This is a genomic window from Bradyrhizobium sp. NC92, assembly GCF_025200865.1.
In the GTDB taxonomy this organism is placed as follows: domain Bacteria; phylum Pseudomonadota; class Alphaproteobacteria; order Rhizobiales; family Xanthobacteraceae; genus Bradyrhizobium.
Genome location: NZ_CP104171.1, coordinates 4,980,826 through 5,431,182 on the forward strand (window position 1 = coordinate 4,980,826; position 450,357 = coordinate 5,431,182).

Consider the following 450,357-nt stretch of genomic DNA (forward strand, 5'->3'; position numbering starts at 1 on the left):
AGCACGCGCAGAGATTTATCAAGCGTCTTGGCGTCCTGGCTGTGCAGGACCAGATCGTAGCCCGACAAGACCTTCTCGAAATCCTGCGTCTTGTAGTCGATGACCAAGTCCGCGCCGAGGCTCTTGACCAGCTCGACATTCTTCGCGCTCGTCGTCGTCGCCACGACCGCGCCGAGATGCTTGGCGAGCTGGATGGCGAAAGTCCCCACGCCACCAGAGCCGGCCTGGATGAAGACCTTCTGGCCAGGCTTGAGCTTGCCCACCTCGACCAGCGCCTGCCAGGCGGTCAGCCCAACCAGCGGGATGGAGGCGGCCTCTTCCATGCTGATGTTCGCAGGCTTCGGCGCCATGTCGGCTTCGTTCATCGCAATGAATTCGGCGAATGTTCCGATCCGATGATCGCGCGGCCGTGCGTAGACCTCGTCGCCCGCCTTGAACCGCCTGACATTGCGGCCAACCCTGACGACCGTCCCGGCAACATCGTGGCCCAGAATGAAGGGCGGACGATACGGCAGGATGAGCTTGAATTCCCCGCCCCTGATCTTGGAGTCGAGAACGTTCACGGCTGTTGCGTGGATCCGAACCAGGACATCGTCGTCCCGCACCTCCGGTTCCGGCATGGTTGCGATGCGGCGTGCCATGTCGGTGCTGTTTGCGGTCGGCACCATGATGTCGTTATCGCCATTCGCGATGAGGACAGGGATGCGGAGGCTGCCGAGATCCTGAGGCGCCTGCTGGCCCCAGCTCTTGATCGCCTTGAGTTGCCGTAACAAGGCCGCTGGTGTGGCTGCTTTGTCCCGATCTGCCTTGCGCTCCTTCAGCCTTGCGAGAAAAGCCTTTGCGGCCCGGCGGCCATTGACCGTGGAGGTGAAGAACAGATAGAATTTTGGATCTCGCAAAGTCAGCAAGCCCTTGATCATAAGCGGCCAGGACACCGGCCCAACCTTCTCGATGCCTTTGCCGCCTGCTGGGCCCGTGCCGGTCAGAATCAGCTTTCGTACCAGACCCGGCGCCTTCAGCGCGATGTCCTGTGCCACGAAGCCGCCGAGGGAAAAGCCGAGCAGATCGATCTTTTCAAAGCCCAACGCGGCCACCAGAGCAATTGTATCCCGCGCCATGTCGCCGACGGTAGCAGGCGCCTTTCCGCTTGAAGCGCCGATACCTCGGTAGTCGATCGCGATCACACGATGCCTGGTGGCGAGACCATCGAGGATCCGCGGATCGAAATTGTCGAGAACCGCGCCCCAATGGTTGAGAAGGATCAGCGGCACGCCGGTGCGCGGACCGATATCGCGATAGGCAAAGGTTATTCCTGCGGCACTGATCGAGAGATTCGGCGCATCGACATAGCGCACGACCGATCCCGGGTGGCTGACATAGTTTGACATCACTTGCTCCATCGTTCGGCTGGCACCGGAAGCACCCGGGATCAGCGCAATTCCCTGTTCTGTCTTGCTCATTCCGGCCTTCTCAATTTGCTCTGGAACATCGACGAACAACCTGTTACTATCAATTTAGTACTAAGTCACTACTAAAACGAGACTTACATGAAAAAGCTTTCGACCCAGCCCTGTATGATCGCCCGAAGCCTGGCGATTGTCGGGGACGCGTGGAGCATGTTGATCATGCGCGACGCCCATGGGGGCCTGACCCGCTTCGATGACTTTCGTAGGAGTCTCGGTATCGCGCCGACGATGCTGACCGGGCGGCTTTCAGCCCTCGTCGATGAAGGGCTACTGGAGAAACGTCGCTATTCAGACCGTCCGCCACGGGACGAATATGTGCTGACGGAAGCCGGGCGCGACTTCTTGCCGGTGCTGTTTGCGATCGGCGCGTGGGGACGCAAGCATCGTAGTGGGGGCAAGATAATCCGGTTCTACGACGCCGAGGGCGGAACGGAGATCGATCCTCTTACTATCGACCGCGCCACCGGCGCTCCGATCGGAACACGTCCCATTCGTATCGCCGAACCTGAATAAGCTATTGTACGTTCTTCTGGCGCGGTTGCGAGCGCAGCCCCTAACCGCACCTCAACGCAATGAACCCACCGGGTTTCACCTGTAACTGGGAGGACGTTTCTCGATAAATGCCCGGACGGCTTCGGCATGCTGCGCAGTGCCCGCCGCAACGACCATCCTCTCGGCCTCCTGATCCAATGACGTCAGGAAGTCAGCCGACAGCGCAAGGTCGAGATTATCCTTCATGGAGGCAAACGCGCTCGCCGGACCATTCGCCAACGTCCTCGCCACTGCAAATGCTTCGTGCTGCAGCTCGGAATCGGACACCACGCGATTAACCAGCCCGAGCGCTTCGCAGCGGCGCGCATCGATACGTTCGGACAAGAACATCAGTTCGCGGGCACGCGCCGTCCCGGCCAGCCGGGTCAGCAGCCACGAAATGCCGTAATCGCCGGTGAGCGCGATCCTAGCGTACCCGGTCGTCATGATGGCGGATTCGGCTGCAATACGAATGTCGCAGGCGAGTGCGATCGCAAGCCCGGCGCCAGCCGCCGGTCCCGGCAAAGCCGCGATGGTGGGCTTCCGCACCGAAACAAGTACGCCGGTCAGGGTTCGCTGACGTTCCCGCAACCGCGCAACCTTGTCGCTGACCGACATGGCTGGCGCGGCAGAGTTGCCGCCCATTCCCTTGACGTCGCCGCCCGAACAGAATGCGGTGCCCGCACCTGTTATCAGGAGGGCTCCGACCTCAGGATCATCTCCATTCTGTTTGATCATCCGGCGCAACGCCGGCGTAAGATGATCGGACAAGGAATTTCGGGCTTCGGGTCGGTTCAAGGTAATCACCGCGACGCGATCCCGGATCGCGCACAGCAGTTCGTCCGTCCCCGTATCAACCGCGATGGATCCATCAGTCATGTTTCTGACCTTTCAAGTCCCGCGGAGAGCTCTCCAAAGTAACCCCGCGCGCGCTGTCGGTACTCGAGCATCACCAATTTTCGTTGAACGGCCGCAGTTCCGTGAGAAACGACCAGGCCGAGCGGTCCTGACCATAGAGATGCAATAGTTCGTCGGCGATCGCCGCCGGCTTGATGAAGAATTCATCCGGTTTGTCACTCATCCGCGCGCGCATCCGGGGCGGATCGATCACAGCGTCGATGAGAACGTAAGAGACGTGCACGCCGAGAGGTCCCAAGTCGCGTGCGATCGACTCGGCCAAAATGCGCTGCGCCGCCTTCGTCGGCGCAAAGCCGGCGAAATTGGCTTTGCCCCGGATCGAAGACGTGTTTCCGGTCACCAGGATGGCGCCCTTGCCGCGATCGATCATGTCAGGCGCCACTTCGCGGGCCAGGTACAACAAACCCATCACGTTGACTTCGAAGTTGCCCTTCAGCATCTTCGGATCGATCTCGCGAAAATTGCCCCAGCCCCCGCCAACCGCGTTGTGGATGAGAACGTCAGCCGGGCCGAACCGCCGCTTTACGCCACTGATGGCGGTCCGCACCTGGCTCTCGTCCGAGACGTCGCAGGTCATCGCGTGCACGTCGGGAAGCTCTTGCGCAAGGCGATTGATGAGCTCCCTAGAGCGAGCAAGCGCGATGACACGGAAACCGCCAGCAGAGAACCGCTTGACGATGGCAGCTCCCGTGCCTGGCCCCACCCCGGTCACGATCGCGATCGGTTTCTCGGTCATGTGATGTTCCCTTCGAGCTATTGTCCGGCCGCTCTCATGTGAATTCGCTCGGATTGAGACTGACAGGCGGCCGCTTCGTGCCCGGATACCAGGGCCAGACGAACCGCGACGTTCTTGTGGTAGGGCGTACCCGCAATGGGATCGCGGTTGCCGCTCTCGGTGAGCAGATTGATGCGTGGTCCGTTGGTCAGGCGCTCTCCGTCGGCTGTCGGGTAGGCCTGACCGTAGCCGTGCGGCAGCGCCAATTGGCCGTTCCGCATGCCGTCATCGACCTTGCAGCGGACGACGAGCCGCCCGACCACCGACTCGACGGCCACCCAGTCACCATCCTTTGCGCCCAACTCGCTCAGATCGCTCGAATTGATCAACAGGGCGCCGTCCGGGTCGTCGCGACGCCACGCGGGATCGCGAAAGATCTGGTTGGCATTGAACATGCGACGGCCACCAGCCGCGAGCATGAACGGGAACTCTTTTGGCGCGCCCGCGGCGCCTGGATCGAGACGCGCCAGCCATTCCAGCATCTGCGGGACGATCAACCGAACCTTGCGATCCGAATGGCCGATCAGCGACCAGACCTCGTCGTACTCGTGCCGGGTCACCGCCGTGCCCTGCCGGGCGGCCACGATGGTATCGAACAGGAGATCCCCGAGCTGCTGGTCCGTCACTTGGTCGGAGGCACCGATCGCCCGCCGCACCGCTTGCGGCGATCGCTTCGCGCAAGCCAGTGCCGCGCTCCACATCGGCGCCGCGGCCGCGGTACCGTCCGGAAGCGTCTGCCCCAGCGTATGGTAAAGCACCAAGGCAGGCACTGCCGCAGGGCTTTCCGCGATGAAAGCGCGGAAGGCCGCGGCGAATTCAGGTCGCGAGCGCCGTGCTATTTCGCGTAGCGGCGCGAGCACATTGTCACCCGGCAGAAGTCCCAGGGCGACGGCAAGCCGCGTGTAGATCTCGGGCTCCGGCAAGGTGCCGGCAAGCGGCGGCAAGACACCGGCGCGGACATGAAAATAGTTGGTCGGAAATTCGAAGTTGAACAGAGTAAATTCGGTCTTTTCGTATTGTGTGGAGGCCGGGAGGACGTAGTGCGCGAGCCGTGCGGTTTCGGTCATGGCAACGTCGACGACAACGCATAATTCGAGCGATTGCAGCGCGCGTTCCACCGCCTGGGTGTTTGCCGCGGTGTTGGCGGGATTGGAGCTGTCAATCCAGGCGCAGCGCAACCGGTCCGGATGGTCCTTGAGAACCGCTTCGGGGAAAATGTTGGGCGGCAACAAGCCGCCAATGATGGCGTCGCCGGTCGGCGCGAATGTCTGGTTCGGAGAATTTCCCCAAAGCGGTTGAAGCCAGCTATGCAATTGATTGGTGCCTTCACGGCCGAAATTGCCGGAAAGCATGATCAGGAGCTTCTCGAGATAGGAATTGAGAGTCGAGTTGACGCCTTGCTGGATGCCGAGCTCAACCCGAACCACCATGGCCTTCGCGGCTGCGATCATCCCCGCGCAGCGCTCCAGCTCCGCGATCGAGATATCGGCGGCGGCCGCCCATTGCTCAACGGGGATATTCAATAGCGCTTGCTTCACTTCCGCGAAGCCGATCGTGTGCTCCTCGATGAATGCGTGGTCGATCCGGTCGGACCGGATGAGCGTGGCCAGCAGCGCGCCAAGGAGAAATGCGTCGGCACCGGGACGAACCGCGAGATGCAGATCCGCCATTTCGGCGGTTTCGGTCCGCCGGGGGTCGATGACGATCAGCTTGCGTGCGGGATCCTTGCGGATCTGATTGAGATGGTCACGCGCGTTGGGGAAGCCGTGCGCGATCCAGGGATTTGCCCCGATGACAAGCAAGAGATCGCAATGATGCACGTCCTCCGAGGTGTGGCAGGTTTGGCTGCCGAACATGTGCCCATTGACCCAGAAGTCTCCGGTTTTTTCCTGCGAAAGAGCGTTGAAGACGCTGCGCGAGCCCAGCGCACGCAACAAACCACTGGCGTAGGCGCCGCCAGCGTGGTTGCCCTGCCCGCCGCCGCCATAAAGGGCAATACTCTTGCCGCCGTGCCGGTCAACGATGTGCCGCAGCCGCTGTGCGATTTCCGCGATCGCGACGTCCCACTCGATTTCATCAAAGCCGCCATCGGCGCGACGACGCAGCGGGGTCGTGAGCCGATCCCTGTGATGCGCATAATAGGGAATGCGCGCCGCCTTATTGCACAGATAGCCCTGCGACTTCGGGTTTGAACGGTCGCCTCGTACCTTCTCGAGGCGCCCCTCGTTCACCCAGACCTCGATGCCGCAATTTACGTAACACAGGTTGCAGGCTGTCTTGAGCCACTTGCCGGCCGTCATGGGCACCCCCCAAATTATGGTTGTCGCAGCTCATAGCCTTCGCGTTCTGCGCTGCCGATTGTGAGTCCGGCCGTCGGCAGTCATCCGTCCGGCGTCGAGAATATCGTCGGAAAGCTTCCCGGCGCCGACAGCACGCGACAGCACGATAGATCCAACCATGGTCGCAATGGCGCCCGTCGCGATTTGGCGTGCCTGTTGGGGACCATCTGCGGGAAGGACTTCAACCAGGATGTCGATCATCTTCTCGAGCTTGGAGGCAAGCGCCCGTTGCTCGCTCGGGCTCGATCGGGCAACATCCGCGGCCAGGGCTGGAAGCGCACAACCATGTCTGGGATTGTCGCGGTGACGGGAACTGAGATAATCGGCGATCAACGTCTCGAAGCGATCCCCGCTGGCGTCCCGGTTCGCCAGCCTTTTCCACCGCTCGACCATTTGATCCATTGCAAACGCGATTGCCTCGCCGACGAGTGCGGCACGCGACTTGAAATGGTTATAAAAGCCCCCGTGCGTCAGGCCCGCAAGCTTCATCAACTCGACAACGCTAAGTCCTTCTGCACCGTTTTGACGCAAGCCGTAGGAGGCATTTTCGACGATCCGGCTGTGGGTCTGGCGCCTATGGTCTCCTAGATAACGCATCTCCCCTCCGTGCAGGCTGCTGGGTGACCGCCTGTTCGAACCGTTCCCATCCACCAGCGCCTCTGGACCGCTTTGAACGCGGCAATATTTCATTGCATTGTCGCCGGTGTTATATGACTATCGTCATATAACGAAGTGATCAACAGGAGAATTCGCCATGGCCGCCGCTTCCGATCCCGTCGTCATCCTCTCCGCAGCCCGTACGCCGCTCGGCCGCTTCATGGGCGAGCTCTCACCGCTCAGTGCCCACAAGCTCGGTTCCCATGTGATCGGATCGGCGCTGGAACGAGCCAAACTGGCGCCCGAGCGGATCGACGAGGTGTTCATGGGCAACGTGTTGCCGGCCGGACAGGGCCAGGCCCCGGCACGCCAGGCCGCGCGCGGCGCCAAATTGCCGGATGCCACCGGGGCCACCACCATCAACAAGGTGTGCGGCTCGGGGATGAAGGCCACCATGCTGGCTCACGATATCATCAATGCGGGCTCCGCCGAGATCGTTCTGTCTGGCGGCATGGAGAGCATGAGCAATGCGCCCTATTTGCTGGCCAAGGCGCGTGGCGGCTATCGCGCAGGCCACGACCGCATCATTGACCACATGCTGATGGATGGGCTGGAAGACGCCTACGAGACCGGACGGTCGATGGGCGATTTCGGCGAGGCCACCGCGGAAGCCTATCAATTCACCCGCAAGGACCAGGACGACTATGCAATCGAGACCTTGACCCGCGCACGCAAGGCGGTTGAAGGCGGCGCCTTCGAGGCGGAGATCGCTCCGATTACGTTGACTGAGAAGGCCGGCCCCCGGATCATCTCCAACGACGAGCATCCGCTCAAAGTCGATCCCGCAAAAATCCCCGGGCTGAAAGCCGCATTCCGCGCCAACGGCACCATCACGCCCGCAGCCTCATCCGCCAATGCTGACGGCGCTGCGGCGCTCATCTTGGCGAAACGTTCGCTGGCCGATCGCGACGGCCTCCCGGTGCTCGCCGAGATCAAGGGCCATGCCACCCACAGCCAGGAACCACAATGGTTCACCACGGCCCCGATCCCGGCTATTCGCAAGCTGTTGGACAAGGTTGGCTGGAGCGTTGGCGATGTCGATCTGTTCGAGATCAATGAGGCATTTGCGGTCGTAGCAATGGCGGCGCAGAAGGACCTCGGTATCCCCAGGGAGAAGCTGAACGTCAACGGCGGCGCCTGCGCGCTCGGTCATCCCATCGGTGCCACCGGCGCGCGACTGATCGTGACGTTGCTGCACGCGCTCGAGACGCGGAACCTCAAGCGCGGCGTCGCCTCGCTCTGCATCGGCGGCGGCGAAGCTACCGCCATCGCGATCGAGCGTGTCGTCCGCTGACAACACGCCTGGGCGGACAAGAGCGGACTGGGCGAGCGGCGCGAACCGCATCACTCGCCGTCCTAATCTCCCTATCCCTATCACACGAAAGGTCCCATGGCTGACCTGATCAACACCGCGCCGCGGGACATTCCCACCTCCAGCGCCCTGCCCATCGCCGTCCTTTCCGTCCTGGCCGCGATGGGAACGCTCGCGACGAACATTCTGCTGCCGTCCTTGCCGCAGATCGCGATCTCATTGAATGTCACGAGTGCGGCGGTCACGTCCGCTATCACCGTCTTTCTTGCGGTGTTCGGATTGGGCCAGCTCCTGGTCGGACCGCTTTCGGATCGCTACGGAAGACGTTGGCCGGTCCTGATCGGATTTGCAGTGTTCTTCGCCGGCAGCGTTTGGTGCGGTCTGGCGACCGACCTGCCTAATCTCCTGGCCGGCCGCGTCGTGCAGGCAACAGGTGCCTGCGCGACATCAGTGCTGTCTCGCGCCATTGCCCGCGACATGTTCAGTGGCGCGGCACTGGCACGGGCGATGGCGCTCATCATGATCGTGATGTCCGCGGCGCCCGGGTTCTCGCCGCTGCTTGGCGGCGCCCTCGACCACAGCCTGGGCTGGCGCGCCGAATTCGCGCTGGTCGCGATATTCGCCGCCGTCAGCGCCGTTGCCTACAGCATCGTTCTCGGCGAAACCCATCATTCGATCCGCACGCCGCTCAATCCAGCTGTCATCGGCAGGACCTACGCCGGCCTGATTGGCGACCGCCGCTTCGCTACGCCAGCGGCCGCCTCGAGCCTCACTATGGGCGGCTTGTTCTCGATGTTTTCCGCCGCACCGCGCCTGTTCATCGAGGCGCTGCACTTCACGCCGATCCAGCTAGGCCTCTTTTTCGCCGGGACCGTCTTCATCGTATTCGCCGCCGGTATGCTCGCAACGAGATTGGCACCGCGCTACGGGCTCGACGGCCCGATCCGGGCAGGTTTGTGCGCGACAACGGCCAGCAGCCTTGCGATCCTGCTCATCTCGATGATCAGCCCGACCTTCCTGCCGTTTTTGGGCGCGATGTGCGTTTTTCTTCTCGGCATGGGTGTTGTCAGTCCACTGGCCACTGCGCGGGCGCTCTCTCCATTCGGCGAGAAGGCCGGCGCCGCCTCGGCGCTGCTCGGTTTCTTGCAGATGATGATCGCCGCGATCGGCGTATGGCTTGCTGCCACAGTGTCACCGGAAGCAATGTTCGCGTTGGGCGTCGTGATGAGCTCGTTTTCGCTGCTGGCTCTTGGCCTGTACGCACGAGGCCCGGGATCTTGATTGGCGAGTGAGTCCGCGTTTCTTTTCAGTCGCTCATCAGCTTTGTGAAATCCGGCTTACGCCATCGGGCAAACGCGGCAAAGCTTCGCCAGTTTGGCAATTGCGCCTTTTCCTCGGAATCAGGTGCCGTGGAATTCCGGTTTGCTGCTGCCGGGTGGGCGCTTCATCTCGAACATGTTCTCGGTCCTGACCTCGAGGTAATCTCCACCCCGGCCGGCACGCAGTATCGGGCGCGCAAGCGCCGTGTTGTAGACGCCGTCCTCGATCAATGCCTTGTCGATGTAGACCGCGACAACCTCGCCAAGCACGAACCAGCCTTCGACTTTCTCACCGCGTGCATTAGCCAACTGAGAGACCTCGACGACCTTGCATTCCATGGCGGCCCTGCTCTCGCCCACCCGCGGCACAGCAACGTGCCGTCCGGGTATCGGCGTCAATCCGGCTGCTTCGAACTCGCTCACACCGTGATCGAGCGGCGTCGCTGTCACGTTCATGCGCTCGCCTAGATCCATGGTGACAAGATTCCAGACGAACTCACGGGTCTCGCTGACGTTCTTGACGGTGTCCTTCCACGAAATCGAGGAAAACCCGATGATCGGAGGATCGTAGAGGAACGCGTTGAAGAAACTGTACGGCGCGAGGTTCAATTGACCGGCCGCATTCCGCGACGAAATCCACCCGATCGGACGCGGCGCGATAATCGCATTGAATGGATTATGCCGGAGCCCGTGCCCTTTCGAAGGCTCGTAGTAGTGGAAGTCGGCCTGGTCCATAAAATACCCCCGAGGCTGCCGAGGGCCGTCGATCTGGCCGTCGAGCTTCAACAAAGATCGACGCACGCATGACCATGCGTGCTCATAGCCTCCGTCAGAACGTCCGGAAGCGGTATGTCCTTCCGGCTAAGCCATCGCCCGGTCCGCAGCCGGCCGCTGCCCGGCGCCGCCGAGGAAGCCAGTCAGGCGCTGCCGGATGAGTCTTTCCGCATCCGCCATGATGCGGTCGATCAGTTCCTTCACCGTCGGAATGTCGTGAATGAGCCCGACGACCATGCCGCAGCTCCAGGCGCCTGCGTCCATGTCGCCGTCGACCATCACCTTGGGATAGACGCCTGCCACCTGGTCGAGGATGTCCTCGATCTTGAGGCTCGTGCCTTTCTCGCGCTCGATCTCGAGCAGGTGCTCGACGCCCTTGTTGTTCAGCACCCGCTCGGTGTTGCGGAGCGCCCGCATGACCAGCCTGGTGTCGAGCTCGGTCGCCGCGACCAGCGCCTTCTTGACGTTCTCGTGCACCGGCGCTTCCTTGGTGGCGATGAAGCGCGTGCCCATGTTCATCCCCGCAGCCCCCATCGCCAGCGCCGCAACCAGGCTGCGCGCGTCCGCCATGCCGCCCGAGGCAACGAACGGGATCTTCAGTTCCTCCGCCGCACGCGGCAACAGGATCATGTTCGGCATGTCATCCTCGCCGGGATGGCCGCCGCACTCGAACCCGTCGACGCTGACCGCATCGCAGCCGATCTGCTCTGCCTTCAGCGAATGCCGGACCGAGGTGCATTTGTGGATCACCTTGATGCCGCCTGCCTTCAGCGCCGGCATGTACTGTTCGGGGCTGCGACCTGCGGTTTCGACGATCTTGACGCCGCCCTCCCTGATGGCCGCGATGTATTCCGGATAGGGCGGCGCGCTGAAGGTCGGCAGGAACGTGAGGTTGACGCCGAACGGCTTGTCCGTCATGTCGCGGCACCGCGCGATCTCCTTGGCCAGCAGTTCCGGCGTGCGCTGCGTCAGGCCGGTGATCAAGCCGAGCCCGCCCGCATTGGAGACCGCCGCCGCCATTTCGGCGAAGCCGACATAATGCATTCCGCCCTGGATGATCGGGTGCTCGATGCCGAACAGTTCAGTAATCGCTGTCTTCACGAATGATCTCCCGCGTTGCCGCTCAGTGGATGATTTCGAACAGGCCGGCTGCACCCATGCCGCCGCCGATACACATGGTCACGACGCCGTACTTCGCCTTGCGCCGGCGCCCCTCGATTAACAGGTGCCCGGTAAGCCGCGCTCCCGTCATGCCGTAGGGATGGCCGATCGCGATCGAGCCGCCGTTGACGTTGAGCTTGTCCGGGTCGATGCCGAGCTTGTCGCGGCAGTAGATCACCTGCACCGCGTAAGCCTCATTCAGCTCCCACAGATCGATGTCGTCGATCTTGAGGTTATGGCGCTTGAGCAGGCGCGGGATCGCGGCGACCGGGCCGACGCCCATCTCGTCCGGTTCGACGCCGGCGGCGACAAAACCGCGGAAGATGCCGAGCGGCTTCAGCCCCTTTCTCGCAGCAATCTTGTCGCTCATGATCACGCAGGCCGAGGCACCGTCGGACAGCTGGCTGGCATTGCCAGCGCTGATCGTCTTGCCCTCGAACACCGGCTTGATCTTGGCTAGGCCTTCGGCGGTGGTTTCGGGACGTGGCCCTTCGTCCTTTGTGAGCGTCACCTGCTCGTAGGTGACCTCCTTGGTGTCCTTGTTGATCACCGCCATCCTGGTCGTGAACGGCACGATCTCCTCGTTGAAGCGGCCGGCCTGCAACGCAGCGCCGACGCGGCGTTGGCAATCGAGGCTGTATTCGTCCTGCTTGTCGCGGCCGATCTTGTAGCGCTCGGCAACGACCTCGGCCGTATCGAGCATCGACATGTACATTTCGGGTTTCATCGCCATCAGCTCGTCGTCGACGGCGTGAAATTTGTTCATGTGCTCGTTCTGCACGAGGCTGATCGACTCGATGCCGCCGCCGATCGCGACCTCGACGCCATCAAGCATCACTGAGCGCGCAGCGACCGCGATGGCCTGCAGGCCGGACGCACATTGCCGGTCGATGGTGGTGCCGGCGACCGTCACCGGCAAGCCGGCACGGATCGCGCCCTTGCGCGCCACGTTCATCACCATGGTGCCTTGCTGCATCGCGCAACCCATCACGACGTCTTCGACTTCGCCCGGCTCGATGCCGGCGCGCTTCACCGCCTCGGCCATCACGTGCCCGGCCATGGTGGGGCCTTCCGTATTGTTGAGCGCGCCACGGTAGGCTTTGCCGACAGCCGTCCGGGCGGTGGAAACGATGACTGCTTCAGTCGTCATGTTGGCCTCTTCTCTTTACGCGGCCGCGTCCAGCTGCGCGTAGCGCAGCACGTGGAACGCGGGATCGCCGAACTGGATGTTGATGGAGGAGATACGCTTGAAATAGTGCCCGACGTTGAGCTCGTCGGTCATTCCCATGCCGCCGTGAAGCTGCACCGCCTGATCGGCAACGAACTTGCCGGCATAACCGATCTTCGACTTGGCGCCGGAAGCGAGCCGCGACAGGCCCGCGTCGCCGCCGCAGAGGCTGAGGCTGAGATGCTGCATCAGGGAGAGCGCCTCCTGATGGGCGATGAACATGTCGACCATCCGATGCTGCAACACCTGGAAGGAGCCGATGGTGGTGCCGAACTGCTTCCGCGTCTTCGAATATTCCAGCGTCGCCGAATTCAGCTCGCCGATGGCGCCGACGGCTTCCGCGCAGAGCGCGCCGATGGCACGGTCGCGGCAGGCTTCCAGCGCGGCAACGCCCTCGCCTTCCGCGCCCAGGAATTGCCCGCGGACATCGCGCAGGCTGACTTCCGCGGCCCGGCGCCCGTCGATGGTCTTGAAGCTCTGGAGATCGACGCCGGTCGCGCGGCGATCGACCACGAACAGGCTGACGCCGCCGCGGTCACGATCATCGCCCGACGTCCGCGCCGAGACGATCAGATAGTCCGCCCAGGGCGCTGCGACCACCATGGACTTCGCGCCGTTCAGGACGTAGTCGCTCCCCTCGCGCCGCGCTCTCGTCGTGACATTGGCCAGATCGAAACGCGATGCCTTCTCCGTCCAGGCCAGCGTCCAGATCTTCGAGCCATTGATGATGTCAGGGATGAGGCTTTGCTGCTGCTCCGGCGTGCCCACATGCTCGATCAATCCGCCGGCCAGCACCACCGTCTCCACGAACGGCTCGACCACGAGGTGGCGGCCGAACTCATGCATGACGATCATGGTCGCGAGCGGACCGCCGCCGAGACCGCCGGCGCCCTCGGAGAACGGCGCGGCCAGCAGGCCGAGTTCGGCGAAAGCGTCCCATTGCTTCCGGCTGAAGCCTTCCTCGCTGGCCACAATCTTGCGCCGCGCCTCGAAATCGTACTGGTCGCGCAGCAGGCGCTGGACGCTGGAGCGCAGCAGTTCCTGCTCTTCCGTGAACTGAATATCCATCCGATCCTCCCGATCCGCCTGGCTAGAGCCCGAGCACGGCTTTGGCGATGATGTTGCGCTGGATCTCGTTGGATCCGCCATAGATGCTGAGCTTGCGCGCGTTGAGATATTTCTCCGACGCGGTGTGACCGTAATCGGGGCCCGGCATGAAACGGTTGGCGCTGACCGGATGCTCGCGAATAGCAAGCCCGTAATTGCCGATCGCGCGGTGGGTGAGCTCGGTGATGTTCTGAAATATCTCGGTGCCGCGGATCTTGAACAGCGAGGCCGCAGGTCCCGGGTCTATGCCGCGCGCCATCTGGGCAACGACGCGCAGCTCCGTCGCCTCCAGCGCCAGCACGTCGAGCTCGATGCGGGCAATGTCCCGCAGGAATTCGAGATGCGCGGGATCCTCAGTCGGGATCTCGGCCTTCACGATCTGCTTCAGCTTGTTGATGTAGCGGGTGGAGCGGCCGATGCCGGCCATGCTGGTGCGTTCGTTGCCGAGCAGGAACTTGGCGTAGGTCCAGCCCTTGTTCTCCTCGCCGACCAGGTTCTCGACGGGCACGCGGACGTTTTCGAGGAAGACGTCGTTGACCTCGTGGCTGCCATCGATCGTGATGATCGGCCGCACCGTGACGCCGGGCGACTTCATGTCGATCAGCAGGAAGGAGATGCCGGATTGCGGCTTCGCGCTCGGATCGGTGCGCACCAGGCAGAATATCCAGTCGGCATGCTGCGCCAGCGTGGTCCAGGTCTTGTGGCCGTTGACGATGTAGTGGTCGCCATCGCGCACCGCCTTCGTTCTGACGGTCGCGAGGTCCGAGCCCGAGCCCGGCTCCGAATAACCCTGACACCACCAATCCTCACCGGATAGAATCCGCGGCAGAAACTTCTTCTTCTGCGCCTCGTTGCCGAACGTGTAGATCACCGGCCCGACCATGGTGACGCTGAAGGCGAGCGGCGGCAGCGTGCCGGCGCGCGAGGTTTCCTGCTCGAAGATGAAGCGCTGCGTGATCGACCAGCCCGGGCCGCCGTACTCCTTCGGCCACAGCGGCGCGATCCACCCCTTCTTGTAGAGGATCCGGTGCCACAGCAGCGATTGCTCCTTGGTCAGATCGGTCTCGGGGTTGGGAACGCGCATCTCCGCAGGATAATTCTCCGCGATGAAGGCGCGCACTTCATCGCGGAAGGCTGCGTCCTCGGGCGACAGCGCGAGCTCCATCGCTGATCCCCTCACCACTTTTCGCCGAAGGGGCGGATTTCCAGCTCGAACGTCCACGCGCTCTTCGGCTGCTGGTAGAGCTGCCAGTAGGACGCGGCAACTGACGACGGGGGCATCAGGAGGTCGGGATTGTCCAGCGCATTGGGGCCGAGCGCCTCGAGCCGGCGCTGCCGCACCCATTCCGTGTCGACGCCGGAATCGATGATGAGATGGGCGACGTGGATGTTCTTCGGGCCAAGTTCACGCGCCATCGCCTGCGCCACGGCACGCAGACCGAATTTCGCGCTGGCAAAGGCGGCATAGCCGCTGCCGCCGCGGAGCGATGCCGTCGCGCCGGTGAAGAAGATGTTGCCACCGCCGCGCGGCAGCATCAGCCGCGCGGCCTCGCGTCCCGTGATGAAGCCGGAATAGCAGGCCATCTCCCAGACCTTCCGGAACACGCGCTCGGTGGTCTCGAGGATCGGGAAATTGACGTTGGCGCCGATGTTGAAGATGCACACCTCGAGCGGCGAATGCTTGTCGGCATCGTTGAGGAAGGAGATGACCTCCTCCTCTTTGCGTGCATCCAGCGAGCGCGCGTGGATCTCGCCGCCGGCGTCCTCGATCTCCTTGACCAGCGGCGCCAGCTTATCGCCGTTGCGGCGGCCGGCGAAGACCGTAAAGCCTTCTGCTGCGAATTTCTTGGCGATCTCGCCGCCGATGAAGTCACCCGCTCCTATCACGGCCGCGGTTGCGTTTCTCTTTTGCAAGATGTCCTCCCAGTAAAGTTAGATCTGTTGCCTGCGAAATTCGGGCGCCTGCACCGGAGAGATTGCGCCACCTTCGCGCAAGGACTCCGCGAGCTTGTGTTTGAGTATCTTGCCGGTCGAGGTCGCCGGCAAGGCATCAAGGATGACGATTTCGGACGGTCGTTTGTAAGAAGTAAGCTGAGATCGAACGAAATGCATCAGTGTCTCTGGTGTCGTGCGGGATCCCGGCAGCAATTGCACAAAGGCCACGATCTCCTCATTGCCGTCTGCGGCACGACCGACGACGGCGGATTGCACGACGTCCTTGTGTGAACTGAGGACCGCTTCGACCTCCGCGGGATAGACGTTGAAGCCGGAGCGGATGATCATTTCCTTGGTGCGGCCGACAATGTACAGACACTCGCCGTCGAAACGCGCGAGATCGCCGGTATTGAACCAGCCCTCGCTGTCAATCACCTTCGCAGTAAGCTCGGGCGCACGATAGTACCCCAGCATCACGTTGCGCCCGCGAACATGCAGCTCGCCGACTTCGCCTGCTGCCGTCGGAAATCCTTCGAGGGTTCGCACCCGCGCCTCCACACCGGGCAGCAGCGTGCCAACAGCCTGATCCGAACGTGGCCGATCGAAACGTACCCCAGATATTCCCGGCGAGCATTCGGTGATTCCGTAGCCGTTGAGCAAGGGAAGCCCGAACTCCTTCTCCACGCGCACTTTCAGGTTCAAATCCAGCGGCGCGCCGGCGACGGCAATCAAGCGCAACGAGCCTCGGGCGAGCTGTTCCACGCCTGATACGCTCTTGTACTCCAGCAGGCGCTGATAGGTGGCAGGCACGCCATTGAGGATGGTGACGCCCTCCTCCGCGATGGCCTTTGCAGTGGCGGCCGGATCGTATTTGCTGACCATCCGCAACGTGCCGCCGACCATGAGCGTCATGATCAGGAGCGAGATGCCGACGATATGCGAGATCGGCAACACAAGATAGATCTTGTCGTTCTCGTTCATCCTGCGGAAATAGGCGGTGGTCTTTGCGCTGATCAGAAGGTTGTCATGGGAGAGCATCACGCCCTTGGGAGTCCCCGTCGTCCCTGACGTATAGATCAAGACCGCGACTTGCCTTGCTGGATCGGCCTCCACCGGCTGGACTACCGCGCTTTCGTTGAGCGGGCCAACACCAATTTCCGGCAGCGCGCCAATTCGCTGGCTCTCGGCGCGGTAGCGGGAGGCGTGGGCAGCGGCTTCCTTCGAAATACCCGACGTGAAGAACGTCCGTCGGGCGCCGCTGTGGTCGCGGATCTGGTCCAGTTCGCGCGCCGACAAACGCGGATTGGCGACAATCGCCCAGGCGTCGAGCCGGCTTGCCGCCAGCAACAAAGCGGCAAGCGCAATACAGTTCTCGCTGACAATGATCATCCGATCACCGGCCCTGATTCCCAGCGATGAGAGCATGGTGGCGATCTCGCCAACGCGCTGCTCCAGATCTCGATAGCTCCAGGAAGCTCCGTCCTCGACCAGCGCAATCCGGTCGGGCGCCCTGGCAACCGGCCCTGCCGTGACTTCATGGATTCGGCTCGGCAAGCCGACAGCAATCTCGTCGACACTGATCGTCTCTGAAAGCTCCGCCACGACTGACCTCCCGACCGACCATGCCGACGTTGCAATGCGGCACAATTGGCCTCGACTTATAGTTCTTTTTTAGAACTCGTCAATCGATAAATCGTCGCCAGCCTTTTCCGGCGTTGAATGGATAATTCATCTGCGAGCGCCGTTTTCTATGTGGCTCCTAAAACCCCCCGTTTACATCGCAGCATTCGACAGCTAGTCTATAGTATCAAATAAGAACTTAAAAGGAGGATCGAGGATGGCGACGAGCCGCGGTGTAGCGATACTTGTTGGCGCAGGCGATGCCATTGGCGCGGCGGTCGCGCGGCGTTTTGCCCAAGGCGGCTATACGGTCTGCATCTGCAGACGCGATGCGTCCAAATCGCAGGGACTCGTGGCCGAGCTGAGGGCTGCGGGGCATGACGTTCACGCATTCAGCGTGGATGCGCGTCAGGAAACAGAAGTCCAGGGCATTTTCGCGCGAGTCGAGAAAGAGCACGGGCCCGTCGAGGTTTGCCTCTACAATGCCGGCTCGAACGTCAACAAGCCTCTGCTCGACACGACGGAGAAGCTGTTCTTCAAGGCCTGGGAACTCGCCTGCTATGGTGGTTTCCTGGTTGGACGCGAGGCCGCTCGGGTGATGCTGTCGCGCGGACGCGGCACCATCTTCTTTACGGGTGCGACCGCAAGCGTGCGTGGCGGCCCGGGATTTGCAGCATTTTCATCAGCGAAATTCGGGCTTCGTGCAGTGGCCCAGGCGATGGCGCGCGAGCTTGGACCGAAGAACATCCACGTCGTGCATCTCCTGATCGACGCTGGCGTGGATAGCGAGGCGATTCACCAACGCATGAAGGCCGCGAAGGGAATCGAAGCAAGCGACATTCCGCCCGATAGCCTGACCAAGACGTCTTCCATTGCCGAAGCTTATTGGTTCACCCACCAGCAAAGCAAAGATGGCTGGACCCACGAGCTCGATCTCCGTCCGTCCGTGGAGAAATGGTAATATGAATGCGACACCAGACCTGACCCTGTGGGGCGTTGGAACGAGTCGCACCATTCGTCCGCATTGGGCCATGCACGAACTGGGCTTGGCCTACGAGACAAGGCCCATTGGCCCGCGAACCGGCGAAACGAAGACCGCAGAATACACGAAGCTCAATCCGCGTCAGAAGATCCCGCTGCTTCAGGATGGCGACTTCTGCATCGGCGAGAGCGCGGCGATCGTTGCATACCTGTCGCGAACATACTCCACAAAGGAACGCTCGCTGATTCCGGAAGCGACCCGCGAATATGCCGCGTGGCTGGAATGGTGCTTCTTTATCGTCGCGGAGCTGGACTCAACCAGCCTTTACGTGATGCGCCGCCATCGGGCCGACGCGCTCGGACCGATCTACGGCATTGCACCCGAGGTCGTTGCCCAGGCCGGCGAGTATTTCCGCCAGCAGTTGCGCCATGTCGAAGTCGCGCTCGCAGATGGCCGGCAATTCCTGATGGGCGACCGCTTTACGAGCGCAGACATCCTGCTCACGACGTGCCTCGAGTGGGCCATCGCCTATGGCGTCGGCATTTGCGACAACGCTCAGCCCTATCTCGAGCGCATCCGCAAACGCGAAGCCTTTCAGCGAGCCGTTGCAGCGAATGTTCCGATTGCGCCGATCACGCCGGCGCCGGTGAAGGCCTAGAAGTCGTCGCCAACGGGTTTCGCGTCAGACCGCGACACGCAGGCTGCGCTCGGCGACCATCTTGTCGATGGCGCCGTCGTCGTAGCCGAGCTCGTGCAGAACGTCGCGGGAGTGTTCGCCGACCCTGGGAGCAGGCCCGCCGATCGTGGCCTCGTTGACCGAAAACCGCGCCGCCGGCTTCGGCTGCCGCACCCGCCCGACCTTCGGCTGGTCGAACTCCGCGATGATATCGCGGGCAACCACCTGTTCATTGTGAATGATCTCGCCCCGCCGCAGGATCGGCGAACAGGGGACGTCCGCGGCGTCGAGACGCTCCAGCCATTCGGCGGTGGTGTGCTGGCTGATGTACTCCGCCATCTTGTTGATGCGTGCCGTGGCGTTGACCGAGCGCGCCGATGGCGTCGCAAACCGGGGATCCTTAGCAAGCTCCGGATCGCCGGACGCCTGGCAAAAACCCTGCCATTCGGAATCGGAAATAGTACCGGCGGTGATGTAGCCGTCGCTGGTCTTGAACACGAGATCAGGCCGATCGTTAGGATCGGCAGCAGTGGCCTCGGCACCCACCACCGTGTATTGCATCATGCCTTCCGGCCACAAATACGAGATCATCGCGTCCAGCATGGCGACCTGGATGTGATCACCCTGCCCTGTCTTCTCGCGAGCGTAGAGGGCTGCCGCGACCGCCTGGGCGGTGAACACGGCGGTGGTCTTGTCGCAGACGATAGTCCGGATCATCTGCGGACGGTTCGTGACCGGCTGCGACTGGATATCGGCAAAGCCCGACAGTCCCTGAATGATCGGGTCGTAAACACGCTTCTTCACATAAGGTCCGGTGTCGCCAACACCGCTGATCGAGACATAGATCAGGCGCGGATGGCGCTGGCGCAACTCTTCGACGCCGAGACCGAGGCGCTCCATGGTGCCGGGCCGGAAATTCTGCACCAGCACATCCGCCTTCGCGACCAGCTTGGCCAGAACCTCACGGCCGGCAGCGCTTTTGACGTCAATCGACAGCGAGCGCTTGCCGCGATTTGACGAAATGAACAGCGCGGAAAACTCGCCATCCTTGTCGATGGTCGCGCGGCTGCGCCGGGTAATGTCGCCGCCGATCGGCTCGATTTTCAGGACGTCGGCGCCCTGATCCGCCAGGAACATGGTCGCGAACGGGCCCGACACCACGCCTGTCAGATCGAGGACGCGGACGCCGTTGAGTGGACCTGGCATGACATTCTCCCTGAATTGATTTTATTATGAGGCCGACTGAGCTTCGTCATGCAGGCGCCGGACATCTGCCCGGCTCTGCAGGCTTCAGGTCCTGACCTCAGGCCGTCTTCGGAACGGGCTGGCCAATCTGCTCGACGATCGACTCCTCCACATCGCGGAGCTGGTCCTTGCCGAAGAACATTTCCTTTCCAACGAAGAAAGTCGGCGAGCCGAATGCGCCGCGGTTGACGGCGTCGGTGGTCCGATCGATCAGCCCCTTCTTGACGTCGTCCTGCTGCGCACGCGCAAGCAACCGATCGATATCGATGCCTGAGGAGACGAATGCTGCTCGGAAGGTTTCGAGGTCATCCATCTTCTTCGGCTCCTCCCACATGTGGTGGTAGGCCGCGCGGAAATAGGGTTCGAACACGCCTTCGAATTGCGCCGCGACGGCGCCGCGCATCAACATCAGCGTATTGACCGGAAAAAACGGATTGGACCGGAACTTCGTTACATTATGGCGGCGAATGAAGCGCTGTGTCTCCAGCGCCTGGTATTCCGGCTTGTTCTTGATGCCTTGAAGGGATTCGAACGGGGACATGTTGCCCGTCGCCTTGAAGATGCCGCCGAGCAGGACCGGGACATATTCGAATTTAACGCCGGTGCGCCGTTCGATGCCGGGAAGAGCCAGTTCCGCGAGGTAAGCGTTTGGACTGCCGAAATCGAACAGGAATTCAACTTTCAGGGGCATGCCTGCTCCTCCCGTAGAGCGAAATGAATGGCGGGGCCCGACGATCCCAACGCTGGACCCCGGCACCTGCTCGATTTCTTACAGTTCTAAAATTGAACTGTCAAATCATCAGTGAATTCTGCTGGTTTTAACTGACTGCATGGGTATTGTTTCACGTTTAGTACCTATCTAGAATGCTGGAGGCGACGGCGGTTCCCGGGATTGATTCGAACCGAACAGGCGCCGGACGACCGGAGAGCAGGAATGAAATGGGACGAACTTGAGGAAGAGCCGTGTTCGATGGCTCGCACCATCGGCGTGATTGGCGACCGGTGGACGCTATTGATCCTCCGCGAATGCTTCCTGCGCACGCGCCGCTTCGAGGGTTTTCAGTCCGCGCTCGGAATTACGCGCCACCTGCTCGCCGAACGGCTGAAAAAGCTGGTTAGGCAGGGCGTCTTGCGCCGCATTCCTTATCAGGAGTCGCCCAAACGCCACGAGTATATCCTGACGCAAAAGGGCCTCGACCTCTATCCAATCATGATGGCGCTCGTGCATTGGGGCGACACCCACATGCTTGACGTACGCGGACGCCCCCTGCTGCACGAGCATCGCAAGTGCGGCAAGATGTTCGACCCCGTCATGGTGTGCTCCGAATGCGGCGAGCCGCTTTCGGCCAAGGAAGTTCACGTCCATCCTGGTCCAGGCGCGCGTCCGGCTCCAGAGAGAGTCTCGCTCGACAAAAAAGCAAAGCCGAAGCCCCGTAAGAAAGCAGCATAACGGCGCCAAGCCGCGTTTTCGCGCAATGGCGGACGCTTGGCGAAGGCGGCGCGCGTAGACCGCTTTTCGCGTCAATATCTTGAAGGCACTTTACGTCATCGCCGGAATGGCGATCGCCTGCCGTATCCGGCGAGCGTCGCGCGCCGGCGGCGCGCCGAATTGCCGAACGTACTCTCGGCTAAATTGGGACGCGCTCTCATAGCCGACCGCGAACGCCACGTCGGGCGCAGTATGCTCGCCGGCAAGCAGAAGTTGGCGCGCCTCCTGCAACCGGAGTTGTTTTTGATATTGGGGAGGGCTGAGGCCGGTCTTAGCCAGGAAGTGGCGATGCAGGCTTGCCCGGCTCATGCCGCTCGCGTCGCATAATGCCTCGATGCTCAATTGAGTGTTCTGGTTGTCTCTGATCCACTGAACGGCCCGTCGGATGCGACCCAGTGGACCCTCGGGCTGGGCGATCTGACGCATCAGCCGTCCCTGCGGACCTTGCAGGAGACGATAGAGCAATTCCCGTTCGACCATGGGGGCGAGAAACGGGATATCGTTCGGGGTGTCCAGCAACGACAGCAGGCGTAGCAATGTGTCGCGAAGCGGAGCCGTCATCGGATTGATCGCGATGCCAATCCCCTTGGGACTATCGCAGCGGCGTTTCAGAAGCCGAGGCGTTGAAGCAGGAGATCGAAGCGCAGGGCGGAAAGGCTACGATGCTGGCGCTCGATGTCACAAATACCGTGGGCTTCCAGGCTTTTGCCAGCGCGGTAACCGATACGCTGAAGGCCGACTTCGGCCGCGAACGGTTCGACTTCCTCGTCAACAATGCCGGCAACGGCATCGCCGCGAACTTCGTCGATGCGACCGAGGACCTGTTTGACTCGCTGGTCGCCACGCACCTTTGCGGGCCGATCTTCCTGACGCAGAAGCTGCTGCCGCTGATCGAGGACGGTGGTCGTATCCTGAACGTTTCGTCCGGCTTCTTGCGCTTCACTTTACCGGGGTACAGCATCTATGCGGCGATGAAGGCCGCAGTCGAGGTCCTGACCCGCTTCATGGCGGTCGAGCTTGGTGCGCGCAAGATGCGGGTGAATGCGATCGCCCCCGGCGCCATTGCGACCGATTTTGGCGGCGGCGCTGTGCGCGATAACCGCGACGTGAACGCCTACGTGGCGCAGAGCATCGCGCTCGGCCGCGTGGGGCTGCCGGACGATATCGGCGGTGCGGTCGCTGCGATCCTGTCCGACGACATGGGCTGGGCAAACGGCACAAAATTCGACATTTCGGGCGGGCAGCTGCTCTAGGAGCGGGTGCTTCATCGCTCATTCAATCGCCGGCGTATCGCAGAGTTTCACCTCGCTCAACCGGGCCGACGCCTTCAGGCGTGCCAATCATGATGAGATCACCGGGCTTTAGCTCCATAGACCGTGACGCAATGGAGATGATGTCCCGCACCGGCCATATCAATTTTGCAACGTCCGAATCCTGCTTCGGCTTTCCGTCGACAGCGAGCCATATCCGCCCCGACTGCGGGTGACCGACTTTATCAACGGGGTGGATGGGAGCGATCGGAGCTGATCGGTCAAAACCCTTACCCCAGTCCCAAGGGCGCCCCTGTTCGCGCGCCTGCAGTTGGAGGTCGCGCCGCGTCAGGTCGATTCCGACGGCATATCCGTAAACGTGATCCAGTGCGCGCTCGACAGGGATGTCGAACCCCTGCTCGCCAATTGCGACGACGAGTTCGATCTCGAAGTGGAAACTATTCGTATCGGGCGGATATGGCAGGATTGCCCCATCATCGACGACCGTATCGGCGGGCTTGAGGAAGAAGAACGGAGGCTCGCGATCCGGATCGCGTCCCATCTCCCGAGCATGAGCCGCGTAATTGCGGCCCACACAGACGACGCGACGCACGGGAAAGCGAGCCTTCGAAGGCTGCCCAGTCAGAACTGCTCACGTTCGCTGTCGCAAGCTTTTTCTTGATCTCCCGGTGCACACGTCGTGCACACGCCGCCTTCTAACCGGTTGAAAAACCTACACTGTCGCTCCAATCCATCATGGGCAAGTTTGAGCTAGCTCCAGCAATCAATGTCCCACTAGAGCCAATCAGATAAAGGTTCGTCCATCACCCCTGCCCCATGAGGCCACCGTTCCGACCACAAGCGGATTGGGCTTCGATGCCGTGCGAAGTTCGTCCCACGGCTGCGTGGCGACTGTTTTAGTGGACAAGCAGTGCGACGGAGAGAGTGTCAGTCATTCCTCATTGAAAGACAAAGCATTTCCGCGTTTCGTGGACCAAAACCTACGCTCTAAGCTACTGGAAAGTGGTATTTTTCTCTGGCGAAATCTCTCTCTACCAATAGATCTTTTCATCGCCAAAAATACCTTACCCTGGCCATTGCGCATTTGGTCTTGCCATTCACCGACGTACTTACTGCCGTCCGACCAGCTGAGAATGCCCTGCCCACAGCGCTTGTCCTCCTTCCATTCCCCGACGTATTCGTCGCCGTTCGGCCACGTGTGAGTACCCTTGCCACTGCGCTTGCCGTCTTGAAACTCACCAACATACTTCATTCCATCCGGCCATATGTAAGTGCCCTGGCCGTTGCGCTTGCCCTTACGGAACTCGCCCACATACGTCTCGCCGCCCGGCAACACCTCGTTTCCCATGCAACCGTCCGAGACTCCTGACGAAGGGCAAGTCGGAAGAGAGGAGTCGGCCCATACCACTGATGTCCACGCAATTCCGCTCGCAATCGCAACGGCTTGGATAGAAACGAGTATTGTGCGGAGTTTGATCACAACGCGCCCTACAAACTCAGTGCGGCCGAAAAAACATTTATCAACCTCCTGTCGTCCGACTGTTCGCAAGTCCGTGCACGCAACTCGAAACGCCGGATCAACATCACGCTAGTAGAAATCGAGGATCACCTTTAGGCAAGTCGCTGTTGCTTTGCAGCAGATGGGTCGACATACCAATCTCTTATGGTCGGCCCAAACGTCTCATCGACCTTCCCCTCAACGGCGACGGCGATAGTGCGATTGTTCGACTTTATCAGGGCGAACACATCCGTTTGACTTTCTCTGCCAGCATCGCGAAGCGCGACCTTGTGCTCCGGCATCGCAATCAGCAGTTCGCTATTTGAACCGAATAGCGCGGCGATTTCTGGCGGCAATCCTTCTGCGGCTTCCCAGCAATACGCGAGCGTTCGCGCAGAATAGCCTATCGGCATCAATCCCGCCAAGAAGCCACTATTTCCGAGCGATGAGCGGATCGAGATGGTGCAGGCGGTGATCCTGCCGGTGGCGGCTCAAGTTGGCTGTGAGATTGACTGCATAACCTACGACGATCTGGTGGTGACCACGGCGAAACGCGTTCACGCCTCGATCCTGATCCGCGGCTTACGCGACGGCTCCGATCTCGACTACGAGATGCAGATGGCGGGGATGAACGAAACTATGATGCCAGGGGTAAAGACCGTATTTCTCCCAGCCTCGCCGATAATGCGCCCCATCAAAGCAACCTTGGTGCGGCAGATCGCGGGAATGGGCGGCGACGTCTCCCATTTTGTTCCGGAGCTTGTGGCCTCACGTCTCAGGATCAGGTTTGCGAAGTGATCGCTCTCGGCCGCTGTAGCGGAAAGGAGGTGTCCAAGCGGCACAAGTGGCCCGTCGCGGTCGCATCCCATGGCTGAGGATATGTCGGCTCGCAGGGGTAGACCGGACCTAACTTAAACCGAGCCAAACCCGTCGCGATTGACCCGAAGCGGACTTTGGCCGTCGGATGATAGTCGATTGCACAACTCACAGCTTTCGAGCAATGATCTCCACGGGGGCGATCCGGCCATCAGAGATGCCTTCGCTCATATTGCGGACCATCTCAGGGCGTCGCGCGCCCATCAGCGTATGTACGCCGAGCGCTACCGGCCCGGCGGCCACCTGCGCCCGCTGCCGCGCAAAGTATTCGAGAGCAACGTCGCGCCGCTGAGGATCTGACAGGACTTCGAACCCCGCAGAGGAAAGCGCATCACGGTATTGACGAGGTGAGGTGATTGCATTCGCATCCGGTATGCTTGCCCAGGGCAGCGGGTAGGACAACGCACCGTCGCCCGTTCGCATCACATCGTAGATGGCGAAGCGTGCGCACGCGCGCAGCACCCGCCCGACCTCTGCGAAGAGCGCACTCTTGTCTGCGATGTTCATGCCGACATGCAGCATGTATGCGGCAGAGAAAGATCCGTTTGCGAAGGGCAGCGACAGAGCATTGCCTTGCTGCAATGACACGCAATCACGGAGCTGAAGCCATTCGGAGAGCACGTTGCCGGCTTCGATGTAGTCGCGCGTGAGATCGATGCCGGTCACATGACACCCATAGCTGGCCGCGATGTGGCGCGCGGGTCCGCCAAGACCGCAGCCGATATCGAGTACGCGATCATCCGGGGTGAGGCCGAGCTGCTGTGCCAAATCGGCGGTTGCGGCACGGCCGCCGATATGAAACTCGTCCACGGGCGCGAGGTCCTCTGCCGTCACCGAGGCCTCGGTCTTTCCGATGCGGGCAAGGCCCTTGCGAATGGCGGCGGTCAGATCTCCGCGCGCGTAATGGTCGGCAACAGGCGATCGCATAATCATCGCGCCTTGATGCGGGCTTCTTGGATCACCTTTGCCCAACGGGTTGCCTCCAACCTGATGTGTTCGGCACACTCATCCGGCGTGTTCCCGACCGGATGATAGCCGAGCGCGGCCATACGGTCTCTTATGTCGGGCGACACGATCAGCCCGGCGATCTCGCGCTGGAGCAGCGCAACGATGTCCTTTGGGGTGCCGGCAGGGACGAGCACCGCCGTCCAGATGTCGGCCGCGAAATCAGGATAGCCGGCCTGCGCGATGGTCGGTACCCCGGGGAGCGCATCCGCTGGGGTCGTTGACGTGATGGCAAGGGCGCGCAGCGCGCCTTCTCTTACGTGCTGCACTGCAGGAGGCAACGCGCCGAACGAAATTGGTGTATGGCCTGCAAGGGTCGATTGAATCGCCTGGCCTCCGCTGGAGAACGGGACGTGCACCGTGTCGAGCTTCAACGAGAGCCGGAACAGCTCGCCCAACAGGTGAGGCGGCGTGCCCGTTCCAGGCGATGCGTAGCTGTATTTACCTGGCTTATCCTTGAGGGCGTTGATCAATTCGGTAACGGTCGCCGCCGGAACCGAGGGATGCACCGTTAGAACGGTCGGCGCGGTGGCCGCCAGCGTGACGGGATCGAAGCTCTTCACGGGATCATAAGGCACGTTATCGAACAGCGCTGGATTGGCCGCATAGCTGGGTGCCACCGTTAGGATTGTGTAGCCGTCCGCCGCCGCGCGTGAAGCGTGGCCGGTACCGACATTGCCGCCAGCGCCGCCGATATTCTCGACATAGAATTGCTGGCCGAGTCTGTCCGACAGCCCCTGAGCGATGAGACGCGCCGCGACATCATTGGGGCCGCCGGCAGCGAACGGCACGATGATCCTCACAGGCTTGACCGGATAAGCGCCCGCTCTGCCGAGACATGGCGACACGACAGCGGCCGCAGTCGCGAAGGATGCGCTCAGGAGCTTTCTGCGGCTCAGGATCATCGGTCCAGCCTCCCTTAATGGCTAAGCACTATTTTTCATAGCGCCAGGCGATCCTACGAGCCATAATATCCCAGAGGGGAAATCCATACTTTTTGGATATGGCTATGGAATTGAGGCACCTGCGTTACTTCATCGCCGTCGCCGAGGAAGGCCACATCACCAGGGCTGCCGAGCGTCTCGGAATGCAACAGCCGCCGTTGAGCCAACAGATCAAGGCGATCGAACGAGAGCTCGACGTGCAGCTGCTTCGTCGCAAGGCTCGCGGCGTGGAACTGACCGACGCGGGCTCGAATTTTCTCGACGATGCTCGGGCCACCCTTGCGCAGCTTGAGAGAGCCGTTGAATCGACGCGGCGCACGGCGCGGGGCGAACTCGGGCGTATATGCATCGGTGTGACTTCGACGTCTTCATTTCATCCGCTTGTTGCACGTTCGATCCGGGCGTTCAGCAGGTCTTGCCCGAAGGTATCACTCACCCTGGAGGAATCGCTGAGCAATGAACTGCTGGACGGTTTGCGCAACGAGCGAATGGATGTTGCGTTCATTCGCACCGCACCCGCTGATGCACATGGACTCGCAATCCAGCGGCTGCTCGACGAACCAATGGTGGTTGCGCTCCCGGCCGATCATCAACTCGCGAAAGTCGCAAGCGATAGCGCGATTCCACTAAAAGGCCTTGCACCCGAGACCTTCATCCTATATGGCCCGCCAGGCACGGGCATGTATGATACTATCATCGCTGCATGCAACGCCGCAGGCTTCAATCCCAACGTTGGCAACCTAGGTGCATCAACGCAGCACGGGCCGCGCATCGGTTCGACGCTGAGCCTCGTTGCGGCCGGTCTCGGCATTACCTTTGTGCCGTCGTCTCTTCAGCGAATGAACATCGAAGGTGTTGCCTATCGGCGGGTCAAAACGTCCACACCACCAACCGCACGCTTAAGTCTGGCAACGCGCCGCGGCGATCCCTCAGCAACCGTGAGACAGTTTCTTACCCTGGTGAGAAACGCCGCGAAAGTAGCTTAAAGCAACGGCGGAACGATGTCTCCCACTGGCGAAGCTTCGATCCTCAGAGCGCATGTCGGGTTTTGGCCCTTCGCGACGGTTTGAGCGTTGCCCGGCCATGTCCGAAATTGAGGGTAGACCGGATCTGACCCCAAGCCGACATTTCTCCTACACAACCGGAGAATGCTTCGAATATTGACACAATCTTACTGGCTTGCTGCGATAGGTTCATCGATTGGGGTCATTAGTGAACACGAAGTATTTGTCTTGCTTTCTCATCCTATGTTCTTTGACCGTTCCTGCGCGAGGAGCTGGGCTTCAGCTCCTACAGGCGCCGGGGCTTGAAGGCGCTGTTTGGTATCCGTGCCAAGCCGAGCCGAGCGATGTACCACTTGGTGAGCTTGCACCACCGGCAGTTATGAGTCTTCGGGGCGTAAAGGATTGCTCGATATCACCGGCAAAGTTGCCATTGGTCATTTTTTCCCACGGCCGAGGTGCGTGGTTCGGAGCGCATCACGATACGGCGGAAGCATTAGCGGACGCTGGTTTTGTAGTTGCTGCCATCAATCATCCCGGAGACAACGCCAACGATTCGTCACGACGTGATTCTTTGTCGGTATGGGGATCGCGACCGGCCGACATGGTCCGCTTATTGAACTTCCTACTAAAGGATTGGAAAGACCGAGATGTCGTCGACCCTGACAGAATAGGTCTCTTCGGCTTCTCTCTAGGCGGGTATACCGGACTAGTGCTCGCAGGCGCCAATCCCGATATGGATCGATTTGCTGCTCGATGCACATCGAAGACTGGCTCCTGCGCGGAACTCCAAAACGGTGCAAGCTTGCCCAGCCTGTCGCGGGATACAAGGATCAAAGCCGCTGTGCTGGCCGATGCCGCCTTGTCGACAGCCTTCACCCAGGAAAGCGTGAAGGGCGTACAAATTCCATTGCAAGTTTGGCGGTCCGAGTTGGGTGGATACGGTGTGGATGCGGGAGGCACGACTCGCGTGGCCGGTATCCTACCGGGGCCGCCCGAAATTCGCGTTGTCCCGGCCGATCACTACGCATTTTTGGCGCCTTGCTCACCTGCGCTGGCGGAGGCCAATCCGCGCATCTGCGTCGACACCCCGCCAACTTTCGATAGGCAAGCCTTTCATCGCGACTTCGATACGAGCGTCATTCGGTTCTTTCGGAAGCATTTTGTTAGCCAGTGACTGATGGCCGAGGATGACCGCTTCTGGCCCTTAGCGGTCTAGTTCGGCAGGACCGACACTTTCATCATGATTGCGCGCAAGACGTCATCAATGGTGGGACACCGATAAGCTGCAAAGCGCGACCGAGGCGTTGCCGTCAGATTGATCCGCTCCTTGGCCATCTCCTTCAGGGGCAAAAGGAAGTAGTCCGTCACCTGCCTGTTTGTTGTCGCGTCCAGCCTCAGCGCCAGGATGAGCTCGGCTGGTTCGATGATCCGTCGATGTACCAACCAGGCAGGCGCATGTCGGGGCGCGATGTAGTAGCGGGCCATCCGAAGCGAAACGGCGAGCCTGCCGTCAACAGTCAAAACTTTGGTATCCGCGTCGAAGACGGCCGCCGCGCCGAGTGCTCGAATGCGCCTGGCAAGCTCCGATGCCTGCTTCGACAGCTCGGCATCGGACTGCTGACGCGCATCGAGGTAGTCAAAATCGCGCTCCGAATTGACATAGCCGACGCGGCGGAACGCTTCCCGAAGGCTGCCGAAGCGGTATGCATAGAGAGGAGGACTCGGCACATCGTCGGTCGCCGCCATGATCGAGACGCTCAACTTGCCGTTCGCCGCAAGCGTCTGTCGCAGCTTCTTCAACAACTGCTCATCCGACAGCCTGACATATTGCTGTTTCAGCAGCTCCTGGGCCTTGAGGAAAATGCTTCTGTCGACGATTGGCTCATACAGACCGGTCGCTCTGACCCACAAGTCCGGCGGGTTCTTTTTCATCACCTGCTTGAGCCGAAACGACTTGCGATTATAGACGCTGTTGCCGATGTAGGCCTCGTTACTCAGGATGTTGCGGATCATCCCCTCGGACCAAGGCTTTCCCCGATGATTGGGCACCTGCTCGTTGTTGAGCAGGCGTACGATCGACGCTTGGGATCGGCGGCGGACAACGTACTCCCGAAAAATCTGGGCGACGATTTCCTGCTCGTGCTGCGGTCCAGGCTGGACGATAACGCGGTCTGTCTGCAGATGCTTGCGCTGACCTTTGCCCAGAATGATGCCTCTCGAGCAGCGGTTTTCATCGACCAGTTCGCGCCTGAGCCCGTAACCGATGGCGCCGCCCTGCTTGAAGCCAAGGCTCGCCCCGCGGCAGGCGCCGGCGTGAACCTTGACTGACAGTTCTCTGGAATACTCGGCCGCCATCACTCGCTTCAGATTTTTCACGATGCTCGCGATCACGCCGCCATCGTTGTCGAATTCCTCGGCGCAGTAGCAGACCTTGATCCCAGCCTGTCGGCAGGTGAACTCGTAATACGCGCTCTCGTCTGGGTTCTGGAATCGTCCCCAGCGACTGACGTCATAAACAAGGATATGATCAAAGTCCGCCCTGCCACTTCGGACGTCGTCGATCAGCTCGATCAAACCTTCGCGGCGTTGGATGTGGAGGCCACTTCGGCCCTCGTCCGAGTAGGTGCTCACGATGGTCAGACCGTGCTGGGCAGCATAGACAGCGATGGCGGCAGCCTGATTCTGCGTCGAATAGCGCTGATGGTCGGTGGACATCCGGACGTATTGGGCGGCGCGGCCAGCCCGCATTGGCGCCAAGAGATCGGAACGAGGACGCACGATCAACGCGTTGGCCATGCAGTGCCTCCGCCACATCGATCGGAATGCCCGTGACAATCTGGCTCCGCTCTCCAAGCCGTTCAAGCTCTAACTACCAAGCCGGGGCCTATGATGGGGCCGAGTTCAACCCGGGACACACCGGGGACGGACAGCACCCAAAAGTGCCCGGAAGATATTCTTAGTCAGTAGACCAGCAATAGGGACAGCCAAGCTGCCAGGAGCGTGCAGAGACCAATTCCGAGGTAAGGCAATATCAGGCGCATCGGGCTTCTCCTCCGCGACGCAAAACCGAACCAGCCTCTCATGCCGACGGGCGCTTGCCTACGAATCTGGAGTTGAAATTGCGGCGCTGGCCGCTTCGTCGCTTGCGTCAAACACGCCCTGGCGGGCGCCCGAACTTGGACAAAGGAGGCCGCCAACTGAGGCGCCGGCCCACCAAAAGCCAGCGGGGCCGAGTTTGGCGCCGGCTCGCGCCTATGAGTGAAGAAAGTCTGGCCCGGATCACGACGCGAAGCTGATGCCGCTGGGCGAGTATCGCGCTGGCGCGCTAGCGCGAAGGGCGCTCCGGCACCCTCGCTTCGCGCTTTTCCATCTGCTCCTCGACGTAGAGGAGGATCATTCGCCGGGTGTCCGGGTCAGTTATTTTCTGGAATGCCTTGAGCAGTCGCAGCATTTCCAGATCTTCGATTCTGTTCGACATTCCAAAGGCCTCGATGGAAAAAGCAGCCGTCTAAAATCGGGAAAACCATGCAACACCTCGGGTGTTATGGGAACACAGAAACTCAGCTGCACGGTCCGCTTTCCACACGCTGGACTTAGCCCGCGCCGGGGCGGCCCAACGGTATCATCTGAGCCGGAATTGCGTCCCCGAGCTCGATCCGAAGGGCAAAGATCGGCAGGGACGACGCAAGCTGAAAAGGGACAAATGAACGAGGCCACCAACTGGAGGCGCCTCAATGCAACTTCTGGCGTAGCCGCTTGATGATCTCCCGGAGATCGGCCGCATATTCCTCGATAATTCGACGCGCCTCCTCCAAGCGCGACGGCTTGATGTCCTTGCCTTCCTGCTTGTCCGGAGCGGGCATGGCCTGATGGTCCGCCCGGGAACATCGGGAACATTGATCTAGCTCAAGCATCCCGCATGGTTGGCGGAAGCACGCCGATTCACGTTTATCGACGGAACCAACGAGGCCGCCGACCGGACACGGCGTCAATCCATCTTGCGGCGCAGCTGCCTGATGAACTCCAAGAGGTAGGAGAGCTTGATTCATGCCCACGACATCATCACTATGCTGGAGTTGCAATTCGTTGGTAATGCACGCAATGCCACGGAGGATGAATATGGACTCCGAGAAGCGGCCACCTTCTTGCACCGATCAATTTGACAAGCCAGTTGAGCCTAAGTCGGGCTCGGACCGCTGGGTAGACGGTTTCATGAAGCGCCTGATCGAAGTGTTGGATCGTATCGCGGGCAAGAAGTAAGATCGCCGACTGAGGCGGTTCTACATCAGATGCCAGCACCAGCACCGCGCCGCGCGGTCAGCCCGACGTCTCACGTGCCAGACGGACAATTCTTCGCGGACCGTTCTACAGCAGGGTGAGCGTCGAGCAATCTCTCGGCTCGATCCTTGGCGGCTTCGTCACTAGGCCGTGTACCCATAAACCCAGCGGCGTCATGTGACTGGTGACATTGCGACCAAGTTCGTGGGGCAGCGCAATATGTCGCGATGGGCCATGAGGAGAGTTGCCGGCTAAGAGCAGCGGGGCCAAGCTATTGGGATTTACGTTGGAACGGCGATTTCGCAAACTAGTCCTTCCGCGCGCCAGTCAAAGAGCACCTTGCCGCCAAGTGGGGCGATCGTTCCTTCGATGAGGCGACTACCAAAGCCCTTGCGTTCGGGCGCAGTTACCCTCGGACCGCCCAATTCGGTCCAGCGAAGCATTAGCTGTCCATCCTCGATGCGCGACCACGCCAATCCAATCCGGCCTTTTGCGTTAGATAACGCTCCATACTTGGCAGCGTTGGTTGCTAATTCATGCAAAACCACAGCAATCGCCTGCGCAGCGGTGGGTCCTATTACGGTTTGCAGACCCTCCATCAAAATCCGCTTGTCGTGGCCTTCTTGGAGATAAGGGGCGAGCTCCTGCTTGGCGATCGCCGAGACTTCTGCTCCCACCCACCGCGTTTCAACAAACAGCGAGTGAACATTTGCCAACGCTTGGATGCGCCCGCCAATCACTTCCTTGAGGCTCTCGGAGCTGTCAGACCGAGAAAGATTGATAATTGCCTGTACGTTCGCGAGGATGTTCTTGCTTCGGTGCTCCGCCTCGCGAGCCAGAATGCCAATCTGCTCCTGAGTTCGTTTCTGCTCGGTAATATCGCGAGCAATCTTTGATGCGCCAACGATGTTGCCGTGGGCATCTTTGACGGGAGAAACGGTCAGCGAAACGATGATTGAGCTGCCATCCTTACGTCGCCGAACAGTCTCAAAATGGTCGATGCGCTCACCTCGTCGAATGCGAGTTAAAATCTCACGTTCTTCGCTTTGTCGGTCCTCCGGGATCACAAGTGTAATAGGCCGGCCGATCGCCTCGGCGGCCGCGTAGCCGAAGATGCGCTCTGCCGCCTTATTCCAGCTCGTAATAATGCCATCCACATTTTTGCTAACGATCACGTCGTCGCTAGATTCAACTATGGCGGCCAGCAGATTGGCCAAGCGCTCGGCACGTTCCAGGGCCGGCTCGCTGACGAGAGGTTCGCGTTGAAGTCCCGACTCTCTTTTTGGCGCCAAGATAGGCCCCCCAAACCAAGATGTTGCACCGCCGTTGGCGCCCCAATCATAGCACCGAACGCAAAGGCAAGAAGGTCTCCATTGGCACGGTTTCAGGGGAAATTGTCGATCCCCGCTACTCCGTAAGCGTCCAACCGGGGCCTGCCCGGAAGCTTTGCGTCCGCACGGACCGCCGTGATTTCCGCGCCCTAGGACTGTCGACTTCATACACCGCGCGCGCACCGCCGGATAAATCGACTGCATACGCAACGTATCGCTTGGCATTTTTCGCCATCCAGATGCCGTTACGATTCTTCTGTGCTCGTGGAGTTCCCAGTGAAGACGCGAATTTGTCGCTCGGGTTGCACTTCAGGCGCCGATCAATAACTACCGATGGAACGCAAGGCGCCAGAGCTGAATTTGAATCGCGCTGGCTCGCCGACTGAGCCGGCGGAGCGGTCCCGGCCTACCCTCAAAAGCCCCCTGTAGCCGGGGCCGTCTCTCCGTCTTGTTTTCGGAGTAGCGTATGCGTTCCTCGCCCTCGATCGTGCCGGTCGATCGCCTCGACCGCGACATCTACCTCGTCCTTGAAGACTTCGGCGCCCGCGCCGGCTGCGCTTGGCGCGAGACGGATGAAGCCGACACCGATCTCGAAACCGTGCTGCACGACCTTCTGTCGGGCCAGTACGCCTATCCGGCCCGCATCGTCTGCTTCAATGCCGGCGAAGGCTGGTCGCGCGACGCCACGTCCGACGTCGCCGACACACTGGCACAGCGGGCAATCGACGCCGACGCCGAAGTCTCGGCCGCTCTGCAGGACTTCATCGCTGCCAACGGCATGCGGCGCCTCGGCGTCCAGCTCAGGCTGCCCCTGCCTGACTCTGGAAGCATGAGAGCGGAACCTACGTGAAGATGCTCGCCCCCGGCGAAAATCTGCTCGCCTCACTGAAGGAACGTCTCCCTCTTCCGGAGCTTTTCCGGGATAGGACGAGTCGGAGCTGACGAAGCTGGAGGCGCGGCCATGAAGCGCCACGCCATGAGCAAGTATTTCGGCAATGGCGCGGGCCACGTTCTGCGCCAGCACAACAGCGCCGTGCTACTACTCAGCTGGCACGGCAAACCCGACGGATCGGCCCGCTATGTCGTGCAGTTCAACTGCTACGTCCGTAATGGCGTGGAATATCCCAGCCTTGCCGCCCTGCTCCGCGCCGTCGAGACCGAGCACGCTCACAACAAATCTTGAGAAGATGGCTCGTGAAGCACAGGCAGCGCTGTGAGCCGACGGAGCAGGTCTACGCGCGGCGGAATGATCTGACAGAGTGCGAGGCAGCACCACCGGAATGCGCGGAATTGTGGTTCTCCCGGACCACTTCGCGCGCACGATTCACATTTGTAGTAGCCGGAACTGATGGGACCGGGAAAACTCGGCAAACCGGGGCTGGCGCATATTCCACCTGCTTCTTTTCACCCGGAATTTTTTGACACGGCGCGGCCGCGGCGATTGAGTTCGCCGCGGCCTTCGTTTGGGAAGGCGACTCGCGGATTGCCGCTTTCTCCCTATCTACACGTCATGCCCCACGCGTTCGAGTTTTGCCTACCCGCGGCCGCCAAAGCCGTGCCTGCCGGCCCCGACTGGATTCACGAAGTCAAATATGACGGCTATCGCCTGCGCGTCGAGCGGAGCGGCAAAACGGTGCGGCTGATCACTAGGAACGGCCATAACTGGACCGATCGCTACCCCTGGATCGTCGCATCCGCGCTCAAGAACCGCGAGCAGCAATTCGTCGTCGACGGCGAGGCCGTGGTGCTCGGCGTAGATGGCGTCGCCGACTTCAACGCTCTGCACTCACGCAAGCACGACGAGGAGGTGCAGCTCTACGCCTTCGATATCCTCGCCCTCGGCGGCGAGGATCTGCGCACCCTGCCACTGTCGATGCGTAAAGCAAACCTCGCGCGGCTATTGCGCGGCCGGCCCGACGGCATGTTCGTCGCGCCATTCGAGCCAGGCGAGATCGGCCCTGACCTGTTCGACGCCGCCTGCCGCATGGGCCTCGAGGGCCTGGTCTCGAAACGGCGCGACCGCCGCTATAGCGCTGGCCGGTCGAAAGACTGGATCAAGATCAAGAACCGGACGCATCCCGCGATGTCGCGGGTGATGGAGGCGTACAAATAAAGGGGGGCTGGCCAGAGGGGCACTCGATCATCGGCGGCAGCCGAGCGCCCATCATCACGTCGGCTCTCTGCCGTAAACCCGACGAGAGGCTGGTTTTGCCTCGACTACCCGCTTGTGACCCTGGCTGTGTGAAAAGCCGCGAGTCGGTTACGATTCCTCCGTTTCCTAATGGGGGGATACGGATGGGACGCTTCGTTGAAGGCGCGGACAGATCCCAGCTGACGCTCTTGCCGGAATGTCTGGAGGATTGGGTAGACGAGGGCAACGCGGTCCATGTGATCGACGTGTTTGTCGAGGCGCTCGACCTGCATGGAATGGGATTTGAGCGTGTGATCGCCAAGGAGACGGGCCGGCCTTCCTATCATCCGGCAGTCCTTCTGAAGCTTTACATCTACGGTTATCTCAATCGGGTGCAATCCAGTCGCCGCCTGGAACGTGAGGCGTGCCGCAATATCGAGGTGATGTGGCTGATCGGCCGCCTGGCTCCCGATCATAAGACGATCGCCGATTTCCGGAAGGACAATGGTGCGGCGCTTCGGAAGGTTTGTGCGAAGTTCGTTGCGCTATGCCGGCAAATGGGCCTGTTGCAGACCCCAAGCGTCGCAATCGATGGCAGCAAGTTCAAGGCAGTGAACAACCGCGATCGCAACTTCACACATGCCAAGATGGCGAGGCGGATGGCGCAGATCGAGGAAAGCGTCGGGCGATATCTGCGTCAACTGGATAGCGCCGATCGGCAGGAGCCATCGGAAGCGATCAGCATCAAGACAACGAGGATTAAGGAAAAGATCGCTCGACTGAAGCAGGAGATGGGCCGCCTGGAAGTGCTCGATGCGCAGATGCGCAAGACGCCGGATCAACAGATATCGCTGACCGATCCGGATGCCCGTTCGATGGCCACCAGTGGACGCGGATCGGGTGTCGTCGGCTACAATGTCCAGGTCGCGGTGGACACCGAACACCATCTGATTGTTACGCATGAGGTCATAAACGTCGGCAATGACCGTGGGCAGCTTGCTCGGATGTCGAAGCAAGCCAAAGAAGTGCTCGAAGTGGACAAACTCGAGGCGGTCGCCGACCGTGGCTACTTCGACGGAGAGGAGATATTGGCCTGCAAAGAGGCTGGCGTTGCAGTCACGCTGCCCAAGCCCATGACGTCGAACGCCAAGGCGGAGGGTCGGTTCGGCAAACAGGACTTCGCCTATCTACCTGACGAGGACGTCTACCGCTGCCCGTCCGGCCAGGTGCTGCCCTATCGCTATACCAACATCGAGCATGGAATGACGCTGCGCCGTTACTGGTCGACAGCAGCGTGCCAAGGCTGCGCAATCAAGAGCCAATGTACGCCGTCCAAGGAGCGCCGCATCACACGCTGGGAGCATGAGCATGTGGTCGAGGAGGTCCAGAGACGGCTCGATTCCGACCCCGACGCCATGCGGAGGCGGCGCGAGACGGTCGAGCATCCCTTCGGCACGATCAAGGCCCGTATGGGGGCGACCCACTTCCTGATGAAGCGCCTACGGAACGTCGCCGCCGAAATGGCGCTGCATGTTCTCGCCTATAACCTCACACGGGTGATGAACATCGTCGGCAAACCGCGCCTGATTGCAGCCATCCGCGCCGCCTGAAGCCCGGAAAGTGCGTCCAAAAGCGCAATACCGCGTCGCGATACCTACTTTGGCCGGTCATTGGACGATCCGACGCGAGAACATCGGCCGCCTGCAATGATTGGCGACCCACGGCCGCGTGCCGACCATCCGTTTGCACACAGCCAAGGCCCAAAGCGGACTTCAGACGTCCGGTACTCCGGCGATGTGAAATCCCTTGACCATGCGCCTGGCCCCTGCAGTGAACTTTTCATCGCCGCGCAATGGAATGTTTCTGAAGCGACGGACAGTAAACGTTGGATCAAGTGTAAGGCCCGCTTTTGCGGCCAGCTGGGCCTCGTCCATCTTCCCAAGAAGCGCGAGCGCTGCAGCGTACCCAAAATGCAGGAGCGGATAGTTTCGGTTGGCCTCAATTCCTCGCGCAAACCAAGCGGCTGCTTCAGCGTCCGCTCCGATCTGCAGCTTCGCAAAACCCACTGTATTCATCCATCGGAAGGCGAAAATATCGCGAGGGGACAACCGCAACGCCTCACCGACGTGAGACTCAGTATCTGCGCCGCGACCCATATAGTGTTTAGCGATGCCCATCAGTTCGTGTGCATCCGCCAAATTGCGATCCAGACTCAAGGCTCGCTCGCACTCAGCCATGCCTTGGGCCACTCTATTCGTATGAATTAGTACGAGGGCCAAGGTGAAATGAGCCCAAGCATGGTCAGGTGCAAGGTACAGCGCCTCTAGCGCCATTGTCTCTGCCGCTTTCAAATGCTCGTAGGGATGGTCGGTTAAGAACAGCACTCCAAGTGCAGCCTCGACGGTCGCCGTCCAGCTCATGGCGTCGGCATTCTTAGGATCAATTGCCAAAGCTAGTTCAAAGCAACTACGAGCTTCTGTCATATATTCGCGTGTCAGCCCCTTGTTAAAGGATTGCCGGCCTTGGAAATAGAGATCCATGGCGTCGGGATTCAGCGTTCTTGTTGCGCGCCGCGCCTCGGCAACAATGAGTTGGCTATCTAACGTGCGAGCAATCCTAGCTACAATTTCGTCCTGCACATCGAGCAGATCGGCGACGGGTTTGTCGAAGCGGTCGGCCCACAGGTGATTGCCAGTCTTGGCGTCGATTAATTGGACATTCACTCGGAGACGATTGTCGCAACGCTGCACCGAACCTTCGAGCGCGTACCGAACATTCAACTCGCGACCAATCTGCCTGACATCGATAAACTTGCCTTTGTAGGTAAACGCGGTGCGTTGGCCGATAACAAATGACCCACGGATACGTGACAGATCGGTGGTGAGGCTGCCCGTCACACCGTCGACGAAGTAGTCCTGCTCGGGGTCGCCGCTGAGATTGGCGAACGGCAGCACCACGATGGAAAGACGAGGTGGCGAAAGCGCCGCTGATCCGCCGAACTGCGACAGCGTCGCTGGCGCCAATTCATCTAGAATCGCGTAGACTCGAACCGGACGCGCGATGTTTTTGAAGGTCTGCTCGCCAAGATCGACGAATCTTTCCCCAATCTTGGGCTGGACTTGATCGTAAACAGCCGCCGAGATGCAGATACCGCCGGGTGCGGCGACGCTCTCAAGCCGTGCCGCGATATTGACGCCGTCCCCAAAGATGTCGTGAGGTTCGACAATTATATCACCGATATTGACGCCCACCCGAAAGGAGATACGGCTGTTTTCCCGGTCGCCAGTGGTAAATTCGCGGACGTTTGCCTGGAATTGCATCGCGGCCCGAACGGCTTCAACAGCGCTGGGAAACTCTGCCAAGAACCCGTCGCCGGTGTTCTTCACGATGCGACCGCCATGTTCTGCAATCGCGGGTTCGACGCCTCTGGCGAGGAGCGTCATCAGCTTGGCGTGCGTACCTTCTTCGTCTTCATGCATAAGGCGCGAATACCCTGACACATCGGCAGCCAGTATCGCTGATAACCTACGCTCGATCCGAACTGGTCCCGCCATGGTCAGACAAGTCCTCCCGCCGCATTTGTACGCGACACGACGAGTGCGTCAAATTGCGAGATTACTCCTACGGGACAATCGAAATGACAGCTACCCTGACGGGTTTACCGGGGGTGTCGGCGAGTCCGCTGTTGGCCCTTCGCGACTAAATCAGCCTTTCTCCTACACGTCGGCTCAAAGGGGTAGACCGGACTTCATAGCGATGGGGCGCGACCGTCGCGATTGACCCAAGGCGGACTTTTTAACGAGCTAGGGCGCGTACTCATAAAGCATGTCCGCTTTGCTCCGATAACGACTACCTTGTGCTGGCACCGCAAACGACGGGCCAGGAGCAATCAGTCAAGATTGGCTAGAATGTCTCGGATAAACGGCTCTTTGGCCAACAGGTACTGCTGAATACCCGATGTATTTTCGCGCTCCAGCCTTAGCTTCAACTCCTGATATCTCGATCGGTCCTCTGCATGCTTGCGCAAGTGATCTCGAAATTTCAGCATACGCGCAATCTGTCCGTGGCCATCCAAGCACACATGAAGCTTGTGAGTGCGGGCGCCGTTCACGTCGCGCTTGAAGAAATAGTGGCCAGAGGAGAGATCGCCCCCGCGACGATAACCTAGCGCGACTAATGATCCGCTCCAATCCTCCAGCCCACCGTCTGACTTCACCACGGCGAGAACGTCGATTTCTCCCTTGGCCGCCAATTCGGGTACGGCGGTGCTCCCAACGTGATGAATGCCGATCAACGCGGAACCGAAAATCGGTCTCAGTCGCGCCGCTTCTATCGAGTACTGCTCCGGCCACGTCGGATCATAAGGCTTGATTGGGCTGGTGAGCGACATAACTCAATAATATGCTGAAACGCGAACTCAGCCAAGATCGCAGCGAACGGCAAGTCAAGCATTGCGCATTGTGGTTGGTCCGACACCTGTGATTCAAGCTCCCGAATGGGGCCTCGAATCATGCGCTACGAACGGCCAAAAGGTGACATTCGCCGAATGTCTTTTGTCAGCGACGAGGAGTACCCCTGATGTCGCCAATGGGATGGGAGGCACTCGGGCAGTGGGGTGAAGACGTAGCTCGCGTCGAGCCCCTGGCCGGCGGGGTCGCCAACGACGTGTGGAGCGTGCGCGTTCAAGGGCGCCTCGCGGTCGCTCGTCTCGGTGCGAGGAGCGATGCTGATCTCAGGTGGGAGACTGAGCTCCTCAAACATCTCGACCGTGGAGGTCTGACCGTGCCGGTGCCGATCCCGACGACAGACGGCCGGCTGTTCGCGGACGGTTTGGTGGTGATGACATACGTGGAGGGCGGACCGCCAGAGACGGAGGCCGACTGGCGTCGCGTGGCCGACATGCTCCGCCGGCTGCATCGGTTGACGGCGGGGTGGCCGCAGCGTCCGGGCTGGCGATCGTCGACTGACCTCCTGCACACCGAAACAGGGACGAGGATCAACCTCGGCGCAATGCCGCCAGAGGGCGTTGCTCGATGCCGAGCCGCGTGGGCGCGGCTCGTCGGACGTCAGACCTGCGTCGTCCACGGCGACCCCAACCCGCGCAACATCCGCATGACCGCAAATCGGGTCGGGTTGATCGATTGGGACGAGTCGCATGTTGACGTCCCCGATCTCGACCTGGTGCTGCCCCACAACGCTGCCGGTCTCGATGGCGGCGCGCACGACATCGCCGCGCAAGCGTCGGCCGCATGGGAAGCCGCCGTCTGCTGGGACGACGCGTTCGCGATCAAGCGGCTTGCCCAAGTTCGAGCGGTCTGAGCAGCTGCAGCAGCTCGACAGCGCCGGGTTCCTGGACCGGGCCAGGAGTATTGCGCTGGGCCAGACCCCCGTGATTCAAACCCCCAACTGGGGGCTCGAATCATGCGTTACGAACTCGCCGATCATGAATGGACTGCCATTAAGCCGATGCTGCGGCGTGGCATTCCTCGGGTCAACGACCGACGTGTGCTCAATGGCATTTTCTGGGTCTTGCGATCCGGAGCACCCTGGCGTGATCTGCCCGAGGCGTTTGGTCCGTACACTACATGCGACAACCGTTTCGTCCGGTGGCGGAGGGCTGGTGTCTCTATCGCGCTCGCAACCAGATCGAGCGGTTCTTCAACAGGATCAAGCAATGCCGTCGGGTGGCAAGCCGTGCCGCTGCATGTCGGCTCAGAGGCGTAGATCGGACGTTTGCGGTGGAGCGCTAGGCCGACGCTTTTGACCCTGGCTGTGTGAAAAGCCGCGAGTCGGTTACGATTCCTCCGTTTCCTAATGGGGGGATACGGATGGGACGCTTCGTTGAAGGCGCGGACAGATCCCAGCTGACGCTCTTGCCGGAATGTCTGGAGGATTGGGTAGACGAGGGCAACGCGGTCCATGTGATCGACGTGTTTGTCGAGGCGCTCGACCTGCATGGAATGGGATTTGAGCGTGTGATCGCCAAGGAGACGGGCCGGCCTTCCTATCATCCGGCAGTCCTTCTGAAGCTTTACATCTACGGTTATCTCAATCGGGTGCAATCCAGTCGCCGCCTGGAACGTGAGGCGTGCCGCAATATCGAGGTGATGTGGCTGATCGGCCGCCTGGCTCCCGATCATAAGACGATCGCCGATTTCCGGAAGGACAATGGTGCGGCGCTTCGGAAGGTTTGTGCGAAGTTCGTTGCGCTATGCCGGCAAATGGGCCTGTTGCAGACCCCAAGCGTCGCAATCGATGGCAGCAAGTTCAAGGCAGTGAACAACCGCGATCGCAACTTCACACATGCCAAGATGGCGAGGCGGATGGCGCAGATCGAGGAAAGCGTCGGGCGATATCTGCGTCAACTGGATAGCGCCGATCGGCAGGAGCCATCGGAAGCGATCAGCATCAAGACAACGAGGATTAAGGAAAAGATCGCTCGACTGAAGCAGGAGATGGGCCGCCTGGAAGTGCTCGATGCGCAGATGCGCAAGACGCCGGATCAACAGATATCGCTGACCGATCCGGATGCCCGTTCGATGGCCACCAGTGGACGCGGATCGGGTGTCGTCGGCTACAATGTCCAGGTCGCGGTGGACACCGAACACCATCTGATTGTTACGCATGAGGTCATAAACGTCGGCAATGACCGTGGGCAGCTTGCTCGGATGTCGAAGCAAGCCAAAGAAGTGCTCGAAGTGGACAAACTCGAGGCGGTCGCCGACCGTGGCTACTTCGACGGAGAGGAGATATTGGCCTGCAAAGAGGCTGGCGTTGCAGTCACGCTGCCCAAGCCCATGACGTCGAACGCCAAGGCGGAGGGTCGGTTCGGCAAACAGGACTTCGCCTATCTACCTGACGAGGACGTCTACCGCTGCCCGTCCGGCCAGGTGCTGCCCTATCGCTATACCAACATCGAGCATGGAATGACGCTGCGCCGTTACTGGTCGACAGCAGCGTGCCAAGGCTGCGCAATCAAGAGCCAATGTACGCCGTCCAAGGAGCGCCGCATCACACGCTGGGAGCATGAGCATGTGGTCGAGGAGGTCCAGAGACGGCTCGATTCCGACCCCGACGCCATGCGGAGGCGGCGCGAGACGGTCGAGCATCCCTTCGGCACGATCAAGGCCCGTATGGGGGCGACCCACTTCCTGATGAAGCGCCTACGGAACGTCGCCGCCGAAATGGCGCTGCATGTTCTCGCCTATAACCTCACACGGGTGATGAACATCGTCGGCAAACCGCGCCTGATTGCAGCCATCCGCGCCGCCTGAAGCCCGGAAAGTGCGTCCAAAAGCGCAATACCGCGTCGCGATACCTACTTTGGCCGGTCATTGGACGATCCGACGCGAGAACATCGGCCGCCTGCAATGATTGGCGACCCACGGCCGCGTGCCGACCATCCGTTTGCACACAGCCAAGACCCGAAGCGGACCTCGCTCAAAAGCTGTATGCCATTGACACAGCACGCTGCTTGGCTCAATGTTACTCGCCGTAGCATTCGCGGTGAGGAGCAGTTGCCCCTCTCCAGCGATTTCGAGGTCGGATGGGCCAGGTACGCGAAGGCGCGATTTTATCACCTTGCAAGCGGCGCAGCCGTAGCTTGGAACAATGAGCAATGAGAAGTCCTTTAAAGTCCGATAGCAGCGCCGGGAAAGCACTCTCGCGACGCTCTGTGCTGACCGGACTTGCGGCAACCTGCGTTGCGGCGTCGGCGAAATGGAGTTGGGCTGCCGAAATCGGTGATGGTCCGTCCTTTTCCGCCGACGGCCCGGACGCCGAACTTTACGGCGCGGCCGAGAACTACCCGATCAAGGACCGGTGGCGGATCTTCCAGCCCGGCAATCCGGCCTCGCCAAAATACCGCGTCGGCGCATTCAGTCATTACGATGAGATATTCCCGACACGCCACGTCGATCGCGCGGCCACGGCCTGGCCATTCAAGCGAACGCCGGCGGATGTCAGCTATCAGTACAAGGGAAGCCGCGCTTCGCTTGCGGATTATCTGTCGCGCAATCCGGTGACGGGCCTGTTGATCGCTAAGGACGACCGGATTCTGGTTGAGTGCTATCAGTACGGCCGCACCGATCGAGACCGGCTGATATCGCAGTCGATGGCAAAATCTATCACTGGCATGCTGATAGGGATCGCGACCGCGGAAGGCGCGATCAAGTCGATCGAAGATACTGCGGAGACCTATGTTCCCGGCTTGAAAGGCACGGAATACGGTGCAACGCCGATCCGCGCGCTGCTGCACATGTCGTCTGGCGTGAAGTTCGGTGAAGAGAACGATGAAGCGAAAGGCAGCGGAGACGACCTCGATCGCCTGTGGGGCGACATGGTGCGCAAACACTGGTTTTCCCAAAAAGGCACCGTTGCCAGCATCGCGCAATTCGACCAACGGATCGCGCCGCCGGGGACGCGATTCCATTACGCCAGTATCGAGACGGACGTGCTCGGTCTCGTGCTGCATTACGCGACCGGTCAATCAATGTGCGGCTATCTCCAGGAAAAAGTTTGGCAGCCGATCGGCACGGAAGCGGATGCCAAATGGCTGATTGATGCGGAAGGCCGTGAGGTAGCGCACGGGTTCTTCAACGCGGTACTGCGCGATTACGCGCGGCTCGCCCGTCTGCTGGCCCACGACGGAGCGTGGGAGGGCAAACAGATAATACCTGCACAGTGGATGATTGATGCGACCACGGTGCGCGCCTCCGAGACGTATCTGGCAAAAGCCGAGGGAGGCTTCGGGTACGGCTATCAAGTCTACCTGTTTCCCGGCAGCAGACGGCAATTCGCGCTCTTGGGGCACCTCGGTCAGCGCATCCTCGTTGATCCGCCCTCGAAGCTGGTCATGGTGCAGACCGCCGTCGATGAAAAGTCCCCCGAAATCTGGCGTCTGTGGTCGGCCGTGGTCGCGCAGTTCGGGTGATGCAACCTTTTCTCCCAGGGGAAGAGCGGTCCACTCCGCCCCTCGACGTCGGAATAGAAAAGCTGAATGAGCTGCGATGTCCGCTTCTGGCCCATCGCTGCCGTTGGGGCGGTGCCGCTACCATGTCGGTTTACAGGGGTAGACCGGATGTTAGCAGTGGAGCGCTGGATCGACGCTTTTGACCCATTGCAGAAGTTCAACATCAACCGCGAGCAATCGGCCTAGGCGTTCTCCATTGTATGGCTTAGACTCGCCGCATGGGACTATTGACCTTCAGCATTAACGTTACCCTGGATGGCTGCGTCGACCACCAGGAGGGTATTGCCGACGACGAAACGCACGCCTTCTTCACCCGCCTTATGGACGAGGCCGGGGCGATGCTGTGGGGTCGCGTCACCTACGAGATGATGGAGAGCTACTGGCCGGCAGTCGCCCGTGGCAACGAGGAGGTGCCGCCGGCGATACGCGAGTGGGCGGTGAAGCTGGAGGCCAAGCCGAAGTACGTAGTGTCGTCGACGCGAAATACCTTCCTTTGGACTAACAGCCACCACATCGCCGGCGACCTCCGCAGGGGCGTGCTGAGGCTCAAGGACGCGACCCCGGCCGGCGTGCTCCTCGGTAGCGGCAAGCTCGCGACCGAGTTGGACCGGCTGGATCTAATCGACGAGTACAAGCTCCTCGTCCACCCAAGGATCGCCGGCCACGGCCCGACCCTCTACCAGAGCGGGCTGCCCAGCACCCGACGGCTCGAACTGATCTCGGCCGAGGCGCTCCGCAGCGGCGCGGTCGCCATGCATTACCGGCGCGCCCGCTGACTCATAGCCGCGCAAGATGGCATTCCCTGCGTCTGCCATGGGAGCTCGGTTGATCAGGCCCCAGACTTAGTGGGCAACGTCCGCTTCTGGCCCCATCGGCGAAGTTGCGCCTCGGCGGTCGGTAGTCCGCTCGTTGAGCCAGAGCGGACCAGATTTGCTCAACCTGAGTTCTTCGCGTTTTGACCCGGAGCCGACTTGCGCGGGCTCGTTCAGTGTGCCGCTCGCGCCTTCATCAAAACGAACAGATGGGAGCCTGCGGCGATCACGGAGAAAATGACTATTCCTAGTTCGACGCCGTGCACACTTTGCGGCGCATAGGTCGAAGCCAGCCAAATAAAGAGCCGAACAGCTCCCATGAAGGCAACCATTCCCCACATAGCGAACCATTTTGGGGCGTACCATGTTGGCTCGCCGTTGCGTCCCCACTGCATCGCGATGCGTTCGCGCTCGATACGGCGTCCAAAATATAGGTTGAAGGTGACAACCAACGCAACAGCCAGACCAAAAACGTAATCTGCGGGTAACATGTTTTGCGCCTCAGAAAACGAGCAAGCAAGCCTACCGCGAGACGAAGCGCGCCGCAATCTATGCTTGTCTTTCCGCCCGGTCTGCTTTCCAGCTACCCGAAGTCGGCTTCTGGCCCATCGGGGGACCTTCATCTGCTGTTAGTCCCGCTGTTGACGGATGAGCGGACATCTCGAGCACCCAAACTAAGCACGTGATTTATGAGTAAGGCCGCCTCAGGCCTCTTTCCGCCAGTCGAACATCCTCTCGGGCACGCCATAACTCAGGAACGGCCCCGGGCATCTCCGGGGCTGGAACCGAGACGCACCGAGGCCGCCGACACGCCATACTCAACGCGGCGCGCCGGTTGATATCTCGGGCCTGGAATTCACACGCAGAGTCTCAAATGATAGAGGGTCCGAAATTTAATGAGGGTGGTCCTAATTAGAACAGCACCCTGCTGCACACGTAGGTAGCATGTTATGGCGAGAACCCGCGGATTTTGACATTTCGGGAATTTTTGGCAAACGCGTATATTTCTGAATTTGAGGAGGTGGCGCTTGAACGGACAGCTCCGAGAATTTCGCAGGTTGGAGCGGGCCTGTCGCGAGCAAGCGGCTGCGGCTCCCCTGGAGATCGAGCGGGAAGCCCTTCTAAAAGTGGCCGAGGATTACCGGCGGGCGATCGAACGCTTACTGAGAGGCCTGCCTGCCACCGAGGACCATCAGCGCGTATAAGCGCGACAGATGCTGCACGCTGCCAAGACATCGGCGCGCCGAATGGGCTCCCTGCTCTACCAGCACCCTGATGTCGCGGATGGTCAACTCGGTCAGAGCCACGGCATCGGTCATATCATTCGCCTCAGGGCCAGCTTGCGGAGCGCCGCATTGAACGCGAGCTCGATGACGTGTCGTTGCTCCGGCGTAACACTGCTGCCTGAAAGCAAGCGAGTGATCGGCATGTTGCCGCCCTGATCGTTTGAGAGGACCGCCAGCTCGATTGAGGGTTGGAGCAAAGGAACGTGCCCTTCCCGACCGCGTTCTCTATTGCGAATAGGGAGGATGAACGTGACCGATAATCTCACCAAGCGAGGTCAGCCCGATCGCAGCAAAATAAACATGCATGAGGCTCATGAGGTGAAGTATTGGACCCATGCGCTCGGCGTAACTCGCGAAAAGCTACAGAAAGCAATCGACAAGGTGGGCAACTCCGCAGCTACGGTCCGTAAGGAGCTGGGCAAAGAGGCAGATGCGCAATGAGGACCGCTTGGACGAGCGTAGCTAGCCATGTCCCGAGCAGGCGGCATACACAACTCTCAACTCCGTCAGCTTCTTGGAAGTTCCTGCCGATGCCTTAGAGACGGTGCCGCTCTACACTTCGACATCCTCGCGCTGGGCCGCGATGACCTGCGGGCCGCGGCGAAACACCAACATGGCCCGGCTGCTGCGGGGACGGCCCGACGGCATGTTCGTCGCCATTCGAGATTCGAGATCGGCGAGATTGGCCCGGATCTCTTTAGCGCCGCATGCAACCTCAGTCTTGAGGGCTTGGTCTCTAAGCGCAGGGACCGCCGCTGTATCGCGGGGCGGTCGAAGGACTGGATCAAAGTCAAGAATCGGACTCACCCGGCAATTGCTAGAGTTCTAAACGCGCTTTCGTAAGCAAGCCGGGATACTACGTACCCGCATTCGTCACAAAGGCCTATTGATTTCAGCCGCAGGTTGATCCAGTTTCCCCGCAATCTTCGCGGCTGGGGAGCGAGAGGTGAATGCTGAGTTGCGGAGCCCTGTTGGGGGCCCCGATACACGTTTTCGTTTTGACATTAATGCGTTACGAGCCCTCGCGGTAATTTCGGTACTCGGATATCACCTTCAGTTTCCGGGATTTGCTGGCGGCTTTGTGGGTGTCGACGTCTTTTTTGTCATCACCGGATACTTGATGACGAGCAAGGTCGTGAACGACCTGATTGCCGGCCGATATTCATATCCCCAATTCATGACGATGCGGCTTCGTCGCATCTACCCAGCCTTGGTCGTTGTTGTCATCGCTACTGTCGTCGCGGGATGGTTTCTTACGCTCCCAGGAGAATATTTCAGACATCTGCGGCACGCGTGCTCAGCGCTGCTCTTCCTGTCCAACTTTGCCTTCGATGCCGACCATGGCTACTTCGCAACTGCCGCGCAGACCAAGCCGCTTCTGCATACTTGGTCGCTCGCGGTAGAGTGGCAGTTCTATATCTGGCTGCCTCTGGTCCTTTCTCTGATCTGGCACCGATCGCCTAGATCAAGTTTCCTCCGCACGACGATCACGGTCTTATCAATAGGCTCGGTCACATCCCTGGCATGGTGCCTGTGGCAGAGCCATCACGATGCGATGGGGTCGAGCTTCTTCTCGTTACGCGCTCGAGCTTGGGAGCCTTTGGTGGGCGGCATCATCGCGATGTTGGAGATTGCCCGCCGCCACCGTCCCACTCCGCTTCTTTGGTCAGCAGGAACTTCGATCGGAATCGGTGGCTGGCTGCTACTCGGGATATGCATTGTGACGCCGCTGCCGGAGTCGCGCTGGCCAGGTGCTTTGACCGTCTTGCCGATCGCCGGTGCCGCGCTGGTCATCGCCGCTAATGGGCAATGGCGCGTCGTTAGAACCGCTGCCGTGCAGCGGGTCGGCGATTGGTCGTACTCAATCTACCTCTGGCACTGGCCAATAGAGTACTCAGCCTTGCAATCGAGCAACGAGAAAAGTTGAAGAGTGATCCCAGTAAACCAGGCGCAGGGATCCAAGTAGACAGATGGCAATTTGTATACCCCATGTTGTTTGCCATCCCAACATTTGGCGGGCTGCTGAGCCAAATCACCTCTCCTTTGCTCACGCTTCCGGACACCATACTGGCTTTCACAACCGGTTTTTTTTGGCAGACAGTTCTTCAGAAAGTTGAGCCGCGTTGATCCACCCATTAATTCACTCTCGGCGCGCGTAATTGTCCGAGGTCCACTTCATAATTGGGATGCAGCGCCCATAGTTGCATGTCAACTTCTGGCCCTCAGCAGACCAGCGTACGAGCCACTGTCATGTCTGTTCTCCGGCCGACATCGGACGCGGGTGCGTATCTCCGCTTATCGGTTCACGCTCGCGATGCTCAGCACGTAATCCGGCAACGGACGTTGCAGCGCTTTAGCCTCATCCCACGGCGCGCGCATCCAAAGGTCGCACCGGTTAAGGGATTGGTTACTGGTCACTGGCACCATTTACGCATAGGCGCAATATGCAGCATCGCATTATGAGAACAGTCTAATACTTCATCACGCCCGGTTGGCGGTCTCTTGTAGGAGAGGCCCAATGTTTAAGGGCTTCACGGTATTCGTTGTGGCGCTGATTAGTACAGCGCAGGTGGATCAATACATAACCAACGGTCGATACACCGACGCGGCCATGGCTATGCTGCGGCAAATCAGGCTCGCGTTTGGATTCTAGATAATTTTTTGGCGCGGAGTCGCGTGATGGATATTTCATGGGGTGATCTCGATAGCGATCAACAACGTGCCATTGCGATATTAGGAGCCGGACTTTCCATTGAACTGTGCGACCCTCTTGCCCTCCTGACATTAAGGCGGCTCGGCCTGATCATTGGGTCCCATTTGACGGCAACCGGACACGACCTGCGAAAACGTACCGTTGTGAAGAGTGTCGCGCGTGAAGCGTTGCGGGTGGGTGATTAGGACTGGTCGGAGAATGCCAAAAGCAATCGAACTTATTGTGGACGGTTACGTCAGCCTGAAGGACAGGGCGGCTCTCGACAGTTTGCGCATGCAGCGCCGGAAGCTCGCCGTGGACCTAAAGGCACGCACCGTTTTTGATTGCCGGGCAACCATTCAGCAGATCGAGGATGATATCATCGTGATCGAGGCTGGGTTGGCTCGGTTGGATGGCGTGGCGACGAGCTAAGCCGCCGACTACTCCGACCTACATCATACGCACCTTGGTGACCCGCAAGCTGCGAACGTAATAGCCCTGTCTCTGAACGGCCGACTTGATCTCGTCGCTGACTTTGAGAACTCTCTTTCTGCTCTTGCGCCACTTATTCTGAGAGCAAACAACGGGTATTGCAGAGCCGTTGCTTAGAACCAGCAACTCGCGCTTGTCATTGCGATAGACATCAAACATTTTGCGTCTCCGCTGTCCGTGAAGTAGACATGAAATATTTTTCGGTGATCTCAATCGACGGGACGAGCTTAGTATCTCGAATGGCTAAGCGGGGTGTAAATCTGCAACGGCCGCGAGTTCTTCACCTCGTTCCGCATTTGGAACGAGCTGACGCAAGTACGGACCAGCCTTCTGAATTCCGCCACATGCACGTGAGCAAATACGCGAATGCACCAAATCCCGCGCTGCGATCACTGCGAAGAAGAGTTCGCGCTAGAAGAGCTGACCGTTCTTGCGCCACCGGCTGGCGACGGCGAGTTGATCTGTGCTCGGTGCATTGAAATCAAGCTCCGTCGCGCTGTCGCGAGGCTGGCGCGTGGTAATAGCTGATACTGGAGACCCGTTGGGGATGAACGCCTGGGCGTTGCTCCCGTTGCCCGGATGCCATTGCAAATTCCATGTGGGCTGGGCGTCCTAAAACATGGTCGTTACCGCGCCCGGCTTCGTGCAGTCGCGGTTGGCGGCCAATAGGGCTGCATTGAACGAACGAGAGCAGCGCGCGGACGAGTGGATCAAGGCCGTCCCGCAGACCGACTATGGCGCGATCATCGACGGGTTGCGCGCCTTCGGCGTTCGAAAGAGGCAGCGAACGTGTAGCGGCTCGACTCATCAGTGCCGGACTAGTTCAAGAGGGAACACCGGATAGCCTTTGCCGGGCTCATACGACAAACCAAGAAAGGCATGGGTTATCATGGTGGTGTCGAAGCTGGCGCCTTTCAAGAAACGCTCCACGTTGACGCTATCCAAGAACATCTCGTCGGTGTGAATGACCAGCACATACCGTTCGTAAGATCGGGTTAGCTTTGCCGAGTTTTTTGCCACCAGCAGTGCTTGAAGAGCTGCAAGCAGGTCATCGCGTTCCCAGATAAAATAGGCTTCGGGCTTTTTTGGTTCTTCACCTCGTGAACGCTGTCTCACCGCTTTGATGGATCGTTCGAGCGTGGCGCGGTGAACTAGCTCCGTCACCTCGATGCCAGAGAATTGGCCGTCCAACGTTGCTTCGCAATCGGGCGGGTCTGGATCGACCGACCTTAAGTCATCAACTTTGACTCCAGCTTCCAGGAGAATATCGCGAGCAATACCGCGTTCGCCAACCGGCTTATCGCGCCAGAACCAGAAACTGTTCCATTCCCGCCTATTGGCGAGAAGCAATTGTTCGAAATCGTCGTCGTCGTCATTCTTTCTGGTTTGTCATCAGCGCGAGCGCTAGCAATTAGTTCCTTGGGCTCCGTCAAATCCAGGGTAACGGTTGGGGCTACTAGAGCCAGTCCCGCTTGATACGTCTTTACAAGCTGCTTCCTCTCTTTGTCGAACGAGATAGAGCCAATCAGAACCGCGTCGGCAACTTTGGGCTGGCGTTCAACCAAGGCAAGGTAGTTCTTGCGCGCAAAAGAGATGACCGCTCGCCGCAATGGATATCCGAAATAGCCTGAATAATAACCTGCGTCCTCGTGATACAGCATAGAGTCTTTATTGACGATTGCCTCTGTCGTCAGTGCTGACGAAAATTGCGACATGGGAATATTGTATTGCTTCTTCTCCGCCACAGCGCGGAACAAAGCAATCGCGGTATTTGGCGCGCTGCTGGCGACGTGTCGGCAAAACCTCCTGTTTCCAAGGATCAGCAGCAGATCACAGGCGTAATCTTCGGCTTTTGGTTGTCCCACCTCAGCTCGATGCCGAAGATGTCGTGGATCGAACGCCGCTGATGCCATTTCGATGATCGAATGAGCGGCGCGCCCAAGCTCGTCAGCCACGATAGAAATGTCGCTGCCATCGCCCTGCATAACGTAGTGATAAACCGCGCCGGTGAACCTGTAGGCATTCCTTCTTCCGAACTGCGGCGGACGGATGTAGGCATACCAGAGCCAAATCAAGGCGAGCGAGAGAAACAACAGGCCCAATACAAATTGCCAGTATGCCTGACTCGAAAGGAACCAGGGCAGCGGATAGCGTTGCGCGAACCACAAGTCTGAGAGCAACGCGAAGGCTCCGATTGTCGCTGAACTCCAATAAGTGAGACTCCAGAGTGGGATTGGGGCAGTTTCAACCCGGAATTGATAGCGTGCTCCGCTAACCGTAAAGATCAGGACCAGCAATGCGAAAGCTTGCACGAATTCAGCGAAGCCGAATATGCCTCCGTCGCTTTCGGGCGGAATGACGAGGCATACTCCGAACATGGTGCGAAAACACTCTTCGGTTGGCGACGTGCCGGGCGAGGAGGTTGCCGAGTGGTGATAGAAGGGAAGTCCCACGAAGAGCCACACCGCAAGCGCGGCGAGGATGATTAATGCTCTCTCATTCCAAAATTTCTTCTTAGCCATTGATTCAAGGCATCCTGCGCGTATTGGCGAATCAGCAGGCCTTCACGATTGCACAATTAAAGGTAGCGACGCGAGGAGCAGCGCCTTTATCCTACTATTCACAGGGCCGGCGTGGGGGATTCGGGGTGCTCGCTGCTCAGTAGAGAGAAATATACTCTTGGACGAAATCGAAGCGCACCCGCCGCCGCGTGCTCCAGGATTCGCAAAAAGTTCGCCGACGCCTTGCTAGATGTTGCCGCGAGCGCAGCCTACAACGCGCTCAGAATGGGTCTCGCGAGCCTGAGACACTTCGCCTAAGCGATGCTGAAGACGGTGACTAAGCGGCCGGGGACTGAGGGGGGCGTTCGATCATGCCACGCTCCCAAATCTCTGACGGGAGCGCAATTTTCCCGGCCTAAGTGAATGCTTCCGGTATGCTTCCGGTGAGGGCTTTGTCAGCAGGCGAGAATTCAAAAAGGCTCTTATTTTACTGGCGCACCCGACACGATTCGAACGTGTGACCTTTGCCTTCGGAGGGCAACGCTCACTCGACTGTTGGCGGCGACCTTCTGCGATTTATTTGACCAAGTTAGCTGAGCGGCCTCTGGACCGCTCCTTGGTCTGAAAGGCGGCGCCAAAGGGACGCGGCTGACTGTCGGGAGCGCCTAAACTACTCCGAGCTCGTGCGGCGGCATGCTGCCGCCAGACAGAGGTCTTGCAAGGCCAGCGAGGCCGGTAGCTTGGGCCGGTTTGCATGGGGCTGGCCATTGCAAGTTTAAGTTGGCCGATGCCTCACGGCAGGCTGCAGACCAAGTCGCGCTGGGGGTCGATCCGTGGGTCAGGCGCAAGTTTCTTAAAAAACATAAGTAAAATCAAGTACGTATGGCGGAGAGAGTGGGAGTCAAACCTACGATTTCGATCGTTCCGCATCGAACAACTGAGACTGCACATAAGCACTCGTCGGCGCCCGGATTCAGATCCTACGCGGGCACCACAAGCCTGCTCAACTTGTCTGTTGTGCGATTTTTCTTGATCTCCCGGTGCACACGTCGTGCACACGCGACCATCTAAGCGATTGAAAAACTTGAACTCTCGCTCCAATCCATCATGGGCAAGCTTGAGCCAGCTCCGGCAAGCGATATCCGACTAGAGACAATAGAAAAGTTCTTAAACGGGCTTCGCTTCCAATTCCCAGATCCGAGCGACCATAGGATGTATTGAACCGTGCTCGTCACTGAAGCCGAGCGATCCCGGAACGGCAGGATGCCATTCCCACTCGAGTCCGTAAGGCAGCCAGCTTGCAGGCTCGACCTTCAGTTCGCCTTCGCCTTCACGTACCGGCCGGGCGCCGGTTCGCCACGCGGGTAGAGGTTACTTCCGAGCTGCGCGCGCGCCGGTAGCTGCTCTCCCGACTGCGGCTTGAGCCAGCCGATCCAGTCGTTCCACCAGCTGCCCGGCTTCTCTTCCGCACCCGCCAGCCATGTTGCCGGATCCTCGCATCGCTCGTCCGAAACCCAATAGCTCCGCTTGTTCTTCGATGCCGGGTTGATTACGCCGGCAATGTGTCCGCTCGCGCCGAGGACGAAGCGCGTATCGCCCCCGAACAAGCCTGTCGTCCGGTAGGCGGATCGCCATGGCACGATGTGGTCCTCGACCGTTGCCAGGACATAGGCCGGTAAATCGACCTGCCCCAAATCGACAGGCGTGCCGCACATCGTCAACTTGCCGGGCTCGCGGAGATTGTTCTCCAGATACATATTGCGGATATACCAGCAATACATCGGGCCAGGCAGATTGGTCACGTCTGCGTTCCAGAACAGGAGATCGAAGCGTTCGGGCGGCTTTCCCTTCAAATAATGGTTGATCACATTCGGCCATATCAATTCTTTCGAACGCAGGGTCTGGAAGACGAATCCCAGCTCCGCGCCGCGGTAGATGCCACCATTTCCGATCGTCAATTCGCGCTGTCGCAGGCTCTCTTCGTCCACGAACACGCCGAGATCGCCCGGCTCGCGGAAATCGAGCATGGTGGTCAGCAGGGTGACGCTGGCGACCTTTTCGTCGCCGCGAGTCCGCAGGATCGCGAGCGCCGACGACAGGATAGTGCCTCCGACACACCAGCCGACGACATTGATCTTGTCGGCTCCCGCGATCGATTGGACGATCTCGATAGCGCGCATCGCACCGTGCTCGACATAGTCGTCCCAGCCAAAATGCCCGCAGGACGCGTCGGGATTGCGCCAGGACACTACGAACACGGTCTGGCCGTGCTCAACGGCAAACCGAACGAAGGAATTGGCCGGCTGCAGGTCCAGGATGTAGAACTTGTTGATGCACGGCGGCACGATCAACAGGGGCCGTGCGGCCACCTGCTCGGTTGCCGGCTCGTACTGAATGAGCTGAAACAGCTCGTTCTCGAACACAATCGCGCCTTTGGACGTCGCGACGTTCTTTCCGACCTCGAATGCGGTCTCGTCCGTGATCGTCAAATTGCCCTTGCCCAGATCCGCCACCAGATTGTCCAGGCCGGTCTTGAGGCTCTGACCATCGGTATCGGTCGCAAGCTTGATCACATCCGGATTGGTGGCGATAAAATTGGTCGGGCTCATCGCTTCGACGAGTTGGCGCGTGAAGAAGCGCAGCCGATTTTTTTCCTTTTCGTCCATATCCAGGGCTTCGACGAAGTCGGTGCAGTAGCGCGAATTCAACAAATAGGATTGCTTCAACAGGCTGTAGAGCGGACTCTCCCGCCACTCCGTGCTGCTGAACCTGCGGTCGCCGCGCGCCGGTTCGACGCCCCCATTGCCGTGCCCGCCTGCCGCGGATGTCATGAAGTGCTCCGTGAGTTGGTACAGGCCCTTCAGATAGTCGGCCCGCAACTCGACGATTCGTCCCGAAGACGCCAGAGGCGGGCTGATCGCCGCGCCGTCGTGTTCATCGCCTGTCGGCCACCCCAGCGATCGCCACAGGCTCGCGCCCGCCTTTGCGAACGCGTCGACGAACTCATCAGGCATATTGAATGGCCGATCCATTGGACTTCCCTCACTCTGCAACCAGGATGATGTATTGCGTTTCGACAGGGACGGCTTCTATTCGGCGCCCTCTTCATTCTTCGCCGCGCGCATGCCAAATCCGCCTGCCTGCACGGCACCGTCGCTTCGGAACGTCAGTTTCCCGCGCGAACGACCGAGCCCTCGCGGATGCCATCGACGTTCACGGCGAGACGCTTGATCTTGTCGTACAAGGTCTGCTTCGGGATGCCCAAAAGCATCGCGGTTGCCTGCACGTCGCCCTGCTTGCGCCGCAGCGCGTCCTCGATGATCGATCGCTCGATGTTCTCGAGCTGCCGCGGCAACGACGGATCCGACGTGTCAAACCCGGATTTGTTGATGGCCTTGCCGTCGAGGACACCCAGCACAAAGCGATCGGCGACGTTGCGAAGCTCGCGTACATTGCCGGGCCAGGAATAGGCCAGCAGAGCGGACATCGTCTGCTCGTCCAAGATCGGCGCGTCACGCTCGAACCGCCTGGCGGCGTCCAGCGTGAAATGCTCGAACAACAGGGGAATGTCTTCACGGCGCTCGCGAAGCGGAGGCAGTTCGATGAAAGCGACGCCGAGGCGGTAATAGAGATCGGCGCGAAACAGCTTCTTTTCGCTCAGCTCCAACAAGTTCGTCTTGCTCGCGGCCACCACCCGGCAGTCCACCGAGATCGGCTTGTTGGTTCCGACGCGCTCGATCGACCGGTCCTGCAACGAGCGGAGCAACTTCACCTGAACGCTCAGCGGCATGCTCTCGATTTCGTCTAGGAACAGCGTTCCGCCATTGGCATACTCGATCTTGCCGATGCGCTGGCGGGTGGCTCCGGTGAAGGCTCCGACTTCGTGCCCGAACAGCTCGCTCTCGACCAGCGATTCGGGCAGGCCGCCGCAATTGACGGCGACGTAATTGCCGGCGCGCCGCCCGCTGTGATTGTGCAGGCAACGCGCGACCACGTCCTTGCCGGTGCCGGTCTCGCCATAGATCGTCACGTCCACATTGGTCGAGGCCAGAGTGGAGACCAGCCTGCGCACTTCCTGGATCTGCGGCGATCGGCCGAGCAGGCTCGCTTCGATTCCCTGGCGGTCCGACAATGCGGATCGCAGCGAGCGAACCTCGAGAGTGAGGCGCCGCTTTTCGGCCGCCCTTCGTACGACGGATACGAGTTGCTCGGATGAGCACGGCTTCTCGATGAAGTCGTAGGCACCGTTTCGCATCGCCTGCACGGCCATTGAGATATCGCCATGTCCGGTGATCAAGATCACGGGCAGGTCCTGATCCAGCCTGCGGAGGTCGGACTGCCAATCAAGGCCGCTCTTGCCGCGCAGTCGCACGTCGCAGACCACGACAAAGGGCATGTCGGCGCGCACGGATGCGTTGGCGGTCTCGACCGAGGCAAAACCCGAGACCGGGAACCCCGCAAGTTCGAGCGCCTGGACGCCACCGATGCGGACATCCTCGTCGTCCTCGACGTAAATCACGCCAATGGATTGGTCATCGCCCATGCAAAGCCGCCTCTGTCATCTCGGCCAAGGGAAGGATCACGACAAATTCGGCGCCATCAGGAAGATTTCGCCCGTGCAATTCGCCGCCGAAGGAGCGCGCGATGTGGTTGGACAGCATCAGGCCGAGACCGAGGCCCTTGCCCGCGGGCTTCGTCGTCACGAACGGCTCGAACATGCGCCTGAGAACATCGGAAGCGATCTCGGGGCCACTGTTGCTGATGGTGATGCGGCAGCGGGCGGCTTGCCCCTCTTCCCGGGCAGCCCGGATGACGATCGACTTCCGCTCGATGCTCTCCACGGCATCCAGCGCATTCGCCACAATATTGCACAACAACTGCTCGAGGCGCGTCTGGTCGGCAAGGACGCTGAGACTTGCCTCGATGTCTGTCACGACAGTTACCCCGTCCTCCTTGATACGTGCGGCAAGTATCTTGAGCGATTCTGCCACCGCCTGCTCGACCGGGATCGGGTCAAGCGGGCCGCTCGACTTGTAGGCAAAAACCCTGAGTTGGCCGGTCAAGCGTCCGAGCCGCCGCACCAACTCGCCGATCCGGGTGAGGTTGCCGCGAGCTTCGGCCATCGACCCGCGATCGACCAGCAGGATGGCATTGTCGGCCGCGGTCTGCAGCGCGGCCAAGGGCTGGTTCAACTCATGCACGATGCCGGCGGACATCTGCCCGAGAGCAGCGAGCTTGCCGGCATGCACCAATTCGTCTTGCGCCGCCCGCAACTCGGCGGTTCGTTCCTGCACCCTCACCTCGAGCATGTCGTGCGCCGCCTGCAATGCAGCCTGATTGGCCAGCCTTTGCCTGATCTCCCTGCGGCGTTGCAGCGCGAGTCCGAGCGCCAGCAAGGCAGCGACGGAGGCAACACCCGACAGCGCGCCAATGATCAGCGCGGTCTGCCGGACCGGCGCCTCGTCATCGAGGAGGACGAGCTTCCAGAGGCCCCGATTGATCGGAAGCTCGCTCGCCGTATAGTCCGCTCCATTCCCGGTGGCGATGCGCGCGGCACCACTTTCGGACCGGATGACGGTCCATCCGAGTGGCGTCAGATTGTAGTCTGCGTAAGGCTTTGAGCGCGCAATATCGTCGAGCATTTCGCGCGACAGCGGCGCGATCGGGCGATAGCGCCACGCTTCGCGCGAGGCGAGGATCGTCACGCCCCGCTCGTCGAGGAGAAGTGCGTCGCCGGGAAGGTCGCGCCACCCGCGCTCTAACGAATCCAGATTGATCTTGACGACGGCGATCCCCTTGGTGGCCCCGCCCTCCTTGAGGGCGTAGGAGAGATAATAGCCGGCGCGTGCACTGGTGATGCCGACACCGAAAAACGCGCCCCGGCCACGTTCGAGGGCTTCGCTCACATAAGGCCGATATGACAGGTCCCGGCCGACGGGTGTGCCGGGATCATCGAAGTCGGCGGCAGCCAAGGCTTCGCCCGAGACGCTCAAGACGTAAAGATTGTCGGCCCCGGCAAGCAGATTGATCGACTTCAGGTACAGGCTGACCGATTGCTGCAGCGCGGGATCGGCGGGATCACCGAGCAACTTGAATACGCTTGGCGACGTCTCAAGCAGCGACGGCAGATATTCAAATCTGGAGAGATAGCCGTCGAGCCTGGCCGCCTCGACCGCAAGCCGCTGCTGAGCGGCAACGTGCAGACGGTCAAGTCCCCGTTGGAACGCGATGGCATAGCCGAGCCCCGACGCCGCTGCGACCAAGGCAAGAGCAGCTATTGCGCGAACAAGCCAACGCATCGAGCTGGATGCGGTCGAACCAGCTTCATACCCCCCCTTGACCTCCCCCGGGAATGAAAGCTCCGTCATCGTATGAACCAGGACAAACCGAGGAGCGCCGGCCATGGCAAAGGATGGCTCACGCATAGTCCAACTCTATGGTCTTGCCCCGGAATACGCGATAGGAAAATCCGGTGTAAGCGACGATGACTGGGAGCGTGAGGCACACGCCGATCAGGATGATCTTGAGCGAATCCGGGCTGCTGGCAGCCTCCCATACCGTGAGCCTGTCGATCACCACGAAGGGGTAGATGCTGTAGCTGAGGCCGAGAAAGCTCAGCAGGAAGACCGACACGAGCAAGGCAAACGGTAGCCAGCAGAGGGGGCCGCGCACGGCGGAGGAGCCAAGCAGCGCACGCACGGTCACCAGCGCGATTCCCGCCGTCATCGGAATCGACACGACGGCAATGATTGCCGGCAAGGTAAACCACCGTATGCGGACCGTTTCGCTGATCCATGGCGTTGCCATCGAAATCAGAATCAAGCCGATGACCATCGGCGGCCAGGCAATCTTACTCCACTCGATCGCCTTGTCCTGCAGCGGGCCATCCGTCTTCATCACCAGCCACGTTGCGCCGAGCAGCGCGTAGGCCATCGGCAGCGCGACCGCGATGGCGCCGGCAAAGATCGGATAGTTCCAGCCCACGCCGAAGCCGCTGACATAGCGGCCGAGCATCCAGCCCTGACAGACCGAGGCAAGCATCGAGCCGGCAATGAACAGACGGTCCCACATTCCCTTCCGGCTGGCCTTCGCCTTCACCCTGAAATCGAAGGCTGCGCCGCGCAAGATCAAGCCGACCAGCATGAGCGTGGTCGGCAGGTACAGTTCCGACAGTACCAGCCCGTGCGCCTTGGGGAAGGCAATCAGGAGTAGGCCAACGCCAAGCACGAGCCAAGTCTCGTTGGCGTCCCAGAACGGACCGATCGATGCGACCATCGTATCCCGCTCCTCGGGCGTCGCCCGGTGCATCAGCATGCCGACCCCGAGATCGTATCCGTCGCTCACGACGTAGACGAGCAGCGACACGCCCATCAGCCCGATGAAGATCAGCGGCAGCAGCTCGTCGAATGACATCGAGGTCATGCGAATTCTCCCTCGCGCTGATATGGCTTCGGCTCCCCCGGCACGGCGGCCGACGTACTTGCGTACGGCTTCTTATCGGCGGTCTCGGCGAGGTATTTGAGCACGCCGATATAGGCCGCGAGCAGCGCCAGATAGAGCGCGACATAGACGGAGAGGGTCACCGCGATGCTCGACGAAGGCACCCCGGAAGCGACATCAGCGGTTCGAACGAGACCGGACACGATGAAGGGCTGGCGGCCGATTTCCGTGACGTACCATCCGGCTATGGTCGCCACCCAGCCGGCGAAGGTCATGACCGCGAACATCCGCAGCATCGGCCGCGGCATTCTGGCGAAATCCCAGCCATCGCGCCAATGCCACCACAGGCCGACCCAGCTGACGAGAAGCATCAGGATGCCGGTGCCCACCATGATCCGAAACGACCAGAACAACGGCAGGACCGGCGGATGAGCCGAGGGAAACTCGTTCAGCCCCTTGAGCTCCCCATCCGGATCGTGCCGCAGAATCAGGCTCGCGAGCTTCGGCACCGCCAGCTCGAAATGGTTCGTTCTCGCCGCGTCATCGGGGATGGCGAACAGCAGGAGCGGCGCGCCGCGCGTGGTTTCCCAAATGCCCTCGACCGCTGCGATCTTCTGCGGCTGATGTTTGAGCGTATTGAGCCCGTGAAAGTCGCCCGCCACCATCTGTGCCGGCGCCGCCAGCGCGGCCAGGATCAGCCCGGTCCGCAGCACCCGCGACGCACTGGTGGTTGCGACGCCTTTCAGCAGCTGCCAGGCGCTTATCCCGATCAACAGGTATGCACAGGTCAGCACGGATGCGAGCACCATGTGGACCAGGCGATACGGGAACGAGGGATTGAAGACGATCTCCAGCCAGCTGCTCGCGTGAAACTGACCGCCCACGATCTCGTAACCGGCAGGCGTCTGCATCCAGGAATTGAGAGCCAGGATCCAGAAGGCGCTCATCAACGTGCCAAACGCAACGAGGACGGTCGCACTGAGGTGAACCATCTCGCCGACGCGGCGATGACCGAACAGCATGACGCCGAGGAAGCCCGCCTCCAGGAAGAAGGCGGTCAGCACCTCATAACCGAGCAGCGGGCCGGCGATGTTACCGACGCGCTCCATGTAGCCCGGCCAGTTGGTGCCGAACTGAAAGCTCATGGTGACGCCGCTGACGACGCCGAGCGCGAAAGTCAGGGCAAACACCTTCGTCCACTGACGGTAGGCCTGAAGCCAGTCGAGCTTCTGCTGTGGATCGGTCGCACGCAGGTACTTGAACCTGAAGAACAGAAGCATCCAGCCGAGCGCGATCGAAATCGACGGGAACAGAATATGGAACGTGATGTTGGCGGCGAATTGCATGCGCGCAAGGAACACGGCGTCCATCAACATCCCTCCCGGTCCAGGCAACATCTCGTGCGTGGCTCAAATGCGCGTCAATGCAGCTTCACATGTGGCTCGGTACGCCGGGTGATCAGGCGGGCCAGCGTATCAAGCACGACCTTGGTCGAACCATGCAGCGCGTGTTCGTGCATCTTGTAGAGCGACAGGTACATCATCCGCGCGAACATGCCTTCGAACACGAGGCTGCCCCCCACCAGAGCGCCCATCATCGAGCCGACCGTGCTGAATTCGCCGAGCGATACCAGCGATCCGAAGTCCCGATAGCGATATTCTTTCAGCCGCTCGCCCCGAAGATAGCGCGGGATCTGCGAGTAGAGATGGGAAGCCTGCTGATGCGCCGCCTGCGCGCGCGGCGGGACGTTGCCGCGCTCGCCCCATGAGCAGGCCGAGCAATCGCCGATGGCAAAAATGCCGTCGTCGCGCGTCGTCTGCAAGGTCGGCCGGACCACCAGCTGATTGATGCGATTGGTCTCGAGGCCGGCGATTTCCTTCAGGAAGTCGGGCGCCTTGACCCCGGCCGCCCAGACGATCAGTTCAGCGGGGATCGTCCGGCCGTCTGTCAGGCTCACGCGGTCGGAACCAACCTCGGAGACTTTGGCACCGGTCAGCACATTCACCCCGAGCCTGGCGAGCAGCTTCACCGTCTCGTTCGAGACCCGTTCGGGCAGCGCGGGAAGCACCCGATCGGCGGCTTCGATCAAGGTGATCCTGATGTCTTTTTGCGGATCAACCTGGTCGAGGCCATACGCCACCACCTCCCGCGTCGTTCTGTGGAGCTCGGCGGCCAGCTCGACACCGGTGGCCCCGGCGCCGATGATCGCGACCTTCAGCTGGTGCGTTCCCAATGGCGCCGATTGGGCATGGGCGCGGATGCAGGCGTTGACCATGCGCTCGTGAAACCGCCGCGCATCGAGCTGTGATTCCAGCTTGATCGCATGATCGGCGACGCCGCGCGTGCCGAAATCGTTGGTCTGGCTTCCGACGGCCACCACGAGGACGTCATAGTCGAAGGTCCGCTTCGGAGTGACTTCCCGGCCTTCGGAATCGAAATAGGGCGCGACCAGCACCTGGCGCTTGTCCCGGTCGATCCCGATCATCTCGCCAACGCGGTAGCGGAAGCTGTGCCAATAGGACTGCGCGAGATAGTCGACCTCGTGGGCGGAGATATCCATGCTGCCGGCTGCGATCTCATGCAACTTCGGCTTCCACACATGGGTGCGGTTTCGCTCGATCAGAGTGAGGTCGAGCTTGCCCTTGCGTCCGTATTTGTCGCCGAGGCGCGTCGCAAGCTCCAGTCCGCCGGCTCCGCCGCCGACGATCACAATCCGGGGTTTTCCCAATTGCGGCTTACTCATGATGACCTCGACCAAGCGCGCTCACAACGAGTCCAAGAATATTCTCCGGATCAGGCCCGCTCGGACACCGCATCCGCGACAGCGACCGCGGCCATGTTCACGATGCGCCGGACGGTGGACGATGGCGTGAGAATGTGCGCCGGCTTCGCCGCGCCGAGCAGGATGCCGCCCACCGTCAGTCCCTGCCCCGCCGCCATCCTGAGCAGATTGTAGGAGATGTTGGCCGCGTCGAGATTCGGCATCACCAGCACGTTCGCCGGACCCTCAAAACCGGAATCGGGAAACTCGTGATGCAGCACGGACGGCGACAATGCGGCATCGCCACGCATCTCGCCTTCGACCGCGAGACCGGGAGATCGCGCAAGAATGATCGCCCGCGCGTCCCGCATCTTGCGCGCTTCGGGAACCGCGGAGCTTCCGAAGCTCGAATGCGACAGCAACGCCACCCGCGGGATAATGCCAAATCGGCTCACCTCCGCCGCGGCCATCAGCGCGATGTCGGCGACCTGTTCGGCGGTCGGATTGAGATTGCAGTGGGTGTCGCAGATGAAGAGCTGATGCTGCTGCAGGATCAGCATCTGCATCACAGCCAGCGTCCGCACACCCTCGCGCGGCCCGATCACGTTGCGGATCGCCGCCAGGTGATCGGAGGTCCTGCCGATGACCCCGCACAGCATTGCATCGCCAAGCCCTCTTTCGAGCAGGATCGAGGCAAGTACGGTAGCGTTGCTGCGCGTCTCGGAAAGCGCCAGCGCCGCTGACACTCCATCACGCTTCCTGCGTCCGTGGTAGACATCCGCACATTGGGAATAGACTTGTGAATCAAGCGGATCGATGATTTCGCAGTCGCTCCCCGGCCTGAGCCGGAGACCGAAGGACTTGATCCGCTCCTCGATGGTCGATGGCCGGCCGACCAGCAAGGGCTTTGCGATCTGCTCGTCGACGACCACCTGTGCCGCGCGCAGCACGCGTTCGTCTTCACCCTCGGCCAGAAGCAGCGACTTGCCGCTTCCCTTCGCTACCGAGAATACCGGCTGCATCGCGTTGCCGGAATGGTAGACGAACCGGCTCAGCTGCTGGCGATACGCCTCCATGTCCGCGATCGGGCGCCTGGCGACGCCGCTGTCGGCCGCGGCCTTGGCAACCGCGGGCGCCACGACTTCGATCAGCCTGGGGTCGAGCGGCTTTGGGATGAGGTAGTTACGGCCAAAGCGAAGCTCCTCTCCCTTGTACGCAACGGCGACTACCTCGGGCACTTCCGCCATCGCCAGATCCGCCAGCGCACGCACTGTCGCGAGCTTCATCTCCTCGTTGATGGTGGTCGCTCCGCAGTCGAGCGCGCCTCTGAAGATGAAGGGAAAGCAGAGGACGTTGTTGATCTGGTTGGGATAGTCGGACCGCCCCGTGCCGATGATCGCATCCGGACGTACCGCCAGCGCGTCTTCCGGCATGATTTCGGGAATCGGGTTGGCCATGGCAAAGATCAGGGGATCCCGTGCCATCCGCTTGACCATGTCCTGCGTCAGCACCTTGCCCGCCGACAGGCCGAGAAAGATATCCGCGTCCTGGATGATCTCGTCGAGCTTTCGCGCCTCGGTTTTCACCGCATAGCGCGCCTTGTTGTCGTCCATGCCTTCCGTGCGGCCGACATAGACCACGCCTTTCGCGTCGGTGACGATGATACGATCCTGCGGCAGGCCGAGGCTGACGATGAGATCGAGACACGCCAGCGCGGCAGCGCCGGCGCCGGAGCAGACCAACTTGACGTTGGCGATATCCTTCTTGACCAGCTTCAAGCCGTTGAGGATTGCCGCGGCCGCAATGATCGCGGTGCCATGCTGGTCGTCATGGAAGACAGGGATCTTCATGCGCTTGCGGAGCTGCTGCTCGATGTAGAAGCACTCCGGCGCCTTGATGTCCTCCAGATTGATGCCGCCGAAGGTCGGCTCCATCCTGGCGATGGTTTCAATCAAGGCGTCGGGATCCTCCTCGGCGAGTTCGATGTCGAACACATCGATGCCGGCGAACTTCTTGAACAGGCACGCCTTGCCTTCCATGACGGGCTTGCCCGCCAGAGCGCCGATATTGCCGAGGCCGAGCACGGCCGTGCCATTGGTGACGACGGCGACCAGGTTGCTGCGCGCGGTCAGTTGGTCCGCCTGCAGCGGATCCTCGGCGATGACGAGGCAGGGCTCCGCAACGCCGGGTGAATAAGCCAGCGACAGATCGCGTTGCGTGGCCATCGCGGTGGTCGGCACGACCGAGATCTTTCCCGGCCTTGGCAGGCGATGATATTCGAGCGCGGCTTCCCTCAGATCCTGGTCCATCGTATTCCCCGTTCCTACGCTTGTTCGATGGGCAGATACGCCCTGTTGCCTCTCGCGGCCGGTTGACTTCAGGCGCCGCCGCGCGCACGCAATGCGGCCATTCCTTCCTCGAACCGCCGCCGCAATAACTCGATCGTCTGCATCTGCTGTTCGGTTGCGGTCTCGGCGAGCTGGCGCATGTTGGCGAGCGCCGTCTCGAATCCCTGCCGCGCGATCTCGGCGCGCCGTCCCGCCACGGCTTCGTTGCCCGCCTCGGCGGCAATTGCCGTCATCGTTTCCTGGAAGACCTCGGCTTGCCGCGCCATCAGGCTTCGCCAGCTCTCATAGGCCGAGCGGTTGACCTCGATCAGGGCGTCGATGTTCTTCTTCTCCATCTCGAGCAACGCCTTCATATCGACGCCGCTGATCTGGCAGGATTCGATCAGCTTCGCGAAGTCGAGACCTGGCAGATTCCAATCGATCGTCCCTGCCCTCTTTTCGTCGGACATTCCCCTCTCCATCATTGGTCGTTACGGCTCGTCTCAACTGGCCGGCATCGGCGCGGGTCGTCCCTCGGCATCCAGCGCGACGAAGGTGAAGATGCCCTCCGTCACCTTTACACGCTCGCCCAGGCGCCTGCGCAGCGCCCAGGCCTCCAGGCGGATCGCCAGCGACGTGCGCCCGATACGTTCGGGCGAGGCGTAGACGCAGAGGACGTCCCCGACATGGACCGGCTTGATGAAATGCATCGCCTCGATCGCCACCGTGGCAACACGCCCCTGCGCCCGCTGGCCGGCATGGATGCCGCCCGCGATATCCATCTGCGAGAGCACCCAGCCGCCGAAGATATCGCCGCTCGGATTTGCATCCGCCGGCATAGCGAGCGTTCGTGTCGTCAGATCCCCTCGTGGCTGGATCGACATGGCGGTGGCTCACAGCATGTGCTGGCCGCCATTTGCCGATATCGTCGAGCCCGTGATGAAGCCGGCGTCGTCGGATGCCAGGAACACGACCACTCGCGCGATCTCGTGCGGCTCGCCCAAGCGCCCGACCGGGATCTGTGGCAGGATGTTCTTGGCGACCACCTCCGGGTTGATCGCCTTGACCATCTCGGTCGCGATATAGCCCGGGCAGATCGTGTTGACCGTGATCCCTGCGCGCGCGCCTTCCTGGGCCAGCGCTTTCACGAAGCCGATGTCACCGGCCTTGGCGGCGGAGTAGTTGACCTGCCCCATCTGCCCCTTCTGGCCGTTGATCGAAGAGATGCAGATCACCCGGCCGAACGTGCGCTCACGCATCCCTTCCCATACGGGCCGGGTCATGTTGAACAGCGAGTTCAGATTGGTGTTGATGACTTGGTACCATTGCTCCGGCGCCATCTTGTGGAACATGCTGTCCTTGGTGATGCCGGCGTTGTTGACAAGCACGTCCACCGGACCGAGGTCCGCTTCAACCTGTTTCAGGCCGGCGGCGCAGGCCTCATAGCTCGACACGTCCCATTTGTAGACCTTGATGCCGGTCTCGGCCTTGAATTTGGCGGCCGCTTCCTCGTTGCCGGCATAGCTCGCAGCCACCTTGTAGCCGGCCGCCTTGAGCGCAACCGAGATTGCTTCACCTATGCCGCGCGTTCCGCCGGTCACCACCGCAACTCTGGACATCATCCCCTCCTGATTGGTTCATGTTGTATTCGCCGGCTTCAAAAGAGCCTTCGCCGTTCGCGGACGGCCAGTGGTCGTCCGCGTCTCATTCCAGCCGAATGGATCGGCCGTCGGCCTAGCGCTCGACCGTCAGGGCGACGCCCATGCCACCGCCAATGCACAGCGTGGCGAGACCCTTCCTGGCGTTGCGCTTCTGCATCTCGAACAGAAGCGTCGTCAGCACCCGCGCACCGGAGGCGCCAATGGGATGGCCGATGGCAATCGCGCCGCCGTTGACGTTCACGATCGACGGATCCCAGCCCATGTCCTTGTTGACTGCGATCGCCTGCGCCGCGAAGGCTTCGTTGGCCTCAACGAGGTCGAGGTCCTTGACCTTCCAACCGGCCTTCTCGAGCGCTTTTCGAGACGCGGGAATCGGCCCTGAGCCCATCACGGCGGGATCGACGCCCGCGGTCGCCCAGGAGACGATCTTGGCAAGCGGGGTGAGACCGCGCTTGCTCGCTTCGTCGGCGCTCATCAACACCAGGGCAGCCGCACCATCGTTGATGCCCGAGGCATTGCCGGCGGTCACCGAGCCTTCCTTGTTGAACGCCGGCTTCAGCTTGGCAAGCGCGTCCTGCGTCGTGCCCGGACGGATGTATTCGTCCTCATCGACGACGACGTCACCCTTCCGGGTCTTGACGGTGACCGGAACGATCTCGTCCTTGAACCGGCCGGCCTTCTGCGCGTCCTCGGCCTTGTTCTGCGAGCTGGTGGCGAACGCATCCTGCTCTTCCCGGGTGATCTGCCATTTGACGGCGATGTTCTCGGCGGTGACACCCATGTGATAGCCGTGGAACGCATCCATCAAGCCATCCTTCAGCATGGAGTCGATGAACTTGACGTCGCCCATCTTGGTGCCGCCCCGCAGATGCGACAGATGCGGCGCCATCGACATCGACTCCATGCCGCCCGCGACGATGACCTTGGCATCGCCATTGGCGATCTGTTGCAGGCCGAGCGCGACCGAGCGCAGACCCGAGCCGCAGAGCTGGTTCATGCCCCACGCGGTCTTCTCCTGCGGAATGCCGGCAGCCATGGCGGCCTGCCGGGCGGGATTCTGCCCCTCGCCGCCGGCGAGGACTTGCCCGAGAATGACCTCGTCGACCTCTTCCGGCGCGACTTTTGCGCGCGCGAGGGCGCCCTTGATCGCCACCGCCCCAAGTTCATGAGCGGTCAACGAGCCGAACGCTCCGTTGAAGGAGCCAACCGGCGTCCGAGCCGCAGAAACAATTACCACATCCGTCATGATCAACTCCCGATTCTCTCTGATTTGATGTGCACTGCTCCGCCGTCAGAGACCTCGCCCCTCGGTGACGGCGGTCTCGAAGTCAGTTAGATCAATCTCCCGTTCGAGCCCCGCGCGCAGCATGTCGCGGTCGAGCTCGCCTTCCCACCACGCCACCACCACGCAGGCAACGCCGTTGCCGCAGAGATTGGTGAGCGCCCGGCACTCGCTCATGAACTTGTCGATGCCGAGAACGATCGCCATGCCGGGGAGCAGTTCGGGCCTGACGGCGGCGAGCGTGCCAGCCAGCGTGATAAATCCCGCCCCCGTGATGCCCGAAGCGCCTTTCGAGGTCAGCATCGCAACGACGAGGATCGTCATCTGTTCGCCGAAGGAGAGCTCGACGTTCATCGCCTGGGCGATGAAGAGCGTCGCCAGGGTCATGTAGATGTTGGTGCCGTCGAGGTTGAAGGAATAGCCGGTCGGCACCACCAGTCCGACGACGGACTTGGAGCAGCCGAGTTTCTCAAGCTTCTCCATCATCTGCGGCAGTGCGCTCTCCGAGGACGAGGTGCCGAGCACGATCAGCAGCTCGTCCTTGATGTATTTGAGGAACTTGAGGATCGAGAAGCCGGCAATGCGAGCGACAATGCCGAGCCCAACGACCACGAACAGAAACGCCGTGAGATAGAAAGTCGCGATCAAACCCGCGAGATTGCCGAGCGCCTGGGGACCGTAGCGACCGATCGTGTAGGCCATCGCGCCGAAGGCGCCGATCGGTGCGACCTTGACCACGATCGATATGACGCCGAACATCGCATGAGCAACGTCGTCCACGAACGACCGGACCGTATGAGCCCGCTCGCCGAGCCCCATCAGGGCAAAACCGAACAGGATGGCAAACAGCAGGACCTGCAGGATTTCGCCCTGGGCGAATGCCCCGACGACGGTGTCCGGAATGACGTGCAGAACGAAGTCCACCGACTTCATCTCGCTCGCCTGTTTCGCGTAGCCGGCGACGGCTGCGGCGTTCGACTGCCCCTGGAATCCCGAACCCGGGCGCAGCACATTGGCGACGATCAGGCCCAGCGCCAGCGCAAAGGTCGAGACGATCTCGAAGTAGATCAACGCCTTGACCGCGACCCGGCCGACCTTCTTGACTTCGGAGATGTGGGCAATGCCGGAGACGACGGTGCAGAAGATGATCGGTGCAATGGCCATCTTGATCAGCTTGACGAAGCCGTCGCCCATCGCCTTGATCCAGTCGTTCTTGCCGAGATCCGGCCAAAGCCAGCCGACCATGACGCCGAGCACGATCGCCACGAGCACCTGGACATAGAGAACCCGGTAGAACGGCTTCTTCTGCGTCGCGGTCGTCGCTCCGGACGTCGCCGTGGTAGCTACAGACATTGTTTCTCCTCCCTCGCTACGTGCTGCGTACGACAGACGACGCTATTTCTTCTTCTGAGGCGGCAGGTCGGTGCAGTGGCCCTCAAACACCTCTGCAGCCATGCCGATGGACTCGCCGAGCGTCGGATGCGGATGAATGGTCTTGCCGATATCGGCCGGCTCGCATCCCATCTCGATCGCAAGGCAGATCTCGCTGATGAGATCGCCGGCGTGCGTGCCGACGATTCCGCCGCCGATAATGCGGCGGGTCGTCGTATCGAACAGCAGCTTCGTGAAACCCTCGTCGCGGCCGTTGGCGATGGCGCGGCCGGATGCGGCCCACGGGAACACCGACTTGCCGAACTTGATGCCTTCGGCCTTGCACTGGTCCTCGGTCTTGCCCGCCCAGGCCACTTCGGGATCAGTGTAGGCGACGGACGGAATCTGGCGCGCGTCGAAATACGACTTTTCGCCGTGGGCGACTTCGGCGGCCACATGGGCTTCATGCACGGCCTTGTGTGCCAGCATCGGCTGGCCGACGATGTCGCCGATCGCAAAGATATGCGCGACGTTGGTGCGCATCTGGTTGTCGACGTTGATGAAGCCGCGCTCGGTTACGGCAACACCGGCCTTCTCAGCGCCGATCTTGTTGCCGTTCGGGCTTCGGCCGACCGCCACGAGAACGAGATCGTAGACCTGCGGCTCGGCAGGCGCCTGCTCGCACTCGAACCTCACCTCGATCCCGGCTTCGGTTGCCTTCGCGCCGACCGTCTTGGTCTTCAGCATGACCTTGTCGAAGCGGCGCGCGTTCATCTTCTCCCAGACCTTGACCAGGTCACGGTCGGCTCCCTGCATCAACCCATCGAGCATTTCGACGACGTCGATGCGCGCGCCAAGCGTCGAATAGACCGTGGCCATTTCGAGCCCGATAATGCCGCCGCCGATCACCAGCATGCGCTTGGGGATCGACCTCAGAAGCAGCGCACCTGTCGAATCGACGATGCGAGGATCTTCAAGAAGGAAAGGCAGCTTCACGGCCTGGCTGCCCGCAGCGATGATGGCCTTGGCGAACTTGACCGTCTTCTTTCCCGCCGCGGTGACCACTTCAACGTGATGTGGATTGAGGAACGTACCGACGCCGGTCACGACCTCGACCTTGCGGGCCTTCGCCATGCCGGCAAGGCCGCCGGTCAGCTTCTTGATGACGCCATCCTTGAATCCTCGCAACTTGTCGAGATCGACCTGCGGCGCACCGAAGGTGATGCCATGGTCGGGCAGATGCTTGACCTCGTCGATTACGGACGCCGTGTGCAGCAGCGCCTTGCTCGGAATGCAGCCGACGTTGAGACAGACGCCGCCGAGCGTGTCGTAACGCTCGACCAGCACGGTTTTCATGCCGAGATCGGCGGCGCGGAAGGCGGCGGAGTAGCCGCCGGGGCCCGCACCCAGCACCAGCATGTCGCATTCGAGATCCGCCTTGCCCGAATGGGACGCGGCGGCGGGTGCGGCGGTTGGCGCCGTTGCGGCTGGCGGCGATGCCGGGGCCGGCGTTGCGGCAGCCGCCGCTCCCGCCGTCTCCAGCATGAGGATGACAGATCCCTCGCTGACCTTGTCGTCGACCTTGACCTTGACGTCCTTGACGACACCGGCATGCGAGGACGGAATCTCCATCGACGCCTTGTCGGACTCGACCATGATGAGGCTGGTGTCGACGGCGACGGTCTCGCCGGCCTTCACCATCACCTCGATGACAGCGACGTCCTTGAAGTCGCCGATATCGGGAACCTTGACTGCGATCTGAGCCATACTGCGCTCCCCAACCTCAGAACAGCACGCGCCGCAGATCGGCGAGCACGTTGGCGAAATAGACGTTGAAGCGCGCGGCCGCCGCACCGTCGATGACGCGGTGGTCCCACGAGAGCGACAGCGGCAAGGTCAGACGCGACGTCCAGGTCTTGCCGTCCGCCGAATGCTGCTTCCAGTAGCCCTTGCAGACGCCCATGATCGCGACCTCGGGCGCGTTGATGATCGGCGTGAAATAAATGCCGCCAATGCCGCCGAGCGAGGAGATCGAGAAGGTCCCGCCCTGCATCTGGTCCGGCTTGATCTTGCCCTCGCGCGCCAGCTTGGCAAGCGCGTTCATCTCATTGGCAATGTCCGGTATCGATTTCTTGTCGGCATCGCGGATGACAGGCACCATGAGGCCGTTCGGCGTGTCCGCGGCAAAGCCGATGTGCCAGTAATTCTTGTAGACGAGGGTGTCGCCGTCGAGGCTGGCGTTGAATTCCGGAAACTTCTTCAGCGCCGCGACGGCCGCCTTCACCATGAACGGCAGCAGCGAAAGCTTGACGCCGCTCTTCTCGAGCTCCTTGTTCATCTTCACCCGGAACTGCTCGAGTTCGGTGATGTCGGCCTCGTCATGCGTGGTGACGTGCGGGATGACGACCCAGTTGCGGTGCAGATTGGCCGCCGAAATCTTCTTGATGCGACCGAGCTCCTTGCGCTCGATCGGACCGAACTTTGCGAAGTCGATCTTGGGCCAGGGCAACAGATCGATGCCGCCGACACCGCTTCCGCCTGCGCTAGCGGCCTGCGGCTTGGCGGGCGCAGCCCCGCCCCTGGCGAAGGCCTCGACGTCCTCGCGCTGGACGCGGCCGTGATTGCCTGTACCCTTGACCTTGCCGAGATCGACGCCGAGTTCGCGCGCCAGCTTGCGGACTGCGGGGCCCGCATAGGCGAGCGCAAAGGCCTTCTCGTCGACCGCGCCGGCCTGCGCCACCGGGGCTGCGGCTGGTGCCGTTGACGCGGGTGTCGGCGCAGCAGCTGCTGGCGCGGCCGGCGCTCCCTCGCCGGTTGCGAGCACGAGAATGACCGCGCCCTCGCTGACCTTGTCGCCGGTCTTCAGCTTGATCTCGCGCACGATCCCCGAGAGCGGCGCCGGTACTTCCATCGTCGCCTTGTCCGATTCGAGCGCAATCAGCGGATCCTCCGCTTTCACGCTGTCGCCGGGCTTCACGAAGATCTCGATGACCGGGACGTCCTTGAAATCGCCGATATCTGGAACGCGCACCTCGGCAACGCCGGCCGGCGCGCTGACGGGTGATGGCGGAGCGCTGACGACGGGGCGCGCCTCGGCCTCTTCGGCGCCCGCGCCCTCGAATTGGACGATCACCGTGCCTTCGCTGACCTTGTCCCCGACCTTGACGACCACTGACTTCACGACGCCGTCACGCGGCGACGGCACCTCCATGGTCGCCTTGTCGGATTCCAGCGCAACCAGGGGATCTTCGGCCTTTACCCTGTCGCCCGGCTTGACGAATATCTCGATCACCGGCACGTCCTTGAAGTCGCCGATGTCGGGAACCTTGATGTCGATCAGACCACTCATCGCTCTGCCCTCGGCTCGCTGTCTCACACGGTCCACGGCGCAGCGCGCCCGGCGTCGATTTGGTACTTTGCGATGGCCTCCGCGACGATCGCGGGCTTGATCGTGCCTTCGTCGGCCAGCGCCTTGAGCGCGGCGATCGCGACGTAGTGCCGGTCGACCTCGAAGAATTTGCGCAATTTCACGCGATAGTCGCTGCGGCCAAAACCGTCGGTGCCGAGCACGACATAGCGGCGTCCGGCCGCCTGGACATACTCGCGGATCTGGTCGGGATAGTTGCGCATGTAATCGGTCGACGCCACGACCGGGCCCGGATGGGCTTCGAGCTGCGCTTCGACCCAGCTCTTGCGGCGCGGCTCCGTCGGGTGCAGCAGATTCCAGCGTTCAGTGGCCATGCCGTCGCGACGCAGCTCGTTGAAGCTCGTCGCGCTCCAGATGTCCGCGGTCACGCCGAAGTCCGCCTTGAGCAGATCCGCCGCCGCGATCACCTCGCGCAAGATCGTGCCCGAGCCGACGAGCTGGACGCGAGGTCCCTTCTTCGCCGTCTCGCCGCCGTTCTTCAGCAGATAGAGTCCCTTGAGGATGCCCTCCTCGGCTCCCTTGCCCGCCTCGGCGAGCGAGGGGTGCGGGTAGTTCTCGTTCATCAGCGTGATGTAATAGTAGACGTCCTCCTGCGCCTCATACATGCGGCGCATGCCTTCGCGCACGATGGTCACCACCTCATAGGCGAAGGTGGGATCATAGGAGATGCAGTTTGGGATGGTGCCCGCAAGCACGTGGCTGTGGCCGTCCTCGTGCTGCAAGCCTTCGCCGTTCAGCGTGGTGCGGCCGGCGGTGCCGCCGAGCAAAAATCCCCGCGCCCGCATGTCGCCCGCGAGCCAGGCGAGGTCGCCGACGCGCTGCAGGCCGAACATCGAATAATAGATGTAGAACGGAATCATCGGCACGTCGTTCGTCGAGTAGGACGTTGCCGCGACGATCCAGCTCGACATGGCGCCGCCTTCGTTGATGCCCTCCTGAAGCACCTGCCCGGTCTTGTCCTCGCGGTAGTACATGAGCTGGTCGGCGTCCTGGGGACGGTAGAGCTGGCCGACCGACGAATAGATGCCGAGCTGGCGGAACATGCCCTCCATGCCGAAGGTCCGGGACTCATCGGGCACGATCGGCACGATGTGCTTGCCGATCGCCTTGTCGCGCACCAGCGCGCCCAGCATCTGCACGAAAGCCATCGTCGTCGAGATTTCGCGGTCGCCGGTCGCGTCGAGGAGCCGCTGGAACGTCGACAACGGCGGAATTTGCAGGGACGCGGATTTGCGCCGGCGCTGCGGCAGACTGCCGCCGAGCTTTGCGCGCTGGGCGCGCAGATATGTCATCTCCGGACTATCTTCCGCCGGACGGATGAAGGGCACCTTGGCAAGCTCATCGTCGGCGACCGGGACCTGGAAGCGGTCCCGGAATCCGCGCAGCGCGTCCTGAGTCATCTTCTTGGCCTGATGCGCGATCATCTGGCCTTCGCCGGACTCGCCCATGCCGTAGCCTTTGACGGTCTTGGGCAGAATGACGGTCGGCTGTCCCTTGTGGTTCACCGCCGCGGTATAGGCCGCAAACACCTTTTCCGGATCGTGACCGCCTCGCGCAAGTTGCCAGATTTCGTCGTCGCTCATGTCGGCAACGAGCTGCTTCAGCTCCTCGTACTTGCCGAAGAAGTGCTCGCGGATATAGGCGCCGCTCTTGCTCTTGAAATCCTGGTACTCGCCGTCGACGCATTCCTCCATGCGCTTCAGCAGCAACCCGCTCTTGTCGTTCGCCAGCAGCCGATCCCAGCCCGATCCCCACAGCACCTTGATGACGTTCCAGCCGGCGCCGCGGAAAACGCTTTCGAGCTCCTGAACGATCTTGCCGTTGCCGCGCACCGGTCCGTCGAGCCGCTGCAGGTTGCAGTTGATGACGAAGATCAGATTGTCGAGGTTCTCGCGGCCGGCGAGTGATATCGCACCGAGCGACTCCGGTTCGTCGGTTTCGCCGTCCCCCATGAAGGCCCAGACCTTGCGATTGGCGGTCTCGGCCAGCTTGTGGTTCTCCAGATATTTCAGGAACCGGGCCTGATAGATCGCCATCAGCGGCCCCAGCCCCATCGACACCGTCGGGAACTGCCAGAAATCCGGCATCAGCCAGGGATGGGGATAGCTCGACAGGCCCTTGCCGCCGGTCTCCTGCCGGAAGCCGAGCAGCTGATCCTCGCTCAGCCGCCCTTCGAGAAACGCGCGCGCATAGATGCCGGGCGAACAGTGGCCCTGGACGAAGATCAGATCGCCGCCGTGTTTTTCCGTCGGCGCATGCCAAAAATGGCCGAAGCCGATGTCATAGAGCGTGGCGGCGGACTGGAAGCTCGCGATGTGCCCACCGAGCTCCGAGCTTTCCTTGTTGGCGCGCAGAACGATGGCGAGCGCATTCCACCGGATGATGGATCGCAGCTTGTGCTCGATGGCGCGGTCGCCCGGCAGCGGCGGCTGCTGATCCAGCGGAATCGTGTTGCAATAGGGCGTAGTCAGCGTCTGCTGAATAGCGAGGCCGCCGCCGCGCGCGGCGGCAATGACGGCGTTGACGACGAATTCGGCGCGCTCGCTGCCGCGGTGACCTCGGATTGCCGACAGGGCATCGAGCCACTCCCGGGTCTCCTGCGGATCCAAATCGTGCGCGTCCGCAACTGTCATTACTCTCTCCCTTGCATGCCAAGCAGAAGTCAGGCGTCATCGTTCATTGCGCCGCCTCTAGGTGAGGCGCGCGATGCCACGCAGGCGATATGCCCGTCGCTCTAAGTTAAAGATGTGCTGGCTGGCATTTGAACGTTCCCCTCGCCGTGCTTGTTCTGATCTGCTTATTCTTGCAGCCATCTAAGCAGCATTTGTGCCAGACCTCGAAGAGGCATGGCGATCGCGCACATGCCCTTCATTTTGCTCAGGATTGTCGGTCAGCCGCCCGACCGCGCCGATATGATCGGCCGACATTCGTCTGAAGCTCCGGAAAACGGGCTGCTGGTTCCGCCCGAAAGATCGGACCCGTGAGCTGCCCGACAAACGGGGGGCGTTGGCGGTAATGAGCGGCCGCGAACGCGAGCCATGGGCGGGACAACAGTCGGCGCGTACGTGCATGACGATTTGACTAACGCTGCGCGAACACCGAATGTCTATGGCAGGACCGTCTTGCATTTTCGCGCACGTCAATTCGCCAGCGTTGAATACTCCGCGCCTTTCTTGCGCAACACGAGGTTGCCTAGATGACCGTCGTACTCGATCTCCTCAACAAGGATCCGCGCGCGAAGCTGCGACCGGACGCGCCGCGCCATCCCGAGAAGCTGAACCGCCCGGAGACGCCCCTGCAGAGCAAGCCGGCGTGGATCCGCGTGAAGGCCCCGGGCTCAGATGCCTGGGCCGAGACCAGACGCATCGTGCGCGAGAACCAACTCGTAACCGTGTGCGAGGAAGCGTCCTGCCCGAATATCGGCGAATGCTGGGCGAAGAAGCACGCGACCTTCATGATCATGGGCGATACTTGCACGCGCGCCTGCGCATTCTGCAACGTGCGCACCGGCCTGCCCGGCCCGCTCGATGCCGATGAACCCGCCAAGGTCGCCGAAGCCGTTGCCAAGCTTGGGCTTGAGCACGTGGTCGTCACGTCGGTCGATCGCGACGATCTGGCAGATGGCGGGGCGGCACACTTCGCTGCGACCATCGCCGCAATCCGCGTGGCGAGCCCGGCGACCTCGATCGAAATCCTGACGCCGGATTTTCTGCGCAAGCACGGCGCGCTCGAGACGGTCGTGGCGGCGAAGCCTGACGTGTTCAATCACAATCTGGAGACGGTCCCGTCGAAATATCTGGCAGTGCGCCCGGGAGCGCGCTACTTCCATTCGGTCCGACTGCTGCAACGCGTGAAGGAAATCGATCCGCAGATCTTCACCAAGTCCGGTATCATGGTTGGCCTCGGCGAGATCAGGAACGAGGTGCTGCAATTGATGGACGATCTGCGCTCCGCAGACGTTGATTTCCTGACCATCGGCCAGTATCTGCAGCCCACGCGAAAGCATCACCCCGTGGTCAGCTTCGTGACGCCCGACGAATTCGACGGCTATGAGAAGACCGCCTATGCCAAGGGCTTTTTGCTCGTATCTGCAACGCCGTTGACCCGCTCTTCTCATCACGCCGGCGATCAGTTCCGCGAATTGCGCGCACGCAGGCGCGACTAGCGCGCCGCCGCGCCCGCTACCGCAATTTGCGTCGACTGCGCAAATCGCAGAGAGAGCGGGAGTCAAATCCTCGATTTTCGCTCATTTCGCGTCGAACAGCTGACTGCACGTAAGCACTCGCCCGCCTCCTGCCCTCGGAAATCCGGATCCGGCCCAAGCGCCACAGGCCTGCTCACGTTAGCTGTGGTGAGATTTTTCTTGATCTCCCGGTGCACACGTCGTGCACACGACGCCTTCTAACCAATTGAAACGCTTGAACTCTCGTTCCCATCCATCATGAGACAGTGTGAGCTAGCTCCAGCTAACAAGATCAAGACTGGACAATACCGACCCATATCGGCCAATCGCTTACCGCGAAAACTCCAACTGCGAAGGTGGTTGTTTGGGTTCTGGAATGTAAGCATAGGCTTCATCGCATTCTCGGCGTGAAAAGGCCTCTTCGTCACGGTCCACCACCGACCACAGGCGACATCTACGCGGCAATCCAGGCGAAACGACCTCTAGTTTAAATGCTTTCGTCGCCGCGACATAAAGATGATCAAATCAATCGCGATCGGAGCTAGTGCAAAGACCAGTGCGATCCAGAATTTTGGCTCCTGCAGGATGTCATGCCAAGGGCGCCTCTAGTCGCCCGTCGGGGTGATTCGAAACTCAACCACCTCGGGCCGGCCGCGCAAATATTTGGCAAGTCGTTCGGCATTGAGCCTGTCACGGCTCTTGATTGTCATCCGGTATTCGAACTGCTGCCCGCCTTCGCTTAGTCGCGATGAAAGGTTGGCAATCGTAAAGCCGTGATCGCCAATCATCTTGTGGACTTCGCATTCGCCCATCACCTTGTCCCGAGCAAAGCGTAACATGTGGTGGGCATAGAACTCGCTAGGCAATCGAGCCTCGATGACCCTGAACAGCGCGAGCACCATCAGGGTTGCGACGGAGCCAACAAACGCAGCAAACCAGAACCCGATTCCAACCAGAATACCGATAGCTGCCGTCACCCAAATGGACGCAGCCGTTGTTAATCCCCGGACAGTCAGCCCCTCCTTAAAAATCACGCCAGCTCCCAAAAATCCAATGCCGGTCATGATACCCTGCGCCATGCGGGTTGGGTCGGTGCGGATGGCATCATGTTCAAGCAATGTCATCCACTGGTGCTGATAAACCGTGACGATCATGAGAATGGCTGACGCGATACAGACGAGGGAATGCGTTCTAAAACCTGCCGGGCGTCCATGAAAAGTGCGCTCGAATCCGATCATGGCACCGATCGCGAGAGCACCAGCAACTCTGACAATAATCACCAGTTCGTCGTGACCCATGGCTCACCTCTTTGAACGCAGTCGACAAACGCCAGTTAGAAATTGACCATACTGCAATGTTTCACCCTACATCGCAGCTGAGCTGGAATGGAAGCTTGCGCGAGACGCAGCGTCTGGAAATGCGGCGTCGAATCCAATGGCAGCCAACTGAATCAGTGGCTGACCAAAGTACAAGATCTCAAGTCCAAAATTACATTTGTCACACCTATCGATCATATGTATACTTGCCGAATGCAAGAACGCTGAATGGCGTGGGCAAAGGAGGATAACGTCAGGACGTCATCTCATTCCAAGATCGTTCAACGTGCAGAGGCGAGCGGCGCTGGTCGATCCAGTGAGGCCCGCTGGCACGACCGACGCACCCCGCAAAGAGGAAGCCAGCAGAGGCGTCATGGTCCGAATCATCCAGATTTCCGACACGCATCTCAGCCCGAGCAAGCGGAACTTCAACGCGAACTGGACACCGCTCGCGAGTTGGATCGAGCAGCATAAACCAGATCTCGTCATACACACCGGCGACGTAACTATTGATGCAGCCGATCAGGAAGTCGATGCAGCCTATTGTGCAGCGCAACTGGCGTCGCTCAGGATTCCTGTTGCCGTAGTTCCCGGAAATCATGACGTCGGCGAGGTGGGCAATCCGCATCAGCCGGTGAATGAGGAGCGGCTCGATCGCTTTCGCCGCCACTTCGGTGACGATTGCTGGCTACGCGATGTGGATGGCTGGCGCCTGATCGGGCTCAATTCAATGATCTTCGGCGGCGGACCCGAGGAGGCGCGGCAGACCCAATGGCTCGAGGCCGCGATGGCCGATGCCGCGGGGCGTCACATTGCCTGGTTCACGCATCGGCCGCTGTTCATCGAGTCGCCGACTGAGGCCGACACCGGTTACTGGTCGGTCAAACCGGAGCCGCGTCTAGCCCTTCTGGATTTGCTGCGGCGGTATCGGGTCGAGATCGTGGCCAGCGGACATCTGCACCGCTGGCATGAAATTCGGCTGAACGGCACGCACTACGTTTGGGGGCCGGCAGCCGGCTTTCTGGTCGGCGAGAAACTGGCGCCGCCGATGGGCGGCACCGCGCGGCTCGGGGCCGTGGTCTACGACATCAATGGCGAGAACATCGACGTGAGCATTCGCCCGGTGCCGGGCCTCACCGATTACTGGATCGACGACGTCGTCCACGAGGTCTATCCGCCGCGCGAAGCTGAGGCGTGATCCCCGATGGCCGGCGTCACATTGCGCGGTATCGGAAAGACTTTCGGCGACACGGCCGTCCTCAATAATATCGATCTCGATATTGCGGACGGCGAGTTTCTGACGCTGGTCGGTCCCTCCGGATGTGGCAAGTCGACGCTCCTGCGCATCATCGCCGGCCTCGAATCGCAGGATCGCGGCTCGGTGTCGATCAGCGGGAATTCGGTCGACCATCTGCGGCCTCACGAGCGCAGAATCGCCATGGTGTTCCAGAACTACGCGCTCTATCCCCACATGTCGGTGTTCGACAACATCGCGCTGCCGCTCACCATGACGCGCCTCAACCTGTTCGAGCGTCTGCCCTTGATGCGTCATCTGTCGCTCCGCCGCCGGCGCGTGATGGCCGAGATCGCGCGCGAGGTGCGGGCCGTCGCGGAGCAGCTTCGCATCGAATCCTTCTTTCATCGCCGTCCCGGACAGCTTTCGGGCGGACAGCGGCAGCGCGTCGCGCTCGGCCGCGCCATGGTGCGTCATCCGCAAGCTTTCCTGATGGATGAGCCGTTGTCGAACCTCGACGCCAAGCTGCGTGTGCACATGCGCGGCGAGCTGACCGAGCTGCACGCGCGTCTCGGCGTGACGATGATCTACGTAACGCACGATCAGATCGAGGCGATGACGATGTCCGATCGCCTGGCCGTGATGGATCACGGCGACATACTCCAATTCGGCACACCCGCCGACGTCTATGAACGGCCCGCCACGACCTCGGTCGCGCAGTTCATTGGCAGTCCGGCGATCAATCTTTTTCCGGCCCGCGTGGGCCCCGGCGGCCAGGTCGAGCTGCTCGGCCGGACGCTGCCGATCGATATTCGCAACGCGCCGACTGCGGAACTGACGATCGGCGTGCGTCCGGAAGCGATGCGGGTCGGGGGCGGCCCGTGCGCCGTCACATGCAGGTTCCGGCGCCGCGAAAACCTCGGATCGGAAAGCATCCTCCACTTCCACCTCGTGGCCTCTCCGGAGGTGGCGGTGCTCTGCCGGATCGACAATGAGATGCCGATTCCCGAGGGCGAGGTCACGCTCGCCTTCCAGCCACGGGATTGTCACGTGTTCGACAACAAGGGCCGCCGCATCGAGGTTGAAAGCCGCGATGCGGCCGGCCGCGACGTGCGCCGCGCGAGTGAGGTCCGATGAACGCGGTCGCGGCTCAAATCGCTCCGCTCGCCGCGGCGCCGCCAGCGAGCCGCCAGCGATGGATCGAATGGTTCGCGGGCCTGGGCTTCGCGGCACCGGCCTTCATCCTGCTGCTCCTGACCAATCTGGCGCCGCTGGCTGCTCTCGCGTTGCTGAGTTTCACCAACTACGAGCTGGGCGCGCTCGACTTCTCGTTCGTGGGCTTTAAGAATTTCAGCGCAGCGCTGCAGGATCCCGTGATCCGCCGCTCGGTGACCAATACGCTGCTCTACGTGGCGATTGTCGTGCCCGGCGGCGTCCTGATCTCGCTTCTCGTCGCAATCCTGATCCACCAGCGCAAGCGCACGCGCAGCCTCTATGAGGTCATCTATTTTCTTCCCGTCACCTCGACGCTCATCGCGATGGCCACGATGTGGCAGTTCCTGCTGCACCCAACCCTAGGACTGATCAATCAGACCCTCAAGGGACTGGGTTTCGCCGAGACGGCCTTCCTGAGCGAGCCGCGCCTCGTCATCCCGACGCTCGCCGCGATCGGCATCTGGCAGCTCATCGGCTTCAACATGGTGCTGTTCCTTGCCGGTCTCTCGGCGATCCCTCGCGACCTCTATGAGGCTGTCGATATCGACGGCGCGAGCCATCCCGTCGACCGCTTCCTGAAAGTGACTTGGCCGATGCTTGGTCCGACGACGATGTTCGTGACCGTGACGACGTTCATCACGGCGTTCAAGATCTTCGACACGGTTGCGGTGATGACGCGTGGCGGCCCCGGAGGCGCATCGGAGGTGTTGCTCTATGCCATCTATCTGGAGGGGTTTCAGTACTTTCACATGAGCTATGCGGCGACGCTCACGCTGGTCTTCCTCGCGTTCACCCTGGTGTTCTCGGTGCTGCAGACCTTCATCCTCGACCGACGGGTGCACTATTGACGCGCATATCGGCCACGATCGCCCGCCCGCCTGCGCCGCTCGCAATCCGGATACGGCGCCTCGTGTCGCTTGCGTTCGTCCACGCGGTGCTGATCGGCGGCGCTGTCTTCATGCTGTTGCCATTCGTCTTCATGCTGACGAGTGCGATCAAGCCTCCGGGCGAGATCTTCGAGGCGACGTTCCGGCTCTGGCCGCGCCAGTTCTACGGATGGCAGAATTTCGAATCTGCCTTGAGCACCGCGCCGCTGCTGCGCTTCTTGCTCAACGGCCTCATCGTCTGCGGCGGCATCCTCGTGGTCCAGCTGCTGGTCGCTATTCCTTGCGCCTATGCGCTCGCCAAGCTGAGGTTTCCGGGACGGCCGATCCTGTTTTCGCTGGTCCTGCTCGGACTCTGCATTCCGGTCCAGGCTCCCTCGCTCCCGCTCTACATCGCGTTCGCCGAGCTCGGCATCCTCAATACCTACCTCTCGATGATGATGCCGTTCTTCCTGTCGGTATTCGGGATTTTCCTGTTCCGCCAGTTCTTCAAGTCCTACCCCGACGAGATCATCCAGGCCGCCAGGCTCGACGGCGTCGGCGAGTTCGAGATCGTGTGGCGCATCGTGGTGCCGAGCGCCTGGCCGGCCATCGCGGCGTTTTCGATCTTCTCCGTCGTGGCGCACTGGAACGACCTATATTGGCCGCTCATCGTCGTCTCCGACACCAAGCTCGCAACGCCTCCGCTCGGCATGATGTATTTCGCCGATTCCGAGCTGGGCTCGAATTACGGCGCGCTCGCGGCCGGCGCGACCATCATCACGGCGCCACTGGTCATCGCCTTCCTGATCGCGCGGCGGCATTTCATTGCCGGCATCACGATGACCGGAATCAAATGACTTCAACCACTGCCAGGGGAGACACCGTCATGCTGCATCGCCGAGACCTCCTGAAGAGCGCCGCCGCCGTCGGGACGACCGCACTTTCCAGCCCGTTCCTGACGCGCTCGGCGCAAGCGCAAGACGTGACGCTGGATGTGCTTTATGCCTTTCCCGCCTTCGCGAAATTCCATGAGCCGATCGCCCAGGAGTTCATGAAGCGGCAGTCCAGCATCAAGATTCAGTTCCGGGCGCCGGCGGCGAGCTATGACGAGGGTCATCAGACCATGCTGCGGCAAGCCGTCACCAACCAGCTGCCGGACGTCTACTATTCCGGTTATCACCTGCTCGCCGAGCTCGTGCGCACGCTGGTGAAACGCAACCAGATCACCGAGGTCGCCTCGCTGCTGCAGAAGGAGGACGCCACCTGGCGCAAGGCCAATTATTCCGACGAGATCCTGGCGCTCGGGGCGGTCGATGGCAAGATCTACGGCCTCGCGTTCAATGCCTCGCTACCGATCATCTATTTCAACGCGCAGCTCGTGAAGGAAGCGGGCGGCAATCCCGACAAGATGCCCGACAACTGGACGGACATGATCGCCCTCGCCGTCAGCATCAAGAGCAAGGGGTCGGACGTCGCCGGTATCGCCTATAACATCCACGACTGGCCCGACGATTGGCTGTTCCGTTCGCTGATCCTGCAAGGTGGTGGCCAGATGCTCGATGCGTCGGAAACCGCTGCCGGATTCGGCAACGACCCCGGGCTGAAGGCCCTGACCCATTGCCGGCGGTTCGTGGCCGATGCCAAGATGCCGCTGATCGATTGGGACTCCTCGCGTCAGCAGTTCATCGCCGGGAAAATCGGCCTTTTTGCCGACACGCCGGCCCGGTTGCGCCAGGTCACCGACCTGATCGGCGACAAGTTCACCTTGCGCACCTGCACCTTCCCGATCGACGACAAGCAGAAGGGTGGACTGCCCACCGGCGGCAACGCGGCGATCATCACGGCGAAAGATCCGGCGAAGCAGCAGGCGGCTTGGGAGTTCCTGAAGTTCGTGAGCGGCCCGGAAGCGCAGAAGATCGTCGTGGAGACCACGGGCTATATGCCGACCAATTTGCGCGCCGCGGGTCCCGAATTCCTGGCCCCATTTTACGACAAGAACCCGAACTTCCGCACCGTGTCGCAGCAGATCGAGCGCGCGAAGCCGTGGCAGGGCTATCCGGGCGGACAGTCCGTGAAGATCTGGCGCACGCAGCGGGAGATCATCCATGCCGTCATGCGCGGCGAAACAACCGCCGAGACCGGGCTCGATCGCATGATCAAGGAAAGCAATGCCTTGATGAAGAGCTCGTAGGCAGCGGACGTTCGTTGCGGCAAAACGGCCTGCGCTGGCCGCAATTGTTCCCTTCGGAGGCGGAATTCTGTGTTCATCATTGCCCAACTGAGCGATCTGCACCTCCGACCGCCCGGTCAGCTCGCTTATGGCGACGTCGATACCAACGCGATGTTTCACGACGCCATCGAGGCCGTGCTGAAGCTCGACCCGCGGCCCGATTGCGTCGTGGTCAGCGGCGACCTCACCGATGGGGGACTCGAAGAGGAGTACGAGATTGTTGCCGCTGGCCTCGCCAGGCTGCCAATGCCGGTCTTTGTCATTCCCGGCAACCACGACCGGCGCGAGCAGCTGATATCTTCGCTCCGCCCCCGCCACCGTTATCTTCCGTCCGAAGGCTTCATCAACTTTGTCGTGGACGATTTCCCGGTCCGGCTGATTTTGCTCGACAGCGTCGAGGCCGGAAAGATCCACGGTACCTTTTGCGCGGCCCGGCAAGAATGGCTGCGCGACGTTCTCGCGAGCGGGCGCGGCAAGCCGACGGTCGTCGTCGTTCATCATCCGCCGTTCCTGGTCGGGGCCGACGGGATGGATGGTCTGCGCCTCCTGGGGGCCGATGCGCTCGACGCAATCATCAAAGACCATCCCGAAATCGATCGCGTGCTGTGCGGTCATTATCACCGCTCGATCACGGCGCGCTATGCGGGGACCGTGGGCTATGTGGCGCCAAGCACGGCGCACCAGGTTGCGCTCGATCTGCGGCCCGGTCGCAGCAATCGCTTCATCATGGAGCCGCCGGGCCTCTCCTTGCACGTCTGGCGGCCGGACATGGGCATCAGCAGCCACCTCGTTCCGGTCGGAGACTATGGTCGTCCGTTCGAGATCGCGGCCGATCAAGACCATCCGGGAACGGATCGGAGCAATGGCCTTCCGACGCTGCTAGCGCGCGCAGAGGCCGTCGTTGACGCGGCGGCGGCCAGGCTGGTCGCGATGCAATCCACGTCGTTGCGCACCGAGCGCAAGGACCATCTCGACATCGTCACCGAGGCGGATCTCGCCTCCGAAGCGATCGTCGTCGCGGGCCTGAGGGCGCTGACGCCGGATGCCGGCATCCTGGCCGAGGAGAGCGGCGCGAGCCCGGGGGACAATGCTGCGCGCTGGATCATTGATCCGCTCGACGGCACGATCAACTATGCGCGGGGGCTGCCGTGGTTCTCCGTGACGGTCGCCTACGAGGTCGGCGGCGAGACGAAACTTGGCCTGATCAACGCGCCCAAGATCGGACTGACGGCGCGCTATCTTGCGGGGGAAGGCGCGACCATTGACGGCTTGCCGGCACGCGTCTCCACGACGCGTTCACTGTCGGATGCGGTGATCTCGGTGATCCTGACCTCGCATTTCTCGCCCGACGAAGTCCGGCGGACGACGCGGGTGATCGAACTGCTCGGCAGGGTGGTGCGCGGCGTGCGTATCGTCGTCTCGGGTGCCCTCGAGACGACGATGGTTGCCTCGGGTCGCCTAGACGGCTTTGTCTCCCTGAAGGCCGACATCGTCTCGCACGCGGCCGCGATGCCGATGGTGTGGGCCGGCGGCGGAAAGGTCACGACGCTGACGGGGCATCCGTGCCGCGACGACGATCTCGACAAGATCGCTTCCAACGGGCTGATCCACGACGAGTTGCTCGCTCTCCTCCGCCAGGCGCTGCAATGACGAACAGTGCCAGACGACGAACCTTCGTTCGAAGAAAGCGTTTGGCGCAAGCGATCTAGCGGCGGCCGCGGCTGGGAAACAGCTTGTCGCGGATATAGCGCGAGGTCGGCGTCAGTCGGGCGCCGCGCGCCTTACGCCAGACCGCCCGGTCGATCTCCTTCTTGTCGCCGACCTTCAGTCGCCCCGACACCTTCTTGGCCAGGAAGATTGCATCGCTCATCCGCCGGCCGGTCCCGCTCTTCCTGGCTTTGACTTCCTTCCAGAGTTTCAACGGCCCGAGCTTCAGCTTGGGAAGCTCCTCCTTGATCTCGCGACGAAGGCAGCTCCTGTCGCTCTCGCCTGCCCGTCTTCGGCCGCCGGGAAACATCCAGAGCCCATCGCGCCTACGTCTCACCATCAGCACGCGCCCTTTTCGGGCGACGACCAGCTTCGACGATTTCGCCATCACGACCGGTCCTGCTTCTCTGCCTGCTCCCACTGCACCAGGCTGTCGGCGAGACGCCGCTCCATCTACGGGCAGATGATCGCCTTGATGATGCCATCCCGCCGCGCGACCTGCTGCTCGAACGCGGCGGGCGTCTGGTCGAGCGAGAAGCGATGCGTGGCCAGCGGCGCCAGCTTGACCTGACCGCCTTGCGCAAGCGCAATGGCCCGCGGATAGACTTCCGGCATACGGCGCGAAAACTTGACCGAGAGGCCCTTCCGGCGCGATTCCGCGCCGCTGAGGATGTACTGGTTATTCTCGGGAATACCGACGAGCACGACCCGGCCGCCGATGCGGGCACAGCGCGCCGCGTGCTCGAAGCCGTGCGAGGAATCCGTCGCCTCGATCACCAGATCGACGCCGCGGCCTTCGGTAACCTTGCCGACTTCGGCGTAGCTGCGGCATGCCACGTCAGCCCCGAGGTCGCAGGCCAGCGCCGTGCGCTGTTCGACCGGGTCGATCGCGATGATCTTGCCGCTGCCTGCGAGCCGCGCCAGTTGCACCAGCAGCAGTCCTACCGGCCCGCAGCCGAGCACCGCCACACTTTCCAGCAGCCGCGGACGCGCCAGATCCATGGCATGGATCGCCACGCCGAGCGTCTCCAGGATCGCCGCCCCAGCGGGGTCGATGCTGTCAGGCACCAGATGCACGGCGGATTTGGGCACACAGACGAATTCGGCCATGGCGCCGTTGTGTGGGGCGTAACCGAGGAACTTCACATTGGGGCAAAGATTGGTGTGCCCGCGATGACACCATTCACAATGGCCGCAGGGAATGGACGGATCGACCGCCACCAGGGCATCGGCCGAGAGGCCCGCCCTGCGCGCCGAGTCCGGCGTGAGGACGCCCGAAAACTCATGGCCCAGGACGAACGGTCTGACTTGCGTCGGGCCGGTTGTTCCGCCTTCTAGATAGGAATGCAAGTCGCTGCCGCAGACGCCGACAGCCTTGACGCGGATGACGAGCTCATCCTCCGAGCGCGGCTTCGGCTCAGGGATATCGAGAACGCGGATATCACGAATGTCCTGGAGCACCGCAGCGCGCATGTCGACGCCATCCCTCTGAGCAATTGTCTTCCCCATATTACATATGTAACAGCGGAATGACAAATGCTTTTGCAGGTAGCGCACGTCAGGTGCCCACCGCGCCGATGTCATAGTGTGGCGGAAAGTACGGCTATTTCTGCTTGTCGATCAGTTTCAGCGCGGCGACGGCGGTGTTCTCGTCCGTCACCAGCACCTTGCCGATCCGGCCGCGCAGCACCGCGGCGATGATCGGCGCCTTGTTGAGCCCGCCGGCGATCAGCATCGACGTCGGCACCCGCGCCAGGTTGTCGAGCGGCATGGCAATGGCGCGGCTGTTGATGCCGTGATCAATGGGTCGGCCCGTCTTGTCGAGAAATTGCGCCAGGACGTCGCCGACGGCGCCTGCCGCCCGGAGATGCTCGGCGCGGACGTCCGGCGGCAGCCCATGCCGCATCAATAGCGAGCGGGGCGTCATGTCTCCCATGCTCAGAAGTGCCAAGTCGATCTTATCAACGCTGTTCAGCACCTCCTGATAGACCTCCTGGGCCAGGAAAGTGTCGCGCGAGCGCCGGCTGCTGACGAAGATCGGGGCGGCCAGATAGCTGCACTGGGCGTGCAGCCGGTGCGCAAGCTCACCCGCGATCTCGAAGGTGTTGAGCTCCAGGCCGCGCGACAGGCCGCCCATCATGGAGACGATCGAGAGGTCGGGATAGTCCGCTGGCGCGACGTAACGGATGGTCTCGCGCAAGGTCGCACCCCAGCCGATACCGATGATACGCGGGCGCTTCTGCTCGAGGAACTTCGATAAATAAGCACCCGCCGCCATCCCGATCAGGCTGCCGACCTGCTCGGGATTCTCCGGGCTCGGGATGACGACGGCGTCCTCGAGGCCACATTCCCGGCGCAAGCGATGCTCCAGCTCCGTGCAGCTCGCAAAGGCGGAGTTGAGGCGGATGTTGACGATGCCGCTCTGCCGCGCATCCGACAGCATGCGGTTGACGCGGGCGCGAGTCAGCCCGAGGCGCTCGCCGATCTCGGCCTGGGTTAGGTTCTCCATGTAGTAGAGCCAGGCGACCCGCAGGATGGTTTGGTCAGTCACGGCGCAGCCCCCCCAGCGGCCTCAAGGCACAATCAGATGTCGAAGCATTTGAGGCGATCTTTCGTTGGCCGTCAAATCTGCGGCATGCGGATGTCGTCATGCGCCCTTTGCGCCCGGCACGCCATCCTCGACCACAAAGCTCGTCAATCGGCGCACGGCGCTCGCAGCATCCTTGACGTCGTCGAGCGCCTCGAATCCCACGGTGCAATGCCGGGTGTCGAACTCGACGGTCGCATAGCCGCGCTTGTCGCCACGCGCATAGATCAGATGCGGATTCTCCACCAAATCCTTGCGCACGCTGGCCTCGCTCGGCCCGTCGGAAGTGATCGACGTAGCGACAAACTCGGTCGCAATGGTCGGGCCATCCGGGCGGGCGTAATCACGCTTGAGATCGGCGGTAAAGAAGGCGTGACGGTCGCCGCCGATCACGATCGGATTGCGCCGGTGATGCGCAGTAAGCGAATCAAGGAGACGGCGGCGGGCATTGGGATAGCCGTCCCAGCCGTCCATCCAGAAACGTGCGCCATCATCCCCTTCGCGCTTGTCCTGCGCCATCAAAGTCTGCTGCGCGATGATGGTCCAGCGGCCGCCGCAATCGCGCAGGCGCGCATCGAGCCATTGCTCCTGTTCCTGGCCCAGCATCGTCCGCGCTTCGTCGGTCCGGCCTGCGCAGTCTGGCACCCAGGTCGGCCGCCCACTTCCGACACACGCCGATGCCGAGCGATATTGCCGGTCATCGAGCAGCACCACGTCGAGCATCTCGCCGAAGCGATAGTGCTCATAGATGGTCGCGTTCGGGCCCCGCGCGCGCGCCAAAGGCGGCAGTGGCATATGCTCGTGATAGGCCTGATAGGCCGCCGCACGGATCTTCAGAAACTGCTCCGGATCCCGCACGGTGTAGGAGCGATCATTGGCGTAATCGTCCATCACCTCGTGATCGTCCCAGACCGAGAGCCAGGGAAAGGCGGCGTGCGCCGCTTGCAGGTCGGGATCGCTCTTGTAGAGCGCGTAGCGGTTGCGGAACTCCTCGAGCGTCGTCGGAATTCCGACGCCGTGCCGGCGGACGTGGCGCGATCCCCAGGATTTCTCGTAGATGTAGTCGCCGAGATGCACGACGAGATCGAGATCCCGTGCGGCCATGTCGCGATAGGCGGCAAAATAGCCCTGCTCGTATTGCTGGCAGGATGCGAAGGCAAAGCGGAAGGGCCGCGCCGACCCCGCAGGCGCGGTTCGGGTGCGTCCGACCGGGCTGAGCGCCGGACCGGCACGGAAGCGGTACCAGTAGACGCGATCCGGCAGCAAACCCGTCGCCTCGGCATGCACGGAATGCGCGAGCTCGGCCGTGGCCCGCACGACGCCCCGGGAGACGATGCGCGAGAAGGCCTCGTCGTCGGCGATCTGCCATTCAACGTCCACTGACGTGTTCGGCATCCCGCCGCCATCGAGCGGCTGCGGTGCAAGGCGGGTCCACAGGACGACGCGATCCTGGCGCGGACATCCCGAGGCAACACCGAGCGTGAAGGGATCTGCGCTGAACGAGACCGGCGCTCCCCGCACAAAGCCGGCGGGCGCAGCGAAGGCGGCACTCGCCAGCGACCCCACGAGAAAGCGGCGGCGGGGAATCATGCGCGCGCCGGCATCGTTTCGAGCCTGCGACGAATACTCACGGCGAGATCCGGCCGATCGGTCGTGATCTGCCGCACCGGCTGGGCGAGCCAGTAAGCGATATCCTCCGGCTCATTGGTCACCCATGCGCCGAGGCGCTCCGAGCCGAGCACCCTGAGGGCGAGCGGCAGGGCGAGGCCCAGCAGCGACTTTTCGACCGCGACGATGCAGCCGGGAATGTCGGCCAATTGCGCCAGCGCGGGCTCGATCCCTCCCATCATTTCCGCCGAGCGACGGTCGAGCGAAACGAGCACCCGCGCTTCCGGCCATAGCCGGCGAACGGTCTCGATCACCCCCGGCGCGAAGCAGGTAATGACCGCGCGCCGTTCCAGGCCGCGGCGCTTGATATGGTCGATCAGCCGCGCCTCGAGGCCCGAATAGGGATTGCCAAGCGCATCCGTCTTGATCTCGATATGCAGCTCGAGCGTGGTTTCGCTGTACACATCGAGCACCTCGTCCAGGGTCGGAATGCACTCATCGCCGGCATCACGCAGACGCGTTGCCGTCAATTGTCGCAGGCTGCGCGCGCCAACCGGTCCCGTCTCGAAGGTGGTGCGATCGAGCAGCGGATCATGGATCACGACAAGCCCGCCGTCCGTACTCCGATGCACGTCGAACTCGACTGCGTCGACCCCTTCCCTGCACAGATTGCGGAAGCCGGTCAGGCTGTTCTCCGGCCAGAGATTGCGTCCGCCGCGATGCCCGGCGATGAAAACCATGATCAATCCCTATTTGCTGCTGTCGACAAGACCCTTAATGAACCAGCGTTGCAACAGCAGAACGACCAGCACCGGCGGCAACATCGTGAGGAGCGCACCGCTCATGGCAATATTCCAGGCCGGCTCGCTGTCGGAGCGCGGGATCAGGCCCTTCAACGCGATGACCGCCGTTGCCATGTCCTTCTCGGTCGTGAACAGCAGCGGCCAGAGATACTGATTCCAGCCGAACAGGAACAGGATGATGACGAGCGCCACCATGTTCGGGACGGACAGCGGCAGCAGGATGCTCCAGAAGAAGTGCAGCGGCGAGGCACCGTCGAGCCTCGCGGCCTCGCAGAGCTCCTCCGGGATGGTCAGGAAGAACTGGCGAAACAGGAACGTGGCAGTGGCCGAGGCGATCAGCGGCAGGATCAGCCCGGGATAGGTGTTGACCATGTTCCATTCGAGCGCGATCGCGACCTCATGCCCGCTGATCCAGGTCCAGATATCCGCGACATGCAGGGTCTCCAGGAGCCATTGCAGCGGCAGCGCAGCATTGGCCACGGCTTCGAAGGTCGGCACGATCCGAACCTCGATCGGCAGCATCAACGACATGAAGATGAGCCAGAATGCGAGCATTCGGTAGCGGAAGCGGAAGTAGGTGATGGCGAAGGCCGAGAGCAACGACACCGCGATCTTGCCGGCCGTGATGCCGAGCGCCACGATGATCGAATTGGCGAAGGTGCGGCTGAAATTGCCCTTGCTCCAAGCTAGCTGCAGATTGTCGAAGAACTGGCCTCCCGGCAGCCACGGCAACGGCACCTTCTGCACCTCGGCCACCGTGAGCGAGCCCGCCACGAAGGCGAAATACAGGGGCACGCAGACCATCAGCGCGCCCGCGATCAGGACCGCATGGCAGACCATGTTGAGGACCGGCGAGCGTTCGACCATGCGGCTAGACCCCGTAATTGACCTTGCGGTCGAAGTAGCGGAATTGCAGCAGCGTGCAGATCAGCGCAAAGCTCATCAAGAGAACCGATTGTGCGGCCGAAGAACCGAGATCGAGATTGACGAAGCCGTCGACGAAGACCTTGTAGACCAGGATATGGGTCGCACCGGCCGGCCCGCCTTTCGTCACGGCATCGATGATGGCGAAGGTTTCGAAGAAGCCATAGATGAAGTTCATCACCGTGAGGAAGAAGATGGTGGGCCCGAGCATCGGCAGCGCGATCGAGACGAAGCGGCGGATCGGTCCCGCGCCGTCCACGGCGGCGGCCTCCATCAGCGAGACCGGCACCGCGAGCAATCCCACGACTAGGAAGATGTAGTCGTAGCAGATGTGCTTCCAGGACGCGGCGAGCGTCACCAGAATCAGCGCATCGGTCGGATTGAGGTTGGGGTCCCATGCGATGCCGAAACTGTGCAGCACCTGCGCGAGCGGGCCGACCGCCGGATTGAACAGGAAGGCCCACAGGATGCCGGCGATCGCGGGCGCTATGGCATAGGGCAACAGGATGATCGTGCGATAGGCCGAGCGGCCACGTACGATCCTGTCCGTGGCAAAAGCCAGCACGAGCGCGCTGCCCAATGTCAGCACGTTCTGCGCCACCGTGAACCAGAACGTCACCGCGATCGACTGGCGGTAGTCGCTGCTCGCAAGCAGCGCCTTGAAATTATCGAACCAGACGAACTGGACGTTATTGCCGAAGGGATCGCTGAGCAGGACGGACTGCATCAGCGCCCGCAGCGACGGAATGAAGAAGAAGAACAGCAGGATCAGCAATTGCGGCAGCAACAGCAGCGTCGGCAGGCCCGGACCATCGCCGAAATTGGCGCGCTTCAGTCCGGCCTCCTCGCGCCGCCGCGTCTTCCCCGACCTGCGCGAGCTGCCAGCGGCTGCCGCCGGCAGGGCCTTGGACCCGCCGCTCCCGTGCCTTCGCAAAAGCACGGGCGCGCGCGCGTCACGCCACGGGATGGACAGGCGCAGCGTCATGGACGCTCGGTTTCCGGAGTCTTTCCGGCATTCAGCTTCTCGAACTGCCGCAGGATCTCGTTACCCCGCTTGACCGCGTCATCCATGGCCTGCTGCGGCTGCTTCTGGCCGGCGAACACAGCCTCGACCTCCTGGCGCTGGGCCAGCATCGTCTGCACGAAATTGCCGAAGCGGAAGCCGCGCGAATTCTCGTTCGGCGTGCCCCGCGAGAGCTGCAGCACCGCGATCTCCCTGGTCGGATGATCCTTGTAATAACCCCGCTCTCGCGCGAGCGCATAGGCGCGGTTCGTCGCCGGAACATAACCGGTCGCGCCGTGCCACCAGACCTGGGTTTCCGGCTGGGCGACGAAATCCAGAAAAGCCGCGACGGCCTCGTAGCGCTCCGGCGTGAGCCCCTTCATGACCCAGATGGCGCCGCCTCCGATGGTGCTGTTGAGAGGCGGATTGATGTCGCTTTCGTGCGGCAGGAAAGCGGCGCTCCAGCTGATGGTCGCATTGCGCTCGATGTTGCCGTGCGATGCGGTCGAATTGACGAAGGTCGAACACCGGCCCGACGTGAACAATTGCTCGGGACTGAAGCCCTGGCCCGCGATCTGCATCACGCCGTCATCGAGCCATTTCTTGAGCCGCGCGACTTGCGACACAACCTTCGTCTTGTTGTACACGAACTCGGTGCCGAGCCCGTCGAAGCCGTTCGCCAGCGTACCGTAGGGCTGATTGTTGATCGCGCTGTAGTTCTCGAGCAGGCTCCAGTAGAAATCGCCGGGCAGCACCGTGCCGCATTCGCTGATCCCCTTGGACTTGATGGCGTAGAGCTGCTTCTCCAGCTCCTGCCAGGTCTCGGCCGGCTCGTCGAAACCGGCCTTCTGGAAGTGATCCTTGTTGTACCAGAAGATCGGCGTCGACGAGTTGAAGGGCATCGCCGACATCCGCCCCTTGTAGCTCCAGAAGCTCGCCACGGGCTTGATGAAGTCCGAAAAGTCGATCTTGTAACCCTTCTGCTCCACCAGATCCTGCACGGGAACGATGGCCCCTGACAGCAGCATGGTCATGTAACCGCGCTCGGCGATCTGCACCATCTCCGGCGGCCGCTTGGCGCGATAGGCGGCGATCACCCCGTTGGTCACCTCGTCATAGTTCCCCTTGGCAACCGCGACGACCGTGTACTTGTCCTGCGAGGCGTTGAACTTCTCGACCAGCTCATTGAGCCGGTCGCCGAGGACGCCGCTCATGGCGTGCCACCACTGGACCTCGACCCGCGCCTGCGCCGGACCAGCCAGTGTCAACGCACCGAACAAGGCCGCGACGACTGCCATTTTCCTACCCATGGGCAGACCTCCCTGGCTGGGCCATGAGCCCGCCACATACATTTGTATCTCTATAATGACATATGTGTCACGATGATGAAAGAGGGTCCGAACGTCTAACGGCGGGGCGAAGCTTACATCGGGTGCACGCCGTGCCTGTATCCGCCGCTCTGACAGTGAAAAGGGCGATGGGACGCCTGGCCTAGCTCGGCCGACCGTATGCGGGACCGCGAAGGCCGCGACGCGCCGCTCGGTCCAATCTGCCAGCGGTTTGGGGGTGACGGATCTCTCGCAGAACCGACATCGCCTGCATAGCTTAGCCGGGGTCGACATGGTCGCCCGACGCTACCGATCCCAACATTGCCGAGCAGGAGAGGACGGCCAAGGGAAGCGCCAATGCAGCTTCCGTCAAACAAGTGGTCTCGGCGAGCACCTGCGAGGGAACTCTCTGCGGCACTGCCGCTGACAACGTCGCATAGTCCGCTTTGCGCGCCATGGGCTGCCAACTCCGGCGGGTCGCTTTGACCGAAGCAGACAGACTATGACCGCGCGCGTTTGGAAAAATAAGCCTCAATCTTCTCTCTCACTCCTTCGGTGGGAGCTTCCCTGAATTTGACGGTGCTGGGATGAAGAGGGTGCCATGAAGGTGCGCGTGCGAGCCAAGTTTCAGCCGTGGGTTCAAACTTCGATGGATCATCGAGGCTGCCGACGGTAAGCAGCAGCAATTGCGGCCTTGTCGGCCAATGTGCAGAAATTTGACTGCCACATTGATTACAGAAGCCTCTCCGGAATAGACGACCGCTTTCGGCAATGGTTTCGTAGAAGGCCGGCTCTGCCTTCAGATAGCGGAACCTATCGCTCGCAACCATCATGAAGGCAGAGAACGCAGTACCGCTTGACCGTTGGCAGCTTCGACAGTGACACATCAATTGAACAATAGGTTCGTCTGTGCATTCATAGCGAACCTTTTCACACGCGCATCCGCCGGTCAGCATTTTCATCTTTCCGTTCACTGAAGGAGTTGATGTAAGATACGTAAGGAGGGATCGGTCAAATGACGAGCTCCGGTTTTACTCCAGCAGACCCATCCCGTCCCATGACGCCGAGAGCCGCTTCTCGACCTTCTCCGGCTTGGGTCTCACACCTGAATGCGTTTTGCACCAAAGGCTGCTGGCGTGTGGCTTGCTTTCGACGCCTGCCCTTCTGTCCATCGGATGCGCCGCACATTGCGAACGATAGCCGATCGCTCTACGGCGGCCTAACCGAGCGCGACTAAAAGCGTTTCGCCCGTCGCAACCAGCGACCGTTTGCCGGAACCGTCCTCCGCAAACAATTCTGCCCGAGCAAAGGTTTGCTTGCGACCGGCGCGAACCGTCGCGCCTTTCGCGATAAAACCGCGACCGACTGCGGGCCTCAAACAGTTCATGGAGAAATGCGATGCTGTCACGGGCCCGATGAGAGTCGCGGCGGCAAATCCGCAGGCCGTGTCGAGCAACGCCGCGATAGCCCCAGCATGAAGATGGCCGGCATATTGTGTGAGATCATCGCTCCATGGCATTCGGAGCTCCGCCTCTCCGTCGGCGGCCAACACGACTTCGAACCTGAAAAGCCGATTTAAGTTTGCCGCAGCGTTCGCTGCCGTGAGTTCTTGGAGGTTCATTGCCGGACCGCCTGTCATCCGTGTCTCCTTTACCAACATGTCTCTTGTTCGAATTGACGAGCCCGGTGGAGGTCCTGCTCATCGGCAAAACCGATCTGTTCTTTGCTCGAGCGCGCATCTCCCAAAGCGGCAAGACGTCCGACGGGCCGCTGTCTCCTCCGGCTAATTCACCTCGAGACGATCGCGAGCCGCCGAGTGTGACATGCACCTGCAACTACCTACGATGCAAATTTGCTCTGGCAGCAGGTACCGCCGGCACGAACAAGGTCGCCACGCTGCGTCTTCTTGATCCCGTCTGTGGAGGCCTGCGATGTCGTGTCTGCGCAAGCATCGGACCGCGGCGCCGACGCCGTAAGGACCAAAATCAGCCGGATGAAGTGTCACAACCAGCTGCTCTAACTCGTCATGACTTGAGAAAGCCCGACCAAGGTCAGAAAGGGAGCGAGCATGTCGAGGAATATTCTTGTCATTGGCGGAGGTTTTGCCGGCTTTTGGGCAGCGATGGCGGCTCGGCGAGTTGCGAAATCGGCAGCTGATATCACTGTTGTTTCGAGAGAGCCAAGACTGGAAATAAGGCCGCGACTGTACGAAGCCAGGCCAGACACTCTCGCGGTCGATGTTCTTCCGTACCTGGACAAGGTCGACGTGAACTTCGTTCGTGGAGAGGCGGTCGGGCTGGACACGACTGCGAAGATCGTATCGCTCGATGACGCCACCTGCCTCACCTACGATCGCCTGATTGTCGCCACAGGCAGTCGAATGTGTCGTCCGCCAGTGACTGGCGCCGCAGAGGCTTATTCCGTCGACACTCAAGCAGAAGCAATCGCTTTCGATCGGCGTCTGAACGAGCTCGCCCGCGAAAAGAAAGACCCCACCCTCGTCGTCGTTGGTGCGGGCTTTACGGGCATCGAACTTTCGCTCGAGCTGCGCGACCGATTCGTGGCGCACGGCGCAGCCGAGGCTGCTGAACGGATGCATATCGTCTTGATCGACCGCACGGACGTGGTCGGACCTGAGCTTGGGCCTGGGCCGCGTTCGGAGATCGAGCGTGCCTTGCAGTCTGCGCGTATCGAGCTCCGACTTGGCGCGACAATTACGGCGCTGGCTTCGAACCGTGTAAGCTTCGCGGACGGCAGTGCTCTTTCGGCGGATGCCGTCGTGCTCGCGACGGGCATGAGAGCCTCGCCCTTCACGGGTAATGTTCCCGGCGAGCGAGATGAGCTCGGCCGGGTCGTCGTCGACGCAGAGCTCCGGGCTCCCGGCACGCCGGAAGTATTCGTCGCAGGCGACGCTGCGGCGGCCGACACTGGAGATGGACATCGGGCTTTGCAATCCTGCCAACACGCCCTGCAGATTGGGCGCGTTGCCGGCGAGAACGCCGCGCGGGACCTGCTTGGGATGCCCGCTGTGCCGTATTCTCAACTGAACTATGTCACCTGCCTGGACCTCGGTCGATCGGGCGCGGTCAGGACGCAGGGTTGGGATCGACGAGTTGAGCTGACTGGCGCGGAAGGCAAGGCCCTGAAGCGAAAAATCAATACCAAGCTCATCTATCCACCAGCTGATGGCGGGGCTGAAGCTTTGCTTGAAAGCTCGACTATCGATATCGTCAAACGATATGCGATCGACGGGTCGCGATAACTTACCGACGCTTTCAAAAAAGAGGCCGCCACCTGGGGCGGCCTTGGCTTGTATGGGTGACTGCCTCCGAGAACGGCTTGGTCGGGCTCTTCTTTTCAGCTCCCCGGGCATCGCACCGATATATTGGTCGTTGTATCCGCAATCATTATTCACACGACCAGTGGCGGCGGTCACGACCATCTACTCACAACGGGCGGCATTGCGGGTAACAGGATCACCACAACCCATCCAAGATAGGGATTGCGCAAGGAACACAGATCCGCCATTCCGCTGCCACTGCCCGTGTGCCATCACGACGCGCTCTGGCTGCCAGTTCAACACCTTCGCACGCGCCTTGCGCGCCAAACGGCGGTCGAGAAATGATAGACGGAGATCCAGCGGCGCACGCGCACCGGTAAGTGCAGTGATGCCCGACAGACGCGCCAGGCATCGTTGCCATGGCTTCCATTTGGTCCTGAGATAATCCTCGCCAAAGGCCTGGACGAGGTCGCCGAAAATCGCCGTACCGGATGCCCTATGGAAGAATGCGACCTCGTCCAGCAGCGGCGAGCCGCGAAACCAGGCTTGATCGATGTCACGGCTCCAGGCGGCCGGCGACTGATCAGTCAGGCTGCGTTCGAAGGCCAGGTCGGGTCGCTTGCCGATCGTTGACGCTGGCCCCCAAAGATGTGCTTGGGGGAAGCATTCCTGCCACCGTGACAGGAAGAGGTGGTGAAGCTTGTTCGGGCTGACGAGATGCTGCACGGGACCGAGGCTAGCCAGTTCCGCGCGCAGCTCTTCATTGAGTTCGATCGGCGACCAGATCCAGAGATCACCGTCCGAAAGTCTGACGATCACCATGCGGGTGGGATACGGAAATCCGTGGAAGGTCACGTCCGCCCCATCCGCTATCCAGATATTGTCGGCTATCGATTGAAGCATCGCCGTGCTTCCAGAAGCATTAAACGGTGAGTGAGGTGTCGAGCCAGTATGTCAAGGACGTGCTGGCACGCCATCCCGTGGGAGAGCTCTCGTCCCGCTCAGCCGAGAACTCCGCATAGCCATTCAGTCGTTCGAGCTCTGCTGTCCCCGAACCGCTCACGATCTCCCAACGGCCTCGCACGACCGGGCCGGGCTCCATGGCCCCATCAGCCTTTAGCAGAAATGATCCCCTGAGGCCTCCGATTGTGCCTGCGATGCGCTCGTAGCAGATCAAGGTGCCCGTGCCGTCGGAACGTTCGAGCCTCAAGTGCGTGGCCCTCCCTTCGCCGACGATACCGCCGACAAACTTTTCCACCAGACGTGTCTCGACTATGGCAACGCCGCTCGCGTCCGCCTCGCTGAGAACCGACCTGTCGTATTTTTCGACCTCGACCTTGCTCGCTACCGTGCGGGGCTCGCAGCTCCCCTCTCCGGGGGACACCAGGCCGCCCTGAGACCTTGGAGCGGATCGCAAAGCGCCTTCAAGAGAAATCGTCCCTTCCCAGGCTCTTACTGTCGAGTATTCGGCGAGCACACGCAAAGCCTCGTGCATCTCGGCTGCTGTGATGCCAGCCCGAAGCGCCATACAAACGTGCGCTGCAAAGGCCTGTCCGAGAGTACCGCTCACAACATCGATCGCAACACGCAAGGGCCCAGCCCAGGACACATAGAAGCATGCCGAGACGATAAAGGCCCTGTGGTGACGAGACGGTGTTCTGGCTGGATCGCGACAAGTCCACTGAAGCGATTGCCCAGGACGAATACGGGCCACAGCCTCAGCACTCCGCCCATCGTATAGATAACCACGCCACACCAACGCGTTGTGTCGCCGTCAATCGTACCCCAGTCCAATCGGTCCGTGAGAGCCGGAAGCCAGCCGATCAGAATGCCGAGGACCGCGAAAGCGGCAAGGACCCAGCGGTTCGACCGATCCTCACGCACGCCCGGGCTCAAATTGCCGGCGGTGAACATGGATGCAATCGTCAGCACGACCGTAACCACTGTCAGCACCGTCAGTGGTGCATGGGAAAAGAACGGGCGCAGCCCACCCCACCCCAGAATGGCCAAGGCGATAAACGCGGCCGTCCCCAGCCCTGCCGTGATGAGAAGGAGCAGGGAGTGCATATTGCTCTTCTGGATCCGCTGTGAGGACGATCGACCCTGCATTTGTCAAACTTTCCTCGTGGGTTGACTGCTCCCCCGGACTCCCGACAGGACTGCGCACAGCGCCAGCACCAACGCCAAGAATGTCAGCGCCGCACTCGCCGCGTGCCCATATTCCCATTGCAGGCGGACGACGCCGAAATTTTCCGGTATCTCAGTCCAATTCCGTGTGAGTGCGTTCATCGGATAGATAAAGCACCAGAAGATGACCTGGGTGCCAATGAGCAAGGCAAGCGCCCCCAGCGAAAGCCAGCGGGCGACGGGAACGTCCCACATTGCGACGGCATGGCCCAGCGTGCAGCCAACCGCGATGACGATCGCCACACCAAAGAACGCCCACCCGTCGTAAGCCCTTTGCATCGTCATGTAGTCGACCGACGACATCTTCACTTTATTGAACATTTCAAAGAAGTGAGCGCCTTCCGGAATGAGGTAGATGGCGACGGAGACAACGCTAGCGATTCGTAGCAGGCCAGCCCCATATCTCCTTTGGCCGTTGGCAGCCTCAAGCATCGTGGGGTCCTGCCCTGTTGAAAACACGCGTCAGTTTGTCCGGATTCCGAACGACATAAACCTTGCCGATCTTGCCGCTGACAATCTCGAGGGCAATGGTAAGAAGTTCTCCATTTGCCAGCGTCGCCACGCATCCAGGGAGCCCGTTGATCATCGCAGGACGCAGGTCGACAACAGGTTGCACGCGCTTACGCGCCAGACCGGCGAAAAGCGCAACAATCCTCACGCGTCCGACAATCGGATTGAGAGCGGCTCGTCGCTTGCCGCCGCCGTCCGTGTACAACACGGCGTCGTTTGAGAGGATATTCGCCAAGCCATCGACATTTCCGGTTCGATAGGCCGTCATGAACGCCTGGAGGATTTCATTTCCTTTGTCAGGTTCAACCTCGAATCGTGGTCGCGACTCCCGGATGTGCGCACGCGCTCGCGCGGCGAGTTGCCGGCACGTTACCTGATTGCGTCCGAGCAGCCGGGCAACCTCCTCGAACTCGACATCAAAGACGTCATGCAACAGAAAGGCGGCCCGCTCGAGCGGTGAAAGCCGTTCCAGGGCCAGCATCAATCCGATGGACAAATCGGAGGCATAGTCGCTCGCCGTCTCCGCCCCCAGGGTCTCGGCATCCAGCACGGGCTCCGGCAACCATGGGCCGACATAGGTCTCACGCTTTGCGCGGGCGGATTTCATCTGATCAAGACAGATGCGAGTGACGACCTTTGCCAGGAACGCTCGCGGCGACTCGACCCTCGCCCTGTCGGTACCGTGCCATCGAAGGTAGGCTTCCTGCACAGCATCCTCGGCTTCAGTCAACGAGCCAAGCATCCGGTACGCCAAGCCGGTCAAATAACGACGGTGCTTTTCGAACTGGTCTGCCGCCCTGCGCCCGCTCTCTTCAGGCGAGCTTTGCTCCTGTAAGGGGTCCGTCATGGTGCACTCCCGAGGAAGTGATCAAGCTGAAACTCAGCTGGCCTGGGGTTCGTCCGGATGGTGAGCGCGCGCTCCTATGGCAAGGCGGTTGAAGGCATTGATGAGCGCGATTGCAACGGAGAGCGCGATGATCTCATCCTGCGAGAAGCGTCGCTGCACTTCTTCAAACACATCGTCGGGCGCGTGAGTTTCTGCAATCCGCGTCAAACTCTCCGTCCACGCAAGCGCGGCCCGCTCCCGGTCCGAGAACAGCGCCGACTCGCGCCAGGCGTCCAGCAGGAGCAGCCGGGTAGGACTTTCGCCGTGCTTGAAGGCCTCGCCGCTGTGCATGTGCAGACAGAAATTGCACCCGTTGATCTGGGAAGCTCTCACCTTGACCAGTGCGACCAGCTTTGGATCGAGAAGGCTCGCCGCCCAATGATTGGCGGCGCGCATAGCCTCAATGCCCTCATTCGGGCTTGCAAGATTGATGCGGGGTTTCATTTGGCGGCCTCCTTGACTGACTAATGACAAAGAGACGACCGACGGCATCGATCGTGACATGTGCACTGCCTGGAAAAAACAGGGCTGCTTTGCAAAACGTTCCAGGCTCATGCGGATTGCCAGGCGCCGCTCCGCTTCTCCCTCCGGCGACGCCGTCATCTTCGCCAGCGAAGCTCGACTGCAGGGTGTTAACGGATATCGTCCCAGGATCCAGCCCGTTCAGACATCGATCTTCCCCTGGCCAATTGCCATGCCGTTTCGGCCACCCGCCGGCCAAGGAACCTGGCGGTGTCCAGGTCTGATCGGGGCGGCGCCAGACCTGGACCCTGATCCACGTTGGATTGGGCTCCTGCTCCAAGCCAGATTCCAAGCCGGTTCCGCTCTTCATCCGATCCCTGAGATGAGTTATTGGCGGGAGGAAGCCCTAGATTGATCCAATGCATCCCATGCTGGGCAGCAAATAGCGATAGCTGTACAAGAGTCGAGAGCTTGTCTCCGGAACGGGCTCCAGAATTTGTAAAACCTGCAGCAAGCTTTCCGGACCAGGCGAAGCCCTTGGCCAGGACGGGCCGGGACGTGGCTTCCTGAAACGCCTTAAATTCCGCCGACGCACTTCCCATATAGGTCGGCGCACCGAATATGATGGCTTCGCACACCTCAAGGTCGATCCACCGCTGCTGCGCTTCGATTACGTCCATGAGCAGTGCGTGGACACCCCGCACTTCTGCAGCTCCGTCTCGTGCTGCTTCGGCTTGCTTTTTCGTGTGGCCGAAGCCGCTGTGATAGACGACAGCGACCTTGATTGTCGAATCCATTACAATCACCTCTTCCTGCGTACTGACTATTCAAGTACGCCGCCCTGCCGCGCTGCTTTCGTGAATGTCATTGACCTGCTTCGGCGGGTAACATTCGGCGGCGATACTGATCAGACTGTCGCTTCTGGGTCCGGTTGCGCGACAGGATCGACTGACCGGGGTGAAGTACCGCGTGGCGCGAGTAACGCTTCAGGATCTGCAAATCTCGGTGGCCGACCGGCCAGGTTCGCAGCAACAGCCTCGATATGATCCGGAGAGCCGATCAGGGCGTGTTGCTCCCGTCTCTCGCGCGCGAGACCGGCCCCTGCATCACAAGCAACGGCTTCGTTCAAGAGCCGCTTCGCGGCGCGGATTGCGAACGGGCTCCGGGTGGCGATTTCACGTGCGGTCTCCATAGCGGCGGCATGGGGATCTTCGACCACATGCGTGACGAGTCCGTAAGAAAGAGCCTCTTCAGGACCGAAGATTCGACCGGTATAGGTCAGCTCCCTGACGACATCTTCCGCAGCAAGGTGACGCATCAGTTGCGTGCCCGACATGTCGGGCACGAGGCCCCACTTCGACTCGAGCACCGCCAGTTTGGTTCCCGGCGCCACGTAGCGAATATCCGCACCGACAGCGATCTGGAAGCCGCCACCGAACGCCAGGCCATGGACTGCCGCGATCACCGGCACGGGAAGCTGTCGCCATAACCAGACGACATGTTGAGCCCAGTTGGCGATTCCGTGGGACGCTTGAGTAAGATCCGCAAACGGCAGCAAGCTTTCGCCTCGAGAAATTGCATCGAGCCGTTCGAGATCCAGGCCGGCGCAGAAGGCACGGCCTTCGCCAGACAGCACGACTGCTCGAACTGTTATGTCGCGACTGAGCCGCTCACCCACCTCGGCGAGGGCCATGAACATGGAGGGATCCAGAGCATTCATCTTTTCGGGACGATTCATGCGCACGTCAGCAACACTCTCTCCTACGACGATGGTCACGCGATCGTCCGTCATTGGGGCATCTCCACGCTGGTACAATTCGAGGTAACTTCCTCGATGGACGAAACGATCGCGACAAGGGAACCGCTCAAAAAAGGGGAACAACACGCTGAGGATGCTCTCACCGAATGCTCTCCCTCGACCGCTGTCACAGCAGTGACCCGTCTTATCCATCAAAAACACTGACGAGGTGGACGCAGGTGCCGTGACACGGCCCGCGCAAAATTTTGTCAGGGAGCGAACCCAAAAGCGCGCTCTGTCAGCACCAACCCTACAGTCAAGGAGGGACCATCGACCCAAGCCTGTCGGCGCGTGCATTCAGCCCCTTTGACCGGCTTACAAGGTAGCTGTCGAGAAATCACGAGAGGACTAGCATGAGCAGACACATATCGGCCGCACCCATCAAACAATCAATCGTAGTTGATGCTCCTATCGAGCACGCGTTCAAGGTTTTCACTGAAGACTTCGGCAGCTTCAAGCCACGCGAGCACAATCTGCTCTCTGTTCCCATCGCAGAGACGGTGTTCGAGCCACGGGTGGGCGGTCACGTTTTTGATCGGGGTATCGATGGCAGCGAGTGCCGCTGGGCGCGTGTGTTGGCTTGGCACATTCGGGTACTTACTCTCCTCGCATCCGGTGCTTCTGAGCTGGGACATCAGCCCGCGTTGGCAGCCGCGCAGCAATTGCACGGCACGAGGCGTGCGTGCTCGCGGGAACTCTCAGCCAAGCTGGAAGCGGTGCGGCGGCAAGCCGATGCCCCTCTTCGCGCGATAGGGACGCAGGGAGAAGGCGAGCATCAAGCAACTCGCGACCGGAACGTCAGTTCCTCCGACGCCAAGGGATTGCTATGGAGCAATCCGTCCAGCGCAGGGTTGATCGCCATGGGCACAGGCGCTTCTGGGAACAGGCGATGTTCAGCATAGTTGCCAGCCGAATAGCACCGAGTTCGCGTCGGCCGGCGGATATCAGCGCAGCCGTTCTCCGCTCTCGGCAGCGCTCTTAGGAAACTCGGTAGCGAATGCGATGCCAACCCTCCCTATGACTGCGGCCGGTTATGCCGCTCTTCAGAACGAATTAGCCAACCGCATACGAATTGCGCGGCCTCATCTGGCCGAGCGTATTCAGCACGCGATCGCGGACGAGCCCAATCTCATTGAGAATTCGGATAATCAGGCTGCGCTGACCGAGCAAGGCCTCAACGAGGCTCGCATCGCCGAGTTGGAGACCAAACTTGCACGTGCAGAGGTCATCGACGTCTCGAAGCTCTCCGGTGAAATCGTCAAATTCGGCGCGACGGTCACACTGACGGATCAGGATACGGGCGAGGAGCGAATTTGCCACATCGTCGGCGAGCCGGAAGCTGATGCGGCCAGAGGCAAGATTTCAGTCCGCTCACCCCTCGCACGGGCGTTGATAAGTAAGTCCCAGGGTGCAGTCGTAGCTGTCGAGAACCCAGGAGGCGACAAGAGTTACAAGATTGAGCAAGTTAGGTGGCTTCCCTAAATGCAGATGGGCGGCTTTGTGCCAATAGGGTCGGCCAGGGCATTGCTCACCTGAGGATTTGGCTGTGGACCGGCCGCATTGTCTCGCACCCGTTCGCATTAGCGCAAAAGGCGAGTGGATGTACTGCTTGCCTGGATGGGCGGAGCAACTTTCACGACCACAGAACTGGTTTGGCCGCCTCGCACGATGGTAAGCTTCACATCCTGACCGACGCGTGCAAGGCCGATTTTGTTACGAAGTTGTGACGCGGTGCGGATCGGACGGTCATCTGCCATGACCACGATATCATCCCTTCGCAAGCCGGCCTTTTCAGCCGGAGAGTCTGGCGCGACCTCCGCGATCACCGCCCCTTCGTTGCGGCCTTGGTTGGTCGACCGTTGGAGTTCGCGCAGTGAAACGCCAATGCGGCCACGCTCAACGTGTCCCTGAGCTACAATCTGCTCCATAACTAGCCGGGCCATATTCGCGGGAATTGCAAAGCCGATCCCGACATTCCCTCCGCCCGGCGAAATGATTGCGGAGTTGATGCCGACCAACTCGCCGCGAAGATTCACCAATGCGCCGCCGGAATTTCCTGGATTGATCGCAGCGTCGGTCTGGATGAAGTCCTCGTAGCCTTCCTTGCTCAAGCCAGTCCGACCCAGCGCACTGACGAGCCCGGACGTAACGGTCTGGCCGAGTCCGAAGGGATTTCCGATCGCAAGCACGAAATCCCCGACTTCAAGCGCATCACTGTCGGCGAAAGGAAGCCCCTGAAGGCCGGCAGGGTTTGGGATCTGCAGCACTGCGACGTCAGTCGGCGCGTCGCGCCCGATCACCTTCGCAGATAGCTGCCGGCCATCCTTGGTCGTTATCTGAACGACTGAAGCGCCTTCGACAACGTGATTATTGGTCAACACATAGCCGCGCCTGGCATCGACGATGACGCCCGAACCCGTCGAATTGATTTCCTTCTCGACCTGCTTGGGAATGTCGAAGAACTCACGAAAGAACGGATCGCGGTAAAGTGGATTGTCCTCGCGAACACGGCCGTGCACGGAAATATTCACGACCGCCGGTGTCACCTGTCGAACCACGGGCGCCAATGTTGGCACAGAACCACCCGTCTTCTGGTCCGGCACTTGAGCTACTGCCGGATGAGAAGCGGAGAGCACAACAAACAGAAGCCACGCCAATATTGTTCGTTGTCCTGACATTCAATCACCCTCGCATGGGATCACCAGGCAGCGGCAGAATCGCCCGTTGCAATGCTACGATCGGAATTGCCCAGAACGCCGCGGCATGACCGAGCAGCACGATGCCTAGGACAGCGTCCGTGATCATCGCAGGGACCTCCGCTGTGCGGCGGCCCAGGGCCGCCGCATCCGCATGGGGACGCCACCGCCACGGGGCGGATCATCATCGCCGTCTCCGTCGAGTTGCCGCAACGCTGCCAGTATGTCTGCCAACTTCACAGCGTGGCCCGTTCCGGGGACCTCCCGCAGGTCGGGACAGGATTCGACGGCGTACATGTCCGACGCCCACGAGGACAGGATGATCCGCTTCTCAGGCGTCGAGAGCTCCTTGTCATTCAGGACTTCTGCCGGAGAAAAATAGTGAGCGGCAGGGTGGAGGAATGGGTGAAGACCACCGCCATCGATTTTTACGTTAGTCATGGCTCGCCTCCCTATTACTCCTTTCCAGGGGATGGTGCTCGAGATTTAGGTGGCGGCGTGCTCGATGTCGCTACCCACGTTCGATGAGATCGGACAGAGAGCGAGCGACTTCCGTTGAGAATCGCCCGTCGATGGATCGAGGCTACTAAGCGGCCTTCTTCTGCTCAATCTGCGCCGAAGCCGCCGCTCCACTTCCGATCTGGATCTTACGCGGCTTCATCGCTTCCGGAATTTCCCGAACGAGATCAATGATCAAGAGCCCGTCCCGGAAGGATGCCTGCTTCACCTGAACGTAGTCAGCAAGGCTGAAGACACGCCGGAACGGTCGCGCTGGAATACCTTGATAGAGATACTCCCGCGCAACACCGTCGGACTTCCTGCCTTCGATCGTGAGAGCATTCTGCTCGGCCGTCACGGAGATATCGTTGGCGTCGAAGCCGGCCACCGCCAGCGTGATTCGATAGTGGTCCTCGCCGGACCGCTCGATATTATACGGCGGGTAGTTGTCCTCGGTCGGCTGGCGCGACATGCCGTCGACGAGGTCGGCCAGATGATCGAAGCCGACCGTGGTGCGCCAAAGTGGTGCGAAATCAAGTGTCCTCATAGCCAAGTCCTCCAGAGAGCAATATGGATACGAAGCAAGGCCGGATCGGAGTTTCGATTATCGTCGAACACCCGGTCCAGCCTCGTGCCGAGCCCGGCCTGGCGCTCGACACACCGCAGTTGCGGTCGAGAAACGAACTAGAATTGACGCTCGTGAATTCAAGAGGCTGTGCGCTTTTTTTGATCGAGCCTCGCCTGATGGCTCAGCGACTACGCGGCCAAGCGATCCGGGTGAGCGCCCTGGCGTAGGACATCCATCACTCGCTGCTCTCGCTCAATCCGGGCTTGATAGAGCTGGCGCTCTTGCTCGCTCCTCGCAGTTGAGAGCAGGCGCTCGTAGTGACCGATCACCTTCTGACAGCCTCTGATGAGGAAGTCGCGGACGCCAAGCTCGACTGCTGTGCTTGAGGCTGCATCGGAGTTCCCGCGCACAGAATACCTCGCTGAATTCGCTTCAAGCATGATTGTCGCTCGCTCTTGATGACCTTGCATAAGGTAGCGAGCGGCCTTCGCAGGCCGCTCACTGCCGTTCAGCTTGCTGCCACCAGTCCGGCGGGATGGGGCGTCGGCTGCGGCCAAATACCTGTCGGCGCGGAGGTCGGCGGCAGCAAGATGTCGATCTTCATCGTTGCCGCCGCAGGCTGCCACTTCAACCACGGCATCGTGTCGAGATACGGGATTGGCGGCAGTGGCAGTCCAGTGAACGCACTCTGCGTGGCCACGGCCCCGTGCGGGCTTTCCAGGCCGTAAGCACCGAAGGCGGTCAGGGACATTGCGCTGCCCATAAGCAGAGCGAGCAGGTGTCGCCGCAGATTGCGGTTGGTCTTTGTCCGGGCGGAGAACGTATGGTGATGGCTCAGCATCTATACTCCTCCCATCGTTCGAAAGCAGATCCCGGCAATGGTGACAAAGCTCAGGTGGAACATGAACCAGTGGATCGCGCCCTGCCTCATCCTGAGCCGACGACGATTAGGCTTGTTCATGGGACACTCCATCTTTGGAAGCGGTCTTCTCTCCTCTCATCGGTGGAGCCCGGCCTTGATCGGCCGGGCTCTCTCGTTCAGAAGTCCATGGCGGGAGCGGCCGGAGCCGGTTCGGCCTTCTTCGGCTTCTCGGCCACGAGAGCCTCGGTGGTAATCAGAAGCGAAGCGACCGACGCGGCGTCCTGCAAGGCGGTGCGGACGACCTTGGCAGGATCGATCACGCCGGCTTTCACCAGGTCCTCGTACTCGCCAGTGGCCGCGTTGAAGCCCCAATTGTAGCTGTGGTGCTCCAGAAGCTTCCCGACGACCAGTGAGCCATCCTCGCCGGCGTTCTGCACGATTTGGCGAGCCGGCACCTGGATTGCACGGCGGACGATATCGATACCGGCCTTTTGGTCGGCATTTGACGTCTTGATGCCGTCAAGCGCCTTGAGGGACCGCAGAAGCGCCACCCCGCCGCCGGGGAGAATGCCCTCCTCCACCGCTGCGCGGGTCGCATGCATCGCATCGTCGACACGGTCTTTGCGCTCCTTGACTTCGACCTCCGTCGCACCGCCCACCCGGATCACGGCGACGCCTCCGGCAAGCTTGGCGAGGCGCTCTTGCAGCTTTTCGCGATCGTAGTCGGAGGTTGTGTCCTCGATCTGGAGCCTGATTTGCTGGGCACGCGCCTCGATATCCTTCTTGGCGCCCGCGCCGCCGACGATGGTGGTATTGTCCTTGTCGATGACCACCTTCTTGGCGCGCCCGAGCATCTTCACGGTCACGTTTTCCAGCTTGATGCCGAGGTCCTCGCTGATGACGTTGCCGCCGGTCAGGATCGCGATGTCCTCCAGCATGGCCTTGCGGCGATCGCCGAAGCCAGGTGCCTTAACGGCCGCGACCTTCAGTCCGCCACGCAATCTGTTGACGACCAATGTCGCAAGCGCTTCACCTTCGATGTCCTCTGCGATGATCAGGAGCGGCTTACCGGACTGAACGACCTGCTCCAACAACGGCAGCATGGTCTGCAAGCCGGACAGCTTCTTCTCGTGAATCAGAACGTAGGGATCCTCGAGTTCGACGCGCATCTTCTCGGGGTTCGTGACGAAGTAGGGCGAGATGTAACCGCGGTCGAACTGCATGCCCTCGACCACTTCGAGTTCGGTATGCAGGCTCTTGGCCTCCTCGACGGTGATCACGCCCTCATTCCCGACCTTGTTCATGGCGTCGGCCAGGAAGCGGCCGATCTCGGTATCACCATTGGCCGAGATTGTGCCGACCTGGGCGATCTCGTCATTGGCGGTGATTTTCTTGGCATGGGATTTCAGATCGGTGACGATGGCCTCGACAGCGAGGTCAATCCCCCGCTTCAGGTCCATCGGGTTCATGCCGGCGGCGACGGATTTGCTGCCTTCCTTGAAGATGGCCTGAGCGAGCACGGTCGCCGTCGTGGTCCCGTCGCCGGCTGCATCGCTCGTCTTTGAGGCGACCTCGCGGACCATCTGCGCGCCCATGTTCTCGAACTTGTCCTCCAGTTCGACCTCTTTGGCGACGGTTACGCCATCTTTGGTGATGCGCGGCGCACCGAACGATTTCTCGATCACGACGTTACGCCCCTTCGGACCGAGTGTGACCTTCACCGCGTTTGCCAGTGTGTCGACGCCCCGCAGCATGCGCTCTCGGGCCTCGGTTGCGAACTTCACGTCCTTGGCAGCCATTTTGATCTCTCCTTTCCTCTATGACTGTCAGCGCGCTAAGCTGCCTTCTTGACGGTCGCTGTCGTGTCGACAACACCTAGAAGGTCGCTCTCCTTCATGATCAGGAATTCCTCGCCGTCGATCTTGACCTCCGTGCCCGACCACTTGGCGAACAGGACACGGTCACCGGGCTTGACGTCGAGTTGAACGAGCTGGCCCTGCTCGTTGCGTGCGCCTGGGCCAGTGGCGACAATCTCGCCCTGCTGCGGCTTCTCCTTTGCTGTGTCTGGAATGATGATACCGCCGGCGGTTTTCTCTTCGGCGTCGAGACGTCGCACGAGCACGCGATCGTGCAAGGGACGGAAATGCATGCACATCCTCCTTGGGTAGGTTCAGCGATGTCCAAAATCCGGGTCCGTAACGGCCCCCGGGCGAAAAAGCACCTAGGAGCGAGGGATCTACTTTCAAGAGGAAGGAAGAAAATTTTTATGGCGAAGGCCGGCTCGTGGCTATCGCTCGCGGCTTGCACCCGGAGTCGTCGCCGTGTCCAGAATCGCTCGCCGCACGTTGAAAACTTAGATCATCAAACCGAGATGTTTTCTCGGCTGCGGAGCAAGCTCTGCGCAGCAAATTGGGCATCTTCGAAAGGAGGATAACCAGAGATGCGGACTTTATTGGTACTTGCTGCTCTACTCGGGATGGTGGTATCGCTGCAGGCGAAAGAGGCGGATTCGTCGCGAGCAGTGCGAAGCCCCGACGCCGCCGTTAAGCAGTTTGTCAGCAATCAAAGCGGCCAGCCGCGGGGCAAGCCCGCAAGGACAAGGTCCGATGGCGGCAAGGGCCGTGAATTCTCGGCGGAAGCCATCGTGCCTGATATCTGCACCGGCTGCTGATCCATCGATCAGCAGCCGGCCAACGATTTTTCGTGTTCTGCTTCTAATATGCGCTTGCTGAAGCAGCCTCAATATCCGGAAGGCGTGCGCACATTATCGTCTTGATGCGCTTCAGCGCACGCTGCTCGATCTGGCGGATACGCTCACGAGAAATCCCGAAGGTATTGGCAAGATCGTCAAGCGTGCTTTGCTCTTCCGCCATGTAACGGGCTTCGACGATGGTGCGTTCTCGCGGAGAGAGCGCACTCAGCGCCTCCGAGAGTGCAGCCTTCTGCCGTTCACGGTCTCCGGTCTCCACAAGCTGGGTTTCAGGATCAGGAGATGAATCGGCGAGCCTGTCTTGCCATTGTTCGCCTTCTTCGTCACTGAGCTGAACGTTCAGCGTCATATCGCCACGGATCCGCCCGTTCATCTCGACGACGTCGGTTTCCCTAACCTGAAGATGTTCAGAGATCTGCTTCACCTGCTCCGGCGAAAGCTCGCCATCGTCCGGCGCACCAAGGCGTCTCTTCAACTTTCGAAGGTTGAAGAACAGCTTTTTTTGCGCTGCCGTTGTGCCGAGCTTGACGAGTGACCACGATCTCAGGACGAACTCCTGCACGGACGCCTTGATCCACCAAGCGGCATAGGTCGCCAGGCGAAATCCCTTCTCAGGGTCGAACCGCTTGACGGCCAGCATCAATCCGACGTTGGCTTCCGAGATGAGGTCGGCGATGGGCAATCCATAGCGCCGATATTTCAGCGCGATCTTGGCGGCCAATCGCAGATGGCTCGTCACCAGACGGTAGGCAGCTTCGCGATCCCCAGAATCCCGAAGACGCCTTGCGTACATCACTTCTTCGGATGCATCGAGCAGCGGGAAGCTACGGATCTCCTGCAGATACCGGGACAACCCGGCTTCCGAATGGATGGCAGGGAGGGCTGACTTGATTGACATGACTTGCCCTCCCTCAGAAGCCATCGCCGCTCTTGAGCTCTAACGAGCGGCCAGAGGGAAGACGCAGCCGCGGGGACCCACCGAGGTGAGCGAGACTGATCGACTGCCAAGCGATGACACAGGTAGCTTTCATATCCATATCCTCCATGGAGCAAAATGGTACGAGCCGCCGTGTCGCCTGGCTTAGCTGGGCCCTGAGGCGCCCAACGGCACTCAGGCCGGCGGCGCCAAAAGAACTGCGAACCCAATGGGTTGTTCCCCGTATCAGCTAGCCAATTCGTCGGAAGCCAAGCTGCCACGGCCCGATGAGGCGAGGGACGAGACCGACGCTTGAGGCCTACTCTCCTGCTCGCTATGACCTCCTCGATCGAGGTGAAGTGCGAATGCGCTTGTGCCGGGAGCCTCTAGCCCGGCGCGGAGTTGCATGCTCGGGATCAGGTAATCGCCACCATTCTGTCGCCGGTACGGAATGGGCGTGGTGGTCGCGAGCGCGCGCATCCGCTCACGCAATTCTTCGGCAATAGGCGCAAAACCGGCGTCGTCCAGCCGGTCCACGCGATAGACCACGAAGGGCGGAAGGACTTCATAGCCGGGATAGTAGAGAATGCCGTGATTGATGGGGAACAGCAGGTCGTCGATCGGCCCGTTGACGCCGCGATCGGAATAGTGCTCCTCCCATCCACCGGCAGTCACGACCAGCATCGCGCGCTTGCCCTTCAAAGTCCCGTCGCCATAGCGATCGCCCCACCGCTTGTCGCTGTGTTCGCCGACCCCATACGCGAAGCCGTAGGCGAACACCCGGTCGACCCAGCCCTTGAGGATCGCCGGCATCGAAAACCACCACAATGGAAATTGCAGGATCAGGACATCCGCCCACAACAGCTTTTCGATCTCGGCTTTCACGTCGCCGGTCAACGTCCCCGTCTCGAAAGCCTGCTTGGAGGCCGCGGCCGGCTTGAGCCGTTTACCTTGCCCGAGCGACGGAAAGTCCCCTCTGCCGACCTCCGACTTCCAGCCCTGGGCATAGAGATCCGACACCTGCACCTCGTGGCCGAGCCGCTTGAGCTCCCTGACAGCGACGTCTAGCAGCGCGCCGTTCAGCGAGCGCGGCTCCGGATGGGCGAAGACAATCAATACTTTCATGACAGCACCTCCTGATGAGTGACGCTGATCAGGTGGCGCGCGAAGCCGCGATCTAGTAGATGTGAGCAATGGATATGATTGTGCCGAAAAATGGATAAATCAGAAGTCACCCTTGAGCGCATGCGCAGCTTCGTCCGGGTCGCCGAGCGGGGCAATCTGTCCGCCGTCGCGCGCGAGCTGGAAGTCGGGCAGTCAACGGTGACGCGCCATTTGCGGGAGCTGGAGGACGCGGTCGGCGTGCCGCTGCTCAGCAGAACCACGCGCCGGGTGACGATGACTGAAGAGGGGGCGCGCTATTATCGCCACTGCGTCCAGATCCTCCGCCAGGTTGATTTGGCCGGCGAGGAAGCGCGCAGCACACGCGGCGCGGCAGCGGGTACGGTACGCATCTCGTGCACCGCGGCCTTCGGAGTACTGCACGTCAGCCGTTTCATCTTCGCTTTTCAGGACCGCCATCCGGACATCCTGGTTGATCTGAGCCTCACGGATGAGCGCATCGACCTCGTGCAGGAAGGCGTCGATATTGCCCTCCGGCTTGGGCCACTTGGTGACAGTTCGATGAAGCTGAAGGCGCTGGGCCAATCCCGCCGAATGCTCGTCGCCGCACCGAGCTATCTAGCCGAACGCGGCAAGCCGGCACGGCCGCAAGACTTGGCAGATCACGAAGGCGTCAGGATGTCTAATATCGCAGGCAGCGATCTACTCGTACTGCATGGTCAGCGCGGCGGACGCCATGTGGTGCCATTCGGGGGTCGCTTGCGCGTTGATCATGGACTTGCAGCAAGAGAGGCCCTCGTAGCTGGACGCGGGATAGCGCCTGCACATCTCTGGCTGGTCGAGGATCTCCTCGCCGCCAACAAGCTCGAAGTGGTGCTTCCCGAATTTTCGCCACCCTCCGTTCCGCTGAACATGCTGATCGTACCGGAACGTTTGGGCATCGCCCGAGTGCGCTTGCTTACCGACTTTCTCTCGGCACAGATCGCGCAAACGCCTGGGATCAAGAAGCAGGCTCCTGGAGGCTAGAGAGCCGGCGGTGCAGAGGGCCAAATCTGGAGGACTGCACTGCCGCAGCTTTTCACGAGAGCCTCCGGACCAGACCACATCGGCCCCAGCCTGGAGGTTTTTCCGGATCGAAAAACGAGCTGGGACCGAGCGGTCTGCCGCTGTCTCGTCGGCAAACGCCGCGTTCATCCCAAAAAATCATCGCGTTGGGATTCAAATTTGTGAATCCCCGGTCGGCGGGTGGCGTATATCGCGCCTGCAATGTTGCGCGGGCACCTCATGCTGCCGGCTCCTTCCCGTAACCGGCTGTCTGGGCAGGAACACCCTGCAAGGTCCCTTTGCGCTCGCGCGCCCCGGAAGAAGGCCCGGCGGGAACCGGGCCTTCTTTTCATCACCAGTACCAGTACGGATAAACCGGAGGATAATAGCGGACTACCCGGTACGGACGGCCATAGTAGTAGGGCGGGCCATAGACCGGTCCATAATAGACCGGTGGTGCGGTGGCGGCCGCTAGTGTTCCAGCGAACAATCCGAGAGCAAGCCCGGGACCGATACCCGGACCGCCCCAGCCGTGATGACGCCAATGGGCCGAAGCCGGCGCAACTGATCCGATGAGGAGCGTTGCCGCCGCGACGACTGCAAGAGCAAGCTTTCTCATGTCGTTTCCCTCAAGTTACTACGCGCTCTGCGCACTTGTCCTTGTCATGGTCCACTTCGCCGAGCCTCGGTTCGGCTATACAGTGAATTAGAACTGTCCGGGGCGAGTTCAAGTAACGTTCTCAACGCGGTGGTGGACCAGCTCTAGCTGGGGCGCGAAAATGAGCGCGCCGTTAGACCGCCCGGAGGCCTTCCTTCGGCATCTCCCGGATCAGCAGGTCAATATCGCTCTGCTCCAGCGTCTCCTTCTCCAGGAGCTTCTTTGCCGCGCGGTCCAGGATCGGACGCCGCGTGTTCAGTATGCCTTGGGTGCGCTGAAAGACCTGATCTACAGTATCCTTTACCTCGCGGTCGATGGCTGCGGCGGTCTCCTCCGCGTAACCACGCTCGCGAACTGGATAGGGCTGGTCAGGGCCTGCTAGGAAATTGCCGGGCTCGCGGTCATAGGCAACGCTGCCGAGCTTCTCCGACATCCCATAGCGTGTGACCATGCTCCGTGCGATGTCGGTCACCCGGCGCAGATCGTCGGCAGCTCCCGTCGACAGATGACCAAACACGATGAGCTCAGCTGCACGGCCGCCAAGCAGAACGGCCATTTTGTTCTCCAGCTCCTCCTTGGTCATCAAAAATCGGTCCTCGATCGGCCGCTGAATGGTGTAGCCGAGTGCACCGACCCCACGCGGTATGATCGAGACCTTGTGCACGGGATCGACACCGGGCAAGGAAAGCGCGACCAGCGCGTGGCCCATCTCATGAAAAGCGACGATCTCACGTTCCTTGGGATTGAGCAGCCGGTTACGTTTTTCCAGGCCGGCGACCATGCGCTCCACCGCGTTATTGAAGTCGCTCATGCTTACCGCCTCGGCGCCGCGGCGGGTTGCCAGCAGTGCGGCCTCGTTGACGAGGTTAGCCAGATCGGCGCCAGTAAATCCCGGTGTCAAAGCTGCAACCGACTCCGGCTCGACGTCGCCGGCGAGCCGCACCTTTTTCATATGGACCTTGAGTATCTCGATGCGCCCCTTCTTGTCCGGACGATCGACCAACACCTGACGATCGAAGCGGCCGGCGCGCAACAGCGCAGGGTCAAGGATTTCAGGCCGGTTGGTTGCCGCGAGGATGACCAGCCCCGATCGCGAGTCGAAGCCGTCGAGTTCGACCAATAGTTGGTTGAGCGTCTGCTCCTTCTCGTCGTGACCTCCAGCAAACGGACCGATGCCACGCGCTCGGCCAAGCGCATCGAGCTCGTCAATAAAGATAATTGCTGGTGCCTTTTCGTGTGCCTGCTGGAACAGATCGCGCACCCGTGCCGCGCCGACACCAACAAACATCTCCACGAATTCCGAACCCGAGATCGAGAAGAACGGAACTCGGGCTTCGCCTGCAACCGCCTTCGCCAGCAAGGTTTTGCCCGTGCCGGGCGGACCAACCAGCAGCACACCTTTCGGCATGCGACCGCCAAGCCGACCGTAATCGGTGGGATTCTTCAGGAAATCGACGACCTCGCGAAGCTCGTCCTTGGCTTCGTCGACACCGGCGACATCGGCAAGGGTGACGCCCGTGTTGGACTCGACATAGATCTTGGCCTTGCTCTTGCCGATTGCCATCAGTCCGCCGCCAAGGCCGCCGCCTTCAGCCACGCGACGGCCGATGTACCACCACAGCCCGAAGAAAAGCAGCACGGGCATCACCCACGAGAGGAGGTCGCGCAGAAAGGTGCTCTCGATTTGTCCGGTGAAGCGGACGTTGTATTTCTCCAGTTCCTGCGCCACGTCCTGGTCGACACGCGTGGTCACAAATCTCTTCTGGCCGCCCTGCAGGGGCTCCTTGAGTGTGCCCTGCAGGGTGCGATCGGAAATGCCGACCGCATCGATCTTCCCCTGATGCAGTAATTGCAGGTATTCGCTGTAGGGAATGACGGCAATTTGTGTGGCCGTTGCGATAAGATATTGGATGAAGAAGATCGCGAAAATCGCGGCGATGGTATATCCGACATTGAAGCGAGCTTTGTTGGTCATGCAGAAACTCGATGCAAAGGGCCCGGGAGCAGCTTCCTCGAACCGACCGGATAATCGGCGGTTGGCGCGGCACTGCACCAAACACTCTGGCGTGGCATTGGTTTCAACGAGGTCCTGACGGAGCCGGACGCAGCCCCGTCGGGCGATGTCGACTGCGGCAGTCCGCCTGGGCGGAGGCTTCGCCCCTGGTAAGCCGTCGACCGCCACTTTGACTTCTGCGCGTTCGGCCCGCTCGTAGATCTCAACGTCCAGGGGGCGAGTACGCGGAGGGAATGGCTGCCGCACTCGCACGGGCGTGGACGTATCTCGACTGCGGCCGCCGAAAGCGAAATTGAGCAGGCTTTGCACCAGCGGCGGCGGACCTCTCTTGAAACCTAACCAGTGGGTTCTAATTCGAAGAGTGCGGTGCGGATCGCGCTGCACCGGACGCCTGTCGAGGGTCCGGTTTTTGGGCGCCGGACGCGGTGTCCGGCGCTTATAAACCATGTTGCTCAAGTGGAGGATGTGGCTATGACCACCTTTGATTTTGCCCCCTGAGGCGTTCGACCGTTGGCTTCGATCGCGTGTTTGATCTGCTCGAGGATTCCGTCCAATGGACGGCCGACAACTACCCACCTTACAACATTGAGCGGGCCGACCAGGATCACTATCAGATCTCCCTCGCGCTAGCCGGCTTTGCACCGCATGAAATAACCATTACTGCGGAGCAAAACGTACTCACGGTTGAAGGCCGAAAGGCCGATAAGGGAGACCACGAATACTTGTACCAGGGTATCTCCGTGCGTCCATTCCGGCATCAGTTTAATCTCGCGGAGTACGTGCAAGTGAAGCGCGCTTCGTTTGAAGACGGAATGCTCAAGATCGAGCTGGTACGTGAACTCCCCGAAGCGATGAAGCCGTGGCAGATACCGATCCAAGCCGTCAACGACAACCAGAAGCTCCTGAACCAGCAAACGGCCTGAGTTCACTCGCCTGCTAGTCAGCGGGGGTCTCCTCGCTCAGCTACCAGCGTGCACCGAACTGCGGGTGGACGCCTGATGGCAGAGCGAGCTCGCGTGGCCAGATTCAGAGAGAAATACATGAAGAACGCAATCTCAAACGATCCGCAGCAGCTCGAGCGCAGGCTGTTCAAGCTCCTCGAACGTCACGGTGGCGACGGTCGCGCGATCACCCTTGAGAGCCTTGCTGCCAATATTGGCATGCAGCAGCAAGCGAAGGATCTTCTCCTTGCCCTGGCAAACCTCGTCACACGGGGGCTTGTTAAGCGTGCCGGCGACGATCCTATACCTGGCTCGCCTGTTGCATTCCGTCCGGTACGCGCGGCATCGCCGCATGATTTATCGGCTGCCACGAGCGCGGCAGCCGCGATAGTGGCCCGTCCGTTAAAGGCCTCGACCAAGGCAGTTCGTCAAAGCCGTTCACGAGAGAGCACACAGCTGCCCAAAGGCATTGAGACCCTGTATTCGACAGTTTGGCAACGTTGGTAGATCAGCGATGGACGATTATCGCGACCTCATGACGGTTGCTCTGGTGCTGTTCTTCGCGGGTCTCATGTTGGTGGTCGGCCAACTCTATCTCGAACACAGCACCAGACAGGATCTCGGCACGGAGATCGAGCTACCGCATGTGCCGACTTTATCGCCAATCTTGAGTTCGCGTGTGGGCGAGCATTCAGGCCGAACCTTCCGCTAGTGGTCTAGACAAATGTGTATGGTTCAAGGAGCTGGCGTTTATCAGAAACATCGGGGAGTCGAGTCACCTGGAGCGACTCGAACCGCCGACGTCGGTTTTTGTTTTCTCGCTTTGGCCCACGTGACATCTCGGCATTGACGGACGCTGAGCCCTGCTCGCGAGATTACTAGGCATCTTGGACCCTGCGCAGGGTGTCCAGCCTACGCAGCGCACCCGCACTCTATGCGCCAACGCTTTGCGGACGTCGCGCATAGCTCCGACAAAGGACCACCGACGCTAGCCTCCGATGGATCTTTCTTGATCTCTCGGTGCACACGTCGTGCACACGCCAGCCCCTAACCGACTGAAAAGCTTGTACTCTCGCTCCAATCCATCATCGGAGCTACAGAAATGCAGGACTCCCGTCATTTCAAGGATTTACGGGATCCCCTTAGCGGGCCGAAGCACCAATGCGTGCACTCTGAGTTTGCCGAAGTTGCACTCCGCTGTAGTCGCCTTGATCTTTCGGTGCACACGTAGCGCATACGAAATGAGGAGTGCACACGGTCATGACTGCGCTCATCTAGCTGCCGCCTGAAAATTGGTGCGTCCCGGTCCGCCGCGAGAAAACGTTGGGGCATGTACGAGGTCGGCCCGCCCCCGATGTCTCAAGGCCGCAGCATTGGAAGCGCTAAAGGAATCTCTGAGAAACTGCGAAACTATCGCAGGTAGGCCGATCAAGCGAAAATGATCGATATCTTCTTCTTCGACTTCGCTTGCTCACGATGAATTTCGGCTCTTTCAACTATCTCACGATACTCCAAGTTTTATCTGCCTTCTCTAGAGTGACTACCGACCGCCGTGGTTGAATACATCAACGCGGCGCTCTCTTCCCATTCCTACCTCGATTTCGCGGTCACCGACGCTGAAGCTGATGCCAAACGCGCTGTGCTCGCAACTCGGAATGATCGGCGTCGCGAAACGGGAAACGCGCAGCTTGAACGCGCTGAATGTCACACTTAGGAGAAAGGTCATGCCGCGGCGTCCGGCAAAGGTTACGCAAGCAGACCTGGCTCGCGCGATCCGCGCCGCCAAGGAAGCCGGCGCAAGTGCGGTCAGCGTCGATGCAGACGGCGTTATTCGGATTGCACTTACGTCGAGCGCCGCGCCAACCAAGCCCACAACAGGTCTCGACGAAATATGGGTGCCATCGGAGGCGTTGCAGCGCTACCTGAAACGCACCGAAAGCGGGTGAAACGCACCTTATGCAATTGATGCGGAGTCACCGCATCGTTAGACTCCAAGCATTGGTCCACGGAGAAAGCCAATGCTTGGAACAGAAAAACGCGATCCCCGCGCGCCCGGGGACGCGCGAATGTATCTCTACTACGACTATTCCTCACTGGGCGCGCTGCGCTGGTATGTGAAGGTGAGCCGCAAGGGTCGCCGCATCGGGATCAGAGAGGAATATGGAACGCAGGCGTTCGATGCCGCCTATGACGCGGCGGTAGCAGCGCTAGGGGGAGTGATGCGTAAGCGCCGTACTGAGCCCGATCCTCTGGTGCAGCCGGAACGACGCTATGTACAGGCCGATCGCTCGCAGCGTGGACAGACGCGCTATTACGTCCAGCTTCGCAACGGATTGCCGAAGATCAGGATCAAGGCCATCTTCGGCACCAAAGAGTTTGATGACGAGTGTGATGCGGCCATCGTCTCGCAGATCGCGCTTTACGGAGATGCGAGCGATCACATCAACGCGCAGAAGCAGCGCAATGAGCCGCGCGGTGAACTACCTACTCAGCCACCGGTACCTCATACCCTGCGCTGGTACTGGACGCTGTACAGGCAGAGTGATCATTGGCTCGGCAATCTTAGTGTGGGCCACGAGGGGCTCTCGGATGCGACCCGGCTACAGCGCACCGGCCTGGTCGAGTCGCTCCTGCCCGAAAATGGTGAGAAGCCATTTGCCGTTCTGACGCGCAAGGTCATCAAGGCGGAGATGAAGGCGCGCACGCCATCGCAGGCCGGCAATCTGTTGTCGGCGCTGCGCGGCATGATGCGTTGGATGATTGACGAGAGCCACCTTGACGAGGACGACGATCCGACGACTGGATTGAAGTCCGGCAAGGCGAAGGCGAGCCGCGAGAGCGGCGGTTTCGTGCCCTGGACCGAGGATGACATGGCGCTGTATCGCGCGAAGTGGCCGCTCGGCACCGAGGCACGGCTGATGTTCGATATTCTGCACTACACGTTTCTGCGGCTTGGCGATGCGCATCGCTTTGGGCCGCCGCATCTGCGCCAAATCGTGCGCAAGATGGCCGTGCAGATCGCGACCGAGAAGAGCCGAGGCAACACCACCGTCACGGTGCCGGTACATCCGGAGTTTGCGGAAAGTCTGCGGGCAGCACGAGCGGCAGGGATCATCGGCGCAGAAGTATTCACCGGCAAGATGTTGCAGGGACGCATAATGCCGATGAACAAGAAGGCCTGGGCGGCGAAGTTCAAAAAGTACGCTGTCCTAGCGGGCGTCAACGAGCCCAAGAAAAGCTGCCATGGCGTGCGCAAGGCCCGCGCCGAGGTCGCCGCCTACGCCGATTGCACCGAGAGCCAGATGATGGCCATGTTTGGCTGGACCGATCCGAAGATGCCGGCGCATTACATCGCCCAGGCGAATCGGGAAAAGCTTGGCATGAGCGGCATGGATAAGATCATCGCGTTCGATGGGAGCCAATTGCTCGTGGAATTCATGCCGATGCCCGATGCGAACGATGGGGGAACGTCCGACGCGAACAAAGTAGTAACTTTGCGTAGTAACTTTCGCAAAAAAGCGCTGTAAATTCAGACAATTAAGCGTGGGTATGGTGCGCTCGGAGGGACTCGAACCCCCACGGTGTTACCCACTGCCACCTCAAGGCAGCGCGTCTACCAGTTCCGCCACGAGCGCTAGGAGATGCCGGCCTGAGGTCGTTCGGGTGGCCGGATCAGCGGCCGCCGATCTAACAAATCCATCAGGGGGATACAAGCCTGCAAAGACCTTGAATTCCACAAGCTTGGCAGGAATTCTCACCTGCCCGGATCGGCCCTATCAAGGCCCTGGCGCCAATGGCGTGCCCTACCGGGTCCCCGGCGAGCGCGGCAGCATCTGCTTGACCTCGACGGCGATTCGGTTGCGGTCGACCAGCACGACGCCGGAGGCGACCGGCAGGTTATTGGCGAGCACCTTGACCTCGTCGGCCTCGGTTGCGTCCAGCTCGATGATGGCGCCGCGGGAAAGACGTAATACCTGATGGATCGGCATGGTGGTGGTCCCGAGGACGACCATGAGATCCACGGTGACTTTGTCGAGAGTGGGCACTGTCAGGACCGCCGCAACTTGGGACTTACGCCAAAGGACTTGGCATTTGCTCCTGATCATCACCACGTTATGGTTAGCCAATGGTTAATTCGTCCCAAAACCCCGGCCAAGAACGGCGTCAGGACCAGCGTCAACACCTCGATTTGACGTCGTTTTCCGCCGCGGGCGGCGAAGTCGTCGAATGGCGGATTTCGGACGCTCCGGTGCCCTATCCGGAGGCGGTGGCGACCATGGAGGCGCGCGTCGCGGCGATTGCCGCGGGCGAGGCGCCGGAATTGGTCTGGCTGCTCGAGCACCCCCCGCTCTACACGTCGGGCACATCGGGCAAGGAGAGCGACCTGCTCGAAGCCCGATTCCCGACCTTCGCGACGGGGCGCGGCGGGCAGCTCACCTATCACGGGCCCGGCCAGCGCGTGGCCTACATCATGCTCGACCTCAAGCGCCGCCGGCCGGACGTGCGCGCCTATGTCGCGAGCCTGGAGGAGCTGATCCTGAAGACGCTGGCCGCCTTCAACGTCCGCGGCGAACGGCGCGAGGACCGGGTCGGCGTCTGGGTCAGACGCCGCGACAAGGGGCCCGAGCACGAAGACAAGATCGCGGCGATCGGCGTCCGCCTGAAGCGCTGGGTCTCGTTTCACGGCATCGCCATCAATGTCGAGCCGGAGCTGTCGCATTTCGCCGGCATCGTGCCCTGCGGCGTCGTCGACCCCCGCTACGGCGTCACCTCGCTGGTCGATCTCGGCCAGCTCGTGACCATGGCCGATGTCGATATCGCGCTTCGGCAGGCGTTCGAAGAGCTGTTCGGACCGACCCGCGCGCTGCTGCCGGAAGCGGCCGTCTAATACTTTTTTCTGTTTGAGCTGACCGCGCACGCTCTCCGCCCCTGGCGGAATCAGCTACGCTTCATTCCGGTGTCGCCCACGCCTCCCCCCCTCCGCCGGGAAAGCAGACCTCATGCCGGGCGAGTTGATCATCGGCCGACTGTTCGAGCGCCAGGCATAAGGAGGGGTTGCGTTCCATGCTCGCAATGGGAGGTTTTGACGATGAAACTGTCTGCACCCATCTACCATCTGAAGCGCACGGCCAAGCGCCTGTCCCGCGAGGCCGGCATTCCGCTCCACGACGCGCTTGACCGCGTCGCTGCGACGGAAGGGTTTTCCGCCTGAAGCATGCTGGCGGCAAAGGCAGCACGGACTCCGGCGAGCAAACTGTTCGCGCAATTCCGTCCGGGCGATCTGGTGCTGGTCGGGGCGCGTCCCGGGCAGGGCAAGACGCTGATGAGCCTCGAACTTGCCGTCGAAGCCATGAAGTCCGGCCATCGCGCCGCATTCTTCTCGCTCGAATATACCGAGGAGGATGTGCTGGCGCGTCTGCGGGTCATCGGAGCGGAGCCGGCGCAGTTCGACAAGCTGTTCGAGGTCGATTGTTCGGACATCATCAGCGCCGACTACGTCGTGAAACAGATGGCTTCGGCGCCGCGCGGCACGCTCGTTGTGATCGACTATCTGCAACTGCTCGACCAAAGGCGGGAAAATCCGGATCTGACCGTTCAGGTCCGCGCGCTGAAATCGTTTGCGCGCGACATGGGGCTGATCGTGGTCTTCATCTCGCAAATCGACCGGTCCTATGATCCCGCGGTCAAGCCCTGCCCCGATCTCGGCGATGTCCGCTTGCCGAACCCGCTGGACCTGAAGCTGTTCGACAGGACGTGCTTCATCAACAACGCCGAAGTGCAGTTCCGCGCCGCGAGCTGATGACGTCGGGCCGCGGGTGAGATCGTTCACCCGCGGCCGGCAAGGTCATGCCGCCTGCAGCGCAACCTCGAGCTTGCCGGCGATATAGCGCCGCTCCTGGGTCAGGCCGCCAAAGCCGTAGGCGTCGCCCTTGACCTCGTCGACATGCAGGTAAGTCTCGGGATGCAGCGGGCCCAGGATCTCGGCCATCCGCTTGAACATGGCGGCGAGATAGGCCGCCTTCTCGTCCTTGGTGTTGGTGCCCTCGGTGACGTGGATGTCGATCCAGTAGCTTGCGAGCTTCTGCTCGGCGAGCGACTTGCCGCCGGCGAACCAGTCGCCGGCATCGACCGACTTCACGATGATGGCGGTCACCTTGGGGTCCTTATGCAGGATCTTTGCGGTCAGCTCGGACACCGCATTGGCGATGTCGGCTTTCAGCGACGGCGACTGGCGGGACGAGGTGTAGGACACGGTGATCAGCGGCATGGTGGTTCTCCCTAAGATGCCACGCGACGTGCGCGGCGTTGGTGAGAAGCTAGACCTGCAGGCGTCATTTTGGTATCTTATCCCTGTTGATATCAATGATAACGATCTCTAATGACAGCCACACTCGACATCGCCACCGTCCAGGCCTTCCTGCTGGTCGCCGACCTCCAGAGCTTCACCCGTGCCGCCGAGGCGCTCGGCACGACGCAGGCGGCTGTCAGCCTGAAGCTGCAGCGGCTGGAGACATTGCTGGGCAAACGCCTCGTCGAGCGTTCGCCGCGCGCGGTCCGGCTCACCGCCGACGGCGCAGCCTTCCTCGATCGCGCCCGCGCGCTGATGGAGGCGCATGATCGCGCGCTGTCGGGCGAAGCTTCAGCCGCGCAGTCGCTCTCGCTCGGCATCTCCGATCACGCGGCGGGCCCCGAACTGGTGCCGCTGCTCGAACGGCTGCACGCGATGTCGTCAAACCTCACCCTCGCCGTCACCATCGGCTTCTCGCGCGAGATGCAGGATGCTTACGACGCGGGCGAGTTGGACGCCGTGATCGTGCGCCAGGAAGGCAGTCGCCGCGGCGGCGAGAGGCTGGCCGAGGACGAGTTTGGCTGGTTCGCGTCACGCCGCTTCACCCTGCCGAAGGGTGAGCCGCTGCCGCTCGCAACACTCGCCCCACCCTGCGGTGTCCGCGCCGTCGCCGTGCGCGCGCTCGACAAGGCCGGCCTTGTCTGGCGCGAGCGCTTCGTCGGCGGCGGCGTCACGGCAGTGGTCGCAGCAGCCCTTGCCGGGCTTGCGATCGCGCCGCTGGCGCGGCGGATCGCGCCGGCAGGGTTGGTCGACATCGGTCCTGCGCAAAAGCTGCCGAAACTCGGCAGCTCCAAGGTGATGCTGCATTCGAAGGTCAGCGATCCCGCCAAGCTGGCGGCGCTGCGTGCGGTGGCGGCGACGTTTCGGAGCGTGGCGACCGCCTAGCGAAACCACTGACCTTCCTCCCGGCGTATCTGCCAGCGACGAACCAATAGACAAGTCCCGCGGAACCGCCGGCGAGAACAAACGCGTCGCCGAACGAGCCGGCGACCTGGAACAGCAGCGCGCAAAACAGCGATCCAATCGCGGCGCCCGAAGCCGCGTAGAACAATAGGGATCGGATGCGCAGCCGTTCGGCGAGCCAGATCACCGCGCCAGCCGGAAGCCCCGTTAACGTGCAGACGACAAGCAGCGTCAGCGGCAGCACGAAGATGAGCATCAAGGCGATGCCCACCAGTTGTCCAGCGCTATTCATGGCTCCAATGAAGATGGCCAGTATGATGGAATGCAGGACCGCAGATGCGGCCACGCATCCGCGGAACCAACCGTTCACAGCGCGAGGACATTCATCGCAGGACATGATACAACCTCACAAAATTGCCTCGAACGCACTGCGCAGCGTCTCGTGCCGAAAGACAAAACCGCGGCTCAGCGCCTTGTTCGGCAGCACGCGCTGGCCGCCGAGCAGGAGCTCGTCGGCAAAGCCGCCGCCAATCCGGCGGAGCAGGCCGCCGGGGATACGAAACACCGTGGGCCGGTGCAGGCGGCGGCCGAGTTCTTCCGTGAATTTTGCATTGGTGACGGGGATCGGCGCGGTGGCATTGACGGGACCCGCCAGATCCGGCGTCGCGATCACATAGGCGATCAGGCGGATCAGATCGTCGCGTTCGATCCAGGACATCCACTGCCGCCCGGTGCCGAGCGGCCCACCGAGGCCGAACTCGAACGGCGTCAGCATGCGCGTGATGAAGCCGCCTTCGGTGCCGAGCACGAGGCCGATGCGCAAATACACCACGCGCACGCCAAGCTCCTCCGCCGGCCGCGCCGCTGCCTCCCAGGCCGCGCACAGCTCGTGGCTGAAGCAGGCGTGAGATTTGGCCGATTCCGTCAGCACCTGGTCGGCCCACAACCCGTACCAGCCGATCGCCGAGCCGCTGATCAGTACCTCTGGCTTGCGCGCGAGCCGCGCGATCAGTTTGACGATATCGCCGGTCATGTCGATGCGCGAGCCGATGATCTTGGCGCGCTTCGCTTCGGTCCACAGGCCGTTGCCGATCGGCTCACCGGCGAGGTTGACGATGGCATCGATCTGCGTGTCCGAGGCGAGCTGATCGAGGCTCGTGATCAGCGTCACCGGCGGCGGCAGCATCTCGGCTTTCGCGGGATTGCGGATCAGCGCGATGACGTGGTGCCCTGCCCCGCTGAGGCTTGCCGCAAGCCGGCTGCCGATGAAGCCGGTGGCGCCTGATATCAGCACGGTCTTGCGGCTGGGTAGCTTTTCAACAAGCCCGGCCGCCGGCACGCTTCGCATGCGGGCGAGCCGGTGCACCGCCGTAAAATCCCTGACGCCGCACAGCGCAGCGCCGAGTGCGCAGGCGGTCGCGGCGATGCTGAGCAGACCCTGATAGACGACGGTCACGCCGACGGGCTGCATCGCCCAGGCGATCAGCACGGGCAGCAGCAGCACCAGGATGGCGCCGTAATTGATCGCAAGCAGCGCGTGATTGATGCGCTCGCTCGGCGGCAGCTTGCGGCTCAGATCCTCCTCGACGAAATCCATCAAGGTGATGACGATCTCGGCGACCAGCACCGCGACGATCAAGACCGCCAGCACGCCGTGAACCTCGAGCCAGCCGAGCACCAGGAACAGCAGCGCATAGAGCATGTTGCGGATGCCGTGCAGCTTCAGCTCGAAGCGCTGCGACGGCCGCCAGGCCAGGCGCTCGGTGAATTCGTGGTGATAGAAGGTGTCGAACACACCCATCACGATCTGGATGGCGATGAGTGTCCACAACAGCGGCGTCATGATACGGCCTCCCTGAACAGGACGGACTGATGGATCAGCGCGCCGTGACGCGGGTGAGTGACGTCGAGGGTGAAGCGGAAAGCGCCCTCGCCGAGATCTCGATGCGTCACGATCAGCTCGCCCGGCGTCAACCAGCGCGGCAGCGGAAGCCACAGGCGTCCAAGCTGAAGGCCGTAGCCGGCGCTACGAAAGATCAGCACCTGATCCTCGACCGCGATGCGCAGCGCCATCGATACGCCGAAGCCGACATATTCCTCGAGCCCCGTCGGACCGGCAAAACGCTTAGCGGAATGGATCACCTGCGGAAAGCCGCGCTTGCGCGCGCAGATGCGCGTCCAGGTCTGACCGCCGGTCGCGCCGTCCTCGGTGACCGTGACGATCATGGGCACACCGATGTCGCGGCCGGTGGGCAATGGTCCGCCGATCAGGCGCGCGGCCTGCGCGAACCACCAGCCGAAATCGCTGAAGGCGAGCTCGTCGACCACGCCGACATAGACGACACTGTCGCCGTCGGCAACGCGTTTCGAGAAGCGCCGCCAGGTCGCGAGCGGCAAGCGGCCCCAATCCTCGTCCGACAGCAGCGCGCGGAAGCGGCGGTCGTCGAGCAGTCTCGTGTGAGCGGAGGTCGATGCGTTGGATCCTGATAGTCTTGCCGACGTCATCGCACCCTCCTCGACACTATTTGACCTTACCCAGCGGCAGCAGGTTGGCGATCTTCTCGCCAAGCCGCATCAAGGCGACCAGCCGCGGCCGCGGCACTTTCAGCATCTGCATGAACCAGTGGTCGGCGAGCTCGGTGAACGCGAGCATCTCCTTCAGGCGCTTGGCCGCGACGGGACTGATGCCGGGATCGTCCGTGGCATCGGATACGCAGGCGCGAAGCGCTGCGATCGCCGGGTCGATCTCCCGCTCCTTGCGCCGCGCTGCGATCCTCGCGGCGATCTCCCAGATGTCGGTCTCCGCCTCGTAATGGTCGCGGCGGTCGCCCAGGATCGGCACCCGCCGGATCAGGTTCCAGGCGAGCAGCTCCTTCAGCGAGTTGGAGACGTTGGAGCGTGCCATGCCGAGCGTGTCGGCGATGTCCTCGGCGGTCATCGGCGCCTCGGCGAGATAAAGCAGCCCATGAATCTGGCTCACCGAGCGATTCACTCCCCACTCGTCGCCCATATCGCCCCAATGCAGGATGAAGCGCTCGACGGCGGCGGGAAGTTTCTTCTTTCCGGTTATTTCTGTCATGACAGAAGTATCTGACGAACCCGACTTCTTGTCAAGAAGAAGCCTTGCATACGGCCCGCCAGGGCCTGCTTAAAAATGTCCCAGACGGCGGGAACCATCCCGACCTCTTCGGCGTTTGTTCCCGTCGAGGCGGGGTCCGGAATGGCCGAAAAGTTCAGTCAACAGAGAGACCTGTTCGAGAGCGAGCGCAGTTTTCGGCTGTTGGTTGAGGGTGTCGCCGACTACGCCCTCTATATGCTTGACCCAAACGGGACCATCACCAGCTGGAACATCGGCGGCGAACGCATCAAGGGTTACCCCCCCGAAGAAATCCTCGGCCAGCATTTTTCCCGTTTCTACACCGAGACCGACCGGGCCAATGGCAAGCCGGCGCGGGCGCTCGGAATCGCGCGCGAAAAGGGCCGATACGAGGAGGAAGGCTGGCGCGTCCGCAAGGACGGCACGTTCTTCTGGGCGAGCGTCGTAATCGACCCGATATACGAGGACGGCAGGCTGATCGGCTTCGCCAAGATCACACGCGACATCACAGAGCGTCGCAATGCCCAGCTCAAGCTCGAGGCGATGCAGAAGCAGCTGGCCGAGTCGCAGAAATTCGATGCGCTCGGACAGCTCACTGGCGGGGTGGCCCACGACTTCAACAATCTTCTGATGATCATCAGCGGCAGCCTTCACATCCTGAAGAAGAACGCCGCCGACGACCCCAAGCTCGAGCGCGCCATTTCGGCGATCGACACCGCGACCAAGCGCGGCGCAGCGCTGACCAACCAGCTTCTCACCTTCGCCCGGCGGCAGAGCGTCAACCCGCAGGCGATCGATTTTGCCGAACGCGTCGCGGCCATCCGCGAGGTGCTCGACGCGGGCGTCGGCAGCTCCGTGCGTATCGCCTTCGACATTCACTCCGACACCTGGCCGATCAAGGCCGACGTCTCCGAGCTCGAGACCGCGCTGCTCAACCTCGTCATCAATGCCCGCGACGCGATGCCGGACGGCGGCACGGTGACGATCGCGGCACGCAACGTCGTGCTGAATGAGGCGCCCCTCGTCGGCGATTTCATCGCGATCGACGTCCGCGATACCGGGCTTGGAATTCCCTCCGACGTCCTCGACAAGATCTTCGAGCCGTTCTTCACGACCAAGGCGATCGGAAAAGGCACGGGCCTCGGCCTTTCGCAGGTCCACGGCTTCGCCCACCAGGCCGGCGGCACGGTGAAGGTGGCAAGCGAGCTCGGCAAGGGCACGACATTCACCATCGTCCTGCCGCGCGGCACGGATGTGCCGTCGCGGGAGACGGCGGGAACGGCGTTCCGCGGCAGCGGCACGGTGCTGCTGGTCGAGGACAATCCCGATGTCGCGCTGGTCAGCATCGGTCTTCTGGAGCAGCTCGGCTATCAGGTGCGCCGTGTCGCCGATGCCGAAGCGGCATTGCGCGAGATCGAGAGCGACGGCGTCGATTTCGTGTTCTCGGACATCGTCATGCCCGGCAAGATGGACGGCCTCAGCCTCGCCCATCACCTCCGCCAGATCCGTCCCGGCCTGCCGATCCTGCTCGCCACCGGTTACAGCGAGGTCGCCGCCGGCGTGCGCGGCGATTTCCCGATCCTGCGCAAACCCTACGAGATCCACGAGCTGAGCGAGGCGATCTCGAAACTGCCAAGGTGAATGTTTCTTCTTCACCTCTCCCCGCTTGCGGGGAGAGGTCGAATTCGATCGCAGATCGAATTAGGGTGAGGGGGTACAGGTCTTTCTACGACCGCTCGCGTTGAGAGAAGCCCCTCACCCTAACCCTCTCAGCGCGAGCGAAGCTCGTCGCGACCCCGTAAGAACGGGGCGAGGGAACACCGCCTGCGGGGAAAGAACACCTACACCGTCGGCAGTACGGAAAACGCTTCCCCTGCCCTGCGCAAATTCAGCTCATCCACGCTTGCGGTTTCACTGGTGACACTGTCGACGCGCGAGAGCGGCGGGCCGTGGCGGCACAGCGCGACCATGTCGGCAACGTGCGTCGGCGCACCCGCGAACAGCGCCTCCACGCTGCCGTCACGGCGGTTGCGGACCCAGCCTTCGAGGCCACACGCGGCGGCCTGGAACTCCACCCAGGCCCGATAACCGACGCCCTGCACGCGGCCGCGGATCATGACCTGGAGAATCACCCGGCTCATGGCTTCGATCCGAGCCAATCGGCGCTGCGCGCCTTGACCGCGGCCTCGCGCGCAACGCGGGCCATCAGCTCCGACGATGCCACGCCCTTGAGGCTCTTTGGCGCCGTGCCCTCGCGCAACGCCTTCTGCGTCTCGTACACGGCTTGCGTCGCCGCGGCGATCGGCGCATGGCCCTGCAGCGCGATGCGGACGCGCTGACCGGCAAGATAATCGAGCCCGCTCAATTCCTCCGACGCGCCGCCGAGCACGATCGGCAGGCGCGTGGCGGCGGCAATCGCTTCGAGCTCGGCACGCGACTTGACGCCGGTGAAAAACAGCGCGTCGACGCCGGCCGCCTCGTAAGCCTGGGCGCGGCGCACCGCATCCTCGATCGAGGTGATCGCGGCTGCGCCCGTGCGGCCCATGATGACCAGCGAGGGATCGCTGCGGCCGGCGAGCGCCGCCTTCATCTTGCCGACGCCCTCTTCGAGGGAGATCAGCTGCGCCTTCGTCTCACCGAATGCCGCCGGCAGCAGCGTGTCCTCGATGGTGAGGCCGGCCGCGCCGGCCGTCTCCAGCTCCTGCACCGTGCGGCGCACGTTGAGCGCATTGCCGTAGCCGTGATCGGCATCGACGAGCACCGGCAGCGCGGAGGCGCGGGACATCCGCCGCATCTGCTCGGCGAGCTCGGTGAGCGTGATCAGCGTGACATCGGGGTCGCCGAGCACGGCGAGAGAGGCCACCGATCCGCCGAACATGCCGAGCGGAAAGCCGAGATCCTCGGCAATTCGGATCGAGATCGCGTCATAGACCGAGCCGGGATGGACGCAAATTGGGCCCGACAGGGTGGAGCGCAGTTTCTCGCGGCGGGAACGAAAGGCCATGGTGCCCTCTCAATTGTTGCGACGCAGCCGCAACATACTCCGTCATTGCGAGCGCAGCGAAGCAATCCAGAATCTTTCCGCGGAGGCAGTCTGGATTGCTTCGCTGCGCTCGCAATGACGGTGTTGATGGGGCCCGACGAGAGCCCCACTCACACGCTTACGCAAACTCCAGGATCAGCGCGTCGACCGCAAGTGTCGCGCCGGCGCTGGCGTGAATCTTCTTCACCGTGCCGTCCTGCTCGGCGCGCAGCACGTTCTGCATCTTCATGGCTTCGACCACGGCGAGCGTCTCGCCGGCCTTGACCTCCTGCCCCTCGTTCACCGCGATCGAGACGACGAGGCCCGGCATCGGGCAGAGCAGCTTCTTGCCGCTGTCGGAGGCCGTCGTCACCGGCATCAGCCGTGCGGAGGTCGCTTCGGCCTCGGTCCAGACATAGACCGGGACCTCGACGCCCTGATGCGCGAGACGGATGCCGTTCGGAATCGGCCGCGCCTGCACGGCGACGAACTGCCCGTCGATGGTGCCCTGCCAGACCGGATCGCCCGGCTTCCACGGCGACTGCAACAGATGCGCAGTGCCGGCCTTGCCGTCGGCATCGATGAAGCGGATCGCGATCGCCTCGCCTTCGCGCGCGACCTCGAGCAGGATCTCATGGCGGTCGAGCCAGACTGCGCGACGGCGCTCGCGCTGCACCACGCGGCCGCCCATCTGGCCGGAGATCTGCCGCTTGCGCGCCCCCAGCACGTGATCGATCGCGGCGCCGACCGCGGCGATGCGCCGCGCGACCTCGCCTTCGGGCACCCGCACCGCAAAGCCCTTGGGGAATTCCTCGGCGATGAAGCCGGTCGAGAGCCGGCCCTCGCGCCAGCGCGGATGATGCATCAAGGCCGACAGGAACGGGATGTTGTGGCGGATGCCATCGACATAGAACGAATCCAGCGCGGTGGCCTGCGCCTCGATCGCAGCCGCGCGCGAGGGCGCATGGGTGACGAGCTTGGCGATCATCGGATCGTAATGGATCGAGATCTCGCCGCCCTCCTGCACGCCGGTATCGTTGCGGATGGTGATGCCGTCCTTGCTGGCCTCCGCCGGCGGGCGATATTTCACGAGCCGTCCGATCGAGGGCAGGAAGTTGCGGAACGGATCTTCCGCATAGAGGCGCGATTCCACCGCCCAGCCCGTCAGCGTGACGTCCTTCTGCGCGATGGTGAGCTTCTCGCCGGCGGCGACGCGGATCATCTGCTCGACGAGGTCGACGCCGGTGACGAGCTCGGTGACGGGATGCTCGACCTGGAGGCGCGTGTTCATCTCCAGGAAGTAAAAGCTCTTGTCCTGGCCTGCGACGAACTCGACCGTGCCGGCGGAATCATAGTTCACGGCCTTGGCGAGCGCGACCGCCTGCTCGCCCATCTTGCGGCGGGTCGCCTCGTCCAGCAGCGGCGACGGCGCTTCCTCGATGACCTTCTGGTTGCGGCGCTGAATCGAGCATTCGCGCTCGCCCAGATAGATCACGTTGCCATGCTTGTCGCCCAGCACCTGGATCTCGATGTGGCGGGGATCGACGATGAACTTCTCGACGAAGACGCGGTCGTCGCCGAACGAGGCCTTCGCCTCCGCCTTGGCGAGGTTGAAGCCCTCGGCGACCTCGGCCTTGGAATGGGCGATGCGCATGCCCTTGCCGCCGCCGCCGGCGGAGGCCTTGATCATGACGGGGTAGCCGATCTCGTCGGCGATGCGGACCGCGTGCTTGTCGTCCTCGATGACGCCGAGATAGCCCGGCACGGTCGAGACTTTTGCTTTTGCGGCGGCCTTCTTGGACTCGATCTTGTCGCCCATTGCCGCGATCGCCCCGGGGTTCGGGCCGATGAAGACGATGCCGGCGGCTTCCAGCGCGCGCGGAAACGCCTCGCGCTCGGACAGGAAGCCATAGCCGGGATGCACGGCCTCGGCGCCCGTCTTGCGACAGGCCTCGACGATCTTCTCGATCACCAGATAGCTCTCGGCCGCGGCCGGCGGGCCGATCAGCACCGCCTCATCGGCCATCTCGACATGAAGGGCATCGCGGTCGGCCTCGGAATAGACCGCAACCGTTTGAATTCCCATCTTGCGGGCAGTCTTGATGACCCGGCAGGCGATTTCGCCGCGATTGGCGATCAGAATGCGTTTGAACATGCTTTTCTTGAGTCTCGACCTTGGGCGGGACCCCTTCCCTGGCCGTTCGAGCCTATGGGAGGGGCCGTGTGGCTCCCGTGGTACATCAAAATGGGCCGGAGGCAACGGTCTAAATCCGGGGACTCTGGCGTACCAGCGCAAGACCGAAATGGGCCACCCGGCGCGCCCTGGGCACGCCGTGCGGCATCCCTAGGGCTTCCCAGGCTTGGCCACGTCCCGGACCAGGTCATGGATGAAGCCCAGCTTGCCGACCACCGCGGACGACAGGATAAAGGGATAGAGGTCGCGCAGGCCCATAGCGCGGTTGACGCTGTTCATGGCGAAGGTGAAGGGCAGCCATGCATTCACCAGCGCCTCGACATGCCTCGCTTCGTAGGGGTTGAAGCGGATGCGCGCGGTCAACTCCCCGCCGCGGTCGATCTTGGGACGCACCTCCATGCCGAACTCGGCGGCCATTTCCAGGGTGTCGACGATGTGGAGGTAATGCGCCCAGGTCTCGGCAAAATCCTCCCAGGGGTGGGTCGTGGCATAGGCCGAGACGTAGTTCTGCTGCCAGTCCGGCGGCGGCCCTTCGGCGTAGTGACGCTGCAACGCCTGGCCGTAATCGACGGAATCATCGCCGAAGACGGCGCGGCACTGGTCGAGCTTGCCGCCATCGCGCACCAGCACGTCCCAGAAATAGTGCCCGACCTCGTGGCGGAAATGCCCGAGCAGCGTCCGGTACGGCTCGCCCATCTCGAGCCGGCGCCGCTCGCGCTCGATGTCGTCGGCCTCGGTCAGTGCGATCGTGATCAGGCCGTTGTCGTGGCCGGTCATGACCTTCTCGCCGCTGTGCGGATCATCGGCGAGAAAATTAAAGATCAGGCCATGCTCGGGATTGTCCTGGCGGGTCTGAAGCGGCAGCTTCCAGCGGATCAGGGAATAGAATAGACGGTGTTTTGCCACCTCCAGCTCGCGCCAGCCGGCGAGCTGCGCCGGATCCGAGAGGTTTGGCACCGTCCCATTGTGACGGCAGGCGCGGCAATAGCCAGTGGTATCGGCGGCGTCGGTCAGCCAGTTGCAGGCGTCGTACTCGGCATTCCGGCACAGCGTCCGGCTTTCGCCCTTGTCGGCGAGGATTCTCCATGCCGCCCCGTCGGCCTCGATCGCCGACATCGTCTCCTTCTCCGGCAGGAAGGCGATCCGATGGCCGCAGCGTTCGCAGGCGCGGTTCTCGAAATAGAGGACGTTGCCGCAGGCCTGGCAGACAAAGAGCTTCAAGATTTAGCCTCGTGGGAAAGGAAAGCTTGTAAGAGAGCTGGCGCCTCGCGACGACGCATCAATCAGCCGATCGTTCCAGTATTCGGAACAAATTGCCAGACCGGACGTTGCCACCGCGTACTTCTCCACGTTCAGGCTCGCGCCACCATTTCCGGGCACCACCTGCCCTCTAAACAATGGCCATCACGCCCCGTCTGTGTGAATATCGGTCCGGCACGCGCGCACCTAGATGACAACGGCCGATGCCTTGAACGATCCCTTGCCCGAAACCATCGCCGCCGAAAGGCTGCGCCAGCACCTCGAAGACGTCGCGCGCGAGCGCGACAACGCTTATCGCGCGCTGCAGGAGCGCGAGGCCGAGCTGGCGCGCATCCAGCGCATCGGCAAGGTCGGCGGCGTCGAGGTCGATTTCCGCGAAGGCTTCAAGAACCGTCGCTCGCCCGAATATCTGATGATCCACGGCCTCCCGCCGGAAGCCGCCGAGGAGTCGCACGAGGATTGGGTCAACCGTATCCATCCCGACGACCGCGACGCTACCGTCAAGCATTTCTTCGAAGCTCTCGCCGGAGCGAGCGAAGACTATAGCGCTGAATACCGCATCATCCGCCCCAGCGACGGCGAGACCCGCTGGATCCGGGTGGTCGCCAAGATCGAGCGCGACAAGGACGGCCGCGCCATCCGGCTCGTCGGCGCCCATATCGATATGACCGACCAGGCGCTGGCGCGCGAGACACTTCGCGAAAGCGAGGAGCGCTTCCGGCTGATCGCCGACAGCGCGCCGGTGCCGATCTGGGTCACCAAGCTCGACCGCAAGCGGTCCTTCGCCAACCAGGCCTATGTCGATTTCGTCGGCCTGCCCTACGATCAGGCCATCGATTTTGACTGGCGCAAGGTGCTGCACCCCGACGACCTGCCGCACGTGCTGCAGCAATCCGTCCAGGGTGAAGCGTCCCTCAAGCCCTTCGTGCTGGAAGCGCGTTACAAGAACGCCAGCGGCGAATGGCGCTGGCTGCGCTCGGAATCGCAGCCGCGCTGGGATGCGACCGGCAAGCATATCGGCTTCATCGGCGTCGCCCACGACGTCACCGTCGCCAAGCAGGCCGAGATCGAGCTCAGGCGGCTGAACGAGACGCTCGAAGAGCGCATCGCCGAGCGCACCGCCGAGCTCGAAGCCAACCAGGCGCGGCTGCGCGCGATCCTGGAGACCAGCAATCAGTATCAGGGCCTGGTCAATCTCGAGGGCGAACTGGTCTACGCCAACAAGACCGCGCTCGCCGGCATCAAGGCGAATTCCGCCGACGTGATCGGAAAGCCGTTCTGGGACACGCCCTGGTTCACCGGCACCGACGGTATGAGTGCCGCCGTGCGCGAGGCCTTCGAGACGGTGCTCAAAGGCGAACCCGTGCGGCTGGAGATGCGCCTGCGCCTTCCCGTCGGCGAGCGCGATTTCGACTTCGGCATGCGGCCCGTGCTCGACCGCCACGGCGCCATCACCGGCGCCGTGCCCGAGGCGGTCGACATCACCGAGCGGCGTCGCGGCGAGGAAGCGCTGCGGCAGTCGCAGAAGATGGAGGCGATCGGTCAGCTCACCGGCGGCGTCGCGCACGACTTCAACAATCTCCTCACCATCATCCGCTCGGCGACCGATTTCCTGCGCCGGCGCGAGCTGCCGGAGGAGCGCCGCCGCCGCTACGTCGATGCCATCTCCGAGACGGTCGAGCGCGCCTCCAAGCTGACCGCGCAGCTTCTGGCCTTCGCGCGCCGCCAGCCGCTCAAGCCGCAGATCTTCAACGTCGGCAGTCAGGTCGAGGGCGTGGCGCAGCTGGTCCGGCCGCTGGTCGGCGGTCGCATCGAGATCGCCGTGGAGATTCAGGACGCCGATTGCTTCACGGTGGCCGACATCGCCCAGTTCGAGGCTGCGCTGATCAACCTCGCCATCAACGCCCGTGATGCCATGGACGGTGAAGGCCGCCTCACCATCGCCGTGCGCAAGGTCTCGGGAATCCCGAGCCTGCGCGCACAATCGGCGCGCGGCGGCGACTATGTCGCGATCTCCGTCAGCGACACCGGCAGCGGCATCGCGCCGGAACATCTCGACTCGATCTTCGAGCCGTTCTTCACCACCAAGGAGGTCGGCAAGGGCACCGGCCTCGGCCTCAGCCAGGCCTTCGGCTTCGCGAAGCAGTCCGAGGGTGACATTGCGGTGACGAGCACGCCGGGCAAGGGCGCGACCTTCACCATCTATCTGCCGCGGGCGCAAAGCCCGGCGACGGACAAGGAAGCCGCGGCGCTGAGCCACGAGGCGGCCACGACCGGGCGTGGCTATCGCGTGCTCGTGGTCGAGGACGATGACGAGGTCGGCCGCTTCTCCACCGAGCTCTTGGAGGATCTCGGCTATGTCGTCCGCCGCGCTGCCAATGCGAACGCGGCGCTGGCGATCCTCGGCGAAAACGAATTTGCCGTCGACCTCGTGTTCTCCGACGTCATCATGCCCGGAATGAACGGCGTCGAGCTCGCCGGCATCATCCGCGAGCGCTATCCGGGCCTGCCCGTGGTGCTCACCTCCGGCTACAGCAACGTGCTCGCCGAGAACGCCCACCGCGGTTTCGAGCTGATCCAGAAGCCGTATTCGGTGGAATCGCTCTCGCGCATCCTGCGCAAGGCGATCACGGAGAAGCTATCGGTGGCAAGGTGAGTGTGACATTCGCTAGAAGCTGCCACAATTTCCGTCACTGCGAGCGCAGCGAAGCAATCCAGACTGTTCCTGCGGCAAGACTCTGGGGGAAGACAGCCGTTCCGACATCGGTTATCGATGCCGAATGACTGACCGAACCTCAAGGACTGACCGTGCCGTCTAACGCCATCTGGGCCTGGAGCATCACCGCCGTCGCGACCGCAGGCGTCATCATCCGGCCCCTGTCCCTGCCCGAGGCGATCTGGGCCGTGATCGGCGCGAGCGCGCTGGTGCTGCTCGGCTTGCTGCCGTGGCAGGACGCCCTTGTCGGCATCGAGAAAGGTGTCGACGTCTATCTCTTCCTGATCGGCATGATGCTGATCGCCGAACTGGCGCGGCTTGAAGGCCTGTTCGATTATCTCGCCGCGCTTGCGGTGGAATATGCACGCGGCTCGCCGCAGCGGTTGTTCCTGCTGATCTACCTCGTCGGCACGCTGGTGACGGTGCTGCTCTCCAACGATGCCACCGCGATCGTGCTGACGCCGGCCGTCTATGCAGCGACGCGCGCGGCCGGCGCGAAGCCGCTGCCCTATCTGTTCGTCTGCGCCTTCATCGCCAATGCCGCGAGTTTCGTGCTGCCGATCTCCAACCCCGCCAATCTCGTCGTGTTCGGCGCCCACATGCCGCACCTGACGGAATGGCTGCGCCTGTTCGCCCTGCCCTCGGCGGCGTCGATCCTGCTGACCTACATCGTGCTGCGCCTGACCCAGCACCGCGCGCTGAAGGAAGAGACGATCGCGCGCAGCGTACCGCATCCCAAGCTCGGACGCGGCGGCAAGCTCACCGCAATAGGCATCGTCGCGATCGGCATCGTGCTGGTCACGGCGTCGGCGCTGGACAGGCAATTGGGTCTGCCGACCTTCGTCTGCGGCGTGGCGACGGCCGCCATCGTGCTGCTGATCAACCGGCAATCGCCCTTGCCCGTGCTGCACGGCGTGTCCTGGAGCGTGCTGCCGCTGGTCGGCGGGCTCTTTGTCATGGTCGAAGCGCTGGTGAAGACCGGCGTGATCGCGCAGCTCAGCGCACTGCTGCATCAGGCGGTGGCGCAGTCCGTGACGAAGGCCGCCTGGAGTGTCGGTATTGCCACCGCGCTCGCCGACAACATCGCCAACAACCTCCCGGTCGGCCTCGTCGCCGGCTCGGTCGCCGCCAGCGATCATCTGCCCCCGCCGGTGGTCAGCGCCATCCTGATCGGCGTCGATCTCGGCCCCAATCTGTCGGTCACCGGCTCGCTCGCCACGATCCTCTGGCTGGTCGCGCTCCGGCGCGAGAAGATCGAGGTCGGCGCCTGGCCATTCCTCAAGCTCGGCCTGCTGGTGACGCCGCCGGCCCTGATCGCGGCGCTAGCCGCCGCGATCAGATAGCACTCATCTTCAGTCGTTCTCGTAGCCGTAGACTTCCGGCAGGATGAAGATTGCCGCGAGCAATCCGATCAGCGGGAAGATCGCGACCATCAGCGTGGCATTCGCCTGCCCGATCGCGGCAAACACCGTCGGGAACAGGAAGATCGCCAGGAACGACGGCAGCTTCACGAACATGTAGGCGAAGCCGCTGGCGGTGCCGCGATATTGCGGACGGGCGACCATGGTCGGGATGGTCATGCAGTTCGAGGCGTCCCAATAGTGGCCCCACAGCATGCCGGCCGCGGCGAACGGCAGCAGCATCTTGTTGTCGGTGTAGAGCGCGAACGCGGCGACCAGCAGCGATACCAGCACGATGGAGAAGCCCGCGATGGAGATGCCGCGATGGCCGATTTTTGGCGTCAGCAGCGGCCCGACCCATCCCGACAGCGCTGCGAAGGAAAACAGCGCCATTGTCACCAGGTTGATGCCGAGCACGCTCGACACGCCGACCATCACGAACAGCACCGGCAGGTAGAACGCGAAGGTCGAGAACTCGCTGGCCTGCGCGAAGCAGGCGATCCAGCCATACAACGTGGCGCGCCAGCGAATCGGATCTTTCTTGAGGTCGGCGAGGAACGCGCGGGTGCTGGTTTTGGGAACCACGACGTCCCGATCCGGCAGCATGTCGAGATTGTCGTTGAACATCTCGCGCGCGACCTGCTTGGCTTCCCGATAGCGGCCCTTCTGCACCAGCCACACCGCCGTCTCCGGCACGTCGTGACGCATGATGAGGATGATCAGCGCCGGCACCGCGCCGAGGCCGAGCGTCACGCGCCACAGCATCTCGTGGTTCATGTCGACCAGAAGGAAGATCACAATGACGCCGATGGTGAGGACCTCACCGACGGCAAACATGAACTGCCAGCGGTTGCCCATGACCTCGCGCTCGCCCTTCGCCATGGATTCCATGATGTAGGTGTAGCCGGTCGAGATGTCCGAGCCGAGCGGAATGCCGAGCAGGAAGCGGATCACGACGAGCCAGCCGACGCTGGGCACGAAGGCCTGCGCCAGTGCCAGCACGATGAACAGCACCATCGTGACCAGGAACATCACGCGGCGGCCGATCTTGTCCGACAGCCAGCCGCCGAGCAGCGCACCGATCAGCGCCCCACCTTGCGTGCCCGCGGCGGCAAGGCCGAGCATCAGCGGATCGGGATTGTACTGCTCCTTGATGAAGATCAGCACGAAGGCGATCGAATAGAGGTCCCAGGCCTCGACCAGGATGGAGGCCATCATCAGCCAGCCGACCTTGTTGCCCTTGGGACTGTAGTTCGTGATGAGGTAGCGGACCGCGGCTTCGCTCGCGGTCGCTTGTGGCATCGCCATCGTTGACATTCTTCTTCCTTTCTTCAGAACTCTCCAAAGCGCGATGAGATCAGGATCTCATCGCGCTTTAGCTTGTTGTGTTGTGCATGATCGCTTCGGAAAACCGCTGCACACTTTGCGCGAGCGCGGCCCTTCGGGTCCGGACCATGCTCTACGCGCCGAGCAGCGGCTCGATGCTGCAATCGAGCAGGCGCGGATCGATCCCGGCCTCCATCCCTGAGAACATCTCGCCCATGTAGTCGATCAACGCATCGCTCGCCTTCACCGCGTCCTCGACGCGGCGGTTGGCGACGGCTGCAAGAATGGCGAGATGATGATCGATCGTGCCTGACAGGTCCGCCTGTCCCGGCATGAAGCGGTGGTGGATGTAGCCGATGCGGCGATACAGCGTGTGCAGCGGCCGAAGCGTGTGCACCAGGAACGGCTCGCCGGCTGCCTCCAGCACCAGCGCGTCGATGCGGCGGTCGAGGCTGTTGAACTCGTCGAGTGTCAAAGTGGCGCGACGTTCGCGCAGCAAACGCTCGATGTGCAAGGCCTGATTGCGGTGGGAAAGACTGGCGCGATCCGCCGCGAGGCGAATGACAAAACGCTCCATGTCGCGTCGCAGGCCGAGCAGCATGCGTTCGCGCGCCAGATCGATCGGCGCGATGTTGAGGCCATGACGGGGCCGGATGATGATGAGGGTGTCGGCGGAGAGACGATTGACGGCGTGATGCACCGGCGTGCGGCCAAAACCGGTGATTTGCTGCAATTCCAGCATGGTCATGAATTGGCCGGGCTTGAGCTCGCAATGAACCAGGAGCTCTTCGATCCTTTGATAGGCCAACTCGAAAAAGTTGAGACGATTGCTGCGGGAGCGCCGGCCTCCGCCGTCATCCTCGTCTTTCACCACTTCGAGCGCGCGCTTGCGCCGTGCCATGTCGTCCTCCCGTCAGCCCGCGCTCTCGTTGCAGGATGGCGCCCTGGTTGTGGCACCCTTAAAACATGTTGTGATATATTACAAGCGTAAGACGTCGGCACGGCCTGCAACATGTTGCAGCGCAAAATGAGACGTCGGGTGCGAAGCGCCTTTCGATGGGAGGATAGTTGCCGTGAAGATCACGTCGATCGAGACACTGCGCACCGAGGAATTTTCCAACGTCATTTGGGTCCGCGTTCACACCGACACCGGTCTGATCGGTCTCGGCGAAACCTTCTATGGCGCCCGCGCCGTCGAAGCGCAGATCCACGACACCTTTGCCGGCCGCCTGCTCGGCCGCAATCCACTGCACATCGAAGCGATCCATCGCGACATGCTGAACCTGCCGATGGCGCAGTCCTCCACCGGCGTCGAATACCGCGCGGCCTCCGCGATCGACATCGCGCTGTGGGATCTGTTCGGCAAGGTCTGCGGCCAGCCGGTGCACCAGATGCTCGGCGGCCTCTGCCGCGACAAGCAGCGCATCTACAACACCTGCGCCGGCACCCAATATGTGCGCTCGACCAATATCAGCCCGGTGGCCAATTGGAATCTCGGCGCCTCCAAGGGGCCCTATGAAGATCTCGACGGCTTCATGAACCATGCCGATGCGCTGGCCGAAAGCCTGCTCGAAAGCGGCATCTCGGCGATGAAGATCTGGCCGTTCGATCCGGCGGCGCAGGAGAACAAGGGCCTCTACATCACCGCATCGCAGATGAAGCAGGCGATCCAGCCGTTCGAGAAGATCCGCAAAGCCGTCGGCGACAAGATGGAGATCATGGTCGAGCTGCACTCGCTGTGGAATTTGCCGACCGCCAAGCAGATCGCCCGTGCGCTCGAGCCCTACAAGCCGACCTGGTACGAAGACCCGATCCGGATGAACTCGCCGCAGGCGCTGGCCGAATATGCCCGCTCGACCGACGTCTGGGTCTGCGCCAGCGAGACGCTGGGTTCGCGCTTCCCCTACAAGGACATGCTCGACCGCGACGCCATGCATGTGGTGATGGCCGATCTGTGCTGGACCGGCGGTCTCACCGAAGGCCGCAAGATCGCGGCGATGGCCGAGACCTATCACCGGCCCTTCGCACCGCACGATTGCATCGGCCCGATCGGCTTCATCGCCGCCATCCACATGTCCTTCAGCCAGCCCAACACCCTGATCCAGGAATCCGTGCGCGCCTTCTACAAGGGCTGGTACAATGAGCTCGTCACCACGATGCCCACCATCAAGGACGGCTATGTCTTCCCGATGGAAGGTCCCGGCCTGGGCGTCGACCTTCTGCCAGCCGTCTTCGAGCGCACCGATCTCATCGTGCGCCGCTCCAACGCTTGAGGATCTATTGAGATGAGCACCGCCCTTTTCGACCTTTCCGGCCGCACCGCGCTCGTGACCGGCTCCTCCCGCGGCCTCGGCCGCGCCATTGCCGAGGGCATGGCCAAGGCCGGCGCCAAGCTGATCATCAACGGCGTCGATCCCGAGCGTGTCGAGCAGGCCGTCGCCGAGTTTCGCGCCGCCGGCCATCAGGCCGAAGGCGCCGCCTTCAACGTCACCGATGAGGCCGCAATCGTGGCGGCGTTCAACGACTTCGACAAGAAGGGGATCGCCGTCGATATCCTCATCAACAATGCCGGCATCCAGCACCGCAAGCCGCTGGTCGAATTCACTACCGACGAATGGCGCAAGGTGATCGAGACCAACCTCACCAGCGCCTTCGTGATCGGGCGCGAGGCGGCCAAGCGCATGATCCCGCGCAAGCACGGCAAGATCATCAATATCGGCTCGCTCGGCAGCGAGCTCGCGCGCCCCACCATCGCGCCCTACACCGCGGCCAAGGGCGGCATCAAGAACCTGACCCGTTCGATGGCGGTGGAATGGGCCCAGCACGGCATCCAGGCCAATGCGATCGGCCCCGGCTACATGCTCACGGACATGAACGAGGCGCTGGTCAACAACGCCGACTTCAACAACTGGCTGATGGGCCGCATCCCCTCCAAGCGCTGGGGCAAGCCGGATGAGCTGGTGGGCGCCGCGATCTTTCTCGCCTCGGATGCGTCGACCTACGTCAACGGCCAGATCATCTATGTCGATGGCGGCATGATCGCCGCGATGTGACCGCCAAGACAGCGAAGGAGCAAGCCATGCGCGCCGTCGTCATCCACGCCCCGAAGGACCTGCGGATCGACAATTATGCCGATCCGGCCCCCGGCCCTGGCGAGGTCCGCGTCAAGATCGCCAATGGCGGCATCTGCGGCTCCGATCTGCACTACTACCATCACGGCGGTTTCGGCGTCGTGCGGATCCAGCAGCCGATGGCGCTGGGTCACGAGATCGCCGGCGTCGTTGCGGATGTCGGTGACGGCGTCACCAGCGTCAAGCCGGGCACGCGCGTCGCGGTCAACCCGAGCAAGCCGTGCGGGGCGTGCCTGCATTGCCAGGAGGGCCTACGCAACCAGTGCCTCGACATGCGCTTCCTCGGCAGTGCCATGCGCTTTCCCCATGTGCAGGGCGGCTTTCGCGAGTTCATCGCGGTCGACGCGACGCAGGCCGTGCCGATCGGGGACAAGCTGTCGCTGGCGGAAGCCGCGGTCGCCGAACCGCTCGCGGTGTGCCTGCATGCCGGCAAGCAGGCCGGTCCCCTGCTCGGCAAGCGCGTGCTGATTACCGGCTGCGGTCCGATCGGCGCGCTGATGATTTTGGTCTCGCGTTTCGGCGGCGCGTCCGAGATCGTTGTCACGGATGTGGCCGACGCCCCGCTCGCGGTCGCGAAAAAGCTCGGCGCCACGCATGCCATCAACGTCGCGACCAATGCCGCCGCGCTCGATCCCTGGCGCGCCGGCAAGGGCGTGTTCGACACGCTGTTCGAGGCCTCCGGCAACCAGGCCGCGCTCCGCACCGCGCTCGACGTGCTCAGGCCCGGTGCGACGCTGGTGCAGCTCGGCCTCGGCGGCGAGATGACGCTGCCGATCAATTCGATCGTCGCCAAGGAATTGCAGCTCCGCGGCACCTTCCGTTTCGATCCCGAGTTCGAGCTCGCGGTACGCCTGATGGGCGAGGGCCTGATCGACGTCAAGCCGCTGATCACGGCCACCATGCCGTTCGAGAACGCCGTCGCCGCTTTCGAGCTCGCCAGCGACCGCTCGCAGTCGATGAAGGTGCAGCTTACCTTCTAGGTGCGTCGGTGGCCTGCTGGCTGTCGATCAGCCGGTCGCTGATCAGGCGAACCGCACCGCGTTTCCAGGAATAGTCGGCGCCCATGCGCAGGCCGCTGTCGCCCCGCGCCAGCACCGCGCCGGTCCTGGCATCGCGAACCTGGAAGCCGAGCGTGTATTCGGTGCGGCTGACGCGGCGCACCACGCCGATCAGCGATTGGTCCGCACCGAGCTTGCGTGCAATGGAAGCCTCGCAGCCGCCGCAATCCCGCAAAGCGCCGGTTTTCCCCGCCTCTCCGCTAACGTCGACGATCCGGTAACGGCCGGAATGCCCGAGCGCCTCGCGCACACCGCCAGTGACCTCCGCGAGATATGACGCATCTGACGCAGCGGACGCGCCCGCTGAAGCGGCCGTCATGTCCTCGAGCTCGAAATCGAACACGGCAAGCTCGACCGGCGCAGGCGTGCCGAGCGCAGCCATGACCTCGCGAGACACAAAGATCTCGGCGCGCTCCCATGCTTCATCATTGTCGCCGCGGAAGCTGTAGAGCTTGTCCAGCACGAGCGTCTTGGCGCCGACGTTGATCACGGCAACCTTGGCCCATTGCACCAGCGTGCTCGTCTTCTGAATGCCGCCGACCACCTTGAACGCCGCTCCGTCCTGGGCCGAGGACACCAGCCGATAGCGACCACCCTCCCCGATGTCTCGTCTGAGTGCGGCCATGAACGCCGCCAGCCGCCGCTCGTGGGCGGCGGTCTGGTTGGTCGGCTCGGCCGAGGTGTCGGTGTAGCTGAAATCGTCCATGGCAACCCCGATGGCGGACTGCGCAGCGACGGGCGAGCAGGAGAGGAGGAAGAGGAGACAGGCAGAGAGAACCGGCCGGGAGCGGTGCATGAACGGACCTCGTGGATGGAACGCAAATCTGCGCGGGCCACCTCACGCCCCGCAGCCGTCGCCGTCCCGACCAACGCCGGGAAAATTTCACGACGTTGCACTGCGGCAAGTCGGGAACGCTTCCCGCCGCTGGCGTTCTGCTTTTAAATGAGCGCGCGACAAGCCCGTTCGCACCAGGTGCAAGCCGATGTGGAATCGCCCGAGGTTCGATCTCAAGGTCCGTCTGACGCTGCGCGTCGCCGCGATATCGGCCGCCTGCTTCGCCGCGATCTCCACCTATTTCCTTGTCACGGCTGACCGCGCCGCGCATGCGCGCATCGACGGGATCGCCGCCATCGTGGCGAAGACGCTGGAGCTGCAGCAAGGCAAGGTGCAGTGGGCGGCAAGCCCTCGCTCGGACTTTCCGAACCTCGACCCGGTGTCGGCCCATGTCATGACGCCCGGCCTGTGTCTTGGATTCCGTGGGCCGAGCGGCGAGATGCTGCAGCGTTTCTGTAGCGGCGCGCCTGCCCCGGCCAGCCCGCCGCCGCAAGCCTTCGCCGCCTTCTATCGCGGCGTGTTCGACCCCGGCCGCGAGGCGGCTCGGCCCGTGATCGTACGCGGAACCAAGCTCGGCGAGACCGTGGTCTCGCTCGACCCGGCGGTGCAGACGGCGGACGCCTGGCACGAGGCCGGCCGCCTGATGATCGCGCTTGCGATCGCGCTGCCGCTGCTGTGCGCGCTGGTCTATGCCGCACTGGCCCGCGCGCTGCGCCCCACCCGCATGATCGGCAGCGGCCTCGAACGCATCGCCGCCGGCGACCTCACCGCCCGGCTGCCGCCATTCGACCTCGCCGAGCTCTCCGCCATCCGCGACGTCTTCAACCATCTCGCCGAAAGCCTCGACACCGCGCTCGCCGAGCGGAGCGAACTGACGCGGAAGCTGATCGCGCTCCAGGACGAGGAGCGCCGCCATCTCGCCCGTGAGCTGCATGACGAATTCGGCCAGTCGCTCGCCGCGATCCGCGCGCTGGCCGCATCCGCCCGCCAGACTGCGGCGCAGGACTGTCCCGGCTTGCTCGGCGAATGCGACAGCATTGCCCGCACCGCGACCGGCATGATGGAGACGCTGCGCGGCGCGTTGTTCCGGCTGCGGCCGCCCGATGTCGACGAGCTTGGCCTCGTCGCCAGCCTCGAAGGCCTGGTGTCGGGATGGAACGGCCGCAGCCGCGGCCAGCCCCGCTTCGAGATCCGGTTCGACGGCGCTTTCGACAGCGTGCCCGCCGCCGTCAGTGCCAACCTGTATCGCATCGTGCAGGAGGCGCTCACCAACGCCACCAAGCATGCCGGCGCAACGAAGGTCAGCCTGCATCTGACGATGGCCGGCAGCGAGATCGCGCTCGCGATCGAGGACGATGGCCGGCCGAACGAAGCTGCCGCCAAGTCCGGTATGGGCCTGCTCGGCATGCGCGAGCGCGTCGCTGCACTTCGCGGCCGGCTCAGCTTTGAGACCGGCCCTCACGGCTCGGCGCTGCGCGTAATCATTCCGCTCGCGGCTGCCGCGTCTGAGGCCCTGGAGCATGCGGCATGAGCGCAGTTGAAGCGACGATCCTGCTGGTCGACGACCATTCCGTCGTCCGCGAGGGCTATCGCTCGGTGCTCCAGAAACAGCCGGGCTTGCGCGTCGTCGCCGAGGCGGCCGACGGTGCGGAAGCCTATCGCCTGTACAAATCCGAGACGCCCGACCTCGTCATCATGGACCTCAGCATGCCCGGCATCGGCGGCATCGAGGCGGTCAGGCGGATCAGGCAGTGGGACAAGACTGCGCGGATTCTCGTTTTCACCATGCACGAGAACGCCGGCTTTGCCGTGCAGGCGATCCGCGCCGGTGCACGGGGTTACGTCACCAAGACCAGTCCGCCCGAGACCTTGGTGCGCGCGGTCAAGGACGTGCTCGCCGGCAAGATCGCCATCAGCCCCGACATCGACCACGAACTTGCGCTCAGCCGGATCAGCGGCGAGACCTTGGCCGCCGACGTGCTGACGCCGCGCGAGTTCGAGGTGCTGCGGCTGCTGCTCGCCGAGAACACGACGGAGGAGATCGCCGAGACGCTCCACGTCAGCCCGAAGACGGTGGCGAACCTGCATTCCCTGATCAAGGACAAGCTCGGCGTCGGCTCCGACATCGAGCTGGTCCGGCTGGCGCTGCGCCAGGGCATCTTGACCGAGGTCGATCTCGGAGAAGCCTGATCGCGGCGTGGCCGCAGATCACTCACGCGCGACCACCGAGTCCAGCCACGCGCAGTTGAGCGGCGGCACGCGCGGATCCGCGACGCGCACGCCGCGCGCAGCCGCATCCATCCGCATATCGCGCAGGCGCTTGCGCTGCTCTTCCGGCATATTGAGCCGCTCGTGCCCCCAGAGCGATGGCCCATCAAAGGTCTCGTGCGGCTGCCAGGTTTCGGGATCGATGACGCGTCCGCCCCAGCCGTACTCGATGAAGAAGCCGGACGGCGTATTCACGTAGAACGAGGTCATGTGGTCATTGGTGTGCCGGCCCAGCGTGTAGGCGATGCGTCCCTCGTCCATTTGCGCGAGGTCGTAGCCCTGCCCGACATCGTCGAGGCAGCCGAGCTCGACCATGAAGTGATGCATCGCCTTTCGCCCCGAGCCGACCATCGCAAAGGAGTGGTGGCGGCCGTTGACGTGGAAGAAATAGAGCCCGTAAGGCTTCAGCCCGAAATCGGAGACGTGAAAGCCGAGCACGTCGCGATAGAACGGCAACAGCGGCTCGACGTCCTCGACGTTGAGCACAACATGCCCCATGCCGAGCGCCCCGGTGCGGAAGCCCGAGATCGGGCGGCCCGGCCTGAACGGCTCGCTCGCAAGCTCCGGCTTGCAAAAAGCCTCCAGCCGGTTGCCGGCGGGATCGGCAAACGCGATCAGCTCGGCGACATGCCTCTCGTCAGCGAGCGCGCGCGAGCCTCGGACCACCTTGATGCCATGGCTTTCCAGCCGTCCAGCCAACTTGTCCAGTTCGGCCGTCGAAGGAACTTCCCATCCCATCACCGCAAGGCCGGCATCGCTGCCGCCGTCGACGATCAGCCGCTGCTTGCGGTCGTCCATGCGGAAGGCCCGCATCTTGCCGCCGCGATCGACCTGCTGCATGCCGAGCAGCCCGGTCGCCATCTGGCTCCACTGGTCGAGCTGGGACGAACTGATTCCGATATAGCCGAGCGCTGCGATTTCCATCGAATTCCTCCCGAAGGCATCGCGGCCGCCGTATTGCGGCGAGCTTGATACCAGCCGCGCGCGATCCTACGGTGGCGTTCCGCAATCGCCTCGCGTTCGCAACGACAATAAGCGCGCCGCGATATGCCACAAGGGAGGAAGTAGGAAGTGTCCAAGGAGCGGACGCGGAACGGCCAGCCTCGGCAGTCTGAGGGCGTCCGCGCCTTCAAGCGCGGGCTCGACGTGCTGCAGGAGGTCAACCGCTCCGGCGGCATCCGCGCCGGCGACGTTGCCCGCGCGCTCGACTTGCCCCGCCCCACCGTCTATCGCCTGCTCGAAACCCTGGAGGAGCTCGGCTATATCGCCCGCAGCGCCAGCGACGACCGATTTCGCGTCACCCGGCGCGCGTTGAGCCTCGGCGACGGCTACGATCCCGGCGTGGTGATCTGCCAGGCAGCGGCGCCTTATCTCGCCGATCTCAGCAAGAAGCTGGTCTGGCCGGTCGATCTCTCGACTTACGAGAACGCGGCCATGGTGGTGCAGGAGACCACGCATTCTCGCAGCCCGCTCTCGATCGACCGCGGCATGATCGGCAAGCGGCTGCCGATGCTGCGCACGTCTGCGGGCCGCGCCTATCTCGCCGCCTGCCCCGCGCGCGAACGTGATCTCATCATCAATCATCTCCGCCGCATCGACGAGGTGGACGACCGCCCCTTCCTCGACCAGGGCCGGCTCGACCGCATGATCGCCGAAACCGCCGCGCGAGGTTACGCCATCCGAAGCGAGGGCGAATACAATCCCAAGACGGCATCGATTGCCGTTGCCATCGTGCGGGACGGCGCCGTATTCGGCTGCATCTCGATCATATGGATCCGCTCGGCGCTGGGGATCGACGAAGCGGTCGCGCAGTTCGCAAGCCAGCTGCTGGACACGGCGTCGGCCATTCCTGTCGCGGGTTAGAGACCGTCCGCTGGGCGGACACTTGGCACGCCGGCGTTGAAGGGCCGGCCTTGCCTGGGGAAAAGATACCCCATGCAAGATAAATCCACCCCAGAAGAGTTTGACGTCGTGATCGTCGGCCGCGGGCCGGTGGGTGCCACGCTCGCCAACCTGCTCGGCCTGTGCGGCGTGCGGACGCTGGTGCTGGAGCGCGAAGCGCGGACCTATCATCTGCCGCGCGCGGTGCATTTCGACGATGAATGCATGCGCGTGTTCCAGACCATCGCTCTTGGCGACGCGATCCTGCCGCATGTCATTCTCAGTCCCGGCATGCTCTTTCTCGATGCCGCCGGCCGCATGCTGCTGGATTGGTCCCGTCCGCAGACGTTGACGCCGATGGGCTGGCATCTCAGCTACCGCTTCCACCAGCCGGATCTGGAGGACGTGTTGATCGGCGGCCTCGCCCGCTGGCCACACGTCACCTTGCAGAGCCGCTGCGATGTGTTCGCGCTCGATCAGGACGAGCACGGCGTGCGCGTCCGCTACGAAGACCTCTCCAACGGAAGGCTCAGCGAGGTCCGCGCCGGATATGTGATCGGCTGCGACGGCGCCCGCTCCCTGGTGCGCCGCTTCATCGGCTCGGGCATGGACGACCTCGGCTTCCACGAGCGCTGGCTGGTCATCGACGTTCTGCTCAAGCGCACGCGCGACGACCTCGGCGACTACAGCCTCCAGCATTGCGATCCCAGTCGGCCCGCAACTTACGTGCGCGGCACCGGCACGCGGCGGCGGTGGGAGATCACGGTTCTGCCCGACGAGGACTCGCAGGAGGTCGCACAACCCGCGAAGGTCTGGGAGCTGCTGTCGCGCTGGATCACGCCCGACGATGCCGAGATCGAGCGCGCCGCGGTCTACACGTTCCATTCGGTCATCGCGCAGCAATGGCGGAACGGGCGATTGCTGCTCGCGGGCGATTCCGCGCACCAGACACCGCCCTTTCTCGGCCAGGGCATGTGCGCCGGCATTCGTGATGCCGCGAACCTCGCCTGGAAGCTGGCGAGCGTGATCCGCGACGGCGCCGCACCAGATCTGCTCGACACCTATCAGAGCGAACGCCTGCCGCATGTGCGCGAGTTCATCGAGCTCGCCATTCGCCTCGGCGGTGTCATCAACACCAAGGCGATCGAGGCCGGCCTTGCCGCCGGCGAGGCGCGCGAGAACGCGCCGGTCAAGCTGGAAGTGAAGAAGCCCCTGCTCGGCCCCGGACTAGGGTTCGGCGACCTGCCGCTCGCCGGACATCTCGCACCGCAATTCATGCTGAGCGACGGACGCCGCAGCGACGACCGGACCGGCTATCATCATGTCCTGCTCATCGAGACGGCGGCCGCACTGCCATCGCGCCTCGCACTGTCGCAGACCGGGATCGAGATCCTCGCCGGCGACGAGGCCGAAGGTGTCAGAGACTGGCTGCGCGAGCACGGCATCATCGCCGCACTGGTTCGTCCCGACCGGTACATCCGCGGCACCGCCTGCAACGAGGCCGAGCTCGACCGCCTCATCGCCGCCATCGCGCCTCCAACCCAAATTCCTTCAGCCCAAGCGCCCTCCGCGGCCTGACCGAACCCTCTCAAGGACCTTTCATGAAGCTGCTCTCATTCAGTGTGGACGGACGCTCCTCCTTCGGCGTCGTCAAGGACAACGGTGTCGTCGATCTCGGCGCGCGGATGGCGGGCTGCACCACGTTGCGGCAGCTGCTCGAAGCCGGTCGCCTCGGCGAGGCGGCAAGACTGGCCGCCTCCGCGGCCCCCGATCATTCGCTCGACAAGGTCAGCTTCGCGCCCGTGATCTCTGATCCCGGCAAGATCATCTGCGTCGGCCTCAATTATCGCGATCACGTGGCCGAGACCGGCCGCACCGTCACCGAAAGGCCGGCGCTGTTTGCGCGCTTCGCCTGTAGCCAGGTCGGCCATCTCCAGCCCATCGTGAAACCAGGGGTGAGCGACGACTTCGACTATGAAGGCGAGCTCGCGCTCGTCATCGGCAAGGCGGGCCGTCACATCCCCCCTGGCAGCGCGCTCGATCACATCGCCGGCTATTCCTGCTACAACGAAGGCAGCATCCGCGACTGGCAGCGCCACACCAGCCAGTTCCTCGCCGGCAAGACCTTTGCCGAAAGCGGCAGTTTCGGTCCGTGGCTGGTGACGACGGACGAGATTCCGGATCCGTCAAAACTCACCTTGCAGACAAGGCTGAACGGCAACGTCGTGCAGAACACCACGACGGATCTCCTGATCACCGCCATCCCCGAGCTGATCGCCTACATCTCCACCATCTGCCCGCTCGTGCCCGGCGACGTCATTGTCACGGGCACGCCGGGCGGTGTCGGCGCCAAGCGCACGCCGCCGCTGTGGATGCGGCCCGGCGACACCGTCGAGGTCGAGATCTCCGGCATCGGCACCTTGCGCAACACGGTGATCGCCGAACCGGCCTGACCGCCAAGACCAATCCATCAACGATAAACTTGAGGAACGCCATGGGCACGACCCGCACCAGCTCCGCCGCCACGCTCCTGATCACACTTGCGCTCGCGGGCTCCGCCGCGCGGGCCGAGATCAAGGGCGACGCCATCCGCATCGGCGTCCTCACCGACATGAACGGCGTGTTCGCGACCGCCATGGGTCCGGGCTCGGTCGAAGCGGCGCGGATGGCCGCCGAGGAGTTCGGCGGCAAGATCAACGGCAAGCCGATCGAGATCCTACAGGCCGATCACCAGAACAAGCCGGATCTCGCCGCGTCGCTGGCGCGAAAATGGTTCAGCGACGGGGTCCAGGCGATCGCCGATGGGGGTAGCTCCGGCGCGGCGCTGGCGGTGCAGGAGCTGGTGCGCGGCAACGGCAAGATATTCCTCATCTCCGGCGCCGGCGCGAACCAGCTGACCGATGACGCATGCGCCCCAACCAGCGTGCAATGGACCCAGGACGCCTATTCCACGGCGACCGCCGTGGTCTCCGGCATCATGCAGACCAGCAAGGAGCCCTGGTTCTTCATCACCGGCGACTACGCCTTCGGTCATTCGATCGAGGTGACCGCGCGCGAGCGCATCGCCGCACTCGGCGGCAAGGTCGCCGGCAGCGTCAAGGCGCAGCTCGGCACGCCCGATTACAGCTCATTCCTGCTTCAGGCGCAGTCGTCAGGCGCCAGGATCCTGGCCATCAACGTTGCCGGCGACAACGCGACCGCCATCAAGCAGGCCGAGGAGTTCGGGCTCGCCAGCCAGGGCATGAAGATCGTGCCGATGTCGTTCCAGAACGTCGACATCGAAGCGGTTGGGCTCAAAGCGACGCGCGGTGATCTCATCGTCACCTCCTTCTTCGAGGATGTCTCGCCGGCAGCCCGGAAATTCTCCGATGCGTTCCATGCTCGCCGCAAGGCGATGCCCTCGCAGATCCAGGCCGGCGTCTATTCCGCCGTGCGCCACTATCTGCAAGCCGTGAAGGACACCGATTCCGACGAGGGCGCCGTCGTGATGGCCAAAATGAAGGCGACGCCGGTGTCGGACGCCTACACCACCAACGGCCGCATCCGCGAGGACCAACGCATGGTGCACGATCTCTATCTGGTGCAGGTCAAGACTCCGGAGGAATCCAAAGGCCCGTGGGACTTCGTCAAGCTGGTCGCGACGATCCCGCCCGACCAGGCCTTCCGCCCGCTCGATCGCAGCAAATGCAGCCTGGTCGGCAAGTAAGGCGCTTGGAAAACGCCTCAAACAAGACTTTGACCGTCAGGCGAGATAGCGCGCCAGATAGCCTTCCATCGCGTAGAGCGCGCAGAGCGCGAGGCTCGACCACACCGCCGCGCTGAAATACAGGAACATCCAGGTCAGCTCGCCCTTCCAATGCGCGATGTCGTGGGTCACCACCCAGCGCGTCGCAACGTCGTGTAAGCCTTCGAGCAGGCCCAAGAACCTGCCGCCCTCGGCGTGCCCTGCCCGCCAGCGGCTGAGATACATCGGCACGTCGACGGTGACGAGGAAGGCGAGGAAGCAGGCGATGCCGATGATGCCAGCGATCAGCGCCCAGCGCACCACGCCCTGGAATTCCGGCATTAGGCGGCACAGCGCGATGCCGGCGAGGAAGAAGGTCACCGCCCACAGCGAATTCTCGATCGCGTTGTAGAGATAATTGGTGGTGACCACCGCGTACCAGGAGAAGCACTCGGCGATGATGATCACCGGGACAATCACCCATGCGATGTTCACCGCCGTCTCGGCGCCGGTCATGGTGCCCAGTTGATGCAGGATGATCGCCCATTGCGCGGCGAAGCAGACCTCGGCCACGGTCGCAACCGAACGTCCGACGAAGACGCTGGAGAGCCAGGTGTCGAACAGGCAGATGCGCTGCACGTCGGCGCGCGGCAGCACCGAACGGAACGCGCAGCCGAACACATAGCCGGCGCACAGCAGGAACATCAGCCCGATATCCGAGCCGCCACTGATGCTGCCCGCGACCGTCGGGTAGAACTCACGGTACAGCATGAACCAGACGAGGATGTTGGCACTGCTCACAAGCGTGAGGGATCCCCACCACCACGCGAGGGGATTTGACCGCGCCTGCCACTGCAACATGAACCGCTCCGCAAAATTTATCGATCTGACATGTCGTCGTAATAATCCTGTCACAGGACGGCATGCAACCACGACAAAAATCTGTGTGTGCCCTGTCGTTCCAGCGGTGCCCGCAACCGGAAAACAGGCGGACAGGGAGCGTCCACATATCGGACAATTCTGCCGCAGATAGCGAATTTATTGGACATTCGAAATCTGTCCGTCTGATATTCCGGGGATGGCTCCGACCGGCTCCTCCAAACCGCAGCATCCGCTCTCCTCCGCCGCAGCCGTGCTGGCGGAGAGCGCCGACGACGCCGCTTTCGCCACCACGCTGGCCAAAGGGCTGGTCGTGCTCGAGGCGTTCAAGGCCGGGAGCACGCTGTTGGGCAACATGGAGCTGTCGACGCTGACGGGCATCCCGCGCCCGACCGTGGCGAGGCTGACCCATACGCTGGCCCAGCTTGGCTATCTCCGCTACGACGCCGAGCGGTCGAAGTACCGCGTCGGTGCACGGGCGCTGCGCATGGCGCATCCTCTGCTCGCCGGGATGCAATTCCGCCAACTGGCGCGGCCGATGATGCAGGAGCTGGCCCACAGCGTCCGCGGCACGGTCTCCATCGGCCTGCTCGATGCGACCTCGATGATCTATGTCGAGACCGCGCGCTCCGGGGATGTCGGCCCGCACGTGCCCGATATCGGCATGCCCATTCCCGTCGTGATGACCGCCATGGGCCGCGCTGCGGCGGCGGCCCTGCCGCCGGCCGATGCAGACCGGCTGGAACGGAATCTCGCGGCCGAAGATGCCGGCCTGTGGTCGGCCGTCCGCGACAAATACCGCGCCGGGATCGCGCAATGCAAAAGCCGCGGCTTCTGCACCTGCTGGGGCGAGTACATGGCCTCTATCCACGCCGTCGCCGCGCCGCTGTTTCATGTAAGCGAATCGAAGCAGTCGTTCTCGATCAATTGCGGCATCCCTGCCTTCCGGCTCCAGCCCGGGCAGCTCGAGGGCGAAATCGGTCCGCGCATCGCGGCGCTCGCCGACAGCGTCCGGGCCGTGGTCGGAGCGGCGATGCCCACGGCCGAGACGCGCAAGCAAAACAAGAAGAGCGCCAGGACATGAACAAAAGAGCTGGCGCCCCATCTCCGGGAGGCCATCATGACCATCACACGCCGAGCACTGCTGGGCGCCGTCGCCGTCGGCGTCTCGGCCTCGTCATTTTCCGCCTACGCTGAGGACGTCTGGCCGTCGCGGATGGTGCGGCTGATCTCGCCTTACGGTCCCGGCGGCTCCAACGACATCTCGCTGCGCTTGCTGGCCGAGGAGTTCAGCCGCAGTCTGCGCCAGCAATTCATCGTCGAGAACAAGCCCGGCGCCGGCACACGCATCGCCAACGACATGGTCGCCCATGCGCCTGGCGACGGCTATACGATCCTCTACGTCGCGGCGCCCTACGCCACCGCCGAGGCGCTATTCGGCAAGCTGACCTATGAGCGCGGGGATCTGCAGCCGATCGCGATGGCCGTGATCGCACCGCTGTTCCTCATCATCAGTGCCGATGCGCCGTTCAAGACGCTTCCCGACTTGATCGCCTACGGCAAGTCGAAGCCGGACGGACTGACCTTCGCCTCTCCCGGCGCCGGCTCGCAGCCGCATCTTGCCGGAGAGCTCCTGTTTCGCGATGCCGGCGTCAAGGGTCTCAACATCCCGTTCCGCGGCGATGCCGCCTCCTACACCGAGCTGCTCGCCGGACGCGTCGATGCCACGCTGACCGCGCTGCCGACCGCCCTGCCCTACATCCAGAGCGGCAAGTTCACCGTTCTCGGCGTCGCTTCGGCCGAGCGCAGCGCGCTCTACCCGCAGGCGCCGACGCTGCGCGAGCAGAGCTTTCCCAACGTCGTCGCCGCCGGCTGGTACGGCTTCATGGTGCCGTCCACGACGCCGCGCGCCGTCGTCGACAAGCTCCAGGCCGAGGTTCTGCGCGCGCTCGCCGAGCCTGCGATCAAGGACAAGCTGACGGCCCAGGGCCTCGAGGTGCGTGCCGGCACCGCGGCCGAGTTCGGCCAGTTCATCGACGCCGAGACGCAGAAGTGGGCCAGATTGATCCGCGAGGCCGGTCTCAAGGGCGAGTAGGAGCTGGCGCTGCTTCTCGCACTGGACTGAGGTGGCGAGAGCCCGTTTGGCCGGCGCCTAGCGCCCTTCGGCGTAACGGCCACCGCCGCGGATGAGGCCGTCGCGTTCCTCGGCGTGGCGCTGGTATTCGGAGATCGCGCGGTTGGCCATGCGGATTCGATTCGTGTGTCCCTTCTCGACCATCACGGTGATACGCTGCGCCAGGAACACGCAGGCCTCGAATTCGTCGCGAATGGCGCCCGTCCGCACCAGAAAGTCCCAGGCGATCTCGTAGGCCTGCTCCGCCGCGGGATTGCGATAGTCGCTGAAGATGATGTGCGTCATCACTGCCAAACCCTGATGGCAGCGATCGTTCCTATGGCTCGCGCATGCGAGGGAACCGGCAGCGCCGCGCGTGAATGCGGCCCCGGCGAATTGCCGCCGGAGCCGGATCGCATGTGCAAGCCGCTGAAGGCTGAATCCAGAGCGCGTTCAACTGGTCATCCGTCGTTCGGGATGATGCGATACATCGATGCCCGAACAATCACCTCGTATCACCGCTTCATTCCCGCCACATAAGCCGCCAGCTTGTCGAGCGTCTGGTAGCCGTATTCGACGGCGCCGAAGCCGATCATGCCGTCGCGCTGCTCGGCGCTCGAGGCCAGTTGCCGCATCATCAGTACAGTCTTGCCGTTGCTCTGCTCGGCAAAGGTGACGGTGAAGCGGAACATGCCGGGATCGTCGTCCTGGTCGAGGCCATGATCCATCTCCATCAGCGACGGCCGCTCGATGCGGCGGAAGCGCATCCGGTTCGGATAGACCGTGCCGTCGGGCCCGATCATGTTGAAGCGCCAGACGCCGCCGACACGCACATCGATCTCGAAGGTCTCGACCTTGAATCCCTTCGGGCCGAACCATTGCGGCAGATGTTTCGGGTCGGACCATGCCTCGAACACCAGATCGCGCGGCGCGTCGATCACGCGCGACATCACGATCTCGCGGTCGAGCGACCATTGCGACAGAGCGGGATTGGCAGAACTCGTCATGATTAGGAACCTTTCCGTTTGGTTGTCTTGGACGGCCGCTTGGCGCCCGCCCTTTCTTTCTCTTTCTTGAGCTTCATCACATAGGCCTCGAAGCGGTCGAGCCGCGCTTCCCAGACCGCGCGCTGCTGCTGGAACCAATCCTCGGCGCCGACGAGCGCATCCGCGCTGAGACGGCAGGTGCGCACGCGCCCGGACTTCTCGGACTGAACGAGCCCGCTCGTCTCCAGCACATGGATGTGTTTCATGAAGCTCGGCAACGCCATGTCGAAGGGACCGGCGAGCTCGCCGACCGACGCCTCGCCCGCGCACAGCCGCATCACGATGGCCCGCCGCGTCGGGTCGGCAAGCGCTGCGAAGATCTGGTCGAGATGGGGCAATTGGTTAGCCATGAAGCTAACTATACAAGTGGGATCGCGGACGTCAACAATTGTTAGCCTGATGGCTCAGTTTCGTCGACCGAAGGGAACCCACAACGCGCAATTGTGAATTGGGACCTCGCGCCCCCCTCGCTAAACCATACCGGGGGCGCATCAGCATGATCGATCAGAGCACGTGCCGCCTGTTGTCATCTCATCCCCGATCACCCGGCGAAACTTCGCCCGCGCCGCATTCATTCCGGTTGCGATGGCGCTTTGCCCGCCCCGCGCCTCCGCGGATTCCGACATGATCGCGCAGATACGCGACATCGTCGCCGGCGCGCTGGCGCCGACCGCGACGCCGGACCATGCGGGCGGCCTCGCCGCCGCGCTCTATGCCGGCCGCCATGTCGAGTTCTTCAGCTACGGGTTCGCCGACGATGTGACCGGACGTAAGGTGACGCCCGATACGCTGTTCAACCTCGCCTCCTTGCGAAAGCCGTTCGAGGCCACGCTCGCGGCGCTCGGCATGCTGCGCGGCGAGCTGCGGCTCGACGATCATTTGCCGAGATATCTGCCCGAGCTGACCGGCAGCTACATCCGCAACGTCACTGTTGGCGAGTTGGCGACGCACACGTCGGGGCTGCTGCTCCCGACCGATCATCCGCCCTGGCCGAACGAAGAGTTTACGCGCGAGCAGTTCATCACCATGCTGAACGCCTTCGAGCCGGCGCCCGGCGTCGCACCCGGCCGGCAACGCGTCTACACCCATGCCGGCTACGTGCTGCTTCAGCTCGTGCTGGAGCGCCGCTACGGCATGCCGATCCATGCGCTGATCGAGCACCGCATTCTCCGCCCCCTCGTCATGCACTCAACTTTCGTCCCCCAGCGCGGCCCGGACAATCGCGCGGTCTTGGACGGGGCGGCGATACAGCGCGTGGTCCAGGGCTATTCCGACCAGGGCACGGCAATCGGCCCGATCGGCAACCAGCAGAGCTATTTCGACTTTCCCGGCACCGGGCAGATGTTCTCCTCGGCGCGCGACCTCGCGACGTTCGTCGCCGCCTGCGTCGACGGCCGCGCGATCGATCCGCATTTGCGCGAAGCCCTGCGGCTGACGCAGCGCGAGGCCTTCCATGTCGATGAAAAATTCGGCCAAGGCATGGCCTGGGAGACCGTGCGCCTCCCAGGTGTCACCATCGTCGACAAGCCCGGCGGGCTCAACAACGCCTCCGGCTATATCGGCCTGGTGCCGGCGCGGCGGATCGGCATCGTCCTGCTGGCCAATCGCGGCGAATATCCGCACGAGATCGCCCGCTACAAGATCCTGCCGGAACTGGCGCGGCTGATAGCCTCACATTGAGACGGCCGCCTCAGACCGAGCGCATCAGCCCGCCATCGACGCGGATGTTCTGGCCGGTGATGTAGGCGGCGCCGTCGGAGGCCAGGAACGAGATCGTCGCCGCGATCTCCTCGACCTTGCCGTAGCGCTTCATCGGCACGCTGTCGCGTCGCGCGTCCTGCTGAGGCAGGCTGTCGATCCAGCCCGGCAGCACGTTGTTCATGCGGACATTGTCGGCCGCGTAAGTGTCGGTGAAGATCTTGGTGAAGGCGGCGAGCCCTGCGCGGAACACCGCCGAGGTCGGGAACATCGCGCTGGGCTCGAACGCCCAGGCGGTCGAGATGTTGATGATGGCGCCGCCCCTCTGCGCCTGCATCAGCGGCGTGACTAGCCGGGTCGGACGGATCACGTTCAGGAGATAAGTGTCGAGGCCGGTGTGCCACTGCTCGTCGGTGATCTCGGTGATGGGGGCACGCGGCCCATGCCCGGCGCTGTTGACGAGCACGTCGATCCGCCCCCACTTCGCCATCGCGGCCTCGACGAGGCGCTTCAGGTCGTCGTTCGACTGGTTCGAGCCGGTGACGCCGATGCCGCCGAGCTCGGCCGCCAGCGCCTCGCCCTTGCCCGAGGACGACAGGATCGCAACGCGAAACCCGTCCGCCGCCAGCCGCCGCGCAGCCCCCGCCCCCATGCCGCTGCCGCCGGCGGTAACGAGCGCAACCTTCTCCGCTGCCATGACCGATGATCCCTTCAGTTGAGGCGAGCCGCAGGCTCGGCCTATCATGAGGCCTTCTACAGCCAGACCTGTCGGCAGGTCCATGGCCCAAGGCATCCATCACGAGCGGCTTGAAATGAGTGATCTGCAGATCCGCAATTTGCGGCCCGACGAAATCGCCCTCGCCGTCGACTGGGCCGCGGCGGAGGGCTGGAATCCGGGGCTGGCGGATGCCGCCTGCTTTGCGATCCCCGATCGCCAAGGCTTCTTCGTCGGCGAGATCGACGGTGAGCCGGTCGCGACCGTCTCCTGCGTCAATTACGATGACCGCTTCGCCTTCCTGGGCTTCTATATCGTGCGCGAGCGCTTTCGCGGCGTCGGCCATGGCCTGCGCATCTGGAATGCAGCGATCGCGCATGCGGGCGCGCGCGTGGTCGGCCTCGACGGCGTGGTGGCGCAGCAGGAGAATTACAAGAAGTCGGGATTCCAGCTCGCTTACGCCAACATCCGCTATGGCGGCACTGTTGCGGAATCGGTGAAGCCGCCGGCCGATGTCGTTGCGCTCGACAAGGTCCCGTTTGCGCTGGTGGAAGCCGATGACGCCACCGTCTTCCCCGCCGCGCGCAGCGCCTTCCTGCGCGCCTGGATCAACACACGAGGTCATGTCGGCCGCGCGTTGCTGCGCGACGGCAGGCTCACCGCATGGGGCGTGATCCGCCCCTGCCGGACGGGCTACAAGATCGGCCCGCTCGTCGCCGACGACCGCACAGCCGCGGATCAAGTCGTGCAGGCCCTGCTCGGAAGCGCGGGCGCCGGCGAGGTCTTCCTCGACGTCCCCGCCGTCAATCCCGCCGCAATCGCGCTCGCCGAGGAGCTCGGCCTGAAGCCGGTGTTCGAGACGGCGCGGATGTACACCGGGCCGATCCCGCCGCTGCGGCTCGACCGCGTCTTCGGCGTGACCAGCTTCGAGCTGGGTTAACTCAGTAGCAGCGCATGATGTTGACGGTGTGCTCGCTGCCGCCGCGGCCGGGCACCGTCACCTGCTCCGTCGGGCAGCTCGGCACATAGGGCCGATCGGACGGCACGACATTCGGCGGATAACGATGCGTCCAATCCCAGGGCACATCATAGGTGTAGGTGTAGCGAACATCGGCGGAGAGCGACTGGTTCATATCGGCGAAGGGCTGGCTGTAGCCGGCGCCGTCGTAGAAGTATCCGCCGCCGCCCGGCCAGTAGACCCATGGCGCGCTGCGGCGGTGGAACCGGGCGCCCGGCCCCACGTGCGGACGGGCCCCGTGCGGCGGGGCGGCTGCTGCTGCGACGCCTGGCGCCGCGGCGCCAGCAGGTCTGGAAAAACTGTCAGCGGAGCTCAGCAGCAGCATAGCGGCGCTGAGCGAGGCGACCAACGCCCCATGTGATCTGGCAATCATGATACGCACCACACTGGTTTGGCTTTGCGAAAGCAGCTCCCCGCGGGGAGGCTAGGCCGGGCCGTCGCCCACCCGCAAACGTATAATTAATTATTGGTTAAGGCACGCGATTAGCCGGGAACCGGATGCGGCAGAACGCCCGGAATTCGCGTCTGATTTCAGCGACTTCGTCCCGTCAGCGGCCCTGCTGCTTGCGCAGCCAGTCGAGCATGTCCTGCGGGCTTGCGCTGCCCTGTGTCACGATCGCGGTATTGCCGCCGCTGCGGCGATAGACCGTCGTGCGCCCGGGCTCCTTCTCGATCTTGACCTCGGCCTCTGCCGGATCACCGCTCTGCGTGATGACCGAGGTGCCGTTCTCGTCCTGGACCACGGTGGTATGACCGTCGCCGGCCCCGGCCGGCGCCATTGCAACCACGCTCATGAATCCCAGTCCGGATGCGAGCAGAAGCAGCTTCATGTCACACCTCCATCATCGGCCGAACTGGAAGATCGCCAGCCAGTTGAAACGCCCGAACTGCCTCACCGCTCCCGTGTTCATGTCTCCGATCTGGAGCAGGAGCGCGTTGGTCGAATTGCCGATCTGGGTGATCTCGGCGGTGTTGCTAACCCCGGACTGACCGATCACCGCATTGGTGGTGCCGCCGACCTGGATCACATTGGCATAGTTGCGCGTGCCGTTCTGGATGATGGTCGCGTCCACCGTGCCGGTCCCGCCGATCTGAATCACCCGCGCGATGTTGATGCGGCTGTTCTCCTCGATCGTGACAGGCTGAACATTGTCGCCGAACTGCACGACCGTTTCGATGCTGACGTTCCGGTTGGTCACGCTGCGCTGGACCGTCCCGGCGCACGCCTGCGTCGCCGCACCGATGGCGGCGAGCATTGCCGCCAGGGCCAAAACCCGCCTCAGCACCTGACTGCCGCCTCGCATCGCGCTTCCCCGTTCGTTGTCGACACTGACGAGATCGCTCGCGCGTCAGGGGCCGGTCTGGACGATGGTCGAGGCGTTGACGGTGCCGAACTGCGCCACCGTGCCCGCATTCATCGTGCCGAGCTGGGATATCAGGCTGGTCGCCGACTGGCCGGCCTGGCCGACATAGGCGAAGTTGTTGCCCCCGGTCTGCCCGATCGATGCGGAACTCGTTCCGCCGAACTGCAGGACGCCCGTGGCGTTGTTGCTGCCGTTCTGCGTCACGGTCGCGCTGGTCGTGCCTCCGATCATGAACACACCCGCCATGTTGAGCTGGCTGTTCTGGTTCAGCACGACGGGCGGTCCGCCGACCGAGACGATGGTCTTGATGTCGGCGGTCTGTGCTGTCGCCGAAAGGGCGCTGGCCAGATACAGAGCGAGCGTTGCGGCGCATGCGCCGCCCAGATGACGTTTCATGACATGCCTCACCACTTCGATCTGCTCACGGCGCCTGCTGGAGAACAGTCGATCCGTTCAGGATCCCGAGCTGTCCGACTCCGGCGGTGTTGTTCGCGCCGATCTGGCCTATCAGGCTCGAATTGGCGCCGCCGACCTGGCCGGTCAGTGCGGTATTGGTTGCGGTCGCAGTGGTGCCGCCCTGCCCGATCACCGCGGTGTTGACCGTGAGCAGCGAGCCCGTCTGCAAGGTGGTCGCGGTATTGGTGGCACCGAACTGCAGCGTCGTGGCGCTGTTGCTGGTGCCGCCGCTCTGCGAAATGAACGAAGTGTTGGTCGTGCCGAATTGCAGCACGCTGGCCGAGTTGCCGGCCCGGGCATCGGCTGCCGTCAGTGCAGCGAATGCCGCAACCGTTGCAATGAAATAGGTGATCCGCATGTCATGTCCTCCGCGAGAATGAGCGAGCGTCGCAATTGATCGCCCTGCCCGGTTGCGGTGCCGGAATGGCCCGGACGCACCGACCTGGATGCGTCCGGCCCAAACGAACCGTGGCTTCAGTGCGCCGTCTGCGAGACGGTGCTGCCGTTGATGCCGAACACACTGATCTGGCCGACGGCGGCGGCGTTGTTCTGAAGCGCGGCGGGCCCGAACGAGTTCTGGGTGATCGAGCTGCCGTTGTTGCCGAACGCCACCTGGCCGGTGGCCGCCGAGTTCTGCACGCCGACCTGGTTCACCGTGCTGCCGTTGTTGAGCGAGGCCGCGCTGGTGCCCTGCATCGTCGTCGCACTGTTGATGATGCCGAGCTGGCTGGTCGAGGACGTGTCGTTGGTAAGGCCCTGCTGCGAAACGCTCGAAGTATTCACGACGCCGACCTGCACCGTGGTGGAGGTGTTGGCGGCCTGAGCCGCGGAGGACAGAGCGAGCACGGCAACGGATGCAAAAAACAATTTACGCATGGAGTATCCCTTTCTGGCCAAGTTGTCTGACTGGTTTCGGATGCCTTCCCGGAAAAGAGGCCGACATCGTAGGGATGACTCTGAACCGATCCTGGCCTGCGCGACAGACTGCAGTTCATGCTAGTCGCTCCGGACTAGACGCTGCGTGTCGTCTCCGCTTCGCGCCCCATGCTGTCGACCAGCCGCACCACTTCGATCGGCGTACGCAGCTCCAGCTTTCGCATCATCCTGGTGCGATGGACCTTCGCCGTCACTTCGCTCACGCCAAGTCTTGCTGCGATCTGCTTGGCGACGAGCCCTTCGGCCATCAGCAGCATGATCTCGCGCTCTCTCGCCGTCAGCATCTCGACGCGCTGGCGGGCTTCACGCACGCTGTCTTCGCGTTGCAGCCGCCTGCGGTCGCGCTCGATGCCGTGCCTGATGGCATCGAGGATCTCCTGCTCGCGAAAGGGCTTCGGCAGAAACTCCACCGCGCCGCGCTTCATCGCCTCGACCGAGACGCGGACGTCGGAGTAGCCGCTGATGAAGACGATCGGAATTGGCACGCCCATCTCGGCCAGCCGGCGCTGCAGCTCGAGCCCGGTCGGCGACGTGCCGGGAAACCGCACGTCGAGCACGAGGCATGACGGCCCGGGCGAAACGGTCTCGGCGAGAAACTCTTCGGTCGAGGCGAACAGCTTGACCTGATGCCCGGTCTCCTCGCAGAGACTTCCGATCGCGGCTCGAATCTGGGCTTCGTCGTCAACGACGTAAACTGTGGCTTGATCTGAACTCATGGGGCTCCCCGGCTTGGGGCTCGATGAAAAAGCAACGAGCTATCCATTCTTCTTGCAAGCGAGATCAAGGTGCTTGGATGATTCGCGCAGATCGAGCGAAGCGCGTCGGTCCGCCGGTTCGAAGTCATAGGGCCAACACGCGCCGGAGACGAGTGAAGGCGTTCACATATCGGGCTTCGTGATGGGAGGGCTTCGATCTTGCCACCGTCGGCATCGCGGCGGGACGATTTGGAGAATGCGGCAATGCTGCGTCGTCGGATCGCCGGCTGCGTCATGGCATCGCCACCCACGTGCCGACTCGCACGCCTGCTGCTGGCCGCTCTGGCCGGATCAGACGGGACGTTCAGTCAGCTTATCGAGTTCGATACCGCGCGCCTCGTATCGATACGCTCGGTATGCATCCCGATCAAATCACGAAAAGTAGCACCCCACCTGCTTTACTACTGGATGACGAGGCGCACCCGACCGTCAGCCCGGCGAGGACGACATACTGACATTCGATACGACTTTCCATACTTTACAACCATAGCGAGCGTGCCACTTTTTCCCGATTCCCCGAAGTCATTTCAATCGGCGAGTTTTGATATGCGATTTGTGCCAGCATTTGCCTTGCTCGGAGCTGCGTGCGGCCTCGCTGCGATCTACGCCGGGCCGGGCATGATCGCCGGCGCCGCCGGGAGCGCGGCAGACACGGCGGCTCGCGCCTATGACCAGACCAGGCGGCTGCTGATCCCCTCCACCCGCGAGGTTCCGGCCTACGGGTCGGACGCACCCATGTTCCGCTATGCCTCGATCCAGCGCGGCAGCGTCGAGCAGACCGTCACCGTCACCGGCGCCCTGCAGCCGGTCAAGACGATCGAGGTCGGCTCCCAACTGTCGGGGCAGCTCGCCCGTGTCTATGTCGACTTCAACGACCCCGTCGCCAAGGATCAGCCGCTCGCTCTGATCGATCCGCGCAGCTTTGCAGCCAAGGTCGACGAGGCCAGGGCGTCGCTGGCAGTCGCCAATGCCCTGGTCGACATCGCCAGGGCCAAGCTCGATCGCGCCAGGATCGATCTGCAGAACGCGAGGGGCAGCCGCGACGTGCTCGCGGCCAAGCTCGAGAGCGCGCAGGCGGTGAAGTCCTCGGCTCAGAAGACGCTGCAGCGGAAGCTGGCGCTGCAATCGCAGAACGTGGTGGCGACCACGGCGGTCGACGACGCGCAGACCGAGTTCACCGCGCGCCTCGCCCAGGAACGTGAAGCCGAGATCCTGATGTCCCTCAACTCCTTTTCGGTGGAGGGCGCGCAGGCCGACGTCCGCCGCATCGAGGCGGAGCTGCAGCAGGCTCGCATGGCGGTGCCGGAGAAGGCCGCCGTTCTCGCCGCGGCCCAGGCCGATCTCGACCGCGCCGTGATCCGTTCGCCGATCGACGGCGTCGTGGTCGGCCGGTTCGTCAACGAGGGGCAGACGCTCGCGGTCGGACTGGAAGCACGCACCACCTTCATGGTGGCGCACCGCCTGGAGGACATGGAGATTCACGCGCAGGTCGATGAAGCCGACATCGGCCGCATCGCGCCCGGGCAGCACGCGCATTTCACCGTCGACGCCTACCCGGACCGCCGCTTCGAGGCGGTGGTGCGCCAGGTGCGCAAGGCGCCGCAGACCCAGCAGCACGTCGTCACCTACACCGTGGTGCTGGCGACCGCCAATCTCGACGGCGCGCTGCTGCCGGGAATGACCGCCCTGGTGAAGATCGTCATCGAACGCCAGGACGACGTGCTGAAAGTGCCGCTCGCAGCGCTGCGGTTCCAGCCGGCCGGCACACGGCCGGACGCCGCGGCACGTAGCGGCGTGTGGGTGCGCACCGCCGGCGGCGCGCTGCAGCGCGTCGCGGTGACGGTCGGCGCCGCCGGCACCGAGCAGGTCGCGCTCCGGAGCGGCGACCTCGTCGAGGGCAGCGAGGTCGCCGTCGGCCAGGCCATCCGCCCGGCCGGCATGGAAATTCTCGGCATCAGGTTCGGATCATGACCGCCTCGCCCCTCATCAGCCTCCAGTCGGTCAGCAGGACCTATCGCACCGAGGGCGTCGCGGTGGCGGCGGTGCGCAATGTCAGCTTCGATATCGCGCAAGGCGAGATCGTCGCGGTGATGGGGCCGTCCGGCTCCGGCAAGTCGACGCTGATGAACATGATCGGATTGCTCGACCTGCCGAGCGAGGGCGCGGTCTATCTCCAGGGCGCCAACGTCGCCGATCTCACGGAAGATCGCCGGTCGTCCCTGCGCGCCTGCAGCATCGGCTTCGTGTTCCAATCCTACAATCTGCTCGCGCGCCACGATGCCATCGAGAACGTCGCACTGCCGCTGGTCTATTGCGGCATCGCGCGCAAGGAACGGCTGGCGCGCGCGGAAGCGAGCCTTCAGGCCGTCGGCATGCTGCACCGGGCCCATCACTTCCCGCGGCAGCTCTCCGGCGGCGAGCAGCAGCGCGTCGCGATCGCGCGCGCACTGATCGCCTCCCCGCTGATCGTGCTCGCCGACGAGCCGACCGGCGCGCTCGACAGCCGCACCGGTGCCGAGATTCTCTCCCTGTTCGCCGCGCTCAACCGGACCGGCCAGACCATCGTCATGATCACCCACGATCCCGGCATCGCGACCCAGTGCCGGCGCACGATCCACCTGCATGACGGTGAGCTCGTCAGCGACGAAACGGTGGCGGAGCTGCTGCCGAGACGGAGCGCTGCGTCATGACGATGCTCCAGGGCTTTCAGATCGCGTTGCACGCCCTTCGCCTCAATCCGCTGCGCAGCTTCCTCACCATGCTCGGCATCGTGATCGGGGTCGCCTCGATCGTGACGGTGTTCGCGATCGGCGCCGGCGCGCAGCTGCGTCTGCAGGAGCAGATCCGTTCGATCGGCGCCAACGTGCTGATGATCACCCCCGGCGCGGTCTATCAGGGCGGCGTGCGTCTCAAGGACGGCAGCAAGCTGACGATGACCGAGAGCGACGTGCAGGCCATTCTCGAGCAGATCCCGGAAATCCAGGCCGCGGCCGGCTCCATCGCCGGGACGGCGCAGATCATCCACGAGGGCAAGAACTGGAACACGACGATCAACGGCACGACCACCGGCCACTTCATGGTGCGCGACTGGCAGCTCGCGGCCGGGCGCTATTTCTCCGCCACCGAGGAAGCCAGCGCCGGCAAGGTCGTGATCCTCGGAAGCACGGTCGCGCGCGAGCTGTTCGCAACCGGCGACGATCCCATCGGCGCGCAGATCAGGATCATGAAGGTCCCGCTCGAGGTGGTCGGCGTGCTCGACCGCAAGGGACCCGCTCAGGACGACGTCGCCTTCGTGCCGCTCACCACGGCCAAGCTGCGCTTCCTCGGCAGCGCCAGCAACATCAACCGCGACTCGGTCGCCTACATCATCGCCAAGGTGGCCGCAGACGGTCAGATGGCGGGCGCGCGAGCGGAGATCGAGAACCTGCTGCGGCAGCGCCACCGCATCCCCGCCGGCCAGGACGACGACTTCAAGGTCCAGGATCCCGCCGCCGCCATGGAGGCGCAGCAGGGCGCGATCCGCACCGTCGCGTTGCTGCTCGTCGCCATCGCCTCGGTCTCGCTGCTCGTCGGCGGCATCAGCATCATGAACGTCATGATCGTGTCGGTCACCGAGCGCACCCGGGAGATCGGCATCCGCCGGGCGCTCGGCGGGCGGATGCGCGACATCCGTCTGCAGTTTCTCTGCGAAGCGCTCGTCCTCTGCCTGCTCGGCGGTGCCATCGGCGTCGCCGGCGGCATCACGCTCTCGATGACGGTCGCCCGCATGGCCGGGTGGGTCACCTCGATCGACGGCCAGGCGATCGGCCTGTCTCTCGTCTTCTCGATCGCGACCGGCCTCGTCTTTGGTTTTTATCCAGCTCACAAGGCGTCCAAGCTGAGTCCGATCGAGGCGCTCAAGACGGAGTGAGAGCATGCCGGGATGTTCGCAAAGGCCAGGGAGGCAGCCATGAGCTCGGATCCGAAAGATTTGATCGCACCAACACCGCGCGAACGGGAGCTGATGACGCTGATCGCGCGGGGGATGCAGAACAAGAACATCGCCTACGAGCTCAACATCTCGGAGAACACGGTGCGGGCGCACATCGGCAACATCATGCGCAAGTACCGGCTTCAGAACAGAACGCAGATCGCGATCGCCTTTGCCCTGCACACCGCGCCGTCGTCGCTCCGCCGCGATCTCGCCAAGACAGAGCTCTTTCCGGCCGCGACGAAGCCGGCGCAGGCCCTTGCACCCAATCCACGGGCGCAGACCGCGCCGGATTGAATGGTTGCGGCCACAATCCCTTGCGCTGCCCGACGGGCAAAACACCCGTTTTATGGGTCAATGGGCTGGGCTCGGTCGAAAATATTCCGCTTTACCGAAATTCGGAAACGGCGTATGTGTCGGCTCAACCCGGCCCAAGGAAGAGGGGCGTATCGCGATCGTCACGAACGCGGGCCGGGCGGCGGTGGACGCGGATGGCGTCGGCGCGAACGGCTTTGCAGGGCGGGCAACCGTGAGCGAGGTCGTCGCGCATACGACCGGTGTCATCAGCGTACGGCAAAATCGTGTGGTCCTGACGCCCGGGGTCTGTGCGTCAAGTCTTGTGGTGATGTGGTTGCCCGACCGGGCGATGCGCATCAGCCATCCGCAAGGCGACGGGGGCAATAGTGCATCGCTCCCCGGGGAGAGCGCGACATAAGCCGTAAAACCACTGCGCAGGGAAGGCCGGATGTTTGGCTTCACCTGTATGCCGCTGTGCAAATTCTTGTTGCCACCTTTCGCACAGTGGACCGTGGGTGCCCGGCCGGCACCCGGTCTTCCCTGCGCCCTCTTTCAATTGAGGGTGAGACGACGAGCAAAGCTCGGGCGAAATGCGCCGCGAGGATGCGGAAGCGCGTCTGCAACGACACACTCGCTGTCATCCCGGTTTAACCGGGCGATCCAGTACTCCGAGACAGTTATGGCTCAATCGATAGGCCGCGTCGTACTGGATTCCCCGCCTTCGCGGGGAATGACAAGTCGCATTTGGAAAGCGATTTTCCTGCCACACCCCGTCATTGCGAGCGCAGCGAAGCAATCCAGGGTCTTTCCGCGGATGCATTCCTGGATTGCTTCGCTGCGCTCGCAATGACGATGCGGAGGCAGGTGTGCGCCAACCTCCGCTCTCGTGCCCCGGACGCTGCGCAGCACGAAGTGATGCGCTGCAGAGCCGGGGCCCATGCAGCAGCGAGCGACGTCGCCTGCTGGGTCCCGGCTCTGCGCCGCAACGCTTCCGCGCTGCGTCGCGTCCGGGACACGAGCGTACCACTCCCCCTCCCCAACCCTCCTGCATCGGCCGGGGCCCTTGTAACAAAACCGTCATGCAGCGAAACTAAACGAAGCTGCGAGCCGCCAGCGCGGCCATGCCGCCTCACTGCAGGAGAGACCTTGATGCGCCGTTCACTGGTGTTGCTGTCCGCCGGACTGGCCGTGCTGTCCACCGGACTTGCCTCCGCCCAGAACAACACGCCCCGCAACCTGATCCTGTTCATTCCGGACGGTCTGCGCGCGCTGAAGGTCACCCCGGAGACGACGCCCGCGATGGCCGAGGTTCGCGACAAGGGCGTCAACTTCAAGAACCCGCATTCGCTCTTTCCCACCTTCACCATGGCCAACGGCTCGGCGATGTCGACCGGCCATTATCTCGGCGACACCGGCGTGTTCTCCAACACGATCTGGACCAACTACACCTCAGTACCCGCCGGCGACACCGTGGTTCCCTTCATCGAGAACGACGCCGTGCTCGGCGATATCGACGAGCATTTCAAGGGCGACTACCTCAACGAAGAGACCGTTCTGAAGATGGCCCGCGACAAGGGGCTGAGCACCGCGGCGATCGGCAAGGTCGGCCCGACCTACCAGTTCGACCACACCGATAAGCCTGAGAAGCCCGGCCTGCACTCGATCGTGTTCGACGATTCCACCGGCGGCAAGAACGGCGTGGCACTGTCGGACGAGGTGAAGGACGCTTTGACCAAGGCCGGCCTGCCCCTCGCCACGCCGCCGCGCGGCGACAATTCCAAGGCGGGCGACGCCAAGACGCCGGGCACCACTGTCGCCAACGTCGCGCAGCAGGCCTATTTTGCCGACGTCGCCACCAAGGTGGTGTTGCCGATGTTCAAGGCGCGCAACAAGCCCTTCGTGCTGGTGTTCTGGTCGCGCGACCCCGACGGCAGCCAGCACAACACCGGCGACAGCCTCAACCAGATCATGCCGGGCATCAACGGCCCGACCTCGATGGCCGGCATCAAGAACGCCGACGCCAACCTCGCCCAGCTCCGCAAGGGGCTCGACGAACTCGGGCTCGCGGCCTCGACCAACATCATCGTCTCGGCCGACCACGGCTTCTCGACCATCTCCAAGGAGAGCAAGACCAGCCCGTCGGCCAAGGTCAGCTATGACGATACGCCCAAGGACTTCCTGCCGATGGGCTTCCTGGCGCTCGACCTTGCGAAAGTGCTCGACCTGCCCTTGTTCGATCCCAACGACAAGAACGTGAAGATCGAAGGCAACAAGCATCCCAAGGCCGGCAACGGCGTGCTCGGCAAGGATCCCACCAAGCCGGACCTCGTCGTCGCCACCAATGGCGGCTCGGACCTGATCTACCTGCCGAACAAGGACAAGAAGCTCGCCGCGAAGACCATCAAGGCGCTGCTCGAGCAAGACTACGTCTCCGGCCTGTTCGTCGAGGATTCGCTCGGCCGCTTCCCCGGGACGCTGCCGCTGTCGAGCATCAATCTGCGCGGCAAGTCGGCGACCCCGACGCCATCGATCGTCGTCAACTTCCGCTCCTATGCCAGCGATTGCGGCGAGGCGCCGACCAATTGCTCGGTGCAGGTCGCCGACACCGTGCTGCGCCAGGGCCAGGGCATGCATGGCAGCTTCAGCCGCGGCGATACCATGAACTTCATGGCCGCCATCGGTCCGGACTTCAAAGCCGGCTATGTCGACGAGATTCCGGTCAGCAATGCCGATGTCGGCATGACGGCCGCGCAGCTCATGGGTCTGCGCAGCTCGCACAATGGCGGCCTGATCGGCCGCGTGATGTCGGAGGCCATGCCCAATGGCATCGTGCCGAAGGCCTATGCCGGCACTGTGAAGTCGAAGCCCGCCGAGGGCGGCCTCGTCACCGTGCTGAACTTCCAGCGCGTCGGCAGCCAGCGCTATTTCGATGCCGCTGGTTTCCCGGGCCGCACGCTGGGGCTCGAGGTGGACAAGCTTGGATTGGAGGACCGCAAACAAAAAACGGCGGGGAAATAACCCCGCCGTTCCCTCGCGTCCTCACGTGAGGCGCAAAATCTTACATCCCCAAAATCTTACATCCCAATGTCGAACACGTTCGGCAATTGGCCCGCCAGAGGCAGTGCAGTGGCGCCCAGGAAGGTCGCCACCATCGCCATCAGGCGACGGTTGTTCTGGCGCTTGCCGCGCATCTGGCCGGCAATCCACTCCAGCATCTCGCTATTGACCTTGGAGGCATAGGACGGCGCCCAGCTCTCGATCTCGGTGTCAGCCGACAGCGCGACGCTGCGCGGCGGCACCTTCAGGCCCGAGGCGCTGGCGGCATAATGGGCGACCGCCTTGGCAAGCAGGTCGTCGAACCGGCCGCCGTCGGTGCGTTCGGTCGCGGCCTCGTTGATCTCGAACAGAACTTCGGCCTCGGCGCGGCTGACCGGCTGGTCGTTGACGGCGGTCGCGGTGAGGATGCGCATGCACCAGGCGGTGTCATCGGCATCGAGCGAGCGGGAGAAATGCACCCTTCCCTTGGTGGTCGGGCCTTCGCCCGTGATCACGCCGTCACGCACGATGGAGAGGGCATGGGCTGCGGTATCGCGGCAGGACGGCACGAGGGACGACGACTCGGTAGGCTTAGGCGCAGCGGCAGACATAGTTCACTTCCAGACTTCTTCTGATCGACCAGCATTTTCATGCCGGCGTAAAGGGGTGGTTAACGATTCGATACGGGGATCGCGACTTTTCTAGATGGTTGCCAATTGGTCGCTATCAGGACCAATCTGGTTCTAGACGCGCCGGGCAAGCGTGATGAAAGTCATAAAAGGCATTATCGGGGCAATCGAGCCCGGGCGGCTCCGGTGGAGATGTTTCGTCGCAGGCGCCGCTGTAACAGAAAGTTGCTGGGAAATCGGCCCTTCGAAGAAAGAATTCACATTTTACTTGAGGTGGTTCACTTGGCGTTCACTTGGGCCGGCCAAGGGCTTATAATGGCTCCGATGGCCGAAGGTGTATTCTTCAGTAAATTCAACGAGATGAGGTAGAACCATGACACTTCCGATCGGCGCCACTGCCCCCGACTTCGAAGCCGAGACCACCGAAGGGAAGATCAAGTTCCACGACTGGATCGGCAACAGCTGGGCCCTCTTGTTCTCGCACCCGAAGGACTTCACGCCGGTTTGCACGACCGAGCTCGGCGCTCTCGCCAAGCTGAAGCCGGAGTTCGACAAGCGCGGCGTGAAGCTGATGGGCCTCTCGGTCGATCCGGTCGATCGCCATGCCAAATGGTCGGATGACATCAAGGAGACCCAAGGCGCCGCGCCCAATTACCCGATGATCGGCGACATCGATTTCAACGTCTCCAAGCTCTACGAAATGTTGCCGGCCTCGACCTCGGGCGATCCCCTCACCCGCACGCCGGCCGACAACCAGACCGTCCGCAACGTTTTCATCATCGGGCCGGACAAGAAGATCAAGCTGGTGCTGGTCTATCCGATGACGACGGGTCGGAACTTCCAGGAGATCCTGCGCGTCATCGACTCGCTCCAGCTCACCGCCAAGCATCGCGTCGCCACCCCGGCCGACTGGTCGCAGGGCGAGGACGTCATCATCGCGGGCTCGGTCTCCAACGACGAGGCCAAGACGATCTATCCGCAGGGCTGGAAAGAGCCGAAGCCCTACATCCGCATCGTCCCGCAGCCTAAATGACTTTTGGCGGTCGCGGATAGCGACCGCAAAAAGTCATCCCGGGGCGATGCGCCAGCATCGAACCCGGGATCTCGAGATTCCTGGGGTCCAACGGACCGCCTCGACTGCGTGGAATCAGGCCGCGTGCACGCGGTCGAGGAAGCTCTCGACCTCGGCCTTCAGATGCAGGCTCTCGCCCGACAGCGCCTGGGCGGAAGCAAACATCCGGCTCGACGTCTCGCCCGTCTCGCTGGCGCCCTTGGCGGCGTGACGGACATTGACCGCGACATCGGCCGTGCCTGACACCGCCGCGCGCACGCTGGCCACGATGTTGTGAGTCGCGCTTTTCTGTTGCTCGACCGCGGCCGAGATCGAGCCTGCGATGCCGCTGATGCGCTCGATGGTCTGGCTGATCGCCTTGATGGCGGCGACCGATTCCTCGGTCGCAAGCTGCATGCTCTCGATCTGGCTCGATATCTCGTCGGTCGCCTTCGCGGTCTGGCCGGCGAGCGTCTTGACCTCCTGAGCCACCACCGCGAAGCCGCGACCGGCATCGCCCGCGCGTGCGGCCTCGATGGTCGCATTCAGCGCCAGCAGGTTGGTCTGCTCGGCAATCGAGGTGATCAGCTTGACGACGTCGCCGATGCGCGAGCCGGCTTCCGAGAGCTGCGCAATGCGCTGGTCGGTCGCTTCGGCCTGCCGCACCGCCTCGGCGGAGATCTCGTTCGATTCCTGCACCCGGCGGGTGATCTCGGAGATGGATTGGGACAATTCGTCGGAAGCCGACGCCGCCGAACTCACATGCTCGGAGGCGCTTTCGGAAGCTCCCGCCGACTGCGCCGACAGATCGGCCGTGGAGCGCGCGGCGTCGGTGAGTTGTCGCGCTGCGCGCTCGAACTCGCCCGACGATGCCAGCACCTTGTCGAGAATGCCGCCGACACTGCCGCGGAACCCCTCGACGAAGTTGCGCAGCTCGGCCTTGCGCTGCTCGGCTGCGGCGGCGGTTGCCGCCGCCTGCTCGCTGCGCATGCGCGCCCGCTCCTGCGAGTTGCTCTTGAACACCGCGACCGTGCGGGCGATCTCGCCGATCTCGTCGGCCCGGTCCTCGCATTCAATCGCGACGTCGCCCTGGCCGTTGGCAAGCGCGGTGAGCGAATGCGTCACCGAGGTCAGCGGCCGGGTGATGCGGCGGACGACCAGCAGGGTCAGGACCAGCACCAGAAGCGCGGCAAGCCCGGCGGCGGCCGCCATGCTCTCCATCGCCTGAGACAGCATGCCCTCGAACTGCGCCATGGGGATGCCGACATAGAGAATGCCGGCGACCTTGCCGGTACCATCCGCAATCGGGAAATAGGCGGTCATGAACGTCTTGCCGAACAGCGTGGCCGGCCCCTTATAGGCCTCGCCACGGCGCAGCGGGGCCTGCCCGGGATGATCCGCGGCAAGCTGGGTCCCGACGGCGCGGTCGCCATTTTCCTTTTTCACGTTGGTCGAGCGGCGGACGAACTGTCCGCTCGCCGCGTCGAACACGAACAGGGTCGCGTTGCCGCCGACATAGGACACCGACCGATCGACGATGGCGTGATCCTTGAGGTCGGGCATTTTCGGGATCTCGGCGCGGACCACCGCGCCGTCCCGGATCGTGATCTTGGCTTCGGGAACGGTCTCCGCAAAAGCCAGCGCCAGCGTGCGCAGATTGATCTCGATGTCGCGCAAGGCGCGGTCGTTGAAGGCGGATGTCAGCGACCAATAGCCGGCGCCGACCACCAGCGCCGTGTTCATTGCAATCAGCAGCACCGCGCACAGGACGGCCTTGGTGCCGAGCTTGAACCGCGGCAGGAACTTCGCCGTTAGAAGATTGGACATGGATGGAATGACCCCCGTAATTCCTGCATATTCGTGCAATTGACTTACGGCCGCATTAACGGCGGTTCCCACCGCCGCGCGCGGTACGGTTTCCAATTGGTAAACGAGGCCCTCCCTGACCCCGCCAAGTCAGCCATCCATCATCGTCTGGTTTCGCGACGATCTCCGCCTGTCCGACCACCCCGCCCTCGACGCCGCCGCCAAGTCCGGAGCGCCGGTGCTTTGTCTCTATGTACTGGACGAGGCGGCGGGGCGAGCGCCAGGCGGCGCGGCACGCTGGTGGCTGGCGCAGTCGCTGCGATCGCTCGGTGCCGAGATCGCCGCGCGCGGCGGCTCGCTCGTCCTGCGCAGGGGATCGGCGGCCAAGGTGATCCCGGAGCTGGCGCAAGAGAGCGGCGCCCGCGCCGTCTATTGGAACGAAATCGCGCAGGCGCCTCATCAGGCGGTCGAGCGACAGCTCGAAGCGGCCCTGGCGAAGCTCGGCACGCACACGCAAAGCTTTCCCGGCGACCTGCTGGTCCCGCCCGCGGCGATCCGCACCAAGGACGGCCGGGGCCTGCGCGTGTTCACCCCGTTCTGGCGCCGCGTGCTGGCGCTCGGCGACCCGCCCAAGCCCCTGCCCGCGCCGAAGCAGCTGCGCCCTGCGCCGCGCGTTGCAAGCGATCGACTGGAGGGCTGGAAGCTCGAGCCGACCGCGCCGGATTGGGCGGGTGGCCTTCGCGAGGCATGGACCTCCGGCGCCGCGTCCGCCCATCTGCGCCTGCGCGACTTCCTCAAGCACACTGTTGGAATGTATCCCGGCGACCGCGACCGCCCGGACCGAGAGGGCACCTCACGGCTGTCGCCGCATCTGCGCTTCGGCGAGCTCAGCCCGCGTCAGGTCTGGCACGCCGCCCGGTTTGCCGCGGCGGAAGATCCGGCGCTCGGGCAAGGCGTCGAAAAATTCCTGAGCGAGCTCGGCTGGCGCGAATTCTGCCGCCACCTGCTCCACGATCACCCCAACCTCGCCGCCGAAAACCTGCAGACGAACTTCGATCGCTTTCCTTGGCAGGCCGACAAACAAGCGCTCGCCGCCTGGCAGCGCGGGCGCACCGGATATCCCATCGTCGATGCCGGCCTGCGCGAGCTCTGGCACACCGGGGTGATGCACAACCGGGTGCGGATGGTGGTGGCCTCCTTCCTGGTCAAGCACCTCCTGATCGACTGGCGTCAAGGCGAAGCCTGGTTCTGGGACACGCTGGTCGACGCGGACACCGGCAGCAATCCTGCCAACTGGCAATGGGTCGCCGGCTGCGGCGCAGACGCTGCGCCCTATTTCCGCGTGTTCAATCCGCAGCTCCAGGGCGAGAAGTTCGATCCTGACGGCGCCTACGTTCGACGTTGGGTTCCGGAACTGAAGGCCCTGCCGGCCAAGCTGATCCACCGGCCCTGGCAGGCGACGCCGATCGAGCTAGCGAGCGCGGGCATCACGATCGGCAAGACCTATCCGCAGCCGATCGTCGATCATGCCAGGGGACGCGAACGCGCGCTCGCCGCCTACGCAAAGATCCGCAAAGGTTGAGCGTCGCTTTGACACAATTTCGAAACCCGCTATCGTCATCGCTCCATGCAAACCGTGGGGGACGATATGGACGACGAGAAGCCGATCACCGAACAGGCGATGGAGACGATCACCAGTGCGGTGGAAACGACCAAGGACGCGGCAGTCACTGCAGTCAAGCAGGTGAAGAAAGCCGCCAAGAAGGTCGCGAAGAAAGTAGCGCCGAAGAAGGCAGCCAAGAAGAAGGCCAAGAAGGCTGCGAAGAAGACGACGAAGAAAGCCGCAAAGAAGTCGTCGAAGAAGGCCGCGAAAAAGTCTGCTAAGAAGGCCGCCAAGAAGGCCGGCAAGTCGAAGAAGGCCAAGAAGGCCAAGCGCTGATCGCACCGGAAGACGTCTCCGGGTGCGGGCGCGCCCGGAGACGGCGCACGCCTACCCGCCCCGCTTGGCTGCGCGCCGACCCGGATGATGCTCGCGCTCGGGGTCAGCGCTGTGCACGCCGTCAGGACCGCCGATTGACGACGAAGACCGCTGTGGCGCAGAGCGCCATGCCCGCAATGGCAATCGCGTCCAGCTTTTCTCCGAACAGCAGATAGGCCATCAGGGCCGTGACGGCCGGAACCAAATAAAACAAACTGGCGACCGAGGTCGCCGCGGCGTGGCGGATCAGCCAGTACAACAGCCCGATTGATCCGATCGAGAGCGCGACCGCGAGCCAGGCGAGCGCAAGCACGAACTCCTGCGTCCAGTGCACCACGCGATCCTCGAACAGGAAGGCGCCGATCGCGAAGAAAATGGTGACCGCCACGTACTGCACGAGATTTCCGGCGCGCCAGTCGATGTGATTGCAGTAGCGGCGCTGATAAAGCGTGCCGAGCGTGATGCTGACCAGCGAGACCACCGAGGCGAGCCAGCCGAGCCCGGCTTCGCCGGTCATCGGGCGGTTGTGCAGGATCAGGACCACCCCGCCGAGGCCGAGCACGAGCCCGGCCCATTGCAGCGGCGTGACCCGCTCACCGAGCCAGCGATTGGCGATGGTCGAGGTCAGGAGCGGCTGCAAGCCCGGAATCAGCGCCGAAAGGCCGGCCGGAATCGAATGCGCGATCGCAATCGCGGTGCCGCCGAGATAGAAGCCGTGGACGAGGATGCCGGCGACCGCGCTGTGCGCGATGCCTGCGCGGTCCGGCCATTTCGGCCGCGCGATGCCTGCGATGATTGCCATCAACCCGACCACGATCGCCATGCGGATGGCGAGATAGGTCAAGGGATCGGCATTGTTGACGACGTATTTGGTGCCGATGAATCCGGTGCTCCAGAGCAGCACGAACAGGATCGGCGCGGCGCGGGCGGCCAGGGTTTCTTGATTATGGTTCATTGCCGCCCTCATTGCCCGACCGTCGGCCATGCGGCAATGCGAATTTCGTCGTGACGATGTTGCGCTGCGACGGACGATCGCGGTCCGGCTCAGCCGCTCACCATTCTTCCGGACAGGGATTGACGATCTTCCAGAGCTCGACGCCGTTCTTGATCTTTTTCATGTCGGTGGTGAGCCCGCCATTGCGGCGAATCCAGTCCTTCACCGTGTCGGGGTAATAGGACATGAGATCGGAGGTGCCTTCGGCGCTGGTGACCTTGATGCCGAAGGTGAACGCCTTGTCGTAATAGGCCTGGTGGAAGCCGAGGCTCGCGCGCGGCGTCACGCAGATCTTGTTCATCGGCACGATTCCGAGCACGAGCGTGCAGGCCGAATTGCAGATGCCGTCGATGATGACCCGCTCGCCCTTCTCGCGCACCCGCTTGTACTTGGCCTTGTACTCCTCGACATAACCGCCGTGGTCGCGGGTGATGTGCAGCTCGGCGCGTGCCGGCGTGGCAGCGGCGAGGCAGAGCAACAGCAGACTCGGAAGCGTGATGCGCATGGCGAGATGACGGCGAAGGCCTTCAGGAATGCACCTGACACGAGGGACCGGCAAGTGATCCCCAGGTCAGGCGGCAGAATTCTTAACCGAATAGTCTTTGGTCATACTTGTGTGGGGAATTCGTTAAGCATCCCGAAAAGGCCAAAAATGGGCAGCTTTTGGCCGCATGTCCGGCAATTCTGTCACACCCACACGGAAATCTGCGGCATTGGCATTGATTTCGGCCCCCCGAAGCGATGCCCGACCGCTCGAAATTGCTATAACGGCTGACCTATTCGAGCGGGTTCCGGAGAATCGAGATGAGCAAGTTGACGCGTGTAGCCGCGGTTGCGGCCCTGACGGCTGCGGTCCTGGCCCCTGCCCTCGCCGAGGCGCACGGCCGCCACCGGTATCACCGCTCCTACGCCAACCCGCTGCCCTACCCGATCAGCTACCTGCACAATTACGGCCATGGTATCACCCCCGGCACCTTCGCCTACTATGACGGCCCGGCGACCAACCACTGTTATCGCAGCGCGGCTGCTTATATCGGTCAGGACGGCCGGCGGCACCCCTGCTATTGAGGCGCCGCGGCCGCTGCGGGTCGCTTATTTGGCTGCGCCCGACCGCAGCAATTGCTTCTCGATCTCGTAGACCGGCAGCTTGACGAGGTCCTTGCCGACCTCCCCCTGCAGCGCATTGCGCACGCCTTCCGAATAGTCGGCGCGGATCATGCCGAGCGCGCGCGGCGAGGCCACCATGGTCAGGGCCGTGGTCTCGCCGGAGCTGACGGCGGCATCGAGCCGGCCGGCCAGGCTCCGCAGAAAGGCGCGCTCGGCCTCGTCGTGCCAATCGGTCTGCTCGATCGAGCTGCGTGCGCCGCCGGCTGCGCCATGCGATCGGCCCGGCGCGGCTGCCCCTTGAGCGGCGGTCGCGGGATTGGGCTGCTCATGCACCTCCCTGGTGTGCAGGTTCGGAAACATCTCGTCGCCGAGGTTTTCCAGAATGAGCGCCTTGCGCCCGTCGCACACGACCAGCCAGTCACCCTTGTCAATTCTCATCTTGTCCCTTGCAACTTCTCCTTGACACTTGCAGACGCCGCATCCGGCATCAGAGTAGCTCTTCGAGAGATCACCGTCGCCGCGGCCGAGCCAGGCCAGCGCCACGAGATCGATCTGCTCGTCAACATTGAGAGCGCGGATGAAGCCCGCGAGCTCCGCACGGTCGGTGGTTTCGCCGCGCCCGCCGCGGCCGTAGCTCATGTCATCGTCGCCGAAGTCCAGGACGACGCCACCCCCGCCCGCTTCGCTGTCGGACCGGCGCGATTTCGAGATGACGAAGAAGACCTTCTCCGGCGAGATCGACAGATCTGGAATGACTCGCATTCAGCTCACCTCGCCCGGCAGCCGGCACCACGCCGCTGCCATGACGGCGACAGTAAGAGCCAAGGCAAACTTGCGAATTGCGCAGGATCAAGGTCTGGACACGGCATGACCTGGCGGCCTACGCCCCGCTGCCGAGCCGTGACTTGGGTCAGCTCGCTGAAGGTTTGTTCATCTGTATTACATTTCGGTTCGGCCACAATTTGATCAGAACAACCTCGATATCCTGCATCGCGTAAGCGGAGGAAGACATCATGAATCTCAAGACTGGCCTTGTGGCCGCGTCCTTGTTCGGCGCCCTCGCTGCATCGTCGACGGCATCCGCCATGCCCATCGCGCCTGCACCTGCGACACCGCAGGTCTCCGGCGTCGAGCAGGTCCGCATGGTCTGCGACGCCTGGGGACAATGCTGGTGGCGGCCGAACTACTATGGTTATTACGGGCCGCGGCCTTACTACGGCCCGCGGTATTATCGGCCGCGCTATTACGGTCCGCGCTACTATGGGCACTACGGCTATCGCCGCTGGTGACGTTTGAAGGGGCCCTCGGGCCCTTTCGCTTTTGCGAGATCATCTTGCAGAGCGATCGCTGGCCTCGCCGCCGGCGAACCGATGGACCGAGAAGGTTGACGGTGACATTGACCGGACGGTCTTCATGACATGATGTCCGCAATACTACGGCCTGAAATTCCGTTTACTGAAACGCGATGTTTCAGCATTGATGGCGATGCATCGGCGTTCATTTGATTGTCTCATTTCAGCGGCCGGCCAGAATCATGTTGTTGGACAACCTCGTTCCCTCCTCCGCGCTTCAACTGATCAGCTTTTCCGATGTCGACGCGTTTCGGCCGGTCGAGACGATGGAGGATGCGAGGAGCATTCCGCTCGACATCCCAAACTTCGCGGCGGCCCGGGCCATCGTTTCCCTGCCGGCGTGCCGCATCATCATGATGAGATCGTTCGCGCGAATCCTCGACACTGCCTATCGCATGCCGGGCGGGATGGTGATCCTGTCGATGACCGACGATCTTCAGGCCAACTTCAAGGGTGTGGATCTGGACGCGCGCTTCTTCGCTGCTCTCCGCGGCAACGATGAGTGCCATTTCGTCGAGCCCCGGACCAATCATCACGCCATGATCATCTTCTCCCCCAAACTGAGAGACCGTGGCTGGTTCGACCGCGCCGACCATTTGCGGGCCCATGTCGCGAATCGGCCCGCCCTGCTCCACACGCGACAGCTCCTGCTCGATATCCTGCGCACCGCGTCAGTGCAGCCGCGCCTGTTCGAGACGACGGAGGTTGCGGCGCATCTCCAGGAAGGCCTGCTGCTCGCGCTCGACGATCTGTTTCGAATCGATCCGATGTCGGATCGGAGCACCTCGGTCCAGGGCGAGCGGGCGATCAAGCTCGTGCAGCGCATCGACGACTACGTCGCGACCTTCCCGACCGCTCCGATCTATACGGCCGATCTCGCCCGCGAATTCGACGTCTCGATCCGCACGCTCGGCGGCGCCGTCAGCAAGGTGCGCGGCATGAGCCTGCACCAGTACATTCGCCTGAAGAGGCTGTGGGCGACCCGCGCCCGCCTGCTCAAGGGCGGCGGCGTCACCGTGACCAGCTGCGCACGTGCCCAGGGCTTCCATCATCTCGGCGAATTTGCCGCGGCCTACCGCGCGATCTTCCACGAGGCGCCCTCCGACACGCTGGCACGCGGACGGCAAAGCGGTGTCCCGGCAAGCTGAGGACGCCGCGCCCTCGCGGCGCTGACCCGTTCGCGTCGTTCCAGAACATATGCGGAACAGATGAGCGGCCCGAGACATAGGTGACAAATCGTACCGGACACATGGGTTACACTTTCCGCTTTTGTTCTGCGGGAGGTGTGGATGCCGTGGAAAGCGAGTTCGGTAATGGAAGAGCGCCTGCGATTTGTCGCCCGGCTTCTAGATGGGGAAGCCATGACCGAGGTGTGCCGGGAGTTCGGCATCTCCCGCAAAACCGGCTACAAGATTTTCGACCGCTACAAGGAGCACGGGCTGGAGGCGTTGAGCGACCGCTCCAGGCGGCCGATACGCTATGCCAACCAGCTCCCGCAGCAGCTCGAGACCCTGATCGTCCGGCTGAAGAGCGAGAAGCCGCACTGGGGCGCCCGCAAGATCCGCGAACTGCTGGTGCGCCGGCTCGATGGCGAGGTCAGGGTTCCCGCCAAGAGCACCATTCATGCGGTGCTCGATCGCCATGGCCTAGTCAAGCGCGGCGGCGGGTCGCGCCACCGCGCGCGCGGCACGCCGCTGTCGCAGGGCACGCTTCCCAATGATCTGTGGTGTGCCGACTTCAAGGGCGAGTTCAGGCTCGGCAATGGCCAGTACTGTTACCCACTGACCGTCAGCGATCATGCCTCGCGCTTCCTGCTGCTCTGTGAAGCGCTGGACTCAACGCGCGAAGACCCTGCCATTACCGCCTTCGAGCGGCTGTTCCGCGAACGCGGTCTGCCGCTGGCCATCCGCTCCGACAATGGCGTGCCCTTTGCCAGCCCCAACGCCTTGTTCCATCTCTCCAAGCTGTCGGTGTGGTGGCTTCGGCTGGGCATTGCCATCGAGCGGATCAAGCCAGGCCATCCACAACAGAACGGCCGTCATGAGCGCATGCATCTCACGCTCAAAAAGGAAGCGACTAGACCGCCTGGGTTCAACAGCCTCCAGCAGCAGGATCGCTTTGACAGCTTCCTGCACGAGTTCAATGAGGAACGTCCCCACGAGGCGCTCGACATGAAGTGCCCTGCCGAGCTCTACACCGCTTCAGCGCGCCACTACGATGGCCTGCCCGAACTGTCCTATCCCTTCCACGATCGCGACGTCATCATCACATCCTGCGGCCGCCTTTGCCTGCATCGCAAGAAAATCAACATCTCCATCGTGCTGGCCGGCCAGAAGCTCGGTATCAAGGAAGTCGACGACGGCATTTGGCTCGTCAGCTTCATGCACTACGACCTGGGATACTTCGACCTGGAGCAAAAGACCTTGCAGCCCCTCGACAACCCGTTTGGTCCGAGGCCTGTCACCGATGTCTCGGGTACGACATCGTCTCTCTGACCGAGATAGGCACTCTTGCTCATTCTTGGCATGGCAGCCACTTGCTTGGCCGCACTGAGCAGTCAACCCCCGAAGCCCGCAGGGGCGCGCCCCTTGGCGCGCGGGGTTGACGGCGAATGTGCGGGCCGAGCAATAGTGGTCCGCGCCATGAGTGCGTGGAGTGACCCCGCAACCCTCGACACCCGTTCGGCACGAGGTTGTCACCCATGTCTCAGGTACGTTCTGTTACCTATGTGTCCGGGCTGGACACAGAGACGACTGGCGCGCTCGGAAGGATTCGAACCTCCGACCCTCGGAATCGAAATCCGATGCTCTATCCAGCTGAGCTACGAGCGCCCTGGCCCGGGTAGCGGGCCACCGAGATTCGCCGGCCGGCGCTGGCGAGGAGCCAGCTCACCCGACGGCGTTCGGATCGGTTCGAATTAGCAGAGAGGCCGGCCAATAAAAAGCCCTTCCCACCTCGATCGAGGCTGGCTGAGAGCGCCGTTACCAGGTCGTGCTGAAGAGGCCGAAATGCGGCTGCTGCGCGACCAGCATCATAGGACGGCCCGGCTGCGGCGCGGGATGCGTCCTGACGATCTTACGCTTGGGCTGAGCCTGCACCGGAGAAGCTTGAGCCTGGGAAGTCTGGGGCTGAGCGGTCTCGGAGGTCTTGGCCGTGGCGGTCCCGGCCCTCGGCGCCGGCGTGAACTGGGCGAAGGTCTCGCGCACCCGCATCTTGGCCGACATCTCGGCCAGAGCCGGCGACAGGCTTTCCTGTACCGCTGGCTGGGGAGCTGCCACTGCGGCGGTCTGAACCGCGGGTGCGCCAATCGTCGGCTGGCTGGTGTCGAGGACGACACGCTCAGGCATATGACGATCGGACCGGATTCGGATCAGCGGCTGGTCGTTGCCTGCGGTTGCGACCGCATGCGCCACGGGCGGCGCCGGGAAAACGAAATCCGCCGCGAACAGCAGTGCGAGCAAAGCTCCACCGACGAAAATGAAATACCTAAAGATGGGCATTGGCCGCGCTCCGCCCCCCGCATCCCCGCGTGGGCTCTCCTCGCCTCAACAGGCGATCTACCAATTGGTTCCTGGCCCAGCCGTTCGGTTCAAATGGTGATGCATGGTTTTTGGCCAAGGACCGCAGAGGGTAACTTTTCAGCTACCGGAACAGGCCGCCTTCATGCGCGGCGTGCCGCAACCAGCGAGCATTTTGCCTGATCGGCATTCACGTTGACGACGCCGATTGGGATACGCACAAAGGTCTTGCGGCTCTTCATGCTGACCGGATCCGCCAGCACGCGGCTGCGGTCGGTCAGATGGCTGCCGTCGCGCCGTGTGAAGGAGCAGACGATCTCGACATCCTTTACGGCATAGTCGTTGTCGTTTCGCAGCGTGAACGTCACCAGGGCTTTGGAGCCGAGGCCGCCGCGACGCCAGGTCTGCGATGAAATCCTGAGACGACCAAGTTCTGCCGTCGCCGGCACCTGGGCTTCGGAGACCCCCGAGGCTATTGCCGACGCATCGCCGGAGGGAGGCGTTTCAACAGCCGCCAGCTCCGCCCCGACCGGCTCAGCACTGTTGCCCTTGGAAAGAGGCAACAGCATCCAGATGCCGCAGCCGACGATGATAGCCGCCAGCAGCCACAGAAGGGTTCGGCCAAATGAGACGCTTGCGATCGTCACTGCCCGTGCCAGTCGTTCGCCGCTGCCGGCGAAGCGCCCCAATCCGGTTCGGTCGATCTTGGCGTTCATGGATGCCCACCGATCGGAGCCGCAGCACCATCGAAGATGGACTCGGCCACAACTTACCTTAATCCGGCCAACGAACTAAGGTTCCCGCGGATCATGCGAGTCGGCAAGGGCGGTGGCGACCACCGGCCGAGGCCGCTAACATGCGCCGCAACATCGAAAACACCCTCTGGAGACCATGAAATGCCATTCGCCGTCACTTGGGATCACGTCCATCTGCGCAGCCCCGATCCGGAGGCGACGGCGGCCTGGCTGCGGGACATCCTTGGTGGCGAGATTGTGCACGCGCCCGGACGGATCGACGTGAATCTCGGCGGCGCCAGGATCTTCATCGCGCCGCTCGAGGGCGATGGCGCGGTCAACCCGCCGCCTCTGCACCCGCATCAGGGCCTCGATCATTTCGGCTTGACGGTGAAGGACATCGACGCCGTCGCGGCCGAGATCAAGGCCAAGGGTGTCACCTTCACGCGCGAGCCGACGACCATCCGGCCCGGCGTACGCATCTGCTTCATCCGCGGGCCCGAAGGCATCTCGATCGAGCTGCTCGAACGCGACAAGAAATACACCTGAGGCGCCGCCGGCCCTAACAGGCATCCGAGCCGGCGACGAGGTCACGCCCGAGGGGCTAGGTCATGCTACCGGGCATAAAGCAGCGGATGGTGACGCCCATGTAGCCGTAGATTGGCCAGACCATGGTGCGTCCCACCCGGTTCGGCTCCGAGATCACGGCCTCCTCGGGCACGTCGACCCAGACGAGCTCCTGCTGCTGGCCATCGAGCGCAGAGCCATAGCGCGGGACGCGGACGCGATAATGCCCGTCCTTGCTGTCCCAGTCGGAGTCCGAGACCGCCGAACCATCGGCATCAGAGCAGCAAGGCCCCTTGCCGCTGCGCAGACTGTCGAACCAGGACTTCAATTCGGGATTGGTGTTGGCGAACTGCCCGCGGTCGCGCGCATGCCCCGAGGAGGCTGCGAGCGCGATCAAGGCCAAAGCGCACGCCAGCCTCGTCGGTTTTCGCCGGCGTATCGCATTGCCAATCCGCCGTTGTTCGCTTTTGCAATTCGTGGGACGCACACTGTACAGACGCGGCTCATCGCCGCCGGAATCGATCCAGTTGGTCACGTTCGTCTTGCTCCAGCACCCCGCGGCCAGTGCAACAATGGTTATGCATTTCGCGGGCCAACTCTGATTCGCAACGTTAGGCCTCGCCGCACCATCAAAGCGTCATGATCGTGTCACGGACAAGCCGGGACAAGTACGGCTCGCAGGCCGCTGCCGGCCGGCAAACTGCCGCGTTGCGCGAGGAGATAGGCTTTGGCATAAAAGCCGGACCGGTTACGCCATTGGGCGATGGCGGCCGGCCTGCGGGACGTTATGAAGAACGGCCTCTATTCAATTCACGTGACCCTGCTCGATGGTCGAGTCGGCAAGGGCAGCGGCGTGATTCTTTTCCGCGACGGCAAGATTCTCGGCGGCGATGCCTACCTCTATTACACCGGCAGCTACACCGTGAAGGACAGCGGCACCTTCAAAGGCGAGGTGCTGGTGCAGCGGCATACCTCACCTCGCGGCGATGATAATCCGCTGTTCGGCGGCCCTGCCCCGGTCGGCATCGGCGTCAGCGGCACCTACACCGACACGCGCGCGGAAATGACGGGCACAGCGCTGGTCGGCAAGGCCAGCCTGATTTTCGGCGCCACCCTGCATAAGCTCGCGGACGTCGACTAGCTATTCCGCGGCCTGTTCGAGCGGTGCAACACGCGGCAGGATCATCTGGATGCGCGTGCCGCCACCCGGCTCGGAATCGAGATCGAGCCGGCCGCCGAGCCGATTGGTGACGATGCTGTAGACGATGTGCAGCCCGAGGCCGGTGCCGCCCTGGTCGCGCCGCGTCGTGAAAAACGGATCGAAGGCGCGGCGGCGGACGTCGAGCGACATGCCGCAACCATTGTCGGAGAAGATGATCTCGACGTTGTCCTTGCCGGACTCGCGCACCTGGATCTCGATCGTCCCGGGCCTTCCGTCCGGGAAGGCGTGCGCCACCGAATTCAGGAACAGATTGGTCAGCACCTGGCCGTACGGGCCGGGATAGCTGTTCATGGTCAGATCCGGCTGACATTCGACGTTGAGCGTCAGATTGTGCTTACGCAGCCCCGGCCGCAGGCTCATCACCACCTGCTCGGTGAGGTCGCCGAGATCGAAAGTCCGCTGATCCGAATAGTTGCGGTCGGCGGCAACCTGCTTGAACGACTGGATCAGCTCGGCGGCGCGGTTGAGATTGGAGACGAGCTGCGAGGACGCATCGCGGCTGGTGTTGAGGAAGTCATTGAGCGTGGAACGGCGCAATTCGCCGCGCTCGACTTCGGCGCTGAACATCGCGGTCTTGCGCTCCAGCGCGGAGGCGACGGTGAGGCTGATGCCGACGGGATTGTTGACCTCGTGGGCGACACCGGCGACCAGGCGCCCGAGCGCGGCCAGCTTCTCGGCCTCGATCAGCGAGGCCTGGGTCTCGCGCAGATTGCGCAGCGCGGTCTCGGCGGCTTCCTTGGCCTTGCGCATCTCCTGCTCGCCGCGCTTGCGCTCGCCGATATCGAGCGCAACGGTCACGATCCGCTCGATCTCGCCCTCGGGGTCGAGCAGCGGCAATTTGTTGACCAGCCATTGCCGCATGTTGCCGGAAGCGTCCTGGTACTCCTCCTCATAGAAACCGAGTCCCTTGCGGAGCTTGAGCACCCGCTTGTCGCTCTCGTCGGACTTTGCCGCGCCGTAGCGCGACATCAGGTCGGCCGTGGTGCGGCCGAGCGCCTCGCCGGGCTCGATGCCGAAGATGCCGGCCATGTAGCGGTTCATCAGCACGTAGCGCAGATTGCGATCCTTGACGTTGATCACCGCGGGCACGGTGTCGATGACCTGCTGGAGCAGGCGCCGGCCTTCGGCGATGGCCTCCTCCGCCCGCTTCTGGTCGGTGATGTCGCGCAGCGTGCCCTCGTAGCGGACGATGTTGCCCGCTTCGTCGCGCACGCCGGTGGCGCTGTCGGAGAGCCAGAGGATGTCGCCGCTGCGCTGGCGCACCTGATACTCGAACTCGCGCACCATGCCGTCGCGCGCCATCAACCGCTGATATTCCGCGCGCGCCTCGGGGTGGACGTAGATGGTGTGAGCGATGTCGCTGATGCTGTCGATCAGCTGCTGGGGGCTGTCATAGCCCATCATGCGCGCCAGCGCCGGATTGGCGTTGAGGAGGTCACCGGCCGGCGTCGTCACATAGATGCCGTCGATGGAGCCCTCGAACAGTTTTCGGTAGCTTTCCTCGGCGAGCCGCTGCTCGGTGAGCGCGCGCACCGCCGCCTCGCGCGCGGTGTCGGCCTCCTCCAGCGCGCGTCGAAACACTTCGGCCGCCCGCGCAATGTCGCCGATCTCGTTGTCGAGGTCGGCGGACGGAATCGACGTGTCCTTCCGGCCGGCGGCGAGCGCGCGAATGGATCGCGCGATCTGAGCGAGCGGACGCACCGTCCGGCGCACCACGAACCACGCAGCGCCGATGCCGATGAGCACGCCGACCGTGCCGAGCACGATGCTCTGCCATCGCGCCTCGGTCAGCGTCCGGGCGAAGTCGCGCGACAGCACGTGGCCGCGCCGGGAGCTGACCTCACGCAGCAATTCGGTGACGCGGCCGATCAGCCGGCCTTCCGTTCCCAGTACCTCGCGATCGATGTCGGCGATCTGCCGCTCGCGGACGGCGACGGCCATGATGGCCTCGGCATAGTCATTCACCGCGGACTTCAGCTTGGCATCGCCAATATCGAGCCCCCGCATTCCCTGTGCGGCCTGCTCCGCCGCGGACGGGTTGCGCGCCAGCAGTCCGAGCGCGATCCGGCTCTGCGCCTCGGACAGGCGGGACGCCAGCTCGCGGTCCGGGGTGCTTGCGACGGCTTCGTCGAATTGTTCGCGCAGCGGCGGCAGTCCGGCGAGCAGCTGGGCGCGGCGGTCGATCAGGGTGGAGATGCGCTCGAGGCCGGTGCGATAGGTCGCAAGCCGCTCGGTGACCCCGTCGATCATGTCCTGCTGCTCGGGCGCGAGCTCTATGCGGGTCTTCTTCAGGATATCGCTGAGCGTCGAGGCCGCCTCGCCGACCTGCTGGAACTGGATGCCGGCCCCGGGATCCGTGACGAAGTCGCGCGCGGCAAGGCGCAATTCGTTCATGCGGCGATCGATGTCCTCGGCGAGGTCGCCGACGCTCTGCAGCCGCTGCAGCTCGGCAAAGGTCGTGTCGATGTGCCGGATCGCGATCACGCTCGCGGTCGAGGTGACGATGATCACCGCCAGCACCAACAGGAAGCTGCCGAAGGTGAGCTGGCCGATGGAGAGCGAGAAGGTTCGCCTTTTCTCAGGGGGCGGCGTCAATTCGGCGGACATTGGTGGCTTGAGGACCGGACTGCTGGAAGTCCAATATACGACGTATTGCTGCCCGGGGGGAACATGCCTCGGGACGCGGAATATCGTTAATATCGGGACTTGCCGCCCGCCTCAGCTTTACGACAGTTTGACGCTGGCTGCCCTGCGGGCCGGGATCGTCATGGCGGCGACGCCGAGGACGACGCAGGCCAAGCCGATCCAGGCGGTCCGGCTCAAGGCCTCGCCGAGGAACGCGACGCTGATGGCGACCCCGATCGGCACCCGCAGGTAGGCCTGCGCGGTGGTGCCGACCGAGCCCAGGGTCTGGATCAGGCGGAAATAGATCACGAACGCCGCCGCGGTCGAAAACACCGCGAGCGCCGACAGTGCCAGCACCGAGCTCAGCGAAGGCGACAGCGTCCAGGGCTGCTCGATGATCAGGGAGGCCGGGATCAGGACCGCTGCCCCCGCCAGCAGCGAGCCGGCCGCGGGCGCCATGGGATCGAGGCCTTTGAAGCTGCGGCCGAAGATCGCGGCGCAGGCATAGCAGATGGTGGCGGCGACGATGGCGGCCTCCGCGATGAGGCCGCTGCCGATGTCATGGAAGGCATCGACGCCGACGATCAGCAGGATGCCGGCCATGCCCGCGACCACGCCGAACAGTTTTCGCGGCGTCGTCGCCTCGTGACGGGTGATTAGCGACGTGAGCAGGAAGGTGAAGATCGGCCCGGCCGAGTTGAGGATGGTGGCGAGCGCGGCGTCGACATGGCGCTCGCCCCAGGCGATCAGCGTCCAGGGGATGACGCTGTTGAGCACGGCCTGGAACGCGAAGCGCTGCCAGCTCGCGACATCGGTGGGCATTCTGATGCCCCGCATCCACATGATCACGAGCAGCAGCAGGCCGGCAATGGCCGTGCGCGCCGCGATCAGCGTGATCGGCGGGATGGTGGCGACGCCGAGCTTGATGAAGGTGTAGGAGCCGCCCCAGAGCGTTGCGAGCGCGACCAGCAGGGCCAGCTCGAGCGCGATGTTGGTGTCCTGCCGGGTGTCCATGGTGCGCATTCCGTCCTTCTCGTGGACGGAATCTAGCGCCAACGCGGCCCTCGATACTTCGTTCAATATCGAAGTGTACTAGCCGACCGCCCCAACCTCGAACACCTCGCCGTCATAGCCGGCGTCGCGAGGGATACGGAGCTGGCGGCCGGTTTCGGTCTTGGTCATGACCGGCATCACCGTGACGATGGAGAGGCCGCGGGCGTGCTCCAGCGCCGCACTCACGCTCGGCTGCTGGGCGAGCCGGATCAGGTTGCGCGTGGTCGGGAACGGCAGCTTGAAGCGGCCGCTCTCCCCGCCCTCCACCGCCTCGCGCGGCGAGATCCAGATCGAATCGGTGGACTCGCGGCCGTCATGCGCGCCGAGCTGGTCGGGCGGTGCTGCGGCAAGAAAGAACCAAGTGTCGAACCGTTTCGGCATACCCTCGGGCGTGATCCAGTGCGCGTAGGGCACGAGCGTGTCGAGCGCGAGCTGGAGGCCGTTGTCGGCGAGGATGCTGAGGAAGCTGATCTTGTGCTCGTTGAGCGCGACGCGATGCGCGTCGGCGATCTCCCCTGCACGCTTGGCATCAACGGGCGCGCCCGTGTCCCTGGAGCGCGCCAGCAGAATGCCGCTTTCCTCAAAGGTCTCGCGAATCGCAGCGATCCGAAAGCCGCGGTCCGCTTCGCTGAGGCCCTCGCCGCCCGAATAGAGGTCGGCGCGGGCGACGATCTCGTTGTCGCCGGCATCGACGCTGCCGCCGGGAAACACCAGCGCGCCCGAGTTGAACTCGATCTGATGATGGCGAACCATCATGAAGACTTCGATTTCCCGTGCTGCGCCGTCGCGCAGCAGCAGGATCGTCGAGGCCGGGCGTGATGCTGATGTCTCGGCCATGCAACTAACCCGCGGCGCTGGATTGCGGGCCTAGATTGGCGCGCTTGTCGAAACGGGCGACGCGCGACAAGAGATAGTCGACCTCGGCCTTGGCCGTCGCCGTCATCGTCGCGCCGGGCTTGCGCTGCGCGCTGGAGGCGATGATGCCGCGCTTCTGGAGTACGTATTTGCGCACCGTCAGGCCGACGCCGGGCTGCTGCTCGTAGCGGATCAGCGGCAGATGCGCGTCGAAGATGTCATGCGCAGCGTCGCGCTTGCCGGCCTTGGAGAGGTTCACGACGTCGATCAGAAGCTCGGGGAAGGCGTAGCCGGTCATGGCGCCGTCGGCGCCGCGCTCCATCTCGAAATCCAGGAACGTGCCGCCATTGCCGCAGAGGATCGAGAGTGAACGGAGCGAGCCGTCCTTCTGGAAGCCGCGCAACGTCGAGATCTTCTCCAGGCCCGGCCAGTCCTCGTGCTTGAGCATCACGCAGTTCGGATTGTCCATGACGATCTTGCGGATCACGGCGGGGGTGAACACGACCTGCAAGGTCAGCGGATAGTCCTGCAGCACCCAGGGCACATCAGGGCCGATCGCTTCCGCCGCCTGCTTGAAATAGCCGACGATCTGGTCGTCGGTGCGCAGGCTCGGCGGCGGCGCGATCATCACGCCGGCCGCGCCCGCATCCATCGAGGCCCTCGCCAGCGAGCGCATGGTGGCAAAGCCCGGCGCGGAAACGCCGACGATCACCTGCATCTTCTTGGCGCGCTTGACGTAGCGCACCGCCACCTGCTCGGCCTCGGTGGCATCGAGCTTGGGCGCCTCGCCGAGGATGCCCAGCACCGTGACGCCGTCGCAGCCGACCTCCTCGTAGAAATCGGTCAGGCGGTCGATCGAGCGCTCGTCGATCCGGCCGTCGTCGTGGAACGGCGTCGGCGCGATTGCGAAGGTGCCCTTGGCGTCGGCGGTGAGTTTCATCGTCTTTCCTTGTCTCTCTCTTTGTCGTCATTCCGGGATGGCCCGCAGGGCCAGGCCCGGAATCCATAACCACAAGCCGGGGTTATGGATTCCGGGCTCGCGACTTCGTCGCGCCCCGGAATGACCGTGTGGCTAAACCCGCCGCGCCCCCATCTTGATCTGCTCCTCGGAGAAGAAGATCTCCTTGGCGTGATCGACGATGTCCTGGGCCTTCCAGCCCGAGTGCGGCGGCTTCCAGCCTTCCATCTCCATCATCCGCATTTCGCGCACGCCGCGGGGCCCGGATACGCCCAGCACCTTGCCGGTCTGATCGCCCGACAAGTCGCTGACCATGTATAGCACGGCCGGCGCGATGCCGTCCGGCCCGAGTGCGGCGCCGGGGTTCTCCTTATAGCGGGGCAGGTCTGCGGTCATGCGGGTCAGGGCGCCCGGGGCCAGCGTCCAGATCCGAATGTTGTACTTGCGGCCTTCGATCGCGAGCACGTTGGACAGGCCCCAGATGCCGCCCTTCGCCGCGCCGTAATTGGTCTGGCCGAAATTGCCGATCAGCCCTGATGTCGAGGAGGTGTTGACGATGACGCCGCCGCCGTTTTCCCGCATCCAGCGAAACACCGGCAGGGTGCAACAAAAGGTGCCCTTCAGATGAACCTTGATGACCTTGTCCCAGTCGGCTTCCGACGCTTTTGCGAAGGTCTGATCACGCAAAATGCCGGCATTGTTGACGAGGATGTCGGCCCGGCCGAAGTGCTTGATGGCGTCGTCGAACACCGACTGGCCGCCTTCCATGGTGGAGATGTCGGCACCGTTGGCGACCGCCTTGCCGCCCTCGGCCTTGATCGCGTCCACCACCTGCTGCGCCATGGACTTGTCGGCTCCGGAGCCGTCGCGGGGACCGCCGAGATCGTTCACGACGACCGAGGCCCCTTCCCGCGCGAACAGCTTTGCATAGGCCTCACCGAGCCCGCCGCCCGCGCCGGTGATCAGCGCAACCTTGCCGTCGAGTAGTCCTCCCATGGTGGCGTCTCCCTGTTTCTATTCTTTCGTGTCCCGGACGCGATGCAGCGTGCAACGCTGCGTCGCAGAGCCGGGACCCAGTTCTTGTCGGGCACTCTGGGCCCCGGCTCTGCAGCGCACCGCACCGGACGATGCTTCGCATCGCCGGGAGCGCTGCGTTGCGTCCGGGGCACGAGACCAGCCTAACCCAGCACCGTCTTGCCGTTCTTGATCACCGTGACCCCGCGCGACTTCACCTTGGCTTCGAACGAGATCACGTTGCCGTCCTTCCAGAGGTCCATGGTCACGGTCTCGCCGGGATAGACCGGCGAGGAGAACCGCGCGACGTGCTGGCGGAAGGCGCTCGCGTCGTAATCGGCATAGGTCTGGAGCACGCCGCGGCAGGTGATGCCGTAGGTGCACATGCCGTGCAGGATCGGACGCGGGAAGCCTGCCTTGCTGGCGAACTCCGGATCGGAGTGCAGCGGGTTACGATCACCGCAGAGGCGATAGACCAGTGCCTGGTCGGGGCGCGTGGTGATGTCGACGGTCTTGTCGGGGCTGCGCGACGGGATCTTATGCGGATCCGGCTGCGTCAGGTTCGGTCCGCCGAAGCCGCCATCGCCGCGGGCAAAGCGCGAGGCGACCAGCGTTGCGAGCTTCTCGCCCTTCTCGTTCTTCAGCACGGTCTGGTGAACGATGACGACGCCTTTGTCCTTGCCCTTGTCGTAGACTTCGAGGACGGAGGAGTCGGCTGTGATGTTCGCAGCGACCGGCAGCGGCTGATGGAAGGTGATGTCGCGTTCGCCGTCGACCACCATGACGCGGTTGAGATTCATCTCGCCGGGCCCCGAGCCCCAAGCCGCGACGGAGGCGAAGGTCGGCACCACCTTCAGCGGGCGCGGCGTGTATGTGCCCTCGTTGACGAAGGCGAGCTCGTTCTCGTCCATGGGATCGGCGCCGAGCCCGATGCCGTAGGCGTAGAGCATCACCTCGCGGTCGGTGTAGGCGTATTTCTGGCCGAGGTTTTTCAGGCCTTTGAGCTCTTCGTATCTGGCGGACATGTTGTTTGTCTTCCTCCCAGGTATCTCCGCGAGCAGCGGCGCTCGTTAATGTGCCCTCTCCCCTGGTGGGAGAGGGCAACGAGAGCCGTGCCGCAAACTCATTTGGGTGAGGGGTTGCTTCCACATCGATAGCTCTCTCGTTGAGACAGACCCCTCATCCGGCGCTTCGCGCCACCTTCTCCCACAAGGGGAGAAGGGAAGAATCTTAGACAGCCGTGAAGAACGGCAGCGGAGCGCCGTCGGTCGGCTTGAACACCACCTTCACCTTCTGGCCGATTTTGAGCGTCGTAAGATCGCAATCGACGAAATTGGTCTGCACCGACGGGCCCTCCTTCAGCGTGACGTAGCCGATGGCGTATGGGCCGGTCGGCGATTTCCTCATCAGGCTGTAGGTGTAGATCGTGCCCTCGCCCGACGCCTCTTCCCACACCGTCTTGTCGGAGTAGCAGAACGGGCAGATCGAGCGCGGGAAGTAATGCGCCTCGCCGCAGGCGGTGCAGCGCTTGATCATGAACTTGCCCTCTTTCGCCGCGTCCCAGAACGCGGCGGTCTCGGGGGTCGTGACAGGTGCCGGATACTTTTTCACTTCGCTCATCACACGCGCTCCAGAATGGCCGTCGAGGCGGCGTGGCGGACGCCGAGCAGGCCGCCGGTGCCGTGGGCGATGGCGAGATCGCAGTTCTTGACCTGCACCTTCGGATGCGCCTCGCCGCGCAGCTGCCTGACAGCCTCGAGGATCTTGGTCATGCCGCCGCGGTTGACCGGATGGTTGCTGCAGAGGCCGCCGCCATCGGTGTTGAACGGCAGCTTGCCGACGCCCGAGATCAGATTGCCGTCGGCGACGAACTTGCCGCCCTCGCCCTTCTTGCAGAACCCGAGGTCTTCCAGCTGCATCAGCACGGTGATGGTGAAGCTGTCATAGATCGAGGCGTATTTGATGTCCTTCGGCGTGATGCCGGCTTCCTCGAACGCGCGCGGGCCGGACCAGACGCCGGCAGAATATGTGAGGTCGAGATCCTTGCCGCCACGCGGACCCTTCATCGCCTCGCCATGGCCGATCAGGCGCACCAGCGGCTTCTTCAGGCTTTTGGCAATCTCGGGCGTCGTCACGATCAGCGCGCCGCCGCCATCGGAGACGACGCAGCAATCCATGCGATGCAGGGGATCGGAGATCATCGGCGAGTTCAGCACGTCCTCGACGGTGACGACGTCCTTGAGCATCGCATGCGGATTGTATTGCGCATGGTGGGAGGCCGCGACCTTGATCCAGGCGAGCTGCTCAGAGGTGGTGCCATAGTCGTGCATGTGGCGCATGGCACACATGCCATAGGCATTGTGCGTGGTCGCCCCGTAAGCGGATTCGAAATCGGCCTCGGCGCCGGCTGCGCGGGGCGGCATCGCGCCGGTGCGCGGCTTGCCGGCGAGCGTAACGAGCGCGATCGAGCATTTGCCCGCGGCGATCGCCTCGGCGGCATGGCCGAGATGGATGATGTAGGAACAGCCGCCGGTCTCGGTGGAATCGACGTGGCGAAGCTTCTTGGTGTTCAAACCGAGATAATCGACCATCGGCCACGCGCCGCCGGGCGCATCGCCCGCGCAGAAATAGCCGTCGACATCGTCCTTGCTGATCCCGGCATCCTCGATCGCACCCTTGGCGACCTCGGCATGAAGCTGGGCGGTGGATTTGTCCGGCGCATGCCGGGTCGGGTGTTCGTAGATCCCGGCAATGTAGGCCTTGCCCTTGATGGTCAAAACTTCTGTCTCCGCTCGCGTCTCGTCTTGGCTCTTTTTTCTGAACCGCACCGGGCTGATTGGCAAGCGCGGAAATATTCCGCGCCGCGAGAGAGCGGCGGGTTGGCGCGAGAGGAGCGCATGGGAAATCCGGGCCCCGGATAGAAGGCGAACCGCCTGCCGCGTCGTCATTGCGAGGAGCCCTTGCGACGAAGCAATCCAGAGTCCCGCCATTGAGGGATTCTGGATTGCTTCCACCTTCGCCAAGGCTTCGGCGGACAAGTCGCTGCGCTCGCAATGACGAAGTTCGCGGACACCGACGTCGCTCTTTCACTCACAACAGCCTCGCAGACACACGCCCGCATCCTCGCGGCGTATCTCGCCCGAGTTATGCTCCCGTCTTGCCTCCCTCCGGAAACAGAGGGCGCAGGGAAGACCGGGTGCCGGCTGGGCACCCACGGTCCGCTGTGCGCGAATTGCGAAGAACAGATGCACAGCGGCATACAGGTGCGGCCAAACACCCGGCCTTCCCTGCGCAGTGGCTTTACGGCTTATGTCGCGCTCTCCCCGGGGAGCGTTGCACTATTGCCCCCGTCGCCTTGCGAGTGACCCGCAAGACTTGACGCACAGACCCCGGGCGTCAGGACCACACGATTTTGCCGTACGCGACACCGCGCCCGTCGTGCACGAGACAATCGCCCCGCGCGACGCAGCCCGCGTCCACCGCCGCTCACCCCGCGTTTCGTGACGATCGCGATACGCCCCTCTGAGGGGGATGAGGTGACGGACGGATACGACAATTCCGAATTTCGGTAAGGTGGAATCTTTGCACGAATATGGATTGACCCACGGCATGGGTGTTTTGCCCGACGGTAGCGTAAAGGATGGTGTCGTAGGGTGGGCAAAGCGACTTGTCCGCCGTAGCTCGAAGAGCGAAGGCGGAAGCGTGCCCACCTGCTCAGGTGCTATTCTGGTGAGATTGTGGGCACGGCGCTTTGCGCCTTGGGCCGCGCTACGATCCGATTAATGTAGCCGAGGGGCCAGGAGCTTTGAAATCCTTGCTTCCGCTGCTCCTGCACCGAACAGGCCGTCGCTGTCCAACAGCTGCAGGTCATCATAGTTCGAGAGAAGCTCGGACACGCTGCGAAGCGGATCGTCGTTCGCGTACCGCACCAGCCAAGCCTTTCTCGAAATTGGATCGCGCCTGACAAAGTCGGGGAATGGCCAATCTGCCTGATTCCAACTGGGAATCTTGCCAATGATCAACCACCGGCCTTCGATCAGCCCGAGGTCTCCGAAGCGAATTCGGGCCACGGCAAGATTGGGATGAAGCTCATCGAGCATCGCCGCTGCTGGCGTTTCGAGACGCGGACCGAAAAAGTATCCCAGCAGAACCCGTCCCCGGCGGGGCGACCGGGCAACGACTCCACGGGCAAATCCGCCGTTTCGAAGCGGCAATGCGAACACGGAGCCTTCCTCGTAGGGCAGTTTCATCTGCTGTCGACCGTACCGATGACGGGATGAGTGGCGCAGTGTCGTAGGGTGGGTTAGCCGAAGGCGTAACCCACCGCTTTGTTCTCAGCGGAGGCAGAAGCGGTGGGTTACGCCTCGCGAACCGCGCTTCGCGCATTCGCAAGGCTAACCCACCCTACAGGACCTACGAGACCGCCCTACTCCGCCGCGATCTGCCTTGGCGCAGGCGGCGGGTTGGCGAGGTCCGCGGCGAGCTGAGCGTAGCGGGCCTTGGCGTCGTGTACGGCCTTCTCCTTCACCGGGCCGTAGCCGCGGATGCGGTCGGGCAGCGAGAGCAGCTCGACCGCGGTGTCGATCGTGACGGGCGACAGCAGGCCGAGCACGGTGGCGACGTCCTTTTCATAGCCGGCGATGAGGTCGCGCTCGAGCTTGCGGTCGGCGCTGCGGCCGAAGATGTCGAACGGCGTGCCGCGCAGGAACTTGAACTTGGCCAGCACGCGGAAGACGTTCAGCATCCACGGGCCGAAGGCGCGCTTCTTGGGACGGCCCAAGGCATCGACACCGCCTGCCAGGATGGGCGGCGCGAGGTTGAAATTGAACTTGAAGTCACCCTCGAACTGGTCGCGGAGCTGCTGCTCAAAGGCGCCGTCGGTGTAGAGGCGCGCGACCTCGTATTCGTCCTTGTAGGCCAGCAGCTTGGCGTAGTTCACCGCGACCGCGCGCGGCAGTGCATCGCCATAGCCTCCCTTTGCCGCGGCATCGCGCACCTGGTCGACCAGCTTGCGATAGCGCTTGGCGAGACGAGCGTTCTGGTAGGCGGTCAGATGCTTGGCGCGATGCTCGATGACCTCGTCCAGCGTCATGGCATCCAGCGTCTTCGGCGCGATCACCCCGTCCGCGCCCTTCAGCATGTCGGCAAGACGCTGGGGATCGGCGACTGCGAGACGGCCGAGGCGGAAGGCTTCCTTGTTCATCTTGATCGAGACGCCATTGACCTCGATGGCCTGCTCGATTGCTTCCGCGGACAGCGGCAACAGACCCTTCTGATAGGCATAGCCCATCATCATCATGTTGGTGGCGATGGCATCGCCGAGCAGCTGCTCGGCAGGCTTGGTGAAGTCGAAGAAAACCGAATCCTTGTGCAGCGCGGTTTCCAAAAGCCCGGTCAGCTTGCGGGTCTGGAAATTGAAATCGCGGTTGAGGACGAAGTCGGCGGTGGGAATGACGTGGCTGTTGATGATGCCGCGGGTGCGGGTGGAGTCACAAAGGGTGATCGTGTCCTTGGCGACCGCGACGACTTCATCGGCGGCGAGCACGAGATCGGCCGTGCCGGTGACGATGCGCGAGCAGGTCACCTCGGCCGGATGATCCGACAGGCGGACGTGGCTGAGCACCGCCCCGCCCTTTTGCGCGAGGCCCGACATGTCGAGGATCATCGAGGCCTTGCCCTCGATATGGGCGGCCATGCCGAGCAGCGCGCCGATGGTGAGCACACCGGTGCCGCCGACGCCGCCGACGGCAATGTTATAGGGCTTGTCGAGCGTCGGGCGTGAGGCCGGCTCGGGCAGCGCGCCGATCTCGGCGAACTCGGCAGGCGCGCGGTGGCGCGGCGCGCCGCCGTCGATGGTGACGAAGGACGGACAGAATCCCTTCAGGCAGGAATAGTCCTTGTTGCAGGACGACTGGTTGATGGCGCGCTTGCGGCCGAACTCGGTCTCCAGCGGCTCGACCGAGATGCAGTTCGACTGCACCGAGCAATCGCCGCAGCCTTCGCAGACGGCCGGATTGATCATGACACGGCGCGCCGGGTCCTCCATCAGGCCGCGCTTGCGGCGACGGCGCTTCTCGGCGGCGCAGGTCTGCACGAACACGATCGCGGAGGTGCCCTTGTATTCGCGGCACATCTTCATGACGTTGTCGAGCTCGTCGCGGTGATACTTCTTCACCCCGGGCGCGATGGTGTCTGCCGGGTAAGCGTCGGGGTTTTCCGAGACCAGATAAATTTCGCTGATGCCCTCGGCATGAAGCTGGGCCATGATCTTCTGCGGCGAGAGATCGCCGTCATGACGCTGGCCGCCGGTCATGGCCACCGCGTCGTTGTAGAGGATCTTGTAGGTGATGTTGGCCTTGGAGGCGATCGCCTGGCGGATGGCGAGAATGCCGGAGTGGAAGTAGGTGCCGTCGCCGAGATTGGCGAAGATGTGGTTCTCGTTGGTGAAGGGCGCGATGCCGACCCAGGGCACGCCCTCGCCGCCCATATGCGTGAACGTCTCGGTCGAGCGGTCCATCCACAGCGCCATGAAGTGACAGCCGATGCCGGCGAGCGCGCGGCTGCCTTCGGGGACTTTCGTCGAGGTGTTGTGGGGGCAGCCGGAGCAGAAATAAGGAGTGCGGGAGACCGGCGCGACAGCCTGCATTTGCGTGGCCTGGCGGCCGTTGAACCAGTCGGCCTTGGCGCGGAGCATCTCCGCGATCTCGGGGTTGAGATCAAGTCGAAGCAGTCGCTCGGTGAGCGAGGTCGCGAGCGAGGCGACGCTGAGCTCGGCGGCGAAGGTCAGGAAACGCTTGTCGTGCTCGTCCATTTTGCCGACGATGCGGGGCCGGACGTCGTCGCGCCAGTTGAACAGCTCCTGCTTGACCTGGTTCTCGACGATCTCGCGGCGCTCCTCGACGATGAAGATCTCCTCGAGCCCGACCGCGAAGTTGCGCACGCCCTCCGGCTCCAGCGGCCAGGGCATGCCGATCTTGTAGAGGCGAAGGCCGATTCGAGCGGCGACCTCCTCGGTGATCCCCAGCTCGCGCAGCGCCTGGCGCACGTCCTCGTAGCTCTTGCCCGAGGCCATGATGCCGAAACGCGCGTTCGGCGAATCCATGGTGACGCGGTTGACCTTGTTGGCGCGGGCAAAGGCGATGGCGGCAAAGCCCTTGTAGTCCTGCAGGCGGCGATCCTGCTCGAAGCGGTCGTCGGGCCAGCGCAGGTTGAGGCCGCCGGGTGGCAGCTCGAAATCGGTGGGGATGATGAACGGCTTCATCTCGTCGGCGAGATCGATCTCGGCGGTGGTCTCCACCGTCTCCGTGATCACCTTCATGCCGACCCAGCAGCCGGAATAGCGCGACATCGCGATGCCGAGCAGGCCCATCTCGATCATCTCGTGGATGCTCGAGGGATAGAGATACGGCATCAGCGCCGAGATGAAGGCGTGGTCGGACTGATGCGGGACGGTGGAGGATTTGGCGCCGTGGTCGTCGCCGGCAAGGCAGAGCACGCCGCCGTTCTTGGCCGAGCCCGCGGCATTGCCGTGGCGGAACACGTCGCCGCAGCGGTCGACGCCGGGGCCCTTGCCGTACCAGATGCCGACCACGCCGTCGTATTTGGCGCCCGGCGAGAGGTTGAGCTGCTGCGAGCCCCATACCGCGGTCGCGGCGAGGTCCTCGTTCACGCCCGGCTGGAACTTGATGTTGTACTGCTCGAGGTGCTTGCGGGCGGCGAACAGCTGCTGGTCGTAACCCCCGAGCGGCGAGCCGCGATAGCCCGAGATGAAGCCCGCGGTGTTGAGGCCGTTGGCACGGTCGCGCCGGATCTGGGCCATCGGCAAGCGGACCAGGGCCTGGATGCCCGTGGTGAAGACGTGTCCGGTCTGCTGGGTGTACTTTTGATCGAGACTGATCGGACCCTGGTTGATGCCCATGCTTGTCCTCGCTTGCGCCCTGTTCAGGTCTTGCTGACTTAAGTCGTTGCCCGCCCGTTGTTTTTAGCTAGGGCGCGCCGACCATCTGCGCCACTCTATGTCGGATATTTCATGATCCGCACCACAAATCTGGACCAAAGGAGGCCTCGGGTAAAAATCGCAATTTCGTGGCCTGAAACACGTTGGCGATTTTCAGTTTGTGTCACCATACCCCCGTCGTTGCGAAATGAATCGACGCTGCGTTCATGCTGGTGGGGTCGATTGGTCGCAGGAGAGACCGAGCATGCGGACGATTCTGGCCGGTATCGCGTTGTGCAGTGCAGTCGCCAGCGCGGCGATTGCCGAGCCGGCGCCGGAGCTGATCGCCTATGGCAAGGCGCTGGTCGAAGCCGGCGACTGCGCGGGCTGCCACACCGCCGATCCGGCCAAACCGTTTGCCGGCGGCAAACGCATCGACACGCCCTTCGGCGCGATCTACGCGCCGAACCTGACGCCCGACCGCGACACCGGGATCGGCGCCTGGGCGGATGCCGATTTCACCCGCGCCCTGCGCTATGGCATCGCGCCCGACGGCTCGAACTATTACCCGGCGTTCCCCTACCCCTACTTCACGAAGATGACGAAGGACGACACGCTGGCGATCCGGGCCTATCTCGGCAGCCTTGCGCCCGTCGTCAGCAGCAACAAGCCGCCGGAACTGCGCTGGCCATTCGGCTATCGCGGCCTGATGCGGATCTGGAACGCCCTGTATTTCAAGCCCGGCCTGTTCGAGCCGGACCAGAGCCAGAGCGCGGCGTGGAACAGAGGCGGCTATCTCGTCACCGGGCTCGGCCATTGCGGCGCCTGCCATACGCCGAAGAACTATTTCGGCGCCGACAAGCAGGCGCAGGCGCTCTCGGGCAATGAGGTCGGCGGCTGGTACGCGCCGCGGCTCGACGGTGCCACCCGCACGGGGCTGAAATCCTGGAGCGAGGCAGACATCGCCGAATATCTGCAGAGCGGCCGCAACGCCAGGAGCCATGCCGGCGGACCGATGGCCGAGGTGATCGTTGGCTCGACGGCGAAGATGAGCGATGCCGATGTGCGTTCGATCGCGGTTTACCTGAAGAGCCTGCCGCCGGCGCGGCGCGAGACGATCGTGACGCCGCCGGAGGAAGCCGAGATGACGGCCGGACAGGCCGTCTATGCGAAGCTCTGCGTCGCCTGCCACGAGACCGACGGCACCGGCAGCCCGCGCATCTATCCGCCGCTGCCGGGCAATGCGCTGCTGCAATCGGTCAATCCGTCCTCGACCTTGCGCATCATCCTCGACGGTGCTCACACCGTGACGACACCGCGCGCGCCGAACATTGGCGAGATGCCTGCTTACGCCAAGCAGCTGTCCGACGCCGAGATCGCCGCGGTGACGAACTACATCCGCAATTCCTGGGGCAATGCGGGCCCGCTGGTGACGCCGGCACAGGTGGCGAAGGCAAGGAAGGAGAAGTAGTCAGCTCTCTCCCCGTCATTGCGAGCGCAGCGAAGCAATCCAGCATCTTTCCGCGGAGGGACTCTGGATTGCTTCGCTGCGCTCGCAATGACGGCGTGGATGGAGCTATCGCTCCTCATCCCCCGTGAACACAAACTTCGGCATCTCCCATTTGTAGCGCACCGCAAGCAGGCGGAAGCTGATGCCGAGGACGAAGGTCAGGATGGTCCAGAGCTCCGCATTGAGCTTGAGACCAAACGCGGTGGCATAGAACAATCCCGTCACCACCGAGACGCTGGCGTAGAGCTCGGAGCGAAACAGCAGCGGCACGTCGTTGCAGAGCACGTCGCGCAGCACGCCACCGGCGCAGCCCGTCACCATGCCGGAGACGATGACGATGGGCAGTGTCGCATCCATCTGCCAGGCCACGTCGCAGCCGGCCATGGTGAAGACGACGAGACCGATGGCATCGAGCACGATGAAGGCGACCTTCAGCCGATGCACGAGACGCGCAAACAGGATGGTGAGGAAGGCGGCGCCGCCGGCGAGCGCGAGATAGATGGGGCTCTGCACCCAGGCCAGCGGATAATGTCCGAGGAAGAGATCGCGCAACGTGCCGCCGCCGAGCGCAGTGATGCAGCCGAGGAAGCAGACCCCCAGCCAATCCATGCTGCGGCGTCCGGCAGCGAGCGCAGCCGTCATGCCCTGCGCGGCCACCGCCACAAGGGACAGGAAATGCAGCACGCTATCCGTCGGCGGCAGGCTCCACATCGCCGTGTTCCTCCTCCCCGATAGGGAACTCAAGGCCCGGGGTCAGACAGAACAGGTTCCCGATTCCCCGGATGGGGGCAATATGCGACGAAAGCATCAGGTGGCGCGGAACAGAATCTCGCAGCTGTGGGTTGTCCGGGGGTCATAACCCGAGGAGATCCAATCGATGGCTGACGACCGTTTTCCCAACGATCCGTACCGCCCGAACCTCGCCGACGATGAGTATACTCGCGCGGCGCGCCGGGATGCCGACCTGCAGGCCGATCCCGAGCTCGGGGAAGGTCCCGCCTCCAGCGGCAAGATCGCACTGTTCGCGGTGGCCGTCGCCCTGGTGCTGGGCGCGGTGTTCTACGGCTTGAACAACACGACCACCGGCAACCAGGCGAGCAATGAGCCGGCATCGCGAACCGCTCAGCAGACCGCGCCGGCCAGTCCGGCCGCACCTCCCGGCATGCGTGACGTGACGCCACGCAGCAACACCGAGCCGGGCACGACCACCGGCGCCGCGCCGAGCAGGCCGGCCCCGACGACGCCGGCTCCGTCCGACGGCGCGAAGTAACATCTCGCAGTAAAGCGCGAGAGCGGCGGGATGCAACATCCCGCCGCTTTTCGTTTGGCTAAAGCGCGATGAGATTTGGACGAATCGTCATCGCGCTTTAGATCTTTGTTTGAGCATGATCGTTTCGGAAAACCGCTTCACACTTTTCCGGATCATGCTCTAGCCGAACATCTTGTTGAGCTCGCCACCGGGATAGCCGCCGCCGAGCTCGGTGAAGGTGCCCTTCTCCGCCATCTCCTTCGCCGCGCGCATGAAGCCGCCCCAGGCGGCGCGGGCGAGCGAGCCGCCGACGCTGATGCGGCGCACGCCGAGATCCTGGGCTTCCTGCAGCGACAGGCCGGACGCGCCGATCAGAAGATTGAACGGTTTTGGTGCGACAGCCTTCACCACTGCGGCGATGTCCGCGCGGCTCTTCAGACCCGGCGCATAGAGGCAGTCGGCGCCGGCATCGGCATAGGCGGTGAGCCGGTCGATGACGAGCTTGAGATCCGTCACGCCCCAGAGATACGCCTCGCATCGGCCGACCAGCAGCGTGCCGCTGTCGCCGATCGCCTTGCGCGAGGCCTTGATGCGCTGGACGGCCAGCGCACGGTCGTAGAGCGGCTTGTCCTTGTCGCCGGTGGAATCCTCGATCGACAGGCCGGCGACGCCGGTGCGCACACCGCGCTCGACATTGTCTGCGACCTTGTCGGGCTCGACCGCAAAGCCGCCCTCGAAGTCGGCGTTCACGGGGATGTCGACGGCCGAGCTCAATGCTGCCAGATGCTGACAGACGTCCTCGACGGTGACGTGGTTGTCGGCCTTGCCGATGGTCCAGGCAAAGCCCGCGCTCGATGACGCAATCGCCTTGAATCCGAGATGCTGCAAGGCTTTCGCACTGCCGACATCGACCGGATTGGGCAAAACGAAGCAGCCGCTCTCGTGCATCTTCCTGAACGTCGCGCGCTTGTCAGCGGTCGTCACGTGCATGTTTCTCTCCCTTGTTGGCCGCGCAGAGATAGGCGTGCGTTCTCAACTCCGCCAGTAGGCGTCGTGCACGGCGCGGCTGTCCTTCGGGGCCTGCTCGCGGTCGGTCATGCCATAGTCCCGGATCACGCTGGCGATGCGCAGGTGATAATCGGCGAAGATCTGCGCCCTGCCTTTGGCCTGGGTGCGGCGGTGCTCCATGGTGTTGCGCCAGGCCTGGACGGCTGCCTCGTCGCGCCAGAACGACACCGACAGGATCTTGCCCTTCTCAGTCAGGCTCTCGAAACGCTCGACCGAGATGAAGCCGTCGATGGTCTGCAGCAGCGGCTTCAGATCGGCCGCGAGGTCGAAATAGTCCTGGCGATGTTCCGGCTTGGGCCAGACCTCGAAGATCACGGCGATCATGGGCGTCTCCTGCTGTTGGTGGACTTACAATACCACCTTGCGCAGGAAGGTGCGTTCTTCAGCGAGGATGAATCTGTGTTCCTCGGCGAAGTGGAAGTTGGCCATGCCCTCGGAGTCCTGCCGCAACCGCGCACGATAGGCTTCATAGGCGGCCAGGCTCTCGAAGCTGATCAGCCCGAACGCGATGTTGTTGGTGCCCTCATGCGGCATGAAGTAGCCGATCAACTCGCCGCCACATCTCGGGATGATGGTGAGCCAGCGCTTCGCATATTCCTCGAACTGGGCGCGCTTGAACGGATCGAGCTGGTAGCGGATGAAGACGGTGACGGACATGATGGGCTCCTGTTTCCATGGCGTCATTGCGAGCGCAGGTCTCGTAGGGTGGGCAAAGCGAAGCGTGCCCACGTCCTTTGTCCGCCACGACGATTGGTGGGCACGTCGCTGCGCTCCTTTGCCCACCCTACTGGCGCGCTCCTCGCAATGACGACTTGGTGAGAGGGTACGTCCTTGCCCGACGACAATGCTTCGGTTACCATCGAAGCATGAAATCAGGACCCGACATCGCCATGGTCGCCTCGCTGGTCGGCGACCCCGCCCGCGCCAACATGCTCACGGCGCTGATGAACGGCCGCGCGCTCACGGCGAGCGAGCTCGCGCAGGAGGCCGGCATCACGCCGCAGACCGCGAGCTCGCATCTGTCGAAGCTCGAGGCCGGCGGCCTCATCGAGCCGGAGAAGCAGGGCCGCCATCGCTATTACCGCCTCACCGACGACGACGTCGCCAGCGTGCTCGAGCGGCTGGCTGGGCTTGCGGCGCGCACCGGCCATATGCGCGTGCGCACCGGTCCAAAGGACCCTGCGCTCCGGCGCGCGCGGATCTGCTACGACCATCTCGCCGGCGATCTCGGCGTGCAGATGCTGGACTCCTTGCGCGAGCGGCATCTGGTCAGGCAGAGGAAGCAGGAGATCGAGCTGACCGCCGAGGGCGAGCGCTTTCTCGCCAGGCACCTGCAGATCTCGCCCGACATGCTCAGCCACCCGCGACGCCCGGTCTGCAAGGCCTGCCTCGACTGGAGCGAACGGCGTCATCACCTCGCCGGCACGTTGGGGGCCGCCATGATGCAGCGCTTTGCCGAGCTGAAATGGGCGGCGCGCGATCCCACGCCCGGCAGCCGCGTCGTGAATTTCACCCGCACCGGCGAGAAGCAGTTCGCTGCGTTGTTCGGCAAGTGATCCGGGCATCGGTCACGTTCGCGGCCGCTAGCGACAGCAGCGTGTCGTCCGAGACCCAATGCTGCCAACGTTCATGCCGCATTCAGGTCATGATTGGCAGGTTTGGATCGCGACGTCTCGGCACGTCCCAGATTTAACGTGTCGAATCGTGTCTCTTGATTCATTGTGCGCCCGCAAGCGCTATTCCCCGAAGCCTGCCCCCAAGGACAAGAAGGAAGATCAAATGAAATACCTGTTCGCCGCCGTCATGCTCGCCAGTGCGGTCGTCGGTTTCAGCGAGGCGGCCAGCGCCGCCGGCGGTTGCGGCCCGGGCTGGTATCGCGGCCCCTATGGCGGTTGCCGTCCGATGCGCGGCGCTGTCGTGGTTCGCCCCGCCCCGGTGGTGGTCGCCCCGGCGCCGGTCGTCGTCGTGCCTCGTGCGCGCGTATGCCCCTACGGTTTCCGCTGGTACGCCGGCCGCTGCCGCCCGTTCTGATCTCCTTCCATTCCGTTGCAAAATGGCCGCGGGGCGAATGCCTGCGCGGCCATTTTTTGTTGCTGACGATTCACCCGCAGCGGAACCGGAGCACTTCCCAAATCGAAACGGGGACCGCCAGCGGCGATCCCCGTCGCGTCCGAGAATGGCCGCGAGCTTACCAGTAATGGCGGCGGTGCCAGCGCCGGTAATGCCGGCGCCAATGGCGGCGGCGCCAGCCCCAGTGGCGGCCGCGCCCACGCCAATGAACTTGCTCAGGCGTCAGCTTGGCGGCTTCCTCGCTGGTGGTGACCGCAGGATGAGCGTCGGGATTACCTTGCGGCGGCCGGGCGGGATCAGCGAGCGGCTGCGGTGACAGCGGCGCGGCCTGCGCGGCAGTCGCGGCGAAGGCGGCGGCGCCCGCCGTCAATCCCAAGGCAAGTTTCAAAAAGTTCCGGCGCTCCATGGCAATTCCTCTAGGCTACCTGGCAAGTGATGCAGAGGAAGTGTCGCGGCCACGACATGAACCAAGGCTGAATCGCGTGTTCAGAATTCGTTGCGAGCGGACATTCGGTGCGCCCTATTGAGAAAACTCCTGCGCCAGCAGCAGCGTCTCACGCGAGCGCTTCACGTCGGGCCAGTCGCGGTTGAAATCGGCGACGAGCTTTTGCAGCGCGTCACCTCTCAGCATCGCATTCAGCTTGGCCTCGTCCTCGAACTGATACATCGCCTGGTGCAGCGAGGGATCGTCGAGACTCCAGAACCGCCAGGCTTTGCTCACGCCGAAGGCCTTCACCGCGTCGGGCAAATGTTCCGTCTCGTACCATCGGTCGAAAGCAGCGCGCTTGCTGGCGTCGGGAACGACGGCGCGAACGACGAAGAAGGCTGCTGGCATCGGGTTTCCTCCCTTTGTTTGCCGCAAAACTAACCGCTTTCCGCCGCCGGCGACAAAAAGGTTGGCCTTGGTGTCGGAATGGACGCCCTTCGCTCGTCCTATGCGTCGAACCAGGACGGAGACAGCAAATGGCCGACCTCACCCTGACCACCTTCAATTGGGTTCCCGAGCCGCCGCGTGGCCTCGTGCGCGTCTTGCGCGTGCGCTGGGCTCTCGAAGAGGCCGCCCTGCCCTATCGCGTCGCCAGCACCCCGTTCGACGATCGCGGGCCTGCGCACCTCGCGCACCAGCCGTTCGGCCAGGTGCCGTGGCTGACCGACGGCGACATCTCGATCTTCGAGACCGGCGCGATCCTGCTGCATCTCGGCGAGCGCAGCGACAAGCTGATGCCGACAGATCCGCGCGGCCGCACTGAAGCGACGAAATGGGTGTTCGCGGCGCTCAATTCGGTGGAGATGGCCAGCCTGCCCTGGACGATGTCAAAGTTCATGGGACATCCGACCGACACGGCGGCGTGGAAATTCGTCGACGACTTCCTCAAGCTCCGGCTCAGGCGTCTCGAGCCGGTGCTCGGCCCCCGCCAATGGCTGGCCGGATCCTTCTCCGTCGCCGACATCCTGATGGCGGACGTACTGCGCGTGGTCGACAAGTTCGACGGGCTTGCGGAAAGTCCTGCCTGCCGCGCCTATGCCGCGCGCGCCACGGCCCGCCCGGCGTTCGCCAAGGCGCACGCCGACCAGATGGCGCATTTTGCTGCGGGGGACAAGGCACGCGGGGCGTGATGCGCCTCACATAATCAATCCTGTGCCCGGCGTACAGTCGCCACCATTGGAAGAAAGCAATTTGACAGGTGCCACATGGTCCGCATCGAATATCTCAAACGACAGATCGCGCGCGCCGAGCGGCTGGCCAAGGCCATCCTCGACCGGCAGACCGCCGACCGGCTCCAGGCCTACGCCGCCGAATGCCGCGCCGAATTGTCGGAGCTGACGCTCAAGACCGCCGCGTGAGGTGGACCGGGGAGATACGTAGGGCGGATTAGCGCTAGCGTAATCCGCCACTTCTCCATCCCGGTGACGCATACCTTGGTGGATTACGCTGTCGCTAATCCACCCTGCCGCGTCACACCAGCTTCAGCGGAGCATCGGCGACGACCCTCAGATCAATGCTGCCGATCAACGCTGAACGCCGCGCCTCCGCAGCACTGATGGCCTCGTCCGTCTGTCGCAACGTCGAGACGTTCGAGCCGAGCGAGACGATCCCGCCGAGCACCAGGGCGATTGATCCGAGCGCTGCGGTCTGACCAAATCCGAACAGACCGAGGATCGTCACCAGCAGCAGCGCCGCCCCGCCCCCGATCGCGATCTTAGACGCCAGGATGTACTTCCGGCACCGCTCGGCGATCTCGGCGAGCCGCTCGATCCGATCTTCGATGTCGGAGATTTCGTCGGTCGGATCGTCTTCGGTCATTGGATTGAGGATACCGATTGTAGGGCGGATTAGGCGCAGCCGTAATCCGCGGGTTCGGATGGGTGGCGGGTTACGCTTCGCTAACCCGCCCTACGCCTCCCCTCACAACGGCAAATTGTCGTGCTTCTTCGCCGGCATTTCCGTCTTCTTGTCCTTCAGCATCGAAAGCGCCCGGGCGATCCGCTTGCGGGTCGAGTGCGGCATGATGACGTCATCGATATAGCCGCGCTCGGCGGCGATGAAGGGTGACAGGAAGCGGTCTTCGTATTCCTTGGTGCGGGCTGCGATCTTGTCGGGGTCGCCGATGTCGCTGCGGAAGATGATCTCGACCGCGCCCTTGGCGCCCATCACCGCGATCTGGGCGGTCGGCCAGGCGTAGTTCATGTCGGCGCCGATCTCCTTGGAGGCCATGACGTCGAAGGCGCCGCCATAGGCCTTGCGGGTGATGATGGTGACGAGCGGCACGGTGCATTGCGAATAGGCGAACAGGAGCTTGGCGCCGTGCTTGATCAGGCCGCCATATTCCTGCGCGGTGCCGGGCAGGAAGCCCGGCACGTCGACGAAGGTGACGATCGGGATGTTGAAGGCGTCGCAGAAGCGGACGAAGCGCGCCGCCTTGCGCGATGCGTCGCTGTCGAGCACGCCGGCCAGCACCATCGGCTGGTTGGCGACGAAGCCGACGGTGCGCCCGGCGATGCGGCCGAAGCCGGTGACGATGTTCTTGGCGAAGGCTTCCGCGATCTCGAAGAAGTCGCCCTCGTCCACGACCTTCAGGATCAGCTCCTTCATGTCATAGGGCTTGTTCGGATTGTCGGGGATCAGCGTGTCGAGCGACATGTCGACCCGCTCGATGTCATCGAAGCTCGGCCATTCCGGCACGCCGTCGGTGTTGTTGGAGGGCAGGAAGTCGATCAGGCGCCGCATCTGCAACAGCGTCTCGACGTCGTTCTCGAAGGCGCCGTCGGCGATCGAGGATCGCGTCGCATGCACCGAGGCGCCGCCGAGTTCCTCGGCGGTGACGACCTCGTTGGTCACGGTCTTCACCACGTCGGGGCCGGTGACGAACATGTAGCTGGTGTTCTTCACCATGAAGATGAAGTCGGTCATCGCAGGCGAATAGACGTCGCCGCCGGCGCAGGGGCCCATGATGACGGAGATCTGCGGGATCACGCCCGAGGCGAGCACGTTGCGGCGGAACACGTAGGAATAGCCGGCGAGCGCGGCGACGCCTTCCTGGATGCGGGCGCCGCCGGCGTCATAGAGGCCGATGATGGGCGCCCTCGCCTTCATCGCCATGTCCTGCAACTTGGTGATCTTGAGCGCGTGGGTCTCGGACAGCGAGCCGCCGAACACCGTAAAGTCTTTGGCGAAGACAAATGTCTTGCGGCCGTTGACGGTGCCCCATCCCGTGACGACGCCGTCGCCCGGCACCTTCGTCTTCTCCATGCCGAACTCGGTGGAGCGGTGCTCGACGAACATGTCGAACTCCTCGAACGATCCCTTGTCGAGCAACAGCTCGATGCGCTCGCGCGCCGTCAGCTTGCCGCGGGCGTGCTGCGCCTCGATGCGCTTCTCCCCGCCGCCGAGCTTTGCGCCGGCACGACGATCTTCAAGGGCGTCCAGGATGTGTTTCATTTGCTCCCGCCAGTTCTTAAGTGATGGGCGGGTTCTAACACGGCATTTTGCGACCCGGAAAGCCGCTTTCGCCGTCGCAGGGCTGGCTTGCCGTAGCGGGAAAGCGCAAGGAATTACAAAGTTTTGCCGAGGAGGCGAGCGTGACGGAAGGAAGGGGCGAGACGGGCGCTGCGACGGGCGGCGTCAACATCCTGCTGCGGCTGGAGGGCCTGACCCTGTTTGCAGCGATGGTGACGCTCTATGCGGCCTGGGACGGGTCGTGGCTGGTGTTTGCCCTGCTGTTCTTCGTGCCCGATCTGAGCTTCCTGGCCTACGACGCCAGGTTCGGCGCGATGGTCTACAACGCTGCCCACAGCTACATGGCACCGGTGGCGTTGCTGACGCTGGGCTTCGGCCTCGCCTCGCCCCTCACCCTTTCCATCGCCTTGATCTGGCTTGCCCATATCGGCCTCGACCGGGCGCTCGGCTACGGCCTGAAATATTCCGCCGGGTTCGGCTTCACCCATTTGGGACGGATCGGGCGGCAGAAGGACTCCTGACCTCAAATTTGGCAGCCCGGCAGGTTGACCGGGCCGACCGATTCAGGCTTGCTCCGGAACGATCAGGCGCCGAATGTTGCGTGAGCCCAGTGTACGGCGGCGGTTCTTTACGCCTTAGCTCGAGCATCACCAACTGGCATCACCGAGATGTCCGCGACGGTCGTCCCCCTGCCGCCGAACCCAGCGTCCGAAACCATCGACTTCCTGCGCCGCATGGCCGGCATGGTGTCGGGGCGGAACGGCGAGATGCTGCTGCGTGCAGCCAGCATGATCGAGTCGCTGAGCCAGCGGGCGATGTCGGCCGAGCGGCTCTATCATCAGGCACAGGAAGAGAGCACGCGCAACGCCGAGCTGCGCGAGTCCGCCGAACTCGCTTCCGACGCCATGGTCGGCCAGATCGCGGCGCTGCGGGCGCAGCTCGCCGAGCTCACCGCCGCGACCGCAGCCGAGCGCGCCGCCTTCGATGCCGAGCGCGGCAAGCTGCTCGCGCTGATGCAGCATGCCGACAGTCATATCGGCAAGCTCACGACGGAGCTCGACAGCTTGCGTGCCTCCGTCGACAGCTTCAACGAGACCGTGGTCTCGGTGCCGATCGAGGCGCTGCGGCTGGCGCGGACGCAGTTCGATTATCTCTCGAGCTGCTTTGCCCGGCGCGGCGATCCGATCTCGCAGGCCATGAGCGAGATCGGCGGCTTCGCCATTGACCAGGCGCTGACGGCGAAGCCTGACCCTGCCTGAACGCCGCCCGGCGACCGAAGCAGGCCCGGTCTAGCCACGATAATCCCATGTCGATGCACTCTCTGAGAGGACCCGCAAGAGACTGCGGATCCGTGTCGGCATCTGTTTGCGGCTGACCTGGACGGCGTGGATCGGCGTATTCGGCACGCGCCAGCCGGAGTTGCTGATGGCTGCGTGGTGTTGCCATGACGTCATCATAGCAGTGACTTCGAAACCACTACAAGGCCGGGCGTCCGAAGCGATATCAGCTCGCAGCAAGAACTCACGACCGGAGAGAACAATGTTCGTCGATATCGATAATGGATCACTCGTGACCGCAGGCTCGAGCTTGCCCGGAGATCAACCCATCTTCATGCTCAATCTTCTACGCTATCGGGATGAGGCCTTGTACCGGAACAAGTCCGAGCTTCCGGCCTGCAGCGGGCGCGAAGCCTATTACACGCGCTATGTCCCCGCATTTCGCAAGGTCGCAATTCCGCTAGGGGTCACGCCGACTTGGCTTGGCTCTGTCGGAGCCCTGCTGGTTGCGGCGCAAGGCGAAGCCTGGCACGACGCCGCAATGGTCCGCTACCCCGACTTCGCGACCTTTCGAGCCATCGTCTTGAGCTCCGACTACCGACGTGAGGCCGAGCCCCACCGCCTGGCCGCGCTCGCCGATTGGCGTCTGATTGCGACGACCGAGGTTCAGGTGCCGGCTTGACGACGGTCGCGCTAGATCGCACCGATCTCGGAAAGGCAGGCTTGCGTCAGCGTCATGCGAGCCTCGATGTAGCGCGGCTCCTTGCAATCCATGTTGAGCGCGAACACGGTATGCGCCTCGCCCTTCTCGGCCCAGCCGACCATCCAGCCGAGCGAAGGCTCGCCGCGCTCGGCGCCCAGGAGGCCGGACTTGGCGCGGATGACGCTGTTGCCGACCTTGGTCGCCGGCAGGATGTCGCAGACGAGGTCCTGGCTGCGCTTTGAGATCGGCAGCGCACGGCGGCGCAGCCGGTCGACGAAATCGACTTGCTCGACCGGATCGATGCGCAAGGCCCCGGCGAGCCAGAACTGGTCGATGCCGCCGCCGATGTCGCGATTGCCGTAGTCGAACGCGTCGACGTATTGCTGCATGCGCACCTCGCCGATGCGGCGCGCGATCTCCTGATAGACCGGCACCGCGCTCACGAGAAGCGCGCTGCGCAGCGTGTGATCCTTGTTCCAGGCCTCGATCGGGCGCTTGACGCCGTCCCAGGGAAACACGTCCTTGTCGGGATCAGTGACGACACCGCTCTCGAGCGCAATCAGCGAGTTGGGAATCTTGAAGGTCGAGGCCGGCAGCTTGCCCTCGCCCGAGCGTTCCTTGTCGCTGGCGACGATCAGATAATCCTCGACCTTGTAGCCGACGAACGTGCCTGACGTGCCGAGCTCGGTGAAGCGCTTTGCAAGCGTGTCGCTGATTTCATTGCGCGGTGGCGCGACATGGGCGCGCGCGCGTCGGGGCAGGATCGCGGTTGCGGCGAGGAGGCCGAGGGTGGAACGGCGGGTGAGCAAGGCAGTGTCCGTCGAATGATGAAAGTGGCCGCGACCTTGCAGCCGAGACGTGGTGAAACGATGACAGATGGTTTCTATCGCCCCCGGCCCGACAGCCGCAGCACGAACACCAGCACCTCGGCGACGGCCTTGTAGAGATCCGGCGGGATCTCGTCGCCGAGCTCGACCTTCGACAGCGCGCCGGCCAGAACCTCGTTCTCCTCGATCGGAATATCGTGGGCCTTGGCGATCTCGACGATCTTTTCGCCGATCGTGCCCTTGCCCTTGGCGACGACGACCGGCGCGCCGGATCCCTTCTCGTAATGCAGCGCGATCGCGAGCTTGGACGGATCGCTCATGTGGCGCGATCCAGGAAGTGGCCGGCGCGGGCCGGCGCCGGTGGCGGCGGCGTGCCGGCGCGGACGACGATATCGCCGGGCTTGAGCTCGGCCTTCGTCAAGGCCTGGCTGAGCTCACCGATGCCGGCGCGGAGCTGTTGCGCGGTGGCGGGCCGCTCCGCCCACATCCGGACGAAGGTCTTGTCGCCGTTCAGCGTGATCAGCGCATGCACGGGTCCGGCCGGCTCGACATTGAGCGAGAAGCGCGCGCGCCAGGCGCGCTTGGCGGGATCGGCGGACTCATTGCCGCCGTCTCGCGAGATCTCGAATTGCGCCATCGCGGTGCCTTGCGGGGTCGCGAACGGGATTTCGAAATTCCACTGCGGCACGGCCGGATCGATGCGGTGGCCGCTGGCGTCGGTGCGATCGGGGAGCGAGGCAATTTGCAACAACGTCTGCCGCGCGATCGCGGCATCGGTGTCGTCGAGCAGACGATGCACGGTCGCAGCCAGCGGCGTGTCCGGCGCAAGCGACGGCCCGGCGATGGACTGCGGCGCCGGCAGCGCACCGCGGACTGGCGGAGGCGTCGGGTGTGCGGCAGCCTCGAAGATGTGCGCATCCGGCACGGCCTTGTTGGAGCCCGGCACGTTGCCGGTCAGGCGCGGCAGATTTTGCGTGAGCTCTTGCAGCAGGCTCGCGGCTAGGCCGGCGGACATGGTTCGCGGCACCGCGGCTTGCGGATTGTTGCCCGCGCCCTCGGCCAGCACGGCGGCAGCAAGCGCGCCGCGCGACAATTGCGCCGGTTGGGCGACGTCCGCATCCGGTGACGGCGACGCCGCTTGTGCCGTCCCGCCCGCCAGCCCAGCCGCGGAGGCTGCGGTCTGCGTCGTGGCCGCAGCACTCGCCGGCAGCGACACACCTTGCGGAGTTGCCTGCGGCACTCCCGTCTCGATCGCGCCGGAGGTCGACGCCAGCGTCTGGCGTAACACCAGCAGTGCGGCCTTCAAGTCCGGGATCACGCCGGAGGACGGCGTTGTGCCTGCGGCCAATGACGCCTCGAAAAACAGCCCGGACTTCTGGAAGGCAGATTCGATATCGCCGCCGTCGAGGGCCTGGTTGAGCGGCGTCTGTTGCGCAAGCACGTCGAGCACCGCCTGCTTCAGCCCTGCGGGCAGGTTGCTGCCTGTCACGACGGAGGCCAGGTCGGCGAACAGCGGCGCCTGGCTCCCCTGTTTGGTCGCGGCCTCGGCAGAGGCCGTCGCGACGGCGGCCTGCTCGGACGGCGTCAGGGTGTTCCGTGCCGTTGCCACTGACGGCGCCAGCGGCGGGCTGTCCACCAGCGCGGCCGCCCGCGGCGTCAGCGTAACCTGATCGCCCGCCGCCTCGCCTGCCCCGCTCATGACGGCGAGGCGAATGGCGCCGTTGTTCTGCGAGACCGCGAGCTGGAGGTTCTGCCCCGGCGCCAGCGCCACCTCCGACATCACGTCCATCGACAGGTTGGCGATCGCGATCCGCACCAGATTGTCGGCGAGCACGCTGACCACCCTGGCATCGACCACACTGCCGGCTTGAAGCACGAGATCCGGTGTCGCCGCATCAGCCGGGCGGCTGGCAGCGTTGACGGGAGCAATGGAAGTGACCGGCGTCGGCATCTCGGCAGCCTTAGGGAGCGCCGGCTACCGTAACCGCTGCCTCGTAAACCTCTCGTTAAGGACCTTGGACAGCCGGCGACTTCACCGCCGCCAGAACCGTCACGGCGGCCTGGAAATCCTTCAGGCGGGCGGCGCGGCGGGCGGCCGCCTCCTCGTCCACGCCCCATTGCTCCGCGTTCCAGTCCTCGTCGACATGGGCGGCGGCCCAGACCTGGTCGGCATCGCGCACGCCCTGGTCCAGCGCCAGCGCCAGCAGCGCCGAGCCGGTCAGGGTCGTCACCATGTGGAGCGCGGCGACCGACCAGGGGTCGCCGGGCAGCGCGGCCCGTGCGGCCTTCAAAGCCTCGTCCGGCTGCTTCACGTGCATCACGCCCTCCGACAGGATGAAATGCGCCCCCAGCGTCTCCGCCGCCCAGAACAGCACGGGGTCCCAATGCGCAGCCTCGCGGGCGACCAGTCCCTCGGGATGGCCGGCACGATAGAAAAGCAAGTCGGACTCGAAATATTTGGCGAGGTCGTCGCTGACGAGCTCGACGCGATCGACGACGCCCTCGACCACGCTGTTGGCGATCCGCGTCAACGGCATGGTCACGGGATCGATCGTCTCACCCTGGGCCGCCCATTCCGCGGCGACGCGATCTGCGAGCGCGCGCGTCGGGATCACCACCTGGCGACCCGACGGCGTGCGGATCGGCTTGCTGTCGAGAGTGATGGCGAAGCCGCCCTCGGCATCGGCGACGCCGGCCTCCTTGTAGAAGCGCTTGCGCAGCGGCGTGCGCGTGGAGGCGCGCGCCGAGTCCCGGGGATCCGGCGGGGGCTGGCTTGCTGCTTCTTCGAACAATTCGCGCATGTCGGTTTTCGGTTCCGGTCACTGGATGCTAGGCTTCTAAGATAAGACCGGCGGCCGATAAAGCGAGCGGCGGGCATGAGGGAAGTTGCGGGCATTGGGGCCCTGTTGGCAGGATTTTGGCTGGCCGCGGCGGAGGCCGGCTTCCGCACCCCGGAATCGCTGGTCCGCAACGTCTATGCCCATTACGGCGAAGGGGCGCCGGAGCTGTCAAAAGGCTTGCCGCGGGATGCCGTGACCGCCCGCCAATTCTTCGATCCGCCACTGCGCAAGGCCTGGAGCGCGCCGAGAGTCGAGCCCTATGATTTCCTGGTGCAGAGCCAGAGCTGGAAGATCGGCCCTGTTACGATCGCGGTCGTCCGCAGGCAATACGACAAGACATATGTCGCCGCGAATTTCGACAATCGCGGTCGCCGGGTGGCGCTGAACTTTGTCGTGGTCAACGGGCCCGAGGGCTGGCTGATCACAGATGTCGAGAGTCCGCATGACTCCTTGCGGATGTTTCTGGAGCAGTTCCGGAATTGAGGGTGGCCAACCATTGCTGTCTCCGCACCGTCATTGCGAGCGTAGCGAAGCAATCCAGAATCTCTCCGCGAGGCAGTCTGGATTGCTTCGTCGCACCAGCGCAAAATTGCTACGCAATTTTGTCGCGGGCTCCTCGCAATGACGGGACTAACAGCGGAGCTCAGCCCTACTCCTCTGGCGCGTTCTCGATCGGATCAAATCTGGTTGCGTCGAGCCCGAGCAGGTTCCACGACTGCTGCATGTGCGGTGGCAATGGCGCGGTGGCGTCGATCACGCCGCCGCGCGGATGCGGGATGACGATGCGGCGTGCGAGCAGATGCAGCCGGTTCTGCAGGCCGCCCGGCAGCTGCCAGTTCTCGATGTTGAAATATTTGGGATCGCCGACGATGGGATGGCCGATATGGGCCATGTGGGCGCGCAGCTGGTGGGTGCGGCCCGTCACCGGCTTCAGCGACACCCAGGTCAGCTTGTTGCCGGCGGTCTCGACCACGGCGTAGTACGTCACCGCGTGGCTCGCGCCCTCATCGCCATGCTGGGCGATGCGCATGATGGTGTCGTCCTCGCCCTCCTCCTTTGCGAGGAAGGTCGAGATGCGGCCCTGCTTCGGCTTCGGCAGGCCCGGCACCAGGGCCCAATAGACCTTGCGCGCCGAGCGCGAGCGGAACGCGCCGGTCAGATGCGAGGCGGCAAAGCGCGTCTTGGCGATCAGGAGACAACCCGACGTCTCGCGATCGATGCGGTGGACGAGGCGCGGCTTCTGACCCTTGGCATCGCGCATCACCTCCAGCATCTGGTCGATGTGGCGCGTCATGCCCGAGCCGCCCTGCACGGCAAGGCCGGCCGGCTTGTTCAGGACGAGGACGTCGTCGTCTTCCCAGATCGTCATCTCCTTCAGCGCCTTGAGCGTCTTCTGCGCAGCCTCCGAGAGCGGGCCTGCCGCCTTCGGCGCATCGAGCTTCAGCGGCGGAATGCGGACGCTCTGCCCCTCCTCCAGCCGGTCCTTGCTGTCGACGCGCTTGCCGTCGACGCGCAGCTCGCCTTTGCGCACGACGCGCTGGATGTGGGAGAACGACAGGCCGGGAAAGCGCGCTTCCAGGAAGCGGTCAACGCGCATGTTGTTCTCGTCGGCCGTGACCGTGACGGTCTGCACCTTGGTCGGCAGCAGCGCCTCGACGGACTTCTCAGGCGCAGGCCTCTCCTGGACCGCGTTGGGCGGACGCCGCTCGGCGCGCTCGCCCACAAAGCGCGGCTTTGCACCCGGCTTGCCGCCGGGCTTGCCACCCGGACGCGGCCCGGCCTTCTTCGCGCTACGCGCCTGATGCGGGCGCGAATCGTCGCGCTCGTCACGCGAACGCGGCTTTGGGTTCATTCTCTTGATGCGGCGGCTCATGATTGCCTGCGTACCCTAAAAGCCGCCTGCCGTCACGACGAAATGGCCGCTTCTAGGGCGAGCCGCCCCGCTCCTTGCGCAGCTTGGCCCAATAATCCAGCCGCTTCCGAATCTCGCGCTCGAAGCCGCGCTCGGGCGGGTCGTAGAAGGTCTGGCGACCCAGGGCCTCCGGGAAATAGTCCTGGCCGGAGAAGGCGTCCGGCGCGTCGTGGTCGTATTCGTAGCCGGAGCCGTACCCTTCCGACTTCATCAGCTTGGTCGGGGAATTGAGGATGTGCTTTGGCGGCAGCAGCGAGCCGGCCTGCTTGGCGACCTGCATCGCGGTGCCGAAGGCGGTGTAGACCGCGTTCGATTTCGGCGCGGTGGCGAGATAGACCACGGCCTGTGCGATGGCGAGTTCGCCCTCGGGATGGCCGAGGAAGTCGAAGGCGTCTTTCGCCGCATTGGCGATGACGAGCGCCTGCGGATCGGCAAGTCCGATATCCTCCACCGCCATGCGCACGACGCGGCGGGCCAGGAACAGCGGGTCCTCGCCGGCGTCGAGCATACGCGCGAGATAATACAGCGCGGCGTCGGGATCCGATCCGCGCACCGATTTATGCAGCGCCGAGATCAGGTTGTAGTGGCCGTCGGCCGATTTGTCGTAGATCGGCGCGCGGCGCTGCAGGATCTCCTGCAGCTGCACGGCATTGAAGATCTCGTCCGCACGCGCCGAACGCCAGACCTCTTCGGCGAGCGTCAACGACGCACGGCCATCGCCGTCGGCCATGCGGACCAGCACCGCGCGCGCCTCCGCATCGAGCGGCAGCTTCCTGCCCTCGACGGCTTCAGCATGCGCGAACAGCTTTTCGATCGCGGCCGCATCGAGCGAGCGGAATACCAGCACGCGCGCCCGCGAGAGCAACGCCGCGTTGAGCTCGAAGGACGGGTTCTCGGTGGTGGCGCCGACCATGACGACCGTGCCGTCCTCCATCACGGGCAGAAAGGAGTCCTGCTGCGCGCGGTTGAAGCGATGCACCTCATCGACGAACAGCAGCGTGCCCTTGCCCATCTCGCGGCGGGCGCGCGCGGCGTCGAATGCCTTCTTCAGATCGGCGACGCCGGAGAACACCGCCGAGATCTGCTCGAAATGCAGATCGGTCGCGTCAGCCAAGAGCCGCGCCACCGTGGTCTTGCCGGTGCCGGGCGGGCCCCAGAACACCAGCGAGCCCAGCGTGCGCGTCTCCAGCATGCGCGTCAGCGCACCGTCCGGACCGAGGATGTGATCCTGGCCGACGACCTCCGAGAGCGTGCGCGGGCGCAGCCGGTCCGGCAGCGGATGCGGAGCATCGTGATCGAGCCCCGCCGCGGCAAAGAGAGTCGGCGTCTCCTGTGGTCGCTTCGGACTCATCCGCCCAGCGTGACGTTGATCTGCTGGCCGCCGCGCACCAGCGTAATGCGCCAGATCCGCGGCCGCTCGCCCGCGGCCTTCTCGAGGTCGCCGGTCTTGCTGATCTTCTGGTTGTTCACGGCGAGGATGATGTCGCCTTTCTGGAAGCCGACACTCGCAGCCGCGGTATCGCCGCCGATATCGGTGATCACGACACCTTCGGTGTCGGCATCCAGACGCAGCTCATCGGCCACGGCCGGCGTGATGGTCGAAACCTTGGCGCCCTGGAACGGCGAGCGCGCGGTGACGACGAGCTCGTTGCGCCCGGTGTCGGGCGCCGTCTCCAGCGCCACCGTCAGCTTCACCGATTTGCCGCCGCGCTGCACGTCGAGCTGCGCGGTGCCGCCGAGCGGACGGGTTGCGAAGCGATAGTCGAAGGCGTTGGGATCATCCACGGTCTGGCCGTCGATCCCGGTGATGAGGTCGGAGGATTTCAGGCCGGCTTTCGCCGCCGGACCGTTCGACACCACGCTCGCGACCAGCGCACCGGTCGGCGAGCGCAGGCCGAGGCTCTCGGCGATCTCCGGCGTGACCGCCTGCAATTTCGCACCGAGCCAGGGACGCTTCACCGCCTTGCCGCCGCTCTTGGCGGAGGCGACGACGACGCGCACCATGTTGGCGGGAATCGCGAAGCCGATTCCTTGCGAGCCGCCGGAGCGCGAATAGATCGCGGTGTTGATGCCGGCGAGCTTGCCGGCCATGTCGACCAGCGCGCCGCCGGAATTGCCGGGATTGATCGCCGCATCGGTCTGAATGAAGAACTGATAGTCGGTGATGCCGACTTGCGTGCGCGCCAGGGCCGAGATGATGCCGTGGGTCACGGTCTGGCCGACGCCGAAGGGATTGCCGATCGCGAGCACGACGTCGCCGACCAGGAGTTCATCGGAATTGGTGAAGTCGAGCGTTGGGAACTTCTCCCTGCTGTCCTTCAGGCGCAGCACGGCGAGATCGGTCCGGGAATCCTTGAGCAGGATCTCGGCCTCGAACTCGCGCTTGTCCGACAGCGACACCTTCACCTGGTCGGCGCCCTCGATGACGTGAACGTTGGTGACGACGAGACCGGAGGCATCGACGATGACGCCGGAGCCGAGCGAGCGCTGCATCTGCTCGGGCTGCTGGCCCGGCACGCCGAAGAAGCGGCGGAAGATCGGATCATCCAGCAGCGGGTTGCGGTTCTGCACGACCTTTGCGGCATAGACGTTGACGACCGCCGGCTGCACCCGCTGCACGATCGGCGCATAGGACATCCGCAGCTCGGCCGGCGACGACGGGACCCGACGGTCCTGCGCAACAGCCGGATTGAAGGTGGCCGAAAGGGCTACGCACAGCGCCGTGACGGCGGCAGTCCAGGTCGCTCGAAACATTCCTACCTCTTGGAAAAGACGCCGGAATATAGGCGCGTTCGCCCCCCAATAGAAGGGCGCCGGAGGGCAATATTCGCCCCCTTCTCCGGCGTGTCCGGCATGCAAGGGTGCCGTGCGAATCTGCAATTTACCCGGGCGGCGGATTGGCATGATGTGCATCATCTTGCATGGTGGTGTGAGGCGGATTCGGTTGCGGCGAATTTGCATCAGTGGGAACCCACGCAACCGTTCGCAGCGTCGCGGGGCAGTCATCGATCACACCTAGGCTCTGCGTTCGCGACTTGGGGAAACAGTCAAATGATGGAGCGTAACGTGAGCAGAACAAGAATTGCGGCCACCGCGATTGGTCTCGCCGGCGCGCTGGCGGCATCGCAGGCCCAAGCCCAATCGGCAAGCAGCAGCGAGCAGGAGATCGCGCTGTTGAAGCAGCAGCTGAAAATGCTCGAGCAGAAGCTCGACAAGCTGCAGAGCCAGACCGCGGCGAACACGGCGGCCGCGGCAAAGGCAAAAGCCGAAACCAAGGCAGAGGCAAAGGCCGAGGCGCGCGCGGAGGCAAAGGCCGCGGTGGCCAATGCCAACGCGGCAATCCCGGTCAAGGGGCCGGCGCCGGCATCCGGCGTCGTCGTGACGATGCCAAACAACCGGCCGACGATCTGCACCGCCGACCAGGCCAACTGCGTCGCCATCACCAGCCGCGTGCATTGGGACGTCGGCGGCTATGACTACCGCCCCAACACCGCAGCCACCGTGCCGCAAAAGCTCGACAGCGGCCAGAATGTCCGCCGCGCGCGCATCGGCGTCACCGGCAAGTTCTTCAACGACTGGAATTTTGCGCTGGTCTACGATTTCGGCGGCTCGTCCGACGGATTTGGCGGCACAGCTCCGGGATCGCTGCCGGGCGGCGGCGTCTCCGGCGTCGAGAACGCGTATCTCAGCTACACCGGCCTGAAGCCGTTCGGCGGCAAGATGGCGATCGAGGCCGGCATCATGGACTTGCCCTACACCATGGACGAGGCGACGAGCTCGAACGACATCATGTTCATGGAGCGCGCCTCGCCTGGCGTGATCGCGACCAACATCGCCGCCGGTGACTTCCGTTCCGCAGCCGGTGCGCGCTGGTTCAACGACCAGCTGTGGATCGGCGGCTATGTCACGGGGCCCTCGACCGGCGCGATCCATTCCGCCTCGAGCGCGGCGCCGGCGGGCACCAGCGAGCAATATGGCGCCGTGGCACGCGTGGCCGGCAATCCCATCAGCGGCAAGGATTATTCGGTGCATATCGGCGCCGATGCGCAATGGCTGATCCAGCCGCCGCGCAATCTCATCGCCAACACGCAGACGGTCACGCTGAGCGATCGTCCGGAATTGCGTCTCGACCCGACCACGCTGATCTCGACCGGCGCCATCGCCAATGCCTCGGGCGCGCAGGTCTACAGCGTCGAGGCGGCAGCGACCTACGGCCCGTTCATCGTCCAGGGCGAGTATTTCTGGTACAATGTCGATCGCACCGCCAACACCGGTGTGCCGCTGGTCGGCGCACCGAGCCTGAAATTCCAGGGCGGCTACGCGCAGGCCGGCTATGTGCTGACCGGCGAAGGCCGCTCCTACAATGCGGCGAACGCGGCCTATAGCGGCGTCAAGCCGGCGCATCCGTTCTCGCTCGACGGCGGCGGCTGGGGCGCGTGGGAGATCGCCGGACGCTTCTCGACGATCGACCTCAACGATCAGCTCGCCACGGCGAGCGGCGTCGCAGGTGGCCGACAGACGGTCTATACGCTCGCGCTCAACTGGTACGTCAACGGCAACGTGCGCTTCATGCTCGACTATCTGCACGGCACGGTGTCGCGGCAGGCCTCGCCGATATCGACCGCAGACGTCGGCTCGAAGTTCGACGCGGTCGCGATGCGCACGCAGTTCGCGTTCTGACTTTACACCTCTCCCGCAGGGAGAGGTCGCCGAAGGCGCGGGTGAGAGGTTACGCTCTATCGAGGATGCCGCGCCCCCTCACCCGAATTGCTCTGGACGATGCTGCGCATCGCCAGGCGTAATTCGACCTCTCCCCGTCGGGGAGAGGTAACGTCACCACCCCTCACCTTCATCACGCTGCGCGCTTCTTCTTCAGGACCACCGGCGGCGGCGCGCAGGACAACCGCTCCTGGTGGCTCTCGCCCCAGGCCTTCAGGATATCGATCACGGGCCTCAGGCTCTCACCCAGCTCGGACAAGCAATACTCCACGCGCGGCGGCACCTCGGCATAGACCTTGCGGATGACGAGCTTGTCTTCCTCCAGCGCGCGCAGCTGCTTCGTCAGCATGCGCTGGGTGATGCCGGGCATCCGGCGGCGCAATTCGCCAAAGCGCTGGGTGCCGCTCTGCAGGTGGTAGAGGATCACGCCCTTCCACTTGCCGTCGATCAGGTCCAGCGTCGCCTCGACCGAGCAGCCGGGACGACGGGCGAAATTGCGGCGTTTCATGCGGGTTTTCCCAATAGTATCCAAACAGGGACTATATCCCCGAATTTACAGTACTTGCCAAATCGGAGCCAGAGCGACAGTTAGGGCGGCAGGCGAATAAAACCATCTGATGGAGACACGCCATGAAGGCCGTCGGCTACAAAAAATCGCTCCCGATCGAGGACGCGGATTCACTGTTCGATTTCGAGACCGCAAAACCCGACCCCAAAGGGCGCGACATCCGCGTCGCGGTAAAAGCGATCTCGGCCAACCCGGTCGACTACAAGGTGCGCAAGCGCGCAGCGCCCCCCGAGGGCGAGACCAAGATCCTGGGCTATGACGCGGCCGGCGTGGTCGATGCGGCCGGGCCCGAGGTCACGCTGTTCAAGCCGGGCGACGAAGTGTTCTACGCCGGCTCGATCCTGCGCCAGGGCACCAATGCCGAATTCCACCTGGTCGACGAGCGCATCGTCGGCAACAAGCCGACGAGCCTGTCGTTCGCGCAGGCCGCCGCCCTTCCCCTCACCTCCATCACCGCCTGGGAATTGCTGTTCGACCGGCTCGGCGCGGTGCCGGGCAAGAGCGTCGATCCGCGCACGCTGTTGATCACGGGCGGCGCCGGCGGCGTCGGCTCGATCCTGATCCAGCTCGCGCGCCGCCTCACCGGGCTGACGGTGCTCGCCACCGCCACCCGGCCGGAATCGCAAAAATGGTGCCTCGATCTCGGCGCGCATGCGGTGATCGACCATGGCAAGCCGATGAAGGAGCAGATCGAGAAGTTGAAGCTGCCGCCGGTCGCGCTGGTGGCCAGCCTCACCTACACCGACCAGCACTACAAGGCGATCGCGGAATTCATGGCCCCGCAGGGCAAGTTCGGCCTGATTGACGATCCCCCTGAGTTCACGGTTGCCGCATTCAAGGGCAAGGCGATCTCGGTGCACTGGGAATCCATGTTCACGCGCTCCTCGTTCCAGACGCCTGACATGATCGCGCAGCATCATCTGCTCAACGACGTCGCCGACCTCATCGACAAGGGCGTGTTGCGCACTACGCTGGACCAGACCTTCGGCACGATCAACGCCGCCAACCTCAAGCGCGCGCACGCGCTGCTGGAGAGCGGCAAGTCGCGCGGCAAGATCGTGCTGGAGGGGTGGTAGGCTTGGCACTCCGCGTCAATTGAGGCATCATGCGTCTGCGGTCCCGGAAAAGAGGGCCGACCCCCGCCCGCCGGGACCAGCAACAAGCAGAGTGATGATGACCGAACCATGCGACCTGTCGGCGGTCGCGGCACGCGCGCTGATTGGCCAACGCAAGCTCTCCCCCGTCGAGCTGACGGATAGCTGCATCCGTCGCATCGAAGCGGTCGATCCGGCGGTCAATGCCGTCGTTGCGCGCTCGTTCGAAACCGCGCGCAAGACGGCGCGCGAGCGCGAGGCCGCCGTGATGCGCGGTGAGACCCTCGGCGCCGTGCATGGGCTGCCGCTCGGTGTCAAAGACCTGATCGATGCGGAAGGATTGCCGACCAGCTTCGGCAGCGTGCTGTTCGCGGACAATGTCGCCAGGCAGGACGAGGCCATCGTCGCGATGCTCAAGCGCGAGGGCGCGATCGTTATCGGCAAGACCAACGTGCCGGAATGGGGCGCCGGCGGCAACACGCGCAACGCCGTGTATGGCGCGACCGGCAATCCCTTCGATCCCAATCGATCGGCCGCCGGTTCGTCGGGAGGATCGGCCGTCGCGCTCGCCACTGGGATGGTGCCGCTCGCGACCGGATCCGATACCGGTGGCTCCGTGCGGAATCCGGCATCCTTTTGCGGCGTGGTCGGCTTCCGGCCCTCGCCCGGACTGATCGCCAGCAACAGCCGCAACATGGCCTGGCTGCAGATCTCGCAGCTCGGGCCGATGGCGAGAACCGTGCCCGACGCTTGCCTCATGCTGTCCTGCATGCTGGATCGTGACGCCCGCGATCCGTTATCGGCGATCCTTCATGCGGGCGGTTCGCCCTCGGCGGCGCTCTATCGCAATCCGCCGCGCGTCGATCTCTCCGCGCTCCGCATTGCTGCAACCAGCGATTTCGGCTTTGCGCCGACCGAGGGGGTGGTCGCCCGCGCCTTCAGACAGAAGCTCAATTCGTTCGAAACTGTATTTCGCGGAGTCGAATGGGCTCATCCTGATTGCACCGGCGCGGACGAGGTATTCAGCATCCTGCGCGCCGTCGCATTCCTCGGCCGCCATCGCGAGCTCGTGGAGAAGTTTCCGGACAAGATCGGGCCCAACGTTCGCGACAACGTCGCGGAGGGGCTCGGCTATTCCGCCGCCGACGTGGCGCGTGCGCTCTCGATGCAGACCGACCTGTACCGGCGCTGGCAAACCTTCTTCGCGGATCACGATTTCATTCTCGCGCCTGCGGTCACCATCAGCCCACGGCCGTGGTCGGAGCTCTATCCAGCCGAGATCGACGGCCGGCCGACCAAGAGCTATTTCCACTGGCTCGCGCTCGCCTATGCCGTCACCAATGTCGGCCATCCCACCGTCGCAATCCCGGCCGGAAGCGACGACGCCGGCCTGCCGTTCGGCATCCAGGTGATCGGCCCGCGCGGCGGCGATCTCGCCACGCTCGCGGTCGCGCGCGAAATCGAAGCGGTGCTCGCTGCCAATCCGGATACCGCCCGCCCTGTTCCCGACGTTGCGTGGCTTGCCAGGCAGCCGCCGATTGCGAACAAGCCGGGATTTCTCGCCTTCGATTGAAACGTCAACCGCGGAAAACGACACGATGAAAACAACGTTCCTGACGCTAGCGCTCGCCGCGATCGGCTCGATCAGCGTCAACTCGCTCGCAACCGCGCAATCGTATCCCGAGAAATCACTGCAATTGATCGTCCCGTTCCCGCCGGGCGGAGCCTCCGACGTGGTGGCCCGCATCATCGGCGGCGAGCTCGAAGCCCGGCTCGGCAAGCCCGTCATCATCATGAACCGTCCCGGCGGGGGCACCACGATCGCGGCCAAGGAGGTGGCGCGCGCGGCGCCCGACGGATACACCCTGTTCTTCAGCTCGAACTCGAGCTTCACCTTGCCGGCCGCCGTGAAGGAGAGCGTTCCTTACGATGCGGCCAAGGATTTCGAGCCGCTCGGCCGGGTCGGCAAGATCACCCTGGCGCTGGTCACCTACAAGGACAATCCGGTCAAGGATCTGCCTGCGCTGGTCGCGGAGGCAAAGGCCAATCCGGACAAGCTGTCGCTGGCCTCCTTCGGCGTCGCGACGGTGTCGCATTTCGCCGGCGAGTTGTTCAAGTCGAACGCCGGAATCAAGATGGTCCACCTGCCCTACAAGGGCAGCGCGCCGGCGATGAACGATCTCATCGGCAAGCACATCCAGTACCATGTCGACACCGTGATCGCCGTGAAGCCGCAGATCGAGGCCGGCACCGTCAAGGTGATGGCCGTATTCTCCGGCCAGCGCACACCATTCCTGCCCGACACACCGACATTGGCAGAGCTCGGCTATCCCGCCATCGACTTCTCGTCATGGGGCGCGGTGGTCGCGCCCAAGGGGCTGCCGCCGCCGGTTCGCGACAAGCTCACGGCGACGCTGGAGGAGATCATCAACAGCCCTTCCGTTGTGGAGCGCTTCGTCAAGGTCGGCTTCGAGCCCGGCTTCGCACGCTTTGACGACTGGGCCGGAGCGGTGACCAAAGAGACGGCCGAGATGAAGGACATCGCGCAGAAGGCCGGCATCAAGGACGAGTAGCCGGACGCCTACGGCGTCGATACGCCTTCGACAAGCAGCAGTCTGCGCTGAAGCGCGCTCGCGCGCAGCTTCAGGGCCTCGGCATACTCGGAAGAGGCGTACCACTCCTTCAGCCGTGCCATCGTCGGGAACTCGACGATGACGATGGCCTTCGGTGATGGACCGCCCTCAAGCAGCTCGGCCTGGCCGCCGCGGACGAGATAACGCCCGCCGTACTGCGCGATCGTCTCGGCAGCCAAGGCGCGATAGGCCTCGAATGCAGCGGGATCGCGCACCTCGACCTCGGAGATCACATAGGCCGTCATGCGCATCGCCTCAGGCGATCGTGTTGACGATGCCGCCCTCGGCGCGCAGCGCAGCGCCGTTGGTCGCCGAGGCCTCCTTCGAGGCGACATAGACCACCATGTTGGCGATCTCGTCGACGCTGGCGAAGCGCTGCAGCAGCGAGCTCGGGCGATGCTGCCTGACGAAGTTGGCCGCGGCTTCGTCCACGGACTGGCCGCTCTGCCTGGCGAGATCCTTGACGAACGTCTCGACGCCCTCCGACATGGTCGGGCCCGGCAGCACGGAATTGACAGTGACGCCGGTGCCAGCGGTGAGCTGCGCCAGGCCGCGCGCAACGGAAAGCTGGGCCGTCTTGGTCATGCCATAGTGGATCATCTCGACGGGAATGTTGAGCCCGGACTCCGAGGAGATGAAGACGATGCGGCCCCAATTGCGCGCGAGCATGCCCTTCATATAGGCCCGCGACAGCCGCACGCCGCTCATCACATTGACCTCGAAGAAACGGCTCCAGTCCTCGTCGGGGATGTCGATGAAATCCTTGGGCTCGAAGATGCCGGCATTGTTGATGAGGATGTCGACCTCGGGCAGCGCCGCAACGAGTGCTTTGCAGCCTGCCGCGGTCGAGACGTCGGCCGCGATTCCGCGGACCTTGGCGCCCGTCCCTTCCAGCTTGCGCACCGCCGCATCGACCTTGTCCTGGCCGCGGCCGTTGATGACGACGCTGGCGCCCGAGGCGGCAAGGCCCTTGGCGATGGCATGGCCAATGCCGGCGGTCGAGCCGGTGACGAGGGCGGTCTTTCCGGAAAGGTCGATGTTCATGCGATATCTCCATGGATGTGGATGGAGATATCGGAAGCGGCTCCCTCAGCTGCAATCAGGACTCACTGACGCGTGAGGATTGTGAATGGTGGGCACGGCGCGCGAAGAGCGCGCGCCTTTGCCCACCCTACCGTTCCTACGCAACGAAAAAGCGGCGCCGAAGGCGCCGCTTTTGAAACTCCATGCCGGTCGGGCTTACGCCGCCTCGGCTTCCTTCTCCTGCACCGGGCCGGAATCCTGGCCCTTGGCATCGACGTCGCGATCGACGAACTCGATCACGGCCATCGCGGCGTTGTCGCCGTAGCGGAAGCCGGCCTTGATGATGCGGGTATAGCCGCCCTGGCGGTCCTTGTAGCGGGTCGCCAGCGTGTCGAAGAGCTTCTTGACCATGTCGACGTCGCGCAGCTCGGAGATGGCCTGACGGCGCAGCGACAGGCCGCCCTTCTTGCCGAGCGTGACGAGCTTCTCGACGATCGGGCGGAGCTCCTTGGCCTTGGGCAGCGTGGTGACGATCTGCTCGTGCTTGATCAGCGCGGCCGCCATGTTGGCGAACATCGCCTTGCGGTGCTCGGCCGTGCGGTTGAGCTTCCGATGAACCTTGCCGTGACGCATGTGTCTATTCCTTACGTATGAACTGCCGCGACGGTTCGTCGGACCAGTTGCTCAGGTGGGCTTCCTGCGTTCGCCCATAAAAATCGCGGCCAGATGTCTCCGGCCGCGACGGTGAAGTCGATCAGTAATGATCCTCGAAGCGCTTGGCGAGCTCGTCGATGTTCTCCGGCGGCCAGCCCGGCACTTCCATGCCGAGGTGCAGACCCATCTGGGCCAGCACTTCCTTGATCTCGTTCAGCGACTTGCGGCCGAAGTTCGGGGTGCGGAGCATTTCCGCCTCGCTCTTCTGCACGAGGTCGCCGATGTAGACGATGTTGTCGTTCTTCAGGCAGTTGGCCGAACGCACCGACAGCTCGAGCTCGTCCACCTTCTTGAGGAAGGCCGGGTTGAAGGCGAGGTCCGGGATGATCTCCTGGGCGACTTCCTTGCGCGGCTCTTCGAAGTTGACGAACACGTTGAGCTGATCCTGCAGGATGCGGGCAGCGTAAGCCACCGAGTCATCCGGCGTGATCGCGCCGTTGGTCTCGATCGTCATGGTCAGCTTGTCGTAGTCGAGGATCTGGCCCTCGCGGGTGTTCTCGACCTTGTAGGAGACCTTGCGGACCGGCGAGTACAGGCTGTCGACCGGGATCAGGCCGATCGGCGCGTCCTCGGGACGATTGCGCTCGGCGGGCACGTAGCCCTTGCCGGTCGAGACCGTGAACTCCATGCGGATCTCGGCGCCCTCGTCGAGCGTGCAGATCTGCAGATCGGGATTGAGCACGACCACATCGCCGACGGTCTGGATGTCGCCGGCGGTGACGACGCCCGGACCCTGCTTCTTCACGACCATGCGCTTGGGGCCTTCGCCCTGCATCTTGATCGAGATGTCCTTGATGTTCAGCACGATGTCGGTGACGTCCTCACGGACGCCCGCGATCGAGGAGAACTCGTGCAGCACGCCGTCGATGTGCACCGACTGCACGGCCGCGCCCTGAAGCGAGGAGAGCAGGATGCGGCGCAGCGCATTGCCGAGGGTCTGGCCGAAACCACGCTCGAGCGGCTCGGCGACGATGGTCGCAAAACGCGAGGGATCGCTGCCAGGCGTGACCTGGAGCTTGTTCGGCCGAATCAGTTCTTGCCAATTTTTCTGGATCGTCACTGTTTCACCCATACAGGCCAGTCGATTTGACGGTGCAAATACTGGCGTTGGAGAAAGGCCGCAGATCATTCCCGCGGCTTCTTGCAAAGTCACTGCGGGCGCCGATGCGCCCGCAGCTCGTCAAAAATCAAACGCGACGACGCTTGCGCGGACGGCAACCGTTGTGCGGGATCGTGGTCACGTCGCGGATCGAGGTGACGGTGAAGCCGGCGGCCTGGAGCGCGCGGAGCGCCGATTCGCGGCCCGAACCGGGACCGGCGACCTCGACTTCCAGCGTGCGCATGCCGTGCTCCTGCGCCTTCTTGGACACGTCCTCGGCGGCAACCTGCGCGGCGTACGGGGTCGACTTGCGCGAGCCCTTGAAGCCCATCGTGCCGGCCGAAGACCAGGCGATCGTGTTGCCCTGCGCGTCGGTGATGGTGATGGTCGTGTTGTTGAACGACGAGTTCACATGCGCGACGCCGGAGGCGATGTTCTTGCGCTCACGACGACGAACGCGGGTGGCTTCCTTGCCCATTGAGTCCCTTTCCTGAAGATCTCAAACGCCGCCGTAATGCCAGCGGCTACACCTGTGGAACGAAAAGCGCGTGGCGAACGGGCCTCCCCGCATCGCCACACGCCGTGACTGGATCCGAAAACTTACTTCTTCTTGCCGGCGATGGCCTTGGCCGGGCCCTTGCGCGTGCGCGCATTGGTGTGGGTCCGCTGACCGCGCACCGGCAGACCGCGACGATGACGCAGGCCGCGATAGCATCCGAGGTCCATCAGACGCTTGATGTTGATGCCGACCTCACGACGCAGGTCGCCCTCGACGAGATAGTCGCGGTCGATGACTTCGCGGATCTGGAGCACTTCGGCGTCGCTGAGCTGGTTGACGCGACGATCCACGGGGATCTTGACCTTCTCCAGGATCTCACCGGCGATCTTCTGACCGATGCCATGGATGTACTGGAGCGCGATCAGCACGCGCTTGTTGGTGGGAATGTTCACGCCGGCAATACGGGCCACGGCCTTCTCTCCTGTTGCCGACCCCTCGTCAGGAATCGGGCTTTAAGTGCTTGCGTTCTCGGGCAGGTGTTCACAAACGCGAACACGACGCCCACCCCCGGTCTTCCTGGGGCCCGGCATCGTCTGAAACTATCCGACTTGGATGCGGGGCTTATTAGGGGATTCCAGGGGCTTTCGTCAACCGCTGCTAGCGTTTGGCTCGCTTTTTCGTGACCTTTTTTGCAGCCTTTTTGGCACCCTTTTTGACGGCCTTCTTGGCGGTCTTCTTGGCTGCCTTTTTGACCGTCTTCTTGGCGGTTTTCTTGGCCTTTTTGGCGGTTTTGGCCGATTTGGCGGCCTTCTTGGCAGCCTTCGCCGGCTTTTGGGGCGATTTCTTCCCCGCCTTGGCCTTCTTGGCCGGCGCTGCCTTGGCGGCGCTCCGGGCATGCGTCTTGGGCTCGACCGCCCCCAGCGCCAGCAGCTGGCGGTGGATGGCGCGGGTGACCTCGTCGATGGCCATCATGCCGTCGATGGTCGAGAGCTTCCGACGCTCGGAATAGTAGTGAATCAGCGGTTCCGTCTGGCTGCGGTAGCTGGCCAGCCGCTTGGTCAGGACCTCCGGGGTGTCGTCGAGTCGGACCTCCTCGCCGCGCTCCCGCATCTGGGCGACGCGGGTCTCGACGCGGCTCAGAAGCGCGCTCTCGTTGACGCGGAGCTCGATCACGGCGTCGAGCTTGAGGTGCTTGCGCTTGAGCAGCTCGTCCAGCGCCTCGGCCTGCGGCACGGTGCGCGGAAAACCGTCGAGGATGAAACCGTTCTTGGCATCCGGCTGGTCGATGCGGTCGGAAATGATTCCCACCACGACGTCATCGGGCACGAGGCCGCCGCTGGCCATGATCTCCTTGGCCTTCAACCCGACCGGGGTGCCGGCCGCAACCGCGGCACGCAGCATCTCGCCGGTCGAGAGCTGGACGATGCCATAGCGCTGCACCAAGAGCTGGGCCTGAGTCCCCTTGCCCGACCCCGGCGGTCCCAGAAGTATAATTCTCATCGGCGTACGCCCCCCGGATTGGTGAGCGATACGTCGCGCACCTGTGCTTTGATATCAAGAGCGGTGCAAACCACAACCAGCGCCCCACCGCCATTGACGACCATACTATAAGGCAGCCCGATCCCGTAAAGCTCGAACACCTCCGGAATCAACTGCAACGCCGTCAGGTAGACGGCTCCGACGACTGTCGTCAATGACACCACGCGATCGAGATAGTCGGCCGTGGCTTCACCCCGAGCGACACCAGGAATGGTGCCGCCACGATCCGCCAGGGATTTGGCCGTGTGTTCGGGATCGACGACATAGGCGGTATAGACGAAGGCGAGCACGAACACGGCGATCGACACCAGAATAACGTGCACCGGCTGCCCGAGCTGGAGATGCCGGTAGGCCGCGGCGACGAGGGGATGATCGCTGCCCAGAAGGAAGCCTGCAAAGGCAAGCGGCAGATAGAATATCCACGGCGCTACGGTGACGGGAATCAGGAACCCGGCGCTGTTGAGCTTGATCGGCAGCATTGCATCGCGCACAGGCAGTTGCCGCGTGCCGACGCTGTGTGCGGCGAACTGGACCCGGATATTTCGCCGCGCGCCTTCGACAAGCACGATCACGACGACGGTCGCGATCCAGAACACGACATGGCCGAGCACAAGATTGCCCGAGATCGCCCCGCTCCGCACGAGATCCGCGATACCGGCAATGTTTTGCGGAATGGCGACGATGAAGCCCGCGCTCAAGATCAACGCCAAGCCATTGCCAATGCCGTAGCGGGTCATCTGTTCGCTGAGCCACACCAGCACGAAGACGCCGCCGACCATCGAGGCCGTAGCCGTCGTCACGAACCAGCCGTCGGGATTTTTGACCAGGCCCGGGATCGACGTCAGTGCCGAGGCGATGCCGTAGGCCTGAAAGGCCGCAAGCCCGAGTGTGAGACCGAGCGTGGCGCGCGCGATCTTGCGCTGTCCGCCCTCGCCCGACCGTTCGAGCGAATTCAGGCCGCGCCACACCACGGAGAGCAGCCGGATGAAGATTGCCGCAGTCAGATAGGGAATGAGGCCGAGCGCAAAGATCGAAAGCCGGGAGACGAGATCCAGCGTCGGCGAGACGTCGGAGAGATCCAGTCCCGGAATCGGGATCTGTGTGCCGAGCCTGAAAAGGAGCAGCGCGCCGATCGTGAAAGCGATTCGGCGCGCGAGCTCCCTGCTCATCTACGGCGGCCCCGCAGCTTGGACTTGCGGATCAGGCCTTCGTACTGGTGCGCCAGCAGATAGCCTTGCACCTGGGCCACCGTGTCCATGGTGACGCTGACGACGATCAAGAGCGAGGTGCCGCCGAAATAGAACGGCACCGAGGCGTAGGAGATCAGGATTTCCGGGATCAAGCAGACGATGGCGAGATAGATCGCGCCCAGCACGGTGATGCGCGACAGCACATAGTCGATGTATTCCGCGGTGCGCTCGCCCGGGCGAATGCCCGGAATGAAGCCGCCGTGCTTCTTCAGATTGTCCGCGGTCTCGGTCGGGTTGAACACGATCGCGGTGTAGAAGAAGGCGAAGAACACGATCAGCGCCAGATACATGATCAGGAACAGCGGGCGGCCATGGCCGAGCTGGGTGGTGATCCACTGGAACCACTCCGGCCCACTTCCCGTGTTGAAGTTCGCAACCGTGGTCGGCAGCAAGAGCAGCGAGGATGCGAAGATCGGCGGGATCACGCCGGAGGTGTTGAGCTTGAGCGGCAGATGCGAGGACTGGCCCTCGAACATCTTGTTGCCGACCTGGCGCTTCGGATACTGGATCAAGAGCCGGCGCTGGGCGCGCTCCATGAACACGATGAAGGCGATCACGGCGACGGCCATGACGATGACGACCAGGATCAGGCCGGTCGACATCGCGCCCTGACGGCCGAGCTCGAGCATGCCGGCGAGCGCCGCGGGCAGCTCGGCGACGATGCCGGCGAGAATGATCAGCGAGATACCGTTGCCGATGCCGCGCGAGGTGATCTGCTCGCCGAGCCACATCAGGAACATGGTGCCGCCGGTCAGCGTGATCGCCGTGGACAGGCGGAAGAACAAGCCGGGGTCGGCGACGACGTTGCCGGCGCCTTCGAGGCCCACCGCGATGCCGTAGGACTGGAACGCGGCCAGGATGACGGTCAGATAGCGCGTGTACTGGTTCAGCGTCTTGCGGCCGGCCTCACCTTCCTTCTTCAGGGCCTCGAGCTGCGGCGAGACGGTGGTGAGGAGCTGGATGATGATCGAGGCCGAGATGTACGGCATGATGTTCAGCGCGAAGATCGCCATGCGGTGGATGCCGCCGCCGGCGAACATGTTGAACATGCCGAGAATGCCGCCCGCCTGGGAGCGGAACACCTGCTCCCAGACGTTGGGATCGATGCCGGGCAGCGGGATGTAGGTCCCGAGCCGATAAACGAGCAGCGCACCCAGGGTGAACCAGATGCGCTTCTTCAGTTCGTCGGCCTTGGCAAACGCGCCGAAATTGAGATTGGCTGCCAGTTGTTCCGCTGCAGAGACCATCTTGGACTTTCTCCCGCCGCCTGTTGCGCCGTCATGCCCGCGGCCGGGCTAGTTTAGCGGACGCCGGACATTATCTGGGGCTCGGCTTCGATAAGTCCACGTCCCGCATGCGTAAAGGCCCGCGCGCCGCGGGCCAATGACGCAGTTGTTACGCCGCCTCGCCTTCTTCCTTGGGCTGGGCGAGGATCTTCACCGAGCCGCCGGCCTTCTCGACCGCCGCGATCGCGGTCTTGCTGGCGCCGTGCACTTCGATGTTGAGCTTGGACTTGAGCTCGCCACGGCCGAGCAGCCGCAGGCCGGCCTTGGCGCGGCGCAGCACGCCGCCCTTCACCAGGGCCTCGACGTTGACGACGCTGCCGGCGTCGATCTTCTTGGCATCGACCGCTTCCTGGAGCCGGTCGAGATTGATCTCGGCGAACTCGACGCGGAAGATGTTGTTGAAGCCGCGCTTGGGCAGACGGCGATGCATCGGCATCTGGCCGCCTTCGAAACCCTTGATGCGCACGCCCGAACGCGCGGTCTGGCCCTTGCCGCCGCGGCCGGACTGCTTGCCCTTGCCGGAACCGATGCCGCGGCCGACGCGCATACGCTTCTTGCGCGAGCCGGCGTTGTCGGCGATATCGCTGAGCTTCATCGCCCTTCTCCTTGTGTCTTGCGCACGATCTTCACCGAAAACCGCTTCCGGCTTTCCGGGACCGTCCGCCTTTGCTTACTTCTCGTCGATGATGCGGACGAGATGGTGAACTTTCTCGATCATGCCGCGGACCGCCGGGGTATCCGGCAGTTCGCTGGTGCGGCCGATCTTGTTGAGCTTGAGCCCGATCAGGGTCGAACGCTGCGAGTGATGGCGGCGGATCGCGCTGCCGGTCTGCTCGACCTTGATCGTCTTTGCGGCCTTGGCCATGGGAGTCTACTCCGAAAAGCTTCCGTTAGTCGGCGGCCGCCTCGGCATCGCCGCCGATACGACGGGACTGGAGGGTGGACACCTTGATGTTGCGGCGGGCTGCGACCGAACGCGGCGAATCCTGGTGCTTCAGCGCGTCGAAGGTCGCGCGCACCATGTTGTACGGGTTCGACGAGCCGATCGACTTCGCCACCACGTCCTGGACGCCGAGCGTCTCGAACACGGCGCGCATCGGGCCGCCGGCGATGATGCCGGTACCGGCCGGAGCTGCACGCAGGTAGACACGGCCCGCGCCATGACGGCCGGCGATGTCGTGATGGAGCGTACGGCCCTCGCGCAGCGACACCCGCGTCAGGTTGCGCTTGGCGGACTCGGTCGCCTTGCGGATCGCCTCAGGCACTTCGCGCGCCTTGCCGTGACCGAAGCCGGCGCGGCCCTTCTGGTCGCCGATCACGACCAGCGCTGCGAAACCGAAGCGCTTGCCGCCCTTGACGACCTTGGCCACGCGGTTGATGTGGACGAGCTTGTCGACGAACTCGCTGTCGCGCTCCTCGCGCTCCCTGCGTTCACGTCCGCCGCCGCGTTGATCGCGTCCACCACGTTGTTCGCGTTCAGCTGCCATGGTTTTTCCAATCCTTCAGAGGCTTGCGCCTCAATCCTCAAATTCTGTTAGAAGCTCAGCCCGCTCTCACGCGCCGCGTCGGCCAGAGCCTTGACGCGCCCGTGATAGAGATAGCTGCCGCGATCGAACACGACTTCCTTGACGCCCTTCTCGGCGGCGCGCTCGGCCAGCAACTTGCCGACCGCCTTCGCCGCATCGATGTCGGCGCCGGTCTTGCCGCCGTCGCGCATCGACTTCTCGAGCGACGAGGCAGAGGCCAGCGTCTCGCCCTTCAGGTCGTCGATGACCTGGGCGTAGATGTGCTTGGACGAGCGGAACACCGACAGGCGCGGACGGCCGCCGGCGGAACGGCGCAGCTTCAGCCGCACACTCCGCTTGCGCCGGGCATTCGTAACCTTGGCTTTGGACATGACCGGCTCCGTTACTTCTTCTTGCCTTCCTTGCGGAAGATGAATTCGCCAACATACTTCACGCCTTTGCCCTTGTAGGGCTCCGGCGGGCGATAGGAGCGGATCTCGGCGGCGACCTGGCCGACACGCTGGACGTCGCTGCCCGTCACCGTGATCTCGGTCGGCTTCGGCACGGTGATCGTGATCCCCTCGGGGATCGGATAGATCACGTCATGGCTGTAACCGAGCGCGAGCTGCAGATTCTTGCCCTGCATCGCGGCGCGATAGCCGACGCCGGTGATCTCGAGCTTCTTCTCGAAGCCCTTGGTGACGCCTTCGACCAGATTCGCGACCTGGGCGCGAGCGGTGCCGTACAGCGCCCGCGCGCGGTTGGTCTCAGCGCGCGGCTTGACCTTGACCTGGCCGTTCTCGAGCTTCACCTCGACGTCGTCATGAACGACGAACTGAAGCTGGCCCTTCGGCCCCTTCATCTTGACGGTCTGCCCATCGACGGTCGCGGTCACACCCGACGGAACCGCCACAGGCCTTTTGCCAACTCGTGACATGGATGAAAAATCCTTCTCAGAACACCGTGAAGAGGACTTCACCGCCCACATTCGCGTCGCGCGCGCTGTGGTCGGCCATGATCCCCTTCGGCGTCGACAACACCGAAATGCCGAGACCGTTATTCACCCGCGGCAGGTTCTTCACCGAGGCGTAAACACGGCGCCCGGGCTTGGAGACACGTTCGATCTCGCGGATGACGGGCTCGCCGTCGAAATACTTCAGCTCGATCTCGATCTCGCTGCGGCCCGAGGAGTGCTCGAGCGTGGCGTAGCCGCGGATGTAGCCCTCGGACTTGAGGACCTCGAGCACGTTCTCGCGCATCTTCGAACCAGGCGTGGAGACCTTGGTCTTGGAGCGCATCTGCGCGTTGCGGATACGGGTGATCAGATCGCTGATTGGATCGTGCGTAGACATCTAAACGACCCTCCTTACCAGCTGGACTTCACGAGGCCCGGGACCATGCCCTTGGAGCCAAGTTCGCGCAGCGCGATACGGGACAGCTTGTTCTTGCGATAGTTCGAGCGCGGACGGCCCGACAGCTCGCAGCGCAGGCGGATGCGGGTCGCCGACGAGTTGCGCGGCATTTCCGCCAGCTTCAGGGTCGCGGCGAACCGCTCCTCCATCGGCAGCGTCTTGTCGGCGATGATCGCCTTCAACCGCTCGCGCTTGGCGGCGGCGTTCTTCACCATCCGCTTGCGCCGGTTGTTCTTCTCGACTGAACTCTTCTTTGCCATGCTTGGCTCCTGGGTATCCGCGTTTGAGAGGCTCTAAGTCAGCGTCTCACTGCCGGAACGGGAAATTGAAAGCGGTCAACAAGGCCCTCGCCTCTTCGTCGGTCTTGGCCGTGGTGCAGACGGTGATGTCCATACCGCGGGCTTCCGTAACCTTGTCGAAGTCGATCTCGGGGAAAATGATGTGCTCCTTGATGCCGAGCGAGTAGTTGCCGCGGCCGTCGAAGCTCTTCGGGTTCAGGCCGCGGAAGTCGCGCACGCGCGGCAGCGCAACGTTCACCAGGCGATCGATGAACTCGTACATGCGGGCCTTGCGCAGCGTGACCTTGCAGCCGATCGGCTGGTTCTCACGCAGCTTGAAGGTCGCGATCGCGATGCGCGAATAGGTCACGATCGCCTTCTGGCCGGCGATCTGGGTCAATTCGGCAGCGGCGGTCTCGGCCTTCTTGCGGTCGTTGACGGAATCGCCAACGCCCATGTTCAGCACGACCTTGTCCAGGCGCGGAACCTGCATGACGTTCTCGTAACCGAACTTCTCGGTCAGAGCCGTGCGGATCTTCGCGTCATATTCCGCGCGCAGGCGCGGCGTGTAAGCGGCCTCAGCCATCGATCTCAGCTCCCGAGCTCTTGGCGATGCGGACCTTCTTGCCGTCCGCCAGAATCTTGAATCCGACGCGGGTCGGCTTTCCGTCCTTGCCGACATACGCGATGTTGGACAGTTGGATCGGCGCCTCTTTCGAGATGATGCCGCCCTCCTGGGCCTGCGTCTGCTTCTGATGACGCTTGACCATGTTGATGCCGCGCACCAGCGCGGTGCCGGCGTCGGGGCGAACCTCGAACACTTCGCCGGTGCGGCCCTTGTCGCGGCCGGTCAGCACGACGACCTTGTCGCCCTTGCGGATCTTCGCAGCCATCACAGCACCTCCGGCGCGAGCGAGATGATCTTCATGTGGTTCTTGGCGCGCAGCTCGCGCGGCACGGGCCCGAAGATACGGGTGCCGACCGGCTCGGACTGGTTGTTGATCAGCACGGCGGCGTTGCGGTCGAAGCGGATGACCGAGCCGTCGGCGCGGCGGATGTCCTTGCGGACGCGCACCACGACGGCCTTCATCACGTCGCCCTTCTTCACCTTGCCACGCGGAATGGCTTCCTTGATCGACACGACGATGATGTCGCCGATCGTGGCGTAGCGGCGCTTGGAGCCCCCGAGCACCTTGATACACATGACACGGCGTGCGCCAGAATTGTCGGCCACGTCGAGGTTGGTCTGCATCTGAATCATTGATGCACCTCGTCCTCTTTCTCTTTGCGCCAGCCCAGCCGGCGCTCAACATTTCCCTGAAGTCAGTCGGCTAAAGCCAACAGATCAGGCGCTTTTCTTGTGTTCGCCCCGGATCACGACCCAGCGCTTCAACTTCGAAATCGGCTTGGTTTCCTCGATCCACACCATGTCGCCCGGCTTGAACTGATTGCTCTCGTCGTGCGCGTGGTAGTTCTTGGAACGGCGGATCGTCTTCTTGTAGATCGGGTGCGTGAAGCGGCGGTCGACGCGCACCACGATGGTCTTGGCTTGCTTGTCGCTGACGACCACGCCCTGCAAAGTACGTTTCGGCATCTTCGTAAGCCTCTTACTTCTTCTTCGCGCGCGTCTGCGCGGCGATGGTCTTGATCCGGGCGATGTCACGGCGGGCCTCGCGCAGGCGCGAGGTGTTCTCGAGCTGCCCGGTGGCGCGCTGGAAGCGCAGGTTGAAGCGCTCCTTCTTCAGGTTCAGGATGGCCTCATCCTGCTGGTCGGGGCTCATCGCGCGGATGTCTTCGATCTTCATCTGGGCCATGGCCATTACTCCGCAATGCGCTCGACGAAGCGCGTCTTGATCGGCAGCTTGGCGGCCGCCAGGGTCAGCGCCTCACGCGCCGTCTGGGTGTTGACGCCGTCGATCTCGAACAGCACCCGGCCCGGCTTGACGCGCGCGACCCACAATTCCGGCGAACCCTTGCCGGAGCCCATGCGGACTTCGGCCGGCTTCTTCGACACCGGAACGTCGGGGAACACGCGGATCCAGACGCGGCCGGCGCGCTTCATGTGGCGGGTCAGCGCGCGGCGGGCGGCTTCGATCTGGCGCGCGGTGACGCGCTCAGGCTCGGTCGCCTTCAGGCCGAACTGGCCGAACGCCAACGTCGCGCCCGAAGACGCAACGCCGTGGATGCGGCCCTTATGCGCCTTCCGGAACTTCGTTTTCTTAGGTTGCATCATGGCTTTAAGCCCTCAAATTCCTGTCTGGCTTTAGGCAGCGGCCGTCTCGCGGCGCTGACGGCCACCGCGATCGCCACTGCCGCCGGTCTCGCCTTCGGCCATTCTCTTGTCCTGGGCCATCGGATCGTGCTCGAGGATCTCGCCCTTGAAGATCCAGACCTTGACGCCGCAGGTGCCGAAGGTCGTGAACGCCGTCGCAACGCCGTAGTCGATGTCGGCACGCAACGTGTGCAGCGGCACGCGGCCTTCGCGGTACCACTCCATGCGCGCGATTTCCGCACCGCCCAGACGACCCGAGCAGTTGATGCGGATGCCTTCCGCGCCGAGACGCATCGCCGACTGCACGGCGCGCTTCATGGCACGGCGGAAAGCCACGCGGCGCTCGAGCTGCTGCGCGATCGACTCGGCCACCAGCGTCGCATCGAGCTCCGGCTTGCGGATTTCGACGATGTTGATGACGACGTCGGACGAGGTGATGTCCGCGACCTTCTTGCGCAACTTGTCGATGTCGGCGCCCTTCTTGCCGATCACCACGCCCGGACGGGCCGAGTGGATGGTGACGCGGCACTTCTTGTGCGGACGCTCGATCACGATGCGGGCGACGGCCGCCTGCTTGAGCTCCTTGTGCAGGATCTCACGGATCTTGACGTCCTCGTGCAGCAGCTTGCCGTATTCCTGCTTGCCGGCGAACCAGCGGGAATCCCAGGTCCGGTTGATGCCGAGGCGCAGACCGATCGGATTGATCTTTTGACCCATCGTGTTCTCCTGCGCCCTTAAGCGGCGGCTTCAGCTTCGACCTGACGAACGATGATCGTCAGCTGCGAAAACGGTTTGTAGACACGGCCCGAGCGGCCACGGCCGCGGGCGGCGAAGCGCTTCATCACGAGGCCGTTGCCGACGAAGGCCTGCGCCACGACGAGATCGTCGACGTCGAGGTCGTGGTTGTTCTCGGCGTTGGCGATCGCCGATTCCAGGCACTTCTTCACGTCGACCGCGATCCGCTTGCGCGAAAACTGCAGGTCGGCGAGCGCGGCAGACGCCTTCCGGCCGCGAATGAGCTGGGCGACCAGGTTGAGCTTCTGCGGGCTCACCCGCAGCATCCGGGCGACCGCCTTGGCCTCGTTCTCGGCGAGGCTCCGTTCGCGCTTAGGTTTGCTCATCGTTTAATCCTCAAGCCTTCTTGGCTTTCTTGTCGCCGGAGTGGCCATGGAAGGTCCGGGTCGGCGAGAACTCGCCGAACTTGTGACCGACCATTTCCTCGTTCACGGCCACCGGCACGTGCTTCTGACCGTTGTAGACGCCGAAGGTCAGACCGACGAATTGCGGCAGGATCGTCGAGCGACGGCTCCAGATCTTGATGACGTCGTGACGGCCGGACGCGCGCGCGGCATCTGCCTTCTTGAGCAGAGAACCCTCGACGAACGGGCCTTTCCAGACTGAACGAACCATGTCCGGCGTTCCTTACTTCTTCCGCTTGTGGCGGCTTAGGAGAATGAATTTGTTGGTCGACTTGTTGGAGCGGGTCTTCTTGCCCTTGGTCGGCTTGCCCCACGGAGTGACCGGGTGACGACCGCCCGAGGTACGACCTTCACCACCGCCGTGCGGATGGTCGATCGGGTTCATCGAAACACCGCGGTTATGCGGCTTGCGGCCCAGCCAACGGTTGCGGCCGGCCTTGCCGATCGAGGTGTTCATGTGATCCGGGTTCGACACCGCGCCGATCGTGCCGCGGCAACGGCCGTGCACCAGGCGCTGCTCGCCCGAATTCAGGCGGATGATGACGTAGTCCTGATCGCGGCCGACGAGCTGGGCATAGGTCCCCGCGGAACGGGCCAGCTGGCCACCCTTCCCGATCTTGACCTCGATGTTGTGGATGATCGTGCCGACCGGCATGTTGCCGAGCGGCATGACGTTGCCCGGCTTCACGTCGACATAGTTCCCGGCCACGATGGTGTCGCCCACGGCCAGACGCTGCGGCGCCAGAATATAGGCCTGCTCGCCGTCCTGGTACTTGATCAGCGCGATGAACGCAGTGCGGTTCGGATCGTATTCCAGCCGCTCGACCGTCGCGGGCGCATCGACCTTGTCGCGCTTGAAGTCGACGAGGCGCAGCGTCTGCTTGTGACCGCCGCCGCGGAAGCGCACGGTGATGCGACCGGTGTTGTTGCGACCGCCCGAGGACTTCTTGCCTTCGGTGAGCGCCTTGACCGGCTTGCCCTTGTACAGGGCCGAACGATCGACCATGACCAGCTGGCGCTGGCCCGGCGTCGTGGGATTGAATGTCTTCAGTGCCATCGTCGTACGACCTTACAGACCGGTGGTGACGTCGATCCGGTGACCCTCTTCGAGGGTCACGATCGCGCGTTTGCTGTTCGACTGCGAGCCGATGGTGCCGCGGAAGGCCTTGACCTTGCCCTTGCGGACCAGCGTGTTGACGCTCTTGACCTTGACGTCGAACAGCTTCTCGATCGCTTCCTTGATCTGCGGCTTGGTTGCCTTGGCGGCCACCTTGAACAGCACCTTGTTGTGCTCCGAAGCGATCGTCGCCTTTTCGGTCACGACCGGCGACAGGATCACGTCGTAGTGGCGAGGCTCGATGTTCTTGCTCATTTGAAGCGCGCCTCCAGCGCATCGATGGCGGCCTTGGTCAGAACGAGCTTCTGACGGCGCAGGATGTCATAGACGTTGATGCCCTGGATCGGCAGCACGTCCATGTTCGGGATGTTGCGGGCCGCAGCGGCGAAGCCGTTGTTGAGCTCGGCACCGTCGATGATCAGCGCGTTGGTGAGGCCGAGGCCCGAGAAGTGGCCGAGCAGCGCCTTGGTCTTGGCGGCTTCCAGCGCGGCCTTCTCGATCACGACGAGATCGCCGTCCTTGGCCTTGGCCGAGAGCGCATGCTTCAGTGCGAGCGCACGGACCTTCTTCGGCAGGTCGGTGGCGTGCGAACGCACCACCGGACCGAAGGCACGACCGCCGCCGCGGAACTGCGGCACGCGGGCCGAGCCGTGACGAGCACCGCCGGTGCCCTTCTGCTTGTACATCTTCTTACCGGTGCGCCAGATCTCGGCGCGGCCCTTGGCCTTGTGCGTGCCGGCCTGGCGCTTGTTGAGCTGCCACTGCACGCAGCGCGCGATGATGTCCTCGCGCGGCTCGAGACCGAAAATGGCGTCGGACAGCTGGACGGAGCCGGCTTCCTTACCTTCGAGGGTGGTGACCTTCAATTCCATCTCACGCCTCCTGCGCAGCCGGAGCGGCTTCCGCGTCGCCAGCAACCTTGAACTTGCCGGGCTTCGGAGCTTCCTTCGGCAGCGGCTTCTTGACGGCGTCGCGCACGCGGATCCAGCCGCCCTTGGAGCCGGGAACGGCGCCCTCGACGAGGATCAGGCCACGCTCGACATCGGTCTGGACGACGCGAAGGTTGAGCGTGGTGATGCGGTCGACACCCATGTGGCCGGGCATCTTCTTGTTCTTCCAGGTCTTGCCGGGGTCCTGACGGCCACCAGTCGAACCGATCGAGCGGTGCGAGATCGACACACCGTGCGTGGCGCGCAGACCGCCGAAGTTCCAGCGCTTCATGCCGCCGGCGAAGCCCTTACCGACCGAGGTGCCGGTGACGTCGACGAACTGACCGACGACGAAGTGGTCAGCCTGGATCTCAGCGCCGACCGGGATCATGGCGTCCGCGGTGACGCGGAATTCCTCGACCCGGCGCTTCGGCTCGACCTTGGCGACCGCGAACTGGCCGCGCTCGGCCTTCGGCATGTAAACGGTCTTGCGGCTGCCCGAACCGAGCTGGAGCGCGACGTAACCGTTCTTCTCTTCGGTGCGGTGGCCTACGACCTGGCAATTGCCGAGCTTCAGCACGGTCACGGGGATATGTTCGCCGGCCTCCGTGAAGACCCGCGTCATCCCGACCTTTTGTGCGATCACTCCGGAGCGCATCGGCTTGCTTCCTGTTCTCTTTGTCCGCTTTTGGCGAACGGGATCCAAAATCTTAGAGCTTGATCTCGACGTCGACACCGGCGGCCAGGTCGAGCTTCATCAAAGCATCGACGGTCTGCGGGGTCGGATCGACGATGTCGAGCAGGCGCTTGTGAGTGCGCATCTCGAACTGTTCGCGGCTCTTCTTGTCGACGTGGGGCGAACGGTTGACGGTGAACTTCTCGATGCGGGTGGGCAGCGGAATGGGTCCGCGGACCTGCGCGCCGGTGCGCTTCGCCGTGTTCACGATCTCGCGGGTCGACGTATCGAGGATACGATGGTCGAACGCCTTGAGACGGATACGAATGTTTTGGCCGTTCATTGCCGTGGTCTCTCTTCAGTGGGTGGCGAATAGCGAATAGCGAATGTCACCATTCGCTACTCGCCGTCCCTTTTCTCGTAATTACTCGATGATCGAGGCGACGACGCCGGCGCCGACGGTGCGGCCGCCTTCGCGGATCGCGAAGCGGAGCTTCTCTTCCATCGCGATCGGCACGATCAGGTGCACTTCCATCGCGATGTTGTCGCCCGGCATCACCATCTCGGTGCCTTCCGGCAGGTGCACGACACCGGTCACGTCGGTGGTGCGGAAGTAGAACTGCGGACGGTAGTTGGTGAAGAACGGGGTGTGGCGACCGCCCTCTTCCTTGGTGAGGATGTAGGCCTCAGCCTTGAACTTGGTGTGCGGCTTGACCGAACCCGGCTTGGCCAGAACCTGGCCGCGCTCGACGTCCTCGCGCTTGGTGCCGCGGAGCAGCGCGCCGATGTTGTCGCCGGCCTGGCCCTGATCGAGCAGCTTGCGGAACATTTCGACGCCGGTGACGGTGGTCTTCTGGGTGGCGCGGAGACCGACGATCTCGATTTCCTCGCCGACCTTGACGACGCCGCGCTCGACACGGCCGGTCACGACGGTGCCGCGGCCCGAGATCGAGAACACGTCTTCAACCGGCATCAGGAACGGCTGGTCGATCGGACGCTCCGGCTGCGGGATGTACTCGTCGACGTTCTTCATCAGCTCGAGGATGGCGTCGTGGCCGAGCTTCTTGTCGGAGTCTTCGAGAGCGGCCAGCGCCGAACCCTTGATGATCGGGATCTTGTCGCCGGGGAATTCGTACTTCGAGAGCAGCTCGCGGACTTCGAGCTCGACGAGCTCGAGCAGCTCCGGATCGTCGACCATGTCGCACTTGTTGAGGAACACCACGAGCGCGGGCACGCCGACCTGGCGGGCGAGCAGGATGTGCTCGCGGGTCTGCGGCATCGGGCCGTCAGCGGCCGACACGACCAGGATCGCGCCGTCCATCTGGGCAGCGCCGGTGATCATGTTCTTCACGTAGTCGGCGTGGCCGGGGCAGTCGACGTGGGCGTAGTGCCGGTTCGGCGTCTCGTACTCGACGTGCGCGGTCGAGATGGTGATGCCGCGGGCCTTCTCTTCCGGCGCCTTGTCGATCTGGTCGTACGCGGTGAACGTCGCACCGCCGGCTTCGGCGAGAACCTTGGTGATCGCCGCGGTCAGCGACGTCTTGCCATGGTCGACGTGACCGATGGTGCCGATGTTGCAGTGCGGCTTGGTACGTTCAAACTTTGCTTTGGCCATTTGACTCTCCGTTCAATCGTCAGCTTTCAACCGACGACAATCAGGCAAACTTCTTCTGGACTTCTGCCGACACGTTGGCCGGCGCTTCTGCGTAGTGATCGAACTGCATGGTGAAGGTCGCGCGACCCTGGCTCATCGAGCGCAGATTGTTCACGTAACCGAACATGTTCATGAGCGGCACCATCGCGTTGATGACGTTGGCGTTGCCGCGCATGTCCTGCCCCTGGATCTGACCGCGCCGGGAATTCAGGTCGCCGATGACCGAGCCGGTGTAGTCTTCCGGGGTCACCACCTCGACCTTCATGATCGGCTCGAGCAGGACGGACTTGCCCATCTGCAGCGCTTCGCGGAAGCAGGCACGCGAGGCGATTTCGAAGGCGAGCGCCGACGAGTCGACGTCATGATACTTGCCGTCGACCAGCTGCACCTTGACGTCGACCACGGGGAAGCCCGCGACCACGCCGGACGACAGCACGCTCTCCAGGCCCTTCTCGACGCCGGGGATGTATTCCTTAGGCACCGCGCCGCCGACGATCTTCGATTCGAACTCGAAGCCCTTGCCGGCTTCGTTCGGCTCGACGATGAACGACACGGCCGCGAACTGGCCGGTACCGCCGGTCTGCTTCTTGTGGGTGTAGCTGTGCTCCACCCGCTTGGTGATGCGCTCGCGGAACGCCACCTGCGGCGCGCCGATGTTGGCATCGACCTTGTAGGTGCGCTTGAGGATGTCGACCTTGATGTCGAGATGGAGCTCGCCCATGCCCTTGAGGATGGTCTGGCCGGACTCGTGGTCGGTCGACACGCGGAAGGACGGATCCTCCGCGGCGAGCTTGGCCAGCGCCACGCCCAGCTTCTCCTGGTCGGCCTTGGACTTCGGCTCGATCGCGATCTCGATGACCGGCTCGGGGAATTCCATCTTCTCCAGGATCACCTGCTTGTCGGGATCGCACAGCGTGTCACCGGTGCGCGCTTCCTTCAGGCCGGCCAGCGCGACGATGTCGCCGGCGTAGGCTTCCTTGATGTCCTCGCGGTTGTTCGCATGCATCAACAGCATGCGCCCGATCCGCTCCTTCTTCTCGCGGGTCGAGTTCACGACGCCGGTGCCGCTCTGCAGAATGCCGGAGTAGATGCGGCAGAAGGTGATGGTGCCGACGAACGGGTCGTCCATGATCTTGAACGCGAGCAGCGCCAGCGGCTCCTTGTCGTCCGCCTTGCGCACGACTTCGTTGCCCTTGTCGTCGGTGCCCTTGATCGCGGGCACGTCGAGCGGCGACGGCAGGTAGTCGACGACGGCGTCGAGCAGCGGCTGCACGCCCTTGTTCTTGAAGGCCGAGCCGCACAGCACGGGATAGAACGCGCCGGTCAGCACCGCCTTGCGGATCAGGCGCTTCAGGGTCGCCTCGTCCGGCTCCTTGCCGTCGAGATAGGCGGCCATGGCGTCATCGTCGAGCTCGACGGCGGCTTCCACCATCTTCTCGCGGTATTCCTTGGCCTGGTCGACGAGGTCTTCCGGAATGTCGACATAGTCGAACTTGGCACCGAGCGACTCGTCGTTCCAGACGACGCCCTTCATCTTCACGAGGTCGACGAGACCCTTGAAGTTGTTCTCGGCACCGATCGGAAGCTGGATCGCGACGGGCTTGGCGCCCAGACGATCGACGATGTCCGACAGACATTTGAAGAAGTCGGCACCGATCTTGTCCATCTTGTTGGCGAAGACGATGCGCGGAACCTTGTACTTGTCGCCCTGGCGCCAGACGGTCTCGGTCTGGGGCTCGACGCCCTGGTTGGAGTCGAGCACGCAGACGGCGCCGTCGAGCACGCGCAGCGAACGCTCGACTTCAATGGTGAAGTCGACGTGGCCGGGCGTGTCGATGATGTTCAGGCGCTTGCCGTTCCAGAACGCGGTGGTCGCAGCCGAGGTGATCGTGATGCCACGCTCCTGCTCCTGCTCCATCCAGTCCATCGTCGCGGCACCTTCGTGCACTTCGCCGATCTTGTGGCTCTTGCCGGTGTAATAGAGGATGCGCTCGGTGGTCGTGGTCTTGCCGGCGTCGATATGCGCCATGATACCGAAGTTACGGTAGTCCTCGATGGCATGTTGGCGGGGCATGGGTCGTTCCTTGCGAGTCCGAGTGTGTCGCCGTTACCAGCGGTAGTGCGAGAAGGCGCGGTTGGCTTCCGCCATGCGGTGCACGTCTTCGCGCTTCTTGACGGCGTTCCCCCGGTTGTTCGATGCGTCCAAGAGCTCCGCCGAGAGCCGCTCGGTCATCGTCTTCTCGTTGCGCTCGCGCGCAGCCGCGATCAGCCAGCGAATGCCGAGAGCCTGACGGCGGGTCGAGCGAACCTCGACCGGAACCTGGTAGGTCGCGCCGCCGACGCGGCGGGAGCGAACCTCGATGGTCGGCATGACGTTCTCGAGCGCCTGCTCGAACACGCCGAGCGGGTTCTGCTTGGTCTTGGATTCGATGATACCGAACGCACCATAGACGATGCCTTCCGCAACCGACTTCTTGCCGGCGTACATCACCGAGTTCATGAACTTCGTGACGATGATGTTCCCGAACTTCGGATCCGGAAGAACTTCGCGCTTTTCCGCAGAGTGGCGACGAGACATAGGCTTGGTTCCCGCTTACTTCGGACGCTTGGCGCCGTACTTCGAACGACGCTGCTTACGGTTCTTGACGCCCTGGGTATCCAGAACGCCGCGGAGGATGTGGTAGCGCACGCCCGGCAAGTCCTTGACGCGGCCGCCGCGGATCATGACCACCGAGTGCTCCTGGAGGTTATGGCCCTCGCCGGGGATGTAGCCGATCACCTCGAAGCCGTTGGTCAGGCGCACCTTGGCAACCTTACGAAGCGCCGAGTTCGGCTTCTTCGGGGTCGTGGTGTAGACGCGCGTGCAAACACCACGCTTCTGCGGCGACTGCTGCAGCGCCGGCACCTTCTTGCGCGACTTCTGCACTTCCCGCGGTTGAGCGATCAGCTGGTTGATCGTCGGCATACTGGCCTTCACCCTTTTTCTGCCGCGGCCCCTCTCGGGTCCGCTGTCTTGCCGCGGCCCGTTCACCGGGTCCGCAAATTCTGTTCGAGCCAACCCGCCCGAGGAGGCCACCTTGCGCGAAATAACCCACGCAAAGCGAAATTGCGCCAACCGCTCCATCAACGAGCGGAAAGCGCTTCGACGCCACAGAGGACCGCAGTCTTGAAGCCGTTCAGCGCAATGCCGCGGCCCGCACACTGAGGTCATGCATCCGAATTCGATCTCAAGAGAACGTGCTCGAGAGAACTAAAGTCGCACTGGCATTGCCTAGCTATGATCGACAGCGTTTGAGCGGCATTCGTCGAGGTTGGTGCCCGTCTTTGCGACCCCTGGCAGATCTAGTCTTTGGGGATCAACGGGTGGCCCGTTCCGACGCTGGCGATGCTCACCGCCTGTCGTTAAGTGAGGCGCTTTCTATAAGTGAGAATCGGTCAAGTCAAGGTGAAACGACAGTCACAAAGCGCTTCATGCGCTTGCCAAAATCGCTGTTTGCCGCCCTCGCCGCGCCGCCCCCAATATCGGACCTAAGTCTCCAATTCGCCAGCCCACAAGCAATTTATATCCGGACAAAAAGAAACTTTATTATCGGCGACGAGGGGCTTTTGTGCTCGAAATGCATTGAGGCGCGTTAATCTCTCCGCGTCAGCAGCAATCCGCGACGAACATCACCATGATCGGCGTGGGGTGGTCCGGTCCGACCGACAACGGCGGTGTCGGCTGCACGCGCTTTTCGACGGCCCGGCCCGTCTGCATGAGAGCCATCTGACCGGGTTTTCGAATCGAAGAACTCGCCGCCAGGTTCGGCCCGCGCGCCACGGACCGGAATCACGGGCTCGCTACGGCCCGGTCAGTCCTCCTCGTCGTCGTCCTCGTCGTCATCGTCGCGGTCGTCGGCGGCGTGAGCTGCGGTGCCGTGGGGCTGGTGGATCTGATCGTTCCACAGCTTGCGATAGGTGCCGTTCTTGGCGAGCAGCTCGGCGTGGGAGCCGCGCTCGATCGCTCTGCCCCCTGAAATCACGATGATCTCGTCCATCTCGACCACCGAGGTCAGGCGGTGGGTCGACCAGATCATGGTGCGGCCCTTGGCGACCTTGAGCAGCGTGCGGTTGATCGCGGCCTCGGTGGTCTGGTCCAGCGCCGAGGTGGCTTCGTCCAGCAGCAGCACGGAGGGGTTCCGGATGATCGCGCGCGCGATCGCGATGCGCTGGCGCTGGCCGCCCGACAGCGTATCGCCGCGCTCGCCGACCGGCGTGTCGTAGCGCTGCGGCAGGCTCATGATGTAGCGGTGGATCTCGGCCTTCTTGGCGGCCTCCTCCACCTCCTCGTCGGTTGCGCCCTCCTTGCCGAGCCGGATGTTCTCGCGGATCGACATGTTGAACAGCATGTTCTCCTGGAACACCACCGCCATGCTCCGGCGCAGCGAGTCCAGCGTCACCTTGCGGACGTCGACGCCGTCGATGGCGACGCGGCCTTCGTCGGGCACGTAGAGCCGCAGGATCAGATTGAGCAGCGTGCTCTTGCCGGAGCCGCTCGGACCGACGATCGCGATGCGCTTGCCGGCATTGAGCTTGAGGCTGAGATTGTCCAGCACCGGCGTCTGGCTGCCCTCGTACTGGAAGGTGACGTGATCGAAAGTGATGTCGTTGGTGATGCGCGGCAGGTCCGGCGCGCCGGGACGATCGGCCCCGCGGGTCGGCTCGTCGAGCAGTTCCTGGATGTGACGGATCGCGGCGGCCGAGGAGATCGACACCGGAATGAAATGCATCACATGGGCGATGTTGTAGGAGACCTCCCAGAACGCGCTCTCGAAGGTGACGAAGGTGCCGATGGTGATCTGGCCCTTGGTCGCCAGATAGGCGCCGATCGCGAGCACCACCAGGTGCAGGAGGAGCACCGAGATGGTGACCGTCCGCTCCACCATGGTCGAGAGGAATGTGGCCGAGGCAATCCTGTTGCGGGTCTCGTCGTTGCGCAAGGTGAAGAAACCGAACATCTTGCGTTGCAGGCTGAACGCCTTGATCACCGCCTGGGCCGCCACGTTCTCCTGCACCAGGCCGAGCAGCGCCGATTCGTTGAGCTTCTGCTCGTAATTGGCCTGCACCGCCTTCGGCGTCAGGATCCGGGGGCCGATCAGCGTGATCGGGAACACCAGCAGGGCGACGACGGCGAGCTGCCAGTTGAGGAAGACCATCAGGATGATGCCGGCGATCAGCTCCAGGAACGGCAGCGCGGCACTGTTGGCGAACGTCTTGACCGCCCCTTCGAAGGCCGAGAGATCGACCGAGAAGCGCGACAGGATCTCGCCGCGCCTGGTGCGGCCGAAATAGGCCGCCGGCAAATCCTGAACGTGCTCGAACAGGCGCTTGCGGACATCGGAGATGATGCAAGCGGCAAGGCGCGCGTCCCAGCGTTCGTACCAGACCGCAACGATCGAGGTGAAGATGCCGGCGACGGCGAGCACGCCGAGGATCTTGTAGAGCGCCTGAAAATCCTCCTCGCCGAGCGCATCGTCGATCAGGAACTTGAGGCTGAGCGGCATGATGACGTTGAACAACGTCTCGATCACGACGCCGAATGCCACGAATGACAGCATCCGCTTGTAATTGGAGAGATAGGGCTTGACGAACCCGACGATGGTCGCGAGGGCGCCGGCAGCTTCGCGCGCGGTAAAGACGACGAGGTCCTCGTCTTCTTCGTTGTCGTCCTCGAGCTCAAGCTCGTCATCCGCCTCATCGTCGTCGTCCTCGTCGAGGCCCGGCTTGGCGAGGGCGAGCTTGTCGTCGAGCTCGGCCGCTTCTTCCGCGGCGAGCTTCTGTTTGTCGGGCGGGAGGGGTTTGGACGCCATGAAACCAACCGATGCTGACGGCCGGCATGACCGCAGAGAACGCAGGAATAGCGGCAACCGCTATTGCACCGATTCTATGCGATCAGGATGAATTCGGCAAAACAATTGGCGAATTCGTTTCCCTTCCCCAGGACTAGTCCTCGTCCTCGACCTTGTCGAAGAAGGAATAGCGCAAGCTGTCCGCGTCGGCGTACCACTGCCCCGGCCCCTTGTTGGCGGCGAGTGTCGCCTCCCACAGCGCATCGGTGCAATCCTTGCGGTGCATCGACAGGTCGAAGCCGTTGCCGAAGAACAGCTCGGACCATTCCCACCAGGTGCCGAGCTTCTTGACCCCGCGCAGGAGGTCGTAGCGATCGATCAATGCCGGCGCCATGTCCGAGGTGATGGAGCCGAACACGAGGCCGGTCTTGACCACGCGGTTGAACTCGCGGATGGCGCGGACCACCTGCTTCGGGGAAACGTGGCAGAGGCTGGTCTCGAACACGAAGTCGAACGTGCCGTCCTTGAACGGCATGTCGGTGATCGAGCCGAGCTTGTTGTACTTCTTCAGCGCCTTCGGCGTCTTGGCATGGATGACGCGGTTGTTCTCGATTCCCCATGCATCGATGCCGCGATCGCGCAGCGCGCCGACCAGTTCGCCGCTGGCGGAGCCCGCGATGAGCAGCTTGGCGCCCGCCGCCTTGCCCCAGACGATGCCGATCAGCTTGGTCAGGTAGTCGGGATCGGTGAAGTGCCGCCACGCCTGGTGATAGGGGCCGAGGCCGCGATAGTTCTCGAAATAATCGCGATCGATCTTGTCAGAGAGCGGCTTCTCGCTCTGCGCGCGTTCGCGGCGCAGGCGCATCATCTCGGTCAGGATGATGTCGGTCGCCGCGTCCGAGGAATCGAGCAGGCCGTTCAGCGTCGAATCGAACAGATAGTCGCCGACCACCACGATGCCGGGGTGCTCCTTCGGCTCGGGCCGGTGATTGGTCATGACGTCGCGCACGGGCAAGCCACCAGGCAGCGCGTTCACCGAGGACAGCCAGCGATGGATCTTGCCTTCGATGAAGTGCAGACGCGCGTCGCCGAGAGAGGCCGGCAGCGACTTCAGGGCGGCATCGATCAGCTCCTGGTCCGACAGATTGGCAAAAGCCAGCGCGTCGGAGCCGGGAATAAGCCAGTTCAGAACACCATGCTTGCCGACGTCGTGACGTGCGCCCTCGTTGTAGACGCAGCAGCCGCCGAAGGCTTCCGACATGAACCATGCGCCCGGAATCCTGTCGCCCCAGAACGGCTCGTCGAACAGGATCGAGACGCGCAAATAATGCGCGGGCCGGTCGAAGTATGAGACGTGCTTGACCATCGACTTGCGCAGCTGCTCGCCTTCCCACCCCATGGTGGCGAGCCAGGAATGCGGCAAGCAGACCAGCACGAGATCGAAGTCGCGCGTCTCCGGACCCTTGCCGTTCATCATCTTGAGCTGGTAGCGGCCGGTCGGCGCCTTGCCGACGGTGAGCACGCGGTGATTGAGCTGGATGTCGGCATTGACCTCCGACTGCAGGCATTCGATCAGCTGCTCGTTGCCGTTTTGGATGGAATAGAGGCCGATATAGCCGTCGACGTCCATCAGATAGTTCTTGAGCGCGTTGAGGCCGTTGGTGTTGTGGCTCTCGGTCGCGATGTCGGAGCGCGCCATCACCTTGAAGAAGCGCTTTGCGGTGGCGTCCTCGACCTCCTCGTCGAGCACCTGCTCGGCCGTCTTGTAGGCCCAGGGATGCTCGTTGTCGTGCGCGCCGACGCCCTCGTAATATTCCACCGGCGACATCACCTCGGCGCAGCGCTTGCGGAAGGCTTCGATCGCGGCCGCAGTCTTGGCGCCGTATTTGCGGCGCATGCCCGGAACGTCGTTGAGCAGCTCACCGCCGAACTGGACCTGCTCGGCATCCATCGGAATGGTCTGGAGTCCGAAATGCTGGATCAGCTCGCGCAAGGGGTCCGGGCCCGTCATCGAGTAGTCGTAGATCTCGGCAACGCCGGCCTCGTACATCGCGGGCGCCGAATCGAACTTGCGCGTGACGATCTTGCCGCCGAGCCGGTCGGAGGCCTCGTAGATGGTGACGCGGCAGAGGTCGCCGAGCTTGCGCTTCAGGTACCAGGCGCTCATCAGCCCGCCGGGGCCGCCGCCTACGATTGCAAGATCAAGCATGAGAGTTCCGTGGTCTTCCGGCCCTGCCCCCTTCACGGGACCACCGGTCTAAGTCGCCTTAGCAGAAGCGCTTTTGCGGCTGAAGGAAAGATGAACAAAGGGCGATCCTGCATCGCAGCAAGCAAAGAAAGCAGCAAAAAGGCCGGCAAAAGCCGGCCTTTTCATTGTCCTCGGTATTCCTACGGATGAACGATCATTCCGCAGGCGGCAGCGCAGGAAGCTCGGCTTCCGGCGCCGGCGAGACGACGGCGGCCTGCTTCTCGCGCTCGTCCAGGATCAGCTTGTCGCGCTTCATGGCGACTTCGCGGATCTTGGCCATGGAGGCGCCGGTGCCCGCCGGGATCAGCCGGCCGACGATGACGTTCTCCTTGAGGCCTTCGAGCGGATCGATCTTGCCGTTGACCGCCGCCTCGGTGAGGACGCGGGTGGTCTCCTGGAACGATGCCGCCGAGAAGAAGGAGCGGGTCTGGAGGCTCGCCTTGGTGATGCCGAGCAGAACCGGCGTTCCCGTGGCGGGCTTCTTGCCCTCTTCCTTGGCCTTCTCGTTCAGCGCGTCGAACTCGATCTTGTCGACCTGCTCGCCGGAGATCATGTCCGTGTCGCCCTGGTCGGTGACTTCCACCTTCTGGAGCATCTGACGGACAATCACCTCGATGTGCTTGTCGTTGATGAGCACGCCCTGCAGCCGGTAGACCTCCTGGATCTCGTTGACCAGATAGGCCGCGAGCTCCTCGATGCCCTTGACCGCAAGGATGTCGTGCGGCGCCGGGTTGCCTTCCACGATGAAGTCGCCCTTTTCGACGACGTCGCCGTCCTGAAGGTGGATGTGCTTGCCCTTCGGGATCAGGTACTCGCGCGGCTCGTCGGTCTTGTCCATCGGCTCGATCGAGATGCGACGCTTGTTCTTGTAGTCGCGCCCGAACCGGATGGTGCCCGCGATTTCGGCGATGATCGCCGCATCCTTCGGGCGCCGAGCCTCGAACAGTTCCGCCACCCGCGGCAGACCGCCGGTGATGTCACGCGTCTTGGCGCTTTCGGTCGAGACACGGGCGAGGATGTCGCCCGGCTGGACCTTGGCTCCGATGTCGACCGAGAGAATGGCGTCGACCGACAGCATGTAGCGGGCGTCGCCGCCACGGGCGAGCTTGAGCACCTTGCCGTCCTTGCCCTTGATCACGATGGCCGGACGCAGGTCCGAGCCGCCGCGCGTCGAGCGCCAGTCGATGACCACGCGCTTGGCGATACCGGTGGCCTCGTCGAGCGTTTCCGAGATCGACTGTCCCTCGACCAGATCCTCGAAGCCGATGGTACCTTCGACCTCGGTGAGCAGCGGACGGGTGTAGGGATCCCACTCGACGATGCGCTGGCCGCGCTTGACCATGTCGCCCTCGTCGACGTGCAGGCGCGAACCGTACTGGATACGGTGCGTCGCACGCTCGGTGCCGTCGGCATCGACGATCGCGACAACCATGTTGCGCACCATCGCGATCAGGTGACCTTCGCTGTTGCGGGCGATGGCCTTGTTCCTGATCACGATCTTGCCGTCGAAGTTGGCTTCGACGAAGGACTGCTCGTTGAGCTGCGCCGCACCGCCGATGTGGAAGGTGCGCATGGTGAGCTGGGTGCCCGGCTCGCCGATCGACTGCGCCGCGATGACGCCGACCGCTTCGCCGTGGTTGACCGGCGTGCCGCGGGCGAGGTCGCGGCCGTAGCACTTGCCGCAGATGCCGTTGACGAGCTCACAGGTCAGTGCCGAGCGGATCTTCACCTCCTGGATGCCTGCCTGATGGATGGCATCCACGTGGCTCTCTTCCATCAGCGTGTCGCGCTTGACGATCACCTGGCCGGAGCTATCACGGACGTCTTCGCAGGCCGTGCGTCCGAGGATGCGCGAGCCGAGCGAGGCGACCACGGTGCCGGCATCGACGATGGCCCGCATCTTGATGCCGAGCTTGGTGCCGCAGTCGCTCTGCGTGATGATGCAGTCCTGCGCCACGTCGACGAGACGACGGGTCAGGTAGCCGGAGTTCGCGGTCTTCAACGCGGTGTCCGCGAGGCCCTTGCGAGCGCCGTGGGTCGAGTTGAAGTACTCGAGCACCGAGAGGCCTTCCTTGAAGTTCGAGATGATCGGCGTCTCGATGATCTCGCCCGACGGCTTGGCCATCAGGCCGCGCATGCCCGCGAGCTGGCGCATCTGGGCCGGCGAACCGCGGGCACCGGAGTGAGCCATCATGTAGATCGAGTTGATGTCGGCGTCGGCTCCGCTCGCCGTCTTCTTGGTGGCGGAGATCTCCTTCATCATGGCCTTGGCGATTTCTTCGGTGGCCTTCGACCAGGCGTCGACGACCTTGTTGTACTTCTCGCCATGGGTGATCAGACCGTCGTTGTACTGCTGCTCGAAATCCTTCGCCAGCGTACGGGTGGTGTCGACGATCTTCCACTTGCCGTGCGGCACGACCATGTCGTCCTTGCCGAACGAGATGCCGGCCTTGAACGCGTTGTAGAAGCCGAGCGCCATGATGCGGTCGCAGAAGATCACCGTCTCCTTCTGGCCGCAGTGGCGGTAGACCTGGTCGATGACGCCGGAGATCTCGCGCTTGGTCATCAGCTTGTTGATGATCTCGTAGGAGATGCGCGGGTTCTTCGGCAGCAGATTGCCGAGCATGACGCGGCCGGCGGTGGTCTCGATCCAGCGCTTGGAGACCTTGCCGGTCTCGTCCATGCCCTCCCACCGGTACTTGATCTTGGTGTGGAGGTGGATGACCTTCGCGTGCAGCGCGTGCTCGAGCTCGGCCATGTCGCCGAACACCTTGCCCTCGCCGGGCAGGCCTTCGCGCATGATCGAGACGTAGTACAGGCCGAGCACGATGTCCTGCGACGGCACGATGATCGGCTGGCCGTTCGCCGGATGCAGGATGTTGTTGGTCGACATCATCAGGACGCGCGCTTCCAGCTGCGCTTCGAGCGACAGCGGAACGTGCACGGCCATCTGGTCGCCGTCGAAGTCGGCGTTGAACGCGGAGCAGACCAGCGGGTGAAGCTGGATCGCCTTGCCCTCGATCAGCACGGGCTCGAACGCCTGAATGCCGAGGCGGTGCAGCGTCGGTGCGCGGTTGAGCAGCACCGGATGCTCGCGGATCACCTCGTCCAGGATGTCCCAGACCTCGGGCCGTTCCTTCTCGACCAGCTTCTTGGCCTGCTTCACGGTGGTGGACAGGCCCTTGGCGTCGAGCCGCGAATAGATGAACGGCTTGAACAGCTCGAGCGCCATCTTCTTCGGCAGGCCGCACTGATGCAGGCGCAGCTCGGGACCGACCACGATCACCGAACGGCCCGAATAATCGACGCGCTTGCCGAGCAGGTTCTGGCGGAAGCGGCCCTGCTTGCCCTTGAGCATGTCGGCGAGCGACTTCAGCGGACGCTTGTTGGCGCCGGTGATGACGCGGCCGCGGCGGCCGTTGTCGAACAGCGCATCGACCGCTTCCTGAAGCATGCGCTTCTCGTTGCGGATGATGATGTCGGGCGCGCGCAGCTCCATCAGCCGCTTCAAGCGGTTGTTGCGGTTGATGACGCGGCGATAGAGGTCGTTGAGATCAGAGGTCGCGAAGCGGCCGCCGTCCAGCGGCACCAGCGGACGCAGGTCCGGCGGAATCACCGGGATCACGGTCATGATCATCCATTCCGGCTTGTTGCCGGAATGGCGGAACGCTTCCACGATCTTCAGGCGCTTGGCGAGCTTCTTGTGCTTGATGTCGGAGTCGGTCTCCTGCATCTCGGCACGCAGCGAGGCCTCGAGCTTCTCGAGGTCCATGCCCTTGAGCAGCTCGCGGATCGCCTCGGCGCCGATCATGGCGGTGAAGCTGTCCTGGCCGTACTCGTCCTGGGCCTTCAGATACTCGTCTTCCGACAGCAGCTGACGGTCCTTCAGCGCGGTGAGGCCCGGCTCGAGCACGACGTAATATTCGAAGTAGAGGATCCGCTCGAGATCCTTCAGCGTCATGTCGAGCAGGAGACCGATGCGCGAGGGCAGCGACTTCAGGAACCAGATGTGGGCGACGGGGGCTGCGAGCTCGATATGGCCCATGCGCTCGCGCCGGACGCGCGACAGCGTGACCTCGACCGAGCACTTCTCGCAGATGATGCCCTTGTACTTCATGCGCTTGTACTTGCCGCACAAGCACTCGTAGTCCTTGATCGGCCCGAAGATGCGGGCGCAGAACAGGCCGTCGCGCTCGGGCTTGAAGGTGCGATAGTTGATGGTCTCCGGCTTCTTGATCTCGCCGTAGGACCAGGACAGAATCTTCTCTGGAGACGCGATCGAGATCCGGATCTGGTCGAAGACCTGAGCCGGCGTCGTCGGGTTGAAGAGATTCATAATTTCTTGGTTCATCGTCTTCTCCTCGCGTGCCGGTCGCCTCCGGCCGCAAATTCGAAAATCACTTCTGCACGGCGCCCTGCCCTCAAGGCCTCGGGCGGGGCGCCGATGCCCGGCCGCGAAGGCCGGGCATGACAGGTCGAATTACTCGGCCGCTTCCGACGTCGGCGCCGGTCCCATCTTGGAGTTGTGCAGGTCGACGTTGAGGCCGAGCGAGCGCATTTCCTTGACCAGCACGTTGAACGATTCCGGAATACCGGCCTCGAACGTGTCGTCGCCGCGCACGATCGCCTCGTACACCTTGGTACGGCCGGCGACGTCGTCCGACTTCACCGTCAGCATCTCCTGGAGCGTGTACGCCGCGCCGTAAGCCTCGAGCGCCCACACCTCCATTTCGCCGAAGCGCTGGCCGCCGAACTGCGCCTTGCCGCCCAGCGGCTGCTGGGTGACGAGCGAGTACGGACCGATCGAACGCGCATGGATCTTGTCGTCGACCAGATGGTGCAGCTTGAGCATGTAGATGTAGCCCACCGTCACCTTGCGATCGAACGGATCGCCGGTGCGGCCGTCATAGACGGTCGACTGACCCGAAGCGTCGAGACCGGCCAGCTTCAGCATCTCCTCGATGTCGGCTTCCTTGGCGCCGTCGAACACCGGGGTTGCGATCGGCACGCCGCGGCTGAGGTTATGGCCGAGTTCGAGCAGCTCGTTGTCGTTGAGCGACTTGATGGTCTCGTCCTCGCCGTAGACCTTCTTCAAGGTTTCCTTCAGCGGCTTGATGTCCTGCTTCGACAGGTACGCATCGACGGTCTGGCCGATACGCTTGCCGAGGCCGGCGCAGGCCCAGCCGAGATGGGTCTCGAGGATCTGTCCGACGTTCATGCGCGAAGGCACGCCGAGCGGATTGAGCACGATGTCGGCATGCGTGCCGTCTTCGAGGAACGGCATGTCCTCGATCGGCACGATCTTCGACACCACGCCCTTGTTGCCGTGGCGGCCGGCCATCTTGTCGCCGGGCTGGATCTTGCGCTTCACCGCGACGAAGACCTTGACCATCTTCATCACGCCGGGCGGCAATTCGTCACCGCGCTGAAGCTTCTCGACCTTGTCGAGGAAGCGCTGTTCCAGCCCCTTCTTCGACTCGTCGTACTGCTTCCGCATGGCCTCGATCTCGGCCATCAGCTTGTCGTTCGGCGAAGCGAACAGCCACCATTGCGACTTCGGGTACTCCTCGAGCACCGCGCGGGTGATCTTGGTGTCCTTCTTGAAGCCCTTGGGACCTGCAATGCCCTGCCGCCCCTCGAGCAGCTCGGCAAGACGGTTGTAGACGTTGCGGTCCAGGATCGCCTGCTCGTCGTCGCGGTCCTTGGCAAGGCGCTCGATCTCCTCCCGCTCGATCGCCAGCGCACGCTCGTCCTTGTCGACGCCGTGGCGGTTGAACACGCGCACTTCGACGATCGTGCCCTGCACGCCCGGGGGAACGCGCAGCGAGGTGTCGCGGACGTCGGAGGCCTTCTCGCCGAAGATGGCGCGCAGCAGCTTCTCTTCCGGCGTCATCGGGCTTTCGCCCTTCGGCGTGATCTTGCCGACCAGGATGTCGCCGGCGCGCACTTCCGCGCCGATGTAGACGATACCGGCTTCGTCGAGGTTCTTCAGCGCTTCTTCCGAGACGTTCGGAATGTCGCGGGTGATTTCCTCGGGTCCGAGCTTGGTGTCGCGGGCCATCACCTCGAACTCCTCGATGTGGATCGAGGTGAAGACGTCTTCCTTCACGATCCGCTCGGAGAGCAGGATCGAGTCTTCGAAGTTGTAGCCGTTCCACGGCATGAACGCGACCAGCACGTTGCGCCCCAGAGCGAGCTCACCGAGATCGGTCGAGGGACCGTCGGCGATGATGTCGCCCTTCTTGACGATGTCGCCGACCTTCACCAGCGGACGCTGGTTGATGCAGGTCGACTGGTTGGAGCGCTGGTACTTCATGAGGCGGTAGATATCGACGCCCGACTTGGTCGGATCGAGATCTTCCGTGGCGCGGATGACGACGCGGGTCGCGTCGATCTGGTCGATCACGCCCGAACGGCGCGCCGCGATCGCAGCGCCCGAGTCGCGGGCAACCACGCCCTCCATGCCGGTGCCGACGAACGGCGCCTCGGCGCGAACCAGCGGCACCGCCTGGCGCTGCATGTTCGAGCCCATCAGCGCGCGGTTGGCGTCGTCGTTCTCGAGGAACGGGATCAGCGCCGCGGCGACCGAAACGAGCTGCTTCGGCGAGACGTCCATGTAGTCGACCTTGTCGGGCGTCATCGGCACGACGTCGCGGGTGCCGCTCGAACGGCAGACCACGAGGTCTTCGGTGAAGCGGCCCTTGGCGTCGACCGGCACGTTGGCCTGGGCCACGGAATAGCGCCCTTCCTCCATCGCCGACAGGTACACGACCTCGTCGGTGACACGACCATCCTTGACCTTGCGATACGGCGTCTCGACGAAGCCGTACTTGTTCACGCGCGCGAAGGTCGCGAGCGAGTTGATCAGGCCGATGTTCGGACCTTCCGGCGTCTCGATCGGGCAGATGCGGCCGTAATGCGTCGGATGCACGTCGCGCACCTCGAAGCCGGCGCGCTCGCGGGTCAGACCGCCCGGTCCGAGCGCCGAGAGGCGGCGCTTATGGGTGATCTCGCTGAGCGGGTTGGTCTGGTCCATGAACTGCGAGAGCTGCGAGGAGCCAAAGAACTCGCGCACCGCGGCGGCCGCCGGCTTGGCGTTGATCAGGTCCTGCGGCATGACCGTGTCGATGTCGACCGAGGACATGCGCTCCTTGATCGCGCGCTCCATGCGCAACAGGCCGATGCGGTACTGGTTCTCCATGAGCTCGCCGACCGAACGCACACGGCGGTTGCCGAGATGGTCGATGTCGTCGATCTCGCCCTTGCCGTCGCGCAGATCCACCAGCGTCTTGATGACGGAGAGGATGTCCTCCTTGCGCAGCGTGCGCTGGGTATCGGGCGCATCGAGGTCGAGGCGCATGTTCATCTTGACGCGGCCGACCGCGGAGAGGTCGTAGCGCTCGGCGTCGAAGAACAGCGACTGGAACATGGCCTGCGCCGATTCCAGCGTCGGCGGCTCGCCTGGACGCATCACGCGGTAGATGTCGAACAGCGCGTCCTCGCGCGTCATGTTCTTGTCGGCCGAGAGCGTGTTGCGGATGTAGGGGCCGACATTGACGTGGTCGATGTCGAGCAGCGGCAGCTCCTTGTAGCCCTGCTCGTTGAGCGCCTTCATCAGCTTGTCGGTGATCTCCTCACCGGCCTCGGCGTGGATCTCGCCGGTCTTGGGGTTGACAAGATCCTCGGCGACGTAGTTGCCGACCAGCTCCTCATCGGCCATGCGCAGCGCCTTCAGCCCCTTTTCCTGGAGCTGGCGGGCGGCGCGGACGGTGAGCTTCTTGCCGGCCTCGAGCACGACCTTGCCGGTGTCGGCATCGATCAGGTCGTTGACCGTGGAGTAGCCGCGGAAGCGGTTGGCGTCGAACGGAACGCGCCAGCCTTCCTTGGTCCGCTTGTAGAGAATCTTCTTGTAGAACGTGGACAGGATCGCCTCGCCGTCGAGGCCGAGGGCGAACATCAGCGACGTCACCGGAATCTTGCGGCGACGGTCGATACGCGCATAGACGATGTCCTTGGCGTCGAACTCGATGTCGAGCCAGGAGCCGCGATACGGGATGACGCGGGCGGCGAACAGCAGCTTGCCCGAGGAATGGGTCTTGCCCTTGTCGTGGTCGAAGAACACGCCGGGCGAACGGTGCATCTGCGAGACGATGACGCGCTCTGTGCCGTTGACGATGAAGGTGCCGTTCATAGTCATGAGCGGGATGTCGCCCATGTAGACGTCCTGCTCCTTGATGTCCTTCACCGACTTCGCGCCGGTTTCCTCGTCGATATCGAACACGATGAGGCGCAGCGTCACCTTGAGGGGCGCAGCGAAGGTCATGCCGCGCTGACGGCACTCGTCGACGTCGTATTTCGGCTGCTCGAACTCGTAGCGGACGAATTCCAGCATCGAGGTGCCCGAGAAGTCGGAGATCGGAAACACCGAGCGGAACACCGCCTGCAGACCCTCGTCGAGACGTCCGCCCTGGGGTTCGTCCACCATCAGGAACTGGTCATAGGACGCCTTCTGAACCTCGATGAGGTTCGGCATCTCGGCGACTTCCTTGATGTGTCCGAAGAACTTGCGAACGCGTTTGCGACCGGTGAATGTCTGCTGCGCCATCGTGGCCTCTCATTTTCGTCGCCCGCCCTGGGCGCACCGTCCGGAACGCGGCTGCCACCGCTTTCCGGGTTGAATTTTCGAACCCGTCTTGGGGGGCCGGAGACGCAGTTTCAGGCGCCGATGTCCTGAATCTGCTCTTCAGACCTTCAAAACGCAAAACGACGCGCGGGGCGCAGATGCGCGCCCGCCCGTCACAACGATCATCTTCACGGACTGCAAAAGCCCGAAATAGCCTGCTCTCCCAACGGCTTACAGGGAAATCCGGCATCCCTGCCCACCGCGCTTTCGTGCTGCCGACCCGATATGGGGCGACAATAGTGCAGATTCGAGGGTCAAACCCTCAAATCCCCACACTTTTTCGTGTTCGGCCCGCGTCGGATCGTTCCGTCGCACGCCTTTTGCATCCGGTCCACCCTCGCGAAGGGGACCAGGATCCCGGGCAGCGCCGTTGCCCGCCCGGGATCCCCCCGCCAGTAAGCAGTGCTTACTTGAGCTCGACCTTGGCGCCAGCCTTCTCGAGCTGGGCCTTGATCTTGTCGGCTTCTTCCTTGTTCACGCCTTCCTTCAGCGGCTTCGGAGCACCCTCGACGAGGTCCTTTGCTTCCTTCAGGCCGAGACCGGTGATGGCGCGGACTTCCTTGATGACCTCGATCTTCTTGTCGCCGGCGGAGGCCAGAACGACCGTGAACTCGGTCTTCTCTTCCGCCGGAGCGGCGGCAGCGCCACCAGCAGCCGGGCCGGCCACGGCGACAGCCGCGGCAGCCGAAACGCCCCACTTCTCTTCGAGGAGCTTCGCGAGTTCGGCAGCTTCGAGCACGGTCAGGCTCGAGAGGTCGTCAACGATCTTCTGCAGGTCAGCCATTGTTCAGTTTCCTTGAGTGTAAGTCTGGTTCGGGTTTGAGTTTTGCGAAGGGCGTCAGGCCGCTTCGCCCTTTGAGGCATGAGCCTGGATGACGCGCGCGAGCTTTCCCGCGGGCGCGTTGGCGAGCTGGGCCAGCTTGGTCGCCGGGGCCACGATGAGGCCGACGATCTTGCCGCGCAGTTCGTCAAGCGACGGCAGCGAGGCAAGCGCCTTCACGCCGTCGACATTCAGGACGGTCTTGCCCATCGATCCGCCGACGATGACGAACTTCTCGTTCGCCTTGGCGAATTCAATGGCGACCTTCGGCGCCGCTACCGGATCGTTGGAAGTCGCGATCACGGTCGGCCCCTTCAGCATGGGGCCGATGGCAACGACGTCAGTGCCTTCAAGAGCAATTTTGGCGAGACGGTTCTTCGAGACCTTCACCGCAGCGCCCGCCTGCTTCATCTGCTGGCGCAGCTTCTGCATCTGGGCGACGGTGAGGCCGGAATATTGAGCAACGACCGCGACGCTCGTGGTCTTGAAGACCTCATTGAGCTGTTCGACCGCTTCTTTTTTTGCCGCTCGTTCCACAGCAAGCTCTCTCCGGTTGGCGGTCATCGCGAGAAGCGGGACCGCCGGGTTGCACCCATCGTCCCGCCCAAACCTGAACCTCCGGGTCAAAAACCCATCGGACACGCCGGGCAAGACGACAATTCAAAGCCTGCCCTCCGGGAGCCCAAGGGCCCACGGCGTGTCGAGGTCCGAACCAGACCCGTTTCGCAAAGTCAGCCCTTAAAGCTGGATGCGAAGTGAAATCCGGTCTTCACCCGTCTATGCAGGCCATGCGATTAAGCCGTTGAGGAATCGAAATTCTTCGCGGGCGCCTGCAGTCTTGGACAGGACGAGGCCAGCCGGCGAACCGCCCGACCTCTGCCCGCATCCCTGCCAACTGACGGGTTTTCCTTCCTTTTCGGGCAAATCCTTGCGGACGTCCTGAAAAGGAATGATCTCCTGTCGTGTCGGGTTTTCGGAATGCGTGCACGAACGCGCCTGCCGAGGCCGGCACGTCCGGAGGCGGTTCTTTAACCGCTCGGAGCCTGCTTGCCAAGAGCAAAATTCACACCAGTTCCAATCGATTGCCGGTTGGGTTTGAGATGGCCCAACAAGGACCGATTCAGGCCGATTTGACCCTATAAGGCAGCGGCTTGCCCTCGAAGAACGCCGTCAGGTTAGCCAGCACGCAGTTCTGCATGGCGACGTGCGAATCCAGGGTGTGGCCGCCGATATGCGGGGCGAGCACGACGTTGGGAAGGGCCGTCAGCGCGTCCGGCGCGTGCGGTTCCTCCTCGAAGACGTCGAGGCCGGCCCCCGCGATGGTCTTATCGGTGAGCGCCGCGACCAGGGCCTTCTCGTCGATGACCGAGCCGCGGGAGATGTTGACGACATAGCCGTCCGCGCCGAGGCGCTTGAGGATATCGGCGTTGACGACATGTTGGGTCTCGGCCCCTGCCCGCACCGCGATCATCAGGACGCTGCACCAGTCGGCCAGCGCCTCCAGCGTTGGGAAATATTGATAAGGCAGATCGTATTTGGTGCGGCTGAAATAGCCGACCTCGCTCTCGAAGGCGGCGCAGCGCGCCGCGATCTTGCGGCCGATCTCGCCCATGCCGTAGACGCCGATGCGGCGCCCGGGCATGCCGGCCTGGGGCCGCATCATCGGCGATTGTTTCGAGGCCGCCCAATCGCCGCTGCGGACATATTGGTCGGCCACCAAAATCCGCCGCGTCGTCGCCAGCATCAAGGTCATCGCGATGTCGGCGACGGAAGCCGCATTGGCGCCCGGGCTGTGGCCGACTGCGATGTTGCGGCTGGCCGCTGCCTTCAGGTCGACGCCGTCATAGCCGGTGCCGTAGCAGACGATGGCGCCGAGCTTCGGAAACAGGTCCATCGCCTCCGCACCGAACGGCGAGCCGCCCGCGGTGAGCAGCGCGCGGATGCCGTTGAGCTCCTCGACCGGAAACACCTCGCGCGCCGGCTTGCCGCCGGTGTCGAGCAGCTCGAACCGCTCGGCGAAACGCGCCATCATCGACTTGGGAAAGCGCGAGTAGATCAGGACGTTGTCAGTCATTGTTGTTGTTTCCGGTCAGCGGCGCCACAAACGACGAGGGGCGGAATCGGTCACCCGATTCCGCCCCTCGCCTCATGCAATTTCCAAACCTCAGCCGAGAATGGTGCCCGGCTCGACCTTCACGCCGGGGCCCATCGTCGAGGACACCGCAACGCGCTGGATGTAGGTGCCCTTGGAACCGGCCGGCTTCGCCTTCGAAACAGCATCGGCCAGAGCCTTGATGTTCTCGACCAGCTTCTCCTCGGAGAACGAGGCCTTGCCGACGCCGGCCTGCAGGATGCCGGCCTTCTCGACGCGGAACTCGACCGAGCCGCCCTTGGCGCCCTTCACCGCACCGGTGACGTCCATGGTCACGGTGCCGATCTTCGGGTTCGGCATCAGGCCGCGCGGGCCCAGCACCTTACCGAGGCGGCCGACCAGCGGCATCATGTCGGGAGTGGCGATGCAGCGGTCGAAATCGATCGTGCCGTTCTGCACCTTCTCGACCAGGTCCTCGGCGCCGACGACGTCGGCACCTGCGGCCTTGGCCTCATCGGCCTTGGCGCCGCGGGCGAACACGCCGACGCGCAGCGTCCGGCCGGTGCCGTTCGGCAGGGTCACGACACCGCGGACCATCTGGTCGGCGTGACGCGGATCGACGCCGAGATTGATCGCGACCTCGATGGTCTCGTCGAACTTCGCTTTCGCGCGCTCCTTGACCATCTTGATGGCGTCCGCGAGCGGGTAAAGCTTTTCGCGGTCGATGCCTTCGCGGGCTTTGTTCAAACGCTTTCCGATTGCCATTGCCGCTTACCCCGCAACTTCCAGACCCATCGAACGGGCCGAGCCCTCGACCATCTTCATGGCCGATTCGATGGTGTCGCAATTCAAGTCCTTCATCTTCTTCTCGGCGATCTCGCGCACCTGCGCCTTGGTCACCTTGCCGGCCTTGTCACGGCCCGGCGCCTTCGAGCCGGACTGGATCTTGGCAGCCTGCTTGAGGAAGTAGGACATCGGCGGCGTCTTCATCTCGAAGGTGAAGGAACGGTCCGCATAGATGGTGATGATCACCGGGATCGGGGTGTTCTTCTCTTCCTTCTGGGTCTGGGCGTTGAACGCCTTGCAGAACTCCATGATGTTGAGACCGCGCTGACCAAGCGCGGGACCGATCGGGGGCGAGGGATTCGCCGCACCGGCCGGGACCTGAAGCTTCAGGTATCCGGTCACTTTCTTTGCCATGTATCACTCCTGTTGTGCCGGCAGAGCCGGCGGTTTCAGGTTCGTGGTCGGGATCAACGGGCGGCTGGCAACCGCCCTCGTCCTCCCACGGCCTCTTGGTGCGCGAGACCGAAGCCTCGCCCGTTACCCGATCAGACCTTCTCGACCTGACCGAATTCCAGCTCGACCGGCGTGGCGCGGCCAAAGATCGACACCGCGACCTTCACGCGCGAACGCGCCTCGTCGATTTCCTCGACCACACCCGAGAACGAGGCGAACGGGCCGTCGGCCACGCGCACGTTCTCGCCGATCTCGAACGACACCGACGCCTTCGGCCGCTCCACGCCCTCCTGCACCTGGTGCAGGATGCGCATGGCCTCGGCTTCCGAGATCGGCATGGGCTTGTTCTCGGCGCCGAGGAAGCCCGTGACCTTCGGCGTGTTCTTGATCAGATGGAATGCCTCGTCGGTCAGCTTCATCTTCACCAGCACGTAGCCGGGGAAGAACTTGCGCTCGGCGTCGATCTTGCGGCCGCGGCGCACTTCCGTGACCTTCTCGGTCGGAACCAGCACCAGTTCGAACAGCTCCTCGAGCCCGCGCTGCTTGGCCTGCTCGCGGATCGATTCGGCGACCTTCTTCTCGAAGTTCGAATAGGCGTGGACGATGTACCAGCGCTTGTCGGACACTTGAGCGGTTGCTGTTGCCATCAGTGAATGCCCAGAAGGTAGGTGATGAGAACACGGATGATCTGGTCGGCGGCGAAGAAGAAGATCGAGGCCACGGCGACCATCACGAACACCATGATGGTGGTGATCGTGGTCTCACGGCGGGTCGGCCAGGTGACCTTGGCGGTCTCCGAGCGCACTTCCTGCAAGAACTTGAACGGGCTGACTGCCATCGCTTGAGACGCCAATAAGGATTTCAGGGATCCGAACAGCCGCCGTTGGCCCAGCCCTCTGTCTCGAAGGATGAGCCGGAAACCGGGCTCGATTGTTCGGGGATTTCAAGGCCGCGCCGGAAATCCGCGTCTAACGGGCCGGCTGCGAGTGCGGGGTATCTACTGCGGATGGGGCCAAAGGTCAAGGTAGAGAGAGTTCGCCCGGGCAGGCCGCCCTCCCCCGGACGGCCATGCAGAAGCCATGTGGATCAAGGACTTGTCGTCCGCCCGCAAGGCGCCCAAGGGAGGCTATCCGAAGCCCGGCCCGTCAGTCGGCCCGGTCGACCATGGAAATCCCCGGCAGCGGCACCACGAACTTCCCGCCATCGGCGAAATAGCGGGCGTGCTTGGCCCGGATCGGGTCGACATAGCGCCAGGCGAAGACCACCACGAACGCCGGCTTCCGCTCGTAAAGGGCGGCAGGCGGCAGGATCGGGATGTCGTAGCCGGGTCCGGCCATCACCTTCCCCTTGTTGGGGTCGTCGTCCACCAGGAAGTCGATCTTGTTCTCCAGGCCGAACTGCGGCAGCAGCGTCGTGGTTCCCACCGACACGCCATAGCCGGCGACCAGCTGACCGCGCGCATGGGCGGCATCGGCCATCGCGACCAGTTCGTCGCGGATGGCGGCGATCCTCTTCACATACGGCGCATAATAGGCCGGCTGATCGACACCGAGCCGTTCTTCCTCCGCAACGAAACGCGCGACCTCGGCCGACGGCTTCTTGGCGCCGCCGGCGCGCTGCACGGTGACGCGGATCGAGCCGCCCTTGGTCCAGATGTGCTGGACGTCGATCAGCTCCATGCCCAGCCGGGCGAAGAAACGGATCAGCGGCTTGATGTTAAAATAGGACAGATGCTCGTGATAAACGGTATCGAGCAGGTTCTTCTCGGTGACGTCGACGCCGTATTGCGTTTCGAAGACGAACAATCCGTCCGGCGCGAGCACGTCACGAACCCCGATCACCAGCGGATCCAGATTGTCGACATTGGCGATCATGTTGTTGGCGATCACGACGCTCGCCGCGCCATGGCTCTGCAGGATGCGGCGACCGATGGCATCGGTGAAGAAATCGCCGATGGTCTCGATGCCCGCCTCCGTGGCGCGCCGCGCGATGTCGACGGCGGGATCGACGCCCAGCACCCGCATGCCGCGCTCCCTGAAGAATCCGAGCAGCGATCCGTCATTGCTGCCGAGCTCGACCACCAGCGAACCCGGCGCGATGCCGAAACGGCTGACGACGTCGTTGGCATAGCCTGCGAAATGCTCGCGCAGGCCGAGCGAGAGCGAGGTGGTATAGACGTAGTTTCGGTACTGGATCTCCGGATTGCCGACATGGAGAATCTGGAGGTGGCCGCAATCCCGGCACAGATGCAGCGACATCGGCACCGCAGCCCGGAAGACGGGATCGTCGACGCTGGCATTCGGCACCTGGAAGTTCGGCGTGCCGATGGGCATGCCTGCCATCGGGACGACCAGCTCTTGGTTGTCCGAATGACAGAGGCGGCAGGTATTGCGGACGTAGAACAGGTTTTTCATCGTGCAACCGAAAAATGAGATACGCGCGCGAGTGAGATCATCCCACCCTGTGAAGACCAGTTCGGCAACGGGCTGAAGCGGGTCATGGGTGGCTCGAGGCCTCATTGCCCAGCCCGTAACTGGGTGCGTCCTCTGCCGCCTTGGCCGCCTTGTCGGCCGCATACGAGCCGCGCTCCCGACTTGCCAACCAGATTGCGCCACCGGCCAGCCCGATGATCACGCTGATGGCGCCCAGCAGGAGCGATATCGACAGCGCCTCCTCGGACGGCACACCCGCCAGACCAAGGCAGGCGACCATCGCTCCCTCGCGAACGCCCCAGCCGCTGATCGAGATGGGGACGGCCGTGAGCAGCACCACCGGCGGAATCAGGATGCCGGCGTCGAGGACAGAGAGCTGCGCTCCGACACCGCGCGCCAGGGCGTAACAGGCCGCGGCGGTGACGAGGTGGATGAGGAGCGCCGATCCGAACAGCAGCGCGCGATGATCGGACTGCAGGAGCAAGAACCTGACCAGCGTTCCGAACCGAACGAAGCTCGCGATCGCGGGCAGCGCGATGAAGCGCTTCGGCAGACGGTCGAGCGTCAACAGGACCACCGTGCCGGCGACGCCCGCCACCGTCAGTCCGCCGATGGCCAGGATCGCGGCCTGATTCGATACGCGTGACAGCAGAAACGGCAATCCGGCCACCATCAGCACGATCAGCCCGATCAACGCCGTGAAGCGGTCAGCTGCAACGCCCTTGACCGCCTCGGGCCACTGCACGTCGCGTTGGCGCAGCAGCCACATCCGCACCGCATCCCCGCCGACCGACGACGGCAACACCTGATTGAACCAGAGGCTGATCATGAGAATCCGCCAGCCCGCGAGCCAATCCAGCGACACGCCGAGCGCGCGCATGATCAGCTCCCACCGGCCGTTGAGCAGGAAGGTCTGAAAGAAGATCAGCGCAAGCGCGACGACGAACAGGACCGGATCGACCGAGACGAGATGATTGCGCAACTGGCGCAGGTCGAGACCACGCGCGATGTAGACCAGCACGGCGATCGACAGCAGCAGCTTCACCGAAAACAGGGCCGCATGCTTGAATCGCGTCCGCATCAAGATGCCCGCCTCAGGACGCCGGATATTCCGCACGACCGATGACGAGGTCGATTGCGGCCATCATCCAGAACTGGTGCGTGGTCTCGACAATGTTGTAGCTGCGGCTGTCGACCCAGAAATTGACGTCGCCGAGATTGCGCAGCGGATTGTCCGTGTGCATGCCCGACAACGTGATCACGTCGAGCTTCATCTTGCGCGCCTGCGCAACCGCGTTGAGGATGTTCTTCGAACGTCCCGACGAACTGATCGCGACGAGGCAATCGCCGGCGCGCGCATTCAGCCGCACGGCGTGGGCGATCCAGTCCTCGAACCCGTAATCGTTGGCAAGGCACGACATCATGCTCGCATCGCTGAAGCACAGTGCAGGCACCGACGCATTCTTCGCCAGATCGATCGCCAGATGCGAGGCGATCCCGGCCGATCCGCCGTTGCCGACGAAGATGACGCGGCCGCCCTGCTCGCGCGTGCGCAACCAGGACGCGCGTGTCGCGGAGATCCTTGCAAAAATACCGTCGTCGACCGCCGTCGCGCGATGCAGGCGCCCCACGTAATCGTCGAGGAAGGCTTTATGCTCGGGATCGACGGATTCGGCAGGCATGGGCTGGCGGCTCGATTGCAACATCACGGGGTGATACCGGCTATTACCAAGGATTGCAAAGGTATAATACTTGCAAAGTTTGCGAGCGGCTGATAGTCGGCTTTCGGGTTTCACTCAACATTGGCGGGCCTGTTTCGCTGGGCATTCGCGTCACGGATGTTCCCCATGAAATGCATCGTTACTGGCGGCGCCGGTTTCATTGGAAGTCACCTCGTCGATCGCCTGCTCGATGACGGCCACGAGGTCACCGCGCTCGATAATTTCGTGATCGGACGCGCCGAAAACCTCGCCGCGCGCGCCGGTTCGAGCCAGTTGAAGGTCGTGCGGGCAGACGTCACCGATCTCGACGCGATCAAGCCGTATTTCCACGGGGTGGATTGGGTCTTCCATCTCGCCGCGCTGGCGGACATCGTTCCCTCGATCGAGTCGCCGATCCCCTATCACCGCGCCAATGTCGATGGCACGGTGAACGTTCTCGAGGCGGCGCGGCACGCCGGCGCCCGCCGCTTCATCTATGCGGCTTCCTCCTCCTGCTACGGCATTCCGGATGTTTATCCCACGCCGGAGAGTGCCGAGATCCGGCCGATGTATCCCTATGCGCTCACCAAGAATCTCGGCGAGCAATGCGTCATGCACTGGTGCCAGGTCTACAAGCTGCCCGCCGTGGCGCTACGCCTGTTCAACGTGTTCGGACCGCGCCATCGCACCACCGGCACCTACGGTGCCGTGTTCGGCGTGTTCATGGCACAGAAGCTCGCGGGCAAGCCCTTCACGGTGGTCGGCGACGGCGAGCAGACGCGCGACTTCACCTTCGTCAGCGACGTCGCCGATGCCTTCGTGACCGCCGCCCGATCCGACGTCTCGCACGAGATCTTCAATGTCGGCTCGGACAACACCTACAGCGTGAACCGCCTGGTCGAGCTCCTCGGCGGCGACAAGATCCACATTCCCAAGCGTCCCGGCGAGCCCGACTGCACCTACGCCGACATCACTAAGATCAAGCGCGTCCTGAAATGGGCGCCAAAGGTGAAGTTCGAGGACGGCGTCGCGACGATGTTGAAATCGATGGACCAGTACAAGGACGCTCCGCTCTGGACGGTGGACAAGATCGCCGACGCCACCAAGGACTGGTTCAAATATCTCGGTGACGAGGTCCCCCCGCAGAAGGCAGGCCGTTGAGCAGATTCGTTCACCCGCATATTTTGCCGCCAGCCAATCATTTCCGGGTCGGCCAACTGAGACCGACCGGCGCCTTGGGTCATTCACATGGGTAATGCTGCGACAGACAGGCCGGCCGGCCATCCGGCACCGCACGAGAAGATCAAGACGATCGAGGAGCTCGGCGAGATTGCGCGCACCGCACAGGCAAAGGGCCTGACCGTCGCGCTCTGCCACGGCGTGTTCGATCTGGTGCATCTCGGCCACGTCCGGCACATCCTGGCAGCCCGCAACGAGGCCGACGTGGTCGTGGTGACCATCACCGCCGACCGTTACGTCAACAAGGGCCCGGGACGGCCGATCTTCCCGGAGAACATGCGCGCCGAGATGCTGGCCGCGCTCGGCACGGTCGACTGGGTCGGCATCAATCAGACCTCCAGCGCCGAGCCGGTCCTCGATACCGTGCGCCCCGACATCTACGTGAAGGGCTCGGACTACGAGAATCCCGAGGATGACGTGACCGGCAAGATCGCGGTGGAGCGCGAGGCCGTCGAGCGTCATGGCGGACGAATCGTTTTCACGCGCGACGTGACGTTCAGCTCCTCGTCGCTGCTGAACCGCTATTTCGACATCTACGATCCCCCCTTGCGCGACTACCTCCAGAAGGTGCGCGATGGCGGCGGCGCCGAACGCCTGCTGAAGCTGATCGACAAGATCCAGGACATGCACGTCGTGCTGGTCGGCGACACCATCATCGACGAATACCAGTACGTCACGGCGCTCGGGAAGGCCTCCAAGGAGAACATCGTCGCGACCCTGCTCAAGAATGGCGAGCAGTTTGCCGGTGGCGTCATTGCCGCCGCCAATCACGTCGCGAGCTTCTGCAAGTCGGTCGAGATCGTCACGACGCTGGGCGGCAACGACTACCCCGAAGAGTTCATTCGGGCGCATGTCCGCCCGAACGTAAAGCTCACGCCGATCCGCGTTCAGGGCCGTCCGACCACCCGCAAGCTGCGGTACGTCGAGATGGGCTATCTGCACAAGCTGTTCGAAGTCTACACGATGGACGACACGCCGCTCGACGAAGCCGCGCGCACGGAGATCGACCGCGTCACCGCCGAGCGCGTCCGCGGGGCGGACGTCGTCATCGTCACCGATTTCGGTCACGGCATGATCGCATCCAGCACGATCGACACCCTGATCGCGAATTCCAAGTTCCTGGCGGTCAACGCCCAGAGCAACAGCGGCAATCACGGCTACAACCTGATCACGAAGTATCCGCGGGCCGACTACGTCTGCATCGACGCACCGGAAGCGCGCCTCGCCGCCACAGACAAGTTCAACGACATCGCATCGGTGATCGAGGGCGGCCTGCATCGCAAGATCGATTGCGACAACATGATCATCACGCACGGCTCCTTCGGCTGCTACCCCTTCTCGTCGAAGACCGGCGTTGCGCGCGTCCCCGCCTTCACCAAGACCGTCGTCGACACCGTCGGCGCGGGCGACGCCTTCCTGACGATCACGGCGCCGCTGGTCGCGGCCGGCGGCAATATCGAGGACGTCGCCTTCATCGGCAACGCGGCGGGCGCGATCAAGGTCGGCATCGTCGGTCACCGCAACTCGGTCGAAAAGGCGCCGCTGGTCAAGTTCGTCACCGCGTTGTTGAAATAGCGCAAAAAGAAAAATCCCGGAGAGCGACAGTGATTGGTCAAAAATGGAATGTGATGGTCACCGGTGGCGCCGGCTATGTCGGCAGCGTGCTGGTCCCCCAGCTGCTTGCAGCGGGTCACAAGGTCACCGTGCTCGACTTGTTCATGTATGGCGAGGACGTCTTCAACGCCGTTCGCGACAATCCGAACCTGCGCCTCATCAAGGGCGACATCCGCGATGAGGCCGCGATCAACGAGGCCCTGCGCGGCAACAACGCGGTGATTCACCTCGCCTGCATCTCCAACGATCCCTCGTTCGAGCTGGACCCGGGGCTCGGCAAGTCCATCAACTACGACTGCTTCCGTCCGATGGTGCGCGCCGCGAAGAAGGCAGGCATCAAGCGCTTCATCTATGCTTCCTCATCGAGCGTCTACGGCATCAAGGACGAGGCCGAGGTGACAGAGGAGCTGTCCTGCGAGCCGCTCACCGACTACTCCAAGTTCAAGGCGATGTGCGAGACCGATCTTGCCGACGAGGCCGCGTCGGGCTTCGTCACCTGCACGGTTCGTCCGGCCACCGTCTGCGGCTACGCTCCGCGGCAGCGGCTCGACGTCGTCGTAAACATCCTGACCAATCTCGCCGTCAACACCGGCCGCATCCGCGTGTTCGGCGGAACGCAGAAGCGGCCCAATTTGCACATCCAGGACATGTCGGCGGCCTATCTGTTCCTGCTGCAGCAGGACGATGCGAAGATCGACGGCAAGACCTACAACATCGGCTACGAAAACCACTCGCTGATGAAGATCGCCGACATCGTCAAATCGGTGGTCGGAAACAATGTCGACGTGGCCGTCGAGCCGACCGACGATCTGCGCTCCTACCACGTGTCGTCGGAGAAGATCCGCCGCGAGCTCGGGTTTGCGCCGACGCATACGATCGAGCAGGCCGTGTCCGGCCTCGTCGATGCCTTCAAGGCGGGCCGCCTGCCGAACTCGCTCAACGATCCCAGGTATTTCAACATCAAGATGATGCAGAACATCAGCCTGAAGTGAGCGGCGTGCGGATCGGCATCGATTTCGACAACACGATCATCTGCTACGACAAGGTCTTTGCCGCGGCCGCGCGCCAGCGCGGGCTGGTGCCGGAGGGCTGGGACGGGCTGAAGACCGACGTGCGGGACTATCTGCGCTCCCGCGCCGGCGGCGAGCTTGCCTGGCAGGGGCTGCAAGGCTTCGTCTACGGCAAGGGCATCGGCGGCGCCGAGATCTACCCTGGAGTGCGCGAGTTCCTTGTCGCGTGCCGCAAGGCCGGCGCGAGCGTCTATATCGTCAGCCACAAGACGCAGTTCGGCCATCAGGATCCCGATCGGGTCGACTTGCGCGAGGCTGCGCGCGACTGGCTGAAGAGCGCGGGCCTCATCGACATCGCCGACGCGGCGATCTCGGCGGGCAATGTCTATTTCGAGGACACGCTCGCGGCCAAGGTCGAGCGGCTCGCAAGCCTGCAGCTCGACATCTTCATTGACGATCTCGTCGACGTTTTCGCGCAGCCGCATTTTCCGAAGGCGACGCGATCGATCCTGTTCACGCAGGCGCGGCCGCCGCATCCCGCGCATTGCGAGCCGCTCGCGACCTGGGCCGATATCCACCGTGGAGTGTTCACGGCATGAGCGAGCCGGACATCAGCGTACAGGATGCGGTCTCGATCGGCAGTCGTCTCGCCGGGGCGCAGGTCGCGGCCGCGCAACCGGCGCGGTCCGGCGGCAACAACCGGGTGTTCCGGCTGGAGATGGCGAAGGGTCCGCCCCTCGCCCTCAAGCACTACCCGTCCGACGGACGTGATCGCCTGGGACAGGAATATGACGCGCTCACGTTTCTCTCGCGCCACGGCATCACGTCGACGCCGCGGCCGGTCGCGAAGGATCCGGCGGCGTTCTGCGCGCTGTATCAATGGTTCGACGGTGACGCCGCGGTCCTGCATCCCCGGCACGACGACGCCGACCAGCTGGCCGATTTCCTGATCACGCTGCAAAGACTGCGCGACGCTGAAGGCGCGCAGACTTTGCGGAACGCATCGGCCAGCATCTTTTCGCCCGAGGCGGCCATCGCCCAGTACGAGCAACGCCTCGACGGCCTGCGGCGGGCCTCGGATGATGATCCGGACCTGCGTGCGTTCATGGACGGCAGCCTCGTTCCCACCACTGCCGTCGCAATCCGGCAACTCCGTAGGCGCTATGCGGAACTGAGCCTCGATCCCGCCGCGGACCTTGCGCCCGCCCATCGCGCATTGAGCCCGTCGGATTTCGGACTGCACAACGCGCTGCGCGCCGACGACGGCAAATTGCACTTCATCGACTTTGAGTATTTCGGCTGGGACGACCCGGTCAAGCTCGTGTCCGACACCGCTATTCACCCCGGCAGCGGTCTGCCCGACGCCGACGCGAACCGATTGATCGAGCGGCTCTCCCAGGCCTTCGCGGCTGGGGATGACGCGTTTGCGATCCGTCTTGACGTACTGTATCCTGTGTTCGGGGCGATTTGGTGCCTAATTGTCCTGAATGCCTATTTGCCGGAAAGCCGCTCCCGGCGCGCCCTGGCTGCGCAAGGTGGTGATCTGACGGTCCGCCTTGCCGGCCAGCTCGACAAAGCCCGCCGGCTCCATCAAACGATTTGCCAACGTGATCCAGATCTCACCCCACGCTGAAGCTGCTCTCACCTGCACGCTGGACGAGCGCAGCCTGTATTTGCGCCGCCTGGTCCTCGGTTCGGTCCGTTCCGCGGGACGCGGCCATGTCGGGCCTGCCCTGTCGCTGATCGAGATGGTCCGCGTGCTTTACGACGATGTGCTGCGGATCGACCCGCAGAACCCGGGCGATCCCGATCGCGACCGCGCCATCCTCAGCAAGGGACATGGTTGTCTGGCGCTCTACGCGCTATTGGCCGACCGCGGCTTCTTCCCGCTGGCGGAGCTGGAGGGCTTTTGCGGCTCCGACAGCATTTTGGGCGGGCATCCCGAATACGGCATGGTGCCCGGCGTCGAGGCCTCGACCGGCGCACTCGGACACGGTCTGTCGATCGGCGTCGGCCTTGCGCTTGCCGCCCGCATGCGCGAGCGCAGCTACCGGACCTTCGTGCTGCTCGGCGACGGCGAGATCAACGAGGGATCGGTGTGGGAAGCTGCGATGGGCGCGGCCAAGCACGGCCTGGACAATCTGGTCGCGCTGATCGACTACAACAAGCTGCAGAGCTACGGCCCCACCGACTACGTGCTGCCGCTGGAGCCGCTCGCGGACAAATGGCGCAGCTTCGGCTTCGCGGTGCAGGAGGTCAACGGCCACGACGTCGGCGCGCTGCGCACGGTGCTGAAGCAGGTCCCGGCCGTGGCCGGCAAGCCTAGCGCCATCATCTGCCATACCGTCAAGGGCAAGGGTCTTCCGGCTGCGGAATCCAATGCCGATTGGCATCACAAGAACAAGCTGACCGACAGCGAGCTCGACGCCATTCGCGTCGCCGTCGGCGATTTTTGATCGGCTCCCCATGCGCAACACCGCGATGAACATGGTCCACAAGCTCGCCGCGCGCGACGAGCGTGTGCTCTACATCGGCTCCGATCCCGGTGCCGGCACGCTGCGCGCGATGAGCAAGGAGTTTCCCAAGCGCCATCTGATCGAGGGCATTTCGGAAGCGCATATCATCGGCATGTCGGCAGGTCTCGCGATGGAGGGCTTCGTGCCCTACGTCAACACCATCGCGACCTTCCTCACCCGCCGCTGCTACGAGCAGGTGGCTGTCGATCTCTGCCTGCACAATCTGCCGGTGCGGCTGATCGCTAATGGCGGCGGCCTCGTCTACGCGCCGCTCGGTCCCACCCACCAGGCGATCGAGGACATCGCCATCATGCGGGCGCTGCCGAACATGACGGTGATCTGCCCGTGCGATGCCGATGAAGCCGCGCGCATGATGGAGCAGACGCTGGATTGGAAGGGTCCGATCTACATCCGGCTCGGTAAGGGCGGCGATGCCATCGTCTCCAAGGCCGAGCACGGTTTTGAGATCGGCAAGGCCATCCTGATGCGCCCGCAGGGCGACGTCCTCATGGTGACCACCGGCATCATGCTCCAGCGCGCCCTCGCTGCGGCCGACCTGCTCGCCGCGCAAGGCATTCGCGCCGGCATCCTGCACGTGCATACCGTGAAACCGCTCGACACCGCAGCGCTGCTGCAGGCGATCCGCGGCACCAAGCTCTTGGTCACGCTGGAGGAGCACGTGCCCTCCGGCGGCCTCGGCAGCGCGGTCGCGGAGGCGCTGATCGACAAGCTCGGCTCCGGTTTCCCTGCGATCCTGCGGCTGTCGCTGCCGGACCGCTTCATGCACAATTACGGTTCGCAGGACTCGCTGCTGAAGAAGCACGGGCTCTCCGCCAGCGCCATCGCGACCTCGATCGAGCATGCGCTCGCGGCGTCGCACACTTCCGCTCCTCAACTTCATTCCACCTGACGGGTCACATGTACGACGTTCGATATTCCTATCTGCTCGAGCAATTCGCCGATCCCGCACCGATCCTCGCCGAGATCGGCCGGCTGGTTGCGACCGGTGACTTCACCCTTGGCAAGCCCGTCGCCGAATTCGAGAAGCGCTTCGCTGAGCTGATCGGCGTCCGTCACGCCATCGGCGTCGGATCGGGCACCGACGCGCTCAAGCTGCCGCTCAAGGCGCTCGGCATCGGTCATGGCGACGAGGTCATCACCGCCGCCAACACCTTCATCGCCACCGTTGGCGCGATCGCGGAAACCGGCGCGACGCCCGTCCTGGTCGATTGCGACGATTCCTTCTGCATGAACGTGGACCAGGTCGAGGCTGCGATCACTGGCAAGACCAAGGCGATCATACCGGTCCAGTTGACCGGCGAGGTCACCGACATGGGCAAGCTGATGCCGATCGCGCAGCGTCACAACCTGCCGGTGGTCGAGGACGCCTGCCAGGGCATCCTGTCGGAGTTTGCGGGGAAACGCTCCGGCACCCACGGCATCGCGGCCGGCTTCTCGCTGCATCCGCTCAAGAACCTCAACGTCTGGGGCGATGCCGGCGTCGTCGTCACCAATGACGACGGCATGAACGAGAAGCTGCGCCTGATCCGCAACCACGGCATGAAGAACCGCGACGAGATCGCGGTCCTCGGCTGCAACTCGCGGCTCGATTCCTTGCAGGCCGTGGTCGGCAACTGGCTGATCGGCCAGACCAGCGAGATCACGCGCCGCAGAATCGAGAATGCGGCCTATTACGATGCGGGTCTCGCCGGCCTGCCCGGCCTGCGCATCCCGCCGCGCCGTCCCAACGTGAAGCACGTCTACCATCTCTACATGGTGTTCGCCGAACGCCGCGACGAGCTCTACAAGTACTGTCTGGATAACGGCATCGAGGCCAAGATCCACTATCCGATCCCGCTGTATCAGCAGGAAGGCCTGAAACATCTAGGCTACGCGCCGGGCACGTTCCCGGTCACCGACCGCCACGCCAAGGAAGTCATCAGCTTCCCGGTCGACCAGCACCTGACGCGCGCCCAGCAGGACCGCGTCATCGAGACCGTCAGGAAGTTCTGCCATGGACGCTGACACCGGCCGCCGGCGCATCGGTTACGTCAATCTTCCCGCGCAGTTCGAGGAAGAGCGCGCCGAGATCATGCAGGCGGTCGAGGGCGTGTTTTCCCGCGGCGACTTCATCGGCGGCGCCGCGGTTGGAAAGCTCGAGGAGGAATTGTCCGCCTATCTCGGCTCGCCGCATGTCGTGACGCTGAATTCGGGCACCGACGCGCTGATCCTCGCCATGCGGGCGCTCGACATCGGCCCCGGCGACGAAGTCATCACGCCGCCGAACTCGTTCGTGGCATCGACCGCCGCGATCATCGCCGTCGGCGCCACGCCGGTGTTTGCCGACGTGCTGCCCGACCAGAACATCGATCCGGCCGCGGTCGAGGCCGCCGTCACACCGCGCACCAAGGCGATCATGCCGGTGCATCTGACCGGACGCATGGCCGACATGGCTCCGCTGATGGCAATAGCGGCCAAGCACGCGCTCGCCGTGATCGAGGACAGCGCCCAAGCGGTCGGCTCGAACTATGACGGGCGCATGAGCGGCACCCTCGGCACGTTCGGCTGCTTCTCCGCCCACCCCTTGAAGAATCTCAATGCCGCCGGCGATGCCGGCTTCCTCGTCACCGCCGATGCGGAGCTTGCCGCAAGAATCCGCCGGCTGCGCAATCACGGCCTGATCAACCGCAGCGACGTCCAGGAATGGGGGATCGTGTCGCGGCTCGACACGCTGCAGGCCGAGGTGCTGCGCATTCGCCTGCGTCATCTGCCCTCGGTGATCGAACGCCGGCGGCGCAACGCCGCGCAATACCGCGCCGAGCTCGCGGGGCTGCCCCTGTTCATTCCGCCCTGCCGGAACATCGAGTTCAACACCTTCCATACCTTCGTGGTGCAGACCGAGCGGCGCAACGACTTCCAGAAATATCTTGCCGACAAGGGCATCGAGACTGCGATTCACTATCCGGTCCCGATCCACCTGCAGCCGGCAGCGGCGCATCTGGGCCATGGCCGCGGCGCGTTCCCGGTGACGGAACGGCAGGCGGACCAGATCCTCACGCTTCCCATCAACCAGTTCCTGTCGGCCGCCGACATCAGCTATATTTGCGCGACCGCCCGGGAGTATTTTGCATGACGGACACGGACTTCCTGCACGCCGACGAGCAGGCGCTGGCGCAACGCTTCATCGACGATGGCTTCGTCACCACGCCGGCCGACGATCGCGCCGGGCTCGACCGGATCCAGCGCCGCGCCGCCGAGCTCGCGGCCGACTACCTGAAGCTGCCGCACAGCAACGATCCCTACGCGATGCTGGACACGATCCACACGCGGGTGAGCGTGGATGATCTCAACGGATTGCGGCTGCACGTCTTCAACGGCCTCAACGCCGAGCCCTGGTTCCGCCCGACCTATTTCCGCCTGGCGCGCTCGACGATCGAGACCATCGTCGGCAACGAGCTCTGCATGCAGCGCCGCGTCAATCTCAGCATCCAGCTTCCCGGCGACAGCTCCTCGCTGCTCGCGACCCATTCCGACGTCTGGTCGGGCGACTCGCCGTTCGAGGTCGTGGTGTGGGTGCCGCTGGTCGACGTCCATCGCACCAAGTCGATGTACCTGCTGCCGCCGTCCCTGAACGGCGAGATGCAGGACCGCATGGCGGCCTTGCGCAGCGCCGAAGAGCTGTACAAGACCATCAAGCCGCACGCGACCTTCATCGAGATCCCCTACGGTCACGTGATGCTGTTCAACCAGACCCTGATGCACGGCAATCGCGTCAACGAGGAAGCCGGCACGCGCTGGAGCATGAACTGCCGCTTCAAGAGCATCATGTCGCCCTATGCGGACAAGCGCTTCGGCGAGTTCTTCGAGCCGATCCTGCTGCGCCCGGCAACCCGGGTCGGCATGCAGTACAAGTTGCCAGGAGGCTTCCATGGCTGAGCGAGCCGGCCACCGCGGCTACATCGGCGCCAGGCCGCTGAACGGCAGCCGCACCCCCCAGCACGTCCAGAACATCGTGATCCGCGACTATGCGCGGCGGAAGAACCTGCAATATCTCCTCAGCGCCGCCGAGCACACCATGCCCGGCAGCTACATGGTGCTGGAAGATATCCTGGACGAGCTGCCGCAGCTGCGTGGACTAATTCTCTACAGCATCTTCATGCTGCCGCCCGACGAGGCTCGGCGGCGGCAGATCTACGACCGCGTGCTGCGCGAGGGCTGCGACCTTCACGCGGCGGTCGAGGAGATCACGCTGGCGTCGCAGAAAGACATCCAGGCCGTCGAGGACATCCTGCTCGTCAACAAGTTCGCAACCATCCTGTGACGATGCCGCGGACTGGTTGGCCCCCATGACCGAGATCAACCTGCTCCAGCCGATGCACGCATCGATGAGGCGGGACTACGTCCAGCGCGTGGTCGAGCACGACAAGGCGGAATCCGCCACCGTCGCCCGGCAATGGGGACGCGACTATTGGGACGGCGAGCGGCGCTACGGCTACGGCGGCTATCGCTATGACGGACGGTGGCGCCCGCTGGCCCAGACCCTGATCGAGCGCTACGGCATCAAGCCGGGCATGAGCGTGCTCGACGTCGGCTGCGGCAAGGGCTACCTGCTCTACGAGTTCGCCCAGCTCGTCCCCGACCTCAGGATCGCCGGCATCGACATCTCCGAGTACGGCATCGCCAACGCCAAGGAGGAGGTGCGGCCGCATTTGAACGTCGGCAGCGCCGTCGCGCTCCCCTACCCCGACCACAGCTTCGATCTCGTCGTCTCGCTTGGCGTGTTGCACAATCTTCCGCTCGAGGACGTGTTCCGCGCCGTACCTGAGATCGAGCGCGTCGGACGCGGCACCTCGAAATATCTGATGGTCGAATCCTTCCGCAACGAGCGGGAGAAGGCGAATCTGCTTTACTGGCAGCTCACCTGCCTGAGCTTTCACGGCCCGCAAACATGGGCCTGGATCTACGACAAATGCGGGTACCGGGGCGACCATGGGTTCATCTTCTTCGAATGAAACAGGCCGGCGCCGGCCGACCTCATTGCGCGCACAGAATCCGGAAGTGTACTATTCCAACGACGCCATCGTCACCGCGGACGATGCCACGATCGCGGAGCTGAAGCGCATCGCCGCCGGCAACCCGCGCCTGCGCAGCCGGCTGTGCACGCATCCCGATCCCGCCTCGGGCCTGCACGAGATGCTGATCGTGCACCATCGCGAGGCGTATGTGCGGCCGCACAAGCACCTTGGCAAGCCTGAATCGTTCCACGTCATCGAGGGCACCGCGCAGGTCGTGATCTTCGAGGATGACGGCCGCATTCGCGAAGTGCTCGAGATGGCGCCCTACGGTCAGGGCAAACGCTGCTACTACCGCATGCCCGAAAAGGTCTTCCACTCGATCCTGATCACCTCGGAATGGCTGGTGTTTCACGAAACCACCGCCGGCCCTTTCGATCCTTCACGCACGGCATTTCCCGACTGGGCCCCGGATGGCGGCGACGCCGCCGAGGTCCAGGACTACGTCACACGGACTGGCGCGCTCGCTGCGGAGCATCTGGCGAGACCATAGATTTCGACCGCTTTCGACGATCGCACCGTGAATGATCGAGGACGACACCAGACGATGAAGTTGCCTGCAAAAGCACTGGTTACCCTGGTCAAGTTCGCGGTGTCGATCGGGATCCTGGTGTTGCTGTTGCGCGGTCAGGATCCGTCGACCCTGAAAGCCGATCTTCTCGCCGTCGATCTCAACGTGCTTGCGCTTGCGGTGCTGCTGCTGTTCGCCCAGACCTTCGTCCTCTGCCACCGCTGGATGCTGATCCTCCGTGCCATGAACGTACCGCTCGATTGGCTGCCCGGCTGGCGCATTCTCATCGTCAGCAATTTTTTCAATCAAGTATTACCCGCGGGCGGTGACGCGGTTCGGATCTGGATGCTCCGGCGGCAGGGCGTGCAATGGTCGCAAACGATCGGCAGCATCGTGGCTGACCGCTTTCTCGGCCTGTTGGGTCTTGGTTTCATCCTCCTGGCGGGATTGCCGTTCCTGCTGGCGCGCGTCCCCGACAATTCGCTCCTGTTCGCGATCGCGATCATTCTGGCGGTCGCATGCCTCGGCGCAATCGCCCTGGTCACGCTGGACCGGTGGCCGCCGCGCGTGGTCGTGGCCGTGCCGGCCAGGGTCGTGCAGTTCGCGATGCTGATCAGAGCTCCGTTGCTGGCGACCGAGGGGCGAGCGATGCTGATCGGATCTGCCATCGCCGTCCATCTCATCACCGTCGCGACCTGCTATGTCCTCGCGATCGGACTGCAGGCGCCGCTCTCCGCACTCGACGCCTTCGTCCTGGTCCCGCTCGTCATCCTGTCCTCTGCGATTCCCATCTCGATCGGGGGATGGGGCGTGCGCGAAGGCGCTATGGTCGCTGCGCTCGGTCTTGCCGGAATCGCATCTGACAAGGCACTCGCGATATCGGTCTTGCTGGGACTTGGCGCCCTGATCGTCGGGTTGTTCGGCGGGCTGGTATGGCTGATCGCGCCGGAGCGCGCCAGCTTCAGCCCCGACCAGGCGCGGACCGTCACCGAACGAGCCGATGCAGCGCCGGTCTAGCATGGGCGACCCCAGACAAGATCAAGCGGTGGTAGCCGCCGAGCTGCGCCTGCGCACCATCGTCGAAACGTGGTCGTTGCGTATCCTCATTCTCGTGCCTGCTGCACTGTCCATCTGGTTCGTCAACCGAACGGGCACCTACCGCACCCTGCTCTTCGATGGCGGCTGGACGACGCGATTTTACGTCCTCGCCTGGATTGCGCTGACGCCGTATCTCGGCTGGCTCGTCATGGCGACCGGTCGCCTGACGTTCTCGCTCATCAGGCACGAACCCACTCAACGCGTCGACGAGTTCTTCGTCGGCGCGGCCGCGCTCATCTTGACGGGATTTGGCTTCGGCGCTCTCTCCGTCCTGTACCCCCAAATCGTCCTCGGATTTGCGACCCTCGTGCTGCTGTGGGATAGCCGCAGCTGCAGGAAGCCGCAAAAATTCGCGCTGACCTTGCCGCTGATGGCAACTTCGCTACTGGGTCTTTGGCTCCTCGTAACGGTGTTCATCGACAGAGCCGTCATACCCGACGTCATTTCGACCGACGTTCAGCAGCTCTATGCGCCCTATCTTGCAGAGGTCGCGAGAAATCACAGCATCTGGCTTGCAGCTGACAATCCCATCTTCTCCGACTTCGAGATCGGCCACGGCAACGGCCTGCATTTGATGTTTGCGACGTTCTTGCCTCCCCACGTCGCGCAGATTGTTTCCTTCCTCTATTTCGTCGCAATCGGTGCAGTCATTTTTGAGCTCGCCCGCATCGTTCTGCCGTGGCAGGCGCTCGGACGCCGTTGGGAGGATGCGGCGATCCCGATTGCACTTGCGCTGGCGATCCTCGGACTTGCGTGGCCGCGAACGATGCCGCGCGTCTCGCCCGGCCTCTACATCATGGAATTCGGCAAGTACCACCTTCAGACGGCGGCGTTCTTTGTCTATTTCCTGCTTGTCGTTGCGCGAACGTCCCAAAAACGCGACAAGTTCGCCGCAGGGATTTGCGCCATCGCCGTCGCGGCATCCTATCCACCGTACGCAGCGCTGGTCTTCGTGATTTCGTCGTTGGGCGCGTTTGCCAAGGCGGTTCAGCGCGACCGATCCGGCTTCATCACCAGCGTCCTGCTGGGCGCGGGGGCGATCGCGGGCTGCATCCTTAGTCTCTCGATCAATTACCTCTACCTCGGAATCCCCGCGACGAATCCATACTCTCTGTTCCGGCACGTCGTTTCACTCGAACGCTTTTCGAAGTTCGGCAGCCTCGATCTTCTGGATTATTTCGTGGTGTCACAGTCGCTGGAGGTCACCGACTTTCTGAGCAAATCGGGCTTCGTCGCCTTCCTCAGGGAGGCCAGGTCCGTTCTCGCGGTCGCGCTGCTCCTCGCGCTGGCGACCTATGCCGTCGCTTTCGTGGACTCAAAGCTTCGTTCCGATCGCCCGGAATCCCAAAAGCTCGCGCCGCTGCCCAATCCCGCGGGACTTTTTGTCGTGGTGGCCTATGTCGCCAGCGTCCGGCTGCTGGACATGGCGCTGAATATTCCGAGCCTCATGAGATTGTCGGTCCACGTGAACGCGCTTTTCCCGCTTGCGACCGTCGGCATGGCCTACTGGGGATTGGCTGTCGCGCGACGCTTCAAGCCGGCTTGGTTCAGCGACCGCCTCGCTCCCCATGCCGCTCTCGCTGCCATCTTGCTCGCCGGCACCTGGATGACGGCAGCGCATCCCTGGAAGAGCTTCAAAGTTGATGAGGCCATCACCTTCGTGGGGGGAACTCCTCTCACTCATATGCCTCGGGTCACCCAGGACTGGAAGCGGTGTGACGAGCTGGAGCAATCGACGGGCTCGGATCGCATCCTCGCGCTCAACGGTTATCGCGCCATGGTGCCCTGCTATTTCTCGTCGCTGCTCACGCGCGGCAAGATCATTCATACCTACGAGAGCGACGTCGCACGCGATTTCGCGAAGATCGCACTCGGAAGCGCCGAAACGGCGGAAGCCGCGCTTCGATCACTAGGCGTAAAACTATTCTACGTCCAGAAGAACAATTGCGACTTTTGGGTCAACGGTTTCTCCGACCTGTTTCAAAAGGACGAACTCGTGCGACGTTTTGCTGTTCGTCGCGAGACCCCGGAGTATTGGTTATTGACGTGGACGCAAGGTGATCAATCATTAAGTCCGGAAGACGCGACCGCGATCTCAGCGCTCAGGACAAGATCGAAAGAGATCTACCGGGAGGCATACGGCGTCGAACCATTCGAGGTGGTCAAGCACCGTCTACCACCGAATAGCAGACGTGGAGATCTCGATGTCCTCGGCCAGCTATCCCAATGCTTCTGAGCCTCGCCACGGCCGCCGGCCCTCTCCCCAGAAGCGCCATGTCCGAGGACCACGAATCGGCGCCAGCATCGGCAACTTAAGAATTGTAGCACGGCCCGTTGCACTATATAGGCTTCAACTGCGCCGCGTACCGTTTCAGGGCGCCGATGTTCCCTTGCTTTCCTGCAAAGAGCTAGAGCCGTGACCGACCATTGCCGCCTCTGCCATTCGACCGACCTGCGACCGGTCATCGACCTCGGTTTGATGCCGATTGCGCATCGGCTTCGGCATAGCCGAAACGAGCAGGAGGAACGCTATCCGTTCGAGGTGCTGGCGTGCGGCGAATGCGGCCTGCCGCAGATCGTCAAGCCGATCGATCCAGACATCCTATACCGGCAGTTCAACTACAATTTCAGCAGTTGGAAGCCGGAGCCGCACCAGGTCGACGAGCTCGACACCATCGCGAAGTTTTCGAAGCATCAATCCGTGTTCGAGATCGGCTGCAACGACGGCCTGTTCATGGACAAGCTTCGCGAGCGCGGCACCAAGGTCATGGTCGGTGTCGAACCGAATCCGGTCTCAGGCAAGATCGCCCGCGAGCGCGGCATCAAGGTCTATGCCGACATGCTCAGTCCGGAGATGGCCCACGACGCGGTGGCTCAGTCCGGCAAGTTCGACCTCGTCGTCTCACGCCAGGTGCTCGAGCACATCGTCGATTTCGAGAACTTCTTCGCTTGCGTGAAGATCGCGCTCAGCGACGAAGGGCTGCTGTTCATCGACGTGCCCGACTTTGATCCCGGTTCGACGGCGGGCGACCTCTCGGTCCTGTGGGAGGAGCACGTCAGCTACTTCACCGAGCCGACCCTGCTGGCGCTGCTGGCTCGCCACGGCTTCGAGGCGGTCTCCGTGAAGAAGTACAATTTCAGCGGCGGCAGCCTCGCGATCGCCGCCCGTCGTGCGACGCGTGACGTGACGCCGCCGCCTGCGCCCGCTGGCGTCGGCGAGAAATTCGGTCGGCGCGCAAGGGAATACGGCGCGCGCCTGCGGCCGATCCTCGCCAAGGCCCGCGCGAGCGGCGCCGAGATCGCCATCTACGGCGCGGGCTGCCGCGCCTGCACCTTCACCAACGCGCATGAACTGGCGGATCTCGTCGATCTCTCGGTCGACGACCAGAAGGAGCGCCAGGGGCTGTTCCTACCCGGCACGGGCATACCGATCCGTTCACCGGACGAGCTCGCCGGCAAGTCGGATCCGCTCGTCTGCCTCCTCGCCGTGAACCAGGAGAACGAAGCCAAGGTCAGCAGCCGGCTGCGCGAGAACGCGAAGCGGCCGCTACACATCGTCTCGATCTTCGCGCCCTCCGACATCTGGAGCGAGCTCGACCGGCTCGAGGCGGCCTTGGGTTAGGGACGCCGCGGGATGGCTGACGAGAAGCTCTTCAATTACTACGAACGTCAGGACGTCCTACCGACGTTCGGGAATTTCAAATCGGCCGCCGAACTCGACGCATATGCCAGCCAGCGGCGCGAGCTGTTTTCAGACAAGCTGGTGCTGCCGCCGCGGCTGTTCCGCGATGCGGAGGTGCTCGAATTCGGTCCTGATTCCGGTGAGAACGCGCTGGTGTTCGCCGGCTGGGGCGCGAACATGACGCTCGCCGAACCGAACCGGCATGCGCATCCGAAAATCGAGGCCTATTTCGCGCATTTTGGCCTGACCGAGCGTCTGCGCGAGCTCGCATTGGCCGACGTCGAAGGATTTCGCAGCGAGCGCCGCTACGACATCATCGATGCCGAAGGTTTCATTTACACCGTGCAGCCGACTGAAAATTGGCTCGGCGTCTTCCACCGGCTGCTCAATCCGGACGGTTTCGCCATCGTGTCGTATTACGAGCGCTATGGCGGCTTCTTCGAGCTCGCGCTCAAGGCAATCCATGCGGCCGGCAAGGCTCTGACGGGCCGTCCGGCGCTGGAGACGGCGAAGTCGCTGTTCGAGGCGAAGTGGAACAGCATTCCGCATACCCGCAGCTTCGAATCCTGGCTGATGGACGTGCTCGAAAATCCGTTCGTCCGGCATCGGTACTTCCTCGACGCAACGGCCTTGTGCACGGCGGCGCATGCACAGGGATTCGACATCCATTCGGCGTGGCCAGCCTATCGCGACAGCCTGGACGTCTACTGGCACAAGAAGGTTCTCTCCCCGGACGAGAAGCTGCGGCGCGCGGCGCGCCATCTCGACCGCAGCCGTCTCAGCTTCCTCGGCGGACGCAAGCTCTACCTGGTCGGCAAGGCCGATGCGGCGGCGGCGATTTCGGCATCGATCGAAACGCTGGTTCTCGACGTCGATGCGATGATCGACGACCCCTTCGGCGAGAGCCTGCCGCGCGCGGTCGCGAACCTTGCATCCTTACGCGAGGCGATCCGGACGACGGACATTCTCGCCGACGATGCTTCGGACATCGAAACGATCGTTGCCACGCTCGACAGCTTCCATCGCATCTTCAGCGCGATCGGGCGGCGGGATGCGTCGGCGGTCGCTGCCCTCACCCAGACTGATCCGGCGTTCATCAACACCTGGGGACAGCCGGCGCACTTCCTCGTCATGCGGAAGCGCTTCGAGGGATCATAGCCAGTGAGGCCAGGCATTGGCATCATCGGAACGGGGATGGTCGGCCAGATGTGCCACCTCGCCAATTTCGTCGCCAATCCTGCCTGCCGCGTCGTCGCGATCGCCGATCTCCGGCCCGATCTGGCGGCCGCCGCCGCGCAGAAATTCGGTATCTCGCGAGTCTACGGCTCGCACCGCGAGTTGCTCGCGGACGCTGCGGTGTCCGCCGTGGTGGTCGTGACGAAGCGGCGAGCCACCGGCCCGATCGTGCTGGACGCGTTGAAAAGTGGCCGGAACGTGCTGTCGGAGAAGCCGATGGCCTACACGACGGTTCAGGCCGCGTCGCTGGTCGAAGCGGCGCGGCGACAGCACGTCGTCTACAGCATCGGCTACATGAAGCGTCACGATGCCGGTGTGGCACGCGCGCTGGCCGAGCTGGCGCGCTTGCGCACGGACGGCTCGCTCGGACGCGTCGTCGGAGCAAGAGGCTGGTGCTTCGGCGGCGACACCGGCCGATCGCAGGACAACTTCGTCATGACCGGCGAGACCCGGCCGGACGGGCTCGAGCTCTGGCAGGATGGTCCCGACTGGATGCCGGGCGCGTTGCGGCCTGGCTACGACAACTTTCTGAACGTGTTCAGCCATATCATCAACCTCGCGCGCTACCTGCTCGGATCGTCGCCGACTGTCGCCAAAAGCACCGTCGAGACTACTGGCACTGCGACGGTGACGCTCGACTTCGACGGCGTTGCCTGTGTGCTGCAGCTTGCTAACGGGCCCGAAGGTGCGTGGCGCGAGGGGCTGTCGATCGATTTCGAGCACGGCGCGGTGACCATCGAACTGCCCCCGCCCTTTGCCGAGCGGGAGGCGGAGGTCATCCTCGACCAGGGCGGACAAATCACGCGCTTGACGGGTGAAGGCAGCTGGGCGTTTCGGCGTCAGGCTGATGCTTTCGTCGCCGACATCGTCGAACGAAGGACGCCGCTTGCGTCCGGCGCAGATTCGGTGACCGACATCGCGCTGGCCGAGGCGATCTGGAAGCGGCAAGTCAGCGGCTAGGCGTGACACTCTTGCTTGCGCCGTCGAGCGGCAGGATGCCGCCGATCGGGCCAAGCTTGATCGTGACCTCTGCAAGTTGGGAGAGCAATTCCGCAACATCGCAGCGCGCCAGCAACCGACACACGTAGTACTTCCGTGCCAAAATGTGGTTCGGCGCGGCTCCCGGCCCCGGCTGCAGCGAGATGGTTGCCTGCGGCCCCGTCGGATCGAAATGACGGAACGCACTTCCCGGAGCCTTCCGCGCCTCGTCCATCTCTCGGAGGATGTCGGGCCGCTCGGCACGCAGGGCAAATCCGAAGACCGGCTGATTGCCCCAGGCAAGGCGGAGCATGCCCGTGACTTCGGCGACACCGAAAGGCACGTGCCGCGACGGGTAGTCGAAGAAACCATCATCGAGCGCATAAACCGTCGCCGCCGGCTGCACCCGGCTGGCAAGGTCGCGCGCCAAGGCCTGCTGTTTCAGGGTTCTCGCCTGCATGAAGACGTAGTCGCTCCATAGCATGCCGATCGACACGATCAGGCTTGCCCCGAATATCGCAGCAAGGGCGGCGCCGGGGCCCGTCCATCGTTCGGCCTGTCGCTTGAACGCCAGCAGTGTCAGCGCGAGCGGCACGCCGAACATCAGCAGGTGACGGCTCTCATAGAAATGCACGGAAGACGGCCGCAGGCCGGCGATCAGATACGGTGACGACAATGCGAGGAACAAGACCACGGCGAGTGCGAGCGGCACGGTGATCGCGCTTCTGGACGCGGTCGTCTTCGCGTCCCGACGCAGCAGCAACAACACGATTCCAACGAGGACTGCAGCCGCGATGAAGAGCGCTGGAACCTGAATCGCGGCGCGGATCGCGTGGGTGAGGACATCCCTGTAGCTGGCGGCGAAGAACGCCGACCACCCTCGCGCCAACTCGCCGAGCGTCGGAAAATGGGCGCCATAGTGCTGTGCGTAGACGCCGATCCGCTTGAACCAGATATTGAGCGTGCCCCAATAGACCAGCGGAAGCACCACCAATTCCGGATAGCGCAGGACACAGCGCCAGGCTGCGAGCCATGTCCGGCGAACGAAGCCATGCGCCGCGTCTCCGCTCCGCCATATCGCAACGAACAGGCCGAACATCACGACGGCATACAGCACGATCGTCGAGTTGAGCGCGAAGCTCAGCAGGAACACCAGCGAAGCGAGCACACGAAGCAGCACGCGCCGCAGGCCGACGGCGCTGAAGGCGAGCGTCAACAGCCATGCACCGATGAACAATAGCCCGAAGCTGAACACGTAGACCGCGTTCGCCTTGCCCGCCCACAGCTGATACCCGGGATAGGTCCAGACGATCAGCGCGAAGCCGACCGCTTCGGCGCGATCGAGCAGACCGAGCCGTGTCGCCGTCAGCATCAGACACACCGCGCCGAAGACGATTCCGGCGAGCGCCAGCGATACCATCACGACGACCGGGGCGCCGGTCCAGTTCGCGAACCTGTCGTAACTGTAGAAAATCGGATGGCCGGCGCCATTCAGCAGGAAATCGATGTCGATGAAATAGTCCGGACGCGGCTTGAGCACCAGCCAGTCGTCCATGAAGAGGCCGTCATTGAGGAGCATCGGCGCATGTGCAACCAGCAACACGACGATCAGGATGGCTATCGCTCGCAGCAACGGGGGCAAGCTCGGAGGGGAAAGGGAGGACATCGTCGGCGAGGATTCGCACGCCCACGGGACGACCGCAAGGCCGGGGCGCCGGGGCTCCCTTGACCGCAAAAATGCGACCTCCTATAGACTTTTGCTCTGGCTGGGCCTGAGAGGCGTCCGGGACGATTTTCCACGATGAACATGCTCCCGGGCCCTGCGCAAGCCGCTGCGATTGGTCTCAGCATCGCCTTTCCATTGCTGTTGCTGTGCTACGCGCGCATCGCCGCCACCGGCGGATCGGGCCGCCGCTTCCGGCTGGGCTGCGTCACCATCGTCGTGCTCTACGCGATCGCCTGTCTCGCGCTTCCGGGGCAACGCCAGCTCGCGGACGTGCTTGGCGGTCTCCTGCTGTTGGGGACAGCGATGATGTTTTGCTACATCCTGTTCAGCCTGCTGGCCTGGGGCTTTACGCTGACGCTGCTCACGTCCCTCGTCCAGGCCGAACGTCCCCTCACCCTGGAGCAATGGGCCGAGGCGTACATGCAGGGCGGAGATCTCGGCACGTTCGCGCACAACCGCCTGAAGCTCCTGGTCGGCGCGGGAATGGTGATCACGGCAGACGGCAGGCTGGTCCCGACAGCCAAGGGGGTAGCGATCGCGCATCTCGCCAAGCTTGTTCGTTTGTCGACGGGCCTTGGGTGAGCGGCACGATGTCCTTCGCCGTCGGGCTCATCGCCGTTGCCGTTTTCGCCCTGCTCGCGCCTGCCTTGCAGATCATGGCCCGCGCTCGCGCATGGCCGCTCGGACCCGTCACCCTGCTTGCGATCGCCGCACTCGTCTCGCATGGTCTCGGCGTGGCGCTCGGCATCGTCGCGATTCCGCAATTTCAGTATTGGGACGCCGCATCGATATTCGCATTTTGCGTCATGGCCTACGTTTTCGCCTTTGGCGCAGTGTACAAGTCGGTGTCCCTGGAGATCCTGCTCGGCCTCGTCGACCGCCCCGGTCGGACCGCGCCGCTTTCGGAGATCATCGAAAGGCAGGTTCCAGATTTGTTCCAGGGACGAATTGGGATCCTGGTCGATCGCGGCCTGGTCGAACGGGTCAATTCAGGCTTGTCGGCGACCACGGCCGGGCGGAAAATGGCAGCTCACGTCGGCCGGCTGCGCCGCGCCTTCGGCATCGGTGATACCAGCCTCTATGATTTTTCCGACTAGTTGCGCGGAACACACACATCGTCGGTTTCGTGCCGGTTGTGTGGATCATACCGGCGAGTCGCATTGTTCGCCCGGCGCAGATGACCTAGAGTTGCGCTGAGGGTTCACCAGTAAAGAGTGGCCGGCAACGGCGGTATCAAATGACACCTTCCAGGGCGGCAAAAAGGCTTACGATCGTCATTCCTGCTCTGAACGAGCAGGACAAGATCGCCGATACGATCGGCGGCGTGCTGCCGCTTGCCCGCGAGCTGCTCGACGATTTCGAGATCTTCCTGATCGACGACGGCAGCACCGACGCCACCGGCGCGATCATGGACGAATTCGCGGCCGGCGAGCCGCGCATCATCGTGCATCACAATGCCGTACGGCGCGGTGTCGGTGCCGGCTTCGAATATGCGCTGTCGCGCGCGAAATTCGATGCCATCACGCTCATCCCCGGCGATCACGCCTTCCAGAACGAAGGTATTGCCCGGATGTTCAAGGCGGCGGGCGCCGCCGACCTCGTCATTACCTATCGCGACAACCAGTCGGACCGCTCGGTCAACCGCTCATTGCAGTCGCATTCGCTGCGGTTCATCCTGAACTGCCTGTTCGGCTTCTGGCTGTCCGATTACCACAGCATGATCGTCTACCCCGTGAAATGGCTGCGCCAGATCGCGGTCAAGGCCGACGGCTACGGCTATCAGATCTGTGCCCTGATCTCGCTGCTCCAGCTCGGCCTCACCTACGTCCAGGTTCCGGTGAGCCTGAACGCGGAGCTGAAGGGGTCGTCCCGCGCGCTGCGGCTGCGCACCTATTTCGAGCTCGGCGGGACCATCCTTTCACTGCTGCGCCGCGTTCCCATCCGGAACGTCAATCTCAGTCAGATCCCCGCCGACGCGGAACGGACCCCGGCGCGCTAGCCTCGCCGGGCCCTGACGCGGGACGTCCAGCACAGGGGCTGCAGCATGCCAGCGCGCACGCGGGACGACTTCCCGCCAAGACCCTACCAAGTCCTAATCTAAGTGATTGATTTGACTGGCAGGAGTGGCAGGGCTCGAACCTGCGACCCCCGGTTTTGGAGACCGGTGCTCTACCAATTGAGCTACACTCCTACGAACCCGCGTCGCCGCGGATCAGGGGCGCTTTCAAGCACAGAGAGCGGCCGGTTTGCAAGGGTGAACCGCGCCGGCTTCGCTTGTTTGTGCCGGGGGTTCTGGGCCACAGTCCATCGGCCATAATGAAAAATAATCGGGAGTGCCCATGACCGTTACAGCGACCGCCACAGCCGCCCCACAGGCCCCGACCGCGCTCCATACCCCGGCTTTGCCGGAAGCCCGCCCGGAGACGCTCGGGCTGTCGCGGCCGCGTCTGCAGGCCATGTCGGACGCCTTCAAGCGCGAGATCGACAAGGGAACCGTTCCGGGGGTCACCGTGCTGGTGGCGCGGCGTGGCCAAATCGGCTGGTTCGAGGCGCTCGGCAAGCAGAGCCCGGCAGGCGCGGCGCCGATGGCGCGCGATTCGATCTTTCGCATCTTCTCGATGACCAAGCCGATCGTCTCGGTCGGCATCATGGCGCTGGTCGAGGACGGCCAGCTCCTGCTCAGCGATGCCGTCGCAAAGTTCATCCCGGAGTTCGCGAGCCAGCAGGTCGGCATCGTCAAGGACGGCAAGCTGGAGCTGGTGCCGCCGGCGCGGCCCATGACCGTTCAGGACCTGCTCCGCCACACCTCCGGCCTCACCTACGAGCACCAGGGCGACGGCCCCGTGCACAAGCTCTACCAGGAGTCCCGCGTCCGCAGCCGCAAGATCACCAATGCCGAGCACGCCGCGCTGGTGGCGAGCTTCCCGCTGGTCTGCCAGCCCGGCGCGGAATTCAACTACAGCCGCTCCACGGACATTTTGGGCCGCATCATCGAAGTCGTCAGCGGCAAATCGCTCGGCACCTTCCTCACCGAGCGCGTGCTCGCGCCGCTGCAGATGGCCGAAACCGGCTTCTCGACAAGCCAGGCCAATGCCGGCCGCCTTGCCGAGCCGTTCGCGACCGATCCCTGGACCGGCGACAAGGTCGCGCTGTTCAACATGCTCGAGCAGCCGGTGATGGAGTCCGGCGGCGGCGGCCTGGTCTCGACCACGATGGATTATGCCCGCTTCTGCCTGATGCTGCGCAATGGCGGCACGCTGGACGGCAACAGGATCATCGGCCGCAAGACGCTGGAGCTGATGGCCTCCGATCACCTCGGCCCTGGCGTGCACACCAATGGCACGCTGCTGTCGCCGGGCCATGGCTTCGGTCTCGGCTTTGCCGTGCGCCGCGAGGCCGGTATCGCCCCCTTCCCCGGCAGCGTCGGCCAGTATTTCTGGAGCGGCATTGCCGGTACGTTCTTCTGGATCGATCCGAAGGAGGATCTGTTTGCGGTGTTCATGAGCCAGGGGCCGGGCCAGCGCGACTACACGCGGACCCTGGTGCGGGATTTGGTTTACGCGGCGGTGGAGTGAGGTCTCGTGCCCCGGACGCGCTGCAACGCGCTTCGCGTTGCGGCGCAGAGCCGGGGCCCATGCATCCACGATCTCGTCGGCAGCCTTCTGGGTCCCGGATCGGCGCGCGCCTGAAGCGCGCTTGTCCGGCACACGAGACCATCAACTGATCGTCGCGCCGCCGTCGATCACCATGGTCTGGCCGGTCATGAAGTCACCGGCCTTCGAGCCCAGGAACACGGCCGCGCCCGCGATCTCGTCGGGGATGCCGATGCGCAAGAGCGGCGAGCGCGAGGTCGAGGCCTTCAGGTTCTCCGGATTGTCCCACAGCGCCTTGGCGAAATCGGTCTTGATCAGGCCGGGCGCGATGCAGTTCACGCGAATGTTGTGCTTGCCGTATTCGCAGGCGAGGTTGCGCGCGAGCTGCATGTCGGCGGCTTTCGAAATGGCGTAGGCGCCGAGGATGGTCGAGCCCTTCAGGCCGCCGATCGAGGAGACGATGATGATCGAGCCGTCCTTGCGCTCGATCATCTGCGGCACCACCATCGAGATCAGCCAATTGTTGGCGACGATGTTGTTGTCCAGGATCTTCCTGAACTGATCGTCGGAAATGCCGGCGAGCGGGCCGTAATACGGATTCGACGCCGCGTTGCAGACCAGCACGTCGATCTTGCCGAAGGCACGGTTGCTCTCGTCGACGAGGTTTTGCAGGTTCTCTTTCGACGAGATGTTGGCGGCGACCGCGACCGCGGTGCCCTTGCCGAACTTATCGTTGATGCCCTTCGCCACCTGCTCGCACACGTCGGCCTTGCGCGAGGAGATCACCACCTTGGCGCCGTGCTCGGCCATGCGCTCGGCGATCGCGAGCCCGATGCCACGCGTCGATCCCGTGATGACGGCGACTTTCCCCTTCATGTCGAACAAGGTCATGCTTCTCTCCCAGATTGATTTTCGTATTCAGTGTCAGGCCAGCTTCTTGACTTCCGGTCCCGCCGGCTGATGCATTGCCGCGTGCGCGGGATCCGCGATCCACGGCTGCTGATTGACCATCGGCAGCCGCCAAAGGGTGCGCTCGGGGCTCGCGAAATGATCGAGCCGCGTCACCGACACATTGTCGATATCGAATCCGAGCCCCTGCTCCGGCCGGTCACCGAGCGCAAGACCGACCGCCGCCTTGATGGTGCCGCCATGCGCCACCGCGATAATGTCCTGCCCGGCCGCCTCGGCGTTGATCCGCTCGATGGTGCGGCGCGTGCGGTTGTAGAGGTCCATGAAGCTTTCGCCGCCGGGCGCGGGCTCGTTGATGTCGGCGAACCAGCTCGCGCCGACGGGGCGGCTGGCAATGAACTGGGCGCGGTTCATGCCCTGCCAGCGGCCGAGGTTCTGCTCGGCGAGATCCGCCTCCCGCTTCATCGATGCCGGCCTTGGAAAACCTGCGGCCCAGATCGCCTCGGCGGTCTGATGGGTGCGCATCAGATTGCTCGAATACCAGACCGCCTGATGTGGCAGCACCTTGGCGACAGCATTGAACACATAGGTATCGCTGGTATCACAGGCGATGTCGCTCTGCCCGTAGATGTTGCCGCCGTCATTGCGCACCGGCGCGTGACGGACCCACCACCACCGCGTGATGACCACATTCGGCTTGTCTGCACCTGCCATCGAAACCCTTCCATCCCGTCTGATGTCGCTGTACGTGAGTAGCGAACGTGTCTCAAGACACTTTGCCGTTTGAAATCTTGTTTGAAATTCCGTCGCACGGCAAGCGTCGTGCGCGAGCAAAAAGGGAGAAACGCATGGGCCGTCTGCAAGGCAAATCCGTCATCATCACCGGCGCCGGCAGCGGCATCGGCCGTGCGGCTGCGCTGCTGTTCACCAGGGAAGGCGGCAAGCTGATCGCGGTCGATCGCACCGAAGCTGTGAAGGAGACGGTCGAGGAGATCAAAAAGGCCGGCGGCGTCGCGGAAGCGATGGTTGCAGATGCCGGCTCCGAAAAGGACGTCATCGCAATGATCGACAAGGCGGTGAAGACGCACGGCCGGCTCGACGTCATCTGGGCCAATGCCGGCGTCTCCGGCGGGCTCGTTCCGCTCGCCGAGCAGACCGTCGAGCATTGGCAGGAGATCCTGCGCGTCAACCTCATCGGGCCGTTCCTCGCGGTGAAATACGCCATGCCGCATATGGTCAAGCAGCAGTCCGGCGCGATCGTGCTGACCGCCTCTGTTGCCGGTCTCAAGGCTGGCGCGAGCGGGCATCCCTATGCCGCGAGCAAGGCCGGCGTGATCAGCCTGGTGCAAACGACGGCCTATTCGCTCACCGGCACCGGCGTGCGCATCAATGCGGTCTGCCCCGGCTTGATCGAGACCGGCATGACCAAGCCGATCTTCGACCGCGCCATGGAGCGCGGCACCCAGGACAAGATCGGCCAGCTCAATCCGCTCAAGCGCCCCGGCCAGCCGCACGAGCTCGCGGCGATGGGACTGTTCCTGGCGAGCGACGAGGCCTCGTATGTCAACGGGCAAGCGTTCCCGGTGGACGGCGGCTTGACGGCATCGATGCCGTATACGGGCAAGCCGGTTTAGTTCGCACTCGTGTCCCGGACGCGACGCAGCGCGCAAGCGATGCGGCGCAGAGCCGGGACCCAGGAAGGCTACGGCGTTCGTTGCTGCATGGGCCCCGGCTCTGCAGCGCATCACTTCGTGCTGCGCAGCGGCCGGGGCACGAGAGCGGAGGTTGGCGCACACCTGCCTCCGCATCGTCATTGCGAGCGCAGCGAAGCAATCCAGGAATGCATCCGCGGAGAGACCCTGGATTGCTTCGCTGCGCTCGCAATGACGGGGTGTGGCAGGAAAATCGCTTTCCAAATGCTACTGTCATTCCCCGCGAAGGCGGGGAATCCAGTACGCCGCGGCCTATCGATTGAACCACAACTGTCTCGGAGTACTGGATCGCCCGGTTAAACCGGGCGATGACAGCGAGTGTGTCGTTGCAGACGCGCTTCCGCGTCCTCGCGGCGCATTTCGCCCGAGTTATACCTTGTCGCCTCACCCTCAATTGAAAGAGGGCGCAGGGAAGACCGGGTGCCGGCCGGGCACCCACGGTCCACTGTGCGAAAGGTGGCAACAAGAATTTGCACAGCGGCATACAGGTGAAGCCAAACATCCGGCCTTCCCTGCGCAGTGGTTTTACGGCTTATGCCGCGCTCTCCCCGGGGAGCGATGCACTATTGCCCCCGTCACCTTGCGGATGGCTGATGCGCATCGCCCAGTCGGGCAACCACATCACCACAAGACTTGACGCACAGACCCCGGGCGTCAGGACCACACGATTTTGCCGTACGCGAACCGCACCCGTCGTTGGCACGAGCTCTTCGCTCACGGCTCTCCGCCCTGCGAAGCTTTTCGCGCCGATGTGGCTCGCGTCCACCACCCCCCTGCCCGCGTTCGTGACGATCGCGATACGCCCCTCTTCCTTGGGCCGGGTTGAGCCGACTCATACGTCATTTCCGAATTTCGGTAAAGCGGAATATTTCATCGGCCTCGTCTTGACCGATGCCTTGGTGTTTTGCCCGACGGACAACGCAAGGTTTGGTAGACCTCCCCGTCATTCCGGGGCGCGACGAAGTCGCGAGCCCGGAATCCATTTCACAGCGCGTCGTGCGGTCCGATGGATTCTCAGGTGCGCAATTGCGCACCATGGCTCGATGCTGCGCATCGCCCCGGAATGACGGCTGCGGTGTTGATTTGCCCATCCCCCCGCCACGTTGGTATGGTTCCTGCAGGCACCTGAGCCTTCCTGCTCTCCAACAGAATATGACAATGCCAAGCTCAAGACCCGACCGCATCCGAAAGCTCCTCGCCGACCTCGTCTCGTTCGACACCGTCAGCGACCGCACCAACCTGCCCCTGATCGCCCATATCGAGGGCTATCTCGCCTCCTTCGGGATCAAGGGCGAGCGCATCGTCGACGACACCGGCGAGAAGGCTTCGCTCTGGGTCACGATCGGGCCGGAGGATCGGCCGGGATTCGTGCTGTCGGGCCATACCGATGTGGTGCCTGTCGGGGGCCAGGACTGGAGCCATGATCCATTCAAGCTGGTGGAGCGCGACGGCAAGCTCTACGGCCGCGGCACCACCGACATGAAGGGCTATGTGGCGGTGTGCCTCGCCATGGTGCCGGAGATGGTGGAGGCGAGACTCAAGACGCCAATTCATCTGGCGATCTCCTATGACGAGGAGATCGGCTGCGTCGGCGTGCGGCCGATGCTGCACGAGGTCGCGAAGAAGACGATCAGGCCGCTCGGCGCCTTCATCGGCGAGCCGACCCAGATGCAGGTCATCATCGGCCACAAGGGCAAGCATGGCGTGCGCGCCACGTTCCGCGGGCTCGCGCGTCATTCCTCGATCGCCCCCGACGGCGTCAATGCGATCGAATATGCCGCCGAGCTGATCGTCGAGATCCGCCGCCGCGCCGTGGCGCTCGAGGCTGCGCGATCGGCGGACAGCCTCTACGACGTCCCGCATTCGACGCTGCTCACCAGCATCGTGCATGGCGGCGCAGCGCTGAACATCGTGCCTGATACCTGCACCGTGGATTTCGAATGCCGCGGCATCGGCATCACCGAGTCCAAGGAGGTGACCGATGCGATCGTCGCCTGGGCCAAGGCCGAGATCGAGCCGGCGATGAAGGCGAGACATGCCGACTGCGGCATCGATTTCGAGGAGATCCTCGACTATCCCGCGCTCGACACCGCCGCCGACGCCGCCATCGTCACGCTGGCCAAGAGCCTCGCAGGGCGCAACGACCACGCCAAGGTCGCCTTCGGCACCGAGGCGAGCCTGTTCGCCAGCATCGCCGACATCCCCTCGGTGGTGATCGGCCCCGGCGCGATAGCGCAGGCGCATACGCCGGACGAGTTCGTGGAGATGGCGGAGCTGGAGAAATGCGCGGGCTTCGTGGAAAGGCTGATCGCGCATTGTGCGAAGACGGCGTCTTAGGCGGCATTGCCGTAGGGTGGGCAAAGTGAAGCGTGCCCACCACTATTACCTGATCGCGCAAAGATGGTGGGCACAAGCTACGCGCTTTTGCCCACCCTACGAGAGCCAGCCTGGCCGCCTCACCGCTCCTGCAGGGCGAGCCGAACGCCGACTGCGCAGTAAATGGTCCCGACCACCTTGCCCTGCCATCTGACGACAGCCGGGTGGCGGCGAAGAAGTTGGCCGAGACGCCCCGCCCCCACGGCGAACACGACCGTGCTGACGAGGCCGAGCAGCACGAAGACCATGCCGAGGATCGCAAGCTGAAGAGCGGTTGATCCTGGCTCCGGCTGGACGAATTGCGGCAGGAACGCCAGGAAGAACAGCGCGGTCTTGGGATTGAGCACTTCGGCCAGCACGGCCTCTCGGAATGCGCGACCTGCGCTGATCATAGGGGCGCTGCCGTTCAGCTCGATTGGCGCCTTGTCCAGCATCGCGCGAATGCCGAGATAGATCAGGAACGCGGCACCCGCATATTTGACGATGCTGAACAGCAACGCCGATGTGGCGATGATCGCCGAGAGTCCGACAATCGCCATCCCCGTGTGTACCAGGTCTCCAGCGGCGATTCCCGCACCCGTGGCGATGCCGACCTTCGTTCCCGAGCTTGCCGCCCGCGCCATGGTGAGCAGCGTTGCCGGTCCCGGAATGAAGACGAAACCGAGCACGATGAGGACGTAAGTGATGAGGGTAGTGTGGTCGATCATGCGCGGGTCTCCCGGAGCGGATTGGGCACACAAGGAATACAAGGACTCGGTCGCTGCGAAAGGCGCTTGCGCGGTGTGAATTGCGAGTCTCGCATTCCGCCTCCTCGTCATTGCGAGCGCAGCGAAGCAATCCAGGCTGCCGCCGCGGAAAGAACCTGGATTGCTTCGCTGCGCTCGCAATGACGGAGACTACGAAGCGTAGGTGCCGTAGGGTGGGCAAAGCGAAGCGTGCCCACCGTTTTCGTGTGATCGCGGAGAGATGGTGGGCACGGCGCTACGCGCCTTTGCCCACCCTACGAAACCAGCCGCGAAGAAAAAAGGCGCGGCCATCAGCCGCGCCTTCGTTGTTTCTACACCGCGCCCGCCTTCTGCGCGTATTCCCATGAGGCCTTTGACAGCGGCACGGTGCGCTTGGCTGACTCCAGCGCCTTGGCGTTGGCGGCGGTGCCGTCGCGGACGCGGCCGGCGATGCCCTGGGTGATGCCGGCAAGACGGAACAAATTGTAGGCGAAATACCAGTTGAGATCAGGCACCGTCATCTTTGTGACGTCGCAATAGATCTGCGCGGCCTCTTCCAGGCTCGGGATGTTGAGCGCCTTGAGGTCGGCACCCTCGAGGCCCGGCATGATCCATTGCATCAAGAGATAGGTGAAGTCGGCCATGGGATCGCCGAGCGTCGACAGCTCCCAGTCCAGCACGGCCTGCACGCGCGGTTCCGTCGCGTGGAAAATCATGTTGTCGAGGCGGTAATCGCCATGGACGATCGAGACGCGCGCCTGCTCCGGCACGGTCCTGGGCAGCCATTCGGCGACCTTCTCGAACTCGGGAATGTGCTGGGTCTCGGACGCCCGGTACTGCTTGGTCCAGCGGTCGATCTGCCGCGCAAAATAGTTGCCGGGCTTGCCGAAGTCGCCAAGGCCGATGGCGACGGGGTCGAACATGTGGAGCTTCGCCAGCGTCTCGATCTTGCTGGTGAAGATCTTTCGGCGCGCATCGTTGTCCTGGCTCGGCAACGTCGGATCCCAGAACACGCGCCCCTCCTCCATCGACATGATGTAGAAGGCCGCGCCGATGACGCCGTCGTCCTGGCACAGCGCATAGGCGCGCGCGACCGGAAAGCCCTGCTTTCCAAGGGCCGCGATGACGCGATATTCGCGGTCGACCGCATGCGCCGAGGGCAGCAGCTTGCCGAACGGCTTGCGGCGCATCACGTAGGAGCGGTTCGGCGTGTTAAGGCGATAGGTCGGGTTGGACTGGCCGCCCTTGAACTGGAGCACGACCAGCGGGCCTTCATAACCTTCGACGTGCTCGCGCATCCACGCCTCGAGGCGCAGCTCGTCGAAACGATGCCGCTCCTCCACCGGCTTGGTGCCCGAGAACTCTTCGTCTTTCCTGACGCCGTCAGCCACGGTGACGCTCCCTCTTCAGTCCTGACCATTTCAGATCGAGCATGATCCTAATCGGTAACCGCTGACGCACTTGCGTCAAGCGGTCACCGGATCAAGCCCTGTCGTTGCTTCAGGTCGGGAGCGCCGTCGGGCCCTCCCTCTCAGTGACTTGGAGAGTTTGCATACTTCCGAAGCTCGAGCCTGGCAATGGCGCGGTTGTGCACCTCGTCCGGGCCGTCGGCGAGCCGCAGCGTGCGGATGTGGGCGTAGTCCTTGGCAAGGCCCGCTTCATCCGAGACGCCGCCGCCGCCGAAGGCCTGGATCGCCTCGTCGATGATCTTCAACGCCATGTTGGGCGCGGCGACCTTGATCATGGCGATCTCGGCCTGCGCGGTCTTGTTGCCGACCTTGTCCATCATGTCGGCCGCCTTGAGGCACAGAAGCCGCGTCATCTCGATGTTGGTCCGGGCTTCGCCGATGCGCTGTTCCCACACAGAGTGCTCGACGATCTTCTTGCCGAACGCGGTGCGCGATGCGAGCCGCTTCACCATCTTCTCCAGCGCCTCCTCGGCCTTGCCGATGGTGCGCATGCAGTGATGGATACGGCCCGGACCGAGACGGCCCTGCGCGATCTCGAAGCCGCGGCCTTCGCCGAGCAGGATGTTCTCCTTCGGCACGCGCACGTTCTCGAGCAGCACCTGGGCATGGCCGTGGGGCGCGTCGTCGAAGCCGAACACGGGCAGCATCTTCTCCACCTTGATGCCTGGCGTGTCGAGCGGAACCAGGATCTGCGACTGCTGCTGGTGCTTGGCCGCCTTGAAGTCGGTCTTGCCCATCAGGATCGCGATCTTGCAGCGGGGATCGCCGACGCCGGACGACCACCATTTGCGGCCGTTGATGACGTAATGGTCGCCGTCGCGCTCGATGCGGGTCTCGATGTTGGTGGCGTCGGACGAGGCGACCGCCGGTTCCGTCATCAGGAAGGCGGAGCGGATCTCACCGTCCATCAGCGGGCGCAGCCATTTCCGCTTCTGCTCCTTGGTGCCGTAGCGGATGAACACTTCCATGTTGCCGGTGTCGGGCGCGGAACAATTGAACACTTCCGAGGCCCAGGTGATGCGGCCCATCTCTTCCGACAAAAGCGCGTATTCGAGATTGGTCAGTCCCGCGCCGCGGAATTCGTCGTCCTCATGCTCGCTCGGCGGCATGAACATGTTCCAGAGGCCTTCGGCCTTCGCCTTCTTCTTGAGGTCCTCGAGGACCGGGATCACCTTCCAGCGGTCGCCGCTCTTGTCCTGCTGATCGTAGATCGGCACAGCCGGGCGCACGTGCTTGGCCATGAAGGACCGCACGCGGTCGAGCCATTCCTTCTGCTTGGGCGACATATCGAAGTCCATGGGACGCTCCTCTCTTTCGCTAGTCCTTTTGCCCGGACTGTCCTCCCGCATCGCGTGACCCGCAAGCGCGAATGCGCCGGCGCTGCGGACCCGCCGAAACCCAGCCGCTTTTGCGAACGAGTCCCGATTGCGGATTGACTTTTCCCGGCCTTCAAACGATAGTTTCATACAACTGTTTGAATTGCAACTCCCTCCCCGAGGGCATCCATGGCCAGCGATCATACGAGGTCTGCCATTCTCGCCGCCGCCGAACGGCTCTATGCCGACCGCGGCTTCGGCGACGTGACGCTGCGCGACATCGTCGCGGAGGCCGGCGTCAACCTCGCCGCGGTGAACTATCATTTCGGCTCCAAGGACGAGCTGATCGCGGAACTGTTCGTCACGCGGTCGATCGCCACCAACCGCGAGCGCCTGCGCGAATTGAAGGCGGCGGAGGAGCAAGGCGGCGGCCGCGCGCCGATCGAGGTGATCCTGCGCGCGCTGGTCGGGCCGACCTTGCGCGGTTGCCTGGGGCCGGAGAACCAGCGCTCGACCGCCGCGCGCTTCATGATCCGCGCCTCGATCGAATCCGTGCCGCCGATCCGGCGCATCAAGAACCGCGAGATCGACCATTTGCGCAAATTCGCCGGCGCGATGCGACGGTCCCTGCCCGACCGCAGCGACGTCGACATCTATTGGGGCCTCAACTTCGCGCTCGCGATGGCGCATCACACCATCCGCGAGAGCGAGCGGCTGACCAAGCTGTCGGAAGGCAAATGCGATCTCGACGACGTCGAGGACGTGGTCGCGCGCGTCGTCAGCGTGGCGACGATGGCCCTGACGGCGGGGCGGGCGGAGAGCAAAGCGCCGGCGCGTACATTGGTGCGGGATGCGCGTTGAAGATCGAGCCGCCGCCGCAGCGACGGTGTGCTCCCTCGCCCCGTTCTTACGGGGAGAGGGTTGGGGTGAGGGGCCTCTCTCCGCGCGTGAGACTTTCGAGGCACCTGTACCCCCCTCCCCGGATTGCATCTTCGATGCAATCCGACCTCTCCCCGCAAGCGGGGAGAGGTGAAGCCACCACCTCACATCATCGCGATGCAGTCAATCTCGACGTCGAAGGGGCCAAACCATTCCGGCGTGCAGACGAAGATCCGCGCCGGCGCGTCATGCGGGAAGTAACGCGCATAGACCGCGTTGAAGGCCGCGAAGTGTTTTGTGGAGGTGCAGTAGACGTTGCACTTCATGACGTTGTCGAGGGAGGCGCCGGCCGTCTCGAGGCACAGCTTCATCTGCTCCATGATGATCTCGCTCTGGCGCTCGATCGGGGCAACGGCGATCTCGCCGGTGCCGGGGTCGAACGGTGGCAGGCCGGAGACGAAGATCATGTTGCCGGCGCGCGTCACCGGCGAGGTCGGCGCCTTCCAGCGATCGAGGAACGACGAGATCGGTTCGACGCGGAGCGCTTCGCGTTTCATGGCGGCCACCTTCGGTTCGAGCGAGTCTATCCGCTGACTACACTAATCGTAGCCGGCATGGTTCGCTTAAGCTCGAAGTGTGGATGCGGGGAACTACGCCCGCTGCGGCATCTCCTCGGCCTCTTCCTTGGCGAGCAGCAGCAGCATCTCGATTCCCATCTCACCTTCCTGCGGTGAGCGGATGAACTTGATCTCGTCAGCGCTCTGCCGCAGCGCGGCAATGATGGCGACGGCCTGATTGGCGGTGGCCGCCTCGGTCGCCAGAACGGCCTTCTGGTCCTTGGCCTGGAACCCGATCGTGTAGGACATTCACTTCCCTCCCCGAACTCAAGTGGAGAGATCGAAACAGAGTCTGAGGCAAAGCGGAAGCCTGTGCGACTATGGACCGGGATTAGCTGGGGATTGTGGGCAAGCTTCACGCAAGCCCCAACATGGCGCGCGCGTCCATGGCTGTCGCAACAGTCGCGCTGCGCCTGAATTCCGGCCTCTCGGCGGCGGGAACAGAGAGAGTCAGATGATGCCCTGCTGCTTCAGCGCCTCGATCTTGCCGGCATCATAGCCGAGCTTGCCGCCCAGCACCTCCTGTGTGTGCTCGCCCAGAAGCGGCGGGGCACGGTAGTCCTTGATCGGGGTCTCCGAGAGCGTCAGCGCGTTGCGGACCAGCGACAGATCGGGCTCGAAGGGGTGGTTGACCTTCACCCGCATCCCGCGCGACTGGACGTGCGGGTCGGAGAACACCTGCTCGAAATTGTTGATCGGCCCCGAGGGCACACCGGCCTCCTCCAGCTTGTCCAGCCAGTAGGCTACCTTTTGCTTCAGGAACAGGCCGGCGAAGATCGCCATGATCTCCTTGCCGTGCACGACGCGGTCGTTGTTCTTGACGAAGCGCGGATCGTTCGCGAGCTCGGGCGCGCCGAGCACGGCGCAGGTGCGCTGAAACTGGCCGTCATTGCCGACCACCAGCATCAGCTCGCCGTCGGCGCAGCGGAACACGCCGGCCGGCATGCCGCCATTGCCCCAGGTGCCGCGGCGCGGCGGCGTCTTGCCGTTGACGAGATAGATCTGCAGCCAGTGCGACAAGGATGCGATCACGGTATCGAACAGGCAGACGTCGATGTGCTGTCCCTGGCCGCCCCTGGCGTCGCGATGGTAGAGCGCCGAGAGAATTCCGATCGAGGCGTTCATGCCGGTCATGTAATCGACGATCGACGGGCCGACCTTCATCGGGCCCTCGCCAGGCTCGCCGTCGATATGGCCTGTGACGCTCATCAGCCCGCCCATCGCCTGCAGGATGGCGTCGTAGCCGGCGCGCGGCGCATAGGGTCCGGTCTGGCCGAAGCCGGTCACCGAGCAATAGATGATGCCGGGATTGATCGCCTTGATGGTCTCGTAGTCGAGGCCGTAACGCTTGAGATCGCCGACCTTGTAATTCTCCATGAAGACGTCGGCGTCCTTGGCGAGCTCGCGGACGATCGCCTGCCCTTCGGGCTTGGCGATGTTGACGGTGACCGACTTCTTGTTGCGGTTGGCGCAGAGATAGAACGAATTGTTGTTGTTGGCCTTGCCCTCGGGGTCGGCCAGGTAAGGCGGGCCGAAAGCGCGCGCATCGTCGCCGGTGCCCGGCCGCTCGATCTTGATCACCTCCGCACCGAGATCGCCCAGCATCTGGGCCGACAGCGGCCCGGCCAGCACGCGGGTGAGGTCAAGGATCTTGATGCCTGAGAGCGGCAGGGCCGACATGTCGATTTCCTCCGGGGAACTAGATCTTGGCGGCTCAAAGCGGCCGGATCCCTTGCGGATACACCATTTTTCTCGCGCTGAGTCCTGCGCTCCGGGCATACGGCTATCCTCGGACGCTGCTCCGCAGGGCGTTCCGCACGGCGGTATTCCGCCCGGTCCCGCGTGTTCTTCGGCACACCCTTGGCCTACGGTGCGAAGGAAGCTGTGCTCGTCCTCACACGTTCGAGCAGAGCTCTGTCCTGCGAACTCAGCTTGTTCATTTCCGGACAGGACTTGCCGTCCAGCAAGTCGCCCGCGAATTCCTTCAGCACGTCCCTGTCCTCGAGCAGAATGTCATCGAACCGGCGCTTCAGCAACGCGCGCAGGACGTAAATGCCGCCATCGCGGCAACACGCTCGATGCAGATGCTTCGCGCGCGTCTTCAGGAAATTGGGCTCGCTCGGCGCTTTGTGCTCCAGATCTTCCCAGACTGAGGGCCGGCGAGACTCAGGCTGGTCGGACACAGCCGGATCAAGGATACTAATGCGCTTGATCGCATCGTTTCGGCGCCTGACATCGGAAATGCCGTCCTGAAGCGATTGCTTGAGCGCTTCGAACGTCTCATTCGTCCAGGGGCAAGCGTTCCCGACCATCCCCTTGCATGGCACGAATCTGTTGCCCCGATAGGTTTGATCGAAAACCGGAATGCGAACCCAGGGTTGGACGGCGGCGTCGGTCAGCGGATTTGGAGGCCTGCTTCTCCAGAAGAATGATGCCTGAAGTCTGGCCCCCTCTAATCTGGCCGCGGCGAACTCGGTGCCCTGGAGATCGGCAAAATTCAGTTTGGCCGCCGACAGATCGGAGAGCAGGAACGTTACACCGTACATTTTCGTCGTTTGCAGATCCGCACCGATCAGGGACGCGCCGCTGAGCGAGGCGCCCGGCAATTCAGCGCGAAACAGTGAGGCTCCATCCAGATTGGCCAGCTGCATCGATGCCCCATGCAGATGAGCCCGGGTCAGATCGGCCCCCTGCATTTGCGCCCCATCCAACAGGGCTCCCTGCAGCGAAGCGTTTCTCATGGAGGCTGCGCGAAGCCAGGTGCAATCATGTTTGTCGTGCGGATTGGCGAGTCTCGAAGTCAGATTGTCGACCCAGTCATGCTCCCACGGCTTTTCATTGCCGTTCGAGTCAGTCCTGACAAACTGCGTCTCGCCGCATCCGAATTGCGCACCTCGCAGGTCCGCACCGTCGAAATTGACCTCCTGAAGATAGGCCCCGGTGAAATCGACACCCGTGAACCGAGCCGCGGTCAGCACGGCCCCTTCCAGTCGCCGGCCTCGCAAGGACATCGGCTCGCTAGAGGACGACGCTGCACTGAACTCCGGCAGCACAAGGCGGTTGGACCAGACGCTTACGGGCCTGCGCGTCACCGCATCGACGTCTCCTGCAACCAGCAGCGTATGCAGGGACAGGAATTTGGCCTCGCGCGAGTGTTGCTCGGCCTTTGCCGGAAGTGCCGGCGACACCCATGAGGCCGGGATAAACCGCAGGGCCGGCAGCGCCGAATGCAGCCATTCCCCCGGGAATGTCGCAAGCGCGCCGATCATCAGTATCACCAGCGCGCTTGCCACAACCGCCCCCTCAACAGGCCACCGCAGGCTATTGCGTAACCTGAGACGCGCGATCCGTCCCCGGTTGATCGAGGGCCATATCGCCCAGATGAGAGCGAGGTCGATCACCACGGCCACCCGCTGCCACCAGGTGACTTGCTCGCTGTGATAGGCCAGGAACTGGAGCTGAAACAGCATCAACAACCCGATCGGCAGCACGATCAAGCTGATCTGCGCAATGAGGCGAAACATTAAACCTACTCCGCCCGATCGGACGCCGGGAGGCCCGGCGACGAATTGAACGAAGACGTTGCTCGGCAATTGCCGGCGCAAGCTCGCGCGGATGTCATCATCGTCGATTTGCAGCCGGAGCTGCTGGTGGAAGGCGCCCGCCTTGTCGGCGAGCAGCATGAAATGCAGCAGCACATAGGCATGGACGACGAGGAAAAGGGCCGGCCCCATGATGAAGAAGGCGACTAGGGGCAGTTCGACATTCAGGAACGGAAGCTTGACCGATTTCTCGAACAGGAGATCGCGATGGGTCACGCTGCCGGCTGCGATGGCGAGATACAGCAGCACGAAGAGATAGCTGAGCCAGAGGCCGGCGCTGACATTTGCTGCATCGACGACCGCGCCGCGCAATGCGTCGAGATCGTTCGCCTTGGAAGCAAATGCCGGCAGGCCCGGCTTCGGCTGGGGAGACGCATGCCCGGCAGGCGCGTCCGCAGGCGCCGGATTGGTGCCTGCGGACGGCTCGGGACCTCCTGCAGGCACCACCGGATCCGTCATCGCTGAAACCGCTTTCGGACGAAGCGACCGAAATAAAGAGCAAACGGCAATATCGCCGCACAAGGCGGCCCTGCCGACTTTATCCGAAAGGGGGTAGGCAATCTATGGGTGTATTCCTGACACCGCACCGGCCGCCCCCGCTCGCGGCCGGCGTCGAGCGAGCAGAACCAGGATCAGCACCGTCGCGCAGGAGAACGCCAGCGTCAGGCCGAGCGCGCCGCGGCTGCCGAATTGGGTGAGCAGACCGACCAGGAGCGGCGGCGAGATCGCGGAGGCCAGATTGAGCGGCAGCGCGATCATCGACATCGCCTTGGCGAACTCGGCCTGGTCGTAGAACACGAGCGGGATGGTCGCCCGCGCCACCGCCATTGCGCCGCTGCCGGCGCCATAGAGCAGGATGAAGACCGCCACCGCCCAGGTGGCGCCCTCGCTCGTCATCAGCAGCAGCATGGCGACCGGCAAGGCGCTGCCCGCGACGAGCCCGGTGGTGATGCCGTCCCATCGCCCGCCGCCGAGGAAATCCAGTCCGCGGGCGCTGACCTGGATCACGCCCAGCATCGAGCCGAACAAAAGCGCCTGAGCCGGCGCCAGCCCCTCCGCCCGGAGCAGCTCGATCAGGATCGCGCCGATGCCGAAATTGACGAAGGCGTTCAGCGTGATTGCGGCGACGACGAGGCCGAACGTGCTCCGTGCAATCGCGGGTGGCGGCAGCCGCTTCGCCGGCGCGGCGCCATCGTCCTTTGCGATCTTCCGGCGCGGCGCGGCGAACGCATAGAGCGGGAGGCTGACGAGGAGCATCATCGCCGCGTAGACCAGGCATGTCCCCCGCCAGCCGAGGTGACCGCTCAGGAACGAGGTCGTTGGCCAGAAGATGCTGCTGGACAGGCCCGTCACCAGCATCAGCGCGCCGATCGCGTTCTTGGCCTGCCGCCCCGCGATCTCGTTCAACATGATGTAGGCGCCGGTCGACAGCGTCGCGCTGCCGGCGATGCCGAGGATGATCCATGCGGCGAAATACAGCATCGGCTCGCGCGCGAGCGACAGCAGCACGAAGCCCGGCGCAGTGACGATCGTGCCGACCATCATGACCGTCCGCGCCCCGTGCCGCGCAAACGATTTGGCGAGCAACGGGCCGCACAGCCCCATCGAGACGTAGAGGACGGACGTCCCGGCGAACACTGCCGGCAGGCTCATGCCGAGATCGGCGGCGAGATCGCGCCCGACGATGGCGGGAAGCCCGATCGTGCCCCATCCGACCAGCTGCGTGATCGCAAGCACCAGCAGGACCCCGATGAGCCTGCCGTCAGATTTCAAGAACTGCATTCCAAACGTCGCCTGCCCGGCAGGCGCCGAGTACGCCTGTAGCACCTGTCTACTCGGAGACTCGGCGCACCGGAACGCCGGCCGCCGAATGGCAGGCGGCAGCCGGAAGCATGTCAGGCGAGGAAGTCGCCCTACCCTGCGATGGCGAGCAGCGATCGCGCTTCGGTCGCGGTCGCAACGCGCCGGCCATGGCGCGCGACCGCCTCGCAGGCCAAGGTCACGAGCTCGGCATTGCTGGCAGCAAGGCGGGTCTTGTCGATGCGGATATTGTCCTCGAGCCCGGTGCGGACCGCGTCCGCGCCGCGGGTGAGCGCCCAGCCCATGACCTCCGCCTGGTGGCGGCCGATTCCGGCCGCGGTCCAGGTCGCCTTCGGGATCAGCCGCCTGAGCTCGCCCAGGAGAATGTCGAGCACATGCTCGTCCGCCGGCATCGCGTTCTTGACGCCCATGACGAACTGCACGTGCGGACGCGCGTCGATGAGGCCCGCCTCGATCAGGCGGCGGGCGCCATGCAGATGCGACAGATCGAAAATCTCGATTTCTGGCCGGATGCCGTTCGCCTTCATGCCGGTGGCGAGCGTCTCGACCAGCGCGGCGCTGTTCTCGTAGACGATGGTCGGAAAGTTCACCGATCCCGTCGACAGCGAGGCCATGTCGGGCTTGAGGTAGAGCGCCGATCCGCGCGCCGAGGGATCGCGGCCCCGCCCGCCGGTCGAGAACTGGACGATCATTCCGGGACAATGCTTCTTGATGCCCTCCTGCACCTGAGCAAAACGCTCGGGGTCGGAGGACGGCGTCTCGTCATCGTTGCGGACGTGGATATGGGCGAGCGTGGCGCCCGCCTCGAAGGCCTGGTGCGTCGATTCGATCTGTTCGGAGGGCAGGATCGGCACGGCCGGATTGTCCTTCTTGCGCGGAACGGAGCCGGTGATGGCGACGGCAATGACAGCGGGGTTCATCCAGCGACCTCATGATCTTCGCGCTCGCGCGCACAACGTTCGGCTCGTCTTGCTACGCGTGAAACCCTGCCGCCGCAACATTGGTCAATCGCGGCGACAGGGCCTTTGTTCGTCCGTCAGGTCGGAAGTGCGGTCGCCCGGCTTGCTGCCGCCGCACGCTGCCGCTCATAATCGGCCCGGGCCATCGGAACGGCCTCGGGATTGCCGAGATCGTCGATCTTGACCCGATAGGTTTCGCGGGCCGTGACAGCCGCCAGCGCCGCGATGACCGTGATGCCGAAGGCGATCGCCCCGACCGTCAGGGGAATGTTGGCCGATCCGGGAGGCGCCACGGTCGCGAACAACGCAGGCAGCAATGCGGTGATCGTGGTGCCGATGTTCTGCGAGATCGCCATCGCCGACACCCTCGTGCGGGTCGGAAACAGCTCCGGATAGAAGCTCGGGAAGATCGCGTTGTAGCCCTGATAGACCACGCCCCACATCAACAGCGACAGCAGGATCGCGAGCGGCACGTTCCGGATGCTGATGGCATAGAGATAGCCGAAGGCGAGCAGGCCGGAGAGCAGCGCGCCCACGATGATCGGAGGCTTGCGGCCGACCTTGTCGGAGAGATGGCCGACGAAGGGAATGACGAACACGGCCAGCATGTTGCCGAGCACCGGGATCCAGAGATAGACGTCCTTCGCAAAGCCGATACCATAGGCCGGCTGCACCGCGTAGGCCGCGCCAAAGATGGTCGCAACGACCGGAATCACGTTCATCAGCGCCATGCAGATGACCCGGAGCATGTCGGGCCAGCTCAAGCGGATGGCCTGGACGATCGGAGCCCGCGGCGTTTCTCCGCGCTTCTCCTCTCGGGCAAAGGCCGGCGTCTCGTCGACTTCGCGGCGAATGATGTAGCCGGCGACGATGACGAAGAAGCTGAGCAGGAACGGGATGCGCCAGCCCCAGCTGTTGAAGGCCTCGGTCGGCATGTAGGCCGCCAGCGGCAGGAAGACGGCTGCCGCGAGAATTTGTCCGGCCTGCACGCCCTGAAGAGCGAAGCTCGCATAGAAGCCGCGCCGGCCGAACGGCGCGTGCTCCAGGATCATCGAGCTCGCGCCGGAGATTTCGCCGGCCACGGCAAACCCCTGCACGAGTCGCAACATCACGAGCAGGATCGGCGCCAGGATGCCGGCTTGCTGATAGGTCGGCAGCAACCCGACCGCCATCGTCGAAACGCCCATCAGGAACATGCAGACGATGAGCACGGTCTTGCGGCCATGCGTGTCGCCCCAATGACCGAGCACGAACGCCCCGATCGGCCGCGCGACGTAGCCGACGCCATAGGTCGCCAGCGATGCGACGATCGCGACGGTGGGATTGTCGGATGGGAAGAAGATCTGCGGGAAGATCAGCGACGCCGCCGTCGCGTAGATGAAGAAGTCGTAATATTCGAGAGCCGAGCCGATCCAGCCGCTTGCAGCAGCCTTTCTGGACTGACTCATGTCATGGATCGCACGCGTGGTAGCCATCAGAGAATGTCCTCCCGATCTGTTTTGTTTGTTGACGTCCCGTTGGCGGGCTTCGTTGGAAAATTCGGCAGCAATCCCCACGCGCTCTGCGGAGCTCCGCGAGCGCTTGGCACTGCCGATCGGTGTCTTGAGTGAGGAGGAGCATAGGCTTTCGCCTGAATAACACAATTACCCAGTTATGCGATAAACCTAACATGATGTTATGGCGGGCGAACACCCGGGCAGCAGCTATGCTCGGAGACCGGCGGCAGCACGCGCGATGACATCGAAGCCGACTGCCTCGATTTCAAATGCGTATACGGAAATGATGGAGGATTGCCGCGCGGCGCGTGCGATTGATCGTTTGATCAGTTAGCTGCGCAGAGCCGCGTCAAGCCGTGTGGCCGGGATCGACGTGCTTCGGCATCTTCTTCTCGCGCTGCGGCGTCATCTTGGCCGGATCGGGCGCGCCCGGCACGCCGCGCGGGCCGAGCTGTTCGCGCTGGATGTCGTCTTCGGAGCGGGATGGCTCGACGCCGTTGGGCTCACGGGGCTTGGTCATCGCGTCGTCCTTCTCAAGCGTTGTCCCGGACGCCGAGCGCGTTGCCTCCCGCCTCGCGGCCGGGCACGCTGACATGCACTTCGTGGCCCTCACGGAGGGCCAGGGAGGCCGCGGCGACCGCGGACTCGAAGGCGGCTTCCTTGGTGGCGTACCGGCTCTTGACGTCGCCGTCATGCAGCACGCCCCATTCGTCCTGCACCGGCACGATGGCGTATTGAGCGAGACCCATTGTCCAACTCCTGGCTTTGCGTTCAAAACATCGTCTGACCTTCAACGCAGGACCGGGCTTAACGTTGCGTCAGCTGCGGATGGGTCGCGCTTACCCGCCAGACCGTGTTGCCGCTGTCGTCCGCGACCAAAAGCGCGCCTGATTTGTCGATGGCGACACCGACCGGGCGGCCGCGCGCCTGATTATCGCTGTTGAGGAACCCCGTGACGACGTCCTGCGCCGGTCCGCTCGGCTTGCCGTCCGTGAACGGCACGAACACGACCTTGTAGCCGTTGAGCACCTGCCTGTTCCAACTGCCGTGCTCGCCGACGAAGGCGCCGCCGCGATAGGCGGCCGGCAGGCTGGTGCCGGTGTTGAAGGCGAGCCCGAGCGGGGCGACATGCGAGCTCAGCGCGTAGTCCGGCACGATCGCCTTGGCGACGAGATCCGGCCGCTCCGGCCTGACGCGGGGATCGACGTGCTGGCCGAAATAGCTGTAGGGCCAACCGTAGAAGCCGCCGTCCTTCACCGAGGTCATGTAATCGGGCACGAGATCGGGACCGAGCTCGTCGCGCTCGTTCACGACCGTCCACAATGCGCCGGTCTGCGGCTCGAAGCTGAGGCCGTTGGGATTGCGCAGGCCGCTTGCGAAGACGCGCCAGCGGCCGCTGGCGCGATCGATCTCGAGGATGGCGGCGCGGTTGTGCTCGGCCTCCAGGCCGTTCTCGGTGATGTTGCTGTTGGAGCCGACACCCGCATAGAGCTTCGAGCCGTCCGGGCTGGCGACCAGGCTCTTGGTCCAGTGATGGTTGATCGGACCGCCCGGCAGCGGCGTCAGCACCGTGCCGGGCGCGGTGATCTTCGTATCCCCTTCCGTGTAGGGATATCTGACGATGGCGTCGGTGTTGGCGACGTAGAGATCGTTGCCGACCAGCGCGACGCCGAAGGGCGAGTTGAGATGGTCGAGGAAGACGCTTTGCGTCTCCGGTACGCCGTCGCCATTGCTGTCGCGCAGCAGCGTGATGCGGTTGCTCTCGCCGCTGTCGCCGCCGGAGGTCGCCCAGGACTCGACGAAGCCCATCACGATCTCCTTGGGCCGCTTGATCGGGGCGCCCTTCGGCGCCTTGGATTCCACCACCAGCACGTCGCCGTTCGGAAGAACGTAGAGCGAGCGCGGATGCTGCAGGCTCGTGGCGAAGGCCTTGGCCTGCAAGCCCTGCGCGACCGTCGGCGTCTCGTCCTTCTTCCAGCCGACGATGCGGGCAATGTGGATCGGCGGCAGCAGATATTGCTGGATCTCGGGAAGTGCCGGGTTGGCGCCGACTTGCGCGTTGGGATCGCCGCTGCCGTCGTTGCAGCCGGCGAGACCCAGCAGCGACGCGCACAACAGCGCGCAGGGAATCGCAGACTTCATCGCGCAACTCCCACGCCATGGCGATAGACCATGGCCCAGCCGAGCCATCCCGCGATCGGCAGGATCAGCACGGTGAGCGCGGACAGAACCAGCCCGCTCGGCCACACCGAGGTCCAGGCATCGCGCATGTGGATCATGGTGTTGACGATCGCGACGATCAGCGCCACCGCATTGCCGATCAGATGCGGCCAGGCCGGCGCCTGCGTCCGCACCAGCCGGTTGCCGAGGAAATCGGTCAGACCCGCGATCGCCGCCATCACGCCGAAGATGACGCCGGCGAGCAGCAGCCAGGCCGAAAAATCCGCCCACATGATCTCGGCGCTTGCGACATAGGCGATGTCGGTCAGCAGCGCTCCGACGAAACACGCGATCGGGATCGGCACCAGCATGGGATGAATCGGATGACCCGCGATCTGCGCGGTAGAACGCACGCGCTCGTCGTGTTGCACGATTGGCCTCGTGACCTTCACCCTGCCCGACCGGCCAACTCGTGCTGGACGCGATGGTTCCTGCTCTTGCGCGCCCGACGATTTAGCCACGACGCGCGCGCATCGCCGACATGCCCGCCGGGGGTCGTCAAACTCTCGCTCGAAGGCGGAGTCTCGGCCGGCAGGTGCGCGTCAGGTTCCTGTGCATAAGTTGTGGCTTGCGGCCTCCGAACCTCGATGGCGAGTCGAGTTGCGCGTACCATCTTAGGTAGTTTTCGATTTTGTCTTTGCGGCTTTACGTCTTTTTTTCATGGAGGGACATTTGTTCGATTTCCCGCAATCGGCCATTGTGCCAGTTGATAGCCGTCACCGGGCTTCTGCCTGCGTCACTACGGTCCTCGCCGCCCTGCTCGCCGCTTCCGTGTTGGCGGCCCCTTGCTTTGCTCAACAGGGAGGCGATGCCGTCTCCCCCGCCGCCGAAACGAAGGGTGTCCAAGCGGCGACCAAGGAAAACACGACCAACACGAAGAAAGCGAACGGGAAGAACGCGACGGGCGCCCGGACGGACATTTCCGATTGCGCAGGCGGCGAGGTTTTCCAAACACTCGCCAATACGGCCAACAGCGCGGCAATCATCTACAACAGCAATCTCGTACCCGCCGGAAGCGTCGTCGAATTCGGACTTGCGAGCTCGCTCGATCCCGAAGCCCATTATTTTGCGGTCTTCCTCCAGGATAAGGAAATTCCGCAGGACGAGGTCAGGCACGGCGCCCGCGCGCGAAGAGCGGGCGAAACCGACGATCTCGTCGTGAAGCGCCTACTGAAGGCCGGCGACACTATCGTTTCCATCGATGTTCCCAACGAGGCGGCGGGATGGTGGACCCGCCGCAATCTCTACATCTACCAGTGCGACAGCACACGAAGGCCGCTCAATGTCTCCTATCTGCCGGTCTATTTGAGTCCCTACCAACTGAGCATCTGGTTGTCGGTCGCGATCGTGGTCGCGGCCTATTTTCTCTCCGCGAAAGCCTTTGCTCGTTTGAACGACGTGACGCTGGAGGGCCTCAAGGCCTGGAATCCCATCCGGATCACGGCCGGTTCCGACAATCGCGGGAGCCTTTCGGCCTTCCAGGTATTCTTCTTCACGATTCTGGTTTTCGCGATGCTCGCCTATGTCCTGCTTCGCACCGGCGTGCTCTCCGACCTTTCAACCACAGTCCTGGAATTGCTCGGGATCGCGGGCATCGGGGCGGCTGCGGCCAAGGGAGCAGAATCATCAAAGACCACGCTCGACCCCACCAATCAGGCATGGCTCATGAACAAGGGCTGGTTCGACAAGAGCTCGACCCAAGCTGCGACCGATCCAAGCTTCTACGACTTGATCTCGAGTGACGGCAGCTTTGATGTTTACCGCTTTCAAAGCCTGATCTTCACCGGTGCAGTGGGCCTTGCCCTCTTCGCCGGCGGCGTGTTCCAGCTTGCGTCCTTCACGGTCCCGCAGAACATCCTCGGCATCTTGGGCCTCAGCCAGGTGGTGTACATCGCAGGAAAGCTCGTGACCTCGAACAACGCGACGCAGCTGAATGCCGTCATAACCGACCTGCGCAACGCAGAAGCCGCTTATCGCGAAGCGGCCCACACCACCACCGAGACCCAGGAGGCAAAGGACAAGGCCGCCCGTGCAAGAGCGGCCTACCTCGACAAAGCGGGAGGAGCGGCCAAGCTCTTCACCGACGTCACCGGGCGTCCGGTCGCCGCTGACAAGCTCCAAGCACCGACCTGACGGCGCGTCGCGGGACAAATCTCGCCGACGATGCACCAATCAAACCGCGGATTGGAGCGGGTGAAGGGAATCGAACCCTCGTATTCAGCTTGGAAGGCTGCTGCTCTACCATTGAGCTACACCCGCGTCGGGCGATCCCCTAACACGGCTCGGCGGCGGTCTCAACTGCCGGGACGGCGGCTTTCGGCGGCTTTCCGGGGCTTTGCGCAGACGGCTGGTTCCGACTTGGCCGCCCGCCCCTTAACAGCGGCGGGATCGCCGCCTATATTGAAGACTTCCGCAACCAACGAAAGGAGGTGATCCAGTGTCTTATCTCAAGCGCTGTCACCTCGCTGGGATCGCCCGCTAAGCTTTGAGTAGGGCTTGGCATCGGGGCGCTCTCAGCCCTGGACCAGCGAGCAAGACATCGGGCGCGACGGGGCCTTCCCGCCGCGCCTTTTTCGTCTGTCGGCGCGGCTCAGGGGGGCGGCTCGCCGGCAAGCACCTCGCGAATCTTCTGCGACAGCTCCGCCTTCCGGTATGGCTTGAACAGCAGCGCCACGCCGGGATCGAGATGTCCTTCGTGAACGATGGTGTCGTCGGTATAGCCGGAGGTGTAGAGCACCCTCACGCCCGGTCGGCGGAGCCTGACGGCTTCTGCCAGTTCATGCCCGTTCATGCCGCCGGGCATGATGATGTCCGTGAACAGGAGATCGAATCTGGCGCCCTGGTCGACCAGCGCCAGCGCGGACGCGCCGTCGCTCGCAGCGAGCGTGCGATAGCCGAGGCCGCCGAGTTGCGCGATGACATAGCCCTGGACCAGCGGATCGTCCTCCACCACGAGTATCGTCTCCTGCCCGCGCGCCATGGGGGGCGCCTGAACCGGTGCCGTCCTGGCCACCGCCTCGCCCTTTGCCCGCGGCAGGAACAGCCGCATCACGGTGCCGCGCCCCTCCTCGCTTTCGATCGCGACGGCGCCGCCGCTCTGGCGGGCAAAGCCGTAGACCATGCTCAGCCCCAGCCCGGTGCCGCGGCCGACCCCCTTGGTGGTGAAGAACGGCTCGAACACACGCTCGCGGATGTCGGCCGGAATGCCGTGACCGGTGTCGCCGACCGCAACCATCACGAAGGCGCCGCGCACGCCCTCGCCGGCGGTCTCCGTGCCGTCGAGCTCGCGGTTCGCGGTCTCGAGGGTGAGCTTGCCGCCGCCCGGCATCGCGTCGCGCGCATTGACGGCGAGGTTGACGATCGCGGAGGACAGTTGCGACGGATCCACCATCGCGGACCAGGCCTCGTCGGCGAGCCGCGTCTCGATCTCGATTTGCTCACCGAGCATCGGCTTCAGCAGCTTCGCGGTCTCGGCCACGAGGGCGTTGACGTCGATCTCGCGCGGCTCCAGCGGCTGGCGGCGCGCGAAGGTCAGCAGCTGCGAGGTGATCTCCGCCCCGCGCGCGGCTGCATCGTCGATCAATTGCGCGATCGCGGCGAGATCGGGCTTGTCCGCAAGCCCCTCCTGGATGATCTCGATCGTGCCGGTGATGACCGTGAGCACGTTGTTGAAATCGTGCGCCACGCCGCCGGTGAGCTGGCCGATCGCGTCCATTTTCTGGGATTGACGCAGCCGCTCCTCGATCTCGTGCTGCGCGGTGAGGTCGGTCGCGGAGCCGCGGTAGCCCAGGAAGCGTCCATCGGCGTCGAAAACCGGCTTGCCGTTGACGCTGAAATGATGCATCCGCCCGCGCGTGTCGCGTCCGCGATATTCGAATTTGCGGAACGGCTCGTGACGGTCCAGCGTCGCCAGATGCGCGCGCCATTTCTCGGGCTCGGTATCGCGATCGAGCGCCGTATCGGTGCGACGCGTGCCGAGCCGCACTTTGGGATCCATGCCGAAGGCAATCACCCGGTCAGAGAGGTAGGTGAAGCGGTGGTCCGGCCCGGTCTCCCAGAACCAGTCGGAGGCGGTCTCGGCGTAGTCGCGGAAACGCTCTTCGCTCGCCCGCGCCTCCGCTTCGGCGCGCCGGCGGATGGTGAGGTCGCGCTCGAGATTGGCATTGGCCTCGCGCAGCTCGCCATAGGCCTGCTGGAGGTTCGCGCACATCGCGTTGAAGGCCTCGATCACCTTGTCGAGCTCGTCGGCATCGGAGGGCGCCCGGCGCTCCAGCCGTAACGGCGGTGGCGGCCGCGCCAGGTTGTACTTGCTGACGAACTCGGCGATGGCCACCAGATGCCGCGTCACCAGCAGATGGACCATGTAGATGATGAACAGCGAGACCAGGAACGTCTTCGCGGCCTGGCTCGCCAGAATGACCAGGGCCCGGTTCAGCAATTGCTGATAGACCTCGCTCAGCGTGGCCTCGACGTGAAGCACGCCGATCGGGCGCGCGGTCCCCTGCACGATGGTGTTCAAGGGATAGTCGCGCGTGACGATCGAACGCGTGCCCGGTTCGCCGACCGCGATGCGGATCGGATTGGGACGATCGGCAATCTCGCGCACCTCGGCGGCACGGATATCGGGCAGCCGCAGGATACCTTCGAGCTGGAGCTTGAGCTGGTTCTGGTCGAGATTCCACAGGCTGTCGCCGAGACTGCCGGTCGTGCTGCGGCCGATCTCGTCGAGCCGCGTCTCGATGAGACCGACCTCGCGATTGTAGTCGAGATAGAGCTGCAGCGCGGTCAGCGTCAGCGTCACGGCCGAAGAGAACAGCAGCACGGCCGCGAGCAGCCGCGGCCCGACGCCGCTGCGCGACCAGTTGATGAAGCGTGCCGGCAGCGATGAGAGCATCGACGGCGCAAGCGCGCCGATGTCGGTCAGACCCGGCTTCGCCGCCATCGGCGAGATGGCGTGGCTGCGCTTGGCGTCCTCGTCACCTGCGTTGGCCATGCACCATGTCCCCGAAATGGCGGCTCGCTGTTGCGTCGAGCGGTTGCAGTCTCGAGCAATCCATGAGACGCCCGTCTCGTCACCCGATGCAAGCGACATCCCGTCGGCCCGCGGCTCGAGGTCGGCAAGTCACGTCTTCCGCCCCGCAGCGGGACCGGTGGGCAAGCTACCACTGCCCGTGCTAGAATGACATCGGTGAAAGTCCGGTAGGCTCGCGGCACGAGCGGGCAGCGATCGTTGCGGCCGGCGTGCAGGCGCCAACTCCCGGTAGATCGCGCCGGCATCCGGATGCCTGGGGTAGCGATGCACGGCCGAAGGAGACGCCTGATGTGGCGGCTAGCCGTCGCCTGCCTGTCGCTGCTCGCCGCTGATCCTGCGTTGTCGCAGGACACGATCCGGCTGGCGCGCATCGCCGACATCCCCGATCAATATGTCGGCGGCGAGATGCTGCGGGCCGTCTACGCCAAGCTGAACATCAGGCTGGAGTTCGAGGACGTGCCTGGCAAGCGCGCGCTCGCATTGTCGAGCGCCGGCGAGGTCGACGGCGAGATCCAGCGGATCGGAACGCTCTCGCGCGACTACCCGACGCTGGTCCAGGTCACGCCGGCGATCAACTACATCGAGCCGGCGGTGTTCGCGACCAAGCTCCGGTTCGAGGTCGCAGGTTGGGATTCGATCAAGGATTACAGCATCGGCATCGTCCGCGGCGTCGGCTCCTCGGAAGCCGGCACACGCGGCATGGCCCGCGTCACGGCGACTAGCAGCCTCGAGAACATGGCCAGGATGCTCGATGCCGACCGTTTCGACGTGATGGTCACCGACCTCTTCAGCGGGCTCGCCACGGTGCGGAAACTCAATCTGCAGGCCAGGATCTACCCGCTCTCCCCGCCGCTCGAGCGCATCCACATCTACCACTACCTGCATGAACGCCATCGCGATCTGGTGCCTGAGGTTGGCAAGGTGATCGCTCGGATGCAGGCGAGCGGCGAGCTGGCCTCACTGCGCGAGGCCCTGGTCAGACAGGTCTTGAGCGGGCAATGACGAATGCCGCGTCAGCCGGTGCGAAGCCGCTCGCGCAGCGCGACGGCGGCGATCAGCATGCCGACGCACCAGGCCACGACCGCGCGGTGCGGCTCCTCGCCGAGCAGCACCGTGAGCAGGCTCGTCAGAAGGCAGGGGACGATGGCCTTGCAGGTCCGGCTCGTCAGCGCGAGCAGGAACGGCATCGCCGCGATCGATATCTGCAGCACGTCCATTTCGAATGCCGGTCTTGCCGGGAGGCTTCAGAAACCGAAGATGCTGAGCACGCGCCGCCGTTTGCCGCGCCGACTCTCGACGATCCGCTCGCCGCCGTTCTCGGCCGAGCTGCCGTAATAGCGGTGATGGCCGGCTTGGTCGTGCAGATCGGCCGGCTCCGACTGTCCCGCCCGCCGCGCGTCGCAGATGATCTTGATGGTTTGACCCGACATTGCCGCCTCCAGCAAAAGCTTGTTGTTCGTGGTTCATCAGTCGCGGCCTGTTCCGGCGGCGTTCACATGGCAAGGCCGCAATTGGGTTTCAGGATGGTTTCGCCGCTTGCCGGCCACGCAATATTCTGCTTCGGGAGTGTCGGCAGGGGCTGCCGTGATGCGTCCTTGGGACTTGGGTAAAAACCACGCGCAAAAGAAAAAAGAGAGGTGACGATGCTCTACGCGATCCTGGCCTACCACGTGGAAGACGAAGTCCTGTCCTGGACACCGGAGCAGGACGCCGCGGTCGTCGCCAAAGTCATCGAGGTTCAGGCGCCCCTGCGCGCCAGCGGCCAGTTTGGACCGGCGGCCCGGCTGGATGAGACCCGGAAGGCCCGCACCTTGCGTGGCCCCGGCGCGGGAATGGTGCTGGACGGGCCGTTTGCCGAGACCAAGGAGCAGCTTCTGGGCTTCCATTTGATGCAATGCGCCACCGAGGAGGAGGCGATCGCGGCGGCGCGGAAGCTGCGTGCGGTCAATCCGACGGCGGTGTACGAGATCCGCCCGGTCAAGCTTTACGTGCCGGCCGATGGGTTCGGCGCGACATCCGGCTAAAGTCCTACGCGCCCGGCTCGGTCCGGTTGGGAAGGAAGCGCTGGATCACGATGCCGCCGAAAGCGACGAACCACAGGAAGGGTGCGGCCTGCGGCGCGAACGCCGCAACGATCGTGCCCGGAATGAACACCAGCAGCGGAAACAGCGAGGCCATGATTTCGTTGCGCCAGCCGCCGAGGATCGTCCACCACAGCCAGGCGTTGAGGCCGGCGATCGCGGTCAGATGCAAGCCGTAGAGCACGGCGACGGCGTTGCTCATGCCGTAATTGGTGTAGAGGCCGTTTGTGACAGGCAGCAGCACGATCGAGAGCAGGAAGAACAGGTTGAGGATCACGTCGCCGCGGCTGCCGATCGGCTGGCGCGCCAGCCGGCGATGATGGCTGATCCAGAATACGCCTGCGATGATGAAGCTCAGCGCAAGCCCGGCCAGCTTGCCGGAATAGATATGGGCGAGCTCGCTCCAGCCGGGGGCGCTGGTGAACACCGCCGCCTTCGGCAGGTCGTAGGCCAGCAGCGTCATGGCGACACCGAAAATGGTGTTGCTGAGCGATTCCAGCCGCCGCATCTCGAACTGGTCGGGCTTGAGCTCGGTCATCTCGCCATGGGGTGCTGGAACCTAAGGGCCTCTTCCCCCCTAAATCCTAATTCCAGTCCCGTCCAGCCGCATTGCGCTTCGCGCCGGGATCGCCGAGTCTAATCCTTTCACCGGGGCGATTCGTGGCGACATATCTGGACACGCTCAATGCGGAGCAGCGCCGCGCCGTCGAGCATGGCGTGGCCGAGGGCTCAACCGTGGGCGGCCCCCTGCTCGTCATCGCCGGTGCCGGCTCCGGCAAGACTAACACGCTGGCCCACCGCGTCGCGCATCTGATCGTCGCGGGCGCCGATCCCCGCCGCATCCTGCTGATGACGTTCTCCCGCCGAGCCGCCGCGGAGATGGCCGGCCGGGTCGAGCGCATCGCCCGCAAGGTGCTGGGCGAGAACAACGCCGCGATCATGCGCGATGCGCTGACCTGGGCCGGCACCTTCCACGGCATCGGCGCGCGGCTGCTGCGGGAATATGCCGAGCGGATCGGCGTCGATCCCGCCTTCACCATCCATGACCGCGAGGATTCCGCCGACCTGATGAACCTGGTGCGGCACGAGCGTGGATTGTCGAAGACCGAGAGCCGCTTTCCCGCCAAGGGCACCTGCCTGTCGATCTATTCCCGCTGCGTCAATGCCGAGATGGAGATCGAGAAGGTGCTCGCCCAGCATTATCCCTGGTGCGCAGGCTGGGCCGCTGAGCTGAAGGGCCTGTTCGCCGCCTATGTCGAGGCCAAGCAGGCCCAGCACGTGCTCGATTACGACGATTTGCTGCTGTACTGGTCGCAGATGATGAGCGATGCGCTGATCACTGAGGAGATCGGCGGCCGCTTCGACCACGTGCTGGTCGACGAATATCAGGACACCAACCGCCTGCAATCCTCGATCCTGTTGGCGCTCAAGCCCAATGGGCGCGGCCTCACCGTGGTCGGCGACGACGCGCAGTCGATCTACTCGTTCCGCGCCGCCACCGTCCGCAACATCCTGGACTTTCCGCAGAGCTTCTCGCCGCGCGCGGAGATGATCACGCTCGACCGCAATTACCGCTCGACGCAAGCAGTGCTGTCGGCGGCGAACGGCGTCATCGGCCTCGCCCGCGAGCGCTTCACCAAGAATCTCTGGACCGACCGCACGTCGGGCAGCAAGCCGCAGCTCGTCACCGTGCACGACGAGGCCGACCAGGCGCGCTACATCGTCGAGGCGGTGCTGGCCAACCGCGAGCAAGGCGCGCTGCTCAAGCACCAAGCGGTGCTGTTTCGCACCTCCTCGCATTCGGGTCCGCTGGAGATCGAGCTGACCCGCCGCAACATCCCGTTCGTGAAATTTGGCGGGCTGAAATTTCTCGATGCCGCGCATGTCAAGGACGTGCTGGCCCTGTTGCGCTTCGCCGAAAATCCGCGCGACCGCGTCGCCGGCTTTCGCATCCTGCACCTGCTTCCGGGCGTCGGCCCGGCGACCGCACAACGCGTGCTCGACCAGATGGCGGAGAGCACCGACCCGCTTGCCACGCTCGGCCGGCTGCCGGGGCCGGCGCGCACCGGCGAGGACTGGACCAGCTTCGTCCGGACGGTCGAAAACCTTCGCTATTCGGAATGGCCCGTCGACCTCGAACGGGTGCGGCTCTGGTACGAGCCGCATCTCAATCGCATCCATGAGGATGCCGAGACGCGCCGCGCCGATCTGATGCAGCTCGAGCAGATCGCGAGCGGCTATGCCTCCCGCGAGAAATTTTTGACCGAGCTCACGCTCGATCCGCCGGATGCGACCAGCGACAAATCAGGTCCACCCTTGCGCGACGAGGATTATTTGATCCTCTCCACCATCCACTCCGCCAAGGGCCAGGAGTGGAAATCGGTGTTCGTGCTCAACGTCGTCGACGGCTGCATGCCGTCCGATCTCGGCGCCGGCACCAGCGCCGAGCTCGAGGAGGAGCGCCGCCTGCTCTATGTCGCGATGACCCGCGCCAAGGACGATCTTCACCTCGTCGTTCCGCAGCGCTTCTTCGTCCACGGCCAGGCCGCCAAGGGCGACCGCCACGTCTACGCCTCGCGCACCCGGTTCATCCCGGAGCAGCTGGTCTATTTGTTCGAGCGCACCGCCTGGCCGAAGGCAGCGGCGGGCGCCGCGCGCACCGCGGCGCAGGGGCCGAAGATCGACATCGGGGCAAGGATGCGCGGGATGTGGCGGTAGACACAAGAGGCTAGTGTCGGGACCTGTCAGGATATCTGGAACAACCGAGGTCCGACATGAAAGCCGTCGTCGTCGAGCAATACGCCCCCATCGATCAGATCGAGCTGAAGGACATCCCGCCCCCGTCCATGGAGCCCGACAGTTGCGCATTCGGGTGGAGGCAGCGGGAATCGGATTTGTCGATGGCTTAAAGATTCAGGGCCTCTATCAAACCAAGGACCCCCTTCCCTTCATCCCCGGAACGGAGTTCGCAGGGATCGTGGACGAAGCCCCGGGCAGGCCGGGAGGTTATCAACCCGGCATGCGCGTGATGGGGATGACGCGCTCGGGCGCGCTTGCCGAAGAGATCGTCGTCACCCCTCCGGCGCTCTATCCCCTGCCGGACGGCGTCGCGGCCGAGGTCGCCGCCTCGTTTCGCGCCAATTACCTGACCGCGCTCTATGCGCTCAGTGCACGCGCCTCGCTCTGCGCAGGCGAACAGCTTCTGGTGCTGGGCGCCGCCGGCGGTACGGGAGTCGCGGCAGTCCAGATCGGCAAGTTGCTCGGCGCCCGCGTAATCGCAGCGGCATCGACACCGGACAAGCGCGAGTTCGCGCAACAACACGGCGCCGACGCTGTGATCGACTACACGCAGACCGGCTGGCGCGACAAGCTGAAGGAATTGACTGGAGGACACGGCGCCGACGTGATCTTCGACCCCGTCGGTGGCGACGTCTCGGTGCAAGCCTTTCGCTCCATCGCCTGGCGCGGACGCCATCTGGCGGTTGGCTTCGCCGCCGGTGCCATCCCCGCGCTGCCGTTCAATCTGCCGCTGCTGAAAGGTGGCGCCCTGCTCGGCGTCGACCTCGCGCAGCTTCCAACGCGCGAGCCCGAGTTGCAGAAGCGCCTGATGTCGGAGCTGACGGGCTGGCTGGCCGAGGGCAAGCTGAAGCCTGTGGTCGGTCGTGTCTTTGCGCTGGACGATTTCCGGGAAGCGTTCAGGACCATGCAGACGCGTGGGGCGCTCGGTAAGATGGTCGTGCGCATCTCGAAATAGGAGCCGAAGATCGACATCGGTGCGAAGATGCCCGTGATGCGGCGGCAACTACGCGCCCAGCCGGTCGAACTGGACCTTGCCTGCCTTCATCACCAGCGGAATGTGCTCGCCCTGACCGAGCAGGCAGGCGACGTCGCGCAGCGGATTGCCGTCGACCACCAGCAGGTCCGCGATGGCTTCGGGTGCGATCCGGCCGAGCTTGCCCTCCATGCCGAGCACTTCGGCGCCGATCAATGTCGCGCTGGCGATGACGGCGCGCGGGCCGAGGATCTCGGCGCGAATGCGGAATTCGTCGCTCTGCAGGCGCTGCGACGGCCCGAGCAGGTCGCTGCCGAACCCCATCTTCACACCGGCGTCGCGATAGATTGCGAGCGAGCGCAGCCCGGCGTCGCGGACATCGGCGATCTTGGCGACGCTCTCCGGCGGCAGGCCATATTGGGCGCCCTCGTTGGCCAGCGCCTCATAGGTGACGAGCGTCGGCACGACATAGGCGCCCTTCTCGGCCATGAAACGCGCGGTCGGCGCATCGACCAGATTGCCGTGCTCGATGGTGCGCACGCCGCAGCGGACCGCGCGTTCGATGGCCGCAGCGGTATAGGCGTGGGCGAGCACATAGGTCTGGCGCCCGCGCGCCTCCTCGACGATGGCGCGGATCTCGTCCTCGGAGTAGCCGAAGGCGCCGACCGGATCGGTCGGCGAGGCGACGCCGCCGGAGGCCATGATCTTGATCTGATCAGCGCCCATCTGGAGCTCCTCGCGCGCCGCCTTGCGCACGCCGTCGACGCCGTCGGCAACGCGCGCCAGCGCACCGACCCGCACGCAGCACGGACATGGCGCATCGCTGGCGAGGTAATCGGAACGTGCCCGCATGTCGCCGTGGCCGCCGGTCTGGCTGAGCGCGCGGCCGGAGACGAACAGCCGAGGACCGTCGGTCAGGCCGGTGTCGATCGCCTGCTTCAGCGCGTGGCCGGCGCCGCCCGCGTCGCGCACAGTGGTGAAGCCCCGCCGCAGCATGCCGCGCAAGAGCAGCGTCGAGCGCAGCGTCACCAGCACATTCGGCATATGCACCTGCTGCGCCAGATTGAGCTCGACGGCGATGGCGTGAACATGCAAATCGATCAGCCCGGGCATCAGCGTCTTGCCTTTGAGGTCGATGATGCGATCTGCGCTGGCCTGGAGCGGCCGGTGCGAGACCTCCTTGATCACATCGTCCTCGACCAGCACGTGCTGTCCCTCCAGCAAATCCGGCTGGAGCGGGTCGAGCAGAGCGGCGTTCTTGAAGAGGATGCTGGTCATGGTCGTTTCCTGTCAGGTCAGGACGAAGTCGCTGTCAGCAGCGCGGGCAGCGCGAGCTGTGCAAAGGGAAGGCACGCGGCGACATCATCTTCGCCGTACCAGCCCGCCTCGTGAAGCAGATTGAGCGAGCCGAGCGTGCGCCCACGCCAGCGCACGGGGATGTTCAGCACGCTCTCGCAGCCGAGCGAGGCGATCAGCTCGTGATCGGAGAACACGGTGCGCAGATCATCCCGCGTATAGCCGATATAGGCCTCGCCGCGGTCCAGCACGGCCTCGGTCCACGGGCCCGGTGCAAGGCACTTGCGTCCGCCAGCCGGGTACGCACCAGGCAGATTGGAGTAGAGCCGCGCCAGTTCGCTGGCCGCCTCGTCATAGGTCAGGACCGTGAACAGCTTGTGCCCGATCGCCAAGTTCAAGCCTTGGTCGAGCGCAGCGAATAGAGCATCCGGCTGGTCCACCCTGCCCTGCGCCGCCGCGACGGCGCAGAGCAGCGGATCGGCCTTAAATTTCGTCCGCGTCATGCCACCTCGCCCGCCGCGATCTCCTCCAGCGAACGGCCGCGCGTCGGCACGCCCATCAGCACGACGGTGACAGCCCCGAGCAGCAGCACGGTGGTTGTGACGCCGAACACGCCGGCAAAGCCGAAGTTCGGATAGAGATAGCCGACCAGGATCGGCGAGACGATCGCGCCGATGCGACCGATTGCGGAAGCGAGCCCGGCGCCCGTGGTCCTGACCGGCGTCGGGAACACCTCGGCGGTATAGGCATAGACGCCCGCATAGGTGCCGTTCATGAAGAAGGACAGGAAGATTCCTGCCGCCATGATTTGTTGATCGCTTTGCGCGAAAGCGAGCCCGAGCGCGCTGATACCGCCGAGCACCATGTAGGTCGCGATCGTCGCCTGCCGGCCGATGCGCTCGTTGAAATACGCGGCGCTGAAATAGCCGGGGATCTGCGCGCAATAGATCGCGATCGAATAGGCGAAGCTCTTGGTGATGCTCATGCCGTTCTGGACCAGCAGGCCCGGGATCCAGACGAAGAAGGAGTAATAGCTGAAGGTGATCGCCAGCCACATGATCCAGGTCATGATGGTGATGCGCGCCTGGCGGGGCGCAACAAGCGCCGCGAAATTGGCCAGCAGCGTGCCAGCGGTCGCGGGGGGTGCCGCGACTTCGACGACCGGCGGTGGCAGGACACGGCCTTCGCGCGCAAAGCTCGCCTCGATCCGGTCGAGCACGGCTTCGGCTTCCTTCTCCCGTCCCCTGCTCTCCAGCCAGCGCGGCGATTCCGGCAGCGCCCGGCGCCACCACAACAGCATGACGACGGGCACCGCGGTGATCACCAGCACGATGCGCCAGCCGTTGTCGGAGGTGGGAACGATGAAGTAACCGAGCAAGGCCGCGGCAACGAAGCCGAAGGAGAAGAAGCCCGCGAGCGCCCCGGTGAAGCTGCCGCGATAACGCCGCGCCACGAACTCCGCGAGATAAGGCGCGATGATCGCGCTCTCCGCGCCGGTGCCCATGCCAGCCACGACGCGCGCGGCGAAGAAGGATGGCCATGTGTCGACCATCGCGCTCACGATCGATGCGGCGCAATACAGCGCCAGCGCCGACATCATCACCGCGCGGCGGCCGATCAGGTCGCCCAGCGTGCCCGCCAGCAACGCCCCGAACAGAAAGCCGATATAGGTGCTGCTGCCGAGCACGCCGATCTGCACGCTCGTCAGATTCCACGCCGTGCGCAACACCGGCAGGATGAAGGCCAGCACCGCCGCGTCCATCGCGTCGAACATGTAGCCGAGCCCGCCCATCAGCAGCAGATGCGTGTGGAAGCGTGCGAAAGGAAGGCGCTCGATGCGCGCCGATATCATCGACATGAAAGTCCCCCTCTGATGTCACGGGCCCCGGCGCGCCGCTCGGGAGGGAACCATAGACAAAGTGAAATTATCGTCATAATTTATAATCATGATCTGATATATCACGATGGTGAATGTCCGTGTCGTTCCGCGCGCTCGACCTCAACCTCCTGAAAGTGTTCGAGGCGCTGATGACAGAGGGCAGCGTCACGCGCGCCGCGAATGCGTTGCGGATGACCCAGCCCGCGGTCAGCAACGCGCTGGCGCGGCTGCGCGATGCGCTCGGCGATCCCCTGTTCGTGCGGGCCGGCACCGGCATCCGCCCGACCCAGCGTGCCGTGGTGCTGTGGGAGCCGATCGGCGAGGCACTGGAAAGTGTGCGCGGTGCACTCGACGAGCAGGTATTCGATCCTGCACGTGCGCAGACCGAATTCAGCCTGTCGATGTCGGACTACGTCTCCTCGCTGGTGATGCCGAACCTGCTCGACCATCTCGGCAAGGTTGCGCCGAAGTCGCGCGTCCACACCGTGCCCAATACCGTCGTCGAGATCGCCGACCAGCTCGAGGACAACAGGGTGGACTGCGTGCTCAGCGTCTATGTCAACGAGGCGCAGCAGCCGGCCGCCATCCGCTCGCGCTCGCTGTGGACGGTCGACTATGCCTGCTTCATGCGGCGCGGCCATCCGCTCGCCGCCCAGAAACGGCTGAGCACGCGCACCTTCCTCAACGCTGGACATGTCGACGTGAGCCTCGCCGGCAAGACCATGCCGTCCTACGACCTCTTCCTGGCCTCGCGCGGGCTGTCGCGCAACCTCGTCGCGACCGTCAATCATTACAGCGCTGCCTACGAGGTCGTGCGGCAATCTGACCTGATCGCGGTGCTGCCGAGCGACCTGCGCTCGCAATCGAGGCACGCGCCGCTCCTGCATGCGATGCCGCTTCCCCTCAAGGCGCCGCCGCGCATCGTCAGCCTGTTCTGGCACCAGCGCAACGACACCGTGCCGGCGCAGCGCTGGCTGCGCGAGACCCTGGTCGATATGTTCGCCAGATCCGATTGAGCCCACAGGTTCGATGTAGAATCGGAAACGTTGCCTTTCCCGGATCAGCATTGTCGAAGCCGCCTCCCCGCCCTAGCTGCACCGCAACTATTTCCCTCCCATAAGGGGCCTGTCGCGCCCCGCAGAGACCTCATCGATGACCACACCGCTCGAATTCGGACTAGATACCTTTGGCGACGTCACGAGAGATGCGTCCGGCGCCCTGATCTCGCATGCGCAGGTGATCCGCAACGTCGTCGATGAAGCGGTGCTGGCCGACGAGCTCGGCCTCGACTTCATCGGCCTCGGCGAGCATCATCGCGCCGATTTTGCGATCTCCTCGCCTGAAACCGTGCTCGCGGCGATCGCATCGCGCACCAAACGCATCCACCTCGGCTCGGCGGTGACGGTGCTGTCTTCGGACGATCCCATCCGCGTGTTCCAGCGCTTTGCCACGCTGGATGCGGTCTCGAACGGACGCGCCGAGGTGATCCTCGGCCGCGGCTCGTTCACCGAATCCTTCCCGCTGTTCGGCTTCGACCTCCGCAAATATGAAGAGCTGTTCGAGGAGAAGCTCGATCTGTTCGCCGCGCTGTTGTCGCAGCAGCCGGTCACCTGGCAAGGCAAGCTGCGTCCGCCGCTGCGGGATCAGCTAGTCTATCCGCCGGTCGAGAACGGCACGCTGAAAACCTGGATCGGCGTCGGCGGCAGTCCGCAATCGGTGGTGCGCGCCGCGCATTACGATCTGCCCCTGATGCTCGCGATCATCGGCGGCGATCCCGCCCGCTTTGCGCCCTATGTCGAGCTCTATCACCGCGCTTTCAAGGAGTTTGGCCGGCCCGCACAGCCGATCGGCGTGCATTCGCCGGGCTATGTCGCCGAAACGGATGCGCAGGCGCGCGAAGAACTCTGGCCCGACTACAAGGCGATGCGCGACCGCATCGGCAAGGAGCGCGGCTGGCCGCCGATGGGACGCGACGAGTTCGTCCATGAGGCCGAGCATGGCTCGCTCTATGTCGGCGCGCCGGAAACGGTGGCGCGCAAGATCGCGAAGACCGCCAAGGCGCTCGGCATTTCGCGGTTTCAGTTGAAGTATTCGGCGGGACCATTGCCGCACGAGAAGCTGATGCGGAGCATCGAGCTCTACGGGCGGAAGGTGGTGCCGATGGTGCGGGAGATGATGGGGTAGTGGAATGTTCGTCTTCGCTTTCGCTCACCAGAGTCTCTTCTTCGCGAACGCGTGGCCCGAACCCGACTTCAAATAACGCTCGAAGGCTCTCGTGCAAATCCGAGAAGGCCACATAGGCCACCAACTTCCAAGGCTTGAATTTGGAGGTATGCGATGATTTGCCTGCGTTATGATCCGCTAGCCGCTTTTTGAGGTCCGTAGTCAGGCCAATGTAGCGCTGGCCTCCGAAAGCTTCGCTCTCCAGAAGATAGACATAGTCCATGGACGCCGCCCTCCTTCGCCAAGGCTTCGGAGGGCATCCTGCTTCGCGCAGTGGAAGGCTGCAAATCCTGCGAAGCGCGTTAGCGCGAAGCAGGATGGTGGGGGAGGCAGGACTCGAACCTGCGAAGCCATGAGGCGGCTGATTTACAGTCAGCTCCCTTTGCCACTCGGGACACTCCCCCGCTCGACGGCAGCACAATCGGGCCGGACCTTGCCGGCGGACCGAAGACGGCCATGGAACGTGAAGGCCGCGACAACCCGGATCGGGGCGCGACCGGGCGCGTTTATGGGCGAAGCGGTGGGGCAAAGTCAACCGAGGCAAGCAGCTAAAATCGCCCTCACAAGCACCGAAATTGCCATATTCCGGAACCCGTGACAGAAGCGAGCCCATGAAGGATCGAAAATTCGGCCCCAAGGGGGCTCGCGGCGGGGCTAAGCCCTTCAACAGACCCGGAAAATCGGCTGGCCGACCGGCTTGGCGCGACCGTGATTCGCACGGCGACGGCCCGGTCATTCTCTACGGCTGGCACACCGTCACCATGGCGCTCGCCAACCCGCGGCGGCGGATCCGCAAGCTGACGCTGACCGAGAACGCCGCAAGGCGCCTTGCGGAAGAGCACATCGAGACGCGGGTGGCGCCCGAGATCGTGCGGCCCCAGGAGATCGACCGGCTGCTGTCGCCCGACGCCGTGCACCAGGGCCTCCTCGCTGAGGCCGATCCCCTGCCCTCGCCCGAGATCGAGACGTTGACGCAGGACGGCATGGTGCTGGTGCTCGACCAGATCACCGATCCCCACAATGTCGGTGCCATCCTGCGCTCGGCCGCCGCGTTCGCGGTGAAGGCGATCGTCACGACCGCGCGCCACAGTCCGGAAGCGACCGGCGTGCTGGCGAAGGCAGCCTCCGGCGCGCTCGAGCTGGTGCCTGTTGTCACCGTGCAAAATCTCGCCCGTGCGCTGACGGCGCTGAACGAGCGCGGGTTCCAGACTGTCGGCCTCGACAGTGAAGGCAGTGAGGATATCAGCGACGTCGCGCTGCGCGAGCCGCTTGCGCTCGTGCTGGGCGCCGAAGGCAAAGGCCTCAGGCAATTGACCCGCGAAACCTGCAGCGTCGTGGCGCGGCTCGACATGCCCGGCGAGATCAAGAGCCTCAACGTCTCGAACGCTGCAGTGCTCGCGCTCTATGTCGGCGCGAGCCGGCTCGGGCTGATGAAGCGCTCCTAAAACGAAACGCCCGTCCGCATCACGCGAACGGGCGCCTCGCTAGTCTCAACCGATCAGAGATCAGTAATAGCGGCGCAGCACGCGGTGACCGCCATAATAGTACGGCGCGGCGCGGCGGGCATAGCCGTAGCGGGGGCCGTAGTGCACGCGCGGCAGGTAGCCGTAGCGGGGGCCGTAGCCGTAGCGATACGGACGGAAGTACGGGCGGCGATAGGGATAAGCGGCCGGCGGCGCGACCGCAGCGGCACGATAGCCATAGCCGTAGCCGTAATTGGCGGGCGCGACGACCGCGTCCTCGCGGTAGGTCGGATACGGCGCGAAGGCGCCCGGACCGGTATAGGTCGGGCCCTGGTTGACGTAGTAATACTGCGTGGTCGGCTCGGCGAGACGCTCATAGGCGGCGTAGCCGTAGCCATATCCGCCGCACCCGGTGTTGCAGCCGGTATAGACCGGCGCCACCGGCGCGCACGTGGTGAAGCCGCAGGCCGCGGCCGGCGCGGTGGCGGCGAACATCACGGCAGCTGCCGCGACCAGTCCCGAAATCATCTGACGCATTATACTCTCCTGTTGATTTCCGTTTTTGGTTGTCACGTTTCTCAACCCGGCGGCCTGCCGGGTATCTCTGTGCGCGGCCGCGGCCGCGGAGGCCGAGGACGGTCGTTGATCTCGGGCGCGTAGATCACCGGCGGCGGATCGACGGGCGGGTCCATCTGCGCCGGCAGCGGCGCGGACGAGGCGCCCCAGCTCTGGTGATAGCTCTCGGCGGGTTTGGGCAATTTGCGGTTCGCCGGCGGCTCGACCTCGAGCCGGCCGTAGCCCGGCCGCAGGCCGAGCGTCGGATAGTAATGACCGACGTCGTCGGGCTGCCGCTCGGCGATATAGCGTCCGCCATAGATCGTGGGCTGCACCTGCTGGCCCTTGCCGAGACCCCAGGTGCCCTCGACGACGGCATAGGACGCGTCGATGTTGTTGATGATGATGGGCACGCCGGGACGGCCGGGAACGACAATCTCGAAGCCGCCGGCAAACGCCGTAGCAGGCAGTCCGATCAGAAAGGCGGCGAGCGCCACGGCACGCATGAGGAGACCCCGGTTATCCGGGCGCAACCTAACCGATCGCGACGCAGAGAGGGTTAAGGCCTGCTCACCAAATTCCGGTAAGCCTAACGTGCAAGGATTGCACGCCGCTCAAATGCTGCACGGCGAGCTAGCGAAGCGTTAACGGCGCGGAACCGCGCGGCTGGAACAGCGCACGCTGCTCACATCGGTTTGACGCTGCGCAGTCGAAAAATCCCAGGGTTGCATCGGAACGTCCTGCGCCGTCGGCGTTTAGCTCCTGTCAACAAAATGGGAGCGAACAACCATGACCATCAAGCTTCTCGGGGCCACGGCGATCGCAGCGACCATGCTGGCAGGCTCTGCCATGGCGCAGACCGCCGTCAATAATCCACGCTGTTCGGCGCAATTCCCCAACGCCAACTGCCAGACCCTCGGCCCCGCAAAGGCATCAACCGATAGCGGCTACCGCCACCGTCGCATGTCCTATCGCCAGACCAACCGCGATTGGAATAACGACTGGAACAGGAGCCCCACCGGGTTCTGGCCGACCGACGTCGCGGCCGGCGTCGCCATCGGCACTGCTGGTGCGATTGCCACCGCCCCATTCCGCGCTTGGGACAATTCCTACGCCTATGACAATTCGTGGGACCGCGGCTGGAACAATCGTAGCTGGGACACCCGCACCTATGCCCAGCGCAACGGCTTCGTCTGTACGCCCGGCACCTGGTTCAAGGGCGCAGACGGTCGCCGGCACATTTGCCAGTAAGGCAGCTTGAGCCGAACACGACATCGGGCGGCCCACGAGGCCGCCCGTTTCACGTCTTGCGCTGGTGACCTCCCGGTTCTGGCACTTTCCGATCAAGTCTGGTATTGCGGCGCGCACGGGTGGACGGCCCCGGCGCAAGCCGAGCTCCGCCCCTGCCTCCCAGGCGTCGCCGGCTTAGCTCAGCGGTAGAGCAGCGGTTTTGTAAACCGAAGGTCGGGGGTTCAATCCCCTCAGCCGGCACCATTGGTTGAGCCGACACCCGTCGTGGCCTGACGCAAGAACCAAATCGTCAGTTCGGCGTTTCCTCGTTCACCATAGAGCCGTCTCGCGGAGGTCTAGCGATGGACCCGAATGATCGGACAGCCTTAGTCTTAGCCGCTGTCGGCTTGGCCATCGCCATTGTGGTTGCATCGACAGTCACGCTAGAGCACGTCAATACCCGTACGGCCAGCAGCGACGCACCTCCCGGAACGGTAGGACTCGCCAGGCCTCACCCGCCGCTGGACCGTGCTCCTGGTGAGGCGATACAGACATCAGGAGCGCCGTCCAACGCAAGTCATCGGCAGCGGCCTTGACCGGACACCGGCCGCGCCGAACCAGCGCTCGAACCCTGTGCCTCAGCCTGAACTCTTGCGCGCGCTGCTCTGTTCGAAATGCTCGACCGAGCCGCCGATCTCGACCCAGGCATGTTTCGACTGCTCGAACACCGATCTCGTCGGCGCCGGAAAATCCGGATCTGCGATCGCGCCAACGGCAACGCCGATCATGTCAGGCAGATTGTCGGCTTGCCAGTAGACCGTCGAGCCGCAGTCGGGACAGAAATATCTGCAGACCTCGCCGCCGCTCATCGCGGTTCGGACATACGACTTGGATACTCCAGAGATCGTGACGGTCTCTGCGGCATAGAAGGCACCGACGCCGAACGGCGCGCCGGTTCGTCGCTGACAGTCGAGGCAGTGACAGGCAACGACGAGGCGCGAGGGTCCCGGAAGCGACAGCGAAAGCGCGCCGCAGCTGCATCTGGCATCGATCATCGAATCTGATCTCCCTCATTGGCTGGCTGCGAATTGAAAAGGTTACGTTCGCGTTCAACCTCCGTCATTGCGAGCGCAGCGAAGCAATCCAGACTGCCTCCGCCGAATGCTTCGCTGCGCTCGCAATGACGCGTTCGCGGCGGTAACCTCAATCCGTCTGCAAACGCGCTGCAGCGCGTCCGGGACACCGCGGCGAGATTGTCACTCCGTCCCGGCCTCGAATGCCAGCAGCACGTTGCCGGCGACGCCGCTCCACTGGCCGTAGCCGGAATTGGTGTAGAGCATGCCGCCGGCGATGACGGGACCGGGGCCGTCGATCGCGCCGCCGCGGGCAGGGACCCCGTTCACCGCCTTGAAATCCCGCGCGGTGTCGAACTCCCACAACAGCTTGCCGTCGGTGGCGTAGGCGCGCAGGAAGCCGCTGACGCTGCCTGAGAACACGACACCCGGGATCAGGCTCACCGCCGCCGAGAGCGCGGGGCTGCATTGCGGGCGCTCGCCGCAGGCGACCGGCGGCACCTCCATCACGACTCTGCCGCTGGCAAGGTCGAGCCCGAACAGGCCACCGCCTTGCGTGGAATCGAGCTGCCGCGAGCCGTCGCGCTTGAAGCGCACGTCGGAGTTGGCGACATAGATGCGCTCGCCGTCCGTAGCCGAACCCCATTCGCTGCCGCCGAGCGCACCGCCCTTCCCGATCCGGGTCTGCCACAGGATCTTGCCGCCATCGTCGGGATCGAGCGCGTGCACGACGCCGGATTTCTGCGCGATGGCGAGAATGCGCCTGCCGTCGCGCAAGGTGACGAGGATGGGCGACTGGCCGAAATCGTGATCGGGCCCGGGCTGGTCGGGACAATTGGTCTTGTCCATGCTGAAGCAGGCGACGACGAAGGCGTCCTTTGGCGTCGCCTGCTGCGTCCAGAGCAGCTTCCCGGTTGCAAGATCGAACGCAAGGATCGCATCGGCGGTCGCGGCCGGCGGATTCGAATAGGAATTGCTGGTCGCCACATAGACAGCGCCGCGCTGGACATCGATCGTCGGCGCCGACCAGATGGCGGCGCCGGATGGTCCGAACAGCTGCGTGCCCTTGGCATTCTTGCTGGTCGGATGCGGCATCTCGGGGATCGTGTACGCCTGCCAGATCATCTTGCCGGTCGCGGCCTGCAACGCCACCACGCTGCCGCGGAAGGTGCAGCATTCGTAGGAGGCTTGCGAGCCGGCGGCTTCCTCGAGCGAGGACACCGGCACGTAGAGCACGCCGGAATGCAGCGTCGGCGCGCCGGTGATGCGTGCGGCGGCATGCTCCTCCACCTTGGCCTTCCAGATCAGCGCGCCCGTCAGCGCGTTCACCGCATAGGCATTGGCGCGCAAATCGCCGAAGAAGATCGCGAACTGATCGGAGCCCGGAAGCGGCGCAAAGCTGATCGCGGCGCGCACCGCCGCATCAAGCGCCAAGGTCCACAGCGTGCAGCCGCTTCGCGCATCGAGCGCGTGAACCTTGCGATCGGTGCCGCCGATGAACAGCATCCCGCCCACGATGGTGGGCGGCGCAAACGACACCGAGGCGCCGGGAAAGGCATAGGCCCATTTCAGCCGCAAATGCGGCACCTGCGCCGCGGTCAACCCGGCCATGTCGGCCGGTTGGAAGCGGCTGTTGTTGGCGTCAACGCCCCAACCGTTCCAGCGCGGACCGTCGAGGGCTTGCGGAAAGCCGCCCGCCTGCTGCACGCAGCGGCCCTCCGCGTCGGCGGCGGCGCTGCCCGTCGGCATCTTGCCGGTCACGAACGAGGCGATCGCGCGGCGTTCGGCATCGCTGCGGTCCTTTGCCATCGCCGCCATGCTGCCTGTCGTCAACGTCCCCAGCACGTGGTCGAACGACATCGCCTGCAGGGCGGCGCGACCCGGCATGCGGGTCTGGGCATCGCCGTCGTGGCACTGCGCGCAATGCGCGGCATAGAGCGAGGCGCCCTCCTGCTGCGCCAGCGCCGGCGCGCTGCACCAGATCAACAACGCGGCCAAGACGGCACGTATGCTCATGGTGGGCTCCGGCGATGCGAGGGGAGATCGCTTCACGCAACCAGAAGTCTATCCCCGGCGCGATCGCGGATGCAATGGACGTTGTGCCCGCCGCTGTCAGATATCCGCGGCCATGCGGACAGAATCCGGCAATTCCTGCAGCCGCCACAGCCCGAGGCTCTTGTCGCGCCAGCCGCCGCCGCCCTCCTCGCAACGCTCATCGATCAGCGCGTGCGGCGCCGGCCAGCCGAACGGCGCCTTCTCCAGGTTCAGCGCCCGCCAGTCGCCGTCCTCACAATCGTGGTTGTCGTCCCATTCCGGAAAGGTCGTGACGAGCAGATATTGCGCGCCGCTCTCGCGAAAGCGGGCGGTGGCGCGGGCGATGTTCTGAAAGCTCAGATGCACCAGGCAGTCGCGGCACAGGATCAAATCAGCGCGCGGCAGCGCATCACGCGTGATGTCCGCAACCAGGAATCGGCCGGCGAATTCGCCGTCCGCCACACGCCGGTTGTTGGTGGCGATCAGCGAGGGCACGATGTCGATGCCGATATAGTCGAGGTCGAGCTTGACGCGGCCGATCCAACCCGCATCGCCGCAAGGTGCATCGAGCAGCGAGCGCACGCCGAGCCGCTGCAGCAATGGCGGAAGCGCGTCCTGGATGGCCGCGGTGGCAAGGTCCTCCGAGCCGAGGCCCGATACCGAGCCGACAGCGCCCCAAAGGTTCGTACGCTCGATCCGCTCGAACCGCGCGGCGAGATCCAGCCCTGAGAAATTGTCACGGTCGGCGACGAAGCGCTCGTGGGCGAGCACGGGAGGACGATCGGGGATCATGGGGCGAGCCTTTTCCGGTGCAGGCACAGTATACAACCCAGGCGAACTGTTCGAAATTGCCTGGCAGCAAACCTACGAAGCGTTATTCGTCCCGTCCAGATCCCATGCGCTCCACCACTCCCAAAGAGAAGGCCAAGATCGTCGCCGGCGCGGTGACGGCCGTCGTCATGACGACCATGCTGTTCGTGTTCGCGCTCGGCCTTGTGCTGCCGCATTAAGCGCGGTCAGCACCGGCGGACGAAAGCCGCGGTACGACGGCTTACGCCGAGAGCACCGTGCGCAGGAACTTTCCGACTTCGTCCTTCAATCGGGTGCTGTCGCTCGCCAGCATCTTGGCGGTCGAGAGCACCTGCGAGGAAGCCGAGCCAGTCTCGGCGGCGCCGCGCTGCACATCGGTGATGTTCGAGGAGACCTGCTGGGTGCCGTGCGCGGCCTGCTGAACGTTGCGCGAGATTTCCTGGGTCGCCGCGCCCTGCTCCTCGACGGCCGCAGCGATGGTCGAGGACACCTCCGAGAGCCGCTCGATCGTGGCGGAAATGTCGCGGATGGCGTTCACCGATTCCTGGGTCGCGGACTGGATGCCGGAAATCTGCTGGCTGATCTCGCCGGTCGCCTTGGCGGTCTGCTCGGCCAGCGTCTTCACCTCGGAGGCGACGACCGCGAAGCCGCGGCCGGCCTCGCCGGCACGCGCCGCTTCGATCGTGGCGTTCAGCGCCAGCAGGTTGGTCTGGCCGGCAATGGTGTTGATCAACTCGACGACATCGCCGATGCGCGTGGCCGCGACCGAGAGCTCGCTGACGCGCTCGGTCGTGGTGCGGGCCTGGGCGACGGCTTCGCCCGGCATCCGCGCCGATTCCTGCACCTGGCGGCTGATCTCGTTCACCGAGGAGGACAGCTCTTCCGTCGCGGTCGCCACCGACTGGACGTTGCCGGTGGCTTCACCGGAGGCAGCGACGACGACCGAGGTCAGCTCCCGGGCGCGTTGCGCGGTGGTCGCCAGCGTCGAGGAAGACGCCTCGAGCTCGGTGGAGGCCGAACCGATCGTGTCGATGATCTCACCGACCGCGCGCTCGAAACCGTCGGCAAGATTGATCATGTCGCGGTGGCGCTGCTCGGCCGCCTGCTTCTCTGCTTCGGTCTGCGCGGCCTTGAGACGCTCGACCTCGAGCCCGTTGGTCTTGAACACCTCGACCGTCCTCGCCATGTCGCCGATCTCGTCGCGGCGATCCTTCTCGGGCACCTCGGTCGTGAGATCGTTGCGGGCGAGGCCCTCCATGGCGAGCTTGAGCCGGGCGATCGGCTGCGACATCGCCTTGAGGCCGATGAACAGCGCGATCGCGATGCCCAGGATCAGGCCGCCGGCGCTGACGCCGATCACGGTCCAGGTCGCGGCATGAGCGTCGCGGTTGATGGCATCCTTGCGCTTGGCAACGGCCTGGCCGGTCTCGGTCGTGAACTGCGCGATGCGTGCCAGGGCCCCATCGAGCAACGGATCGCACTCCTTGTGCGCCCGCTCGGCGGCCTTGGCGTTCTCTTCCGTGGTGCTGGCCTGCGATCCGGCCTTCAGCACCGGGTCGCAGCCTGCGAACGCCGCCTTCAGCTGGTCACCGATGTTCTTGATCTGGCTGGCGCGCGCCGGATCATCCTGCTCCGCCGCATCCAGGTATTGACGGATCTCGTCGCGGTTCTGGTTCGCGATCTTCAGGCGGGCGGCATTGCCAGCCTCGGTCGCCTCGGTGAAGACGGCATAGAGCGCGGCGTGATAAGTCTCCGCGCGGCGCTGGGCGCGCGCGAGGCTGAGAGCGGAGGACTGCGCGGCGGCGAGTTCGCCGAAGCCGTCGACCGTCGCGGATAGCTCGCGCAGGCCGAAGCCCGCAACTGCGATCATCGCGCAGCCCATCACCGCCACGATCAGCGCCACCTTCCACACGATCTTCAGATTATTCAAAAAGCTCATTTCAGCCGCCCAATGATCTCCGACTCGCAGCACCGCGAGCAATTCCCAGCGGTGGGATTGGAACCGGCGGACGTTAAGAATTGATACCAAGCGACAGGAGTAGTCTTACGGACAAATAACGCTTTGGCACCCCGTCGTAAGCTTGGCGTAAGCTTCAGCCTGTTTTCGCGTCGGAGAGCGCAGGCCCGGAACCGGCTCGGGCGTCAACCGTTGTCGGCGCATGCGGATCCAGGAAGAAAACCGAAACATGATTCTACTGGCGACGGTGACGCTGTGCTGTAGCGCCGTGGCCGGGACGTTGGCGCTGTTCGAGCCAATGCGGGGACAGGCACCCGATAAGCTGGTCGCCGATCGAGCCGTGATCGACCTCACCACGCGCATGCCTGCTCAGATCCCGGTTCGGGTGGTCGGCGCGCCGTTCGAGCCCAACGTCAATCCGCGCGAGCGGTAGCGCTCACCTCGGCGAAGCCTTCGCGCCCTCCTCGGGCCGGCCGTGAACACGTGCCAATTCCTCGACAAACTCGATCACCTCCGCCCGCTTGTCGGGCGGGAGCGTCAGGAACGCGCGGATGAGCCTCAGGCCCTCCGCCGCGTTCGGGCGTTCTTTCGATGCATCCATCTGCCCAGTGTCGGACCACCGGGAAAATTATGCAATCCCCTGCAAACTGCCTTGATTCGAAGCAGCCGCTTTGCTGGAATGCGCGCGGCTGAGGTGGATCATGAAATGGATCAGGGAGCGCGACGCACTGATCGCGCAGACACTGGCGTTCGTCCAATCGGTGACCAGCAGGAAGGATGACGTCCTTCAGCCGGAGACGCCTGCATCTGGCCCCGCCGTTGCAGTGGAGATCGTCACCGTGGAGGCGGTCGAGGTCGAGCCGCCGCAAGCCTCCCTTCCGCCGCGGCCCGCGCCTCTGCTGCCGCGGACCAGCGGCGATTTCCGCAGCGAGATGCAGGCCCGCATCGCCAATTTCCGCAAGCACCAGGAACGTTTCGAGCGCGAACGTGAGGAATATTGTGCGGCGACCCTGACCAAATTGCGTGCCGCCATCCGCGACGCCTCCGGCCCACCGGCCGAAAAATAAGGCCCGCCCAGGGACCTACAGCCAGGACCAGGCCAGCCAGAGATTGGCCGCGCAGGCGCCGAACAGCGCCAGCGTGAGCGGCAAGAGCATGTGCCCGCAGGATGTCTTCAGGTCGCTCGTCATGGCCGAAAACATCCGCTGATTCCGGCCGACGAGTCCCAGGGATTCTTTTTTCCGGGATTCAGGACTCGTTAAGGACTCAGGGACCGCCCGCCACGATCACGGCCCCGTGATCGGCCCGATGGCCGGAACCCCTCACCCCGTGAGCTCGTTAACGGGCTTTCCTGGAGTCGGGATGCATGCCCTACGCCCTGTTCTGCAACGACGCCCAGATCAGCAAGGCCTATCCGAGCGAGGCCGACGTCTGGAAGCTCGCCGAGCGAAGTGGTCTCGTCGTGGACGTGACGGCGGACGAGGAGCGGCCGGGACCGCGCCGGGTGCTCGACAACGACTACAAGATCGAGCCCTGCCAGGCGGCCCAGGGCGAGGACCCCGCAAAGAACAAGGCGGAGGCCGATCGGCAGTCGAGGATGGAGCTCGAGCTGAATTCCTGAGCTCCGGCACGGAGCCGGAGCGAAAGCTCAGGGGGTGGCGGCCGCAAGCGAGGCCTGCTCGCCCGGCATCGGCACGCAGGCCTTGCGGCGGTGCAGCCCGCGGATGGCGCCCGTGACCTTCAGCACCTTGCCGGACGGACAGGAGGCGTCCTTGACGAAGGCCACCTCATACGGTGCCAACATCAGAGGCTCGGATTTGAGGATTGTCTGTGCAGAGCACGGCAGGCAAGAGAAGCACGAGAGCGCCACTGCCGACACCAAGATACGCATGTCCGTCGTCCCACCAGCCCGGTAATTGTCATATAACGCGTTCCGGAGCGCGAGTTCCGTAAATCGCAAAAATTATTTTTGCTTTACACCGGCCGCATGACGCGCGTGAGAATGCGCGCCAGCATCGTTTGCAAGCAAATGACGCGCCAGATGGTTCACGGAATGCAAATGAAGGCGCTGCCGGGACGCAGATCGGCAAACGAAAGGCCGGCGGAGCCGGCCTTTGTCAGGTCTTGGATGTTCAGGTCTTGGATCGGCGCTGACCGTCAGTACCGCGAGGCGGCCGGGCCGCCCCAGCCAAAGCGGTAATTCACACCGGCCTTGACGGTATGCTCATCCTCCCGACCACGAACGCCGACAATGTCGGCCGGGCCGGAGGTGAAGGTGGTGCTGCCGAAATTGTAATACTGGTACTCGGCCTTGGCCGACCAGTTCGGCGCGAACATGTATTCGAGGCCGGCGCCGACGGTATAGCCGTCCTTGTTGTTGCCGGTGGTGGTGAAGGCCTGCGGCACCCCGGCGATGTTCACGCCAAGGCCGTTATTCCGCCAGGCATAACCGCCCTTGGCATAAAGCAGCGTCGGTCCCCAGGTGTAGCCGACGCGACCGGTCACCGACCCGATCTGGTCGGTGTTGGAGGTCACCTGGGTGCCCAGCGGGAAGGTAACGCCGTTGTTGTTGGTTGGCAGCCAGGAATACTGGGCCTCGATACCCACCACCCAGTTGGGCGCGAACTGGTAGTCGAAGCCGCCCTGCACGCCGCCCACGAAGCGGGCGTCGCTCGAGCGGAAGCTGTTGTCGCCGGCAAACGCGCCGCCGACATGGCCGCCGATGTAGAAACCGGTCCAGTTGTAGATCACCTGCGGCGGCGTATAGGCCGGCGCCTTGGTGTAGGTGCGCGGCTGCACGTCTGCGGCTGCGGCTGGCGCCGCCAGCGCAAGCAGAGCTGCTGCCCCCAGCAAGATCGATTTCATGATCATCCCCGTTCTTTCATTAACGACACTCGGGAAACAACGTGGCGTGAATTGGGTTGCTTCGCGGCAATGCCGGAACGTTGATCGTTCGTGACTGTGACGGGTCGGCAACAACGCGATTTTGTTCCGTCGCGTCGCGCTGCACCGGCTGTTTTTGTCGCTCGCGCAAGGCTCGCCGTTACGATTTGTCGCAAGTCGAAACCACCCCGTTCAAAGCTCGCCGAAATGTGATCCAGCGGCTCCGGCTGCTTCTGTCTAACACCGGGCGATGAAGGCGGGCTTTGCGCTACCGCGTCATCTTTTCCAGTTCCGGAAAGGGTGCGTAAACCGCACCGGCGCAGAGATCGCCGGTCTGGTCCACCACGCGATCCGCACGGCCGTTGACGAAGATCACGGCCCGCTCGCGCACGCCCTTGTAGCTGCCATCGGTCTCGCGCGGGATGAAGTGCAGGCAGCTCACATAGAACTGCCGGCCGCCGACCTCGCGCTGTACCGGCTCGGCCATGCCGGCGTTGCGCACGCCGACCGGATTGTTGAGGTAGGCCCGCATCAACGCCACGGTGTCGCTTCGGAAATTCTCGGGAAACGGCTGCGGCCCGCCGGCCTGGGTCCCACCCATGAAAGTCGGACGGTCACCGTCGCTGCCGAAACATGCCGCAAGCGCCAGCGGCAACGCCAGGATCACCGCACATCTCGCCAATCGCCCCACAGGCCCCGCTCTCCGCTCGAACAGATCAGGAGACGTTCTAGCCCCTGACCTGCATGAAGGGAATTCGCTTGCAGAGGCGCAAACAGCGCACCGGCCGGCCGCCGACGCCTCGCGCTTGCGCACGAGGCGTGGCAACGGGCCAGGCCTGACGTCCGCGCGCGGCGGCGGGGCAATGCCAGGGATGCCGCCGCGCGGGATCAGTCGTCAGTTGCGCTTGTCTGACGTCGCGGGCTTGGTGACATCCGGCTGCGCCTTCTGCGCGTCCTTGGCCGTGACCTGCTTGTGGTGATGGCGATGCTTGCGCACGGTCTTGTGCTCGTCGGCGGTGACCGCGGCGTTCGCGTTCAGCGCCTTCGACTTGCCATCCACCTTGGCTTCGGGAGCCTTCACGTCCGTCGTCTTCACGTCCGTCTTGGTGTCGGTCGTTTTGGCGTCGGCCTTGATGCCGGCTTCCGGTTTCGCGGCGGTGGTCGCCGCCTTGGTCTGGCTCTGGTCGGCCTTGATCACCGGGGCGGTCGTGGTGGTCTTGCCGGCCTCGGCAGCGAAGGCCGGGGCTGCGATCACGGACGTTGCGAGCAAGACTGCAGAAATGGTCTTCAACATGGTGGTCTCCTCTTGGAAGGATCTTCAGGCGGCGCCCTCTCGCCTACCCATCGATCGTGGGTGGGAGCCTAGGCGGGGGCACTGAACCCAGTCTGAAGCCCTCAGCAGGCTTCCGTTCATCTCGATGACAAGTTTGTCATCCGCGGCCGGGCGAATAGATCGTGCGAAGCGGGAATGTTTTTGCCCGAGAGGTGTTCCGGTCTTCGGGCAATCGTGTAGGATCGCCACGTTCCATACCGGAGAACTTGAATGCGCAAACTCTCAACGCTCGTTGTGCCTGGACTCGTCGCCGTGACGCTCGCGGCCGCGCCGGTGCTGTCCAATGCGTATGCCGCGGCCGGCGACTCCCCTTCGTCGCCGCCGAGCTCGGACTCCTCGACCAAGAAGGGCAAGAAGAAGAGCTCTTCCGTTAGCGACCCCAAGTTCCTCGCGGCCTATCGCACCGCCTACGCAGCGATCTACGACAAGCACGATTACACGGGCGCAATCGACCAGCTGAAGTCGCTGCGGCGTGACGACGTCGCCGATGTCGCCAACCTGATCGGTTACTCCTACCGCAAGCTCGGCGACTACCAATCGTCGAAGGTCTATTACGAGCTGGCGCTGAAGGACGATCCGAACCACGTCCGCACCTGGCAATATTACGGCCTGTGGCAGCTCGAGCAGGGCAACCGCGAGCAGGCGCAATATCACCTAGGCAAGATCGCCTCGCTCGCCGGCACCGGCAGCGCGGAGTATCGCTCGCTGGCCGAAGCGCTCGACAAGCCGACCGGCGCGACACTCGTCTACTGATCATTGCATCTTTGAACGAAGCGGACGGGCACAACCTCAGGGTTGTGCCCGTTCTGCGTTTTCGGCTAGCCTCGCGCACCAACCTTCCTCGCAAACCGGTAGCGCAATGGACACGTGGCTGCGATCCGCGATCGACTACATCGGCTCCTGGATCGACTACCAGCTGACGACGATCCAGCAGCCGGGCGTCATCGTGGCCTTCGCCCATCGCGGCGAGATCGTCGCCGAGCATGCGTTCGGCCTCGCCAATCTCGACACCGGCGAGAAGCTCACCCCGCGTCATCGCTTCCGCATCGCCTCGCACTCCAAGAGCTTCACCTCGGCCGGCATCATGAAGCTGCGCGAGCAGCGCCAGCTCCGGCTCGATGACAATGTCGGCCAATATATCGGCGGCCTCCATCCGCGCGTCGCCGAGACCACGATCGCGCAAGTGCTGTCGCACAGCGCGGGCCTGACGCGCGACGGCGCCGATTCCGGCCAGTTCATCGACAGCCGCCCCTATCTCGACGCGAGGGAGTTGCTTACGGAATTGAAGCTGCCGACCGCGATCGAGCCCGGCACGCGCTTCAAATATTCCAATCACGGCTTTGGCCTGCTCGGCCTCGTGATCGAGACGATTGCGAAGGAGCCCTACTCCGTCTGGATCAAGCGCGAGATCATTGCGCCGGCCGGCCTGCGCGAGACGGAGCCGGACGCACCGCTTCCCAAGGGCGCAGCGTTCGCGCGCGGCCACACGCGAAAGGTGCCATTTGGAGAGCGCTGCGTGATCCCGGGCGACAATCCCGCACATGCGATGGCATCTGCCGCAGGCTTCGTCGCCACCGCCGCCGACACCGCCCGCTTCTTCGCGCAATTGGCACCCAATGCGAAGAAGAGCGTGCTGTCGGCTGCGAGCCGCCGCGAGATGACGCGAAACCATTGGCGCATCCCGCAGAGCTTCGAGGCCTATTATGGCTTGGGCGTCAATGCCGGCAAGACCGATGGTTGGGACTGGTTCGGCCATGGCGGCGGTTTTCAGGGCTATATCTCGCGCACCTGCTCCATTCCCGCTTGCGAGCTTTCGATCAGCATCCTCAGCAACTCGATCGACGGCGCGGCGCCATTCTGGATGGACGGCGCGATGCAGATCTTGCGCATCTTCCAGACCCGCGGCGCGGCTGATCGTCGCGTGCGCGACTGGACCGGGCGCTGGTGGACGATATGGGGCGCGACCGATCTCGTCCCGGCGGGCAACCGCGTGCTCGTCGCCAACCCGCAGTTCAACAACCCGTTCATGGATGCCGCCGAGATCGAGGTGACCGGCCGCGACACGGGCAAGCTCGCCTGGGCTGCCGGGTATTCCAGCCATGGCGAGCCGGTGCGCCGGATCCGCGACAAGCGCGGCAAGATCAGCGACATCTGGATCGCCGGCGCGAACGTGAAGCCGGAAAAAGTCGTCGCACGCGAGATCGCGCGCCGGTATCCGCCCCGCAAGCGCCGGCCTACTCCCTGATGAGCGCCTCGACCTCGCTGCGAAGCGCCTGCCGTGAGCCGTCGCGCGAATAGAACATGTGGCCGCCGGGATAGACCACGAACTTCACCCGCTGCGTCGCGAAGGCCGGCAGCTGGTCGAGCACCCGCTTCGTTCCGAAATAGGGCGTGGCAAGGTCGAACAGGCCATGCGCGACCAGCACGTTCAGCTTGGCATCGGTGGCGAGGATCTGGCGCAGCTCGGACACCGATTGCGGCGGGTTGATGCCACGGCCGAAATCCCAATGACCTTCGACGGCGCCGTTCAGGACTTCATAGGAGCCGTCGGGCCGCCAGTTGAGCTTGCGCGAGAGCACGTCGACCGCGGCGCTCGTCAGCGGCGCCTGGAGCGCATCGCCGGAGGGATCGCCGAAGCGCGAGCTGCTGGAATCCGGATAGGGATCGAAGCCGCGCACCGAGGCGTCGTAGCGTCCGGTCACCTTGCCGTTCTTGCGGTCGAATTCGCGGCGGAATTCGCCGACGTCGAAGCGGCCGGCGAGGCGGCGGCTCACCGCCTGGTCGATGCCCGTGAGCTCGGCGACCTTGTCGGCCAGACGATTGGTGGCCTCCTTGTCCGCCTCGCCCTTGACGAGGTCGGCAAGAAACTCACCGCGCGCGTAAGCCTCGACGTCGGCGAGGTCGGCGCGCTTGACCGGGCCTTTGGCTTCGCGCGCCACCGCCACATAGCTCGGCAGTGTCGCGACATATTGCAGGAGGCTCGTTCCGGTGAACTCGCGGAAGTCCAAGAGCGGCGAGACCAGGATCAAGCCCCTGACGCCGACGCCGTGCTGGAGCTGCAACTGGCGCACGACCTTCGGCCCGCGAATGCCGCCATAGCTTTCGCCGGCGACGTATTTCGGCGAGGTCAGCCGCTCGTGCCTTTCGAGCCAGCGGCGGATCACGAGCGCGATCGAATTGACGTCGCCGTCGACGGAGTAGAACGACTTCCGCGCGTCCTCGCCGCTTGCCACGAAGCGGCTGTAGCCGGTGCTGACGGGGTCGACGAAGACGAGATCGGTGAAGTCGAGCCAGGTCTCCGCGTTCGGCTTCACCTCGGGCGACGCTGACGGCGACAGCGCCTCGCCGTCGAGCGGCAAGCGCCACGGCCCGGCCGCGCCGAACTGAAGCCAGGCCGAGGAGGCTCCAGGTCCGCCGTTGAACAGGAACGTCACCGGACGCGTGGCGCGATCGGCACCGTCGAGCTCATAGGATGTGACGGCGATGTCGGCCAGCGGCTCGCCCTTGCCGTCGAATACGCGGATCGAGCCGGCGGTGGCCGTGAAATTCAGCGTCCGGCCGGGCAGATCGAGCGTCTGCTTCGTGGTCGAATCCGGCGGCAGACGGTGCGGCTCGGCCGCGGACGACGACGTCTGCGCCGCGTTTTGCGCGCCGCCGCCGCGCCCACCCTTCTGTCCGGCCGGCGCGGCCGCTTCGGAGCGCGGTTGCGGTTCATCCGCATGCGCAAAGCCTGCGAGCACGAACAAAGCGAGTGCCAGACCTACGCGACGCAGCGCCGATCGACGCATCACCATGACAGCTCTCCCTGTTCGGCGGCGCTCACCGCAGCCTCGATCGCACGCGAGACCCTAGCCGGCAATTGCGACGCTTTGGGGGATCGGAGCCCTAAAAGCCGATGCCGAGTATCAACACGAAATCGCGACATCCGCGGCAGGAGGAATCCATGGGCATCGAAGCAACACGGGTCGGTGGGCGGACGCGCACGATCGCCGGCCGACCGGCATGCAAGGCCCGATGCCCCGATGTGATGGGCCTGGCGATGCGTCCTTCGCCTTGATCAGCAGCAGCAGGCGCTGCCGCTGACATCGTGACCGCCGCCGAGGCGGCCGCAGCAAGCGTCAGCGAATGAAACCGATTCATGTCCCGCTCCGTCCCTCACCCCAACACCAGCCAGCTAACGCCGCCGGCCGCCGATCGTTTCAGAACCCGACGCCGATCATGGTGCTATGACCGCCGCCGCCACTCACGATGCTCGGACGTGCGACAGCCTGCTGCCGGGCACGCGGCGCATCATTCTCGGGCCTCGCACGCCTGACCGGCTCGCGGTCGGCTTCGCGGCTCGTCTGCTTGCGGCGCGGCTTGTCCTCGTCCTCGTTCTTGCGCGAGGCGGTCGCCGCCGGCGCCGGTTTCTCATTGGCAACGCAGAGGTCGCCCTTCAGCGTTTCGTCGCCCTTGCACTGGATCGGGCAGACGCGCGTGGCGCGCTTGGCGAGCTCCCCGACGAGATCATGAGTCACGCTGACCTTGTCGGCCTCGGTCGGCTGCCCACCGATGCTGAAATAGCGGACGAGCGCGGCCTTGGTCGGCTCGCTCAGCTTGCCGTCGGGCTTGCCGGTCAGGCAACCCAGCCGGACCAGCTCGGTCTGCGCCGAGGTGACGAGCTGCGGCGAGTTCGGCAGGGTCGCCGCCCGCTTGGCGGCCTCCGCATTGAAACGATCGATCGCGGCGACGACGAGCGGCCCGAGCCGGTCGCAGGCGACCGTTCTGGAGAATGCCTTGAGGTCGTCGATGCCCGTGCCTTCGCTGCCCTTGGCGATGATCGCATCGAGCTTGCCCTGCTGTTCTTTACAGGCGACTTCCCTGGACGCGGCGAGTTCGGCCGCCTTGCGCGCCTCCTCGGCCTCCCTCGCCTGCTTCTCGGCCGCCGCCTTCGCGGCAGCAGCCGCGGCTGCCGCACGATCGCGCTCGGCCTGCTCCGCCTTCTGCCTGGCCTCCTGCGCCTTGCGCTCGGCCTCGGCCGCCTTGGCGAGGCGCTCGGCTTCGGCAGCTGCGGCGCGGCGTTCGTCCTCGAGACGCTTCTTCTCGGCTGCGCTGGCCTCCTTGGCGGCGGCGATCTCGGCCTTCTTGCGCGCATCCTCCGCATCGCGTGCCTGCTTCTCCGCGGCGGCCTTTGCTGCAGCAGCCTCCGCCGCAAGCCGGTCGCGCTCGGCCTGCTCGGCTTTCTGCCTGGCTTCCTGCGCCTTGCGTTCGGCTTCGGCCGCTTTGGCAAGGCGCTCGGCTTCGGCCGCAGCGGCGCGGCGTTCATCGTCCTGGCGCTTCTTCTCTGCGGCAGCGGCGGCCGCAGCCGCCCTCGCCTTCTCGGCCGCCTCGGCCTCGCGGGCGCGGCGCTCGTCGTCCTCGCGCTTCTTCTGTGCGGCGAGTTCGGCCTTCTCCGCGTCCGCCTTGCGCTTGGCCTCCTCGGCTGCCTGGCGCGCCGCCTCGCGTTCGGCGCGCGCCTTGTCCTCGCGTTCCTGGATCGCCTGTTTCAACAGATCGACGCGCTGCTGCGCGGTGATCGCGAGCGGCGCGTCGGGAAAACGCCTGATGAAACGCTGCAGCACGGGGATGTCGACGCTGTCCTTGATCTTGTCCCACTCGATCTGTTCGCGGGTGGGCGGCGCATCGCGGCTTGGCGGCGCCGACTGTGGATAGGCGGCAACCTGGATATTGGACGGCGGCGCTTGCGGCTGGCTCGCCAATGCCTCGATCTGCGCCCGCGCCAGCTCGGCATAGAAGCCGGTCGGATGGGTCGCGAGGAAGACCTCCCATGCCCGCCGCGTGCCGATCTTCTGCACCAGGTCGTAATCCGCCTTGACGTCACTGACCGGCGCCTCGCGCGGCACGGCCGGCGCCGGTACCAGCGAGATCGTGCCGCCGCCGAGCGCGCCGTAAACATACGGCTCCTGGCGATTGGCCGTCGCCTTCAAGACTTCATCCCTGACGCGGCCGAAGGCAAGGCGAATGTCGAGACCAGGGACGGGAAGATTCTTGAGGATCGACGTGGTGAACGGACTGTGATCGCCATCGCCATCATCCGCCGTCGAGCCGGCCTTCGCCGCGTAGGCGATCAACGTGTCGGTCATTGTGGGCTCGACCTTGCCGAGACCGCCGCTGACCGCGCGGGTCGGAAGGTTGCGCCGCTCGCGCTTCATCGTGCCGACGAACGGATTGTCGCGGCAAGCATCGAGAATGATCAGACGAAGCCGCCTTGCGCCATCCGCCGAGGAGACAAGCCGCTCCAGCGGGATGGCCTCGTCGTCGGCGTCGCGGTCGGAAGCCAGCCTCGCATCAACCGGGATGAGATAATTGGTGCCGCCGATCTCGAGCCCATGTCCGGCATAATAGACGACCGCGATGTCGGCCTGGTCCGCCGTCGTCTCGAACTTGCGGATCCCGCGCTTGAACTCGAGGTTGCCGACATTGTTCAGCGTCTCGACGGTGTCGAAGCCGGCATCGCGAAACATCTGCGCGACCGAGACGGCATCGCGCGATGGATTGGGCAGTTGCGGCACGGATTGATAGAGGGAGTTGCCGACCACCAGCGCCACGCGCCGCTCGGCGAACGCGCAATCGCTCGCCAGGACCACGGCCAGGAGGGTCCCGCCGATCATCGCCATCGCTGCGATCAGACGCCGGAGCATCATAAAATCCATGCCGAGCGTGCGCTAATGCGCCGATCCTGATCCCCTGCAAGGGACTCGGCATTCACGCGCTGGCCCGAAAATCGCTAAATCTATTCATGTTTTATCGCCGCAGACCGCCGCGATCAATGCGCCGGAGCGGCTGCTCACAAAAGGTATTCGGAGCATCTTGGTCCCTGCGTGATGACCATCACAGCCTGCGTGGTCAGACCTGCGACATCCCGCCACATGTGGCGGCTCCGGTACAGCCGATTGGAAATCGCCGCCGATCACGTCGAATGCGCGCCGCTACGCTTCCGGTGCAAGCGTGGCTCCTTTAGCTTTGTTTCCGAGTGTTGCTGCGTCTGTTGATTCCTTGATTTTTGAATTGTTGGGGGCTGGGAATGAGGCAGTTTGTGCTCGCGCTGACCGGGCGGATCAGCAGCACGAAGCTCTTGTCCGGTGCCGTGGTCGCGCTTTCGCTGAGCTCGTCGGCAGCCTTCGCGCAATGCACCGGTGCCGTCACAGGCGCTGGTGCGGGATTCTTCGGGGCACAACTCGCGGCGATCTCGGCGGCGACAGGCGCGGCCTCCGGGTCAGTCGCCGGTGCGCTCGGCACCACCAACACCGCATTCCTCACGCAGCAAGGCAGCGCATTCGTCTCGGCGCCCGCCGATCCGAAGCCCGAGCAGCCCGGTGGGGGGATCTGGATCCGCGGAGTCGGCGGCGAGGTCACCAACAAGTTCACCTCCACCTCGACCGGCACGGTCAACGCCGGCATCTTCAATCCGGTGCTCGGTGCTGCATCGAACTTCAACTGCGCCGGCTCGGTTCATCAGAGCTTCGGGGGTGTTCAGGTCGGCCAGGACATCTCTCGCCTTAACTGGCGCGGCTGGAACGTTCACGTCGGCACCACCGCCGGCTATCTGTCGTCCAAGGCCACCGACAACGCGGGTGGCAGCACGAATTTCGAGGTTCCTTTCCTCGGCGCCTATGTCGTCGCAACTTACGGCCGCTTCTTCGCGGACATCATGGTGCGCGAAGAGTTTTACCGCGCCGACCTGACCAATGTCGGCGTCGGGCTGTTCAACCAGCAGATCGGCGCGCGCGGCACCTCCGTGTCGGCCTCGGTCGGCTACAACTTCGCCTTGGCCAACAATTGGTTCATCGAGCCGTCCGCGGGCTTCACCTGGTCGCGGACCAATGTCGACGACTACACCTTGAGCGGCGGCGCCGTCTCGCAAGGCATCGTCTCGACCGTGACCACTTCGCCAATCGAGAGCAAGATCGGGCGCCTCACCCTGCGTGGCGGCACGACGATCACCTCAGGCAACCTGATCCTGCAGCCCTTCGCCTCGGTCAGCGTCTTCCACGAGTTCGCCGGCGACGTGACCTCGTCGGTCAACAGCCTGAACGCCAGCGTGTTCGGCGTCATCCCGATCGCGATTTCGCAGAACACCAGCACGAGCCGGGTCGGCACCTACGGTCAGTACTCGCTCGGTGTTGCCGGCCAGCTCGCCAACACCGGCTGGCTCGGCTTCGTCCGCGGTGACTATCGCAACGGCGAAAACATCGACGGCTGGACCGCCAATGCCGGCCTTCGCTACCAGTTCACGCCGGAACAGATCGCCTCGATCATGCCGCTGAAGGCCCCGGCCAAGGCGGCAGGCACCGTCATTGCGCCGACCAACTGGACCGGCGTCTATGTCGGCGGCTCGCTCGGTGTCGAATACGGCAAGACGGACATCCGCTTTGCCGGCGATCCGATCGACGGCAACAATCCGCGCGTGTTCGGCGGCCTCGGCGGCCTCCAGGCCGGCTATAATTACCAGATGCCCAGCAACTGGGTGCTCGGCATCGAGGGCGACATCGCGGCGACGAATTTGCGCGGATCGCGCACCTGCACCACGGTCCAGAACCTCGCGTTGCTGCTCAATTGCCAGAACTCGTCGGACTGGATCGCGACCCTGTCCGGCCGCGTCGGCTATTCCTGGAACCGCACCCTGATCTACGCAAAGGCCGGCGGCGCCTGGGCTCAGGACCGCACCAACGTCAATTGCGTGTTCGGCCCGCTCAACGGCGCCGTCGTCGGCGTCTTCCAGCTCGGTCCCTGCGTCAACCAGTTCGGCGGGGCCACCGACGGCTTCAGCAGCAGCGGCTATCGCAGCGGCTGGCTGATCGGCTACGGCACCGAGTTCGACCTTGGCAAGAACTGGTCGGCAAAGGCCGAGTACGACTATATCGATCTCGGCAGCCGGACGTCGCTGATGAGCGACGGCGTCACCACGATGCGCGACAGTGGCAGCCTGTCCCAGGTCAAGATCGGCGTGAACTATCGCTTCACCCCGGGCGCCGTCATCGCAAAATATTGATCCGCGGCAATCGACCCTGTCTTTACCCTGAATTGAACCGGGCGGCCGCTCAACTGGCCGCCCGGTTGCTTTGCAACGGGTCATCCTCGACAATGCAGGCCCACCTCGTATAGACGAGCCCGGCGGAACCTTCCTCGAGCCAGCGGCCCTGCCGAGATGCCATGACCAAGCCCGCGAGATACGACCGGATCGCCTTCGTCGCCAGCCCGAGCAACGAGGCGCAGGCCGCCTTTGGCCAGCTGACCAGGGACTATGGCAATTGCGATCCCGACGAGGCCGACGTGGTCGTCGCGCTCGGCGGCGACGGCCTGATGCTGCAGACGCTGCACCACCACATGCGCACGGGAAAGCCGATCTACGGCATGCACCGCGGCACGGTCGGCTTCCTGATGAACGAGTACTCGACGCATGATCTGCGCCAACGGCTCGAGACTGCGCATGAGTCCGAGATCAATCCGCTCTTGATGCGCGCGACCGACGTGAACGACCGCGTCCACCTGCACCACGCCATTAACGAGGTCTACCTGTTTCGCCAGACCTCCCAGGCGGCGCGCTTGCGGATCCTGATCGACGAGCGCGAGCGCATGCCGGAGCTGATCGCCGATGGCATCATCGTGGCGACGCCGGCAGGCTCGACTGCCTACAATCTGTCGGCGCAGGGCCCCATCCTCCCAATCAACGCCGCCCTGCTGGCACTGACGCCAATCAGCGCCTTCCGGCCGCGGCGCTGGCGCGGCGCCCTCCTGCCCAATACCGCCTATGTCGTGATCGAGGTGCTGGAAGATGACAAGCGCCCCGTCGCCGCCGTCGCCGACCACGAGGAGGTGCGCAGGGTCCGGCGAGTCGAGGTGCTTTCGGACAAGAGCATCTCCATGCGGATGCTGTTCGACCCCGGCCACAGCCTGGAAGAGCGCATCCTGCGGGAGCAGTTCGGCTACTGAGCCTCCTGCCTCCTGCCGCCCGCCTGCCGGCAACCCTTCGTTAACCCACGCCACGATATGGTTAACGAAGGTTGACCCGCTTTTGGCCCGGGCGTCATGTTCCGTATCGACTTCAACAAGCTGCGCTTCCTCGTCTGCGACGACAATCCGCATATGCGCCGCATCCTGCGGACGCTGCTGCATTCGTTCGGCGCGCGCGAGGTCTACGAGGCCGAGGACGGTGCCACGGCGCTCGAAATGTACAGCCATTACGTGCCCGACATCGTCATCACGGACTGGGCCATGCCGATCTTCGACGGGCTCGAGCTCGCGCAGATGATCCGCCAGCCGGAATCCAAGGGCAATCCTTACGCACCGATCATCATGCTGACCGGCCATTCGGAGAAGCGCCGCGTCACGGTCGCCCGCGATGCCGGCGTCACGGAATTTCTGGCCAAGCCGATCTCGGCCAAGGGGCTCTATCAGCGCATCCTCAACGTCGTCGCCAATCCCCGCCCCTTCATCAAGACCAAGACCTATTTCGGCCCCGACCGGCGCCGCAACACCAACTCCGCCTATATGGGCCCGGAGCGCCGCGTAGGCGAAAAGCACGAGGTGCTGCAGCAGCCCTCGCTGCTCGACAAGGCCCGCTCCTCCATCTAGCGCAACCTCTTCAGACGAGGCAGGCATCATGGCGAAGAACAGCGCAAAGGACATCGAGGTCAAGGCCTTCGCCACGCACCAGGTCATCACGCAGCCGAATCCGCTGCGCAAGGTCCTGCGCCGTGTCGAAGACAAGGACATGGACGACCCGATCGCCCGCGCCGAGCAGGCGCTCGCGAGCCTCTCCGGCGAGTTCAAGGACTGGATGGCGATCGAGGTCCAGAGACTGTCCGCCGCCTGGACGGCCGTGCAGAAGGACGGCTTCACGAAGAAACTGCGCGACGAGCTGTTTCACGCCGCACACGACATCAAGGGCGATGCGGCGACGTTCGGCTTTCCTTCGGCAGCGGGCATCGCCGAAAGCCTGTGCCGCGTCATCGAGCACGCGCCTGATCTGGACAAGGTGCCGGCCGAGCTGTTCACGCACCACATCAACGCCATTCTCGCCATCGTGCACGAGAACACGAGGCTCGACAGGATCAGCGTCTCAGCCGAGCTCAGCCGCCGCCTGCGCAAGGTCGCGGACGATTATCTTGCCCACGTCAACCGCGACCGCCCCGAGCATCTCGAAGTGATCCTGGCGCCGAGCATCGCGCCCGTGGAGTAAGGCTTCACTCACTCCTCGTCATTGCGAGCGCAGCGAAGCAATCCAGAATCCCTCCGCGGAAACAGTCTGGATTGCTTCGCTGCGCTCGCAATGACGGAATTTGCGGATCCATCTACGCCGCGATCAGATCGTCGTAGACCGGATCGATCACATCATCCGCGACAATCTCCTCGCAGAACAGCCGCGCCTCTTCGCGCGCGGACTCGGTTGCGAAGCGGCGCAGCAGGACCATCAGGGGCTCGGTGGCGCCGCGATCGGACTCGCAATGGGTCAGCACGCGTTCGACCATGCGCCGGCGCAGCCGCACCGCGCCATCGTCGCTGTCGACGAAGCCCTGCTCGTGGCAGGCATCGAGCGCGACCTGGAACGCCGCAAACGTCGCCTCCGGAAGCCCGGCGCGACGGAGCAGCGCGTGCACGCTGTTGCCGCCGCGGTCGTGCAGCAGCGCCGAGACGCGCGCCAGCGGCAGGTCGGCGAGCTCGGCGAGTGCGGCGTCGAACAAGCCCAGATTGCCCGACAGCAGTGCGCGCAGGATCAGGCCCGCGGTCAGCTGGCCGGTGATGCGCAAGTGCCGGACCAGGCCCTGCATGTCATCGCCGCGCGAGCGCGCCGCAATGTTCATGGTGGAGCGGTCGCGCGCTTCGACGGTGATGCGGTCGGCGCGGTCGGCGCTCAGCCAGTTCCGCGCCACGACGAATTGGGCCAGCGTCTCGGAGAGCTTTGCCACCAGCGCCGCACGCGTTGCGGCCGGCAGATCCTCCAGCACCAGCATCGCCTCGCGGATGGCTGCGAGATGGCCGTGGCGCTCGACGATCCGGTCCCAGGAGAACGGGGCGAGCTCGGCATGCGGATTTTCGATCAGCTCCAGCGCGGCAGCCGCGCAGCCGACTTCGGCGATCGCGGCGCACACCGAGACCGGCAATGCGATGCGCCGGGCCACCGCGCACTGCACCTCCTCGCTGCCGGTCGCGACGATGTCGACGAGATCGGCGTCGATCAAGAGCGGGGAATGTTCGAGCACCGGCAGCGCGACCGTCGGCTGATCGGCCGACAGCGCCCGCACGATTGCGGCCGGCGCGTCGAGGCTGCGGGCAAAGGCTTCGGCCATCGCCTGCCGTACCAGCGGCGAGGGATCGTCCAGCAGCATCAAAAGCGCGCCTTCGGCGGCGGTGCGGTCGTCTGCAGAAAGGTCCGAGATCAGCCAGGCCCGGGCCAGCGCCCGTGTTGCCTCGGCCCGCTCGCCTGCGGGCGCCGTCCTGATCCAATTGATGAACTGCCGAACAATCATGCTGCTTCCGGCTTACACAACAAACGAAAAACGGTGACGGCTCGTCACCTGCAACACAAAATAAACCACGACGCTTAACAAAGCGTTCACCATAACTGGCTGGTTTTATTGATGATTTGTTAAGGGAACAAGCCGCCTCAGCTGTGTGCCCCGGACGCAGCGCAGCGCCTCGTCAGGCGATGCGCTGCAGAGCCGGGGCCCAGGCCTCGAAGTATCGTTGCTGCAGCATGGGTCCCGGCTCTGCGCAGCGTTTCACGCTGCAGCGCATCCGGGACATGCGATCTCGGCTAGCTCGAGAACGTCCCGCTGCGATCGCTGAAGAGATCGAGCGGCTGCGGCGGCCGCACGTCCGGCGTCACTGAGGCGACCGAGGTCAGCGAGGCATTGTTGCCCCAGAGTTTCTGCACCGTGGTCGAGACCGGCTGCGTGGCATCGCCGGGCTGATAGATCGAACGAAACACCGGCGTACTCGCCGCATTGTCCGCGACCTGTGTCGACGACGTCGCGCTGACGGGCGTCACTGTGCGGGTATTCGGGAAGGTCTGGAGATAGGCGGCGTTGTCCATGACAGGTGCAGTGGGCACGACTGTATTGGCACTCGCTACCTGCGTGGTCGACGGCGTGCCGCCATACATCGCCATCGCACTGCGCGTGACTTTCGAATTCGCGGCGCCGGCATAGCGGGCGTCCAGGACCGAATAGACTTCGGAAACGCTGCGGGCGCGGCCGTCCTTGGCGTAGAAGATCGGGCGGTTGGCGGCCGCCGCGTTGGGAAACAGCCGCGCCCCGACCGCTTGCGGATTGTCCTCGGCGTTGGCGATCAGCTTTGCGGCGCCGCCGACGCCCATGAAATGCGCCATGTAGAGCTCGCTGTCGCTCGGCCTGCGGCCGAGCAGACCGGTGAGCTTGAAGCTGTTCGACTGCGTCAGCGCCGCCGCCATGGCGGAAGCGGCTTCGGGGTCGTCGCGCAGCTTCATGATCGACCGCTTCTTGACGGGATCATCGACGCTGTAGGTGCCCGACGACGTCCTGGTGATGGCGTCGGCGTAGCTGCCATAGCCGAGCTGGGCGCCCGCCTCCTTCACCGTGCCGAGCCAGGTCTGGTCGATGAACTGGTAGAGCCCGTGCGCGGACGAGGTGGTGGCACCGGCCGTCGGATCGAAATCCGATTCCATCTTGGCCGTGGTCAGCATGTATTGGAAGCTGACGCCACTGATGTTCGAGGCCTGCTTGATCGCACCGGCGACACGCGCCCGCGACGGATCAAGGCCGGCCGTCTGCGTGGCACTGAAATTGTCGATCGACATGATGAAGTGCCCGCCCCGCGCGGCGTTGAGCGACGCCGGCAATTCGGCGCCCGTCGTATCACCGTGGGACAGGTATGGTTAATGCGGGGTTAAGGCGCCTCTCGTCGGCTGAATGGATTCCGGGCTCGCACCTTCGGTGCGCCCCGGAATGACAGCGAGCTATTTCTTATAGACCGCGTCTGGATCGAACAGCCGCTCGGCGTCGGTGAAGACCAGCTTCGCTCCTCCGCCCTCGGCCTCGACCTTGCGGTAGAAGCACGACCGCCGGCCGGTGTGGCAGGCCGCGCCGATCTGCTCGACGCGGATCCAGACCGCATCCTGATCGCAATCGGTGCGCATCTCGACCACGCGCTGGGTCTGACCCGACGTCTCACCTTTTCGCCACAAGGCATTGCGCGAGCGGCTGAAGTACCAGGCCTCGCCGGTCGCAATCGTCTTGCGCAGCGCCTCCTCGTTCATGTGCGCGACCATGAGTACGTCGCCGGTAGCGGCGTCGGTGGCGACGACCGTCACGAGGCCAGCGGCATCGAACCTGGGCAGGAAGGCGAGGCCCTCCTCGATCTCATGGGAGTGAGCGGACACAGCAACTCTCGCCGGTTTTCGCGAGGTCAGCGCGTCGTGCCTCGCACCAGGGACAGGAAACGGGCCTGCTCCGCCGGATTGTCGCGGAACATGCCGGTGAAGCGGCTGGTGAAGGTGGAGGCGCCGTGCTTGGCGACGCCGCGCACCGACATGCAGGTATGCTCGGCCTCGATCAGCACCGCAACACCGCGCGGCTTGAGCACCTCGTCGATCGCGGCGGCGATCTGCGCGGTGAGGTGCTCCTGGGTCTGGAGCCGGCGGGCGAAGATGTCGGTCAGGCGGGCAAGCTTGGACAGGCCGACGACGCGCTCCACCGGCGTATAGGCGATGTGCGCCTTGCCGTAGAACGGCATCATGTGATGCTCGCATTGCGAGGTGAACTCGATGTCGCGCACCAGGACGAAATCGTCATAGCCTGCGGTCTCGCCGAAGGTGCGGTCGAGCACCTCGGCCGGGCACTGGTGGTAGCCCTGATACAGCTCGTCGAAAGCCTCGACGACGCGACGCGGTGTGTCGAGCAGGCCCTCGCGCTCGGTGTTCTCGCCGATATAGGCGAGCAGCGTCTTCACCGCCGCTTCCGCCTCGGCGCGCGCAGGGCGCGGCTGGTCGGCGCGGACGGCGGCCGCGAGGAATTCGGCAGGATCAAGCTCGGCCGGGCGGCTCTCGGGCTGCTTGTTGGGGCGGATCGGCTTGATTGTGGCGTCCATGTCTACTCCGTTCGACGGCCTTGTGGCCGGAGTGTCACCGGCAGACGGGGCGGCAAGCCGCCAGACGCCTGAAGAGAACAGTTTTGGCGAAAAGGCCCTTTGGTCACAACGTCGATAGTGCAGATCTGGATCGCAGGCGACGCACCGCTGGACTGTTTTTCCACCAGTTCCGCCCCTATATAGGACCGTGGGCGGCGCCCGCCAAGGCCGATCCGGCCCGGACGCGGGTGTGGACGTGTTGGACTCCATCACATGCTGAACGACATTTATAACAAGCGGATCATCGAGCTGGCCGGGAATATTCCGCGCCTCGGGCGGCTGTCGGCCCCCGATGCCAGCGCGACCGCCCACTCCAAGCTGTGCGGCTCGACGGTGAAGGTCGATCTCAAGATGGACGGGGACACCGTCACCGACTTCGCCCATGACGTGAAGGCCTGCGCCTTGGGCCAGGCCTCTTCATCCATCATGGCAAGTCACGTGGTCGGCTCGACTGCGAGCGAACTCCGTGAGTTACGCGAAACCGTTCGCAAGATGCTGAAGGAGAACGGCGCGCCTCCTCAAGGCAAATGGGAGGAGATCAAGTTCCTCGAGCCGGTCCGCGACTACAAGGCGCGCCATGCCTCGACGCTTCTCACCTTCGATGCCGTGGTTGATGCCATAGGCCAGATCGAGGCCAGAACCAAGCAGCCGGCCGCAGCGCAGGGCTGAAGCCCCTCTCCGTCATTCCGGGGTGATGCGCAGCATCGAACCCGGAATCCCGAGATTGCAGCGCGAAATCCTCAGGTGCGTACTTGCGCACCCCAGGTGCGCACTTGCGCACCATGGTTCGCGCTGAGGCGCGCCCCGGAATGACTGCCAGGATTTAAAGAGCTTACTTCTGCGTCGCCGCAGCCGGCGTGGCAACGCTACCGGTCGGCACCACGGCCTCCGCCGTCTTGGTCGACTTGGAAGCCTGCTCCGGTTCCGCGCCGAACCTGGCCTGCGTCTTCGCTGCAAGCTCCGCCATTGCCGGCGCCGAGATGTCCACGTGCGGGAGCACGTCAGCCACGAGATCGGTCGTGACCAGATTGGTGAGCTTGAGTTCGCCGGCGTCAAGCTCGTGCAGGTCCTCCCAGGGCGGGACGCTGAGCGCAAGCGACAGCAGGTCGCCTGCCCCGCCCATGTCGAAGGTGTACTTGGCGAGGCGGCCGATGTCGCGCTCTACGATCATCAGGTCCTGCGCGCTGTAGCTCGCCGCCTTGGCATCGTCGGCGCGGTCGCCCATCCAGATCTGGTGAACCCGGACATGGGCAGCTTCCGGCACGTAGCGCTTCTTGCCGGCCAGCAGCAGGAACACGCACATGGATTCGCAATAGGCTTCCGGCGCGACCGCCGGGCGCGTCGATGGGCCCCCACGGAGGCTTACGCCGACCGTGGTCAAAAGCCCGAGGTTACGGAAGCGCCGGCCGAGCGTGATCGCGTCATTGACGGAACCGCCGCTGGAATCGAGCACCACAGTGGCGCCGCCGAGCTGCCGGCCGCGCGAAAACTCTTCGAATTCTTTGGGCGTATCGGCCGTGATGATGCCGACTGCGCTGACCCAGCCGCGGCAGTTCGGCTCACAGGCGACCCAGCTGAACTTCATCGGCAGCTTGCGCTCTTCGAGGGCAACGCCGGCGCGGGCCGACGATCCGAATGTTGCGACGGCGCCAGCCAGCGCGACTCCACATACGGCTGTTCCCACCAGCAACCAGCCGCGAAGATTAAGGGAGTTCAGAAGTCTCAATCTGGTTCCTTCCCCAAGCCCCAATGCCACAAGGTCCCCAAACAATCCCCGGTAGCGCTATCTGAGTCCATCATACAGGCGTATGTTTCTACACACGGCCGTCATAAAAATGGTATCCGGGCGAATACAGATCGTCCACAGATACTTGCTGCACTGCTCCCAAAAAGCATGCAAAATATGGCGTGGAAACAACAGCTTACAGTTCCCTGCGCCGGAACCGGGCAACACCTCGCTCAACATTGCAGCATAACGCACATGAAGCATTCAGCCTGCGAGCATTGTTCCAGTTCCGGCGATGGTGCGCTCCGGCTGCCGCGCAGATTCGGCCGCGCGCTGATCTGGCTGTATCGCCATACGCTGTCGCCTCTGGTCGGGTACAATTGCCGGCACCTACCGACCTGCTCCGTCTATGGCGATGAGGCGATCGACCGGTTCGGGCTCTGGGCCGGCGGCTGGATGACGCTCGCGCGCCTGCTCCGCTGCAATCCCTTCGGCACATCCGGCATCGACAACGTGCCTCTCACCGCGCCGCGGGGCGCACGCTGGTATCTGCCCTGGCGCTACGGCCGCTGGCGCGGGGTCAATGCATCCTGACGTTGCCGCGCACTTGTGCGGCGCTGCCCCGACCGGAACCTTGAAGTTTCCACTTGCGTTGTTTTGGTGCTCCCACGGGAGGAAACAACAATGCGCTGGAAAATCAGCCCGCACTTTCACGTCAAGCCTGGTCCGAATCTCGATCACAGGGGCCACGATCCGAGAACCATCGACCTGCTCGCCATCATCGCTTTGCTTGCGCTCGTCCTCGGCTCCGGCTGGTATCTGACGAGGAGCCTTGCGACACAACCGAGCACGACGACCTTCATCGTACCGAGCCAGAGCGTGCATTGGTGATCACCGGAACCAGAAAAAACGTCCCTGTGACGGCGGGACCGATTCCGGCGGCCGTAGCCGCTTCGGGCGTGGCGGCTTCGGCGCCGGCTCGGCCGCCGAAGTGGTCTCCATAGCCGGTGCGGCGTCGCTGCCCGGCACCTTCACCGACAGCAGCAAATTCGATTCATGCATGCGCCAGCGATAGCCGACGCCGAAATCGATCGGCTGGGCCCGCGTGAACAGCTCGGCGTAGCGCTGCTGGTGGCGGCCGGGGAATTCGTCAATCGGACCGAGATAGCGGCCGAACGGAAAGAACCGCCATTGCCGCGCATTGTAGTTCGCGAGCGGGATGCCGGAATCGTCCTGGACGATGGTGGCGCTGTTGGCGAGCAACCAGTCCCGAACGACGGTGAAATTGCCGGAATGCAACAGGTAGGACGCACTCTTGAGCAGGCTGTTGCCGGGTCCGAGCGTCTCGCAGAACTTCAGGAAGCCTGCGGCACGTGCGCCGGAATTGGAGAGGTCGGTCGAGAAATAATACAGCGTGCGCGTTTCCCCGTCGCTGCCGGCGAAGGCGATGCGGACGCCGCGCGTGGCGTTTCGTCCGGGATTGTCGTCGCCGACATGTACTCCGCCCTTGTCGTCGAGCGCGACCATCTCGACATTGCGGATAGTCTTGCCGGAGCGGGCGAGGAAGACATAGAGGATCGGCAAGGTGCCGTTGACCTGGTTGGCGTGCAGGTCGACCTTCATCTGCTTGGTGATGAAGAAGGAGAAGCTCAGGATGGAGCCGAGCGAGCGTTCGACGTTGTAGAGCGCAGCGCCGACCGAGCCGCGCGGCAGCCGCGTCAAATCGGGCACCGCGCCGACCGGCTCCAGCGCGCCGAGCACGTAGGTGCTGGCCTTGGAATAGAAGGCATTGGCGTAGAGGAAATCGGGGCCGCTGAACATGTAGAACATGGTCGGCCGCGGCGCGGCGAGATTGAGGTCGGCCCAGCTGCGGATCTTCGAGAGCTGGCGCTGCTCGAGCTGAGCGAAGGCGCCGTCAAAGAATTTCGCGTGACGCTGCCAGGCCGGGTCCCTGGTGAGCGGCACCAGCGGCGAGTCCGCCGAAGGCTGCATGCCCGCAAGGAAGCGCGCCGTGTCGTCGAAGGTGACGTCAGCGGCAGGCGCGAACGAGACGGCCGCAGCCAGGAGGGCGAAGGCAACGGCCGCGATTCTCAGGGGGCGGAGCATGTCTATTTGCGATGCGGTGAGGCGGCAGCAGCAGCGGGCCGCCTGCGGAAAACAGCGTAAATCAAAAGGCCGGAGAGCATGACCAGCATTCCCGACAGCGACTGAACCGGCCTCTCCGTCAAAAGGTAGTACATCATGAACGCGGTCACGAGCAGGAAAACGAGCGGCGTGAACGGGTATCCCCAGGCGCGATAGGGCCGCGGCAGATCGGGATCGGTGATACGCAGCTTGATGACGCCGGCGACCGTGAAGAACGAGCAGAACAACAGCGCGAACTGGATGAAGTCGAGCACCGCCTCGAAGCTGCGCGTGAACAGCAGGAGATTGGCGACGGCCAGTTGGAACAGGATGGCATACGCCGGCGCGCCGCTTACCGACCGCTTCGAGAAGACGCGCAAGGCAGGAATGTCCTCTCCCATCGTCATCATCACGCGCGGGCCGATCCACATCATCGCGCTGATCGACGAGATCAGACCGAAGCAAATCATGGCGCCGACGATCCGACCGCCGAGACTGCCGAAGATGGCGGTGCCGGCGACACTGGCGACGTCGAGCTGGCCGGCGAGCGCGCTGACCGGCGTGGAATGCAGAAAGACCGCGTTCAGCGCGACGTACAGCACGAGCACGATCAGCGTGCCCGCGAGCAGCGCGCGCGGCAGGCTGCGCTGCGGCGTCTTCATCTCACCGATGATGTAGGTCGCGGCATTCCAGCCCGAGAACGAATACATCACGAAGACGAGTCCGATCGCGAACGGCGCGCTGACGATGTGGGCGATATCGCCCGGCTGCGGCGTGAAGGTGATCGGCTGCGGCACGGCGATGACGAAGCCGGCGACCAGGAAGGCGACGATCAGCACGACCTTGAGGACCGTCGAGATCAGCTGGAATGTGGATGAGTGCCTGACGCCGGTCAGTTGCACGAGGGAAACCAGCCACACGACGCCGATGGCGAGCGGAATCGCCGGCAGATCGGGTACGACCGACTTGGCATATTCGCCGAACGCCATCGCCGCAAGCGCGACCGGCGCCGCGAAGCCGACCGTGGCCGACACCCAGCCGGCGAGGAAGCCGAAGGCCGGATGAAAGGCGCGGCCGAGGAAATTGTACTCGCCGCTCGAGCGCGGAAACATCGCACCCAGCTCGCTGTACGCGAACACCCCGCACAGCGCGACGATGCCGCCGACCGTCCAGAGCAGGAGGATGGAGAAGCCGGACGGGATGTCCTTGACCTGAAAGCCGAGGCTGGTGAAGACGCCGACCCCGATCATGTCGGCCACGACGATGGCGGTTGCGACCGGAACGGAGACCCCGGCCCGGCTCCCGGTCAGCCGGTCCGTCCAGGGCGGGGTACCCGCATCTGATGCCGTCATCGGGGTCCTTAACCTCAGGCGCGTCGCCTCGTGGGCCCATCGTGCACTTTGGCCCAGTCAATTCAAGCAGGGTTAACAAGGGTTAAATGAGGCAAGGGAAGCAGGTACCGAAACACCGTAAACGCGCGTTTTTGGTCTACGGCACTGGATTTACCGGGATTTGCCCGTTTCCCCTCCTCACAATCAGGACACGATTGCATGGTCCTTTTGAGCGTTCCGGATGTGGGGAGTTTCTCCGGACGCTTAACGTCGCCTAAACGCCAGTCGGCTCAATTGTCTCAAGATTGCCGATGGGCGTGTGACTTGGGTCGTGACTTGGGGTCATGGGTGGATGGTCGGGGCCGCTCCGAAACTGAGAGCTGATGATCGTGCCGATCGGACACCGTCCGGTCGGCATGGTCGTGCGCTCCGGGCCGGTCTGATCTCAACCCTGGTGCCGCTGTCGCTGACGCTGGTTCAATGCGGCAAGGCGCCAGATCCGGCGGCGCTGGCGGCGAACTCCCAGGCGAATGTCCAGGTGGTCGCCAAGACCAATTCACAGACGGCGAACGCGCGCGTGGCAGGCGGCGACACGTTCGAGGATCGCTTCCCTGCCCCGCAGTTCAAGGAGCGCTTTCCCTCGGCGAGTGAAGGCTTTCTGCAACGCCAAATGTCGGACTTCTCGCCCAAGCGCGCGGTCCAGCGACAAGGGCCGGAGCAGGCGCCCTACAAGGTGGCCTCGCTCGAGCCGCAAGTCCCCTATAAACGCCCCGCGCGCGAGGACCTGACGACACTCGTCAGCATGAAGTCGTCGGCCTTTCCCTATTTCGGCAACAACCCTGCCTCCGACGCGCCCTTCCTCAACATTTCCAAAGGCGACCGCCGCGGCCACCGCAGCTATTCCGGCCGCGTCTACTGGCAGGACGAGACCTACAGCGACAGCCGTGTGCTGGTGCACGTGCCCGAGCATTTCGACCTGCGCAAGCCGGGCGTGATCGTGGTGTTCTTCCACGGCAATGGCGCAACGCTCGAGCGCGACGTCCGCGACCGGCAGATGGTGCCGAAACAGATCACCGATTCCGGCGCCAATGCCATATTGCTTGCGCCGCAGATGGCGGTCGACGCCGCCGATTCCAGCGCCGGCAAGTTCTGGCAGCCGGGCGGCTTCAAGCGCTTCATGGCGGAATCGGCTGACCACCTCGCCCGCCTCACCGGCGATCCCAGCAGCGCGCGCGCCTTCGCCAACATGCCGATCGTGATCGTCGGCTATAGCGGCGGATTCCTGCCGACGGCCTGGAGCCTCGAGGTCGGCGGCATCAGCGACCGCGTGCGCGGCGTGGTGCTGCTCGATGCCGTCTATGGCGAGATGGACAAGTTCGCGTCCTGGATCGAGAGCCACCGCTCCGGCTTCTTCGTCAGCGCCTACACCCGCTACACCGCGCGGCGCGACCGCGAGCTGATGAGCATGCTGAGGCAGAAGGGCATCAGCGTCGCCGAGGACATGGACGGGCCGCTACGGCCCGGCAGCGTGGTGTTCGTGGAGACCGGCGAGGGCATCACCCATCGCGACTATGTCACCCGCGCCTGGACGCGCGACCCGCTCAAGGACGTGCTGGTGAAGATGGCGGCGACGCCGTCGCTCGCGCTCACGCGCGTCGCCTCCACAAATCCCTAGCCGGGCGAGTATCAGTTCCAAATATTAGTTCTTGGGCAGCTTCGGAATGCTCTCGGCAAAGCCGTTGAAGCAGGACAGTCGCTCGTCCTCTTCCTTGAAGAAGCGGCAATCGGCGTAGCCCTTGGCCTTGGCCGGCTTCGGCTTCGGCGCCGGCGGGATGACGGCGTCGTAGCAGTTGAGGCGATCCTTGGTACCGTCGTCGATCTCGAGGCAGGCCTGGAGACGGACGGCGACCGATTGCGGCTTGCCCTTCGCCGCCGCGGCGGGCTTGGCCGCTGCCTCCTTGGTCCCTTTGGGCTTGACCTGCACGAGCGGCTTGTCCCCCACCATCGGTGGCTTCTCGGTCTGCGCAAACGCAGAGGCTGAATAGAGCACCGCGGCAACCGCCAGAATCATCCTCATCTCAGTCAACTCTCTTTGATCCCCACGCCGGCCTTCTACCGCTCCGGCGCGAGGTTTGCCAAGCGCCTTGCGCATACGACCTGCAGCGTTCAGGCGGTGGCGGCAGCCGCCCGCCGGGGCCGGGTCACGACCACCAGGATCAGCGCCAGCACGACGAAACCCACCGCGACGAAGCCGAGCGTGTGCAGCAACTCGCGGGCGAACAGCAGCCCGCCGACGGCGGAGCCGACCGCCTGACCTATATAGAGGACGGACGTGTTGAGCGCGACGGTGGCCGAGGCCAGCGGCGGCGCAGCCGCGACCAGCCGGACCTGCTGCATCGAGTTGGTCGAGGCGAAGCCAAGGCCCCAGACCGCGACCGCGCCCGCCATCATGACGAGCGAGCCGGCACCGAGCGCCCAGCCGCTCATCCCGGCAAGCAGCAGGCACGTGAACAGCAACGAGGTGCGGTAGGGCCCCGAAGTGTCGACGATGCGGGTCGCGACGACGACGCCGAGGAAGCCGCAGATCCCGTACAGCGCGAACACGGAGCCGATCGCATCGGGGCCGGCGCCGGTGAGCTTGTTGAGCAGCGGCCCCATATAGGTGAACACGACGAACTGCCCCGACATTTGCAGCATCGTGATCGCAAGCAGCAGCAGGATCGTCCTGCTTCGGCCGACGGCGGCCCATGTCTTCAGATCGACCGGTGCGCCCTTCAGGCCGCCCGGCAGACGCAGCAGCAACAACAGCAGGCTGGTGCAGCCGAGCGCGCCAATCCCGCCATAGGCCGCGCGCCAGCCATAACGGCTGGCGATGAAGGTGATCAGCGGCAGGCCGATGGCGGCTGCGAGCGACCAGCCGAGGAAGACGTACGCAATGGTGCTGCCGCGCCGTTCCGCCGGCACGATCAGTGCAGCCGTGCCGGCGGCCTGGGGCGTATAGAGCGCGCCGATTGCGAGCATCACGAGGCGAATGATGAGCAGGCTGGAGTAATCAGGCGCAAACGCGGAGGCGAGATTGCCGAGTGCAAGCACCGCCAGCGTCGTGGCGAGCAGGGTCCGTCTTTCGATGCGGCTGGTTAGCCACGCCGTCAGCGGCGAGCCGACGCACAGCGTCACCGCGCCGAAGGTGATCAGGAGTCCCGCCGCGTGGATGCTGATCCCGAGCCCCGCCGACAATTCGGGCAGCATGCCCGCCGGTGCCAAGACCGAGCAGCCGGTGACGAGATTGCCGAGCATCAGGGCGGTCGGCGCGAAACGACCGGCGGCGGGGGCATTTTCCATGCAAACGCATGTAGCGGCGGCCTGCGGCGGGTTAAAGGGTACAACGTCAAATAGTTGCGGGCTCCGCCCCGGGTTTTGCGCGCCACTTTCTTGGAAATGCCGGATTGCACGGGCCGAATCGCCTGATATATCGCTCGTTCCCGCTTACCTGCGCTCGTTCGCAGGAGTGAGCCTCAGGAGAAAAGCAATGTCCGACCAGCCCAAATCCGAGTCCGGGTTCCAGTACAGCCTCTCCAATTTGAAGCCCGTGACCCCCGCTCCCAAAGTCACCCTCACCTTCCCCGACGGCGCCCAGCGTCAGTTCGACAAGGGCATCACCGGCCTCGATATCGCCAAGGGCATCTCGCCCTCGCTCGCCAAGCGTACGGTTGCGATGGCGCTCGACGGCGCTCTCGCCGATCTCAACGATCCCATCGAGGCAGACGCCAGGATCGAGCTGGTCAATCGCGACGATCCACGCGCGCTCGAATTGATCCGCCACGACTGCGCGCACGTGCTGGCCGAAGCGGTGCAGACGCTGTGGCCGGGCACCCAGGTCACGATCGGCCCGGTGATCGAGAACGGCTTCTATTACGACTTCTTCCGCAACGAGCCGTTCACGCCGGAAGATTTTGCCGCGATCGAGAAAAAGATGCGCGAGATCATCGCGCGCGACAAGCCCTTCACCAAGGAAGTCTGGGACCGCGAAAAGACCAAGCAGGTGTTCCGCGACAAGGGCGAGGCCTTCAAGGTCGAGCTGGTCGACGCCATTCCCGGCAACGAGCCGATCAAGATCTACTACCAGGGCGACTGGTTCGATCTGTGCCGCGGCCCGCACATGACATCGACCGGCAAGGTCGGAGGCGCCTTCAAGCTGATGAAGGTGGCCGGCGCCTATTGGCGCGGCGATTCCAACAACCCGATGCTGACCCGCATCTACGGCACGGCCTTCGCCAAGCAGGAGGACCTCGACGCTTACCTCAAGCAGATCGAGGAAGCGGAGAAGCGCGACCATCGCAAGCTCGGGCGCGAGCTCGACCTCTTCCACTTCCAGGAGGAAGGTCCGGGCGTCGTGTTCTGGCACCCGAAGGGCTGGACCATCTTCCAGCAGCTGATCGCCTATATGCGCCGGCGCCTGACCGGCGACTACAGTGAGGTCAACGCGCCGCAGATCCTCGACAAGGTGCTGTGGGAGACCTCGGGCCATTGGGGCTGGTACCGCGAGAACATGTTCGCGGCGCAATCGGCCGGCGACGAGGCCGAGGACAAGCGCTGGTTCGCGCTGAAGCCGATGAACTGCCCGGGTCACGTGCAGATCTTCAAGCACGGCCTGAAGAGCTACCGCGACCTGCCGCTGCGCCTCGCCGAGTTCGGCGTGGTGCATCGCTACGAGCCCTCGGGCGCCATGCACGGGTTGATGCGCGTCCGCGGCTTCACCCAGGACGACGCGCACATCTTCTGCACCGAGGATCAGCTCGCCGAGGAGTGCCTGAAGATCAACGATCTCATTCTGTCGACCTATGCCGACTTCGGCTTCACCGGCGACCTCACGGTGAAGCTGTCGACCCGGCCGGAGAAACGCGTCGGCACCGATGCGATGTGGGATCACGCCGAACGCGTGATGGCAACGGTGCTGCGCGAGATCCAGTCGCAGAACAATCACATCAAGACCGAGATCAATCCGGGCGAAGGCGCGTTCTACGGGCCGAAGTTCGAATACGTTCTGCGCGATGCCATCGGCCGCGACTGGCAGTGCGGCACCACGCAGGTCGACTTCAACCTGCCGGAGCGGTTCGGCGCGTTCTACATCGACCATGACGGCGGCAAGAAGCCGCCGGTGATGGTGCACCGCGCGATCTGCGGCTCGATGGAGCGCTATATCGGCATCCTGATCGAGCACTATGCCGGCAACTTCCCGCTCTGGCTCTCGCCGGTGCAGGCGGTGGTCACCACCATCACCTCGGAAGGCGACGAATACGCCAAGGTGGTGCTGGAGCAGGCGCGGCGCGCGGGGCTTCGGGTCGAGATCGACCTGCGCAACGAAAAGATCAACTACAAGGTCCGCGAGCACTCGCTGGCCAAGATCCCGGCCCTGCTCGTGGTCGGCAAAAAAGAGGCCGAGACGCATTCGGTCTCGGTCCGCCGGCTCGGCAGCGACGGCCAGAAGGTGATGACCACCGCCGAGGCGATCGCCGCCCTGGTCGACGAGGCGACGCCGCCGGATGTGAAGCGGGCGCGCGGCGCCGTCTGAGCCCTGAAATCGATCTAAATTCGCTTCCGGTTGCGGGCGTGCATGCTTATCTCGGCATGGCACGCCCGCCGACCATTTGAAGAGGATATCGCAGTGCCCGATGCCATCGAACTCCTGAAGACCCGCCGCTCGGTCAAGCCGCGCGAGATGACGGGGCCCGGCCCCTCGCCGGCCGAGCTCGAGACGATCCTCACCATCGGGGCGCGCGTGCCCGATCACGGCAAACTCGCGCCGTGGCGCTTCATCATCTTCGAGGGCGACGCCCGTGCACGTGCCGGCGAGGTGATCGCGAGGGTCTTCGCCAGGAAGAATCCCGGCGCGCCTGCGGCCGACGTCGAGACCGAGCGCAAGCGCCTCATGGACGCGCCGCTGGTGATCGGCATCGTCAGCTTCACCAAGCCGCATCCGAAGGTGCCGGCGTTCGAGCAGGAATTGTCGGCGGGCGCCAGCGCCATGAACATCGTCACGGCCGCCACCGCGCTCGGCTACGGCGCCTGCTGGCTGACCGGCTGGTTCTCGTTCGACCGCGACGTGCTCGAAGGCCTCGGCCTCAAGCCGGATGAGAAGCTCGCCGGCTTCATTCATGTCGGCACCCCGACCAAGCCGAGCGAGGACCGTCCGCGCCCGTCGCTTTCGGACATCGTGACGCGATTTTAATCGATGTCGTGTTGACGCACCGAGCGTCTTGCGGCTTGATCCCGCCGAGGGAGGAAGGTGCGGATGAGACGCCGTGAATTTCTGGTCGGGGCCGCGATGCTCGCCGGTACGATGGCGCGAAGCCGGGCCGCGGACGTCCCCGCCCCTTCGCCCGACGGGCTCGACCGCATCACCGCGTTCTTCGACAACGAGGTGACAAGCGGCCGCCTGCCGGGCGCGGTGATCATGGTGCAGCAGCACGGCAAGCCGGTCTACCTCAAGACCTTTGGCGTGCGCGACACCAGGACCGGCCTTGCGATGACGCCGGATACGATCTTCGCCATCCACTCCATGACCAAGCCGATCACGTGCCTCGGCGCGATGATGCTGATCGACGAGGGCAAGCTTGCGCTGACCGACCCCGTGTCGAAATACGTTCCGCTGTTTGCCGAGACCAAGGTCGGCCTCGAGGTGACCCGGCCCGGCGGCAAGCTGGAGCTCGACTTCGTCCCACCTGACCGCCCCGTCAACATCGAGGATCTGCTGCGGCATACTTCGGGCATCAGCTACGATTATATCGGCAGCGAATGGGTCGAGCACGCCTACAAGGCCGCCAACATTTTCGAGGGGAATTTCAACAACAGGGAATTCGCCGATCGCATCGCCAAACTGCCGCTGGCGCGGCAGCCCGGAACGCTGTGGCGCTACGGGCATTCCACCGACGTGCTCGGCAGCGTCATCGAGATCATCTCGGGACAGACGCTGTACGCCTTCCTGAAGGCCCGCATCTTCGATCCGCTCGGCATGAACAGCACCAAATTCGCGCTCGCGACCGAGGACGAGCTGGCGCGGATGGCGCGGCCGCTGCCGAACGACTTCATCCTGCTCGCCGGCGAGCGCGACCGCCTGGACCATCCAGAATGGCAGTCGGGCGGCGGCGGCCTGCTCTCGACCATCACCGACTATCAGCGCTTCGCGCAGATGCTGCTCAACGCCGGCGAGCTCGAAGGCAGGCGCTATCTCAGCCCCGCCGCGTTCAAGGCCATGACGAGCGATCAGATCGGGCCGGGCTCCGGCGTCGGACGCGACTATTTCTATTTCCCGGGCGACGGCTTCGGCTATGGCTACGGCCTTGCGGTACGCACCGATCCCGGCAATGCAAAGCCGCCGCCGCCGGGCTCGCTCGGCGAGCTGAAATGGGACTCGGGGAGCGGCACCTATTTCGGCGTCGATCCCAAGCTCGACATGGTCTACCTCATGATGCAGCAGACCCAGAACGAGCGCGGCCGCATCACGCCCGCGTTCAAGGCGCTGGTCTACGATTGCTATCCGCCCGCATTACGCCGCCCGTGAGGTGCGCTGGCCGAAATCGGCGAGGAGCTTTCCGATCTCGGCAGCCGGCCGCGCGGCGCTGAACAGAAATCCCTGCACCTCGTTGCAGCCTTCGGCGCGCAGCCAGTCGAGCTGATCCTCGGTCTCCACGCCCTCGGCCGTCGTGGTGATGTTGAGGGTGCGGCCGAGCCCGGAGATCGCGCGCACGATCGCACCGCAATCGGGCCGCTGCGCCAGATCCTTGACGAAGGAGCGGTCGATCTTGATCTTGTCGAACGGAAAGCTGCGGAGATAGCTCAGGCTGGAATAGCCGGTGCCGAAATCGTCCATGGAAATGCCGACGCCGAGCTCGCGCAATTGGTGCAAGGTGGCGACATTGGCATCGGTCTCGGCCAGGAAGATCGACTCGGTGATCTCGAGCTCGAGCCGCTTCGGCGATAGGCCGGACTGCGCCAGGGCCGAGATCACGATCTGGACCAGGTTGCGGCTGCGGAATTGCGCCGGCGACAGGTTGACGGCGACCTTGACGTCGACGGGCCATTTCACCGCCTCGGTGCAGGCTTCGCGCAGCACCCATTCGCCGAGCTGGGTGATCAGGCCGATGTCCTCGGCGACCGGGATGAACTCGGCGGGCGAGATCATGCCCTTGTCGGGGTGACGCCAGCGCAGCAGCGACTCGAAGCCGGAGATGCGGTCGGAGGCGATCGACACCAGCGGCTGGTAGTGCAGCTCGAACTCGCCATTGGCGAACGCCCGGCGCAGATCCAGCTCCATGTCGCGGCGCCTCTGCGCCTGGAGGTCCATCTCGCGCTCGAAGAAGTGGTGCACGCCGCCGCCGTCGGCCTTGGCCCGGTACAGCGCCATGTCGGCATTGCGCATCAACTCTTCCGGCGTCGTGCCGTCGCCCGGCGACAGCGCGATGCCGATGCTGGCGCCGATCACCATCTCCTGTCCATCGACGTCGTAAGGCGCCTTCAGCATGTCGATCAGCAGGGACGCGCAGGCGCTGGCCTCGTTCGGCGAGACGTCGGTTGCCAGGATGACGGCGAACTCGTCGCCGCCGAGCCGCGCGGCGAGATTGCTGCCGCGGACCGCAATGGTCAGGCGCTCGGCGACCTGCTTCAACAGGCGATCGCCCACCGGATGGCCGAAGGAATCGTTGATGTTCTTGAACAGGTCGAGATCGATGTAGAGCACGCCGACCCGTTTTCCCGCGGCCTGGTCCAGCGCCTGCTTCAACCGCTCCTGGAAGTGTTCGCGGTTCGGCAAATCGGTGAGCCCGTCGTGGTGCGCCATATAGGCGATGCGCGCTTCGGCCTTGCGCCGCTCGGTGATGTCGACCACGGCAACCAGATAGCCATCGCGCTCGTCGAAGGCGACGCGACGGCCGAAGGTGAGCACCTCGATCTCGCTACCGTCGGCGCGCAAGTGTCGCCAGTTGCGCGACGAGTGGTAGGCGTCGCCGAGACGCTCCAGCGCCGCGGCGTGGCTGTCCCATTCGTCCTCCGGCCATATCTCGTGCAGCTTCATGCGCAGGAAGGTCGCGCGGCTGTAGCCGTAATGCTGGACCGCGGCGTCGTTGACGCTGAGGAACGCCTTGGTCTCTGCGTCGAACACCCACATCGGCATCGGGTTGTTGTCGAACAGCAGCCGGAACGAAGCATCGCGCCGCTTCAAGACGGTGACATCGGAGATGGTCAGCGAGACCACGTCGGCGAAGGCGGTGGCGCTGAGCCTGAGGTAGCGCCCCGCGCTCTCGATCTCGAGCTGCTCGCCGCGGCCGCCCGACACGGCCTTGAGCAGGAATTCCATCACCTCGGGCAAGGCCAGCAGCGTGCTGCCCTCGCCGATCCGCCGCCACAGCAGGCTTCCACCCACAACCTTCAGCAGCTCGGCCGCGCTCCTGTTGTGGTGCACGACCTGAAGGTCGAACGCCTTGCCAGCGGCATCGCGCAGCGTCGCCAGCGAGACCACCGCGTCGTCGGTCGCGGAAAAGATGGCGTCGAGGAGATTGTATTGCGCGCCGCGCTCGTTGACATAGGCGCCGATCAGCGTCGCGCCCCAGCGCGAGGACGTCGGCAGCGCCAGCACGTCATAGGTCCTGACCATGCCGTCGCGCACGCAATGCGCGCTGGCGCGGTGCGGCCGCCCGGCCGCCAGTGCGCTCGCCGCCGCTTCCGACAGCGCGGTGGCGCAATCGGGCGACAGCTCGGCAAGGGGAATGTCCCAGCGCTCCTCGCCGAGCCATTTCTGCACGTAACGTCCGCTGCGCGACAGCTCGAGCACACCATCGTTCTTGAGCAGCGCGATGTGGTCGGCGAGGCGTCCGAGGCTGCCGAGCATGACGTCCTCGTAGCGCGGCAGCCGCTCGCCCGGCTTCAACGCCGCACGCCATTTGCGCTGAAGCACCGGGATGTCGTCGAACATTTCGGCGGCCGGTTTTCCCGGCATCTTCTTCGCGGCAGTCATTGCAGTCCCCAACGCACTTTCTCGCCGCATCCAATGCAGGCGCGCTTAACGACGTGTAAAAAGCGCGAAGGCGTGGGTTCCATTCGGCGATTATGACAGTTTTAAGTCAGGTGTTGGTTAGTGGGCGTTAGAGACTGTGACGGTTGCGCGATAGGTGCTCTCGTGTCCCGGAGGCGACGCGGAGTGCAAGTGATGCGGCGCAGAGCCGGGACCCAGCACGCTGCGGAGTCGCTGATGCCTGGGCCCCGGCTCTGCAGCGCATCGTCGCACCGGACGATGCTTCGCATCGCCGGGGAGACGCTGCGCTGCGTCCGGGGCACGCGAGCGGGAGTTTTCGCACACCTGGCTCAACATCGTCATTGCGAGCGCAGCGAAGCAATCCAGGAATGCCATCCACGGAAAGACTCTGGATTGCTTCGCTGCGCTCGCAATGACGGCGTGTGGCAGGAAAATCGCTTTCCAAATGCTACTGTCATTCCCCGCGAAGGCGGGGAATCCAGTACGCCGCGGCCTATCGATGAACCACAACCGTCTCGGAGTACTGGATCGCCCGGTTAAACCGGGCGATGACAGCGAGTGTGTCGTTGCAGACGTGCATATTCGTCCTCGCGGCGCATCTCGCCCGAGCTTTGCCTGGTGGCTTCGCCCTCTGTGAAAAGGGCGCAGGGAAGACCGGGTGCCGGCCGGGCACCCACGGTCCACTGTGCGAAAGGTGGCAACAAGAATTTGCACAGCGGCATACAGGTGAAGCCAAACATCCGGCCTTCCCTGCGCAGTGGTCTTACGGCTTATGTCGCGCTCTCCCCGGGGAGCGATGCACTATTGCCCCCGTCGCCTTGCGGATGGCTGATGCGCATCGCCCGGTCGGGCAACCACATCACCACAAGACTTGACGCACAGACCCCGGGCGTCAGGACCACACGATTTTGCCGTACGCGAACCGCACCCGTCGTTGGCACGAGGTCTTCGCTCACGGCTCTCCGCCCTGCGAAGCTTTTCGCGCCGATGTGGCTCGCGTCCACCGCCCCCCTGCCCGCGTTCGTGACGATCGCGATACGCCCCTCTTCCTTGGGCCGGGTTGAGCCGACACATACGTCATTTCCGAATTTCGGTAAAGCGGAATATTTTCGACCGAGCCCATTGACCCATAAATCGGGTGTTTTGCCCGTCGGGCAACGCAAGGGATCGTAGCCCGCCCGACTAATCCTCGCTGGAGGCCGCCGAGCGGTTGCGCAAATGGGCCTGGGAAAGCAGGAAGAACAACGCGCGCTCGCCTTGATATTTGGCGGACGGACGCGTGCGCTCGAAGCCGTCGGCAAATATCTTGCCGGACTGGTCGCACACCTGCCACCGCCAGCCGAACCGCTTGCGCCTGGTGAGGATCACTTCGAACATGCCGACGAGCCTGGTCCCCTGCTCCGAGCCGGTCCTGCAAGGCAAGCGCCTGCTCCGGCTTCCCCCGTTGGACGGACGCCAGACATATAGCGCAGCAGGATGGAAAGAGAATAAAATTGATGATCGGAAATACGTATCGTCCACGGTCGTGAGCGAGACGCGCCGCTGCTGGAATAAGCCGATGCCGCCGGTGTTTGTTGGCCGCTGCAGGGGACTGGTGGCGCTACCAGTGTTCAAGACAGAACACAGAAGAGTGGGGGACGGTTACTTGGCAGAAACCCGCTGAAGCCGACGGTAATGGAGGATGCACATCCGTGCGCGCGATGAGAATTGTCGTGCCGGAGCTTCTCGCCGCGGGCCGCCCCCGCCTTAGCGCGCGATGACTTCGACTTCGCCGTCGACGCCGTTGACGACGTTGAATCCGCGCTCGTAGACCTTGCCCTCGTTCTTGGCGATGGCGCGGTACTCGCCTTCGGACAGCACGACGCGCGGGAACGCGCCGATCGATTCCTTGATGACGTCGCCGCCCGGCGTCAGCACCGACCAGGCGGTGTTGGCGAGCGCCTCGCCGCCACGGTCGCTGACCAGCTTGAGGGTGATGACGGCGGCGCGGTGGGTGATGGTGACGTCTGTGAGCTTGCCGGCCTGAACGCGGATGTCCGAGCGCACCACCGAATTGGCATCGCCGTAGTTGGAGACAATGTAGTAGGTGCCCTCCGGGATCAGCACGACGTCGCCGGCGGCGACGTTCGGCACCAGGGAAGCGCGCTCGCCGGATTCGAACTGGCTGCCCTTGTAGATCGCGAACGAGATCTGGTTCTGCGGAATGCGGCTGGTGCCGACGCGGCCCTCGATGCGCAGGCCGCCGGCCGGCAGCACGAAGGATTCGCGGTTGGTCTCGGATTTCAGGCTGACGGTGCGCACCGCGCTGACGAGGCCGAAGGCAACGTGGACGACATAATTGCCGGGCGGCAGCACGATGTTCGGCGTCCCGCTGCGGTCCTCGCGGATCAGCTTGAAGGTGCCGTTCTCGTCGGGCCGGTCGGCAAACACGCGCCAGACCAGGCCACTGGTGATCGGAGCCGAGTCCTTGCCGTATTTCGCGGTCAGCGACAGCACGCCCTGTCCGGGCACGGCGGCATTCAGCGGGGCGGCCGGCGGCACGGTCGAGACCGCGGGCGGCGGCATGCTCGGGGTCGCCGGCTGCATCAGGGTCGGCGGCAGGCTGGGGGGTCCCGCGCCCGGCCCGGAGGGCGGCGCCAGGCTGACGGCGTTGCCGGGGTCGGGCACAGAGGCCGGCGGCACCGGCGGCGGTCGATCGGAGAAGAGCTGCGCTTGGGCAGCATTCCGGCCGGAGATAATGACGCACGCGGCAAGGATCAGCGCCGGCAGCAGCCTGCCGCTGCGCCGCCATCCGATGATGCCGTCACCCCCGCGTGTCATGCTCCTTGCTTTTCACCGAAAACGCGGCAAATTCAAGCCTCTGAAACCCCAGGAAATACGGCCCCGGAGGGTTCTGTGGAACCGGGTTGACGGCTGCGTGATTAGTTCGCAAGCAACCGCCCCTCGCCATACTCCTGCCCCGTGCCCTTTCCAAAGCGGCATAAACCATGCCTCGCGCCTGATATGGCGGAGGGCACGTGCGATGCCTAGTCTGACGATGCGGGCTGGCCCGGCGTAGGAGAGTTGCGGTGCTGGACAGATTGAAAGGCCGGGGCGCGAACGGCTCGAACGGCGAGAAGGTGGGCGAAAAAGTCGGCTTGGGCAGCATCCGCCGGCCGGTCATCGGCCTTGCCCTCGGCGGCGGCGCGGCGCGCGGCTTTGCCCATATCGGAATCCTGAGGACACTGATTGCCAATGGGATCGTGCCCGATGTCGTGGTCGGCACGTCCATCGGCGCCGTGGTCGGCGGCCTCCATGCGGCCGGCCGGCTCGATACGTTCGAAGACTGGGGACGCAGCCTGCAAGGGATGCGCAACATCCTCGGCTATCTCGATATCCGTCTCAACGGCTCCGGCCTGCTTGGCGGCGAGAAGCTCGCGACCCGGCTCGAGGAGGCGATCGGGCACGTGCTGATCGAGGACCTGCCCATCAAATTCGCGAGCGTCGCGACCGAGGTTCGCACCGGCCACGAGATTTGGCTGACGCGCGGCCGCGTCGTCGACGCCATGCGCGCGTCCTACGCCCTGCCCGGCATCTTCGCGCCGGTGCTGATCGGCGACCGCTGGCTGGTCGACGGCGCGCTGGTGAACCCGGTGCCGGTCTCGGCCGCCCGCGCGCTCGGCGCCGAAATCGTCATCGCCGCAAATCTTTCCAGCGACATCTTCACCCATTCCACCACGATCTATTCACACGGCGCAGCGCCCGCCCCGGTCGTGCCGGCGGCAGAGGAGCCGGCGACCAAGCGGCGCTTCCCGCGCCTGTTCTCGCCCGAGAAGACGATGAAGCGCGAGTTCTTCGGCGGCAACGGCCGGCCCGGCATCTCGTCGGTGATGGTGGACGCCTTCAACATCATGCAGGACCGCATCACCCGCGCCCGTCTGGCCGGCGATCCGCCCGACATGCTGATCACGCCGCGGGTCGGCCAGTTCGGCTGGTTCGACTTCCACCGCTCCGAAGACCTGATCGCACATGGCACGCGCGCCGCCGAGCGCGCATTGGAGTCCATCCAGGAGGCGATCCACGTGCTGGCGCCGGCGCCCGCGGGCACCGCGCCGAAAGTCGACGACCAGGCCTGATCAGGCCGTCTTGATGTAGTCGCGCAGGGCTTCCTGCTCGGTCTCGTATTCGCGGACACGCCATTTGACGATGTCGCCGATCGAGATCAGGCCGACCACCTTGCCGTTGTCGATCACGGGCAGATGGCGGAACTTGCCCGTCGTCATCGTCTCCATGAGCTCGGCGACGGTGTCGGTCTCCTTGCAGGTCACGACCTTGCGGGTCATCACCTCCGAGACCGGCGCCTCCAGCACGCCGGCGCCGCGATCGCCGAGCACGCGCACAATGTCGCGCTCGGACAGGATGCCCTCGAGCCGGCTCTGGTTCATCACCAGCACCGCGCCGATCTTCTTCTCGCCGAGCAGCTTGATCGCGTCCGCCAGCTTGGCGTCGGGCTCGACGCTCATGATCTGGTGGCCCTTGGTGTTCAGAATGGAACGTACCGTCATTGCCGCCTCCCTGAATCCGAGCCCGTCCGCCTTCGGCGGTCCGGACTTGTTCGCGAGTCTTCAACTAACAGTTTCAGCGCCGGTTTCACGCTCGTGCGCTTTGCGAAGCATCGTCGCTAAAGACGTGTCGCTTCGGAACATTCTCGCCCGGAATGATGGATGAATTCGGGCTGCGTCGCAAGCGCCGCATCAGATACGGTCTGAAACGTCTCGTGATGACGCATCCGCAGCATCGCTTCGCACGCGCGGCACGGGATCGAACAGCGCGAACAACAGCAGGCCGGCGAAGAAGCCGCCGATATGCGCCTGCCAGGCCACGCTCGTGGTTTCGGCATCGATGCCGATCGCGCCCACGCCGAAGATGATGTTGACGCCGAACCAGACGGCGAGGAAGCCGACCACCCGCCCGTCGCGGAGCGCGCGCGACAGCGGCAGCGCCGGAACTTTCGCGGCGGTATCGGCATCCGATCGGCTGAACGACAGGAAGCTGCCGCGCACGAAGGCGAAGCGGATTGCGGCGGCCATCGCGCCCGATACCGAGGCCGAGGCGCCGATCATCGGCGCCACCGCATGCTCGTGGGTGACGAGATGGGCGAGCGCGCCGGCCGCCGCCGTCACTGCCAGGAAGACGAAGAACCTGACCGTGCCGAAGCGCCGCGCCAGCGCGCTGCCGAACGGCAGCAGCCACAGCACGTTGAAGCCGAGATGGGTGAGATTGGCGTGCAGCAGCGAATAGGTGACGAAAGTCCAGACCTTCGCCCCCGCCCCGCCCGGGATCTGCAGATTGAGCAGCGAGGAATCGTAGCGCTTCGGGATGAAGCCGAAGACGTCGATGGTCCAGTTCTCGAGTTCCGGCGGCAACAGCACCCGCAGATGGATCGCCGCCAAGAGCAGGACATAGGCGGTCAGCGCCGGAGGCAGCGTCAGGATCGGCTCGCGCGGAGCCTCCTCGTTGACGGCCGGCGCATCCGGCGACGAATCTTGCGGGGAATCCAAGGCAGCTTCGCTTTCAGGCGACATCGGAGCGACAGGCTTGGAGATAGTCGCCTTTGCCGTCCCTGCGCAAGTGCACAAAAGGAAAAGGCAGGGCCCTGGGAAAGCCCTGCCTGTCCGTGTCGGTCTTCCGACGGCCGGAGAGATAAGGCGTATCCCCACCCCTCCCCGCGGCCCGTGACCAAACTGTTTGACGCCCTCAAGTACAGGCCCCGCCGAGAACCTGGAGAAAAGCGGCGAGGCTTGCGACCGCGATCACCATAGCAGGCGCGCGGCCGACACGAAGCGCATAGTTAATTTAACGTTAACGACGCAAAGACCACCTCAACGGGCGCGAAAACGCGCCCGCGGCATGGACGCTGCAAATCCCCTCCTGCACAACAACAGAAGGGATCGCGGGTGCACTGAAGCGGGACAGGTCTGTCTCTTCGAGGTCGCACCCCGGGCGAGCGTTCAGTCATGAAACATCCGTCGAGCCGCGCGTTCTTCGCGTATTGGGACAAGAAGCGCGGCACTGCACGGGCCCCTGACCGGGCCGACATCGATCCGGCCGCGGTCCGCGGCCTGCTCGGTGACATCTTCGTGCTGTCCTGCGAGCCAAAACTCGGCTTCCCGTTCCGCGTCGCCGGCACGCGCGTCTGCGCGCTGGCCGGAACAGACCTCAAGGACCAGAGCTTTGCGGCGCTGTTCACGCCGGCCAGCCGCAGCGAGATCGAGGAGATCACCACGATCGTCGCCGACGAGACGCTGGGCGCGATCGCCGGCGTCACCGCTGCGCGCGAGGACGGCAGCAAGGCGCATCTCGAGCTCCTGCTGCTGCCCTTCAACGCCCGCCCACATACGCCGGTGAGCGTCACCGGCGTGCTCGCGCCGTTCGACGACGAATGCGGCACGCTTTCCGCCTTCAGCCTCACCTCCTGGCGCTACCTGCATCAGCCGGAGAAACTGCTGCCGCGCGCCATCCGGAAGTTGCAGATCGCACGCGGGCTGATGGTGTATGAGGGGCTGCGATAGCCGCCGCGCGTCGCTGCTCGGCTGCGCAAGGATACGCACCGACATGAGCAAGCCGCATTGGCGTCCCGCGCGCGCCTCGGACCTCGCTGCAATCGGCGCGATTGCAGCACGCATCCATCCGGCGTTGCCCGAACGCGCCGAGGTGCTGGCGGAGAAGATGCGGCTATGTCCGGACGGCTGCGGCGTGCTCGATACGGACCAAGGCATCGTCGGCTACGGACTGGCGCATCCCTGGATGCAGTACCGGATTCCGCCGCTCGACGGCTTTCTGCAGGAATTGCCTGACGGCGCGGACTGTCTCTACGTCCACGACGTCGCCGTATTGGCCGAGTTCCGCGGCGGCGTTGTGCGCGCTTATGTTGCCGATATCGAGAAGCTGGCGCGAGCGTCGGGCATCGCAACACTCGCGCTGGTCTCGGTCTACGGCACGCGGCCGCTATGGGAGCGCATGGGCTTTCTGGCCGTGACGGCGGATGCTGAGTTGCGCGCAAAGCTCGCATCCTATGGCGACGGCGCGACCTATATGCTGCGCGACCTCGCCGCGACGTAAGCCAACCCCCAGGGGGCGGCTCACGCCAGCAGAAGCTCAACCGCAGCAAGGTGATGAGCCCGAGGATCGATCGGATTGTTTCACAGGACGCCGTCAGGCCGCTTCACGCCGCCCCCGCGTCGAACGACTGCCTGCCCCCGGACTTGCCGTTTCGTAGACCCAGGCCTCCTTGGCAAACCACTCGTGCGTTGCCGCACACATCCCGCAATAAGTGCGAGAAAAGAATACTGCACTGCACCGAAATCTTTCGCGGTCCATCTCGATGCCGGTCGAAATGGCCCGGCCCGTTTCCGGGCACTTGATCATCACCATACCCATCTGATTTCTTTCCTCCAGCTCGGCATCCCTTCACGAAAAGGCGTCGCCGCCATCGGCCGGACGGCGTCTCTTCTGGCGAAGACGCTCGTCCAGCCGATTCACGCGGCCGATAGCCTCGATTCAGGCAGCCCTATGCAGAACCCGGTTGAAGCTCTTCTTGATCGGCTCGGCCGTCTCGGTTGCAACCTTCTGGGCAAGGTCCCAAAGCTCCCGGTTTTGGCCTGACGCCATTTCAAAGGTCCTGCGGCTGTGGGCGGTGGAGAGGTTCACGACATCCGCAAACGACCTTGCATCCGCGAGCTGGGACAGGAATTCCAGCGTGGAGCAGGTATTGATTTTCGATATTTCGATGACCTTGGTGCCGTAGTGGGCGGCATGCGTGGCATTGGTCGCACAGGCTTCGCGGAGAGCGTCGGTGATCTCGTCGGAAGCCGCCTTCATCTGCTCGAGATTTGCCTTGGCCCGCGCGGCGCCCTGCTCGGCAAGATCGCCGAAGATCCCCTGGATATTGATAAACGGCACGTCGAACTTGAGCCTTGCGTCACCATTCCCACCCGCGGGAGTGGCATTCGTTTCGGCTTTCACATTGGCATCATTCATCGTCATTCCATCCTTTCACGCGAAACCAGATTGTTGGATTGAAGACTTTCAGAAGCTCCCGGGTGCGGGCCGCACCGGGAAACCAGTGCCCCTACTCTCAAAATGGAGGGATGCTGCTGATGAGCTGCTCTCGCCCCCTGCCGCCAACTATGACCAACCAGGATCGGACCTTCAGTTCGCTTTCAGACTCTCGACTTGATAAAATTCGATTCAAGCGACGACTCGCCGCAGGCGCTGCTATTGTTTCTTTGAAGTTGCCGAAAAGGTTTCTGCCAACTCGAGAAAGCGCGGGCTCGCAACGCGTCCGGATGGCGCCATGTTACCGATTGATTGCGAGTGGATGCAGCGCTCCATAGCGCACCGCGCGAGCCTTCGGCGGCACCAGTCAAGCCGGGGACGGAAAGCGGCAGATCAGCCCCGACGCTTCTTCTTCGCATTCTTTCCGGGCGCGCCCTTCGCAGGCCATGGCGTAACCGACGGCTCTGCGTGGCCCGGCTTGTTCTTGTGCTTCTTTTTCTTTGCGAAAGAACGCGCATCGTCGAATTTCGGCGCGCGCTCGGCGTGAGGCTTGCTGCGTGGCTTGAATCCACTTGCCTCGCGCGGGCGATCATCGCGCCGTTCATGATGCGCGCCGGCCTCGCGCTGCGGCGCGCGAGAGCGCTCCCGGGGAGCTTCTTGGCGCTGCGGCGCATCCGCCATCTGCTCGATCCGGATGCTGTCTTCCTTGTCCGGTCGCTTGATCTTCGCCGCAAAGGATTCGGCGACCCGCTCGGATATCTCGAACTCGGTATTGGTGTCCATGATCTTGATGGCGCCGATGTCGCGCTTGTCGATGCCGCCGCGGCGGCAGATCATCGGCAGCAGCCAGCGTGCCTCCGCGTTCTTGCGGCGCCCGATGGCGGCGCGAAACCAGACGCTGCCCTCAGCCATGCCGTGCTTCGACGCCTTCCCGGCCTTCGATCGCGGCTTGCCGCGGTCGTCGCCCTCTTCCGATCTATCCGATCCATGACGTCCGCGTTCCGGCTTGCCGCTTCGCTCGCCGGGATCGATGATGTCCTCGGGCGACGGCAGCCGCGCGCGATAAAGCCGCGCGAGCGCGGCGGCGATATCCTCGGGCGAGCGCTCGGCCAAGAGCGCCTGCGCCAGGGCCAGATCGTCGGGCGTCGTCTCCTCCGTGAACAGCACGTCCTTCATGCGGGCGTGATCGAGCTTGCGGATGTCATCCGCCTGCGGTGCCGTGCCCCAGGCCGCGTCGATCCCGGAGAGATTGAGCAACAGCTCGGCCCGCCGCCGCCGCGCCGGCGGCACCAGGAGAACGCTCGTCCCCTTCCGGCCCGCGCGCCCGGTGCGGCCTGAGCGATGCTGCATGACTTCGGCGTCGTTGGGCAAATCGGCATGAATGACGAGGTCGAGGCTCGGCAGGTCGATGCCGCGGGCGGCAACGTCGGTCGCAACGCAGACGCGGGCGCGGCCGTCGCGCAGCGATTGCAGCGCCAGGGTGCGTTCGTTCTGCGTCAATTCACCCGACAGCGCGACCACCGAAAAGCCGCGCTCCAGGAGCGCTGCCTGCAAATGCCTGACGGCATCGCGCGTGCTGCAGAACACCAGCGCGCTCGGCGCCTCGTAGAAGCGCAGCACGTTGACGACGGCATGCTCGACGTCGGCGGGCGCGATGCGGATCGCGCGGTATTCGATGTCGGCGTGGCCGCCCTCGTCACCGGCGACCTCGATCCGGAATGCGTCGCGCTGATATTGCCGCGCCAGCGCGACGATGCCGCGCGGAAACGTCGCCGAGAACAAGAGGGTGCGACGCGCCTGTGGCGTGGTCTCGAGGATGAATTCCATGTCCTCGCGAAAGCCGAGATTGAGCATCTCGTCGGCTTCGTCGAGCACGACCGCAGCGAGCTCGGAGATATCGAGGCGGCCGCGCCGCAGATGATCGCAGAGACGCCCGGGCGTGCCGACGACGATGTGCGCGCCGGCGGCGAGCTCCCGCTGCTCGCGCCGCGGATCCATGCCGCCGACACAGGACACGACGCGCCCGCCGGCATGCCCATATAGCCAGGCCAGCTCGCGCTGAACCTGGAGCGCGAGCTCGCGGGTCGGCGCCACGATCAAGGCGAGCGGCGCGGCCGCTCGTGCGAACTGCTCGGCGTCATCGAGGATGTTCTTCGCGATGGCCAGACCGTAAGCGACGGTCTTGCCGGAACCGGTCTGGGCCGAGACCAAGAGGTCGCGGCTGTTGGCTTCATGAGCGAGCACCGCGAGCTGGACGGGCGTCAGTGAATCATAGTTCCGCTCGGCCAAAGCGCGGGCGAGCGGCGGGGTCAGGGCCGGAAGAGACACGAGATGGAGACCTTGGTTGAATTCAGGCGCGCAAACGGTGAACCGGCGCCTAAAGCTGCGTGCGCGGCAAACGGCCCGGCCGCACGCTGGATTTGATCTGGGCGCTCTTTACGCCATGCGCCGGGAAATCACCATGGCTTTGATGCATGGCTTGACGGGGAGCCGCGCCTGAAGGTGGACAGGCGCTTTCTGACGGCCTCCTGGATATCGATCCGGAGCCTCCTCAGATCTCTCCGTACACCTCCAGCAAATTCCCGTCGGGATCGCGGAAGAACAGCGTGCGATGACCGAAGGACTGGTCCGTCGGCGGCGACACCAGCGCCACGCCCCGGCGCACGAGTTCATCGGCGCACGCGTCGACCTCGGCGGCCGAGACCTTGAACGCCAGCTGCAGCGAGGCGCTGCCCGGCGGCACTGGTGCATCACCTGAGGTGCGGCTCGGCCGTGCCAGCGCCAGCGTGTTGCTGCCGATGCCATACGCGATCCAGTTCGGCGACAGTTCGCGCGAGAGTGGAAAGGCGAGGACGTCCTCGTAGAAGCGGCGCATCGCCGCCATGTCGCGCACGAAGATGACGGTGTAGTCGATCGCGCGGATGGCGTTGAAGGGGGAGCGAGCGTGCTGGCCAGGTGTCTGCCGGTCCGTCATTTCGTCATTGATCCAAACTCCGACTCGTAGCCCGTATGGAGCGCAGCGGAATACGGGGGAGTCGCGGGCGAGAATCCCGGATTGCGCTTCGCTCCATCCGGGAAGACTCGCGAAATATCTTGAGGCGCGGACGGCACTGTCTACTCCACCAGCTCCGGCCACGGCACGATGGTCGACTTCACCGTCTTCATCGCCATCGCGTCCTTCACCGCCTGCGCAACGCCGGCTTCCGTGAACGGGTAGATCGTCTGCATCTTCAGCCACGGATATTTGTCACGCGTGCGGTAGAGCATGTCGACGCCGAGCGGGAGATCATTGCCGGTGAAGCCCCAGGATCCCAGCACGTTGAGGTCCTTGGTGCAGATGCGGTGCCAGGAGGTGTCGATCGAGCCGGCATCGGTAAACTGGCCCATCTCGACATAGGTGCCGCCATCGCGCAGCATCTCGATGCCTTCGGGGCCGGCGGTGGGATGTCCCGAGCAATCCATCACGAGATCGGCGCCGAAGCCGCCGACGATGTCGCGCACGCGCGCGATGCGCGCCTCGGGTGACTTCAGCTCCTCGATGTTCACGGTCGCCTCCGCGCCGAACTCGCGCGCCAGCTTGAGCCGCGGCTCCTCCGGCGCGCCGACGCAGATGACGCGCCCTGCCCCCATCTCCCTGGCGGCCGCGACCGCCAAAATGCCGATCGGGCCGGAGCCCTGGATCACGACGGTGTCGCCCCAGCTGAATCCGCCGGCGCGGGTGGCGCGATTGAAGGCGCGGATGCAGGATGTCAACGGCTCCGATAGCGCACCCAGGCGCAACGACATGTCGTCCGGCAGCTTGTAGATCTTGGTGCCCGGCAGCATCTCGAGATCGACATAGACATATTCGGCCCAGCCGCCCCACAAATGCGGCGGCTTGTCGAAGCCGAGATAGCGGCCGTAATAGACCGGCGTCAGGCACTTGTTCGCGGTTTGCGGATAATGGATGCAATAATAGCAGCGGCCGCACGGCATCAAGGGCGGGATCATCACCTTGGAGCCGACTTGAAGCGGCTTGCTCATAAAATCCTCGGAAAATTCATCGCCGCATTCGACGATGATTCCGCCGAGCTCATGTCCCAGCGTGAACGGCCAAGGCAGCGGCTTCGGCCAGTGTCCTTTGAGGATGTGCAGGTCGGTGCCGCAGACCCCGCAGGCGCCGACCTTGATCAGTGCGGCCTTCCGGCCGACCTTCGGCCACGGCACGGTGCGGATGACGGGCTCCGAGCCGGGACCTGCGTGGGTGCAGACGCGGATTTGCTCCATGGTGTTTCCTCGCTGCCCGCTTGTTGTGTTTTGATGATGCGGGCTGAGGCGAAGCGTATGTGAGATGCGCGCTCGTGCCAAGGTGCGGCCTCGTAGCCCGTATGGAGCGTAGCGGAATACGGGGACGCGGCCCCCGGATTGCGCTACGCTCCATCCGGCCTACGAGGACAACGCTGATGCTACGCGACTATCAGCCGACGGATGCCGAAGCAATCGTGCAAGTCGCGCTGTCCGCGTTCGCACAATTCGAGCAGCACTATTCCGACTGGCCGCTGTTTACGGCCAACGTCGCGAAGATGCCGCTGCTTGCCAAGACAGGCGAGATCATCGTTGCCGAAGACGGTGGCCAGATCGTCGGCGCAGTCGCTTATGTCGGTGCGCAAGCGCCGAAGCCCGCGTTCTTCGAGCCGTCATGGCCGATCATCCGCATGCTGGTCGTCGATCCCTGTGCGCGCGGCAAGGGAATCGGCCGGCAATTGACCGAAGAATGCCTGCGCCGCGCCGAGCGCGACCAGTCGCCGGCCATCGCCCTGCACACGACGCAGATCATGACGGTCGCGGAGTCGATGTATCTGCGGATGGGATTTGTGAGGATCGGCGAGGCGCCGGATATTCTGGGCGTGCCGTATGGGGTATACGTGAAGTCGCTGGGTTAGCTGCGGCCACAGATACCGCCGTCATCCTGAGGTGCGCGCTGTTGCGCGCCTCGAAGGATGGGCTGCAGGCACCCGTGGTCCATCCTTCGAGGCTCTCCTTGCGACGCTGACGCATCGCAAGGCTCGCACCTCCAGCGACAGCCGCTTCGCGGTTGCGCGGGGATGGACGGCTGAGCATGTGGCGGCACTGCATGGCTGATGTTCGAGCACACCCAAGTGTCTTGAGCCTTCACCTGCGACCGTGTACGGACGGTTGAAATCCCACCCAGGTCCTCCCGTGAACCCCCTCCCCCAAAATCCCATGGCCGCGTCCGGCTCGTTCGCGGCGATGAGGTCCGTGCCCTACCGTCTGCAGTTCGCCTCTTACGTGCTGGCGATGATGGCGGACAATATCGAGCATGTGATCAGCTATTGGGTGGTGTTTCAGAAATTCCATTCGCCGACGCTGGGCGGGTTTGCCGTGCTGTCGCACTGGCTGCCGTTCCTGCTGTTCTCCGTCGCGGTCGGTGGCCTCGCCGACCGGTTCGATCCGCGCCGCATCATCCAGTGCGGCATGCTGCTGTTCATCGCCGCCTCCGCCGGTTGGGGCTACTTCTTCCTGACCGATACGATCCAGATGTGGCACGCGATGCTGCTCCTAGTGATCCATGGCTGCGCCGGCGTGCTCTGGCAGACCCCGAACCAGCTGTTGCTCTACGACCTCGTCGGCCCGGCCGATCTGCCGAGCGCGGTGCGGCTGAACGCGATGGCGCGCTATCTCGGCATCCTGGTCGGGCCTGCGGTCGGCGGGATCATCATGCTGACGCTCGGTCCCTCGCACGGCATCATCTTCAACACGCTGTTCTATCTGCCGATGCTGCTGTGGCTGTTCTGGGCCCCGGTGCGTGACAAGAGTATCGCTGCAAGGCGTTTTGCCGTGCGCGGCCTTGCCGACATCGTGCTGACCATCCGCGCCATCGGCACCCAACCGGTGCTGTCGGCGATGACATGGCTTGCCGGCCTCACCTCCTTCATGATCGGCAACGCCTATCACGCCCAGATGCCGGGCTATGCCGGCGATCTCGGCCATGGCGATCCCGGCGTCTCCTACAGCGTGCTGCTCGCCGCGGACGCGGCCGGGGCACTGCTGGCCGGCATCGCGCTGGAATCGTGGGGACGGCTGAAGGGCACCCCGCGCACCGCGATCACGCTGGCGATGCTGTGGAGCGTGGCGCTGCTCGGCTTCGCACTGGTGCCGGTCTATCCGGTCGCGATCGCGCTATTGTTCTTCGCAGGCTTCTTCGAGCTCTCGTTCAACACCATGGCGCAGGCGCTGGTGCAGCTGAACGCGCCGCACGACATCCGCGGCCGCGTCGTCGGCCTCTACAACATGGCCGGGCTCGGCATGCGGGCCTTCAGCGGCATCACGGTCGGAGTAGCAGGCGCGGCGATCGGCATCCACTGGTCGCTCGGCCTGTCGGCCGCCGTGCTGCTGGCGCTGCTGTGCCTGCTGTATGGGCACAGGGCACGGACGGCGTGACGATCACTCCCTTCGGGATGTGGCTTTTCGAGCGCATCGTGTCTGTCCGCAACCGGCGCGCCCGATCATAACGCGGCATTAACCCTATGCACCTTAGGGTCGTCCCGGACTCCGCCCGGGCGGGGGGTCGGGTGTTGGAAATGGCGTTAGCGAACAAAAAATTTCTTCCGGCCGCCGAGGAGCGCAGGCGCTTCCAGCGGGTGAAGGTGCACCTGCTCGGCCGCTACATGCTGCCGGACCGCCGGGAATTCCCCTGCCAGGTGATCAACATGTCGCCGGGCGGCCTCGCCTTGCTCGCCCCCGGCATCGGCAATGTCGGCGACCGCGTGGTCGCTTATCTCGACCATATCGGCCGCGTCGAGGGCAAAATCACCCGGATCATCGACAACGGCTTCGCCATGACGATCGGGGCGACGCCCAGAAAGCGGGACAAGCTCGCCGCCCAGCTCACCTGGCTCGCCAACCGCGACATCCTCAATCTGCCGGAGGACCGCCGCCACGACCGTATCGTGCCGCGCAACCCGATCGCGGTGCTGACACTCGAGGACGGCACCAAGATGACCTGCCGCATCATCGACCTCTCGCTGTCGGGCGCGGCCATCGCCGCGGAGAACCGGCCGCCGCTGAAGTCGACCGTTCTGCTCGGCCGGGTCCAGGGCCGCGTGGTCCGAAACCTCGAAGACGGCTTTGCGCTCGAGTTCATGCACGAGCAGCCGGTGGAGACACTCGAAGAGAGCGTTACCGCGCGGTAAAGCGCCGGGACGCGAAAACCCTGATATTTCCAGGCTCGAAGGCGGCTTCCGCGATGCGGACGCCGCCTTTTTCACGTCGCGCGGCGAGCGGACAGCGGTTAACGGACGGGCTGCAGATGAGCGCAAACAACGCTCCGCCCAGCGCTTCCGCGTTAACAGATAAAATTTGAATCAATTTCAGTCATATCGAATTTTACGCAAATTCTATTCAAGTATAGATCGAATTCGCCGCTCGTTTTACTTGTATTCGTCTCGACTTGACTTGGTCGACTTAGCGGCAACTCAAAAGCTCCGTGCGAAATGTGGTCCCAACAAGAAACGGGGGCCGCAATGTTTGACTTCAGGGGACAGGGGAAGGGACTGGCGCTGGCCGCCATGCTCTTCGGGATCAGCGCGGCAGCGCAGGCCGGCGAAGGCCGTCTGCTCTACGCGAGCCTCGGCGACACCACGCGTGCGCCGATCGGCTGGGTCGAGTTCTGCGCGGACAATGCTGCTCAGTGCCAGGGCGCGCCGCTGCAGCCGCGCGACATCGTGATGTCGCAGGCGGCATGGCGCGACCTCATCAAGGTCAATCGCTGGGTCAACGAGACCGTCAAGCCTCTGACCGACCAGGAGCACTGGGGCGTGATCGAGAAGTGGTCGCTGCCATCAGACGGTTACGGCGACTGTGAAGACTACGTGCTGTTGAAGCGCAAGATGCTGATGGATGCAGGCTGGCCGCGCCAGGCCCTGCTCATCACCGTGGTGCGCGACAAGAAGGGCGAAGGTCACGCGGTGCTGACGGTGAAGACCGACAAGGGCGAGTTCATTCTCGACAATCAGAACGAGAATGTCCTCGCCTGGACGGAGACCGGCTATCGCTTCGTCAAGCGCCAGTCGCAGGGCGATCCCAACGTCTGGGTCTCGCTGGGCGATACCAAGCCGGCGGTCTCCACCGCCAGCGCCAAAGATCAGTAGGAACGAGACAACAGGTTACGCGACCCGGTCACATCCCCACCCCTCCCCGTCCCAGACCGGTTCGCGCGCGCCCAGCCATCCCCCAATGGCTGGGCGCAACTTTTTGGGGCGACGCGATCAGCTCTGCTGGCCCTGGCGCGACCAGGGCACGCGCGCGGCGGTGAAATCCCGCCAGCTATCCTGCAAGCCCTGCTGCACGCCGATTGATGCCCGCGCCTGCCAGCCGGCGATCGCGGCCGCCGCAATGGCGCTGTCGCGATCTTCGGAACCGAGCCCGTCGAGCAACGAGGCCGTCACCGCCATGTCGTTGAAGACGCCGAGCTCCTCCTGCAAGCCGGCGAGCCGGCGCGCGAATTTTCGGGCGGACTTGCGATCCTCGTACAGCGGCAGCAGGAACTCGCTGAGATAGCGCAGCCGCTTGGTGGCGAGCCGCAGGCGGTGCAGCTCGTCGATCGTCAGCGACTTGAAGCGGCGGCCGCGCTTGAGCACCTTGGCATACTGCTCGGACAGGACGCGCTGCGCGAAATTGACGGCGGGCTCGGCAAGTCGGCCGAGATCTTCCGGCGCGACGCCGTTGCGCCAGCCGCGCGTCTCGATCCAGCCGCCGAGGCCGATCAGGAAGACGGCACAGCGGCGATCATCGAGCGCATTGCGAGCCCTGCGATAGGCTTGCGCCTGACGCTGAGCCGCGACCTGCCCAAGCGCATCGAAGCCCGCGACCGAAGGACAGGCTTTTGCGATCGCCGGCAAGGTGGCGAGCTGGAACACGTCCCAGTCGCGCGCCGCGGACAAGCCTTGCGCCAGCCATTTGGCTTCCGAGCGCAGCGCATCGACGTGGCTGAGCGCGCCGACCGATCGCATCAGGTCGAGCGCAGACCGCAGCCGGCGCAACGAGACACGCAGCTGATGCACGCCTTCCGGATTGCGGCCGTCCTCGGCCGCCGGCAGCGATTGCAGCAGGTGCAGGAAGCAGGCGCGCAGGATGGTCGCGAAGGCCTCGTCGAGCGTCACGGAAGGATCGAGGCGAAGCTTGCGCGGCCGGCGCGCCGACGGCGGCAGGTCCCCGGCAAGGTCGAAGCCGCGTGCGGACTTGCTGCGGATGGACGGCTTCACCGTTCCGTGCTCCGCAAGGCGCAGCGCGATCTCGTAGATCGCGCTCGGGCTGCCGCTCTTCAGCTCCAGCTCGATCTCGCTCACCGGCATTGACCTGCCGCCTGCGCTCAGCTCGCCCTGGTCGAAGGCGACCTCGACCGTGCCGGACGGCAGGTCGACGATGCGCGTGTGCCGATGCACATCGGCCGCGAACACCGCTTCGAGCGGCTGCGCGTCGAGATGGCCGCGAAGCTTCTCCGGAATGAACGGCATCGCCAAAGCGAGATCGGGCGCAAGCGAAGGCACACTTGCTTCCCATTCGCCCCGACGCAACGGATCGTCCGCAGCCTCGGTCTTCACGGTCTGCACGAAACGCGAGCCGCTCTGGCGGACGCGCAAGCTCAGGCCGGCGCGACGTAGCGCCCGCTCGGGCGTGTCGTAGTAGACGGATTTGAGACGTTTGCGTGCGCCCTTGTTGCGCGCGTTCGCCGCGATGACGGGCGCTGCGCGGAAATCCGCCATGCGATCGGCATCGACGAGAAGCTTGAGCTCGATTTCACCGGCGGGATGAGCGGACTGCGTTGGGTTCGGCGCGGGCGTCACATCCTGCGATGGCGTCTGCTCAATGGGAGTGCGCTCCTCGGCCGTCGCGGGTTCCACGCTGACTTCCTCTCGTTGCCCCAGGAAGCCGGTGCGGAGCTGCGTTCTCTTGGTGTTCCCAAGAGCAGGACTGGTTTCCGGCGCGCTCGGAGTCTTGCGAGCCGGCGCAGCGTCTGACTTTAGCATTTGCAGTAACATGACAGTTCAATGACAGGCGACAGGATATAGCCTGTACAGCATGCGAGGAATAGTCACATCAGATCGGCGCGCATCATGATTCACATGCAACTCGCCAGGTAGAAGCTGCAACCGTCGCGGCAAGCCCCTTTTATAGCCTGACACAACACGCCGACCGATGCCGGTCATTCTGCCGCTTCAAGATTGGCCGGCTTTTCGGCCTCGCCGAGCGGGGAAACTGCCGGGCCGTTGAGCGCGGTGCCATCGGGTGCAAACTGCGATCCGTGACATGGGCAATCCCAGCACTGTTCGAGAGAGTTCCAGTGCACGACGCAGCCCAAATGGGTGCAGCTCGCCGAATGCAAATGCAAATGTCCGCTTCGGTCGCGGCACGCCGCGATCTTCTTCAGGCCACTTCGGAAGAGACGCCCCTCGCCGGGCCGCAGATGTTCAGCGCTCGCGATTTCACTTGCGGTGAGATACTCCGCGAAGTTCTTGATAGGAGTGATGTTCTCGCTGATGAACTCGCCGATATTCCTCTGAATCTTTCGTGACGGAGCGTAGACGTCCTCCCAGGGACTGGCGCCGCTGGTGACGAGATCCGCGATCAGCATGCCCGCCACGAGTCCGTTCGTAATCCCCTGCCCGGAATCGCCGCTGACAATGAATACATGCTCCTCGTCGGGGCTGCGGCCGATGAAGCCGGCGAAATCGACCGGCTCCAGCACCTGACCCGACCACCGATGAGTGACCTCGCGCAAATCCGGCAATCGCTCGCGCGCCCAGCGCTCAAGCGCGTCAAGGCGCTGTGCGCCATCATTTGCCTCACCCGACTTGTGATCTTCGCCGCCGATGATCACGATGTCCTCGTCGGCAGACAACGGCTGGAGGCGGACATAATGATAAGGATCGAGCGTATCCCAATAGAGCGCATCCTCCACGGCGCCGGCCGCAATCTTCGCGGCGAGCGCATAAGTGCGGTAAGGCGCCTGCTTGGTATGGATCGCCACCTGCACGTTGACGGGCGAGTTGGTCGCCACCACCACGTCGGCGGCGTGAACCTCGTAGCCTGAGGCGGTGGTCACGACCATGCTGCCCTGGCGTTGCTGGATGCTCTCGACGCAGGTGTCGGCGTAGAGCTGGGCGCCCCGGCGCTGCAGTGCGCTCGCCAGACCGGCGAGATATTTAGTCGGATGCAGGCGCGCCTGGCGCGGAAAGCGCAGCGAACGCGTCTGACCCCTGTCATGGAATGGTGTCGGCTCAATGCGATTTTCGACCGGAATCTGCAGCTTGCGACAGCGGTCCAATTCACTATCCAGCTCGGATGCGGACGTTTCGGGTGCCTGTACCCAATAGCCATCGACGCGTTTGAAACCGCAATCGATGTGCTCGGCGCCCTGGATGGCCTCGACGCGATCGATCGCGGCAGCAACGCTCTGATAGTAACGCCGCGCACAGTCAGGGCCGCGGACTCGCACGAACGCATCGTAACCGTCATCGAGCGCGGTCGCCAGATGCGCCGTGGTGCGCGCCGTCATCCCGCTGCCGATGCGGCCACGATCGATGACTGCGACCGAACGTCCATGGCGGGCAAGTTCATATGCGACCGAAAGTCCGGCTATTCCGGAGCCGACCACGGCAACGTCCACGCCGACCGTACGCGACAGCACCGGAGCCTCCGCGACAGATACGTCCATCCAGAGGGACTGCGTGTGCTCATCCCGTACGTTCATGGCGCTGCTCCTCGAAACAACAAACGATGCAGCAGAATGACGGTTCCTACGTGCGCTGCCGAACAACACGCCAATGAGATAGCCGCATTCATTAGGAACCTTCATCGTGCTCAGGCTTGAACCGGCATGAAAGATCCGTCACCCGGAATGCGAAGGGCATTGCGTCAGGCCCAATTGTACGGCCACTTGCTCGTCCGAAACGACAGGCTGTATTACCCAGGAGGCAATCATCCGATCTGCTCAGTGCAGCTCGCACGAGAGATGGTCAGGTCAGGATGGATGACAAAGCAGGACGGCGAATACGAGATCACGCCAGAGGGGCAGCTTGCCGCCGAAAGCGAACTCGGCCGCTGAGGAGCCAATGCGGTGCCCGCGCGCGGCTTGTCGCGCTTGGGGATCGGAGCGCGACTTCCTCGGCGGGCAGCCGGGACCTGTTTGACTGATCCGGCGATTGCTTCATGGACGAGCAGCACGGTCCCCACAAAGAGCTGCCATGCCATTATTCCGTCCCGAGGAAGATCTCCGGCGCCGCCTCGCACTGGCCGAGGCGCTCGCCGCCAACCTTGCTGCGGCAGGCCCGTCTTCGTCGTCAGGAGACCGCCATTTCACACAGTAAAATGTTGTTTCTATTTGCCTCCGCTCGTGTGACATCTCTGCCCGGCGACCGCAGGGCGCCCAAGACGCAGAGCGAAACGGGAGGGGCAAGTGAGGACATTCGTCGGAATGGTGGGCGCGGCAATTGCAAGCCTGGTGATAGCGACCGCTGACGGATCTGCGGCCGAAGCCTGGCCCACCAAAGCCATCAAGATCGTCGTTTCGACGCCCGCCGGCGGCATCACCGATGCGTTCGCCCGCGCCTATGGCGATTACATCTCCCAGAAGCTCGGGCAGCCCGTCATCGTCGAAAACAAGACGGGAGCGAGTGGCGCGCTGGCAGCGCAATCGGTCAAGGAGTCGCCGGCGGACGGCCACACGCTGATGTACACGATCTCATCCACGTTGCTTGGAAACCGGCTGCTGCTGAAATCGCTGGCCTATGATCCGGACAAGGATTTCACGATCGTCTCGGTGACGCCATCGGGTCATCTTCCGCTGGTCGTCCATTCCGCCACCGGTGCAAAGTCCATCGAAGATTTCGTCGCCTATGCACGCCGCAACAAGGTCACGGCAGGCTCGTATGGGATCGGTTCGTTCGCACACATCGCGATCGCCGAGCTCAACCGCCAATATGGCCTCGACATCTCCATCGTGCACTACCGCGGCGAAGCGCCAATGTGGCAGGACCTGGCGGCCGGCGTCATCCAGGCGGCGACCGGCAGCTATCAGGCTGCGCTTCCAGTCCTCGATACCGGCGTCGGCCGCGCGATCGCCGTTCCCTCACTGGTTCGCATGAAGAAACTGCCGGACACCAAGACGTTCACCGAGCAGGGGGTCACCGGCAAGGTGTTCCAGCTCACGAGCTTCACGACCCTGGTGGCGCCCGCTGCAACACCGCCCGACCGGATCGAACTGCTCGCCAAGCTCATGGTCGAAGGCGGCAAGACAGAGCGTGTCCAGAAGCTGCTCGACGCCTTCGGCGTCGACTCGCCGGCAATGGATCGCGCATCCTCGATCGCCCTCTACGAAAAAGAAGGGCCGGTCTGGCTGGAGTCGATCAAGAACCTCGGCCTGGAGCCGCAATAGCTCCCGGCTCGCCGGTCCCATGCCGACGCAAGCAGCCCTCAGGCCCCCAGCACATCCGCCAGCCGCAGCTCGTCGGCGGCGGGATCCTTCAGGAAAAGCTCTGCCTCGATCTCGTTCAGGTGCGACAGCATCAAGGCGCCCGCGCGCGCCTTGTCGCGCTTGCGGATCGCGGCGACGATCTCGGCGTGATGATCGGTGCCGCACGCCGGCGTGTCGTGGCGGCGGTAGAGCAGGATGATGAGCGAGGAGCGCGCGATCAGCTCCTTCAGGAAACCGACATAGATGCTGTGGCCGCTCATCTCGGCGACGAGGCGATGAAACTCGCCGGAGAGACGGACGGAGGCGCGCGCATCGCCGCGCAATTCCGCTTCACGCTCCTCATCAAGATGCTGGCCGAGGCGATCGAGCCAGGCCGGCGAGACCGCCTCGATGGCGTGATCGACGATGCTGGGCTCGATCAGCCGGCGCGCCTCGAACACCTCGCGGGCGTCGGCCGGGGTCGGGCGCGCGACGAAGGCGCCGCGATTCTTCTCGATGCTGACGATGCCCTCATGCGCGAGCTGCTGCAGCGCGGTGCGCACCAGCGTCCGGCTCGCGCCGTAGATGTCGCCGATCTCGTCTTCGCCGAGCTTCGTGCCGGGTAGCAGGCGATGCTCGAGGATCGCGGCGGTCACACCCTCCCGGATGCGGCTGACGCGATCGCTCGCATCGGGCGCATCGGGTTTCTGGCGGGTCTTGGCGGCCATGATTGTGAGGGCTCGATCGACGAACGTTCGGCCTGCAATGTTAGTCGACGAGCTGTATCCAATCACAGGCGAAACTTTATACAATCTTCGCCCGTTTTGTGTGCAGGTGACTGCACAGGCGGCGGGCGGACAAATTGGCCCGGAATCGATCTAACGATCTGACTCCGTTGCACAGTTTTGGAAATTCGCACTGTCGTTGGCTGTTGGCACGGACCTTGCGGAGAGAGGCGGGACGCATCGCCCCTCCTCGGATACGCCATGGCCATTCCCGCCGCTCTCGAACTGGTCGCCGTCACCAAGCGCTACGACGCCACGCTGGCGGTCGATAACGTCAACCTGAAGATCCCGGCCGGCACCTATTGCTGCCTGCTCGGCCCCTCCGGCTGCGGCAAGACCTCGACGCTGCGCATGATCGCAGGCCACGAGGCTGTCAGCGAAGGCGACATCCTCCTCGGCCCGCAGAACGTCACCGACCTGCCGCCGGCCGAGCGCGGCACCGCGATGATGTTCCAGTCCTATGCGCTGTTTCCGCACCTCTCCGTGATCGACAACGTCGCGTTCGCCTTAAAGATGCGCGGCATCGACAAGCCGACGCGGCACAAGCGCGCCGGCGAATTGCTCGAGCTGGTGGCGATGAGCCAATATGCAGGCCGTCTTCCCGCGCAGCTCTCCGGCGGCCAGCAGCAGCGCGTCGCGCTCGCCCGCGCGCTGATCACCGAGCCGCAGATCCTCTTGCTCGACGAGCCGCTCTCGGCGCTCGACCCGTTCCTGCGCGTCAAGATGCGCGGCGAATTGAAGCGGCTGCAGCGCGAGCTCGGCATCAGCTTCATCCAGGTCACCCACGGCCAGGAAGAGGCGATGGCCCTCGCCGACCACATCGTGGTGATGAACCACGGCAAGATCGAGCAGCAGGGCACGGCGCGCGACATCTTCCATCATCCCCGCACCGAATTCGTGGCCCGCTTCATCGGCGGCCACAACGTGCTCAGCGACGCCGGTAAACTTATCGCCGTCCGCGCCGATCAGCTCGGCATCGCGCCGTTCGCCGACGGCGCCTTCGGCGCGCCGGCGCTGCTGACCCAGACCGAGTACCAGGGCTCCTACATCGCCGTCTCGCTCACGCTCGACGACGGCACCGCCCTGTTCTCTCACGTTCCCGAGGCCACCTTCGACGTGCATCCGTTCCGTCCGGGCGATCGCGTGCTGGCGACCTGGGATCCCGCCAAGGCGCAACGCCTGCAATAGCACCCTTCACCACGGAAATGCGCAACACAGAGGAGTGAGCGAAATGACCGAGACGACCAGGAAGACCGGCGTCAGCCGCCGCACGCTATTGAAGGGCACCGCAGGTCTCGCCGGCCTCGCCGCCGGCTCCGGCGCGATCACCGGCTTTCCCTACGTGAAGTCGGCCGATGCGAAGGTGCTGCGTTATCTCGGCACGGCGGTGAACGAGGGCGACGACATCTCCAAGCAGTGCCTGAAGGACACCGGCATCAAGATCGAATACATCACCGCGACCACCGACGACGTCACCAAGCGCGTGATGACCCAGCCGAACTCCTTCGACGTGCTGGACACCGAATATTTCTCGCTGAAGAAGCTGGTGCCGTCGGGCAACATCCTCGCGCTCGACGCCAAGAAGATCAAGGAGTTCGACAACATCACGCCGGTCTTCACCAAGGGCGAGACGCCCGGCGGCAAGAAGATCGGCGGCCAGGGCACCGCGCCCTGGAAGGTGCTCTATCTCGAAGGCAAGGATTCCAAGAAGTTCGCGACGTCGGCCACCGAATTCGTCACGCTGATCCCGACCGTCTACAACGCCGACACGCTCGGCATCCGCCCCGACCTGATCAAGCGTCCGATCAGCACCTGGGCCGAGCTGCTCAACCCCGAGTTCAAGGGCAAGGCCTCGATCCTCAACATCCCCTCGATCGGCATCATGGATGCCGCGATGGTGGTGGAAGCCTCCGGCAAGTACAAATATGCCGACAAGGGCAACATGACTAAGGAAGAGATCGATCTCACCATGAAGGTGATGACCGAGGCCAAGAAGGCCGGCCAGTTCCGCGCCTTCTGGAAGGATTTCAACGAGAGCGTCAACCTGATGGCATCGGGCGAGACTGTCATTCAATCGATGTGGTCGCCGGCGGTGACGAAGGTCCGTTCGATGGGCATCCCCTGCACCTTCCAGCCGCTCAAGGAAGGCTACCGTTCCTGGGCGTCCGGCTTCTGCGTCTCCAAGGGCGTCTCGGGTCAAAAGCTCGAATGGGCCTATGAATTCGTGAACTGGTTCCTGTCCGGCTTTGCCGGCGCCTATCTCAACCGCCAGGGCTATTACTCCGCCGTGCTCTCCACCGCGAAGGCCCACATGGAGCCCTACGAATGGGCCTACTGGATGGAAGGCAAGCCGGCCGAGAAGGACATCAAGGCGCCCGACGGCTCGCTGCTGGAAAAGGCCGGCGCGGTGCGTGACGGCGGCTCCTACGAGGACCGCATGGGCGGCGTCGCGTGCTGGAACGCCGTGATGGACGAGAACGACTACATGGTCCGCAAGTGGAACGAGTTCATCGCGGCGTAACGGACATGTCGGAAGAAGTCCTGCAACAGGCTACCCCGGGCTTGATCCCGGGGTCGGGCACAGCGCGCGCCGCAAAGCCGACGCGCCTGTCGCCGTCCTTCATCTCCTGGCTCCAGGCCGGGCCGATGATGCTGGTGTTTCTCGCCTTCTTCCTCATTCCGCTCGTCTTCGTCGTCATCGTCTCGTTCTGGGACTACAACGAATACCAGCTGCTGCCGGCTTTCTCCGGCCGCGGCTACACCGACACGTTCGAGGGCTGCATCGCGCAGCTTCCCGACCTATGCACCATCGGCAAGACCTATCTGATGACGCTGAAGCTCTGCTTCATGGTCTGGGCCATCACTCTCTTCGTCGGCTTCTGGGTCGCCTACTTCCTCGCCTTCCACGTCAAGTCCAAGACCTGGCAGATGGGCTTGTCGCTGCTCTGCACGATCCCGTTCTGGACCTCCAACGTGATCCGCATGATCGCCTGGATCCCGCTGCTCGGCCGCAACGGACTCGTCAATTCCGGTCTGGTCAAGACCGGCTTGATCAATCATCCGCTGGAATGGCTGCTGTTCTCCGAATTCTCGGTGGTGCTGGCGCTGGTGCACCTCTTCACCTTCTTCATGGTGGTGCCGATCTTCAACTCGATGGTGCGCATCGACAAGTCGCTGATCGAGGCCGCCTATGACGCCGGCGCGACCGGCTTCCAGACCCTCGTCAACGTCGTCATTCCGCTCGCCAAGCCCGGTATCGTGATCGGCTCGATCTTCGTCATCACCATCGTGATGGGCGACTTCATTACCATCGGCGTGATGGGCGGCCAGCAGATCGCCGCCGCCGGCAAGATCATCGAGACCCGGGTCAACGCCCTGCAATTCCCCGCCGCCGCGGCCAACGCCGTGATCCTGCTCGCGATCACCTTCCTGATCATCACCATGATGTCGCGCATCGTCGACATCAAGAAGGAGCTCTAGAGCATGAAGGAAGGACGCCCGCGCTCGTTCTACGTGCTCGCGATCTTCTTCGCGGCCTATGTGCTGTTTCTCTACGGGCCGATGATCGCGATCTACGTGCTGTCGTTCCAGGGGCCGCAGGGCGGCCTCACCTTCCCGATGAACGGCGTGTCGACGTTCTGGATCGCAAAGCTGTTCCAGGGCACCGGCATCGTCGATCTCGGCGCCGCCTTCCGCCGCTCGCTGTTGCTCGGAATCATCGTGATGATCGTCACCGTCGTGCTGTCGGTCGCCGCCGGCATGGCGTTCCGCCGCAAGTTCAAGGCACAGAGCATCCTGTTCTACTCGGCGATCGCCAGCCTCATCGTGCCCTCGATCATCACCTCGCTCGGCATCTCGCTCGAGTTCCGCATCATCGACGACCTGATCAAGGCGCATTGGAACGAGAATTTCGAGACCTCGATGGGCCTGCTCACATCCGGGCTCGGCGCGCACCTGACCTGGACGCTGCCGTTCGGGCTGCTCATCATGTTCGCGATCTTCAACCGTTTCGATCCGCGGCTGGAAGAAGCCGCGCGCGATCTCGGCGCGACACCGTGGCAGACGTTTCGGCATGTCGTGCTGCCGATCATCCTGCCCTCGGTGATCGGCATCGGCCTGTTCGGCTTCACGCTGTCCTGGGACGAGCTCGCGCGCTCCAGCCAGGCGATCGGCGCGGTGAACACGTTGCCGCTCGATCTGCAGGGCCTCACCACCACCGTGACCAATCCCGACATCTACGCGCTCGGCACCGTGATCTCGGCGGTCTCGTTCACGGTCATTACGCTTGCGCTCGGCACCATCCACATGCTCAACAAGCGGCAGGCGGCCAAGGGCTCGGACGCCGGCAAGGGACTCGTCTGAGAAGGGACTCGTCTGTTCTGATGCGGCTTCACGTCGTGAATCCCAACACAACGGCGTCGATGACGGCGAAGATCGCCGCTGCCGCGCGCAGCGTTGCCCTCGCCGACACCGTGGTCGATGCGCGTCAGCCGGCGATGGGCCCGGTCTCGATCGAGGGGTTTTACGACGAAGCTTTTGCCGTGCCCGGCATGCTCGGCTGCATCCGCGAGGCCGATCGCGACGGCGCGGACGCGCACATCATCGCCTGCTTCGACGACACCGGCTTGGATGCCGCGCGTGCCGCCGCCAAGGCACCGGTGATCGGTATCGGCGAGGCCGGCTTCCACCTCGCGAGCCTGATCGCCGCGCGCTTTGCCGTGGTGACCACGCTCGGCGTCTCCATCGTGCCGATCGAGCACAATCTGCGGAAGTACGGCCTGGCCGAACGCTGCGCCCGCGTCCGTGCCGCCGAGGTCCCGGTGCTGGCGCTCGAGGCGCGCAACGCTGAGGCGCTCGGCAGGATCTCGTCGGAGATCACCGCCGCGATCCGTGACGACCGGGCAGAGGCCATCGTGCTCGGCTGCGCCGGCATGGCCGATCTCGCCGGCGAGCTCGCCGCCGCGCACGGCCTGCCCGTGGTCGACGGCGTCGCCGCCGCGGTGACGCTGGCGGAATCACTGGTGCGGCTGGGACTGACGACGTCCCGCCTCGGCCCCTATGCGGCCCCGCGCACGAAGAGCTATTCCGGGCCGTTTTCGCAATTTCAGCCTTGATCCGTACCGTTCGGACCCGGCAAGGCTCGCTGAACACTGGTTTTTTTGCGCTCAGCCTCTTTTTGGTCCCATTCCTTGCCGAAACGTAAGGCTTTCGGGACGCCCCGGTGACCCCTCTGGGTTGCCGGTCTTCGCCACTCACCAAGTTTCAATTTGGGTTTTGTCAGCGATGATCGATCTCGCCCAGGACACGCCGTCCAACCCCCTCCTTCGCCTCGGCGCCCAGCCGATCGCGCTGACCGCCGCCGCCCTTCTCCTGCTGATCGCCGGCGTGACGTCGATCGCGATCTGGCGAGCCTATTCCGGCGCCGCCCCTGAGTCCGACCGGGTGGTGGCCTCGCGGCAGCTTCAGGCCCGCACCGCCCAGGCCTCCGAGCAGCTGGTCGAGAAGACCAAGGGGCTGGAAGCGACCCAGCAGGAATCGATCGACCAGCTTCAAGTGGTGCAGGACCAGCTCCAGACGATGAAGCGGCTGATGGCGGCGCAACAGGCCGACACCAAGCGTCTGTCCGAGCAGGTCACAGCCTTGAACGAGTCCATCGACGGCCTGCGGCAGTCCTTTGCCAGTGCACGGGCGACCGAGGTCGAGACGCCATCGGTCACCCGCAGGAAACCGGCACGGCACCGCGTCCAGGCCAGCGCGCGCAAGCGCTCGCGCGGCTGAGCCGATCACAAGGCGGGAACTTTATTTTAGCCAGTTGTGAACTGGATCACATTCGCCGGTGTGATTCCGCGCGATGCTCGCAATCACCGGATGGCGTGAGCCGATTTCAATATCCGGGGCTGGCAAGGTCGTTGACGGTATACTGCGTCAACGGCCTTGTTTTTTAACAGCTATTCCGCCTCACTCGCAGACGTCGACCCGGCGGTAGCGCCATCCCGATGGCGTCATGACACGCTTCCGCGCGACATAGCAGCCGCCGTAGCCATCGTTGTAGGCGGGGCCATAGTCGTCGGGTACGGCGTAATACGGATAGCCGTAGCCATATCCGTAATAGCCGCTGTACAGGCCGGCACCGGCGACGCCTGCTCCGATCGCCACGCCAGGCCAGAAGCCGCCGCCATGCCAGTGGCCGCGATGGCCCCAACCGCCACCATGACCCCAGCCACCGTGTCCGAATCCTCGCGCCTCGGCCGCCTGCGGCGCTGACAAGCCGATTACTGCAACGGCCAGCGCCGCTTTCATCATCCTGTGTAACATCACTCGATTCCTGGGCGTGGATGCTCCACGCTTCAACGCAGGACCAAGCTAACGTCAGGCGATCATTCGTGACAGCCACACTGTCTCACATCCGCGCGAGCGTCAGCAGCCGCGGCAGATGCTCTTCAATTTCCTGTCGAGCTGGCGGTTCTCGGCGTTGACGGCGGCATCAACCCCGCCGCCACCTGCGCCACTGCCGGTCGTGACTCCAGAGCCGGGCCCGGAAGATTGCGCCGTCCCCAGGCTGTTGGTGCCAGGCGGCGGTGCCGGCGAATTGGCGATACCTCCGGTCGATCCCACCGAGCCTCCCGGCGACCCCATCGAGGCTCCGCTCGATCCGGCAGAACCGCCCGCCGTTTGCGCGAACGACGCGGCCGGCATCGCCGCGAGTGCGAGGATCAGAAGCGCGGTCTTGATCGAAGCGCACGACCTGGCCATCGGAAATCTCCTTTGCCAGTCAACGGTCGCCGCGAAGACCTGTTCCGGAACAAACGCCGTCACATCAGCTTGACATCGCAGGAGCAGTCACGATGACCGATCGCGATCCATTTGCAGAGGGCGAACGCGCCGCGCGCGAAGACATTCCGGCTGAGGCCAATCCCTATCGCGACGGCAGCGACGAGCACGCGCTCTGGGCCGCCGGCCACGAAAAGGTGGCAGGCGCGATCGAAGCGCGCCAATCCGAAGGCAGCTGATCAGCCGATCCGCTTCAGGCCCTGCTTGAAGCGCGGACCGTTGGCCACATAGAACCTCGCCGCACTCCCCATCTTCTGCACCTGCGCGTCGTCGAGGGTGCGGATCACGCGCGCGGGCGAGCCGATGATCAGCGAGCGCTCGGGGAACTCCTTGCCCTCGGTGATGACGGAACCGGCGCCGACGATGCTGTTGCGGCCGATCTTCGCGCCGTTCATCACGATCGAGCCCATGCCGATCAGCGCGCCCTCCTCGATGGTGCAGCCGTGCAGGATGACGTTGTGGCCGACGGTGCAGTTCCTGCCGATCACAAGCGGAAAGCCGAGATCGGTGTGGCAGGTCGAACCGTCCTGCACGTTGGCGCCCTCGCCGATCTCGATCCACTCATTGTCGCCGCGCAGCACCGCGCCGAACCAGACGCTCGCGCCCGGCTTCAGGCGCACCCGGCCGATCACGGTCGCGGTCTCGGCGATGAAATAATTGCCGTCGGCGGGAAGGTCGGGCGCCTGCCCGTCGAGCTCGTAGATGGCCATGGGAGTCTCCTGTCGCGTTGACGACTGGCATAGCCAAACGGCCGCCCCGACGCAAAGGGCCGGCCGCGCTCGAGCGCGCGGGCATCAGGCCAGAAGGCCGGCGGCGCGCAGCGTCATCAGGAAGAAGGTGCCGCTCATCATGCTCCAGAACCCGGCGATGAGGGTTGCCATCATCACGAACTCGACGCGGCGGCTTTCCACCCGCATGCCGCGCAGCGTGTTGCGCATGATGATGAAGGGCGCGGCGAACACCAGGAACGGAACCGCCGCGAAGGTTTTCGGCGCCACGCCGTCCTGCAGCAAGCCGAAGCCGGCGGGCCGCTGCGCGAGCGCCTGATATCCGTTCACGAGCGCGCCCGCGAGCGCGAAACCGATGCAGATCGAGAAGAAGGTGTTGAGAGCTTCAGGTGTCATCGGAACTGCTCCGCCCTTACGCAACGCGCGTGCCTTCCTGTGACAAAGAGTGCGCCTTAACGCTACATTATCCTTAAGGAAAGGTTAACGCGGCCGGCCGGCCCGCGCAGGGGCCGTCCCCGCTTCCCGCAGCCGGGAACGCTCCGCGAAACCGCCGTCGCATGGCATATTCGCCGCTGATTCGTCGGCCATCGGCCGACCTCCGGTCGACCTTGCGCAATTCATGACCTTGTTCTCGGCAGCTTCCCTCAGGTCCCCTCGCACGCGCACCCGGGCGCACGTCGTCCCGATCGTGCTCGGCGGTGCTGCCGCGGCGTGTGCGGTCGCGCTCGTCGCCTATCTGTTGTGGCCGACCTGGGGCAGCGTCGGCGCGAATGCCCCGGACAAGCTGCCGGTGAGCGTCGGCGGCACGTTGTTCAACCTGCCGGTCACCGCGATCCGGATGAAGATCCAGCGGCACTCGGGGCCGCAGGAACGCATCGATCTCGACTTTCTCTTTCCCTCGCTGGAGCCGCCCGGCGCGCCCAAGCACGTCACCTCCGACACGGCGGAAGCGGCGCTGCAAGCGATCGACCGCATCTTCCTGTCGATCGCGGCTCATCACGATGCGCTCTCGCCCGAGCAGCGAACGACGACGATCTATCCGCGCTATCTCGACCAGGCAGCAGTGATGCCTGCGGACGGCCTGACGATGCGGATGTTCCGCACCGACACGCCCTACGGCAGCGAGGACCTCTATTCCGCAGCAAGCCCCGCGCTGACCGCGCGCTGCACGCGCGATGCCGCCACCCCGGGCATGTGCCTCGCCGAGCGCCGCGTCGGCGGCGCCGACCTCACCTTCCGCTTTCCGCGAAGCTGGCTGTCGCAATGGCGCGACGTGGCGGCGGCGATGGACAGGCTGACGGCGCAGCTGCGCGGGCCGCGGGGCTGAGCGGGGCCGGCTGGAGCCTCCAAAACAAAAAATCGAAAACAACCCCATGCACAGTAGCCAAGCGTGGGCAGCATCGAGCTTTTTCGTATTTTTCGAATAATGATTGACCTGTCGGGGCAAAACAGGGCATGATGCCACGATGCGGTGGCCCACTAGGGGGGTCCGGCGTCTTTCACCGGCACCGGGGTTTGCCCGGATGGCCGCATGGATATGTGACTGATATCACTGAGCACAGATTGCGTTTGGCTATCCTGCGAATTCTGACGCTATTGCATTCGGGGGCTGGAATGCGGCTTCGGCTGTTTGTTTTGTTGATTGTTGCGATCTGGGTCGGAACCGGACCGGCGCTGGCCGAGAAGCGCGTCGCGCTCGTCGTGGGCAACTCGGCCTACACGAACGTGGCGAGGCTGGCGAACCCCGCTAACGATGCCGCCCTGGTCGGCGGCATGTTCAGGAAGGCCGGGTTCGATATTGTCGACATCAAGCTTGATCTGAACGTCGTCGACATGCGCAAGGCATTGCGCGAGTTCGGCAGCAAGGTCCGAGATGCGGACGTTGCAGTCGTCTACTATGCCGGCCATGGCATCGAGCTTGACGGCACCAATTATCTGATCCCGACCGATGCCGCGCTGGAGTCCGACACCGACGTTCTCGACGAGGCGTTCCCGCTCGACCGGGTGCTGTTTGCGGTCGAGCCGGCCAAGCAGCTGCGCCTCGTCATCCTGGACGCCTGCCGCGACAATCCCTTCGCCAAGACGATGAAGCGTACCATCGCTTCGCGTGCCGTCGGCCGCGGGCTCGCCAAGGTCGAGCCGACCAGCCCGAACACGATGGTTGCCTTCGCGGCCAAGGCGGGCTCGACTGCCTCGGGTGGTGATGCGAAGAACAGCCCGTTTGCCACGGCTCTGGTCGACCGCCTGCCGACGCCGGGGCTCGACCTCGGCAAGGCCTTTCGATTCGTTCGCGATGATGTGCTCAAGACCACCGGCAACAAGCAGGAGCCGTTTGTCTACGGCTCGCTCGGCGGCGACGACGTGGCCCTGGTTCCGGCCAAGCCAATCGTCACCGGCCCTCAAGCCAATCCACAGGACACCGTACGTCGTGATTATGAGCTGGCGCTTCAGCTTGGTACGCGTGACGGCTGGACCGCCTTCCTCGCTAGCTTTCCCAGCGGTTTCTATGCCGATCTCGCCAAGGGTCAGTTGAACAAGATTGCCGCCGAAGAAACCCGCGCCGCCGCTGCGGAGAAGGCCAGACAGGCCGAGGACGAGAAGGCAAAGCTGGCGTCCGACCGCGCCAAGAAGGCCGAGCAGGAGAAAGCCGCTGCGGCCGCGAAGGCGGCTGAGGACGCCAAGGCTGCGGCGGAGAAGGCCAAGCAGGTCGAGGAAGCCAAGGCAGCTGCTGCCGAGCAGCGCAGGAAGGACGCAGAAGCGGCTGTCGCCAAAGCCTTGGCCGACAAGCAGGCTGCCGAAAAGGCGCTCACCGAGAAGATGGCCAGCGAAAAAGGCAGCATCCGAGCTAGCCGCAAAACAGGCGGCGGAGAAGGCTCAGCGTGACGGTGAGCAGAAGGTCGCGGCCGTGGCTCCGACTCAATCGCCGCCCACTCTCTCGCCGCTGGAGACTACCAAACTGGTGCAGTCAGAGCTGCGCCGCGTCGGCTGTCTGGCGACACCGGCGGACGGCGACTGGAATGCGTCATCGCAGCGCTCGCTGACGCTCTTCAACAAATATGCCGGCACGAAATTCGACGCCAAGCTCGCGAGCTTCGACGCGCTCGATGCGATCAAGGCCAAGCCGGGCCGGGTCTGCCCGCTGGTGTGCGACCACGGGTTCAAGGCTGATGGCGACGCTTGCGTGAAGATCACCTGCCGCGCAGGCTATCGCGTCAATGACGACAATGAATGCGAGAAGATGCAGGACAAGAAGCCGGTCGCGGCCCGCGAGGACGCCAAGAAGCGAGATGCGGAGCGGAAGCAGACCGAAGCTGCACCCGCGAAGCCGTCTGCATCTGGACAAATGGTCTGTAACAACGCGGGCTGTCGTCCGGTGAAATCCGGATGTCGGATAGTCCGAGACATTAAGGCCAATTCGGCATCACAACTAGTAGAAGTGTGCGACTGAGAGGCCTTCGCGAGACCCAAGCGGGGGCGCGACGCCGCATCTACTCCTGATCCACCAGGTCGTCCTCGAGGATCGCCATCTGGAACTGGAACGAGCGATCGTCGTCCTCGTCGTCGACGAAGAGCACGCCGATGAATTCCTCGCCGATATAGACTTCGGCGGAATCGTCCTTCTTCGGCCGCGGCACGACGCGGATCTTGGGATTGCCGAATACGCGCTTCAGATACGCATCCAACTTTCTGACTTCTTTGACGTCCACGGCAAGTCTCCGATCGAAAATGGTCGGCGGGTTTTAGGACGAGACGCGGCGAACCGCCAGCACGAATTGTCAAAGAATTTTGGGACGAAAAGGGCCGGAAAATCCGGCCCTTCGCAGCGTCAAAAGCCCGCTCAGAGCCCCATCGCGTTGATCATCTGGTCCATGGTGCGCGACGGCTCGGCGCAGCCGGCCTCGCCGACGATCTTGGCCGGAACACCCGCGACGGTGACGTTGTGCGGCACCGGCTTGACCACGACCGAGCCGGCGGCGATGCGCGCGCAATGGCCGATCTCGATATTGCCGAGAATCTTTGCACCGGCCCCGATCAGGACGCCGTGCCGAATCTTCGGGTGACGGTCCTCGTTCTCCTTGCCGGTGCCGCCGAGCGTGACGCCGTGCAGGATCGAGACGTCGTCTTCGATCACAGCCGTCTCGCCGCAGACGAAACCGGTGGCGTGGTCGAGGAAGATGCCGCGGCCGATGCGCGCGGCGGGATTGATGTCGGTCTGGAACACCGCCGAGGATCGGCTCTGCAGGTAATAGGCGAAATCCTTGCGGCCCTTCAGATAAAGCCAGTGCGCGAGGCGATGGGTCTGGATGGCGTGAAAGCCCTTGAAGTAGAGCAAGGGATCGATGAAGCGCGAGGTCGCGGGATCGCGGTCGTAGACGGCAACGAGATCGGCGCGGAAGGCGTTGCCGAGATCAGGATCGTCGCGCAGCGCCTCGGAATAGGCCTGGCGCACGAGATCTCCCGACAGTGCGGAATGATCGAGCCGGTCGGCGACGCGGTGGACCACCGAATCTTCGAGGCGGCCGTGATGCAGCACCGCCGAATAGATGAAGGTCGCAAGCTCCGGCTCGCGTCGGACGATGTCCTCCGCTTCGCCGCGGATCCGGTCCCAGATCGGATCGAGCGATGCGAGCTTTCCTCCCGGATTGACCTGATGCACTGCCATGGATTTTCTCTTTGGAATTTTGCTCTACGAATGGGCGTCTATTGCTCTCTGTATAGCACAGTCTAGGCGACAAAGTCCTGACGGGCTTGCCTGAGAGTGAACAGCATCTTGCCCCACAGAGCATGCCAAGGCCTTGAAACACAACAGTTTCTTTTGACGCCCCAAGCGGCAAGGTCGGCTCAAAGTGGTCAGAGTTTCGCCAAATTCAAGCCGGGCGGCCTCAAACTATTGGTGAATTCTCTTTGAGCCGTTATTGGGGTCATTGATCCGAAGCGAGGCTGGGAGCGGATTTGAGCATCACCACCGATCAATTGCGCGCGCGCGCAGCTGATACGTTTTGGCTGCGGCTTGCGGCGGTGGCCTTGCCACTTCTCTTGCCCCTCCTGATGATCGCGCCGGCGGTCTGGAACGGCTATCCGCTGTTGCAATGGGATACCGGCGGCTATCTGGCGCGCTGGTACGAGGGCTACCTCGTCCCCAGCCGCTCCACGGTGTTCGGCCTCTACCTGCACTATGGCGAGGGTTTTGGCTTCTGGATCAACCTCGCGGTCCAGTCGCTGGCGACGCTGTGGCTGCTGCAGCTCACGCTTCGCGTGCTTGGTTTGATGCAGACCTTCCGCTTCGTCGCGATCAGCTTCTGCCTGATGCTGTCGACCGCGCTGCCCTGGCTTGCGAGCATGCTGCTCACCGACATCTTTGCCGGGCTCGCCGTGCTGTCGCTGTTCCTGCTGGTGGTCGGCGCAAGCCGCACCTCGTCGCTCGAGAAGATTTCGCTGTTCATCTTCACCGCCTTTGCCGTGGCGACCCACAGCGCCACGCTCGGCGTGTTGCTGGGGCTGTGCGCCGCCGGCTGGATGATGCGGCCGTTCGTGGGCGGGCGGCTGCCGCTCGCCGGATTGACGCAGGCGAGTCTCGCCATCGTCGCGGGCGGCCTGATGCTGGTGTCGGCGAATTATGCGCTGTCCGGCAAGCTGGCCTGGACGCCCGGCGGTTACGGCGTCGCCTTCGGCCGCATGATGCAGGACGGCATCGTCGCGCAATATCTCAACGACCATTGCCCGCGCGAACACTACAAGCTCTGCCCTTACCGCAACGAGCTGCCGGCGAGCGCCGACGAGTTCCTGTGGGGCAAGAGCATGTTCAACACGCTCGGCCGTTTCGCAGGCATGAACGAGGAGATGGGCACCATCGTCGTGCAGTCGCTGAAGGATTATCCGGCCTGGCAGGCCGGCGCGGCGCTGCGCGCGATGGGGCAGCAATTGCTGCATGTGGCGACCGGCGAAGGCACCAACGGCTGGATTCCCCACACCCGCGGCATCATCGAGCGCTACATCCCCTCACAGGCCGCGCCGATGCGCGCGGCGCGGCAGCAGAACTGGGGTGTCAATTTCGATTACGTGAACTGGCTGCATGTCCCGGTCGCGCTGGCCTCGATGCTGGCGCTGGTCGCGCTGCTTGCGCAAGCGCTGGCGAACCGCCGGCTGGACGATCTGACGCTGCTGGCTGGAACGGTGACGCTGGCGCTGCTCGGCAACGCCTTCATCTGCGGCGTGATCTCAGGGCCCCACGACCGCTACGGCGCAAGGATGGTATGGGTCGCGACCTTCGTGGTGCTGATCGCAGCGGCGCGGCGTTGGGGACCTGGCGATGCGGGCCAGGACGTTCGCCAACCAGGCGGCCGCCATCGGCATTAGCAGCTTGCGCTTCGTCGAGGTCGTATTTCCATGGAGAAACGCCGCGCGGTTGCGTCGCTCGGATCGACTGGACTGCCGCCTGCCCTGTGCGGCGGTAACAACCGCGCTGTTTGGATTCAAAAGGGGGAAAATCTATGCATCGTGTCGCCTGCACCATTGCGGCCGCGTTGACGGTCCTATTGTCGACCCGGCTCGAGGCTGAAACGCTCTCGTTCGAGAGCGTTGTCTCTCCCTCCGAGCGGACCGCAATTCTGACTGGCACCTTGTCGCTTCCTCCAGGGCCCGGGCCTTTTCCCGTGGTCGTCTTGATGCATCCCTGTGGCGGGCTCGACCGGTTTGGCGTGGCGACGCTTCAGGCGCACGCGAAGAACCTGCAAGCGGCCGGCTTTGGCGCATTCATTCTTGATAGTTTCGGGCCGCGGAATCTCGGCGGAGGAAAGGGTTGTGGACTGGAGGCGTCCCGCTTTCGAAAGGACGATGCCTTTAACGCGAAGGCTTTTCTGGAGAGGAACCCGAAAGTCAGCAAGGACAATCTATTTGCGCTCGGCTTGAGCAGCGGAGGTAGCGCAGCGATCGAGATCGCCAGGGGGAAAGCCGAAGCCCGATTTAGAGCCGTGGCGGCCTATTACCCGGAGTGCCACGCATTCAACCCGAACTTCGCGATACAATCGCCGCTGTTGATCTTCGTTGCCGGGAATGACGACTGGACGTTGCCAGACGGCTGCCTGCGAGCCAAGAACATCAAGTGGGTGGCCGGCGCCGAATTTGACGTGGTCGAGTATCCGAACGCACATCATGGCTTCGATCAACAGCGCGACCGTCCCTTCAAATACAGAGGACACACGCTCGCCTACAGCCCCGACGCCACGGCCGACAGCCGAAAACGAGTGATTGATTTTTTCGTTCGCCACCTGACGGATGAGCTCAAGACAAAAATGCGGAAGGATCGCAACTGATCCTTTGGGCCCAGGTCGGCACGTTCGAGCAGCTAGCGTCTACAACGTAAAAGATACTGGGCGAGGACGTCAAAGCGCGTGGGCAACTCAGGCAACATGGCCTCACCCGCGCCGTGACAAGAACTTCAGCACGCCGGTCTTGTAGACCTTGTCGCGCACCGTCACCGTAATTCAACCGCAATTTTTCACGTCTCCTTGGCGAGCGCGAACAGCCGGAAATCCTCGAGCGCCGCGTGCCGATGCGGGGCGGCTTCGCGCCGGTAAGTCTCGGTGTCGACGATCGAGCGGAAGGTGGCGAAATCGCCGTATTCATTGATCGCCGCTTCGTCCCAGCGTTCGCCTGACGCGCCGACGAGGCTCGTGAGGACCGGCCCGGAAAACATCCGCGCGAGCGGCTTGCCGGCCGCAAGACGCCGGAATGCCGGCCTGTAGCGTTCATGAAAAGCCTCGCGGCCCGAGCAGGGCGCGGCGTCGAATCCGTCCTCGTAACGCGCATGCGCGCGGTAGCGCAGCAGATTGAGCATATAGACCGGCTGGCCGGGTGGAATCGCGCGCTCGGCGGCGTCAAGGGCTTGCAGGGTGATTTCGATGGGGTTCATGGGACTTCCCGCGTTTTAAAGCGCCGCAGAATGCGCGCTGACGCTCCCTGAATTAGCCGTTCGGGAATGTCTCTTGTAGTGATCGCCTGGCCATGGCTATGTGGACTACATGTCCACAACGACTTTACCTCCCGACCTCTCGCGTCTCCTCGCCTTCGTCCGCGTCGTCGAGGCGGGCTCGTTCGCCGAAGCCGCGCGCCGGGCGGGGACGACCACCTCGGCGATGTCCAAGGCGGTCGCCCGCTTCGAAAAGGCCCACGGGTTGCGGCTTTTGCATCGCTCCACCCATTCGTTGGCGCTGACCGAAGAGGGCGACCGGCTGATGGCGGCGGGACGCGCCTTGGTTGAAAGTCTCGCCCATGTCCAATCCGCGCTCGGCGAAGTCGCGCGCGACGATGGCGGACGGGTGCGCGTGACCGCCCCCGCTTCGTTCGCGCGCGCCTGCATCCTGCCGCGGCTGCCCGCGTTCCTGCGGGAACGACCGGAGCTCGAGATCGAGGTCAAATTCCGCAACGAGATTCTCGATCTCGCGGCGGAAGGCGTCGACGTCGCGATCCGCTCAGGGCCCCTCGACCGCGCGCCCGGCCATCAGGCGCGGCGGCTTTGCACGTTCTCCTGGATCGCCTGCGCTTCGCCCGCCTATCTGAACGCGCGCGGCGCGCCGGCCACTCCCTTTGAGCTTTCCGCGCACGACCACGTCGGCTTTCGCAATCCCGCGAGCGGTCAGATCCTGACCTGGCGCTTCGCCGATCCGCGCGGGAAAGGACCCATGCGCGTCACGCCCAAGCCCAAGCACATTTGCGACGACGCGCATGCTTCGCTCGCTTTGATCGCGAATGGGTTTGGGATCGGCTGGGGGCCATCGTGGCTCGTTGGCGAAGACATTCGCACCGGCCGGCTGGTCGAAGTGCTGGCGCCCTGGCGCGCACCTGAGGAACCGCTATGGATGGTGCGTACCTCCGACCGCCGCCCGCCGCTGCGCACGCAGCGCGTCATCTCGTTCCTCAAGACGCTTCCCGCCTTGTTCAGCGACAAGGCGGTGTGAAGCAGCTTTGCCGCCTCACCCCCGCCGCGCCAAAAACTCCAGCACGCCGGTCTTGTAGACCTTGTCGCCGACCGCACGCATGTGGTCGCGGTTCGGAATGTCCAGCACTTCCGCGCCGGGGATGATGGCGCCGAGCGCGCTGGCGCTTCCTGCGACGTCGTCGGCGCTGCCGACTGCGATCAGCACCGGCACGTCGATGCGCGCGGCTTCCTCGCGGGTCATGAGATCGCGCGTGCCGCGCAGGCACGCGGCGAGCGCACGGCGGTCGGAACGGGTCTGGTCGGCGAACGCGCGAAACGTGCGGCCGACGGGATCGGTGACGTCATCCAGCGCGGGCGCCTCCAGCGCCTTCGCCACGTTCTCGCCGGGGCCGCTGCCCTCGATCAGGCCGCCGATGCCGATGCCGCCGAGGATCGCCGAGCGCAGGCGCTGCGGCTCGTTGAGGGAGAGCCAGGCCGTCATCCGCCCGCCCATCGAATAGCCCATGATGTCGGCCTGCGGGATGGCGAGATGATCCATCAGCGCGAGCACGTCGCCGGCCATCACGGGAATCGAATATTGCGCGGGCTCGTAGAGCTTTGCGCTCTCGCCGTGGCCGCGATTGTCGAGCGCAATCACGCGCCGGCCGTTCTTGCGCAGTTCCGAAACCCAGGTCGGGTAGACCCAGTTCACGTTCTTGCTGGAGGCAAAGCCGTGCACCAGGATGATCGGATCGCCCTCGCCTTCGTCGAGATAGGCAATTTCAACGGCGCCGTTGTGAAAGCTCGGCATCATCAGTTCCGTGAGGTCTGGAGGGGAATGGCTGATCTTAGAGCACGATCCGGACAGATGTGCAGCGGTTTTTCCGCGCGACAAACGCGGAGCGCGCTTGCGCGGAGATCATGCTCAAACAAGGACCCGGAGTGCGCCGACGATTGACCGCAATTTCGTCCGCTTTAGGCCTTGAGAGCCGCAGCTTCCAGCGCAGCTTCGGCGGCGATCTGCGCGCGGCGAAGCCGCCGCGCTCGCCTGCGATCGCACCAGGCCTGGGTCAGGCGCTCGGTCGTCGCCTTGATGGAGGAGAGCAGGCCGAACAGGGTCACGACCGCGCCAAACAGCCAGAGCGCCAGATCGAACGCGCCGCCGACGAGCAGCAGCGCGCCCCGGCCGAGCAGCTTCATGATCGCACGCGTCTTGCCGCCTTGCGCTTCCGCAAGCCGCGCCGCGCGCGCGACGTCCTTGGGGCCCTCGGCGATGCGGAGCGTATCCATCGCCCCGCGCGTGCCGGTCTTTCCGGCGACGCGCGTGACGTCCTTGCCGAGGCGGACCAGCGCACCGGCCTTCTCGGCGCGGAACGCGGCCTTGATCGCGCTCACGGTCTGGCCCGGCCGCAGCACCGAGCCCGATGCCACCGCGTTCCGGAGCATCGGCGTGTCGACGACCTCGCGCGCGGACCGGCCGGCCCATGCGGCGAGCCCCTCGCCGAGCCGTCCGAGCTTGCGCGCATCCTTCACCAGCGTCAGTCCGGCGCGCACCGGCGCGGCACCGCCGACGGAGACGTAGGTTGCCGCCGTCACCGCAAGGCCGGCCGCCGCAAGAGAGAGCACGAGGCGGTCGGTCTCCTCACCCATGGCGAGGTGCTTGCCCTCGCGCACCACGTCCCTGATGTCGCCGAACACGAACAGATCGCCGGCCACGGTCCCGGACAGGCTCGCGACATCGTCCGCGTTGCCGGTGACGAGACCGGTGGCGAAGCGCTTGGCGAAATGCGAGTTGGAATTCTCCGCTTTCACGGCGTCGCCGACGCGGCTCAGGAAATCGTCGGGAAGCGCGATGTTGCGGTCACGCGCCAGCGCCACGAAACTGTCGGCGAGATCGGCATCGCCGGCGGCGAGCGCGGCCTCGATATTGTCCTGAACCAGGCGGTCGTTGTGCCGCAGCACTGCATCAAGCTTCAGCTCGGAGAGTGCGGCCGGATCGTCCTGGGCGGCCAGGATCGCGCCGGCCTCGCGGGCATGCGGCGCCACCTGCGCAAGCATGAAGCCGCACGCGGCCACTCCCGCCAACGCCGTACTGATTCGAAACCACTTCATGTGGAAAAGCCCGGATGCCCTTGGATGCCCGCGCGGAACGATACGCCTTTCGTCCCGATTTCACGCAACCACAGAGATAGTATGCCAAAATTGCGACACAACGTCCCCGACGAAAGAAGGGCTTCTCTCAGGCCGCAAGATTGTGTCGAATTTGCATGAGCCAATGAGCATGGGGCGCTTGCGGAGCTTTTCGGTTCCATTGGACTAGCAATCATCTGCACCCGCCAGTATGGTCCGCGGCGCCTCAAAGATGCCGCGTCAGTCGTTGATTGTGTCTGTCGCCTCTGCCACTCCAGGATGAACTACGATGTCCGACCATGTCGTCCCGCACTTCCATAACGATGCCGGTGTCCCCGTCATCGAGATCGGCTCGCAAGAGTTCATGTGCGTGGGCGCCAACCCTCCGTTCGACCATCCGCACGTCTTCCTCGACCTTGGCAACGACAACGAGATCATCTGCCCCTATTGCTCGACGCTGTACCGCTTCGCGGCCGACCTGAAGGCGGGCGAAGCCCGCCCGCCGGAATGCGTGCTGAAGGACAAGGTGGCCTGACCGCGTCCACCGGTTAAGGGGTGGCGCTCTCCCGAACGATTGTCATCGCCGGTGCCGGCATCGGTGGCCTGACGGCCGCACTCGCGCTCGCGGCGCGCGGCTTCCGCATCGTCGTGCTGGAAAAGGCCGAACGCCTCGAGGAAGTCGGCGCCGGCCTGCAGCTCTCGCCCAATGCCAGCCGCGTGCTGGTCGAGCTCGGCCTGACCGAACGCCTCAAGCTGCGCGCCGTCACCCCGGAGGCGGTTTCGATCATGAGCGCGCGCGCCGGCGGCGAGCTGCTGCGCATGCCGCTCGGCGAAGCCGCATCCGCGCGCGCCGGCGCGCCCTATTGGGTGGTGCACCGTGCCGACCTGCAATCGGCCCTCGCCGGCGCCGTTGCCGACCATCCCGACATCGACCTGAAGCTGGGCGCGACGTTCGAGGATGTGGCGCCCCATGCCAAGGGCCTGACGGTGGTCCATCGCAGCGGCACGATCCGCCGCAGCGATCTCGCCAGCGCGCTGATCGGCGCCGATGGCATCTGGTCGACGGTGCGCCAGCATCTGTTTCCCGAGGTGCAGCCGCGCTTCTCCGGCCTGATCGCCTGGCGCGGCACGCTCGATGCCACGCAACTGCCGAAGGACTATACCGCGCGCCGGGTGCAGCTCTGGATGGGACCGAACGCCCATCTGGTCGCCTATCCGATCGCGGGCGGACGCCAGATCAATGTGGTCGCGGTGCTGCCGGGCACCTGGAACCGGCCGGGCTGGAGCACGCAAGGCGATGTCAGCGAGGCGATGGACGCCTTTGCCGGCCCACGCTGGCCGCCGGCGGCGCGGATGATGCTCGCCGCGGTCGACAGCTGGCGCAAATGGGCGCTGTTCGGCGTCCCCGACGGCTGCCCCTGGAGCAAGGGTTCGGTGGCGCTGCTCGGCGATGCCGTGCATGCGATGCTGCCGTTCGCAGCGCAAGGCGCCGGCATGGCGATCGAGGATGCCGCCGTGCTCGCCCGGCACTTGAGCCTCGAGGCCGCCGAGAGCAGCAAAGAGGTTGCCGCCGCGCTGACGCAATACGGCCGTGCCCGCCAGGCGCGGGTGCGGCGGGTGCAGCGGACCGCGCGGCAGCAGGGCCGCATCTATCATCTCAGTGGACCGCTGGCGCTCGCACGCGATCTCGCGATCCGCGCGCTCGGCCCGGAACGCATGCTGGCGCGGCAGGACTGGATCTACGGCTGGCGACCCTGATGCGAACCGCGCGCGGCAGGATGCCTCAGCGGGCGGCCTTGCCGGATTTCGCTGCGGGCTTGGCGGCGGCCGCCGGCGATGCCGGAGGCGGCGGCTCCTCAGGCGGCGACTCCCGGCATCTGTTGCGGCGCCAGGCGTCCTCGGCCATTTGGGCCTGCCCGCGCACGGCGACATAATCGTTGCGATAAGCGAGCTCGGACACGACCGCGCCACCGGTCCCGGTCTCCGCCTTCTGCATCAGCGCCCGCAGATCGTCAGTGCGCTTGGCGAGCCCCTTGCGCTCGGTCTCCAGCTGCTTGCAATCGTACAATTCGTATTTGGCGGGATCGGCGAAGGCCGGCGCGATCGTTTCGCTCACGCTGGCGCAGCCGGACAGCGCGAGGCCAGCCGCAAGCAGCGCGAACAGCGCGCCATCGCCGCGCAGCGAAGAGGAAAACGAAGCAGCCATGCCGGATGAATAGCCCCCGTGGATTGAGAATGCCTAAAGCAGCAACAGATGTCCGGATTGAGGCTTTGCCTTGTGCGCCCGGCTCGCTTAAGGAAGAACCGTCCTTTCGGCTGCGAACGCGCCAATTCCAGACCGCCGGAACGGACTTAAGTGTTTGATCTCGTTGGATCAAGCGGGCATGGCGGAATTGGTAGACGCAAGGGACTTAAAATCCCTCGGTGCGCAAGCGCTGTGCCGGTTCGACCCCGGCTGCCCGCACCATCGATTGGCTCATCCCTGCTCGAGTCGCTTCGGCTCGGCGCGGAAATCGAGCAGCACGATCCAGAAGCAGATCAGCGCGGTGGCGAGGAGGATGAAGGTGCCCTCGATCGGCGCTCCCAGAAGCGAGACCAGTGCCGGCAAGGCGAGGCCGACGCTGAGACTGGCGGCGAGCGCCAGGGGCGGAAGATCGACGATGAGGATCGCGGCATAGAGCGCGAGCTCGAAGAAGGCATATTCCTTCAGACGCGGCGAGCTGAGATAGAGCGCGAACATGGCGAGCACCGTGATGCGCATGGCCGTGCGCGGGTGATCCATCAGCCAGCGATCGAGCTCGGTCGGGAGCGATGTCCATCTCCGCGCCGATCCGCTCGCGGCCGCGCGCAGGACGGACTGCGCGAACGGCACGAGCACCAGCGCGAGTGCCGCGAGCGCATAGGCCGCCAACATCGCCGGCTTGCTGTCGCCGAAGCCGGCCTGGGCCATGAGGTCGCGCGCCAGCAGCAAGAGCGACGGATTGGTCTCCACGAGACCGACCGCATGCTGGCCGGGAATCTGTCCTGCGATCGCGAGCAGCCAGCTCGCGAACAGATCGGGATACAGTAGCCGCGACGCCGCGACCGGCAACGCGAAGGCGACCGCGCCGACCGCGATCAGGGCCAGCTTGCGGCCACGCGGCAGCGGCAGGAAATAGAGCGCCGCCAGCACCGGGAAGAACACCAGCTTGAACGAGGTCACGAGGCCGAGCAGCGCAGCGCCGCCGAGGCGCAAGGAAAAACTCGGATCTCGTCCGGACGCGAGCGGACGCAGCAGGAGCTTCAGCGCGATCGCGGTCAGCACACCGCTCAGCAGCGCAAAATTCCCCGACGCCAGCACAAATTCGAAACCGACGAACGCGCCAAGCGCGCAGAGCACTTTCAAGCCGGCATCGCGCGCGCTGGGACGCGTCCGGCCAAGGCCGGGCAGAAGCAGCCCGCAGAGCACGGCGAGAACGAGATAGATGCTTCTGTAATGATCGACCAGAACGCCGCCCGCGCAGAGGGGACGGAAAACGTCCAGCGTCACAGGCAGATAGGGGTAAGAATAATTGGTGCCCTTCAGGTTCTTGACGAAGTAGGGATCGAGCCCTTCGGCATGCGCATCGACGGCTGCGCAATTGACCCGGACGTCCCAGCCATATGGCAGGTCGAGCGAGGCATCGTTGGCGAGATTGCCGAGCGCCAGCAGCGCCGTCAGCGCGATCAGGCAGGCAAGCCACGCGTTGCGCTTGCCGGCACTCGCCGCAGGCGCCAACCATCGTGCTGCACCGGACATGTCGGACACGAGCGATACCCTGCTTGGCCTGGCTTCTCTCGGCGCCGTTGCGGCAGCCGGTCCGACCACAATGGACAGGACGTGTTGCCGATTCATCTCCCCGGCGCGTGGTGCGCGATCTTTGCGCGATCTTATGGTGAATCCCTGGTTGCCGGGCCCTACCCTCGTTGACGCGGTTTCGGAAAGCGCTTCTATGCGCGCCGCGATCGGTCGAGCATGACCATGGCCGGCAGCGGGGGCCTCACCAGGTCTTGATCGCCCCTGCTCCGCCTGCCAGCCATCCCGAAACATGGGTTGTGCAACGCAGCATCAGGGCTAGATAAGTCCTTCGATTGCAGGGGTAAGCTTCTTGTCTGACGTCAATGCCGACGATTGGGTGTCCGCTGGACACCGCCCGATGGGTTTTCCGGAATTCGTCATCGTGATCGCGTCCATCATGGCGCTGAATCCGCTCGCCATGGACATGATGCTGCCGGCACTGCCCAATATCGGGGCCGCCTTCAAGATTCCGGTCGAGAACCATCTTCAACTCGTGCTGTCGACCTTCCTGATCGGCTTCGGCGCCGGCCAGTTCGTCATGGGTCCCCTGTCGGACCGTTTCGGTCGCCGGCCGGTGCTGCTCGGCGGCATGGCGGTCTATGCGGTGGCGAGCGTGCTGGCGGTCGCCGCGCCCTCGTTCGAGACGCTGTTGCTGGCACGTGCGCTCCAGGGGCTGGGCACCTCGGCGACGCGCGTGATCGCGACCTCGATCGTGCGGGACTGCTATGTCGGCCGCCGCATGGCGAGCGTGATGTCGCTCGCCATGATGGTGTTCATCGCGGTGCCCGTGGTCGCCCCCTCGTTCGGACAGGCGGTGCTGCTGGTGACGGCGTGGCGCGGCATCTTCGTGGTGCTGATGCTCTATGGCTTGCTCGCACTCGCATGGTGCGTGCTGCGGCTGCCTGAAACCCTCCCCCAGTCCGAGCGCCGATCGCTGGCGCCCGCGGACGTGCTCTCGGCGTTCCGGCAGACCGTGACCCATCGCCAGACCATCGGCTATGCCACCGCGGCCGGTAGCGTCATCGGCGCGCTGTTCGCCTATGTCTTTTGCGCCCAGCAGGTCTTCACCGGCATCTATCATCTCGGCCGATATTTCCCGCTCGCTTTCGCCGCGATCGCCGCCGGCACCGCCATTGCCGGCTTCCTCAATGCGAGGCTGGTCGGCCGGCTCGGCATGCGCGTCATCTCGCACGGCGCGCTGATGCTCTACACATTCGTGGCCGGTGTGATGCTGCTGACGGAATGCCTCGGCGTGCTGCCACTCGCCTTGTTCATGGTGCTCTCCGCCCTGATGATGTTCTCGTTCGGCATGATGGTCGCCAACTTCACCGCACTCGCGATGGAGCCACAGGGCCACATCGCCGGCACCGCCTCCTCGCTTTACGGCTCGATCACCACGCTGATCGGAATCGTGGTCGGCATGGCGATCGGGCAGAGCTTCGACGGCACGCTGCTGCCCTTCTCGATCGGCTTCTTCCTGTCCACCCTCGCCGCGGTCGCGATCGTGCTGGTGGTCGAGAAGGGACGGCTGTTCAGGCCGCAGCATCGTCCCGTCTGAGGAACCAGGAGGCGGCCTCGATGTTGTCCTGCAGCAATTCTAGAGGATGCTGTAATGGAACTGGAACATCGCGAAGACCACGCCGAGGCAAAGCTTCAAAATGTGGAGCCGTCTGAACCGCGGGCCGAGCAGGTCACGTTCACCGCGCCTCTTGCGAGCGAGGGGCTCGAGCAGGTGCGCGACAGCCATTGCTAGGTCAAATCGATGGCCGCGCCGGGCGAGGGCTTTCTCCTCTTGGAGATTGTCCCGTCGTGGAAGCACCCTCTCCCCAACCCTCTCCCGCAAGCGGGAGAGGGAGCGCACCTCGGTCGCTGCAGCGAATTGATTTCATTTCATCGCATTTCAGAACGACCTCTAGTGGGTTCCTCGCCGGCTGGCGCTGAAATCATCCGCAGCGCTCGGTGCCGGGCTTGCTTGCGGCAGCGCCATCAGCACGATCACCTCGCGAGACACGCCAAGCCGGCCCCATAGCGAGGCCTGCACGGTGAACTCGCGCCTGACGAAACGTCCGCCACGGGCGGACACCCATTCCAGCCAGCGATTGCAGTGCTCCTGCCCCTGGAAACAGAGTGCGGCCCAGCCGCGGTCCAGCGTCGTCCTGCGCGGCAGGCCCCAGGTGTATTGATGCGCGAACGGCCGCGCGTAATAGGGATGGTCCGGGCTGTAGAACGCCGTCGCGAAGGCGAGTGCATCGTCGCCGCTGACGGCGCTCAGCGGCTCGCCGGTCACCTCGCGCCACTGGCGCGTTAATTCGTTGGCCGCCTGCACGTAAAAATTCCGGCCCTCTTCATAGCCGTGATCGTTGCGATGGACGGCATGGATCGGCGCCGCGACCAGGACGGCGGCGAGCGCAGCGCCGGCAACGATCATCGTGACGTTGACCGTGTGGAAGCGCTCGATCGGATAGCTGGTGCCGCAGACCACGAGAATGGCGAACAGGAACAGGCCCTGCAACGCCCAGAGTGACGGCAAATCGGTGCCCATCACAAGCGACGTCAGCAGCGGAAGCACGATCGTGCCGATCGCGACGTAGAACAGAAGCCGCAGGCCCGGGCTCATGGCCGCGAAGTCGGCCGGAAACTGCCTCAGGCGCGGTCCTGCGATGAGCAGCCAGATCACGGCCGATATGCTCATCGCCGCGGCCAGTCCGAGCAGAAAGTTTCTCACCTCGTGGAGTGAGGTTGCGAGGTTGCCGTTGGCATGCGCCAGCGCGTAGGTGAAGGTCGAAGCGCCCGTGGTCGCGAGCCAATGGATGTGGGGCGACAGCACCGCGAGCCCCACGACCACCGATATCCATGGCGAAGCCGAGCTGAAATAAGCGCGCCGCGCCGGGTGCGCCAGCGCGGCGAAGGCCAAGCTCGCGACGAGGAAGATCGAGTAATATTTGCCGACCATCGCCAGCGCGGTGGTGCATCCCGCCGCGATTGCCCAGGGCCAGGCGCGCGTCTCGAATGCGCGCAGGAAGCACCAGGTCGCAAGCGGCCAGATTGCCAGCAGCACCGAATTGGCATTGAAGCGCTGGGCGTGAAATTGATAGACCGGCGTCAGCATCAGGAGCAGCAGCACCAGGACGCGCCTGTGCCCGGTCACGAATTGCCGAGCGATGCGGTCGACGAAGACCAATGCAAGCCCGGCATTGGCCATCGCCATCAACTGCAACGACCAGTCGCTGAGTGGGAAGACGGAGGTCCAGGCGGCGGCAATCCAGCCGCTCAAGGGCGGGTGCTTGTGATAGCCCCAGGCGAAATGCCGGCCCAAGGTCCAGGCCTCGAGCGTATCGGGGTGCAGACCGCCGCCGGCATAGGCGATCGCCAGATAGAGCGTCCAGATCACAACGAAGCAGGCGATGAGAAGCGGCACGGCCCAGCCGGCCTCGACACCGTCGAGCCAGCGCAGGAACGGCCGCCGCCAACGCGCCGGTGCGCGATCTGACCGTTCGGCCATCGCCTGAAGTGCAAAATCGATCGGCACGGGAATCAGATTTGAAGACGGAAAAAAGGTGCGCGCGGACGACGCATCTATTTCAGGATTGAAGCAAATAGCAAGAATTGCAGATTGGAAGGGTTAAAAGCACGCGCCTTCTTAGCCGAAAAGACAGCGGCGCCGCTGATCAGCGGCGCCGCCTTTTTGTCCGAGGTCACGAAGGAGGTCCCCGGCTTACTCCGACTTGTCGACGTTCCAGAACACCGGCGTCGCGGGACCGTCGAGCACGCCGGCCAGCGATTTGCGCCAGCCGCTCGGGATGAGATACTGCCCGAGCGGAATGTAGATCACCTGCTCATAGGCTTGCTTCTGAATGTCGGCGGCGATCTTCTTCTGCTCGTCGATCGAGGACGCGCGGACGAAAGCGTCCTTGAGCTGCTCGATCTTGGCGTCCTCCGCCCAGCCGAACCAGCCTTTCTTGCCCTGCCCGCCGATCGAGAGATTGGCGATCGGGTTGGACACGTCGGCCGCGACCCAGTTGGTGAAGAACATGTTCCAGCCGCCTTCCTTCGGCGGCTTCTGGCTCGCACGGCGGCTCACCACCGTCTGCCAGTCGGTCGCCTGCAGGTCGACCTTGAAGCCGGCTTCGCGCAGCAGCTGGGCCGCGACGATCGGCTGCGCCTTCAGCGTCGTGACGTCGCCGGGGGCCATGATCACGATCGGCGTGCCGTCATAGCCGGACTCGGCGAGCGCCTTCTTGGCTTCCGCCATGCCGTTCCCCTTCACCAGGGTCTCGGAGCCTGCATCGGTCGCGAGCGGCGTGTCGCAAATGAAGAAGGCGCCGCAGATCTTCTGATATTTGGCATTGCCGACCAGCGCGTCGAGCACGTCCTTCTGATTGATCGCCAGCAACGCTGCACGCCGCACCTTCACGTTGTCGAACGGCGGATGAAGGAAGTTCATCCGACCGAGAGTCTGAAAGCCGAACTTGTTCAGGACCTGGATCGTGAGCTCCTTGTTCGCTTCCAGCACCGGCAGCATGTCGAACGGCAGGTTCTCCATGAAGTCGATGTCGCCCGACTGCAGCGCATTCACCGCCGTCTGTGAGTCCGGCATGGTGAGCCACTCGACGCGATCGACCTTCACCACCTTGCCCCCGGAGGTCCAGCTCGCCGGCTCCTTGCGCGGAATGTAATCGGTGTTCTTGACGTAGACCGCCTTCACACCGGGCTGGAATTCTCCCTGCACGAACTTGAACGGGCCCGAGCCGATCTGCTCGGGAATCTGCTTATCCGCCGGCGTCTCGGCAAGGCGCTTCGGCATCATGAAGGCGACGCGCGAGGACGGCTTGCCGATGGAATCGAGGACGAGGCCGTAGGGCTCCTTCAGCTTCAGCGTGATGGTCTTGGCGTCGGTCGCCTCGATGCTGGCGGTGAAGTCCAAGAGCTTCTGGCCCATGCCGTCGACCGCGGCCCAGCGCTTCAGCGAAGCGACGCAATCTTCCGCCGTAACCGGCGCACCGTCATGCCACTTCAGACCGTCGCGCAGCGTGAAGGTGTAGGTGAGCTTGTCGTCGGAGATCTTCCAGTCCGCCATCTGCGGCTGGACCTTGAAGTTGGAATCGGTGGCCACCAGCGTGTCGTAAACCATGTAGCCATGGTCACGCGTGATGTAGGCCGTGGTGAAGATCGGGTCGATGATGCGCAAATCCGAGTGCATCACTGCGGTGAGGGTCTTGCCGGCCGCAAGCACTGGCGAGGCCAGCGCGGTCGAAAGCGCGACGACCGACAGCGCAAGTGTGGAGGCGAACGCACGAGGCCCCCGGCGCATGAAGTGGAACATAGAAAGTTCTCCTGACGTGAAACTGTTCAAAGGCGGATTATTGGTTGAGCATCCGGTTCGTTCTTTGGGCGAACTAACCATATGCAATGCCTTTATCTTTTCGAGACTTGCAGACAGTGCCGAGCGCGTCAATCCGGTTTCGTTGCAAGCCCTTGCGGCGCATGCACGGGCTCCACCGGGATCGATTTGGCTCTACAACACCTCCACTTGTCCTGACCGCGCCGATGCAATGCGCGTTCCATCTTTCCAGCTCGAGAGACATTGAGATGAATCCTGCCAATCTCCCCTTTGATTCCGAGGCCATGCTCGAGGGCTTGCGCGGCTGGGTCGAATGCGAAAGCCCGACCTGGGACGCAGGCGCCGTGGACCGCATGCTCGATATCGCGGCGCGGGATATGGCGATCATGGGTGCGACGATCGAGCGCATCGCCGGCCGCCAGGGTTTTGGCGGCGTCATCCGCGCGCGCTTTCCCCACCCGAAGCAGGGCGAGCCGGGCATCCTGATCGCCGGCCACATGGACACCGTCCACCCGGTCGGCACCATCGAGAAGCTGAAATGGCGGCGCGAGGGCAACAAATGCTACGGCCCCGGCATCTACGACATGAAGGGCGGCAATTATCTCTCGCTGGAAGCGATCCGGCAGCTGGCGCGCGCGTCCTTCACCACGCCGCTGCCGATCACGGTGCTGTTCACGCCGGACGAGGAAGTCGGCACGCCCTCGACGCGCGACATCATCGAGGCTGAGGCCGCGCGCAACAAATACGTGCTGGTGCCGGAGCCCGGTCGCGCCGACAACGGCGTCACCACCGGACGTTATGCCATCGCACGGTTCAACCTCGAGGCGACGGGCCGGCCGAGCCACGCCGGCGCCACGCTGTCGGCGGGACGCTCGGCGATCCGCGAGATGGCGCGGCAGATTCTCAGCATCGACGCGATGACGACGGAGGATTGCACCTTCTCGGTCGGCGTCGTGCACGGCGGGCAGTGGGTCAATTGCGTTGCCACCACCGCGACGGGCGAAGCGCTGTCGATGGCCAAGCGCCAGGCCGATCTCGATCGCGGTGTCGAGCGGATGCTGGCGCTGTCGGGCACCAGCAACGATGTCACCTTCAAGGTCACGCGCGGCGTGACGCGGCCGGTCTGGGAGCCGGATGCCGGCACCATGGCGCTGTATGAGAAGGCGCGCGGCATCGCCAAATCCCTTGGCATGGAACTGCCGCATGCAAGCTCCGGCGGCGGCTCCGACGGCAACTTCACCGGCGCGATGGGAATCCCGACGCTCGACGGCCTCGGCGTGCGCGGCGGCAATGGCCACACGCTGGAGGAGTATATCGAAGTCGAAAGTCTCGTTGAGCGTGGTCGGCTGATGGCGGGGCTGCTGGCGACGCTGGAGTGATCGCGAAGCTATTCCGCAGGGTGGGCAAAGGCGCAAAGCGCCGGGCCCGCCGTTTTTCCTGAGTGAAAGGAGGTGGGCACGCTCCGCTTTGACCACCCCATCAGGACTGGCTGCACCGCAAAAACTGTGGCCCTCATGGCACGGGAATTGCTGAAATGTTAGGCTGGTGGCAGAACTGACCTCTCGCCGCTGCCGCCGATTTGACTCTAAACTGACGGATCCACCTTGCTCGGATATCTCCTTCGCCGGATTCTCGCCGCCGTGCCCGTGATGGGCGTGGTCGCGCTGTTCGTGTTCCTCCTGCTCCGCCTCACCCCCGGCGATCCCGCCGCGATCCTCGCCGGCGACAACGCGACGCCGGAACGGCTCGAGCGCATTCGCGAATCGCTCGGTCTCAATGAGCCGCTGATCGTGCAGTTCATCACCTGGGTGAACAAGCTGCTGCATGGCGACCTCGGAACCTCGCTGATCTCCAACCTGCCTGTCATGAAGATGATCGGCCAGCGCGTCGAGCCGTCGATCTCGATCGCGCTGTGCACCATCATCCTCGCCGTCATCGTCGCAGTTCCCTTGGGGGTGATCGCGGCGTGGAAGCACGGCACCTGGATCGACCGTTTCGTGATGGGTCTGTCCGTGCTCGGCTTCTCGGTGCCGGTGTTCGTGGTCGGATATGTCCTCATCCAGGTCTTCGCGATCGAACTGCGCTTGGTGCCGGTGCAGGGCTTCCGGAGCATCTTCAACGGCTTCGGTCCGTTCTTCGAGCGCATGATCCTGCCGACCTGCGCGCTGTCCTTCATCTACATCGCACTGATCGCGCGCATGACGCGTGCGGCGATGCTCGACGTGCTCGGCGAGGACTACGTGCGAACGGCGCGCGCGAAGGGCATCAACGAGGTCGCGGTGATGATGCGCCATGCGCTGCGCAACGCCGCCGTGCCCGTGATCACCGTCATCGGCACCGGCTTTGCGCTCTTGATCTCCGGCGTCGTCGTCACCGAGAGCGTGTTCAACATCCCCGGCATCGGCCGCCTGACCGTGGATGCGGTGCTGGCGCGCGATTATCCGGTGATCCAGGCGATGATCCTGCTGACCTCGCTGATCTACGTCGTCGTCAATCTTCTCATCGACGTCGCCTACACCCTGCTCGATCCCCGGATCCGGTACTGAGGCAAGGACAAGAACAGAATGTCGGTCGATACCCTTCCCCAGTCGTCCATTCCGATCACGTCGCCGCTGCGGCCGCGCTTCGGATTCCTCACCTCGACGCCGATCATCGCCGCGGCGACGGTCCTGCTTGCCTTGATCGTGCTGATCTCGATCCTCGCGCCGCTGATCGCGCCGCACGATCCGATCCAGCTCGCCCCGTCGCAGCGGCTCAAGCCGTCCTCCGCTCAATTCCTGCTCGGCACCGACGCTTACGGCCGCGACCTGTTGTCGCGCGTGATCTATGGCGGCCGCATCTCGCTCTTGATCGGCATCGGCGCGGCGATCCTGTCGATCGCCATCGGCCTTGCGATCGGCCTCGTCTCCGGCTTCTTCAAGCTGGTCGATTCCGTGATGATGCGCGTCATGGACGGCCTGATGGCAATGCCGAGCATCCTGCTCGCGATCGCCGTGGTGTCGCTCTCCGGCGCCAGCCTCTGGACCGTGCTGATCGCGATCACGATCCCCGAGATTCCGCGCGTGGCACGGCTCGTCCGCTCCGTCGTGCTTTCGGCGCGCGAGGAGCCTTACGTCGAGGCCGCGATCTCGGTCGGCTCGAGCCTGCCGAAGATCATGTGGCGCCACTTGATGCCGAACACGATCGCGCCGCTGATCGTCCAGGGCACCTATATCTGCGCCAGCGCCATCCTCACCGAGGCGATCCTCTCCTTCCTCGGCGCCGGCATCTCGCCGGAGACGCCGACCTGGGGCAACATCATGGCCGAGGGCCGCCAGTACTTCCAGATCAAGCCGTCGCTGATCTTCTGGCCGGGCCTGTTGCTCTCCATCGCCATCCTCAGCATCAACCTGATCGGCGACGCCGCCCGCGACGCCCTCGATCCGCGCATGAAGCAGCGGGAGGGGAAGTGAGGATCCTTTGTTTCGTCATTCCGGGGCGCGACGAAGTCGCGAGCCCGGAATCCATCTCACCACTTGCATCGCGGCTCAATGGATTCCGGGTTCGCGCTACGCGCGCCCCGGAATGACGGCGGAGAGAATTGACGTGACCAACACCATCCTCGACATCAACAACCTCGTCGTGTCCATCGGCAAGAAGCCGAAAGGCGCTAACATCATCGACGGCATCTCGATCCAGGTGCGCGAGCGCGAGACGCTGTGCCTCGTCGGCGAAAGCGGCTCGGGCAAGTCGGTGACCTCGCTCACCACGATGGGCCTGTTGCCGAAGGGCACGCTGGTGCCGACCGCCGGCAGCGTGAAGCTGGTCGGCGAGGAGCTGCTCACCGCCACCGACCGCCGCCTGCGCCAGCTGCGCGCGACCAAGATGGCGATGATCTTCCAGGAGCCGATGACCGCGCTCAATCCGGTGGTGCCGGTCGGCCGCCAGATCGACGAGGTGCTGCGCGCGCACACCAAGCTCGATGCCAGGGCGCGCAAGAAGCGCATCCTCGACATGATGGAGCAGGTCCGCCTGCCCCAGGTCGAGCGCATCTTCGCCTCCTATCCCCACCGCCTCTCCGGCGGCCAGCGCCAGCGCATCATGATCGCGATGGCGCTGGTGCTTGAGCCGAAGCTGCTCATTGCCGACGAGCCGACCACCGCGCTCGACGTCACCACGCAGAAGCAGATCCTGACCCTGATCCGCGACCTCCAGCGCGATCACGGCACCGCCGTGCTGTTCATCACCCACGACATGGGCGTGGTCGCCGAGATTGCCGACCGCGTCGCGGTGATGCGGCAGGGCCGCCTGGTCGAGACCGGCGCGCTCGAGACCGTGCTGCGCAACCCGACCATGGAATACACGCGCAACCTGCTCTCCTCGGTGCCGAGCCTGGTGCCGCGGGCGCCGCGCGAGGAAACCCGCGAGCCGGTGGTGCTCGAGGCCAACGAGCTCAGCAAGGTTTACAAGGAGCGCGCCTTCTTCGGCAAAGGCCGCGAGGTCGTCGCTGCCGACAAGGTCACGTTGACGCTGCGCAAGGGCCGCACGCTCGGCATTGTCGGCGAAAGCGGCTCGGGCAAGTCGACGGTGGCGCGCTGCATCGTGCGCCTGATCGACCCGACCTCCGGCGGTGTGCGCCTCGCCGGCCGCGAGATCGCCGACATCTCGCGCCGCCTGCTGCAGCCGCACCGGCAGAAGATCCAGATCGTGTTCCAGGATCCCTACCGATCGCTCAACCCGCGCGTCACCGTCGGCGAGAGCATCGCGGAAGGCCCGATCAATTACGGCACTTCGCATGCCGACGCGATGAAGCGCGCGCGCGAGCTGCTCGAGCTGGTCGGCCTGCCGCCCGACGCCGTGTCGCGCTATCCGCACCAATTCTCCGGCGGCCAGCGTCAGCGCATCGCCATCGCCCGGGCGCTCGCGCTCGATCCCGACGTGCTGGTCGCGGACGAAGCGGTCTCCGCGCTCGACGTCTCCGTGCAGGCGCAGGTGCTGGAACTGCTCGACGAGATCCAGAAGCGGCTCGGGATCGCCATCCTGTTCATCACCCATGACTTACGCGTCGCAGCCCAGATCTGCGACGAGGTCGTGGTCATGCAGCACGGCCGCGTCGTCGAACAAGGACCGGCCGCCGAAGTGCTCACCCATCCGAAGGAGGCCTACACCAAGGCCCTGCTGGATGCGGCGCCCGGACGCAACTGGGACTTTGCGAACTTCCGGCCGGTGGCGGAGGCCGTGGGGGCGAGCGCGTAGGTCTATCCGCTCGTCATTGCGAGCGCCGCGAAGCAATCCAGCATCCCTCCGCGGAGAAAGTCTGGATTGCTTCGCAACGCTCGCAATGACGTGTGCGCGGCACGCATTCCCAAAACGTCTTGACCCTATGCACGGCGCGATGGCCTCTCACCTTGCTCTCTCCGCAGGGCCAAGGCTAACGTCGCGCACTTTCAAAACGCTGGACCTGAACTGAATGACACGCATCGCCGTCGGCGGCTTCCTGCACGAGACCAACACCTTCGCTCCGACCAAGGCGACCTTCGCCGACTTCCAGCATGGCGGCGGCTGGCCGGCGATGACGCAAGGCCAGGACGTGCTGAAGGTGATGCGGCGCATCAATGTCGGGCTCGCCGGTTTCGTCGACAGCGCTGAAGCGAACGGTTGGGAACTCGTTCCGACCATCGCCTGCGGCGCGAGCCCCTCCGCGCACGTCACCAAGGACGCCTTCGAGCGCATCGTGAAGGTCATGGTCGACGGCATCGCCGCCGCCGGGCCGATCGACGCCGTCTATCTCGACCTGCACGGCGCCATGGTGACCGAGCATCTCGACGACGGCGAAGGCGAGATCCTGGCGCGTGTGCGCCGCGTCATCGGCAAGGATGTTCCGCTGGTCACCAGCCTCGATCTGCACGCCAACGTCACGCCCGAGATGATGGAGCACGCGGACGCGCTGATCGCCTACCGCACCTATCCCCATGTCGACATGGCCGAGACCGGCCGCGCCTGCGCGCGGCACCTCGCGCTGCTGCTGCAGACGAAGCAGCGCTTCGCAAAAGCGTTCCGGCAATTGCCTTTCCTGATCCCGATCAGCTGGCAATGCACCAACGACCAGCCCACCAAGGGCATCTATGAAAAGCTCGCCGCCCTGGAGAGCGATGCCGTCCCGACCCTCTCCTTCGCGCCCGGCTTCCCCGCCGCCGATTTCCGCGACTGCGGCCCGAGCGTGTTCGCCTATGGCAAGACGCAAGCAGACGCGGATCGCGCGGTGGACGCGCTTCTGAAGCTGATCGAAAGCCACGAGGACGATTTCGACGGCAAGATCTGGTCGCCCGACGACGGCGTGCGCCACGCCATGGAACTTGCCAAGAGCGCCAGCAAGCCGATCATCATCGCCGACACCCAGGACAATCCCGGCGCCGGCGGCGATTCCGACACGACGGGCATGCTGCGCGCGCTGGTGCGCAACAGAGCGAGTGCGGCAACCGGCGCGATCTACGATCCGGAATCGGCCAAGGCCGCGCATGCGGCCGGCGTCGGCGCCACCGTGACGCTGGCGCTCGGCGGCAAGTCCGGCATTCCCGGCGACGCGCCCTATCGCGAGACTTTCGTGGTCGAGCAGCTTTCCGACGGCCGCTTCATCGCGCCCGGACCGTATTACGGCGGCCGCGAGATGGAGATGGGCCCGTCCGCAGCCTTGCGCATCGGCGATGTCCGCGTCGTCGTCTCCTCGCACAAGGCGCAGCTGGCCGACCAGGCGATGTACCGCTATGTCGGCATCGAGCCGACCGAACAGAAGATTTTGGTCAACAAGAGCTCGGTGCATTTCCGCGCCGACTTCGAGCCGATCGCCGAGAAGCTGATGATCTGTGCCGCGCCCGGCGCGATGCCGGCCGACACTGCTTCGCTGCCCTGGACGCGCCTGCGACCCGGCATCCGCATCAAGCCGAACGGCCCCGTTTTCAATCCACCTTCACGCTAACCGGACAGGACACATGCCCACGATCGATCGCATCGACGGCTACGCCGACGAACTCACCGCCATCAGGCGCGACCTTCACGCCCATCCCGAGATCGGCTTCGAGGAAGTGCGCACCTCCGGCATCGTTGCCGACAAGCTAAAGAGCTGGGGCATCGAGGTGCATCGCGGCCTCGGCGGCACCGGCGTGATCGGCGTCATCAAGGGCAAGGGCTCCGGCAGCAAGCGCATTGGCCTGCGCGCCGACATGGACGCGCTGCCGATGGAAGAGAACACCAATCTGAAATGGAGCTCGAAGATCCCGGGCCGCTTCCACGGGTGCGGCCATGACGGCCACACCACCATGCTGCTCGGCACCGCGCGCTATCTCGCCGAGACCCGGAATTTCGACGGCACCGTGCACCTGATCTTCCAGCCGGCCGAGGAAGGCCTCGGCGGCGCCCGCGCCATGATCAAGGACGGCCTGTTCGAGAAATTCCCCTGCGACGAGCTCTATGGCCTGCACAACGCGCCCGACCTCAACCACGGCGAGATCGCGATCCTGCCCGGCCCGGCGATGGCCAGCGCCGACTTCTTCGACCTGCGCATCACCGGCTACGGCGCGCATGGCGCGATGCCCGAGCGCTCCAAGGACGCGGTGGTCATCGCGACCACGCTGGCGCAGGCGATCCAGACCATCGTCAGCCGCAACGTCGACCCGCTGCAGGCTGCGGTGGTGTCGATCACCCAGATCCATGCCGGCTCCGCCTACAACGTCATTCCCGGCGACGCGCATCTGTGCGGCACCATCCGCACCTTCTCGAAGGAAGTGCGCACCCTGGTCAGCGAGCGCATCCGCACCATCTGCGCCGGCATCGCGAGCGCCTATAATTGCGCGATCGACGTCGACATCCGCGACACCTTCAACGTGCTGGTCAACCAGGTCGAGCAGTCCAAGGTGGTCGAGGAGGTCGCGCGCACGATCGTCGACCCCGCCAACGTGATCACCCGCACCCAACCGAAGATGGGCAGCGAGGATTTCGCCGACATGCTGGAGACCATCCCCGGCGCTTACTTCTGGGTCGGCCATGACGGCTCGGTGCCCGTGCACAACCCCGGCTTCGTGCTCGACGACAAGATCCTGCCGATCGGCGCCAGCATGTTCGCCCGCATCGTCGAGACGCGCATGCCGGTGGGTGGCAATGCATAAAAAGAGCGTCGAGGAAGCGGTCACCTCGCTGCACGATCTGTCCGCGGTCGACCTGATCGCGGGCTATCGCGCCAAGCAGTTCTCGCCGAGCGAGGTGCTGGAGGACGTGCTCGCGCATGTCGCGGCGTGGGAACCGCATCTGAAGGCGCTCTATGCGTTCGACCCTGACGGCGCGCGCGAGGCCGCAAAGGCCTCGACCGCGCGCTGGAGCGGCGGCGAGCCGTCCGGCGCGCTCGACGGCGTGCCCGTCACGGTGAAGGACAACATCGCGACCAAGGGCGTGCCGGTGCCGCTGGGCGCCGCCAGCGTCAAGCTCGTGCCGGCGGAGAAGGATGCGCCGCCCGCCGCGCGGCTGCGTGAGGCAGGCAGCATCATCTTCGCCAAGACCACCATGCCCGATTACGGCATGCTGTCCTCCGGGCTCTCCTCGTTCCATGCGCTCGCGCGCAATCCGTGGGACCTCAGCAAGAATCCCGGCGGCTCCAGCGCCGGCGCAGGCGCCGCTGCTGCGGCCGGCTATGGCCCCTTGCATCTCGGCACCGATATCGGCGGCTCGGTCCGTCTGCCCGCCGGCTGGTGCGGCCTCGTCGGCCTGAAGCCGAGTTTTGGCCGCGTGCCGATCGACCCCACCTATGTCGGCCGCGTCGCAGGTCCCATGACCCGCACGGTCGATGATTGCGCGCTGATGATGAGCGCGATCGCAAAGCCCGACCGGCGCGACGGCATGAGCCTGCCGGCCGAGCCGCTGAACTGGAAGGGACTGGAGAAGTCGCCCCGCAAGCTGCGCATCGGCTTGATGCTCGATCCCGGCTGCGGCCTGGCGCTGGAGAAGCCGGTGCGCGAGGTCGCGGTGAAGGCCGCGAAGGCGTTCGAGTCCGCTGGCAGCGTCGTCACCGAGGTCGACGGCATCCTGACGCGCGAGATGCTCGACGGCCTCGACAATTTCTGGCGCGCGCGGATGTGGGACGATCTGTCCAGGCTAACGGCGACCGAGCAGGCCAAGGTGCTACCCTATATCTTCAGATGGGGCGAGTCCGGCGCGAAGCTCTCGGGCGTCGATGTCATCCGCGGCTTCAACCAGACCATGGCGATCCGGGCCGCGGCCTCGAAGCTGTTTTGCGAGCTCGACTATGTGATCTCGCCGACCGCGCCGAACGTGAACTTTCCGGCGGAATGGGCTTCGCCGACCAACGATCCCATGAAGCCGTTCGAGCACATCGCCTATACCGTGCCGTGGAATATGTCGGAGAACCCGGCGATCTCCCTCAACGGCGGCTTCGACGCCAAGGGCTTTCCCATCGGCGTGCAGATCGTCGGCCGCCGCTTCGACGACATCGGCGTGCTCGGCATGGCCAAGGCGTTTGAAGGTCTCCGCGGCCCGCAGCGGCCCTGGCCGAAGCCGCCGGCGAAGTAGATCTTCCGTCATTCCGGGGCGCCGCGAAGCGACGAGCTAGGTGCGCAATTGCGCACCTGAGAATCCATAACCACGATAATGAGTATGGATTCCGGGCTCGCGCCAAGAGGCGCGCCCCGGAATGACGTGCTAAAGAGAGAATAAGAAACAAAGGAAGGAAACCACCATGGCGTATGAGACGATCAAATACGAGGTCGCCGAGCAGATCCTCACCATCACGCTGAACCGGCCCGACAAGCTCAACGCCTTCAACGCGCAGATGCAAAGGGAGCTGATCGACGCGTTCGACGCCGCCGACAAAGATGACAATGTCCGCGCCATCATCGTCACCGGCGCCGGCCGTGGCTTTTGCGCGGGCGCCGATCTGTCGTCCGGCGCCGACACGTTCGACCGCGACGCGCGGCGCGGGCCGGTCAAGCGCTTCGCCGACGGCAAGGTCGACTATAGCGACCCGCAGGTGCGCGACGGCGGCGGCCAGGTGACCTTGCGCATCTTCAAGTGCCTCAAGCCCGTGATCGCCGCGGTGAACGGCCCGGCTGTCGGCATCGGCGTCACCATGCAGCTTGCGATGGACATCCGCATCGCCTCGGAGGCGGCGCGGTTCGGCTTCGTGTTCTCCCAGCGCGGCATCGTCCCGGAGGCGGCCTCGAGCTGGTTCCTGCCGCGCATCGTCGGCATCTCGCAGGCGCTGGAGTGGTGCTATTCGGGCCGCGTCTTCCCGGCCCAGGAAGCCCTTGCCGGCCGCCTCGTCAGCAAGGTGGTCGCGCCGGACGATCTGCTGCCGACCGCACGTGCGCTGGCCAAGGAGTTTTGCGCCAAGACCGCGCCGGTGTCGGTCGCGCTGATCCGCCAGATGATGTGGCGCATGATGGGCGCCGACGATCCGATGGAGGCCCACAAGGTCGACAGCCGCGGCATCTACGCCCGCGGTCGCTCCGACGACGTCAAGGAAGGCGTGGTGTCGTTCCTGGAGAAGCGGCCGGCGCAGTTCAAGAACAGGGTCTCGACGGACATGCCGGATTATTTCCCGTGGTGGACGGAGCGGGAGTATAAGTGACGCTCTCGTAGGGTGGGCAAAGCGAAGCGTGCCCACGATTCAGGTTGCGACGGAAAGATGGTGGGCACGGCGCAAGAGCGCCTTTGCCCACCCTACGAGACCGTCACTGCATCAGCAGCGCGACCCGTCCGATCGCCTTGCGGTCGATCAACAGCCGCATCGCCTTCGCATAATCCTCCAGCGGCAGGCGATGCGAGACGTTGGGGCGCAGCTTGCCCTCCTCCGCCCATTGCAAGAGCGCCTTCAGGCGGACCTCTCCGAGCGCAGGATTCTTGCGCACCGCTTCGCCGGCGCGCACGCCGAGCACACTGGCGCCCTTGATCAGCAACAGATTGGTCTTGGCCGAGCCGATGCCGCCGGTGAAGCCGATCACCAGCAGCCGCGCGCCCCAGGCGATGCAACGCATCGAATCTTCGAAGACCTGGCCACCGACGGGGTCGAACACGACGTCCGCGCCGCGGCCGTCGGTGATGCGCTTGACGGCATCGCGAAACGGCTCGCGGTCGTAGCGGATAAGATGATCGGCGCCGCGCGATCTCGCGATCTCAAGCTTCTCGTCGCTGGAGGCGGTCGCGATCACGTTCGCACCCAGCATCTTGCCGATCTCCACGGCGGCAAGGCCGACGCCGCCGCCGGCGCCGTGGACCAGCAGCACCTCGCCCGGCGCGACCCGGCCGCGATCGATCAACGCATGATAGGCCGTGCCGTGGCCGGCGAGATAGGTCGCAGCCTCGGCATAGTCGAAGGTGGACGGCATGGGGGTGAGCTGCGACGGCGTCACCACGGCTTCATCGGCAAAGGCGCCATGGCGCATCTTGACGATGACCTTGTCGCCGACGGCAACGCCGCTCGCCTCCGCGCCCAATTCGGTGACGTCACCGGCAGCCTCCATGCCAGGCGTGAACGGCAGCTCCGGCTTGAGCTGGTATTCGCCAGCGGCCATCAACACGTCGGGAAAGTTCAGCCCGGCGGCGCGGATGGCAACGCGTACCTCGCCCGGCTTCAGCGCGCGCGACGGAAATTCTTCCAGCCGCAAAGTCTCGGGCGCGCCGAGTTCGCGGCAGATGACGGCGCGCACCATCAGGCCGCGCTCGCCTTGCTGCGCTGAAGCGCTTCGCGGATCAGCGGCAGGCGGTCATTGCCGAAATACATGTCGGTCTTGTTCACGAAGATGGTCGGCGAGCCGAAGCCGCCGCGCGCCATCACCTCCTCAGTTGTGGCCTTGAGCTGGTCCTTGATGTCCTGCTCGGCAATGCCGGCGAAGAACTTCTGCTCGTTGATGCCGACTTTCCTGCAGATCTCCGCGAGCACCGCGTCCTGCGAGATGTCCTTGTCCTCGCCCCAATAGGTCTCGAACACAGATGTCGCGAACGGCACCATGTCCTGACCGAGCCAGAGGCAGCCGCGCATCGCCTTGACGCTGTTCACCGGAAACACCGTCGGCGGCATCTTGATGGCAAGGCCCGCCGAACGCGCCCAGTCGGCGAGGTCCTTCTTCATGTAGCGCGCCTTCAGCGGCACCGGCTTCTCGCGCTGCGCGTAGACGCTCGGATTGACCGTGTTGAAGATGCCGCCGACCAGGATCGGACGCCAGGTGATGGCGGCGCCGAGCTCTTTGGCGAGCGGCTGGATGTTGTGGAAGGCGAGATAGGTCCAGGGGCTGGAGCAGTCGAAGAAGAATTCGATCATGGGGGTTCCTTGTGTCTTGTTTCTCTCGATCTCTCCCCCGTCATTGCGAGCGAAGCGAAGCAATCCAGAGTCTTTCCGCGGAACCAGTCTGGATTGCTTCGCTTCGCTCGCAATGACGAGGAGGGAGCGGAGGCCTACTTCCTTCCCAACACTTCCTTCGCACGCTGGCCGAACATGATCTTGCGTGATTCCTCGTCGAACGGCTCCTTCACGAATTTTCCGATCGCGAGCCCCGCCTGCACCTGCGGTCTGGCGCGGACCTCGGCATACCAGCGTTTGACATTGGGAAAGTCGTCGAGCGTAAAGCCTTGCGCCTTGTGCGTCATGGTCCAGGGGAAGCAGGCGATGTCGGCGATGGAATAGTCGCCGGCGACATAGGCGCCGGTCTTGGCCAATTGCCGGTCGAGCACGCCGTAGAGCCGCGCCGCCTCGTCGCGATAGCGTTCGATCGCGTAAGGGATCTTCTCGGCCGCATAGAGCGCGAAATGGCCGTGCTGGCCGAGCATCGGCCCGAGGCCCGCCATCTGCCACATCACCCACTGGATCGTGGTGGAGCGGCCGCGCAAATCGGACGGCAGGAAACGGCCGGTCTTCTCCGCGAGATAAACCAGGATCGCGCCGGTCTCGAACGCCGAGAACGGCGCGCCGCCATCAGCGGGATCGTGATCGACGATGGCGGGAATGCGGTTGTTCGGAGAGATCCCCAGAAACTCAGGATTGAACTGCTCGCCGGCGCGGATATTCACCGGGATCACCTTATAAGGCAACCCGAGTTCCTCCAGCATGATCGAGACTTTCCAGCCGTTCGGCGTCGGCGCGTAATAGAGGTCGATCATGACCTTTCCATTGGCCTTTCCTCTGGCCCTTGCTTGGGCCTTTCCCTGTCGCCGCTGCTGGAATGGAGAGCGACTTTCGTTGTTCTGTACCTCGACGTTAGGACATGGCAGGAAGGGGCGCAACTCAACCTGCCGGGAGGGCCGCCATGCTGTTTCCAACCACGATCGCCGGCTCCCTGCCGAAGCCGGAATGGCTCGCCGAGCCCAACATGCTCTGGGCGCCCTGGAAGTCCGAAGGCGACGAGCTCGCCCGCGCCAAGCGCGATGCGACGCTGATCTGGCTGAAGATCCAGGAGGACGCCGGCATCGACATCGTCACCGAAGGCGAGCAGGCGCGGCAGCACTTCGTGCACGGCTTCCTGGAGAAGATCGAGGGCATCGATTTCGCCCACAAGGTCGAGATGGGAATCCGGAAAGATCGCTACAAGGCGATGGTGCCGCAGGTGGTCGCGCCGCTCCGGCTGAAGGGCCGCGTCCATGATCTCGAGGCGCGCGTCGCGCGCACGCACACGAAGAAGCAGCTGAAATTCACCCTGCCTGGCCCGATGACCATCATCGACACCATTGCCGATCGCTACTACGGCGATCGGGTCAAGATGGCCTTTGCCTTCGCAGAGCTCTTGAACGAGGAAGCCAAGGCCTTGCAGGCCGACGGCGTCGATCTCGTGCAATTCGACGAGCCCGCCTTCAACGTCTACATGGACGAGGTCAACGATTGGGGCATCAAGGCGCTGGAGCGCGCCGCGCAGGGCCTGACCTGCGCCACCGCCGTGCACATCTGCTACGGCTACGGCATCAAGGCCAATACGGACTGGAAAGAGACGCTCGGCAGCCAGTGGCGGCAATACGAGCAGATCTTTCCAGCAATCGATGCCAGCCCGATCCAGCAGGTCGCGATCGAGTGCCGCAATTCCAAGGTGCCGCTCGACCTGCTCGCGCTGCTCAAGAACAAAATCGTGCAGGCCGGCGTGATCGACGTCGCCAGCGACACGGTGGAGACGGCCGAGGACGTCGTGAAGGTGATCGAGGCGGTGTCGCAATTCGTGCCGAAGAGCAACATCATCGCCACCACCAATTGCGGCATGGCGCCGATGCGGCGCGAGATCGCCGAAGCCAAGCTGATGGCGCTCGGCGCGGGCGCCGCGGTGGCGCGCGAGAGGCTGGGCTGATCACGAGGATGTCGGCGCTTCAGCCCGACGCCGTCGGATGCAGCACGGGCCGATAACCGGCCATCATCGCGCGCAACGTGGAAGGCGGCGTCAACAACATCGCCCGATCGACCATACGTGCATGCGACGCGTAGCCCGCCGGCGACCACGGCAGTGGCCTTCCCTGCATCACCAGAAAGCTGTCTTCGCCCTGCTGCACCATCGCGCCGTCGGGCAGGTCCGCCAGCGGCATCGTAAGCGGGTGCAATTGCTTGCGGCCGCGATCGAGACGCTCCCGATGCAGGACGGCATCCATCGCCTTGGCGCTGATGTTGCTCGCACCATTGCCCTTCTCCCACGCCGCGCGAAATCGTTTGGCGTCGTCGCGCCGGCAAAAGAAGCAGGGCCGGTGCCCTGCCGCGAAGGCGGTGGCCTCGTCGAGGAAGAACAGCTCGGTCCAGCTCCGCCGCGCCATCACCGGACGACGCCAGCCGCGGAATTCGCACAGGCATGTGATCCAGGCCGGCGTCGACCAGCGCTTCTTCAGCAGCGTCTTCGTCGCGGGATCGTGGATGATGCCGCGATTGCCGGTGAAGAGACCGCGGTGTGGCGTGGCGATGATGTCGCCGGTGGGGGTGACGCGGTTTTGGAGGGGCATGGCTGCGGGTCCACTCCCTCTCCCCGTTCTTACGGGGAGAGGGTTGGGGTGAGGGGCTGCTTCCGCAAATTCGGTGACAGTGGGGCTCGCGCAGAGGCCCCTCACCCGCGCCTTCGGCGCGACCTCTCCCCGCAAGCGGGGCGAGGTGAAGAAAGCTCACGCCGCCCCGTCGCGTAGCGGCGGGTGGTAGGACAGCGCGGTGTCCCAGGGGAAGAAGATCCAGGTGTCCTGCGACACCTCGGTAATGAAAGTGTCGACCAGAGGACGTCCCATCGGCTTGGCGTAGACGGTGGCGAAATGCGCATCGGGGAGCATCTCGCGCACCAGCTTGCCGGTCTTGCCGGTGTCGACGAGGTCGTCGACGATCAACAGGCCCTTGCCGGTGCCGCCGCCGAGCTTCATGGCCGCCTCGGAAATGCCCTTGAGCACCTGAAGGTCGCCCTGCTTGTTGTGGTCGTAGCTGGCGATGCAGACCGTATCGATCACGCGCACCCCCAGCTCGCGCGCCACGATCGCGGCCGGCACCAGGCCGCCGCGGGTGATCGCGATCACCGCATGGAACGGGCCGACCTCGTTGAGCCGCCAGGTCAGCGCCCGGCAATCCCGGTGGAACTGGTCCCATGAGACGGGGAAGGCCTTGCCTGCCCGCTCCTGCGCACTCAGTTCCGGTGCTTCACCAGCCATCGCCTTTCTCCTGCAATCTCGTCCGGCAATTCTCTGCTAGCGGTTGACGTTCAATCCCGCCAGCATTTCCTTCACCGCGGCCATTGCCGCCCCGAGCTTCTCCGGATCGCGCGAGCGCACCACCAGGTTGGTGTTGGGCTTCTGCTCCTCGTCCATGAAGGGATAGCTGCCGATGATGGTGTCGGGATGGGCGGCGGCGATCGCCCGCAGCGGGCCGCCGATGTCGCCCTCGCGTGCGTTGGCGCGGACCGACTCGGACAGCATGCGCACGCCCGACTTCAGCTTGGGCGCGACGATGTCCATCATCGCCTGCATGATCGACGGCACGCCGGCCATCACGATGACATTGCCGATCTTGAAGCCGGGCGCGAGGATGGTCGCGCTCTGGATCAGCTCGGCACCGTCGGGAATGCGCGCCATCCGCAGGCGGGCCTCGTTGAGGTCCTGCTCGCTCCAGCGCTCGCGGAAACGGGCGACCACCTCCGGGTGATGGTCGATGCCGACGCCGAACGCCTTGGCGACGCTATCTGCGGTGATGTCGTCATGGGTCGGCCCGATGCCGCCGGTGGTGAAGACGTAGGTGTAGCGATGCCGCAGTGCATCCAATGCGGCGATGATGTCGGGCTCGTCGTCGGAGACGACACGGACCTCCTTCAGGTCGATGCCGATATTGGTCAGGTATTCGGCGATGAAGCCGATATTCTTGTCCTTGGTCCGGCCGGACAGGATTTCGTCTCCAATGACCAGAATGCCCGCCGTGACGATCTCGCTCATGCCTTAAGTCCCTCACCTGTGACGCCGACTTTGCCGAGGTAACGCGTTGAAGTCACGCGGTTTTGCTTCTGAAATAAGCAGTCTTCAGCCATTTTTTCAGGCACGCCACCGGCCATCGGCGGCAAATGCCCCTTCTCCATGCTTATCGCGCTGGCCCGGCCCTTGCTACCACATGAAAGTCATGCACTGTTGACGCATGGCCAGGACGTTGCGGTCTTCACCAAGGCCTGACGATCTGTCGAATGGCGCAACGCCTTGCGGAGACAAGTCGGGATCTATGGCAGTCGCGTTTGATGAAATGAACATTCCCGGCGGGGACCTTCGCCCCGCCTATCAGGAGCTGGCACGCTGGCTCAAGGAGACGCCTCCCGAGGCGCTTGAATATCGCCGCCAGGAAGCCGAGCTCCTGTTCCGCCGGATCGGCATCACCTTCGCGGTCTACGGCGATTCCGAATCCACCGAGCGCCTGATCCCGTTCGATGTGATTCCACGGATCATGTCCGCCAAGGAATGGGGCGTCCTGGAGAAGGGCCTGAAGCAGCGCGTGCGCGCGCTCAACATGTTCCTGCGCGACATCTATCACGGCCGCGACATCCTCCGCGCCGAAATCGTGCCCGACGATCTGATCTTCCAGAACCCGGTGTTCCGGCCCGAGATGAACGGCCAGCAGGTGCCGCATGACGTCTACGTGCACATCGCCGGCATCGACATCGTCCGGGTCGACGCCGAGGACTTCATCGTGCTGGAGGACAACGCCCGCACGCCGTCGGGCGTCTCCTACATGCTGGAAAACCGCGAGATCATGATGCGGCTGTTTCCGGATCTGTTCGCCCGCCACAGGGTGGCGCCGGTCGAGCGCTATCCGGACGAGCTGCTCGCCGCGCTCCGCTCGGTCGCGCCGCAGAGCGCTTCGGGCGAGCCGACGGTGGCCCTGCTCACCCCGGGCGTCTACAATTCGGCCTATTACGAGCACTCCTTCCTCGCCGACAAGCTCGGCATCGAGCTGGTCGAAGGCCGCGACCTCGTCGTCAAGAACAACGAAGTGTTCATGCGCACGACGGAAGGGCTGAAGCGGGTCGACGTGATCTATCGCCGCGTCGACGACGACTTCCTCGATCCCCTCACCTTCCGTCCCGATTCCGTGCTCGGCGTGCCCGGCCTGATGTCGGCCTATGCGGCCGGCAACATCACGCTCGCCAACGCCGTCGGCACCGGCATCGCCGATGACAAGGCGATCTACTCCTACATGCCCGACATCGTGAAATTCTATCTCGGCGAGGAGCCGATCCTGAAGAACGTGCCGACCTGGCGCTGCCGCGAGCCGAAGGACCTCGCCTATGTGCTGGACAATCTGAGCGAGCTCGTCGTCAAGGAAGTGCACGGCTCCGGCGGCTACGGCATGCTGATCGGTCCCGCCGCGACCAAGGCAACGATCGAAGCGTTCCGCGACAAGCTCAAGCGCGAGCCGGAAGGTTTCATCGCCCAGCCGACGCTTGCGCTCTCGACCTGCCCGACCTGCACGGCGTCGGGCCTCGCGCCCCGTCACGTGGACCTGCGGCCGTTCGTGCTCACGGGCAGCAAGAGCACAACGATCGTGCCGGGTGGCCTCACCCGCGTCGCGCTCAAGGAAGGCTCCCTGGTGGTGAACTCGAGCCAGGGCGGCGGCACCAAGGACACCTGGATTTTGGACGAGTAGAGAGATGCTGTCGCGTACTGCCGAAAACCTCTACTGGCTCGCCCGCTACGTCGAACGGGCCGAATATCTCGCGCGCACCATCGATGCGACGCTGCGCGTCACCGCGCTTCCCGCCGCCTATATCGGCAAGACCAATGAATGGAATTCGGCGCTGCTCACCGCCGGCGTCGCTGCGAGCTTCTATCAGGCCTATGAGGAAGCCAACGAGCACAATGTCGTCGAGTTTCTCTCGTTCTCCCAGAACAACCCCTCCTCGATCCGAAACTGCATCGAAGCGGCGCGGCTGAACTCGCGCTCCGTGCGCACGGCGCTCACCAGCGAGATGTGGGACACCATCAACTCGGCGTGGATCGAGCTGCAGGCGGTGTGGAGCAAGGGCACCTCGACGCGCGAGGACCTCGCAAAATTCCTGCGCTTCGTGCAGGAGACCTCGCTGCGCTTCGACGGCTCGGCCTACCGGACCATGCTGCGCAACGACGCCTATTGGTTCTCGCGCATGGGCGTGCATCTCGAGCGCGCCGACAACACCGCGCGCATTCTCGACGTGAAGTATCACGTGCTGCTGCCCGAGGAAGAGCATGTCGGCGGTCCGCTCGACTTCTACCAGTGGAGCTCGATCCTGCGCTCGGTCTCCGCGCTGACGGCCTATCACTGGGTCTATCGCGAGACTCTGAAGCCCTGGCTGATCGCGGACCTCCTGATCCTCAACGACACGCTGCCGCGTTCGCTCGCCAGCTGCTACGGCAACCTCGTGCGCAACCTCGACCAGATCGGCGTCGCCTATGGCCGCCAGGGCCCGGCCCAGCGCCACGCCCGCGGCATCCGCAACCGACTGGAACACAGCAACATGAACGACATTTTCCAGCATGGCGTGCATGAATTCATTCAGGAATTCATCGCGGACAATTCCAGGCTGGGCGAAATCATCACGAAGCAGTATTTGATTTGATCCACGCTGTCGTTCCGGGATGGTCCGAAGGACCAGACCCGGAATCTCGAGATTCCGGGTTCGATGCTGGCGCATCGCCCCGGAATGACGCCAGAACAACGGTCCACCATGCGCCTGCGAATCCAGCACACCACGACTTATCGCTACGAGCCGCCGGCCACCAGCGTGATCCAGATTCTGCGCATGACGCCGGGTAGCCATGACGGGCAGTACGTCGCGGAATGGCAGATCGACGTCTCCACCGACACCAAGCTCGAGGTGCATGAGGACGCGTTCGGCAACGTCACCCACGTGCTGTCCTGCGGGCCCGTCGGCGACATCCAGATCATTGCCGAAGGGCTGATCGAGACCCACGACACCGGCGGCGTGCTGCGCGGCGCCGATGAGCGTTTTCCCGCCGGCATGTTCCTGCGCGCCACCGATCTCACCTCGGTCAATCCGGCGATGGCGGCGGTCGCGCGCCAGTTGCGCAGCGAGGCCGAGAGCGACACGCTGGGCTTCCTGCACACGCTGATGACACAGGTTGCCGATCACATGACGTTCGACGAGGACCCCACCAACAGCGGCACGTCCGCGGCGGAGGCGTTCACGCTCAAGCGCGGGGTCTGCCAGGATTACGCGCACATCTTCATCGCCTGCGCCCGCGCCGGCGGCGTGCCGGCGCGCTTCGTCTCCGGGCATTTCCTGCGGGCGGACGACACGGTGCACCTGGACGCCGGCCATGCCTGGGCGGAGGCGTACGTGGCCGATCTCGGCTGGGTCGGCTTCGATCCCGCCAACAGCATCTGCGCCACCGACGCCCATGTCCGCGTCGCCATCGGGCTCGACTATCTCGGCGCCGCCCCGGTGCGCGGCACGCGCTACGGCGGCGGCACGGAAACGCTGACGGTGGCGGTGAAGGTCGAGCAGGCCGGCCGCGGCGGGCAGTCGCAATCGCAGTCCCAGCGGCAGGGCTAGGCGCGGCCGTCGGGCCGCGTTGGCCGTGCTACACTCGCGGGTCAGATCCCGCGAGGTACGCATGGCCACCGTAATACTGCTTTCGGACGATGAGCTCTCCAGCGAGGCGCGCGCCGTCTTCGACGATATCCGCAAGGTGCGGAAATCGGACTTCGTCAACAATTTCTGGCGCGCGCTGGCGCATGATCCGAAGACGCTGCGGCGGACCTGGGAGAGCATCAAGGAGGTGATGGCTCCGGGTGCGCTCGATCCCAAGGTCAAGGAAATGCTCTACGTCGCAGTGTCGATCGCGCATGGCTGCAGCTATTGCATCCACTCCCACACCGCCGCCGCGCGGGCCAAGGGCATGACCGAGGCCGAATATGGCGAGCTGCTCGCCATCGTCGGCATGGCCGCGGAGACCAACCGGCTAGTCACGGCGCTCGGCGTGCCCGTCGACGAGGCGTTTCTGGTCGATGCGGCGGATTGAGGCCTGAGCGGAGCGCTAAGCCGATTCCTCGTCATTCCGGGGCGCGCGTAGCGCGAGCCCGGAATCCATTCATCCACCAACTCTGCGGCCCGATGGATTCCGGGCTCGCGACTTCGTCGCGCCCCGGAATGACGGCCGGAATCGGGGGTTGGAGTGGCCCCTGAAATTGGCTAGTAATTCCGCGCAAACGCGTTCGGGGACTGGAAATGACCTATTGCTGCGGAATCCTGGTTCGGGACGGTCTGGTGATGATCGCCGACACCCGCACCAATGCCGGCCTCGACAACGTCTCGACCTTCCGCAAGCTGCACATCTTCTCCAAGCCCGGCGAGCGCATCATGGCGATCGCCAGTGCCGGCAACCTCGCCATCAGCCAGTCGGTGCTGTCGACGCTGACCGAGGGCCTCGAAGACCCCAACACGGGCGAGATCGAGACGCTGATGAACGCGCCGACCATGTTCCAGGCCGCCCAGCGCATCGGCCGGGCGATCCGGGCGGTGCATGCCACCGAAGGGCCGGCGCTGAAATCCGAGGACGTGTCCTTCGACGTCTCCTTCCTGTTCGGCGGCCAGATCAAGGGCGCGCGCATGCGCCTGTTCATGGTCTACACCGCCGGCAATTTCATCGAGTGCACCACCGACACGCCCTACCTGCAGATCGGCGAGCACAAATACGGCAAGCCGGTGCTCGACCGCGCCATGCACTACGACGTCGAGCTCTACGAGGCGCTGAAGACGGGCCTGATCTCGATGGACTCGACGATGCGCTCGAACCTTGGCGTCGGCCTGCCGATCGACGTGCTGGTGGTGCGCACCGACGCCTGCGAAGCCGATCTCAACCATCGCATCGAGGCGGGCGAGCCTTACTTCCACGACCTGCGCTCACGCTGGTCGGCGGCCTTGCGCGCGGCTCACCAGAACATTCCGCGCCCGCCCTACAAGAACGACAAAGAACCCAAAACCTGACAGCAGAAGAGAAAAGGCAGGAAACGATGAGTGACGCGAAAAAGATCGCATTGGTGACGGGCGCCGGCACCGGCGTCGGGCGAGCGGCGTCGCTGGCGCTGATGAACACCGGCTTCACCGTGGTGCTCGCAGGGCGCCGGCTCGACATGCTCGAGGAGACGGCGAAGCTCGGTCCCGCCGGGAAAAGCCTCTGCGTCACCGCCGACATGACCAAGCCGGACTCCATTGCCGCGCTGTTCGACAAGGTGAAGGCGACCTATGGCCGGCTCGACGTGCTCTTCAACAATGCCGGCATGGGCGCGCCGGCCGTGAACTTCGAGGACCTCAGCCTCGAGCAATGGCAGGCGGTGGTGAATACCAACCTCACCGGCCCGTTCCTGTGCACCCAGCACGCCTTCCGCATCATGAAGGACCAGACCCCGCGCGGCGGCCGCATCATCAACAACGGCTCGATCTCGGCCCACGCGCCGCGGCCGTTCTCGGCGGCCTACACCTCGACCAAGCACGCCATCACCGGCCTCACTAAGGCCAGCAATCTCGACGGCCGCATGTACGACATCGCGGTCGGCCAGGTCGATATCGGCAATGCCGCGACCCCGATGACCGACCGCATGGTCAACGGCCCCGGCGTGCTGCAGCCCGACGGCACCACCAAGCACGAGCCGCGCATGGATGCGAAAGCGGTCGGCGATGCCGTCGCCTACATGGCCGGCCTGCCGCTCGATGCCAACGTGCTGACCATGACGGTGATGGCGACCAAGATGCCGTTCGTGGGACGGGGCTGAACTGAAAACTGCGAAAACAACCCCATGCACAGTAGGCGGCGTGGGGTTGCAACGGGCTTCGGCGCGCGAGGGTGACGTCAGCTAAATCCCGGCGCTGCCTCCACAATCGTCATTGCGAGCGCAGCGAAGCAATCCAGGCTGCCTCCGCGGTGACATTCTGGATTGCTTCGTCGCAAGAGCTCGTCGCAATGACGTGGAGAGAGCGGTGCGCTACTCTAGGCTCTCCACCTTCCGCAGGGTCGGAAACAGCTTCATCCAGAGCAGCGCCACTGCGACGGTGGCGACGCCGCCGAGCACGGCGGCGGGCATGGCACCGAGTAGCGCGGCTGCTACCCCGCTCTCGAACTGGCCGAGCTGGTTCGAGGCGTTGATGAACAGGAAATTCACCGCCCCGACCCGGCCGCGCATCTCGTCGGGCGTCGACAGCTGCACCAGCGAGAAGCGGATCACGACGCTGATCGTATCGGCGGCGCCCAAAACGGCGAGCGACAGCACCGACAGCCACATCCAGGACGACAGCGCAAACACGATGGTGGCGAGGCCGAACACGATCACCGCCTGGAACATGCGCAGGCCCACATGCCTGGAGATCGCGTGTCGCGCCAGCACCATGGTCATCAGCAAGGCACCGACGGCGGGCGCGGCGCGCAGCACCCCTAACCCGACCGGGCCGGTCTGGAGGATGTCGCGGGCATAGATCGGCAGCAGCGCCGTGACGCCGCCGAACAGCACGGCGAACAAATCGAGCGAGATGGTCCCGAGGATTGCCGGGTTGCTGCGAATGAAGCGGACGCCGGCGAAGATGTTGTCGGAGTCCATCCCCTCCCTTGCGATCGCCTGCGGGCGCGGACGGATGAAACCGGTCAAAATCATCCCCAACACCCAGAACAGGACCATCACGGCATAGGCAAGGTACGGGGCGATTGCGTAGGCGATGCCGCCGAGCGCAGGTCCCGTGATGGTCGCGACCTGCGCCGCCCCACTGGAGACGGCGGTGGCGCGCTGGAGCGAGCCCTGCGGCGCGATCAGCGGCAGCAGCGCCGCTGTGGTCGGGCTCTCGAACGCGCCGGCGATCCCGAGCAGGAAGGTCGCGATGAAGATCTGCACCTCGCTGACCGCGCCGAGATAGGTGATGGTCGCGAGATAGAGCGCGGTCGCGGCCTCCACCAGCTGGCAGAGCTGGACCACGCGCTTGCGCTCGTAGCGGTCGGCGGCGTGGCCTGCGACGAACACCAGAAGCGCCGTGGGCAGGAACTGGACGAGGCCGACCATGCCGAGGTCGAAGGCCGAGCCGGTGAGATCGTAGATCTGCCAGCCGATCGCAACCGCCGCGATCTGGCTGGAGAAGCGCGACAGGCTGCGCGAGAGCAGGAAGAACAGGAAGGCGCGGTGGGCGAGAAGCGCGCCGGCGCTGACCGGTCGATGTCCGGATATTGGCTGCTCTGGCATCGCCTGTCGGGTCACCCTCGGACCGCTCTTTCCCTCGATGTCGAAGGCCTCCCGCGTGGCCGAGGTGGCCCCGCTTGTCAACACTGGGGCGTTTCCGGCCGGTCCCGGCATTGCCTTTGCAGCGCAGGCGCGGCCATAATCATTGAGGGTTTGGGGACACCATGCTGCGCTTGCAATCGGCACTCGGCATTTTCGCATTGCTGTTGATCGCCTTCGCGCTGGCGGAGAATCGGCGCGCCGTGTCGCTGCGCCAGGCGGCGATCGGCCTCGCCGCGACCTTCGTCACCGCCCTCGTGCTGCTGAAGCTGCCGGTCGTCGCCCATGCCTTCGGTGCCATCAACGACGCGGTCGGCGCGATCTCGGCGGCTTCGCGGGCCGGCTCCGCCTTCGTGTTCGGCTATGTCGGCGGCGGAGCCCTGCCCTTCGACCTGAAGGCGCCCGGCGCGGACTTCATCCTGGCGTTCCAGGCGCTGCCGATCGTGCTGGTCATGAGCGTGCTGACGACGCTGTTGTTCTATTGGCGCGTGCTGCCACCGATCGTCCGCGGCATGGCCTCGCTGCTGGAGCGTACGCTCGGCGTCGGCGGCGCGGTCGGTCTCTCGACCGCCGCCAACATCTTCCTCGGCATGGTCGAGGCGCCGCTGTTCGTGCGGCCGTATCTGGCACAGATGACGCGCAGCGAGTTGTTCCTGGTCATGACCGGCGGCATGGCCGGCATCGCCGGCACGGTGCTGGTGCTCTATGCGACGCTGCTGGCCCCGCTCATCCCCGACGCCGCCGCGCATTTCGTCATCGCCTCCGTGCTCGGCGCGCCAGCGGCGATCCTGGTCAGCCTGATCATGGTGCCCGAAACATCCGACAAGCGCACCGGCGGCGCGCTGGAGGATCCGGAGACGGAGGTCGCCAGCACGATGGATGCGATCGTCAAAGGCACCAGCGCGGGGATCGAGCTGCTGATCAACATCGTCGCGATGCTGCTGGTGCTGGTGGCGCTGGTCTACCTCGTCAACGCAATGCTCGGCCTGCTTCCGCACATCGGCGGCGCCGCGATCTCGCTGCAGCGGCTGCTCGGCCTCGTCATGGCGCCGGTGTGCTGGCTGATGGGGCTGCCGTGGGATCAGGCGATCACCGCCGGCAGCCTGATGGGCACCAAGACCGTGCTCAACGAATTGATCGCCTATGTCGACTTTTCGAAGCTGCCGCCCGATACGCTCGATCCGCGCTCGCGCCTGATCATGCTTTATGCGATGTGCGGCTTCGCCAATTTCGCCAGCCTCGGCATCATGATCGGCGGCTTAGGGGTGATGGCGCCGGAGCGGCGCGAGGAGATCAACGCGCTGGGCCTGAAGTCGATCGTGTCGGGGACGCTGACGACGTGCCTGATGGGGGCGGTGGTGGGGGTGTTGGCGTAGGCTCTCTCTACCGTCATTGCGAGCGAAGCGAAGCAATCCAGGCTGTTTCCGTAGATACATTTCTGGATTGCTTCGCTTCGCTCGCAATGACGGCGGAAGGAACGTACGGCTCAACCGCACAGTTTCGACTTCTGCAGGATGCGGCGCACCTCGGGCATCTTGGCACGGCACGGCTCGGCCGCCATGGCCTTCGCTTCGCTGGTTCGCCCCTGCGCCCACAGCAACACCGCCATCAAGCCCTGCGCCCCGGCACGCACCGGCCCGCCCGCCACGTCCGAAGCTGCGAGCGCCATGGCGGTTCGCGCTTCCGTCTCGGCGGCACTAAGGTTCGCTTTTTCCAGGAAGAAGACCGCACGGTACACGTGAGCCCGCGCGTCTTTCGGGTAGCGGGTGACGAGATCGAGCGACCGTGAGACCATCTCGTCAGCCTTCACCGGCACTTCCGAGGCGCGGATATAGTGCGCGGCCTCGGCCATGTAAGCCGAATAATGCGCGGCGGCGAAGCCGGCGCAGATGAGAGATCCGACGGAGCCTGCAAGCAAGGTCATGCTCGCACTCCGCGGCAGGCTGTCATAGGACCAGAAGGCCAGCCACGGCGTGACGGCGAGCGCGGCGCCGGCCACGGCACCGCCTGCATGCGCATAATAGTTGACGTTGCCGGACGCGCCGAAGGCAAGCGGCAGCAGTGCGGGAACCCCGAAGAACAGCGAGGTCTTCAGCCGCGATATGGTTTGATCGGCATCGGCTTCGGGCTCGAAGCTCGCGACGAACAGCGCGGCGATCAGCCCGGTGATGGCGCCGGACGCCCCGACGCCGACCGTGCCGGGACCGTTGCCCAGCAGCGAGCCGGCCTCGCCGGCCAATGCACTGGCAACGAAGATCAGCGCGAACCAGCCGCGGCCGATCAGCGACTCCAGCCTGACGCCGACGATGAACAGCGCCACGCAATTGCTCACGAGGTGCCACCCGCTGCCATGCAGGAGCGGCGCAAGGCCGATCCGCCACCACTCCCCCCTCCCGACGACGAGATCGTAGGCGGAGGCGCCCTGAGCGATCAGCGAGCGGAC

437 protein-coding genes, 8 tRNA genes and 11 pseudogenes (2 of these 456 cut by a window edge) are annotated in these 450,357 nt (G+C 63.9%); 182 read left to right on the top strand and 274 right to left on the bottom strand.

The window, feature by feature from the left end:
- Together N2602_RS23365 and N2602_RS23370 are read right to left on the bottom strand one after the other, a co-directional pair.
- On the bottom strand, positions 1-641 hold the 5' portion of the coding sequence (locus N2602_RS23365) for an NADP-dependent oxidoreductase (RefSeq protein ID WP_260383702.1). The gene continues 328 nt to the left of window position 1, outside the view; the window shows 641 of its 969 coding nt (coding positions 1-641); it begins with the start codon at positions 639-641; its stop codon lies beyond the left edge, outside the window.
- Positions 627-1,388 (bottom strand): annotated as a pseudogene (locus tag N2602_RS23370) (alpha/beta fold hydrolase); the annotation flags it as partial. The gene N2602_RS23365 and the pseudogene N2602_RS23370, both read right to left, overlap by 15 nt.
- 159 nt (positions 1,389-1,547) lie before the next feature.
- On the opposite strand from N2602_RS23370, the gene N2602_RS23375 reads away from it, so the two are divergent.
- Positions 1,548-1,979 (top strand): helix-turn-helix domain-containing protein, encoded by a 432-nt coding sequence (locus N2602_RS23375; protein ID WP_260379567.1) that lies wholly within the window; start codon positions 1,548-1,550, stop codon positions 1,977-1,979.
- A 75-nt stretch (positions 1,980-2,054) separates the two neighbouring features.
- On the opposite strand, the gene N2602_RS23380 is transcribed toward N2602_RS23375, so the two are convergent.
- The 4 genes from N2602_RS23380 to N2602_RS23395 all read right to left on the bottom strand — a co-directional run bounded on the left by N2602_RS23380 (position 2,055) and on the right by N2602_RS23395 (position 6,626).
- Positions 2,055-2,876, bottom strand: a complete 822-nt coding sequence (locus N2602_RS23380) for an enoyl-CoA hydratase-related protein (RefSeq protein ID WP_260379568.1) — start codon at positions 2,874-2,876, stop codon at positions 2,055-2,057.
- Positions 2,877-2,946: 70 nt separating this feature from the next.
- Positions 2,947-3,651, bottom strand: a complete 705-nt coding sequence (locus tag N2602_RS23385; RefSeq protein ID WP_260379569.1) for an SDR family NAD(P)-dependent oxidoreductase — start codon at positions 3,649-3,651, stop codon at positions 2,947-2,949.
- Between the two features lie 17 nt (positions 3,652-3,668).
- Complete coding sequence (locus N2602_RS23390; protein WP_260379570.1) at positions 3,669-5,990, bottom strand: molybdopterin-dependent oxidoreductase; 2,322 nt, start codon at positions 5,988-5,990, stop codon at positions 3,669-3,671.
- Between the two features lie 30 nt (positions 5,991-6,020).
- Positions 6,021-6,626 carry a TetR/AcrR family transcriptional regulator gene (locus tag N2602_RS23395; protein ID WP_260379571.1) on the bottom strand — a complete coding sequence of 202 codons (606 nt, stop codon included), beginning with the start codon at positions 6,624-6,626 and terminating at the stop codon, positions 6,021-6,023.
- Between the two features lie 157 nt (positions 6,627-6,783).
- On the opposite strand from N2602_RS23395, the gene N2602_RS23400 reads away from it, so the two are divergent.
- Both N2602_RS23400 and N2602_RS23405 read left to right on the top strand, forming a co-directional pair.
- A complete protein-coding gene (locus N2602_RS23400; protein ID WP_260379572.1) occupies positions 6,784-7,980 on the top strand; it encodes an acetyl-CoA C-acyltransferase in 1,197 nt (398 codons plus the stop codon).
- Positions 7,981-8,076: 96 nt separating this feature from the next.
- Positions 8,077-9,279, top strand: coding sequence for a multidrug effflux MFS transporter (locus N2602_RS23405; RefSeq protein ID WP_260379573.1), 1,203 nt, complete (start codon positions 8,077-8,079; stop codon positions 9,277-9,279).
- Between the two features lie 119 nt (positions 9,280-9,398).
- On the opposite strand, the gene N2602_RS23410 is transcribed toward N2602_RS23405, so the two are convergent.
- The 7 genes from N2602_RS23410 to N2602_RS23440 all read right to left on the bottom strand — a co-directional run bounded on the left by N2602_RS23410 (position 9,399) and on the right by N2602_RS23440 (position 17,124).
- Positions 9,399-10,052 carry a flavin reductase family protein gene (locus tag N2602_RS23410; protein ID WP_260379574.1) on the bottom strand — a complete coding sequence of 218 codons (654 nt, stop codon included), beginning with the start codon at positions 10,050-10,052 and terminating at the stop codon, positions 9,399-9,401.
- A gap of 126 nt (positions 10,053-10,178) precedes the next feature.
- Entirely contained in the window at positions 10,179-11,192 is a 1,014-nt protein-coding gene (locus tag N2602_RS23415) for a nitronate monooxygenase family protein (RefSeq protein ID WP_260379575.1), read from the bottom strand.
- Between the two features lie 22 nt (positions 11,193-11,214).
- Positions 11,215-12,402 carry an acetyl-CoA C-acyltransferase gene (locus N2602_RS23420; protein WP_260379576.1) on the bottom strand — a complete coding sequence of 396 codons (1,188 nt, stop codon included), beginning with the start codon at positions 12,400-12,402 and terminating at the stop codon, positions 11,215-11,217.
- A 15-nt stretch (positions 12,403-12,417) separates the two neighbouring features.
- Positions 12,418-13,548, bottom strand: coding sequence for an acyl-CoA dehydrogenase family protein (locus tag N2602_RS23425; protein ID WP_260379577.1), 1,131 nt, complete (start codon positions 13,546-13,548; stop codon positions 12,418-12,420).
- 22 nt (positions 13,549-13,570) lie between these two features.
- A complete protein-coding gene (locus N2602_RS23430) occupies positions 13,571-14,752 on the bottom strand; it encodes an acyl-CoA dehydrogenase family protein (protein WP_260379578.1) in 1,182 nt (393 codons plus the stop codon).
- A gap of 11 nt (positions 14,753-14,763) precedes the next feature.
- Complete coding sequence (locus N2602_RS23435) at positions 14,764-15,501, bottom strand: SDR family oxidoreductase (RefSeq protein ID WP_260379579.1); 738 nt, start codon at positions 15,499-15,501, stop codon at positions 14,764-14,766.
- A gap of 18 nt (positions 15,502-15,519) precedes the next feature.
- Positions 15,520-17,124 carry a class I adenylate-forming enzyme family protein gene (locus N2602_RS23440; RefSeq protein ID WP_260379580.1) on the bottom strand — a complete coding sequence of 535 codons (1,605 nt, stop codon included), beginning with the start codon at positions 17,122-17,124 and terminating at the stop codon, positions 15,520-15,522.
- Between the two features lie 235 nt (positions 17,125-17,359).
- Between N2602_RS23440 and N2602_RS23445 the strand changes: the two genes are divergently transcribed.
- Together N2602_RS23445 and N2602_RS23450 are read left to right on the top strand one after the other, a co-directional pair.
- Positions 17,360-18,103: an SDR family NAD(P)-dependent oxidoreductase gene (locus N2602_RS23445; RefSeq protein WP_260379581.1), complete on the top strand. Its 744-nt coding sequence runs from the start codon at positions 17,360-17,362 to the stop codon at positions 18,101-18,103.
- 70 nt (positions 18,104-18,173) lie between these two features.
- Positions 18,174-18,782, top strand: a complete 609-nt coding sequence (locus N2602_RS23450) for a glutathione S-transferase family protein (protein ID WP_409241923.1) — start codon at positions 18,174-18,176, stop codon at positions 18,780-18,782.
- 24 nt (positions 18,783-18,806) lie between these two features.
- Here the strand turns inward: N2602_RS23450 and N2602_RS23455 are convergent, their stop codons facing one another.
- Both N2602_RS23455 and N2602_RS23460 read right to left on the bottom strand, forming a co-directional pair.
- On the bottom strand, positions 18,807-20,006 hold the full coding sequence (locus tag N2602_RS23455; protein ID WP_260379582.1) for a CaiB/BaiF CoA-transferase family protein: 1,200 nt from the start codon (positions 20,004-20,006) through the stop codon (positions 18,807-18,809).
- Positions 20,007-20,103: 97 nt separating this feature from the next.
- On the bottom strand, positions 20,104-20,736 hold the full coding sequence (locus tag N2602_RS23460) for a 2-hydroxychromene-2-carboxylate isomerase (RefSeq protein WP_260383704.1): 633 nt from the start codon (positions 20,734-20,736) through the stop codon (positions 20,104-20,106).
- Positions 20,737-20,979: 243 nt separating this feature from the next.
- On the opposite strand from N2602_RS23460, the gene N2602_RS23465 reads away from it, so the two are divergent.
- Complete coding sequence (locus N2602_RS23465; protein ID WP_260379583.1) at positions 20,980-21,495, top strand: helix-turn-helix domain-containing protein; 516 nt, start codon at positions 20,980-20,982, stop codon at positions 21,493-21,495.
- A 90-nt stretch (positions 21,496-21,585) separates the two neighbouring features.
- Here the strand turns inward: N2602_RS23465 and N2602_RS23470 are convergent.
- A pseudogene (locus N2602_RS23470) lies at positions 21,586-22,134 on the bottom strand (helix-turn-helix domain-containing protein); the annotation flags it as partial.
- On the opposite strand from N2602_RS23470, the pseudogene N2602_RS23475 reads away from it, so the two are divergent.
- Positions 22,128-22,787 (top strand): annotated as a pseudogene (locus tag N2602_RS23475) (SDR family NAD(P)-dependent oxidoreductase); the annotation flags it as partial. The pseudogenes N2602_RS23470 and N2602_RS23475 sit on opposite strands and share 7 nt — an antisense overlap.
- 22 nt (positions 22,788-22,809) lie before the next feature.
- On the opposite strand, the gene N2602_RS23480 reads toward N2602_RS23475, so the two are convergent.
- The 3 genes from N2602_RS23480 to N2602_RS23490 form a co-directional block, all read right to left on the bottom strand.
- Positions 22,810-23,430, bottom strand: coding sequence for a fumarylacetoacetate hydrolase family protein (locus tag N2602_RS23480; RefSeq protein WP_260383705.1), 621 nt, complete (start codon positions 23,428-23,430; stop codon positions 22,810-22,812).
- 306 nt (positions 23,431-23,736) lie between these two features.
- Positions 23,737-24,153, bottom strand: a complete 417-nt coding sequence (locus tag N2602_RS23485) for an MORN repeat-containing protein (RefSeq protein ID WP_260379584.1) — start codon at positions 24,151-24,153, stop codon at positions 23,737-23,739.
- Positions 24,154-24,416: 263 nt separating this feature from the next.
- A complete protein-coding gene (locus N2602_RS23490) occupies positions 24,417-24,716 on the bottom strand; it encodes a DUF6946 family protein (RefSeq protein ID WP_409241924.1) in 300 nt (99 codons plus the stop codon).
- Between N2602_RS23490 and coaD the strand changes: the two are divergent.
- Positions 24,709-25,101: pseudogene (coaD, locus tag N2602_RS23495) on the top strand (pantetheine-phosphate adenylyltransferase); the annotation flags it as partial. The gene N2602_RS23490 and the pseudogene coaD overlap by 8 nt on opposite strands.
- Positions 25,102-25,287: 186 nt before the next feature.
- Here coaD and N2602_RS23500 read toward each other — a convergent pair.
- Positions 25,288-26,151 carry a class I SAM-dependent methyltransferase gene (locus tag N2602_RS23500; protein ID WP_260379586.1) on the bottom strand — a complete coding sequence of 288 codons (864 nt, stop codon included), beginning with the start codon at positions 26,149-26,151 and terminating at the stop codon, positions 25,288-25,290.
- Complete coding sequence (locus N2602_RS23505; RefSeq protein ID WP_260379587.1) at positions 26,109-27,089, bottom strand: tripartite tricarboxylate transporter substrate binding protein; 981 nt, start codon at positions 27,087-27,089, stop codon at positions 26,109-26,111. Before N2602_RS23505 ends, N2602_RS23500 begins: the two co-directional genes overlap by 43 nt.
- Positions 27,090-27,193: 104 nt before the next feature.
- Here N2602_RS23505 and N2602_RS23510 point away from each other — a divergent pair, with 104 nt between their 5' ends.
- Together N2602_RS23510 and N2602_RS23515 are read left to right on the top strand one after the other, a co-directional pair.
- On the top strand, positions 27,194-28,114 hold the full coding sequence (locus tag N2602_RS23510; protein WP_260379588.1) for a LysR family transcriptional regulator: 921 nt from the start codon (positions 27,194-27,196) through the stop codon (positions 28,112-28,114).
- Positions 28,115-28,562: 448 nt separating this feature from the next.
- Positions 28,563-29,306, top strand: coding sequence for an alpha/beta fold hydrolase (locus N2602_RS23515; protein ID WP_260379589.1), 744 nt, complete (start codon positions 28,563-28,565; stop codon positions 29,304-29,306).
- A 38-nt stretch (positions 29,307-29,344) separates the two neighbouring features.
- On the opposite strand, the gene N2602_RS23520 is transcribed toward N2602_RS23515, so the two are convergent.
- From N2602_RS23520 to N2602_RS23530, 3 genes are all read right to left on the bottom strand, one after another.
- Positions 29,345-30,928: a recombinase family protein gene (locus tag N2602_RS23520; RefSeq protein ID WP_260379590.1), complete on the bottom strand. Its 1,584-nt coding sequence runs from the start codon at positions 30,926-30,928 to the stop codon at positions 29,345-29,347.
- A 529-nt stretch (positions 30,929-31,457) separates the two neighbouring features.
- Positions 31,458-31,610, bottom strand: coding sequence for a hypothetical protein (locus tag N2602_RS23525; protein ID WP_260379591.1), 153 nt, complete (start codon positions 31,608-31,610; stop codon positions 31,458-31,460).
- 253 nt (positions 31,611-31,863) lie between these two features.
- Entirely contained in the window at positions 31,864-31,995 is a 132-nt protein-coding gene (locus tag N2602_RS23530) for a hypothetical protein (protein WP_260379592.1), read from the bottom strand.
- Positions 31,996-32,251: 256 nt separating this feature from the next.
- On the opposite strand from N2602_RS23530, the gene N2602_RS23535 reads away from it, so the two are divergent.
- A complete protein-coding gene (locus N2602_RS23535) occupies positions 32,252-32,392 on the top strand; it encodes a hypothetical protein (protein WP_260379593.1) in 141 nt (46 codons plus the stop codon).
- A 299-nt stretch (positions 32,393-32,691) separates the two neighbouring features.
- On the opposite strand, the gene N2602_RS23540 is transcribed toward N2602_RS23535, so the two are convergent.
- A complete protein-coding gene (locus N2602_RS23540; protein WP_260379594.1) occupies positions 32,692-33,627 on the bottom strand; it encodes a PAS domain S-box protein in 936 nt (311 codons plus the stop codon).
- A 580-nt stretch (positions 33,628-34,207) separates the two neighbouring features.
- Here N2602_RS23540 and N2602_RS23545 point away from each other — a divergent pair.
- The 4 genes from N2602_RS23545 (at position 34,208) to N2602_RS23560 (ending at position 37,482) form a co-directional block, all read left to right on the top strand.
- On the top strand, positions 34,208-34,591 hold the full coding sequence (locus N2602_RS23545) for a hypothetical protein (RefSeq protein WP_260379595.1): 384 nt from the start codon (positions 34,208-34,210) through the stop codon (positions 34,589-34,591).
- 111 nt (positions 34,592-34,702) lie between these two features.
- Positions 34,703-34,924 carry a hypothetical protein gene (locus N2602_RS23550; RefSeq protein WP_260379596.1) on the top strand — a complete coding sequence of 74 codons (222 nt, stop codon included), beginning with the start codon at positions 34,703-34,705 and terminating at the stop codon, positions 34,922-34,924.
- Between the two features lie 165 nt (positions 34,925-35,089).
- Complete coding sequence (locus N2602_RS23555; protein ID WP_311738504.1) at positions 35,090-35,854, top strand: RNA ligase family protein; 765 nt, start codon at positions 35,090-35,092, stop codon at positions 35,852-35,854.
- A 182-nt stretch (positions 35,855-36,036) separates the two neighbouring features.
- Positions 36,037-37,482: an IS1182 family transposase gene (locus N2602_RS23560; protein WP_260379597.1), complete on the top strand. Its 1,446-nt coding sequence runs from the start codon at positions 36,037-36,039 to the stop codon at positions 37,480-37,482.
- Between the two features lie 162 nt (positions 37,483-37,644).
- Here the strand turns inward: N2602_RS23560 and N2602_RS23565 are convergent, their stop codons facing one another.
- Positions 37,645-39,351, bottom strand: coding sequence for an adenylate/guanylate cyclase domain-containing protein (locus tag N2602_RS23565; RefSeq protein WP_260379598.1), 1,707 nt, complete (start codon positions 39,349-39,351; stop codon positions 37,645-37,647).
- Between the two features lie 410 nt (positions 39,352-39,761).
- Positions 39,762-40,262: a GrpB family protein gene (locus tag N2602_RS23570; protein ID WP_232992873.1), complete on the bottom strand. Its 501-nt coding sequence runs from the start codon at positions 40,260-40,262 to the stop codon at positions 39,762-39,764.
- Positions 40,263-40,459: 197 nt separating this feature from the next.
- On the opposite strand from N2602_RS23570, the gene N2602_RS23575 reads away from it, so the two are divergent.
- The 5 genes and pseudogenes from N2602_RS23575 (at position 40,460) to N2602_RS23595 (ending at position 45,619) form a co-directional block, all read left to right on the top strand.
- Entirely contained in the window at positions 40,460-41,191 is a 732-nt protein-coding gene (locus tag N2602_RS23575) for a phosphotransferase enzyme family protein (RefSeq protein WP_232995436.1), read from the top strand.
- 102 nt (positions 41,192-41,293) lie between these two features.
- A pseudogene (locus tag N2602_RS23580) lies at positions 41,294-41,497 on the top strand (transposase); the annotation flags it as partial.
- Positions 41,498-41,700: 203 nt separating this feature from the next.
- Positions 41,701-43,146, top strand: coding sequence for an IS1182 family transposase (locus N2602_RS23585; protein ID WP_260379597.1), 1,446 nt, complete (start codon positions 41,701-41,703; stop codon positions 43,144-43,146).
- Positions 43,147-43,547: 401 nt separating this feature from the next.
- A complete protein-coding gene (locus N2602_RS23590; protein WP_260379599.1) occupies positions 43,548-44,804 on the top strand; it encodes a serine hydrolase in 1,257 nt (418 codons plus the stop codon).
- A gap of 257 nt (positions 44,805-45,061) precedes the next feature.
- Positions 45,062-45,619, top strand: coding sequence for a dihydrofolate reductase family protein (locus tag N2602_RS23595; protein WP_260379600.1), 558 nt, complete (start codon positions 45,062-45,064; stop codon positions 45,617-45,619).
- A 209-nt stretch (positions 45,620-45,828) separates the two neighbouring features.
- Here the strand turns inward: N2602_RS23595 and N2602_RS23600 are convergent, their stop codons facing one another.
- Both N2602_RS23600 and N2602_RS23605 read right to left on the bottom strand, forming a co-directional pair.
- On the bottom strand, positions 45,829-46,146 hold the full coding sequence (locus tag N2602_RS23600; protein WP_260379601.1) for a DUF1648 domain-containing protein: 318 nt from the start codon (positions 46,144-46,146) through the stop codon (positions 45,829-45,831).
- Between the two features lie 669 nt (positions 46,147-46,815).
- On the bottom strand, positions 46,816-46,974 hold the full coding sequence (locus N2602_RS23605) for a hypothetical protein (RefSeq protein WP_260379602.1): 159 nt from the start codon (positions 46,972-46,974) through the stop codon (positions 46,816-46,818).
- A 216-nt stretch (positions 46,975-47,190) separates the two neighbouring features.
- Between N2602_RS23605 and N2602_RS23610 the strand changes: the two genes are divergently transcribed.
- A complete protein-coding gene (locus N2602_RS23610; protein ID WP_260379603.1) occupies positions 47,191-47,382 on the top strand; it encodes a DUF3606 domain-containing protein in 192 nt (63 codons plus the stop codon).
- 505 nt (positions 47,383-47,887) lie between these two features.
- Positions 47,888-48,868 carry an acyltransferase gene (locus N2602_RS23620; RefSeq protein WP_260379604.1) on the top strand — a complete coding sequence of 327 codons (981 nt, stop codon included), beginning with the start codon at positions 47,888-47,890 and terminating at the stop codon, positions 48,866-48,868.
- Positions 48,869-49,411: 543 nt separating this feature from the next.
- Here the strand turns inward: N2602_RS23620 and N2602_RS23625 are convergent.
- Positions 49,412-49,633 carry a hypothetical protein gene (locus tag N2602_RS23625; RefSeq protein ID WP_260379605.1) on the bottom strand — a complete coding sequence of 74 codons (222 nt, stop codon included), beginning with the start codon at positions 49,631-49,633 and terminating at the stop codon, positions 49,412-49,414.
- Here N2602_RS23625 and N2602_RS23630 point away from each other — a divergent pair.
- Both N2602_RS23630 and N2602_RS23635 read left to right on the top strand, forming a co-directional pair.
- Complete coding sequence (locus N2602_RS23630) at positions 49,621-49,839, top strand: hypothetical protein (RefSeq protein ID WP_260379606.1); 219 nt, start codon at positions 49,621-49,623, stop codon at positions 49,837-49,839. The two genes, N2602_RS23625 and N2602_RS23630, sit on opposite strands and share 13 nt — an antisense overlap.
- Before the next feature lie 13 nt (positions 49,840-49,852).
- A complete protein-coding gene (locus N2602_RS23635) occupies positions 49,853-50,065 on the top strand; it encodes a hypothetical protein (protein ID WP_260379607.1) in 213 nt (70 codons plus the stop codon).
- Positions 50,066-50,083: 18 nt separating this feature from the next.
- On the opposite strand, the gene N2602_RS23640 is transcribed toward N2602_RS23635, so the two are convergent.
- From N2602_RS23640 to aceE, 19 genes are all read right to left on the bottom strand, one after another.
- Positions 50,084-50,284, bottom strand: coding sequence for a hypothetical protein (locus N2602_RS23640; RefSeq protein ID WP_260379608.1), 201 nt, complete (start codon positions 50,282-50,284; stop codon positions 50,084-50,086).
- A gap of 648 nt (positions 50,285-50,932) precedes the next feature.
- A complete protein-coding gene (locus tag N2602_RS23645) occupies positions 50,933-51,316 on the bottom strand; it encodes a hypothetical protein (RefSeq protein ID WP_260379609.1) in 384 nt (127 codons plus the stop codon).
- A gap of 38 nt (positions 51,317-51,354) precedes the next feature.
- Positions 51,355-52,647 carry a hypothetical protein gene (locus tag N2602_RS23650; RefSeq protein WP_260379610.1) on the bottom strand — a complete coding sequence of 431 codons (1,293 nt, stop codon included), beginning with the start codon at positions 52,645-52,647 and terminating at the stop codon, positions 51,355-51,357.
- Between the two features lie 470 nt (positions 52,648-53,117).
- A tRNA-Arg gene (locus N2602_RS23655) sits at positions 53,118-53,221 on the bottom strand.
- A 718-nt stretch (positions 53,222-53,939) separates the two neighbouring features.
- Entirely contained in the window at positions 53,940-55,640 is a 1,701-nt protein-coding gene (locus tag N2602_RS23660; RefSeq protein WP_260379611.1) for an alpha/beta hydrolase, read from the bottom strand.
- A gap of 152 nt (positions 55,641-55,792) precedes the next feature.
- Complete coding sequence (locus N2602_RS23665; protein WP_260379612.1) at positions 55,793-57,169, bottom strand: sigma-54 dependent transcriptional regulator; 1,377 nt, start codon at positions 57,167-57,169, stop codon at positions 55,793-55,795.
- The gene (locus N2602_RS23670) at positions 57,159-59,051 is read right to left on the bottom strand and encodes an ATP-binding protein (protein WP_260379613.1); all 1,893 of its coding nucleotides are present in this window, start codon (positions 59,049-59,051) and stop codon (positions 57,159-57,161) included. Before N2602_RS23670 ends, N2602_RS23665 begins: the two co-directional genes overlap by 11 nt.
- Positions 59,044-60,048 carry a cytochrome d ubiquinol oxidase subunit II gene (locus tag N2602_RS23675; protein WP_260379614.1) on the bottom strand — a complete coding sequence of 335 codons (1,005 nt, stop codon included), beginning with the start codon at positions 60,046-60,048 and terminating at the stop codon, positions 59,044-59,046. The genes N2602_RS23670 and N2602_RS23675 overlap by 8 nt, the downstream gene beginning before the upstream one ends.
- Complete coding sequence (locus tag N2602_RS23680) at positions 60,045-61,436, bottom strand: cytochrome ubiquinol oxidase subunit I (RefSeq protein WP_260379615.1); 1,392 nt, start codon at positions 61,434-61,436, stop codon at positions 60,045-60,047. Before N2602_RS23680 ends, N2602_RS23675 begins: the two co-directional genes overlap by 4 nt.
- Positions 61,437-61,486: 50 nt before the next feature.
- Positions 61,487-62,809 (bottom strand): NAD(P)/FAD-dependent oxidoreductase, encoded by a 1,323-nt coding sequence (locus N2602_RS23685; protein WP_260379616.1) that lies wholly within the window; start codon positions 62,807-62,809, stop codon positions 61,487-61,489.
- 50 nt (positions 62,810-62,859) lie between these two features.
- The gene (locus N2602_RS23690; RefSeq protein WP_260379617.1) at positions 62,860-65,136 is read right to left on the bottom strand and encodes an NADP-dependent malic enzyme; all 2,277 of its coding nucleotides are present in this window, start codon (positions 65,134-65,136) and stop codon (positions 62,860-62,862) included.
- Positions 65,137-65,204: 68 nt separating this feature from the next.
- Positions 65,205-65,624 carry a TIGR01841 family phasin gene (gene phaP / locus N2602_RS23695; RefSeq protein ID WP_260379618.1) on the bottom strand — a complete coding sequence of 140 codons (420 nt, stop codon included), beginning with the start codon at positions 65,622-65,624 and terminating at the stop codon, positions 65,205-65,207.
- A 33-nt stretch (positions 65,625-65,657) separates the two neighbouring features.
- Positions 65,658-65,993, bottom strand: a complete 336-nt coding sequence (locus N2602_RS23700; RefSeq protein WP_260379619.1) for an acyl-CoA thioesterase — start codon at positions 65,991-65,993, stop codon at positions 65,658-65,660.
- A gap of 54 nt (positions 65,994-66,047) precedes the next feature.
- Positions 66,048-66,773 carry an acetoacetyl-CoA reductase gene (gene phbB, locus N2602_RS23705; protein WP_260379620.1) on the bottom strand — a complete coding sequence of 242 codons (726 nt, stop codon included), beginning with the start codon at positions 66,771-66,773 and terminating at the stop codon, positions 66,048-66,050.
- Positions 66,774-66,888: 115 nt separating this feature from the next.
- Positions 66,889-68,061 (bottom strand): acetyl-CoA C-acetyltransferase, encoded by a 1,173-nt coding sequence (locus tag N2602_RS23710; protein WP_260379621.1) that lies wholly within the window; start codon positions 68,059-68,061, stop codon positions 66,889-66,891.
- Between the two features lie 45 nt (positions 68,062-68,106).
- Positions 68,107-69,450 carry a dicarboxylate/amino acid:cation symporter gene (locus N2602_RS23715; protein ID WP_260379622.1) on the bottom strand — a complete coding sequence of 448 codons (1,344 nt, stop codon included), beginning with the start codon at positions 69,448-69,450 and terminating at the stop codon, positions 68,107-68,109.
- 42 nt (positions 69,451-69,492) lie between these two features.
- On the bottom strand, positions 69,493-71,235 hold the full coding sequence (lpdA, locus tag N2602_RS23720) for a dihydrolipoyl dehydrogenase (RefSeq protein ID WP_260379623.1): 1,743 nt from the start codon (positions 71,233-71,235) through the stop codon (positions 69,493-69,495).
- A 16-nt stretch (positions 71,236-71,251) separates the two neighbouring features.
- Positions 71,252-72,817: a dihydrolipoyllysine-residue acetyltransferase gene (locus N2602_RS23725; protein ID WP_260379624.1), complete on the bottom strand. Its 1,566-nt coding sequence runs from the start codon at positions 72,815-72,817 to the stop codon at positions 71,252-71,254.
- Positions 72,818-72,840: 23 nt separating this feature from the next.
- On the bottom strand, positions 72,841-75,528 hold the full coding sequence (aceE, locus tag N2602_RS23730) for a pyruvate dehydrogenase (acetyl-transferring), homodimeric type (RefSeq protein ID WP_260379625.1): 2,688 nt from the start codon (positions 75,526-75,528) through the stop codon (positions 72,841-72,843).
- A 563-nt stretch (positions 75,529-76,091) separates the two neighbouring features.
- Here aceE and lipA point away from each other — a divergent pair.
- Complete coding sequence (gene lipA / locus N2602_RS23735) at positions 76,092-77,060, top strand: lipoyl synthase (protein WP_260379626.1); 969 nt, start codon at positions 76,092-76,094, stop codon at positions 77,058-77,060.
- 623 nt (positions 77,061-77,683) lie between these two features.
- Here the strand turns inward: lipA and N2602_RS23740 are convergent.
- On the bottom strand, positions 77,684-78,376 hold the full coding sequence (locus N2602_RS23740) for an MgtC/SapB family protein (protein WP_260379627.1): 693 nt from the start codon (positions 78,374-78,376) through the stop codon (positions 77,684-77,686).
- A 391-nt stretch (positions 78,377-78,767) separates the two neighbouring features.
- Between N2602_RS23740 and N2602_RS23745 the strand changes: the two genes are divergently transcribed.
- From N2602_RS23745 to N2602_RS23770, 6 genes are all read left to right on the top strand, one after another.
- Positions 78,768-79,592, top strand: a complete 825-nt coding sequence (locus N2602_RS23745) for a metallophosphoesterase (RefSeq protein WP_260379628.1) — start codon at positions 78,768-78,770, stop codon at positions 79,590-79,592.
- Positions 79,593-79,598: 6 nt separating this feature from the next.
- Positions 79,599-80,765 (top strand): ABC transporter ATP-binding protein, encoded by a 1,167-nt coding sequence (locus tag N2602_RS23750; protein ID WP_260379629.1) that lies wholly within the window; start codon positions 79,599-79,601, stop codon positions 80,763-80,765.
- Positions 80,762-81,691 (top strand): carbohydrate ABC transporter permease, encoded by a 930-nt coding sequence (locus N2602_RS23755; RefSeq protein ID WP_260379630.1) that lies wholly within the window; start codon positions 80,762-80,764, stop codon positions 81,689-81,691. Before N2602_RS23750 ends, N2602_RS23755 begins: the two co-directional genes overlap by 4 nt.
- A 62-nt stretch (positions 81,692-81,753) precedes the next feature.
- Entirely contained in the window at positions 81,754-82,566 is an 813-nt protein-coding gene (locus N2602_RS23760; RefSeq protein ID WP_409241842.1) for a carbohydrate ABC transporter permease, read from the top strand.
- Between the two features lie 29 nt (positions 82,567-82,595).
- Positions 82,596-83,900, top strand: coding sequence for an ABC transporter substrate-binding protein (locus N2602_RS23765; protein ID WP_260379631.1), 1,305 nt, complete (start codon positions 82,596-82,598; stop codon positions 83,898-83,900).
- A 69-nt stretch (positions 83,901-83,969) separates the two neighbouring features.
- Entirely contained in the window at positions 83,970-85,589 is a 1,620-nt protein-coding gene (locus tag N2602_RS23770; RefSeq protein ID WP_260379632.1) for an inositol monophosphatase family protein, read from the top strand.
- Between the two features lie 55 nt (positions 85,590-85,644).
- On the opposite strand, the gene N2602_RS23775 is transcribed toward N2602_RS23770, so the two are convergent.
- From N2602_RS23775 to N2602_RS23820, 10 genes are all read right to left on the bottom strand, one after another.
- Positions 85,645-86,034 carry an NUDIX hydrolase gene (locus N2602_RS23775; RefSeq protein ID WP_260379633.1) on the bottom strand — a complete coding sequence of 130 codons (390 nt, stop codon included), beginning with the start codon at positions 86,032-86,034 and terminating at the stop codon, positions 85,645-85,647.
- Positions 86,035-86,099: 65 nt separating this feature from the next.
- Positions 86,100-87,119 carry a zinc-binding dehydrogenase gene (locus N2602_RS23780; RefSeq protein WP_260379634.1) on the bottom strand — a complete coding sequence of 340 codons (1,020 nt, stop codon included), beginning with the start codon at positions 87,117-87,119 and terminating at the stop codon, positions 86,100-86,102.
- A 130-nt stretch (positions 87,120-87,249) separates the two neighbouring features.
- On the bottom strand, positions 87,250-88,197 hold the full coding sequence (locus N2602_RS23785) for a sugar-binding transcriptional regulator (protein ID WP_260379635.1): 948 nt from the start codon (positions 88,195-88,197) through the stop codon (positions 87,250-87,252).
- A gap of 96 nt (positions 88,198-88,293) precedes the next feature.
- Positions 88,294-89,823, bottom strand: a complete 1,530-nt coding sequence (locus tag N2602_RS23790; RefSeq protein ID WP_260379636.1) for an alkaline phosphatase — start codon at positions 89,821-89,823, stop codon at positions 88,294-88,296.
- On the bottom strand, positions 89,820-90,581 hold the full coding sequence (locus N2602_RS23795) for a glycerophosphodiester phosphodiesterase family protein (RefSeq protein WP_260379637.1): 762 nt from the start codon (positions 90,579-90,581) through the stop codon (positions 89,820-89,822). Before N2602_RS23795 ends, N2602_RS23790 begins: the two co-directional genes overlap by 4 nt.
- A 9-nt stretch (positions 90,582-90,590) precedes the next feature.
- Positions 90,591-91,511 (bottom strand): ABC transporter permease subunit, encoded by a 921-nt coding sequence (locus tag N2602_RS23800; protein WP_260379638.1) that lies wholly within the window; start codon positions 91,509-91,511, stop codon positions 90,591-90,593.
- 4 nt (positions 91,512-91,515) lie between these two features.
- A complete protein-coding gene (locus tag N2602_RS23805) occupies positions 91,516-92,553 on the bottom strand; it encodes an ABC transporter permease subunit (protein WP_260379639.1) in 1,038 nt (345 codons plus the stop codon).
- Complete coding sequence (locus N2602_RS23810) at positions 92,550-93,881, bottom strand: extracellular solute-binding protein (protein ID WP_409241843.1); 1,332 nt, start codon at positions 93,879-93,881, stop codon at positions 92,550-92,552. Before N2602_RS23810 ends, N2602_RS23805 begins: the two co-directional genes overlap by 4 nt.
- Before the next feature lie 518 nt (positions 93,882-94,399).
- Positions 94,400-94,861: a GFA family protein gene (locus N2602_RS23815; protein WP_260379640.1), complete on the bottom strand. Its 462-nt coding sequence runs from the start codon at positions 94,859-94,861 to the stop codon at positions 94,400-94,402.
- Between the two features lie 257 nt (positions 94,862-95,118).
- Complete coding sequence (locus N2602_RS23820; protein ID WP_260379641.1) at positions 95,119-95,538, bottom strand: PaaI family thioesterase; 420 nt, start codon at positions 95,536-95,538, stop codon at positions 95,119-95,121.
- A 429-nt stretch (positions 95,539-95,967) separates the two neighbouring features.
- On the opposite strand from N2602_RS23820, the gene N2602_RS23825 reads away from it, so the two are divergent.
- Positions 95,968-97,161, top strand: a complete 1,194-nt coding sequence (locus N2602_RS23825) for an NAD(P)/FAD-dependent oxidoreductase (RefSeq protein ID WP_260379642.1) — start codon at positions 95,968-95,970, stop codon at positions 97,159-97,161.
- 180 nt (positions 97,162-97,341) lie between these two features.
- Here N2602_RS23825 and N2602_RS23830 read toward each other — a convergent pair whose 3' ends face one another.
- From N2602_RS23830 to N2602_RS23865, 8 genes are all read right to left on the bottom strand, one after another.
- Complete coding sequence (locus tag N2602_RS23830; protein WP_260379643.1) at positions 97,342-98,082, bottom strand: DUF4336 domain-containing protein; 741 nt, start codon at positions 98,080-98,082, stop codon at positions 97,342-97,344.
- 19 nt (positions 98,083-98,101) lie between these two features.
- On the bottom strand, positions 98,102-98,770 hold the full coding sequence (locus tag N2602_RS23835; RefSeq protein ID WP_260379644.1) for a DUF3224 domain-containing protein: 669 nt from the start codon (positions 98,768-98,770) through the stop codon (positions 98,102-98,104).
- Entirely contained in the window at positions 98,746-99,246 is a 501-nt protein-coding gene (locus N2602_RS23840; protein WP_260379645.1) for a hypothetical protein, read from the bottom strand. The genes N2602_RS23835 and N2602_RS23840 overlap by 25 nt, the downstream gene beginning before the upstream one ends.
- Before the next feature lie 45 nt (positions 99,247-99,291).
- Positions 99,292-99,798, bottom strand: a complete 507-nt coding sequence (locus N2602_RS23845; protein ID WP_260379646.1) for a hypothetical protein — start codon at positions 99,796-99,798, stop codon at positions 99,292-99,294.
- Complete coding sequence (locus N2602_RS23850; protein WP_260379647.1) at positions 99,791-100,723, bottom strand: sigma-70 family RNA polymerase sigma factor; 933 nt, start codon at positions 100,721-100,723, stop codon at positions 99,791-99,793. The genes N2602_RS23845 and N2602_RS23850 overlap by 8 nt, the downstream gene beginning before the upstream one ends.
- A gap of 33 nt (positions 100,724-100,756) precedes the next feature.
- Positions 100,757-101,206 (bottom strand): carboxymuconolactone decarboxylase family protein, encoded by a 450-nt coding sequence (locus tag N2602_RS23855; RefSeq protein WP_260379648.1) that lies wholly within the window; start codon positions 101,204-101,206, stop codon positions 100,757-100,759.
- Positions 101,207-101,394: 188 nt separating this feature from the next.
- The gene (locus tag N2602_RS23860; RefSeq protein ID WP_260379649.1) at positions 101,395-102,021 is read right to left on the bottom strand and encodes a flavodoxin family protein; all 627 of its coding nucleotides are present in this window, start codon (positions 102,019-102,021) and stop codon (positions 101,395-101,397) included.
- Positions 102,022-102,131: 110 nt separating this feature from the next.
- On the bottom strand, positions 102,132-103,016 hold the full coding sequence (locus N2602_RS23865) for a crotonase/enoyl-CoA hydratase family protein (protein ID WP_260379650.1): 885 nt from the start codon (positions 103,014-103,016) through the stop codon (positions 102,132-102,134).
- 359 nt (positions 103,017-103,375) lie between these two features.
- Here N2602_RS23865 and N2602_RS23870 point away from each other — a divergent pair, with 359 nt between their 5' ends.
- Together N2602_RS23870 and greA are read left to right on the top strand one after the other, a co-directional pair.
- Positions 103,376-103,924: a hypothetical protein gene (locus N2602_RS23870; protein WP_260379651.1), complete on the top strand. Its 549-nt coding sequence runs from the start codon at positions 103,376-103,378 to the stop codon at positions 103,922-103,924.
- A 100-nt stretch (positions 103,925-104,024) separates the two neighbouring features.
- Positions 104,025-104,504 (top strand): transcription elongation factor GreA, encoded by a 480-nt coding sequence (greA, locus tag N2602_RS23875; RefSeq protein ID WP_260379652.1) that lies wholly within the window; start codon positions 104,025-104,027, stop codon positions 104,502-104,504.
- 98 nt (positions 104,505-104,602) lie between these two features.
- On the opposite strand, the gene N2602_RS23880 is transcribed toward greA, so the two are convergent.
- From N2602_RS23880 to N2602_RS23890, 3 genes are all read right to left on the bottom strand, one after another.
- Entirely contained in the window at positions 104,603-105,700 is a 1,098-nt protein-coding gene (locus tag N2602_RS23880; RefSeq protein ID WP_260379653.1) for a trypsin-like peptidase domain-containing protein, read from the bottom strand.
- Positions 105,701-105,823: 123 nt separating this feature from the next.
- Positions 105,824-106,159 (bottom strand): hypothetical protein, encoded by a 336-nt coding sequence (locus tag N2602_RS23885; protein WP_232955843.1) that lies wholly within the window; start codon positions 106,157-106,159, stop codon positions 105,824-105,826.
- Between the two features lie 145 nt (positions 106,160-106,304).
- The gene (locus N2602_RS23890; RefSeq protein WP_260379654.1) at positions 106,305-106,763 is read right to left on the bottom strand and encodes an Hsp20 family protein; all 459 of its coding nucleotides are present in this window, start codon (positions 106,761-106,763) and stop codon (positions 106,305-106,307) included.
- Between the two features lie 23 nt (positions 106,764-106,786).
- On the opposite strand from N2602_RS23890, the gene N2602_RS23895 reads away from it, so the two are divergent.
- Positions 106,787-107,011 carry a hypothetical protein gene (locus tag N2602_RS23895; RefSeq protein ID WP_260379655.1) on the top strand — a complete coding sequence of 75 codons (225 nt, stop codon included), beginning with the start codon at positions 106,787-106,789 and terminating at the stop codon, positions 107,009-107,011.
- A 281-nt stretch (positions 107,012-107,292) separates the two neighbouring features.
- Here N2602_RS23895 and N2602_RS23900 read toward each other — a convergent pair whose 3' ends face one another.
- From N2602_RS23900 to groES, 3 genes are all read right to left on the bottom strand, one after another.
- Entirely contained in the window at positions 107,293-107,625 is a 333-nt protein-coding gene (locus N2602_RS23900; protein ID WP_260379656.1) for a hypothetical protein, read from the bottom strand.
- 197 nt (positions 107,626-107,822) lie between these two features.
- A complete protein-coding gene (gene groL / locus N2602_RS23905) occupies positions 107,823-109,445 on the bottom strand; it encodes a chaperonin GroEL (RefSeq protein ID WP_260379657.1) in 1,623 nt (540 codons plus the stop codon).
- Positions 109,446-109,480: 35 nt separating this feature from the next.
- On the bottom strand, positions 109,481-109,795 hold the full coding sequence (gene groES / locus N2602_RS23910) for a co-chaperone GroES (protein ID WP_232955838.1): 315 nt from the start codon (positions 109,793-109,795) through the stop codon (positions 109,481-109,483).
- 291 nt (positions 109,796-110,086) lie between these two features.
- Here groES and N2602_RS23915 point away from each other — a divergent pair, with 291 nt between their 5' ends.
- Entirely contained in the window at positions 110,087-110,317 is a 231-nt protein-coding gene (locus N2602_RS23915; protein ID WP_232955837.1) for a hypothetical protein, read from the top strand.
- Positions 110,318-110,360: 43 nt separating this feature from the next.
- Here the strand turns inward: N2602_RS23915 and rpoH are convergent, their stop codons facing one another.
- Both rpoH and N2602_RS23925 read right to left on the bottom strand, forming a co-directional pair.
- Positions 110,361-111,254 (bottom strand): RNA polymerase sigma factor RpoH, encoded by an 894-nt coding sequence (rpoH, locus tag N2602_RS23920; protein ID WP_232955836.1) that lies wholly within the window; start codon positions 111,252-111,254, stop codon positions 110,361-110,363.
- Between the two features lie 264 nt (positions 111,255-111,518).
- Entirely contained in the window at positions 111,519-112,397 is an 879-nt protein-coding gene (locus N2602_RS23925; RefSeq protein WP_260379658.1) for an NAD(P)H-dependent oxidoreductase, read from the bottom strand.
- A gap of 90 nt (positions 112,398-112,487) precedes the next feature.
- Between N2602_RS23925 and N2602_RS23930 the strand changes: the two genes are divergently transcribed.
- A complete protein-coding gene (locus N2602_RS23930; RefSeq protein WP_027562097.1) occupies positions 112,488-113,420 on the top strand; it encodes a LysR family transcriptional regulator in 933 nt (310 codons plus the stop codon).
- 370 nt (positions 113,421-113,790) lie between these two features.
- Here the strand turns inward: N2602_RS23930 and N2602_RS23935 are convergent, their stop codons facing one another.
- Positions 113,791-114,057 carry a hypothetical protein gene (locus N2602_RS23935; protein ID WP_084334648.1) on the bottom strand — a complete coding sequence of 89 codons (267 nt, stop codon included), beginning with the start codon at positions 114,055-114,057 and terminating at the stop codon, positions 113,791-113,793.
- Between the two features lie 172 nt (positions 114,058-114,229).
- A complete protein-coding gene (gene ftsH / locus N2602_RS23940; RefSeq protein WP_232955833.1) occupies positions 114,230-116,071 on the bottom strand; it encodes an ATP-dependent zinc metalloprotease FtsH in 1,842 nt (613 codons plus the stop codon).
- Between the two features lie 510 nt (positions 116,072-116,581).
- On the opposite strand from ftsH, the pseudogene N2602_RS23945 reads away from it, so the two are divergent.
- The 5 genes and pseudogenes from N2602_RS23945 (at position 116,582) to N2602_RS23965 (ending at position 120,578) form a co-directional block, all read left to right on the top strand.
- Positions 116,582-117,033, top strand: a pseudogene (locus N2602_RS23945) (Hsp20 family protein).
- A 117-nt stretch (positions 117,034-117,150) separates the two neighbouring features.
- Positions 117,151-117,558 (top strand): hypothetical protein, encoded by a 408-nt coding sequence (locus tag N2602_RS23950; RefSeq protein ID WP_260379660.1) that lies wholly within the window; start codon positions 117,151-117,153, stop codon positions 117,556-117,558.
- A gap of 7 nt (positions 117,559-117,565) precedes the next feature.
- On the top strand, positions 117,566-117,763 hold the full coding sequence (locus N2602_RS23955; protein WP_232955830.1) for a hypothetical protein: 198 nt from the start codon (positions 117,566-117,568) through the stop codon (positions 117,761-117,763).
- Positions 117,764-118,676: 913 nt separating this feature from the next.
- On the top strand, positions 118,677-118,997 hold the full coding sequence (locus N2602_RS23960) for a hypothetical protein (protein WP_260379661.1): 321 nt from the start codon (positions 118,677-118,679) through the stop codon (positions 118,995-118,997).
- Positions 118,998-119,117: 120 nt separating this feature from the next.
- Positions 119,118-120,578 (top strand): tyrosine-type recombinase/integrase, encoded by a 1,461-nt coding sequence (locus N2602_RS23965; protein WP_260379662.1) that lies wholly within the window; start codon positions 119,118-119,120, stop codon positions 120,576-120,578.
- A gap of 23 nt (positions 120,579-120,601) precedes the next feature.
- Here N2602_RS23965 and N2602_RS23970 read toward each other — a convergent pair.
- Positions 120,602-120,686: transfer RNA gene (locus N2602_RS23970), tRNA-Leu, on the bottom strand.
- Between the two features lie 168 nt (positions 120,687-120,854).
- A complete protein-coding gene (locus N2602_RS23975) occupies positions 120,855-121,097 on the bottom strand; it encodes a FliM/FliN family flagellar motor switch protein (protein WP_018647371.1) in 243 nt (80 codons plus the stop codon).
- An 80-nt stretch (positions 121,098-121,177) separates the two neighbouring features.
- Here N2602_RS23975 and lipB point away from each other — a divergent pair, with 80 nt between their 5' ends.
- Both lipB and N2602_RS23985 read left to right on the top strand, forming a co-directional pair.
- Entirely contained in the window at positions 121,178-121,939 is a 762-nt protein-coding gene (gene lipB, locus N2602_RS23980; protein WP_260379663.1) for a lipoyl(octanoyl) transferase LipB, read from the top strand.
- 201 nt (positions 121,940-122,140) lie between these two features.
- Positions 122,141-122,851, top strand: a pseudogene (locus N2602_RS23985) (DNA helicase).
- 45 nt (positions 122,852-122,896) lie between these two features.
- Here the strand turns inward: N2602_RS23985 and N2602_RS23990 are convergent.
- Positions 122,897-123,319, bottom strand: coding sequence for a 4-oxalocrotonate tautomerase family protein (locus N2602_RS23990; protein WP_260379664.1), 423 nt, complete (start codon positions 123,317-123,319; stop codon positions 122,897-122,899).
- Between the two features lie 111 nt (positions 123,320-123,430).
- On the opposite strand from N2602_RS23990, the gene N2602_RS23995 reads away from it, so the two are divergent.
- Entirely contained in the window at positions 123,431-124,285 is an 855-nt protein-coding gene (locus N2602_RS23995) for a LysR substrate-binding domain-containing protein (RefSeq protein ID WP_260379665.1), read from the top strand.
- On the opposite strand, the gene N2602_RS24000 is transcribed toward N2602_RS23995, so the two are convergent.
- Genes N2602_RS24000 through N2602_RS24015 form a run of 4 tightly spaced genes read right to left on the bottom strand, consistent with a single transcriptional unit; the run spans position 124,215 to position 127,382 of the window.
- Complete coding sequence (locus tag N2602_RS24000; protein WP_260379666.1) at positions 124,215-124,700, bottom strand: hypothetical protein; 486 nt, start codon at positions 124,698-124,700, stop codon at positions 124,215-124,217. The two genes, N2602_RS23995 and N2602_RS24000, sit on opposite strands and share 71 nt — an antisense overlap.
- A 9-nt stretch (positions 124,701-124,709) precedes the next feature.
- A complete protein-coding gene (locus N2602_RS24005) occupies positions 124,710-126,146 on the bottom strand; it encodes a TIGR01777 family oxidoreductase (RefSeq protein WP_260379667.1) in 1,437 nt (478 codons plus the stop codon).
- A complete protein-coding gene (locus tag N2602_RS24010) occupies positions 126,143-126,808 on the bottom strand; it encodes a DUF4166 domain-containing protein (RefSeq protein ID WP_260379668.1) in 666 nt (221 codons plus the stop codon). The genes N2602_RS24005 and N2602_RS24010 overlap by 4 nt, the downstream gene beginning before the upstream one ends.
- 16 nt (positions 126,809-126,824) lie before the next feature.
- Complete coding sequence (locus tag N2602_RS24015; RefSeq protein WP_172783297.1) at positions 126,825-127,382, bottom strand: GbsR/MarR family transcriptional regulator; 558 nt, start codon at positions 127,380-127,382, stop codon at positions 126,825-126,827.
- A gap of 141 nt (positions 127,383-127,523) precedes the next feature.
- Between N2602_RS24015 and N2602_RS24020 the strand changes: the two genes are divergently transcribed.
- Positions 127,524-129,041 (top strand): PAS domain-containing sensor histidine kinase, encoded by a 1,518-nt coding sequence (locus tag N2602_RS24020; RefSeq protein ID WP_172783296.1) that lies wholly within the window; start codon positions 127,524-127,526, stop codon positions 129,039-129,041.
- A 200-nt stretch (positions 129,042-129,241) separates the two neighbouring features.
- Here N2602_RS24020 and N2602_RS24025 read toward each other — a convergent pair whose 3' ends face one another.
- The 4 genes from N2602_RS24025 to N2602_RS24040 all read right to left on the bottom strand — a co-directional run bounded on the left by N2602_RS24025 (position 129,242) and on the right by N2602_RS24040 (position 133,837).
- Positions 129,242-129,541: an acylphosphatase gene (locus N2602_RS24025; RefSeq protein ID WP_172783295.1), complete on the bottom strand. Its 300-nt coding sequence runs from the start codon at positions 129,539-129,541 to the stop codon at positions 129,242-129,244.
- Positions 129,538-130,404 (bottom strand): oxaloacetate decarboxylase, encoded by an 867-nt coding sequence (locus N2602_RS24030; protein WP_260379669.1) that lies wholly within the window; start codon positions 130,402-130,404, stop codon positions 129,538-129,540. Before N2602_RS24030 ends, N2602_RS24025 begins: the two co-directional genes overlap by 4 nt.
- 157 nt (positions 130,405-130,561) lie before the next feature.
- Entirely contained in the window at positions 130,562-132,577 is a 2,016-nt protein-coding gene (locus tag N2602_RS24035) for an acetyl/propionyl/methylcrotonyl-CoA carboxylase subunit alpha (protein WP_172783293.1), read from the bottom strand.
- Between the two features lie 189 nt (positions 132,578-132,766).
- Positions 132,767-133,837, bottom strand: a complete 1,071-nt coding sequence (locus N2602_RS24040) for a putative zinc-binding metallopeptidase (protein WP_260379670.1) — start codon at positions 133,835-133,837, stop codon at positions 132,767-132,769.
- A gap of 229 nt (positions 133,838-134,066) precedes the next feature.
- Between N2602_RS24040 and N2602_RS24045 the strand changes: the two genes are divergently transcribed.
- Together N2602_RS24045 and N2602_RS24050 are read left to right on the top strand one after the other, a co-directional pair.
- Entirely contained in the window at positions 134,067-136,532 is a 2,466-nt protein-coding gene (locus N2602_RS24045; RefSeq protein WP_260379671.1) for a PAS domain-containing sensor histidine kinase, read from the top strand.
- 152 nt (positions 136,533-136,684) lie between these two features.
- Positions 136,685-137,935 carry an arsenic transporter gene (locus N2602_RS24050; protein WP_260379672.1) on the top strand — a complete coding sequence of 417 codons (1,251 nt, stop codon included), beginning with the start codon at positions 136,685-136,687 and terminating at the stop codon, positions 137,933-137,935.
- 9 nt (positions 137,936-137,944) lie between these two features.
- Here N2602_RS24050 and N2602_RS24055 read toward each other — a convergent pair whose 3' ends face one another.
- Positions 137,945-139,309 carry an MFS transporter gene (locus N2602_RS24055; protein ID WP_172783289.1) on the bottom strand — a complete coding sequence of 455 codons (1,365 nt, stop codon included), beginning with the start codon at positions 139,307-139,309 and terminating at the stop codon, positions 137,945-137,947.
- Between the two features lie 142 nt (positions 139,310-139,451).
- Positions 139,452-140,219 (bottom strand): GntR family transcriptional regulator, encoded by a 768-nt coding sequence (locus N2602_RS24060; protein ID WP_172783288.1) that lies wholly within the window; start codon positions 140,217-140,219, stop codon positions 139,452-139,454.
- A 172-nt stretch (positions 140,220-140,391) separates the two neighbouring features.
- On the opposite strand from N2602_RS24060, the gene N2602_RS24065 reads away from it, so the two are divergent.
- From N2602_RS24065 to N2602_RS24075, 3 genes are read left to right on the top strand one after another with little or no spacing between them, the layout of a single operon-like run.
- Positions 140,392-141,591: a mandelate racemase/muconate lactonizing enzyme family protein gene (locus N2602_RS24065; RefSeq protein WP_260379673.1), complete on the top strand. Its 1,200-nt coding sequence runs from the start codon at positions 140,392-140,394 to the stop codon at positions 141,589-141,591.
- Between the two features lie 12 nt (positions 141,592-141,603).
- Positions 141,604-142,371 (top strand): SDR family oxidoreductase, encoded by a 768-nt coding sequence (locus tag N2602_RS24070; protein ID WP_172783286.1) that lies wholly within the window; start codon positions 141,604-141,606, stop codon positions 142,369-142,371.
- 26 nt (positions 142,372-142,397) lie between these two features.
- On the top strand, positions 142,398-143,429 hold the full coding sequence (locus N2602_RS24075) for an L-idonate 5-dehydrogenase (RefSeq protein ID WP_172783285.1): 1,032 nt from the start codon (positions 142,398-142,400) through the stop codon (positions 143,427-143,429).
- Here N2602_RS24075 and N2602_RS24080 read toward each other — a convergent pair.
- Entirely contained in the window at positions 143,419-144,303 is an 885-nt protein-coding gene (locus N2602_RS24080; protein ID WP_172783284.1) for a DUF3280 domain-containing protein, read from the bottom strand. The genes N2602_RS24075 and N2602_RS24080 overlap by 11 nt on opposite strands.
- A 187-nt stretch (positions 144,304-144,490) precedes the next feature.
- Between N2602_RS24080 and N2602_RS24085 the strand changes: the two genes are divergently transcribed.
- Positions 144,491-145,873: a histidine kinase gene (locus tag N2602_RS24085; protein WP_260379674.1), complete on the top strand. Its 1,383-nt coding sequence runs from the start codon at positions 144,491-144,493 to the stop codon at positions 145,871-145,873.
- Positions 145,870-146,532: a response regulator transcription factor gene (locus tag N2602_RS24090; RefSeq protein ID WP_172783282.1), complete on the top strand. Its 663-nt coding sequence runs from the start codon at positions 145,870-145,872 to the stop codon at positions 146,530-146,532. Before N2602_RS24085 ends, N2602_RS24090 begins: the two co-directional genes overlap by 4 nt.
- A gap of 18 nt (positions 146,533-146,550) precedes the next feature.
- Here N2602_RS24090 and N2602_RS24095 read toward each other — a convergent pair whose 3' ends face one another.
- A complete protein-coding gene (locus N2602_RS24095; protein ID WP_260379675.1) occupies positions 146,551-147,534 on the bottom strand; it encodes a VOC family protein in 984 nt (327 codons plus the stop codon).
- Between the two features lie 147 nt (positions 147,535-147,681).
- On the opposite strand from N2602_RS24095, the gene N2602_RS24100 reads away from it, so the two are divergent.
- From N2602_RS24100 to N2602_RS24115, 4 genes are all read left to right on the top strand, one after another.
- Positions 147,682-148,473: a DNA-binding transcriptional regulator gene (locus N2602_RS24100; RefSeq protein ID WP_260379676.1), complete on the top strand. Its 792-nt coding sequence runs from the start codon at positions 147,682-147,684 to the stop codon at positions 148,471-148,473.
- A 72-nt stretch (positions 148,474-148,545) separates the two neighbouring features.
- Positions 148,546-150,069, top strand: a complete 1,524-nt coding sequence (locus tag N2602_RS24105; RefSeq protein ID WP_260379677.1) for a bifunctional 3-(3-hydroxy-phenyl)propionate/3-hydroxycinnamic acid hydroxylase — start codon at positions 148,546-148,548, stop codon at positions 150,067-150,069.
- A gap of 23 nt (positions 150,070-150,092) precedes the next feature.
- A complete protein-coding gene (locus tag N2602_RS24110) occupies positions 150,093-150,944 on the top strand; it encodes a fumarylacetoacetate hydrolase family protein (RefSeq protein WP_260379678.1) in 852 nt (283 codons plus the stop codon).
- 41 nt (positions 150,945-150,985) lie between these two features.
- Positions 150,986-152,197 (top strand): ABC transporter substrate-binding protein, encoded by a 1,212-nt coding sequence (locus tag N2602_RS24115; protein ID WP_172783277.1) that lies wholly within the window; start codon positions 150,986-150,988, stop codon positions 152,195-152,197.
- A gap of 36 nt (positions 152,198-152,233) precedes the next feature.
- Here N2602_RS24115 and N2602_RS24120 read toward each other — a convergent pair whose 3' ends face one another.
- Positions 152,234-153,076 (bottom strand): hypothetical protein, encoded by an 843-nt coding sequence (locus tag N2602_RS24120; RefSeq protein WP_260379679.1) that lies wholly within the window; start codon positions 153,074-153,076, stop codon positions 152,234-152,236.
- Positions 153,077-153,293: 217 nt separating this feature from the next.
- On the opposite strand from N2602_RS24120, the gene N2602_RS24125 reads away from it, so the two are divergent.
- Both N2602_RS24125 and N2602_RS24130 read left to right on the top strand, forming a co-directional pair.
- Positions 153,294-154,178: an IclR family transcriptional regulator gene (locus N2602_RS24125; RefSeq protein WP_172783275.1), complete on the top strand. Its 885-nt coding sequence runs from the start codon at positions 153,294-153,296 to the stop codon at positions 154,176-154,178.
- Positions 154,179-154,214: 36 nt separating this feature from the next.
- A complete protein-coding gene (locus tag N2602_RS24130; protein ID WP_260379680.1) occupies positions 154,215-155,189 on the top strand; it encodes a tripartite tricarboxylate transporter substrate binding protein in 975 nt (324 codons plus the stop codon).
- A 57-nt stretch (positions 155,190-155,246) separates the two neighbouring features.
- Here N2602_RS24130 and N2602_RS24135 read toward each other — a convergent pair whose 3' ends face one another.
- The 3 genes from N2602_RS24135 to N2602_RS24145 all read right to left on the bottom strand — a co-directional run bounded on the left by N2602_RS24135 (position 155,247) and on the right by N2602_RS24145 (position 156,603).
- On the bottom strand, positions 155,247-155,513 hold the full coding sequence (locus tag N2602_RS24135) for a hypothetical protein (RefSeq protein ID WP_212254995.1): 267 nt from the start codon (positions 155,511-155,513) through the stop codon (positions 155,247-155,249).
- Between the two features lie 209 nt (positions 155,514-155,722).
- Positions 155,723-156,214 (bottom strand): SRPBCC family protein, encoded by a 492-nt coding sequence (locus N2602_RS24140; protein WP_172783272.1) that lies wholly within the window; start codon positions 156,212-156,214, stop codon positions 155,723-155,725.
- A 2-nt stretch (positions 156,215-156,216) separates the two neighbouring features.
- Positions 156,217-156,603, bottom strand: a complete 387-nt coding sequence (locus tag N2602_RS24145) for a helix-turn-helix transcriptional regulator (protein WP_260379681.1) — start codon at positions 156,601-156,603, stop codon at positions 156,217-156,219.
- A 274-nt stretch (positions 156,604-156,877) separates the two neighbouring features.
- Here N2602_RS24145 and N2602_RS24150 point away from each other — a divergent pair, with 274 nt between their 5' ends.
- Entirely contained in the window at positions 156,878-157,933 is a 1,056-nt protein-coding gene (locus tag N2602_RS24150; RefSeq protein WP_260379682.1) for a serine hydrolase, read from the top strand.
- A 10-nt stretch (positions 157,934-157,943) separates the two neighbouring features.
- On the opposite strand, the gene N2602_RS24155 is transcribed toward N2602_RS24150, so the two are convergent.
- Complete coding sequence (locus tag N2602_RS24155) at positions 157,944-158,648, bottom strand: SDR family oxidoreductase (RefSeq protein ID WP_260379683.1); 705 nt, start codon at positions 158,646-158,648, stop codon at positions 157,944-157,946.
- Between the two features lie 115 nt (positions 158,649-158,763).
- On the opposite strand from N2602_RS24155, the gene N2602_RS24160 reads away from it, so the two are divergent.
- The gene (locus tag N2602_RS24160; protein WP_260379684.1) at positions 158,764-159,606 is read left to right on the top strand and encodes a GNAT family N-acetyltransferase; all 843 of its coding nucleotides are present in this window, start codon (positions 158,764-158,766) and stop codon (positions 159,604-159,606) included.
- A 1-nt stretch (position 159,607) separates the two neighbouring features.
- Here N2602_RS24160 and N2602_RS24165 read toward each other — a convergent pair whose 3' ends face one another.
- The 7 genes from N2602_RS24165 to N2602_RS24195 form a co-directional block, all read right to left on the bottom strand.
- Positions 159,608-160,057 carry a hypothetical protein gene (locus N2602_RS24165; protein ID WP_260379685.1) on the bottom strand — a complete coding sequence of 150 codons (450 nt, stop codon included), beginning with the start codon at positions 160,055-160,057 and terminating at the stop codon, positions 159,608-159,610.
- Positions 160,058-160,232: 175 nt separating this feature from the next.
- Complete coding sequence (locus tag N2602_RS24170) at positions 160,233-160,514, bottom strand: hypothetical protein (protein ID WP_172783266.1); 282 nt, start codon at positions 160,512-160,514, stop codon at positions 160,233-160,235.
- Between the two features lie 12 nt (positions 160,515-160,526).
- Entirely contained in the window at positions 160,527-160,988 is a 462-nt protein-coding gene (locus tag N2602_RS24175; RefSeq protein ID WP_172783265.1) for a curlin, read from the bottom strand.
- 45 nt (positions 160,989-161,033) lie between these two features.
- A complete protein-coding gene (locus tag N2602_RS24180) occupies positions 161,034-161,444 on the bottom strand; it encodes a curlin (RefSeq protein ID WP_212254990.1) in 411 nt (136 codons plus the stop codon).
- A gap of 25 nt (positions 161,445-161,469) precedes the next feature.
- Positions 161,470-161,862, bottom strand: coding sequence for a curlin (locus N2602_RS24185; protein ID WP_260379686.1), 393 nt, complete (start codon positions 161,860-161,862; stop codon positions 161,470-161,472).
- Between the two features lie 116 nt (positions 161,863-161,978).
- Entirely contained in the window at positions 161,979-162,380 is a 402-nt protein-coding gene (locus tag N2602_RS24190) for a curlin subunit CsgB (protein WP_172783262.1), read from the bottom strand.
- A gap of 134 nt (positions 162,381-162,514) precedes the next feature.
- Positions 162,515-163,156 carry a response regulator transcription factor gene (locus N2602_RS24195; protein WP_172783261.1) on the bottom strand — a complete coding sequence of 214 codons (642 nt, stop codon included), beginning with the start codon at positions 163,154-163,156 and terminating at the stop codon, positions 162,515-162,517.
- Positions 163,157-163,741: 585 nt separating this feature from the next.
- Here N2602_RS24195 and N2602_RS24200 point away from each other — a divergent pair.
- From N2602_RS24200 to N2602_RS24220, 5 genes are all read left to right on the top strand, one after another.
- Positions 163,742-165,166 carry an efflux RND transporter periplasmic adaptor subunit gene (locus tag N2602_RS24200; protein WP_260379687.1) on the top strand — a complete coding sequence of 475 codons (1,425 nt, stop codon included), beginning with the start codon at positions 163,742-163,744 and terminating at the stop codon, positions 165,164-165,166.
- On the top strand, positions 165,163-165,885 hold the full coding sequence (locus N2602_RS24205) for an ABC transporter ATP-binding protein (RefSeq protein WP_260379688.1): 723 nt from the start codon (positions 165,163-165,165) through the stop codon (positions 165,883-165,885). The genes N2602_RS24200 and N2602_RS24205 overlap by 4 nt, the downstream gene beginning before the upstream one ends.
- Positions 165,882-167,105: an ABC transporter permease gene (locus N2602_RS24210; RefSeq protein ID WP_260379689.1), complete on the top strand. Its 1,224-nt coding sequence runs from the start codon at positions 165,882-165,884 to the stop codon at positions 167,103-167,105. Before N2602_RS24205 ends, N2602_RS24210 begins: the two co-directional genes overlap by 4 nt.
- A 39-nt stretch (positions 167,106-167,144) precedes the next feature.
- Positions 167,145-167,462 carry a response regulator transcription factor gene (locus tag N2602_RS24215; protein WP_172783257.1) on the top strand — a complete coding sequence of 106 codons (318 nt, stop codon included), beginning with the start codon at positions 167,145-167,147 and terminating at the stop codon, positions 167,460-167,462.
- Positions 167,463-168,611: 1,149 nt separating this feature from the next.
- Positions 168,612-170,480, top strand: coding sequence for an alkaline phosphatase family protein (locus N2602_RS24220; RefSeq protein ID WP_172783256.1), 1,869 nt, complete (start codon positions 168,612-168,614; stop codon positions 170,478-170,480).
- Positions 170,481-170,536: 56 nt separating this feature from the next.
- On the opposite strand, the gene N2602_RS24225 is transcribed toward N2602_RS24220, so the two are convergent.
- The gene (locus N2602_RS24225; protein WP_172783255.1) at positions 170,537-171,109 is read right to left on the bottom strand and encodes a hypothetical protein; all 573 of its coding nucleotides are present in this window, start codon (positions 171,107-171,109) and stop codon (positions 170,537-170,539) included.
- Positions 171,110-171,500: 391 nt separating this feature from the next.
- On the opposite strand from N2602_RS24225, the gene N2602_RS24230 reads away from it, so the two are divergent.
- Positions 171,501-172,160 carry a peroxiredoxin gene (locus tag N2602_RS24230; RefSeq protein WP_172783254.1) on the top strand — a complete coding sequence of 220 codons (660 nt, stop codon included), beginning with the start codon at positions 171,501-171,503 and terminating at the stop codon, positions 172,158-172,160.
- Positions 172,161-172,274: 114 nt separating this feature from the next.
- Here N2602_RS24230 and N2602_RS24235 read toward each other — a convergent pair whose 3' ends face one another.
- On the bottom strand, positions 172,275-174,005 hold the full coding sequence (locus tag N2602_RS24235; RefSeq protein WP_260379690.1) for a methyl-accepting chemotaxis protein: 1,731 nt from the start codon (positions 174,003-174,005) through the stop codon (positions 172,275-172,277).
- Positions 174,006-174,174: 169 nt separating this feature from the next.
- Here N2602_RS24235 and N2602_RS24240 point away from each other — a divergent pair, with 169 nt between their 5' ends.
- Positions 174,175-175,566, top strand: coding sequence for a deoxyribodipyrimidine photo-lyase (locus N2602_RS24240; RefSeq protein WP_260383709.1), 1,392 nt, complete (start codon positions 174,175-174,177; stop codon positions 175,564-175,566).
- 66 nt (positions 175,567-175,632) lie between these two features.
- Positions 175,633-175,923: a histone gene (locus N2602_RS24245; RefSeq protein WP_260379691.1), complete on the top strand. Its 291-nt coding sequence runs from the start codon at positions 175,633-175,635 to the stop codon at positions 175,921-175,923.
- Between the two features lie 121 nt (positions 175,924-176,044).
- Here the strand turns inward: N2602_RS24245 and N2602_RS24250 are convergent, their stop codons facing one another.
- Together N2602_RS24250 and N2602_RS24255 are read right to left on the bottom strand one after the other, a co-directional pair.
- Complete coding sequence (locus N2602_RS24250) at positions 176,045-176,917, bottom strand: DMT family transporter (RefSeq protein ID WP_260379692.1); 873 nt, start codon at positions 176,915-176,917, stop codon at positions 176,045-176,047.
- A 97-nt stretch (positions 176,918-177,014) separates the two neighbouring features.
- Complete coding sequence (locus tag N2602_RS24255; protein WP_157280506.1) at positions 177,015-177,461, bottom strand: hypothetical protein; 447 nt, start codon at positions 177,459-177,461, stop codon at positions 177,015-177,017.
- A gap of 299 nt (positions 177,462-177,760) precedes the next feature.
- Here N2602_RS24255 and N2602_RS24260 point away from each other — a divergent pair, with 299 nt between their 5' ends.
- A complete protein-coding gene (locus N2602_RS24260; protein WP_260379693.1) occupies positions 177,761-178,024 on the top strand; it encodes a hypothetical protein in 264 nt (87 codons plus the stop codon).
- A 24-nt stretch (positions 178,025-178,048) separates the two neighbouring features.
- Here N2602_RS24260 and N2602_RS24265 read toward each other — a convergent pair whose 3' ends face one another.
- Entirely contained in the window at positions 178,049-178,501 is a 453-nt protein-coding gene (locus N2602_RS24265; protein WP_260383710.1) for a host attachment protein, read from the bottom strand.
- Positions 178,502-178,609: 108 nt separating this feature from the next.
- Positions 178,610-178,825 (bottom strand): annotated as a pseudogene (locus N2602_RS38960) (hypothetical protein); the annotation flags it as partial.
- Positions 178,826-179,076: 251 nt separating this feature from the next.
- Between N2602_RS38960 and N2602_RS24270 the strand changes: the two are divergent.
- From N2602_RS24270 to N2602_RS24280, 3 genes are all read left to right on the top strand, one after another.
- Positions 179,077-179,352, top strand: coding sequence for a hypothetical protein (locus tag N2602_RS24270; RefSeq protein ID WP_260379694.1), 276 nt, complete (start codon positions 179,077-179,079; stop codon positions 179,350-179,352).
- 245 nt (positions 179,353-179,597) lie between these two features.
- Entirely contained in the window at positions 179,598-180,563 is a 966-nt protein-coding gene (locus N2602_RS24275; protein ID WP_260379695.1) for an AraC family transcriptional regulator, read from the top strand.
- Between the two features lie 141 nt (positions 180,564-180,704).
- Positions 180,705-181,910, top strand: a complete 1,206-nt coding sequence (locus N2602_RS24280) for an IS481 family transposase (RefSeq protein ID WP_260379387.1) — start codon at positions 180,705-180,707, stop codon at positions 181,908-181,910.
- 259 nt (positions 181,911-182,169) lie between these two features.
- On the opposite strand, the gene N2602_RS24285 is transcribed toward N2602_RS24280, so the two are convergent.
- From N2602_RS24285 to N2602_RS24295, 3 genes are all read right to left on the bottom strand, one after another.
- Positions 182,170-182,246 (bottom strand) — tRNA-Arg (locus N2602_RS24285).
- Between the two features lie 150 nt (positions 182,247-182,396).
- Entirely contained in the window at positions 182,397-182,915 is a 519-nt protein-coding gene (locus N2602_RS24290) for a hypothetical protein (protein ID WP_172783243.1), read from the bottom strand.
- A 161-nt stretch (positions 182,916-183,076) separates the two neighbouring features.
- Positions 183,077-183,649, bottom strand: coding sequence for a hypothetical protein (locus tag N2602_RS24295; protein ID WP_260379696.1), 573 nt, complete (start codon positions 183,647-183,649; stop codon positions 183,077-183,079).
- Positions 183,650-183,829: 180 nt separating this feature from the next.
- On the opposite strand from N2602_RS24295, the gene N2602_RS24300 reads away from it, so the two are divergent.
- The gene (locus N2602_RS24300) at positions 183,830-184,216 is read left to right on the top strand and encodes a VOC family protein (RefSeq protein ID WP_260379697.1); all 387 of its coding nucleotides are present in this window, start codon (positions 183,830-183,832) and stop codon (positions 184,214-184,216) included.
- Between the two features lie 55 nt (positions 184,217-184,271).
- Here N2602_RS24300 and N2602_RS24305 read toward each other — a convergent pair whose 3' ends face one another.
- On the bottom strand, positions 184,272-184,769 hold the full coding sequence (locus N2602_RS24305; protein WP_260379698.1) for a hypothetical protein: 498 nt from the start codon (positions 184,767-184,769) through the stop codon (positions 184,272-184,274).
- A 252-nt stretch (positions 184,770-185,021) separates the two neighbouring features.
- Between N2602_RS24305 and N2602_RS24310 the strand changes: the two genes are divergently transcribed.
- Positions 185,022-185,375 (top strand): GrlR family regulatory protein, encoded by a 354-nt coding sequence (locus N2602_RS24310; protein ID WP_260379699.1) that lies wholly within the window; start codon positions 185,022-185,024, stop codon positions 185,373-185,375.
- Here the strand turns inward: N2602_RS24310 and N2602_RS24315 are convergent, their stop codons facing one another.
- From N2602_RS24315 to N2602_RS24360, 10 genes are all read right to left on the bottom strand, one after another.
- Positions 185,376-188,063, bottom strand: a complete 2,688-nt coding sequence (locus N2602_RS24315) for a PAS domain S-box protein (RefSeq protein WP_172783239.1) — start codon at positions 188,061-188,063, stop codon at positions 185,376-185,378.
- Positions 188,064-188,180: 117 nt separating this feature from the next.
- Entirely contained in the window at positions 188,181-189,095 is a 915-nt protein-coding gene (locus tag N2602_RS24320) for a DMT family transporter (RefSeq protein ID WP_260383711.1), read from the bottom strand.
- Positions 189,096-189,173: 78 nt separating this feature from the next.
- Entirely contained in the window at positions 189,174-189,971 is a 798-nt protein-coding gene (locus tag N2602_RS24325; RefSeq protein ID WP_260379700.1) for an NUDIX hydrolase, read from the bottom strand.
- 4 nt (positions 189,972-189,975) lie between these two features.
- A complete protein-coding gene (locus N2602_RS24330) occupies positions 189,976-190,929 on the bottom strand; it encodes a dihydrodipicolinate synthase family protein (protein WP_260379701.1) in 954 nt (317 codons plus the stop codon).
- A gap of 132 nt (positions 190,930-191,061) precedes the next feature.
- Positions 191,062-191,943, bottom strand: a complete 882-nt coding sequence (locus tag N2602_RS24335) for an SDR family oxidoreductase (protein ID WP_260379702.1) — start codon at positions 191,941-191,943, stop codon at positions 191,062-191,064.
- Between the two features lie 182 nt (positions 191,944-192,125).
- A complete protein-coding gene (locus N2602_RS24340) occupies positions 192,126-192,986 on the bottom strand; it encodes a MaoC family dehydratase (RefSeq protein ID WP_260379703.1) in 861 nt (286 codons plus the stop codon).
- Positions 192,987-193,191: 205 nt separating this feature from the next.
- Positions 193,192-193,581 (bottom strand): Zn-ribbon domain-containing OB-fold protein, encoded by a 390-nt coding sequence (locus N2602_RS24345; protein WP_260379704.1) that lies wholly within the window; start codon positions 193,579-193,581, stop codon positions 193,192-193,194.
- Entirely contained in the window at positions 193,581-194,738 is a 1,158-nt protein-coding gene (locus N2602_RS24350) for a thiolase domain-containing protein (RefSeq protein WP_260379705.1), read from the bottom strand. The genes N2602_RS24345 and N2602_RS24350 overlap by 1 nt, the downstream gene beginning before the upstream one ends.
- 1,002 nt (positions 194,739-195,740) lie before the next feature.
- The gene (locus N2602_RS24355) at positions 195,741-196,211 is read right to left on the bottom strand and encodes an immunity 26/phosphotriesterase HocA family protein (protein WP_260379706.1); all 471 of its coding nucleotides are present in this window, start codon (positions 196,209-196,211) and stop codon (positions 195,741-195,743) included.
- A 176-nt stretch (positions 196,212-196,387) separates the two neighbouring features.
- Positions 196,388-199,879: an indolepyruvate ferredoxin oxidoreductase family protein gene (locus tag N2602_RS24360; protein WP_260379707.1), complete on the bottom strand. Its 3,492-nt coding sequence runs from the start codon at positions 199,877-199,879 to the stop codon at positions 196,388-196,390.
- Positions 199,880-200,162: 283 nt separating this feature from the next.
- Here N2602_RS24360 and N2602_RS24365 point away from each other — a divergent pair, with 283 nt between their 5' ends.
- Positions 200,163-201,368, top strand: coding sequence for a cytochrome c (locus N2602_RS24365; RefSeq protein WP_260379708.1), 1,206 nt, complete (start codon positions 200,163-200,165; stop codon positions 201,366-201,368).
- 105 nt (positions 201,369-201,473) lie between these two features.
- Here N2602_RS24365 and N2602_RS24370 read toward each other — a convergent pair whose 3' ends face one another.
- Positions 201,474-202,118: a trimeric intracellular cation channel family protein gene (locus N2602_RS24370; RefSeq protein WP_172783230.1), complete on the bottom strand. Its 645-nt coding sequence runs from the start codon at positions 202,116-202,118 to the stop codon at positions 201,474-201,476.
- 166 nt (positions 202,119-202,284) lie between these two features.
- Between N2602_RS24370 and N2602_RS24375 the strand changes: the two genes are divergently transcribed.
- A complete protein-coding gene (locus N2602_RS24375; RefSeq protein WP_172783229.1) occupies positions 202,285-202,677 on the top strand; it encodes a hypothetical protein in 393 nt (130 codons plus the stop codon).
- 159 nt (positions 202,678-202,836) lie between these two features.
- Here the strand turns inward: N2602_RS24375 and N2602_RS24380 are convergent, their stop codons facing one another.
- Genes N2602_RS24380 through N2602_RS24390 form a run of 3 tightly spaced genes read right to left on the bottom strand, consistent with a single transcriptional unit; the run spans position 202,837 to position 204,381 of the window.
- Complete coding sequence (locus N2602_RS24380; RefSeq protein ID WP_260379709.1) at positions 202,837-203,646, bottom strand: oxaloacetate decarboxylase; 810 nt, start codon at positions 203,644-203,646, stop codon at positions 202,837-202,839.
- Positions 203,647-203,688: 42 nt separating this feature from the next.
- Positions 203,689-204,048 carry an antibiotic biosynthesis monooxygenase gene (locus N2602_RS24385; protein WP_260379710.1) on the bottom strand — a complete coding sequence of 120 codons (360 nt, stop codon included), beginning with the start codon at positions 204,046-204,048 and terminating at the stop codon, positions 203,689-203,691.
- Between the two features lie 24 nt (positions 204,049-204,072).
- The gene (locus N2602_RS24390; protein WP_260379711.1) at positions 204,073-204,381 is read right to left on the bottom strand and encodes an NIPSNAP family protein; all 309 of its coding nucleotides are present in this window, start codon (positions 204,379-204,381) and stop codon (positions 204,073-204,075) included.
- Between the two features lie 209 nt (positions 204,382-204,590).
- Between N2602_RS24390 and N2602_RS24395 the strand changes: the two genes are divergently transcribed.
- Complete coding sequence (locus tag N2602_RS24395; RefSeq protein ID WP_260379712.1) at positions 204,591-205,280, top strand: winged helix-turn-helix domain-containing protein; 690 nt, start codon at positions 204,591-204,593, stop codon at positions 205,278-205,280.
- A 223-nt stretch (positions 205,281-205,503) separates the two neighbouring features.
- Complete coding sequence (locus N2602_RS24400) at positions 205,504-205,755, top strand: GCG_CRPN prefix-to-repeats domain-containing protein (RefSeq protein WP_172783804.1); 252 nt, start codon at positions 205,504-205,506, stop codon at positions 205,753-205,755.
- A 157-nt stretch (positions 205,756-205,912) separates the two neighbouring features.
- Here the strand turns inward: N2602_RS24400 and N2602_RS24405 are convergent, their stop codons facing one another.
- Complete coding sequence (locus N2602_RS24405; protein WP_260379713.1) at positions 205,913-206,200, bottom strand: twin-arginine translocation (Tat); 288 nt, start codon at positions 206,198-206,200, stop codon at positions 205,913-205,915.
- A gap of 114 nt (positions 206,201-206,314) precedes the next feature.
- Entirely contained in the window at positions 206,315-206,629 is a 315-nt protein-coding gene (locus tag N2602_RS24410; protein WP_260379714.1) for a hypothetical protein, read from the bottom strand.
- A 128-nt stretch (positions 206,630-206,757) separates the two neighbouring features.
- Here N2602_RS24410 and N2602_RS24415 point away from each other — a divergent pair, with 128 nt between their 5' ends.
- Positions 206,758-207,411 (top strand): glutathione S-transferase family protein, encoded by a 654-nt coding sequence (locus tag N2602_RS24415; RefSeq protein ID WP_260379715.1) that lies wholly within the window; start codon positions 206,758-206,760, stop codon positions 207,409-207,411.
- A 75-nt stretch (positions 207,412-207,486) separates the two neighbouring features.
- Positions 207,487-207,639 carry a hypothetical protein gene (locus N2602_RS24420; RefSeq protein ID WP_172783222.1) on the top strand — a complete coding sequence of 51 codons (153 nt, stop codon included), beginning with the start codon at positions 207,487-207,489 and terminating at the stop codon, positions 207,637-207,639.
- A 112-nt stretch (positions 207,640-207,751) separates the two neighbouring features.
- On the opposite strand, the gene N2602_RS24425 is transcribed toward N2602_RS24420, so the two are convergent.
- On the bottom strand, positions 207,752-208,099 hold the full coding sequence (locus tag N2602_RS24425; RefSeq protein WP_172783221.1) for a hypothetical protein: 348 nt from the start codon (positions 208,097-208,099) through the stop codon (positions 207,752-207,754).
- 102 nt (positions 208,100-208,201) lie between these two features.
- On the bottom strand, positions 208,202-209,734 hold the full coding sequence (locus N2602_RS24430; RefSeq protein ID WP_172783220.1) for an acyl-CoA carboxylase subunit beta: 1,533 nt from the start codon (positions 209,732-209,734) through the stop codon (positions 208,202-208,204).
- Positions 209,735-209,874: 140 nt separating this feature from the next.
- Here N2602_RS24430 and N2602_RS24435 point away from each other — a divergent pair, with 140 nt between their 5' ends.
- The 3 genes from N2602_RS24435 (at position 209,875) to N2602_RS24445 (ending at position 211,711) form a co-directional block, all read left to right on the top strand.
- Positions 209,875-210,273, top strand: coding sequence for a DUF4260 domain-containing protein (locus N2602_RS24435; RefSeq protein ID WP_260379716.1), 399 nt, complete (start codon positions 209,875-209,877; stop codon positions 210,271-210,273).
- A gap of 147 nt (positions 210,274-210,420) precedes the next feature.
- Positions 210,421-211,011: a hypothetical protein gene (locus N2602_RS24440; protein WP_260379717.1), complete on the top strand. Its 591-nt coding sequence runs from the start codon at positions 210,421-210,423 to the stop codon at positions 211,009-211,011.
- A gap of 280 nt (positions 211,012-211,291) precedes the next feature.
- Entirely contained in the window at positions 211,292-211,711 is a 420-nt protein-coding gene (locus tag N2602_RS24445; RefSeq protein WP_260379718.1) for a hypothetical protein, read from the top strand.
- Positions 211,712-211,722: 11 nt separating this feature from the next.
- On the opposite strand, the gene N2602_RS24450 is transcribed toward N2602_RS24445, so the two are convergent.
- The 4 genes from N2602_RS24450 to N2602_RS24465 all read right to left on the bottom strand — a co-directional run bounded on the left by N2602_RS24450 (position 211,723) and on the right by N2602_RS24465 (position 215,360).
- Positions 211,723-212,541, bottom strand: a complete 819-nt coding sequence (locus N2602_RS24450) for a penicillin-binding transpeptidase domain-containing protein (protein WP_260379719.1) — start codon at positions 212,539-212,541, stop codon at positions 211,723-211,725.
- A 74-nt stretch (positions 212,542-212,615) separates the two neighbouring features.
- Positions 212,616-212,879, bottom strand: a complete 264-nt coding sequence (locus tag N2602_RS24455) for an EscU/YscU/HrcU family type III secretion system export apparatus switch protein (RefSeq protein ID WP_025036968.1) — start codon at positions 212,877-212,879, stop codon at positions 212,616-212,618.
- Positions 212,876-214,510, bottom strand: a complete 1,635-nt coding sequence (locus N2602_RS24460) for a flagellar hook-length control protein FliK (RefSeq protein WP_260379720.1) — start codon at positions 214,508-214,510, stop codon at positions 212,876-212,878. Before N2602_RS24460 ends, N2602_RS24455 begins: the two co-directional genes overlap by 4 nt.
- Positions 214,511-214,565: 55 nt before the next feature.
- Positions 214,566-215,360: an ATP12 family chaperone protein gene (locus N2602_RS24465; RefSeq protein WP_260379721.1), complete on the bottom strand. Its 795-nt coding sequence runs from the start codon at positions 215,358-215,360 to the stop codon at positions 214,566-214,568.
- Between the two features lie 75 nt (positions 215,361-215,435).
- Here N2602_RS24465 and N2602_RS24470 point away from each other — a divergent pair, with 75 nt between their 5' ends.
- A complete protein-coding gene (locus tag N2602_RS24470; protein WP_212254957.1) occupies positions 215,436-215,882 on the top strand; it encodes a hypothetical protein in 447 nt (148 codons plus the stop codon).
- A gap of 166 nt (positions 215,883-216,048) precedes the next feature.
- Here the strand turns inward: N2602_RS24470 and N2602_RS24475 are convergent, their stop codons facing one another.
- Genes N2602_RS24475 through N2602_RS24485 form a run of 3 tightly spaced genes read right to left on the bottom strand, consistent with a single transcriptional unit; the run spans position 216,049 to position 220,065 of the window.
- Positions 216,049-217,272 carry an RluA family pseudouridine synthase gene (locus N2602_RS24475; protein WP_212254956.1) on the bottom strand — a complete coding sequence of 408 codons (1,224 nt, stop codon included), beginning with the start codon at positions 217,270-217,272 and terminating at the stop codon, positions 216,049-216,051.
- Positions 217,273-217,324: 52 nt separating this feature from the next.
- Positions 217,325-218,662, bottom strand: coding sequence for a replication-associated recombination protein A (locus N2602_RS24480; RefSeq protein WP_260379722.1), 1,338 nt, complete (start codon positions 218,660-218,662; stop codon positions 217,325-217,327).
- Positions 218,659-220,065, bottom strand: coding sequence for a DegQ family serine endoprotease (locus tag N2602_RS24485; protein ID WP_260379723.1), 1,407 nt, complete (start codon positions 220,063-220,065; stop codon positions 218,659-218,661). The genes N2602_RS24480 and N2602_RS24485 overlap by 4 nt, the downstream gene beginning before the upstream one ends.
- A gap of 312 nt (positions 220,066-220,377) precedes the next feature.
- Here N2602_RS24485 and N2602_RS24490 point away from each other — a divergent pair, with 312 nt between their 5' ends.
- Positions 220,378-221,991: an OprO/OprP family phosphate-selective porin gene (locus N2602_RS24490; protein WP_212254955.1), complete on the top strand. Its 1,614-nt coding sequence runs from the start codon at positions 220,378-220,380 to the stop codon at positions 221,989-221,991.
- Between the two features lie 172 nt (positions 221,992-222,163).
- Here N2602_RS24490 and N2602_RS24495 read toward each other — a convergent pair whose 3' ends face one another.
- Entirely contained in the window at positions 222,164-222,538 is a 375-nt protein-coding gene (locus tag N2602_RS24495; protein ID WP_260379724.1) for a helix-turn-helix domain-containing protein, read from the bottom strand.
- A gap of 122 nt (positions 222,539-222,660) precedes the next feature.
- Between N2602_RS24495 and N2602_RS24500 the strand changes: the two genes are divergently transcribed.
- From N2602_RS24500 to N2602_RS24510, 3 genes are all read left to right on the top strand, one after another.
- A complete protein-coding gene (locus N2602_RS24500; protein WP_260379725.1) occupies positions 222,661-223,674 on the top strand; it encodes a zinc-binding alcohol dehydrogenase family protein in 1,014 nt (337 codons plus the stop codon).
- A 97-nt stretch (positions 223,675-223,771) separates the two neighbouring features.
- Complete coding sequence (locus N2602_RS24505; protein ID WP_260379726.1) at positions 223,772-225,265, top strand: amidase; 1,494 nt, start codon at positions 223,772-223,774, stop codon at positions 225,263-225,265.
- Positions 225,266-225,290: 25 nt separating this feature from the next.
- Entirely contained in the window at positions 225,291-226,265 is a 975-nt protein-coding gene (locus N2602_RS24510) for a tripartite tricarboxylate transporter substrate binding protein (RefSeq protein ID WP_172783207.1), read from the top strand.
- An 8-nt stretch (positions 226,266-226,273) separates the two neighbouring features.
- Here the strand turns inward: N2602_RS24510 and N2602_RS24515 are convergent, their stop codons facing one another.
- The 48 genes from N2602_RS24515 to N2602_RS24750 form a co-directional block, all read right to left on the bottom strand.
- The gene (locus tag N2602_RS24515) at positions 226,274-226,570 is read right to left on the bottom strand and encodes a DUF1330 domain-containing protein (protein ID WP_212254952.1); all 297 of its coding nucleotides are present in this window, start codon (positions 226,568-226,570) and stop codon (positions 226,274-226,276) included.
- A 10-nt stretch (positions 226,571-226,580) separates the two neighbouring features.
- Entirely contained in the window at positions 226,581-227,369 is a 789-nt protein-coding gene (locus N2602_RS24520) for an SDR family NAD(P)-dependent oxidoreductase (protein WP_260379727.1), read from the bottom strand.
- Between the two features lie 195 nt (positions 227,370-227,564).
- Positions 227,565-227,981 carry a 50S ribosomal protein L17 gene (rplQ, locus tag N2602_RS24525; RefSeq protein ID WP_025036979.1) on the bottom strand — a complete coding sequence of 139 codons (417 nt, stop codon included), beginning with the start codon at positions 227,979-227,981 and terminating at the stop codon, positions 227,565-227,567.
- A gap of 121 nt (positions 227,982-228,102) precedes the next feature.
- Positions 228,103-229,134, bottom strand: coding sequence for a DNA-directed RNA polymerase subunit alpha (locus tag N2602_RS24530; protein ID WP_029674561.1), 1,032 nt, complete (start codon positions 229,132-229,134; stop codon positions 228,103-228,105).
- Between the two features lie 115 nt (positions 229,135-229,249).
- Positions 229,250-229,639 (bottom strand): 30S ribosomal protein S11, encoded by a 390-nt coding sequence (rpsK, locus tag N2602_RS24535; RefSeq protein ID WP_007603045.1) that lies wholly within the window; start codon positions 229,637-229,639, stop codon positions 229,250-229,252.
- A gap of 122 nt (positions 229,640-229,761) precedes the next feature.
- Positions 229,762-230,130, bottom strand: coding sequence for a 30S ribosomal protein S13 (rpsM, locus tag N2602_RS24540; protein ID WP_008549231.1), 369 nt, complete (start codon positions 230,128-230,130; stop codon positions 229,762-229,764).
- A gap of 187 nt (positions 230,131-230,317) precedes the next feature.
- Positions 230,318-231,160 carry an adenylate kinase gene (locus N2602_RS24545; protein ID WP_172783205.1) on the bottom strand — a complete coding sequence of 281 codons (843 nt, stop codon included), beginning with the start codon at positions 231,158-231,160 and terminating at the stop codon, positions 230,318-230,320.
- Positions 231,157-232,368 (bottom strand): preprotein translocase subunit SecY, encoded by a 1,212-nt coding sequence (locus N2602_RS24550; protein WP_260379728.1) that lies wholly within the window; start codon positions 232,366-232,368, stop codon positions 231,157-231,159. The genes N2602_RS24545 and N2602_RS24550 overlap by 4 nt, the downstream gene beginning before the upstream one ends.
- Positions 232,365-233,696: a preprotein translocase subunit SecY gene (secY, locus tag N2602_RS24555; RefSeq protein WP_172783203.1), complete on the bottom strand. Its 1,332-nt coding sequence runs from the start codon at positions 233,694-233,696 to the stop codon at positions 232,365-232,367. The genes N2602_RS24550 and secY overlap by 4 nt, the downstream gene beginning before the upstream one ends.
- Positions 233,697-233,844: 148 nt before the next feature.
- A complete protein-coding gene (gene rplO, locus N2602_RS24560) occupies positions 233,845-234,330 on the bottom strand; it encodes a 50S ribosomal protein L15 (RefSeq protein WP_025036983.1) in 486 nt (161 codons plus the stop codon).
- A 75-nt stretch (positions 234,331-234,405) separates the two neighbouring features.
- Positions 234,406-234,600 (bottom strand): 50S ribosomal protein L30, encoded by a 195-nt coding sequence (gene rpmD, locus N2602_RS24565; protein ID WP_025036984.1) that lies wholly within the window; start codon positions 234,598-234,600, stop codon positions 234,406-234,408.
- Between the two features lie 25 nt (positions 234,601-234,625).
- Entirely contained in the window at positions 234,626-235,222 is a 597-nt protein-coding gene (gene rpsE / locus N2602_RS24570; RefSeq protein ID WP_014494507.1) for a 30S ribosomal protein S5, read from the bottom strand.
- Between the two features lie 47 nt (positions 235,223-235,269).
- Complete coding sequence (gene rplR, locus N2602_RS24575) at positions 235,270-235,632, bottom strand: 50S ribosomal protein L18 (RefSeq protein WP_024342458.1); 363 nt, start codon at positions 235,630-235,632, stop codon at positions 235,270-235,272.
- Positions 235,633-235,643: 11 nt separating this feature from the next.
- Positions 235,644-236,177 (bottom strand): 50S ribosomal protein L6, encoded by a 534-nt coding sequence (rplF, locus tag N2602_RS24580; protein ID WP_172783202.1) that lies wholly within the window; start codon positions 236,175-236,177, stop codon positions 235,644-235,646.
- A gap of 16 nt (positions 236,178-236,193) precedes the next feature.
- Positions 236,194-236,592: a 30S ribosomal protein S8 gene (gene rpsH, locus N2602_RS24585; RefSeq protein ID WP_018322269.1), complete on the bottom strand. Its 399-nt coding sequence runs from the start codon at positions 236,590-236,592 to the stop codon at positions 236,194-236,196.
- A 14-nt stretch (positions 236,593-236,606) separates the two neighbouring features.
- Positions 236,607-236,912, bottom strand: coding sequence for a 30S ribosomal protein S14 (gene rpsN / locus N2602_RS24590; protein ID WP_028137018.1), 306 nt, complete (start codon positions 236,910-236,912; stop codon positions 236,607-236,609).
- Positions 236,913-236,958: 46 nt separating this feature from the next.
- Complete coding sequence (rplE, locus tag N2602_RS24595) at positions 236,959-237,516, bottom strand: 50S ribosomal protein L5 (RefSeq protein ID WP_025036988.1); 558 nt, start codon at positions 237,514-237,516, stop codon at positions 236,959-236,961.
- Positions 237,509-237,823, bottom strand: coding sequence for a 50S ribosomal protein L24 (rplX, locus tag N2602_RS24600; RefSeq protein WP_011088142.1), 315 nt, complete (start codon positions 237,821-237,823; stop codon positions 237,509-237,511). The genes rplE and rplX overlap by 8 nt, the downstream gene beginning before the upstream one ends.
- The gene (gene rplN / locus N2602_RS24605) at positions 237,823-238,191 is read right to left on the bottom strand and encodes a 50S ribosomal protein L14 (RefSeq protein WP_007603030.1); all 369 of its coding nucleotides are present in this window, start codon (positions 238,189-238,191) and stop codon (positions 237,823-237,825) included. The genes rplX and rplN overlap by 1 nt, the downstream gene beginning before the upstream one ends.
- Positions 238,192-238,275: 84 nt before the next feature.
- Positions 238,276-238,524, bottom strand: coding sequence for a 30S ribosomal protein S17 (rpsQ, locus tag N2602_RS24610; RefSeq protein WP_024342452.1), 249 nt, complete (start codon positions 238,522-238,524; stop codon positions 238,276-238,278).
- Between the two features lie 13 nt (positions 238,525-238,537).
- Positions 238,538-238,744: a 50S ribosomal protein L29 gene (gene rpmC, locus N2602_RS24615; protein ID WP_025036989.1), complete on the bottom strand. Its 207-nt coding sequence runs from the start codon at positions 238,742-238,744 to the stop codon at positions 238,538-238,540.
- A 5-nt stretch (positions 238,745-238,749) separates the two neighbouring features.
- Positions 238,750-239,163 (bottom strand): 50S ribosomal protein L16, encoded by a 414-nt coding sequence (rplP, locus tag N2602_RS24620; protein ID WP_008136349.1) that lies wholly within the window; start codon positions 239,161-239,163, stop codon positions 238,750-238,752.
- Positions 239,164-239,193: 30 nt separating this feature from the next.
- Positions 239,194-239,919, bottom strand: a complete 726-nt coding sequence (gene rpsC / locus N2602_RS24625; RefSeq protein WP_061876881.1) for a 30S ribosomal protein S3 — start codon at positions 239,917-239,919, stop codon at positions 239,194-239,196.
- Positions 239,920-239,936: 17 nt separating this feature from the next.
- Positions 239,937-240,323: a 50S ribosomal protein L22 gene (rplV, locus tag N2602_RS24630; RefSeq protein WP_024342451.1), complete on the bottom strand. Its 387-nt coding sequence runs from the start codon at positions 240,321-240,323 to the stop codon at positions 239,937-239,939.
- 10 nt (positions 240,324-240,333) lie between these two features.
- A complete protein-coding gene (gene rpsS / locus N2602_RS24635; RefSeq protein ID WP_008136357.1) occupies positions 240,334-240,612 on the bottom strand; it encodes a 30S ribosomal protein S19 in 279 nt (92 codons plus the stop codon).
- A gap of 12 nt (positions 240,613-240,624) precedes the next feature.
- Positions 240,625-241,458, bottom strand: coding sequence for a 50S ribosomal protein L2 (gene rplB / locus N2602_RS24640; protein WP_172783201.1), 834 nt, complete (start codon positions 241,456-241,458; stop codon positions 240,625-240,627).
- A 12-nt stretch (positions 241,459-241,470) separates the two neighbouring features.
- A complete protein-coding gene (locus tag N2602_RS24645; RefSeq protein WP_025036992.1) occupies positions 241,471-241,773 on the bottom strand; it encodes a 50S ribosomal protein L23 in 303 nt (100 codons plus the stop codon).
- Complete coding sequence (gene rplD, locus N2602_RS24650) at positions 241,770-242,390, bottom strand: 50S ribosomal protein L4 (protein ID WP_018647243.1); 621 nt, start codon at positions 242,388-242,390, stop codon at positions 241,770-241,772. Before rplD ends, N2602_RS24645 begins: the two co-directional genes overlap by 4 nt.
- Position 242,391: 1 nt before the next feature.
- Positions 242,392-243,105, bottom strand: coding sequence for a 50S ribosomal protein L3 (gene rplC, locus N2602_RS24655; RefSeq protein WP_025036993.1), 714 nt, complete (start codon positions 243,103-243,105; stop codon positions 242,392-242,394).
- Between the two features lie 52 nt (positions 243,106-243,157).
- Positions 243,158-243,466 (bottom strand): 30S ribosomal protein S10, encoded by a 309-nt coding sequence (gene rpsJ, locus N2602_RS24660; protein WP_002712302.1) that lies wholly within the window; start codon positions 243,464-243,466, stop codon positions 243,158-243,160.
- An 81-nt stretch (positions 243,467-243,547) separates the two neighbouring features.
- Positions 243,548-244,738, bottom strand: coding sequence for an elongation factor Tu (gene tuf, locus N2602_RS24665; protein ID WP_025036994.1), 1,191 nt, complete (start codon positions 244,736-244,738; stop codon positions 243,548-243,550).
- A gap of 40 nt (positions 244,739-244,778) precedes the next feature.
- Positions 244,779-246,851 (bottom strand): elongation factor G, encoded by a 2,073-nt coding sequence (fusA, locus tag N2602_RS24670; RefSeq protein ID WP_212254949.1) that lies wholly within the window; start codon positions 246,849-246,851, stop codon positions 244,779-244,781.
- 33 nt (positions 246,852-246,884) lie between these two features.
- Positions 246,885-247,355 (bottom strand): 30S ribosomal protein S7, encoded by a 471-nt coding sequence (gene rpsG, locus N2602_RS24675; RefSeq protein ID WP_018647239.1) that lies wholly within the window; start codon positions 247,353-247,355, stop codon positions 246,885-246,887.
- A 15-nt stretch (positions 247,356-247,370) separates the two neighbouring features.
- Positions 247,371-247,742 (bottom strand): 30S ribosomal protein S12, encoded by a 372-nt coding sequence (gene rpsL / locus N2602_RS24680; RefSeq protein ID WP_007603006.1) that lies wholly within the window; start codon positions 247,740-247,742, stop codon positions 247,371-247,373.
- 886 nt (positions 247,743-248,628) lie between these two features.
- On the bottom strand, positions 248,629-250,626 hold the full coding sequence (locus N2602_RS24685; RefSeq protein WP_260379729.1) for an ABC transporter ATP-binding protein: 1,998 nt from the start codon (positions 250,624-250,626) through the stop codon (positions 248,629-248,631).
- A gap of 133 nt (positions 250,627-250,759) precedes the next feature.
- Entirely contained in the window at positions 250,760-252,814 is a 2,055-nt protein-coding gene (locus tag N2602_RS24690; RefSeq protein WP_260379730.1) for an FAD-dependent oxidoreductase, read from the bottom strand.
- 193 nt (positions 252,815-253,007) lie between these two features.
- Positions 253,008-257,204: a DNA-directed RNA polymerase subunit beta' gene (gene rpoC, locus N2602_RS24695; protein WP_212254946.1), complete on the bottom strand. Its 4,197-nt coding sequence runs from the start codon at positions 257,202-257,204 to the stop codon at positions 253,008-253,010.
- A gap of 129 nt (positions 257,205-257,333) precedes the next feature.
- Positions 257,334-261,458, bottom strand: a complete 4,125-nt coding sequence (gene rpoB / locus N2602_RS24700) for a DNA-directed RNA polymerase subunit beta (RefSeq protein WP_124157675.1) — start codon at positions 261,456-261,458, stop codon at positions 257,334-257,336.
- 484 nt (positions 261,459-261,942) lie between these two features.
- Positions 261,943-262,320 carry a 50S ribosomal protein L7/L12 gene (gene rplL / locus N2602_RS24705; RefSeq protein ID WP_024342440.1) on the bottom strand — a complete coding sequence of 126 codons (378 nt, stop codon included), beginning with the start codon at positions 262,318-262,320 and terminating at the stop codon, positions 261,943-261,945.
- Between the two features lie 54 nt (positions 262,321-262,374).
- A complete protein-coding gene (rplJ, locus tag N2602_RS24710) occupies positions 262,375-262,893 on the bottom strand; it encodes a 50S ribosomal protein L10 (protein ID WP_025037001.1) in 519 nt (172 codons plus the stop codon).
- Between the two features lie 583 nt (positions 262,894-263,476).
- Entirely contained in the window at positions 263,477-264,430 is a 954-nt protein-coding gene (locus N2602_RS24715; RefSeq protein WP_260379731.1) for a 2-hydroxyacid dehydrogenase, read from the bottom strand.
- A gap of 90 nt (positions 264,431-264,520) precedes the next feature.
- Complete coding sequence (rplA, locus tag N2602_RS24720) at positions 264,521-265,213, bottom strand: 50S ribosomal protein L1 (protein ID WP_025037003.1); 693 nt, start codon at positions 265,211-265,213, stop codon at positions 264,521-264,523.
- Positions 265,214-265,219: 6 nt separating this feature from the next.
- Positions 265,220-265,648, bottom strand: a complete 429-nt coding sequence (gene rplK / locus N2602_RS24725) for a 50S ribosomal protein L11 (RefSeq protein WP_011088164.1) — start codon at positions 265,646-265,648, stop codon at positions 265,220-265,222.
- A 131-nt stretch (positions 265,649-265,779) separates the two neighbouring features.
- Positions 265,780-266,334, bottom strand: a complete 555-nt coding sequence (nusG, locus tag N2602_RS24730) for a transcription termination/antitermination protein NusG (RefSeq protein WP_018647229.1) — start codon at positions 266,332-266,334, stop codon at positions 265,780-265,782.
- Positions 266,334-266,525 (bottom strand): preprotein translocase subunit SecE, encoded by a 192-nt coding sequence (gene secE, locus N2602_RS24735; protein ID WP_026202711.1) that lies wholly within the window; start codon positions 266,523-266,525, stop codon positions 266,334-266,336. Before secE ends, nusG begins: the two co-directional genes overlap by 1 nt.
- A gap of 307 nt (positions 266,526-266,832) precedes the next feature.
- Entirely contained in the window at positions 266,833-268,029 is a 1,197-nt protein-coding gene (locus N2602_RS24740; RefSeq protein ID WP_260379732.1) for a class I SAM-dependent methyltransferase, read from the bottom strand.
- Positions 268,030-268,183: 154 nt separating this feature from the next.
- Positions 268,184-269,164 carry a lysylphosphatidylglycerol synthase transmembrane domain-containing protein gene (locus tag N2602_RS24745; RefSeq protein WP_257187441.1) on the bottom strand — a complete coding sequence of 327 codons (981 nt, stop codon included), beginning with the start codon at positions 269,162-269,164 and terminating at the stop codon, positions 268,184-268,186.
- A gap of 49 nt (positions 269,165-269,213) precedes the next feature.
- The gene (locus N2602_RS24750; RefSeq protein WP_246570705.1) at positions 269,214-269,801 is read right to left on the bottom strand and encodes an SIS domain-containing protein; all 588 of its coding nucleotides are present in this window, start codon (positions 269,799-269,801) and stop codon (positions 269,214-269,216) included.
- 165 nt (positions 269,802-269,966) lie between these two features.
- On the opposite strand from N2602_RS24750, the gene N2602_RS24755 reads away from it, so the two are divergent.
- From N2602_RS24755 to N2602_RS24840, 18 genes are all read left to right on the top strand, one after another.
- On the top strand, positions 269,967-270,980 hold the full coding sequence (locus N2602_RS24755; protein ID WP_260379733.1) for an SDR family oxidoreductase: 1,014 nt from the start codon (positions 269,967-269,969) through the stop codon (positions 270,978-270,980).
- 87 nt (positions 270,981-271,067) lie between these two features.
- Positions 271,068-272,633, top strand: a complete 1,566-nt coding sequence (locus tag N2602_RS24760; RefSeq protein WP_172783192.1) for a PfkB family carbohydrate kinase — start codon at positions 271,068-271,070, stop codon at positions 272,631-272,633.
- Between the two features lie 29 nt (positions 272,634-272,662).
- Positions 272,663-273,664 carry an NAD(P)-dependent oxidoreductase gene (locus tag N2602_RS24765; protein ID WP_172783191.1) on the top strand — a complete coding sequence of 334 codons (1,002 nt, stop codon included), beginning with the start codon at positions 272,663-272,665 and terminating at the stop codon, positions 273,662-273,664.
- A gap of 5 nt (positions 273,665-273,669) precedes the next feature.
- A complete protein-coding gene (locus N2602_RS24770; RefSeq protein WP_260379734.1) occupies positions 273,670-274,281 on the top strand; it encodes a hypothetical protein in 612 nt (203 codons plus the stop codon).
- A complete protein-coding gene (locus N2602_RS24775) occupies positions 274,278-275,315 on the top strand; it encodes an aminoglycoside phosphotransferase family protein (RefSeq protein ID WP_260379735.1) in 1,038 nt (345 codons plus the stop codon). Before N2602_RS24770 ends, N2602_RS24775 begins: the two co-directional genes overlap by 4 nt.
- Positions 275,290-276,138 carry a transketolase gene (locus tag N2602_RS24780; protein ID WP_172783188.1) on the top strand — a complete coding sequence of 283 codons (849 nt, stop codon included), beginning with the start codon at positions 275,290-275,292 and terminating at the stop codon, positions 276,136-276,138. Before N2602_RS24775 ends, N2602_RS24780 begins: the two co-directional genes overlap by 26 nt.
- A 10-nt stretch (positions 276,139-276,148) precedes the next feature.
- Positions 276,149-277,108 (top strand): transketolase family protein, encoded by a 960-nt coding sequence (locus tag N2602_RS24785; protein ID WP_260379736.1) that lies wholly within the window; start codon positions 276,149-276,151, stop codon positions 277,106-277,108.
- Positions 277,109-277,116: 8 nt separating this feature from the next.
- Positions 277,117-278,223, top strand: coding sequence for a DegT/DnrJ/EryC1/StrS aminotransferase family protein (locus N2602_RS24790; protein WP_260379737.1), 1,107 nt, complete (start codon positions 277,117-277,119; stop codon positions 278,221-278,223).
- Positions 278,213-279,331: a DegT/DnrJ/EryC1/StrS aminotransferase family protein gene (locus N2602_RS24795; RefSeq protein WP_260379738.1), complete on the top strand. Its 1,119-nt coding sequence runs from the start codon at positions 278,213-278,215 to the stop codon at positions 279,329-279,331. The genes N2602_RS24790 and N2602_RS24795 overlap by 11 nt, the downstream gene beginning before the upstream one ends.
- On the top strand, positions 279,328-280,134 hold the full coding sequence (locus tag N2602_RS24800) for a sporadic carbohydrate cluster 2OG-Fe(II) oxygenase (RefSeq protein ID WP_025037016.1): 807 nt from the start codon (positions 279,328-279,330) through the stop codon (positions 280,132-280,134). Before N2602_RS24795 ends, N2602_RS24800 begins: the two co-directional genes overlap by 4 nt.
- Complete coding sequence (locus N2602_RS24805; protein WP_172783184.1) at positions 280,127-280,519, top strand: LIC12192 family sporadic carbohydrate cluster protein; 393 nt, start codon at positions 280,127-280,129, stop codon at positions 280,517-280,519. The genes N2602_RS24800 and N2602_RS24805 overlap by 8 nt, the downstream gene beginning before the upstream one ends.
- Before the next feature lie 25 nt (positions 280,520-280,544).
- Positions 280,545-281,210, top strand: a complete 666-nt coding sequence (locus N2602_RS24810; RefSeq protein ID WP_260379739.1) for a class I SAM-dependent methyltransferase — start codon at positions 280,545-280,547, stop codon at positions 281,208-281,210.
- Positions 281,188-281,763: a WbuC family cupin fold metalloprotein gene (locus N2602_RS24815; protein ID WP_172783182.1), complete on the top strand. Its 576-nt coding sequence runs from the start codon at positions 281,188-281,190 to the stop codon at positions 281,761-281,763. Before N2602_RS24810 ends, N2602_RS24815 begins: the two co-directional genes overlap by 23 nt.
- Before the next feature lie 54 nt (positions 281,764-281,817).
- Positions 281,818-282,798, top strand: coding sequence for a lysylphosphatidylglycerol synthase transmembrane domain-containing protein (locus N2602_RS24820; RefSeq protein WP_260379740.1), 981 nt, complete (start codon positions 281,818-281,820; stop codon positions 282,796-282,798).
- Positions 282,799-282,826: 28 nt separating this feature from the next.
- On the top strand, positions 282,827-285,115 hold the full coding sequence (locus N2602_RS24825; RefSeq protein WP_260379741.1) for a hypothetical protein: 2,289 nt from the start codon (positions 282,827-282,829) through the stop codon (positions 285,113-285,115).
- Between the two features lie 180 nt (positions 285,116-285,295).
- Positions 285,296-286,501 (top strand): class I SAM-dependent methyltransferase, encoded by a 1,206-nt coding sequence (locus N2602_RS24830; RefSeq protein WP_172783179.1) that lies wholly within the window; start codon positions 285,296-285,298, stop codon positions 286,499-286,501.
- Between the two features lie 12 nt (positions 286,502-286,513).
- The gene (locus N2602_RS24835) at positions 286,514-287,719 is read left to right on the top strand and encodes a class I SAM-dependent methyltransferase (protein ID WP_260379742.1); all 1,206 of its coding nucleotides are present in this window, start codon (positions 286,514-286,516) and stop codon (positions 287,717-287,719) included.
- A gap of 3 nt (positions 287,720-287,722) precedes the next feature.
- Positions 287,723-288,757: a Gfo/Idh/MocA family protein gene (locus N2602_RS24840; protein ID WP_260379743.1), complete on the top strand. Its 1,035-nt coding sequence runs from the start codon at positions 287,723-287,725 to the stop codon at positions 288,755-288,757.
- On the opposite strand, the gene N2602_RS24845 is transcribed toward N2602_RS24840, so the two are convergent.
- Positions 288,747-290,408 carry a hypothetical protein gene (locus N2602_RS24845; RefSeq protein ID WP_260379744.1) on the bottom strand — a complete coding sequence of 554 codons (1,662 nt, stop codon included), beginning with the start codon at positions 290,406-290,408 and terminating at the stop codon, positions 288,747-288,749. The genes N2602_RS24840 and N2602_RS24845 overlap by 11 nt on opposite strands.
- A gap of 168 nt (positions 290,409-290,576) precedes the next feature.
- Between N2602_RS24845 and N2602_RS24850 the strand changes: the two genes are divergently transcribed.
- The 3 genes from N2602_RS24850 to N2602_RS24860 all read left to right on the top strand — a co-directional run bounded on the left by N2602_RS24850 (position 290,577) and on the right by N2602_RS24860 (position 292,500).
- A complete protein-coding gene (locus N2602_RS24850) occupies positions 290,577-291,083 on the top strand; it encodes a hypothetical protein (RefSeq protein ID WP_260379745.1) in 507 nt (168 codons plus the stop codon).
- 8 nt (positions 291,084-291,091) lie between these two features.
- A complete protein-coding gene (locus tag N2602_RS24855) occupies positions 291,092-291,598 on the top strand; it encodes a hypothetical protein (protein WP_172783174.1) in 507 nt (168 codons plus the stop codon).
- 140 nt (positions 291,599-291,738) lie between these two features.
- Positions 291,739-292,500 carry a glycosyltransferase family 2 protein gene (locus tag N2602_RS24860; RefSeq protein ID WP_172783173.1) on the top strand — a complete coding sequence of 254 codons (762 nt, stop codon included), beginning with the start codon at positions 291,739-291,741 and terminating at the stop codon, positions 292,498-292,500.
- Positions 292,501-292,616: 116 nt separating this feature from the next.
- On the opposite strand, the gene N2602_RS24865 is transcribed toward N2602_RS24860, so the two are convergent.
- Positions 292,617-292,692: transfer RNA gene (locus N2602_RS24865), tRNA-Trp, on the bottom strand.
- A 148-nt stretch (positions 292,693-292,840) separates the two neighbouring features.
- Here N2602_RS24865 and N2602_RS24870 point away from each other — a divergent pair.
- The gene (locus N2602_RS24870; protein ID WP_260379746.1) at positions 292,841-294,076 is read left to right on the top strand and encodes a serine hydrolase; all 1,236 of its coding nucleotides are present in this window, start codon (positions 292,841-292,843) and stop codon (positions 294,074-294,076) included.
- Positions 294,077-294,217: 141 nt separating this feature from the next.
- Here N2602_RS24870 and N2602_RS24875 read toward each other — a convergent pair whose 3' ends face one another.
- Both N2602_RS24875 and N2602_RS24880 read right to left on the bottom strand, forming a co-directional pair.
- The gene (locus N2602_RS24875; RefSeq protein ID WP_135169859.1) at positions 294,218-294,985 is read right to left on the bottom strand and encodes an SDR family NAD(P)-dependent oxidoreductase; all 768 of its coding nucleotides are present in this window, start codon (positions 294,983-294,985) and stop codon (positions 294,218-294,220) included.
- 33 nt (positions 294,986-295,018) lie between these two features.
- Positions 295,019-295,717, bottom strand: a complete 699-nt coding sequence (locus N2602_RS24880; RefSeq protein WP_172783171.1) for a histidine phosphatase family protein — start codon at positions 295,715-295,717, stop codon at positions 295,019-295,021.
- Positions 295,718-295,851: 134 nt separating this feature from the next.
- On the opposite strand from N2602_RS24880, the gene N2602_RS24885 reads away from it, so the two are divergent.
- Together N2602_RS24885 and argE are read left to right on the top strand one after the other, a co-directional pair.
- A complete protein-coding gene (locus N2602_RS24885; protein WP_260379747.1) occupies positions 295,852-296,637 on the top strand; it encodes an SDR family NAD(P)-dependent oxidoreductase in 786 nt (261 codons plus the stop codon).
- Between the two features lie 1,236 nt (positions 296,638-297,873).
- Positions 297,874-299,052, top strand: a complete 1,179-nt coding sequence (gene argE, locus N2602_RS24890; RefSeq protein WP_172783169.1) for an acetylornithine deacetylase — start codon at positions 297,874-297,876, stop codon at positions 299,050-299,052.
- Positions 299,053-299,171: 119 nt separating this feature from the next.
- Here the strand turns inward: argE and N2602_RS24895 are convergent, their stop codons facing one another.
- The 3 genes from N2602_RS24895 to N2602_RS24905 all read right to left on the bottom strand — a co-directional run bounded on the left by N2602_RS24895 (position 299,172) and on the right by N2602_RS24905 (position 302,583).
- Entirely contained in the window at positions 299,172-299,798 is a 627-nt protein-coding gene (locus N2602_RS24895; protein ID WP_260379748.1) for a LysE family translocator, read from the bottom strand.
- Positions 299,799-300,148: 350 nt separating this feature from the next.
- Positions 300,149-301,207 carry a phosphotransferase family protein gene (locus N2602_RS24900; RefSeq protein ID WP_172783167.1) on the bottom strand — a complete coding sequence of 353 codons (1,059 nt, stop codon included), beginning with the start codon at positions 301,205-301,207 and terminating at the stop codon, positions 300,149-300,151.
- 140 nt (positions 301,208-301,347) lie between these two features.
- Complete coding sequence (locus tag N2602_RS24905) at positions 301,348-302,583, bottom strand: acyl-CoA dehydrogenase family protein (protein ID WP_172783166.1); 1,236 nt, start codon at positions 302,581-302,583, stop codon at positions 301,348-301,350.
- A gap of 207 nt (positions 302,584-302,790) precedes the next feature.
- Here N2602_RS24905 and N2602_RS24910 point away from each other — a divergent pair, with 207 nt between their 5' ends.
- Positions 302,791-303,462 carry a TetR/AcrR family transcriptional regulator gene (locus N2602_RS24910; protein ID WP_260379749.1) on the top strand — a complete coding sequence of 224 codons (672 nt, stop codon included), beginning with the start codon at positions 302,791-302,793 and terminating at the stop codon, positions 303,460-303,462.
- A gap of 182 nt (positions 303,463-303,644) precedes the next feature.
- Here N2602_RS24910 and N2602_RS24915 read toward each other — a convergent pair whose 3' ends face one another.
- The 11 genes from N2602_RS24915 to N2602_RS24965 all read right to left on the bottom strand — a co-directional run bounded on the left by N2602_RS24915 (position 303,645) and on the right by N2602_RS24965 (position 314,566).
- Positions 303,645-304,037, bottom strand: coding sequence for a RidA family protein (locus N2602_RS24915; RefSeq protein WP_260379750.1), 393 nt, complete (start codon positions 304,035-304,037; stop codon positions 303,645-303,647).
- A gap of 93 nt (positions 304,038-304,130) precedes the next feature.
- Positions 304,131-304,346, bottom strand: coding sequence for a hypothetical protein (locus tag N2602_RS24920; RefSeq protein ID WP_025037058.1), 216 nt, complete (start codon positions 304,344-304,346; stop codon positions 304,131-304,133).
- Positions 304,347-304,547: 201 nt separating this feature from the next.
- Positions 304,548-305,777, bottom strand: a complete 1,230-nt coding sequence (locus N2602_RS24925) for a CaiB/BaiF CoA-transferase family protein (RefSeq protein WP_260379751.1) — start codon at positions 305,775-305,777, stop codon at positions 304,548-304,550.
- 185 nt (positions 305,778-305,962) lie between these two features.
- Positions 305,963-308,158 carry a pentapeptide repeat-containing protein gene (locus N2602_RS24930; RefSeq protein ID WP_260379752.1) on the bottom strand — a complete coding sequence of 732 codons (2,196 nt, stop codon included), beginning with the start codon at positions 308,156-308,158 and terminating at the stop codon, positions 305,963-305,965.
- Between the two features lie 102 nt (positions 308,159-308,260).
- Entirely contained in the window at positions 308,261-309,481 is a 1,221-nt protein-coding gene (locus N2602_RS24935; protein ID WP_172783160.1) for an MFS transporter, read from the bottom strand.
- A gap of 131 nt (positions 309,482-309,612) precedes the next feature.
- Complete coding sequence (locus N2602_RS24940; protein ID WP_260379753.1) at positions 309,613-310,440, bottom strand: 3-keto-5-aminohexanoate cleavage protein; 828 nt, start codon at positions 310,438-310,440, stop codon at positions 309,613-309,615.
- Between the two features lie 116 nt (positions 310,441-310,556).
- Positions 310,557-311,954: an MFS transporter gene (locus N2602_RS24945; protein ID WP_212260363.1), complete on the bottom strand. Its 1,398-nt coding sequence runs from the start codon at positions 311,952-311,954 to the stop codon at positions 310,557-310,559.
- A gap of 370 nt (positions 311,955-312,324) precedes the next feature.
- On the bottom strand, positions 312,325-312,495 hold the full coding sequence (locus N2602_RS24950) for a hypothetical protein (protein ID WP_172783157.1): 171 nt from the start codon (positions 312,493-312,495) through the stop codon (positions 312,325-312,327).
- Positions 312,496-312,508: 13 nt separating this feature from the next.
- Positions 312,509-312,724 (bottom strand): hypothetical protein, encoded by a 216-nt coding sequence (locus N2602_RS24955; protein ID WP_172783156.1) that lies wholly within the window; start codon positions 312,722-312,724, stop codon positions 312,509-312,511.
- 58 nt (positions 312,725-312,782) lie between these two features.
- Positions 312,783-314,117 (bottom strand): sorbosone dehydrogenase family protein, encoded by a 1,335-nt coding sequence (locus N2602_RS24960; protein WP_260379754.1) that lies wholly within the window; start codon positions 314,115-314,117, stop codon positions 312,783-312,785.
- Entirely contained in the window at positions 314,114-314,566 is a 453-nt protein-coding gene (locus N2602_RS24965; RefSeq protein ID WP_172783154.1) for a DUF2231 domain-containing protein, read from the bottom strand. Before N2602_RS24965 ends, N2602_RS24960 begins: the two co-directional genes overlap by 4 nt.
- 301 nt (positions 314,567-314,867) lie before the next feature.
- On the opposite strand from N2602_RS24965, the gene N2602_RS24970 reads away from it, so the two are divergent.
- Positions 314,868-316,328: a hypothetical protein gene (locus tag N2602_RS24970; protein WP_260379755.1), complete on the top strand. Its 1,461-nt coding sequence runs from the start codon at positions 314,868-314,870 to the stop codon at positions 316,326-316,328.
- Between the two features lie 52 nt (positions 316,329-316,380).
- Here N2602_RS24970 and N2602_RS24975 read toward each other — a convergent pair.
- Both N2602_RS24975 and N2602_RS24980 read right to left on the bottom strand, forming a co-directional pair.
- Positions 316,381-316,454: transfer RNA gene (locus N2602_RS24975), tRNA-Gly, on the bottom strand.
- A 331-nt stretch (positions 316,455-316,785) separates the two neighbouring features.
- Complete coding sequence (locus N2602_RS24980) at positions 316,786-319,188, bottom strand: ATP-binding protein (RefSeq protein WP_260379756.1); 2,403 nt, start codon at positions 319,186-319,188, stop codon at positions 316,786-316,788.
- Between the two features lie 327 nt (positions 319,189-319,515).
- On the opposite strand from N2602_RS24980, the gene N2602_RS24985 reads away from it, so the two are divergent.
- A complete protein-coding gene (locus N2602_RS24985) occupies positions 319,516-320,229 on the top strand; it encodes an ABC transporter substrate-binding protein (RefSeq protein WP_260379757.1) in 714 nt (237 codons plus the stop codon).
- A gap of 11 nt (positions 320,230-320,240) precedes the next feature.
- Here N2602_RS24985 and N2602_RS24990 read toward each other — a convergent pair whose 3' ends face one another.
- Together N2602_RS24990 and N2602_RS24995 are read right to left on the bottom strand one after the other, a co-directional pair.
- Positions 320,241-320,444: a hypothetical protein gene (locus tag N2602_RS24990; protein ID WP_212260352.1), complete on the bottom strand. Its 204-nt coding sequence runs from the start codon at positions 320,442-320,444 to the stop codon at positions 320,241-320,243.
- A gap of 27 nt (positions 320,445-320,471) precedes the next feature.
- A complete protein-coding gene (locus tag N2602_RS24995; protein WP_172783149.1) occupies positions 320,472-320,657 on the bottom strand; it encodes a hypothetical protein in 186 nt (61 codons plus the stop codon).
- Positions 320,658-320,870: 213 nt separating this feature from the next.
- On the opposite strand from N2602_RS24995, the gene N2602_RS25000 reads away from it, so the two are divergent.
- A complete protein-coding gene (locus N2602_RS25000) occupies positions 320,871-321,251 on the top strand; it encodes a YciI family protein (protein ID WP_172783148.1) in 381 nt (126 codons plus the stop codon).
- Between the two features lie 4 nt (positions 321,252-321,255).
- Here the strand turns inward: N2602_RS25000 and N2602_RS25005 are convergent, their stop codons facing one another.
- Positions 321,256-321,846: a TMEM175 family protein gene (locus tag N2602_RS25005; RefSeq protein ID WP_172783147.1), complete on the bottom strand. Its 591-nt coding sequence runs from the start codon at positions 321,844-321,846 to the stop codon at positions 321,256-321,258.
- Positions 321,847-321,968: 122 nt separating this feature from the next.
- Here N2602_RS25005 and N2602_RS25010 point away from each other — a divergent pair, with 122 nt between their 5' ends.
- Positions 321,969-324,026 (top strand): ATP-dependent helicase, encoded by a 2,058-nt coding sequence (locus N2602_RS25010; RefSeq protein WP_260379758.1) that lies wholly within the window; start codon positions 321,969-321,971, stop codon positions 324,024-324,026.
- 56 nt (positions 324,027-324,082) lie between these two features.
- Positions 324,083-325,062: pseudogene (locus tag N2602_RS25015) on the top strand (NADPH:quinone oxidoreductase family protein).
- Positions 325,063-325,110: 48 nt separating this feature from the next.
- On the opposite strand, the gene N2602_RS25020 reads toward N2602_RS25015, so the two are convergent.
- The 3 genes from N2602_RS25020 to N2602_RS25030 are packed head-to-tail and all read right to left on the bottom strand — an operon-like array spanning position 325,111 to position 328,234.
- Entirely contained in the window at positions 325,111-326,358 is a 1,248-nt protein-coding gene (locus N2602_RS25020) for an amidohydrolase family protein (RefSeq protein WP_172783144.1), read from the bottom strand.
- Positions 326,359-326,375: 17 nt separating this feature from the next.
- On the bottom strand, positions 326,376-326,879 hold the full coding sequence (locus N2602_RS25025) for a GAF domain-containing protein (RefSeq protein WP_260379759.1): 504 nt from the start codon (positions 326,877-326,879) through the stop codon (positions 326,376-326,378).
- Positions 326,876-328,234 carry an MFS transporter gene (locus tag N2602_RS25030; RefSeq protein WP_260379760.1) on the bottom strand — a complete coding sequence of 453 codons (1,359 nt, stop codon included), beginning with the start codon at positions 328,232-328,234 and terminating at the stop codon, positions 326,876-326,878. The genes N2602_RS25025 and N2602_RS25030 overlap by 4 nt, the downstream gene beginning before the upstream one ends.
- A gap of 113 nt (positions 328,235-328,347) precedes the next feature.
- Between N2602_RS25030 and N2602_RS25035 the strand changes: the two genes are divergently transcribed.
- Both N2602_RS25035 and N2602_RS25040 read left to right on the top strand, forming a co-directional pair.
- Positions 328,348-329,271: a LysR family transcriptional regulator gene (locus N2602_RS25035; RefSeq protein ID WP_260379761.1), complete on the top strand. Its 924-nt coding sequence runs from the start codon at positions 328,348-328,350 to the stop codon at positions 329,269-329,271.
- Between the two features lie 136 nt (positions 329,272-329,407).
- Positions 329,408-330,439, top strand: coding sequence for an LLM class flavin-dependent oxidoreductase (locus tag N2602_RS25040; protein ID WP_260379762.1), 1,032 nt, complete (start codon positions 329,408-329,410; stop codon positions 330,437-330,439).
- A 24-nt stretch (positions 330,440-330,463) separates the two neighbouring features.
- Here the strand turns inward: N2602_RS25040 and N2602_RS25045 are convergent.
- Both N2602_RS25045 and N2602_RS25050 read right to left on the bottom strand, forming a co-directional pair.
- Positions 330,464-330,701, bottom strand: a pseudogene (locus N2602_RS25045) (GIY-YIG nuclease family protein).
- A 95-nt stretch (positions 330,702-330,796) separates the two neighbouring features.
- Positions 330,797-330,882 (bottom strand) — tRNA-Tyr (locus tag N2602_RS25050).
- Between the two features lie 207 nt (positions 330,883-331,089).
- On the opposite strand from N2602_RS25050, the gene rlmB reads away from it, so the two are divergent.
- Complete coding sequence (gene rlmB / locus N2602_RS25055) at positions 331,090-331,923, top strand: 23S rRNA (guanosine(2251)-2'-O)-methyltransferase RlmB (RefSeq protein WP_172783138.1); 834 nt, start codon at positions 331,090-331,092, stop codon at positions 331,921-331,923.
- A gap of 60 nt (positions 331,924-331,983) precedes the next feature.
- Here rlmB and N2602_RS25060 read toward each other — a convergent pair whose 3' ends face one another.
- Positions 331,984-332,478, bottom strand: coding sequence for a hypothetical protein (locus tag N2602_RS25060; protein ID WP_172783137.1), 495 nt, complete (start codon positions 332,476-332,478; stop codon positions 331,984-331,986).
- Between the two features lie 41 nt (positions 332,479-332,519).
- Positions 332,520-333,002: a hypothetical protein gene (locus N2602_RS25065; protein ID WP_260379763.1), complete on the bottom strand. Its 483-nt coding sequence runs from the start codon at positions 333,000-333,002 to the stop codon at positions 332,520-332,522.
- Positions 333,003-333,285: 283 nt separating this feature from the next.
- On the opposite strand from N2602_RS25065, the gene N2602_RS25070 reads away from it, so the two are divergent.
- Both N2602_RS25070 and N2602_RS25075 read left to right on the top strand, forming a co-directional pair.
- Positions 333,286-333,747, top strand: a complete 462-nt coding sequence (locus tag N2602_RS25070; protein ID WP_260379764.1) for a hypothetical protein — start codon at positions 333,286-333,288, stop codon at positions 333,745-333,747.
- A gap of 168 nt (positions 333,748-333,915) precedes the next feature.
- Positions 333,916-333,990, top strand: a tRNA-Thr gene (locus N2602_RS25075).
- A 374-nt stretch (positions 333,991-334,364) separates the two neighbouring features.
- Here the strand turns inward: N2602_RS25075 and N2602_RS25080 are convergent.
- The 4 genes from N2602_RS25080 to N2602_RS25095 all read right to left on the bottom strand — a co-directional run bounded on the left by N2602_RS25080 (position 334,365) and on the right by N2602_RS25095 (position 339,582).
- Positions 334,365-334,781 carry a GFA family protein gene (locus tag N2602_RS25080; RefSeq protein ID WP_212260331.1) on the bottom strand — a complete coding sequence of 139 codons (417 nt, stop codon included), beginning with the start codon at positions 334,779-334,781 and terminating at the stop codon, positions 334,365-334,367.
- A gap of 201 nt (positions 334,782-334,982) precedes the next feature.
- Complete coding sequence (locus N2602_RS25085) at positions 334,983-336,815, bottom strand: PQQ-binding-like beta-propeller repeat protein (protein WP_260379765.1); 1,833 nt, start codon at positions 336,813-336,815, stop codon at positions 334,983-334,985.
- A gap of 96 nt (positions 336,816-336,911) precedes the next feature.
- Entirely contained in the window at positions 336,912-337,625 is a 714-nt protein-coding gene (locus tag N2602_RS25090; protein WP_260379766.1) for a class I SAM-dependent methyltransferase, read from the bottom strand.
- Positions 337,626-337,884: 259 nt separating this feature from the next.
- Entirely contained in the window at positions 337,885-339,582 is a 1,698-nt protein-coding gene (locus N2602_RS25095; RefSeq protein WP_260379767.1) for a methyl-accepting chemotaxis protein, read from the bottom strand.
- A gap of 247 nt (positions 339,583-339,829) precedes the next feature.
- Between N2602_RS25095 and N2602_RS25100 the strand changes: the two genes are divergently transcribed.
- Positions 339,830-340,033: a hypothetical protein gene (locus N2602_RS25100; protein WP_260379768.1), complete on the top strand. Its 204-nt coding sequence runs from the start codon at positions 339,830-339,832 to the stop codon at positions 340,031-340,033.
- A 3-nt stretch (positions 340,034-340,036) separates the two neighbouring features.
- Here N2602_RS25100 and N2602_RS25105 read toward each other — a convergent pair whose 3' ends face one another.
- Positions 340,037-340,201 carry a hypothetical protein gene (locus N2602_RS25105; RefSeq protein ID WP_260379769.1) on the bottom strand — a complete coding sequence of 55 codons (165 nt, stop codon included), beginning with the start codon at positions 340,199-340,201 and terminating at the stop codon, positions 340,037-340,039.
- A gap of 100 nt (positions 340,202-340,301) precedes the next feature.
- On the opposite strand from N2602_RS25105, the gene N2602_RS25110 reads away from it, so the two are divergent.
- Entirely contained in the window at positions 340,302-340,667 is a 366-nt protein-coding gene (locus N2602_RS25110) for a hypothetical protein (RefSeq protein WP_172783128.1), read from the top strand.
- A gap of 299 nt (positions 340,668-340,966) precedes the next feature.
- Positions 340,967-341,221, top strand: a complete 255-nt coding sequence (locus N2602_RS25115; RefSeq protein ID WP_172783127.1) for a hypothetical protein — start codon at positions 340,967-340,969, stop codon at positions 341,219-341,221.
- Between the two features lie 27 nt (positions 341,222-341,248).
- On the opposite strand, the gene N2602_RS38805 is transcribed toward N2602_RS25115, so the two are convergent.
- From N2602_RS38805 to N2602_RS25135, 4 genes are all read right to left on the bottom strand, one after another.
- Positions 341,249-341,491: a DUF6719 family protein gene (locus N2602_RS38805; RefSeq protein WP_172783126.1), complete on the bottom strand. Its 243-nt coding sequence runs from the start codon at positions 341,489-341,491 to the stop codon at positions 341,249-341,251.
- 266 nt (positions 341,492-341,757) lie between these two features.
- On the bottom strand, positions 341,758-342,465 hold the full coding sequence (locus tag N2602_RS25125; protein WP_260379770.1) for an outer membrane protein: 708 nt from the start codon (positions 342,463-342,465) through the stop codon (positions 341,758-341,760).
- A gap of 286 nt (positions 342,466-342,751) precedes the next feature.
- Entirely contained in the window at positions 342,752-343,147 is a 396-nt protein-coding gene (locus N2602_RS25130; RefSeq protein ID WP_260383712.1) for a hypothetical protein, read from the bottom strand.
- 231 nt (positions 343,148-343,378) lie between these two features.
- Positions 343,379-343,777, bottom strand: a complete 399-nt coding sequence (locus N2602_RS25135) for a His-rich protein BRANT (RefSeq protein ID WP_260379771.1) — start codon at positions 343,775-343,777, stop codon at positions 343,379-343,381.
- Between the two features lie 249 nt (positions 343,778-344,026).
- Here N2602_RS25135 and N2602_RS25140 point away from each other — a divergent pair, with 249 nt between their 5' ends.
- Positions 344,027-344,569 carry a lipopolysaccharide assembly protein LapB gene (locus N2602_RS25140; protein ID WP_260379772.1) on the top strand — a complete coding sequence of 181 codons (543 nt, stop codon included), beginning with the start codon at positions 344,027-344,029 and terminating at the stop codon, positions 344,567-344,569.
- A 106-nt stretch (positions 344,570-344,675) separates the two neighbouring features.
- Positions 344,676-346,061 carry a serine hydrolase gene (locus N2602_RS25145; protein ID WP_260379773.1) on the top strand — a complete coding sequence of 462 codons (1,386 nt, stop codon included), beginning with the start codon at positions 344,676-344,678 and terminating at the stop codon, positions 346,059-346,061.
- Here N2602_RS25145 and N2602_RS25150 read toward each other — a convergent pair.
- The 3 genes from N2602_RS25150 to N2602_RS25160 form a co-directional block, all read right to left on the bottom strand.
- On the bottom strand, positions 346,051-347,604 hold the full coding sequence (locus tag N2602_RS25150) for a S10 family peptidase (RefSeq protein WP_373569535.1): 1,554 nt from the start codon (positions 347,602-347,604) through the stop codon (positions 346,051-346,053). The two genes, N2602_RS25145 and N2602_RS25150, sit on opposite strands and share 11 nt — an antisense overlap.
- 97 nt (positions 347,605-347,701) lie before the next feature.
- Entirely contained in the window at positions 347,702-347,956 is a 255-nt protein-coding gene (locus N2602_RS25155; RefSeq protein WP_172783120.1) for a hypothetical protein, read from the bottom strand.
- A gap of 59 nt (positions 347,957-348,015) precedes the next feature.
- Positions 348,016-350,496 (bottom strand): caspase family protein, encoded by a 2,481-nt coding sequence (locus N2602_RS25160; protein ID WP_246708696.1) that lies wholly within the window; start codon positions 350,494-350,496, stop codon positions 348,016-348,018.
- 383 nt (positions 350,497-350,879) lie between these two features.
- Here N2602_RS25160 and N2602_RS25165 point away from each other — a divergent pair, with 383 nt between their 5' ends.
- From N2602_RS25165 to N2602_RS25180, 4 genes are all read left to right on the top strand, one after another.
- Positions 350,880-352,847, top strand: a complete 1,968-nt coding sequence (locus N2602_RS25165; protein WP_260379774.1) for an autotransporter domain-containing protein — start codon at positions 350,880-350,882, stop codon at positions 352,845-352,847.
- A gap of 161 nt (positions 352,848-353,008) precedes the next feature.
- Positions 353,009-353,788, top strand: a complete 780-nt coding sequence (locus N2602_RS25170; RefSeq protein WP_036010536.1) for an NAD kinase — start codon at positions 353,009-353,011, stop codon at positions 353,786-353,788.
- 96 nt (positions 353,789-353,884) lie between these two features.
- Positions 353,885-354,430: a response regulator gene (locus N2602_RS25175; protein ID WP_008549760.1), complete on the top strand. Its 546-nt coding sequence runs from the start codon at positions 353,885-353,887 to the stop codon at positions 354,428-354,430.
- A 28-nt stretch (positions 354,431-354,458) separates the two neighbouring features.
- Positions 354,459-355,037 carry an Hpt domain-containing protein gene (locus N2602_RS25180; RefSeq protein WP_172783118.1) on the top strand — a complete coding sequence of 193 codons (579 nt, stop codon included), beginning with the start codon at positions 354,459-354,461 and terminating at the stop codon, positions 355,035-355,037.
- A 112-nt stretch (positions 355,038-355,149) separates the two neighbouring features.
- Here N2602_RS25180 and N2602_RS25185 read toward each other — a convergent pair whose 3' ends face one another.
- The 4 genes from N2602_RS25185 to folE all read right to left on the bottom strand — a co-directional run bounded on the left by N2602_RS25185 (position 355,150) and on the right by folE (position 358,921).
- Complete coding sequence (locus N2602_RS25185; RefSeq protein WP_212260313.1) at positions 355,150-356,325, bottom strand: DUF2336 domain-containing protein; 1,176 nt, start codon at positions 356,323-356,325, stop codon at positions 355,150-355,152.
- Positions 356,326-356,612: 287 nt separating this feature from the next.
- Positions 356,613-357,632, bottom strand: coding sequence for a lytic transglycosylase domain-containing protein (locus N2602_RS25190; RefSeq protein WP_260379775.1), 1,020 nt, complete (start codon positions 357,630-357,632; stop codon positions 356,613-356,615).
- Positions 357,633-357,791: 159 nt separating this feature from the next.
- The gene (gene hisI / locus N2602_RS25195) at positions 357,792-358,214 is read right to left on the bottom strand and encodes a phosphoribosyl-AMP cyclohydrolase (RefSeq protein WP_260379776.1); all 423 of its coding nucleotides are present in this window, start codon (positions 358,212-358,214) and stop codon (positions 357,792-357,794) included.
- 26 nt (positions 358,215-358,240) lie between these two features.
- On the bottom strand, positions 358,241-358,921 hold the full coding sequence (folE, locus tag N2602_RS25200) for a GTP cyclohydrolase I FolE (protein ID WP_172783114.1): 681 nt from the start codon (positions 358,919-358,921) through the stop codon (positions 358,241-358,243).
- Between the two features lie 252 nt (positions 358,922-359,173).
- On the opposite strand from folE, the gene N2602_RS25205 reads away from it, so the two are divergent.
- On the top strand, positions 359,174-359,629 hold the full coding sequence (locus tag N2602_RS25205) for an iron-sulfur cluster assembly scaffold protein (protein ID WP_172783113.1): 456 nt from the start codon (positions 359,174-359,176) through the stop codon (positions 359,627-359,629).
- Positions 359,630-359,792: 163 nt separating this feature from the next.
- Here N2602_RS25205 and N2602_RS25210 read toward each other — a convergent pair whose 3' ends face one another.
- Positions 359,793-360,686 carry a hypothetical protein gene (locus tag N2602_RS25210; protein WP_172783112.1) on the bottom strand — a complete coding sequence of 298 codons (894 nt, stop codon included), beginning with the start codon at positions 360,684-360,686 and terminating at the stop codon, positions 359,793-359,795.
- A gap of 255 nt (positions 360,687-360,941) precedes the next feature.
- On the opposite strand from N2602_RS25210, the gene yidD reads away from it, so the two are divergent.
- On the top strand, positions 360,942-361,280 hold the full coding sequence (yidD, locus tag N2602_RS25215) for a membrane protein insertion efficiency factor YidD (protein ID WP_212260308.1): 339 nt from the start codon (positions 360,942-360,944) through the stop codon (positions 361,278-361,280).
- A gap of 90 nt (positions 361,281-361,370) precedes the next feature.
- Positions 361,371-361,577 (top strand): hypothetical protein, encoded by a 207-nt coding sequence (locus N2602_RS25220; RefSeq protein WP_172783110.1) that lies wholly within the window; start codon positions 361,371-361,373, stop codon positions 361,575-361,577.
- Here N2602_RS25220 and N2602_RS25225 read toward each other — a convergent pair whose 3' ends face one another.
- Positions 361,578-362,792 (bottom strand): hypothetical protein, encoded by a 1,215-nt coding sequence (locus tag N2602_RS25225; protein ID WP_260379777.1) that lies wholly within the window; start codon positions 362,790-362,792, stop codon positions 361,578-361,580.
- Between the two features lie 2 nt (positions 362,793-362,794).
- On the bottom strand, positions 362,795-364,162 hold the full coding sequence (locus tag N2602_RS25230; RefSeq protein ID WP_260379778.1) for an APC family permease: 1,368 nt from the start codon (positions 364,160-364,162) through the stop codon (positions 362,795-362,797).
- A gap of 331 nt (positions 364,163-364,493) precedes the next feature.
- Here N2602_RS25230 and N2602_RS25235 point away from each other — a divergent pair, with 331 nt between their 5' ends.
- A complete protein-coding gene (locus N2602_RS25235; protein WP_172783107.1) occupies positions 364,494-365,816 on the top strand; it encodes an alpha/beta hydrolase in 1,323 nt (440 codons plus the stop codon).
- Positions 365,817-365,840: 24 nt separating this feature from the next.
- Here the strand turns inward: N2602_RS25235 and N2602_RS25240 are convergent, their stop codons facing one another.
- Positions 365,841-366,218 (bottom strand): hypothetical protein, encoded by a 378-nt coding sequence (locus N2602_RS25240; RefSeq protein ID WP_172783106.1) that lies wholly within the window; start codon positions 366,216-366,218, stop codon positions 365,841-365,843.
- 89 nt (positions 366,219-366,307) lie between these two features.
- Positions 366,308-367,483: an MFS transporter gene (locus N2602_RS25245; protein ID WP_172783105.1), complete on the bottom strand. Its 1,176-nt coding sequence runs from the start codon at positions 367,481-367,483 to the stop codon at positions 366,308-366,310.
- Positions 367,484-367,670: 187 nt separating this feature from the next.
- Here N2602_RS25245 and thrS point away from each other — a divergent pair, with 187 nt between their 5' ends.
- The 3 genes from thrS to N2602_RS25260 all read left to right on the top strand — a co-directional run bounded on the left by thrS (position 367,671) and on the right by N2602_RS25260 (position 371,702).
- Entirely contained in the window at positions 367,671-369,713 is a 2,043-nt protein-coding gene (gene thrS / locus N2602_RS25250) for a threonine--tRNA ligase (RefSeq protein ID WP_172783104.1), read from the top strand.
- A 93-nt stretch (positions 369,714-369,806) separates the two neighbouring features.
- Complete coding sequence (locus N2602_RS25255) at positions 369,807-370,370, top strand: nitroreductase (RefSeq protein ID WP_212260297.1); 564 nt, start codon at positions 369,807-369,809, stop codon at positions 370,368-370,370.
- Between the two features lie 63 nt (positions 370,371-370,433).
- On the top strand, positions 370,434-371,702 hold the full coding sequence (locus N2602_RS25260) for a serine hydrolase (RefSeq protein ID WP_260379780.1): 1,269 nt from the start codon (positions 370,434-370,436) through the stop codon (positions 371,700-371,702).
- Here N2602_RS25260 and N2602_RS25265 read toward each other — a convergent pair.
- The 3 genes from N2602_RS25265 to N2602_RS25275 all read right to left on the bottom strand — a co-directional run bounded on the left by N2602_RS25265 (position 371,688) and on the right by N2602_RS25275 (position 376,988).
- A complete protein-coding gene (locus N2602_RS25265) occupies positions 371,688-374,150 on the bottom strand; it encodes a bifunctional diguanylate cyclase/phosphodiesterase (RefSeq protein ID WP_260379781.1) in 2,463 nt (820 codons plus the stop codon). The genes N2602_RS25260 and N2602_RS25265 overlap by 15 nt on opposite strands.
- 1,200 nt (positions 374,151-375,350) lie before the next feature.
- Positions 375,351-375,590 carry a hypothetical protein gene (locus tag N2602_RS25270; RefSeq protein ID WP_246571525.1) on the bottom strand — a complete coding sequence of 80 codons (240 nt, stop codon included), beginning with the start codon at positions 375,588-375,590 and terminating at the stop codon, positions 375,351-375,353.
- Positions 375,591-375,914: 324 nt separating this feature from the next.
- On the bottom strand, positions 375,915-376,988 hold the full coding sequence (locus N2602_RS25275) for a hypothetical protein (RefSeq protein ID WP_172783100.1): 1,074 nt from the start codon (positions 376,986-376,988) through the stop codon (positions 375,915-375,917).
- Positions 376,989-377,236: 248 nt separating this feature from the next.
- Between N2602_RS25275 and N2602_RS25280 the strand changes: the two genes are divergently transcribed.
- Entirely contained in the window at positions 377,237-378,283 is a 1,047-nt protein-coding gene (locus N2602_RS25280) for a patatin-like phospholipase family protein (RefSeq protein WP_172783099.1), read from the top strand.
- Here N2602_RS25280 and N2602_RS25285 read toward each other — a convergent pair whose 3' ends face one another.
- The gene (locus N2602_RS25285) at positions 378,284-378,712 is read right to left on the bottom strand and encodes a CBS domain-containing protein (RefSeq protein ID WP_172783098.1); all 429 of its coding nucleotides are present in this window, start codon (positions 378,710-378,712) and stop codon (positions 378,284-378,286) included.
- A 189-nt stretch (positions 378,713-378,901) separates the two neighbouring features.
- Positions 378,902-379,708 (bottom strand): rhomboid family intramembrane serine protease, encoded by an 807-nt coding sequence (locus N2602_RS25290; protein ID WP_373569498.1) that lies wholly within the window; start codon positions 379,706-379,708, stop codon positions 378,902-378,904.
- A gap of 456 nt (positions 379,709-380,164) precedes the next feature.
- On the opposite strand from N2602_RS25290, the gene N2602_RS25295 reads away from it, so the two are divergent.
- Together N2602_RS25295 and N2602_RS25300 are read left to right on the top strand one after the other, a co-directional pair.
- Positions 380,165-380,719: a PAS domain-containing protein gene (locus N2602_RS25295; RefSeq protein ID WP_172783096.1), complete on the top strand. Its 555-nt coding sequence runs from the start codon at positions 380,165-380,167 to the stop codon at positions 380,717-380,719.
- 43 nt (positions 380,720-380,762) lie between these two features.
- Positions 380,763-381,269, top strand: a complete 507-nt coding sequence (locus N2602_RS25300; RefSeq protein WP_212258134.1) for a GNAT family N-acetyltransferase — start codon at positions 380,763-380,765, stop codon at positions 381,267-381,269.
- Between the two features lie 438 nt (positions 381,270-381,707).
- Here N2602_RS25300 and N2602_RS25310 read toward each other — a convergent pair whose 3' ends face one another.
- From N2602_RS25310 to N2602_RS25325, 4 genes are all read right to left on the bottom strand, one after another.
- Positions 381,708-382,193, bottom strand: coding sequence for a phasin (locus N2602_RS25310; protein WP_260379782.1), 486 nt, complete (start codon positions 382,191-382,193; stop codon positions 381,708-381,710).
- A gap of 405 nt (positions 382,194-382,598) precedes the next feature.
- Positions 382,599-384,533: a DEAD/DEAH box helicase gene (locus N2602_RS25315; protein ID WP_260379783.1), complete on the bottom strand. Its 1,935-nt coding sequence runs from the start codon at positions 384,531-384,533 to the stop codon at positions 382,599-382,601.
- A 223-nt stretch (positions 384,534-384,756) separates the two neighbouring features.
- Positions 384,757-385,179: a VOC family protein gene (locus tag N2602_RS25320; protein ID WP_260379784.1), complete on the bottom strand. Its 423-nt coding sequence runs from the start codon at positions 385,177-385,179 to the stop codon at positions 384,757-384,759.
- 140 nt (positions 385,180-385,319) lie between these two features.
- Positions 385,320-386,471 carry a zinc-binding dehydrogenase gene (locus N2602_RS25325; RefSeq protein WP_260379785.1) on the bottom strand — a complete coding sequence of 384 codons (1,152 nt, stop codon included), beginning with the start codon at positions 386,469-386,471 and terminating at the stop codon, positions 385,320-385,322.
- 176 nt (positions 386,472-386,647) lie between these two features.
- On the opposite strand from N2602_RS25325, the gene N2602_RS25330 reads away from it, so the two are divergent.
- From N2602_RS25330 to N2602_RS25345, 4 genes are all read left to right on the top strand, one after another.
- The gene (locus tag N2602_RS25330; protein ID WP_260379786.1) at positions 386,648-387,127 is read left to right on the top strand and encodes a GNAT family N-acetyltransferase; all 480 of its coding nucleotides are present in this window, start codon (positions 386,648-386,650) and stop codon (positions 387,125-387,127) included.
- Positions 387,128-387,455: 328 nt separating this feature from the next.
- Complete coding sequence (locus tag N2602_RS25335; RefSeq protein WP_246571562.1) at positions 387,456-388,646, top strand: MFS transporter; 1,191 nt, start codon at positions 387,456-387,458, stop codon at positions 388,644-388,646.
- 140 nt (positions 388,647-388,786) lie between these two features.
- Positions 388,787-389,398: a PilZ domain-containing protein gene (locus N2602_RS25340; protein ID WP_025037137.1), complete on the top strand. Its 612-nt coding sequence runs from the start codon at positions 388,787-388,789 to the stop codon at positions 389,396-389,398.
- A 330-nt stretch (positions 389,399-389,728) separates the two neighbouring features.
- Complete coding sequence (locus N2602_RS25345) at positions 389,729-390,355, top strand: transglutaminase-like cysteine peptidase (RefSeq protein WP_212258130.1); 627 nt, start codon at positions 389,729-389,731, stop codon at positions 390,353-390,355.
- A 117-nt stretch (positions 390,356-390,472) separates the two neighbouring features.
- Here the strand turns inward: N2602_RS25345 and N2602_RS25350 are convergent, their stop codons facing one another.
- The gene (locus N2602_RS25350; protein ID WP_260379787.1) at positions 390,473-392,233 is read right to left on the bottom strand and encodes a CYTH and CHAD domain-containing protein; all 1,761 of its coding nucleotides are present in this window, start codon (positions 392,231-392,233) and stop codon (positions 390,473-390,475) included.
- Positions 392,234-392,409: 176 nt separating this feature from the next.
- Positions 392,410-393,957, bottom strand: coding sequence for an FAD-dependent oxidoreductase (locus N2602_RS25355; RefSeq protein WP_260383713.1), 1,548 nt, complete (start codon positions 393,955-393,957; stop codon positions 392,410-392,412).
- 705 nt (positions 393,958-394,662) lie between these two features.
- Here N2602_RS25355 and N2602_RS25360 point away from each other — a divergent pair.
- Complete coding sequence (locus N2602_RS25360; RefSeq protein WP_260379788.1) at positions 394,663-395,640, top strand: tripartite tricarboxylate transporter substrate binding protein; 978 nt, start codon at positions 394,663-394,665, stop codon at positions 395,638-395,640.
- Positions 395,641-395,678: 38 nt separating this feature from the next.
- Here the strand turns inward: N2602_RS25360 and N2602_RS25365 are convergent, their stop codons facing one another.
- On the bottom strand, positions 395,679-396,386 hold the full coding sequence (locus N2602_RS25365; protein ID WP_172783088.1) for a GntR family transcriptional regulator: 708 nt from the start codon (positions 396,384-396,386) through the stop codon (positions 395,679-395,681).
- 258 nt (positions 396,387-396,644) lie between these two features.
- Between N2602_RS25365 and N2602_RS25370 the strand changes: the two genes are divergently transcribed.
- From N2602_RS25370 to N2602_RS25395, 6 genes are all read left to right on the top strand, one after another.
- Positions 396,645-397,631, top strand: coding sequence for an ABC transporter ATP-binding protein (locus N2602_RS25370; RefSeq protein ID WP_212258127.1), 987 nt, complete (start codon positions 396,645-396,647; stop codon positions 397,629-397,631).
- Between the two features lie 43 nt (positions 397,632-397,674).
- Positions 397,675-398,964 (top strand): PotD/PotF family extracellular solute-binding protein, encoded by a 1,290-nt coding sequence (locus N2602_RS25375; RefSeq protein ID WP_172783086.1) that lies wholly within the window; start codon positions 397,675-397,677, stop codon positions 398,962-398,964.
- Between the two features lie 5 nt (positions 398,965-398,969).
- Positions 398,970-399,923, top strand: coding sequence for an ABC transporter permease (locus N2602_RS25380; RefSeq protein WP_212258126.1), 954 nt, complete (start codon positions 398,970-398,972; stop codon positions 399,921-399,923).
- Positions 399,924-399,926: 3 nt separating this feature from the next.
- Positions 399,927-400,805, top strand: a complete 879-nt coding sequence (locus tag N2602_RS25385) for an ABC transporter permease (RefSeq protein WP_157333548.1) — start codon at positions 399,927-399,929, stop codon at positions 400,803-400,805.
- Positions 400,806-400,825: 20 nt separating this feature from the next.
- Entirely contained in the window at positions 400,826-401,557 is a 732-nt protein-coding gene (locus N2602_RS25390) for an aspartate/glutamate racemase family protein (RefSeq protein ID WP_260379789.1), read from the top strand.
- A gap of 169 nt (positions 401,558-401,726) precedes the next feature.
- Positions 401,727-402,221, top strand: a complete 495-nt coding sequence (locus N2602_RS25395; protein ID WP_172783083.1) for a hypothetical protein — start codon at positions 401,727-401,729, stop codon at positions 402,219-402,221.
- A gap of 180 nt (positions 402,222-402,401) precedes the next feature.
- On the opposite strand, the gene N2602_RS25400 is transcribed toward N2602_RS25395, so the two are convergent.
- Both N2602_RS25400 and N2602_RS25405 read right to left on the bottom strand, forming a co-directional pair.
- Positions 402,402-402,758: a hypothetical protein gene (locus N2602_RS25400; RefSeq protein WP_260379790.1), complete on the bottom strand. Its 357-nt coding sequence runs from the start codon at positions 402,756-402,758 to the stop codon at positions 402,402-402,404.
- A 102-nt stretch (positions 402,759-402,860) separates the two neighbouring features.
- Positions 402,861-403,196, bottom strand: a complete 336-nt coding sequence (locus N2602_RS25405) for a hypothetical protein (protein ID WP_260379791.1) — start codon at positions 403,194-403,196, stop codon at positions 402,861-402,863.
- Between the two features lie 92 nt (positions 403,197-403,288).
- On the opposite strand from N2602_RS25405, the gene N2602_RS25410 reads away from it, so the two are divergent.
- Complete coding sequence (locus tag N2602_RS25410; RefSeq protein WP_212258121.1) at positions 403,289-403,453, top strand: hypothetical protein; 165 nt, start codon at positions 403,289-403,291, stop codon at positions 403,451-403,453.
- Here the strand turns inward: N2602_RS25410 and N2602_RS25415 are convergent, their stop codons facing one another.
- Both N2602_RS25415 and N2602_RS25420 read right to left on the bottom strand, forming a co-directional pair.
- The gene (locus N2602_RS25415) at positions 403,454-403,984 is read right to left on the bottom strand and encodes a gamma carbonic anhydrase family protein (RefSeq protein WP_260379792.1); all 531 of its coding nucleotides are present in this window, start codon (positions 403,982-403,984) and stop codon (positions 403,454-403,456) included. It lies immediately after the preceding gene.
- Between the two features lie 84 nt (positions 403,985-404,068).
- The gene (locus N2602_RS25420) at positions 404,069-404,398 is read right to left on the bottom strand and encodes a DUF6949 family protein (protein WP_212258119.1); all 330 of its coding nucleotides are present in this window, start codon (positions 404,396-404,398) and stop codon (positions 404,069-404,071) included.
- Positions 404,399-404,621: 223 nt separating this feature from the next.
- Here N2602_RS25420 and N2602_RS25425 point away from each other — a divergent pair, with 223 nt between their 5' ends.
- Together N2602_RS25425 and N2602_RS25430 are read left to right on the top strand one after the other, a co-directional pair.
- Positions 404,622-405,329, top strand: a complete 708-nt coding sequence (locus N2602_RS25425; RefSeq protein WP_260379793.1) for a hypothetical protein — start codon at positions 404,622-404,624, stop codon at positions 405,327-405,329.
- Between the two features lie 287 nt (positions 405,330-405,616).
- A pseudogene (locus tag N2602_RS25430) lies at positions 405,617-407,450 on the top strand (caspase domain-containing protein).
- A gap of 40 nt (positions 407,451-407,490) precedes the next feature.
- Here N2602_RS25430 and N2602_RS25435 read toward each other — a convergent pair.
- The gene (locus tag N2602_RS25435) at positions 407,491-407,709 is read right to left on the bottom strand and encodes a DUF3126 family protein (protein ID WP_007602550.1); all 219 of its coding nucleotides are present in this window, start codon (positions 407,707-407,709) and stop codon (positions 407,491-407,493) included.
- Positions 407,710-407,840: 131 nt separating this feature from the next.
- Positions 407,841-408,665, bottom strand: coding sequence for a serine O-acetyltransferase (gene cysE / locus N2602_RS25440; protein WP_172783075.1), 825 nt, complete (start codon positions 408,663-408,665; stop codon positions 407,841-407,843).
- Between the two features lie 290 nt (positions 408,666-408,955).
- On the opposite strand from cysE, the gene N2602_RS25445 reads away from it, so the two are divergent.
- Positions 408,956-410,359 carry a hypothetical protein gene (locus N2602_RS25445; RefSeq protein ID WP_260379794.1) on the top strand — a complete coding sequence of 468 codons (1,404 nt, stop codon included), beginning with the start codon at positions 408,956-408,958 and terminating at the stop codon, positions 410,357-410,359.
- Between the two features lie 134 nt (positions 410,360-410,493).
- Positions 410,494-411,315 carry a dienelactone hydrolase family protein gene (locus N2602_RS25450; protein ID WP_260379795.1) on the top strand — a complete coding sequence of 274 codons (822 nt, stop codon included), beginning with the start codon at positions 410,494-410,496 and terminating at the stop codon, positions 411,313-411,315.
- A gap of 185 nt (positions 411,316-411,500) precedes the next feature.
- Here N2602_RS25450 and N2602_RS25455 read toward each other — a convergent pair whose 3' ends face one another.
- The gene (locus N2602_RS25455; RefSeq protein WP_260379796.1) at positions 411,501-411,914 is read right to left on the bottom strand and encodes a hypothetical protein; all 414 of its coding nucleotides are present in this window, start codon (positions 411,912-411,914) and stop codon (positions 411,501-411,503) included.
- A gap of 109 nt (positions 411,915-412,023) precedes the next feature.
- On the opposite strand from N2602_RS25455, the gene N2602_RS25460 reads away from it, so the two are divergent.
- A complete protein-coding gene (locus N2602_RS25460) occupies positions 412,024-412,959 on the top strand; it encodes a LysR family transcriptional regulator (protein WP_260379797.1) in 936 nt (311 codons plus the stop codon).
- A 15-nt stretch (positions 412,960-412,974) separates the two neighbouring features.
- Here the strand turns inward: N2602_RS25460 and N2602_RS25465 are convergent, their stop codons facing one another.
- Positions 412,975-413,730 carry an alpha/beta fold hydrolase gene (locus tag N2602_RS25465; protein ID WP_172783070.1) on the bottom strand — a complete coding sequence of 252 codons (756 nt, stop codon included), beginning with the start codon at positions 413,728-413,730 and terminating at the stop codon, positions 412,975-412,977.
- 164 nt (positions 413,731-413,894) lie between these two features.
- Complete coding sequence (locus tag N2602_RS25470) at positions 413,895-415,031, bottom strand: hypothetical protein (protein WP_260379798.1); 1,137 nt, start codon at positions 415,029-415,031, stop codon at positions 413,895-413,897.
- Positions 415,032-415,338: 307 nt separating this feature from the next.
- Between N2602_RS25470 and N2602_RS25475 the strand changes: the two genes are divergently transcribed.
- Together N2602_RS25475 and N2602_RS25480 are read left to right on the top strand one after the other, a co-directional pair.
- A complete protein-coding gene (locus tag N2602_RS25475; protein ID WP_007602543.1) occupies positions 415,339-415,584 on the top strand; it encodes a zinc-finger domain-containing protein in 246 nt (81 codons plus the stop codon).
- A gap of 20 nt (positions 415,585-415,604) precedes the next feature.
- The gene (locus tag N2602_RS25480) at positions 415,605-416,807 is read left to right on the top strand and encodes an FAD-dependent monooxygenase (RefSeq protein ID WP_260379799.1); all 1,203 of its coding nucleotides are present in this window, start codon (positions 415,605-415,607) and stop codon (positions 416,805-416,807) included.
- 25 nt (positions 416,808-416,832) lie between these two features.
- Here the strand turns inward: N2602_RS25480 and N2602_RS25485 are convergent, their stop codons facing one another.
- A complete protein-coding gene (locus N2602_RS25485; RefSeq protein WP_260379800.1) occupies positions 416,833-417,255 on the bottom strand; it encodes a twin-arginine translocation pathway signal in 423 nt (140 codons plus the stop codon).
- A gap of 172 nt (positions 417,256-417,427) precedes the next feature.
- Here N2602_RS25485 and N2602_RS25490 point away from each other — a divergent pair.
- Positions 417,428-417,516, top strand: a tRNA-Leu gene (locus tag N2602_RS25490).
- Positions 417,517-417,525: 9 nt separating this feature from the next.
- Here N2602_RS25490 and N2602_RS25495 read toward each other — a convergent pair.
- Positions 417,526-418,827, bottom strand: coding sequence for a hypothetical protein (locus N2602_RS25495; RefSeq protein WP_260383714.1), 1,302 nt, complete (start codon positions 418,825-418,827; stop codon positions 417,526-417,528).
- 349 nt (positions 418,828-419,176) lie between these two features.
- Between N2602_RS25495 and N2602_RS25500 the strand changes: the two genes are divergently transcribed.
- Entirely contained in the window at positions 419,177-420,424 is a 1,248-nt protein-coding gene (locus N2602_RS25500; RefSeq protein ID WP_172783066.1) for a multidrug effflux MFS transporter, read from the top strand.
- A 54-nt stretch (positions 420,425-420,478) separates the two neighbouring features.
- Positions 420,479-420,619, top strand: coding sequence for a hypothetical protein (locus N2602_RS25505; RefSeq protein WP_172783065.1), 141 nt, complete (start codon positions 420,479-420,481; stop codon positions 420,617-420,619).
- Positions 420,620-420,778: 159 nt separating this feature from the next.
- On the opposite strand, the gene N2602_RS25510 is transcribed toward N2602_RS25505, so the two are convergent.
- The 3 genes from N2602_RS25510 to N2602_RS25520 form a co-directional block, all read right to left on the bottom strand.
- Entirely contained in the window at positions 420,779-422,368 is a 1,590-nt protein-coding gene (locus N2602_RS25510) for a glycosyltransferase family 39 protein (protein ID WP_260379801.1), read from the bottom strand.
- A 74-nt stretch (positions 422,369-422,442) separates the two neighbouring features.
- Positions 422,443-422,565: a hypothetical protein gene (locus tag N2602_RS25515; RefSeq protein ID WP_260379802.1), complete on the bottom strand. Its 123-nt coding sequence runs from the start codon at positions 422,563-422,565 to the stop codon at positions 422,443-422,445.
- Positions 422,566-422,581: 16 nt separating this feature from the next.
- Positions 422,582-424,189 (bottom strand): ABC transporter substrate-binding protein, encoded by a 1,608-nt coding sequence (locus N2602_RS25520; RefSeq protein WP_260379803.1) that lies wholly within the window; start codon positions 424,187-424,189, stop codon positions 422,582-422,584.
- Between N2602_RS25520 and N2602_RS25525 the strand changes: the two genes are divergently transcribed.
- The 9 genes from N2602_RS25525 to N2602_RS25565 all read left to right on the top strand — a co-directional run bounded on the left by N2602_RS25525 (position 424,176) and on the right by N2602_RS25565 (position 434,819).
- Entirely contained in the window at positions 424,176-424,454 is a 279-nt protein-coding gene (locus tag N2602_RS25525; RefSeq protein WP_172783062.1) for a hypothetical protein, read from the top strand. The genes N2602_RS25520 and N2602_RS25525 overlap by 14 nt on opposite strands.
- Position 424,455: 1 nt before the next feature.
- A complete protein-coding gene (locus N2602_RS25530; RefSeq protein WP_025037179.1) occupies positions 424,456-425,586 on the top strand; it encodes a M20/M25/M40 family metallo-hydrolase in 1,131 nt (376 codons plus the stop codon).
- A 225-nt stretch (positions 425,587-425,811) separates the two neighbouring features.
- On the top strand, positions 425,812-426,753 hold the full coding sequence (locus N2602_RS25535) for an ABC transporter permease (RefSeq protein WP_172783060.1): 942 nt from the start codon (positions 425,812-425,814) through the stop codon (positions 426,751-426,753).
- Positions 426,754-426,771: 18 nt separating this feature from the next.
- Positions 426,772-427,659 carry an ABC transporter permease gene (locus N2602_RS25540; protein ID WP_260379804.1) on the top strand — a complete coding sequence of 296 codons (888 nt, stop codon included), beginning with the start codon at positions 426,772-426,774 and terminating at the stop codon, positions 427,657-427,659.
- A 133-nt stretch (positions 427,660-427,792) separates the two neighbouring features.
- Complete coding sequence (locus tag N2602_RS25545; protein WP_260379805.1) at positions 427,793-429,442, top strand: ABC transporter ATP-binding protein; 1,650 nt, start codon at positions 427,793-427,795, stop codon at positions 429,440-429,442.
- Between the two features lie 214 nt (positions 429,443-429,656).
- On the top strand, positions 429,657-431,162 hold the full coding sequence (locus N2602_RS25550) for a M81 family metallopeptidase (protein WP_260379806.1): 1,506 nt from the start codon (positions 429,657-429,659) through the stop codon (positions 431,160-431,162).
- 13 nt (positions 431,163-431,175) lie between these two features.
- On the top strand, positions 431,176-432,348 hold the full coding sequence (locus N2602_RS25555; RefSeq protein WP_260379807.1) for a M20 aminoacylase family protein: 1,173 nt from the start codon (positions 431,176-431,178) through the stop codon (positions 432,346-432,348).
- Positions 432,341-433,762, top strand: coding sequence for an amidase (locus tag N2602_RS25560; protein WP_212258100.1), 1,422 nt, complete (start codon positions 432,341-432,343; stop codon positions 433,760-433,762). Before N2602_RS25555 ends, N2602_RS25560 begins: the two co-directional genes overlap by 8 nt.
- Positions 433,763-433,928: 166 nt before the next feature.
- Entirely contained in the window at positions 433,929-434,819 is an 891-nt protein-coding gene (locus N2602_RS25565; RefSeq protein WP_172783054.1) for a crotonase/enoyl-CoA hydratase family protein, read from the top strand.
- A 103-nt stretch (positions 434,820-434,922) separates the two neighbouring features.
- On the opposite strand, the gene N2602_RS25570 is transcribed toward N2602_RS25565, so the two are convergent.
- The 3 genes from N2602_RS25570 to N2602_RS25580 form a co-directional block, all read right to left on the bottom strand.
- Positions 434,923-435,900, bottom strand: a complete 978-nt coding sequence (locus N2602_RS25570; RefSeq protein WP_260379808.1) for an NADPH:quinone oxidoreductase family protein — start codon at positions 435,898-435,900, stop codon at positions 434,923-434,925.
- Complete coding sequence (locus tag N2602_RS25575) at positions 435,900-436,508, bottom strand: 2-hydroxychromene-2-carboxylate isomerase (protein WP_260379809.1); 609 nt, start codon at positions 436,506-436,508, stop codon at positions 435,900-435,902. Before N2602_RS25575 ends, N2602_RS25570 begins: the two co-directional genes overlap by 1 nt.
- Positions 436,509-436,642: 134 nt before the next feature.
- A complete protein-coding gene (locus tag N2602_RS25580) occupies positions 436,643-437,344 on the bottom strand; it encodes a glutathione S-transferase N-terminal domain-containing protein (protein ID WP_260379810.1) in 702 nt (233 codons plus the stop codon).
- Between the two features lie 146 nt (positions 437,345-437,490).
- Here N2602_RS25580 and N2602_RS25585 point away from each other — a divergent pair, with 146 nt between their 5' ends.
- A complete protein-coding gene (locus tag N2602_RS25585) occupies positions 437,491-438,513 on the top strand; it encodes a methionine synthase (protein ID WP_260379811.1) in 1,023 nt (340 codons plus the stop codon).
- Between the two features lie 19 nt (positions 438,514-438,532).
- Here the strand turns inward: N2602_RS25585 and N2602_RS25590 are convergent, their stop codons facing one another.
- From N2602_RS25590 to N2602_RS25600, 3 genes are all read right to left on the bottom strand, one after another.
- Positions 438,533-439,150: a hypothetical protein gene (locus N2602_RS25590; RefSeq protein ID WP_260379812.1), complete on the bottom strand. Its 618-nt coding sequence runs from the start codon at positions 439,148-439,150 to the stop codon at positions 438,533-438,535.
- A 156-nt stretch (positions 439,151-439,306) separates the two neighbouring features.
- Positions 439,307-439,834, bottom strand: coding sequence for a xanthine phosphoribosyltransferase (gene gpt, locus N2602_RS25595; protein WP_008562986.1), 528 nt, complete (start codon positions 439,832-439,834; stop codon positions 439,307-439,309).
- Positions 439,835-439,870: 36 nt separating this feature from the next.
- Positions 439,871-440,608, bottom strand: a complete 738-nt coding sequence (locus N2602_RS25600; protein ID WP_172783047.1) for a molybdopterin-binding protein — start codon at positions 440,606-440,608, stop codon at positions 439,871-439,873.
- A 277-nt stretch (positions 440,609-440,885) separates the two neighbouring features.
- Between N2602_RS25600 and N2602_RS25605 the strand changes: the two genes are divergently transcribed.
- From N2602_RS25605 to N2602_RS25630, 6 genes are all read left to right on the top strand, one after another.
- Complete coding sequence (locus tag N2602_RS25605; protein ID WP_172783046.1) at positions 440,886-442,304, top strand: circularly permuted type 2 ATP-grasp protein; 1,419 nt, start codon at positions 440,886-440,888, stop codon at positions 442,302-442,304.
- 4 nt (positions 442,305-442,308) lie between these two features.
- The gene (locus N2602_RS25610) at positions 442,309-443,253 is read left to right on the top strand and encodes an alpha-E domain-containing protein (RefSeq protein WP_260379813.1); all 945 of its coding nucleotides are present in this window, start codon (positions 442,309-442,311) and stop codon (positions 443,251-443,253) included.
- 108 nt (positions 443,254-443,361) lie between these two features.
- On the top strand, positions 443,362-444,210 hold the full coding sequence (locus tag N2602_RS25615; protein WP_260379814.1) for a transglutaminase family protein: 849 nt from the start codon (positions 443,362-443,364) through the stop codon (positions 444,208-444,210).
- A gap of 61 nt (positions 444,211-444,271) precedes the next feature.
- Positions 444,272-444,679, top strand: coding sequence for a carboxymuconolactone decarboxylase family protein (locus N2602_RS25620; RefSeq protein ID WP_260379815.1), 408 nt, complete (start codon positions 444,272-444,274; stop codon positions 444,677-444,679).
- Positions 444,680-444,885: 206 nt separating this feature from the next.
- Positions 444,886-445,644 (top strand): proteasome-type protease, encoded by a 759-nt coding sequence (locus N2602_RS25625; RefSeq protein ID WP_025037198.1) that lies wholly within the window; start codon positions 444,886-444,888, stop codon positions 445,642-445,644.
- Between the two features lie 26 nt (positions 445,645-445,670).
- The gene (locus N2602_RS25630; protein WP_212258092.1) at positions 445,671-446,429 is read left to right on the top strand and encodes an SDR family oxidoreductase; all 759 of its coding nucleotides are present in this window, start codon (positions 445,671-445,673) and stop codon (positions 446,427-446,429) included.
- Positions 446,430-446,639: 210 nt separating this feature from the next.
- On the opposite strand, the gene N2602_RS25635 is transcribed toward N2602_RS25630, so the two are convergent.
- Complete coding sequence (locus N2602_RS25635) at positions 446,640-447,878, bottom strand: MFS transporter (protein ID WP_260383715.1); 1,239 nt, start codon at positions 447,876-447,878, stop codon at positions 446,640-446,642.
- Between the two features lie 161 nt (positions 447,879-448,039).
- On the opposite strand from N2602_RS25635, the gene N2602_RS25640 reads away from it, so the two are divergent.
- Positions 448,040-449,290 (top strand): NupC/NupG family nucleoside CNT transporter, encoded by a 1,251-nt coding sequence (locus N2602_RS25640; RefSeq protein ID WP_260379816.1) that lies wholly within the window; start codon positions 448,040-448,042, stop codon positions 449,288-449,290.
- A 110-nt stretch (positions 449,291-449,400) separates the two neighbouring features.
- Here N2602_RS25640 and N2602_RS25645 read toward each other — a convergent pair whose 3' ends face one another.
- Positions 449,401-450,357, bottom strand: partial view of a rhomboid family intramembrane serine protease gene (locus N2602_RS25645; protein ID WP_260379817.1) — the 3' portion only. The gene runs 243 nt beyond the window's last position; the window shows 957 of its 1,200 coding nt (coding positions 244-1,200); the start codon falls outside the window, past its right edge; its stop codon occupies positions 449,401-449,403.

Excerpts from the sequence above, each read along its gene's own strand:
- N2602_RS23375 (WP_260379567.1), top strand. The coding sequence starts at position 1,548 with ATGAAAAAGCTTTCGACCCAGCCCTGTATGATCGCCCGAAGCCTGGCG.
- N2602_RS23380 (WP_260379568.1), bottom strand. The coding sequence starts at position 2,876 with ATGACTGATGGATCCATCGCGGTTGATACGGGGACGGACGAACTGCTG.
- N2602_RS23385 (WP_260379569.1), bottom strand. The coding sequence starts at position 3,651 with ATGACCGAGAAACCGATCGCGATCGTGACCGGGGTGGGGCCAGGCACG.
- N2602_RS23390 (WP_260379570.1), bottom strand. The coding sequence starts at position 5,990 with ATGACGGCCGGCAAGTGGCTCAAGACAGCCTGCAACCTGTGTTACGTA.
- N2602_RS23395 (WP_260379571.1), bottom strand. The coding sequence starts at position 6,626 with ATGCGTTATCTAGGAGACCATAGGCGCCAGACCCACAGCCGGATCGTC.
- N2602_RS23400 (WP_260379572.1), top strand. The coding sequence starts at position 6,784 with ATGGCCGCCGCTTCCGATCCCGTCGTCATCCTCTCCGCAGCCCGTACG.
- N2602_RS23405 (WP_260379573.1), top strand. The coding sequence starts at position 8,077 with ATGGCTGACCTGATCAACACCGCGCCGCGGGACATTCCCACCTCCAGC.
- N2602_RS23410 (WP_260379574.1), bottom strand. The coding sequence starts at position 10,052 with ATGGACCAGGCCGACTTCCACTACTACGAGCCTTCGAAAGGGCACGGG.
- N2602_RS23420 (WP_260379576.1), bottom strand. The coding sequence starts at position 12,402 with ATGACGACTGAAGCAGTCATCGTTTCCACCGCCCGGACGGCTGTCGGC.
- N2602_RS23425 (WP_260379577.1), bottom strand. The coding sequence starts at position 13,548 with ATGGATATTCAGTTCACGGAAGAGCAGGAACTGCTGCGCTCCAGCGTC.
- N2602_RS23430 (WP_260379578.1), bottom strand. The coding sequence starts at position 14,752 with ATGGAGCTCGCGCTGTCGCCCGAGGACGCAGCCTTCCGCGATGAAGTG.
- N2602_RS23445 (WP_260379581.1), top strand. The coding sequence starts at position 17,360 with ATGGCGACGAGCCGCGGTGTAGCGATACTTGTTGGCGCAGGCGATGCC.
- N2602_RS23450 (WP_409241923.1), top strand. The coding sequence starts at position 18,174 with ATGCACGAACTGGGCTTGGCCTACGAGACAAGGCCCATTGGCCCGCGA.
- N2602_RS23455 (WP_260379582.1), bottom strand. The coding sequence starts at position 20,006 with ATGCCAGGTCCACTCAACGGCGTCCGCGTCCTCGATCTGACAGGCGTG.
- N2602_RS23460 (WP_260383704.1), bottom strand. The coding sequence starts at position 20,736 with ATGCCCCTGAAAGTTGAATTCCTGTTCGATTTCGGCAGTCCAAACGCT.
- N2602_RS23465 (WP_260379583.1), top strand. The coding sequence starts at position 20,980 with ATGAAATGGGACGAACTTGAGGAAGAGCCGTGTTCGATGGCTCGCACC.
- N2602_RS23485 (WP_260379584.1), bottom strand. The coding sequence starts at position 24,153 with ATGGGAAACGAGGTGTTGCCGGGCGGCGAGACGTATGTGGGCGAGTTC.
- N2602_RS23490 (WP_409241924.1), bottom strand. The coding sequence starts at position 24,716 with ATGCCGATAGGCTATTCTGCGCGAACGCTCGCGTATTGCTGGGAAGCC.
- N2602_RS23505 (WP_260379587.1), bottom strand. The coding sequence starts at position 27,089 with ATGATCCTGAGCCGCAGAAAGCTCCTGAGCGCATCCTTCGCGACTGCG.
- N2602_RS23510 (WP_260379588.1), top strand. The coding sequence starts at position 27,194 with ATGGAATTGAGGCACCTGCGTTACTTCATCGCCGTCGCCGAGGAAGGC.
- N2602_RS23520 (WP_260379590.1), bottom strand. The coding sequence starts at position 30,928 with ATGGCCAACGCGTTGATCGTGCGTCCTCGTTCCGATCTCTTGGCGCCA.
- N2602_RS23525 (WP_260379591.1), bottom strand. The coding sequence starts at position 31,610 with ATGTCGAACAGAATCGAAGATCTGGAAATGCTGCGACTGCTCAAGGCA.
- N2602_RS23530 (WP_260379592.1), bottom strand. The coding sequence starts at position 31,995 with ATGCCCGCTCCGGACAAGCAGGAAGGCAAGGACATCAAGCCGTCGCGC.
- N2602_RS23535 (WP_260379593.1), top strand. The coding sequence starts at position 32,252 with ATGGACTCCGAGAAGCGGCCACCTTCTTGCACCGATCAATTTGACAAG.
- N2602_RS23545 (WP_260379595.1), top strand. The coding sequence starts at position 34,208 with ATGCGTTCCTCGCCCTCGATCGTGCCGGTCGATCGCCTCGACCGCGAC.
- N2602_RS23550 (WP_260379596.1), top strand. The coding sequence starts at position 34,703 with ATGAAGCGCCACGCCATGAGCAAGTATTTCGGCAATGGCGCGGGCCAC.
- N2602_RS23555 (WP_311738504.1), top strand. The coding sequence starts at position 35,090 with ATGGGACCGGGAAAACTCGGCAAACCGGGGCTGGCGCATATTCCACCT.
- N2602_RS23560 (WP_260379597.1), top strand. The coding sequence starts at position 36,037 with ATGGGACGCTTCGTTGAAGGCGCGGACAGATCCCAGCTGACGCTCTTG.
- N2602_RS23565 (WP_260379598.1), bottom strand. The coding sequence starts at position 39,351 with ATGCATGAAGACGAAGAAGGTACGCACGCCAAGCTGATGACGCTCCTC.
- N2602_RS23570 (WP_232992873.1), bottom strand. The coding sequence starts at position 40,262 with ATGTCGCTCACCAGCCCAATCAAGCCTTATGATCCGACGTGGCCGGAG.
- N2602_RS23575 (WP_232995436.1), top strand. The coding sequence starts at position 40,460 with ATGGGATGGGAGGCACTCGGGCAGTGGGGTGAAGACGTAGCTCGCGTC.
- N2602_RS23585 (WP_260379597.1), top strand. The coding sequence starts at position 41,701 with ATGGGACGCTTCGTTGAAGGCGCGGACAGATCCCAGCTGACGCTCTTG.
- N2602_RS23595 (WP_260379600.1), top strand. The coding sequence starts at position 45,062 with ATGGGACTATTGACCTTCAGCATTAACGTTACCCTGGATGGCTGCGTC.
- N2602_RS23600 (WP_260379601.1), bottom strand. The coding sequence starts at position 46,146 with ATGTTACCCGCAGATTACGTTTTTGGTCTGGCTGTTGCGTTGGTTGTC.
- N2602_RS23605 (WP_260379602.1), bottom strand. The coding sequence starts at position 46,974 with ATGACCGATGCCGTGGCTCTGACCGAGTTGACCATCCGCGACATCAGG.
- N2602_RS23630 (WP_260379606.1), top strand. The coding sequence starts at position 49,621 with ATGGATATTTCATGGGGTGATCTCGATAGCGATCAACAACGTGCCATT.
- N2602_RS23625 (WP_260379605.1), bottom strand. The coding sequence starts at position 49,633 with ATGAAATATCCATCACGCGACTCCGCGCCAAAAAATTATCTAGAATCC.
- N2602_RS23635 (WP_260379607.1), top strand. The coding sequence starts at position 49,853 with ATGCCAAAAGCAATCGAACTTATTGTGGACGGTTACGTCAGCCTGAAG.
- N2602_RS23640 (WP_260379608.1), bottom strand. The coding sequence starts at position 50,284 with ATGTTTGATGTCTATCGCAATGACAAGCGCGAGTTGCTGGTTCTAAGC.
- N2602_RS23650 (WP_260379610.1), bottom strand. The coding sequence starts at position 52,647 with ATGGCTAAGAAGAAATTTTGGAATGAGAGAGCATTAATCATCCTCGCC.
- N2602_RS23660 (WP_260379611.1), bottom strand. The coding sequence starts at position 55,640 with ATGCCTGATGAGTTCGTCGACGCGTTCGCAAAGGCGGGCGCGAGCCTG.
- N2602_RS23665 (WP_260379612.1), bottom strand. The coding sequence starts at position 57,169 with ATGGGCGATGACCAATCCATTGGCGTGATTTACGTCGAGGACGACGAG.
- N2602_RS23670 (WP_260379613.1), bottom strand. The coding sequence starts at position 59,051 with ATGCGTGAGCCATCCTTTGCCATGGCCGGCGCTCCTCGGTTTGTCCTG.
- N2602_RS23675 (WP_260379614.1), bottom strand. The coding sequence starts at position 60,048 with ATGACCTCGATGTCATTCGACGAGCTGCTGCCGCTGATCTTCATCGGG.
- N2602_RS23680 (WP_260379615.1), bottom strand. The coding sequence starts at position 61,436 with ATGGACGCCGTGTTCCTTGCGCGCATGCAATTCGCCGCCAACATCACG.
- N2602_RS23685 (WP_260379616.1), bottom strand. The coding sequence starts at position 62,809 with ATGAGTAAGCCGCAATTGGGAAAACCCCGGATTGTGATCGTCGGCGGC.
- N2602_RS23690 (WP_260379617.1), bottom strand. The coding sequence starts at position 65,136 with ATGGACCAGGATCTGAGGGAAGCCGCGCTCGAATATCATCGCCTGCCA.
- phaP (WP_260379618.1), bottom strand. The coding sequence starts at position 65,624 with ATGTCCGACGAAAAGAGGGCAGGGACGATCGATTGGAATCTGCCAGGT.
- N2602_RS23700 (WP_260379619.1), bottom strand. The coding sequence starts at position 65,993 with ATGCCGGCGGATGCAAATCCGAGCGGCGATATCTTCGGCGGCTGGGTG.
- phbB (WP_260379620.1), bottom strand. The coding sequence starts at position 66,773 with ATGTCCAGAGTTGCGGTGGTGACCGGCGGAACGCGCGGCATAGGTGAA.
- N2602_RS23710 (WP_260379621.1), bottom strand. The coding sequence starts at position 68,061 with ATGACGGATGTGGTAATTGTTTCTGCGGCTCGGACGCCGGTTGGCTCC.
- N2602_RS23715 (WP_260379622.1), bottom strand. The coding sequence starts at position 69,450 with ATGTCTGTAGCTACCACGGCGACGTCCGGAGCGACGACCGCGACGCAG.
- lpdA (WP_260379623.1), bottom strand. The coding sequence starts at position 71,235 with ATGGCTCAGATCGCAGTCAAGGTTCCCGATATCGGCGACTTCAAGGAC.
- N2602_RS23725 (WP_260379624.1), bottom strand. The coding sequence starts at position 72,817 with ATGAGTGGTCTGATCGACATCAAGGTTCCCGACATCGGCGACTTCAAG.
- aceE (WP_260379625.1), bottom strand. The coding sequence starts at position 75,528 with ATGACAGTTGCGGACGCGCACGATTTGGATCCGCAGGAGACCCGGGAG.
- lipA (WP_260379626.1), top strand. The coding sequence starts at position 76,092 with ATGACCGTCGTACTCGATCTCCTCAACAAGGATCCGCGCGCGAAGCTG.
- N2602_RS23740 (WP_260379627.1), bottom strand. The coding sequence starts at position 78,376 with ATGGGTCACGACGAACTGGTGATTATTGTCAGAGTTGCTGGTGCTCTC.
- N2602_RS23745 (WP_260379628.1), top strand. The coding sequence starts at position 78,768 with ATGGTCCGAATCATCCAGATTTCCGACACGCATCTCAGCCCGAGCAAG.
- N2602_RS23750 (WP_260379629.1), top strand. The coding sequence starts at position 79,599 with ATGGCCGGCGTCACATTGCGCGGTATCGGAAAGACTTTCGGCGACACG.
- N2602_RS23755 (WP_260379630.1), top strand. The coding sequence starts at position 80,762 with ATGAACGCGGTCGCGGCTCAAATCGCTCCGCTCGCCGCGGCGCCGCCA.
- N2602_RS23765 (WP_260379631.1), top strand. The coding sequence starts at position 82,596 with ATGCTGCATCGCCGAGACCTCCTGAAGAGCGCCGCCGCCGTCGGGACG.
- N2602_RS23775 (WP_260379633.1), bottom strand. The coding sequence starts at position 86,034 with ATGGCGAAATCGTCGAAGCTGGTCGTCGCCCGAAAAGGGCGCGTGCTG.
- N2602_RS23780 (WP_260379634.1), bottom strand. The coding sequence starts at position 87,119 with ATGCGCGCTGCGGTGCTCCAGGACATTCGTGATATCCGCGTTCTCGAT.
- N2602_RS23790 (WP_260379636.1), bottom strand. The coding sequence starts at position 89,823 with ATGATTCCCCGCCGCCGCTTTCTCGTGGGGTCGCTGGCGAGTGCCGCC.
- N2602_RS23795 (WP_260379637.1), bottom strand. The coding sequence starts at position 90,581 with ATGGTTTTCATCGCCGGGCATCGCGGCGGACGCAATCTCTGGCCGGAG.
- N2602_RS23800 (WP_260379638.1), bottom strand. The coding sequence starts at position 91,511 with ATGGTCGAACGCTCGCCGGTCCTCAACATGGTCTGCCATGCGGTCCTG.
- N2602_RS23805 (WP_260379639.1), bottom strand. The coding sequence starts at position 92,553 with ATGACGCTGCGCCTGTCCATCCCGTGGCGTGACGCGCGCGCGCCCGTG.
- N2602_RS23810 (WP_409241843.1), bottom strand. The coding sequence starts at position 93,881 with ATGGGTAGGAAAATGGCAGTCGTCGCGGCCTTGTTCGGTGCGTTGACA.
- N2602_RS23815 (WP_260379640.1), bottom strand. The coding sequence starts at position 94,861 with ATGAAAATGCTGACCGGCGGATGCGCGTGTGAAAAGGTTCGCTATGAA.
- N2602_RS23820 (WP_260379641.1), bottom strand. The coding sequence starts at position 95,538 with ATGACAGGCGGTCCGGCAATGAACCTCCAAGAACTCACGGCAGCGAAC.
- N2602_RS23825 (WP_260379642.1), top strand. The coding sequence starts at position 95,968 with ATGTCGAGGAATATTCTTGTCATTGGCGGAGGTTTTGCCGGCTTTTGG.
- N2602_RS23830 (WP_260379643.1), bottom strand. The coding sequence starts at position 98,082 with ATGCTTCAATCGATAGCCGACAATATCTGGATAGCGGATGGGGCGGAC.
- N2602_RS23840 (WP_260379645.1), bottom strand. The coding sequence starts at position 99,246 with ATGCACTCCCTGCTCCTTCTCATCACGGCAGGGCTGGGGACGGCCGCG.
- N2602_RS23845 (WP_260379646.1), bottom strand. The coding sequence starts at position 99,798 with ATGCTTGAGGCTGCCAACGGCCAAAGGAGATATGGGGCTGGCCTGCTA.
- N2602_RS23850 (WP_260379647.1), bottom strand. The coding sequence starts at position 100,723 with ATGACGGACCCCTTACAGGAGCAAAGCTCGCCTGAAGAGAGCGGGCGC.
- N2602_RS23855 (WP_260379648.1), bottom strand. The coding sequence starts at position 101,206 with ATGAAACCCCGCATCAATCTTGCAAGCCCGAATGAGGGCATTGAGGCT.
- N2602_RS23860 (WP_260379649.1), bottom strand. The coding sequence starts at position 102,021 with ATGGATTCGACAATCAAGGTCGCTGTCGTCTATCACAGCGGCTTCGGC.
- N2602_RS23865 (WP_260379650.1), bottom strand. The coding sequence starts at position 103,016 with ATGACGGACGATCGCGTGACCATCGTCGTAGGAGAGAGTGTTGCTGAC.
- N2602_RS23870 (WP_260379651.1), top strand. The coding sequence starts at position 103,376 with ATGAGCAGACACATATCGGCCGCACCCATCAAACAATCAATCGTAGTT.
- greA (WP_260379652.1), top strand. The coding sequence starts at position 104,025 with ATGCCAACCCTCCCTATGACTGCGGCCGGTTATGCCGCTCTTCAGAAC.
- N2602_RS23880 (WP_260379653.1), bottom strand. The coding sequence starts at position 105,700 with ATGTCAGGACAACGAACAATATTGGCGTGGCTTCTGTTTGTTGTGCTC.
- N2602_RS23885 (WP_232955843.1), bottom strand. The coding sequence starts at position 106,159 with ATGACTAACGTAAAAATCGATGGCGGTGGTCTTCACCCATTCCTCCAC.
- N2602_RS23890 (WP_260379654.1), bottom strand. The coding sequence starts at position 106,763 with ATGAGGACACTTGATTTCGCACCACTTTGGCGCACCACGGTCGGCTTC.
- N2602_RS23895 (WP_260379655.1), top strand. The coding sequence starts at position 106,787 with ATGGATACGAAGCAAGGCCGGATCGGAGTTTCGATTATCGTCGAACAC.
- N2602_RS23900 (WP_260379656.1), bottom strand. The coding sequence starts at position 107,625 with ATGCTGAGCCATCACCATACGTTCTCCGCCCGGACAAAGACCAACCGC.
- groL (WP_260379657.1), bottom strand. The coding sequence starts at position 109,445 with ATGGCTGCCAAGGACGTGAAGTTCGCAACCGAGGCCCGAGAGCGCATG.
- groES (WP_232955838.1), bottom strand. The coding sequence starts at position 109,795 with ATGCATTTCCGTCCCTTGCACGATCGCGTGCTCGTGCGACGTCTCGAC.
- N2602_RS23915 (WP_232955837.1), top strand. The coding sequence starts at position 110,087 with ATGCGGACTTTATTGGTACTTGCTGCTCTACTCGGGATGGTGGTATCG.
- rpoH (WP_232955836.1), bottom strand. The coding sequence starts at position 111,254 with ATGTCAATCAAGTCAGCCCTCCCTGCCATCCATTCGGAAGCCGGGTTG.
- N2602_RS23925 (WP_260379658.1), bottom strand. The coding sequence starts at position 112,397 with ATGAAAGTATTGATTGTCTTCGCCCATCCGGAGCCGCGCTCGCTGAAC.
- N2602_RS23930 (WP_027562097.1), top strand. The coding sequence starts at position 112,488 with ATGGATAAATCAGAAGTCACCCTTGAGCGCATGCGCAGCTTCGTCCGG.
- N2602_RS23935 (WP_084334648.1), bottom strand. The coding sequence starts at position 114,057 with ATGAGAAAGCTTGCTCTTGCAGTCGTCGCGGCGGCAACGCTCCTCATC.
- ftsH (WP_232955833.1), bottom strand. The coding sequence starts at position 116,071 with ATGACCAACAAAGCTCGCTTCAATGTCGGATATACCATCGCCGCGATT.
- N2602_RS23950 (WP_260379660.1), top strand. The coding sequence starts at position 117,151 with ATGAAGAACGCAATCTCAAACGATCCGCAGCAGCTCGAGCGCAGGCTG.
- N2602_RS23955 (WP_232955830.1), top strand. The coding sequence starts at position 117,566 with ATGGACGATTATCGCGACCTCATGACGGTTGCTCTGGTGCTGTTCTTC.
- N2602_RS23960 (WP_260379661.1), top strand. The coding sequence starts at position 118,677 with ATGCCAAACGCGCTGTGCTCGCAACTCGGAATGATCGGCGTCGCGAAA.
- N2602_RS23965 (WP_260379662.1), top strand. The coding sequence starts at position 119,118 with ATGTATCTCTACTACGACTATTCCTCACTGGGCGCGCTGCGCTGGTAT.
- lipB (WP_260379663.1), top strand. The coding sequence starts at position 121,178 with ATGGTTAATTCGTCCCAAAACCCCGGCCAAGAACGGCGTCAGGACCAG.
- N2602_RS23990 (WP_260379664.1), bottom strand. The coding sequence starts at position 123,319 with ATGCCGCTGATCACCGTGTCCTACACCTCGTCCCGCCAGTCGCCGTCG.
- N2602_RS23995 (WP_260379665.1), top strand. The coding sequence starts at position 123,431 with ATGACAGCCACACTCGACATCGCCACCGTCCAGGCCTTCCTGCTGGTC.
- N2602_RS24000 (WP_260379666.1), bottom strand. The coding sequence starts at position 124,700 with ATGTCCTGCGATGAATGTCCTCGCGCTGTGAACGGTTGGTTCCGCGGA.
- N2602_RS24005 (WP_260379667.1), bottom strand. The coding sequence starts at position 126,146 with ATGACGCCGCTGTTGTGGACACTCATCGCCATCCAGATCGTGATGGGT.
- N2602_RS24010 (WP_260379668.1), bottom strand. The coding sequence starts at position 126,808 with ATGACGTCGGCAAGACTATCAGGATCCAACGCATCGACCTCCGCTCAC.
- N2602_RS24015 (WP_172783297.1), bottom strand. The coding sequence starts at position 127,382 with ATGACAGAAATAACCGGAAAGAAGAAACTTCCCGCCGCCGTCGAGCGC.
- N2602_RS24020 (WP_172783296.1), top strand. The coding sequence starts at position 127,524 with ATGGCCGAAAAGTTCAGTCAACAGAGAGACCTGTTCGAGAGCGAGCGC.
- N2602_RS24025 (WP_172783295.1), bottom strand. The coding sequence starts at position 129,541 with ATGAGCCGGGTGATTCTCCAGGTCATGATCCGCGGCCGCGTGCAGGGC.
- N2602_RS24030 (WP_260379669.1), bottom strand. The coding sequence starts at position 130,404 with ATGGCCTTTCGTTCCCGCCGCGAGAAACTGCGCTCCACCCTGTCGGGC.
- N2602_RS24035 (WP_172783293.1), bottom strand. The coding sequence starts at position 132,577 with ATGTTCAAACGCATTCTGATCGCCAATCGCGGCGAAATCGCCTGCCGG.
- N2602_RS24045 (WP_260379671.1), top strand. The coding sequence starts at position 134,067 with ATGACAACGGCCGATGCCTTGAACGATCCCTTGCCCGAAACCATCGCC.
- N2602_RS24055 (WP_172783289.1), bottom strand. The coding sequence starts at position 139,309 with ATGTCAACGATGGCGATGCCACAAGCGACCGCGAGCGAAGCCGCGGTC.
- N2602_RS24060 (WP_172783288.1), bottom strand. The coding sequence starts at position 140,219 with ATGGCACGGCGCAAGCGCGCGCTCGAAGTGGTGAAAGACGAGGATGAC.
- N2602_RS24070 (WP_172783286.1), top strand. The coding sequence starts at position 141,604 with ATGAGCACCGCCCTTTTCGACCTTTCCGGCCGCACCGCGCTCGTGACC.
- N2602_RS24075 (WP_172783285.1), top strand. The coding sequence starts at position 142,398 with ATGCGCGCCGTCGTCATCCACGCCCCGAAGGACCTGCGGATCGACAAT.
- N2602_RS24080 (WP_172783284.1), bottom strand. The coding sequence starts at position 144,303 with ATGCACCGCTCCCGGCCGGTTCTCTCTGCCTGTCTCCTCTTCCTCCTC.
- N2602_RS24085 (WP_260379674.1), top strand. The coding sequence starts at position 144,491 with ATGTGGAATCGCCCGAGGTTCGATCTCAAGGTCCGTCTGACGCTGCGC.
- N2602_RS24090 (WP_172783282.1), top strand. The coding sequence starts at position 145,870 with ATGAGCGCAGTTGAAGCGACGATCCTGCTGGTCGACGACCATTCCGTC.
- N2602_RS24095 (WP_260379675.1), bottom strand. The coding sequence starts at position 147,534 with ATGGAAATCGCAGCGCTCGGCTATATCGGAATCAGTTCGTCCCAGCTC.
- N2602_RS24105 (WP_260379677.1), top strand. The coding sequence starts at position 148,546 with ATGCAAGATAAATCCACCCCAGAAGAGTTTGACGTCGTGATCGTCGGC.
- N2602_RS24110 (WP_260379678.1), top strand. The coding sequence starts at position 150,093 with ATGAAGCTGCTCTCATTCAGTGTGGACGGACGCTCCTCCTTCGGCGTC.
- N2602_RS24115 (WP_172783277.1), top strand. The coding sequence starts at position 150,986 with ATGGGCACGACCCGCACCAGCTCCGCCGCCACGCTCCTGATCACACTT.
- N2602_RS24120 (WP_260379679.1), bottom strand. The coding sequence starts at position 153,076 with ATGTTGCAGTGGCAGGCGCGGTCAAATCCCCTCGCGTGGTGGTGGGGA.
- N2602_RS24125 (WP_172783275.1), top strand. The coding sequence starts at position 153,294 with ATGGCTCCGACCGGCTCCTCCAAACCGCAGCATCCGCTCTCCTCCGCC.
- N2602_RS24130 (WP_260379680.1), top strand. The coding sequence starts at position 154,215 with ATGACCATCACACGCCGAGCACTGCTGGGCGCCGTCGCCGTCGGCGTC.
- N2602_RS24135 (WP_212254995.1), bottom strand. The coding sequence starts at position 155,513 with ATGACGCACATCATCTTCAGCGACTATCGCAATCCCGCGGCGGAGCAG.
- N2602_RS24140 (WP_172783272.1), bottom strand. The coding sequence starts at position 156,214 with ATGACGAGTTCTGCCAATCCCGCTCTGTCGCAATGGTCGCTCGACCGC.
- N2602_RS24145 (WP_260379681.1), bottom strand. The coding sequence starts at position 156,603 with ATGGCTAACCAATTGCCCCATCTCGACCAGATCTTCGCAGCGCTTGCC.
- N2602_RS24150 (WP_260379682.1), top strand. The coding sequence starts at position 156,878 with ATGATCGCGCAGATACGCGACATCGTCGCCGGCGCGCTGGCGCCGACC.
- N2602_RS24155 (WP_260379683.1), bottom strand. The coding sequence starts at position 158,648 with ATGGCAGCGGAGAAGGTTGCGCTCGTTACCGCCGGCGGCAGCGGCATG.
- N2602_RS24160 (WP_260379684.1), top strand. The coding sequence starts at position 158,764 with ATGAGTGATCTGCAGATCCGCAATTTGCGGCCCGACGAAATCGCCCTC.
- N2602_RS24165 (WP_260379685.1), bottom strand. The coding sequence starts at position 160,057 with ATGATTGCCAGATCACATGGGGCGTTGGTCGCCTCGCTCAGCGCCGCT.
- N2602_RS24170 (WP_172783266.1), bottom strand. The coding sequence starts at position 160,514 with ATGAAGCTGCTTCTGCTCGCATCCGGACTGGGATTCATGAGCGTGGTT.
- N2602_RS24175 (WP_172783265.1), bottom strand. The coding sequence starts at position 160,988 with ATGCGAGGCGGCAGTCAGGTGCTGAGGCGGGTTTTGGCCCTGGCGGCA.
- N2602_RS24180 (WP_212254990.1), bottom strand. The coding sequence starts at position 161,444 with ATGAAACGTCATCTGGGCGGCGCATGCGCCGCAACGCTCGCTCTGTAT.
- N2602_RS24185 (WP_260379686.1), bottom strand. The coding sequence starts at position 161,862 with ATGCGGATCACCTATTTCATTGCAACGGTTGCGGCATTCGCTGCACTG.
- N2602_RS24190 (WP_172783262.1), bottom strand. The coding sequence starts at position 162,380 with ATGCGTAAATTGTTTTTTGCATCCGTTGCCGTGCTCGCTCTGTCCTCC.
- N2602_RS24195 (WP_172783261.1), bottom strand. The coding sequence starts at position 163,156 with ATGAGTTCAGATCAAGCCACAGTTTACGTCGTTGACGACGAAGCCCAG.
- N2602_RS24200 (WP_260379687.1), top strand. The coding sequence starts at position 163,742 with ATGCGATTTGTGCCAGCATTTGCCTTGCTCGGAGCTGCGTGCGGCCTC.
- N2602_RS24205 (WP_260379688.1), top strand. The coding sequence starts at position 165,163 with ATGACCGCCTCGCCCCTCATCAGCCTCCAGTCGGTCAGCAGGACCTAT.
- N2602_RS24210 (WP_260379689.1), top strand. The coding sequence starts at position 165,882 with ATGACGATGCTCCAGGGCTTTCAGATCGCGTTGCACGCCCTTCGCCTC.
- N2602_RS24215 (WP_172783257.1), top strand. The coding sequence starts at position 167,145 with ATGAGCTCGGATCCGAAAGATTTGATCGCACCAACACCGCGCGAACGG.
- N2602_RS24220 (WP_172783256.1), top strand. The coding sequence starts at position 168,612 with ATGCGCCGTTCACTGGTGTTGCTGTCCGCCGGACTGGCCGTGCTGTCC.
- N2602_RS24225 (WP_172783255.1), bottom strand. The coding sequence starts at position 171,109 with ATGTCTGCCGCTGCGCCTAAGCCTACCGAGTCGTCGTCCCTCGTGCCG.
- N2602_RS24230 (WP_172783254.1), top strand. The coding sequence starts at position 171,501 with ATGACACTTCCGATCGGCGCCACTGCCCCCGACTTCGAAGCCGAGACC.
- N2602_RS24235 (WP_260379690.1), bottom strand. The coding sequence starts at position 174,005 with ATGTCCAATCTTCTAACGGCGAAGTTCCTGCCGCGGTTCAAGCTCGGC.
- N2602_RS24245 (WP_260379691.1), top strand. The coding sequence starts at position 175,633 with ATGGACGACGAGAAGCCGATCACCGAACAGGCGATGGAGACGATCACC.
- N2602_RS24250 (WP_260379692.1), bottom strand. The coding sequence starts at position 176,917 with ATGAACCATAATCAAGAAACCCTGGCCGCCCGCGCCGCGCCGATCCTG.
- N2602_RS24255 (WP_157280506.1), bottom strand. The coding sequence starts at position 177,461 with ATGCGCATCACGCTTCCGAGTCTGCTGTTGCTCTGCCTCGCCGCTGCC.
- N2602_RS24260 (WP_260379693.1), top strand. The coding sequence starts at position 177,761 with ATGAGCAAGTTGACGCGTGTAGCCGCGGTTGCGGCCCTGACGGCTGCG.
- N2602_RS24265 (WP_260383710.1), bottom strand. The coding sequence starts at position 178,501 with ATGAGAATTGACAAGGGTGACTGGCTGGTCGTGTGCGACGGGCGCAAG.
- N2602_RS24270 (WP_260379694.1), top strand. The coding sequence starts at position 179,077 with ATGAATCTCAAGACTGGCCTTGTGGCCGCGTCCTTGTTCGGCGCCCTC.
- N2602_RS24275 (WP_260379695.1), top strand. The coding sequence starts at position 179,598 with ATGTTGTTGGACAACCTCGTTCCCTCCTCCGCGCTTCAACTGATCAGC.
- N2602_RS24280 (WP_260379387.1), top strand. The coding sequence starts at position 180,705 with ATGCCGTGGAAAGCGAGTTCGGTAATGGAAGAGCGCCTGCGATTTGTC.
- N2602_RS24290 (WP_172783243.1), bottom strand. The coding sequence starts at position 182,915 with ATGCCCATCTTTAGGTATTTCATTTTCGTCGGTGGAGCTTTGCTCGCA.
- N2602_RS24295 (WP_260379696.1), bottom strand. The coding sequence starts at position 183,649 with ATGAACGCCAAGATCGACCGAACCGGATTGGGGCGCTTCGCCGGCAGC.
- N2602_RS24300 (WP_260379697.1), top strand. The coding sequence starts at position 183,830 with ATGCCATTCGCCGTCACTTGGGATCACGTCCATCTGCGCAGCCCCGAT.
- N2602_RS24310 (WP_260379699.1), top strand. The coding sequence starts at position 185,022 with ATGAAGAACGGCCTCTATTCAATTCACGTGACCCTGCTCGATGGTCGA.
- N2602_RS24315 (WP_172783239.1), bottom strand. The coding sequence starts at position 188,063 with ATGTCCGCCGAATTGACGCCGCCCCCTGAGAAAAGGCGAACCTTCTCG.
- N2602_RS24320 (WP_260383711.1), bottom strand. The coding sequence starts at position 189,095 with ATGGACACCCGGCAGGACACCAACATCGCGCTCGAGCTGGCCCTGCTG.
- N2602_RS24325 (WP_260379700.1), bottom strand. The coding sequence starts at position 189,971 with ATGGCCGAGACATCAGCATCACGCCCGGCCTCGACGATCCTGCTGCTG.
- N2602_RS24330 (WP_260379701.1), bottom strand. The coding sequence starts at position 190,929 with ATGAAACTCACCGCCGACGCCAAGGGCACCTTCGCAATCGCGCCGACG.
- N2602_RS24335 (WP_260379702.1), bottom strand. The coding sequence starts at position 191,943 with ATGGGAGGACTACTCGACGGCAAGGTTGCGCTGATCACCGGCGCGGGC.
- N2602_RS24340 (WP_260379703.1), bottom strand. The coding sequence starts at position 192,986 with ATGTCCGCCAGATACGAAGAGCTCAAAGGCCTGAAAAACCTCGGCCAG.
- N2602_RS24345 (WP_260379704.1), bottom strand. The coding sequence starts at position 193,581 with ATGAGCGAAGTGAAAAAGTATCCGGCACCTGTCACGACCCCCGAGACC.
- N2602_RS24355 (WP_260379706.1), bottom strand. The coding sequence starts at position 196,211 with ATGAAACTGCCCTACGAGGAAGGCTCCGTGTTCGCATTGCCGCTTCGA.
- N2602_RS24360 (WP_260379707.1), bottom strand. The coding sequence starts at position 199,879 with ATGGGCATCAACCAGGGTCCGATCAGTCTCGATCAAAAGTACACCCAG.
- N2602_RS24365 (WP_260379708.1), top strand. The coding sequence starts at position 200,163 with ATGCGGACGATTCTGGCCGGTATCGCGTTGTGCAGTGCAGTCGCCAGC.
- N2602_RS24370 (WP_172783230.1), bottom strand. The coding sequence starts at position 202,118 with ATGTGGAGCCTGCCGCCGACGGATAGCGTGCTGCATTTCCTGTCCCTT.
- N2602_RS24375 (WP_172783229.1), top strand. The coding sequence starts at position 202,285 with ATGGCTGACGACCGTTTTCCCAACGATCCGTACCGCCCGAACCTCGCC.
- N2602_RS24380 (WP_260379709.1), bottom strand. The coding sequence starts at position 203,646 with ATGCACGTGACGACCGCTGACAAGCGCGCGACGTTCAGGAAGATGCAC.
- N2602_RS24385 (WP_260379710.1), bottom strand. The coding sequence starts at position 204,048 with ATGATCGCCGTGATCTTCGAGGTCTGGCCCAAGCCGGAACATCGCCAG.
- N2602_RS24390 (WP_260379711.1), bottom strand. The coding sequence starts at position 204,381 with ATGTCCGTCACCGTCTTCATCCGCTACCAGCTCGATCCGTTCAAGCGC.
- N2602_RS24395 (WP_260379712.1), top strand. The coding sequence starts at position 204,591 with ATGAAATCAGGACCCGACATCGCCATGGTCGCCTCGCTGGTCGGCGAC.
- N2602_RS24400 (WP_172783804.1), top strand. The coding sequence starts at position 205,504 with ATGAAATACCTGTTCGCCGCCGTCATGCTCGCCAGTGCGGTCGTCGGT.
- N2602_RS24405 (WP_260379713.1), bottom strand. The coding sequence starts at position 206,200 with ATGGAGCGCCGGAACTTTTTGAAACTTGCCTTGGGATTGACGGCGGGC.
- N2602_RS24410 (WP_260379714.1), bottom strand. The coding sequence starts at position 206,629 with ATGCCAGCAGCCTTCTTCGTCGTTCGCGCCGTCGTTCCCGACGCCAGC.
- N2602_RS24415 (WP_260379715.1), top strand. The coding sequence starts at position 206,758 with ATGGCCGACCTCACCCTGACCACCTTCAATTGGGTTCCCGAGCCGCCG.
- N2602_RS24420 (WP_172783222.1), top strand. The coding sequence starts at position 207,487 with ATGGTCCGCATCGAATATCTCAAACGACAGATCGCGCGCGCCGAGCGG.
- N2602_RS24425 (WP_172783221.1), bottom strand. The coding sequence starts at position 208,099 with ATGACCGAAGACGATCCGACCGACGAAATCTCCGACATCGAAGATCGG.
- N2602_RS24430 (WP_172783220.1), bottom strand. The coding sequence starts at position 209,734 with ATGAAACACATCCTGGACGCCCTTGAAGATCGTCGTGCCGGCGCAAAG.
- N2602_RS24440 (WP_260379717.1), top strand. The coding sequence starts at position 210,421 with ATGTCCGCGACGGTCGTCCCCCTGCCGCCGAACCCAGCGTCCGAAACC.
- N2602_RS24445 (WP_260379718.1), top strand. The coding sequence starts at position 211,292 with ATGTTCGTCGATATCGATAATGGATCACTCGTGACCGCAGGCTCGAGC.
- N2602_RS24455 (WP_025036968.1), bottom strand. The coding sequence starts at position 212,879 with ATGAGCGATCCGTCCAAGCTCGCGATCGCGCTGCATTACGAGAAGGGA.
- N2602_RS24460 (WP_260379720.1), bottom strand. The coding sequence starts at position 214,510 with ATGCCGACGCCGGTCACTTCCATTGCTCCCGTCAACGCTGCCAGCCGC.
- N2602_RS24465 (WP_260379721.1), bottom strand. The coding sequence starts at position 215,360 with ATGCGCGAATTGTTCGAAGAAGCAGCAAGCCAGCCCCCGCCGGATCCC.
- N2602_RS24470 (WP_212254957.1), top strand. The coding sequence starts at position 215,436 with ATGAGGGAAGTTGCGGGCATTGGGGCCCTGTTGGCAGGATTTTGGCTG.
- N2602_RS24475 (WP_212254956.1), bottom strand. The coding sequence starts at position 217,272 with ATGAGCCGCCGCATCAAGAGAATGAACCCAAAGCCGCGTTCGCGTGAC.
- N2602_RS24480 (WP_260379722.1), bottom strand. The coding sequence starts at position 218,662 with ATGAGTCCGAAGCGACCACAGGAGACGCCGACTCTCTTTGCCGCGGCG.
- N2602_RS24485 (WP_260379723.1), bottom strand. The coding sequence starts at position 220,065 with ATGTTTCGAGCGACCTGGACTGCCGCCGTCACGGCGCTGTGCGTAGCC.
- N2602_RS24495 (WP_260379724.1), bottom strand. The coding sequence starts at position 222,538 with ATGAAACGCCGCAATTTCGCCCGTCGTCCCGGCTGCTCGGTCGAGGCG.
- N2602_RS24500 (WP_260379725.1), top strand. The coding sequence starts at position 222,661 with ATGAAGGCCGTCGGCTACAAAAAATCGCTCCCGATCGAGGACGCGGAT.
- N2602_RS24505 (WP_260379726.1), top strand. The coding sequence starts at position 223,772 with ATGACCGAACCATGCGACCTGTCGGCGGTCGCGGCACGCGCGCTGATT.
- N2602_RS24510 (WP_172783207.1), top strand. The coding sequence starts at position 225,291 with ATGAAAACAACGTTCCTGACGCTAGCGCTCGCCGCGATCGGCTCGATC.
- N2602_RS24515 (WP_212254952.1), bottom strand. The coding sequence starts at position 226,570 with ATGACGGCCTATGTGATCTCCGAGGTCGAGGTGCGCGATCCCGCTGCA.
- N2602_RS24520 (WP_260379727.1), bottom strand. The coding sequence starts at position 227,369 with ATGAACATCGACCTTTCCGGAAAGACCGCCCTCGTCACCGGCTCGACC.
- rplQ (WP_025036979.1), bottom strand. The coding sequence starts at position 227,981 with ATGCGTCACGGCAAGGTTCATCGGAAGCTCAACCGCACGGCCGAGCAC.
- N2602_RS24530 (WP_029674561.1), bottom strand. The coding sequence starts at position 229,134 with ATGGGTGAAACAGTGACGATCCAGAAAAATTGGCAAGAACTGATTCGG.
- rpsK (WP_007603045.1), bottom strand. The coding sequence starts at position 229,639 with ATGGGCAAGGAAGCCACCCGCGTTCGTCGTCGTGAGCGCAAGAACATC.
- N2602_RS24545 (WP_172783205.1), bottom strand. The coding sequence starts at position 231,160 with ATGAGAATTATACTTCTGGGACCGCCGGGGTCGGGCAAGGGGACTCAG.
- N2602_RS24550 (WP_260379728.1), bottom strand. The coding sequence starts at position 232,368 with ATGAGCAGGGAGCTCGCGCGCCGAATCGCTTTCACGATCGGCGCGCTG.
- secY (WP_172783203.1), bottom strand. The coding sequence starts at position 233,696 with ATGGTCTCTGCAGCGGAACAACTGGCAGCCAATCTCAATTTCGGCGCG.
- rplO (WP_025036983.1), bottom strand. The coding sequence starts at position 234,330 with ATGAAGCTCAGCGATATCGCCGACAACGCCGGCTCGCGCAAGAAGCGT.
- rpmD (WP_025036984.1), bottom strand. The coding sequence starts at position 234,600 with ATGGCCAAGGCCGCAAAGACGATCAAGGTCGAGCAGACCGGCAGCGCG.
- rpsE (WP_014494507.1), bottom strand. The coding sequence starts at position 235,222 with ATGGCAGCTGAACGCGAACAACGTGGTGGACGCGATCAACGCGGCGGC.
- rplR (WP_024342458.1), bottom strand. The coding sequence starts at position 235,632 with ATGTCCAAAGCCAAGGTTACGAATGCCCGGCGCAAGCGGAGTGTGCGG.
- rplF (WP_172783202.1), bottom strand. The coding sequence starts at position 236,177 with ATGTCACGAGTTGGCAAAAGGCCTGTGGCGGTTCCGTCGGGTGTGACC.
- rpsH (WP_018322269.1), bottom strand. The coding sequence starts at position 236,592 with ATGTCTACGCACGATCCAATCAGCGATCTGATCACCCGTATCCGCAAC.
- rpsN (WP_028137018.1), bottom strand. The coding sequence starts at position 236,912 with ATGGCAAAGAAGAGTTCAGTCGAGAAGAACAACCGGCGCAAGCGGATG.
- rplE (WP_025036988.1), bottom strand. The coding sequence starts at position 237,516 with ATGGCTGAGGCCGCTTACACGCCGCGCCTGCGCGCGGAATATGACGCG.
- rplX (WP_011088142.1), bottom strand. The coding sequence starts at position 237,823 with ATGGCTGCGAAGATCCGCAAGGGCGACAAGGTCGTCGTGCTGACCGGC.
- rplN (WP_007603030.1), bottom strand. The coding sequence starts at position 238,191 with ATGATTCAGATGCAGACCAACCTCGACGTGGCCGACAATTCTGGCGCA.
- rpsQ (WP_024342452.1), bottom strand. The coding sequence starts at position 238,524 with ATGCCGAAACGTACTTTGCAGGGCGTGGTCGTCAGCGACAAGCAAGCC.
- rpmC (WP_025036989.1), bottom strand. The coding sequence starts at position 238,744 with ATGGCCCAGATGAAGATCGAAGACATCCGCGCGATGAGCCCCGACCAG.
- rplP (WP_008136349.1), bottom strand. The coding sequence starts at position 239,163 with ATGATGCAACCTAAGAAAACGAAGTTCCGGAAGGCGCATAAGGGCCGC.
- rpsC (WP_061876881.1), bottom strand. The coding sequence starts at position 239,919 with ATGGGTCAAAAGATCAATCCGATCGGTCTGCGCCTCGGCATCAACCGG.
- rplV (WP_024342451.1), bottom strand. The coding sequence starts at position 240,323 with ATGAGCAAACCTAAGCGCGAACGGAGCCTCGCCGAGAACGAGGCCAAG.
- rpsS (WP_008136357.1), bottom strand. The coding sequence starts at position 240,612 with ATGGTTCGTTCAGTCTGGAAAGGCCCGTTCGTCGAGGGTTCTCTGCTC.
- rplB (WP_172783201.1), bottom strand. The coding sequence starts at position 241,458 with ATGGCACTGAAGACATTCAATCCCACGACGCCGGGCCAGCGCCAGCTG.
- N2602_RS24645 (WP_025036992.1), bottom strand. The coding sequence starts at position 241,773 with ATGAGCAAGAACATCGAGCCTCGCCACTACGACGTGATCCTGTCGCCG.
- rplD (WP_018647243.1), bottom strand. The coding sequence starts at position 242,390 with ATGGAATTGAAGGTCACCACCCTCGAAGGTAAGGAAGCCGGCTCCGTC.
- rplC (WP_025036993.1), bottom strand. The coding sequence starts at position 243,105 with ATGCGCTCCGGAGTGATCGCACAAAAGGTCGGGATGACGCGGGTCTTC.
- rpsJ (WP_002712302.1), bottom strand. The coding sequence starts at position 243,466 with ATGAACGGCCAAAACATTCGTATCCGTCTCAAGGCGTTCGACCATCGT.
- tuf (WP_025036994.1), bottom strand. The coding sequence starts at position 244,738 with ATGGCCAAAGCAAAGTTTGAACGTACCAAGCCGCACTGCAACATCGGC.
- fusA (WP_212254949.1), bottom strand. The coding sequence starts at position 246,851 with ATGCCCCGCCAACATGCCATCGAGGACTACCGTAACTTCGGTATCATG.
- rpsG (WP_018647239.1), bottom strand. The coding sequence starts at position 247,355 with ATGTCTCGTCGCCACTCTGCGGAAAAGCGCGAAGTTCTTCCGGATCCG.
- rpsL (WP_007603006.1), bottom strand. The coding sequence starts at position 247,742 with ATGCCGACGATCAACCAGCTGATCGCTCAACCGCGGGAAGTGCAGAAG.
- N2602_RS24685 (WP_260379729.1), bottom strand. The coding sequence starts at position 250,626 with ATGGCGTCCAAACCCCTCCCGCCCGACAAACAGAAGCTCGCCGCGGAA.
- N2602_RS24690 (WP_260379730.1), bottom strand. The coding sequence starts at position 252,814 with ATGCTTGATCTTGCAATCGTAGGCGGCGGCCCCGGCGGGCTGATGAGC.
- rpoC (WP_212254946.1), bottom strand. The coding sequence starts at position 257,204 with ATGAACCAAGAAATTATGAATCTCTTCAACCCGACGACGCCGGCTCAG.
- rpoB (WP_124157675.1), bottom strand. The coding sequence starts at position 261,458 with ATGGCGCAGCAGACATTCACCGGTCGCAAACGCGTTCGCAAGTTCTTC.
- rplL (WP_024342440.1), bottom strand. The coding sequence starts at position 262,320 with ATGGCTGACCTGCAGAAGATCGTTGACGACCTCTCGAGCCTGACCGTG.
- N2602_RS24715 (WP_260379731.1), bottom strand. The coding sequence starts at position 264,430 with ATGACTGACAACGTCCTGATCTACTCGCGCTTTCCCAAGTCGATGATG.
- rplA (WP_025037003.1), bottom strand. The coding sequence starts at position 265,213 with ATGGCAATCGGAAAGCGTTTGAACAAAGCCCGCGAAGGCATCGACCGC.
- rplK (WP_011088164.1), bottom strand. The coding sequence starts at position 265,648 with ATGGCAAAGAAAGTGACCGGATACCTGAAGCTTCAGGTCCCGGCCGGT.
- nusG (WP_018647229.1), bottom strand. The coding sequence starts at position 266,334 with ATGGCAACAGCAACCGCTCAAGTGTCCGACAAGCGCTGGTACATCGTC.
- secE (WP_026202711.1), bottom strand. The coding sequence starts at position 266,525 with ATGGCAGTCAGCCCGTTCAAGTTCTTGCAGGAAGTGCGCTCGGAGACC.
- N2602_RS24740 (WP_260379732.1), bottom strand. The coding sequence starts at position 268,029 with ATGGCAGGCATGCCCATCGGCACGCCGAACTTCCAGGTGCCGAATGCC.
- N2602_RS24750 (WP_246570705.1), bottom strand. The coding sequence starts at position 269,801 with ATGCCTGCCGAATCCGTCGATCCCGAGCATAAAGCCTTCCTCGACGAT.
- N2602_RS24755 (WP_260379733.1), top strand. The coding sequence starts at position 269,967 with ATGAAATGCATCGTTACTGGCGGCGCCGGTTTCATTGGAAGTCACCTC.
- N2602_RS24760 (WP_172783192.1), top strand. The coding sequence starts at position 271,068 with ATGGGTAATGCTGCGACAGACAGGCCGGCCGGCCATCCGGCACCGCAC.
- N2602_RS24775 (WP_260379735.1), top strand. The coding sequence starts at position 274,278 with ATGAGCGAGCCGGACATCAGCGTACAGGATGCGGTCTCGATCGGCAGT.
- N2602_RS24785 (WP_260379736.1), top strand. The coding sequence starts at position 276,149 with ATGCGCAACACCGCGATGAACATGGTCCACAAGCTCGCCGCGCGCGAC.
- N2602_RS24790 (WP_260379737.1), top strand. The coding sequence starts at position 277,117 with ATGTACGACGTTCGATATTCCTATCTGCTCGAGCAATTCGCCGATCCC.
- N2602_RS24795 (WP_260379738.1), top strand. The coding sequence starts at position 278,213 with ATGGACGCTGACACCGGCCGCCGGCGCATCGGTTACGTCAATCTTCCC.
- N2602_RS24800 (WP_025037016.1), top strand. The coding sequence starts at position 279,328 with ATGACGGACACGGACTTCCTGCACGCCGACGAGCAGGCGCTGGCGCAA.
- N2602_RS24805 (WP_172783184.1), top strand. The coding sequence starts at position 280,127 with ATGGCTGAGCGAGCCGGCCACCGCGGCTACATCGGCGCCAGGCCGCTG.
- N2602_RS24810 (WP_260379739.1), top strand. The coding sequence starts at position 280,545 with ATGACCGAGATCAACCTGCTCCAGCCGATGCACGCATCGATGAGGCGG.
- N2602_RS24815 (WP_172783182.1), top strand. The coding sequence starts at position 281,188 with ATGGGTTCATCTTCTTCGAATGAAACAGGCCGGCGCCGGCCGACCTCA.
- N2602_RS24820 (WP_260379740.1), top strand. The coding sequence starts at position 281,818 with ATGAAGTTGCCTGCAAAAGCACTGGTTACCCTGGTCAAGTTCGCGGTG.
- N2602_RS24835 (WP_260379742.1), top strand. The coding sequence starts at position 286,514 with ATGGCTGACGAGAAGCTCTTCAATTACTACGAACGTCAGGACGTCCTA.
- N2602_RS24850 (WP_260379745.1), top strand. The coding sequence starts at position 290,577 with ATGAACATGCTCCCGGGCCCTGCGCAAGCCGCTGCGATTGGTCTCAGC.
- N2602_RS24855 (WP_172783174.1), top strand. The coding sequence starts at position 291,092 with ATGTCCTTCGCCGTCGGGCTCATCGCCGTTGCCGTTTTCGCCCTGCTC.
- N2602_RS24860 (WP_172783173.1), top strand. The coding sequence starts at position 291,739 with ATGACACCTTCCAGGGCGGCAAAAAGGCTTACGATCGTCATTCCTGCT.
- N2602_RS24870 (WP_260379746.1), top strand. The coding sequence starts at position 292,841 with ATGACCGTTACAGCGACCGCCACAGCCGCCCCACAGGCCCCGACCGCG.
- N2602_RS24875 (WP_135169859.1), bottom strand. The coding sequence starts at position 294,985 with ATGACCTTGTTCGACATGAAGGGGAAAGTCGCCGTCATCACGGGATCG.
- N2602_RS24880 (WP_172783171.1), bottom strand. The coding sequence starts at position 295,717 with ATGGCAGGTGCAGACAAGCCGAATGTGGTCATCACGCGGTGGTGGTGG.
- N2602_RS24885 (WP_260379747.1), top strand. The coding sequence starts at position 295,852 with ATGGGCCGTCTGCAAGGCAAATCCGTCATCATCACCGGCGCCGGCAGC.
- argE (WP_172783169.1), top strand. The coding sequence starts at position 297,874 with ATGCCAAGCTCAAGACCCGACCGCATCCGAAAGCTCCTCGCCGACCTC.
- N2602_RS24895 (WP_260379748.1), bottom strand. The coding sequence starts at position 299,798 with ATGATCGACCACACTACCCTCATCACTTACGTCCTCATCGTGCTCGGT.
- N2602_RS24905 (WP_172783166.1), bottom strand. The coding sequence starts at position 302,583 with ATGGACTTCGATATGTCGCCCAAGCAGAAGGAATGGCTCGACCGCGTG.
- N2602_RS24910 (WP_260379749.1), top strand. The coding sequence starts at position 302,791 with ATGGCCAGCGATCATACGAGGTCTGCCATTCTCGCCGCCGCCGAACGG.
- N2602_RS24915 (WP_260379750.1), bottom strand. The coding sequence starts at position 304,037 with ATGAAACGCGAAGCGCTCCGCGTCGAACCGATCTCGTCGTTCCTCGAT.
- N2602_RS24920 (WP_025037058.1), bottom strand. The coding sequence starts at position 304,346 with ATGTCCTACACGATCGGGTTCCAGGCCAAGGACCAGAAGGCCGTTCTG.
- N2602_RS24925 (WP_260379751.1), bottom strand. The coding sequence starts at position 305,777 with ATGTCGGCCCTGCCGCTCTCAGGCATCAAGATCCTTGACCTCACCCGC.
- N2602_RS24930 (WP_260379752.1), bottom strand. The coding sequence starts at position 308,158 with ATGACGGATCCGGTGGTGCCTGCAGGAGGTCCCGAGCCGTCCGCAGGC.
- N2602_RS24935 (WP_172783160.1), bottom strand. The coding sequence starts at position 309,481 with ATGCAGTTCTTGAAATCTGACGGCAGGCTCATCGGGGTCCTGCTGGTG.
- N2602_RS24940 (WP_260379753.1), bottom strand. The coding sequence starts at position 310,440 with ATGAACCCCGCTGTCATTGCCGTCGCCATCACCGGCTCCGTTCCGCGC.
- N2602_RS24945 (WP_212260363.1), bottom strand. The coding sequence starts at position 311,954 with ATGGCTACCACGCGTGCGATCCATGACATGAGTCAGTCCAGAAAGGCT.
- N2602_RS24950 (WP_172783157.1), bottom strand. The coding sequence starts at position 312,495 with ATGACCAAGCCCCGTGAGCCCAACGGCGTCGAGCCATCCCGCTCCGAA.
- N2602_RS24955 (WP_172783156.1), bottom strand. The coding sequence starts at position 312,724 with ATGGGTCTCGCTCAATACGCCATCGTGCCGGTGCAGGACGAATGGGGC.
- N2602_RS24960 (WP_260379754.1), bottom strand. The coding sequence starts at position 314,117 with ATGAAGTCTGCGATTCCCTGCGCGCTGTTGTGCGCGTCGCTGCTGGGT.
- N2602_RS24980 (WP_260379756.1), bottom strand. The coding sequence starts at position 319,188 with ATGGCCAACGCAGGTGACGAGGACGCCAAGCGCAGCCACGCCATCTCG.
- N2602_RS24985 (WP_260379757.1), top strand. The coding sequence starts at position 319,516 with ATGTGGCGGCTAGCCGTCGCCTGCCTGTCGCTGCTCGCCGCTGATCCT.
- N2602_RS24990 (WP_212260352.1), bottom strand. The coding sequence starts at position 320,444 with ATGGACGTGCTGCAGATATCGATCGCGGCGATGCCGTTCCTGCTCGCG.
- N2602_RS24995 (WP_172783149.1), bottom strand. The coding sequence starts at position 320,657 with ATGTCGGGTCAAACCATCAAGATCATCTGCGACGCGCGGCGGGCGGGA.
- N2602_RS25000 (WP_172783148.1), top strand. The coding sequence starts at position 320,871 with ATGCTCTACGCGATCCTGGCCTACCACGTGGAAGACGAAGTCCTGTCC.
- N2602_RS25005 (WP_172783147.1), bottom strand. The coding sequence starts at position 321,846 with ATGACCGAGCTCAAGCCCGACCAGTTCGAGATGCGGCGGCTGGAATCG.
- N2602_RS25020 (WP_172783144.1), bottom strand. The coding sequence starts at position 326,358 with ATGACCAGCATCCTCTTCAAGAACGCCGCTCTGCTCGACCCGCTCCAG.
- N2602_RS25025 (WP_260379759.1), bottom strand. The coding sequence starts at position 326,879 with ATGACGCGGACGAAATTTAAGGCCGATCCGCTGCTCTGCGCCGTCGCG.
- N2602_RS25030 (WP_260379760.1), bottom strand. The coding sequence starts at position 328,234 with ATGTCGATGATATCGGCGCGCATCGAGCGCCTTCCTTTCGCACGCTTC.
- N2602_RS25035 (WP_260379761.1), top strand. The coding sequence starts at position 328,348 with ATGTCCGTGTCGTTCCGCGCGCTCGACCTCAACCTCCTGAAAGTGTTC.
- N2602_RS25040 (WP_260379762.1), top strand. The coding sequence starts at position 329,408 with ATGACCACACCGCTCGAATTCGGACTAGATACCTTTGGCGACGTCACG.
- rlmB (WP_172783138.1), top strand. The coding sequence starts at position 331,090 with ATGAAGGATCGAAAATTCGGCCCCAAGGGGGCTCGCGGCGGGGCTAAG.
- N2602_RS25060 (WP_172783137.1), bottom strand. The coding sequence starts at position 332,478 with ATGCGTCAGATGATTTCGGGACTGGTCGCGGCAGCTGCCGTGATGTTC.
- N2602_RS25065 (WP_260379763.1), bottom strand. The coding sequence starts at position 333,002 with ATGCGTGCCGTGGCGCTCGCCGCCTTTCTGATCGGACTGCCTGCTACG.
- N2602_RS25070 (WP_260379764.1), top strand. The coding sequence starts at position 333,286 with ATGACCATCAAGCTTCTCGGGGCCACGGCGATCGCAGCGACCATGCTG.
- N2602_RS25080 (WP_212260331.1), bottom strand. The coding sequence starts at position 334,781 with ATGATCGATGCCAGATGCAGCTGCGGCGCGCTTTCGCTGTCGCTTCCG.
- N2602_RS25085 (WP_260379765.1), bottom strand. The coding sequence starts at position 336,815 with ATGAGCATACGTGCCGTCTTGGCCGCGTTGTTGATCTGGTGCAGCGCG.
- N2602_RS25090 (WP_260379766.1), bottom strand. The coding sequence starts at position 337,625 with ATGATCCCCGATCGTCCTCCCGTGCTCGCCCACGAGCGCTTCGTCGCC.
- N2602_RS25095 (WP_260379767.1), bottom strand. The coding sequence starts at position 339,582 with ATGAGCTTTTTGAATAATCTGAAGATCGTGTGGAAGGTGGCGCTGATC.
- N2602_RS25100 (WP_260379768.1), top strand. The coding sequence starts at position 339,830 with ATGATTCTACTGGCGACGGTGACGCTGTGCTGTAGCGCCGTGGCCGGG.
- N2602_RS25105 (WP_260379769.1), bottom strand. The coding sequence starts at position 340,201 with ATGGATGCATCGAAAGAACGCCCGAACGCGGCGGAGGGCCTGAGGCTC.
- N2602_RS25110 (WP_172783128.1), top strand. The coding sequence starts at position 340,302 with ATGAAATGGATCAGGGAGCGCGACGCACTGATCGCGCAGACACTGGCG.
- N2602_RS25115 (WP_172783127.1), top strand. The coding sequence starts at position 340,967 with ATGCCCTACGCCCTGTTCTGCAACGACGCCCAGATCAGCAAGGCCTAT.
- N2602_RS38805 (WP_172783126.1), bottom strand. The coding sequence starts at position 341,491 with ATGCGTATCTTGGTGTCGGCAGTGGCGCTCTCGTGCTTCTCTTGCCTG.
- N2602_RS25125 (WP_260379770.1), bottom strand. The coding sequence starts at position 342,465 with ATGAAATCGATCTTGCTGGGGGCAGCAGCTCTGCTTGCGCTGGCGGCG.
- N2602_RS25135 (WP_260379771.1), bottom strand. The coding sequence starts at position 343,777 with ATGTTGAAGACCATTTCTGCAGTCTTGCTCGCAACGTCCGTGATCGCA.
- N2602_RS25140 (WP_260379772.1), top strand. The coding sequence starts at position 344,027 with ATGCGCAAACTCTCAACGCTCGTTGTGCCTGGACTCGTCGCCGTGACG.
- N2602_RS25145 (WP_260379773.1), top strand. The coding sequence starts at position 344,676 with ATGGACACGTGGCTGCGATCCGCGATCGACTACATCGGCTCCTGGATC.
- N2602_RS25150 (WP_373569535.1), bottom strand. The coding sequence starts at position 347,604 with ATGCGTCGATCGGCGCTGCGTCGCGTAGGTCTGGCACTCGCTTTGTTC.
- N2602_RS25155 (WP_172783120.1), bottom strand. The coding sequence starts at position 347,956 with ATGAATCGGTTTCATTCGCTGACGCTTGCTGCGGCCGCCTCGGCGGCG.
- N2602_RS25160 (WP_246708696.1), bottom strand. The coding sequence starts at position 350,496 with ATGCTCCGGCGTCTGATCGCAGCGATGGCGATGATCGGCGGGACCCTC.
- N2602_RS25165 (WP_260379774.1), top strand. The coding sequence starts at position 350,880 with ATGAGGCAGTTTGTGCTCGCGCTGACCGGGCGGATCAGCAGCACGAAG.
- N2602_RS25170 (WP_036010536.1), top strand. The coding sequence starts at position 353,009 with ATGACCAAGCCCGCGAGATACGACCGGATCGCCTTCGTCGCCAGCCCG.
- N2602_RS25175 (WP_008549760.1), top strand. The coding sequence starts at position 353,885 with ATGTTCCGTATCGACTTCAACAAGCTGCGCTTCCTCGTCTGCGACGAC.
- N2602_RS25180 (WP_172783118.1), top strand. The coding sequence starts at position 354,459 with ATGGCGAAGAACAGCGCAAAGGACATCGAGGTCAAGGCCTTCGCCACG.
- N2602_RS25185 (WP_212260313.1), bottom strand. The coding sequence starts at position 356,325 with ATGATTGTTCGGCAGTTCATCAATTGGATCAGGACGGCGCCCGCAGGC.
- N2602_RS25190 (WP_260379775.1), bottom strand. The coding sequence starts at position 357,632 with ATGTCGATCGACAATTTCAGTGCCACGCAGACGGCCGGCCTTGATCCG.
- folE (WP_172783114.1), bottom strand. The coding sequence starts at position 358,921 with ATGGACGCCACAATCAAGCCGATCCGCCCCAACAAGCAGCCCGAGAGC.
- N2602_RS25205 (WP_172783113.1), top strand. The coding sequence starts at position 359,174 with ATGCTGAACGACATTTATAACAAGCGGATCATCGAGCTGGCCGGGAAT.
- yidD (WP_212260308.1), top strand. The coding sequence starts at position 360,942 with ATGAAGCATTCAGCCTGCGAGCATTGTTCCAGTTCCGGCGATGGTGCG.
- N2602_RS25220 (WP_172783110.1), top strand. The coding sequence starts at position 361,371 with ATGCGCTGGAAAATCAGCCCGCACTTTCACGTCAAGCCTGGTCCGAAT.
- N2602_RS25225 (WP_260379777.1), bottom strand. The coding sequence starts at position 362,792 with ATGCTCCGCCCCCTGAGAATCGCGGCCGTTGCCTTCGCCCTCCTGGCT.
- N2602_RS25230 (WP_260379778.1), bottom strand. The coding sequence starts at position 364,162 with ATGACGGCATCAGATGCGGGTACCCCGCCCTGGACGGACCGGCTGACC.
- N2602_RS25235 (WP_172783107.1), top strand. The coding sequence starts at position 364,494 with ATGGTCGGGGCCGCTCCGAAACTGAGAGCTGATGATCGTGCCGATCGG.
- N2602_RS25240 (WP_172783106.1), bottom strand. The coding sequence starts at position 366,218 with ATGAGGATGATTCTGGCGGTTGCCGCGGTGCTCTATTCAGCCTCTGCG.
- N2602_RS25245 (WP_172783105.1), bottom strand. The coding sequence starts at position 367,483 with ATGGAAAATGCCCCCGCCGCCGGTCGTTTCGCGCCGACCGCCCTGATG.
- thrS (WP_172783104.1), top strand. The coding sequence starts at position 367,671 with ATGTCCGACCAGCCCAAATCCGAGTCCGGGTTCCAGTACAGCCTCTCC.
- N2602_RS25260 (WP_260379780.1), top strand. The coding sequence starts at position 370,434 with ATGAGACGCCGTGAATTTCTGGTCGGGGCCGCGATGCTCGCCGGTACG.
- N2602_RS25265 (WP_260379781.1), bottom strand. The coding sequence starts at position 374,150 with ATGACTGCCGCGAAGAAGATGCCGGGAAAACCGGCCGCCGAAATGTTC.
- N2602_RS25275 (WP_172783100.1), bottom strand. The coding sequence starts at position 376,988 with ATGACACGCGGGGGTGACGGCATCATCGGATGGCGGCGCAGCGGCAGG.
- N2602_RS25285 (WP_172783098.1), bottom strand. The coding sequence starts at position 378,712 with ATGACGGTACGTTCCATTCTGAACACCAAGGGCCACCAGATCATGAGC.
- N2602_RS25295 (WP_172783096.1), top strand. The coding sequence starts at position 380,165 with ATGAAACATCCGTCGAGCCGCGCGTTCTTCGCGTATTGGGACAAGAAG.
- N2602_RS25300 (WP_212258134.1), top strand. The coding sequence starts at position 380,763 with ATGAGCAAGCCGCATTGGCGTCCCGCGCGCGCCTCGGACCTCGCTGCA.
- N2602_RS25310 (WP_260379782.1), bottom strand. The coding sequence starts at position 382,193 with ATGACGATGAATGATGCCAATGTGAAAGCCGAAACGAATGCCACTCCC.
- N2602_RS25320 (WP_260379784.1), bottom strand. The coding sequence starts at position 385,179 with ATGACGGACCGGCAGACACCTGGCCAGCACGCTCGCTCCCCCTTCAAC.
- N2602_RS25325 (WP_260379785.1), bottom strand. The coding sequence starts at position 386,471 with ATGGAGCAAATCCGCGTCTGCACCCACGCAGGTCCCGGCTCGGAGCCC.
- N2602_RS25330 (WP_260379786.1), top strand. The coding sequence starts at position 386,648 with ATGCTACGCGACTATCAGCCGACGGATGCCGAAGCAATCGTGCAAGTC.
- N2602_RS25335 (WP_246571562.1), top strand. The coding sequence starts at position 387,456 with ATGAGGTCCGTGCCCTACCGTCTGCAGTTCGCCTCTTACGTGCTGGCG.
- N2602_RS25340 (WP_025037137.1), top strand. The coding sequence starts at position 388,787 with ATGGCGTTAGCGAACAAAAAATTTCTTCCGGCCGCCGAGGAGCGCAGG.
- N2602_RS25345 (WP_212258130.1), top strand. The coding sequence starts at position 389,729 with ATGTTTGACTTCAGGGGACAGGGGAAGGGACTGGCGCTGGCCGCCATG.
- N2602_RS25350 (WP_260379787.1), bottom strand. The coding sequence starts at position 392,233 with ATGCTAAAGTCAGACGCTGCGCCGGCTCGCAAGACTCCGAGCGCGCCG.
- N2602_RS25355 (WP_260383713.1), bottom strand. The coding sequence starts at position 393,957 with ATGAACGTACGGGATGAGCACACGCAGTCCCTCTGGATGGACGTATCT.
- N2602_RS25365 (WP_172783088.1), bottom strand. The coding sequence starts at position 396,386 with ATGGCCGCCAAGACCCGCCAGAAACCCGATGCGCCCGATGCGAGCGAT.
- N2602_RS25370 (WP_212258127.1), top strand. The coding sequence starts at position 396,645 with ATGGCCATTCCCGCCGCTCTCGAACTGGTCGCCGTCACCAAGCGCTAC.
- N2602_RS25375 (WP_172783086.1), top strand. The coding sequence starts at position 397,675 with ATGACCGAGACGACCAGGAAGACCGGCGTCAGCCGCCGCACGCTATTG.
- N2602_RS25380 (WP_212258126.1), top strand. The coding sequence starts at position 398,970 with ATGTCGGAAGAAGTCCTGCAACAGGCTACCCCGGGCTTGATCCCGGGG.
- N2602_RS25385 (WP_157333548.1), top strand. The coding sequence starts at position 399,927 with ATGAAGGAAGGACGCCCGCGCTCGTTCTACGTGCTCGCGATCTTCTTC.
- N2602_RS25390 (WP_260379789.1), top strand. The coding sequence starts at position 400,826 with ATGCGGCTTCACGTCGTGAATCCCAACACAACGGCGTCGATGACGGCG.
- N2602_RS25395 (WP_172783083.1), top strand. The coding sequence starts at position 401,727 with ATGATCGATCTCGCCCAGGACACGCCGTCCAACCCCCTCCTTCGCCTC.
- N2602_RS25400 (WP_260379790.1), bottom strand. The coding sequence starts at position 402,758 with ATGTTACACAGGATGATGAAAGCGGCGCTGGCCGTTGCAGTAATCGGC.
- N2602_RS25405 (WP_260379791.1), bottom strand. The coding sequence starts at position 403,196 with ATGGCCAGGTCGTGCGCTTCGATCAAGACCGCGCTTCTGATCCTCGCA.
- N2602_RS25410 (WP_212258121.1), top strand. The coding sequence starts at position 403,289 with ATGACCGATCGCGATCCATTTGCAGAGGGCGAACGCGCCGCGCGCGAA.
- N2602_RS25415 (WP_260379792.1), bottom strand. The coding sequence starts at position 403,984 with ATGGCCATCTACGAGCTCGACGGGCAGGCGCCCGACCTTCCCGCCGAC.
- N2602_RS25420 (WP_212258119.1), bottom strand. The coding sequence starts at position 404,398 with ATGACACCTGAAGCTCTCAACACCTTCTTCTCGATCTGCATCGGTTTC.
- N2602_RS25425 (WP_260379793.1), top strand. The coding sequence starts at position 404,622 with ATGACCTTGTTCTCGGCAGCTTCCCTCAGGTCCCCTCGCACGCGCACC.
- cysE (WP_172783075.1), bottom strand. The coding sequence starts at position 408,665 with ATGGCAGTGCATCAGGTCAATCCGGGAGGAAAGCTCGCATCGCTCGAT.
- N2602_RS25450 (WP_260379795.1), top strand. The coding sequence starts at position 410,494 with ATGCATCGTGTCGCCTGCACCATTGCGGCCGCGTTGACGGTCCTATTG.
- N2602_RS25455 (WP_260379796.1), bottom strand. The coding sequence starts at position 411,914 with ATGAACCCCATCGAAATCACCCTGCAAGCCCTTGACGCCGCCGAGCGC.
- N2602_RS25460 (WP_260379797.1), top strand. The coding sequence starts at position 412,024 with ATGTCCACAACGACTTTACCTCCCGACCTCTCGCGTCTCCTCGCCTTC.
- N2602_RS25465 (WP_172783070.1), bottom strand. The coding sequence starts at position 413,730 with ATGCCGAGCTTTCACAACGGCGCCGTTGAAATTGCCTATCTCGACGAA.
- N2602_RS25470 (WP_260379798.1), bottom strand. The coding sequence starts at position 415,031 with ATGAAGTGGTTTCGAATCAGTACGGCGTTGGCGGGAGTGGCCGCGTGC.
- N2602_RS25475 (WP_007602543.1), top strand. The coding sequence starts at position 415,339 with ATGTCCGACCATGTCGTCCCGCACTTCCATAACGATGCCGGTGTCCCC.
- N2602_RS25485 (WP_260379800.1), bottom strand. The coding sequence starts at position 417,255 with ATGGCTGCTTCGTTTTCCTCTTCGCTGCGCGGCGATGGCGCGCTGTTC.
- N2602_RS25495 (WP_260383714.1), bottom strand. The coding sequence starts at position 418,827 with ATGTCCGGTGCAGCACGATGGTTGGCGCCTGCGGCGAGTGCCGGCAAG.
- N2602_RS25505 (WP_172783065.1), top strand. The coding sequence starts at position 420,479 with ATGGAACTGGAACATCGCGAAGACCACGCCGAGGCAAAGCTTCAAAAT.
- N2602_RS25510 (WP_260379801.1), bottom strand. The coding sequence starts at position 422,368 with ATGGCCGAACGGTCAGATCGCGCACCGGCGCGTTGGCGGCGGCCGTTC.
- N2602_RS25525 (WP_172783062.1), top strand. The coding sequence starts at position 424,176 with ATGAAGTGGAACATAGAAAGTTCTCCTGACGTGAAACTGTTCAAAGGC.
- N2602_RS25520 (WP_260379803.1), bottom strand. The coding sequence starts at position 424,189 with ATGTTCCACTTCATGCGCCGGGGGCCTCGTGCGTTCGCCTCCACACTT.
- N2602_RS25530 (WP_025037179.1), top strand. The coding sequence starts at position 424,456 with ATGAATCCTGCCAATCTCCCCTTTGATTCCGAGGCCATGCTCGAGGGC.
- N2602_RS25540 (WP_260379804.1), top strand. The coding sequence starts at position 426,772 with ATGTCGGTCGATACCCTTCCCCAGTCGTCCATTCCGATCACGTCGCCG.
- N2602_RS25550 (WP_260379806.1), top strand. The coding sequence starts at position 429,657 with ATGACACGCATCGCCGTCGGCGGCTTCCTGCACGAGACCAACACCTTC.
- N2602_RS25555 (WP_260379807.1), top strand. The coding sequence starts at position 431,176 with ATGCCCACGATCGATCGCATCGACGGCTACGCCGACGAACTCACCGCC.
- N2602_RS25560 (WP_212258100.1), top strand. The coding sequence starts at position 432,341 with ATGCATAAAAAGAGCGTCGAGGAAGCGGTCACCTCGCTGCACGATCTG.
- N2602_RS25565 (WP_172783054.1), top strand. The coding sequence starts at position 433,929 with ATGGCGTATGAGACGATCAAATACGAGGTCGCCGAGCAGATCCTCACC.
- N2602_RS25570 (WP_260379808.1), bottom strand. The coding sequence starts at position 435,900 with ATGGTGCGCGCCGTCATCTGCCGCGAACTCGGCGCGCCCGAGACTTTG.
- N2602_RS25575 (WP_260379809.1), bottom strand. The coding sequence starts at position 436,508 with ATGATCGAATTCTTCTTCGACTGCTCCAGCCCCTGGACCTATCTCGCC.
- N2602_RS25580 (WP_260379810.1), bottom strand. The coding sequence starts at position 437,344 with ATGATCGACCTCTATTACGCGCCGACGCCGAACGGCTGGAAAGTCTCG.
- N2602_RS25585 (WP_260379811.1), top strand. The coding sequence starts at position 437,491 with ATGCTGTTTCCAACCACGATCGCCGGCTCCCTGCCGAAGCCGGAATGG.
- N2602_RS25590 (WP_260379812.1), bottom strand. The coding sequence starts at position 439,150 with ATGCCCCTCCAAAACCGCGTCACCCCCACCGGCGACATCATCGCCACG.
- gpt (WP_008562986.1), bottom strand. The coding sequence starts at position 439,834 with ATGGCTGGTGAAGCACCGGAACTGAGTGCGCAGGAGCGGGCAGGCAAG.
- N2602_RS25600 (WP_172783047.1), bottom strand. The coding sequence starts at position 440,608 with ATGAGCGAGATCGTCACGGCGGGCATTCTGGTCATTGGAGACGAAATC.
- N2602_RS25605 (WP_172783046.1), top strand. The coding sequence starts at position 440,886 with ATGGCAGTCGCGTTTGATGAAATGAACATTCCCGGCGGGGACCTTCGC.
- N2602_RS25610 (WP_260379813.1), top strand. The coding sequence starts at position 442,309 with ATGCTGTCGCGTACTGCCGAAAACCTCTACTGGCTCGCCCGCTACGTC.
- N2602_RS25615 (WP_260379814.1), top strand. The coding sequence starts at position 443,362 with ATGCGCCTGCGAATCCAGCACACCACGACTTATCGCTACGAGCCGCCG.
- N2602_RS25620 (WP_260379815.1), top strand. The coding sequence starts at position 444,272 with ATGGCCACCGTAATACTGCTTTCGGACGATGAGCTCTCCAGCGAGGCG.
- N2602_RS25625 (WP_025037198.1), top strand. The coding sequence starts at position 444,886 with ATGACCTATTGCTGCGGAATCCTGGTTCGGGACGGTCTGGTGATGATC.
- N2602_RS25630 (WP_212258092.1), top strand. The coding sequence starts at position 445,671 with ATGAGTGACGCGAAAAAGATCGCATTGGTGACGGGCGCCGGCACCGGC.
- N2602_RS25635 (WP_260383715.1), bottom strand. The coding sequence starts at position 447,878 with ATGCCAGAGCAGCCAATATCCGGACATCGACCGGTCAGCGCCGGCGCG.
- N2602_RS25640 (WP_260379816.1), top strand. The coding sequence starts at position 448,040 with ATGCTGCGCTTGCAATCGGCACTCGGCATTTTCGCATTGCTGTTGATC.